Raw genomic sequence first — 451694 nt, 5'->3', positions numbered from 1 at the left:
ATGCTGGCCTTGCCGCAGACCCCGCAGGAGCTGGTCGTGTAGAAGCGCCGAGCGGCCTCGGGGTCGGGAAGCGCGACGCCGTGAGCGAGGCTGATGTCGAGCACGTTGTAGGTGTTCTCCTGTCCACCGGTGCCGGGGCCACCGCAGTGGATCGCCGAATGGAAGTCTTCGGCCTGGGCGATGATCCCCTCGGACACGAGGAACCCCGCCGCGAGCTCGACGTCATGCCCCGGAGTGCGCATCGTGACGGCGAGCGGTGAGCCTGCGACCCGGATCTCCAGGGGCTCCTCGACGGCGAGCGTGTCGGCACGCCGAGTGGCTCCCTCCCCGAGAGTGAGCTTCAGTATCGGTCTCCGCGTCGTGATCCGCCCCACACGAGCGAGCGTACTCCGCGGTCACAGGATCGCCTCATACCCATCTCACCCGGTCGCCGGGTCCGCCTACCGCGTGACGCGACCGTCCACGAGGTGCAGCACCCCGTGCATGCGCGGCAGGTGCACGAGGTCATGGGTGACGAGCAGCGTCGAGGTGTTGCGCTCATCGGTGAGTCGGAGGATGAGGTCGATGATCCTCGCTCCGCGCTCCTGGTCGAGAGCGCTGGTGGGCTCGTCGACCAGAAGCACGCTCGGATCGTTCATGAGCGCTCGCGCGACGTTGACTCGCTGACGCTGTCCGCCGGAGAGCTGGTGCGGCCTCTTGTGACCGTGCTCGGCGAGGCCGACCGCGGCGAGCAGCTCATCCGCACGGGATGCCGCGGCGGCGCGATCGCGGCGGCTGCGCGGCGCACCGAGCTCGTTCATGACGCTCAGCTGCTCTCGGGCCGTCAGAGAGGGGATGAGGTTGGGCTGCTGGAAGACGATCCCGATCCGGTCCCGCCGCAGACGCGTCGCCTCGGCCGGACTGAGGGCCGTGACGTCGTTCCCGTCGATGAGGATCTCGCCGGAATCCGGACGCAGGAGGGTGCCGGCGACGGCGAGCAGACTGGACTTTCCCGAGCCGCTGGGCCCCGTGATGCCGGTGACGGTTCCGGGGTGAGCCGTGAGTGAGACACCGTCCACGGCGGTCACCCGCGAGTCACCGTCGGGGAAGGTCAGAGTGATGTCGTTCAGGCGGATCATCGGTTGCTCCCGAGGGCGGTGAGAGGGTCGGCGGAGGTGACGGAGCGCAGGGCGAAGGCGGCGCCTGCGAGGCCGAGGGCGATCATGATGCCGCCCGGAAGGATGGTCGTGACAGGACTCAGCAGGAACGGGAGGGCGGTGCCCGCGAGCAGGCCGAGCGCGGTGACCAGGCTCAGCCCGATGCCGATGCCCGCCAGCAGGACGATCAGCGCCTGCCCCAACGCGTCTCGGATCAGGGAGCGCGTGCTCGCGCCGAGCGCTTTGAGGACGGCGACATCGCCCTTGCGCTGCATCGTCCAGACGGTGAAGAACGCCCCGATGACGAGTCCCGAGATGCCGAACAGCATGCCGACCATGAGCAGGAGCGATCCGATCTCGGAGCGGAAGGCGCTGAGTGCCGTCAGCGATCCGAGCGTCGTCTCGGAGATCGTGTCGTTCGCCGCATCCGCGGCATCCCAGTCGGGGGCTCCCGTGACAGCGAGGACCGTGGCGTAGGCGTCAGGGTTTCCGGTGGATGCCGAGTACGCCTGCCAATCCTGCAGGGTCATCTGCACGACCGGAGTGTGGCTGTACCAGGCATCTCCCTCGATCGACTCGACGTCGTAGGAGACGCCCGCGATCTCGATCTGCTCGCCGACCTTCGCGGCGAGCGCGTCCGCCGCGGGCACCGACAGGCGCAGCCGTCCGTTCTCGGAGGGGGCGGCAGCGTCGAAGCCGGGCTCGACACCGAACACCGCGATCGCGCCCCGGGTGTCGTCCGTCTCGGCGCGGGTCTGACTGATGCCGAGGGGGCGCGCGTCGGTCACCCCTGCCGTCTGCGCCCAGTCGTTCGCCTGCTGCTCGGTGATGGCGGAGTCCGCGAAACTGGCCGCACCGTCGCCGCCCGAGGGTGCGGAGAACACGATGCGGTCTGCGGGGAGCGCGAGCACGCCCGAGACGTTCTGGATGGCGAGGCCCCCCGTCAGTCCGCTGAGGAACCCGACGAGAAGGGTGATGAGGGCGACGACGGAGCCGATGAGGATGAATCGCCCCTTGGCGAAGCGGAGATCGCGTAACGCGACGAACATTGTGGTGCCTTTCCTGTCTCCGATGCGGTGACCATTCCACTTTCGCCGTCGGCCCATTCGACGTCATCGGCCGCTCGACGAGCCTTTCGCACCCGGAGTGAGGACGCCTCGATCGTCCTTTCGGACGATGCCGCGGTGCGCTCGTCGGCGTAGAGTTCGAGCCATGGCGCATACCGCTCTGACCCCGGTGTTCGTGGGTCTGCGGACCGGTCTCCACGTCCTCTTCTTCGCCCTGACGGGGGTCGTCATCGCGCGGGCCGTGCTCGACCCGTCGGAGTCGAGCGCGTCCGCGATCGTCCTGGCGCTGATCGTCGGCGCGACGTATGCGTCGGGTGTGCTGCTCGCTCGTCTCTCCCGCGGACGACGGCTCACGTCACTGATCTGGCTCGCCCTGCTCTCGGCGGAGTGGTTGGGCCTGCTGTGGGTGAGCGCCGACGCCGCCTACCTCGTGTTCCCCCTGTTCTTCCTGTTCCTGCACCTTCTGGGGCGCTGGGCGGGATCGGCGGCGATACTGACCGCGACGATCGTCGCCGTCTGCGCCCTCGGCATCCACAGCGGGTGGAGCGTCGGCGGCGTGGTCGGCCCGTTCGTCGGCGCCGGCGTCGCCCTCCTGATCGGCCTCGGCTACCAGGCCCTCGCGAGAGAGGCCCAGCAGCGCGAGGCTCTGGTCAGCGAACTGCTGGCGACCCGCGGACAGCTCGCCGCGCGCGAACACGAGTCGGGGGTCCTCGCGGAGCGCGCCCGGCTCGCCCGCGAGATCCACGACACACTCGCGCAGGGACTCTCCAGCATCCAGATGCTGCTGCACGCCGCGGAACGCGCCGATGACACCCGACCGGGCATCGAGCACATCCGGCTCGCGCGCGAGACGGCCGCCGCGAACCTCGTCGAGGCTCGGCGATTCATCCGTGAGCTGACCCCACCCCAGCTCGACGACCAGACCCTCGGCGGGGCGCTGCGCCGACTGGCGCGAACGCAGTGGGCTACGCAGGGACTCGACGTCCAGGTGCGGGTGTCCGACGCTGTCGTGCTGCCCATGCACCTGCAGACGGCACTGCTGCGCATCACGCAGGGAGCCATCGCCAACGTCATCCAGCACGCTCACGCGACGACGGCGACGGTCACCATCGGCATCGAGAACGACCACCTGCGCTTCACGGTCGAAGATGACGGAGACGGATTCGACGCGGAGCTCCCTGCGCCGGGGACCGCTGAGAAGTCCGACTCGTTCGGTCTGCGCGCCACCGCCGAGCGAGTGGAGCAGCTCGGGGGAAGCCTCGTGATCGACACGGCATCCGGGCGGGGAACGACGCTCACCGTCGACCTCCCCCTCACGGAGTTCGCATGATCCGCCTCGTGATCGCCGACGACCACCCCATCGTCCGAGCCGGTCTCCATGCCCTGTTCAGCCTGGAACCGGATCTCGAGGTGGTCGCGGAGGCGGCAACGCCCGATGAAGCGGTCGCCTGCGCGGGGCGCGAGAATCCCGACGTGGTGTTGATGGACCTCCAGTTCGGCTCTCAGACGGCGACCACGGGTGTGGATGCGACGCGACGCATCCGGGCGCTCGAAGCGCCGCCCTACGTGCTCGTCCTCACGAACTACGACTCGGATGCCGACATCCTCGGCGCCGTCGAGGCCGGTGCGAGCGGCTACCTGCTGAAGGACGCCCCGCCGCACGAGCTGACCGCCGCCGTACGCGCGGCGGCCGCCGGAGAGAGTGCTCTCGCGCCGGTGATCGCCTCCCGGCTGCTGGATCGCATGCGCGCGCCGCGCGTCAGCCTCAGCAGCCGCGAGATCGAGGTCCTCGAGCTCGTCGCCGCAGGGCGTTCGAACAGCGAGGTGGCAGAACAGCTCTTCGTCAGCGAGACGACCGTGAAGTCGCATCTCGCACACATCTTCTCGAAGCTCGATGTCACCTCACGCACCGCGGCCGTCTCGGCGGCCCGCCGAAAGGGCATTCTCCGCTGACACGGGCCGCACTCCGCGGTACTCACCTGTCGGACACGGTGCGACGGTGGGCGACTCAGCGGGAGTCGTCAAGCGGCGGAGCGGTCGACGCGCGCACGATCAGCTGCGACCCGAGGGTCACGACGTCGTCGATCGCGGTGCCGTTCATCGCCTGCAGAAGCAGGTCGACGGCGAGCGCGCCACTGCGTTCGATCGGCATCCGCACCGTCGTGAGCGCCGGGGTGACCGCACCCGCGAGGTCGATGTCATCGATGCCGACGATGCTGATGTCGGCGGGGCACCGCTTGCCCAGCTCGAGCAATCCGGCCTCGAGTCCCAGGGCGACGAGGTCGTTGTAGGCGATGACGGCCGTGGCGCCGCTCGCCGCCGCCGGTGCGGCTGCGGCCCGTCCGCCCTGAATGGACGCGGCATGGTGGCTGAGCCCGGTGAGACGGATGCCGTGGCGCTCGCACGCTCGCGCGACGGTGTCGGCGCGGCGCACATCGGCCCATGATCCGCGCGGACCGGCGGCGTAGGCGATGTGCGTGTGCCCGAGGGCGGCGAGGTGCTCGATCGCCTGCGCAGGTCCGTGTTCGGTGTCCATGAGCACGCACGGTGCGCCGTCGATCTGCCGGTTGACCACCACGTAGGGGGTGTCTCCGACGAGGTCGAGCACGTCGGCGTCGGGCAGACGTGGTGAGCACAGCAGCATGCCGTCGAGCTTTCGGGCCTGCTCGATCTGCTCGCGTTCGCGGCGCAGGTCCTCGTCGGCGTCGAAGAGCACGATGCGGTGGCGTCCGTGCCATGCCTGCCCCTGGATCGCCTTGAGCAGAGTGGCGTAGACGGGGTTCGCGACGTCGGGCACGACGACCCCGAAGGTGCGCGTGGCGGTGGCCGACTGCGACGCCGCGTACCCGAGCTCCCCCGCCGCTTCGAGCACGCGGCCGAGGGTGTTCGGGGCGAGTCGATCCGGTTCTCCGAACGCACGCGATGCGGTCGCGATGGACACGCCTGCGCGTCGTGCCACATCCGTCAGCGTCGCTGCCATGTCGTTCTCCCGCCCTCGCAGGCAATCCTACGATCCTCCACCTCGATGTAAAACTGCTTGACAAGTTTGTACAAACACTGCACACTGATTTGCATGACGATCAACGCCGATCACCCTCAGCGGTGCGCGGCCCCGAGCGAAGGAGCCACCGCGTGAGCATCCCAGCACCGGCCCTGCGCCGCACGACCTCTGCCACCGCATCCCCGCTGGTCGCCCCGACGGCCCCGGGCATCCTGCACCTCGGCCTCGGCAGTTTCCACCGGGCACACCAGGCCGTCTACACGGCAGCCGCGCTGCAGTCCGCGGGCGGCGACTGGGGCATCGTCGGTGTCGCCTCGCGTTCGCGCACCATCGTCGACGCGATGCACGCTCAGGACATGCTCTACACGGTCGCGACCATCGCCCCGGGCACCACGTCACTCACCATCCCCGGTGTGCACGCCGACGCCTTCGTCGGCGCCGAGCAGCCCGAGCGCGTCGTCGCACAGATCGCCGACCCCGGCATCCGCATCGTGACCCTCACCGTCACCGAGAACGGCTACAGCTACTCCCCCGCCACGCAGCATCTCGACCTCGACGACGACACCGTGCGGTCCGACCTCCGCGGCGGTGCCGCCCGCTCGACCATCGGCCAGCTCGCCCGTGGCCTGCAGGCCCGTGCCGCAGCCGGTGGAGCGCCGATCTCGATCCTCAGCTGCGACAACCTCTCGGCCAACGGCGCCCACACCGAGAAGCTCGTCCGAGAGTTCCTGCACGAGCTGCCCGGATCCGAAGGCGCCGACACCCTCGCCTTCCTCGACCGCGCCGTGTCGTTCCCCTCGAGCATGGTCGATCGCATCGTGCCCGCGACCACCTCCGAGCTGCGCACCCGCGTCGACACCCTGCTCGGCGCCCGCGACGACATCCCGGTGCCCGCCGAGCCGTTCACGATGTGGGCGATCGAAGACCGCTTCGCCGGCGGACGCCCCGCCTGGGAGGCCGGCGGTGCCGTATTCACCGACGAGGTCGGACGCTACGAGCAGATGAAGGTGCGACTGCTCAACGGCACGCACTCACTGATCGCCTACCTCGGCGCGCTCAGCGGAGTGGGGACGATCCCCGAGGCCATCGGGCTCGACGGCATCGAGAGCGCGGCGCGCGCCGTGCTGCGTGACGAGTACGAGCCCTCGATCGAGGTTCCGTCCGGCGTCGACATCCGCGCCTACGAGAGCGAGCTGTTCGAGCGCTGGGCCAACAGCGCCCTGGGTCACCGCACCAGCCAGGTCGGTACCGACGGTTCGGTCAAGCTGCGCCAGCGCATCCCCGAGCCCGCTCTTCTCGTTCTGCGCGACGGCGGGATGCCGCACCTGATCGCCCTGACGGTCGCCGGATACCTGTCGTGCATCGCGCCGCTGCCCGGATTCGACCCCGGCCTGCACGCCGCCGCGATGACCGACGGCGCCCGTGAACGCCTGGCGGGATTCGCGGCGACCGCGCGCAGCGGCCGCGAGCTCGCACAGCGCGTGATCGGCGAGCTGCACCTGTTCGGTGATGGACTCGGATCACAGGATGCGTTCATCGCGCGCGTCGGCGAGCTCGTCGACACGATCCAGCGGCGCGGCGTCGACGCCGCGATCGCCGACGCCGTCTCGGCATCCCAGACCACCACACCATCACTCACCCGCGCAGAGGAGTTGCAGCCATGAAGGCTCTCGCCATCCACGGCAAGGAAGACATCCGCTGGGAGGACCGCGAGGTCCCGACCCCCGGCGACGGCGAGGTCCGCCTCCGCGTGAACTTCGTCGGCATCTGCGGCTCCGACCTGCACTACTACTTCCACGGAGCGAACGGCGAGTACACGATCCGCGAGCCGCTCACCCCCGGCCATGAGCTGTCGGGTGTCGTCGACCTCGACCCGTCCGGCCGCCTGGAACCCGGCACCCCCGTCACCGTGCACCCCGCGCGCTACGGTGCCGAGGTCCCCGGGCTCGAAGGCCACCCGCATCTGCGTCCCGGCGGCGACTACTTCGGCAGCGCCGCCGCGAACCCCCACCGCCAGGGCGGGGCATCCGAGCTGCTGATCGTCGAAGACCACATGCTGCGCGTGCTCCCCGCATCCCTTCCGCTCGAGCGCGCAGCCCTCGCCGAGCCGCTGGCCGTGGCGATCCACGCCGTGAGCCTCGCCGGAGACATCACCGGCAAGCGGGTGCTCGTGATCGGCGCGGGGCCCATCGGACTCCTCGTCGTCGCTGCGGCACTCCACGCGGGCGCCGCGGTGGTCGGCGCGAGCGACGTGCGTGAAGAGCCTCTCGACCGCGCGACGTCCCTCGGTGCGACCGAGGTCTCGCTCGTCGGTCGCGACACCATCGAGAACGAGTCCTACGACATCGTGTTCGAATGCTCCGGCGTCGGAGTGGCCCTCACCCAGGCGGTGCGCGCCGCCCGCCGCGTCGGCACCATCGTGCAGGTCGGGATGCTGCCGAACGCCGACATCGGAGTGAACCTCGCGCCGATGCTCGCCAAGGAGCTCACCATCCGCGGCGCCTTCCGCTTCTCGACCGAGATCGACGACGCGGTCGCGCTGCTGGCCGAGTCCGACGCCCTCGACTCCGTCATCTCGCACGTCCTCCCGGCATCCGACGCCGTCCAGGCCTTCGAACTCGCTCGCGACTCGTCCGCCTCGGCGAAGGTCCTGCTGGCCCTCTAGCAACACCCTCCGCGCTCCCCGCGCACCCCACCCGATCCTGGTCCGAAGGAGTACCTCCCATGTCCGAACCGCAGACGACCGCCACGGTCGCCGATCCTGCCGCGAAGAGGTCGGTGCGCGACCTCGTGCGCGCCGCCATCTCCGGATGGCTCGGCACGGCCCTCGAGTTCATGGACTACCAGCTCTACTCGCTGGCAGCCGCCCTGGTCTTCGCCGATCTGTTCTTCTCGTCCGAGAACCCCGCCGTGGCCGTGGTCGCCGCGATGGCCACCTACGGCGTCGGCTACGTCGCCCGCCCGGTCGGCGCATTCTTCTTCGCCCGCCTCGGCGACAAGACCGGTCGCACGAAGGTCCTCTTCTACACGATCCTCCTGATGGGTCTCGCGACCACCCTCATCGGATTCCTTCCGACCTACTCGCAGGTGGGCGTCCTCGCCCCGATCCTCCTCGTGCTGCTCCGCATCGCGCAGGGCTTCGGAGCCGGAGCCGAGATCTCGGGTGCGGGCGTCATGCTCGCCGAGTACGCCCCCGCCAAGCGCCGAGGCATCATCGCCTCGCTCGTCGCACTGGGCACGAACTGCGGAACCCTGCTCGCCTCGGGCATCTGGGCGATCCTGCTCGTCGCGTACAGCGAAGACGAGGTCATCGCCTGGGCGTGGCGCATCCCGTTCATCGCCAGCGCCGTCATCATGCTCTTCGCGATCTGGGTGCGCTTCAACCTCAAGGAGACCCCGGTCTTCGAAGAGCGCGACGACGTCGTCGACGGCAAGGCGCTCTCGCGTGAAGAGGTCGTGAAGCTCGCCACCGAGACCAACGACATCCGCACGCTCGAGGCGATGAACCGCAAGCCCTGGAAGGCGTTCTCGATCGCGCTCCTGCTGCGCTTCGGCCAGGCCGGCAACTCGGGCATGATCCAGACCTACCTGATCAGCTACATCACCGTCGTGCTGCTGCTCGACCGCTCGATCGGCGTCAACGCCGTGATCGTCTCGTCGCTCGTCGCCTTCATCACGGTGCCCCTGTCGGGCTGGCTCGGCGACCGCTTCGGCCGCAAGCGCATGTACATGGTGTGGGCGATCATCGCGCTCATCATCATCGTCCCGACCATGCTCATGATCAGCAGCAAGGACACCGTGCAGGTGTTCGTCGGCTACGTGGTGCTGCACAACCTCGCGGTGATGAGCTTCGCATCGCTCGAGAACCTCACGCTCCCCGAGCTCTTCGGATCCCGCAACCGCTACACGTTCACGGCCATGGCACGCGAGATCGCCGCCATCGTCGCGACCGGTGCGGGCCCCGTCATCGCCGCCGCGTGGGTGTCGGCCGTCACCGGCTCGTTCATCCCGATCATCATCATGCTGTTCATCTTCACGCTGTGCGCGCTCATCGCCTCGATCTGGATGCCGGAGGTCGCCGGCCGCGACCTCACGGACCCGCGCGACGCGATCTGATCGGACCGCTCTTCACGACCAGGGGTGCGGGCGCCCGAACGCCCGCACCCCACACCTCATTCCGCACCTCCAGGAGAGAACGACATGACCATCGAGATCGTCGACGTCAACATCACCAGCCCCGGACGCAACTTCGTCACGCTCAAGATCACGACCTCCGACGGCATCGTCGGCCTGGGCGACGCCACTCTGAACGGCCGCGAGCTCGCCGTCGCCTCGTACCTGTCCGACCACGTCGCCTCGATGCTGATCGGTCGCGATGAGGACAGGATCGAAGACACCTGGCAGTACCTCTACCGCGGCCCGTACTGGCGTCGCGGACCCGTCACCATGGCGGCCATCGCCGCGGTCGACATGGCACTGTGGGACATCAAGGCGAAGAAGGCCGGGATGCCGTTGTACCAGCTTCTCGGCGGCGCCAGCCGCGAGGGCGTCCGCGTCTACGCGCACGCCTCAGGCACCGACTACGCCGCCCTGAAGAACGCGATCACCGGATACGAGGAGCTCGGCTTCACCGCCGTCCGCGTGCAGACCGGTGTTCCCGGCCTCGGGCAGATCTACGGCGTCTCTGCCGCAGGCCCCGGCGTGCGCTACGACTACGAGCCCGCCAAGCGCTCGGGCGACCGCCCCAGCGAAGAGACCTGGGACACCCGCAACTACCTCAACCACATGCCGGGGATCTTCTCGCAGATCCGGGAGGACTTCGGCACCGACCTCCGCATCCTGCACGACGGACACCACCGCATGTCGCCGATCGAGGCCGCGCGCTTCGCGAAGGACATCGAGCCCTACGACCTGTTCTGGCTCGAGGACTGCACCCCCGGCGAAGATCAGACCGCCCTGCGGCTCGTGCGTCAGCACTCGACCACGCCGCTCGCGATCGGCGAGGTCTTCAACTCGGTCTTCGACTATCAGACCCTCATCACCGAGCGCCTGATCGACTACGTGCGCTCGGCGGTGACCCACACCGGTGGCATCACGGCCATGAAGAAGCTGCTCGACTTCGCCGCGATCTACGGCATCAAGTCCGGCATCCACGGGCCGACCGACATCTCGCCGGTCGGCATGGCCGCGGCGCTGCATCTCGACCTGGCGATCCACAACTTCGGCATCCAGGAGTACATGCCGCACAACGAGCAGACGCTCGAGGTGTTCCAGACCTCGTTCACGTTCGACAAGGGCTTCCTGCACCCCGGCGACCAGCCCGGTCTCGGTGTGGACCTCGACGAGGATGCCGCGGCGGGCCACGAGTACACCAAGGCGTACCTGCCGGTGAACCGTCTGCTCGACGGGACCGTCCATGACTGGTGAGGTGCGACGGGTCGCCCTTCCCCCGCGCACGGTCGACTCGCGCCTGATCGTCGTCGCCCGCGCGAAGCGGGCGGAGGACTACGACGCCGTGCTCGACGTGCTCGTCGATGCCGGCATCCGCAGCGTCGAGCTGACGCTGACCACACCGGGCACGTTCGAGCACTTCCCGCACCTGCTCGCGCGGTTCGGCGACGCGATCGACCTCGGCATCGGCACCGTCACGAACGCCGTGGACCTGGCACGGGCGATCGAGGTGGGGGCGGCCTACATCGTGACCCCGATCACCTCGCGCGACTTCGTCACACAGGCGACGGATGCCGGTGTGCCGATCGTCCCGGGCGGACTCACGCCGACCGAGCTGTTCGCCTCGTGGTCTGCCGGAGCATCCGCGGTGAAGGTGTTCCCCGCGGGGCAGGTCGGACCCGCGTACCTGAAGGATCTGCGCGGCCCTTTCCCCGACCTCGTCGCCGTGCCCTCGGGGGGAGTCGACCTGGCCGGAGCCGAGGCGTGGCTGCGTGCCGGTGCGGTGGCGGTGAGCGTCGGCGGGCCGCTGCTCGGCGACGCGTTCGCCGGCGGTGACCTGCATGCCCTGCGGGAGCGCGCCGCGTCATTCGTCGACGTCTGCGCGCGGAGCGGCGAGTGACCACCTCGTCGCCGTCCGTCGTCACGCTCGGAGAGACGATGGCGCTCGTGCGCACGACCGAGATCGGCTCGCTGCGTCATGCGAACTCGCTGGCGTTCGGCATCGGCGGTGCTGAGAGCAACGTCGCGATCGGACTCGCGCGACTCGGAGTCACGACCTCGTGGCTGGGCCGCGTCGGCGACGACTCCCTCGGCGAGCGCATCGTCCGAGAGATCCGCGGTGATGGCGTCGACGTGCGCGCGATCGTCGACCCGGATGCCGCGACCGGCCTCATGGTGAAGGAGCGCCCGTCTGCGGCATCCACCGCGGTGCACTATTACCGTGCGGGGTCAGCCGGATCACGGCTGCGACCGGAGGACCTGCCCGACGGGTGGGTCGAGGACGCGTCGCTCCTGCACATCACCGGGATCACTCCGCTGCTGTCCGAGACGGCCCGGGCGGCCGTCCACTCAGCCATCGATCGTGCTCGGGCAGCCGAAACGATCGTGAGCTTCGACATCAACTACCGGTCGGCGCTGGCGTCGCCCGGTGTCGCCGGGTCCGTGCTGCGCGAACTCGCGGAACGTGCCGACATCGTCTTCGGCGGCGACGAGGAGTTCGCCATCCTGTATCCCCGCACCTCGACAGCGGATGCCGCGGAACGCCTGCGGGAGGCCGGATGCGCGACGACCGTGCTCAAGCAGGGACCTGACGGCGCCTCGGTCCTCACCGCCGGATCGGTGGTCGACTCGCCCGGGTTCACGATCGAGCCGGTCGACACGGTCGGTGCGGGCGATGCGTTCGTGGCCGGGTATCTGAGCGCCCTGCTCGACGGCCAGGCGGTCGATGCGGTCCTGCTCCGGGCGAATGCCTGCGGCGCCATGGCCTGCCTCGTTCCCGGCGACTGGGAGGCGGCACCGACTCTGCGTGACCTCGAGCGCTTCCTCGACGCCGGCTCCGACCCGGTGCGCCGCTGAATCGGCGTTGACGCCGCCTCAAGACGCGTAGCCTCGAAGGATGTCCAAAGCCGTCGCCTCCCTGTCCACGGCTTCCGCCCTCCCGGAGTCCGTGCCCCGTCGCACCCCGTTGTTCTCCCGCGCCGCGGTGAACTTCCGACCGGCCGCACTCGTCTACCGGGTCGTGTCGCTCGCCATCATCCTCACCGGTGTCATCCGGCACTCGGACATCCTGACCGGTCAGCCGGCGTGGACGACCCTGCTGTTCTACACGATGGTCAGCAACCTCCTGTGTCTCGCGTGGGTGCTGCTCCTCCTCGTTCGCACGGTCGGCGATCTGCGTCAGCGCGGACGGTTCGGCACATCGACGCCCAGCGCACGTGGCAGTGGAGCGGTGATGTTCGCGATCACCGTGACCATGCTGATCTACCTGATCGTGCTCGTTCCCTCGAGGTTCGCCGACGGCGACGCCGAGATCTTCTCACTCACCGACAACCTGATCCACATCATCACGCCCGTGCTGGTGATCGTCGACTGGCTGGTCTTCGTGCCGAAGGGATCGTTCCGGTGGATCGATCCTCTGCTGTGGACACTGCTCCCCTACGTGTATCTGACCTGGGCTTTCGTCTACGGTGCGCTCGGCGGCGAGTTCACACCAGGACAGGCGTATCCCTACCCGTTCATGGATGTCGGCGTGCTCGGGGTCGCGGGCGTCGCTCAGTGGATCATCGCCCTCACGGTCGCTCTCGTCGCGGTCGGCTTCGTCTTCGTGATCATCGACCGCATCCTCGGATCGCTCGCCCGGCGGTTCGTCCGACACTGAGACGCCCCGCGCCGGCGCTCAGTTGATGATCTCTGCGCGGTCGTCGGCGTGCAGCGCCGCGAGCCGTTCGCGCCATGCGGCGAGCGCCTCGGCCGAGAGGCGGGTCCAGTCGAGCACCTCGCGGACGACCCTCAGCGGCTCCGCGCTGCGATAGGAACGGGTCGGATTGCCGGGGAACTTCTTGTCGGTCACATTCGGGTCGTTCTCGAAGTCCCCGGTCGGCTCGACCTCGTAGACCCGCGGCTCGCGATCACCCGGCGCGAGCTCGGCGGCGAGTCCCGCACCGTCGGCCACGGCGGTGAAGTAGATGTGGTTCATCACGATCTCGGGCCGGTAGTTCGACGGATATCCGGCGGTCAGCAGGTCGCCCGGTCGCAGGTCTGCCTTGGTGCCGTGGAAGAAGGGGCCGTCATCCAGTGGGTCGCTCACCCGCAGCATCCTATGACTGCGCGCACACGCAGGGAAGGAGATCTCGCAGTACGAAGGACGGATGCCGACGGCTCACCCTTCGTCGAGAGAGATCTCCTTCACTGCGGTCGTCGCACAGATGGCGACGGTCAGTCGCCCGAGCGTCGCGTTCCGATACCCGGTTCGTCGTTGTGGATGGACTCGTCCTGCACGGATGACTCCGACGACGGGTCGACGCGCACCGCACCGGAACCGCCCGAGTCGGCGCCAGCGTTTCCGGCGGGAGTCTCTCCGACCTGGTCGGGGTCGTCCGCGTTGCGGTCTTCGATCAGCGCGGCGATCCCTTCCTCGGAGGGTTCTGCACCGCCGAGATCCTGACCGGACTCCTCGCCGCGGCCGCTCACTCGGTGCCGTCCCGCAGGTCGGTCGGCGCGTCGCCGCTGTGCTGCAGACCCTCGTCCTCCGGAGCCAGGTCACCCTGTCCGTCGTCGCCCAGCTCGGCGTCGACCGGGTCGTCGCCCTGGGTCTCGGGCTGGTCGGTATCGGTGGGGAAGGTGCCGTCCGAGAAGTCGTCGACTCGGGGGATGCCGGGCATGTCCGGCGGGAAGCTGTTCGCGAAAGCGTCGATGTTCGACATGATGCCCTCCAGGGTTGGTGTCCGAGCTCTCATGATGCGTCCGATCCGCGGCGAGCGCAGGGCGGTTGACAGCCCGGCGGAGGGCGAGGATCATTCCCGCCCCGATCCCGACGGGTGACGTCACAGGCCGAGCCGATTCGGCGGGCTGCTCGATTGTGTCGACACCCGGTCGCCCCTATTGTGTGGTCATGAACCGCTCGCGCCTCCGTCCACTGGTGAGCGCGGCTCTCGCGCTCGGGGCGGTCGCGCTTCTGGCCGGCTGCGTCAACGCTCCGACGGTCGACCTTCTCGCCAGCGGCGAATCCGCCCGCCTGCCTGAGTCGGTCACGTCCGACCAGATCGCGACGGTGGTCCCCGACACGGCGCGCCTGCTCGGCGAGGACTCCGAAGGGCACACTTTCTACGCCGTCGAGGCGAGTGACGAGAGCGGGCTCGGAAGGGTCTGCCTGGTGATCGACGGCGTCGAGAACGGGCCGGTCATGGGATGCGGGGCGATGCCGATCGAGGTCGAGACCGCCGGCGTGCGCGCCCGACTCAGCGTCGAGGTCGTCCCCGAAGACAGCGGCGAGAAGATCGGCGACTACCTCCGCGTCTTCCTGTGACCGACGACCCCGCACCGCGCGTGACCGTGAGAGCATCGATCGCAGACCACGACTCGAGGGAGATCTCGGATGCTCGACACAGCAGACAGCGTCAGGCTCGGCCGTTCCGGAGTGAAGATCTCGAAGGTGGTGCTCGGATGCATGAGCTTCGGCGCACCGGACCGCGGCGCACACGGATGGTCGCTCGATGAGGAAGCGAGCCGCCCGCTGATCGCGCAGGCTCTCGAGGCAGGAATCACGACGTTCGACACCGCCGACGTGTACTCCGACGGCACGAGCGAGGAATTCGTCGGCCGTGCACTCAAGGACTTCGCGCGCCGCGACGAGATCGTGCTCGCAACGAAGGTGCACGGGCGCATGGGCCCGGGCGCGAATCAGGCCGGACTCAGCCGCGGGCACATCCTGTCGGGCATCGACGCGAGCTTGACGCGCCTCGGCACCGAGTATGTCGATCTTTACCAGATCCACCGGTGGGACCCCGAGACGCCGATCGAAGAGACCATGGAGGCGCTGCACGACGTCGTCCGCTCGGGCAAGGCTCGTTACATCGGCGCATCATCGATGTGGGCGTGGCAGTTCGCCAAGGCCCAGGGTGTCGCTGCGCAGAACGGCTGGACGCGCTTCGTCTCGATGCAGGATCAGTACAACCTGCTGCAGCGCGAGGAGGAGCGGGAGATGCATCCGTTCTGCCTCGACTCGGGCGTCGGCGTGCTGCCCTGGTCTCCGCTGGCGCGTGGCAAGCTGACGCGGGAGTGGGATGAGACGACCACGCGCACGGCGACCGATGCCTTCGGCGCGACGCTCTACCACCGCGAAGAGGAGTCGAATCGGGCGATCGTGGATGCGGTGGCTCGCGTCGCCGAGGGACGCGGCGTCTCCCGGCCGCAGATCGCACTCGCGTGGGTCGCGCAGCAGTCGGCGGTGACCGCCCCGATCGTCGGCGCGACCAAAGCCGCTCACATCGACGATGCCGTCGCAGCCGTCAGCATCCGACTCGAGGCCGCCGAGCTCGCCGAGCTGGAGGGTGCCTACACGCCGCGGGATCCCGAGGGCTTCTGACCGCGCTCCGGCGCCTACTCGATCTGACCGATGGGCTCCCGCTTCTCGGCCTGGAACTGGTCTTCCGCGCGGCCTCTCGCCCAGTAGGCGGAGATCGACAACGACTCTCTCGGCACCTCGCGCTGCTTCAGCAGGGCCCGAACGGCCTTGATGGTTCCGCGCTCCCCGTGCGCGAACACACCGGGGTGCCCGTCCGACCAGGCCAGCTCCGCGAGGACGGCCAGCAGCTCGTCATCGGAGTCAGTCCATAGCACCGCCACTCCGGATGGAGCATCGGGAAGGATGCGGTCGCCGGGGTCGGCGACGGTGAGGATGACGTGCCCGACGGCATCCGAGTCCATCGCCTCGAGGGCCGACGAGATCGCCGGGAGCGCGGTGTGGTCGCCGATGAGCAGATGCCACGGCGCTCCCGGCTCGGGCAGGTAGCCGCCGCCCGCGCCGCTGACGACCAGCGTGTCCCCGACCTGTGCACGTCGAGCCCACGGACCGGCGACACCCTCATCGCCGTGCACGACGAAGTCGATGACGAGACGCTGGCGCTCAGCATCCGCTGCTCGCACCGTGTATGTGCGCGGAGTGGGCAGCTTCTCGGGGCTGTGCTCCCGCAGCTGAGCGAGATCGTAGGGAGGGGTGAGCCCGTGGCGAGGGTCGGCGAACAGGATCTTGACGTACTTGTCGGTGTAGACGTTGTCGGTGAAGGCCTCGTACCCGTCGCCTCCGGCCGTGATGCGCACGAGGTCGGGGCTGACCTGCTCGACCTGCTGCACGCTGAGCACGGCTTGGCTGGGGGTTCGGCGAGGCTGTTCCGGCATTGCGTCTCCTGACGAAGAGGAAGGAAGTCCTCTCCAGTCTGCCGGTCCTGTTCGGTGACCCGGCACACTTGCCAATATGGAAAGCGACCGCTAAGTTTCCACTATGGAAAACGAACCGACCGAGTCCCACGCCGATGCACTGGCTCGTCTCGACGCCGTCGCAACGTCATACGCCGACGCACCCCGGGGCGAGGGCTGGTATCACGTGGCGCTGGGTGCCGGCGCTGGAGTCTTCATCGCGTCGCAGGGATTCCCGCAGCCCTGGGCGATGGTGGTCGCACTCGCTTTCGTCCTCGCCATCCCCCTCTTCATCGCCTGGTGGCGCCGCACTCACGGCTGGTGGGTGTCGGGCTACACGGGTGGCGCGACGTTGTGGGTCACTTCCCTGATGCTGGTGGTGCTCGCCGCGACCGCGATGTGGTCGTACCTTGCGGCAGAACTGTGGATGAACGTCGCCGCGGGCGCGATCGCGTGCATCGCCGTCAGCGCCCTCGGCTTCCTCTGGATGCACGTCTGGCGCCGACAGATGCGGATGAAAGCGGCGTCATGAGTGGACTCGATCCTGCGATCCACGCCGTCGCGCGCCTGGAGCTGTGCGGCTTGCTCGCTCCCGTCGATGACGCGGAGTTCTCCTTCCTCCGCGACCGGCTAGCCGTGTCCGACTCCGTGCTGTCGAAGCACGCGAAGGCACTCGAGCAGGTCGGCTACCTCCACATCGTGAAGATCACGCGGAACGGGCGTCAGCGCACTCTCCTCTCACTCACTCCGGCAGGACGCCGGGCGTTCCGGTCACATGTCGACGAACTTCGACGACTGGCAGCGGTCGCGCACCGTCGTACACCGCGCCCGACTAGTCACGACTAGTCACGACTAGTCGCTGAGCAGGTCGTGCTCGTCGCTCTCCCGGCCTGCTGCCCGGCGACGCGACACCACCATGAGCGCGATGCCACCCGCGACCACGAGCAGCGCAGCACCGCCCACTGCCAATGCGAGCGTCCCGTCACCGCCCGTGCCCGGAAGTCCACCACCGGATCCTCCCTGGTCGGGTGGCGTCGGATCCACCGGCCCAGGAGGCTCGGTCGGGTCAGGGGACTCGGTCGGGTCAGGGGACGCGGTCGGCGACGGAGTCGGAGTCGGAGTAGGCGTAGGCGTAGGCGTCGGAGTCGGGGTCGGAGTAGGCGTAGGCGTCGGAGTCGGGGTCGGGGTCGGGGTCGGAGTAGGCGTAGGCGTAGGCGTAGGCGTAGGAGAAGGCGTAGGCGTAGGAGAAGGCGTAGGAGTAGGAGTCGGCGACTCGTCGAAGACGTTGACGATGGTGCACGTGACGTCGACCGCGAGAGGCAGGGTCAGCTCCGCCGTGCCGTCGCCGGTCTGCCGGACGCCGCTCACCCCGGGGAACCCTTCGCCCTCGCACACCCACTCACCCGCCGAGTAGTCGCTCGCCGCGCCGTCGTCCGATGCTTCGGAGAGAGCGTAGACGCCGGCGGACACCTCGGTGCGATCGACCGACCCGAGTCCCTCGAGGTCGGCGGGGCCGTCGGCGCGCACGGTCCAGAGCTCGGGATCGGCGTCACCACCTTCGACCCTCTTCACGAGACTCAGCGACGGGGCGATTGCGACGTTGAGGGCCGTGCAGACGGCCTCGTCGCCGTAGCCGAGGATCGCCTTCTCGGTCGACTCGTCGAAATCGGCTCCGACACAGGACCACGAGACGTCGTATCCCGCCGGACCGTCCTCGCTGAACACGTACTCACCCGGCGGGGTGAAGAGGCCGGTCACCGCATCCGTGCCGCTCTCGCCGGCGAAGGCCGCGTTGCCGGGTCCACGCGTCTTCAGCACGAAGTCCTTCACCGAGGCCGTTCCGCCGGCCGTGTCGTCGATCTCCTTCACGAGCGTTATCTGGGGAGTGATGGCGTTGTTCAGCACTTCGCAGACCACGTCACGACCCCCGGGGATGGTGACCTGGCCGTCGCGAGCGGTCGCACCGAAGCACGACCAGCCGAGCTGCTCGAAGCCGTCAGGACCCGACACCTCTGACAGCGACCAGGTCTGATCGGCGGTGATCGGGATGCGGGTGACGCTCGGCGACCCTGCCTGACCCGCGACCGTCGCCGCGTCGGAGGATGCTTGCAGCACCCATTCGCTCGGCAGAGGCGGCGTTCCGAACGCGGCGCTCACACGCTTCTGCAGGGTGATGGTCGACTGCGTCCAGGTGTTCGTGATCGTGCAGACGACCGAGTCTTCGCTTCCGTCGATCGTGACCGACGTCGCCGTGGGCATGACCGCTGGGCCACCGGTCTCCTCATCGACGCACGCCCACTCGCTCGGCACATAGAGCCCTGCGTCGACCGCGGTGCTGGACTCGCCGAGCTCGTAGGTGCCCGGGTCGACCGCCGCATAGCTGACAGCGGGCGTGCCGCTCGCACCCAACACCGAGTCCACCGCCCCCGCTGCGCTCAGCGTCCAGTCACCCGGACCGAGCGTTCCCCCGCCGGTGTTCACGACATCCTTCACCAGTGTGAGGTGCGAGGTCTGCGAGACGTTCTCGATCGTGCAGGTGACCTCGTCGCCCTCGGCGATCGTGACCTCGTCGACGAATCCCGTGGAGTTGGTGCACTGCCATCCCGCGGTCGTGTACCCCTCGGTGGGGCCCGCTTCGGAGAGATCGTAGGTTCCCGCACCGACCGGCTCGTTCGTGACGGATGCGGTGCCGACGACGCCCTCGATGCGCTCCGCCCCGTCGTCCGCCGAGAGTGTCCAGGCCTGAGGAGGTTGCGGTCCGTCGACGGTCTTGACCAGCGTCAGCCACCCGCCCTCGAACGCGTTCACGATCGTGCAGCGCACGTCCTCGTCACCCTCGATCGTGAGCTGCCCCGCCGAGACGGCCAACGGAGTGGCGGGCTCGGTCGCGAGGTCGACGCACTCCCACTCGCCCGCCGTGTATCCACCCGGACCGGATTCCGACAGCGTGTACGTTCCCGGTTCCACAGCGACGTGACTCACGTCCGCTGACCCGGTCACACCCGAATGTGGCGTGGGTCCGGCAGCTGACAGACTCCATTCGGTGGGCTCGTCGAGGGGCACTCCGGCGGGTCCCTCGACCTCCTTGACCAGCGTGAGCCGCGGCACCGATCCCGTGTTGCGGATGGTGCAGGTCACTGATTGGTCGAGGTCGATGTCGATCCGTCCCGATGCGTCGACGGGCAGAGGGGTGGACGCGCCGGCAAGCGTCGTCGCGGTGCACGTCCAGTCGCTCGCGGTGTATCCGGACGGTCCCCCGCTCTCACTCAGCTGGTACTGGCCGATGCGCACCCGCTGCGCTGTCACGGCATCCGAGTTCCCGGGGCCTCGAATGTTCATCGGCCCCTGCGCCTGCAGCGTCCACAGTGACGGATCCGCGCTGCCGCCGACGACCTCTTTGATCAGGGTCAGTGTCGGTTCGATCGCCTCGTTCTCGACGGTGCAGGTGAGCTGCTGGTCTGCGGTGAGGGTGATGGTGCGCACCGGCTCATTCGTCACGCTGCCGCCGCACTCCCACTCGACGAAGCGGTAGCCGCCGGGGGTATCCTCCCGCACGATCTCCGAGATCTCGTACGTGCCCGGCGGGATCTTCATGCTCTGGATACCGTTGAGCCCCTGCCCGCGGAACGTCTCGCCGGTGTCGACGTTGACGGCCTGCACATCCCACAGGGATCGATCACCGACGCTCGATCCACTGTCGAGGTTCTCGATCCGCTTGAACAGCGACAGTGTCGCCTCGCCCGCTGCAGTGGCCGTCATCGGGGCGACGAGCGCTCCCGCCACGACGAGGAGCACAGCCACGAAGGCGGCTCGGACGAACGTGCGCTGTCTCATGAAGCTCCACTTCGTCCTGGGGAAAAGGGGCGAGTGCAGCCCACCCTACCGAGATGAGTCAACCGAACGGTGGTTCGATATATCGGTCGACGCCTCTTTCCGCGTCGCATCGAGTGCGGCCCCGGGGCGCGCCTCAGACGGCGCAGAGGTCGGTGTCGGCGCTGCGGTTCACCGCATCCACCGGCCGCGGTGGCACCGGGGTGGCGCGGGGCTGTGAGGTGAGCGCTTCGTAGTCGGCGCCGAGCAGCAGCTGCACGCCGTCGACGTCTCCGACCTGAACGACGACCTGGATGCCGAGCTCTGCGGCGAGCGCCTGCGCCGTCTGCTGGGCGTCAGGGGTGTCTGCGGCCGTGATGGTCGTGAGGTCGACAGGGTCGGCATTGGCGATGCCGGCGACGGTGTATCCGTAGCCCGTCGCGTCATCGGAGACGCGGGACGCCAGACCGCTGACACCGGCACCGTTGAGGATCTGCACGGGCGCGGTGCGCACCGGCGCCTCGGGCTGCACCTCGTCGGTGGTGAGCACGATCGGCACGTCGTCGATCAGCGCCCGGAAGATGACGTCGGCGTCCGCGGTCGGCACGACGCGATTGGGGTCCTCCGGGGCCTCGGTCGTCGGCATGGTGAGGAATGTGACGCTGCTGAGCGGAACATTCGCGACCCGCGCGGCGAGGCCGGCGAGATCGGTCAGGGCTCCGAGACCGGGGTCGACGGTCATCGACGAGGTCACGGCATCGAGGAACGCGTAGAGCCGGTCGGGGCGCACGAGCACGGCGGACTTGGTGGCCTTCTGCACGATCGCCGAGAGCACCATCTGCTGGTGCCCGAGGCGGGCGATGTCGCTCTCCTGGGCGAGCGCATGGCGCGTGCGAGCGAGTGCGAGTGCCTGGTCGCCGTTGATCGACTGGGGGCCGGCGGGCAGGTCGAGGCGTGCGTGCCCGTCCTGCAGCGGCTCCGGCAGGCACACATCGATGCCGCCCATCGCGTCGACCATGCCGATGAATCCCTCGAAGTCCATCTGCACGAAGTGGTCTATCGCGAGACCGGTCAGCTGCTCGACCGCCGCGACGGAGCAGGCCGGGCCGTACTGCAGTGCCGAGTTCAGCATCCCCCAGCCGCCGCCATACGACCCGCGCCCGTTGTCGTCGCACGCCGGCAGGTCGCCGACGGTGTCGCGCGGAAGCTGCACGGCGTCGATGCGGGTGTTGTCACTCGAGATGTGAGCGATCACCATCGCGTCGCTGCGCTCGGTGCCGTCGTCTTCGCCGAAGCCCTCGGACTCGAGCGCCCGGGAATCGGACCCGAGCAGCAGGATGTTCAGATCGCCCGTCGCGAGCTCAGGCTCACTCTCACCGTCGTCCGAGCGGATGGGCGCCGTGGTGACGTTGCCCTGCAGCTGCCCGTAGGCGATGGCGCCCACGGCGACCAGGGCGGCCACGACGGCGACGCTGATCCAGCCGATCACTCGACCGCGCCGATGACGTGGTCGAGACGCGGGTTCGGAGCCTGACGAGACGTCGTTCTGGTCGTCGCTGTGGGGGGAAGCTGGCGATCTCACCTGCTCACACCATCACGAGTGGGGCCTGAGCGCCAACACGTGGAGGCGGCGAGTCCTGCGAGGGTGCTGTGAGCCCGGTCGCTCACACCGTGACATACCCCCGGGAGGAGTCGTCGTGGATGAGGCGGTAGTCGGGCGTGGTGCCCCGCCGGTCGGCCAGGCTCCACACCCGGGTCGCTCGCCCGTCGCCGGCGGACGCGGCGCCGTACTCGAGGACGAGCGCGCTCGGCATCGCCCCGTCGCGGTACTCCCCGACGAAGTAGCGCGGGCTGCCGAGACCACCCGAGTCCACCCGCCCGACGAAACGACCCGAGTCGGTCAGTCGAGGAGGAGTGGCGAGCAGGTCGGCGGGTGTGATGCGCTGGACGGCCTCGTGCTGTGCGAAAGCAGACAGGGAGAGAGGCATGATCGAGTCGATTCGCATCTCAGACCGCCTCCGCCTTCTGATCGCTGCGCGACGATCGCTCGCGAAGGCTCTGAGCCCAGTCCTTCGTGTCGGTGAACCGGTGCTCGTCTAGGTAGGCGCGGATGACATCGTGCACGAGGCGGATCTGTGACTCCGTCCCCATCGCCGCCTGCATCATGTCGACCGTCGGCGCGGGCGCCCCGTCGATGCGCTCGAGCGCCTGGCGGATGATGCGCTCGCGCCCCTCCCGTCCGAGGGACTTCTCCATGGAGGGCGTCTGGCGTGGGTACTCTGGGGCGTGTTCGTGACTCATGCGAGCCTCCTCAGTCAGGGATGGTGGTGTCTCACGGACAGTGGTGCCGGGGCTGCAACCCCGGCACCACGTCGTCTCCCCACCGTATCTTATTTTTAGTCATTCAAAATAAGCGAGGAGTTTCGGCGCGTCGGCCGCACACCGTGAGTAGCCTTCATCCATGAGCTTCCACATCGAGCACACCCTCGACAGCCGGCGTGCGAGCACCGGCGCCTTCGACTCCCTCGGCGAGGCGGTGATGGCGGCGTTGGGCGTGAAGCTCCCGCCCGTTCTCGTCGTCGACGACTCCGCCGACAGTGGCGCCGACGCCGTCGCCGCCGTCCTGAAGAAGGGCGAGGTGCTCACCGCGACACCTGAGCCTGAGTGGTGGGGTCGGGTGAAGAAGGCGTCGCAGGACAAGCTGCTCGCCGGAGGCCGGCTCGATGCCGCCGTGGTGACGGATCTCACCGATGCCGGTGGTGCAGTGGCAGCGACGGCATGGGAGAGCGGCCCCGTCGAGGAGTGGGAGCTGACGCCGGCATCCGACCACGACTGGGTGCGCTTCGAAGCCGCTCGGCGGTCGATCCGAGGCTGACGCCCCGCCGACACGTCTGCCGATGCATGAGAAAGGCCCGGCTTCCTCGAAAGGAACCGGGCCTGTCTCTCATTCACTGCTCGCTGTGCGCGAGGGGGGACTTGAACCCCCACGTCCATAAGGACACTGGCACCTGAAGCCAGCGCGTCTACCATTCCGCCACTCGCGCGAGTATGTCGGGCTCCGAAGAACTCAACTTCCCAAAGATATCACGCGTTTCGCCCATCGATGAAACCGGCGCCGCCGCGGTCTGCAGGAGTCGGGCACGGATGCCGGACGAGAGGATGTTCTTCGGTCCTGCAGACGTGCCGAGGTCCTGCATCCGGCGCATCCCACTCCCCCACTCCCCCGGAATCTCGGCGTTTTCCCGCCTCGCGAGGGCGTTCACCCAGCACACCTCGCTACGATGTGCCTACCGGTCGGCATGCCAGAGGAGCCCAGTGGGACTACTTGACAGCTTTGAGAAGGGTCTCGAGCGCGCTGTGAACAGCGCCTTCGCGAAGACCTTCCGCAGCGGCATCCAGCCCGTGGAGATCGCTTCCGCCCTTCGGCGCGAAGCGGACACCAAAGCGGCTGTGGTGAGCAGGGACCGCATCATCGCGCCCAATAACTTCGTCGTGCGCCTCAGCACCGACGACGCCGAGCGCATGCAGGGGCTCGGCGGAGCCCTCACCGACGAACTGCACGCGCTTCTCACCAAGCACGCGAAGTCGCAGGGTTACAGCTTCTCCGGCCCGCTCTCGATCTCGCTCGAGGGTGACGACAAGATCGCGACCGGCACGGTCAACGTCAGCTCAGGAACCGTCGAGGGCCGCGTCGAGTGGCAGGCCGTGATCGACGTCGACGGCCGTCGCCACTCGCTCACCCGCGCACGCACCGTCATCGGCCGCGGAACGGATGCCGACATCACGATCGCCGACGCCGGATCCAGCCGTAAGCACGTCGAGGTCCTCTGGGACGGAGAGCGCGCCATGATGCGCGATCTCGGCTCGACGAATGGCACCAAGGTCGACGGCCAGAAGGTGCGCGAAGCCGCCCTTCCCTCCGACACCACCCTGACCATCGGACGCACCGACCTGGTGTTCCGCATCGTTCCCGTCGCCACCCCGTCGCGCCCGCCCCGGCCGCGCGACGATGACGCGACCCGCGCGTTCGGGGCCATCTCGTGAGCACACCCAGTGAACTCGTCCTCCTGCTGCTGCGCGTGGGCTTCCTGCTGCTGCTGTGGTTCTTCGTGTTCGGCGTCGTCTACTCGCTGCGCGCCGATCTGTTCGGCATGAAGGTCCGCAAGCTCCCGGCCGAGGTCGCGGCGGCGTCGCCTGCTCCGACGCAGTCGCCCGCATCCGCCCCGGCCTCGCGCCCCGCGTCGTCGAAGCCCAGCACCGGTCCCGCGACGGTCGCGACGGCCAAGCGGCTCGTCATCACCTCCGGTCCGAAGGCGGGGCTCGAGCTCCCCCTCGGCAACGAGACGTTGACGATCGGACGCTCCAGCGAATCCGCCCTCGTGATCCGCGACGACTACACGTCCAGTCACCACGCACGTCTGATGCTCCGCGGCGACAGCTGGGCCATCCAGGACCTCGACTCGACCAACGGCACCTTCGTGGCCGGCCAGCGCGTGACCGGCGCTCCCGTCGCCCTCGCCCTCGGCACGCCCATCAAGGTGGGCGCCACGACCTTCGAGCTGCGAGCCTGACCCCGGCATGGTCTTCGAAGGCTCGAGCGCCGCGATCTCCCACACCGGGAAGGTCCGCTCCAACAACCAGGATTCCGGGTACTCCGGGGCGAATCTCTTCGTCGTCGCCGACGGCATGGGCGGTCACGCCGGCGGTGACGTCGCCTCGAGCATCGCGATCCACCGGATGGAGCCGCTCGACCAGCCGTACTCGTCGGTCGACGACGCACAGGCCTCTCTGCAGGCCGCCGCGACCACCGCGGCCGGCGATCTGATCCGCGCCGCCAAGGACCGTCCCGAGCTCGCCGGACTCGGCACCACGCTCAGCGCCGTCATCATGGTCGACGACTACGCGGTCATCGGCCATATCGGCGACTCGCGCATCTACCTCTACCGCGACGACGCGGTGACGCAGATCACGGCCGACCACACCTTCGTGCAGCGACTCGTCGACTCGGGCCGCATCACCCCCGAAGAGGCGCGATACCACCCGCGTCGCTCGGTGCTCATGCGCGTGCTGAGCGACATGGACGCCGATCCCGAGCTCGACATGTTCGTGATGCACACCCAGCCGGGCGACCGCTGGCTGCTGTGCTCCGACGGCCTCTCGGGCGTCGTCGACGAGGCGCACATCCTCAAGGCGATGCGCATGGGGATGGCGCCTGGCCGCACGGCCGACAACCTGCTCAAGCAGGCGCTCGACGGCGGAGCCCCCGACAACGTGACGATCGTCCTCGTCGAGGTCGGCGGTCAGCACGCGATGCATTCCGGCACGGCGACGATCGTCGGCTCGGCATCGAACCCCGCCAACGTGACCGTTCCTCCGGTGCGCGCGCCCCGCGGCAACTGGCTGCACCCGGTGCGCCAGGCCGCGAACGAGCCCAGCCACTTCGAGCCGGCCCCCGAATACCTCGAGGAGCTCATCGAAGAGGACCGTCGACGCGCCAAGCGCCGCCGTCTCGGATGGATCGCCGGGATGCTGGTGGTCGTCGCGATGCTCGTGTTCGCCGCCTTCGCCGCCTACAGCTGGACGCAGACGCGCTACTTCGTCGGCGCCGACGACGACAGTGTCGTGATCTACCAGGGCGTGCAGCAGAACATCGGCCCGATCACCCTGTCGACTCCGCTCCGCGACACCGACATCCTGCTCGCCAACCTCCCGCCGTACCAACGTGATTCCGTGGAGCGCACGATCACGGCGCGGTCGTTCTCGGATGCCGAGGCCATCGTCGCGCGACTCCAGGCCGGCGCCGACCGCGTGATCGGCGAGACCCCGCTGCCCACTCCCCTGCCCACCGCGACGCCGACGGAGGACGCAGGATGACCACCGACGTCACGGCCGACACCAGCGTCATCAAGGCCCTCAAGAGAATGCGGATGCCGCAGACGCAGCGCAACCGCGAGTTCTGGCTGCTGCTCTTCGCCGTCGCTCTCAGTGGCGGCGCTCTCACGCTCGTGCAGCTCGGTGCTCTGGGTCTGATCGACCCCATGATCCTGGCGATCGGCGGTGGCCTCGCCGTTCTGGCCTTCGCCGTGCACTTCGTGCTGCGTGCCGTCGCGTCGGCCGCCGACCCGTTCCTGCTGCCGATCGCCACGCTGCTGACCGGCCTCGGCATCGCGATGATCTATCGCATCGACATCGCGAAGTCCCTCACAGGGTGGGACGCCTACTCGACGAAGCAGCTCGCGTGGACGGGCATCTCTCTCGCCGGGGCGATCGCGTGCGTGATCCTGCTGCGCAACTACCGGGTGCTGTTCCGCTACACCTACATCTTCGGCCTCTCCGGCATCCTGCTCCTGCTTCTCCCCTTCGTCCCGGGCCTGCGCATCCCCGATGCGAACGCCCAGGTCTGGGTGTCGCTCGGCGGCATGTTCGCCTTCCAGCCCGGCGAGCTCGCCAAGATCTGCCTCGCGATCTTCTTCGCGGGCTATCTCGTGCGCACGCGGGAGAGCCTGACGTCTGTCGGCACGAAGTTCCTCGGCATCATGTGGCCGCGCATGCGCGAACTCGGACCGGTTCTGGTGGTGTGGGCGATCTCGCTCGGCATCATCGTCATCCAGCGCGACCTCGGAACCGGAACCCTGATCTTCGGCATGTTCGTCGCGATGCTCTACGTCGCGACCGGCAAGACGAGCTGGGTGCTCATCGGCCTCGCCCTCGTGGCTGCGGGTGTCGCGGTGGCGACACAGATCCTCAGCTACGTGCAGGGCCGCTTCGTCAACTGGCTGTTCCTCTTCGACCCCGAGAAGGTCGACCCCGACGGCGCCGGCTTCCAGCCCATGCAGGGCCTGTTCGGGCTGGCGCACGGCGGCCTTCTCGGCACGGGCTGGGGTCAGGGACGCCCCGACGTCACGCCCCTCGCCCACAGCGACTACATCATCACGAGCCTCGGCGAGGAGATCGGCCTGATCGGGCTGTTCGCGATCCTCTGCCTCTACATGGTCTTCGTGAGCCGTGGCGTGCGCATCGGACTGGCGGGTCAGGACGACTTCGGCAAGCTGCTCGCCATCGGCCTCTCGTTCACCATCGCGCTGCAGGTGTTCATCATGGTCGGCGGCGTGACGAGGGTCATCCCGCTGACCGGTCTGACCACGCCGTTCCTCGCCGCCGGTGGATCCTCGCTCATCGCCAACTGGCTGATCGTGGCCATCCTGCTGCGCATCTCCGACGGCGTCCGCAGCCAACCCCGGGCGGTGATCGGCTGACATGACCAAAGAACTCCGCCGTCTCAGCATCGTGATGCTGTTCATGTTCCTGTCGCTGTTCGCCGCGACCAGCTGGATCCAGGTCGTCGAGGCCGACGCCCTCGGGCAGAACCCGAACAACAGGCGCACGCTCCTCGACAGCTACGAGATCCAGCGCGGGTCGATCATCGTCGACGACGTCGCGATCGCCTCCTCGACCCCCTCGGACGACCGCTACCAGTTCCAGCGCGTCTACACGGATGCCGCGATGTGGGCCCCTGTCACCGGGTACTTCAACCCGGCGCTGCAGTCGGCGACCGGCATCGAGCGGGCGATGAACGCCGACCTGTCGGGAACGGGATCGAGCGCCTTCTTCGCCGAGATCGAGCGGATCCTCTCGGGTCAGCCGCAGAGCGGATTCAGCGTCGAGCTGACCCTCGACACGGCCGCGCAGCGCGCCGCATACGACGCTCTGCAGGGCCTCAACGGCGCGGTCGTCGCTATCGAGCCGAAGACCGGGCGCATCCTCGCACTGGTGTCGACCCCCGGGTTCGACACCAACCAGCTCGCGACGCACGACGCGGATGCCGCGAACGCGACCTACGACCAGCTCGACGAAGACCCCACGAAGCCCCTCTCGAACCGAGCGATCGCCGGCGACCTCAACCCTCCCGGCTCGACGTTCAAGCTCGTCGTGGCGGCCGCGGCCTACGCGTCGGGCAACTGGACGCCCGACTCGACGCTCCCGAACCCGGCCCGCTATCAGCTGCCCGGCTCGACGAACACGGTCGCGAACGCCTGGGGCGGCACGTGCGGCAGCGGAGACACCGTGTCGATCTCCGAAGCCATCCGCCTGAGCTGCAACATCCCGATGGCCGAGCTCGCCGTCGAGCTCGGCGATGACGCGATCCGCGAGATGGCGGAGAAGTTCGGGTTCAACCGGAGCTTCTCGACGCCGCTCGAATCGACTCCGTCGAGCTACCCGCGTGCCCTCGACGACGCGCAGACCGCCCTCACCGGATTCGGCCAGGGACAGGTCACCGCGACGCCGCTGCAGATCGCGATGGTGGCGGCCGGCATCGCGAACGACGGCGTCGTGATGAACCCCCGTCTGGTCGACACGGTGATCGGCAACGACCTCTCGGTCATCCGTTCGTACGACGACACCCAGTTCGGTCAGACGACCGATGCGACGATCGCCGATCAGATCACGGCGTCGATGGTCGCGAGCGTCTCAAACGGCGCTGCGCAGGGTGCAAGAATAGACGGGGTCGATGTGGCGGGGAAGACCGGCACGACCGAGAACGATAACAAGCCGTACACGTTGTGGTTCACCGGTTTCGCGCCGGCGGACGACCCCGAGGTGGCAGTAGCGGTCCTCGTCGAAGACGGCGGTGGACAAGGGCAGTCAGGATCCGGCGACACCATCGCCGCTCCGATTGCAAAGAAGGTCATAGAGGCGGTGCTGGGCAGATGAGACCGACGCAGGGTGTGTCGTTCGGTGGTCGCTACGAGCTGCAGTCGCGTATTGCGATCGGCGGCATGGGCGAGGTGTGGGAGGCGACGGATCACGTCATCGGTCGCACCGTGGCCATCAAGATCCTCAAGGACGAGTACATGGGGGACCCCGGGTTCCTCGAGCGGTTCCGCGCTGAGGCGCGCCATGCCGCACTCGTCAACCACGAGGGCATCGCGAGCGTCTTCGACTACGGCGAGGAGAACGGCAGCGCCTATCTCGTCATGGAGCTCGTTCCCGGCGAGGCCCTCTCGACCGTGCTCGAGCGCGACGGCGCCCTGAGCGCCGACAAGACCCTCGACATCGTCGCGCAGACGGCATCCGCTCTGCAGGCCGCGCATGCGGCAGGTCTCGTGCACCGTGACATCAAGCCGGGAAACCTGCTGATCACGCCTGACGGCCGCGTCAAGATCACCGACTTCGGCATCGCCCGCATCGCCGACCAGGTGCCGCTGACGGCCACCGGCCAGGTCATGGGCACCGTGCAGTACCTCTCGCCCGAGCAGGCGTCGGGGCACCCGGCGTCACCCGCGACCGACACGTACTCGCTCGGCATCGTCGCCTACGAGTGCCTCGCAGGCAAGCGGCCCTTCACGGGTGAATCGCAGGTCGCGATCGCGATGGCGCAGATCAACGAGCAGCCTCCGCCGCTGCCGCCGACCGTGCCGATCCCGGTGCAGAACCTCGTCATGGCGATGATCGCCAAGAAGCCCGCCGACCGCCCGTCGTCGTCGGCCACCGTGGCACGCGCCGCCCAGGCTCTGCGCCGAGGCGACCTGAACTCCGCTGCCATCGCGGTGCCGGCCATCGCGACCGGTGGTGTCGCCTCCGACGACGCCACCCGGCTGCTCACCGCATCGGGCGACGACGGCACGACGCGCATCCTCCCCACGACGGCCCAGCTGCCCACCGGCGAGCAGGCCGAGGAGGAAGCCGAGAAGAAGAAGAAGCGCAGCCCCTGGACGTGGCCGCTGATCGCTCTCATCGCACTGCTCGTGATCGTGCTCGGTGGAACCGTGTTCGCCCTGATGAATCAGGGCGACCCGGATCCCGAGCCGACCCAGTCGGAGACCGTGTCGCAGACCCCGAAGCCGACACCGACCGAGACCGAGACGCCCGAGCCCGAGCTCGTGGACGTCGATGCTCTCGGTCTCGTGGGGATGCAGTGCGATGCCGCGCAGACCGCTGCCGCCAACGCCGGACTCCAGGCCGAGTGCGTGGTGGGCAACACCATCGCTCCCAACGCGAACCAGGTCGGCACGGTCGAGTCCGTGCAGCCCGGCGGCAACGTTCCCGAGGGCACGGCCATCACGCTGACGACCTTCAAGGAGCAGGTGAAGGTGGGCAAGCCCTCGGGCACCCCGACCATCGCCGGCACCGCCACCGAGGGCGAGCCCGTGACCCTCAACTGGCCGAGCTTCGAGTGCCCCTCGGGCACCCCGGCGCGATCGGCCTTCGAGGTGACGCTCACCAACGCGACGTTCTCCGGCGGCAACGCCGGCGAGTCCATCCGCAGCTTCGGACCCAGCGTGCTCTCGACGCAGATCGTCCCCGGCACGGCCGGACAGTCGATCACCGCCACGTTCCGCGTCTTCTGCGGCAGCGACATGCCGTCCGAGCAGTCGGATGCCATGCCGGGCGTCGTCATCCTGCCCGCCGCGCCGGGCGCCGATGAAGGCGACGCAGACGGCGGAGACTCAGGCGAATAACCCGCTCCCGCCGTAGGCTGGAGCATCCACAAGGTCGTATCAGGGGGTCACTACGTGTCGACAGAGCCACGCGTTCTCGCGGGTCGCTATCGCGTCGACGAGCTCATCGGGCACGGCGGCATGGCGAAGGTGTACCGCGGGTACGATCTGACGCTCGGTCGTGCGGTGGCGATCAAGATCCTCGACCCCGAACTGGCTCGCGACAACGCGTTCCGCACGCGATTCCGTCTCGAGGCCCAGTCCGCGTCGCGCATGTCGCACCCGTCGATCGTCCGCGTCTACGACGCCGGCGACCCCTCGACGACCGACAGCAGCACGGATGAGCCTCCGTACATCATCATGGAGCTGATCAGCGGCACGCTGCTGAAGGACATCATCGCCAAGGGCCCGGTGCCCGTCGACGATGCCGTGCGCTATGTCGACGGCATCCTCGAGGCGCTGGACTACTCGCATCGTGCGGGTGTCGTGCACCGCGACATCAAGCCTGGCAACGTGATGGTGACCGACAAGGGCCAGGTCAAGGTCATGGACTTCGGGATCGCCCGAGCCGTGTCCGACTCATCATCGACGGTCGCCGAGACCACCCAGATCATCGGCACCGCGGCATACTTCTCACCCGAGCAGGCCAAGGGCGAACCGGTCGACGCACGCGCCGACCTCTACTCGACCGGCGTCGTGCTCTATGAACTGCTCACCGGCCGTCAGCCGTTCCGCGGCGAATCCCCTGTGGCCGTCGCCTACCAGCACGTCAGCGAGACTCCGGTCCCTCCGACCGAGGTGAACGAGGACTCCCCCGGCGCGCTCGACCCGATCGTCCTGCGCGCGCTGGCCAAGGATCCCTACCAGCGATACCCGGATGCCGCGCACTTCCGCGCTGCGCTCGACTCGGCGGTCTCCGGCCACGCGCCGAGCCGCAAGGAGCTCGGCGCGCTCACGAGCGAGCTGTACGGACCGAATCCGCGTGCCGCGCAGGAGACCGCCCGGTCGCTCCGCCAGCTGAGCACCGACACCACGATGGCCCGCACGCAGTCGGGTCCGCCCGTCGCGTGGATCTGGGCCGGTGTGGCACTGCTCGCCGTTCTTCTCGCCTCAGTGCTGTTCTGGGTCTGGACACTCAGCATGCGCCCGGACGACGTGCCGTCGAGCTCGCGCGTGGTGCCTGATCTCGTCAATGTCTCGTCCGAGCGCGCCCAGGATGATCTCGGCAAGCTCGATCTCACCTCGAAGCTGGTGCTCGAGTCCAGCAACGACATCGTCGAGGGCAACGTGACCCGCACAGACCCTGCGTCCGGCACCGCCGTGAGCGAGGGCGATTCCGTGACGGTCTACGTGTCCTCCGGCAAGGAGACGGTCGTCGTCCCGATGCTCGAGGGCCTGTCTCTGACTGCCGCCAAGGACGCACTCGCGGCGGCAGGGCTCGAACTGGGCACGGTCATCCAGCGCAACGACAAGGGGCTGGCGGCCGAGACGGTGATGGAAGCCAGCGAGGCGGCCGACACCGAGGTCGCACCGCAGACCATCGTGAATCTCGTCGTCGCGAGCGGCCGGGTCACCCTCACCGACGTCACCGGGTGGACGATGGAAGCGGCTCAGGCTGAGCTCGAACGCATCGGCCTCACGCCCAGTCCGGTCGAGCTGATCGACTGCACGCCGACCGAACCGCCCACCGTGTCGTCGATGTCGGCCGCGCCGGGAGACGTGGCGATCGGCTCGACGGTCGAACTGCGCTACTGCGTCGCCGCCGGCTGATCCACACGAGCGTCGGGGCCCGACAGCGGGTGCAGTGCCGCTGAGCGTGCCACGGCATGTGCGTCGCCGCACAGTTCGAGCCAGTTGGCGAGCAGACGGTATCCGCCTTCGGTCAGCACGCTCTCGGGGTGGAACTGCACCCCGAGTATGGGCAGACGGGTGTGCTCCAGTGCCATGACGGTGCCGCTCGCGGTGCGCGCTGTGACGGCCACGTCAGCCGGCAGGTCGGTCTCCGCGAGAGCGAGGGAGTGATATCTGCCCGCGTCGAACGGCGACGGGATGCCGGCGAAGAGCGCTGATCCGTCGTGCGTGACCGGCGACACCATGCCGTGCATCAGCTCAGGCGCCTCTGAAACGGTGGTGCCGAACGCGGCGCCGATCACCTGATGCCCCAGGCAGACGCCGAGAAGTGGCATCCGGATCCTCGCGGCGAGCCGCACGGCGTCGACGGAGACGCCGGCATCGTCAGGGGTGCCCGGGCCGGGAGAGAGCAGCAGCGCGTCGAAGTCCGGCAGCATCACCGCGAGTTCAGCGGCATCGATGGTATCCGCCTCGATCAGCGTGACGTCGGCACCGAGCTCGCGCAGGTAACCCACGAGCGTGTGCACGAAGCTGTCGCGGTTGTCCACGACGAGCACGCGGGTCATTCGAGGTCGACCTCGCCCGGGGTGATCAGCGGGCTCACCCAGGGGAAGACGTACCAGAAGAGCCCGTAGAGCACCGCTGCGACGAGCACGAGGAGGATGAAGAGCTTCAGCCACCACGGGCCGGGGAGGATGCGCCAGAGTGCGGCGTACATGGGTCGTCTCTTTCCGTTCGGCTAGATCGACGGCGCGGCCGGCGGAGGCGGTGGATCGGTGAGCGCGGCGGGCGGACCCTCGGCGCGGGGCTGGAAGCTCTCGTACACGCCGTAGGCGACGATGCGCTCGGCGAGGGAGTACAGCGGCGAACAGGCGGTCAGCGTGATGTACTTCTCCCCCGTCGCGACGCCGGGCATCTGCGGCACATCGAGCAGCACGTCCGTCTGCGTGGGCTTGACGTACTCCAGCGTCCGGAAGCGGTACGTGAACCATCCGTCAGGCGTCTCGACGACGATCGCGTCGCCGACCTGGAGCTTGTCGAGCTGGTTGAAGGGCTTGCCCCAGGTGGTGCGGTGGCCGGCCATCGCGAAGTTGCCGACCTCACCGGGCATCTTCGAGTCGGTGTAGACGCCGATCCCGAGCTTGTCGAGCGTGCGCGCGCGGGTCGTACCGCCGTAGATGCCGACGTTGTACTCGGCACCGAAGCGCGGCACGTGCATCTGGCCGAGGAGCTCGGTGTCGGCCGGAGCGGCGGGGATCACGGGCTCGAAGACTGTCGCTCCGTCGTCGGTCTCGACGACCGGTGGGAGCTCGGGAGCGGGTGCGTTCGCCCATTCCTGCGAGACCGCCGCACCCTCTTCGTTCTTCTGGGCCGCGATGATGATGTCGCCGATCCACATCTGCCACGCGACGAAGAGAAGCACGATCACTCCGCCCGTGAGCAGCAGCTCGCCGAGCACGCTGGTGAAGGTCGCGCGCGACCGGGGGCGGCGGCGGTGTGCACGTCGCTCCCCCGAGACGACGGATGCAGTCATGGCGACATGCTATCCGCCAGACCTGTACTCCCGCCCTGCGGCCCTGGTTTTCCGCGCGATATGACACTCTTGGGTACACTGTGGGAATGGCACGCGACCGCAAGACCGAAGAACCCGAAGCTCCGCGCAGCGAAGGCGAAGCCGCACCCAACGCCGTGTGGTTCAAGCCGGTGATGGTCGGCTTCATGCTCCTCGGTCTCGTGTGGATCCTCGTGTTCTACATCTCGGGCATGCAGTTCCCGATCCCGGGGCTCGACAACTGGAACCTTGCGATCGGCCTGGGCATCGCCCTGATCGGCTTCCTGATGACCACACGCTGGCGCTGACGCCCGCCCCACCGATTTCGAAGAAGGCCCCTCTCGCGTCGGCGAGAGGGGCCTTCTTCTGAGTTATCCACAGGTTATCCCCAACATGGGGAGAATTACACAGATGTTATTCACATCGGTCAACAACCCTGTTAACAACTTCTGATCAGGAGTAAACCGTCGTGATCAGGAACGGTACCAACAGGGCGACGATCAGGACGAGCGCGACGACGACGGCAACGAGCAGCACGATCTGTAGCGTCCGCTGCTCACGCCGTCGGGTCCTCGTGAGGATGAACGCCACGAGCGCACCGACGATCGCCCCGCCGAGATGCGCCTGCCAGGCGATGTTCTGAGAGAACACGAAGCCGACGACGAAGTTGATGCCGAGGATCACGAGGATGCCGGTCACGTTCGCCCCGATGTGCCGTCCGATGATCAGCAAGGCGGCCATCAGGCCGAAGATCGCGCCGGAGGCGCCCACCGTCGCGGTTCCGGGCGCGAGCAATGCGACGGCGACGGAACCGCCGAGTCCGCTGATCAGGTACAGCGACAGGAAGCGGATTCGGCCGAGCATCGGTTCGAGACTCTGACCCAGCATCCACAGCGCGAGCATGTTGAGCGCGAGATGCAGGAAACCGCCATGCACGAACACCGCGGTGAGAAGCCGCCACGGTTCGAACGGCATGAGCGATAGATCCGGATACAGATAGCCCGCGGCGAAGAGCAGCTGGCCCGTGATCGCCTGGCCCACTCCCGGGATGAGCTGAAGGAGCCCGATGAACGACGTGATCGCCAGCAGCGAGTACGTGACGACGGGCTTGCCGCTGCCACGCGAGGCGAGTGCGGCGCCGCGCCCGCCCCAGCGACGCTCGGCGCGCTTCTGGGCGGGACTGCGGTTCTTTCGCTCTGCGGCCATGCACTCGGGGCAGATGACCCCGACAGCCGCCTGCGTCTGGCATTCGGGGCAAATCGTGCGCAGGCACCGCTGACAGAGCACGAAGCTCTGCCGATCCGGATGCCGGTAGCAGAAGTTGTCGCGGTTGTCCGCGAACTCAGGCGTCGTCATCCGGATCGGCCAGCGTCGGCGTCAGGCCGCGACGATGTCGATCGACTGCAGCACGACCGGCTCGATGGGACGGTCGCCCGCAGCCGTCGGCACAGCGGCGATCGCGTCGACGACAGCCTTGGAGGCGTCATCGGCGACCTCGCCGAAGATCGTGTGCTTGCCCTGAAGCCAGGGGGTGGGGTCGGTCGTGATGAAGAACTGCGAGCCGTTGGTGCCCTCGGCCTTGCCTGTGATGGCGTTGCGACGCAGACCGGCGTTGGCCATGGCGAGGATGTAGGGCTCGTTGAAGTTGAGCTCCATGTTGATCTCGTCGTCGAAGTTGTATCCGGGGCCCCCGACGCCCTGTCCGAGCGGGTCGCCGCCCTGGATCATGAAGTTCGGGATGATGCGGTGGAAGATGACGTCCTTGTAGAGAGCACCCTCGCCCGGCTTGCCGGTGGCGGGGTGCGTCCACTCCTGGGTGCCGTCGGCGAGGCCGACGAAGTTCTTGACCGTCTTCGGGGCGTGGTCGCCGAAGAGGTTGATGACGATGTCACCGTGGTTGGTGTGCAGGGTTGCGACATGAGAAGCGTGAGCCATGGGTCCATTCTCGCAGAGCTTCCCATGAGTTGGCCCGCGTCTAGCGCTCATCGGCCTGCGACGCAAGGGTTCGGCGATTCCCTCGCCCCATACACGGTCGCGTGGCAAGATGGGGAATCCGTACTCCAATCGACAGGAGAGCATCGTGAGCATCAGCCGCAAGCGGAAGAAGGAGCTGCGTCGTCTTCAGAACGACGCCAACCAGCTCTGGGAGAACCAGCAGGTCCTCGTCGGCCACGCCGCCGACGTCGCGCGTGAAGCCGGACGTCAGCTCGGCCACTTCGGTCGCGAGCAGGTCGGTCCTGTCGTCCAGGACACCTACAACCGTCGCGTCGCACCGGTCGTCGACCGCGGCGTCCGCTTCGGTCACCACGTGGTGGACGACAAGGTCGTCCCCATCGTCGGCGGAGTCGTCGGCACCGCGCTCACCGCGTGGGATGTCGCGAACGCCAAGCGCGAAGGCGTCGTGAAGAAGGTCAGGAAGGCCACTCAGCCCGAGCCGAAGGGCCCGAGCGTCGGTTCGGTCATCGCCCTGATCCTCGGAGTCGCCGCAGCGGCCGGCGTTCTCTACGCCGCGTGGCAGGCACTGCGCGCAGACGACGAGCTCTGGGTCGCAGACGACCCGCTCTCCGCACCTGACGCGTGACCTCGACATCGGAGCCCCCGGCCACTGAGCCGGGGGATCTCCATGCCCGGGTGAGGGACGCCGCAGCGGCTCGCGGACTCGACATCGAGATCCGCGAGCGTCCTGCCGCCCGCAGTCTCTTCGAGGCGGCTGAGCTGCTCGGCATCCCTCCCTCCGGCATCGTCAAGACGCTCGTCGTCAAGCGTTCGGATGACACGTATCTCTTCGCGCTGGTTCCCGGCGGCAGATCGATCTCGTGGCCGAAGCTGCGTGCGGTCGTCGGAGTGAACAAGCTCCGCCTGCCCGAGCCGGATCTCGCCCTCGCGGCGACCGGCTACGAGCGCGGAACAATCGTGCCCATCGGCAGCACCACGGACTGGCCGGTCTTCGCCGACGAGTCGATCGTCGGGCAGCGGATCGCCATGGGTGCCGGCGCTCACGGCTACAGCCTCTTCGTCGACGCCGATGACCTCATCGCCGCGTACGGTGCCACAGTCGCCGACATCTCGGTGCCCGAAGAGGCCCGCGACTGAGTCAGAGGATGCCGGCCATCCGTAGCGAGATGTCGACCAGCTTGACCCTCTGCAGTTCCTTCACGGCTTTCAGTGGGAACCACTCGGCCATGTCGGTCGAGCCATCGGCCTCGAATGTCAGCTTGCCGCCCGTCACCGACGCCCGGTAGACGATGCGCAGGGTGTGCAGAGGCTGATCCGACTGGTTCACCCGCTGGCTCGCCGGGATCACCCTCGAATGGATGCCCAGCAGCTCGCCGACCTTGACCGTGTAGCCGGTCTCCTCGCGCAGCTCACGCCGCACGGCGTCCTCGGGAGCCTCACCCGGTTCCAGCCCTCCGCCGGGCATCGTCCATGCCACTCGACGACCCTCGGTCCAGCGCGCGAGAAGTATGCGACCGTCGTCATCGGTGACGACCGCGTATGCCGCGACCCGCATATCCATGCGTCCACCATAGTGGCCGGGGTTCAGCCAGGGTACGCGCGTGACGATCCTGGACGAAACCTCGCCTTGAGAGGCGTCCGGCTCGTCACGCTCGACCCCGAGACATCGATCACGAATCAAGAAGCACAGCAGTGCGCCGCATCCGTAGTGTGAGATTCATCGCAGATCACACAGTGAAAGGAGTCGGCCATGGTTGACAACGAGAAGAACTTCAGTGCCGAAGAGCGCGAGGCGATGAAGGAGGCCGCGGCCGACAAGCGCAAGTCTCGGTCTCGTGCCAAGAAGACCCCGGAAGAGGTGCGGGCCGAGGGTGTCGCAGACCTCGAGGCGGCGATCGCGAAGCTTCCCGATGACAACGATCGAGAGCTGTCGAAGGCTCTCCACGACCTCGTGACCGAGGTCGCTCCCGAGCTCATGCCGCGGACGTATTACGGCATGCCCGCTTGGGGCAAGGACGGCAAGGTGCTCTGCTTCTTCCAGCCGGCCAGCAAGTTCAAGGTCAGGTACGGCACGTTCGGTTTCGAGCCGATCTCGAACCTCGACGACGGCACGATGTGGCCGACCGCATACGCGCTGCTCGATCTCTCGGCCGCGAACCGCAAGGTTCTCACCGAGCGCATCCGCCTCGCCGTCAGCTGAGTCGCCGTTCCCGGGGAACGGCCGGCGCAGTAGCGTGGATGCCGTGAGCACACTGCCGTTCCCCGCCTCCGTGTACGCCGCTCGACTCGACCGCGCAGCAGCGCTTGCCGCTGACGCCGGTCTCGACGGGATAGTGGTGGGTCCTGGCCCTGATCTGGAGTATCTGGTCGGCGTCGAGGGAGACACGATCGAGCGCCTCACCGCACTCGTGCTCGGACCCGGCATCGCTCCCACCGTCATCGTGCCGCGCATGGAGTTGGCGAAGGTCAGGACCACCGCGGTGGGTGAGCTCGGCCTCGCCGTCTCCGACTGGGTCGACGGACAGAATCCCTACGACCTCGTGGCCGCCGCCCTGGGCGCAGTCACGCGAGTGGGAGTTTCAGACGCTCTGCCGGCGTTGCACGTGATCCCGCTCTCCGATCGGATCGACGTGCGCGTCGAGCTCGCCACCCCGGTGCTGCGTGAGGGCCGCATGATCAAGGATGCAGAAGAGGTCGCCGAGCTCCGGCGTGCCGGCTCCGCGATCGACGCCGTGCATCGTCGAGTGCCCGAGTGGCTGCGGCCGGGGCGCACCGAGCGCGAGGTGGCGGCCGACATCGCCGAGGCCATCGTGGCCGAGGGCCACCGCACCGTCGAGTTCGTCATCGTCGGCTCGGGACCCAACGGCGCGGATCCCCACCACGAGGTGTCCGACCGCGTGATCGAGGACGGAGACGTCGTCGTCGTCGACATCGGCGGTGCCGTGCCGAGCGGCTACAACTCCGACAGCACCCGCACCTACGTCGTCGGCACACCCGACAGTGAAGCCGCCGATCGCATCGCCGTGCTCGTCCGCGCTCAGCAGGCCGCCGTCGACGCCGTGCGCCCCGGCGCGACGGCCGAGGCTGTCGATGCCGCTGCGCGGTCCGTACTCGCCGAGGCGGGGCTCGGCGAGGCCTTCCTGCACCGCACGGGTCACGGCATCGGCGTCTCGGTACACGAAGAGCCCTACATCGCGCCCGGCAACGATCTCGTGCTGCGCGAGGGCATGGCGTTCAGCATCGAGCCCGGGATCTACTTCGCGGGCCGATGGGGTGCACGCATCGAGGACATCGTCGTCGTGACAGCCGACGGGTGCGAGCGTCTCAACGTCGCCCCGCACGACCTGCGCGCCGTCTGACCCCCGACCGCTGGCCGGAAGAGTACGACGAGACGAACGGACGGGTCAAGAGTCTCTTTCGTCGCTCGCGGGCCTGGATACGGTCTCTGCCATACCGCAGAGTGCACCGACCAGGAGGACACCATGAGTGACACAGCACGCACGGAACGCTATGCAGGAACCCCGATCCAGAAGACAGCCCTCATCGTGGGCATCGTCTTCCTCCTCGTCGGGATCGCGGGCTTCATCCCCGGACTCACCCACTCAGCCGAACACCTTCACGGCGCGGGCGCCGGATCAGAAGCCCACCTGCTGGGTGTCTTCCAGGTATCGGTGCTCCACAACTTCGTGCACCTCGCGTTCGCACTGGGCGGCATAGCCCTCGCGGCACGGGCACGGGCGTCTCGCCTCTATCTCATCGTCGGCGGCGCGCTCTACCTCGTGGTCTGGCTGTACGGCCTCATCGCGGTGGGCAATGACCAGCTCAACTTCATCCCGGTGAATGACGCCGATAACTGGCTGCACCTCGGACTCGGCGTCGGCATGATCCTCCTGGGCATCTTCGTGAATCGCGCGCCGCGCGTCTCTCGGACCCACGACAGCTCGCTGCGCGCCTGAATCTTCGGGAGGAGATCCGCACACGGGAGGGCGCTTGTCCGTCGACTCGTCCTCCGCATCGCAGATCTCCTCCCGATCGGGGGTACCCAGGTCCGGTCAAGCCCCTGGTCGACCTGATCATGGTCGGTTTGACTGGCGGCATGACCTCGGACGACAGCGCGAAGGGCGGCGGTGCGAGCGGCCCGGAGCGCACGCCCGACGGTCACCACGTCGTCATCGACGGCCGGCGGTGGCGCGCGACCGACCCCTCGATCCCCGAGACGTTCCGCCAGGAGCTGGTCAACGAGCTGATGGCTGCGCGGCGCGCGGTGAAGGCGCAGGAGCCGGACGCACGACGTCGGGTGCAGGACGCGAAGACCGCTCTCGGGGAACGAGGGGCGCCCTGGTGGGAGGACCGCACCGGCGACGACTTCGACGAGAGGATCGCGGCCGCGATGCGCGCGCTCATCCGCAAGCGGGGCGAGTCTTCGATCTGTCCGAGTGACGTCGCTCGGACTGTAGGCGGGGACTCGTGGCGCTCGACCATGTCGGACGTCCGCCGAATCGCGGCTGCACTCGCCGAGCGCGGCGAGATCGTAGTGACGCAGAAGGGCGAGAAGGTGTCCATCGACGACGCCAGAGGCCCGGTGCGCATGGTCCGCGGGCCGAACCTCTGATCACCCGCTCAGACGCGTGGAGTCAGAGCTCGTCGTAGAAACCGGTGTACGGGAAGTCGACGTCACCGGTGTCGCGGGGGTCATATGCCACAGTCGCCACACTGATCGTCACTTGCGTCGTCGGGGTGATGAGCACGCTGACTGCCCGGTTGCCGACGACGACCATGTCGACGAAGGTGCCGGCGGTCTTCGTGGCTGACTCGATACGTTCTCGCAGATCATCGATGTTCTGATCCTGGGCGAGCAAGTAGCTCGATCCATCGAACACGATCTCGGTCTGGATCATCGTCTCCCCGTCGGTCATTCCAGCACGCTACGCCCTCGACCTGAGAATACGGAGGGGGGTTGATATCTAGAAGGTCTAGTGAGAGGCGGATGCCGCATCGCCCTCGTTGTTAACAGGTCCATCCACAGCTGTGCACTCAGATGGCTCCGCGCGAGCAGTTGTTAACAGGGTTGTTAACACCTGTGGAGACATGCGAAAACGAGAAGGCCCCGCACATGGCGGGGCCTTCTCGAACTGTCTCAACACAGTGTGGAGCCTAGGAGATTCGAACTCCTGACATCCTGCTTGCAAAGCAGGCGCTCTACCAACTGAGCTAAGGCCCCGTGAGGGTATTCATTTAGTTGAGGAGTGGGCCCACCAGGACTTGAACCTGGGACCTCTTCATTATCAGTGAAGCGCTCTAACCGCCTGAGCTATGGGCCCGTCAACCTCCGAAACTTTACCGGAGATTTCCCGAAATACCCAATCGAGGGCGAGGGCACCGGCGCGCCCTCGCCCTCGATCGGAATCAGCGGCCCGGACGGATCGTCACACTGCCTGCCGCAAGTGTGACATCGATCGTGTTCCGGGTGCCGGATGACTGATCGACCTTCGCGTCGAGCGATCCGGCACTGACGTCCTGGATGATCGAGTACGACTCATCCGGAACCGTGAGATCCACCGATCCCGCGCTCACGTCGATCGTCGTCTCAGACGGTGCCCGGCCCGTCAGCTCGACGGTGAGGTCGCCCGCCGACACACTGAGATCGGCGGCGTCGACGCCGTCGAGCAACGCGTCGGCACGACCCGCGCTCATATCGATGCTGAGGCTGCTCGCCGCACCTTCGACATCGAGCGCACCGGCGTTGACGGTGACGTCGAGGGCGCCGAAGTCTCCGACCACATCGAGACTGCCCGCATCGAGAGTGAGGTCGGCATCGAGCTGCGCGTCGCTCAGCTCTTCGGGCAGGGTCAGCACCGCCGACTGGTCGTCGCCGAACCACTCGCCGAACCACCATCCGAAGCGGAACTCCGGGCTGCGGACGATCAGCTCGTCACCCTCGCGCTCGAGTTTCCAGGCGGGGCCGCGAGCGTTCGTCACTGCCAGCTCGGCCTCATCGACGTCACCGAACTCGATGCGCATGTTGCCGGCATCCACGTCGAGGTCGAGCGTGTCGATGCCGGACGCGTCCTCGGTCAGCACGGCGTCGCCGCCCTGAGTGGAGGCCATCATGCTGCCGGTGGCGGCGACAGCCGCCGACCCGCCCGCTCCGAGGAGCGCGATGCCGCCGACGATCGCCGTGACGATCATGATCGCCGTTGTCCCCGAAGAGCGGCCGGCATCGGCCGGTGCCGCCTGCGCCTGCGCGGGCGCCGGTGCCGGTGCCGGTGTGGGCTCCTGTCCCTGGGGCGCGGACGCCGGCGGGGGAGTGAGGGGCGTGTGCCCGCCCTGGTAGTCGTCGTTGTTCGTGGTCATCGTCCCAGTCCTGTCTGTCCGGTCGGCGTCGAGCCGCCCGTGTTCTCGATGTGTGCCAGGGCCGCCAGCACGCGTCGGTTGCCCGACTCGCCCTGTTCGAAGCCCAGCTTCTGGAAGATCGCGGTGATGTGCTTCTCGACGCTCGCCTCCGAGAGGAAGAGCAGACCGGCGATGGCCTGGTTCGACTTGCCCTCGGCGATCAGTGCGAGCACGGTCCGTTCGCGCTCGGTGAGACGCTGCATCCGGTCGTCGCGGTTGCGGCGGGTGAGCAGCTGAGCCACGACCTCGGGGTCGAGCACGGTGGCACCCTCGGAGATCCGCTGCACGGAGGCGAGGAACTCAGAGACGTCGGCGACCCTGTCCTTGAGCAGATAGCCCAGAGGCCCGCCCTGTGCGGCGATGAGGTCCGACGCATACCGCTCCTCGACGTACTGAGAGAGCACGAGCAGCGGAAGCGCGGGATTGGTGTCCCGAAGTCCGAGCGCCGCGCGGATGCCCTCGTCGGTGAAGGTCGGGGGGAGCCGTACGTCGAGGATGCACAGCTCGGGATCCGTCTCGATGACGGCCTCGCTGAGACCGCTGGTGTCGGGAAGAGCCGCGACCACACTGTGTCCGGCGTCCTCGAGCAGTCGCACGAGCCCCTCGCGCAGCAGGACGGAGTCCTCGCAGATCAGGATGCGCATGGCACGTTCACCTCCAGGCTGGTCGGTCCGCCGACGGGGCTCTCGAGGCGGAAGGTTCCGCCCGCTGCGAGGATGCGATTCGCGATGCCGTCGAGGCCTCCGCCGGGCTGCACCTGGGCGCCGCCCATGCCGTTGTCCTCGACGCGGGCCCAGAGCACCCCTCCGTCGCGGAGGCGGACAGTGACACGTGCCTCGCTGGCCCGCGAATGCTTCGCGGCGTTGGTGAGCGACTCGGCGATCGAGAAGTAGACCGCGGCTTCGGCCTCACGGCTGCAGCGGCCGTCCATTCGCACATCGAGATGGACGGGGATGTGCGAGCGGCCGGCGAGGGCGGACAGCGCCGCGTCCAGGCCCCGGTCGTCGAGGACCGATGCATGGATGCCACGGGCAAGCTGACGCAGCTCGGTGATCGCGGCCTTGGTCGAGGTGTGCGCCTCGGCGATCAGCTCCTTCGCGGCATCCGGGTCGTTGTCGATCTTCTGCTGGGCGAGCCCCAGGGTCATGCCGACCGATACGAGTCGCGGTTGGACGCCGTCGTGCAGGTCACGCTCGATACGTGTGCGTTCGACATCCGCGGCACGTACAGCGCCCTCACGCTGAGCAGTGCTGGTGCGCACTCGCTCGGTGAGCTCGGCCTCGCGGCTGCGAACGACGATGGCGAGTGAGAGCACGCGGTTGAGGAGCGCCAGTCCGATCATTCCGGCGAGGCACGCGGCGACTCCGAGGATCCCGATGAGCGGTGCCCACGCGGGGTCGATGCCGCCCCCGCCGAACGGACCCATCACGGCATCCGTTCCCGTGAGAGGAGCGAACGAGATGGCGATCGACCAGACGAGGCCGAAGGCGAGCCGCAGCACGATCCAGCCGAGAACGGCGGTGATCGCGAAGTTCGCGAGGGCCCTCCACATGCGGCCGTCGATGGCCTGGCGGCCGAGCGAGCGGAGCCAGCCCGCGAACCCGGGGCGATCCCGAGGGCGCCATCTGAGCGGCGTGATGGGCGACCTGTAGAGAGCGCTGACTCGCGCGACCTCGAACCAGCCGACGCCGAACAGGGCGTACACGAGCCCGACGAGCAGCACGATGCCGACGCCCGCCGCGAAGAGCAGGCCGAGGCCGGTGCCGAGGAGTCCGGAAAGAGTCGCGAAGATGAAGCCGCCGATGACTCCGATTCCCGCGAGATGCAGGATAGAGAGCACGATGCGCAACGGCGGCTTCGTGGCCGTCGCCGGTGGTGGCGTGGCAGTGTGTGTCGTCATGGTTCAAAGGTACGGCGGCCCCGATCCGGCCGACACCGAGGCAACCGGAGACCCGGGTTCGGGTTTTCCCTACTCCGTCGGAGAACAGAAGAGGGGCGGATGCTGTTCGCATCCGCCCCTCCTCGAATCCTGACGATCAGTTCGACATGAACCCGACCAGCAGTCCGCCGGTCACCTTCACGGCGACGTTGTAGATCCCGGCGATGACCGCACCCAGCACCGTGAACACGATGAGGTTGAGGATCGAGACCACCGCGGCGAATGCCATCACCTGCGGCAGGCCGGCGACCTCGGAGATCCGCACGGAGTTGTCGGTGATGGTTCCGATGAACTCATCCGCCTGCGTGAGGATGCCGGTCGCCTGCAGCACGAGGAAGATCAGGAAGAACGACACCATCGTCACGATCGCGAGCGCCACAGCGCCCAGGAACGACAGCTTCACGGCCGACCAGAAATCCACGTAGACGAGGCGCAGGCGCACCTGCTTGCCACCGGTCTTGCGCGTGGACTTCTTCGCCAGCTTGTCGGCTACTGTGCTCATGCGTCTGCTTCCTCAGGGTTCTCGTTCGTCTCGAGGGCCGTGGACTCGGAGTCCACCGCAGCCTCATCCGATTCGTCTTCTTCGGTGAGGCCCCGCTCACCGTTGCGGGCGATGGCGAGGATCCGGTCGGCTTCCGTCGTCCGTGCGAACACCACTCCCATGGTGTCTCGGCCCTTCGCGGGCACCTCGGCCACGGCAGAGCGTACCACCTTGCCGCTGGACAGAACCACAAGGACCTCATCGTCGGAGGAGACCATCAGACCACCCGCGAGAGTGCCCCGATCGTCGTTGAGCTTGGCGACCTTGATGCCGAATCCACCGCGTCCCTGGACGCGGTATTCCTCGATGGCGGTGCGCTTCGCATAGCCGCCGTCGGTCACCACGAACACGAACTGGCCGAGGGCGGCGACGGATGCCGACAGCAGGCTGTCGCCCTCACGGAACTTCATGCCCTTCACGCCGGCGGTCGCGCGTCCCATCGGTCGCAGCGCATCATCGGTCGCACTGAACCGGACGGACATGCCGCGGCGGCTGATGAGCAGGATGTCGTCCTCAGCGTTCACCATGAGAGCCGAGACCAGCTCGTCCTCGTCGTTCAGGCGGATCGCGATGACGCCGCCCTGGCGGTTGGTGTCGTACGCGTCGAGACGCGTCTTCTTGACCAGACCGTCGCGCGTCGCGAGAACGAGATAGTCGGCGACCCCGTAGTCGCGGATGTCGAGCACCTGCGCGATGTTCTCGTCGGGCTGCAGGGCGAGGAGGTTCGCGACGTGCGTTCCCTTCGCATCGCGGCCGGCCTCGGGAACCTCGTAGGTCTTCGAACGGTAGACGCGACCCTTGTCGGTGAAGAACAGCAGCCAGTGGTGCGTCGTCGTCACGAAGAAGTGCTCGACGATGTCGTCGGCCCGCAGCTGGGCGCCCTTGATGCCCTTGCCGCCGCGGTGCTGCGACCGGTAGTTGTCGCTGCGCGTGCGCTTGATGTAGCCGGCGCGAGTGATGGTGACGACCATCTCCTCTTCGGCGATGAGGTCCTCCATCGAGACGTCGCCGTCGAAGCCGTGCAGGATGTGCGTGCGACGGTCGTCTCCGAAGCGCTCGACGATGCCGGTGAGCTCTTCGCGGATGATGTCGCGCTGCAGCGACTCGTCGACGAGGATCGCCTGGTACTCGCCGATCAGCCGCTCGAGCTCCGAGGCCTCGTCGAGGATCTTCTGACGCTCGAGGGCGGCCAGTCGGCGCAGCTGCATGTCGAGGATGGCCTGGGCCTGGATGTCGTCGATGTCGAGGAGCTTCTGCAGTCCCTCGTTCGCATCCTGCGTGGTCTGCGATCGACGGATGAGAGCGATGACCTCGTCGAGAGCGTCGAGCGCCTTGAGGTAGGCGCGCAGGATGTGCATGCGAGCCTCTGCCTTGGCGAGACGGAAGCGCGTGCGTCGGACGATCACTTCGAGCTGGTGCGTGATCCAGTGGGTCACGAACCCGTCGATCGCGAGCGTGCGCGGCACGCCGTCGACGATCGCGAGCATGTTCGCGCCGAAGTTCTCCTGCAGCTGCGTGTGCTTGTACAGGTTGTTGAGCACGACCTTCGCGACCGCATCGCGCTTGAGCACGACCACGAGACGCTGACCCGTGCGGTCGGACGACTCGTCGCGGATGTCGGCGATGCCGGTGATCTTGCCGTCACGGGCGAGGTCGCCGATCTTCACCGCGACGTTGTCGGGGTTCACCTGGTACGGCAGCTCGGTGATCACGAGGCACGTGCGGCCCTGGATCTCCTCGACGTTGACGACCGCGCGCATGGTGATCGAGCCGCGACCCGTGCGGTACGCCTCGTGCACGCCCTTGGTGCCGAGGATCTGCGCGCCGGTGGGGAAGTCGGGGCCGGGGATCCGCTGGATCAGACCCTCGAGCAGCTCCTCGCGGGGGAGGCCGGGGTTGTCGAGCGCCCAGAGGGCGGCAGACGACACCTCGCGCAGGTTGTGCGGAGGGATGTTGGTGGCCATGCCGACCGCGATACCCACCGACCCGTTGACGAGGAGGTTCGGGAAGCGGGCCGGAAGAACCGTCGGCTCCTGAGTCTGGCCGTCGTAGTTGTCGGTGAAGTCGACCGTGTCCTCTTCGATGTCCCGCACCATCTCGAGTGCGAGGGGGGCCATCTTGGTCTCGGTGTACCGGGGCGCCGCGGCACCCATGTTGCCGGGAGACCCGAAGTTGCCCTGGCCGAGGGCCAGCGGGTAGCGCAGCGACCAGGGCTGCACGAGACGCACGAGGGCGTCGTAGATCGCCGAGTCACCGTGCGGGTGGTACTGACCCATGACCTCGCCGACCACGCGAGCGCACTTCGAGAAGGACTTGTCGGGGCGGAATCCGCCGTCGTACATGCCGTAGATCACGCGTCGGTGGACGGGCTTGAGTCCATCGCGCACGTCGGGCAGCGCACGGCCGACGATCACGGCCATCGCGTAGTCGAGATAGCTGCGCTGCATCTCGGACTGCAGGTCGACCTGGTCGATCTTGCCGTGGTCGTGTGCCGGCTCGGGGCGTACTTCGTCAGTCATGTGTGTTGTCGATTCCGGTCGTTATGGGAACGAATGCAGGCGCGGGACGCGTCAGATGTCGAGGAAGCGGACATCCTTGGCGTTGCGCTGGATGAAACTGCGTCGCGATTCGACGTCCTCACCCATCAGCACGCTGAAGATCTCGTCGGCCGCTGCGGCATCCTCGATGGTCACCTGGCGGAGCGTCCGGGTGCTGTGGTCCATCGTGGTCTCCCACAGCTCCTTGGCGTTCATCTCGCCGAGACCCTTGTAGCGCTGGATGCCGGCATCCTTCGGGATCCTCTTGCCGTTGTCGAGTCCGAACTTGAGCAGCGCGTCGCGCTCGGCGTCGCTGAACACGTACTCGTGGGGCTGGTTCGTCCACTTGAGACGGTAGAGCGGCGGCATCGCGAGGTACACGAAGCCGGCCTCGATCAGTCCGCGCATGTAGCGGAACAGCAGCGTGAGCAGCAGCGTCGTGATGTGCTGGCCGTCGACGTCGGCATCCGCCATCAGCACGATCTTGTGATAGCGCGCCTTCTCGATGTCGAACTCTTCGCCGATTCCGGTGCCGAAGGCCTGGATCATCGCCTGGACCTCTTTGTTGCCCAGGGCCTTGTCGAGACGCGCGCGCTCGACGTTGAGGATCTTGCCTCGCAGAGCGAGGATCGCCTGTGTGTGCGGATCGCGACCCTGCACAGCGGAGCCACCTGCCGAGTCACCCTCGACGAGGAAGATCTCGCTGATCGAAGGATCCTTGCTCGTGCAGTCCTTGAGCTTGTCGGGCATCGCGGCGGACTCGAAGACGCTCTTTCGACGAGCGGTCTCGCGGGCCTTGCGCGCGGCGAGACGAGCGGTGGCCGCATCGATCGCCTTGCGGATGACGTTCTTCGCCTGGATCGGGTTGCGGTCGAACCAATCGCCGAGCTGATCGCCGACGACCTTCTGCACGAACGCCTTGGCCTCGGTGTTGCCGAGCTTCGTCTTGGTCTGCCCTTCGAACTGCGGCTCGCCGAGCTTGATCGAGATGACCGCGGTCAGTCCTTCACGCACGTCGTCGCCCGACAGGTTGTCGTCCTTCTCCTTGAGAAGATTGTTCGCCCGGGCGTACTTGTTGACGAGCGTGGTGAGCGCTGCGCGGAAGCCCTCTTCGTGCGTGCCGCCCTCGTGGGTGTTGATCGTGTTCGCGTAGGTGAAGACGTTCTCGGTGTACGACGTGGTCCACTGCATCGCGACCTCGAGAGAGATCTTGCGCTCGGTGTCCTCGGACTCGAACGCGATGATCTCGTCGTTGACGACCTCGGCGTGACGCACCTTGTTGAGGTATTCGACGTAGTCGACGAGACCGCGCTCGTAGAAGAAGACGTCGTTCGGCTGGGTGAGGGTCGGCTGTCCGTCGACCTCGACCTGGTAAGCCGAATCGGGACGCTCGTCGGACAGCTCGATGCGGAGGCCCTTGTTGAGGAACGCCATCTGCTGGAAGCGCGTGCGCAGGGTGTCGTACTCGAAGTTCGTGGTCTCGGTGAAGATCTCGGCGTCCGGCCAGAACGTGATGCTGGTTCCGGTGTCGTCGGACGCCTCGCCCTTCTCGAGCTGCTGCTGCGGGACGCCGCCGTTCGCGAAGCTGTGCCGCCAGACGAAGCCCTTCTGCTTGACCTCGACGTCGAACCGCGTCGACAGGGCGTTGACCACCGACGAGCCGACGCCGTGGAGACCGCCGGAGACGGCGTACGCGCCGCCGCCGAACTTTCCGCCGGCGTGCAGGATGGTCAGAACGACCTCGACCGTGGACTTCGTCGGGTCGGAGGAGTGGGGATCGACCGGGATGCCGCGGCCGTTGTCGACCACGCGGACGCCGCCGTCTTCGAGCAGCGTCACGAAGATGGTGTCGGCGTAGCCGGCGAGGGCCTCATCGACCGAGTTGTCGACGATCTCGTAGACGAGGTGGTGCAGACCACGCGGTCCTGTGGAACCGATGTACATACCGGGGCGCTTGCGGACGGCTTCGAGACCTTCGAGGATTTGGATCGAGTCGGCACCGTACTCACCGGGCTGCTTCACCTTGGGTGAGATCTTGCCCTCGGTCGCGGGGGTTCCCCCGTTGGTCGATTCCGTCTCGTCAGCGGGGGATTCAGGCGTCATCAGAGGGCATTCTCCACATCGATATCACGAATCCCCAGTCTAGCGGCTTTTCGTGGCGAGATGCGGCTCAGCGGCCGCGTGTGGCCCTCTGAGCGTTTCAGACCCCATCCGTGGTGTCCTACCCGTAGGTATCGCGCGGGCCCCGTCCTGGAACGACTCTGGGACCCCATTTCCAGGAGGGTACGTCCGGTCCGATGAAGCGGAGGTTCTCGACACCGGCGTCCGGATACCGTCGGCCGATCTCCGTCAGGATCGTTCCCCGCATGTACTGCAGGTTCTTCGCCCAGGCGGTCGAGTCGCACTTCACCGTGAGCACACCGCGCTCGAGGGAGACGGGTTCGGAGTGCTTGGCGGTGTCCGTGCCGGCGAGATCGGACCACTGCCTGACCAGGTCCTCACGGGCGAGAGTCTTCTGCCAGCCGGAGTCCCGCGTCAGCTTGTCGAGAACAGCTCCGAGCGCTCCGGGGTCGCGGCCGGGCGTGAACGGCGCGTTGTCGTCGTCGGTGACGATGCGTCGCTTGCGCTTCCACGTCTTCGAACTCGGCGCGAGTCCGCGCAGGCGCAGATAGGTCGCGACGGTCTCGGGAGTCTCGGATGCCGGATCGGGTGCGATCTCACTCATCTGCCACCTCCCTCTCATCACTGATCGTTCCCGCGGAGATCCGCACCACATGGGCGTGGAGCACCTCGGGGATATCCTCCTCCACGGCTGCCGTCACGACCACCTGCTCATAGCCCGCGGTGAGAGCGGCCAGCCGCTGACGGCGATCGGCGTCGAGTTCGGCGAACACATCGTCGAGGATGAGGACGGGATCGCCGGCAGGAGACTCGCTGCGCAGCAGCTCTGCGGAAGCCAGACGCAGCGCGAGGGCCACCGACCAGGATTCCCCGTGGGACGCATACCCCTTCACCGGAAGGCCACGAACGCGCAGCACGAGGTCGTCGCGATGAGGACCGGTGAGCGTGAGACCGCGGTCGAGCTCGTTCGATCGTTTCGAGAGGAGTGCGGCGTGGAACATCTCGGCGATGTCTCCCGACGTCTCGGCCGGCGCGTCGACACCCTCTTCGGGATCCGCACCGCGCACTGACAGAGCCCACTCGAGCTGCGGGCGATGATCCTCGCCCGCGATCGCCGCGTACGCCTCGGCCACCGGCTGCTGGAGATCTGCGGCGAGACGCTGTCGCGCGGTGATGATCTCGGCACCGAGGGAGACCAGCTTGTCGTCCCACACATCGAGGGTGCTCAGGGCCTCGCCCTTGATGCCGCGCGCCCTGGCCGACTTCAGAAGCGCATTGCGCTGCTTGAGCACCCGGTCGTAGTCGGCGAGGACCGAAGACATGCGGGGCGTGCGCTGGATCAGCAGCTGGTCGACGAAACGACGCCGAGACGAGGGGTCGCCGCGGACGATCTGCAGATCCTCGGGAGCGAAGAGCACCACATGGGCGTAGCGAGGCAGCTCATTGGTCTTCGAGGGGGAGCCGTTGATCCGCGCCTTGTTCGAGCCCTGCTTGTTGAGCTGGACCTCGATGAGCACCTTGCGTTCGCCGTGGGAGAGGCGAGCGCGGATGATCGCGAAATCCTGACCCTCGCGCACCATCGGGGCATCCGACGAGACCCGGTGCGAACCGAGAGTGGCGAGGAAGACGACAGCCTCTGCAAGGTTGGTCTTGCCCTGGCCGTTGCGCCCGACGAGGACGTTGGGACCCTTGTGCAGAGCGAGATCCGCGGTCGCGTAATTGCGGAAGTCGACCAGGCTCAGGTGTTCCACAATCACGCTGTCAGCCTACCTTCGGGCTCTGACACTGCCGTCGCCGCGCGAAGCGCGCCCGTCGCAGGATCAGCGAAGCAGCAGGTTCGGCTGCAGCAGGTACTTGAACGAATCCAGACCGGCCTGGTCGACCGAGGTCTGGCTCGTGATCAGCACGGGGCTGAGCTTGTTCGCGTTGTCGCTCGACGTGAAGGTGACGCGGACGAACTCGCTCTTGACCGCGCCGAGCGCCTCGATGAGGTACTGCGGGTTGAGGCCGAGCGTGACGTCGTCGCCACCCGAGAGGATCGCGTCGACGGACTCGGATGCACGCGCATGCTCGCTGCCCGACGCATCCATCGTCACGCTGTCGGACGTGAACGTGAAGCGCAGCGGAGCTGCTCGGTCGAGCACGAGCGACACACGGCGCACGGCCTCGACGAGGTCTGCGGTGTTCACGACCGCATAGTGCTCGGTCTGCTCCGGGAAGAGACGGCGGACCGGAGGGAAGTTTCCCTTGATCAGCAGCGAGGTGACCGTCTTGTTGCCGGCCGTGAACGCGATGATCTCGCGGTCGCCCGCTCCCGAGAACGCGATCTGGATGGTGCCGGCGTGACCGAAGGTCTTTCCGACCTCGAGAAGAGTGCGTGCGGGAACCAGTGCGCTGGCCTCGACCGCTTCGCCGTCCCACGGCACGTCGCGGAGCGAGACTCGGTAGCGGTCGGTGGCCACGAGGCTGAGCGTCTGGCCGGAGACCTCGAGCTGTACTCCGGTCAGGACCGGGGTGACGTCGTCGCGCGAGGCGGCGAAACCCACCTGGCTGATCGCGGTGCCGAAATCGTCGGCGGGCACGACGCCGGAGGAACCGGACACCTCGGGGATCGACGGATATTCCTCGACCGGCATGGCTGCGAGGGTGAACCGTGCCGAGCCGCAGGTGACCGTGATGCTGCCGTCGTCCTCGACGGCGATCTCGATCGGCGCGTTGGGAAGGCGGCTGGCGATGTCGGAGAGCAGTCGACCGTGCACCAGGATCGTGCCCGGTGTGTCGACGGTGGCTTCGATTGTCGTGCGCGCGGATGCCTCGTAGTCGAACGCCGAGAGCGTGAGACCGGAGCCGTCTGCCTCGATCAGGACTCCGGCGAGGATCGGCTGCGGGTTGCGCTGCGGAAGCAGCTTGACCACGAACGACACGGCCTCGCTGAAGACATCGCGGTTGACCTGAAACCTCACGGGTGCTCCCTTGTCGTCGTTCTGAGACGTGTCGTCATCGGTCCTGCCAGTGCAGGGCTTCCCATGCTAGCCCCCAACTCGGGAGTATCCCTACGACCGGATCAAAGCTCGGGCCTGTCGGACTTTCCCCACCCTCTGGTGATCGGATCGCCCCTGAATTGAATTAACTCCTTAACGGTGTTAACACCTGTGGATACTGTGGATAACTCGGTGGAAAGCAGACGCGAGTAGGGAACTACACGGTTGTCAGTTGTGGAATCCCTGAGGAATCCGCGGGTGGACGGCATCCGTCGGGTCGAACCGTCTCCCACAGTTATCCACAGGTTCGACGGTTTCACACACATTCGTCCCGACCTGCAGGCGAGTCATCCACAAGTTATCCACATGTGCAAACTGGCATCGATCTGCTCCGTCGTATGCCGCTCACACGCACGCAAAGGGGGTCGCAGCCTCCTATCGGAAGCTACGACCCCCTTTTTCGAGGCGGCGTGGACTCAGCGTCGACCGAGCTGCGTGGTGATCTCGGTCACCTGGTTGTAGATCGAACGGCGCTCCTTCATGAGCTCGCTGATCTTCTTGTAGGCGTACATGACGGTGGTGTGATCGCGGTTGCCGAACAGCTGGCCGATCTTCGGCAGGGACAGACTCGTCCGCTCGCGGCACAGGTACATCGCGATCTGGCGCGATGTGGCGATCTGCTGAGACCTGCTGGAGCCGTACAGATCGTCGACCGTCAGCTTGAAGTACTGCGCGGTCGCAGTGATGATGTCGGTCGGCGAGATGATGTTGTCCTCTGCCGTGTCGATGATGTCGCGGAGCACCGTCTGGGCGAGCGAGATGTCGAGGGCCGAACGGTTCAGGCTGGCGAATGCGGAGACGCGGATCAGCGCACCCTCGAGTTCACGGATGTTCGACGACACCACGGTGGCGATGTACTCGAGTACCTCGTCGGGAATATGAAGCGCCTCGCTCTGCGCCTTCTTGCGGAGGATCGCGATGCGCGTCTCGAGGTCGGGCGCCTGCACGTCGGTGATCAGGCCCCATTCGAACCGACTGCGCATGCGATCCTCGAAGCCGGTGAGATGCTTCGGCGCGACGTCGCTGGTGATGACGACCTGCTTGTTGTGGTCGTGCAGCGTGTTGAAGGTGTGGAAGAACGCCTCCTGGGTCTCCGCGCGACCCTGTAGGAACTGGATGTCGTCGATCAGGAGGATGTCCACATCGCGGTAGCGGGCCTGGAAGGCTGCACCTCGGTTGTTCGCGATCGAGTTGATGAAATCGTTCGTGAACTCCTCGCTGGAGACGTACCGGACCTTGACCCCTGCATAGAGGGATTGGGCGTAGTCGCCGATCGCGTGCAGCAGGTGCGTCTTGCCGAGGCCCGAGTCGCCGTAGATGAAGAGCGGGTTGTACGCCTTGGCCGGCGCTTCGGCGACGGCGACGGCAGCGGCATGGGCGAACCGGTTGGACTGCCCGATGACGAAGTTGTCGAAGGTGTACTTCGGGTTCAGGCGGGACTCGTGGCGCAGCTGCGTCGGCTGCTCCATCGGGGATTCGACGCGGATCTGCTCCTGGCGGCCGTAATCGGCGACCGCGATGGGCGCCGTCGGCTGCTCGGCGAGCTCATGATTCACGACCACGCGGTACGACGTCACCTCATCGCCGATGTGGGAGAGGGCCTCCATGATCGGAAGCCGCAGCCTCTTGTTGATCTGCGCCGCGGTGAGATCGTTCGGGACCTCGAGATAGAGGGTGGCGGCCATCACGCCGGCCGGAACCGCGAGGCTGAGGAATCCCTGGAGCTGAGGAGTGACTCGGTCGTCCGCCTCGAGGAGCTCCTGCACCGTGGTCCAGATCGGAACGTCGGGCTGGGCAGGTGATGACATGACGCTCCGTGCTGAGGGGACGACGGGCCGTCTGGATGACGCGGCCCGCCTGTGGATAACTTCGGATGCCACGGTAGTCACCACGGCTGGGAACGGCAACCTGCCTACGGGAATCCGCGCGCGTGTTGCTCATACGTGCATGCCGCGGGGTTGTGGATAATAGCTGTGCGGATCGTGCCTGAGCTGGTGGTCGAAGCGCGCAGATTTGCTCTGCGCGCCGTCAAGACGTACCCTTAATCGGTTGACTTATGCCTGAACGGCAGATCCCTATGTCTCCGGTCAAAATGATCCCGGTGGCAGCATTCCCGGAGTGATTCCATGAGCAAGCGCACCTTCCAGCCCAACAACCGTCGTCGCGCCAAGAAGCACGGCTTCCGTCTTCGTATGCGTACCCGCGCCGGCCGCGCGATCCTTTCGGCTCGTCGCGCGAAGGGCCGCACCGAGCTCTCCGCGTAGATCGCTGTGCTCGCCCGCCCGTATCGTGTGACCCGCGGGAGCGACTATCGACTGGTCGTTCGACGCGGATCCCGTTGTGGCGGAGCCAAGGTCGTCACCTCGATGCTGACGACGGGCGAGAGCAGAGCCGCGAGGTTCGGATTCATCATCAGCAAGCAGGTGGGCACCGCTGTGGTGCGCAACACCGTGCGCCGGCGACTCAAAGCCGTGTGTGCGGACGCGCTGACGCGGGTCCCCGAGGGCACGGATGTCGTCATCCGTGCCCTTCCTGCATCCGCGACCGCGACCTACGCCGAGCTGAGTGCGGACGTGAACCGGTGTCTGGATCGTCTCGGGCAGCGGCCATGACCGCTCTTCCGGCATCCTCGATCGGCTCCGCTCAGCTTCATGCCGGTGACGCGATCCGCAGTATCCCGCTGATCCCCCGGAACCTCGTCCTGGGGTTCCTCGCCGGGTACCGCAAGGTGATCTCCCCGATGTATGGAGATGTCTGCGCCTATTACCCATCTTGTTCCGCTTACGCTGTAGGTGCGGTGCAACAGCACGGCGCAGTGCGGGGAGCGGCGCTCTCGGCGTGGCGCATCGTTCGTTGCAATCCCTGGAGCCACGGCGGCGTCGATGACGTCCGTCCGCACGAACACTTCCGTTATGACCTGACCGGCCACGGTTTCGTCGTCCCTGCCCGAAAGGATTGATCGGTGGGTCTTGACCTTCTGCTCGCCAGCGCAACACCCTCGCCGGAGCCTGCCTCCGGCGGCTTCGATCTGATCGGAACCATCCTCTGGCCCCTCAAGTGGGTCGTCGAGCTCGTGCTCGTCGCCTGGCACTGGCTGTTCACGGCCGTCGGTCTTCCTGCCGCATCCGGTCTGACCTGGGTGCTGTCGATCGTCGGCCTCGTGATCGTGGTCCGTGCTGCGTTGATCCCGCTCTTCGTGAAGCAGATCAAGAGCCAGCGAAAGATGATGGAAATTGCTCCTGAGCTGCGAAAAGTTCAGGAGAAGTACCGGGGAAAGAAGGATCAGCTCTCTCGCGAGGCCATGAGCCGCGAGACCATGGCGCTCTACAAGAAGCACGGCACGACGCCGATGTCGAGCTGTCTTCCGCTTCTTGTGCAGATGCCGATCTTCTTCTCGCTGTTCAGCGTTCTGAGCGACGTCTCGAAGCACCACAACCTGGGTGTCGGAGGCGTCGGTCTGCTGAACGCCGAGCTCACCGAGCAGTTCTACAACGCCGAGCTCTTCGGGGTCGCATCACTGCACGAGACGCTGGGGAACGCGGTCGACGCGGGGAACACCACAGCGATCATCATCCTGGTCACGCTCGTCGTGCTCATGATCGCGTCGCAGTTCTTCACGCAGCTGCAGATCATCTCGAAGAACCTGTCGCCCGAAGCCAAGACCGGCCAGGCGTACCAGATGCAGAAGATCATGCTCTACGTGCTGCCTCTCGGCTTCATCTTCTCGGGCATCTTCTTCCCGCTCGGCGTGGTCGTCTACTGGTTCATCTCGAACCTCTGGACCATGGGACAGCAGTTCCTCGTCATCCGTGAGATGCCGACTCCCGGATCTGAAGCGGCGAAGGCTCGTGAAGAGCGTCTTGCTCGCAAGGGTAAGGCGATCGACTCCTCGGGCAAGGTCGTCCCGATGGCGGCATACGAAGCAGAGCAGCAGCGTCTGCTCGAAGAGGCGGAGCGCGCGAAGGCGCAGGCCCCCAAGCGTCAGCAGCCGGTGGGCAAGAAGCGTTCGAAGAAGAAGGGGAGCGGTTCGTGACGACCGACAACGTGACCGAGACCGTGGAGCCCACGGTCGCAGAGCTCGAGAACGAGGGCGACGTCGCCGCTGACTACCTCGAAGAGCTGCTCGACATCGCCGACATCGATGGGGACCTCAACCTCGACGTGCGGCAGGGCCGCGCATATGTCTCGGTCGAGGCTGAGGGAGACGGACTGGCGCTCCTGTCTGCACCCGACACGGTGCAGGCGCTTCAGGAGCTCACGCGTCTTGCGGTCCAGAGCAAGACGGGTTCGTTCTCGCGATTGATCCTCGATGTGGGCGGATCGCGCGATGCGCGCCGCCGTCAGCTCGAGACGCTCGTGAACGCCGCCGCAGCTAAGCTCGACGATGGAGCGACCCAGGCGTCGCTGCCCGCCATGTCCAGCTATGAGCGCAAGCTGGTGCACGACATCGCGGCTGATCAGGGTCTCGTGTCCGAGTCCTACGGCGAGGGTGCCGACCGCCACACTGTTCTGCGTCGTCGTTGACGTTTCCCATGCGACGTCAGGCCAGCGGGATGCTGTCGTGAGTGACCTGGAGATCGAACCGTCGGTGGCGGTCGATCTTTTCGGCGATCGGATCGAGCTGGCCCGGCAGTTCACGGCGGCTCTCGCTCAGCATGGCGAGGAGCGAGGACTCATCGGTCCTCTCGAGCTCCCGCGTTTGTGGTCCAGGCACGTCTTGAACAGTGTCATCGCCGCGCCGTTGTTCCACGGTTCGGTCGCAGACATCGGTTCGGGTGCGGGGTTGCCCGGTATCGTGCTCGCTATCGCGCGACCCGATGTGCACTGGACGCTCGTCGAGCCGATGGAGCGCCGGGTGATCTGGCTGAACGAGCAGGTCGCCGAGCTGAAGCTCACCAATGTCGAAGTTCTGCGCGCGCGTGCCGAGGAGGTGACTCCTGCGAGCTTCGACGTCGTGACAGCTCGTGCGGTGAGTGCTCTGAAGACGCTGATCCCGCTCACCGCTCCGCTCGTGCGCGATGGAGGCGAACTCACCCTTCTCAAGGGAATGAATGCCGCCAACGAGATCGAAGCAGCGCAGAAGCAGATCAAGAAGTTCCGCCTGTCGGACGTCCGCGTCGAGACTCTCGGCGAGAACGTACTGCCCGAGACGACCCGCGTGGTGAGGGCAGTCGTCCGCTGACGGGTCGATGCCGCGGCTTAGGAAGCTGACCTTCGTCGGGGGATGGACCTACATTCCGCGTTCGAGATGTACCCGCGCGCTAGAGCGCAGGTGGTGGGTGACTTGGCCACGCACGGTGGTCATGGGCCAGGCACTGTTGTGATCAGCCTCTGCAGCATATGAGATCTATTGTCGGGGCTCGTCCGGTTGAGCCAGACCGGGTCACCGCGCGAGGCCGGTAGAGTCCCTCGACGATCGTGCCACGATTCGAGTTTATGGCTGATGAGAAGCGTTTTCTTCCGACCCTGGTCGTGCACCTGCGTGGGAGCTCCGTTGCGACGTGACGAGGCACTCAAGCGCTGCTGGATACGGTCAGCAGTGCCGGATAGCCGCCGGCACTCTGCCCTCGCCGTCAAAGACTGTCCCGGGATCACGGTCGGTGGTAACGGAACGTGGGCGTGGCACGACAGATCAGGCTTCACAGCAGACGTGTCCGGTGTCGGAATCCGGAATGGGTCTGTCCCCGTGTGCTCGTAAGCGAGGGGGTTCGCCCCTCTGGGAACGACCGGGGGTCCTGACGATGTTTCACGTGAAACATGGATGGTCGACGACTTGCCGTGCAGGTGCAATAAGTCGACGTGCGCCGAGTTGAGGTGGCGGGGGTCCGTCGACAGATTGCGGTGATTCGGGCCTGGAGGGCGTTGCGCTGAAGTGTGCCACTCAGCCTTGCTTCGGGGCACTGCGGACGGATGGTGCGCGCTGCGATGCTCGTCGCCGTGCTGGTGAGCGGTGCTGCGAGCCACCCTTCTTCGTAGCGCTGTGGTCCTGATCTCTGCTTTTCGACCCACGTCACTTCACAGCAGCGGACTTCACCTCGCTGAACTGCCCTAGACCGCACTACACCGTGCGGTCTGCAGTGATTTCTCCTGTTCTGATCTGCGTTCTCGTGATCTGACCTGCGCTACTCGGCCGTGTGCCGTGTGCCGTGTGCCGTGTGCCGTGTGCTGTCTGTTGGGCGTTCTGACTACTGAGTGGGGTCCGCGCGTGGTGGAACCCACGTGCGGCACTCAGAGCTTGCGGACAGGGGAGCCGGTCCACCCGGGAGTCGTATGTTTCACGTGAAACAGTCGTTTCGTCGCTGCCACGGAACGGGTCACGGTTTCCCTGGCGTGGCTACGGATGGCACCCCGGTACACCATCCGCCGGGGGAGCGTTGTGAGCTGAAGACAAAATCATGGCGCCGAGGAGCGGGACCGTCTGCTCCAGGCGTGGTGGGGCGGCCGAACATAACTGGAACTTTCACTCGGGGCATCGCGGCGGAACCGGTCAGGCAGCAGCCCTGCCCTGCTACCGCTGAAAACATCCGGACGACATGGTGACCTGGCACCACCCTGCTCAGTCTTGCCGGGGTTCTTCGCAGCATGTCTTGAGTGAGCGACAAGCCTTCCTGGCACGAATGGACATCTCTCCTCGGGCCGACCGCGTCGCGCTATGCGGCCGGCACAAGTGTTTCACGTGAAACATCGGGCGGCGGGTCGTGACGGCCTCGGGTGATCGCGACCGCGCGAAAGCAGGAACAGGGGGAGGGTCTCGGGGGCCAGCCGCGACGTGGGCGATTGAGGGCGCTCGTGGTGCGTCGTTGCTGGGTGCCCGTGCACCGTCGGGTGGACGGTCTCAAAGACTAGTGATCGCGTCACGATCCCAGTGAGTAGTTTGCGAAGCCGCGCTCGCGAGACAGTCGCTAGCTCATTGATGTGACAAGTCATCGGGCGTCTCGAAGGTGCGGGGATTCTTGGCCCGAGAAGCGGCGGTCCCCGGTCTGAACGATAGAAATCGTGATCTGGCGCGAGGCTCGGTATCGCACAGAGAGCCCGAGCAGCACCGCTCTGGAGGGCTACCCGCAATGGGACGCACCCGGTCGTTGCTGATGCCCCTGCTGCGGATGCCAGCGAGGTGCACCCCGACGTCGGGTGCGGCGGTCTCGCACAGGAATCCCGGATAAATCCCAGTTCAGCGGCGGATCCGTGCACCACCCGAGCTCGGCAACCGTGGCCAGCCGGTGGGCGTGGCTCGTGCTGACTTGTCGTCAGTATGACGCAAGGGAAGAGCAGACGGGATGCAGTAGACGAACGTTTCACGTGAAACACCGTGGGTGGTGTTTCGCGCCTGCGGTTCCTTCGTGGGTCGACGCCAGGCTCTAGTTCCTCATCGGGCCCAATGTGTGCCAGCTCACTCTAGAGCGATGCTTGCAGCGAAGAGCCGAGGCCGTCGACGCGCCTTGGCCCAATCCTTGATTGCTGTGCAGCACGCGCACGACGTAATTCTGTCGGGTCCGTCTGAGCAGATGTTTCACGTGAAACACCGCTGAACTCGCGATGAGATGGGTGGGGCTCCACCCGAAAGGTCGGTCCCACGTGACCACGGCGCTACCCTTCGTCATTCGACGTGGCTGGGCTGTCTGAAGCCGTGCGTGGCGTGCGCGATGCGTCTGTGACGACTAGGTGATTCGCGCGTGGGTGACCTCGGGGGTGAGGTTCACTGGTGAGACGACCCTGAGGCAATGAGCGCAGGCAATCACGCAGCGAAGTGAAGCCCCTCGCCGCTCACGGTGATGCACCGGCTGGAGCCAGCGTAGAACCCGAAGCAAGAGCGGGGGCCTGCTACCGCTCGGCTAGCCGGAGCAGCTCTGGACGCGGAGGCAATCGAGCCGGCCTGCACGCGGTCCGGGTAGAACGCTCCTGTCACTCACGTCGGCGATGTTCCACGTGAAACATCGATATGGTGAATGCATGGTGCGCATGCTCATCACTGGGATGTCCGGCGTCGGCAAGTCCAGCGCGCTGCAGGTACTGGGGGAGCGGGGATACTCCGTCGTCGACACCGATTATGGACCATGGACAACCGAGTCGGGACTGTGGGACGAGGTCTTGATGGGTGCGCTACTCGGGGAGAGCACCGAAGTCATCGTGTCTGGCACGGTGTCGAATCAGGGTGCCTTCTACGACCGCTTCGACCACGTGGTCCTCCTGTCAGCGCCGATTTCGGTGATGCTCGATCGTGTTCGTCGGCGATCTTCGAATCCCTACGGCTCGACGACGGTGCAGCAAGACGAGATTCGCACGAACCTCGAAACCGTGGAGCCGCTACTGCGGGCGACGTGCACGTCCGAGATCGACGCAACTCAACCGCTGACCGCCGTCGTCGACCGGATCGAGCAGCTCCTACGATCTTGATCGAGGCCGATATGCGTCAGATGTTTCACGTGAAACTATGCGGCTGTCGACCGTCACCACGGACCTCGGCGCACCGGGGGAGGATCCGGTTCCACGCGATAGTGGTGTGAAGGACGCTGACGAGTTCTGTGCGACCGGTCGGTCTCCCCGAAACGAGGGGCCTCAGCGACGGACGCTCGTCGAGTCCCGTAAGCCGCTCGTGGACAGCCTCTTTCACAGAGGGCACGACATCCGTGTGGGCCGAGCACAGAGACACCCTGCTCTTCTCACATCAGTGCAGCGACCGACGCGAACTGGTCGCCGGCGCGACAGTTGCTGCACTGCGTCAACGCCGTCCCTCCATGCGTGTACGCCTATCTCCGGTGCGTCAGGACGTCCAACGGCACAATGAACACCCAGGCCAGAAGGCGAAAGTGCCACTCTCTCCGCAACGGCACTCGCGGCCCGGGTACCACCGGCCTGCACAGACTCAGGAAGGATTCGAGAAGGCAACGTCTGCCACAGCGATTAGAGTGGAACACGGCCCCGAAAGGAGTGGATGTTTCACGTGAAACAGCCCGAAAAGGCATCACCGAAGGACTCTTTCGGGATGGATACGCCCCTCGCGCGGGAACTCGCCGACCTCTCCGCACGACGCAGAGCACTCGAGACCGTGTCCATCGATTTCGCCGGCGACACCCGCATCCTGACGGTCTCCAACCAGAAGGGCGGCGTAGGTAAGACCACGAGCGCCGTCAATGTCGCCTCTGCACTCGCGGGTCTCGGAGCACGGGTCCTTGTGATCGATCTCGACCCCCAGGGCAACGCCTCGACCGCGCTCGGAGTGCCGCACAACGCCGAGACTCCGAGCGTCTATGACGTCCTGATCGAAGACACCCCGCTCGCCGACATCGTGCAGCAGAGTCCCGAGGACGAGAACCTCTTCTGTGCACCGAGCACCATCCATCTCGCCGGCGCAGAGATCGAACTCGTCGCGCAGGTCGCACGGGAGCATCGACTGCGACGTGCGCTCGAGGAGTATCTCGTCGACAACCGTATGGACTTCGTCATCATCGACTGCCCTCCGTCGCTCGGGCTGCTCACGATCAACGCCTTCACCGCGGCGAACGAGGTCTTCATCCCCATCCAGTGCGAGTACTACGCGCTCGAGGGTCTGAGTCAACTGCTCGGCAGCATCCAGATGATCCAGAAGCACCTGAATCCCGGACTGCACCTCTCCACGATCCTGCTGACGATGTTCGACGGACGCACGCGACTCGCGCAGCAGGTGGCGGACGAGGTCCGCACGCACTTCCCCGAACAGGTGCTCGACACCGTCATCCCGCGTTCCGTGCGGGTGTCGGAGGCACCGAGTTTCGGTCAGACCGTGATCGCCTACGATGGGCAATCCGCCGGCGCCGTCGCGTATCGCGAGGCCGCTGTCGAGATCGCGTCGCGGACGGCGACGCAGAGCAAGGAGAAATGATGGCGAAGCGCACTGGACTGGGTCGGGGCATCGGAGCCCTCATCCCGACGGCTGATCAGTCCGAGCGTCCCGTGGATGTGTTCTTCCCCGGAGCCAATCTGCGTCCGGCGACGGAGCAGACCAGTGACCAGCCCGCAGCAGAAGCCGACCTCGAGGTCGTTCCCGGCATCCACCTCGTCGAGGTCGATCCGCAGAAGATCGTGCCGAACCCGCGTCAGCCGCGCACGCACTTCAACCCCGAAGACCTCGCAGAGCTCGTGCACAGCGTGCGTGAGTTCGGCGTTCTGCAGCCGGTGGTCGTTCGCAAGAACAGCGACGGCGAGTACGAGCTGATCATGGGGGAGCGGCGCACCCGCGCCGCGCGGGAGGCGGGCCTCGAGAAGATCCCGGCGATCGTCCGCGAGACTGCTGACGAAGATCTCCTGCGCGATGCTCTGCTCGAGAACCTGCACCGCTCCGAGCTGAATCCGCTCGAAGAGGCCTCGGCATACCAGCAGCTGCTCGAGGACTTCGGGATCACCCAGGAAGAGCTCGCCACGCGGATCGGTCGGTCGCGCCCTCAGATCAGCAATACGATCCGTCTGCTCAAGCTCCCCGTTCCCGTGCAGCAGCGTGTGGCGGCGGGGGTGCTGACGGCTGGACACGCTCGCGCGATCCTCAGCCTGGAGTCACCCGAGGCCATGCAGCGTCTCGCCGACAAGGTCGTGAACGAGGACCTGTCGGTGCGCGCGACCGAGGTCGCTGCGAAGACGGAGCCGGCAGCACCCGGCCGGACGGCGAAGCCGACTCCGGGCGCTCGACGGGCATACCTCGACGAGGTGGCCGGCAACCTCGGCGATCGGCTCAACACTCGCGTCAAGGTGTCGCTGGGCGCCCGAAAAGGCCAGGTCATCATTGATTTCGCATCGATTCAGGATCTGAACCGCATCCTCGGTGAATTGGGCGAATCGGGGTACGGCCCGGCGTGATTCCACCGCTCGACCCCTGAGCGGTCGTAGACTCTCGACATCTCGTCGATGAGGGGGAGTCATGTCCGGAGCAGCGAGTCCAGTGAAGTTCCAACGCCGCGTCATCGCGGTGAGTATCGCCGCAGCACTCGGTGGCTTCCTCTTCGGATTCGATACCGCCGTGATCAACGGCGCCGTCGATGCTCTCGCGGGGAACGTCTCGGGCTTCGACCTCGGGGTCGGGCTCAAGGGCTTCGCGGTGTCGTCGGCCCTGATCGGGTGTGCCGTCGGTGCGTGGTTCGCAGGACCGATTGCGAACAAACGCGGGCGAATCCCCGTGATGGTCTTCGCGGCGGCGATGTTCTTCGTCTCCGCCATCGGCTCGGGACTCGCGTTCAGTGTCGTCGACCTCATCATCTGGCGAGTGGTGGGTGGTCTCGGTGTCGGTGCGGCATCCGTCATCGCTCCCGCATACATCGCCGAGGTCTCGCCTGCCCGGGTGCGAGGTCGACTGGGCTCTCTGCAGCAGCTCGCCATCGTCACCGGAATCTTCGCCGCTCTGCTCTCCGACGCGTGGCTGGCGGGCCTCGCGGGTGCCGCAGACCAGCCTCTGTGGGGACTCACCGCCTGGAGATGGATGTTCATCATCGAGGCGGTGCCCGCACTCGTCTACGGGATCATGTCGTTCCGTCTGCCCGAATCGCCGCGATATCTCGTGCGCAAGGGCGATCTGAAAGGCGCGTCCCAGGTGCTCGAGACGGTCACGGGGGCCGTTGACGTCGACGCGAAGATCCAGGAGATCACCAGCACCATCGACACCGAGCGCAAGGAGTCGCTGAGCGACCTGCGGGGCAGTCGTCTGGGGCTCAAGCCGATCGTGTGGGTCGGCATCCTGCTGTCCGTGTTCCAGCAGTTCGTCGGCATCAACGTCATCTTCTACTACTCGACGACACTGTGGCAGTCCGTCGGCTTCGATGAGTCGAGCGCCCTGCTGACCTCCGTCATCACGTCGGTGACGAACATCGTGGTGACCATCATCGCGATCCTGCTGGTCGACAAGGTCGGCCGACGCATCATGCTTCTCGTCGGCTCTGTGGGTATGACGGTGACGCTGGGCCTCATGGCGCTCGCCTTCTCGTTCGGTGAGCTGAACGCCGAGGGCACAGCGACCCTGCCTGACCCGTGGGCGACCGTCGCCCTCATCTGCGCGAACGGCTTCGTGGTCTTCTTCGGTGCCACCTGGGGTCCGCTCGTCTGGGTCCTTCTGGGAGAGATCTTCCCGAACTCGATCCGCGCCGGCGCACTCGCGGTCGCGGCAGCAGCCCAGTGGGCAGCGAACTTCTTCATCTCGACCACCTTCCCTGTGTTCGCCGAGATCGGCCTCACCTTCGCCTACGGCTTCTACGCGTTCTTCGCGCTGCTGTCGTTCTTCTTCGTGTACTTCAAGGTGCCCGAGACCAAGGGTCGCGAGCTCGAGGAGATGACGGACGAGCTGAAGGTGGAGCGCCGGGGCACCCGCAGGGCGACGTAGGCTGGAAGCATGACCGAGTCAGTTCCGCGCCGCGCCAGCCTCGAAGTGCTGAGAGCAGAAGCGTCGGACGAACTCGCCGTGCTGATCCAGGAGAGGCTCCTCGGCGGGGAAGATCCGTGGGAGTTCATGGAGGAGCTGCCGAGCGTCGATGAGCTCGTCGTCTACCTGCTGCGAGCCGACAACATCACCGCGAACGACGGTGTGCGACCGAACGCGGCTCGGCACTACCGGGTGCTGCGTCAGATCGCGCTGGAGTACCCCGAGCTCACGCCGGCGGTCTGGGGCCTTCTCGACGAGAAGCAGCGGCACCGACGCTGGGACCCGTCCGTGGCCGACGCCTCCTAGGCTCCCACCGTGCCGCGGATGCTCGTCTCCTACGACCCGGAGTGGCCGAAGCAGTTCGAGGCGTTCGCCGCTGAGATTCAGACGGTCGCGGACGCGGATTGGCTGATCGAGCACATCGGATCGACGGCGATCCCCGGCATGCGCGCGAAGCCGATCATCGACCTGGCCGTCCGCATCGTCGATCGCAGCGACTTCGACGCGCGCAGGCCCGCTCTGGAAGCCGCAGGATGGCGCCTGGGCAGCGCTGTGCGCACGCACCCGGTCATGATCCGCGAATCTGACGGCGTACGGATCGCGATCGCGCACTTCTTCGTCGAGGAGGAGTGGGATGCGGTGCACCAGCGCATCCTGCGGGACTGGCTTCTGGAGCATCCGGAGGATGCCGATCGCTACGCGCATGCGAAGTGCGACGCCGTCGCCGCTCAGGCGAGGGGGAGGACGACCTACAACACCGCGAAGTCGCCCATCATCCAGGAGCTCGTCGACCGCGCTCGCGCGTCTCGAGGACTTCCTCCGGTGCGGATCTCCGACAAGTAGTCGGCTCTCGTCTCAGGAATGGGGACGGAAGCGGCTGGGTACGAGAAAGGGCCGCCACCCGGAGGGGTGACGGCCCTGAAGACTGCAGGATCAGCCGATGAAAGCCGCGAGGTCCTGCTCGAGGGCCGGCTTCGGCTTGGCGCCGATGATGGTCGTCTTGACCTCACCGCCCTGGAACACCTTCATCGCGGGGATCGAGGTGATCTGGTACTTCATCGCCAGCTGCGGGTTCTCGTCCACGTTCAGCTTGAGGATGGTGATCTTGTCGGGGTTGTCCGCCTGGATCTGGTCCAGAACGGGGGCGACCATACGACACGGTCCGCACCACTCGGCCCAGAAGTCCACGAGGACGGGACCTTCGGCCTGCAGAACGTCCTGCTCCCAGGTCGCCTGGCTCGTAGCCTTTGCACTCATCAGAGTTCTCCTTGATTCGAGGTTCGCCTGCTACAACAGCGGGCGAGGTGAAAGTGTTCCCGTCCGCTCAGGCGGTGATGATCTCAGCGGCTTCGGCGGCCGGGAACTCGACCGAGGCGTCTTCGAGGTCCGCCAGGAAGTGCTCGGCGTCGAGAGCGGCGACCGTGCCCGAGCCAGCGGCCGTGATGGCCTGACGGTAGGTGGGGTCGATCACGTCGCCGGCGGCGAACACACCGGGGACCGAGGTGACGGACGAACGGCCGTCGACCCAGATGGTGCCCTCGGCGGTCAGCTCGAGCTTGTCGTGCACGAGGTGCGTGCGCGGGTCGTTGCCGATCGCGATGAACAGGCCGTCGAGCGCGAGGTCGCTCAGCGTGCCGTCGACCGTGTTGCGCAGCTGCACGCCCGTGACGGAGTCGCCACCGAGGATCTCGGCGACCTCGCTGTTCCAGACGAACTCGATCTTCTCGTTCGCGAAGGCCCGCTCCTGCATGATCTTCGAGGCGCGCAGGGTGTCCTTGCGGTGGATGACGTAGACCTTCTCGGCGAAGCGGGTGAGGAACGTGGCCTCTTCCATCGCCGAGTCGCCGCCGCCGACGACGGCGATCGTCTTCTCGCGGAAGAAGAAGCCGTCGCAGGTGGCGCACCACGAGACGCCGTAGCCCGACAGGCGCTCTTCGCCCTCGATGCCGAGCTTGCGATAGGCGGAGCCGGTCGCGTAGATCAGCGACTGGGCCTCGTGCACCGTCCCGCTGCCGAGGGTGACCTTCTTGACGGGGCCGGCGAGGTCGAGCTCGGTGACGTCGTCGTAGACGACCTCGGTGCCGAACTTCTCAGCCTGCTCCTGGAACTTCGCCATGAGCTCGGGGCCCTGGATCCCCTCGGGGAAGCCGGGGTAGTTCTCGACCTCGGTGGTGTTCATCAGCTCTCCGCCGACCTCGACCGTGCTCGCGATGAGCAGCGGCTTGAGGTTCGCGCGCGCCGCATAGATGGCGGCGGTGAATCCGGCGGGACCGGAACCGATGATGATGACCTGACGCATGTGCTCTCCGTCGTAGATGCTGAGACGCCGAAAGACGTTCGACTGCTTCAACCAATGGTAACCGCGCGACATTCCCGCGCGAGGGGGCTCAGCGGCCCGGCAGGAAACGCCGCAGCATGCCGCTCGCGACCTTGAGCTCCGGAGCGCGCAGGACAGCCAGGATGCCGATGTAGACGACCATGACGGCGAGGCCGATGATGCAGGTGCCGATGGCTCCCTGGATCTTGTCGGACGTGGTCCACCCGGTCGGGCCGCCGAGCAGGAGGAAGACGCCCCACCCGGCGAACCCGGCAGGAACGGCAGCGACGGCGTAGCGGACGACAGCGGTCATCCAGGTGCGGATCTGGAGTCCGCCGATCTTGCGGTGCAGCAGCCAGCTGGCCACGATCATCTGCAGGGTGCTCGCGATCGACTGGCCCAGCGCGATGGCTGCGGCCAGCATGGTCACCTCGATGATCTCGGCGGCGAGCAGCCACTGCGCGACCAGAGCGGTGACGACCACGAGACCGCACTGGAACAGCGTGAACCAGAAGGGCGTGCGGGTGTCGCCGTAGGCGTAGAAGGTGCGTTGCACGATGAAGAGGATCGTCAGCGGAACCAGGCACACGAGGAAGGCGAGCAGCACCAGCGCCGCTTCTTCGGCGTGCGACGCCTGATTGGTGAAGACTCGCGACGCCGGAATCGCTGCCGCGGCGACCGCGGCGACGGCGACGGCGATGAAGAAGAGCAGGGTGCGGATGCTCTGGGCGATGTCTGCGCGGACCTCGGCATGTCTGCCGGCCGCCGCGTGCTCGCTGATCTGCGTGAAGTAGGGCGTGCCGATCGACAGCACGATGATCGAGTACGGGAGCATGAAGATCAGCCAGGCGTACTGGAAGGTGGCGACGGACGCGCCTCGTCCGGAGGCTTCGGTGAGGATCTGGGTCTGCACGAGTCCGGCGCCGAGGCTCGCCAGCGCCATGAGGAACGTCCATCCGGCGAGCCGTCCGACGTTGCCGAGTCCGACGCCGCGCCAACGGAAGTCGGGGCGGAGCGCGAGACCCGTGCGGCGCCAGAAGATCAGCAGGATCGCGGCCTGGATCACGATGCCGAGCGTGGCCGTTCCACCGAGGGCGGCGATCATCTCGGGAGTCCAGTCGGAGACGCGGGTGAGCGGGCCGCCGAACAGCGCGCCCACGACGAGGAAGCCTGCGATCGACACGATGTTGTTGACGACCGGCGCCCAGGTGAAGGGCCCGAAGATCCGCCGTGCGTTGAGCGCCTCGCCCAGCAGCGCGTAGAGCCCGTAGAAGAGGATCTGCGGCATGCACCAGTACGCGAACGCCGTCGCGAGCGCGAGGAACTCCGCGGAACCCTCCTTGCCGGCGTAGAGCCACACGAGCCAGGGCGCGGCGATCGTGGCGATACCCGTGATGACGACCAGCACGACGGTGCCGAGCGTGAAGAGCTTCGAGATGAAGGCGTTGCCGCCGTCGGCATCCGCTGTGGCCTTGACGATCTGCGGGATGATCACGGCCGTCAGCACGCCCACCGAGATGAGCGAGAAGACGTTGTTCGGCAGTTGATTCGCGATCGCGAAGGCGTCTGCGGCGCCCGCACCGACCGAGCCGATCACGCCGACGAGGACGATGGTTCGCAGGAGCCCGGTGACGCGCGAGATGAGCGTTCCGGCCCCGATCAGTGCGCTGGCGCGGCCGAGACTACTCATTCAGCTCCTCGACGGCATCCGGTGAGGAGGTCGCCTGTTCTTCGTCGCCGGCGAGGGCTTCACGCCGCCGGCGTCGGACGGTGCGGATGATGCCGAGACCGAGCAGCAGCACGATCAGACCGCCGAATGCGGCGAGCCCGATGGTCTCCCATTCGGCCCGCACCGAGACGCGCACGCGCTCGGGCTGGCTGATCGGCACACCGGTGGGGCTCGAGAGCGACAGCGTCAGGGTGACCTCGCCACTGCCCACTCGGGCCGACACGGGGACCTTCACCCTCGTCGTCGTGCCGGGCTGGATCGTCCACGGCGTGACGGACTGCACCTCGAGGCGCGGGTCGCTCGGCTTCACCGTGAGCTCGATGTTCACCGGCCATGGCAGGTCGTTGCGCACCGAGAACGGGAGGTCGGCGTTGGCGGAGAGCAGCTGGATGGTGCTCGCCGGAGGGATGTCGACCGCGTTCAGCGTCTCGGTCGTCTGCTCGTTCACGTCGGCGACGGCCTCTGAGAAGCCCTTGTCCGTCAGGCCGACCGCGGTCGCCCGCATGATCTGGATGCGCTTGGGGCTCAGCAGAAGCTGGCTGTCGTCGAGGATCGTGGAGAACTCGCCGAGCACGACCTCGCTGTCGAGCATCCCCTGCAGGGCCGTGGCTCGTGCCGGGTCGGGCTCGGTCGAAAGGGTCGAGGGTGTCGCCGGGATCGCGAGGACCTCGGAGAGACCGAACCCGAGGGAGTCGACCGATGAGACGGCCTCTCTGAGCGCATCAGCGGTGCGGGTCTCGTCGCGGTCGAGTCCGATCAGAAGCGGCGTCGTCGGACTCGCCTGAGCTGACAGGGCGAGATAAGCGCTCGCCTCGGCCAGCGACTGCTGACGGGCGGCGTCGTCGTCTTCGCTCGCCGCCTGCGACAGAGCATCCGATGCGGCATCCACGGCGACCAGCACGCTGTGCGAATCGATCGCGGCGTGCGCGCCGACCGCACCGCCGACCGCTGCAGAGGAGAGGACAGTGACCGCGCCGCCGCTCAGGTACGTCGAGAACGTGTCGAGATCGGCGGCGGAGAGATCGCTGCGGGGCCACAGAATGCCGGGGGTCGACCCCTCGACGGCCATGAGCTGTGCGTCGTCGGGCAGCACCGGACCGTCGGTGGGCTGAGGGCTCGGCTCATCACTCGGTGTCGGCACGGGAGTCGGTGCGCTGCCATCCGTCGGTAGCGAGGCGGGAGTCGGCGCGGGAGTCGCGGTGGGGGTCTCGTCCGGAGGCTCGGTGAAGCTGCTGAGGGTGAGGAACGGCGCGAGCGTCGTGGGCTGCAGCAGTCCCGGAAGACCCGCTTGCGCCTGTGTGGTGGCGTCGGCATCGCCGAACTGCAGAGAGAACCGCTCGTTGGGCAGAGCGTCGAGAAGTCGCAGCCACTCGCGCGCGCTCTGCGGCGCCGAAGAGCCGAGCACGCGGATGGCGGCGGGGATCGCCGGGTCGATCGCCAGGGTCGCGGACGTCCCTCGGACACCCTCGATCGTCGCGGTGAGTGCGCCGTCGGGCGCGGTGAGAGCGCTGAGCTCGTCCGCGGTGAGAAGGGCGCCGTCGGAGGGCGTCGCCGTGATCGGCACCATCACGGCGACGGGCGGATTCGCAGCAGCGGTCACCACGAGCACGGACGTCGACGTCACCGTTCGCGCGGCATCCTGACCCTCGTTCTGCGCCCCGCTGAGCGTCGCGCGCAGCGGGTACACACCCGGTGCGAGGTCGCCGAGAACTTCGGGAGGCAGGAAGAGGCTCGTGGTCGCGGAGGTCTCGGCGTCGACCGGTGCAACGGTGTCGGTTCCGAGCTGGTCGAAACCCCCTGTGGCGTCGGAGTCATTCAGCCACGTCGTGACCGAGGCTTCGTCCGCGAGCGGAGTGCGGTTGATCTCCAGAGTGACTCGTCCGGCGGAGAGTTCGGACTTCGCGTCGTTCTGCACGGTGATCGAGGCCGTCGTCGCTGTGCCAGGGGCGACCGTTCCGCGCACCCCCGCCGACAACAGGAGCTCGACGGAGGACGCCTCTGACTCGTCATCGGCGGCTGCGACCGCGCTGCCTGCGCCCGTGCTGACCAGGCCGAGTACGATCGCCGAGATGACGGACCCGCGCGCCAGGCGCTGCAGGCGCGTGCGGAGGCCGTTCTCGAAGATGGTCGCGGTCATGAAGGTCTTCCTCGAACGCCGGGATCCCAGGCTGCTCGTGAGTGGTGACCTTGTGATTCTAGGCCGCTGGCTGAATGAGAACCCTGAAGACGCGTAGAGTGACGGCCGTGTCCGACACCCTCGCCCCCACGCCCGATCCGCTCCGCAGCACCGCGCTCGCCGCAGATCTCGACGCCGCGGATCTCCGCTCGGAGCCGCTCCGTCGCCTGTGGGGCGAGGAGGAGGACGACGCGCTGGCCAGAGGCATGCGCGAGCCGATCCTGCGCGCGATCGCCGGTGACGACGGTGTGCTCGCGACTCTCGGCAGGCTGTTGGTGCTCGGGATGCCGCAGCCGATCGCCGCGGTGACGACGGCTCTCCCGAGACTCGGAGCGGACGGCCTCGTGGCCCTCGGCCTCGCGAGGATCGAGGGCGACGAGGTGATCCCCACTGCGCTGCTGCGTCCCCAGTCGTTCGTCGACGCCGACGGGATCGGCGAATGGTGGATCGCCAGCGATCTCGACGAGGTGGCGCTCGACGGCGCGCTGCCCGCGGATCACGTGCTCGGAGTCGGCGGCGCCTCCCGCACGCTGGCCGAGGTCATCATGCCGATCGAGGTCGACCGTGCCCTCGATCTCGGCACCGGATGCGGCATCCAGGCACTGCTCGTCGCTCGTCACGCAGGATCCGTCGTCGCCACGGACATCTCGGCGCGAGCGCTCGCCTATGCCGAGTTGAACGCCCAGCTGAACGGCGTCTCGAACATCGAGTTCCGATCGGGCAGCATGTTCGAGCCGGTCGGGGGAGAGGCGTTCGACCTGATCGTGTCGAACCCGCCCTTCGTGATCACCCCGCGCGCGGAAGGGGTCCCCGAGTACGAGTATCGCGACGGGGGACTCGTCGGTGACGCGCTCGTCGAGCAGTTCCTCCGTGCGGTTCCGTCTTTCCTGAGCCCGGGAGGCGTGGCACAGCTGCTCGGCAACTGGGAGTCGCGCGGTGGCCAGGCATCGCTGAGTGGACGCGCGGGTCTCGATCGCCTCTCGTCGTGGGTTCCTGGCGACCTCGATCTGTGGGTCATCCAGCGCGAAGAGCTGTCGCCGCTGGGCTACGCAGAGCTGTGGATCCGCGACGGAGGCACGACGCCCCGCGATGCCGCGTTCACCCCGCTGCTCACCGCATGGCTCGATGACTTCGCCGCGCGTGGCGTCACCGCCGTCGGATTCGGCTACATCCTGGTGCGGCGGCCGGCAGGCGGCGGAGCGCCCCTGCGTCGTCTCGAGCGCGTCGCACAGCCCGTCTCGAACGTGGGCGGGGCGCTGCGTTCGGGTCTCGCCGCGCACGACGTGCTCGCAGAGGGACTGCCTACGACGCTGATCGTCGCTCCGGATGTCACCGAGGCACGACATCTGCTTCCGGGCAACGACGATCCGAGCATCATCGAACTGCGTCAGGGCGGTGGCTTCGCACGGACCATCGCGGTCGACCCGGCGCTCGCCGCTCTGGTCGGGGCCTGCGACGGCGAGCTCACGGTGATGCAGATCGTCGCAGCTCTGGCCGACCTGTTCGAGGTGCCGCTCGTCGACCTGTGGGCCGACCTCGAGCCCCGCATCCGCCAGCTCGTGCTCGACGGTCTGCTGATCCCGGGGGAGTGATGCAGGAATACCCGCTCGCATATATGCGTTCGAATACACCATGAAGGCTTTCGGATTCCTCTCCTTCGGGCACTATGCAGACGTGCCCGGTTCGGCGACCCGCACCGCGGGGGACATGCTGAAGCAGACCATCGAGATCGCGGAGGGTGCCGACGAGATCGGCGTGAACGGCGCCTCTGTGCGCGTGCACCACTGGGCTCGCCAGGCGGCGTCGCCCATGCCGCTGCTGTCAGCCATGGCTGCGCGTACGAAGCGCATCGAGGTCGGCACCGGCGTGATCGACATGAGGTACGAGAACCCGTTCCAGTTCGCTGAGGAGGCGGCGGCACTCGACCTGATCGCTGACGGTCGCATCGCGCTCGGCGTGAGCCGCGGGTCACCCGAGACGGCTCTGCGCGGATACGAGACCTTCGGCTTCCACGACGAGGAGGACCCCGAGCGCGGCAGTGTCATCGCTCGCGAGAAGTTCGACCTCTTCCTCCGTGCGATCGACGGCGAGGGTCTCGCCCCCGGCGACCCCCGCATGGTGGGAGCCGGCCGATACCTCGCGATCGAGCCCCAGTCGCCCACCCTGCGCGACCACATCTGGTGGGGCTCGGGTTCCCGCGCCACCGCGGAGGAGACCGGCCGCAAGGGTCTCAACATGATGAGTTCGACCCTGCTCACCGAGGCGACCGGTGTGCCGTTCCATCAGCTGCAGCGCGAGCAGATCGACCTGTTCCGTTCCGCCTACAAGGAGGCAGGACACACGGGAGCACCTCGCGTCTCGGTGAGCCGCAGCGTGTTCCCGCTCGTCTCGGACATGGACAGGGCGTACTTCGGTCTGCGCAGCGAGGAGAACGCCGACCAGATCGGCATCATCGACGGCTTCCGCTCGACGTTCGGCAAGACGTATGCGGCCGAGCCCGACGTGCTGATCCAGCAGCTCTTGGCTGACGAGGCCGTCATGTCGGCAGACACTCTGTTGCTGACGATCCCTAACCAGCTGGGCCCGGCATACAACCTCCACGTGCTCGAGGCGTTCGCGACCCATGTCGCCCCGGCGCTCGGCTGGAAGCCGAACACCGAGGGTCCCGTGCAGGGAGATCCGGTCTGACGATCGACCGCAACGGCGGATGAAGGGGCGGATGCGAACTGCATCCGCCCTTCTTTTTCGTCGACCGGCGAGCCGATATATCGATAGCCTGGCCGCATGCGAGCGCCCAAGAGCGGATTCCTGGCCGGAGCCATCGTCCTCGTCGCAGTGCTCGTCGGCGCGATGCCGGCGGCCGCAGCCACCATCACCACATGGTCGAACTGGCAGCCGCTCACCGGTGTGGGCGGCGCGTACACCACCACCGTGCAGGTGGCAGCGCAACCCGCCCTCACCGCGACGATGACCAGCGATTCGCGCGCAGGGCAGGTCGGAATCATCTCGGGTGCATCGACCTGGCTGTCTCAGGGCACCCCCGTCGGCGAGAAGTACGGCAGCAGCATCGATCAGCAGTATCTGAACCTGCGGCCGAAGGTCGACAGCCCCACGAGCCCCTCAACGACGACCTACTCATTCGCACGGCCGACGCCGACATCCGGCTGGACGTTCGTGCTGGGCGACATCGATGCTGACTCCGTGCGCATCCAGGCGATCGGCGTCGACGGTCAGACACTCACCGCCGAGGATCTCGGCTTCAACGGAGGCTTCAACTACTGCGCCCCCGGCATCGCGGGCAAGCCCTCGTGCTCGGGAGACGCCGCGGATGTTCCCGCCTGGGACGCCGCGACCCAGACCCTCACGGGCAATGCGGCCGCGTCTGACACGAGCGGCTCGGCGGCCTGGTTCGAGCCGTCGGTGCCGATCACCTCTCTCACGTTCTTCTTCACGCAGCGCTCCGGATTCCCGATCTACCAGACGTGGTTCGCATCGATCGCACGGGACATCACAGGGACCGTCACCGATCAGGCCGACGGCCCGCTGCCGGGGGCTGCTCTCGCGCTCACGGATGCGAACGGCGATGTGGTCGCCACGACCACGACGGATGCCGACGGTGCGTACTCCTTCCCCGGCTTCGTCGCGACCGACGGATACACGGTGACGGTCACTGTCCCGGAGGGCAAGATCGCCGTGTCGCCGTCGGCGCAGGCCGTCGACCTCACGACCGACGACGGCAGTGCCGACTTCGAGGTGCGTGACATCGTGCCTGTCGCGGTCTCCGGTCGCGTCGTCGACGAGGAGGACGCCGGGGTTCCCGGTGCCGTCATCACGATCGACGGCCTCGAGCCGGTGGCGACCGATGCGGACGGCGGATTCCTGATCGAGGGCGTTCCGGCCGGTCCACACACCGTCGAGATCACTCCTCCGCCCGGATTCACCACGACCGAGACCGCTGAGATCATCGTCCCGGACGACAGCGAGGAGCCGATCGTCCTCGAGGAGCTGGTCGTGGTCGAGAACCCCGACCTCAGCGGCACGGTGCGGGTCGACGGAACGGGCATCGCCTATGTCACGATCGCCGCCTCAGACGGCGTCGACACGGTCACGACGGTCACCGACGACGAGGGCACCTTCACATTCCCGCGACTGCCGGCGGGAGAGTACGAGATCACGATCACGCCCCCCGACGGGTACATCGCAACCGGACCGACGACTCGCACCGAAGAGCTCACCACGGACGACCTCGCGGGCATCGACTTCGAGCTCGCCCGCCCGGGATCGATCTCGGGCGCGGTGCTCACGGACGAGGGCGACCCTCTGGCCGGCGTGGTCCTCACGGTGGAATCGGATGACATCTCGCAGGAGGTGACCACCGACGCCGGCGGCGCCTACGAGATCGTGGACCTGCCGCCGGACACGTATGACCTGACGATCACCGCTCCGGAGGGACGCACGATCATCGGCCCGGCCACGGCCACTTTCGTCGTGACCACTGCGGGAGAGGCGCTCGTCGGCCCGACCTTCACGGTCTCCGCCGCGGTCGTCACGCCGACGGACCCGCCCACGCAGCCACCGACGCAGCCGACGACGCCGCCCGACACCGGGGCGGGCCAGCTGCCTGCCACAGGGCTCGGCTCCGAGACCTTCGTCTGGGCCGCCGCAGGCGCCGTGGTGCTCGTGGTCGGAGCTGTGCTCTTCCTGATCTCTCGTCGCCGCTCGAACCGCGACTGAGACCCCGGGGGTGGATGCTGGCATCCACCCCCGGGGTCAGGAGCCCTTCGCGGGCCCGAACAGCTCGTCGCCGTGCTCGTGCAGCAGGCGATAGGCGTCGGCGAACGTCTCGGGCTCCGGCTCACCCGGCTTGCCGTACTTGGCGAGGAGCAGCCCGAGCAGGCCGCGGGCGGGTGGGGTGAGCGGCTTCATCTGGTCGGCCTCACCGGGCTTCGGCTCGCGCTGCTCGGGATTCGGCGGCGTGTAGGCGGGCGTGGTCACGGGCCAGTCGGCCGGATGCCGGGGTGCGTCGAGGTTCACAGCGGTGAACAGTGTGTTCGCCGACTGGTCGCGGTCGTTGAGCGGCTTCAATCCGTGCAGCCGCGAGAGGGTGGCCGTGACGGATCCGTGGTGCATCTCGTCGTGGACGATCGTGCCGCGCTTCGTATAGGCCGACACGGCGATCGCGGGCACTCGGCATCCGAGTCGATCGAACGTGAAGCCCATCTCACCCGCCCCGGTGTCTTTCGTGGGCTTCGTCGCCGCGGGCGGAGGCACGTGGTCGTAGCATCCGCCGTGCTCGTCGAACGTGATGAGCAGCAGGGTGTTGACGGCGTTCGACCCCTGCGGCGACGCACTCGTGCGCACCGCCTCGTAGATGTCGTGGATCAGCCGATCGCCGGCCCGGACGTCCGAGATGGCGCTGTCGTAGACCGCTTCGCCGTCGACCTCGCTCTCACGGGGCGACCCGAACGGCGGGTGGAAGTCGTTGTGGTCGTAGACCATGCGCGGCTCGATGAACGTATACGCCGGAAGGGTGCCGTTCTTCGCGTCGGCGTAGAAGTCCTCCATCGTGCCGAAGTGCTCGGTGCGCCAGTACTTCTCCAGCACGGCAGCGTGCAGCATCCCGGTGAACGACACCAGCTGGAGCTTGTCGATGTAGATCTTCCAGCTGACCTTCTCGTCTTCCAGACGGTTGAACACCGTCGGGGCCGCGGGCGCATCGAGCCACTTGCGGTACCCGCCGCCGGCCTGGTTCGTGACGAAGCCGTGCGACGTCGACGCGTGGAAGAACGACCGGTTGCAGAACGTCTGCGACGGCACCCCGGCGTACCAGTGGTCGAACACCGCGAACTCCGCTGCGAGGGTCGAGAGCACAGGGAGCATCTCGGGCGAGAAGGACCCCATGATGTGCGCGGCCTCGTCGGGGGCCGGCTCGACGCCCTTGCGCAGACGGCGGAAGTTGATGATGTAGTCCTCGAGGAACCCCGACATCGTCGCCTTCTCGCCGTGGGTGGGTGCGTTGAAGGGGGCCGTCATCTGGTCGACGAACAGGTCGGTGTTGTCCTTCGGGTCGACGGTGCCGAAGATCTGCGTGTTGACGTGGGGGTATTCCTCGCCCGGATCGGGATCGGGCAGGCTCATGATCCGGTCGGTGTCGCCGGTGTAGATGTGCGCCTCGACGACCGTGCCGTCGGATGCCGTGTTGCTGTGCGTCCCGAACGCGAGACCCTCGAACTTCTCGCCTGTCGGAAGCGACTCCTTCGAGTAGAGGTACCCGAGCAGGTTGTCGAACGAGCGGTTCTCACCCATCACCACGACGAGATGATCGAATCCGGGTTCGCTGCGGGGAGTCAGTGCGGCGAACGGATCAGGTTCAGTGGCGAAACCCTTCCGGTGGTTCGCGATGTTCGCGCCGATCGCAGCGCCAGCCGCGCCGCCGACCACGACGCCGGCCAGTGCGGCGCCGCCCATCTTGAGGAACCCGCGCCGGGACGGGTCAGGCGCTGAGGGGGACTCGTTCGCTTCTGCGGCCACGTGCCGATCCTAGGACTCGGGCGATGCCGAGCACGAGAGCGGGACTGTGAGGCGAAATGCGACGCCGGTAGCGTGGGGGCATGAGCTACGCAGGTGAGTCGTCGATCGAGGCGCGCGTCCGTGCCGTGAACGCCGATTTCGGCCGCCGTCAGACGCGGCTGTTCGTGACATTCGCGCTGATCGAGGGGCCGGTGCTGCTTCTGCTCGTTGTCGCGATCTACGGCTTCGAGCTGATCGATCCCGAGATCGGGATCTGGTTCATCGTCGCTGTCGCCGTCGTCGGCGGGTTCCTGCTGAGCACGCTCCTCGTGCGGCTCGTGCAGGCGCGAGTTCGCGCGGTCGCGCAGGCCAAGGGTGAGAACCCGCTGTTCTGACGTCCGCTCGGCGCGGACTGCGGCCCGCGGGTGACACCCGTACCCCGGTACGCTGGAACCCATGCTCAACATGGCTGACGGCCTCGCCCGTCTCGGCGCGCTCGCCGAGAATCCGGTCGTCCGCACCCTCGCGGAGGCTTTCGAGAAGGCGGGCTTCGACCTCGCCGTCGTCGGGGGGCCCGTGCGCGATGCGCTGCTCGGCAGGCCGACCCACGACCTCGACTTCACGACGAATGCGATGCCGGACGACATCCTGCGCATCGTCAAGCCGATCTCGACGGCCCAGTGGGACATCGGTCGGGCGTTCGGCACGATCGGCGCGCGTGTGCAGGGTGAGCAGGTCGAGGTCACGACCTATCGCGCAGACAGCTACGACGGTGTGACCCGCAAGCCCACCGTCGAGTTCGGCGACACGATCGACGCGGATCTGCACCGACGCGACTTCACCGTCAACGCCATGGCGCTGCTGGTGCCGGCCATCACGCTCGTCGACCCGACCGGGGGAGTCGAAGACCTCGTCGCCGGGGTACTGCGCACTCCGGCCGACCCTCAGGTCTCGTTCGGCGATGATCCGCTGCGCATGCTCCGCGCCGCGCGCTTCAGCGCCCAGCTCGGCTTCCGGATCGACGATGACACCGCCGACGCGATCACGCAGCTGCGCGCCACCCTCGAGATCGTGAGTCCCGAGCGCATCCAATCGGAGCTCGTGCGGCTCATGCAGACGGATGACCCGGTGCGCGGCATCCGCGTGCTGGTCGACACTGGTCTGATGGAGGAGTTCCTGCCAGAGGTGAGTGCGCTGCGACTCGAAGTCGACGAGCATCATCATCACAAGGACGTCTACGAGCACTCCCTCACGGTCCTCCGCCAGGCGATCTCGCTCGAGCATTCGCGTCACCCCGGTGCCGAGCCCGATGTGGCCCTGCGGATCGCGGCGCTGCTGCACGACATCGGCAAGCCCCGCACCCGCAAGCTGGAGGACGGCGGAGTCGTCACCTTCCACCATCACGACGTCGTCGGAGCGCGCATGGCACGCAAGCGCCTGCAGTCGTTGCGCTTCGACACCGACACGACCGAGTCGGTATCGACGCTGATCGAGCTGCATCTGCGGTTCTTCGGATACGCCGAGGGCGCGTGGACGGATGCCGCGGTGCGGCGCTACGTGCGCGACGCCGGCGACCTGCTCGAGCGGCTGCACATCCTCACCCGCGCCGACGTCACGACGCGCAACAAGCGCAAGGCCGGACGACTGGCATCCGCCTACGACGACATCGAATCGCGCATCGCGGCGTTGCGCGAGCAGGAGGAGCTCGACTCCATCCGGCCCGAGCTCGACGGCAACCAGATCCAGAAGATCCTCGGCATCTCGCCCGGTCGTGAGGTCGGCGAGGCCTACAAGTTCCTGCTCGAGCTGCGCCTCGACGAAGGCGTCATCGGAGCGGATGCCGCCGAGCAGCGGCTCCGTGAATGGTGGGCAGCCCGGGTCTGAGCCGATCGAGCCGCATCGACAGCGATGCGGCGGTCGGGCGCGGGCGTCCCCATGAGGGGTCCCCCAGACGACTCGTCACTCCTCCGGTTCGTCGACCTCGGCTGCCTGTGCGAAAGCCTGCACCCGGAACGCGTGACCGGAATATCGCGGGTACCGCCGACGGCATCCGGCTCCTACACTGAGGTAACGCTCCACCATCGACGATCGGAGACGCCCGTGGTCGCGTCGTGGCAGGTGTCACGTGAAGGGCCGCCTGAGGCCTCTCGTCTTCTGATCGAGCGTGCACACGAAGAGCTCATCGCCGGCAATCTCGATGACAAGCGCCTGCAGGAGGTGCGACCTCTCGTCCGCGAATCGTGGGTGCGATCCTGGCGAGGGCGCGTCGGCCCCGAAGGGGCCCCGCAGATCGAACTCGTGAGCGAAGAGCTCGAGGCCTATCGACTCGCGCATCCGCTCGCGTCCGCGATGGACATGATCCGAGCCCTGCTGCTGCCGGGAACCGAGGGGGACTCCGGTGTCGTCGTCGCCGTCGGAGATCAGGCCGGACGGCTGCTGTGGATCGAAGGCGATCGCAAGCTGCAATCGCTCACCGAGGGCATGGGCTTCGTGGCCGGCGCGAACTGGGCCGAGGACGCCGTCGGCACGACAGCTCCCGGCACAGCGCTGGCGCTCGGACAGTCGGTGCAGATCCGCGGTGCTGAGCACTACAACAGGCTGGTGCATCCGTGGTCGTGCACGGCGGCTCCGGTGCGAGACCCCGAGACGCGGCGTGTCCTCGGGGTCATCGACATCACCGGAGGAGACGAGGTCGTCTCGATGCAGGCCAGGCTGCTGGTCGATGCGACAGCGCGCGCGGTCGAGTCGGAATTGCTCGTGTCGAGACTGCGGGCCCGCAGCGAGTCGCATCGTCCGATCACCATCTCCTCGCGGGCGAAGCCCACGACCCGGGCGACGCTGCACGTCCTGGGACGCGATCGGGCACGTCTCGAGACCGAGACAGAACTCGAGGAATCCGTGATCGAGCTCAGCGCTCGTCATGCCGCGATCCTCCTGATGCTCGCCGTGCATCGCCAGGGGCTGTCGGCCGAGAGACTCAGCGAACTCGTCTACGGACCGGACGCGTCGGCCGACACGCTGCGGCCGGAGATGGTGCGTCTGCGCAAGGTGCTCGAGAAGCACGCCCCCAGCCTCGTCCCCGAGTCGCGGCCGTATCGACTGCCGGTGGTGCTCGAGACGGACGCGCACGACGTCCTCTCGCTGCTCGACCGAGGTGCCCATCGGGTCGCCCTCACCGCATACCGAGGTCCGGTCCTCCCCGAATCCACATCGCCGGGAGTCGAGGAGTTCCGCGAGTCCGTCAGAGCGGCGCTGCGCGAGACGATGCTGTCGGAGGCGAGCCTCGACGTCCTCCTGGAGTACGCCGAGATCCCGGAGGGACAGGGCGATGCTGCGGCCCTGCGACTCGCTCTGGAGATGCTTCCGGCGCGCTCGCCGAAGCGCGCCGGGCTCGTCGCCCGCATCGAACGGATAGAGGAGAGCTGAACCGTCCGGTCTGTCTCGGACATCTGCCGACGGCGTGCAACCATCCGCAACGTTGCGCATCGGGGCGCAACCTCTGCCGACCTACCTTCGAGACACAGCCCGCAGCACCGACGCCGCGGCCCGTCGAAGGAGTCCCGATGACCATCGTCGAAGAAGACGTGTCCACCGCCTACGCCGCTCCCGGTCAGCCGGGCGCCCTCGCTACCTACCGTCCGCGGTACGGCCATTACATCGGCGGAGAGTTCGTGGATCCCGTCAAGGGCCAGTTCTTCGACAACGTGAGCCCCGTCAACGGCAAGCCCTTCACCGAGGTGGGCCGCGGCACCGTCGAGGACATCGACCGCGCGGTCGACGTCGCCTGGAAGGCCTTCGCCAGCTGGGGCAAGACCAGCCCCGCGGAGCGCTCCGTGATCCTCAACAGGATCGCCGACCGCATCGAACAGCATCTCGAGGAGATCGCCGTCGCCGAGACCTGGGAGAACGGGAAGCCCGTGCGCGAGACGCTCGCCGCCGACATCCCACTCGCCGTCGATCACTTCCGCTATTTCGCCGGAGTGCTCCGGGCGCAGGAGGGCGGCATCAGCCAGCTCGACGAGAACACCGTCGCGTATCACTTCCACGAGCCGCTCGGCGTGGTCGGACAGATCATCCCGTGGAACTTCCCGATCCTCATGGCCGTGTGGAAGCTCGCGCCGGCGCTCGCCGCAGGCAACTGCGTCGTCATCAAGCCGGCCGAGCAGACGCCGGCATCCCTGCTGTTCCTCTTCGACATCATCGGCGATCTGCTGCCCGCCGGCGTCGTGAACATCGTGAACGGCTTCGGCATCGAGGCGGGTGCACCGCTCGCGCAGCACAAGCGCATCCGCAAGGTCGCGTTCACGGGTGAGACCACGACGGGGCGTCTGATCATGCAGTACGCGTCGCAGAACCTCATTCCGGTCACGCTGGAGCTGGGAGGCAAGAGCCCGAACGTGTTCTTCGAGGACGTCGCCCGCGACACTGCCGACCCGTTCTACGACAAGGCGCTCGAGGGCTTCACGATGTTCGCTCTCAACCAGGGAGAGGTCTGCACCTGCCCCTCGCGGGCGCTCATCCAGCGCTCGATCTACGACGGCTTCCTCGCCGACGGCCTCGAACGCGTCGGCAGGGTCGTGCAGGGAAACCCGCTGGATCCGGCCACGATGATCGGCGCGCAGGCATCGAACGATCAGCTGGAGAAGATCCTCAGCTACATCGACATCGGCAAGCAGGGAGGCGCGCGACTGCTCACGGGTGGCGACCGCGTCGATCTCGGCGGCGACCTCAGCGAAGGCTTCTACGTTGCGCCGACCGTGTTCGAGGGCACGAACGACATGCGCATCTTCCAGGAGGAGATCTTCGGCCCGGTGCTCTCGGTCACCTCGTTCGATGACTTCGACGATGCGATCTCGATCGCGAACGACACCCTCTACGGACTGGGTGCGGGAGTGTGGAGCCGCAGCGGCGACACCGCCTATCGCGCGGGACGGGCGATCGAGGCCGGTCGTGTCTGGACGAACACCTACCACCAGTACCCGGCGCATGCGGCGTTCGGCGGGTACAAGCAGTCGGGCGTCGGTCGCGAGAACCACAAGATGATGCTCGACCACTACCAGCAGACCAAGAACCTCCTGGTCTCGTACGCAGAAGGCCCGATGGGCTTCTTCTGAGCTCGACCTCCGGGCGGGCGCTGCACCGGCAGCGCCCGCCCGGAACCACCTGCAGGAAGGCTCGGACCATGGTCAGCATCGGCACCTATCAGCGAGTCGACGTGACGGATGCCGCGGCATCCCTCATCCGCGATCTCACCGTGCAGCACGGACCCCTGATGTTCCATCAGTCGGGAGGATGCTGCGACGGCTCGTCACCCATGTGCTACCCGGTCGGCATGTTCATAACCGGGCCGAGCGATGTGCTGCTCGGCGCCCTCGATGTGGGGCTCGACTCCCCGGTCGAGGTCTTCATGTCGGAATCGCAGTTCGAGTACTGGAAGTACACCCACCTCACGATCGACGTCGTGCCGGGCCGCGGTGCCGGCTTCTCGGTCGAGGGTCCCACAGGCATGCGGTTCCTGATCCGCTCGCGGATGCTGAACGACGCGGAGCTGCAGTACTTCGGCCTCGCGCCTTCGGGGAGCTGAGGGAAATGTGGCCAGAAGTATGCCTCTGTTGGCAGCGCATCGGACTAGAAAGGCGAGACGCAGCGCGTATACAGGAGTGAGTTGAAGGACTGCGTATCGCCTCTCGTCGACTTTTGGTTGTCGCAGCCAGGCATCGGTCAGGATATTGAAGACGCACGAAGGCAGTCAGCGGCCGGTGAGTTGCGCACGACTGAGGAGACAATGAAGCGATACGGATTTCAGCCCCGGTGAGTGGAGTCGATTTCGCGGATCCATCCGGGCGAAACCGCGACAGGCTGCCGGAGCAACCAGCCAAAGCATGGCCGGGATGCCGTGAGTTCTACCGTGGCCGCCCTCGCGCCTGGTTACCATGGGCCGATGTGGTGGACGGATGAGGAGTGGGCCGAACTCGTGGACCCGGAGGTCTGCGGTATGTGTGCCGACGCACATCTGCCGGAGAACGAGCACAGCATCCTGGTGGCCTCGACCGAGATGACTCACGTCCGATTGGTACGAAACCAGGCGCATCCCGGCTACACCGTCGTGATCCTCCGTGAGCATCTCACTGACCTCGGTCAGCTGGATGCCGGCCAGCTCAGCGCGTTCTGGCGCGACGTCCAACGAGCGGGCCGATCCATCGACAGGGCATTCGACCCGCGGAAGATCAACTACCTGGTGATGGGACATCGGGCCCCGCATCTCCACTGCCATGTGTTCCCGCAGCATCTGGCGGATGACCCGCTTCAGAACGTGGACATCTCCGATGGACCTGTGCATCTCCCTGACTCGGACATGACCCATTCTGTGGTCGCACTCCGAGAGGCCTGGCACGCGTCAGCCTGACACCACGGAGTCGTCTGCGGCCACCATGCTGGACGATGTCGGCTGGCCGCGACTCAGCGGGGGAGTCGCGGAACCGCGTCGACCAGCGCCCGGGTGTACGGGTCCTGCGGTGCGTGCAGCACGGATGCGGTGGCGCCCTGTTCGACGACGCGGCCGTTCTGCAGCACCACGGTGCGGTCGCAGGCTGACGCGATCGCGGTGAGATCGTGCGACACCATCACGAGCGACAGGCCGTTCTCTCGACGCAGGCGGTCGAGCAGCTCGAGCACCTGCACGCGCGTCGTCACGTCGAGGGCGCTCACCGGCTCATCGGCGAGCAGCACGCGCGGGCGCGAGACCACGGCTCGGGCGATCGCGATGCGCTGACGCTGGCCGCCCGAGAACTCGTGCGGGTATCGGCGGGCGGTGTCGGCGGGAAGCCCGACCGACTCGAGGGCCTCGGCGATGCGGCGCTGCGCGTCGGCGCCGGAGGCGAGGCCGAGTGCACGCAGGGGCTCGCCGATGATGCGGTCGATGCGCTGACGGGGGTCGAGCGACGAGTACGGATCCTGGAACACCGGCTGCACGCTCGCGCGGAAGCGGCGCATCTGCGCACGGTCGCGCAGCGACAGGGGAGCACCGTCGAAGAGCACCTGTCCATCGCGTGGTGCCGAGAGCCCGAGCATCAGCCGCAGGATCGTCGACTTGCCCGCACCCGACTCGCCCACGAGGCCGAGCGAGTCTCCCTCGTCGAGGCTCAGCGAGACGTCGTCGAGCACCCGGCGCGATCCGTAGGCGAAGCCGGCACCGCGCAGTTCGAGGAGGCTCATGCGTCAGCCTCCTTCGCATCGAGGAACGCATCGAGCGCGCGAGCGCTGTCGACCAGCATCCGCGTGTACGGCTCCGCGGGGCGCCGCAGCACCTCGGCGACCGCCCCCTCCTCGACCACCAGACCGTCGCGCAGCACGACGATGCGGTCGACCATGCGCGACACGACGGCGAGGTCGTGGCTGATGAACAGCAACGCCATGCCGCGTTCGGCGACGAGTCGCTCGAGCAGCGTGAGCACGGCATCCTGCACGGTCACGTCGAGCGCGGTGGTGGGTTCGTCTGCGATGAGCAGCTGTGGCCGGGCGGCCAAGGCGATGGCGATCGCCACACGCTGGCGCTGACCGCCGGACAGCTCGTGCGGGTAGGCGCGCGCGAATCGCGGCTCCGACAGCGACACCTCATCGAGCGCCGCCGTGACGGCCGACCGCAGTTCCGCGCCGCGCAGGCCGAGATGACGACGCAGCGGCTCGGCGATCTGGCGACCGACCCTCATCAGAGGGTCGAGCGCCGTGAGCGGCTCCTGGAACACGATCTGGGCGACCGGTCCGCGCAACGGCCTCAGGTCGGCATCCCGCGCACCGACGACCTGGTGCCCGTCGAGCAGCACCGACCCGGACGAGACGAGAGAATCCGGCAGCAGGCCGGTGACCGCGAGCGAGGTGAGCGACTTGCCCGACCCGGACTCGCCGATCAGCCCCAGGCGTTCGCCGGGCTGAAGCGAGAACGAGACATCGCGCACGAGAGCCCCGGATCCGAAGCGAACGGTGAGCCCTGCGACCTCGAGAATGCTCATCGGCTCCTCCTGCGGGTCGGGTCGGCGAGATCGCGCAGGCCGTCGGCGAGGAAGTTGACCCCGAGCACGAGGGCGATGATCGCGATGCCGGGGGCGATCGCGCCGACGGGAGCAGTGAGCACGGTGCCCTGCGCCTCCTGCAGCATCCGACCCCACGAGGCGTTGGGCGGCGGGGCACCGAGCCCGAGGTACGACAGGCTCGCCTCCGCGAGCACCGCGGCACCGAACTGCAGCGCCAGGCTGACCGCGAGGGTCGGTGCGATGTTGGGGAGCACGTGCTGGAACACGATGCCGAGCACACCCGTGCCGCTGGTGCGTGCGGCGGTGATGTACTGCTCCTGCAGCACGCGGCGCGAGAGGATGCGGGTGAGACGCGCGACGACCGCCGACATCGCCAGTCCGATCGCGAGCACCGCCGACCACAGCGACGCTCCCTGCACCGCGACGACGAGCATCGCGAGCAGCAGCACCGGGAAGGCGATCACGACGTCCAGTCCGGCGGAGAGCGTGTCGTCGACCCATGGCCGCGAGAAGGCGGCGATCAGCCCGACGATCACGCCGAGAACGGCGGCGATCGCGACCGAGCAGACGCCCACGATCAAGGCGATCCTCGCACCCCACATGAGCTGCGAGAGCAGGTCGCGGCCGAGCCGATCGGTGCCGAGCAGGTGCATGGCGCTCGGCCCCTCGAGACGACTTCCACTCGTGTCGGCGAGCGGATAGGGGAGCCAGACCAGCGACACCAGCGCGATGAGCACGATGATGCCGGTGAGCACGAGCCCGATCAGCAGGGTCGCCTTCGGCCGCCTCCGCACGGGGACGGATCCGGTGATCAGCTGCTCGGCGACGCGGCTCATCGGTTGCCCGAGACGCTCGTGCGCAGTCGCGGATCGATCAGGCGCTGCACGATGTCGGCGGCGAACCCGACGAGCAGCACGAAGAGGGTGCTGACGACGAGGACACCCTGGATGACCTGGAAATCATGCTGTTCGATGGCCGACAGCAGCAGACTGCCGAGACCGGGAAGAGTGAAGACGCTCTCGACGACGACCGCGCCGAGCAGCGTGGTGGACAGCTCGATGCCGAGGACCGCGACGACCGGCACTGAGCCGTTGCGCACTCCGTGACGCAGCAGCGCCTCGGACATGCCCGACCCGCCGGCGCGCGCGGTGCGGAGGTAATCGCTGCCGATCACGTCGAGGGTGGCGGAGCGCACGTAGCGGCTGAGGGATGCACTCATCACGATCACGATCGTCGTCACCGGCAGGGCGAGAGACCGTAGCGCGTCGGCCGGATCCTCCCAGCCGTCGCGCGGGAATCCGCCGGACGGCAGCAGGCCGAGGCCGAGTGCGAAGACCCAGACGAGCACGACGCCCACCCAGAACACCGGCACGGCAACACCCAGCTGCGCGAATCCCGAGAGCGCGATGCCGTACCAGCGGTCGGACTTCACGGCGGCGGTGATGCCGATCACCAGGGAGACGAGAAGGGCGGCGGTGAACGCGATGAGTGTGAGTGGGAGGGTCACGGCGAGGCGATCGGCGATGTCGGGGCCGACCGGACGCGAGCTCAGGAACGACTCACCGAGGTCGAAGCGCAGGAGCTGACCGGCCCAGGTCGTGAACTGCTGCAGGAGGGGCTGATCCGAGCCGACCTGTGCGCGGGCGGCGGCGATCTGCTCGGGTGTCGCATTCACCGAGAGCAGGGCGTTCGCCGGGTCGCCCGGGAGCAGCCGCAGCAGCACGAAGATCGCGATCATCGCGACGACGAGCGAGACCACGAGGAACGCGAGGCGGCGCAGCAGGTAGGCGAGCATGGCTTCTCAGGATGAAAGAGGGGGATGCCGACACGCGGCATCCCCCTCGCGCGTCAGGACTTGACGATGTCGTAGGCGAAGAACTGCGAGTTCAGGCCGTTGACCGGGTAACCGCTGAGGTCGCTCGAGGCGACCACGATCTGCGGGTACAGGTACAACCATACGCTCGCGGCATCCTCGGCGATCTTCTCGTTGACCTGCTTCAGCAGAGCTGTCTGCTCGTCGGTCGTGGCGGCCTGCTCGGCCTCGGCGACCCACTGCTGCACCTGGGCGTCGTCGTAGCCCCAGTAGAAGTCGGGGTTGCCGTACCAGACCACGTCGCGGTCGTTCACGTGCTCCTGCAGGGTGGCCTCGAAGTCCTGCTCCTTGAAGACCTTCGTGTACCACTCGTCGGCGCTGATCGTGTTGATCTCGACCGTGATGCCGACCTCGGCGAGCTGCGACTGCAGGAACTCCGCGACGGCGGGGTGCGGGTCGTAGCTCGGGGTGTCGAGCGTGAAGGTGAAGCCGTCGGCGTAGCCGGCCTGCGTGAGCAGATCCTTCGAGAGGTCGACGTCGTACGGGTTCACCTGGGTGAGGTCCTCGTACCAGGGGTCGGTGGGCGGCACCATCGATCCGATGAGCGTGCCGTAGTCGCCCCAGATCGACTCGAGCAGCTTCTGGGTGTCGATGGCCGAGTAGATCGCCTTGCGCACGAGGGCGTTGTCGAACGGGGCGACCCGGTCGTTGAAGGCGAGCAGCTCCTTGGTCGTCGAGGTGCCCTCGCTGATGACGTAGTCGTCGCTGTCGAACTGCGCGAGCGAGTCCGGGCTCTGCACGCTGGTGATCACGTCGATCTCGCCGGTGGCCAGAGCGTTGTTCTCAGCGGTCGCGTCGGTGAAGTACGTGTAGACGACCTCGCCGTTCTTGGCGGGCTCGCCCCAGTAGTCGTCCCAGCGCTCGAGGGTCAGGGTCGAGCCCTTCTTCCACTCGTCGAGCGTGTAGGGGCCGGTGCCGTCTTCCGTGCCGGTGATGTCACCGGCCTCGTCGTTGACGATCCAGACGTAGCTGAGGTTGTAGAGGAACGAGATCGACCGCTGCGACAGCGTGAAGACGACGGTCTGGTCATCGGGCGTCGCGATGTCGGCGATGGTCGTGAAGCTCGACTTGCGCGCCGACACGGAGTCCTCGGCGGTGACGGCCTCGATGCTCGACTTCACGTCGGCGGACGTGAGCGGGTCACCCGAGTGGAACGTCACATCGTCGCGCAGAGTGATCGTGTAGGTCAGGCCGTCATCCGACACCTGGGCGTCTTCGGCGAGAAGCGGCTCGACCTCTCCGTCGTCGGTCAGGCGGTAGAGGCCCTCGTAGACGTTGCCGGTCAGTGCCTCGGTCACACCCTGGCCGCCGCCCTGCGTGTTGCTCAGGTTGGTGGGCTCGTACAGCGACCCGATGAAGATGGTGGCGTCTTCGCTCGCGGCGTCGTCGGTGGCGCCCGACGCGCAGCCGGCCACGAGGGCGAGCGTGGCGACGGCGCCGAGCGCGCCGAGGATGCGGGTTCTTCTCATGAGTGCTCCAGGGTGAGGGTGCGCGGCGTCACGCCGCGTAGATGTCGAAGCCGTCGCGGAAGACGACGTTCTTCTCGCCTGCTCGGATAGGCAGGGGGAAGCGGTTGGATGCCGGCGGCAGCGGGCAGTTGTACTGGGCGCTGAATCCGCACGGCGGCACGAAGGCGCGGTTGAAGTCGAGCACCACGGTGCCCTCGTCGTCACGGAGCTCTACGAAGAGGAAGCGGCCGGATCCGTAGGTCTCAGAACCGTTCGTCTCGTCGCCGAAGACGAGCAGCAGCGTGCCGCCGTCGTCGAAGGCCGCAAGGTCGTACGCGCGGCCGTCGAGCACGAAGTGGATGTCGCCGGGGACGACGAGCTCACGCGTGCCGCCGTTGTCGCGGATGTGCTCGAACGACACCCGACGATCGCCGGAGACCGGCGTGAAGTGTCCCTCGAGAACCCATGCCGGGTCGTACTCGTATGTGTCGATGCGGTCGAAGGCGCGGATGGCGGGGGACTCGGCATCCCACACGCGCAGCCCGTGCTCGGCCTCGCCGGTCTCGATGTTCGTGCGCTGGATCGGCGTCACGGTCACCGTGTCGGATGCGGCCTGCCGCTCGGCATCCAGATCGGGAGCCTCGCCCGTCCAGCGGGTCTCGATCAGCGCGAGGTTGCCGGTCGCAGAGGTGACGGAGGCGCGGCGATCGGCCTGCCACTGGGTGTGATCTTCGAGTTCAGACATCACCTTCCATTCTCTTGCATGCAGACGGGGGTGGGGCCGGACGCGTCACTCTGGGTAACGGAGATCACGGTGCCAGGAGGGTATGCACGAATGCGGTGTCGGAAAGGCGCCCCAGACCCTCATTTCGCACGTTTCTGGACCGGATGCAACGTGTTCGGTCGAGTCTCTCGGACGCAATGGAATGCAACGTATACCGGTATACCATTACTCATATACGCGCAGAGTCGTCAGTCCCCAGCTGACCCGCGCGTGGACGGTTCGACCGTCCTGCGGAGGGAGAGTCAGATCTTCTTCTGATCCCGAGGGGGGATGGGGTGGGAGCGCTGATCCCCAGTCAGCACCCACCCCCACAACCCACCCTCGGGGGTTCCCTCAGAACGACCTGAACCAGAACCAGATCAGTGCGAAGCCGACGAGGAACACGATCGGCACCCACTGGAAGCTGCGCTTCAGCCGGCGTCCCTCACGCGCGACTCCTGGCGGGGGAGCGAGAAGACCGGCCGGCGGAGCGAAGGGCAGACTCGCGGACGCGCCCACCGGTGCGAGGGCGGGCGACAGAGACGCCGGAGCCGCACTCTCGAGCCGCAGACGCTCATCGCGCCAGCGCTCCCACTGATCGAGCTTCGTCATCAAGGCGCCGACGGCTCCGAACAGCCACGCCCAGGTCGCAGGGTCGAGGGTCGACGCCTTGCGCTGTGTATAGAGGAACATCCAGTCGTCGACGATCTCGACATCGAGCTCGGCGGCATTGTCGATGAACCTGGCCATGATGTCGGGCGTGAACAGATACAGCGCGTCACGCTCGTACCCCTCGGGGCAGTACAGCGTGAAGTACTGATCGAAGTCGCCCTCCAGCGAGAGGCGCTGCTCGCGTTGGAACGACGCGGGCAGATTCGACCCGAAGCCGTTGTTGCCCTTGGCGTCGAGCACGATGTTCGGCAGGGGCACATCGAGCTTGACGGCGACGTAGCCCCAGCGGTGGGTGGTCGAGTTCTTCCCCGACCCGGTCGTGTATCGGTAGTTGCCGAACTCGACGAAGCGAGGCTTCGCGCCTCGCACGAGATCGGTGGCTTCTCGGGAGCGTCCGAGGCCGAACAGCATGCCCGGAAGGGCAGGATCGGCGACCCTGGCCTCGTACGTCATGCCGTTCGCCCGGGCGAATGCGTCGAGGCGGTACCGCGCGACGCGGGATCGGCGCCAGCCGACGGTGGCGATCGTGATCCCGACGACTGCGGCGACGAGGATCCCGATGCCGGCGAACGACGACGACCCTGCGTCGGTGAGCAGCGAGACCATCGTCGCGCCGACGACCGTCATGGCCGCGAGGAACGCGACGCCGAAGATCACCAAGGCGACGATCGTCGTGGCCGAGCCGCCCGTCTTGCCCCGCGAGCGCAGCTCGGCGTTGAAGGTGCTGACGGCCCGGGCATCGACGGGATCGGTGAGCGGGCGGGCGTCGAACGATGCGGCCGGCTGCGGTGCCGTCATCGGTTCACCTCGTCGGAGTCCCACGTGAGTTCGGCGTTCTCGGGGATGGCGAAGACCTCGAGGAGGTCGTCGGCGATGAGCTCGGCGATCAGCTCGGCGGACCCCGCGATGATCGTCGAGTCGTAGTCGACCTCGGTGACGAGCACCCAGGCGTGATCGTCGGGCCACAGGATGCTGGGGCTCTGCGCGGCCGGCGCGAACCCGTGCTCCTCGGACTCGCGATCCCGCCACGGCACGTCGAGCACCCAGTCCCGACGCGCGAACGTGCTCGGCGCACCACGGAACAGCACGTGATCGCGGTCCCGCAGCTGCAGCCGCGGACCCTCCGAGACCTCGCGCGACAGGATGCCCTCCTGCCACGTCGGCTTGCGGAACGCGTTGTTGAGCGGATCGCGGATGCTGCGGTCGAGCATCGCCCGGTGGTTCGGGTCGTCGTCGAACGTGAGGAAGGTGCGCGAGGGGCCGTGTTCGAGGTGACCCAGCAGCCCGCCCGTGCCCTCCCAGAGCGCGGCGAATCCGGCATCCGGCGTCGCGGTATGCGCGACGAGATGACCCACGACGGTCGCGAGCATCTCGGGTGAGACGACGCCGTCCATCGGCGCGGTGAACTCGCGCCCGTCGGGGGAGATCCGCGCGTTCCAGTCGGTCTCCGGCGGAGTGCGCACGATCCGCTGCCATTGAGCGAGAGGATGCAGCGTCGTGCCGAAGGCGGCGGCCGTCTGCGCCCATGTCGCCGGTTCATCGATGAACCGATCGAGGAGCGACTGTCGCTCGGCCTCCGGCATCCGGTCGTAGTCGTCGTAGGTCGGCACCGGTCGGTCGGGGAGCGAACGCACGATCGCGGGGTGCAGGATGCGCGCATACGCGGGGAAGCCGTGCGGCACCACGGCGTGCATCGTCGAGTTCCAGGGGTCGTCGAGACGCTCGCGCAGCCAGTCTCCGGCAGAGGTGTCAGGCATCCAGTGCATGCGACCCACGGTACCCGGGCCCTTCCCGTCTCCCGAGGTCTCCGCGGCGATGCGGCACCTCGACCCCGATCGTGTGGTCAGACGAAAGGGCGCGCCGGGGAGCCTCTCTGCGGAATTCGTCTCGCTCCGCGCGCCCGTCCGGCGGCCGGCACAGACGGTTCACGAGGCGAGGTGAGAGTCGCCGCCACCCCCTCCATAATCGGAGGGTGAGCACGACTGCAACCATCCCCTCCCTCGACGGCCGCCGGTTCCTGATGGTCTCGTCGACCACCTCGGCCGTGGATCCCGAATCGCCCAGCGAGTTCGTGTACTGGGAGAAGGACGGGGCGATCTGGGGCGACTACTCCGGTGACACCGTCACCTTCGGGCGCTTCGTCGGCACCCGCACCGGCGACACCATCTGGGTCTCGTTCGTGCACGTGCTCGTCTCCGACGGCACCGTCGTGACCGGAGACGGGGAGAGCCGGCTCGAGCTCACGGATGACGGTCGCATCCGCCTCGTCGAGCACTACGAGATGCACGGACTGCCGCAGCTCAGCGTCTGCGAAGAGCCCGCAGCCGCCTGACGGCTCGTTCCGCCGCGGGTCAGCGTGGCGGGAGCATGTCGCGGCCCGGCGTCGCCGGCGTCCACCGCGTCATGCCCAGCGGCGTGGCCAGGTCGCGCTCGGGCAGGTCGCTCGGCAGCAGGAACGACCGGCGGATGACCTCGTCGAGCACGACCACGCTGACGACCGTACGCACCTCGCGCAGCTGCGCGATGACACCCGTCGTGAACTCGTGCACGCCGCTCACGTCGACCGCACGGATCAGCAGCATGGCGTCGTGCTCGCCGGTGGTGATGGCGCACCACTCGACATCGGGCATCTCGAGCACGCTCTCGCGGAACGACGCCCAGGCCTGCGGGTGCACGGTGACGAAGACCAGCGCACCGATCGACAGCCCCGCCTTCGACTGGTCGACGCGGGCGCTGAATCCGGTGATCACTCCGTCCTGCATCAGCGTCTCGACGCGGGTGTAGGCGTTGGCCCGCGAGATCCCGACGGTCTCGGCCAGTGCGGCGATCGAGATACGACCGTTATCACGCAGCGTCTCGAGGATTCTGTATCCGATGTCGTCCAGTGGGGCGGCACTTCGTCCAGATTGCCTCGTGGCTTCGTCGCTCTTGGTGGACACAATGCTCCTCACGGGCGGGGTCTTGGACAGACTGTGATGACGTCTGCATTCTTGCTGGACACATAGTCCCATACAATGCGAATCTGATCACCGGTCGTCCACCCGGCGTCGACCGAACCCGATGAAACTCCTCGCCCCTGGAGGCCCATATGTCGTCACGTCGCAGCACGTCCGTCATCGCGATCGGAGCCGTCGCTCTCTTCGCCCTCGCTGGTTGCTCCGGTGGCAACTCGGCGAACAACGGCGGAGAATCCTCCGGTTCCGACTCGCTCGTCATCGACACCGCGTTCTCGATCGAGACCGCCGACCCGGGTCACACCTACGACCCGACCGGCAACATGATCGCCAAGGCGCTCTACGAGACCCTCGTCGACTTCGAGGGCTCGGACGTCTCGACCCCCGTTCCCGGCCTCGCATCGTGGGAGCAGAACGACGAGGCGACCGAGTTCACGTTCACGCTCGAGGGGGACCGCGTCTTCTCCGACGGCTCGCCGATCGAGGCGAAGGACGTCGTCTTCACGCTGCAGCGCATCCAGGGCATGACCGATGCCAAGCCGAACTTCCTCCTGGGCGGTCTGACCATCACCGAGGTCGACGAGAAGACGATCTCGATCACCTCCGAGACGCCGCTGCTGCAGCTGCCCGCGATCCTCGCGAACCCGGCGCTCGGCATCGTCAACTCCGACGTCGTGATCGAGAACGGCGGAACCACCGACGGCACCGACAGCGCACAGGAGTTCCTCGACGGAACCTCCGCCGGCTCTGGACCGTTCGTGCTCGACACCCTCGACCTCTCGTCGCAGGTCGTGCTGACCAAGAGCGACGAGTACAACGGCGACGAAGAGTCTGAGTACGCCCGTGTCGTCGTGCGCAACGTCTCGGAGAGCGCGACGCAGCTCGCGAACCTCAAGGGCGGCGACTCGATGGTCGCGATGGACCTCAACGGCGACCAGGTCTCAGGCCTCGGCGACGGACTGAACGTCGAGTCGGTGCCGTCGGGCCAGACGATCTTCCTGCTGCTCAACCAGTCCGAGGCCGTCGCGGGCGAGCTCGCGAACGTCAAGATCGCCGAGGCGATCCGCTACGCGCTCGACTACGACGCGCTGCTCGAGCTCGCGGGTGCCGGCGCCGTGCAGGCGACCGGAGTGATCCCGCCCGGATTCGAGGGCGCCCTCGACAGCGGTGTGGAGCAGGACCTCGACAAGTCGAAGGCTGCTCTGGCCGAGGCCGGCTACACGGGTCAGACCCTGAAGCTGCAGTTCCCGAACGACTACCCGGTCGGCGGTGTGGAGTTCACCCCGCTCGCCGAGCGCGTCCAGGCTCAGCTCGAGGATGCCGGCATCGCCGTCGAACTCGCGCCTGCCCCGTTCGCCACCGAGCTCGACGCGTACGTCAACGGCACCGAGGGCTTCGGCCTGTGGTTCTGGGGCCCCGACTACGCCGACTCGGCGAACTTCCTTCCGTTCGCTCCCGGACTGAAGGTCGGCCTGCGTGCCGGCTGGGCGGCTGAGGCGAACCCCGAGATCGCAGGCATCGCAGCCGGTGCTGCCGCCGCTACCGATGAGGCCCAGCGCAGCGAGGCCTTCACCTCCTTCGCCGACGCGATGCAGACCGAGGGTCCCTTCGTTCCGCTGATCGTCCCCGGTCGCAACATCGCCACGGCGGATGCCGTCACCGGCGCCGTGTACAACTCGGTGTGGGAGATGGACATCGCCGAGATCACGCCTGCCGGCTGATCGGAGCTGACTCATGACGACGGTGGCCGTGCGACGGCAAGCACAGCGTCGCAGGTCGCCGCTCGTCGGATACCTGCTTCGCCGGATCGGCACTTCGCTGCTCCTTCTCGTGGGGGTCACGATCGTGACCTTCGCACTGACGAACCTCGTGCCCGGCGACCCCGTGTCGGCGGCACTGGGCGAGGGAGCATCGCAGAATCCCGAGACGCGCGAGGCGTTCATCAAGGCCCAGGGCCTCGATCAGCCGCTGTTCGTGCAGTACTTCATCTACATGGGGAATCTCCTTCGCGGAGACCTCGGCACATCGCTGGTGACCGGGCGACCGGTCACCAGCGACCTGGCCACCGCGGTGCCGGCGACCATCGAGATCGCGATCGGCGCCATCATCCTCAGCCTCGCGGTCAGCGTCGTGCTCGGCACCCTCGCCGCCTACCGGCGCGGACTCGTCACCGATCAGGTGATCCGCATCGTGACGCTGATCGGTCTGAGCGTGCCGACCTTCTGGCTCGCGCTGGTCAGCTTCTACGTGTTCTTCCTCGAGCTGCGCATCGCCCCCGGCTCGGGTCGTATCTCGCCGTCGATCACGCCGCCGCCCCGCATCACCGGGCTCTACACGGTCGACTACCTCCTCAACGGAGACGGTGTCGGATTCGCCGACGCGCTCGCCCACCTGGCGCTGCCGGTGATGGTGCTGTCGCTCGTGACGATCGGCCTGCTCACCCGCTTCATCCGCACCTCCGTGCTCGAGGTGCTGGGCAGCGACTACGTGCGTGCTGCCCGGGCCAAGGGCCTTCCGGCGATGCGCGTGATCCTCGACTACGTCCTGCGCGGGGCATCCCTCCCGATCCTCACGGTCGTCGGCGTCGCCTTCGGATCCCTGCTCTCGGGCACCGTGCTCGTCGAGTCGGTGTTCGCCTGGCCCGGCCTGGGCACCTACGCCTACAACTCGGCAGCCAACCTCGACCTGCCCGGCATCATGGGCGTCGGCCTGGTCGTCGGGTTCATCTACCTCCTCATCAACTTCGTCGTCGACCTGCTCTACGGCGTCCTCGACCCGAGAGTGAGGATCGCATGAGCCGCATCGACTCGGCATCCGGCCCCTGGCGGTTCCGCTTCCGCTGGCCGCGCGCCTGGCGCACGCCCCTCGGCGTGATCGGCACCGTGATCGCGGGCGCCTGGATCATCGTCGCCTTCACCGCGCAGTGGTGGGTGCCGTACGGCCCCAACGCTCAGGTGCTGCCACGACTGCAGGCGCCGGGCATCGACACTCTGCTCGGCACCGACGGCAACGGCCGCGACATTTTCTCGCGTCTGATGACGGGTGCGACGGTGAGCCTGCCGCTCGCGCTCATGCTCGTGATCGCCGCGATGATCATCGGCACCGTGGTCGGCGCCGTCGCCGGGTACTTCGGCGGCTGGGTCGACGAGACGCTGATGCGCATCACCGACCTGTTCATGGCGTTCCCGACCGTCATCCTCGCGATGGTGGTGGCGGCATCCCTCGGCCCGTCGCTGTTCAACGCGGTGATCGCGGCGATCGTCGTCTCGTGGCCGCAGTACTCGCGAGTCACCCGCAGCATCGTGCTGGGCCTCCGCGGCCAGAACTACGTGATCGCGGGCCGCCTGCTCGGCCACTCGCCGCTGCGGACGCTGTTCATCGACATCCTCCCGAACATCGCCGGCCCCGTGCTGGTGCTCGCGACGCTCGACATCGGCGCCGCGATCCTGCTGCTGTCCGGACTCTCGTTCCTCGGTCTCGGCGCGCAGCCGCCGACCGCCGAATGGGGCTCCATGATCTCGGCGGCCATGCAGAACTTCGACGCGTGGTGGCTCGGAGTCTTCCCGGGACTCGCGATCCTCACGGTGGTGCTGGCATTCAACTTCCTGGGTGATGCGATGCGCGACATCCTCGACCCGACGGCCGAGGTCACCCACGAGAAGCAGGCCGAGCATGTGGCCTCCGCGAAGGGAGCGGCAGCATGAGCGCTTCGGCCCCCACGAGTGCTCTGAGCATCCGCGACCTGACGATCGACATCGGTCGTCCTCTCGTGCACGGCATCTCTCTCGACCTCGAGGCCGGACGCATCCACGGTCTCGCCGGCGAGTCAGGATCCGGCAAGACGCTCACCTCGTTGGCCGTCCTCGGACTCCTGCCCCGGCAGGCACGCACGGGCGGATCGATCACGCTCGCGGGGAAGGAGCTGGTGGGCATGCGCCGGCGGGCGCTCAACCGCATCCGCGGCAGGCGCATCGCGATGATCTTCCAGGACCCCTCGGCGTCGCTGCACCCGCAGCTGCCGATCGGCCGCCAGCTCACGGATCACATGCGCGTGCACCTCGGACTGCGAGGCGAGGCGGCGAAGGCTCGGGCCATCGAACTGCTCGAGACCGTGCAGGTGCCGAACCCGGATGCTGCGCTGAAGCGCTATCCGCACCAGTTCTCCGGCGGACAGCGCCAGCGCATCGCGATCGCGTGCGCCCTCGCGTGCGACCCCGAGGTGCTGCTGGCCGATGAGCCGACCACGGCACTCGACGTCACGGTGCAGGCCGGCATCCTGCGGCTGCTGCGCGACCTCGCGACCGAGCGCAACCTCGCGGTGCTGCTCGTCACCCACGACCTGGGCGTCATGAGCGCGATCGCCGACGAGGTCGCCGTGATGAAGAACGGGCAGATCGTCGAGCGGGCCGACCGCGAGACGCTGTTCCGCGACCCGCGGCACGAATACACTCGCACGCTGCTCGCGGCGCTGCCGGGGTCGAAGATCGCGACCGCCGACGCGGATCCCGCGCTGCTCGATCCGGTGCTGCCGGAGTCGGCCGTGCAGGATGCCGAAGAGGAGGCCCGAGATGAGTGAAGTCGCCGTCCTCGACGCGCAGGGCGTCGTCGTGCGCTACCCCGGGAGTCCTCCGGTGGTCGCCGTCGACGGCGTCTCGCTGACCGTCGCCCCCGGAGAGACCGTCGCGCTCGTGGGCGAATCCGGCAGCGGCAAGTCGAGCCTCGCCCGCGCGGTCGTCGGCATCGAGAAGCTCGCCGGGGGAAAGGTGCGCTTCCGTGACGCTCCTGTGAAGCCGCTCGGCATCCGTCGACGCGACCTGGCGCTCACCGGCATCCAGATGGTGTTCCAGGATCCGTCGACCTCGCTGAACCCCCGTCGCCGCGTGGGCGATCAGATCGCCGACGGCATCGCTACGGCTCGGGCTCGGGGTGCCGAAGGGTCGACGGTCGCCGAGTGGCTCGACCGCGTCGGCCTGCCGACCGAAGTGGCGACGCGGTTCCCGCACCAGTTCTCGGGTGGGCAGAAGCAGCGATTCGCGATCGCACGAGCGCTCGCCGCGCGGCCGTCGCTGCTCGTCGCCGACGAGCCGATCTCGGCCCTGGACGCATCGACCCAGACCAGCGTCGCGGGGCTCATGCGAGACCTCGTCGCGGAATCCGGCGCGGGGATGCTGTTCATCTCGCACGACCTCGCCGTGGTCCGCCGCATCGCGGACCGCACCTTCGTGATGTTCGCCGGGCGGGTGCTCGAAGCCGGGGCCACCGACCGTGTGTGGTCTGCACCGCAGCATCCGTACACGCAGGCCCTGCTCGCTGCGATCCCCGAGCCCGACGGTGCGGGCCGCATCCCGGTCGCCCCCTCGACGAACGAGCGGACCGTCTGGTCGGAGATCGCCCCCGTCCTCGACTGAGCCGCGCTGTCGGCTCGGTCGTTCGGGAGGAGATCCGCTGGCGGGAGGGTGCTCCGAGCCGGATGCTCCTCCCGATCGCAGATCTCCTCCGAATCGCCGACCCCAGCGCCGACCCGGAGTCGACCCGGAACGCACTGCGGGCCGAGGCGTCAGCCCCGGCCCGCAGCATCCGCTCGTGGTTCAGAGCGGGGCGACGATGTCCTGCTCGACGTCCCACTCGGTGATCTCGAGAGAGGTCTCGATCATCTGGCCCGCGGCCTCGGTGCTGCCGCTCGTGGCCAGCACGACGTAGTCCTCGGTGACCTCGAAGACGACGTCGACGGCGACGCCCTGCGCCTCGGACGTGCCGCTCACGAGATACACGTCCTGACCCAGGCGCGTGCCGGTTCCGGTGACGGTGAACTCGCCGGTGAGGGCGCCGGCGGCGGTGGCCGGGTCGGTGCCCGCGGCCGTGGCGGCGCCGCTGCTGAGAGCCGCGACGATCGGGTCGCTCGAGTTCGGGTCGGCGACCTGCCACTCGGTCGTCGGCGTCTTCACCCATGCGTCGTCGCCGATCAGGATGAGCGAGCCCATGGGCGTGATCGTCTCGACGGCATCCGTCTCGGGGTTGAACCGGGCGGTGGTGTCCATGCCCAGGATCGACGTCTTGGCGGCATAGCCCGCGGTGTCGGTCATCGCCTCGGTGATGCAGGCGCCGAGCTCGGCGCCGTCGACCGTCGCGCCCTCCGACAGCTCGGGGCAGTCGGAATCGGATGCGGCGCCGTCGGTCGCAGGCGTCTCCTCGGCAGCCGACGTCGGCTCCGAATCGGCGGGCTCTTCGGCACCCGCGGTGCACCCGGTGAGCAGTACGGTGGCGGCCAGGACGATGCCGACCCCCCACTTGTTGACGCGCATGGCGTTCCCCCTTCGGTCGTGTGCGCACCGAGAGTCAGCACGCACGCATTCCAGCATGCCAAGTGCGAGGTGATGCGCGTGGGGGCACTCCGAAGGTTTCTCCGCTACACTGTCAAGGTTGTCTGCCATCAGGCACCCACTCGGGTGGCTCGGCGGATGACGTGCACACACCCTCCTGCTTCCGGGAAAGTCCCGGAAGCCGTTCTAGTCCGAAGGAGGTGGGTAAGTGACGCACCAGTACGAACTCATGGTCATTCTGACCCCCGAGATCGACGAGCGCCAGGTCGCCCCTACGCTCGACAAGTTCCTGAAGGTCATCACCAACGATGGTGGCTCGATTGACAAGGTCGACATCTGGGGCAAGCGCCGTCTGGCTTACGAGATCCAGAAGAAGAACGAGGGCATCTACGCCGTCGTCAACTTCACCGCCACCAGCGAGGCCACGCAGGAGCTCGACCGTCAGCTGAAGCTGAACGAGCAGATCATGCGCACGAAGGTCCTTCGCTCTGAGGAAGCTCAGGCGATGGTCGCTTCGGAGGCCAAGCGCTCTGAAGAGAAGGCTGCCCGCAAGGCCGCCAAGGCTGCGAAGGCCTGAGTCCGATGGCCGGCGAAACAGTCATCACCGTGGTGGGCAACCTCACGGCCGACCCCGAGCTGCGCTACACGCAGAACGGACTGCCGGTGGCGAACTTCACCATCGCTTCGACGCCTCGGAACTTCGACCGCGCCGCCAACGAGTGGAAGGACGGCGAAGCGCTGTTCCTCCGCGCGTCGGTCTGGCGCGAGTTCGCCGAGCACGTGGCGGGTTCGCTGACCAAGGGCATGCGCGTCATGGCGCAGGGCCGTCTGCGTCAGCGCTCCTACCAGGACCGCGAGGGCAACCAGCGCACCGCGATCGAGCTGGAGGTCGACGAGATCGGCCCCTCGCTTCGGTACGCGACCGCGCAGGTCACCCGTGCGGCGTCGACCGGTGGCGGCGGCGGTGGCGGACAGTCCCGTCCCGCACAGCAGCAGCAGGTGTCGGAAGAGCCGTGGTCTACGCCCGGCTCGTCGACCAGCGCAGATGCCTGGAGCACTCCGGGCAGCTTCGGTGACGACACCCCCTTCTGAAACAGGATCTCCGGATGCTTCGGCATCCGACTCATAATTAAGGAAAAACAATGGCTGGAAAGTCGAGCGGCGACCGCCGCAAGCCGCGGAAGGGTGGCAAGCCCACCGCTCCCGCGAAGTCGATCCGGGTCGGAGTCATCGATTACAAGGATGTCTCCACCCTCCGTAAGTTCGTCTCGGAGCGCGGCAAGATCCGTGCCCGTCGTATCACCGGTGTTTCGGTGCAGGAGCAGCGTCTGATCGCCACCGCGATCAAGAACGCGCGCGAAATGGCACTCCTGCCCTACGCTGGCGCCGGCCGGTAAGGGGTAACGAGATGGCAAAGCTGATTCTCACGAACGAGGTCGCCGGGCTTGGTAGCGCCGGTGACGTGGTCGAGGTCAAGAACGGGTTCGCCCGCAACTACCTCATCCCCCAGGGCTTCGCTACGGCGTGGACCCGCGGTGGCGAAAAGCAGGTCGCTTCGATCCAGGCTGCTCGTCAGGCTCGCGCGATCCACGACCGCGACGAGGCCGTGGCCCTGAAGAACTCCCTCGAGAACACCAAGGTGCGCCTGGCCGTCAAGGCCGGCAACGAGGGTCGTCTCTTCGGTTCGGTCAAGACCGATCACATCGCGGATGCTGTCGCAGCCGCGGGTCTCGGCTCGATCGACAAGCGCAAGGTGCACATCCCGTCGGCGATCAAGACGACCGGTGAGCACGAGGCCACGGTTCGTCTGCACGACGACGTGACCGCAGTCATCACGCTGCAGGTCGTCGCCGCCAAGTAAGGCGCGACGCTCTCGAACGCCCTCTGTCCTTCGGGACAGGGGGCGTTCTGCGTGTGCGGGGTTGTCGGGGGGCGCACTCGCCCGGGGGAGTGGCGGGGCACGACGGATGCCCCGCGCTGGGGACGCGGGGCATCCGTGAACTGTGCGGCATCGCCGACGCGGGCAGGTCTGGGGAACCTGCGCGGGGCGTCGCGGGACCCGCACACCGACGGTGTCGCATCTCCTCCCCCGAGGACGTCGACACCGCCGGGGTCTGCGGCTACGCCGTCACACGGCGGCGGCGCAGCATCCCCGTTCCGAGGAGGAGCAGGAGAGCGGCGAGCGACACGAAGCCGATCGAGGACGAACCACCTGTGGCGGCCAGTCCCTCGATGGGCTCGGATGCCGTCGCAGCTGTGCCGCTCGCGGCAGCGGCTGCTGTGGCGCCCGTGCCGACGGCTGTCACCGTTCCGGGATTCATGCCGATTCCGGGGGTGGTTCCGGGGTCGGTGCCGGGGTTCGTTCCGGGGTCGGTGCCCGGGTCGGTGCCGGGGTTCGTGCCGGGGTCGGTGCCGGGGTTCGTTCCGGGGTCGGTGCCCGGGTCGGTGCCCGGGTCCGTTCCGGGATCAGTGCCCGGGTCCGTCGTCGGCGGCGTCACCGTGCTCTCGCCGACCACGGAGATGGCGTTGCCGCCGATCGTGATCGGTGCGGTGATGGGTGCGGTGACCTGGGTGCCGCCGAGGATTCCGTCGTCTCCGGTGGTGGTGCTGCCGGTGGTTGGGCTTCCTGCGGTGCCGCCGGTGGATTCGCTGTCTCCGAGGATGGAGATGGCGTTGCCGGTGACGTCGATCGGTGCGGTGACGGGTGCGACGACCTGGGTGCCGCTTGCGATTCCGTCGTCTCCGGACGTCTCCGCTCCGGTGCTGCTGCCTCCGGACGGGGTGCCGGTGGTGGTGGTGCCGCCGGTGGATTCGCTGTCTCCGAGGATGGAGATGGCGTTGCCGGTGACGTCGATCGGGGCGGTGACGGGTGCGACGACCTGGGTGCCGCTTGCGACCCCGTCGTCGCCCGAAGTGGTCGGCTCAGTCGATCCCGCGCCGCCGCCGTCCGAGGATGCCGGTGCTGCAGCATCCTGGCCCGTTGCCTCGCTGTCGCCGAGCACGGTGATCGCGTTGCCTGAGACGGTGACCGGAACGTCGACGTCCAGCAGGGCCTGGGTACCCGAGAGGACGCCGTCGGCGCCGTTCGTCGTGATCGCGGGAGCGGGAGCGGGAGCCGGAGCTGGGGCCTGGGGAGCCTCAGCCGGAGCGGCCGCCGTGTCGCTCGACGAGTCTCCGAGCACGGTGATCGCGTTGTCGGTCACCGTGACAGGCACGACGACGTCCACGACGGCCTGAGTGCCCGATGCGGTGCCGGAATCTCCACTCGTGGTGGCGGCCGGTGCGGGAGCGGGAGCGGGAGACGAAGCGGGCGCCGAGGTCTGCTGGGCGGAGGTGTCTCCGAGCAGTGAGACCGCGTTGCCGACGACCGTCACGGGCACCGAGATCGGCGCATCCGCTTGGGTGCCGGAGAGCAGCCCGTCTTCTCCTGAGGTGTCTGCCGCGTTGGCGGCTGTTGCGCCGAGCAGGGTGATCCCGCCGGCGAGAAGCGTGCCCCACAGGGCCCGCTTGATGTATGTACGCATGATGACCTTCTCCTGACTGGAAGTGGGTGGTCTGGATGGGTGCACGCGAAGAGCATGTGCGCGCGCAGCACGGCATCTGTCGTTCACGAGGAACGACCGGACAACCCGTCAGTCAGGAGAGACGTCGGTGTCGGCGACCAGAGACGTCGGAAGGACGTCGTCGGATGCACCGGAAGTGCGCTCCACAGTGCGGAACGCAGAAACTCCCGCATCGCTGAGGCGCGCGGGGGTGAATGAGGATGCTCCGCTCGAACCGGCGGAGGAAGTAGGCGCGGAGGGGGCTCCGGCGGGCGGTGCAGAGGGGGACTCCTCGACGTCGGCTGCCGGCTCGTTCACCTCGGATGCCGCGACGGACACCGTAGGCGGGAGGTCGGACCCGGCCGACGGAATCACCGGCTGGCGCACCGCGGACGTGGAGAAGTGACCGCGTGTCGGCTCATCGGCCAGGGGGGAAACCGTTCCGAGCGGCGCTGTTCCGATCGGACCGGGGTCGGGGTCCGATCCGGAGGATCCGGGGCGTGCGGGGGTGATGGCCTCGAGCACCGGCGGGAGAGTGTTCTCGACCACCGTGCCGACAGTCGGGGTGGTCGCGTCGATGACGCCGACGACATCGTCGATCACCGGCGGCACTCCGAGATCGTCGACCAGATCTCCGACGATCGGCAACTCGGCGATCAGATCCTGCACCGGGGCCACGATCTCGGCGACCGGGGAACCGTCGAGCAGATCGGTCACGGGAGTGATGACGGCCCCGGCGGTGTCGGTGGCGGCGTCGACGATCGGCGACGTCGCAGGGCCCACGACGGGCACCTGAGCGATCGTCTCGGCGACGTGTTCGACGACCGGAGGTGCCACCTGCTGCACGGGCTCGACGACGTGAGTGACGACGGGCTCGACCACCTCGGTCACGACCGGCTGGACGACGGGCTTGACGACCTCGGTCACGACCGGCTGGACGACCTGGGTGACCACAGGCTGGACGACCTCGGTCACGACGGGCTCGACCGGCGCGACGATCGGCGAGGTCACCGACGTCACGGTGTCTTCGACCGATGAGACGGTCTCGCTCACGATCGAGGAGACGCCGTCGAGCAGCGAGTCGTTCGATCCGTCGTCCGCGCTCGCGGACGAACCGCCCGTGAGGATCGTGATCGCGGCCCACGCGATCGCGCCCACGCCACCCCAGAGAGCGACGGCAGGTAGGCCGCGGCGGGTTGCCTGAGCGTTCACGTCGACTTCCCTCCCCCGAGAGCGATCGTTCGTCCTCGACGCACAGTACGTCGATAGCGGGTGACGATACTCCCGGTATATCGCCGTGTCTAGAGGGTTCCGCTCGGAAACGATGACATATCGCGCACATTTCGGAGGGTTGCGCACTGTGACGCGCCCGGTGGAATCTCGGCTTGACTTTCCCCAGGTTCTACACATCCCATCCCGGATTCGATGAACCTTCAATGCCCGGTTGAACCACGATCTCATCCACAGGGTGGGGAAACTCTAAATACCAGATCAGGTGCAAAAAGAAACTCGTGTTTCGAGGTACTCCACCGACTTATCCACATGCGTTCTGCACAGACTCTCCGGACTTGTTCGCACGCTTTCCACATAGTTATCCACAGGCCGTGTTGCGACCGAAAACCCCCGCTCGTAGCGTGGTCCAGCGACCCGATGTCGGAAGTGCCTGGTTTGCTGTGCGGACGGCCCTTCTCGAGCTGATTCGCATCGCGTGACCGACGCAGTCGGCACCGAGCACACCGGAAGAACCGTCGCATCGAAGGGAGCAGCGTGTCGATCGCCGACATCTCAGAGGAGCGCCTCGGAGGCAAGCGTCCACAGGAGCGAACGCCTCCCCACGACACTCTCGCCGAACAGAGCGCCCTGGGTGGAATGCTCCTCTCGAAGGATGCTGTCGCCGACGTCATCGAGACGCTCAAGGGCGCCGACTTCTACATCCCCAAGCACGAGCTGATCTTCGAGGCGATCCTGTCGCTCTACTCGCACGGCGAGCCGACCGACGTCGTCGCCGTCACGGACGAGCTCATCAAGACGGGAGAGCTGAGCCGGGCCGGCGGTGCCGACTATCTGCACACGCTCACCTCGATCGTCCCCACCGCCGCCAACGCCGGCTACTACGCGGGCATCGTGTCGGAGCGGGCGATCCTGCGTCGTCTGGTCGATGCGGGCACGCGTATCGTGCAGCTCGGCTACGACGGACAGGGCGACGCGACCGACCTCGTCAACAACGCCCAGGCCGAGATCTACTCGATCACCGGCTCCGAGACCGCAGAGGACTACGTGCCGCTGCAGATCGCGGTCGACGCCGCGCTCGAGGAGATCGAGGCCGCCAGCGGTCGCGACGGGTCGATGACGGGTGTCCCGACCGGCTTCAAGGAGCTCGACGAGCTCACCAACGGCCTGCACGGCGGGCAGATGATCGTCGTCGCCGCTCGTCCCGCCATGGGTAAGTCGACGCTCGCGCTCGACTTCGCCCGCGCTGCCTCCATCGGCCACAACCTCCCCTCGGTCTTCTTCTCACTCGAGATGGGCAAGAGCGAGATCGCGATGCGTCTGCTCAGTGCCGAGGGGCAGATCCCTCTGCAGAACATGCGAAAGGGAAACCTCGACCCGCGGGACTGGACCACGGTCGCCGCGACCCGCGGACGCATCAACGACGCTCCGCTCTACATCGACGACAGCCCGAACATGACGCTGGTCGAGATCCGGGCGAAGTGCCGTCGACTCAAGCAGCGTGAGGGTCTGCGGATGGTCATCATCGACTACCTGCAGCTGATGACGTCAGGCAAGCGCGTCGAGTCGCGTCAGCAGGAGGTCTCGGAGTTCTCGCGAAGCCTCAAGCTCATCGCCAAGGAGCTGCAGGTTCCGGTCATCGCTCTGTCGCAACTGAACCGTGGTCCCGAGCAGCGCACCGACAAGAAGCCCGCGATCAGCGACCTGCGTGAGTCCGGCTCGATCGAGCAGGACGCCGACATGGTGATCCTGCTGCACCGCGACTCGGTCTACGACAAGGACGTTCGTCCGGGCGAGGCCGACCTGATCGTCGCCAAGCACCGTAACGGCCCGACCGCGACGATCACCGTGGCCTTCCAGGGCCACTACTCGCGCTTCCACGACATGGCACCGGGCGGCGACTTCAACTGAGTCGCGCTCGCTCGCCAGGTCGGGGGAGGACGGGACGCCCCCACCACGGGGGAGGTAGCAGAAAGGGCGCCCCATCCGATGCCGCCGATGAGCGGCACCCCAGCTGTCGCGTTACAGCGCGACAGAGCTGTGACGCAAGCGTGACACCGGCCGACGCGCCGCGCAAGACCTATTGTCGACCGGTATGCCGCCGCTACTCGCGAGGTGGGTTCAGCGGCAGCCACTCTTCGAGAGTCGTCTCGAAGATGTGCGCCCCGTCGACCGGGATGAGGGTGCGCTCCTCGATCTGCGCACCGTAGTACGGCGCAGCGTCATCACGCACGACCGTGCGAGGATCGCCACGGAAGGCCAGGGCGCGGCGCGCGAACTCGTCCATGCCGAAGGCCTCCGGGCCTGCGATCTCGATGTCGCCGGTCGGCTCACCGGCCGCAGCACGGGCCACTGCCGTGGCGACATCCTCAGCGGCGATCGGCTGGATCAGCGCCCCGGGCAGCGTCACTGTGTCGCCGTCGGTCGAGATGTCGGCGATGCTTCCCACGAACTCGAAGAACTGCGTGGCGTGCACGAGGGAGTATCGGATCCCGGAGTCACGGATCAGCGTCTCCTGCGCGACCTTCGCCGCGAAGTAGGGGATGTTCTGCGGGCGGTTCGTGCCGACGATCGTGAGAGCGACGTGGTGGGTGACACCGGCCGCGGCCTCAGCGGCGAGCAGGTTGCGAGTCGACGTGGTGAAGAACTCCAGCACATCGTCGGGGGCGAACGAGGGGGAGTTCGACACGTCGACCACGGTGTGGGCTCCGACGAGAACCTCCGCGAGGCCCTCGCCGGTGAGCGAGTTCACGCCGGTGTTCGGCGATGCGGCGACGGCGTCGTGGCCGTGCTCCGTCAGCTTCGCGACGACCTTCGAGCCGATGAGGCCGGTGCCTCCGATGACGACGATCTCTGCCATGTCCAAACCTTTCTTCGGTGACGACGCCCGGGTGGCGTCTGCCAGGTATGACCGCTGAGTGCCCGAAGATGTGACGCCTCGGGTTCTCAGATGCTGGCGGGCGTCTTCACCCTCCAGTCGTGATACCTCGTCGGAGCGATCGTCGCGGTCATCTCCGGCAGCAGGTCGCGGGCGGCGAGATGCGCGCCGAAGTACGTTCCGAGCGGATCCGGGACGACCTCCCGATCGTCCTGTCTCGCCCGCAGGTCGAGTGCCGCGAGTTCCGTCAGGCTGAACACCTCGGGGCCGCCGAACTCGATCATCCCGACACGGGGTTCTCCGAGCGCTGCCGTTGCGACCGCGTTCGCGACGTCGTCGGCCGCCATCGGCTGCACGAGCACATCGGCGATGTGCGCGGCTCCCTCGCGCAGGGCGTGGTCGGTGATGCTGCGGATGAACTCGAAGAACTGCGTCGCATGCACGAGGGTGTACGGGCGACCGGATGCCGCGATGAGGCGTTCCTGCTGATGCTTGGCGATGAAGTATCCGCCCTGCGCGCGTGCGAGGCGGTCGGTGCCCACGACCGACAGGGCGACGTGATGGGAGACGCCCGCGGCTTCGCCGTAGGCGAGCAGGTTCATCGTCGAGGTGGAGAAGAACTCCTGCGCACCGGTCTCGTCGGTGTACGACGAGTTCGACACATCGACCACCGCGGATGCGCCGGCGAGAGCGTCGTCGAGCCCCTCGCCGGTGAATGAGTTCACCCCCGTGGCGCGGGACGCGACGACGACGTCGTGTCCCGCGCCCTTCAGGATGCGCGTGACGCGGGTGCCGATCAACCCCGTGCCGCCGATGACTGTGATCCTCATGTCGCTCCTCCGATCGAGTGATGCGGACGAGCCCGCATGTACCTGGTTGACCGGCCGGGAGACCAGGCTGTGACGGAATCGCCAGGATTCGTCACAGATCGCGTCGCCCTCCGGTCAGAGCTGTGAGTGGGAGCGCCGACGGCGCGGAAAGGGGAGTGCGCATGCGGCGACCTCTGGTGCAGAGTGAAGACGTGACCGCGACACGTGACGAGCACAGCGGGTCGATCCGAGACCTCGGCACCGCGGTCTCGGTGTTCGCCGCCCAGCGTCGCCGACTGTTCGGCATCGCCTACCGGATGCTGGGCACCGTGGCCGACGCCGAGGACATCGTGCAGGAGACCTGGATCCGCTGGCAGAACACCGACCGGACCCAGGTGCAGGAACCCGCCGCTTTCCTCACGACCATCACGACGCGTCTGTCGATCAACGTTCTCCAGTCGGCTCGCGTGAAGCGGGAGACCTACATCGGGCCGTGGCTGCCTGAACCGGTCAACACCGACGACGATCCCTCGCTCGGCGCCGAGCGCGCCGAGGCGCTGCAGTTCGCGATCCTGCTGACGCTCGAGAAGCTCACCCCGACCGAGCGTGCGGCGTACATCCTCCGCGAGGCGTTCGACTATCCGTATCCCCGCATCGCCGAGATCATCTCGTCGAGTGCGGTGAGCGCTCGACAGCTGGTGAGCAGGGCTCGCGCGCACCTGGCCTCGGCGAAGCAGATCACCGTCGAGCCCTCGCATCAACGTCACCTGCTCGAGGCCTTCCTCGCCGCCGCGCGGAAGGGCGATGCCCGGGAGCTCGAGAAGCTCTTCGCCGCCGACGTGGTCAGCTACACCGACGGCAACGGGGTGAAGTTGGCGGCGCGGATCCCGGTGATCGGTCGTGGCCGCGTGGCCCAGTTCGTGGCTGCCTTCGCACACCACTTCTGGACGGGCAAGTCGATCGGGTGGGTGGAGGTCAACGGTCAGCCCGCCGCGACGCTCGTCGAGAACGGTGAAGTCACCACGATGGTCACCGTCACGGCGTCCGACGAAGGGATCGAGCAGTTGCTCTGGGTGATGAGTCCCCAGAAGCTCGGACACATCACCGCGGTCGCGACATGACTCGCGGGCGGCATCCGGCTCGTCTGGGCCGGCGACCTCGGGATGCCTCCGAACCGATCGCTGTGGAAGAACTCCGGCTGGCGCTCGCCGCGGGCGACCGCGCCGGCATCCGCTCGATGCTGCACCCTGACGTGGTGATGATCATCGACAGCGGAGGCCGCATGCCGCAGTCGTCTACCGCCGTCGACGGGCCCCACACGGCATCAGCGGAGCTGGCGGCACTGGTGGCGACCGGCCCCACGGTCTCGATCGCGTCGATCAACGGCTCCGCTGGACTCGTGTTGGAACGAGACGGCGCCGTCGTCGCGGCGGTGTCGGTCGAGAGCAGATCAGGGCTGCTCTCGCGCATCTGGGTCGTCTGCAACCCCGACAAGCTCACCCACTGGAATCGACGCCGCGACGGCTAGAGCGAGATGTCGGATGCCGAGGCGAGCGCCCGCCACTCGGTCGATCGGGCGCTGCGTCGGTCGAGCACATCGGCATCGAGCAGCGGGCCGACATCCAGCCCCGTCACCCGGACGATCTCGGTGATCGGAACCTGGAAGGTGCGGAAGGCTCCGAGCGGCGGAACCGCGAAGAGACCGTCCGGTGACTCGACGAGCTCTGACTGATCGAGCACGAACCCGGCCGCTGACAGACCGTCGGGGCCCTGCCACGCCGCGATCTTCCAGAACAGAAGAGGGATGCGGATGCCGCGGTACGGCGGATCGTCGTCTGCCAGTACAGGGGCCGTGAACACCGAGATCCGCTGATCCGTCGTCTCGGCATACTCGAGCACGTGGTCTTCCAGACCGAGCCAGAGCTCTGCGGACTGATTGAAACCGGCGGCCTGCGGGGCGGCGTTCGGATAGAAGAACGTCGCCTCGGTCGCCGCCCGAGCGTCGTCGACATCACCCCAGCCGGGGTCGCGTCGGCGCACGAGGTGGCCGCGATCGAGGTCGTTGCGCGCATACACCTCGGGTCCGGTCTGCAGTGCTGCATCGACTCGGGGGTCGAGCTGCCAGTCCCCGGTGCGGGGCAGCTCGCGCAGCAGCGCCCCGTCGATGTTCACGCCCGTCACGGCGGCCAGGCGGCGCTCGCGGTCGAGCAGCACGCTGAAGTGGGGGTAGGTCAGCTCCGTCGCATCGCGGGCCGGCCCGGGCAGGGGCACTCGCGTCGGAAGGAAGTCGAGGTCGTATCCGTCTGCCATACCGACATACTGCCTGGTTCCACCGACATCGCCGCGGTCTCGCCGCACACGCGAACGCCCCCTCCGAAGCGAGCTCGGGAGGGGGCGTCCGCGGTCAGCGACTCACGGCGTGGGCATGCCGCCGTTGACGTTGAGCGTCTCGCCGGCGACGTAGCTCGACTCCGCGGAGGCGAGGAAGACGTAGGCGGGGGCGAGTTCTGCGGGCTGGCCCATGCGGCCGAGCGGGGTGTCCTCCCCGAACTCCGGGAGCTTCTCCTGCGGCTGTCCGTCGCTCGGCTGCAGCGGCGTCCAGATCGGTCCCGGTGCCACGGCGTTCACACGGATGCCCTTCGGCGCGAGCTGCTCGGCGAGGCCCTTCGTGAACGCGTTGATCGTGGCCTTGGTCGACGCATAGTCGACGAGGATCCCCGACGGCGAGTAGGCCTGGATCGACGTGGTGTTGATGATGGTCGAGCCTGCCGGGAGGTGCGGCAGCGCGGCCTTCGTGATCCAGAACATCGCGTAGACGTTGGTCTTGAAGGTGTCGTCGAACTGTTCGTCGGTGATGTCGGTCAGCGACTCCTTGTAGATCTGCTTGCCGCCGTTGTTGACGAGGATGTCGAGGCCGCCGAGCGCACCGACCGCCTCCGAGACGAGCGTGCGGCAGTACTCGGGGTCACGGAGATCACCGGGGATCTGCGCCACGGTCGCGCCGGCGTCGCGGAGGATGCCGGCGATGCGTGCCGCATCCTCTTCCTCTTCGGGCAGGTACGAGAGCGCGACGTCCGCGCCCTCGCGTGCGAAGGCGATCGCAGTCGCCGCGCCGATCCCGGAGTCGCCGCCGGTGATGAGCGCCTTGCGCCCGGTCAGTCGGCCGGTGCCGCGGTAGCTCTCCTCACCGAGGTCGGCCTTCGGACCGAGGTCGGCATCGAGGCCGGGCTCCGGCATGTGCTGCTTCTCGGGTTCGATGTCGGAGTAGAGCTCGGCCGGGTTGGTGAAGGTGTACTGGTCGCGAGACATGGGGGTTCCTCTCGGTCGCTGGTCTGGGGGTATGGCTCCAGCGTGCGCCGACGTCGGAATGTCGGCCAGCACCTTGCGTCTCACGCCGAGGGTCGCTAGAGAGGCCGCCGAGAAGGGGTCGACCCGTGCGGACGCCGGGAGTAGCCTCGCCGCATGGCCCGACTCATCTACTCCATGATCACGTCGCTCGACGGATACGTCAGCGGGCCGGACGGCGGGTTCGACTGGGCGCTCGACGACGACCTGCACGACTTCATCAACAAGCAGTTCGCAGACGTCGGCACCTACCTCTACGGGCGGCGCATGTACGAGACCATGGTCTATTGGGAGACCGCTCATCTCGAGCCCGATCAGCCGCAGGTCGGCATCGACTACGCGCGGGTGTGGCAGGCCGCGCAGAAGGTCGTCTTCTCGAAGACCCTCGCCGAGGTGTCGAGCGAGCGCACGCGGCTCGAGCGCACGTTCGACCCGGAGGTGATCGCGCGGTGGAAGGCTGAGTCCGACAGCGACTTCTCCGTCGACGGCCCCACTCTCGCCGCCGAGGCGATCCGCGCGCGACTGGTCGACGAGTTCGGTCTCTTCATCGGACCGGCGATCGTCGGTGGTGGCAAGCCGTTCTTCCCCGACGGGGTGCACGTCGACCTGGAGCTCGCCGAGGATCGGCGCTTCGACAGCGGCGTGATGTTCCTCCGCTACACGACGCGGGTGTGACCGGAAGCGGCCCGCGTGATCAGGGGCGCACGCGAACGGTGCGGCCCTCGAAGGTGACCAGGTCGCCGTCATGCAGCTGGCGTCCGCGCCGTCGATCGACCTCGCCGTTGACCTTCACGAATCCGTCGATCACGACCTCCTTGGCGTCACCACCCGAGTCGAGCAGTCCCGAGTACTTCAGGAACTGGCCGAGGCGGATCATCTCGCCGCCGATGGAGACATCGTCGATCGGACCGGAATTCGTCATGACTCCGATGGTATCCGGCGGTGCTCAGCTGCGAGCGAGCGCCGCGTTCACCGCGGATGCCGAGTACTCGCGCTCCACCACCATCGCCGCGAGCCCCACGGCTGTCGCCTTCTCGCCCAGTGTCGACTGGCTGATACTCAGGTGCCGGGTCGCGCGGGGCAGGGATCGGGGATAGAGGGTCTCGCGGACTCCGGCCAGCAGCGGCGGCGATGCCAGCATCCCGCCGAGCACCACCTCCGAGGGGTTGAGGAGCGAGACGACCGTCGCGACGACCTCGCCGATCACCCGACCCGCCTCTTGAGTGAGTCGCGCGGCATCGGGGTCGCCGTCAGCGAGGTAGGTGCCGACATCCGAGGCTGACGAGGCGGGCTTGCCGAGCTGGGTGAGCGCCCTCGCCACTGCTCGGCCTGATGCCGCGGCCGCCAGACATCCGTGCGCTCCGCACTGGCACAGCAGGTCGTCGTGCCCGGCGATCTTCACATGGCCGATGTCACCCGCCCCTCCGTCGGTGCCGCGGTATGCCCGGCCACCCAGCACGATGCCGGTGCCGATGCCCGACGAGACCTTGATGAAGCACAGGGAGCGTGAATCGGGATGCGCTGCGCGCTGCTCACCCAGTGCGGCGGCGTCGGCGTCGTTCGAGACCAGCACGGGGACGCCGAGGGCGTCGTGCAGGTGATCGGGGATCGGGTAGGCGTCCCAGCCGGGCATGATCGGCGGCTGCGAGGGGCGCTCGGTGTCGGGGTCGACAGGACCGGGGATGCTGAGCGCGATCGCAGCCACATCCTCGCGGCGGATGCCGGCCTGCGACAGCAGGCGCTCGGCGTGCTCGGCGATCGCGTTGAGGGTCGCGTCGGGTCCGTCGGCGACGGCGACCTCGATGCGCTCCTCGGCGGTCACGCGTCCGGCGAGATCGGTCAGGGCGACGGTGGTGTGCGTGGTGTCGACGTTGGCGGCGATGACGTGCGCGTGAGCGGTGTTGAACTCGAGGCGCCGTGACGGTCGACCCGAGGTGACCTTCTCGGTTCCCGACTCGATGATGAGTCCCGCCTCGAGAAGCGCGTCGATGCGCGTGGCGACGGTCATCCGCGACATCCCGGTGACGTCGAGCACATCGCCGCGCGTGAAGGCGCGGCGCTCTCTGATGAGATCGAGGACTTCCCCGGGACCGGACATCGAACCTCCTGACGACGAGATCAGCTTAATGCTTGACAGCTAGGCGACTTATGTCTAGCTTTTAGTCTTAATGGGAGTCGACCCGACGGCTCAGTCCTGCATTTCCAGCGCAAGGAGGCGCATAGTGAATACCCGTGCGACAGCAGCAGCAATGGCCGCGGTGTGCGTGACGGCGCTCGCCCTCACCGGATGCACGAGCTCCGGCGACGACGACGGCGGCGATGCCGGCATCACCTTCTGGCTGCAGGAGGACCTTCCCGATCGGGTGGCCGCCACACAGGAGATCGTCGACGCGTTCACCGACGAGACCGGCATCGAGGTCGAGGTCGTCTCGGTCGCGGAAGACCAGTTCGCCCAGCTCATCACCTCGTCTGCCGCGGCCGGCGACCTGCCCGACGTGATCGGCGGGATCTCGCTGCCTCAGGTGCGCACGCTGTCGGCCAACGAGTTCGTCGACACGGATGCCGTCGCGGCGACGATCGACGCGCTCGACGCGTCGACGTTCTCCGAGAACGCGCTCGCCCTGACCTCCGACGGCGACACCAGTCTGGCGATCCCGAGTGAGTCGTGGACCCAGATGCTCTTCTACCGCACCGACCTCTTCGAGGCCGCGGGCCTGGACGTCCCCGACTCGTACGAATCGATCCTCGAGGCCGCGAAGACCCTCGACTCGCCCGAGGTCGCCGGTTTCGTCGGCGCCACCGCCCCGGGCGACGCCTTCACCGAGCAGACCTTCGAGCAGATCGCGCTCGGCAACGGATGCGAGCTCGTCAACGAAGACGGTGACGTCGAGCTCGACTCGGATGCCTGTGTCAGCGCGTTCGAGTTCTATGGCGAGCTGACCGGCGACTACTCGGTGCCGGGTGCGCAGGACGTCGACACGACCCGCGCCACGTACTTCGCGGGCGACGCGGCCATGTTCATCTGGTCGAGCTTCGTGCTCGACGAGCTGGCAGGCCTGCGTGAGGATGCGAAGCCCTCGTGCCCCGAGTGCCTCGCCGACCCGGCCTTCCTCGCGGCGAACACCGGCGTGGTCACGTCGATCGCCGGACCCGACTCCGATGCCGCGGCGCAGTTCGGCGAGATCACCTCGTGGACCATCACCGAGGGAGCGAACACCGACGCGTCGCAGTCGTTCGTCGAGTACATGATGAGCGATGGCTACGAGCCCTGGATCGCGATCGCGCCCGAGGGCAAGGTTCCCGTCCGCACCGGCACCCCCGAGGATCCGACGATGTTCTCCGACATGTGGGCGACGCTTCCCGCCGGAGTCGACACCAAGGCTCCTCTGTCCGACTTCTACGCACCCGAGGTCCTCGATGCTGTGGCCGCAGGGCCGGAGGATCTCGCCCGCTGGGGCATCACCCAGGGCCAGGGCTCGCTGCTCGGCGCGCTGCAGGGCGAGCTTCCGGTCGCGACGGCGGTGAGTGATGTCGCCCAGGGCGGTGACCCGGCTGACGCCGCGTCGACCGCCGCCGAGACCGTGCGCTCGATCGCAGAGTCGCTGAAGTGAGCAGAGTCGTCGAGGGGTCCGGGCTCGGGGCACAGCGCCCCGAGCCCGGCACCACGCCGCCGAGACCGACCGGCGCGGTGAAGCCGCGGCGCGGGTCGAGGCACAGTCGGGAGGAGAACCGGGCGGGGCTGCTGCTCATCTCGCCGACCTTCATCATCATCCTGGTCGCCGTCGTCCTGCCGATCATCTGGGCGATCTCCCTCGCGTTCCAGGACGTCCGCCTGATCAACATCCGCGGCACCGGGATCATCGGCGACTACACCCTCGACAACTTCATCGACGTGCTGACGTCGCCCGGCTTCTTCAGCGCGCTGTGGACCACGATCGTCTACGCCGTGTGCGGCACGGCGCTCGCGATCGGCATCGGCCTCGCCGCCGCCCTCGCTCTGCGCAAGCCGTTCCGCGGGCGTGGCCTCGTGCGCGCCTCGCTGCTGCTGCCGTACGTCGCCCCGGTCGTGGCCGCGACGTTCGTGTGGTCGACGATGCTCAACCCGCAGTTCGGCATCGTGAACTGGTTCGGCACCACCGTGCTCGGATGGGAGGAGCCGATCGCGTTCCTCTCGGACCGCGCCCTGCCCGTGAGCATCTTCGGGTGGGAGGTCGAGCTGCCGATGGCGCTGATCACCGTCATCCTGTTCGAAGCCTGGCGATCCTTCCCGTTCGCCTTCCTCTTCCTCACGGCCCGACTCGAGGCGGTCCCGGCCGTGCTCGACGAGGCGGCCAGGGTCGACGGCGCGACCCCCACGCAGCGCTTCCGGCACATCCTTCTTCCGCAGCTGCTGCCGACGATCGCAGTGCTCTGCGTGCTGCGCTTCATCTGGACGTTCAACAACTTCGACGACATCTACCTGCTGACGGGTGGCGGAGCCGGCACCGAGGTCGTCTCGGTGCGGGTGTTCGACCTGCTCACCGCTCGCGGTGACATCGGCGCCGCCGCCGCTCAGGCGCTGGTGCTCGCGGCCATTCTCGCCGTGCTCGTCGGCGTCTATCTGAAGATCTTCGGCCGACAGGAGGAGCAGGCATGAGTGCGACGACCGACGCCGTCACCGAGGCCCGTCCCGCCGGACGCGGATTCGACCGCGACGGCTTCGAGAACGCCCTCTTCCGCATCCTCCGCCCGATCGTCATCGTGCTGCTGGTGCTCGCCGCCGTCGTGCCGTTCTACTACATGGTGCTGCTCAGCTTCCGTTCGCTCGACTCGCTGCTGCAGAACCCGGGCGCGCTGTGGATCACGATCGAGGAGCTCGACTTCTCGACCTACCTCGACGTGCTGGCGCCCGTGGACGCCGGCGGGCAGGGCTTCATCGTCTTCATGCGCAACTCACTGCTGGTCGCTCTCGCGACGGTCGTGCTCACGCTCCTGGTGTCGATTCCCGGTTCGTATGCCGTCAGCCGACTGGCCTTCTTCGGTCGCCGTCAGGTGTCCGGCCTGTTCCTCGCGGTGTACTTCTTCCCGGCGATCCTGCTGGCGGTGCCGCTGTTCGTGTTCTTCACGCAGATCGGGCTGCGCGGCTCGCTCGTCGGACTGCTCATCGTCTACGTGTCACAGGTCGCGGCGGTGTCGATCTACACGCTGCGCAACTACTTCGCCACGATCCCGGTCTCGCTCGAGGAGGCTGCGGCACTCGACGGGTGCACCCGGTTCCAGATCATGCGCCGGGTCAGCATCCCGCTCGCCATGCCCGCGATCGTGTCGAACGGACTGTTCATCTTCATGATCGCCTGGAACGAGTTCCTCTTCGCTCTGCTGTTCCTCGTCGAGAAGCGCGATTCGTGGACCGTCTCGCTGGGCCTCTCCCAGCTCTCCGGCAGCATCGAGGTTCCCACCACGGTCCTCATGGCCGGTTCCGTGATCCTGACCCTGCCCATCATCATCCTCTTCTTCGCCTCCGAGCGGCTCCTCGTCGGAGGCCTCACCGCCGGTGCGGAGAAGGGCTGAGTCCCCGCTGGAAAGAAGGCCCCCCGTGCCCCACGTCGTGCAGTTCTCCGCCGTCCGAGAGGTCGAGCTTGTCGAGATCGCGCCGCAGCCGCTGACATCCGGAAGCGTGCGGATCTCCACCTGGTACTCGGGCATCTCAGCCGGCACCGAGCTCACCGCCTACCGCGGCACCAACCCGTATCTCACCTCCACGTGGGACGCCGACCGACGGCTCTTCGTGCCGGGTGAGCCCAGCTTCGGCTACCCGGTCTCGGGCTGGGGCTACTCCGAGGTCGGCGAGGTGACCGAGGTCGCGGACGACGTGAGCGGAGTGCGGGTCGGAGACGTGGTGCACGGCATCTGGGGGCACCGCAGTGACGCCGTCGTGCCGGCATCCGCGGTCGTGGGGCGGCTCGTGCCCGACGGCGCCGATCCCCTGCTGGGGACTTTCGCGCGGGTGGGAGCGATCGCTCTGAACGCCGTGCTCGCCGCCGACGTGCGGCTCGGCGAGCAGGTCGCGGTGTTCGGACAGGGCGTGATCGGCCTGCTCGCGACTCGCCTCGCCACCCTCGCCGGCGGTCGGGTCACGGCTGTCGACACCCTCGCGACCCGGCTGGCGATGGCCGAGGTCTTCGGCGCACGCCACACGGTCGACGCGTTGCGGGAGGGTGGCGCCGGAGAGTCGATCCGCGAGATCACGGGCGGCGGGGCCGACAGTGCGATCGAGCTGTCCGGCACGGATCGCGCCCTGCACGAGGCGATCCGAGCGGTGAGGCCCGAGGGGCTCGTCGCCGCTTCCGGCTTCTATCAGGGTGGAGCTGCCCACCTGCGCCTGGGGGAGGAGTTCCACCACAACCGCGTGCGGATCGTCGCCAGCCAGATCTCTGGAGTGCCTGTCGCGCTCGGCGGCCGATGGGACCAGGCTCGTCTCGTGCGCACCGTCATGGCGCTCATCTTCGACGGATCGGTGGATGCCGGGGCGCTCGTGTCCGACATCGTGCCGTCGGCCGATGTCGCCGCGGTCTTCGACAGGCTCGACGCAGGCGACCCCGACATCATGCAGGCCCTGCTCCGCTTCGACGCCGCCCCCGAGCGTCTCCGGTGAGCGGCATCCCCGACCATCGCCCGCTCGTCCCGGACCGGCGTCGCGCGATCGGCATCGTCGGCGCGGGGGCGATCGCCCGCAGCGCCCACCTTCCGGCATACGGCGCGTGGGGCCTCCCGGTCGTGGCCGTGACGTCGCGGACTCGCGGTGACGCCGAAGCGCTCGCCGCGGACTTCGGCATCGAGACCGTCCACGAGTCCGTCGAGGCGCTGCTCGCGGATCCCCGTGTCGACATCGTCGATCTGGCGACCGGGCCGACCGGTCGCGTCGAGCTGATCGCCGCGGCAGTGGCAGCGGGCAAGCACGTCCTCGCCCAGAAGCCGCTCATCAGCGACCCCGCTGATCTGCCGCGTCTGCGCGAGGTGCTCGCTGATGCGCGTGAACGGGGGATCCGCGTGGCGGTGAATCAGAATGCGCGGTGGGCTCCGGCCTGGCGCCTCGCGTCTCTGCTGATCCGTGACGCCCGGATCGGAGAAGTGGTGGGGGTCACGCATCTGCACGACAAGCCGCTGCCGCCACTCGTGGGCACGCCGTTCGACGACGTGCCGCACATGCTCCTGAACGACTACCTCGTGCACTGGGTCGACATCACCCGCTGCTGGCTCGAAGGATCCCGGGTGGTCGAGATCGCGGCCCGCGACCACCGCGTTCCCGGCCAGCCCGCCGCCGCCCGGAACCCGTGGGGGGCAGACCTGCGGATGCAGACGTCGACGGGGGCGAGCGCATCGATCCGCATCGTGGGCAACGCGCGGACAGACGCCGGCGGGTGCCCGTTCTGGATCCACGGGACCGAAGGGACCCTCCGCGGCAGCATCCTGCTCGGCTCCGACCGGCTGGTGCTCGAGCGCGACGGAGAGAGCACCGAGTTCGACCTCGACGGCCAGTGGTTCACCGACGGATTCGCCGGCGCGATGGGCGAGCTGCAGTGCGCGATCGACGAGGAGCGCGAACCCGAGAACTCGGCCGAGCACGTCCTCGCCACGGTGCGCGCGACGTTCGCCGCCGTCGAATCCGCTGAACTCGACGGCGCACCCGTGCGCCCCCACGACCTCGAACTGACGACAGCCCTCGCCGGGCGGAGTGGAGCAGCGTGACCGTCCTCGATGAGATCCCCGTCGGGCCCGACGCCCGGGTGTACGCGGAGGGCTGGCAGAGCTGGAGCCCGACCACGTGGCACGGCCAGGGCGACCCGATCCTCCGGCCGGCCGAGCCGTGGCAGCACGCCATGCGCTTCCGGCCGGGAACCGAGGTGGCGACGGATGCGGTTCAGGGCGAAGGGCTGCTCGTCGTCGATCCGGGCGACGGTGCTCCCGCTCGGGTCTTCGGCACGCTCGACGCCCGCCGCGAGGTGCCCACACTGCGCGCCCGCTGGCACGGCGACCGGGTGATCGTGGACGCGATCGGCGATGTCGCCGACGTCTCGTCGTGGACTCCGGATGCCGGTGGCGACGACACGGGCCCCTCTGCGCTCGCCGCGTTCGGTGACCGCTTCGGCGCAGCCGCCGGTGCCCGGACCGCCGCTCGGTCACCTCGCGTGTGGTGCACCTGGTACCAGTACTTCGAAGACGTGCGGGCTGCTGACGTGATCGAGAACCTTCGGGCGATCGACGATCGAGGGCTCGACGTCGACGTGGTGCAGATCGATGACGGCTGGAGCCTCGGCACCGGCGAGTGGACCGCGCCGCACCCCCGATTCGGGTCACTCGCCTCCGCGGTCGATGCGATCCGCGAGACCGGGCGCCGCGCGGGGATCTGGGCCGCGCCTTTCTCGGTCGGCGCCGGCTCGACCGTCGCCCGGGAGCACCCCGAGTGGCTCGTCGGCGACGCGGGGCGCAACTGGGGCGACGACCTCCGTGGGCTCGACCTGACGCATCCGGGAGTGCGCGAATACCTGGCCACCGTGTTCGGAGACATCCGCGATCTCGGGATCGACTACGTCAAGCTCGACTTCCTCTACTCCGGGGCGATCCCGGGGGCGCGGTGGGATGCCGACGCCACGCCGATCTCGGCTTACCGCTCGGGGCTCGAGCTCATCCGCGAGGTGCTCGGCGACGACGCCTTCATGCTCGGGTGCGGTGCCCCGATCCTCCCGAGCGTCGGACTCGTCGACGCGATGCGGGTCTCGGGAGACACCTTCCACGAGGGTGGCGAGGACGGCTCACAGGGACTCCGCGGGCGGATGTCGCTCGAGGCCAGGTCGTGGCAGCACGGCCGGTTCTGGGTCAACGACCCCGACTGCCTCGTCGCGCGACCGGAGTTCGCCCTCCGAGACGAGTGGGCTGAGGTGGTTCTCGCGGCGCCCGGGATCCGAGGGTTCTCCGATCGCATCGACGGTCTCGATGCACGCGGCATGCACCTCGTCCGCGAGCTTCTGAAGGAGTCGGTGGCATGAAGACCAAGATTCAGCTCGAGCAGCGCCTGGCCCCCCTGATCGCGCAGCTCTATCCGGATGCCGCGCCCGAGGTGCTCGCGGCGCTGCTCGAGCTCGCTGAGACCTGGCGTGACCGCCTGTCGCCGGCCGCGAAGGCGCGTCCGGATCAGAGCACCGCCTACCTGATCACCTACGGCGACTCGTTCCGGCGGGCCGGTGAGGCGCCGCTGCACACCCTCGCGGGAGTGCTGCGGGAGCACATCGGTGACGTCATCAGCGATGTCCACCTGCTGCCCATCTACCCCTGGACCTCGGACGACGGCTTCGGCGTGCTGGATCACCGTGAGGTGAACCCGGCGCTGGGCACGTGGGATGACGTCGCCGACCTGCGTGAGGAGTACGCCCTCGCCCTCGACTTCGTCGCCAACCACATCTCGAGCTCGTCGCACTGGTTCCGCCGCTGGCTCGAGCGGGACGAGCGGTTCGCCGGGTACTTCCTCGATCCCTCTCCCGACTTCGACGTCTCGCACGTCGTGCGTCCGCGCACCACCCCGCTCGTCCACGAGTACACGCGGCCCGACGGCTCGACGGCCCGTGCCTGGACGACCTTCGGGGACGACCAGATCGACGTCGACCCGAGCACGCCCGCGGTGCTGCTCGACCTCACCGACATCCTGCTCGGCTACCTCGCTCATGGGGCGACGACCGTGCGCCTCGACGCGATCGGCTACCTCTGGAAGGAGTCGGGCACCACCTGCATCCACCTGCCGCAGACTCACGCGATCATCCGCATCTGGCGCGCACTGGTCGACGAGCTCGCACCGGGCACGATGCTGCTCACCGAGACCAACGTCCCCCACGCCGACAACATCACCTACTTCGGCGACGGTGGTGACGAGGCGAACATGGTCTACCAGTTCGCTCTGCCGCCTCTGGTGCTGCACGCGTTCGTGACCGGACGGGCGACGGCGCTCGCCGCCTGGGCGAGCAGGGTGGGACCGGTGAGCGACACCGCGACCTGGTTCAACTTCCTGGCCAGTCACGACGGCATCGGACTGCGCCCCACAGAAGGACTGCTGACCGACGACGATCGCGCCCTGCTCGTGGAGCGCACCCTGGCCCGCGGTGGCCGGGTCTCGATGGCACGTCGCCCCGACGGGAGCGAGGGGGTCTACGAGCTGAACACGAACTACCTCGAGGCACTCGTCGATCCGCAGGACCCCGACCCCGACGCATCGGCTGTGACCCGCGGCCTCGCGGCGCACGCGATCCTGCTGTCGCTGGTCGGAGTGCCCGCGATCTACCATCACTCGCTCTTCGGGTCCGAGCAGGACCACGCGGGAGTGCAGGAGAGCGACATCGCGCGTCGCATCAACCGCGAGGTGCTCGACGCCGACCGTCTGCGCGAGGAGCTGCAGGTCTCGGACCGTCGAGCGGGCATGCTCGACGGCGTGCGGGCGATGCTGGCGGTACGACGCGAGATCGCCGCGTTCTCTCCGTTCGCGTCGCAGCACATCGAGTCGCTCGACGACCGCGTGCTCGTGATCCGTCGGGCGGCCGGCACCCCGGATGAGGTGACGGCGGTCGTGAACGTCAGCGACGCGATGGTCGATCTGCCGTCGGTGAGCGGCACGGATCTGCTCACCGGCACGCGTCACGAGGGGCTTCGCATCCCACCCTTCGGATACGTCTGGCTCGCGGTCAGCCCAGCGCCTTCTGAATCCGCACGCTGAGGCGGTCGGCGGCCCTGGTGGTCAGCGACCGGCGGCTCGCCGTCCGCCGGGTCGTCGTCTGCAGCGCGATCCTCACATCCGATCCGCCGGTCGTCAGGGGAGTCGTCACGATCGTCACGTCGGCCGGTGCCTCGAACAGCGACCCGCGAGTGCTGAACGCGACCGAACGGCTGTCGAAGTATCGCCGCTCGACGTGCTTCAGGTCGGTCACGAGGTGCTGCAGTGCCTGCACGACGGAGTCCGCTCGAGCGGGTGTGTAGAAGTAGGTGTGCGCCGTGACTGGCATGGATCCCCCCGGTGTCCGCAACGTCGGCGCGCGATGGCGACCGAACTCACTGAGAGAGACCCGACGAGTGACGGATCATGACGCTACGCGGGGAATCGCCTGCGGGAGCCGGGTTCCGCTGCCGGGACGTCTGGCTGAAACCGCGTCGAGCCGCCGACCCCAGAGGGCCGGCGGCTCGAGGAACGACGAGGGCGATCAGTCGTCGATGTCGGTGCCGACGACCGCGTAGTCGGCGCTGAAGTCGATGTCGATCGAGCGGCGGTCGCTGGTGAGCACCGACGCGTCGTAGGGGCTGACCTCGTCGTTGTCGGCGTCGAGGTCGGTGATCATCCCGTCGGCCTCGGTCAGTGCGGCATCCACGAGGGCACGGATCGCGGCCTCGTCGAGGGTGTGGGTCGGAGCCGTGTCGTCGTCCTCCTGCTCGGTCGAGATCACGGTGGCGGCGAGGTCGACATCCACTCGCACCTCGGTCTCGCTGCCGTTCGCGGCGGTCAGCTGGACCTCCCAGGTGCCGTCGCGCTTCGCGTCGATCGAGGTGACGTCGCCCTCGGCGGCTCCGCGGGCGGCATCCGCGATGTCCACGAGCTCGTCGGCCGAGTCCGTGCCGATCCCGGTCACGGGGCCGCCGCCCTGCGGAGAGCCCTGATCGTCGCTGTCGCTGTCGTCACGGTTATCGCCGGGCTGTCCACCGCGGTCTCCGTCGTCGTCGCGGGGTCCGTCCGAGACCGAGGGGCGGTCGTCGTCGTCGCCGATGTCGTCCCCGATGGCTGCTCCGACGGCCACGCCTCCACCGGCGAGGATCAGGGCAGCGGCGACTCCGCCGCCGATCAGCAGAGCGCGCTTGCGACCGCGCTTCGCGGGAGCTGCGGACGCGGATGCCGGGGCGGCGTTCTCAGCCGCGAGCGGCGCGACGGGAACGGTCTCACCATCGTGGGACGGCGTCGCGGTGGGCGCGGGGGGTGCGGGCGGCGCTGGGGGAGTCGCGTTCGTCGGGAGGTTCTCGGGCGTCTGGTCGGGGGTCGGGTTCTTGTCGTTCATGTCTCGATGCTCTCGCGGCAGTGCTGAAGCCACCCTGAAGCGTCCTGAAGGCGTCTTCAGGAAGCAGGGGCGTCTCGGCCGCAGTGACACGTACAACCTGCAGGATCCGGGCACGGATGCAGGACGAGACATGGATCCTGTTCCCGCATCCGTTCTTCGGTCCTGCAGACGGCCCGGATGCTGAGGTGGCAGGTCCTGCAGACGGCCCGGATACTGAGGTGCCAGGTCCTGCAGACGGCCCGGATGCTGAGGTGCCAGGTCGTGCAGACGGCCCGGATGGCGAGGTGCCAGGTCCTGCGGACGGCCCGGATGCTGAGGCGTCAGGTCCTGCGGACGGCCCGGATGCCGAGAGAGTGTCAGTCCGAGAGGGGCAGGGCCACGACGAAGCGCGCGCCGCCCCAACGGGAGGCGTCGACCGAGACGGTGCCGCCGCCGGCCACGGCGATGCCCTGCACGATCGCGAGGCCGAGACCGCTGCCTCCGGCATCCCGGCTGCGCGCCTCGTCGAGCCGCACGAACCGTTCGAAGATGCGCTCGCGCTCGTCGGGCGGCACGCCGGAGCCGTCGTCCTCGACGGTCACGAACACCCACGAATCCTGCGGGATCACGCTGATGGCCACGCGAGCCGAACTGTGCCGGACGGCGTTGTCGGCGAGGTTGCGCAGCAGCTGACCGAGCAGGCGGGGGTCTCCGGTGACACGGGCCGCACGGATGCCGGAGCCGTCGACCTCGACGCCCCGAGACCTCAGCCGCCTCACCTCAGCGAGCGCGAGGTCGTCGAGATCGATCGCCTCGTCGTGCGTGCCGCCGCCTTCGTCGAGTCGGGCGAGCAGCAGCAGCGATTCGACGATGCCCTGGAGCCGGAGTCCTTCATCGGACACGACCTCCGCGAGCTCGCCGATGCTCGTGGTGGCCGGGTGGGCCTGCGCGAGCTCGGCGTGCTGTCGGATCGTCGCGAGCGGGGAGCGCAGCTCGTGCGACGCATCGGAGACGAAACGGCGCTGCGCCGTCGCCGAGGCGTCGAGGCGATCCAGCATCCGGTTCATGGTGGTCGCGAGCGCCGCGATCTCGTCCGATGACGGCGGCACCTCGACGCGCCGATGCAGGTGCTCGGCGGTGATCCCGTCGACCTCTTCGCGGATGCGGGTGACCGGTCGGAGGGCCCGCCCGACGACCAGCCACGTGGTCACGGCGACGAGCAGCAGCAGTAGCGGCACGGCCACCGCGAGCAGCAGCGCGACCGTCGACAGTGTCTCGACCCCGTCTTCGATCGACACCGCCAGCACGAGGGTGTCGTCGTCCTCGATGCCGTCGGAGACCACGAGCATGGGCTCGCCGCCGATCGTCAGGGTCTGCGCTCCGTCGGAGACGGGCAGAGCGGTCGACCCCAGTTCGTCGCGCGCATCCTCACTGGCGGCGCGCACCGATCCGTCGCCGCCGACGATCTGCACGATCTCGTCGTCGAGGGTGTCGATGCCGCGTTCGCCGCCCGGTCCGCCGCCGGGGCCGTCGAAGCGATCGGCGAGTTCGTCGAGGCGCTGCTCGGCGGCACGCTCCGCGCTCGCGTGGATGCTGGAGCTCAGGATGCCGTAGAACGAGAACGCCCCGATGAGCAGGGCGACGGCCACGACGAGCGTCGCGCCGAGGGTCGTCCGGGCGCGCACCGATCGGAATGAGCGCCTAGCCACCGTCGGCCGCCAATCGGTAGCCGGCGCCGCGGATCGTCTCGATCGCCTCGCGTCCGAAAGGCTTGTCGAGCTTGCGGCGCAGGTGTCCGACGTAGACCTCGACGATGTTGGGGTCGCCGTCGAAGTCGTCGTCCCATACGCCGTCGATCAGCTCGCGCTTCGAGAGCACCTGACCTCGATGACGCATCAGGTGCTCGAGCACGGCGAATTCGCGGGCGGTCAGCGTGACCGGGGTCTCGCCCCGCCAGACATGGTGCGACGAGGGGTCGAGCTTCAGGTCTCCGGCTTCGAGGACGGCCGGTCGGGCCACGGCCCCCCGGCGCACGAGGGCGCGGATGCGGGCGACGAGGATCGCGAAGGAGAACGGCTTCGTCACATAGTCGTCGGCGCCGGTCTCGAGGGCCTCCACCTGATCCCACTCGCCGTCCTTGGCGGTGAGCATCAGCACGGGCGTCCAGTTCTCTTCGGCGCGCAGGGCCTCGCACACCTTCCAGCCGCTCATGCCGGGCATCATGAGGTCGAGCACGATCGCGTCGTATCGGGTCTCGCGCGCACGCCAGAGCCCGTCGACGCCGTTGTTCGCCACGTCGACCGCGAAGCCCTCGGCCTCGAGTCCCCGGCGGACGGCGTCGGCCAACCGCACCTCGTCGTCAACCACCAGGATCCGCATTCCTCCAGTGTGGCGGGCGCACGCTGAATCCGGGCTGAAGCGGGGTCGTCGCGCCTCATCGCCGCATCCGGCCAGCACCCGGGGCGTTGTCGCGGTGAGCGGAGGCGCACACGGAATGACCATTGGCCACTGAGCTCCCGTGTGGTTGCATGAGGGAATGACCGGACTCCGGGGGGACAGGTCGAGAGGTGCAGGGCTGCTTCTCGTCGTTGCGACGACCATGATGCTCGCAGGGTGCGCGACGGCCACCGCCGGCCCGCCTGGCGCATCGCCGTCTGCATCTCCGAGTCCCACTCCCACGGCAGCGTGCCCGCAGATCGAAGGCGTCGATCTGCCTCCGGACTGCGCGCCCTACGACCCCGACGACGCGATGGCGCAGAACGAGCGCTACCGCGATCGCGTCGACCTCTCGGAGGAGAGCCGAGCCGCCGCCGAGAAACCGGCGAATGACATCCGCGCCGGCCTCGAGTCGCTCCGCACTTCCGGCGGCCTGTCGGTCGCCGCTGTGGAGGAGGTCTTCGCCGACGCCGGCATCGCCTACGTCCAGACGCTGGGCGACGAGCGGGCCGTGGCCTTCGGTGCCGCTGCTCCCGAAGGCGGATGCATCTTCGGCGAGGTCTCGGCCGACGTGCTCACGGTCGAGATCGGCGGCGTCATCATGGACGGCGGATGCCTGCCGGCAGTCGGGCACTGACCGACGGGTTGAGATCAGGCGTCGGTGCGGAACCCTGCGGCCTTGTGGGTGCCGTCGCAGAACGGCTTGATCGTCGAGAGGCCGCAGCGGCACAGCGCCACCGTGCGGCGCGTGACCTCGATCGGCTCGCCGTCGGATGACTCCAGCACCGCCGCGCCCCGCACGAGCAGCGGTCCGTCGGGGTAGGCGGTGATGGTGACGGCATTCTCGCGCGCGCTCATCGTGCGTCCCTCGGCCGCAGCGAGGATTCTCCGCGCGTCCACGAGTCGAGCATGTGGCCCGCTGCCCAGCCGTCCACGGTCAGGCAGGCGGCTGCGCCGAACATGATGTCGGGCAGCAGCTCGGGGTGATCCTCGGCCAACCCGCCGGCGAGGTCACGCGCCGCGATCTGCTCATGCACGGCATCCGCTTCGACGTGCTCATCGAAGTAGTCGGTCACGTCCTCACCGAACCCGAGGCGCCGCAGGCCGTCGGCGTACAGGCGGTTGGGGATCGACGAGGTCATCTCGAACGCGGCGAGGTGTCCGACGATGGCGCCGAGGAGGCGCCGGTTGACGCCGAACATCGACATCGAGTTCAGCGAGGCGAGCGTGATGGCCGGCACGTCGTCGACGTATCCGCCGTAGGTGTCGTCGAGTCCGGCGCCGCGCATCGCGCGAGCGAAGATCGTCGCGTGCACGCGGTCGGGCCGCCCGCCGCCGTACTCGTCGGACTGGATCTCGACGAGCGCCGCCTTCGCACGCCCGTGCAGGCGCGGGATCGCCCACGAGTGCGGGTCGGCCTCGCGCAGCGTGTAGATCGAGCGCTGCATGAAGAACTCGTGCATCTGCTCTTCCGTCGCCTTCTTCGCGACGTAGCGCGACAGGCTGGGACCCGTGTCGGCCTCGGCGAGGGCGAAGAGGGCCCGCCCGACGGCATCGACGGTCGGCTCGGGGAGTTCGGGCATCGGGACAGTCGCCCGCAGTGCCCGCTCGAACGCGTGCTCGAGGATTCCCCGTGTCGCGATCAGCGCAGGATCCCACTCGAGGGCGGGGTCGAGCTCGGGAAGAGACCCGTACGACGAGGCGTAGAGCACGAAGAGCGCGAGCTGGATGTCGTCGTCGCGCACGACGTCATCGGTCGAAGCGAGCGCAGCCTCGGCCCTGGCACCGAGATCGTCGGCGTCTTCGCCGGTCAGTCGGCGGATGACGGCGTCGCTGAGGGGACCTCTCGCGGTGATGCCGTGAACGGCGGACGAAGTGAGTGCTGGCGCAGACATGGAGATGCTCCCAAGAGTCGGATGCTTGCAGTCTCACCCCGGTGATCAGCGCACGGGAAGGGGATTGACGGCGACGCATCGGATGCGGAAGGGCGGATGCCGCAGCGTTCGGATCTGTGACGTCGCCGCGCCGCCTAGGCTGGAACCATGAACAAGAACTCGCTCTGGACCATCGTCGGCGTCGTCCTCGCCGTGGTGATCGCCTGGTGGATCGTCAGCGCGCTGTTCTCGATCCTGTGGTTCATCGCCAAGCTGGCGATCGTGCTCGTCGTCGCGGTCGTGGTGTTCCTCGTGCTGCGCGGGCTCTTCACCTCGAAGGCCGACTGACCGCGCCCGACCGAAGGTCGCTGAGGGTCAGGCGACCGGGACGTTCGCCCCGATCCGATACCTCGCGGCGCGGTGCGTGTCCTGCACGCGGTCGCCCTTGCCCTGCAGCTTGTTGCGGAGGGTGCCCGGCGTGTACTCCTCGGGGTAGACGCCGCGTTCGCGCAGCACCGGGATGACGTGCTCGATGACGTCCTGCCAGGTGCCGGGAGTGACCGCGTAGGCGAGGTTGAAGCCATCGATGTCGGTCTCCTCCACCCACGACTGCAGCTCGTCGGCGATCTCGACGCCCGAGCCGACGATGGTCGGGCCGAGGCCGCCGATCGCGTTGTGGCGTCCGAAGTCGCCGACGGTCCACTCGCGTCCGAGGTCGGCCTCCTCCTTCAGGTGCTGCAGCACCGACTGGATGGCGTTCGACTCGACGTTGCCGACGGGCTCGTCCTCGGCGTACCGCGAGAGGTCGACGCCCATCCAGCCCGACATGAACGTCAGCGCGCCCTCGGGGCTCGCATACGAGAGGTACTCGGCGTGCTTCGCCGCGGCATCCTCGCTCGTCGCCCCGGTGATGACCGTGAGCAGCGTGTAGATCTTCGCGTCGTAGCGGTCGCGGCCCGCCTCTTCGAGTGCGTCGCGGATGCGCTTCACGGTGCCGGCGAGCACCTCCTTCGACGGGGCGGCGACGAAGATCGCCTCGGCGTTCTCCGACGCGAAGCGCACGCCGCGGGGGCTCGCTCCGGCCTGGTAGATGACCGGCGTGCGCTGCGGTGACGGCTCGGAGATGTGGATGCCGGGAACGCTGAAGTGCTTGCCCTCGTGGCCGATGGGGTGCACCTTCGACGGGTCGGTGAAGATGCCGCGCTCACGGTCCTCGACGACCGCGTCGTCTTCCCACGACCCCTCCCAGAGCTTGTAGAGCACCTCGACGTATTCATCGGCATGGTCGTAGCGGTCGTCGTGCGCGAGCTGGTCCTCCTGGCCCATGTTGCGCGCGGCGCTGGGCAGGTAGCCGGTGACGACGTTCCAGCCGACGCGTCCGTTGGTCAGGTGGTCGAGGGTGCTCAGACGTCGTGCGAACGGGTACGGGTGCTCGAAGGCGGTGCCGGCGGTGATGCCGAATCCGAGGTGCTCGGTGACGGCGGCCATCGCGCTGACGAGCAGGATCGGATCGTTGACCGGAACCTGGGCGCCGTTGCGGATCGCCGCCTCGTTCGTCCCGCCGTAGACGTCGTAGGTGCCGAGGACGTCGGCGATGAAGATGCCGTCGAAGGTCGCGCTCTCGAGCAGCTTCGCGAGGTCGGTCCAGTACGCGATGGTGTTGTACTGGCGCGATCGATCGTCAGGATGCCGCCACAGGCCGGACGACTGGTGGGCGACGCAGTTCATGTCGAAGGCGTTGAAACGGATCTGACGGGTCATGGGGACCAGCAAACCCGTCGATCGACCTCCCGGCCACCCCGGTGACATGCGCCGACACATTCGCCGAGTGGTCGGGGCGGGTCAGTCGCGGTCGCGGTCGCGGTCGCGGTCGACGGTCGACGGTCTTCATGGTGGAGGTGATGGGGCGGGGATCCGGCATGATCGTGTCGACCTGCGGTTTGGCATTCGCCTGCGCGCGGCACCACACGACGAATCCGACCGCGGTGAAGACGCCGTAGAACACGTACATCAGGCCCGTGGCGTAGAAGCCGGAGCTGAACAGCAGCGGCACGCCCACGATGTCGACGGCTATCCAGATGAGCCAGAACTCGGTCCAGCCCTTGGCCATGCCATAGGTGGCGAGCAGCGAGCCGACGAAGGTCCAGGCATCCGCCCACACGGGCTCCCACGAGCCGAGCGCGCGGAACAGGGGAGTGAGGGCGATCGTGCCGATCACCATCACGAGCACCAGGCCGATGCGGGCGCTGTTGGGCGCCCATCGCGGGGTCACGCGCCCACCGTTCGAGGCGGCCTGGCGCCAGCGCACCCAGCCGTAGATCGCGACGATGATGAACATGATCTGACGCCCGGCCTGGCCGAGCAGATGCGGCAGCTCGTGGTCGGGATTCAGGATCGACCCGAGGAAGACCGTGAGCAGCAGCAGATTGCCGACGATGCCGACCGGCCACGCCCAGATCTTGCGCTGCATGCCGCCGAGGGCGCTCGCCAGGCCGAACGCGTTGCCGACCACTTCGCGGATCAGCAGCACCTGACCGCCGGGGAGCACCCACTGCGAGTTGAAGGCGTCAGCGAGCCAGAGCAGCGGGTTCACGGGCGCTCGTCCGGGAACGGGCGCTCATCGAGCACCAGCTGCAGGAAGGTGAGATCGAGCCAGCGATCGAACTTGGCGCCGACCTGCGGCATCCGTCCGACCTGCATGAAGTCGAGGCGCTTGTGCATGATGATCGACCCCGTGTTGCTGCTCTCGATCGCCGCGACCATGACGTGCTTGCCGAGGCGTCGCGCGCGGTCGATGAGCTCGATCATGAGCGCCTTGCCGATGCCGCGCCCGCGCTGCCCCTCGCGCACATAGACGGAGTGCTCGACCGTATGGCGGTAGCCGCTGTGCGGGCGCCAGTCGCCGAATGTCGCGTAGCCGAGGACGCCGGTGTCGTCTACGGCGACGAGCACGGGGTAGCCGCGCTCGGTGCGCTCGGTGAGCCAGGCGGTGCGGTCATCGACCGTGACGGCCTCTTCGTTCCAGATGGCGGTCGTGGTCAGCACCGCGTCGTTGTAGATGGCGGTGATCGCCTCGACGTCGGCGGTCTCGGCATCCCGGATCTGGTGGTCGCTCATCGGGTCTCCTGCATCTGCGCTCGGGTGCGCACGGGACGACGGTAGCAGGATGCCGGGGCGGGGTCGGTCTCCGAGGGCTCGCCGCGGCTTCCCTCGTGTGCCGCGTGCAGGACCGGGGCACGTCTGCAGGGCGGGATCCCTCGGATCCTCCTGCATCCATGCGGCGGCCCTGCAGACGGTCCGGGTCCACGGAGTCTCGGAGGGCTCGCCACGTCGGTTCAGGTGTGAAGTCGCCAGTGCGTGAGCTTGGCGGGATTGAGGACGATCAACAGCTGATCGATCACGCCGTCTTCGACGTGCAGGTTCATGACCGAGTGCACCCTCCCTCCGTCGCGGAACACCAGGCCGAGACCCTCGCCGAACTGCCTCTCCTCGACGGTGAAGTGCGGGTTCTTGGCTGCGATTCCGAGCAGGAAGCGCGCGACATTGTCGGCGCCGCTCACGACGTTGCGGGCTGCGCTGACCACTCCGCCACCGTCGCTGCGCAGCTCGACGTCGGGGGCGAGGAACCGCGCGAGCGCGACGACGTCACCGGTTCGTGTGGCGTCCTGAAAGGCGCGGACGACCCTGTCGTGCTCGGCGCGAGGGACGGCGATCGCCCGACTCTCGCGCACGTGACGACGAGCGGATGCCGCGAGCTGCCGCACCGCGGCGGAGGACCGGCCGACGGCCTCGGCGATCTCGTCGAACGGCACGGCGAAGACGTCGTGCAGCACGAAGGCGACGCGCTCAGCCGGAGTCATCGCCTCCAGCACGACGAGCAGCGCAGTCGATACGTCGTCGTCGAGGGTGATGCGATCGAGGGGATCCTCGGACATCGATGCCGTGTGCGAGCCGAGTGCCCCCGCGAAGAGCTCGGCCGGGACGGGCTCCGGCAGCCACGGCCCGACGTACTGCTCTCGCCGGCGCCGCGCGGAGCCCAGAAGGTCGAGGGCGACACGGCCGGCGACGGTCGTGAGCCAGCCCGCAGGGTTCGCGATCGCCTCGCGCTCCGCCTCGGCGAGCCGGTACCACCGCAGGTATGTCTCCTGCACGACATCCTCGGCATCCGCCAGCGTCCCCGTCATCCGATAGCCGAGGGCCAGCAGGCGGCGACGCTCGCGGAAGACGTCGTCGAGGTCGTCGTCCATGGGGTGCCTTTCGATGGTGCGCTGGCGCGGGTGCTCTCGCAGAATATGACGACGCAGGGCTGCGGAGTGTGAGACCTCACACTTTCGGATGCCGTCTCGTCATCTCTTGCGGACGGTGCGCGGTGGGCGCACGCTGGGCGCGGACATGCCGCGGGAACGAAGAGGAGCGCGGATGAGGATCGCAGTCGCAGGAGGAACGGGAGTGGTCGGTGGCCACGTCGTCGAGGCGGGGCGGGCCGCGGGGCACGAGGTCGTCGTGCTCGCGCGTTCGGCCGGCGCTGACGTGATCACGGGCGTCGGACTCTCCGACGCGCTGCAGGGTGTGGATGCCGTCATCGACGTCACGAACACGACCACCCTCTCGGCGGCGAAGGCTGTCGCTTTCTTCGAGACGGCGACGCGCAATCTGCTCGCCGCAGAGGAGGCGGCAGGTGTGGGGCATCATGTCGCACTGTCGATCGTGGGGATCGACGGGATCGACTCGTCCTACTACGCGGGCAAGCTCGCCCAGGAGAGGGCGGTGGCCGCGGGCACTGTGCCGTTCACGATCGCGCGGGCGGCGCAGTTCCACGAGTTCCCGGGACAGCTGCTGTCGGGGATGTCGGGGCCGGTCGCAGTGATGCCCAAGCTGCTCATGCGGCCGGTGGCGGCGCGCGAGGTGGGGGCACACCTGGTTCGGGTCGCCTCCGGTGCGGCAGCGGGGCGTGCGCGCGATCTCGTCGGGCCACGGGACGAGATCCTGCTCGATCTGGCCCGACGACAGCTGGCGTACGACGGGGCGCGGCGGCTGGTGCTCGAGGTGCGGCTGCCCGGCGCGTACGGGAAAGGGCTGGCGTCGGGGTCGCTGCGCGGCGACGCCGATGCTCTGCAGGGAGCGATCACGTTCGACGAATGGCTGCGCACCGAGGATCACGTGCGCGGCGAGTGAGTCGCGCCCCGGATCGCATGTCGGCATACCGACTGAGATTCGAACAGCGGCGTCGGTGTCAGACGTGCACGTCGGCGGGCGATTCCTCGCCCTCGTGGAAGCTCGGCTTCTTGCCGATCAGGCGACCGATCCCGAGGATGATCCCCACGATGATCAGACCCGCGATCAGGCCCGCGATGGCCGAGAACAGCGTGTCGCCGATCCAGACGATGACACCGCCGGCCGGCTCGAGGAAGTGCTCGATGCCGTGCAGGATGTCGGCGCCGAAGTGCACGCCGACCTCGCCGAGGTTCACGAGCAGCAGGTGCCCGCCGACCCACAGCATCGCGACGGTGCCGAGGATGCTGATGAAGCGGAAGACCGCCGGCATCGAGCGCACGATGCGCGTGCCCGTGTGGCGAACTCGCTGGGACGGGTTCTTCGCCATCTTCAGACCGATGTCGTCGATCTTCACGAGCAGGGCGACTGCACCGTAGACGACGCCGGTCATGAGCAGCGCGATCACGGCGAGGATCGCGAGGGTCGTCCAGATGTCGAGGCCGGCCTCGAGGTTGGCGAGCGAGATCAGCATGATCTCCGTCGACAGGATCAGGTCGGTGCGCACCGCGCCCCACACGAGCTTGTTCTCGTTGCGGGCGCTCTCATCGGCATGGCCGTGCTGCACGCCGAACCATTCGAGCACCTTCTCGGCCCCCTCGAAGCAGAGGTAGGCGCCACCGAGGATCAGCAGATACGGCAGCACCCACGGCGCGAAGGCGGTGAGCAGCAGCGCGATGGGGATGATGATGACGAACTTGTTCGCGAGAGATCCGAGGGCGATCTTCGCCACGACCGGCAGCTCGCGCGCGGGCGTGATGCCCTGCACGTACTGCGGGGTCACGGCGGCGTCATCGATCACGACGCCGGCGGCCTTGGCCGAAGCCTTCATCGCCGCGCTGAGAATGTCATCGACGACGGCGAGCAGTCCAACCGACATGTGTGTCTCCCTGGTGTGTGTGTAGCGGAGCAACTCTATCGACTGCGCACAAACTCACAGCGCGCTCACAGTCCCGCGGGACCAAAACCGGCATCCTCCTGGTTCTCTTCTATGACGCTGCAGCCAGCCGCGTCGGACAAGGAGACAGACCATGTCGAACGAGTACAGCAAGACCCCCGAGGCCGTCAGCGACCTCACGCACCTGCAGTACGAGGTCACGCAGGAGGATGCGACCGAGCCGCCCTTCCGCAACGCGTACTGGAACACCCACGACGACGGCATCTACGTCGACGTCGTCTCGGGTCAGCCGCTCTTCGCGTCGACCGACAAGTTCGACAGCGGCACCGGATGGCCGAGCTTCACCAAGCCCATCGAGGCCGACGCCGTGACCACGCGCACCGACCGCACGCTGTGGATGAAGCGCACCGAGGCGCGTTCCAGCGGCGCGGACAGCCATCTCGGGCACGTCTTCGACGATGGACCCCGAGACGCAGGAGGACTCCGGTACTGCATGAACTCCGCCGCTCTGCGCTTCATCCCGGCTGACAGCCTGGAAGATGAGGGGTACGGTCGCTACCGTCACCTCTTCCCCACCCCGAACTCCGAGGAGAACTCATGACCGACACCGGAACAATCACCCGCACCCCCGGGACCGAGACCGCCGTGCTCGCCGGCGGCTGCTTCTGGGGCATGGAAGACCTCATCCGCCGCCAGCCCGGCGTGCTCGACACCCGTGTCGGCTACACCGGCGGCAGCAACGACCACGCGACCTACCGCAACCACCCGGGTCATGCCGAGGCTGTGGAGATCGTCTTCGATCCCACGAAGACGACGTACCGCGACATCCTCGCTTTCTTCTTCCAGATCCACGACCCGTCGACCAAGGATCGCCAGGGCAACGACATCGGCTCGAGCTACCGCTCGGCGATCTTCCCGCTCAGCCCCGAGCAGGAGGCCGTCGCGCGCGACACCATCGCCGACGTCGACGCCTCGGGTCTGTGGCCGGGCAAGGCCGTGACCACGATCGAGCCCGTCGGCCCGTTCTGGCAGGCCGAAGAGGAGCACCAGGACTATCTGATCAAGTACCCCAACGGCTACACCTGCCACTTCCCGCGTGCGGGATGGGTGCTGCCGAAGCGCGAAGAGAACGCGACGGTCTGACCGTCACCCCGAGAGCCCTTCGTCTCCCCGAGACGGAGGGCTCTTCTCGTGCCCGCGGTCAGTGCTCGGGCAGACGGCTGCCGCTCCGGCAGTGAAGGAGATCTCGCGGATCGAAGGAGCGGATGCTGAGAAGCATCCTTCGTTGCCTGAGATCTCCTCCGCTACGAGTGGGCAGGCGTGGCGCCCCGCGGTCAGCTCTCCGACAGGAAAGCGAGCGCGGCTTCCTTGAAAGCGCGCGATCCCGGTGCGTTGAAGTGGTTGCGATCGGGGATCTCGAAGAACTGTCCCTGCGGGGCAGCTGACGCCAGGGCGCGAGAGCCCTCGATGATGGCATCCTTCGACCCCGTCGCGAACAGGATCGGGCTCGCCGGCGCGTTCGACGGGTCGGGATCGATCGTCCGAGACGACCGCATCCCCTCGGCCAGCGCCACGAGTGCGCCGAGGTCGTTGCCGGGCACGCGCTCGGTCAGCGCGATGTAGTTCTGCGTCGTCGGATCCGCGACGGGCGTCCCGTCGGCGAGATACGCGCGCACCTGGTCGAGATCGAGCCGCGCGAGAGGGATGCCGTCCGGCACCCCTCCGAGCACGGCGCGGCCGATCCGGTGGGGCAGATCGCGCACGACCTCCCAGCCGACCCGGGCCCCGAGCGAGTATCCGACGTAGACGGCCTCGTCGACGAGATACATGTCCATGACCGTCTCGACGTCGGTCGCGAGAGTGCGGATGCCGTAGGCGTCGGCCTGGTGCGGCTTCTCGCTGAGCCCATGGCCCCGCTGATCGAGCGCGAGCACCCGATACCCCGCCTTCGTGAGCTCGCGCACCCACCCCGTGAGCACCCAGGTGTCGCGGGCGCTCGACGCGAACCCGTGCACGATCACCGCCACGGGAGCATCCACATCACCCCAGGTGTATGTCGCGAGGCGAGTGCCATCGGCGGCGTGCACCTGCTGGGGTTCGGGCATCTGGGTCAGGTCGGAGAGAGGAACAGCCACGGCATCCATTGTGCTCCCCCTGCGATGCCCGGAGACGCCGAGACCCACCGGCCCCGAAGGGACGGTGGGTCTCGGTCCTCAGTGGAGGCGGCTCAGAAGCGAGCGCGCAGAGCGTCGCCCAGCGAGGCGTCGACGTTCGTCCAGTACTGGAAGAACCGCTCGCGGATCGCGTCGATCGTGATGCCCTGTCCCTGGCCGGTCAGCGTGTCGAGGAAGCGCGCGCGCTGCTCGTCGTCGAAGACCGTGCGGTAGAGCGTGCCCGCCTGACCGAAGTCGTCGTCGTCGAGGTGCAGGGTCGCGGCGGCGCGGATCAGCTCGCCGTCCGACTCCCAGCTCGCCTCGACACCGGCAGCGGGGTCAGCCGTGGGTCCGCCGGCGGGGCCGTAGGAGTTCGGCGTGTAGACGCGGTGCTCGGCCGGGTTGAACTTGTACTGCATCTGGCCTTCGTGCATGTAGTTGCGCACCTCGGCCGCGTGCGGCTGGTTGACCGGCAGCTGGTTGTAGTTCGCACCGATGCGGTAGCGCTGAGCATCCGAGTATGCGAACACGCGAGCCATGAGCATCTTGTCGGGCGAGATGCCCGTGCCGGGAACCTGGTTGCCGGGCGAGAAGGCGGCCTGCTCGATCTCGGCGAAGAAGTTCTGCGGGTTGCGGTCGAGCGTGAACGTGCCGACCTTGATGCGCGGGTAGTCCTTCTTCGACCAGGTCTTCGTCAGGTCGAACGGGTTGAAGCGGTAGGTTTTGCCCTCTTCGTAGGGCATGACCTGCACGTAGACGTCCCACGAGGGGGCGTCGCCGCGAGCGATCGCGTCGAACAGGTCGCGACGGTAGTAGTCGGCATCCGATCCGGCGAGCTTCTCGGCCTCTTCGGCGCTCATCGCCTCGACGCCCTGCTTCGACAGGAAGTGGTACTGCACCCAGAAGCGCTCGCCGGCGGCGTTGACCCACTGGTAGGTGTGCGATCCGTAGCCGTTCATGTGGCGCCAGCTGCGCGGCAGGCCGCGGTCGCCCATGAGGTAGGTGACCTGGTGGGCGGACTCGGGGGAGAGGGTCCAGAAGTCCCACTGCATGTCGGCGTCGCGCAGACCCGAGTCGCCGAGACGCTTCTGCGAGTGGATGAAGTCGGGGAACTTCATGGCGTCGCGCAGGAAGAAGGTCGGGGTGTTGTTGCCCACGATGTCGAGGTTGCCCTCGGGCGTGTAGAAACGCAGCGCGAAACCGCGCACGTCGCGCCAGGTGTCGGGCGAACCCTGCTCGCCGGCGACCGACGAGAAACGCAGCAGCGTCTCGCTCTGAGCGCCCGGCTGGAAGGCCGCGGCACGGGTGTAGGCCGACACGTCCTCGGTGACGGTGAACGTTCCGAAGGCTCCGCCGCCCTTGGCATGGGGGTTGCGCTCCGGCACGCGCTCGCGGTTGAACGACGCGAGCTTCTCGACGAGGTAGCGATCGTGCAGAACGGTGGGGCCGTCAGCTCCGACGGTGAGCGAGTGCGCGTCGCTCGCGACGGGTGTGCCCGTCTGGGTGGTGGTCGATGGATCGGTCATGTTCTTCTCCTTCTGCACGCAGACACGACGATCATCCCGGGTGCCCGGGATCGGCGTCGGATGCTACTGCGCGGCGTTCTGGCAACTGGGGCACAGGCCCCAGAAGGTCACTTCGGCTGTCTGGACGGTGAATCCCCCCGCCGAAGACGGGGTGAGGCACGGCGCTTCGCCGACGACGCAGTCCACATCGCCGATCGCACCGCACTGGGTGCACACGATGTGGTGATGGTTGTCGTCGATGCGCCGCTCGTAGAGCGCCGCGGAGCCTGCCGGTTCGATCCGGCGGATGAGGCCCGCCGTCGTCAGGTCCGCGAGGATGTTGTGCACCGACTGGATCGACGTCGTCGGAAGCACGTCGGACACGGTGCGGAAGATCCGCTCCGCATCCGTGTGGGCCATGGATTCCAGTGCCTCGAGCACGGCGACGCGGCCCGCGGTCGCACGCAGCCCGGCACCGCGAAGTGCCGAGTCGAGTTCTGTCTCCATGGCCCCGACTCTACCGTTTATTTTGAGTAACTCAAAAGAATGGCGTGTCGGGCGCGGCGGTTGCATCATCCTGGCTCATCCGTAGCGTGGAGGCATGTTCAGGAAAAGAGCGGCGACGATCGGACTGGTCCTGATGGCGGGCATCGCGCTCGCCGGATGCACGGGAGAGCCGTCGGGGTCGGCGACCGGATCGACGTCTCCCTCGCCATCTCCGAGCGGCTCCGCGTCGACGGCGACTCAGGATGCCGACTCCGACGAGGCGCAGCTTCCGCTGCCCGTGGACGAGATCCCCGAGTGGGCGCAGACGGCGGTACCGGGGTCGGACTCGCCCGGATACGTCTTCGGCTTCTCCGGATGGATGAGCGAGAACAGCTCGGCCAACGACGTCACCAGCTTCACATCGCTCGAACCGGGGACCTATCAGGCGCAGTTCGCATGCCGAGGCGAGGGGACGATCGTGCTCACCGTCAGTGAACTCGATGAGGGATCGCCGTCGGAGCCGATCGCGTGCACGAACGAGACGATCGCGTTCGACGTCACGAATGCCCGGACCGGGGTGAGGTTCGAGCTCGCTCTCGACGGCGCTCCCACGATCAATGCGATCTCGCTCGTCACCGTGCCGTGAGTTTCCAGTGCTCTCGTTCCGCTGCGGGGGTCAGGACTCCGACGGTGCGAGGGGCAACTCGAGGCCGTAGTTCCACGTCAGGATCGCCGGCTGCTCGCGATAGAAGCTCAGCACCGACACCGATCCGGCATCCAGCGTGATCTGCGCGCCGAAGCGCGGAGCGAGGCGCAGGTAGACGGCGGTGAGGATGCGGAGGAAGTGGCCGTGCGCGACGAGTGCCACATCGCCCTCGGTCAGCGCCGGCAGCACCCGTGTGAGCACACGGGACGCGCGGGCGGCGACCTCCTCCACGGTCTCGCCCGGCGTCGCGCCCCGGATCACACCGTGGGTGAAGGCGCTCCAGTCGTAGCCGAGCTCCTCGCGGATGTCCTTCGTCGTGCGACCCTCGTATCCGCCGTAGTCCCACTCGACGAGCAGCGGATCGACCTCGGCGTGAAGCCCCGCGAGCTCGGCCGTGCGCCGAGAGCGCTCGAGGGGTGACGACAGGACGAGCGAGAAGTCGTAGTCGGCGACCAGCCTCCCGGCAGCGCGAGCGAGGTCTTCACCCCGCGCTGTGAGCGGGATGTCGGTGAGGCCGGTGTGGCGGCCGGCCCTCGACCACTCCGTCTCGCCGTGGCGCAGGAGGACGAGCTTTCCCGAGGGATTGTCGGGGGCGGGGCGATCGGGCAGCGAGTCGTACTCGGGAAGCGCAGGCACACCGCAACCGTAGTCCGCACGCGTGCCGACGGCACAGCCCCGCGCCCTCACCGCGTGATGGTGAAACCTCCGCCGCGCACGCGAACCCTGCCGCCCTGCACAGCCTGGCCACGCTGCGACCCGTCGGCGTCGTAGGCTCGGCCCGATCCCGCAGCGAGGGGCGAGACCCGCTGATCGCGCCGAGCGCCGTTCGCGTACAGCACCGCGGAACCGGATGCCATGGCATACACGGCCGTGGACACCGCCGGCTGGATGACGAGAGCGTCGAGACGCAGATCGCCGGTGCTCGTGCACCGGACGGTCACCGCATCGGCGGGAAGATCGCCACCGAGCAGCTGAGGAACGAGCATGCCGTCGGCCTCCGTGAGACCGCGATCGCCCGTTCCTCCCGCAGGGGTTCGCGTGCTCCAGAGCCGCCTGCCACCGCGGAACACCTCCCACACCGCCTCTCCGGCATCCGCCTTCTGTCTCCAGACGAGACCGTGCAGGATGCCGCAGGCCTCCGTCACATCGAACTCGACCGACTCGCCCGCGGGAACCCGCACATACGCGGCTCCCGAGAGGTTGCTCTCGCCGATCCACGCGCCGCCCTCTGGCCGCACGACCTCGCAGCCCGCCGAGAGCCGAGCGCCCTCGGCATCGATCACCCGAAGTCCCGAGAACGAGGACAGGCCGGTGATCGATGTCGCGATGCGTGCGATGTCGCGGTTCGCGTCGAGCAGCAGCATCGTGAGCAGCCCGTGGATCGTGGACTCAGCCCCCGAGTTGCGATTCACGCGCCCGTCGGTCTCCACGCCGTCGAACGTCACGCCGGTGGCCGGGTCGTACACCGGGACGCCTGCGGTGTTCGCCCCGAAGAACCAGCTGGCAGTCAGCCCGGCGAGCACGCGCAGACCTTCTCCGCCGACGGACGCCGCCTGCACGGCGCCCGCGACGCGGCCGTGTGCGCCGTACGCGATCTGCGCCTCCGCGGGCAGTGGCGCCCAGGCGTTGTGCGGTCCGCCCGAGGCGAGCACCTGCGGGGTGAACGTCCCCGCGTCCGCCACAGCCGTGGCGGTCCACTCTCGGCGGCGCAGCAGCGCACCCGCGCGAGCCAGTGCCTCCGGTGCGGCAGCGCCCCAGGCATGCCAGAAACCGAGAGACCCGGTCCACGGCAGAACGGCGCCGAACGGCCATCCCTTCGCCGGGTCGGTGGCCATCGCGGCCACCCCTTCTCCGTAGGTCTGCAGAGCCTGACGGCTGCGCGCATCTCCGGCCTCGGTCGCCGCAGCGAGCCCGAGCATGGCCTCGGCCGTCGCATCCGCGCCGCCGGCGATCAGCCAGGCGGGCAGATCCCGTCCGTCGCTGCGCACCCAGTGACCGGCACGCGACAGAGACTCGCGACCGAGCGCGTCGAGAGCGAGATGCAGCCGTGCGAGCAGGAATGCCGCGAACTCGGAATCCTCCCGCCGGAACGCCGCATAGCCCTCGCCGAATGCCCAGACCGAACGAGCGAGCCAGTAGGACTCGGCGGAGTCCGACGGGTCGGGCAGTTCGACGGGGATCGCACTGGGGTTCAGGGTGCCGTCCTCCTGCTGCCACAGCACCACCCGGCCGGCATTCGGCCCGCTCGTCGTCTGCAGGAACGCCAGCGACCTCAGCACATCGCGTGCCTCGTCGCGGGCCTGCGCGTCGCCGGTCGCCTTCCACGCGCGCAGGAACACGATCGCCGCTCGCGCGATGTCATCCGCGTTGTAGGCGCCCTGCGTCCAGTACCCGGTCACGGCGTCGCGAGTGCCGCCACCCACCGGACGGAATCCGCCCGCACCGTCGGTGTCGGCATAGGTCCACGGTGCGAGCACGCGGGGTGAGGCGTCGATGCCGAACGTGGTGTGCGTGGTACTCGCCACCACGGGAACCTCGGCGAGCAGGAAGCGCAGGTGTGCGAGGTTCGTGAGCCGCGCGCCTCCACCCGCGCCGATCGGTCGAGATCCGAGCGGCGGTGCGGCGGGCGTCGAGGCGTGCGCTCCGGCAGGGTCGAGCGGAAGCAGCGCGAGTGCAGAGGTCGCGGCTGCGGCGGTCAGGAACGTGCGTCGGGAGATGGACATGCTCTCATTCCTCGTTCGTGTCTCTCAGCGCCCGGCCCCACGGCTGCGCGGGATCGTGGATGGCGACGGCCAGCGTCGTGTCGGACTGCCCGTAGTAGGCGAACCACTTGCCTCGGAACTTCACGAGTCCTTCGACGAACGTGACGTTCGACACCAGGCCGTTCATGTCCTCGAATGTCTGCGGCCTCAGCCATGGCTCCTGCAGGCGGGCGATCACCTTCGTCGGCTCGTCGGGGTCGATCGCGATCTGCCCGCAGCGGTAGTCGACGTCGACCGATCCGTCGTCATGCACGACCCTCGTCGCGCCGTTCGTGAGGAACACCAGCAGTCCGTTGTCGGCGAGCACGGGCGAGGTGCCGATCTCGACGAGCGCTTCGTCCCAGGTGCCCGGGGTCGGCGAGTACATCGGATCGGTGTCGGCCGTGCCCGGCGTCCAGTGGATGAGGTCGTCGCTGGTCGCCCAGTAGATCGCCCCCTCGCCGAAGTACATCCACCATTTGCCGTGCATCTTCTGCGGCACGATCACGCCGGCCTTCGACCAGTTGAACCCACGCGGATCCATGGTCTTGAACGTGTCGAAGTCGTCGAACAGCGGGCCGTGCTTGGTCCAGGTGCGCAGGTCGGTCGAGGTGGCGAGGCAGAGCTGGGCGCTGCGTCGGTCCCATCCCGTGTAGGTCAGATAGTAGGTGCCGTCGATCAGCGCGATGCGCGGGTCCTCGCATCCGAAGCGCTCGTAGTCCTCTGAGGGGGAGAGGATCGGCGCGTCCTCGCGGGTGAAGTTCACGCCGTCGCTCGATCGCGCGATGCCGATGTGCGAGACGATGTCGTCGGCGTGCGCCCGATAGAGCAGCACGACCTCGTCGCCGTCGACGATCGCGGCCGGGTTGTAGAGATTGGCCGACTCCCAGCTGTCGCCTTTCGGTCGAAGGATGGGATTGGCCTCGTAGGGGACGAAGGGGCCCAGGGGGAAGGTTGCTCCGGTGAACATGGGGTGCCTTTCTGGCTAGCCTTTGACGGCGGCGCCGAGGTCGGTGGCTCGGAAGAACCGCTGGAAGACGATGAACAGGATGACGACGGGGAACGCGAGCGCCGTGGCGCCGGCGAGGATGGCCCCGTTGGGATTCGCCGTCGACTGCGCGACGTTGGAGATGTAGTTGGCGAGCGATACGGCGAGCGGCTGCAGCGACGCGTCCTTCGTGATGAGGAACGGCCAGAGGAACTCGTTCCAGGGGCCGATGAACGTGACGAGCACCACCGTGACGAGTACCGGCTTGATCAGCGGGATCGCGACGGACGTCAGCAGCCGGATCTCGCCGGCTCCGTCGATGCGCGCCGCCTCGAAGATCTCGACGGGCAGCGCTTTGAAGAACTGCACGAAGATGAACACCGCGGTCGTGTTGATGAGGAACGGCAGGATCATGCCCATGTATGAATCGCCGAGCCCGTAGTTGCGGGTGATCTGCACGTAGAGCGGGATCATCAGCAGCTGGAACGGCACCATCTGCACGAGCAGCATCAGCACCCAGATGACGCCACGGCCGCGGAAGTCGAGCCTCGCGATCGCATATCCGGCGAGCAGCCCGAACACCACGGTGCCCAGCAGCACACCCGCCGTGAAGATCAGCGAGTTGAGCAGGGAGCCCGCGAGGTCGATGCGGGAGTCGATCGCGAGGAAGTTGTCGACCGTCCACCCGCTCGTCGGGAAGAGCTCGCTGGGCGAGTTCGTCGGATTCTCCTGGAAGGCCCCGACCAGCATGAAGTAGAACGGGAAGGCGAAGCCGATGGCCGCGACCGTGAGCAGGATCAGGCTCAGGATGCGGGGCAGCGAACGCGTGCGTCTCATGGTCATCGCTCCCTGGTCGCGCGGTTGGCGGCGAGTGACAGCATCCCGACCAGGATCACGAGGATCATGCCGATCGCTGCCGCGGTGTCGGGGTTCTGCTGCTGGATGCCCAGCTGGTAGATCAGCAGCACGGGGGTCGACGAGGCGCCGTCGGGGCCACCGCCGTTGGTCAACAGGTAGGGCTCGGTGAAGAGGTTGGCTCCGGTGATGATCGACAGGATCAGCACGAGCGTGGTGGCGCTACGGACGCCGGGTACCGTGACGTTCCAGAATCGGGAGAATGCTCCCGCGCCGTCGGTCTCGGCCGATTCGTAGAGCTCCTTCGGCACGTTCTGCAGCGCCGCGAGATACAGCAGGATGTAAAAGCCCAGCTGCTTCCACGTGACGTAGAGCGCGATCATCGGCATCGCCAGCCCGCTGTTCACGAGCCACGACGGATCGGGGGCGAGCGGGCCGAGGATCGTGTTGATCAGACCGTTGCCCGAGAAGAGCAGCATCCACACGCCGACGAGCGAGACACTGGCCGTCAGATACGGCACGTAGAACGCCACGCGGTAGGCGGCGACCCAGCGGATGCCGGTGTTCAGCGCCGCAGCCAGCACGAGCGAGAGCACGGCGGTGAGCGGCACGTTGATGACGAGGAAGATCAGGGTGTTGCGGAACGAACCGAGCACTCTCGGGTCGGTGAGCACGGTCACGAAGTTGTCGAAGCCCACGAACGGTCGCTCGACCTCGACGTTGGGGGCGGTGAAGAAGTAGTCGTGGAAGGCGATGTAGACCGCGAATCCCAGCGGGAACGCGAAGATCGCCAGCACGAAGACCAGGTACGGCAGCGCGAACAGGCCGCCGATCGGCTGCGCACCCAGCAGTCGGGTGCGCAACCGCGCCCTCGGTGGCCGGCCCGCGGACGGGGCCGGGGGTGCAGTGCCCCCGGCCACGTCCGCGACGGCGTCGTCTCGGAGCGTCATCGCAGACTCATCACTCGGCGACGAGGTCGTCGATCTTCGTCGTGGCATTCTTCAGGAAGTCGTCGATCGACTCCTTGCCGAAGATCACGGCGGCGGAGTACTCGTCGCGGAACGCCTGCCAGGCCTCCACGGAGTTCGGGATGCTGGGCACGTCGGCCGTCGCCTCGGCCTGCTCGGCGAACGCGACGTAGTTCGGGTTCGCATCGAAGTAGTCGGCGTAGGTCTCCGTGAGGTCGGTGCGCATCGGCATCTGACCGGTGGCCTCGAGCAGCTGTCCGTCGCTGTCGACGCTCGTCGAGAACTTCAGGAACTCCCACGCGGTGCCCTGGTTCTCGCACGCGGTGAACATCGAGACGCTCTTCGAGTCGGCGAAGGTCGTCGGGTTCTCGCGGCCGTCGCTGGTCGGGACCGGCATGAACCCGACGTCGACGGTCTCGGCGTACGAGGGGATCGCCCACGGACCGGCGAGCTGCATGGCGGTGGTGCCGGCGGACATCGCATCGTCGGTCGACGCCTCGTTCGGCGAGAGCTTCTCGTCATAGAACGTCTTCCAGAACTCGGCGACCTCGCGGCCGGCATCCGAGTCGACCGTCGCCTTGCCGTCTTCGACGAGCATGGTGCCGTCGGTCTCGGCGAGGTAGAGCGGGTAGAAGTCGAACCAGGGCTGGTAGAACTCGCTCGTCGGAGCCGGCCAGATGGCGCTTTGCACACCGGAGGCGACGATCGCCTTGGACCCCTCGATGAACGCGTCGTACGTGTTCATCTGCGGGTCCTCGGGATCGATGCCCGCGGCTTGGAACAGCGCCTTGTTGTACATGACCATGACGGGGTTCGACTTCCAGGGCAGCTGGTAGAAGCTGCCGTCGGTCGCGTACGAGTCGACCTCTCCTCCGCGCTCGGTGATGTAGTCGCTGCCGCCCTCCATGGTGCTGAGGTCGACGAGTCCGCCCTGCTTGACCCAGCCCGAGACGGCGGCCGGGGCCACGTTGTAGACGAGGCAGGGTGCGGTGCCGGCGGTGATCGCGGCGGTGATGGCCTCTTCCGACGACGAGCCCGCGGGGATCTCCTGGGCGTTGACCTTCTCGTCGGGGTGCTCGGCGTTCCAGGCGTCGACGACGGCGGTGCCCCAGGCGACCTCCTGCTCGTTGTTCGACAGCCAGATGTCGATGGAGCCGGTGCCGTCGGCCGAGGCGTCGCCGCCCCCACCTCCTGACGAGCATCCGGTGGCGACCAGTGCGACGGCTCCCAAGAGCGCTGCTGCGCGGATCTTCTTCTTCATGTTGTCCTCCTTGACGCGATGGTTCGGGTGATCGTCTAGCGGGTGGTGCTCTCCCGGAAGTGCACGACGTTGCAGTCGACGACCTCGGTGCGCGGTTCGGCGCCGAGGATGTCGGCCTGCAGCAGGCGGGCTGCCGCGCGGCCACGTGCGGCAGGACCCGACGAGACGCTCGTGAGCGCAGGGGAGAGGTGGGCCGAGAGGTGGTCGTCATCGAAGCCGGCGATTGCGAGATCGCGGGGGATGCTGAGTCCGCTCGAGCGGGCGTACGACAACCCGGCGATCGCCATCGTGTCGTTGGAGTAGAGGATCGCGGTCGGTCGCTCGGGAAGCGCGAGCAGCTCGGCGGTGCGCTCACGACCGCTGGATGCCGTGAAGTCGCCCTCGCGCAGCAGTGCGTCTCCGCCCACGGCGTCGATGTAGGCATCCGCCCGCACCCGCGAGTGCACGTAGTCGAGAGGACCGGCCACGTGCGCGATGCGCTCATGCCCCTCGGCGCGCAGGTGGGCGATGATCTCGCGCACCGGGGCGTCGTCATCGGTGCGTACGCACGAGAAGCGGGTCGGCTGCTCGTAGGCGCCGACGAGCACGGCCGGCAGGCCGAGTTCTTCGAGCAGCGGCACGCGCCAGTCGTCGTTCCTAAGATCGAGGAGCAGGGCGCCGTCGGCCCGCCCGTGGCTGAGCGAGCGATAGGCGCGTTCCTCTGCCGCCCGATCGGGAACCACCTGCAGGATCAGGGCGGTCTCGGTCTCGGCCAGCACGGACTCGACGCCGGCGATGAACGCGGGGAAGAACGAGTCGTTCGCGATGACCTCGGGGTCGCGGGCCAGCACGACGGCAAGGGCGTTGGCCTTCTGGGTGGCCAGCGCGCGGGCGCTCTGGCTCGGCACCCAGTTCAGCTTCTCCGCGGCGGCGAGCACTTTCGCCCTGGTGTCGTCGGAGATGGGGCGCTTGCCGCTCATCGCGTGAGAGACGGTGGCCTTGGTGACTCCCGCCTCGCGGGCGACGTCGGCGATCGTCGTGCGGCTCATGCCACCTCCTCGTGGAACATCGGGCTGATCGTCCGCATCTTCGCCAGGCGTCGGTTTAACCGGTTTGACAGGTGCGGGTGCAGCGAGTGTAAACCGGTTTGACGACGCCCGTCAAGAGGGCCGGACGGATGCCGACAGGGCGCGACCAGGGTCAGACGAAGGTGACGGTCTGCTGCAGTCGGGTGCGGACGTCGAACAGTTCGTTGCCGCCGATCGCTCGTGCGCCGGGCACTCCCTGGCGCAGCACCATCGCCAGGGCGCTGCGCCGCACGACCACGACGGGCACCCCGCGACTGCTGCCCAGAGGCGTGACGGCCTGTGCCAGGTCGTCGTCCGGGAGCACCATGATCAGACCGCCGAACTTCACCTTGGCGGCCTTCGCGACGGTGCGCATGCGGCCGAGCGCCGCGGTGACGGGCGCGCGTGTGCCGAGGCTCGGGCCGGTGATCTCGCCGCGGCGGAATCCGACGACGCCGCCGAAGTCCTCCGACATCACGCCGTAGAGACCCGACGGACTGAGCACGACGTGGTCGAGCTTGTCGTCGGGGTCGGCGCCGGTCGCGACGTCGTGCCAGACCGTGAATCCCATTCCGAGGGCGCTCACCGTGCGGGCGGTCGCCTCTTCTGCCAGCGCATCGGCGAGCAGCCGTCGCAGGTCTCGCGGCGCTGATCGCACGAGCGCCGGGTCATAGGGATCGGGAACCTCGACGCCACGGCCGGCCCACTCGCGGATGAGTGAGAGGTAGCGCTCTCGACGCCATCCGCCGGGGTGGCCGTACGACCGCGCCCGGGGACGCGTGTCGGTGCGGGTCGCCGACTGCGGCCGCCAGCCGTTCCACTCCGGTTCGGCGGGGATGCCGGGGTGGGCGCCGGAGCGACGGTCATAGGCGGCGCGGCCCTCGGGCGTGCCGACGAGTTCCCACGCGCGCTGCACCTGGATGAACACGGCCGCGTCCCCTCCGGTATCGGGGTGGGTCTGGCGCAGTCGCAGACGATAGGCGCGCCTCAGCTCGCCGTCGTCGACGGTGGGGTCCACCCCGAGGATCTCGTAGGCGGAAGCCGAGAGCGGGCTGTCGAACATCGCTCTCCTTCCGAGATCGCGTCATCCAGAATATCCGGGCGCTGTTGTGGATCAGCCGGGGACGTCGACGATGCGCTCCACGCCGGTCACCGGCACGACGGAACCGGCGGACGCCGCCGCGATGTCCTCGACGAGACGGTCGACCTCGTCCGCTGGCGCCCACACCTCGAACGTCGCGAGCGCTGCATAGCGGGCGTCGCCGAGCGTCGCTCCGTGGTGCAGCACCCAGTCGCGCAGGAGGTGGTCGTAGCGCCCGGCATCCGCGTGCGAGACGTCGAACATCACCTGCGTGAGCGACTGCCGGTGCACCGGCGACGCGAGGTCGAGGGCCTCCGAGACCGCTGAGGAGTATGCCCGCACGAGGCCGCCGGCGCCGAGCTTGACCCCGCCGAAGTACCGCGTCACCACGGCCACCACATCGGTCAGCTCTCGCCTGCGAAGCACCTCGAGCATCGGCACTCCCGCGGTGCCCGACGGCTCGCCGTCGTCCGACGAACGTGCCTGGTCTCCGAGGAGTCCGGTGACCATCGCGCTGCAGTTGTGCCGGGCATCCCACCACCGCTTCCGCAGCCGTGCGATCACGGCATCCGCCTCGTCGACTGAGGCGACCGGCTCGACAGTCGCGATGAATCGCGACTTCTTGATGACGAGCTCATGCTCCACAGGCGCGGCGATCGTCGCCGGGTAGCTGCGGGGCGGAGTCATCCGCCTCAGACTACCCAGCGCCGGCGCCGGCTCACCGGTCGACGAACGACATCTGCTGCGGGTTGTAGCGGTCGCCCTGCACCCCGACGCGAGCGGCGAGCTGGTCGAGATCGGCGACTTCGTCGGCCGAGAGCGCCACGGCCGCCGCTCCCGCGTTCTCGGCGATGCGCGAGGTGCGGCGGGTGCCGGGGATCGGCACGATCCACGGTTCGCGGGCGAGCAGCCAGGCCAGCGCGATCTGGCCGGACGATGCGTCCTTCCCCTCGGCGAGTGCCGTGACGTGACTCACGAGGGCCTGGTTCGCCGCCCGGTTCTCCTCGCTGAAGCGGGGGATCGTGCCGCGGATGTCTCCGTCTGCGAATGAGGTGGTCTGGTCGACGGTGCCGGTGAGGAACCCCTTGCCCAGAGGGCTGAAGGGTACGAAGCCGATGCCGAGCTCACCGAGGGTCGGCAGAACCTCACGCTCGGGATCGCGCGTCCACAGCGAGTACTCGCTCTGCAGCGCGGTGACCGGCTGCACGGCATGCGCGCGTCGGATGGTGGATGCCGAGGCCTCGGAGAGCCCGAAATGGCGCACCTTGCCTTCGGCGATCAGCTCCGACACCGTGCCCGCGACGTCTTCGATCGGCACGTCCGGGTCGACGCGGTGCTGGTAGAAGAGGTCGATCACGTCGGTGCGCAGGCGCCGCAGCGATGCCTCCGCGACGCGGCGGATCTGCTCGGGGCGGCTGTCGAGCCCGACGCTCTTGCCGTCTTCGATGCGCCACCCGAACTTCGTCGCGATCACGACCTGGTCGCGGATCGGCTCGAGCGCCTCGCCGACGAGCTCTTCGTTGACATAGGGCCCGTACACCTCCGCGGTGTCGAAGAACGTGACGCCGAGGTCGAGAGCCGACCGCAGCACGCCGATCATCTCGTCGCGGCTGCCGGGGTTGGGTCCGTAGCTCTGCGACATCCCCATGCAGCCGAGTCCGACTGCCGAGACCTCGAGGCCCTGTCCGAGTGTGCGAGTGTGCATGTCGAGTCCTTTCGTCAGGGCCGACGCTACGCGCGCGGACGGCCCCGAGGGAGGGCCTGTCGGAACCTCCCATAGGCAGCCGCCGTTCACGATTCAGCACGAACAGTCCCGGACACCGCAGAACCGGCCGTTTCGTCAGGAATCGGCCGGCTCATGCTGAATTGTGAACGCCGAGCCGTCGCGACTACTCCGCCGAGTCGTCACGCAGGTAGGCGATGTGCGCGGCGTGCCGGGTCAGGTGGTTCTGCGACTTCCGCACGAACAGCCACGCGACGAGCAGCAGCACGAACCAGATCGGGGTCACGAGCAGCGCGGTCAGCGTGTCGGGCTGGGTCGTCAACGCCCACAGGATGAACACGAAGAACGCGAGCACGACGTAGACCATGAAGATGCCGCCCGGCATCCGGAACCTCGATGCGGCGACCTTCTCGGGCCGCCGGCGCCGGTAGACGAGGTAGCTGCACAGGAAGATCGTCCAGACGAACATGAAGCACACCGCCGAGACCGTGGTGACCATGTCGAACGCGGTGCCGATGTCCTTGCCGGCGTAGAGCAGCACGACACCCGACAGCAGCAGGATGCACGACAGGAACAGCGCGTTCTGCGGCACGCGGCGCTTCGACAGGCGTCCGAACAGCCGGGGCGCATCGCCGTCCTGTGCGAGCCCGAACACCATGCGCGAGGTCGAGTAGATGCCCGAGTTGGCGCTCGACATGGCCGAGGTCAGCACGACGAGGTTCACGACCGTCGCGGCGATGCCGAGGCCCGCGAGAGCGAACATCGCGATGAAGGGGCTCTCGCCCGCGACGTACTCGGTCCACGGCGTGACGGCCATCAGGATGACGAGGGCGCCGACGTAGAAGAGCAGGATGCGGATCGGGATCGCGTTGATCGCCTTCGGCAGATTCTTCTCGGGGTCCTTCGTCTCGGCCGCGGCGGTGCCGACGAGCTCGACGCCGACGAACGCGAAGACAGCGATCTGGAACCCGGCGACGAAGCCCATGAACCCGTGCGGGAACATGCCGCCGTGATCCCACAGGTTCGCGAAGCTCGCCGTGCCCGCATCGTGCTGGAAGCCGGTGAAGATCATCACGAGACCCGTGATGATGAGCGCCACGATCGCCACGATCTTGATGAGCGCGAACCAGAACTCCATCTCGCCGAAGGCGGCGACGGTGGGCAGGTTCAGCGCGAGCAGGATGACGATCACCAGCACGCCGGGGATCCACAACGGGATGCCGGGGAACAGCGCATCCGTGTAGCCGGCGATCGCGATCACGTCGGCGACTCCGGTGACGACCCAGCAGAACCAGTACGTCCATCCGGTGAAGAACCCCGCCCACGGGCCGAGCAGGTCGCTGGCGAAGTCGCTGAACGACTTGTACTTGAGGTTCGAGAGCAGCAGCTCGCCCATCGCCCGCATGACGAAGAACAGCATGAAGCCGATGATCATGTAGACGAAGATGACCGAGGGGCCCGCGACCGAGATGGTCTTGCCGCTGCCCATGAACAGGCCGGTGCCGATCGCGCCGCCGATCGCGAGCAGCTGGATGTGCCGGTTGCTCAGTGCCCGCTTCAGGTGCTGCTCGTCGCCGTCGGCCGATCCGTCCACCCCGACGGATCCGCCTGTCTTCTCTGTCGTCATCGCTCGAACCTCCGGTGTTCCGTGCCGCGTCCCGCTGCGGCATCCTTCCGACCGTACTTGGCGATCGGGGATGGCATCCAACCGAATCGATTCGATATCCTGGTACGACCCCCGATCATCCCCCAGTTCTGCGAGCCTCTTCTCTCATGGCCACCTCTCTGACCACGGGCCGTCCGTGGCGTGTCATCCTGTCGTTCTCCATTCCCCTGCTGCTCGGAAACGTCGTGCAGCAGATGTACCAGTTCGCCGACGCCGTCGTCGTCGGCCGGCACCTCGGCGTCGAATCCCTCGCCGCCGTCGGTGCCACCGGCAGCCTGCTGTTCCTGCTCATCGGCTTCGCCTGGGGTCTGACGAGCGGTTTCGCGATCCCCATCGCGCAGGCGTTCGGAGCGGGTGACGGCGCCGCCGTGCGCCGCTCGGTCGCGACCGGCGTGATCCTGACCGGAATCACGAGCGTGGTGCTCACGATCGTCGCGCCCCTGATCGCCCGACCCGTGCTCGAGCTGCTGCAGACGCCGGCCGAGCTCATGCCCGAGGCGACGGTCTTCACCCAGATCAGCTTCATCGGCGCGAGCGCGACGATGTTCTTCAACTACCTCTCGGCGATCATCCGGGCGATCGGCGACTCGCGCACGCCGCTCATCTTCCTGACCGTCTCGTGCGCGCTCAACGTCGGCCTCGTGATCCTGATGGTCGGTCCGCTCGAGTGGGGAGTCGGCGGCGCAGCCCTCGCGACCGTCGTGGCCCAGGCCGTCTCCGTCGCACTGTGCCTCGAGTTCGTGCGCCGTCGCCTGCCGATGCTGCACCTGCGTCGCGCCGACTGGCGAGTCACCCGCGACGACTTCAGGGAGCACCTGCGCCTCGGTCTGCCGATGGGATTCCAGGCATCGATCATCGCGATCGGCACGCTCACCGTGCAGGTGGCGCTGAACACGCTCGGCTCGGATGCCGTCGCGGCCTACACGACGGCATCCCGCGTCGACGGCCTCGCGGTCGCCTTCCTCTCGTCGCTGGGCCTCGCGTCGTCGATGTACACGGCGCAGAACCTGGGCGGGCGCCGCCCCGACCGCATCCGTCGAGGGGTCGTCGAGGGCACCTGGATGGCGATCGCCGCCGGCATCGCACTCGGCGTCATCATCATCGCGTTCGGCACGCCGATGGTGCGCCTGTTCGTCGGTGAGGGGTCCGACGAGGTCGTGCGACTCGCGCACCTCATGCTGATCATCAACGGATGCGGGTACTGGGCCCTCGGTGTGCTGTTCGTGCTCCGCGGGGCGCTGCAGGGCCTCGGCCACACCCTCATCCCCACCGTCACGGGCGTGATCGAGCTGGTGATGCGCGTGGGAGCGGCCGTCGTGCTCGGCGCGCTCATCGGATTCGAGGGTGTCGCGCTCAGCAACCCTCTCGCCTGGCTCGGCGCGATCGTGCTGCTGGTGCCCGCGTACGTGCGCGCTCACCGGTCGCTCGCCCGCATGCCGGTCGACCCGATCGAGTCCACCGAGACGTCGGCGATGGCGATCATCGGTCCGACCGACGGGTCGATGGTCGTCGACGCGGTCGTCACCCAGCCGGTGCGAGTGGTCAAGAGGTCACGGTTCGCACGGTTGAAGCGCCGCTGAACAACGCGTCACGGTTGAGGAACATCATCCTTCAGATGGATGCCCAGAATGCCGACACTTCGTAATGTTGGTGATGCGGAGGTTCCGCGGACCGGGGGGTCGTGATGACATCGTCAAGGGTGGCAAGCGAACTGGCATCGATACTGGTGCCGATCGGAGTGGTGGGGGCAGTGCTCGCGGCGCTGTGCGCGATCGTGGCGGGAGTCGCGATCATGCGCGGAGCGGCGGGTCTCGCCGGCGGAGCGGTAGGACTGTGGATCCCGAGCGCGATGCTCAGCACCACGGCATCGTTCGCGAATCAGTGGACGCCGCTGCTCGTGTCCGGCATCGTGCTCGTCGCGATGCTGGTGATCGGAGCCGTCGCACGCGGGATCGTCAACGCGGGCGAGCCTGCCCGTGAGGTCGCCCGCGCCGCGCGGATCCAGGCTGTCGTCGACGCGCCCGAGCCGACGGTCCCGGCGCGCTCCACGAAAGCGCCGAGCACCGGCAGTCAGCCTGCGCTCGCAGGCTGAGCCGCACTCAGCGGTAGTCGCGATCCCGGTGCTGCGCGGCCTCGTCTCCTGAGGCCACGCGCTCGGCCTCTCGGGCGCGCAGTTCGACCCGGCGGATCTTGCCGGAGATCGTCTTGGGCAGCTCGGGCACGAACTCGATGATCCGCACCCAGAGGTGCGAGGACAGCCGGTCGTGGGCGTACGCGAAGATCGATCGCGCGGCCTCGGCGTCGGATCCGACCGCGTCGGGGCGCAGGCACACGTACGCCTTCGGGACTGCGAGCCGCGTCGGATCGGGGCTCGGGATCACCGCCGCCTCGATCACGAGGTCGTGCTCCAGCAGCACCGACTCGAGCTCGAACGGCGAGATCTTGTAGTCGGACGCCTTGAACACGTCGTCCGCCCGGCCGATGTAGGTCAGATAGCCGTCGGCATCCCGCTGGGCGATGTCGCCCGTGTGGTGGTATCCGCCGACGCGCGACTCGGCCGTCTTCTCGGGGTCGTCGTAGTACCCGGCCATGAGCCCCACCGGAGGATGCGCCAGGTCGAGCGCGATCTCGCCCTCGTGCTCGGCGAGCTCACCGGTCGCGGGGTCGAGCAGCACGACGGGGTATCCGGGCAGGGGTCGTCCCATCGATCCGATCTTGACGACCTGACCGGGGGAGTTGCCCACGCAGGCCGTCATCTCGGTCTGGCCGAAGCCGTCGCGGATCGTGCCTCCCCACGCCTCCTGCACCCGGTCGATGACCTCGGGGTTCAGCGGTTCACCGGCTCCGACGAGCTCGCGCGGCGGGTGGGTCAAGCGCCCGAGGTCGGCCTGGATCAGCATCCGCCACACGGTGGGCGGCGCGCAGAACGTCGAGACATGATGCGCGTCCATGACCTGCATGAGGGTGTTCGCGTCGAAGCGGTCGTAGTTGTAGACGAACACGGTCGCCTCGGCGAGGAAGGGCGAGTAGAAGCTCGACCACGCATGCTTCGCCCAACCCGGCGACGAGATGTTCAGGTGCACGTCGTCGGGGCGCACACCGAGCCACCACATGGTCGACAGATGCCCGATCGGGTACGACACGTGGGTGTGCTGCACGAGCTTCGGACGGTTGGTCGTGCCGCTCGTGAAGTAGAGCAGAGCCGTGTCATCCGCGGGGGTCGCGGCGTCGGGCTCGAAGGTCGTCGGAGCTTCGGCGGAATCGTCGAAGCGCGTCCACCCGGCCGGAATGCCCTCGCCCACCCCGATGCGCAGGACATCGCCGTCGATGTCGGCGATGCGCTCGGCCAGGCCGCCGAGCGTCACGATGGCGCGGGCGCGTCCGTGGTCGACGCGGTAGGCCAGGTCGGATGCCGAGAGCAGCGTCGAGGTGGGGATCGACACCGCGCCGACCTTGGTGATGGCGAGCATCACCTCCCAGAGCTCGATGGTGTTGCCGAGCATCACGATGACGTGGTCGCCGCGCCCGATGCCGAGTCCTGTGAGCCAGGCGGCGACCTGGTCGGAGCGGCTCGACAGCTCGCCGTAGGTCCACGACTCGAGGCTGAGGTCGGCTGACACGATCTGCACCGCCGGGCGGTCGGGCGACTCGCCGGCGATCACATCGAACCATTCGAGCGCGAAGTTGAACTCAGCGGGCGCAGGCCAGGAGAACCCCTCGCGTGCCGCGGCGTAGTCCGTCGCGTTCGCGAACAGGAAGTCGCGCATCTCTCTGATCGCGGTCGTGGCTGCGGTGGCACTGCGGCTCATTCTGGGCTCCTTTGCTCGGCAGACGTGTTCCATCCTCGCACCGAGCGCAGACGCCGGCCTCTGACCCCCGCACCTGCGGAAGGAGATCCCTCGCTCAGAAGGACCGAATCCACTGCCTGGTCCTTCGGTGCGAGAGATCGCCTCCTGAACGGAGGCCCGCACACGGGCAGACGAGCAGGCGGGAGCCGCGGCTAGGGCAGGCGGATCGTCCCCGTGGCGATGCGCTCGGTCGGCATCCGATCGCGGTTGTACGTGATCTCGTCGTATCCGTGCGGCGTCGGCATCCCGTCGTCGTCCAGGCTCACGAACACGATCTTCTCGATCGTGAGGATGCGCTTGCGCGTGATCATGTTGCGGGCGACGGCGCGCATGGTCAGAGACGTGGTGCCGAAGTGCGTGGCCTGCAGGCCGATCTCGATCAGGTCGCCTTGCACGGCTGAGGCTTCGAAGTTGATCTCGGAGATGTGCTTCGTCACGGCCCGATAGTTGCCCAGCTGCACGATCGCGTAGATCGCGGCCTCTTCGTCGATCCACTTCAGCAGGCTGCCGCCGAACAGCGATCCGTTCGCGTTGAGGTCTTCCGGCTTCACCCATTTGCGGGTGCGGAAGTTGATGCCGTCTTCGGACCACTGCCACTCGGGTGTCTTCTGCTTCGCCATGCTTCGAGGGTAGGAGTCGCGTGAGTCGGGGGTGTTACGCGAGGATGCCGAACCGATCTGCACGGGTGGATCTGCTGGGGCCGATCTCCTCTGGGCCTATCTGCTCTGGGCCGATCTGCCGCGAGCGGATACTCGCCCGCACTCCGACACGGTGGCGGATGCTGGGGCCATGAGCGAAGACAACCCCATCCCGCAGTTCGGCCCCGAGGCCCGCCGGGCACTGTTCCACGAACGAGTGCTCGTGCTCGACGGCGCCCTCGACGACGACAACGGCACGCTGCTCATGACGCAGCTGCTCACCCTCTCGGCGGAGGATCCGACGACCGACATCGCCCTGTGGATCCATTCGCCCGGTGGTTCCGTGCCGGCGATGCTCGCGATCCGCGACCTCATGACCCTCGTGCCGAACGACGTGTCGACCCTCGCACTCGGGCTCGCGTGCAGCGCCGGGCAGTTCCTCCTCTCAGCCGGGGCGAGGGGCAAGCGCAGGGCGCTCCCGCACGCGCGCATCCTCATGCATCAGGGCTCGGCGGGGATCGGCGGCTCGGCGGGCGAGCTCGAGACGCAGGCCGACGACCTGAGGCACATGCGCGACACCGTGCTCGGGCTGATCGCGGCCGACACCGGACAGCCCGTGGAGCGCATCTTCGAGGACTCGCTGCACGACCGCTGGTACACGGCGGAGCAGGCGAAGGACTATGGCTTCATCGACGAGATCGTCGCCTCGCTCGCGGAGCTCATGCCGCGTCGTCGGGCCCGGGTCGGACTGGGGGCGGGCGCATGAGCGGCTACACGATCCCCTACGTCATCGCGCAGCATCCGCGCGGTGAACGCGTCATGGACGTCTACTCGCACCTGCTCGCCGAGCGGGTCATCTATCTCGGCACCGGCATCGACTCCGGAGTCGCCAACGCATTGATCGCGCAGCTGCTGCACCTCGATGCCGACAGCCAGGATTCCGGCATCCAGTTCTACATCGACAGCGAGGGTGGCGACCCGGGGGCGGCGCTCGCGATCTACGACACGATGCAGCACGTGCGTCCGGCGATCGCGACGACGTGTGTGGGTCAGGCGATCGGGCCGGCGGCGCTGCTGGTCGCGGCAGGGGCTCCGGGGCAGCGGGCAGCTCTCGCGCACGCCCGAATCGTGCTGCATCAGCCGGCAGGCCAGTCGCGGGGAGCGATCCCCGACCTCATCCTCGCGGCGGACGAGGTCGTGCGGGTGCGTTCCGACATGGAGTCGATCCTCGCCAGGCACAGCGGACGCTCGCTGAGCGAGCTGCGCGCCGACACCGACCGGGATCGCGTCTTCACGGCATCCGCCGCCCGGGACTACGGTCTGGTCGACACCGTGCTGGGGGAGCGGGCGGACTGAGGGGCCACGGCGTTCGTCTGCAGGATCGGGGCACGGATGCAGGATGATTCTGCCGTTCTGGTCCTGCATCCGTGCCGAAGTCCTGCAGACGGACGGACCCGCAGACGGACGGACCCGCAGACGGACGGACCTGCAGACGGACGGACCTGCAGACGGACGGACCTGCAGACGGACCTTCAGACGGGCGGGCAGACGAGACGAGCCGTCAGGCGGCGAGGGCGAAGGCCCCGCGGGTGGCGGACACCGCAGCGGATGCCGGAGCCATCGTCGCCTGGCGCAGCTCGTCGGCCACGGCGCTCGTCAGTTCGATCAGCGAGGTGTCGAGGGCCCCGGCGATCGCCGCGATCATCTCGCTCGACGGCTCCTTGAGTCCCCGTTCGACCTCGGAGAGGTATTGCGGCGAGACTCCGGCGTTCCCTGCCGTCTCGGTCAGGGTCTCGTCCCGGTCGTGTCGTCGACGGCGCAGCTGATCGCCGACCATCTGGCGCCATAGGGGCTCGGGCTCACTGGGACGAGGGCGGGCAGAGTGAGGTGCGCGAGGGAACGGGACGAGGTCGGCCATGCCTCACGATAATCCGCCGTCAGCGCACGATTCGAGCCGTTCTGCTCACAGCAGAAATCAGGCCTCGGTGCGCTCTGAAGGCGCATCGATGGTCCCATCGGCAGCGTCGGTCGCCGCCCAGCTCGCGAGCATCCGCAGTTTGTCGGCGGATGCCGTTCCCGGCTCGGCCGTGTACGTCGACATCTGCAGGCCCGGGTCAGCCGGCAGCTCGAACGCCTCGTAGGTGAGTTCCATCTCGCCGACGACCGGGTGGTTGATGCGCTTGACACCGCTGCGGTGGAAGCGCACGTTGTGCGCCGCCCACAGGGTGCGGAACCGCTCACTGCGCGTCGACAGCTCGCCGACGAGATCGGTGAGTTTGCGGTCGAACGGGTTGCGCCCCGCTTCGCCGCGCATCGCGGCCACGAGCTCCTGGGTGTTTCGCTCCCATTCGGGGTAGAACGTCTGTGCGGCCGGGTCGAGGAAGGCGAAGCGGGCGCTGTTCGGCACCGGGGTCGTGAAGAGCGGCGCATAGAGCGCGCGGCCGAGCGCGTTCGCCGCGAGGTAGTCGAAGTAGTTGTTGCGCACGATCGCCGGCGCCTCGGTCATCGCGTCGAGCAGGCGCAGGATGCTGGGGCGCAGCGTCTCGACCTTCTTGCGCGGCTTGCGGGCGACGGGTGAGGCGTTCGCGGTGCGGGCGAGATCGAACAGATGCGCGGTCTCGGCCTCGTCGAGCTGAAGAGCACGGGCGAGCGCATCGAGCACGCTGTCGGAGACGCCGGACAGATCGCCCCGTTCGAGCCGGGTGTAATAGTCGACGCTGACGCCGGCGAGCAGCGACACCTCTTCACGGCGCAGCCCCGGCACACGCCGGTTGCCGCCGAATGCGGGGAGGCCGGCCTGGTCGGGGGTGATGCGGTCGCGCCTCGACGAGAGGAATTCGCGCACCTCGCTGCGGGTGTCCATGTATGCGACGGTACGCCCCCTGTCGCGACGAAGGGAGGTACTGGTGGACTCTCCCTCGCGTGTGAGCGGACGCGCACACTGGAGGTATGACGATGAACATCACGCTCAACACCGGCATCGAGATGCCCGCCCTCGGCTTCGGAGTGTTCCAGGCTGCTCCGGACGAGACGGTCGATGCCGTCAGCACCGCTCTCGAGACCGGCTACCGCCTGATCGACACCGCCGCTGCGTACGGCAACGAGCGCGAGGTGGGCGAGGCGATCCGCCGCACCGGTATCGCGCGCGACGAGGTCTTCATCGAGACCAAGGTCTGGATCAGCGATTTCGGCTACGACGAGACCCTGCACGCGTTCGAGAAGTCGACGGGCAAGCTCGGGGTCGATCAGCTCGACCTGCTGATCCTGCACCAGGCCCTGCCGACCCGTTTCGACCTCACCCTGGGTGCCTATAAGGCGCTCGAGACCCTGCTCGCCGACGGTCGGGTGCGCGCCATCGGCGTCAGCAACTTCATGGTGGAGCACCTCGACAAGCTGGCGGCGGAGACGAGCATCGTCCCCGCGCTCAACCAGATCGAGGTGCACCCCTACTTCCAGCAGCGCGAGGTGCAGCAGGCGGATGCCGCGGCCGGCATCGTCACCCAGGCGTGGTCGCCCATCGGCGGCATCACGGCCTACCGCCCCAACGGCGCATCCGTCTTCGACGACGAGACGCTCACGGCCATCGCCGCCGAGCACGGCAAGTCGCCGGCACAGGTGATGCTGCGCTGGCACCTGCAGCAGGGCCGCTCCGCGCTGCCGAAGTCGGTGCGTCCCGCCCGCATCGCCGAGAACTTCGACGTCTTCGACTTCGAGCTCACCGCCGACCAGCTCGACGCGATCGATGCGCTCGACACCGGTGTGCGCCGTGGCCCCGAGCCCGAGGACGTCACGCTCGAGACCTTCGGCCGCGAGATCCCCGAGGCGTGACCTAGAGAGCGGCGGCGACGCCGGGGAGCAGCTTGGCCGAGATCGTGCCGAGCTGCTCCCTCTCCTCTGCGGTCAGAGGGTCGAGGATCAGTTCGCGGATCTGCGCCACATGAACGGGCGCCGCCGCCCGCAGCAGGTCACGACCGGCATCCGTCAGCGCAGCGGTCAGCGTGCGCTTGTCGCTGCTGCACGAGGTGCGCGTCACCCAGCCGCGGTCTTCGAGCGAGTCGATCGCGTGGCTGAGTCGTGAGCGGCTGAGCCCGGCGATCTGCGCGAGCTCGGTCATCGGGATCGCACGATCACCCTGACCTGCGAGGGTCACCAGGATCGCGTAGTGCGAGTGCTTGAGCCCGGTCTCGGCCTTGAGCGTGCGATCGAGCACCTGCGGCAGCAGCTGCACGAACCGGATGGTCGGCAGCCACGTCTGCATCTCCGCATCGTCGAGCCTCCGCTCGCTCGCCAGCTGCGCGTTCATCAGGCGGCTGACAGGTCGAGCGTGTGCGAGGTGTGGTCGCGCTTGGCCTCGAGGTAGCGGTGGTTCGCGTCCGACAGGTGCACGCCGGTGGCCACCTGCTCGGTGACGCGGATGCCGAGGGCGTCGAGCTGTGCCGCCTTGTCGGGATTGTTGCTCAGCAGACGGATGCTGTCGACGCCCACCGCCTGCAGCATCTGCGCGGCGATCGTGTAGTCGCGTTCGTCTTCTCCGCGGCCGAGTGCGACGTTCGCCTCGTACGTGTCGAGGCCGGCATCCTGCAGCGCGTACGCGTCGAGCTTGGCGTAGAGGCCGATGCCCCGACCCTCCTGGCGCAGGTAGAGCAGGAACCCGCCGTCTTCGGCGATGCGCTCGACGGCTTCACGCAGCTGCGGGCCGCAGTCGCAGCGCTCAGAACCGAACACGTCACCGGTCAGGCATTCGCTGTGCGGACGCACGAGGGGTGCGTCGCCCCCGTCGGCCGCGCGCTCCAGGGCGGCCCGCCAGTCGCCGAGCCCGAGCAGCAGGTGCTCGCGGCCGTCGATCAGTCCGTCGAACGTGACGACATCCGCCGTGGTCGAGAACCCGTCGGCGAAGCGCATCGGCACGCGCACCCGCGTCCGCTCTGTGGCGACCGGAACGACGGTTGAAGTTTCAATCATGTCGGGTGCAACGCGCCCACGTCCCCGATATTCCCGCGGGCGCACTACTCCGCGGAACGACGACGCACGGGCTTGAGCTCGCTGGCGAGGATGCCGAGCACCACGAGCGCTCCGCCGATCAGTGCGGCGACGGGCAGGCGTTCACCGGCGATGCGCCCGATCACGGCCGCCCAGACCGGTTCGCCCGCATAGATGATCGTCGCGCGGGTCGGGGACACGGACTTCTGGGCCCAGTTCATCGTGAGCTGGATGACGCAGCTCGCCGCTCCGAGTCCGACTGCGCAGCCGACCCAGATCCACGAGAACTCGGGCAGGCCCTCGCCGACGACCGGCATGGTGAGGATGCCGAGCACTCCGGCGGTGAGGAGCTGGATGATCGTGATCCTGCCGAGGTCGATCCGGCCGGCGAACACGCTGATCAGGATGATCTCGGCCGCGATGGGCAGGGTGCTGATGAGCGTCAGGATCTCGCCCGACCTGAGGGTCAGGGCGAACGCATCGGGTCCCGCGATGAGGAGCAGTCCGAGGAACGCGAGCGCTGCGCCCACGAACGCCATGGCCGGTGGGCGCTTGCGGAAGACGGCCCACTGCGCGAGCGGCACGAGAGGGATGTACATCGCGGTGATGAACGCCGAGGTGCTCGAATCGATGGTCTGCAGCCCGACGGTCTGCAATCCGTATCCGAGATAGATCATCACGCCGATCGCGACCCCGGCGCCGATGTCGCGCCAGCGGATGCCGCGCAGCGCCCGTCGGAAGATGACGATGCTGATCGCGCCGGCGACCAGGAACCGGATGCCGACGAAGAACCACGGCCCCGAGTGCTGCATCGCCCAGTGCACCAGGAGGAATGTGCTGCCCCAGACCGCCGTCACGGCGATGAGGGCGACCTCCTGTCGGCGCAGGCTCATGAAGCGGAATCGAGTGGACATGCTGTCCTTTCTCGACGCGGCCGGGACGAGCCTAGCGCCGCGCCGACCGCCGTCTCGAATCGCCGATCGGCCCGATATGTCGACGGAATACGGGCGGGTGCGCGATCCGGACGGCGTCTCGCTAGCCTCGGATCATGAGCAACTTCGTGAGCGCCACCGAACTGCGCGATCTGCTGACGTCCGAGACCCCCGTGCGTGTGATCGACGTGCGCTGGCGACTCGACCGGCCCGACGGCCGGGAGGACTACCTCGCGGGCCACATCCCGGGGGCGGTCTTCGTGCCGCTCGCGACCGAGCTCGCCACCCACGGCGAACCCTCGGACGGCCGGCACCCCCTGCCCTCCACGGCGACGCTCCAGGATGCCGCCCGGCGGTGGGGTGTGAACCGGGGTGACGTCGTCGTCGCCTATGACGACGCCAAGGGAGTCAGTGCGTCACGAGCATGGTGGCTGCTGCGTCAGGGCGGTGTCGACGTGCGCGTCCTCGACGGCGGCATCCGCGCGTGGACGGCCGCCGGCCTTCCGGTCGCCGACGATGACGTGCAGGCCGAGCCCGGCGACGTCGTCCTCGACGAGATCGGCGGCGATGCGATCTCGATCGACGAGGCCGCCTCGTTCGTCGACACCGGTGTGCTGCTCGACGCGCGCGCGCCGGATCGCTATCGGGGAGAGCACGAGCCTTTCGATCCGATCGCCGGGCACATTCCGGGCGCGCTCAACGTCCCGATGGCCGCCCATCTGGATGCCGAGGGCCGGATCCTCGACACGCACACCCTTCAGGCGACCTTCGCCGCCCTCGGGGTGACCGAGGGGACGCCCGTCGCGGCCTACTGCGGCTCGGGCATCACGGCGGCGCACACCGCGCTGGTGCTGGATGAGATCGGCATCGAGGCGAAGGTCTTCCCCGGCTCGTGGAGCCAGTGGTCGAACACTCCGGGGCGTCCGGTCGCGGTCGGGGATCAGCCCGGGTGAGTCGGTCGGCTCCGAGCCCGCGAACGGACGCGGTCAGCGCCCGTCGGCGTAGCTCCAGGCGACGCCGAGCAGTCCGGGTCCGAATGCGCGTCGCACCTGGTGCACCGAATTGCGGCCCTCGAGCGACAACTCGGTGAGCTTCGAGCCGTCCGGCGTCTCGACGCGCTCTTCGATCCGGTCGGGCAGCGCGTCGGGGTGGAATCGCGTCCACACCAGCAGCTCCCTGGTCTGCCGGGCGACGGCATGACCCGTCTCGCGCTGCGGCGGATAGTCCGGGGGGTAGGCGACCGACCACTCGACCATCGCGGTGCTCGGAGCGGTCAGAGGAACGTCGAGTTCGAACAGGACGCCGTGCACCTCGCCGTTCGGGTGCGAGTACCGGGCAGCGATGCGTCCTCCCGCCACCGCCTCGATGAACGGGGCGGGAGTGCTGATGCCCGGTGTCATCTCGAGGAACGGGATCGACGCGACGGTGCCGACGGTCGACTGCACGATGCTGCGCGTGATCGAGTACGAGACGTTGCCCGCGGCATCCACGTCCGTCACCGAGTGGGTCGTGAGTTCGCGCGACGTGTCGGGGTACTCCGCGCCGAGAGCGGCGAACGCCTCTTTGACGGCGTCCTCGAGCTCCTGCTCGTCGAGCGGGAAGAGGTTGGGTCCGAGCGGACCGGTGCGGTTCGTGGTGCCGAGCAGGGCGGTGAGAGAGCCGGGCTCGAGGTGCAGCAACTGCTCGATGTCGCCGAGCGCGGCCATCGACTGGGCACCCTCGGGGCGCCGAGCTCCGGACCGCCAGTAGCTGAGCGTCGCCATGGACACGCTGTTGCCGCGGGCGCGCAGCTGCTCGTGCAGCCGCGCCAGAGTCAATCCACGCGCATTGATCGCGTCGCGGAAGGACGCTGCGAATACATCGGCATATCGGCGCAGACCACTTTCCATGCTCATCACAGCACCCCCTCCGGTATGTGAAGAATCGAGCCCTAGAGTGAGCATACGACCACACCAGCATCGCGTAGGGGACGAGGTGCTATTTCTGGGGTCTATCGGCTGAGCAGTCGTGAGCAGGGTGCCCGACCTCGCGACCACTCGGCCTGACGCAGTGTCGCCCCCGTCGCTGCGTTCTGTCGCGGGGCCTGATGATCGATCTGGGGAGATCCATCGGGCCCCGCGAACACCTCTCCGGTGTCGGCGCCCACTCAGCGCCCCCGCGTAGACTGGGGGGAACACCCCCGGAGGACCCTCGATCTTCATGTCTGCCACCGCCCGCGCGTTCACCGTGCGTCACCTCCAGTTGCTGCGCGCGCTCTTCGCCGCCGCCGCTGCAGTGATGATCACCTTCTCGCCCGATCACTCGGCGGCCGTCGGTCTCTCCGTCTTCAGCGGCTTCGTCCTCACCACCGGCCTCGTGATGATCGTCGCCGCGTGGCTCGTCTACCCGGCCGGTCAGCGCTGGCCGTCCGTCGTGTTCGCCCTGCTGAGCTTCGTCGCCGGGATGACCGCCGGTGTGCCCGCATGGCGTACCGAAGACCTCTTCTTCGTCGTCGTGATCGCCTGGGCGGTCTCGACCGGCATCCTCGAGCTCGTCGTCGGACTCCGTGCTCGCAAAGCCGGCGAGGCAACCGCACGGGACTCGATCACCCTCGGCGCCTTCGGCCTGCTGCTGGCCGTGCTCCTGATCGCGGTCCCGGCGGGCTTCGTGCAGCCGTACGCCATCGAGGGAGCCGGTGCGTTCGAGCTCACCGGCATCATCCTCGGCGTCGGGATGTTCGGCGGATACGCGGCCATCGTCGCGGTCTTCCTCGGCATCGCCGGTCTGACCCCGAAGCGAGCGGATGCTGTCGCCGCCGGGACCACGATCGAGAACGACCCCGCCCCCGCCGGGCACGGAGGAGAGCGATGAGCGACGAGAAGCCCACCCGACGCGACATTCTGCGCCCGCTGCACCTGCTGGGCATCGCTCTCGGCTGCGGTGTCTTCGCCGCGGTGGTGACGCTCGTGTCGACCGGCGCCTTCACCGCCCGGGTGAACAACGCCATCGCGAACGGCACCTACGACGGCCTCACGCCGATCGCGCTCGGCCTGGTGGTCGGCGGCGGCGCATTCATCGTCACGCTGCTGTTCCTCGCGATGCTGATCCTCGTGGTCGACCCGGCCGAGGTCACCAAGAAGGTCGACCGCCCCGTGCTGTTCGACCCCGAGACTCCCGACGAGCCGGGCGCCGACAAGCCGGGCCGCACGTCCTCCTCCTGACTGGATCGCAAGCTCCTCCTGACCGGATCGCAAGGTTCTCCATCGCGACCGGAATAGTCCCGGGCTGCGACGGCTTGTCCCTGTAGTGACTGCCTCGATCGACCGCGCCTCCGTCGGACTCAGGTCGGAACGAGGCCCGGTGCTCGGGGCCCTCATGCTCGCCACGGGGCTGATCGCGATCGACGCGACGATCCTCGCTACCGCGGTGCCCAGCATCGTGCGCGATCTGGGCAGCTACCAGCAGTTCCCCTGGCTCTTCTCGGTCTATCTGCTCGCACAGGCGGTCAGCGTGCCGATCTACTCGCGCTTCGCCGATACCGTCGGCCGCAAGCCGATCATCCTGCTCGGCATCGCGCTGTTCCTGCTCGGGTCGGTCCTCTCCGGCTTCGCCTGGAGCATGACCGCCCTGATCGTGTTCCGCATCATCCAGGGCCTCGGCGCCGGTGCCGTCGCGCCGATGTCGATGACGATCGTCGGCGACATCTACACGGTCGCCGAGCGCGCCAAGGTGCAGGGGTACATCGCCTCGGTGTGGGCGATCTCCTCTGTCGTCGGGCCGGCGCTCGGCGGCATCTTCGCCCAGCTCGACGCCTGGCGGTGGATCTTCTGGGTCAACATCCCGCTGTGTCTGATCGCGGGATGGATGCTGCTGCGGCGGTATCACGAAGAGAAGCAGACGCAGCGTCATCGCATCGACTACGCCGGTGCCGTGCTGCTCACGGTCGGACTCACGGGTCTGATCCTCGGGATGCTGGAGGGCGGCAACGCCTGGGCGTGGCTGTCGATCCCCAGTGCCGTCTGCTTCGGACTCGGCGCCGCGGCGCTCGTGGCCTTCGGCCTCGTCGAGCGTCGAGCAGCCGAGCCGATCGTGGACCTGCGCCTGGCGGCGCGGCCGCTGATCCTCACGACCACGATCGTCTCCCTGGGCATCGGCGCCCTGATGACCGGCGTGACGAGCTTCGCACCCGCATATCTGGAAGGGTCCATCGGCATCGCACCGCTGCTGTCGGGATTGGCCGTCGCGGCGCTCACCCTCGGCTGGCCGCTCGCCGCAGCGAACGCGGGCCGGCTGTACATGCGGATCGGTTTCCGACGCACAGCGCTCACCGGCATGTCGATCACCGCGGTCGCGGCGATCGCTCTGGCGGTGGTCTCTCCCTGGCCCAATCCGTTCTCGATCGCCGCCGTGGCATTCGTCCTGGGCTTCGGCCTCGGCTGGAGCGCCGCCCCGACGCTGATCGCGGCTCAGGCCTCGGTCGGCTGGGGCGAGCGCGGTGCCGTGACCGGCATGAACGCCTTCGCCCGCTCGGCGGGCAGCGCGCTCGGGGTGGCCGTGTTCGGCGCGATCTCGAACTCGGTGATCGCGCAGGGCGCGGGGCCCGAGGACCCGGCGACCATCATCTCGGCATCGGTCTGGGTGTTCATCGCTGCCGCCGTCGTGGCCGTGCTCACCCTGATCGCCGCGGCGTTCATGCCGCGGGACCCGGCGGGCGCGCACTCCGGAGAGCCCCGCCCCTAGCCCGCACGGCGTTCGTGACCCGGCGCCGGGTCAGATTCGTGCGGGGTCGCTTCGCTGCGGGTCGCTTGGCTGCGGGGTCACTTGGCTGCGGGGTCACTTTCGCATCCGATTCGGCCGATTGCGGTGCGTTTCTGGCCCCGCATCGCGCGCACGGTGCGTTTCTGGCCCCGCACCGAACGAGCGGATGCCTCAGCGGCACCCGCTCGTTCGCGCTACTTCGCGAGCTGCTCGGCGATGCCGGTGTACGAGGCGGGGGTCAGGGCGAGCAGACGCTGCTTCGCGGCATCCCCGATCTCGAGTCCCTCGACGAACTCCGCCAGGTCCGCGGCGCCCACGCGGTGACCGCGGGTGAGCTCCTTCAGCAGCGCGTAGGGGTCGCTGATCGACGAGCGGCCGGCGACGACCTCCGCGCGGATGACGGTCTGGATTGCTTCGGCGAGGACTTCCCAGTTCACGTCGAGGTCGGCGAGCAGCACGTCGCGCGAGAGCGAGATGGCGTTCAGACCGCGACGCAGGTTGTCGATCGCGAGCAGCGAGTGGCCGAACGCGACGCCGATGTTGCGCTGCGTCGTCGAGTCGGTGAGGTCGCGCTGCAGTCGGCTGGTGACGAGGGTCTGTCCGAGGGATGCCAGCAGGGCGCCGGAGATCTCGAGGTTGGCCTCGGCGTTCTCGAATCGGATCGGGTTGATCTTGTGCGGCATCGTCGACGATCCGGTCGCGCCCGCGACGGGGATCTGCGCGAAGTATCCGAGCGAGATGTACGTCCAGATGTCGGTGGCGAGATTGTGCAGGATCCCGCCGGCGTGACGCACGCGATCGTAGAGCTCGACCTGCCAGTCGTGCGACTCGATCTGCGTGGTCAGCAGGTTGAAGCCCAGACCCAGGCCCTCGATGTACTCGCGCGAGATGGTGGGCCAGTCGGCGTCGGGGTCGGCGGCGATGTGCGCCGACCAGGTGCCGGTCGCGCCCGAGAACTTGGCGAGGTAGTCGGATGCTGCGATCTGCGCGCGCACGCGCTCGAGACGCCACGCGAAGACGGCGAGCTCCTTGCCCATGGTCGACGGAGTGGCCGGCTGACCGTGGGTGCGGGAGAGCATCGCGGCGTCGGCGTGCTCGGCGGCCAGCTCGCGGAGCTTCGCGATCACGACGTCGAGACCCGGCAGCCAGACCTCCTCGACCGCGCGCTTGACGGTCAGGGCGTAGGACGCGGAGTTGATGTCCTCGCTCGTGCAGGCGAAGTGGGTGAGCTCGGCGATCGCGTCGAGGCCGAGGGCCGACAGGCGGTCGCGCACGAGGTACTCGATCGCCTTCACGTCGTGCTGCGTGACGGCTTCCTTCTCGGCGAGCCAGTCGATCTCGGCCTGGCCGAAGTCGCGGTAGAGGGCGCGCAGGCGCTCCTTGTCGGCATCCGACAGGGGGCTCGTCTCGAAGAGCGAGCGGTCGGTGAGCGCGATCAGCCACTCCACCTCTACCTCGACACGGGCGCGGTTGAGGCCGGCCTCCGAGAGGAAGTCGGCGAGGCCGGTGACGGCGCCGCGGTAGCGACCGTCGAGGGGGCTCAGCGGCTGGGGCGGGAGCGAAGGCTGGAAAGTCAGGGGAGTCCTCCTGATCGGGCCCCGGGAGTGCGGGGCGTGCGGGGCTGGCGGAGAGCCGGCTCGAGCTGGCGGAACAGCCCGCGAGTCGCGGTCTCAATCATACCGAGCACCGAATCGAACATCTCGGCGCCGGCGTAGTAGGGGTCGGGGACATCCTGGCTGTGCGCGTCGGGGTCGAAGGCGAGCAGCAGGGTGACCTTGCCCTCCTCGTCCTCGTTGGCGGCCCACTCGCGCAGGATGCGCTCATGAGTGCGGTCGAGGGCGACGACGAGGTCGTTCTCCGAGAAGGAGGAGAAGGTGAACTGCTTCGCGCGGTGGAGTGAGCCGTCGTAGCCGCGGCGGCTGAGGGAATCGAGAGTGCGGTGGTCGGCCCGTTCGCCGAGGTGCCAATCTCCTGTTCCCGCGCTGCGGGAGACGATCCGCGAGCCGAGACCCTGACGTTCCGCGAGATCGCGGAACACCACCTCCGCCATCGGAGAACGGCAGATGTTCCCCGTGCACACGAAGATCACGCGGAAGGGATCCGGGGATGTCACCGTCCTATTCTGCCGGTCGCAGCCCGATCGCGCGATGCCGGAGATCCCGGGCCGGGCGGGCGCACCCGTTCTGCACCGGTGCCGCGACCGAGCCATCTGCTCACGAGGCCCGAGATCCGAGGGGCGTCCGCACATCGCAGCGGCAGTGGATCGCGGATGCTGGGCGCATGTACTCCTTCGCACTCGCACAGACCGGCGCCGCAGACACCGCCTGGGCCCAGTCCCGCGCCGTGGCAGCGCTTCGCAGCGCCGTCGAGGCGCTCGACGACGTGCGCGCATCGCTCGCCGTCCTCACCGCCGACACCGACTGGCACTCCGACGGGGTGCGCGCGATGCAGCACTCGCTCGACGATCTCCGACGGAGGACACGCGTCGAGGCATCCGAGATGCGCAGCCGTGAGTCAGAGGCCGAACGGATCGACGTCTCATGACAGGGCTGACGATCGACCACGGGGGAGCGATCGCCGTCGACCCCGACGTGCTGCGCGATGTCGCTCACCGCATCGATGCCGTCGCCTCCCGTTATGACGATGCGCGTTCGGCCATCATGCGAGCGCATCGGATCATCGTCGACACTCCTGGCTTCAGCGAGCACGTCGACACGGTGGGGCTGTGGGCGTCGGGCGAGCACGTAGCTCGACTCCGCTCCGAGTGCCAGGAGACCGCCGAGTCCACCCTTCTCATGGCCGATGCCTACGAATACGTCGAGCTGCGAGCGGAGGCCGAGATGCTCGCGCAGACCGATCCGAGCACGGCGCAGCGGCTGACACGACGAGCCGATCGTCTTGCTGCGTCGGACGAACGCCTCTCGAAGATGGCCGACGACCTCGTCGCTCAGTGGCGCGCCAGACGATTCGAAGGCCTCACGGGCAACCTCGTGACGCCCGCCCTGTACGACCACGTCTTCGGGACCGCCGCGCTCGTCGGGGCGTTCTCGGGGTTCGGCAAGGTGCTCCCCGGCGAGAGGCTGCAGGGCACGGCCGACCCCGTCACGGTCTCGCCGGTGAAGACGTCCTCGCCCCAGGGGGCGCCCTCGGGCCTGGCGGGAGCCTTGAGGCGCATGCCGGGCGCCGTCGGAGCGCAGGTCGCCGTCGAGAAGTACTCCTTCGCCGACGGCACCACGAAGTTCGTCGCCTACCTGGAAGGAACGCAGAGCGTCGCGTGGGGAGGTGCGCAGCCGTGGGACTCCAAGTCCAACGCCGAGCTCTACACCGGGAAGAGATCCGCGTCGTATCAGGCGACGATCGAGGCGCTCGAGGCGGCGGGGGCGCAGCCGGGCGATGAGGTCGATGTCGTCGCCCATTCGCAATCGGCCATGGTCGCCGCTCACCTCGCGATGGAGAGCCCGTTCGACGTGCAGATGCAGATCACGGCGGGAAGCCCGGTCGAGCCGACCCTGGATGACGACCAGACCATCATCCAGCTGCGTCATTCCGACGACGTGGTCTCCGGGCTGGCCGGCGGAGGATCGCCCGAGGGGACCGGGTCGGATGACAGCATCACCCTGCTCACTGAAGGAACCCCGCAGGACACCCTCGGGGACCTGACGGTCGACGCGCACCACCTCGACACGTACATCGACACCGCGGAGATGGCCGATGAGCTCAGCGACCTGCGAATCGATGCGATGCACGAGTTCTGGCGCGAGCTCGACACCGCCGAGGTGGTCGAGCGCACCGAGTATCAGGCCGAGCGTGTCGGATGACGGCCGCGCGAGGTGCGCAGGCAGGCGTCAGTCCCGACGCTGCTTCTTGCTCTGCGGACGCAGGATGAAGCCGAAGACACCGTTGATCAGCGAGATGATGAGCGCGGCGAGCACGCCCCACCAGAAGCTGCCGACCGTGAGACCCCAGCCGAACCCGCTCGTGATCCACGCCGTGAGCCACAGCAGGAAGCCGTTGATCACGAAGCCGATCAGTCCGAGGGTGATGATGTACAGCGGGAACGCGACGATCTTCACCACCGTGCCGATGACGGTGTTCACGAGCGCGAAGATCGCGGCCACCGCGAGCAGGGTCAGCACGAGCTGCAGGGTCTCGCCCGGCGCGAACGCCCTGATCTGCACCTGCAGGGCGGGGATCAGCGTCACGACCCAGAGGGCGAACGCGTTGACGACGACTCGGATGATGAAGCGCATAGTCCGTCCAGTCTTCCATGTGGGGCGCGGGAGCGCCGCGGAATCTAGACTCATGACTGTGACTGACCCGATCCTTCCGCGCATCCGTCCCGCCATCGCCGCCCTGGCGCCGTACCGACAGGGCAAGCAGGCGGGCCCCGACGCATTCAAGCTCTCGAGCAACGAGAACCCGTTCGAGCCGCTTCCGTCGGTCGCCGCGGCGCTGCAGCACACGACGCCCATCAACCGATACCCGGATGCCACCGCCGGCCGCCTCCGCGTACGACTCGGTGCACGGTACGCCGTCGAGCCCGACCAGGTGCACGTGGCTGCGGGCAGCGTCTCGATCCTCCACCAGCTGATCCTCGCGACCGCCTCCGTGGGTGACGAGGTCGTCTACGCCTGGCGCTCGTTCGAGGCCTATCCGAGTCTGCCGCTCGTCGCGGGCGCGACCGGGGTGCAGGTGCCGCTGACGCCCGACTCCCGTCACGATCTCGACGCGATGGCTGAGGCGGTCACCGAGCGCACGCGTGCCGTCATCCTCTGCACCCCGAACAACCCGACCGGTCCGATCATCACGAGCGACGAGTTCGCGACGTTCGTCGAGCGCGTCCCCGCCGATGTGTTGATCGTCCTCGACGAGGCCTACGCCGAGTTCGTGACGGTGCCCGGGGCGGTCGACGGTCTCGCCGAGCGGGTGTTCGAGCGGCATCCGAACGTCGTCGTGCTGCGCACCTTCTCGAAGGCCTACGGACTCGCGGGCCTGCGCATCGGATACGCGATCGGCAACGAGAAGGTCCTCGATGCCGCGCGCACCACCGGCATCCCGCTCTCCGTCACGTCGGCAGCCGAGAACGCCGCGATCGCGAGCCTCGACGCCGAGTCCGAGCTGCTCGAGCGCGTCGCGGTGATCGTCGAGCGCCGCACGCGCCTGCTCGAGGGGCTGCGTCGGCAGGGCTGGGACGTGCCCGACTCGCAGGCCAACTTCATCTGGCTGCCCACCGGCGAGCGCACCGACGAGGTCGCCGCCGCATTCGTCGCCGCCGACCTCATCGTGCGCCCGTTCCCGGGTGACGGCATCCGCATCTCCGTGGGCGAGGAGGCGTCCGTGGCGCGCGTGCTCGAGGTCGCATCGTCACTGCGCTGATCCGCGCCGTTCCGCCGTTTCTCCGGGTTCCCGGCAGATGCGAGGACGTCCTAGGTATGCGTGACCGGGCATGCGTGCGCGGGTAGCGTGGGGGTCGTGACCTCGTCAGAGACTGAACTCGTCCGCGTCCTGGATCAGGATGGCCGCTTCACGCCGAGTCCGGCTGCTGAGCAGTATCTGTCGTTGATCGAGGCGATCAGCGACGCCGAGCTCGAGCAGTTCTACCGGGACATGGTGGTCATCCGCGCGATCGACACCCAGGCGACCAACCTGCAGCGACAGGGACAGCTGGCGCTGTGGCCGCCGAGTCGTGGGCAGGAGGCCGCCCAGGTCGGTTCGGCCCGCGCCGCCCGCGCCCAGGACACACTCTTCCCGTCGTACCGCGAGCACGCCGTGACTCGCATCCGCGGCGTCGACCCCGTCGATATCATCAAGCTGATGCGCGGTGTCTCGCACGGCGGCTGGGATCCGACAGACCCCAAGAACGGCAACACCCGCCTCTACACCCTGGTTCTCGGCTCGCAGGTGCTGCATGCAGCCGGCTACGCGATGGCGTTGAACTTCGACGGTCGATCCGGCACCGGCGACGTCGACAAGGACGAAGCCGTCATCGTCTACTACGGCGACGGGGCGTCGAGCCAGGGCGACGTGCACGAGGCGATGGTCTTCGCCGCGAGCTACCAGGCTCCCACGGTCTTCTTCCTGCAGAACAACCACTGGGCGATCTCGGTGCCGGTCGCGACGCAGTCGCGGGTGCCGCTGGTCGAGCGCAGCGCCGGCTACGGCATCCCCAGCGTCCGCGTCGACGGCAACGACGTCCTCGCCAGCTACGCCGTGTCGCGCGTCGCTCTCGATGAAGCCCGCAGCGGCCAGGGTCCCCGGGCGATCGAGGCGGTCACGTACCGTCTCGGCGCGCACACCACCAGCGACGATCCCACGAAGTACCGCGGCTCCGACGAAGAGCAGTCGTGGGCGCTGCGCGACCCGATCGACCGCATGCGCGCCTTCCTCGAGAACAGGGGTGCGGCGGGGCAGTTCTTCGCCGACGTGGATGCCGAGGCGGCCGACGCCGCCGAGGACCTGCGTTCACGCAGCGTCGAGCTCGGATCGCCGACCGCAGACAAGATCTTCGATCACGTGTACAGCGACCCGCATCCGCTCGTGGCGGAGCAGAAGGCCTGGCACACGCGCTACGAGGCATCGTTCGAAGGAGACGGCAAGTGATGGACTGCCTTCAGGATTCTCGGCCAGGAGCGACTTTCGCGGCCCGCGCTGCGCGCAGTGGCCGCCGAACGTGCGTATGGCCGCAGAAGTTCACGACGTCGAGGACGGTGCACGCATGACCCTCGAGACGATGCCCCTCAGCAAGGCGCTGAACTCGGGCCTGCGCCGGGCGCTCGAAGACGACTCCAAGGTCCTGCTCATGGGCGAGGACATCGGCAAGCTCGGCGGTGTCTTCCGGGTCACCGAGCACCTGCAGCGCGACTTCGGCGACCGCCGCGTGCTCGACACCCCCCTCGCGGAGTCGGGCATCGTCGGCACCGCGATCGGGCTCGCGATGGCCGGGTTCCGCCCGGTGATCGAGATCCAGTTCGACGGTTTCGTGTTCCCCGCGTTCGACCAGATCACGACCCAGCTCGCCAAGCTCACGAACCGCCACGAGGGCAGGATCAGCCTGCCCATCGTGATCCGCATCCCCTACGGCGGGCACATCGGAGCGGTCGAGCACCACCAGGAGAGCCCCGAGGCCTACTTCGCGCACACCCCCGGCCTGCGGGTGGTGTCGCCGTCGACGCCGAACGATGCGTACTGGATGATCCAGGAGGCCATCGCGTCGAACGACCCGGTGATCTTCATGGAACCGAAGAGTCGCTACTGGCAGAAGGGCGAGGTCGAGCTCGACGCGTCCGCCGCCCCGCTGCACTCGTCTCGCGTCGTGCGCACCGGATCCGACGTCACGCTCGTCGGACACGGAGCCATGGTCACGACCCTGCTGCAGGCGGCCGCGCTCGCCGAGGCCGAGGGCACCAGCTGCGAGGTCGTCGACGTGCGGTCGCTGTCTCCGGTCGACTACGAGCCCATCCTGAGCTCGGTGCGCAAGACCGGACGCATGGTCTACGCCCAGGAGGCCCAGGGCTTCGTCAGCATCGGCAGCGAGATCGCCGCGACCGTCATGGAGCGCGCCTTCTATGCGCTCGAAGCTCCCGTGCTCCGCGTCTCGGGATACGACACTCCGTTCCCGCCCGCGAAGCTCGAGGGCACCTACCTTCCCGACGCCGACCGCATCCTCGAGGCCGTCGACCGTTCGCTCGCCTACTGATCTCACCCTGATCTCACCGTTCCGAAAGGACCGCACATGAGCACGCAGAACTTCAACCTCCCCGATGTGGGCGAGGGCCTGACCGAGGCCGAGATCGTGGCATGGAAGGTCGCGCCGGGTGACTCCGTCGCCATCAACGACGTCATCTGCGAGATCGAGACCGCCAAGTCGCTCGTCGAGCTGCCGTCGCCGCACGCCGGAGTCGTCGGCGAGCTGCTCGCCTCCGAGGGCGCGACCGTCGAGGTCGGCTCGCCGATCATCACCTTCGTGACCGATGCGCGCGACGACGCCGGACCCGGCAAGATCGCCACCGCGGAGGCCCCCGCGCCGGAAGAGGGCGGCGGGTCGGTTCTCGTCGGCTACGGCACGGGCGGCGGTGCGACGTCGCGGCGCAAGCGTCCGGCGGAGCGCCCGGTGCGCTCGTCGGTCGGCGTGATCGCGAAGCCGCCGATCCGCAAGCTCGCCCGCGATCTGGGCGTCGACCTCACCACGGTCACGCCCACCGGAGCCGACGGCGAGGTGACCCGCGACGACGTGATGACCCACGCCTCGCAGGCCAGCGTCTTCCGCAACATCGAGACGCCCGAGTGGGGCGCCGTGCGCGAAGAGACCGTGCCCGCACCGCAGAGCACGCCGGCGGGCCTCGCCCGTGGAGTGTCGGCAGCGCCGGCATCCGCCCCGGTGTCCGACGACCGCACCGAGTCGATCCCTGTGAAGGGCGTGCGCAAGGCGACCTCGTCGGCGATGGTGCAGAGCGCGTACTCCGCTCCGCACGTCACCGTGTGGAAGGAGATCGACGCGAGCCGCACGATGGAGCTCGTCAAGAGGCTCAAGGCATCGCCCGACTATGCCGACATCCGCGTCTCGCCGTTGCTGATCATGGCCCGCGCCGTCATCTGGGCCGCCCGTCGCACCCCGATGGTGAACGCTGCGTGGATCGAGACCGAGGGCGGCGCGGAGATCGCGGTGCGTCACTACGTGAACCTCGGCATCGCCGCGGCGACGCCTCGCGGTCTGCTCGTGCCGAACATCAAGGACGCGCAGGACCTCAGCATGAAGGACCTCGCCCGCGCTCTGAACAGGCTCACCCTGACGGCGCGCGAGGGCAAGACCAGCCCCGCCGACCAGCAGGGCGGCACGATCACGATCACCAACATCGGTGTGTTCGGGATGGATGCCGGTACCCCGATCATCAACCCCGGCGAGGCGGGCATCGTGGCCATGGGCACGATCAGCCAGAAGCCGTGGGTCGTCGACGGCGAGGTGCGCCCCCGCTGGGTGACCACGGTCGCAGGCTCGTTCGACCACCGCGTGATCGACGGCGACGGTATGAGCCGCTTCATCGCCGACGTGGCATCCGTGCTCGAGGAGCCCGCACTGCTCGTGGAGTGAGGCGGACAGCGGGGATACAGTGGCGGAGAACCGTGATGACCGCCCCGACAGAACGGACTCCCCGCGGATGAGGATCGAACCGACTGCCATCACTCTCGGAACCTCCGGCCTCGGCCGGCATTCGGAGCCGGGATCCGCCGAGGAGAGAGCGGCCGTCGATGTCGCCATCGACCTGCTCACGAGCCGGCACGGGTTCGTGGACACGTCGAACAACTACTCGGCCGGTCGATCCGAAGCCGTCATCGGCGTCGCGCTGCGCGAGCTGGGGATGGACGGTTCGCGAGTCATCTCGAAGGTGGATCAGGACCCTGAGACGGGCGTGTTCGACCGAGACCGCGTCCTCCGCTCGTTCGAGGAGACGACCGCGCGGCTCGGGGTCGACCGGCTTCCGCTGTTGCACCTGCACGACCCGTACTCGGTGTCGTTCGAGGACACGATCTCGATCGGGGGCGCGGTGCAGGGGCTCATCGAACTGCGGAGCGCCGGCGTGGTGGACGCGATCGGTGTGGCGGCGGCTCCGGTCCCGCTGATGGCGAAGTACGTCGAGACGGGGGTGTTCGACGCCGTGCTGATCCACAACCGATTCACGCTCGTGGATCACTCGGCTGAGAGTGTGTTCGCCGACGCGAAGGCGCGCGGTATGGCCGTGTTCAACGCCGCGCCGTTCGGTTCGGGACTGCTCGTCAAGGGCCCGCATTCCGGTGCGCAGTACGCCTATCGGCCGGCCGGCGAGGAGCTGCTGGAGTGGACCGAGCGGTTGCAGCACGTCTGCGCCGACCATGGAACGTCGATGGCTGCCGCAGCCCTGCACTACTCGCTGCGGTCCCCGCTGGTCGACTCCACAGTCGTCGGGGTGTTGAGACCGCATCGTCGTGAGCAGCTCGACGAGCTGGAGCAGGCGGAGGTCCCGGAGGGGCTGTGGGGCGCCATCGAGAGCCTGGGGCCAGCGCCTTCCCCGGTGGACGACAGCGACTACGCCTGACGCAGCTCCGTGAGAGCAGTGATCTGCGCGGTGCCGGGGTCCCAGTGCCGCACGCTGCGCGCGTGAGCGTGGATGTCGCCGCCGACGAGATCCAGCGCGTCCGCCAGATCGGTGACCCTCAACCGGCGGGCGAGGGCGACGTGCGGCATCCACTCGCCCGGCGCGGTATGCGGGGCATCGTCACCCGACCCCACGGCGGAGAGGATCGCCTCGCGGAGGTGGATCAACTCCGCACGGGGAACGATGCTCCGCGCCAGCACACGGCGATCTCCGGAGCCGAAGAGCAGGGGGGCGCCGAGCGTGATCGGGAACGACGTGATGCCGGCGAAGGCATCTGGGCCGGGCGATGACAGGTCGACGCGTGCGACCAGCGTGATGTGAGGGCGGTTGCTCGCCGACGTGTGCCCCGCGAGGCTCGACAGGCCGCGCGCCGCGAGAGCATCCCATTCGGCCCGGACCGCGGCCTCGGCCTCTGCGTCGAGGAGCAGTTCGATCGATGACGGGGAGCGCTGCGGCTCTGGTTCTCGCACGACGTCAGCTCACCGCGCTGAGCCGCCGCTCCGCGAGCAGCGGCACGGCCACCTCGCGCGCCGCCCTGCGCGCGGTCGTGACGGCGCCGATCGAGACGACCTCGGCGCCCAGCGTCGAGGCGAGGATCTCGGGTGCCGGCAGGTGCAGCTGGGCCGGCAGCACCTCGCGCGCAGCCGTGAGAACGGGGGCGATGCTCTCGGCCACCGCCCCGCACACGATCACGCGGGACGGGTCGTACATGCTGCCGAGCACGCCGACCACACGGGCGAGCGTCGCGCCGACGCGGGAGGTGGCCAGGAGCGCATCGGCATCGCCGGCTGCCGCCGCCGTCAGCACGGCGCGGGGGTCGATGCGGTCCTCGCGTGCGAGCCGCCCGATCGGGGATTCGAAGGAGATCTCGCCGCTCTCGACCGCCGCCCGCACCTGATCCTGCAGGGCGTAGCGCAGACCGAAAGCCGAGCCGACGCCGATGATGTGGTCGAACACGACACCCTCGCCGACTCCACCGTGAGCGCCGTGCAGCACGTGGCCGTCGACCACGACGCCGCCGCCGAAGCGTTCGCTCGCGAGCAGGGCGACGTAGTCACGGCATCCGATGGCTGCGCCGGCCGAGCCCTCGGCGATCGCGGCGAGCTGTGCGTCGTTCTTGATCTCCACGACGGGGGCCCAGTCGGCGAGCGCCTCGGCGAGACCGGGGTTCGTGCGCTCCCAGAAGCCCTCGGGATGCGGCGGAGAGATGCCCGCCCGGTTGACGGGCGCGGCGACGCCGACGCAGATCGCGAGCACCGCCTCGCGCGAGACCTCGGCCTCGGCGAGCGCGTGCTGCATCTGGTCGAGGATCGTGGCGCGGCGTGCCGCCGCGGTCTGCGTCGGGTCGAGGTCGGTGCGGTGGTGCACGAGAGTGTGGTCGGTGGGGTCGGCGACGGTCACCGCGAGGTGGGTGTCTCCGGCATCCACCCCGATGACGACGCCCAGGTCGGATGCCAGCACGAAACGTCGCGCCGGGCGTCCTGCGCGGTAGCTTCCGGCGGCGCGGGCGTTGGGCAGCTCGCGCAGCACCCCGGCGTCGACGAGGGTGTCGATCCCGTCGATCGCTGTCGAACGGGTCAGCGAGGTGCTCGCCATCGCCTCGGTCGCGGTGAACTCCCCGGCCGCCCAGGCGAAGTCGAGGATGGCGCCGACGCTGGCTCGTCCGGTGCCGAGACCTGCGGAGACTTCTGTCACGGGCCTTGACCTCACTCTCGTCCAGATGAGAGAGTACCGTTCATCGAAGTAAATTCGCTCACTAGATTTAGTCTGCGGATCTACAGGACGAAAGGACGACGGTGTCTGTGAAACCCCCACGCCCGGCGCAGCTGGTGGCCGGTGCGGCCGCGCTCGCCCTGGTCGGAGCGGCTCTGACCGGCTGCTCGACGGCCGGCGGAACCGAGACCATCCGCTTCACGTTCAGCAAACGCGAGGCGATCGAGTTCATGACAGAGCTCGTCGCCGAGTACAACTCCTCGCAGGACAAGGTGCGCGTCGAGATCGACACCTCGGGTGTCGACGTCGTGTCGGCGAGCTTCGTGCGCGGCAACCCGCCGGACATCATGCTGGCCAACTACAACTACGAGATCGCCCGGTTCGTGCAGCGCTGCGCGCTCACGGATCTCTCCGACACCGAGGCCGCCTCGACCATCCGCGACGACCTGCAGCCGCTCATGGAGCAGTACGGCTCGTGCGAGGGGCGCACGAGCGCGCTGCCGTACTCGGTGATGGGCGCGTCGGTCATCTACAACAAGCAGATCTTCGACGAGCAGGGCCTCGAGGTCCCGCAGACGTGGGACGAGCTGCTCGCGGTGTGCGACCAGCTGAAGCAGGCGGGAATCGACCCCTTCTATGCCACCTTCAAGGACGACTGGACCGTCGCGCAGGGCTGGTACGACTACACCGCCGGCGGCTCGGTCGACGTGATCGACTTCTTCGACACTCTCGCGGAGGAGGGCACCGAGGTCGGTCCCGACTCCGAGGTGTCGTTCGAGAAGGACTTCGCCGAGCCCATGGACCGCATGATGACCCTCGCGACCGAGTACACCAACGCGGATGCCGCGAGCCGCGGATACGGCGACGGCAATCTCGCATTCGGCAAGGGCGAGGCGGCGATGTACCTGCAGGGGCCGTGGGCGTTCAGCGAGATCGAGAAGACGGCTCCCGACCTCGACCTCGGCACCTTCCCGCTGCCGATGACCGACGATCCCGCCGACCTCGGCGTGCGCGTCAACATGGACCTCGCGGCGATGATCCCCGAGGGGTCGCAGCACCAGGAGGCAGCAGGTGACTTCCTCGAGTACCTGTTCCAGCCCGAGAACATCGAGGCCTACAACGCGTCGCAGCTCGGGTTCACCCCGACGAAGGACGCACCGGCCCCGGACGACCCTCGGATCGAGGGAATGATCGAGTACTACGACAACGGCCAGATCTATCAGGGACCCTCGGTGCTCGTGCCCCGAACCCTGCCGGTCTTCAACTACGCGCAGGCGATGGTGCTGGGCGCGTCCCCGACCTCCACGTTGCGCACCATGGATGCCGACTGGGCGAGGATCGCGTTCCGCGCTCCCATCCCGTCGACCCAGGACAACGCCTCCGGTGAGGACTCAGCATCCGGCGAGACAGAGGAGTCCACGCCATGACGAACACCGCTCTGCCCAACCCGGCAGCCCCCAACCCCTCGTCGTCGAGGCCGACGGCGGGCACGATCACGAAGCCCAACACCCCCACGACCGACACCACGGCGATCATCACGGGAGGCACCCGCAAGCTCGGTCGCCGCACCCGCAAGGTCGAGCCGATCTACTACCTGTTCCTGCTGCCGACGCTGGTCATCTTCACGCTCGCGATCACCGTGCCCGGCATCATGGGCATCTTCTTCAGCTTCACCGACTCGATCGGCATCGGCGAGTGGAGCTTCAACGGGCTGACCAACTACATCGCGATGTTCAGCGACCCGGCCATCCTGCAGAGCTACCTGTTCACGTTCGGTTTCTCGATCGCCACGGTGATCGTCGTCAACGTGATCGCGTTCCTGCTGGCGGTCGGGCTGACCTCCCGCATCCGGTTCAAGACGGGGCTGCGCACGATCTTCGTGATCCCCATGGTGATCTCGGGCATCATCATCGCCTACGTCTTCAACTTCCTGTTCTCGAACTCGATCCCTGCCGCGGGCGCCGCCACCGGCATCCCGTGGCTCTCGACCAGTCTGCTCGCGAATCCCGATCTCGCGTGGGTGGCTATCGTCATCGTCACCGCGTGGCAGGCGGTTCCGGGCACACTGCTCATCTACATCGCCGGCCTGCTCTCGGTGCCGGGCGAGGTCTACGAGGCAGCCAGCATCGACGGAGCGAACAAGAGGCAGCAGCTCTTCCGCATCACGCTTCCGCTCGTCGCGGGGTACGTGGTGATCAACGTCATCCTGGGCTTCAAGGGCTTCCTCAACGCCTACGACATCATCGTCGGCCTCACCAACGGCGGTCCCGGCACCGCCACCCGCAGCGTCGCGATGACGATCATCGCGGGCTTCAACGGCGGCGACTACGCCTACCAGATGGCCAACGCGACGATCTTCTTCATCGTCGCCGTGCTCATCTCCCTGCTGCAGCTCTCGCTGACCCGCGGAAGGAACGCACTCTGATGTCGACGCAGACACTCACCACCATCCCCACCTCGGGCAAGAAGCCGCGCGTCCGCATGGAGCGTGTCAACTGGTCGGGCACGATCATCCTGATCCTGTGTGCCGTCACCGTGCTGCTGCCGCTGTACGTCACGATCTCGATGGCGTTCAAGACCACGGGTCAGGCGGTCGACGGCAACGCGTTCTCGCTGCCGGCGCCCTTCAGCATCGACGGGTTCGTCGAGGCCTGGAATCTCACGAAGTTCCCGGTCGGCGCGGGGATCTCGCTGCTGGTCACGGCCGGCACCGTGATCGCGACGATCGTGCTCGCGGCCTTCGCGTCGTACGCGATCGTCCGCAACTGGGACCACCGCCTGTTCCGCTGGTCGTTCTTCTATCTGCTCGCCGCGATGTTCATCCCGTTCCCCGTGGTGGCGCTGCCGCAGATCCAGCTGACCGGCTGGGTGGGACTCGACAACCCGTTCGGCGTGATCATCCTCGCGACGATGTTCCAGCTGAGCTTCAGCGTGCTGCTGTTCACCGCGTTCCTGCGGTCGATCCCGATCGAGCTCGAAGAGAGCGCCCGCATCGACGGCGCCACCACCTGGCAGACGTTCTGGCAGCTGATCTTCCCGCTGCTGGCGCCGATGAGCGCGACGGTCGGCATCTTCGCCTTCCTCTACGCCTGGAACGACTTCATGATGCCGTCGCTGATCATCTCCGATCCCGCGCTGCAGACGCTGCCGGTGCGGCAGAACCTCTTCCAGACCCAGTTCAGCAACAACTACAACGTGTCGTTCGCCTCGTACCTCATGGCGATGGCCCCGGCGATCCTGGCCTACCTGTTCACGCAGCGCTTCGTCATGGAGGGCGTCACACAGGGCGCCGTCAAGGGCTGACACGTCGCACACCCCGGACCGCAACACGAAGGAGCAACACCCCTCATGACCGATGCGCTTCTCACCGAGACCCGCGACGACACGACGGCCGCATGGTGGCGCCAGGCCGCCGTCTACCAGATCTACCCCCGCAGCTTCGCCGATGCGAACGGCGACGGCCTCGGTGACATCCCTGGCATCGTCTCGCGGGCCGACTACCTGCGCGACCTCGGCATCGACGCCGTGTGGCTCAGCCCGTTCTATCCGTCGGCCCTGGCAGACGGGGGCTACGACGTGGCCGACTACCGCGACGTCGATCCGCGCCTGGGCACGCTCGACGACTTCGACGACATGGTCGCGGCGCTGCACGAGCGCGGCATCCGCGTCGTGGTCGACATCGTACCGAACCATTCGTCCGACCTGCACGAGTGGTTCCAGGAGGCGCTCGCCGCAGGCCGCGGCTCGGCGGCCCGCGAGCGGTACATCTTCCGCGAGGGATCCGGTCCCGACGGCGCGGAGCCGCCGACCGACTGGACCGCCGCGTTCGGCGGATCGGCGTGGGAGCGGGTCGATGACGGCCAGTGGTACCTGCACAGCTTCGCCCCCGAGCAGCCCGACTTCAACTGGGACCACCCGGAGGTGCGCGAGGACTTCCTGACGACGCTGCGCTTCTGGTCGGACCGCGGGGTCGACGGCTTCCGCATCGATGTCGCCCACATGCTGACGAAGGATCTGACCGAGCCGCTGCCCAGCACCGCCGATCTCGAGTTGCTCCCGCACGACGGCAACCATCCGCTGCACGACCGCGACGACGTGCACGAGATCTACGCCGAGTGGCGCCGGGTCTTCAACGAGTACGACCCGCCCCGCACCGCCGTGGCCGAAGCCTGGGTCAGCACTCCCGAGCGCCGCGCACGGTATGCCTCGGCCGAGGGGCTCGGGCAGGCGTTCAACTTCGACCTGCTGGTCGCCGACTTCGACGCGACGCAGTTCCGCACGATCATCACCGACAACCTCGCGCAGTCTGAGGCCACCGGGTCGTCGACGACGTGGGTGCTGTCGAACCATGACGTCACCCGCCACGCGACGCGCTACGGTCTCGCGCCGCTCGAGGGGCGCACCGGAGTGAAGCAAGGGGTCGAGTGGGTCGCGGCCGGCGGGCCGGAGGATCAGCTCGATCGCGAGGCGGGTCTTCGCCGAGCGCACGCTGCGACGCTGCTGCTGCTCGGCCTCCCCGGCAGCACCTACCTGTATCAGGGCGAGGAGCTCGGCCTCCACGAGGTCGCCGACGTCGCGCCCGAGCAGCGTCAGGACCCGGCGTTCTTCCGTGGTGCCGTCTTCGACGGACTGGGACGGGACGGATGCCGCGTGCCGCTGCCCTGGACCGCATCCGGACCGTCGTTCGGCTTCGGATCCGCCGAGGCGCACCTGCCGCAGCCCGCGTGGTTCGCCGAGTCCGCGGTCGATGTCGAGGCCGCCGATCCGTCGTCGACGCTCTCGCTCTACCGGGAGGCGCTGCGGCTGCGGCACGAGCTGCGGGCCGAGGAGAGCCTGGAATGGATCGAGACCGGCCGGCCCGATGTGCTGCGCTTCGCTCGCCCGAACGGCTGGCAGATCGTGACGAACTTCGGCACCGAGCCGTTCGACCTCGGAGCGGATGCCGCCGATGTCGTCCTCGGCACGGTGGTCGACGGGGCGGTCCCGGCGGACTCGACCGTGTGGATCGCGCCGGGTCTCATCGGCTGACCGGTTTGATCGCAGGACGAAAGCACGGATGCAGGGCGAGAACACGGTTTCTCGTCATGCATCCGTGCGACGACCCTGCAATCGATCGTGAAGCGTGCCACCCCAGCCCACCGATTTGATAATGGTTCTCATTAGCGTTTAGAGTGGGGGACATGAAGAAGCCGTTCGTCGCCCTCGCCCTCGCATCCGTCGCCGCACTCTCGCTGGCCGGATGCTCGACCACCCCCGCTGCGGGAGAGGGCGGCGACGGCGGAGCGGTGACGGTCGTCGCGAGCACCAATGTCTACGGTTCGCTCGCCGAGCAGATCGGCGGCGACCGCGTCGACGTGACCTCGATCATCACCTCGGCCACGCAGGACCCGCACTCGTACGAGGCCTCGGCCCGTGACCGCCTGACGGTGCAGAAGGCCGACCTCGTGATCGAGAACGGCGGCGGCTACGACGGCTTCATCGACACCCTGCTGCAGGATGCCCAGGACCCGCACATCGTCAGCGCCGTCGAGTTCTCGCACGATTTCCCGGGCAACGAGGGTCACTCCGATGAGGAGGGCGCGACCGAGGAAGAGCACGATCACGACCACGCCGAGGGTGAAGAGGGGCATGAGGGCCACAATCACATCGAGGGCTTCAACGAGCACGTCTGGTTCGACCCGCACACGATGATCCACGTGGTCGAGGCGATCGCCGATGAGCTTGCCGCGATCGACCCCGACGGCGAGGCGGAGTTCACCGCCAACGCCGAGGACATCGTCGCCGACCTCGAGGGCTTCGAAGTCGACCTCGAGACCCTCAAGACGGATGCCGCCGGCGCCGATGTGATCATCACCGAGCCGCTGCCCGGCTACATCGCCACCGCCGCCGGACTCACCGATGTGACCCCCGAGGGATTCGCGGAGTCGGTCGAGGAGGGCAGCGATGTCGCCCCCGCGACCCTGCTCGAGACCCTGAACGTCGTCGACAGCGGCGACGTGGCAGCCGTGCTCACCAATGCGCAGACCGGCGGGGCCGAGACGCAGCGCGTCGAGGATGCCGCGACCGCCGCCGGCATCCCTCTCGTCGCGTTCACGGAGCTGCTGCCCGAAGGATCGTCGTACTCTGAGTGGATGAGTGACGCGATCCAGAGCCTCGCCGACGCGCTCCAGTCGTGAGCGCCGCCGCCGACGCGCGGGCAGGAGCCGAGAAGTCGAACCCCGTGCTCGAGGTGCGGGGAGCCGCCCTCCAGCGCGGTGACCGGGAACTGTGGTCGGGCCTCGACCTGACCGTCGAGCCCGGGGAGTTCATCGCCGTGCTCGGACCGTCTGGTTCGGGCAAGACCACGCTGCTGCGCAGCATCCTGGGCCTGCAGCCGCTGTCGGCCGGCGAGATCTCGGTCGCCGGCGGGCCGGTGCGCAAGGGCAACCCGCGCATCGGATACATCCCGCAGCAGCGCTCGCTGGCTCCCGACACGAGCATGCGAGCCCGCGATCTCGTGGCGCTCGGCGTGCAGGGCAGCCGCTTCGGCTTCCCGATCCCGCACCGCGGCGACAAGGCCAAGGTCGATCAGTTGCTCGCCTCGGTCGGAGCCGCGCACTACGCCGACCGCCGGGTCGGCCTCCTGTCGGGCGGTGAGCAGCAGCGACTGCGCGTCGGTCAGGCGCTCGCCGACGAACCCGCCCTGCTTCTGTGCGACGAGCCGCTGTCGAACCTCGATCTCGCGAACCAGGTCGCCATCACCGACATCATCGACCGCCAGCGTCGTGATCGCCGCGCCGCCGTGCTGTTCGTCACCCACGACATCAACCCGATCCTCGGCCGCGTCGATCGCATCCTCTACATCGCCGGCGGTCGCTTCGTGCTCGGCACCCCCGAAGAGGTGCTGCAGACCCGAGTGCTCACCGAGCTCTACGGCACCCCGGTGTTCGTGCTGCGCGCCGGCGACCGACTCGTCGTCGTCGGGGTGCCGGATGCCGAGCCCCACCACCTGCACGACCACGACCACGACCACGGAGGTGCCGCATGACCGTCATCACCGGCATCGTGCCTGCGGTCGACTGGAGTGACGTGTTCTCGTTCCAGGACTACGGCGAGCTCGTCGCCCTGCTCGCGAACTCGATCATCGCGGGTGCGGTGCTCGGCATCGTCGGCGGACTGATCGGCGTCTTCGTGATGCAGCGCGACCTCGCGTTCGCGGTGCACGGCGTCAGCGAGCTCTCGTTCGCGGGTGCCGCCGCAGCGCTGCTCTTCGGGGGCAGCGTGGTCGTCGGATCCCTCGGCGGTGCGCTCGTGGCGGCGATCCTGATCGGCGTCCTGGGGGCCAAGGCCCGAGATCGCAATTCGATCGTCGGGGTGCTCATGCCGTTCGGCCTCGGCCTCGGCATCCTCTTCCTGTCGCTCTACGACGGGCGCAGCGCCAACCGCTTCAGTCTGCTGACCGGACAGATCGTCTCGGTCTCGAGCCCCGACCTCGGGTGGCTGCTCGGCATCAGCATCGTCGTGCTGCTCGGGCTGCTGCTCATGTGGAACCCGCTGCGCTTCGACTCGCTCGACCCCGAGTCGGCCGCGGCCCGCGGTGTGCCGACCCGCGCGGTGAGCCTGCTCTTCATGGTGCTGCTCGGTCTGATCGTCGCGGTCAGCGTGCACATCATCGGCGCCCTGCTCGTGATGGCGCTGCTCGTGACTCCCGCGGCGGCCGCCATGCGCGTCTCGGCCGGGCCGGTCGCGGTGCCTCTGCTCGCGGCGCTCTTCGGGTTCGTGTCGGCCGTCGGCGGCATCCTGCTCGCCCTCGCGGGCACGCTGCCGGTGAGTCCGTACATCACGACCCTGTCGTTCACGATCTACGTCGTGTGCTGGATCATCCAGCGCGCCCGAGGCGGCGTGCGCCGCGTGCGGGCCTGACGTTCCCAGGGCCCGGCAAGGGCGGCGCGCCTAGAATCGTGGGTATGGCTCAGCGGAACACCTGGCAGCGCGATCGCGTGCGCGAAGCCCTCGCCGACGCGCGAGGATTCGTCAGCGCGCAGAATCTGCATGCCTCGCTCCGCGACGACAACACCGGCATCGGCCTCGCCACGGTCTATCGGGCCCTGGCCGGACTCGCCGCAGCCGGCGACGCCGACTCGCTGCAGAGCCCCGAAGGCGAGGCGCTATACCGCGCCTGCACGACGCAGGGCCACCACCACCACCTGATCTGTCGCAACTGCGGACTCACGGTCGAGATCGAGGCGACCGACGTCGAGCAGTGGGCGCACCGCACCGCGGCCCTCCACGGCTTCACGGATGCCGCGCACGTGGTCGACATCTTCGGGCTGTGCGCCTCCTGCACCAACAAGCGGGACGCCGAAGAGGCAGCGAACGCGTGACCACCCAGGCCGCTCCACGGACGGTGCACTCGCACCGGCCCTCCCGACCGCCGCGCTCGCCGTGGATCGGGGTCGGCCTCGGCGCCGCGATCGTGCTCGCGCTCTTCCTGATCGACCGGTTCCTTCCGTCGCTCTTCACCGCGAGCCTGCCCAGCAGGGCTCAGGACGGACTGACCCTCGCCCTGAGCGTGCTCATCGAGGCGCTGCCGTTCGTGATCCTCGGCGTGCTGCTGTCGATCGTCGTCCAGGTGTGGCTGCCCGCCGACGTCATCCACCGCTGGCTGCCGAAGCGCGCATGGGCCCGGCGTGCGGTGCTGTCGCTGCTCGGCATGCTCATCCCGGTGTGCGAGTGCGGCAACGTGCCCTTCGCCCGCGGTCTCATGATGCGCGGGCTCGCACCGGCCGAGGCGCTGACGTTCCTGATCGCCGCCCCGATCGTGAACCCGATCGTGATCCTGACCACGCACGCGGCATTCGGCTTCGATGACGGCATCCTGGTGGCCCGTCTCATCGGCGGTTACCTGATCGCCAACCTCATCGGCTGGATCTACAGCCGCCACCCCTCGCCCGACTCGCTGCTCACCCAGCGGTTCATCGACACCTGCGACCGCGTCACGCACGAGCACGGCACACCGGTGCGCCGCAGCCTCACGCAGTTCCTCGTCGAGCTGCGCGCCGTGATGCCCGCGCTCGTGATCGGATCGGCGCTCGCCGGAGCGGTGCAGGTGCTGATCCCGCGCGAGGTGCTGCTGGCGATCGGCTCGAACCCGGTGCTGTCCATCCTGGCGATGATGGCCCTCGCGATGACCGTCGCGATCTGCTCGAACGTCGACGCCTTCTTCGCCCTGTCGTTCGCCTCCACCTTCTCGTCGGGCGCGCTCGTGGCGTTCCTGCTCGTCGGCCCGCTCGTCGACGTGAAGATGCTCGCTCTCATGCGCACGACCTTCACCACCCGCACCCTCGTCGGGATCGTCGGCGTGGTGCTGTTCGCCGCCTTCGCGATCGGGATCGGGGTGAACGTCCTTGTCTGATCACGCGCACCCCACGCAGGCGCGCTCGCGCGCCCGTGCCCTGGGCACCCGCTGGCTCGGCATCGGTCTCGCCACGGTGATCTCGGTCGTCACGCTCGGACTCGGCCTGACCGGTCGCCTGAATCTCTACATCAGCCCCGAGTCGGTGTGGTTCGCCTGCGCCGCGGCCGTCGTGACTCTTGCCGGAGCGATCTGGTCGTGCACCCTGCCGCTCGGCGAAGAAGGCGACCACGGACACGATCACGGACACGGCACGGATGCGGATGCCGAGCCGTCGCCTCGCCGCAGCCTCGCCCTCGTGGGCACGGTCACCGGAGGTGTCGTCGCCTCGGGTGTCGTCATCGCAGCGCTCGTGCTGCCGCCCGCATCGCTGTCGGTCGAGCTGGCGATGTCGCGGGTCGGAGAGCAGACCGCGCTGTTCGCCGGGGCCGACGATGTGACCCTCGGGGTCGCCGACACCGCGACCTTCGGGGTGGGCGACTGGGCGAGCGTGTTCGCGACGGCGACCAACACCGCCGCCTACGACGGCAAGACGGTCACGCTGACCGGCTTCGTCACCCCCACGGATGCCGACGGCGTCAACCTCACGCGCCTCGTCATCACGCACTGCGTGATCGACGCGCAGCCGGCGACGCTGCCGGTGACGATCGATGCGGGAGAGTTCGACACCGGCCAGTGGGTCGAGGTCGAAGGCACGGTCAAGGCGGATGCCGACGGCTCGCTGCACGTCGAGCCCACCACCGTCACCGCGATCGACGAGCCTCAGGACCCGTATGAGTACTGACGACGAGCGCCCCGACCTCCCGGCGGTGCCGCGCACGCGCGCCGAGCTGCGCGCCGCCCGCGAGGCGGAAGTGGCCGCTGCTGCCGCGGATTCCCCGTCGCCGTCGGTGAGCGACGCCGGCGCAGCCGAACCCACCGCCGAATCGCCGGACGAGGGCGGCGGGGCAGAGCGAGCCGGAACGTCTCCTGCGACCGACACGCCTGTCGTCTCGCCTGCGGCTCGCGGGGCTCGCGGGGCCGGCGGCGAACGGCCGACGCGTTCGACCTTCGTCCCGCCTGATGCGGAGTCCACGACGTCGTTCGCGGCTCACTCCACGACCGACTACGCGCCCCCGGCGCCGGTGCAGCCGAAGGCCGAGAAGAAGCCGAAGGCCGAGAAGAAGCCCAAGCCGGCGAAGGCCGCCAAGCCCGCAAAGGCCGCCAGGCCCGAGAAGCCCGCCAAGCCGGAGAAGCCCGCGAAGCCCGCGAAGCCCGAGAAGTCCGACACCCCGAGCGACCGCCGGTTCCTGCTGGCGCTCGGCGCTGTGCTCGGCATCCTCGTGCTGGTGGGGGCGGGACTCGGCGTCGTCAGCCTCACCCAGGGACCCCGCATCACCGAGGTGCAGGTCGACCCGACCGAGGCCATCGAGACCTCCGGCAGCCGGGTCATCCTCACCGCGAACCAGTCCCTCGCCGCGATCGACGAATCGCAGGTGACGGTCGATCCCGCCGTGCCCTTCACCCTCGACGCCGCGGGCCGCGGCATCGGCATCCGCTTCACCGTGCCGCTCGACGATGACACCGAGTACACGGTGAAGGTCGCCGATGCGGTCGGCGCCGGAGGCGGCCCGAGCGCCACGCTGTCGACGAGCTTCTCGACTCCGGCATCCCACATCTTCCTGCTGCGCCGAGACCCCGACGGGAACGACCAGATCTTCCGCACCGACCTGTCGGGTGAGAAGGCACAGCCCGTGTTCGCGGCCGACAAGATCAACGACTTCCGCGCGACGTCGTCGCAGCTCGTGGTCTCGGTCGAGGAGGACGAGGGCTCGAAGCTGCTCGTGATGGACCGCGACGGGACGGATCAGCGCGAGCTCGAGCTGCCCGGTGTCGGATACGTCGGGGCGATCCAGGTCTCCGACCGCGGGGGTCTGGTCGGCTACAGCTACTCCGACAAGGAGCTCAGCGATACGGAGGGGCGCGCCAGCGTGCTTGTCACCCAATCGCTGAGCGGCGACGACGAACCGGTGGTGACAGAGGTCGGGGGCAAGGAGGCGAACATCTTCGTCTGGCAGTTCGTGCCGGACAGCTCCGCCGTGCTCTTCATCGACTTCGACGGTGCGCTCTCGCTGGTCGACCGCTCGACCGATGCGGGAGTGCAGTCCCTCGGACTCGCGACGACCATTCAGGGCATCTCGCGGGGCACGTACACGGCGATCGTCGAGCGACTCGACGGCACGGTGGTCGAGCTGAACCTCGCTGACGGGTCGGAGGTGCCGCTCGAAGCATCGACTCCCGACTACGGCACCGCGATCACGATCACGCCGTACCCCGGCGGCACCCTCCGCCACGTGGTGTCGCGCGACGAGAACGGTCTGCCCGTCGGTCAGGCGGTCATCCGGGTCAACGACGAGGGCGCGGCGACACCGCTCGTCGAGGTCGATTCGACCGACTCGATCCTGCAGGCCTGCGCGTCGCCCAGCGGTCAGTACGCCGCGGTCGTCATAGCGCCGGAGCTCGCCGACAACCCCTACGACCAGATGCTGCTGCCGCTGCCCGAGAACCTCGAGACGCACCTGCTCGACCTGCGCACGGGTGACGAGATCGTGGCGCTCACCGGCTTCGACGCCTCGTGGTGCCAGACGGCCCCCCAGTTCTGAGCCCATGCCGACGGATGCCCTGCACCGAGCGACCCGCGCCGAGCTGAGCGGGCTGCCGGTCGAGGTCGCTCCGCTGCTGCTCGGCGGCGAGCTGCGCACCGTCGTGGCCGGCTCCGAGGTGCGACTCCGACTCACCGAGGTCGAGGCCTATCACGGGCAGGGCACGGGACCGGCGGCCGACCCCGGGTCGCACGCGCGCATGGGGCGCACCGCACGCAACGCGACGATGTGGGGCGAGCCGGGGCACCTGTACGTCTATCTGAGTCACGGCATCCACTCGTGCGTGAACGTCGTCTCGGGCCCCGAGGGTCAGGCGGGCGGGATCCTGCTGCGTGCGGGCGAGGTGGTGCACGGGGCGGATGCCGTCGCGGTGCGCCGCCGTGCGACGCCCCCTCTGACGGCGACTGCGCTGCGCGACCTCGCGCGGGGGCCCGGTCGATTCGGCCAGTCGGCGGGCCTGCGGCATCCGATCCACGACGGCATCGACGCGATCACCGGAGCGGAGTTCGCGGGCGCCCGCGCCGAGCTGTGGCTGCGTGACGAACCGGTGACCGATGTGGCGACCGGGCCGAGGGTCGGTGTGGCCGGCATCGCCGGGACCGCGGCATTCCCCTGGCGCTTCTGGATCTCCGGCGACCCGACGGTCTCGCCGTTCCGCTGGGGGAGGGGCGCTCAGGCCGAGTCTCTCCACACCACGGGCGTCGGCAGCATGATCCCTTCGCGCGGACGCTGATCGTCGCGCAGCTGCGCGAGGACGGATGCCGCGGCCGCGGCCCCGAGACCTTCGGCAGGCTGGTCGACGGTCGAGAGCAGCGGGGTGGTGCGCGTCGCCCACGTGCTGTTGTCGAAGCCGACCACGCCGACGTCATCCGGCACACGCCGTCCCGCTTCGCGCAGCGCCCACATCGCTCCGGCGGCCACCGCGTCGGACGCGGCGAAGACTCCGTCGATGTCGGGTGCTCGGTCGAGCAGTCGCCTCATGGCGGCGGCTCCGTCGGCGTAGGAGTACAGCGGCACCTCTTCGACGAGGTCCGGATCGAAGTCGTCGCCGAGAGCGTCGGTGAATCCGGCGAGTCGATCGGTGCCCGAGTCGCGGTCGAGGGCGGCGGCGATCATGCCGACCCTCGTGCGACCGGTCGCCAGCAGACGTGAGGTGACGGCCTGCGCGGCGCCGCGGTTGTCGACGCCGACCCAGGCGGCATGGACGTCGGGTGGGTGGCCGACGTAGGCGACAGGCAGGTCGAGTCGCATCACGGCCTTGGTGATCGGATCCTGCGCTCGGGCCGAGACGATCACAGCGCCGTCGACGAACCCGCCGTTGAGGTAGCGCGCGACGCGTTCGGTGTCTCGCACCGAGTCGACCACGAGGCAGACCATCTGGTAGTCCGCCTCGGAGAGAGTCTCGTTCGTGCCGAGCATGATCGCGCCGATGTTGGGGTCTTCGAGGAACAGCGCGTGCGGCTCGTGCACGATGAACGCGATGGCCTGGGTGCGCTGTCGCACGAGGTTCTGGGCGGCGGTGTTCGGCACGTAGCCGACCTCTCGGATCGCCTCTTCGATCGCGGTGCGCGCGGCGTCCGACACGTAGCCGCCGTTGATCACGCGGCTGACGGTTCCTCTGGAGACTCCGGCGACGCGCGCGACATCGTGCACGGTGCTGCGACGACGGGCCGAAGTGCTCATGATCGACAGCCTAGCGACCCGGACTTGACGGGATTCGCCACGACATGCGACGATGTGTGCACGTTCACAGAAATCCCGATCGCTGTTTCGACGCAGCGGACTGTGCACGTGCACACATGATCCGCAAAGGAGCGTCACCGATGGCCGCCGCTGTGTCCGACCGCATCGCCACCCTCTCCGCAGGGCGCGGCCTCGTCTTCGGATGCGACTACAACCCGGAGCAGTGGGACCGCAGCGTCTGGCCCGACGACGTGCGGCTCATGCAGCAGGCCGGCGTGGGTCTCGTGGCGATCAACATCTTCGGCTGGTCGTCGATCAACCCCGCCAGGGGAGTGTGGGACTTCGCGGCGCTCGACGAGATCATCGCGCTGCTGCACGCCGCGGACATCCGCATCAACCTCGGCACCGGCACGGCCTCGCCCGCACCGTGGCTCACCGCGCAGCATCCCGAGATCCTGCCGGTCGGCGAAGACGGGACCGTCTTCCAGCAGGGCGGTCGTCAGGGGTACTGCCCGAGCTCGCCGCTCTTCCGCGCGTACGCCGCTGAGGTCGTCACCCGTGTCGTCGAACGCTACGGCGACCACCCGGCCGTCGCGCTCTGGCACGTGTCGAACGAGCTGGGCTGCCACAACGCGCTCTGCTACTGCGACACGAGCGCCGAGGCCTTCCGTGGCTGGCTGCGCGAGCGGTACGCCGACATCGACGCGCTGAACCGCGCGTGGGGCACGACATTCTGGAGCCAGCGCTACAGCGACTTCGACGACGTGCGGGTGCCCGCTCAGGCCCTCTCGCTGCGCAACCCGGGGCAGATCCTCGACTTCCAGCGCTTCAGTTCCGACGAGCAGCTCGCGCTCTACCGCGCCGAAGCGGCGATCCTGCGCGAGCGGAGCGACGTGCCGGTGACGACCAACTTCATGGTCACCGCGCACATCCGCAATCTCGACTACTGGTCGTGGGCGGGCGAGATGGATCTGATCGCCAACGACCACTACCTCGACCGTCGCCTCGACGACGCGCGGGGCGAGCTCTCGTTCGCCGCCGACCTCACCCGCGGCCTCGCCCAGGGTGCGCCGTGGCTGCTCATGGAGACCTCGACCGGGGCGGTGAACTGGCAGCCCTACAACCTCGCCAAGGCTCCCGGTGAGCTGCAGCGCAACATCGCCGCCCACATCGCGCGCGGCGCCGACGGCATCTGCTTCTTCCAGTGGCGGGCGTCGACCCAGGGCGCCGAGAAGTACCACACGGCACTCGTGCCGCACGCGGGCGAGGACTCCGACCAGTGGCGCGAGGTCGTCGCGCTCGGCGGACTCCTCGATCGCCTGGGCGAGGTCGCCGGGACGCGCGTCGTCGCCGACGCCGCACTGTTCTTCTCCTGGGAGAGCTGGTGGGCCGCCGAGAACGAGGGCCGTCCGAGCGAGGCGCTGACCTACCTCGGCCAGGTGCATGCCGCGCATGCCGCGCTGGCGGATGCCGGCGTCACCACAGACGTCGTGCGCCCCGGCGCAGACCTCGACGGCCACCGCCTGCTGATCGTCCCCGCGCTGCACCTCATCGGCGATGCGGATGCCGCGGCGATCGCCCGCGCGGTCGAGAACGGCGCGACAGCACTGATCACCTTCTTCAGCGGCATCGTCGACGAAGAAGACAGAGTGCGCACCGGCGGCTATCCCGGCGCGTTCCGCGACCTGCTCGGCATCCGCTCGGAGGAGTTCACGCCCCTGCGTCCCGACGAGACCGTCACCCTGACCGACGGCACGACCGCGACAGTGTGGAGCGAGCGCCTGAAGGCCACGGATGCCGAGGTCATCGCGTCGTTCGTCGACGGCCCCGCCGCCGGACGCCCCGCGATCACGCGGCGCGCGACGGGAGCGGGCGAGGCCTGGTTCCTCGGCACCCAGCCCGCTCGCGAGGACTACCGCGCACTGATCGCACGGCTCGCCGCATCCGCGGGTGTCGCGCCCGTCCCCGGCGCCGGACCCGACGTCGAGATCGTGCGCCGCACCGGCGATGCCGGCTCGTTCCTGTTCGTCATCAACCACGGATCCACGGATGCCGAGGTCGCGGCCGCAGGTCACGACCTCGTCACCGACGCCCCCGCCACCGGCCTGGTGCCGGCCGGTGCGGTCCGCATCATCAAGGAGGATGTATGACCACCACGCTCGCCGCTCCGGCGGTCGCCTCAGCGCCGAAGGCGCCGGGCCGCCGCCGACGGATCCCGCACAAGGGCGCCATCGCGTTCCTCATCGTGCCCTTCGGCGTGCTGTTCGCGCTGTTCTACGTCGTGCCCATCGCCTACGCGTTCTGGCAGTCCCTGCTCGTGGTCGAGCGCGACGGCACCTTCGGCAAGGCCGAGCAGGTGTTCGGCGGCTTCACGCAGTACGTGCTCGTCTTCCAGAACGAGGCCTTCTGGGCATCGATGGGGCGGATGCTGACCTTCGGCGTCGTGCAGGTGCCGGTCATGCTCGGCCTGGCCCTGCTGTTCGCGCTGCTGCTGGACTCGCCGCTCGTCCGCGGCAAGCGCTTCTTCCGCCTCGCGTTCTTCGTGCCGTATGCGGTGCCCGGTGTCATCGCCGCGATCATGTGGGGCTCGCTGTTCTCGCCCAACCTCTCGCCGTTCACCGCGATCACCAAGAACATCGACTTCCTCGGGGCAGACCTCGTGCTGTGGTCGATCGCGAACGTCGTGACGTGGGTCTACGTCGGCTACAACATGCTGATCATCTACTCGGCGCTGCTCTCGATCCCGCAGGAGCTCTACGAGGCGGCCATCCTCGACGGCGCCGGACAGTGGCGCATCGCCTGGTCGATCAAGATCCCGCTGGTGCGCCCGGCGATCGTGATGACCGCGATCTTCTCGATCATCGGCACGCTGCAGCTGCTCGCCGAACCGCAGGTCTTCCGTTCGTTCAGCTCGGCGGTCACGAGCACGTTCACCCCGAACATGACCGTCTACGCCACGGCATCCATCCCGAACACCAACCTCGCGGCCGCCTTCTCGGTCGTGCTGGCCGTGACGACGTTCGTGCTGTCGTTCGGATTCATGAAGTACATGCAGCGCAAGGAGCAGAACGCATGAGCACCATGACGATCGTCGCCCCCGGTCGGGGCTCGCGCGCACAGGCCCCGCGCGGAAAGGGTGCGCGCGAATCGGGCATCTCCCGCACCGGCGCCATGCTGATCATGGCCGTGTTCACGGTCTACTTCCTGCTGCCGCTGTGGTGGCTGCTCGTCGCGTCGAGCAAGGAGACCGGCGACATCCTGACCACCGCCCCGCTGTGGTTCGCCGACTTCCACCTGCTCGACAACATCGCCGAGCTGTTCGCCTACCGCGACGGCGTCTACCTGCGCTGGCTGCTGAACTCGGTGCTCTACGCCGCGCTCGGCGGCGCCATCGCGACCCTGCTCGCCGCCATGGCCGGCTACGCCCTCGCGAAGTACCGGTTCCCGGGCCGCGACCTGATGTTCGACATCGTGCTCGGCGGAGTGCTGGTTCCGGCCACGGCCCTCGCGCTGCCGCTGTTCCTCATCTTCAGCCAGGCGCAGCTGACCAACACGTTCTGGTCGGTGTTCCTGCCGTCGATCGTGAGTCCGTTCGGCGTCTACCTGGCGCGGATCTTCGCGGCCTCCTCCGTTCCCGACGAACTGCTCGAGGCGAGTCGGCTCGACGGCGCGGGGGAGATCCGCACGTTCTTCACGGTCAGCATCCGACTGATGACGCCCGCGCTGGTGACGATGTTCCTCTTCCAGTTCGTCGCCATCTGGAACAACTTCTTCCTGCCGATGATCATGCTGCGATCCGAAGACCTCTTCCCGGTCGTCTTCGGTCTCTACAACTGGAACAACCAGCTGAACCAGCTGCCGGAACTCCGTGGTCTCGTGCTGATCGGCGCTCTGCTGTCGGTCATCCCGCTGATCGTCACCTTCCTCCTGCTCCAGCGCTTCTGGCGCAACGGACTGGGCGCCGGCGCCCTGAAGTGAGCAGGCGGCCGCCCGGACCGACCGGACGGCCCGCACCACCGCACCATCCCTACCGCACCACCCCCATCGCATCCACGAAAGGATCGAAATGCAGCATTCGAAGATGAAGGCAGCCGCTGTCATCGCCATCTCGGCACTCGCGCTCGCCGGTTGCTCGGCGTCCGGCGGAGACAGCTCCGGCACCGGCGGCGAAGCCGCCGCGTGCACCCCGGCGGACGGCGACGTCACGCTCGAGTTCACCTCCTGGATCCCCGGCATCGAAGACGTCGTCGAGATCTGGAACGAGGCCAACCCCGAGATCCAGGTCGACGTGCAGACCGGCCCGAACGGCAACGGCGGCACGTACCAGAACTTCTTCAACCAGATCAAGGCCGGCGATGCGCCCGACCTCGGTCAGATCGAGTACGACGCGCTGCCGAACTTCCTCGTGCAGGACGGCCTCGAAGACCTCAGCGGCTGTGAGGACGTCGTCGCCGCGGAGGACCAGTTCGTCGACTGGGCCTGGGGACAGGTCACCCTCGGCACCGAGGGCGTCTACGGCGTTCCGCAGGACACCGGCCCCATGGCGCTGTTCTACCGCGCCGACCTGTTCGAGCAGAACGGCATCGCGATCCCCACCACGTGGGACGAGTACCGCGAGGCGGCCGTGAAGATCCGTGACCTCGGCGGATACATCACCAACTTCTCGCAGTCGGACATCAACCAGTTCGCCGGCTTCGCCTGGCAGGACGGCGCTCAGTGGTTCTCGAGCGACGACGAGGGCTGGACGGTGTCGCTGGCCGACGACGCGACCACCACGGTCGCCGACTTCTGGCAGAGCATGCTCGACGACGACCTCGTCGCCACGGTTCCCGCCTGGACCGACGAGTGGAACAACGCCTACAACTCCGGTCAGGTCTGGACCTGGAACTCCGCCGTCTGGGGCGCCAACTCGATCTCCAGCGGAGCCCCCGACACCGCCGGCTCCTGGGCTGTCGCACCGCTGCCGCAGTGGGAGGCCGGCGGCACCGCGGCCGGCAACTGGGGCGGGTCGTCGACCGCTGTCCTCAAGGGCAGCGAGCACGTCTACGAGGCGACGAAGTTCGCGCTGTGGCTCAACACGTCGGATGAGGCGCTGACCGCGCTCGCCGAGGCCGCCAACCTCTACCCGGCCACGACAGCCGGTCTCGAGCTGCCGGTCTACGCCGAGGGCGTCGAGTTCTACGGCGGACAGAAGATCTACGACGTCTTCGCCGACGCCGCCACCCAGGTCTCGCCCGACTTCGCGTGGGGCCCGACCATGACCCAGACCTACTCGGACGTGTCCGACGGCTTCAAGGCCGCGGTCTCGGGCAACGGCACTCTGCTCGACGCGATCGAGAAGGGCCAGACGGCGACCATCGACGCGCTCAAGGCCGCATCGATCCCCGTCACGGAGTAACACCTCTCGGAGGCCCGCCCGTATGCTCACGGGCGGGCCTCCCCCTTTTCGTCTGGAGCGGCAATGAGCGAACTCGTCCACCTGACCTCGGCCGGCGTCAGCGTCGTCATCGACACGACGAGTGCGCGACTGCTGCACTGGGGCGCGGCGCTCGACACCGCCGACCTCGACGCACTCGCGGTGTCGTCGACCGGGGCTGTGACGTTCAGCTCGTTCGACGCCTCGCGTACCTTCCCGCTGCTGGCCGTCGAAGCCGACGGATGGTCCGGCGCCCCGGCGCTCGCCTGGCACCGCGGCGGGCTGCACAGCGCTCCGCTGCTGCGCTCGACCGGGTGGAAGGCGACGGAGTCATCGCTGCGCGGGGAGTTCGCGGATCCCGCGGCCGGCGCATCCGTCGTCCTCGATCTCGAGCTGGATGCCGTCGGCGTGCTCACCGCCCAGGTGTCGGTGACGAGCACGGCGGATGCTGCCGAGCCGCTCGACCTGCTCGCCGCGCGCATCCTGCTGCCGATCCCCGCGCATGCGACAGAGGTGCTCGATCACACCGGACGCTGGACGGGCGAGCGGCGACCACAGCGAGGCGCCCTGCGCCACGGAGCGCACCTGCGTCAGGTGCGCCGCGGTCGCGGTGGCCACGACGCCCCGTACCTGACCGCGATCGGCACCGACGGGTTCGGCTTCCGCCGAGGGGAACTGTGGACCGCGCACGTCGCGTGGAGCGGGGACCTCGAAGTCGGCGTCGAGAGGCTCCCCGAGGGCGCCGGCGTTCACGGGGCGGTGCTCGGCGGGGGAGAACTGCTGCTGCCCGGCGAGATCCGGCTCGGCGCGGGGGAGACGTACGTCTCGCCTCGGGTGTTCCTCGCCTACGGCGAGAGCGGGCTCGACTCCGTGTCGGCCCGCCTGCATCAGACCGTCCGCGCGTTCTCCGCACACCCCACGACGCCGCGCCCTCTCGTGCTCAACACCTGGGAGGCCGTGTACTTCGACCATGACCCCGCGAAGATCATCGAGCTGGCCGAGGCTGCGGCATCCGTCGGCGTCGAGCGGTTCGTGCTCGACGACGGATGGTTCCGCGGACGCCCCGACGACCGATCAGGACTCGGCGACTGGTTCATCGACGACGCCAAGTGGCCGAAGGGGCTGCGGCCGCTCGCCGATCAGGTGCACGGTCTCGGGATGCAGTTCGGTCTCTGGTTCGAGCCCGAGATGGTGAACCCGGTCTCCGACCTCGCCGCGCAGCATCCGGACTGGGTGCTGCAGGCCGCGCCCGACGCGCCCACCTGGCGGCATCAGAAGGTGCTCGACCTGGCGAACCCGGATGCTGCGGCCCACCTGCTGGAGCGCATCTACGCCCTGGTCTCCGAGATCGGCATCGACTTCATCAAGTGGGACCACAACCGCGACCTGCACGCCGCGGTGTCGCCGCACACCGGCCGCGCGTCCGTGCATGCTCAGACGGCCGCCTTCTACGCCCTGCTCGACGCGCTGCGCGAGCGGCATCCCTCTCTCGAGATCGAGTCGTGCGCGAGCGGCGGAGCCCGCGTCGACCTCGGGGTGCTCCAGCGCACCCAGCGCGTCTGGGGCTCGGACTCGAACGATCCGATCGAACGGCAGCAGATCCAGCGCTGGACAGGCACTCTCGTGCCCCCGGAGGTTGTGGGGTCTCACGTCGGTCCGCCGGTCGCCGAGACGACGCATCGCGCGGCATCCTTGCCGTTCCGCATGGCCACCGCGCTGTTCGGGCACGCCGGCATCGAGTGGGACATCACGCGGTGCACGGATGACGAGCGGGAGGCGCTGACCCGCTGGACGGCGCTCTATCGCGAGCTGCGGCCGCTGCTGCACTCCGGGGTCACCGTGCGCAGCGACGAGGTCGACGACGAGACGCTGCTGCACGGCGTCGTCGCAGTCGACGGCTCGCGCGGTGTGTTCGCGTGGGTGCGGCAGGGTGCGTCGGTCGACGCGTTCACGCCGCGCACCCGCATCCCCGGACTGCAGCCCGGCGGGCGCTACCGGCTGCGGGTGCGGGACGAGCTGGGCACCGCGACGCGGCACCAGGTCTCGGATCCCGCCTGGCTGGATGCCGGGATCGAGGCGACCGGCGCGTTCTTCGAGACGGTCGGGGTGCCCCTGCCCCTGCTCGCGCCGGGGGCGGCGCTGCTGCTCGAGGTCGTTCGGGTCTGACTCGGGGTCGTGCTAAACTGACTCTTTGTCTGCGCACACTCCTGTGCGTAGTTCGCGTGCTTCCCCTTCTTCGGCCGAGAGATCGGCGATGCAGGGTGGCGCGCAGACAAGGGATCTTGGGTGAGACCGTCCGGTCTCACGGTATAGAAGGAGTCACATCATGGCAGCAGTGTGCCAGGTGACAGGAGCTGTTCCCGGCTTCGGTCACAACGTCTCGCACTCGCACCGCCGGACGAAGCGTCGCTTCGACCCGAACGTGCAGAAGAAGACCTATTTCGTCGCTTCGCTCGGTCGTAAGATCACGCTCAACGTGTCCGCCAAGGGCATCAAGGTGATCGACGTCCGCGGCATCGAGAACGTGGTCAAGGACCTCCAGGCGAAGGGTGTGAAGCTCTAATGGCCAAGAAGGCTCAGGACGTACGTCCGATCATCAAGCTGCGCTCCACGGCAGGTACGGGCTACACGTACGTGACCAAGAAGAACCGCCGCAACACCCCCGACCGCCTCGTGCTCAAGAAGTACGACCCGGTCATCCGTCAGCACGTAGAATTCCGAGAGGAGCGTTGATCAATGGCTAAGAAGAGCAAGATCGCTCGCAACGAGCAGCGCAAGGTCATCGTCGAGCGTTACGCAGAGCGTCGCGCCGAGCTGAAGAAGACCCTGGTCGACCCGAACGCCACCGACGAGGCCCGCGAGGCCGCACGCGTCGGCCTGCAGAAGCTGCCGCGCAACGCGTCGCCGGCTCGCGTGCGTTCGCGCGACGTCATCGACGGCCGCCCCCGCGGTGTCCTCACGAAGTTCGGCGTCTCGCGCGTCCGCTTCCGTGACATGGCACACCGTGGCGAGCTGCCCGGTGTCACCAAGTCCAGCTGGTAAGTCTCAGCAGACAAGCCGAAAGGGGCGAGGATCTTCGGATCCTCGCCCCTTTCGCTATGCCCGGGCCTGTGTCCCGGCATCCGCATCCCGGCATTCGCGACTCGGGTTGCGGCCCTCGCTGCGAAGGGGATCTCTCGCTGAGAAGGGGATGCTGCGCCATTCGCTCCTTCACTGCATGAGATCTCCTTCGCGGCAGTCGCTCTGCACCGAGGGGCCGAGTTCACGGTTCTCTACAGGGGCCGGGTGCGCGGCCTCCTCGGAAGCCGACCACGGGGGAGTATCGCCTGATGGATGCGGTCACCGAGCTCGAACGTCAGGGTGGGGTCGCGCGCGTCGAGCGACTTCGGTCACTCGGGGTGAGCGCTCACACACTGCGCCGTGCGAAGGAGCTCGGTGCGGTGAGATCGATCCGTCGAGGATGGATTGCGCTGCCCGACGCCGACCCGATCGTCGTGGGCGCCGCGACTCGCGGGGTCGTCATCACCTGCGTCACCGCAGCCGAGCGCATGGGGTTGTGGGTGCCGAACGCATCGTCCGTCCACGTGGCTGCCCGCCCGAATGCCGCCCGCGTGCGGGTGCCGTCGCAGGTCGTCGTCCACTGGTCGCGCCCGGTGGTTCAGCGCGACCCCGACTCCACCGTCGACGGGCTCGTCAACACCCTCGCCGTGGTGGCGCGCTGCCAGCCGAGAGAGACCGCCCTGGTGATCTGGGAGTCGGCTCTGAACAAGGGGCTCGTCGACGAGCGTGTGCTGTCGCGATTCGAGCTGCCGCCCGCCGCCCGGGAGCTGCTCGAATCCGCCAGGCCGTTCTCGGACTCGGGTCTCGAGACGATCTTCGTGTCGAGGCTGCGGTGGTTGGGTCTTGCGATGGTGCAGCAGGCGTGGCTGCACGGACACCGTGTCGACCTCCTGATCGGCGAGCGCCTGGTGATTCAGATCGACGGAGCGACACACGTCGGAGCACAGCGGACGGCTGACATCGAGCATGACGCACAGCTCATGCTCCGTGGCTATCACGTGCTGCGGTTCGGCTACGAGCAGATCATGGCTCGCTGGCCAGAAGTGCAGGCGATCATCATGGATGCGGTCGCTCAGGGCAGGCATCTCGGCTGATGTCCTCGCTTGCAGAGAAGGAGATCTCACCCAGCGAAGGACCGAATGCCTCATCCAGTCCTTCGCTGCGCGAGATCTCCTTCGCACATCGAGGCGCTCTCCGTATCGCAGATGCCCTCCGAGGCACCGCAGCGCCCCGCATCAGGCGACGGATGCTGTCGCGTGCTCCACCGCCCAGGTGAGCGCGTAGTCGGCGATCTCCTCCCAGCCGTCCTGGCTGACGAGACGGTGGGTGCGGCCCGCGTACTCCTTGTACTCGACGATGGCGGTGCTGCCGGACGAGTGGTACTTCTTCACGATCGCGCGTCCGATGGCCGGGGGCACGACGTGGTCGATCTCGCCGGTGATGACGAGCAGCGGGGCGCGGTCGGCGCGTGCGTAGTCGACGTGGGTGACTCCGCCCTTCTCGTTGAGCACCGAGGTCACGCCCTCGAAGAAGACCTTGTTGTAGGAGTTCACGGCGTACTCCTCCCAGAGGGCGTCGGATGCTGCGCGGGGGAGGTCGTTGCCGAACGTGAAGTGGAAGTGGCGCTTCGACAGTGGCTTGGCTCCGTTGATGCCGAAGGGGTTGGAGAGGATCGGCGTTCCGGTCCACAGGGTCGAGAGGGGCAGTGCGGTGACGCCGGCGGTCTGTCCCGGGGCCACGCCCACGTAGGCGGCACCGAGGCCGCGGTCGGCGAGCATCTGGGTGAGCACGCCGCCGAACGAGTGGCCAATGATGATCGGCTTGGCCGGAAGCGCACGGATGATGCGCTCGTAGTTGTCGGCGATCTGCTTCAGGCCGATCCCCTTGAGGGCCGACGGGTCGCGGCGGATGTCCTCGACGGAGCGGTCATCGATCCCGGGCCATCCCGGGATGATCACCTCGTGGCCCTGCGCGCGGAACCGCTCGGCCCACGTGTCCCAGCTCTTCGGCGTCATCCAGAGTCCGTGGATCAGGACGATCGGGGTCTTGTCGGTGCTGTTCATCGTTTCTTCTCCTGTGTCTGCCCCGCCCGGGGCGAGTGCGTTACGCTGATAGTAGACCGAACGTTCTATCTAGCACAACCTATTCCCGAAAACCCGAATCGGATGACACGATGAGAGGGATCATCATGAAGACCACGACTTCCACCTCCGCTCCGACGACGGCTCCGAAGCGGCCCAGCGCAGCCCGCACCCGGCTGATCGACACCGCCACCAGGCTCTTCTACGAAGAGGGGATCCATGCGGTCGGCGTCGACCGCATCATCGATGAGGCCGCGGTCACCAGGGCGACGCTCTACAACCAGTTCGGCGGCAAGGAGAACCTCGTCCTCGCGTACCTGCGCAACGAAGACGAGATGCTCCGCGCCATGTTCGCCGACGCGGGCGAGGCGGTGACGGATCCTGCGCAGCTGGTCGACGCCGTGATCGACGGCATCGCCGCCGACATCCGCCTCCGGCACACGCGTGGCTGCCCGTTCATCAACGCGGCAGCGGAGTATCCGGATGCCGACGGTGCCGTCCGTCTGCTGATCGACGAGCACCGGGAGTGGTTCCGCTCGACGCTCCAGGCCGTCGCCGAGCAGGCCGGCCTCGAGAGCCCCGTCGATGTCGCGGCGTCCCTCGTGCTGCTGCGCGACGCCGCGCTCGTCGGCGGGTACCTCGACGGAGACGAGCGGGTCACGCCGGCGTTCGAGCGCACCGCGCGCTCGGTGGTCGCCGCCCACCGCCCGCTCTGACGCGGCGACGGGGCGGCGGATGGCGGCGGGTCGATGGCGGCCAGCTGGCGGCTGACTGGCGGCTCGGTGGCGTGGCGGCGGATCGGGGCCGCTGGAGAGCATGGAGGACATGAACACGACACGAATCACAGAACTGCGCCAGGCGCAGGGGTGGACTCAGGAACGACTGGCGACCGAGAGCGGCGTGGGACTCAGAACCGTGCAGCGCCTGGAAGCCGGACAGGATGCGAGCCTGGAGACGCTGTCTCTGGTCGCGGATGCGCTGCAGGTGCCGGTGCGGGACCTCTTCGCCACGATCGACGATGAGGCACTCAGCAGCCGGGTCGATTCGCTGCAGCAGCGCACGGATGACCAGCAGGCCGCGCGTGATCGCATCGCCCACGCCTGGACCTGGCTCTATGCCGGCATCGGCATCGTGTGCACGCTGCTGAGCTTCACGTTCTCGTATGGACTCGTGCTGTTCCTGTCCTACTGGGTGGGCGGGTATGTGATCCTCACTGCGCTGCGTCGGATCGTCTTCGAGCCACGGCTGGACGCCCGGTTTCCGTTGTCGAAGGAGACCCGCACCCGTCGTGCGAAGCGCCGCGCCGCGATGGCCTCCGCCGCGGCCGACGACGCATCCCCGACCGCCACGACGACGGCCGAACCGACCTGAGACGCGTCGTCGCCCGGGCTGATCTGCGCGCGCCGAGCGAAGGAGATCTCTCTCACGCAAGGATCGAACGGTGATTCCGCCCCTTCGCGGCAAGAGATCTCCTTCCCACGATGAGGCCGACGGGCGCGCTGAAAACGATGCCCCACGAGTCACATTCGTCACTTCTGCCCCACGACACGCCGCCGAAAAGCCCAAAACCCGCGAAATGACGCGGAAATGTGGGTGGTGGTTGGTACATTCAAGGCGGTCACTCGACCAACGGAGGGCAGCAGCCCTCTGAACCACAACGATGCGACGGGAACCTCGTCGCTGGAGGATGACATGGCTGACAAGTCCATCACCAAGACCGAGCTCGTCGCGAGCATCGCTTCTGCCACCGGCCAGAGCCAGGCCACCGTCTCGGGTGTCCTCGACGCGCTGTTCTCCTCGGTCTCCGACGCTGTTGCCAAGGGCAGCAAGGTCTCGATCCCGGGCTGGATCTCGTTCGAGCAGGTCGCGACCGCAGCTCGCACGGGCCGCAACCCGCAGACCGGCGCCGAGATCAAGATCCCGGCCGGCCACCGCGTCAAGGTGACCGCTGGTTCCAAGCTCAAGGCTGCCGTCAAGTAAGACCGCACCTCTTCGAAGGCCGCTCCCGATCCGTCGGGGGCGGCCTTCGTGCGTCCTCCCCGGATCCGCGGCTTAGGCTGGAGGGGTGAGTGCCCGCGCCGTGCAGACCCCGACCCGCTCCGCGTATCGCGCGGCCGGAATCGGCATCCTGCTCGCGACCGGACTGATCGGCGTGATCTTCGCCCTCGTGATCGGCGGAGGCGCGGCTCCGCTGCTGCTGCAGGATCCGGGTCCCTTCGTGCGCTGGGCCACCCCCATCGTCAAGCTCGTGATGAACATCGCGGCCGCGGCGATGCTGGGTTCGCTCGTGCTGGCGCTGTTCGCCCTGCGCAGCGAGGAGAAGTCGTTCGACACGGCGCTCAACACGGCCTCGGCCGGCGCTGCCGTCTTCACGGTCACCGCCGGCATCAGCGGATTCTTCACCTTCATGGCGGCCTTCAACCCGCAGCTGAGCGCCGAGCGCGAGTTCGGTGAGCAGCTCGGACGATTCCTGCTGCAGCTGCCGCTCGGTCAGTCCTGGCTGATCACCACGATCATGGGCTCGGTGATCACCGTGCTCGCGTTCGCGTGGCGCACGTGGACGCCGACGCTCATCACGGCGATCCTCGCCGCCGCATCCTTCCTTCCGCTGGCGACGCAGGGTCACTCCGGGGAGCTCGCCGGTCACAACATCGCGGTGAACTCGATCCTGCTGCACACGATCGGCGCGGCGGTGTGGCTCGGCGGCCTGCTGCTCGTCGTGATCCTGCACGACCGCTCGGGCGTGGGCACGGCGCAGCTGGTGAGCCGCTATTCGAGTCTCGCGATCGCCGCGTTCGCCGTCGTCGCGATCTCGGGTCTCGCCCGCTCCGTCGTCTCGTTCGGCGACATCTCGCAGCTCTGGACGCCGTACGGCACCATCCTGCTCGCGAAGGTCGTGCTCCTCGTCGGTATGGGAATGCTGGGCGCCTGGTATCGCACCCGCCTGATCCCTCGGCTCGAGGACGACGGAGCCGCGCGCTGGTTCTGGATGCTGGTGCTGTGCGAGGTCGCTCTGATGGGTCTGGCCTCGGGAGCTGCCGCCGCGCTCGCGCGCACGCCCCCGCCCACCGGCGAGGAGGCGGCGTTCGTGCAGACCCCCGCCGAGAACCTCACCCGCTCCCCGCTGCCGCCGGAGTTCACGATCGACCGCTGGTTCACGGCGTGGGACATCGACGTGCTCTGGCTGGTGGCCGCCGGGTTCGGCCTCTTCCTCTACCTCGCCGGCGTGCGCCGACTGCGGCTCCGTGGTGACCGCTGGCCGATCCACCGCACCGTGTTCTGGGTGCTGGGAATGCTGATGCTGCTCTGGGTCACGGGCGGCCCGATCAACGCGTATCAGGAGTATCTCTTCAGCGTGCACATGCTGGGGCACATGATGCTGTCGATGGCGATCCCGCTGCTGCTCGTCTCGGGGGCGCCGGTCACGCTGGCCCTTCGAGCGATCCACAAGCGCGACGACGGCACCCGCGGTGGTCGCGAATGGATCATGTGGGCCGTGCACTCGCCGTTCTCGAAGGTCGTCACCCACCCGTTCGTGGCGGCGGGCATCTTCATCCTGTCGCTGTGGGCGTTCTACTTCACCGATCTGGTGCGCTGGTCGATGTTCGAGCACCTCGGCCACGAGTGGATGGTCGCGCATTTCCTCATCTCCGGCTACCTGTTCGTGCTGAGCCTGGTCGGCGCCGACCCGGTGCCGTACCGTCTGCCCTACCCGGGGCGCCTCATCACCCTGATCGCCATCATGGCCATGCACGCCTTCTTCGGCGTCGCGATCATGATGCAGGAGGGGTTGATGGTCGCCGACTGGTTCGGGTCGATGGGGCGCACCTGGGGCCCGACGCCCATCGAGGATCAGTACATCGGCGGCGGCATAGCGTGGTCGATCGGAGAGATCCCGACCCTGATCCTCGCGATCACCGTGGCGATCCAGTGGAGCCGCAGCGACACCAAGCTGCAGAAGCGCCGCGACCGTCATGCAGACCGCACGGGCGAGGCGGAGCTCGAGGAGTACAACCAGAAGCTCGCGGCTCTCGCCGAGCGCGACCTGCGTCAGGCGGAGCGCGACGCGCGGTGACCGTGCTCCCGGCGGGCGTCAGCCCGTGGACTCCTCGTCGGGGGATCCGACCCGGATCGACACCTTGCCGTCGGGGAGGATCGTGATCGATCCGTTCACCTGGAACGGGACGTCTTCCGACCGCTCCTGAACCGAGCCGTCGAAGAGCGAGCGGATCTCGACGTCGACGTGCGCGACGGCATCCGTCGGGGGGATCTTCCAGTGTCCGCCGTCGGGCACGACGCTCACCTGCGGTTGTGCGGCGATCGACCACTTCGGCAGCGAGGCGAGGCGGTTGGAGACCTCGAGGCCGAATGGGCAGGCGGTCGGCTGCAGCACCTCCTGCGTCGTGCAGGCGGTGAGGAACTCCTCGACCCGCTGCTGCACCACGGCGACGAAGTCCGAGGTGGGCTCGGTCTGCACGTCGACGGGCGTGGTGGCGAGAGGGGTGTCGGCGAGGACGCCGATGCCCTCGGACTCCGCGATCGCAGTGTCGACGGTGACCGAGTACAGCCCCGGCGTGAAGACCAGCAGGGGAAGGGGATCGAGGGGTGCGGCCTCCGCCCCGGCGGGTGAGACCTGGCGGCGATCCATCTCGAAGCCGTTGACGGCGAACTGATCGGCACCGCGCACCGTGAGCTCGACCACGGCCAGCGGGCTCGTCGTGAAGCGCCAGTTGGGGGTGACCCCCGCCCAGCCGTCCTGCTCGACGGTGAAGGTGGTGGTGCCGGCGTGCCCGCTCGCCTCGTACGACACGGTCACCTCGGTCTTGCCGGACTCGTCGGCCTGTTCCGACTGCACCTCGACGTCGGTGAGCGGCGCGAGTGCCGAGTGACGCAGCAGCGCCTCCGACGCCGTGGCTCCGATGCCGGCGATCTCGAGGGTCTCCCGATCGATCGCGACGCCGGGCACGCGCAGAGCGTCAGCCGCTCGTCCTTCCGAGAGCAGGTCGAGGTAGCGCACGACGAACGCCGACGGCCCGTAGAACTGCTGGTACAGGGTGGCTCCACCTGCACCGAGAGCGGCGACGAGCACGAGGCCGATGACCGCGAGGAGCGCGAGATCGGCAGCGAGGCGCGAGCGCCGGGGCGCCTTCGTCTCGACCTGCTGCATGGCGTCAGTCTAGAAGCGTGGCCTGGGACGACGCCGTGCGTGAGTCGGTGTGCGTCGGCCGCGATCGCTGTGTTCCTCGGATGCCGGGCGGCGCCGCCACGTAGCATGGGGAGGCACGGTCTCGCCGTGCATTCCCGCCTCCGTCCGTGTGAGAGAACCGTGTCGCTTCCCGCCCTGTCCGAAGAGCAGCAAGAGCTGTTCCGGTTGATCGAGGACACCAGCGAGCACGTCTTCATCACCGGTCGAGCGGGCACCGGCAAGTCGACGCTGCTGCAGTACTTCTCGTGGAACACGAAGAAGCAGATCGCCATCTGCGCGCCGACCGGCGTCGCCGCGCTCAACGTCGAGGGTCAGACGATCCACTCCCTGTTCCGGCTGCCGATCGGACTGATCGGCGACTCGGACATCGATCAGAACGACAACACGCGACGGATCCTCAATGCGATCGAGACGCTCGTGATCGACGAGATCTCGATGGTCAACGCCGACCTGATGGATGCGATCGACCGTTCGCTCCGTCAGGCGCGGGGCAAGCGGGGCATCCCGTTCGGCGGAGTGCAGATCGTGATGTTCGGCGATCCGTATCAGCTGGCTCCCGTGCCGCCGCGCGGCGACGAGCTGCGCTACGTCAAGGACCACTACCGCTCGTTCTGGTTCTTCGACGCCAAGGTCTGGGCGGGTCCGGCCGGCGGTGAGGGTGACGATGACGACGGGGGACTGTTCGCCGTCGACACCCGGGCCGAGCTGCACGTGCGCGAGCTCGTGCAGATCCACCGGCAGTCGGATGACGGTTTCAAGGCGATGCTGAACGCGGTGCGGTACGGGCGGGTCACCGCGGAGATCGCGGGAGTGCTGAACACGCAGGGCGCGCGCACACCACCGGACCCGGAGCCGGGAGAGGTGCCGATGATCACCCTCGCCACCCGCAACGACATCGTGAACACCATCAACAGCCGCCACCTCGCAGCGCTGCCCGGCAAGGAGCAGACGGCGCGTGCCGAGGTCAGCGGCGAGTTCGGGAAGGGCGAGGCGTCGCTGCCGGCCGAGTCGGAGCTCAAGCTCAAGATCGGCGCGCAGGTGATGTTCCTCCGCAACGACACCTCGATGTCGGGCGAGCCGCCGCGGTGGGTGAACGGCACGATCGGCACGGTCGTGCGGATCCTCGGAGAGACCGTGCGCGTCGAGATCGACGGCGAAGAGGTCGACGTCGAGCCCGCGGTCTGGGAGCGGTTCCGATACTCCTACGAGCCGAGCACCAAGAAGCTGAGCCGTGACGTCGTGGCCGAGTTCACCCAGTTCCCGCTGCGCCTCGCGTGGGCGGTCACGATCCACAAGTCGCAGGGCAAGACCTACGACCGCGCGATCATCGACCTCGGCTCAGGCGCCTTCGCTCCAGGGCAGACCTATGTGGCGCTGTCTCGGCTCACGTCCCTCGACGGGCTCTACCTGTCGAGGGCGCTGCGCCCGAGCGACATCCGCGTCGACGAGGATGTGCGCCGCTTCATGCGCGACGCGTGGCTCGCGGCATCCACTCCCGAGGTCGGGAAGGGCTGAGCCCGTTCGTCGTCAGGCGGCGACGCGTGCGCGGTCGAGGTCTTCGAAGAGCTCGGTGTTGAACCGGTAGGCGAGCAGGACCTCGTCGATCACGCGCTCGCGCTCGGCGTCGTCCCAGGGGGCGGAGTCGAGCTGCTCGCGGTAGACGTCCTTGAACGCCGACGGGTCGGCGATGTCGTCGAACAGATAGAAGCCGATGCCGTTGGTCTCGAAGCCGAAGCGGCGTGCCATGACGCGTCCGATGAAGATGCCGCCCGACAGATCGCCGAGGTAGCGCGTGTAGTGATGCGCGACGAAGCCACCGGCCCAGGTCGCCCCGACCTGGCGGATGCGCTCGACGTAGCGCTGCGTGGTCGGCAGCGCGACGATCACATCGCGCCAGTGCGCCCCGAGGAGGAACTCGAGGTCGGCCTCGAGCGCGGGCAGGCGGGTCAGCTTGTCGCTGAGGAAGACGGATGCCACGGGGTCCTGGCGCATGCGCTCGCCCGCGCCCTCGAGGGCTTCGTAGATGAAGTAGTGCTGCGCGACGAGCGCGATGTAGTCCTCGCGCGATCCTTCGCCCTTGAGCAGGTCGGACATGAAGCCGGCACCCTCGCTGCGCGAGTGCGAACCGGAGGAGCGCTCACGGAGGGCTGCGGAGAAGGAGAGGATCTCGGACATGTGCCCAGTGTAAGGGTCGCCTAACCTGAAAGGAAACCCCTCGGTGAGTCGAGCGTCATGCGTGCGGACGCGGCTCGACCCCGAGCTTCTCGCAGGCGAGATCGTAGAGCGCGACGACCTCGCGGCGCACGGCGGGGCGCTCCGTGATCGGACCGGAGGGCCAGGGGATGCGCAGCTCTGAGGCCTCGCCGGAGCGGGTGACCTTCCAGACTCCGCCGTCGCCGTCGAGGTCCGTCATCACGGCGTCGGTGATCTCGTCCGACTGAGACCCTTCGGCCGGCGCGAAGGCGCGCGTGATGAGCAGATTGTCATCGGTGTGGTCGCCGTTCATGTGGCGGAGGATCGTGGAGACGACGTCGGCATCGAACGTGTGGGGCATGGTGATCACCCTAAACGGCGTTCGGTGATGCCTTTCTTTCAGGATGGGCGTTCTAGACTCGGGAGACACGTCTTCCGGGGGTCCCCTTTCATGCAGCTTCTCTCGTCGCGCACGTTCCGCGCAGCAGTGGCCGGCGCAGCCGCGCTCGGGCTCTTCCTCACCGGCTGCACGGCCGAACCGGAGTTCAGCTACCAGCCTCCGTCCCAGGTCGACGGCCCTCTGCCCGACGACACGGTCGCCGCCATGGAGGCGGCCATCACCAACGCGCTCGCCGCATCGGGTGCTTCGGGCGCCGTCGTGGGCGTGTGGGCTCCGTGGAGCGGCAGCTGGGTCGCCGGCCTCGGCACCCAGACCCCCGGCGGCGACGAAGAGATCAGCACCGACATGTCCTTCCGGATCGCGGATATGACGCGTCTCATGACGTGCGACGTGCTCTACGGTCTGGCCGATGACGGCGTGGTCGATCTCGACGACCCCGTGCCCGACCACGTCTCGGGCGTCGCTGACATGAAGGACATCACGCTGCTCGACCTGTGCAACAGCACGAGCGGCGTCGGCTCGTCCGAGGCGACCGCGCAGGCCGCATGGCTCACCACCCCCGAGCGCGTGTGGGCACCCCTCGAGCTCGCGGCGTACGGCCTCGGCGCCCCGCGCACCACTCCGAAGACGACCTACACGAACTCGGATGCCGGCTACCTGCTGCTCGGACTCGCACTCGAGCGGGCGTCCGGCCGCACGGCGTCCGAGCTGATCGCCGAGTACGTGACCCAGCCGCTCGGTCTCTCGGCGACGTCGCTGCCTTCGCCGGCCCCGGCCCCGCCCTCTGACGGACCGGTCATGAACGGGCACTACCTGACGCCCGTCGAAGGCGGGTACGACTGTGCGGCCCCGGTCGACATCACCACGCTCTCGTCGAGCACCGGCTACACCGACTCCGGCGTCGTGTCGACGATCGAGGATCTCGGTCGGTACGCCCAGGCCGAAGCCGCGCAGAAGCTGCGCACGAAGGACGAGCCGAACCGCTTCGGAGCTCCCCTGCCGCAGGGCCCCCAGGCTCCCTCCTGGCTCCAGGCCACGGGCGGGGCTCTGCTCGTCGGCTCGATGGTCGGACAGGCGGGCTGGACTCCCGGGTATCAGACGTCGGCGTTCTCCGACCCCGAGACGGGCTTCACGGTCGCAGTGTCGCTGAACAACTCGACGACCGGCGCGACGACCGCGATGTACCTGGCGTGGGAGCTCGCGGCGATCGCCTCAAAGGTGCCGGCAGCCGCGGGTGAGACCGCTCCCGAGTTCGGGCTTCCGTTCACGGCCGAGCAGTATCACCAGGCCATCACGGACTCGGCGGTCGCCTGCGTCGCACCGCCGGCCGCCTAGGGCCGGGCGCACGACCGCCGCGGCATACCGACGAAGGGAACGCCGATGGCGATCATCGACAACGCGATCTACGTCGACGGGGTCCGCACCGAGAATCCGCGGAGCCTCAGTGAGACGTTCGAGGTGCTGCGCGAACGCGGCGGCATGAGCTGGATAGGTCTGTATCGGCCGAGCGAAGCCGAGATCCGCGAGGTCGCCGACGAGTTCGGCATCCACGCTCTCGTCGTCGAGGATGCGCTCTCGGGTCACCAGCGGTCGAAGCTCGAGCGGTACGGAGACGTGCTGTTCATGGTGCTGCGATCCGCCCGGTACCTGGATGCCGCGGAGGAGGTCGAGTTCGGCGAGATCCATGTGCTCGTGGGGCCCGACTTCGTGGTGACGATCCGCCACGCGGAGTCTCCCGACCTGGCGAGGGTGCGACGCCGACTCGAAGACGACCCCGATCTGCTGAAGCTCGGACCGGAGGCGGTGCTCTATGCGATCCTCGACGAGGTCGTCGACGAGTACGCACCCGTGCTGTCGGGACTCGAGAACGACATCGACGAGATCGAGAGCCAGCTCTTCGAGGACGAGGTCGACGCGACGCAGCGCATCTACGAACTCGGTCGTGAGGTGATCGACTTCCAGCGCGCGGTGCAGCCTCTCGCGGGCATGCTGGACTCGCTGCTGCGAGGTTCGACGAAGTACGAGGTCGACGAGGAGCTGCAGCGGTACCTGCGCGACGTGCTCGACCACACCCTGCGCGTGTCGGAGCGCGCGAACACCTTCCGCACGGTGCTCGACAACGCGCTGACCGTCGAGTCCACGATCGTGGCGCGGCGGCAGAACGAGGAGATGCGGCGGATGACCGAGTTGAGCATCCGCCAGAACGACGAGGTCAAGAAGATCTCGGGCTGGGCGGCGATCCTGTTCGCCCCGACGCTCGTCGGCACGGTGTACGGCATGAACTTCGACCACATGCCCGAGCTGCATTGGACGCTCGGATACCCCATGGCGGTCGCTCTGATGCTGGCGATGGGCGTCGGGCTCTACTGGGCGTTCAAGCGCAAGGGCTGGCTGTAGGCCCCTGACCGCGGGCACGCCGAACGTCGACGTGGTCGATTGTTCCGCATTCGCCACCGAAGTGCAACTAGTTACAAAAAGTGCTTGGAAACCGCTATCCGGTCGGCTAGCGTCGAGATGGCCGACGAGAGTCCGGCACAGAATCAAGGGAGATCACATGCACAACGCAACGACGCGCGCCGCACGCAGCCGCCTCCTGCTGGTGACCGCCGGTGTCGCGGCCTCCGCTCTCGCGCTCACCGGGTGCGGCGGGGGCTCAGGCGACTCGACGGCATCTGCAGACAAGACCACGATCCGATTCCTCTACGCCACGGGAGACGAGACCTGGAACGCGGTCGTCGACCAGGTCGTCACGGCCTTCAACGAGCAGAGCGACACGACGGAGGTCAAGCTCGACCCGCTCCCCGCCGGCTCGGACTACGCCACGGCGCTCAAGACCGTCGATGCGACAGGCAACTGGCCGGCCGTCGTCGACATGCGCGACACGCTCACCTATGTCAATGCGGGCAAGCTCGCGGGCATCCCCGATGAGGTCACGGCCTTGCTCGAGCCCGATGCATACGCTCCCGCAGCGGACGGCGAGGTCTACACCGTGCCGTACAGCGCGCTCAACGGCGAACTCGGCATGAACATCGTCTACAACAAGGCCTACTTCGAAGAGCACGACCTCGAGGTCCCCGAGACCTATGACGACTTCATCGACCTGCTCGATGAGATCAAGTCGAACGGCGACGTCCCGCTGGCGACGGCCGCCGCTGAGGTGTGGCCGTCGGATCAGCTCTGGAAGCCCCTGGCCGCGCCGACGTTCGCAGAGTTCAGCGACGACGGCGGCTTCTGGAACGTGGCCGCCGAGGGCGGCGCCTCGGTGGCCGACCTGAAGGCTCCCCTCGAGGAGCTGAAGATGATCATGGACAACTACGTGCTCGAGGGATGGCAGTCCACCGCCGACGCCCAGACCACGACCCTCCTCGTCAACGAGCAGGCCGTCATGGCCACGTCCTCAGCCGGCCTCGGACGCCTGATGGACATCAACAAGGTCGATCCGGAGTTCGATGCGGGGCTGTTCATCATCCCCGACGAGGACGGCAAGATCAACGTGCTCAAGAACAGCGTCGTCGGCGACACCGCCGGCGGACTGGCGATCTCGTCCCAGGCGGCGGAGAACGAGGACGAGTACGCCTCGGCGGTCGAGTTCCTCACCTACTTCTACTCGGTGGATGCGGCGAACCTGATGGAGGCGAGCGGCTGGATCTCGCCGAACATCCTGAAGTCCGACGAGGTCGAGCGCAACGACACGATCCCCGGTGCGGAGGACTTCTTCGCACTCCTCGAGAACCCGGACCTCGTCTGGTACGAGAACGCACCGACGCTCAGCACCTTCAGCTCGGTCAACACGTTCTTCCGGCAGTCGCGCATCGAGATGCAGGACGGCCAGACCACGATCGACGAGACGATCGCGAAGGTCCAGGCCGAACTCGAGGCGCAGGTCGCCGCAGCCGGTTGATCCGGCCCCGAGGGCGCGGGCCCGACCGCGCCCTCGGCACCCGGCAGACGGCGATCGATCAAGGAGAGAACATGAGTGCACACACCGCGGTCCGCGTGCGGCCCCGATTCGGACGAGGGCGTCTGGCCATGCTGGGCTTCGTCGTCCCGGCCCTGGTGATCTACCTCCTGATGGTGATCGTCCCGTCACTGCAGACCCTGCAGCTGAGCCTGACCGACTGGGACGGCATCAGCGACGGCTACGACTACGTCGGCATCAAGAACTACGAGGACATCGTCGCGAGCACTCGCTTCTGGAACGCGGTGCGCAACACCCTGATCCTGGGACTCGGCTCGGCGCTGATCATCAACGTGATCTCGCTCGCCGTCGCACTGATGCTCGACAAGCTCGACCATGCACAGGGCTTCTTCCGCACGGCCGTGTACCTGCCGGCCCTGGTCAGCGCCTTCATCATGGCGACGATCTGGAAGTACCTGCTCAACTACAACTTCGGCTCCGTCAACACGGTGCTGCGTGACATGGGGCTTCCCGAGTGGGCCCGCGACTGGCTGGGTGACAGCAGCATCGTGATCTGGGTGATCCTCTTCATCACCTGCTTCACCCTGGGCGGCAACACCACCCTCATCTATCTCGCCAACCTGCAGTCCGTTCCGCAGGAGCTCATCGAGGCGGCCCGCATCGACGGGGCCAGCGGAGCGAAGGTCTTCTGGAACGTGACCTGGCCGATGATCGCGGGTGCGGTGACCGTCAACATGACGCTCGCGATGATCGCCGGCTGGGTGATCTTCGACCAGGTGCTCGTGCTCACGTCCGGTGGGCCCGGGTTCGTGAGCGAGACCATGGCGTTCTTCATCTACAAGGTCGGCTTCGGCGAATACCGTGCCGGCTTCGGGTCGGCGGCCGCCGTCGTGCTCTTCATCGTGGTGATCGTGAGCACCGTCGCCGCGAACGCCTACATGCGCAAGAGGGAGATCCAGGCATGACCGAGACGATGACCCAGGTCACCATGAAGATCGAGCCCGAGCAGCGTCCGTCGGGCCTGGCCCGCATCCCCCGTCCACCGCGTCAGCGGCGGGAGAGGAAGAAGTGGTCGCTCGGGGAGATCATCGTGATGGTCGTGCTCAGCATCCTGGTGCTGATCGTCGCCTCGCCGGTGATCTACGCCCTGCTGAACTCGTTCCGCTCATACGCCGAGATCACGAAGGATCCGATGGGGCTCCCGACCTCGTTCGCCTTCGACAACTACGTCGCCCTGTTCCAGCAGACCGACTTCCTCGAGGCGGTGCTGAACACACTCATCATCACGGTGGGCACCGTCGTGATGCTGATCATCATCGTGCCGATGGCCGCCTACGGCATCGAGCGGATCGGCGGACGCACCTCGCGCTTCCTCTACGTGCTGTTCATCGCCGGGCTCATGATCCCGTTCCAGGTGCGCATGATCCCGCTGGTGAAGGGCTTCGACGACGTCGGTCTCTACAGCACGCTGCTCTCGGTGATCCTCGTGCATCTGGGAGGAGCCGCGAGCTTCGGCATCCTGCTCTACTGCAGCTTCATCAAGGGCATCCCGATCGAGGTCGAGGAGGCGGCGCACGTCGACGGCGCGGGCCGCCTGCGCACCTTCTGGCTCATCGTCTTCCCGATGCTCCTTCCAGTGACATCCGCCTTCGTGATCATCCAGGCGCTCGGTCTCTGGAACGACTTCTTCATCCCGCTGGTCTTCCTCGATTCCTCGTCGGCGGGCACCATCAACGTGGCGATCAACCGCATGGTGGGACTCCTCACCTCGCAGTGGCAGCTGATCTACACCGGAGCGATCCTCGCGATCGTCCCGTCGGTGGCGATCTTCGCGGCCTTCCAGCGGTACTTCATCAAGGGCATGTCGGTCGGGGCGGTCAAGGGATGAGCGCCGTCGCCACCACCCGACTCGGACGCCTGCTCGGCTACGACGGCATCATCGCGACGCTGCTGCTGGGCTCCTTCCGATACTTCCTCGTGTCGCTCTCCTTCGTGTGCTGCCTCGTGCCGATGCTCGCGTTCCAGGCGCTGGTCGGCTGGCAGGCGACCCACACCGCGCTCTGGCTCGGCGCCGCGGCCGTGCTGACGGTCGCACCCGCTCTGCACGGTCTGACGCAGGCTGCTGCCGGCCTGCTCGACGGCGAGCCGCACGTCGCCCGGATCTTCTGGGCCGCCTTCGCCGGTGCCGTGCGCCACCGCTGGGGTTCCGCGCTCGTGCTGAGCGGCGCAGTGCTGGTGCTCGGATACGACGTGGCGCTTCTCGGAGCGGATGCGAACGTGCTGCTCGGTGCCGTCGCCGTCGCGGCCGTCATCGCCATGGTCGTTGTCGCGGCCGCGTTCCTCACGGACTCGCCGCTGCGCGGTGCCGGCTTCGCGATCGCCGCCGCGCGGATCGTCCTGCAGCGCCCGCACCTCGCCCTCGTGTGGCTGCTGGTGAGCGCCTTGGCTGCGCTCGCGACCACTCTGCCCGTGGTCGGCGCGGTCGGCTGGCTCTCCGCCCCGGCCCTCGCCGCCGTCGCGGCGACGATCTGCAATCGCGCACTCGGCTTCGGCCGCTCGCGTCAGCGGGTGGGAGCATGATCGCCCGGATCGCCGGCTTCACGATCGCGTGGAGTGCGGATGCGCCCGCGACCCTGGCCGTGGACGACGGGCATCCGGCGCCTCTCGTCGAGATCTTCACCGCGGCCGAACAGCGTGCGCGCACCAGTCAGGCGTACGTGCGCTCGGCGCTGGGCGCCCGCCTGAGTTCGACGCGAACGGAGACGGCGAGCGACGCCGTCACGCTCCTGCAGCGGGATCCGCGCACCGGGCTCGAGGTCACGAGCGTGCTGTCGCTGTCAGGTTCCGCTCTGCGTGTGCAGCACACTCTTCGCGCCACGGCGCCGGGCCAGGTCACGGTCACGGCCGTCAGCTCGGCGAGCGTCGGGCTCGGCGCCGGGCCGAACGCGGGCGAGGACTACGACATCCTCACCGCGCGCAGCGAGTGGCTGGCAGAGAACCGCTGGCACCGTCGTGCTCTTTCGGACGAGCTGCCCCCGCTCTCCCTCCCGATCCACGCGCAGGACGGCCGCGGTCACGCCACACTGACCAGCCATGGGGCATGGTCGACCGGTGAGCATCTTCCTGTCGGCGCGCTGCTGCGCCGCGACGGCGCCGCCGTCGTCTGGCAGATCGAGAGCGGAGCCGGATGGCATGTCGACCTCAGCCAGGGCCTCGACGGTCTGACGCTGTCTCTGCTCGGCCCCACGGATCTCGAGCATCAGTTCGCCCACACGCTCGGTGAGGGCGACGAGTTCACCAGTGTCCCGGTCGTGCTCGCGGCCTCCCCACGAGGTCTCGACGCGGCGATCGCCGGCCTCACCTCTCACCGCCGTGCGATCAGACGCGTCGACGGACCCGACCTCCCGATCGTCTACAACGACTTCATGAACACACTCATGGGCCAGCCGTCGTCCGAGGCGCTGCGCCCGCTGATCCGGGGTGCTGCAGACGCGGGCGTCGAGGTGTTCTGCATCGATGCCGGCTGGTTCGCCGACCCCGCCATCGGCGACTGGTGGGACACGGTGGGCGAATGGCAGGAGGCCGCCGACCGGTTCGACGAGTCGGGCCTGCGAGGCATCATCGGCGAGATCCACGCCGCAGGGATGCGCTCGGGGCTGTGGCTCGAACCCGAGGTCGTCGGTGTCAACAGCCCCGTCGCCGAGGCGCTGCCGGACGACGCCTTCTTCCGACGCTTCGGTGTGCGGGTCACCGAACACGATCGCCATCACCTCGACTTCCGGCACCCCGCGGCCCGCGCCCATCTCGACGAGACCGTCGACCGGATCGTGCGCGACTACGGCGTCAGCTTTCTGAAGCTCGACTACAACATCAACCCCGGTGCCGGCACCGACTGGCAGGCGGCGGCCGCCGGCGACGGTCTGCTCGGGCACATCCGCGCGTTCGGGGAATGGCTCGACGACGTGCAGCGCCGGCATCCCGCACTGCTGATCGAGAACTGCTCGTCCGGTGCGATGAGGGCGGACTATGCGCTGCTGGCGCGAACGCACATGCAGTCCACGAGCGACCAGCAGGACTTCCGGCTGTATCCGCCGATCGCCGCATCCGCCCCCGCGTCGATCCTTCCCGAGCAGGCGGGCAACTGGGCCTATCCCGCGGTCGGGATGTCGGATGCCGAGACAGCGTTCACGCTCGTCACCGGACTCAGCGGACGGCTGTACCTGTCGGGCTTCCTGGCCGAGCTGCGCGAATCGCAGCGCACGCTCGTGGCCGAGGCCGTCGCGCTGCACAAGACCCTCCGCACGCAGCTTGCGATGAGCGACCCGTTCTGGCCGCTCGGTCTGCCGGGATGGGAGGACGACCTCATCTGTCTGGGTCTTCGCGCCGAGGGGCGCACCCTGCTCTTCGTCTGGGACCGCTCCGACGAACCGCGAGCGGTGACCATCCCCGGTGTCCATACGGCCGAGACGATCTTTCCGGCGGCTCTGCCGGCGGTCGGCATGGCAGATGACTCATGGCGCCTCGAGGATGTCGACGGCGGCATCCGGATCGAGACGGGCGACGGCATCGGCGCTCGCGTTCTCCGCGTCGGCGAGGGCCACGCATGACCGGCCGGATCCGGCCCGGCGAGGTGCTCGTCGATGATCGCGGGAGCATCGCGCAGCTGCACGGCATCGGCGTTCAGCGGGTGGGCGGTCACTGGTACGCCTGGGGCGAGGACAAGACCGCGGGAGACCGCTTCACGGCCGTGGCCTGCTACCGCTCCACCGACCTCGCGAGTTGGGAGTACGTCGGCGATGCGCTCGCCGCGGGCGGGGGAGATCTCGCCCCCGATCGGATCGTCGAGAGGCCGAAGGCGCTGCAGCGCCCCGACGGACGATGGGTGCTGATCATGCACATCGACAGCGCCGACTACTCCGATGCGAAGGTCGGCTATGCCGTCGGCGACGCCCCTGAAGGTCCGTTCGACTACCGAGGGAGCGAGCGCCCTCTGGGCAACCTCAGCCGGGACATCGGGGTGTATCAGGAGGACGGCATCGGCTACCTCCTCTCGGAGGACCGCGACCACGGACTGCGCATCTATCGCCTGCGGCCGGACTACTGCGGCGTCGAGTCCGTCATCGCGACGCTGCGCCAGCAGGATCGCCCGGAGATCGGCTACGAGTCGCCGACGCTCATCCGCCATGAGGGCACCTACTACCTCTTCGGCTCCGACCTCACCGGGTGGGACCTCAACGACAACAAGTACTCGACCGCTCGGTCGCTCGAGGGTCCGTGGTCGCCGTGGCAGGATTTCGCTCCGGCGGGGACTCGCACCTTCGATTCTCAGGTGAGCGTCGTGCTGCCCGTCGAGGGAGCGCATGTGTACATCGGCGACCGCTGGAATCGAGACGACCTCGCATCCTCTGCGCCCGTCTGGCTGCCCCTGCACGTCGAGGAGGGTCGCGCCGAACTGATCTGGCGCGACGACTGGAGCATCGAGGAGCTGAAGAAGTGAACGCCCGACCCCGCGCGATCGTCGCGATGAATCCACCGGCGCTGGCCGAGAACCTGTTCGGCCCGCACCGGGCACGGCTGAACGATCTGGTCGACGTGAGCGCCGAGGTGATCACCGATTTCGACGGCGCCCTCGCGTCGCACCTTATGGCCGACGTCGAGATCCTGCTGGCCGGGTGGGGATGCCCGCACATCGACCACGATCTGCTCGATCGGATGCCGGGCCTGCGCGCCGTCGTGTTCGCAGGCGGCACCGCGAGCTCGATCCTCGACACGGTGGAGGCGACCCGCCGCGGCATCGTCTTCACGAACGCCGGTGAGGGCAACGCCCAGGCGGTCGCGGAGTACACCGCGGCCACGATCCTGCTCGCGGGTAAGCGGGCGAAGTACGCCGAGCAGATCTATCGGGAGGGGCGCGCCTTCGTCGACCGCGAGGCCGACCTGCTCGACAGCGGCAACTTCGGGCGAACCGTCGGACTCGTCGGGGCGTCGCGGATCGGGCGCCGGGTCGCACAGCTGCTGCAGCCGACCGACCTGCGGGTGCTGATCTACGACCCCTACGCGTCCGAGGAGGAGATCGTCTCGCTGGGCGGACTCAAGGTCGAGCTCGACGACCTGCTCGCGACCTCCGACATCGTGTCGCTGCACGCCCCGGCGACTCCCGAGACCGAGCACATGCTCGCGGCGCGCGAGCTGGCGATGATGCGCGACGGCGCTGTGCTGATCAACACGGCGCGTGGCTCGCTCATCGACCACGACGCTCTGCGTCGGCATCTCCGGACGGGGAGGCTGGACGCGATCCTCGATGTCACCGAACCCGAGCCGCTCGCTGCGGACGACGAGCTGTGGACGCTGCCGAACGTGACGCTCACACCGCACATCGCCGGGGCCACCGGCAATGAGCTGCACCGTCTGGGTCGTGATGTCGTCGACGAGGTCGCGCGGTACATCGCGGGTGACGCCTTCGTCGGCTTCGAGCGCGTGCCGGGGGTCGTGTGATGGGCGTGGTGCGCAATCCGATCCTGCGCGGATTCAACCCCGACCCGTCGATCCTCAGAGTCGGCGACGACTACTTCATCGCCACGAGCACGTTCGAGTTCCACCCGGCGGTGCGCATCCACCATTCCACGGATCTCGTCGACTGGACGGTCCGAGGCCATGCGCTCGACGAGGGGTTCGACCTCCGTGGCATCCCGGACTCCGGCGGGGTGTGGGCGCCGAGCCTGTCCTACGCCGATGGCCGGTTCTGGCTCGCGTACTCGGTCGTGCGATCGATGGACGGCGACGACAAGGACATCGACAACTACCTCGTCACTGCCGAGAGCATCGACGGCCCGTGGAGCGAGCCGGTGCATCTGGGCTCACGCGGCTTCGACTTCTCGTTCTTCCACGACAGCGACGGAACACATTGGATCGTGGGCGTGCAGTGGGATCAGCGGCCCGAGCATCCGTCGTTCGGGGGACTCGTTCTCGAGCAGTATCTGCCCCACGAGCAGCGCACCTCCGGTGAGGCGCGCGTGATCCATCAGGAGCCCACGCTCGTCGAGGGCCCCAACCTCTATCGGATCGGCGACTGGTACCACCTCCTGATCGCCGCCGGCGGCACGGGCTGGAACCATGCCATCACGGTCGCGCGGTCCCGCGACCGCTTCGGACCCTATGAGCGCGACCGGCAGCCGTTCGTGCTGACGAGCCGCGACGCACCCGGTATCCCCCTGCAGAAGGCGGGGCACGGTGAGCTCGTGCAGACGCCGGACGGCGAGTGGATGCTGGTGCACCTGGCCAGTCGGCCCACGCTGCATCTCGGTGAGCGGTTCAGCACTCTCGGGCGCGAGACGTGCCTGCAGCGCGTGGTCGTCGACGGCGACGGCTGGCTGCGACTCGCCCAGGGCGGCCATCACGCCGCTCTCGAGGTCGAGGTCGCCGGTGCGCAGGTCGGTCGCGCTGTCGCGAGCGGCTTCACCGACCGCTTCGATGCGGCGCACCTCGACAGCCGCCGCTGGTCGACTCTCCGTGCCGCACTCGACCGCGACACCGCCGACCTGACCGCCCGACCGGGGTGGCTGCGTCTGCGCGGTGGCCACTCGGCGGCATCCGTCTTCGATCAGGCGATGATCCTCACGCGGGTCGAAGAGCATCACGCGATCCTCGAGGCCACCGTCGATGCGGAGCCGACGAGCACGCGTGAGCTCGCGGGCCTGATCGCCTGGTACGACCGCAACGGCTGGATCGGGCTGCAGCTCACCTGGGATGCCGAGAACGGGCGGCATCTGCGCGTCGTGAGTCGCGACGGGTCGCGCACCACACGCTCTGCGCCGATCGCCGTGCCGCCCGGGCCGGTGCGGATGCGGATGGCCCTCGACGGCCCCGACCTCCGCTTCGCGGTCGCCTCGGTCGACGACGCTCGCTGGAGAGATGTGCCCGGCGTGCACCCCGCATGGACGCTGTCCGACGATCACGGTGATCGCCTGCGGTTCACCGGGATGTTCTTCGGCATCCGTGCCGACGATCTCGACGGGCGCGGCTGGTCGGCCGACGTCTCCGATGCCTCGCTGCGGTATGCGGCTCGCGGTGCCGACCTGGCGGGGGAGGGCTGACCCTCACCCGAGCCTGCAGATCACCGCGACGTTCCCCTCCTGCATGCCCTCCCGCCGTCACTCGACGGCGCAGTCACGGAAGAGAGATCGATGAAGATCGAACACCGCAGTATCCGACGCACGATCGGCGCTCTGACAGCGGGCGTGATCGCTCTCAGCGGCGCGCTTCTGGTCGCACCGCCCGCCGCCGCAGCATCCGCTGCACCCGCCTCCTCGCTTCTCGAAGCCGCGGTGCAGGCGCCGCTGCCCGAGATCGAGCAGACCGTCAGCGATGCCGGGTTCGCGCATCCCGGCATCGGCTTCTCGGCCGACCACCTCGAGAACATGCGCACCCAGGTGCGGGCCGGGGTCGATCCGTGGGCGAGCTACTACGACGCGATGGTGGCGACGCGCTACGCCTCGCGCGACTTCCGCGCCGAGAACGCCCAGCCGGGCACCGACGTCCCGAAGAACGACGCCTACGCGAGCGCCGGCATGAGGTCGATGGCGCTGAAGGACAGCATCGGCGCGATGACCCAGGCGCTCGAGTACGCGGTGACGGGTGACGAGCAGTATCGTGCGAACGCTCTGCACGTGCTGCGCACCTGGAGCAGCCTCGACCCAGCGAAGTACCAATATTTCGGTGACGCGCACATCCACACGGGCGTACCGCTGTACTACATGCTGATCGCGGCCGAAGTGATCCGCAGCACGGAACCCGTGAACGAGAGCCTCGACGGATACGACCTGCGGTGGACGGATGCTGACGAGCAGCGCATCGAGGACAACCTGGTCCGACCGGTGCTCGACACGTTCCTCTTCTCGAACAACCGGCTGTGGAACCAGCACCTCTACGGCGTGATCGGCATGGTCTCCGCGGCGATCTTCCTCGATGACGCCGAGCTCTACGCCGAGCGCGTGGAGTGGTTCACGGTCAACTCGGAATACGAGAGCGAGCACGATCTGTACGGCGGCAACGTCAACGGATCGCTCGCACAGCTGTTCCGCGAGATCCCGGCCGACGCTCCCGGCAACACCACGGGCGAGCCGTTCGTGCAGCACATGGAGATGCTGCGCGATCAGGCGCACGGTCAGGGAGACGTCGACATCTTCGTGGCGCTCGCCCGCATCGTCGACGCGCAGGGGACCAGACTCGATCCGGTCACCGGCACCGTGTCGATTGCGTCGGATGCGGTCTCGCCCTACCGGTTCCTCGACGATCGCATCCTCGACGGTGCCGACACGTTCTACGCCTTCATGATGGGCGAGGAGGTGCCGTACGTTCCGGCGAACGAGGGGGGCGCGATCTCGCAGGCCTACCGTGGCCGACTGCAGGATCCGCTGAGCGAGGCGTACCTGCAGTACCGCTACGTCGCTGACGTCGATGTGGCCGACGCAGCGCCCCATGTCGCCGACCTCTACGAGCAGAGGGACGGCCCGCTCTACTACTACGGCAGTGGCGTGCAGAACTTCTGGAACGATCGCGGCTCGGACTACACCGGCGCCGAGTACTGGGTCGCATTCCCGCAAGAACTCGCCGAGGTCGACGACCCGGTCGCTCCACTCGCTCCGAGCGCCGAGCTGTCGGTCACGACATTCGGCACCCCGCTCGGCGACGGCGCCGAGCGGGAGGCCGATGCCGACGGCACCTCCTTCATCCGTCTCGATGCCGGTGCGGATGACGCGAACCTCGCGATCCGGCGCGCGATATGGGGCGACCGTGCGTCGCAGTCCCTGGTCGGGGTGAAGGTACGCAGCGACGGCACCGCCCGGCTGCAGGCCTCCCGCACGGCGGACGAGGCCCCGTTCACCGATGTCGTGATCCCCGACACCGGCGGCGACTGGCGCTACGTGTGGTTCGACCTGGCGCTCGCGGCGACCCCCGGTGCGGTGGGAGAGAACATCGTCTTCCTTCGCGCGACCGGCTCGGATGCTCGGGTCGACGTGGCGGGGCTCCTGGCTCAGGCGAACGGCGTGCTCACGCCGCCGCGGTTCACGGATGCGCCCGCACTCGACGTGGTGCTGGTGGCGGGAGAGCCGTGGACGCGCGGAATCGGGACGACCGATGCCGACGGCGAGACCGTCACCCTCGCACTGCACGACGCGCCCGCCGGTGCGGTGCTGCAGGGCGACGAGCTCAGCTGGTCGCCCGACCAGGCAGGCGATGCCGCGATGACCCTCGCGGCGTCCGACGGGACCACCGTGACCGCGCTGCCCGTGACCGTCACGATCGCCGATGACCGCACGGGGGCGATCGCCGAACTCGTCGCCCGCGTCGGTGAGAGCGCGGAGTACACCTCGGCGAGCTGGGCGCGGATGACCGAAGCGCGAAGCGCCGCGGACGATGGAGTCGCATCGGCGGATGCTGCCGCATTCGGCATCCTTCTCGAAGCGCTCGGCGACGCCGTGTCGAACCTCGTGACGCTCACCCCGGTGCTGCCGGACGGCACGCTCGACTACCGCTCCCTCGTGTCGGCCCCGCCCCTCACGGCTGCCCAGTTGACGGCGCTCGCCGACGGCGACAACCAGTCGACCTGGGGTGACCAGCGGGTTCCGAGCATCGTGTTCGACTTCGGTTCGGGTTTCCGTCTCGACGCAGAGCGCTTCGGCCTGCAGGCCAGAGACACCTTCGCCAATCGCGCGGAGGGCACGAACGTCTACGGTTCGAACGACGGTGCCACCTGGACGCTGCTCACCGCGCATCCGAACGTGGGCACGGATGCCACGATCGAGTGGATCGATGTGCGCAGCGAGGTGCGCGATTCGACATTCCGGTTCGTGAAGCTCCAGGTCGATGAGCCCGGTGTGCCGTCGGATCCCGCGTATCCGGGAATCTGGAGCATCGCCGAGCTGCGCATCGACGGCGCCAGGAGCGAAGCCGTCGGGTCGATGGATGCGGTCTCGATCGCGTCGTCCGATGCGGTCGCGGGTCGAGTGGTCGCCGGCGACAGCGTCGATGTGACGCTGACCGGACCCCCCGACAACGCGGGCGTCGCGGTCACCGTGCTCGGAGCCCCGGCCGAGGTGACGTCGCCGTCGCCCGGGACCTGGATCGCCAGTGCGACCATCCCCGCGGGCGAGGCGCAGTCGGGTCGAGTCGGATTCACCGTCGACTTCACCACGGCCGACGGTCGTCGCGCCGACACGATCCACGCCACGACCGACGGCTCGGTGCTGTACCTGTCGAGCGACGGCGGACGCATCGACTCGGCGTTCCGCGATGCCGCGGTGCTGCGACCCGACGGGGTGGCGGACGCCGCGTGGACCCAGTACACGGCGCGAATGCTCGACGGCGACCCCGCGACGCACTCCGATACCCGACTCAACTCCGGTCTCTACGGCAACGTGTGGGACTTCGGCCCCGACGCGACCGTGTCGTTGTCCGGTGCCGAACTGCTCGTGCGGCAGGACGGCTACGGCACCTCGCGCATCTCGGACATGCGGCTGGAGGGGTCGAACGATCTGACCACGTGGGCGCGTCTCACCCCGTCAGTGCCGGCGAAGACCCTCGATTGGCAGACGTGGTCCGTGGCGGATGACACGGCCTTCCGGTACGTGCGTCTCGTGAACGGCCAGATTCTGAACGTCGCCGAGCTGATCCTGTTCGGAGTCGTGACGACCGCGCCCGCGATCGAGGCTTGGGACCCGATCGCCGTCTACGACGCCGGCGACGAGGTCTCGCACCAGGGCGCGACCTACACGGCGCAGTGGTGGACGAAGGGCGACGCCCCCGGCAGCTCGGCGACAGGTTCGTGGATGGAGCAGGGAGCGCTCGTTCCGGCGGCCGGCGACGGCGTGCGGGCCTGGACGTCGTCGTACGTTTACGTGGGCGGAGAGGTGATCGCCCACCGAGGGCACGCCTTCCGGGCCCGGTGGTGGACGCGTGACCAGGCGCCAGGCGATGCGAACGGGCCATGGGAGGATCTCGGCGCCTTCTGATCCGTTCTCCGGGGCGGTGCGGCCGGGCTCTCCGGTGGTGCCGCCCCTCCTGACGGGATCGACAGCCGTGAGCGGATGCGGATGTGGCCGCGGTGCGCTCAGTCCGAGCGCACGGGTCCCGTCGATTCGCGGACGATCAGCTCACCGGGCAGCACGACCGGGCCGTCGTAGGCTCCCCCGACGGCGATGCGTCCGGCCAGCTCTCCCACATCGTGGAACGGCGCCCGCACTGTGGTCAGGGAGGGCGTCAGGTCGGCGACCAGCTGCATGTCGTCGAAGCCGACGACCGAGATCCGCTCGGGAATCGCGATGCCTTCTGCGTGCAGCGCCCGGCACACCCCCACCGCCATGATGTCGGTCTGGCACACGATCGCGGTGACGTCAGGGTCGCGGCCGAGCAGATCGAGAGTGGCCGCGGCGGCGTCGTCCGAGGTGTTGCTGCTTCGCACCGCGAGCGCGGGGTCGAACGCGATGCCGGCGTCGTGGAGACCGTCCTGGTAGCCGAGGAAGCGCTGATGCGGAGTGGTCATGTCATCGAGTGAGCCGAGGAACGCGATGCGTCGGTGGCCGAGAGTGACCAGATGCTCGACTCCTGTGCGGACTCCGCCGCGGTGGTCGTAGTCGATCGAGGCGATGTGCGGGTGGTGGGGGAGCGCCGCTCGACCGCACAGGATCAGCTGCGCCCCGACCCGTGCGAGGGTGGCCGAGTATCGTTGCGCCCGCGCCTCGAACTCCTCGGTGGCCGGAGTGGAGCCCACGAGCAGGACGGCAGCCACTCGCTGCTCGCTCAGGGTCTCGATCAGGGCGGCTTCGCGCTCGACGTCCCCGCCGGTCGTGCACATCGTGAAGAGGTGGCCGTTGGCGGTCGCGACGTCTTCGGCGCCGCCGGCCATGGAGGCGAACGTGGGCCCGACCATGATGCTGGACACGAACGCGATGCTGCGCCGCCCGACGCCCATCATCGAGCGAGCGAGACCGTTCACGACATAGCCGAGCTCTTCTGCGGCAGCGAGCACTCTGGCGTGGCTCGCAGACTTGCCTGCGGCGCGGCCGGCCAGCACGCGCGAGGCGGTCGCGCGTGAGACGCCCGCGGCCTGGGCCACTTCGGCGAGAGTCGGGCCGCCACCGCGTTCGGGCCCGGGCGTCGCATTGCGACGTGCGGGCGAGCCGTCATCGATCGTGGTGGTCACACTGGGAATCTATCGCGGCGACCGCGTCGCGGCGCGCAGACCCGCAACTAGTTCCGGTCTCGCGTTCTCGGTCCCACGGGTGCGGAAGGGAATGCGGGTGGGACTGGGGAGCAGCCCCACCCGCGAGTGCCGCGTCCGTAGGGGAACGCGAGCTCTCGGACACGAAGTCGACTCAGGTCCCCAGGGCCGGCTTCTCGTCCCACTATCAAGACGCTGACGACGCCCGTTCCTGACGCCGCAACCAATATTCCGGTCGGATCCGTGCCCGGACGTCACTTGCCGCCCGGGGTGACGACGACCGCGTACTCGGCTCCAGGACCGGTGACGCCCGACTCCGCATCGACGTATCGCAGGGTGAGCAGGTGGAATCCGAGATGGATGTCGGCGATGTAGTCGTCGGAGGTCACCTCGTCGATGGCGATGAGGTGGGGCACCACGACGCCGTCGACGGCGACCTGCACCCAGCCGCCCGGGATGCCCTCGAGAGTGACGAGCGCGTCGTCCTGCTCGCCGTCGGCGTCAGCATCCCCCCGCTCGAGGTGGGGGCGGGGCTGATCGCCAGAGATGACCGGTACGGGGAATGCGAGGGGTCCGACCGGCTCGCTGAGGTCCACGTCGCCGGAGGGTGAGGTGTGCTGGGCCGTGAGCGTCATGCCCTGCCTCAGTTCGCCTCCCGCGACGGAGAGCGTGAACTCGCCGTCGCCGTCGACCGTCGCCTGGGCGAGGACGGAGCCGAGCTCGTCGATGACGGCGACCATGCTGCCGGGGATGCCGGTGCCGCTCACCGAGACAGCGAGGGGACTGCTGGTGTCCCACCCGTCCGGACCGATCGCGAACACGGGCGGGGTCTCGACCGGCGGGACCTCGACCGGCGGGGTCGCCACGGGGGGTCTGGTCGCCGGAGGGCCCGCCGCCGGCGGTGCGGCCACCGGGGCGCTCGGCGGCTCCGGAACGGCGCGCACAGGTGTGTCCTGCCGAGTCGTCTCGACGACCGGCTGCACTGGCGGCTCCACCGGAGCAGGAATGAGCGGTGCGACAGGTGGGGGCGTCGGTGACGTGTCGTCGTCCGTCGCGGGTGTGGCACCGGGAGTCGGGGCGATGGGTCGGGCGGCGGGCCCGGACGCCTCACCACGGTCGCCGTCTGCCGCCGGTTGCGACCAGGGGCCGACCATCGCCACGGCGACCGTCGCCGCAAGGGCGACCGCGCTTCCCGCGGCGATCCCGATGGTGAGCACGCGGCGGGTCCGCAGGGCGGCGGACGGTCCGATGACGGAGGCGCTCGCTGCCGCGCCGGGCTCGAGAGCGGCGTAGGCGGCTGCCCCGGCGCTGCTGAGTGCGAGGGGCAGCAGCACGGCTCGCAGCTTCGACGAGGCCGTGTCGATGTCTCGCGCGATGATCGTGCAGCCGGCGCACCCTTCGAGATGGGACTCGAGGCGGGGGCGCTCGTGCCGACTCACCGGGCGGCGAGAGCGGCGCACGAGGCGCCCGCACGCCCAGCGACACTCCTCGGGACGGGACGGGTCGGCGATGAGCGCATCCAGCCAGGCATGGCGGAATCCGTCGCGCGCGCGGAGAGCGAGCGCAGACACGGCATTCGGAGTCAGCCCCATCAGCGGAGCGATCTCGCGCGGCTTCATGCCCTCGACCTCGAGGTACCAGAGCAGGGTGCGGTGGTTCTCGGGCAGATTCTTGAACGCCGCCGCGAGCATCGTCTTGTCCGACAGCTGCTCGATCGCGTCGGGGGCCTCATCGGGGATCTCCTCGATGAACTCGATCGGGATGTCCTTCTGCTTGCCGCCCCACGTCGCGGCGGCGTTGCGGATGGCGGCGTAGAGATACGCCCGGAAGCCATCGGTCGGTCCGCCGCCGTTCTGCATCGCGCTGAACGTCTTCGTGAAGGCCTCGCTGACGAGGTCGTCAGGGTCGATGGAACGCGTCACTGCGCGGGCCGCGCGGAGCCCCGCCTCGGAGTGGCGCTGCCACAGCACGGCGAACGCTCGGGCGTCTCCGCTGCGCGTCGCGTCGGCGAGCTCGGCATCCGACCGCGTGTCGGTGCTCGGATCTGTGGTGATGCTCATGGCGTCCCCCCGATCGTGGTGACGGGGTCCGGGTCACCGACTCCGAGACCGCGGAGGCGGTCTCGGAGTCAGCATACGCTCAGAGCTTGCTTTCGAGGGGCGAGTTGTGATATATCGGAACGCTGAAGTATCGCGGGGGCGATCCCGCGCGCGTTCTCGCCGCCGCTCCGGCTACTGCTCGGGCTCGTCGTCGACCTCGACCCCGGGTCCGGGTCCCGGCCGCACGGCGGCATCGGGGAGGATGTCGATGCGGGTGTTCCCGTCGTGCTCCGAGACCTCGATGCGCGGGGCGGCATCGGCCTCGGTGGCATCAGGGGCCGCGGTCAGCTGGTCGTGGCGCTTCTCCTCGCTCGTCATGGCGTCGTCGTCGGGGGTGAGGTCAGGCGTGCTCATCGTTCTCCTTCGTGGTGGTGGATGACGGGGCTCCGTCGTGGTCGCGACGGTCGGAGCGGTTGCGGCCCCAGCGGGCGAGCAGGTACAGCACGGCGCCGACCGCCAGCAGGATCGCGCCGAACAGCCAGACGACCCCTCGCTGCTGGGTGAGCAGCAGGATGCACGAGGCGATGCCCAGCACCGGGATGACCGTCCAGATGCGGAAGTGATCGTGCTCGACGCGGTCACGTCGCAGCACCAGCACCGAGACGTTGACGCTGAGGAAGACGAAGAGCAGCAGCAGCACGACGGTCTCGGCGAGCGTCGCCAGATCGCCGACCAGCGTGAGTCCCATCGCGACGAGGGTCGTGGTGAGGATCGCCACCCACGGGGTCTTTCGATTCGGCAGCACCCGGCCGAGCACGGCGGGCAGCAGGTTCTGCTCGGCCATCCCGTAGGTCAGGCGGCTCACCATGATCATCGTGAGCAGTGCGCCGTTCGCCACCGCGATCAGGGCGATCAGGCTGAACAGCCAGGAGGGGATGCTGGCACCCGCGGCCTCGACGACCGACAGCAGCGGTCCGCTCGACTCCTGCAGCTCGGAAGCCGGCAGCGCGATGGAACTCGCGACACCCACGAGCACGTACACCGCACCGGCGGTGAAGAGCGCGCCGAAGAGGGCTCGCGGATAGGTGCGCCGCGGATTCTTGACCTCTTCGATCATGTTCGCCGAGGTCTCGAAGCCGACGAAGGAGTAGTAGGCGATCACCGCTCCCGACAGGACCGCCAGGGCGACGGGCGTCCCCTCGGGCGCCTGAGTCAGCCGCGAGGCGTCGCCGCCGCCGCCGACCACGAACATCCCGACCACGACGATCACGATCACGAGACCGCTCAGCTCGATCGCCGTCATCACGAGATTCGCGCCGAGCGACTCACGGATGCCGCGGGCGTTGAGTGCTCCGACGATCGCGAGGAAGACGATCGCGACGGGAATGGTCGGCAGGTCGAAGAACGTGCCGAGGTAGTCGCCGGCGAACGCGATCGCCAGGCCCGCGGCGCTCGTCACGCCGGCCGCGAGCATGCTGAACCCGACCAGGAACGAGACGACGGGGCTGTGGAAGGCGCGCTCCGCGAAGACGGATGCCCCGCCGGCGCGCGGATACTTGGTGACCAGCTCGGCGTACGACCCCGCGGTCAGCAGCGCGAGCAGGAGAGCGAGAAGCAGCGGTGCCCACAGCATCCCGCCGACCTTCTCGGACAGCACACCCATCAGGGCGTAGATGCCGGCGCCGAGCACGTCGCCCAGGATGAAGGCGAACAGCAGGGGACCGGTGATGGCGCGACGCAGGCGAGTGGGCTCCTCCGGCGTCGTGGCGGTGTCGGAAGTCATCCCGGAACAGTACGGACAAGCGTGCCGATGTGGCGACGGGGTTGACATGCCGTCGCATCGCATTCAGGTATTTCACAGGCGCCAGCGCGGCTCTTCTCGACCGGCCACATCTCGGGCGCTCACCTCAACCCGGCGGTCTCCGTCGGCGTCTTCATCCGTGGCGGCCTCAGCGTCGTCGACTTCATCGCCTACCTCGTGGCGCAGTTCGTCGGTGGCGCGCTCGCCGCGCTGGTCAGCTTCGCCGTGTGGCCCGCCGGTGGCGAGGCTCTGGTCGTCGAGGTAGGACCCGCCTTCTTCGTCGAGGCGCTGTTCACGCTGATCCTCGTCTGGGTCGTGCTCAACACCGCGACCTCGAAGGACACCGAGGGCAACTCGTTCTACGGCCTCGCGATCGGGGCGACGGTGTTCGTCGGCGCAGCGACCGTCGGTTCGATCTCGGGCGGCGGCTTCAACCCGGCGGTGGCCCTCGGCCTCTCGGTCGGCGGGTACTTCGACTGGGCCTCGCTGTGGCTCTACATCGTCGCCCCCGTGGTCGGCGCGGTCATCGCGGCTCTGCTCTTCCGCGTGCTCAACGCGGACGATGCCAAGAAGATCGGCGCGTAACCACTCTTCATCGAACGCCGCGTCCTCTCCGGAGGGCGCGGCGTTCGTGCGTGTGGGGGTGTTCCGGAATCATCCGTCCGGGGGATGCCGTCGTGAGGTGGCCCGTCATAGCGTGGATGCATGCTGATCGTCGAGGAACTCCACATGCTGCTTCTCCGGCCTGATGGCCGCGTCGAGAGCGCGGTGAGCGTGAACCGCCTGTACGGCGAGGTCGCGGCCGTGATCGTCGACCTCGCCCTGCACGGACGCATCGCCGTGTCGGACGAGAAGAACCCGGTCGTCGAGATCGTGTCGACGGACCCGACGGGCAACCCGATCCTCGATACGACACTGCAGCGCCTCGTGCCGTTGCGCGGCAAGCGGCTGCAGTCGCTCGTGGTGCGCCCCAAGCTCGATCCGCTCGAGATCGTGGTCGAGTCGCTCATCGTGCAGGGCGTGCTCGTCAGAGGGGAGCGCGGATTCTTCGGCTGGGGGTCGGCACGCACTCCCGAATCCGATTCGACGCCCGAGCAGGCGCTGAGGGCGCGGCTCGCCGCGGTGCTCGCCGGAACGGGGGCTCCGACGCAGGCCGACCTGGCGCTGCTTGCGATCCTGCAGAACCTCAACGCGGCGCACGCGATCCTGCGCGAGGAGTGCGGCGGGCTGTCCTCGCGCGACCTCAAGAAGCGGATCGAGCAGCTCACGGCAGGTTCGCAGGCAGGGGATGCCGTCGCCAAGGCGGTCAACGATGCGATCACGGCCGCGATGGTGGCGATAATGACGCCGACGATCGTGGCGGCGACCATCACCTGACACCGGTCAGCGCAGCACCGGCATGCCCGCTGCGAGATCGCCGATGACCGGGTTCGCGTCCTGAGGGTCGACCACGAGACCGGTGATGGCGTCGACGTTCAGAACCGGGAAGCGCGAGATGGCGCCGATCTTCTCCTCGCTGCCCAGGACGTAGGTCTGCGCACAGCGCGCGGCGATCGCGCGTTTGGTGGCGGCGTCGTCGAGGTTGCCGGTGGTCAGGCCGTGGACGGGATCGACGCCCGTCACGCCCAGGAAGAACAGGTCTGCGGCGAGATGCTGCACGGCCTCCATGGCGAGGGGGCCGCTCGCGACCATGGAGAAGCGGGCGAGTTCGCCGCCGATGATCACGACGCGGGCGTCGGAGTGCTCGGCGACGGCGAGGGCGATCGCCGGGCTGGGGGTGATGACGGTCAGCTCGGCGCCGTACGGCAGCATGCGGGCCATCGCGAGCGTCGTGGTTCCGGCATCCAGCACGATCGTCGAGCCCGGCAGGATCAGCTCGACGGCGCGGCGGGCGACCCGCTCCTTGCTCTCGGTGGCCAGCGACGAGCGCTCGTCGACGGGCCGATCGGCCGGTGGAACCGGCAGAGCGCCGCCATAGACGCGGACGAGTTCGCCGGTTTCGGCGAGCTCGCGCAGATCGCGACGGATCGAGTCCTCGGAGACGCCGAGATCGGTGGCGACGTCCTTCGCCACCACGCGACCGTCTCTGCGCAGGATCTCGCGCAGATGATCCTTTCGTTGCGCACTCAGCATCCGAAGCTCCATCCCGTTCATTCACGAAGTTGCACGTTCCTGCACGGTTAACGTTACAGTCTTCTCCATGAACACACCACTGCTGATTCTCATCGCCGGCCCCTACCGCTCCGGCACGGGCGGCGACCCCGCCCTGATCGCCCGCAACCTCGAGGTCCTCGAAGAGGTCGCGGCCCCCATCCACCGTCTCGGCCATGTGCCGATGATCGGCGAATGGGTCGCCCTGCCGATCCTCCGAGGCATGGACGAGACGGATGCCGCCGAGGGCGATGTGATGTACGAGACGGCCCACCGACTGCTGCAGCACTGCGACGCGGTGCTGCGCCTGCCGGGAGACTCCGCCGGCGCCGACAAGGACGTCGAGATCGCGCTCGAGCGCGGGCTGCCCGTGTATCGATCGATCGACGAGATCCCGTCGAGGGATGCCGAGGCCGCCTAGATCGCGGATTCTCGGGAGGGGGTCGTGGTCTGCCGGTGGCTAGGCTCGTAGGCATGACAGACGATGTGCGCAACGTCCACGACGCCCTCTCGGCGATCACCGAGCACTGGCAGCCGCACCGGCTCACCAGCGTCAACGACTACGACGTCAAGGTCGTCAAGCTCCAGGGCGAATTCGTCTGGCACACCCACCCCGACACCGATGAGCTGTTCATGGTGGTGAGCGGCCAGCTCACCATCCAGCTCCGCGACCGTGACGTGATTCTGCACCCGAACGACGTCTTCGTCGTGCCGCGCGGGGTCGAGCACTGCCCGAAGGCGACGGACGAGGTGCACGCGATCCTGTTCGAGCCGAAGGGAACGGTCAACACCGGGGATGCCGGAGGCGACATGACTGCGACACTCCAGGAGCTCGCCTGATCCGCCGTCAGATCGTCAGATCGTGAAGCGCACGCCCGAGAGGTGCTCGGCGACCGACCACAGTTCCGCGCCGACGTCGACCGACCGCACCTGGGCGCTCGCGGCGACCCGCTTCGGCGCCCCGCGGAACTCGAGCAGCCCGCCCGGACCCCAATAATCGCCGCCGGTGGCATCGGCCGCGACGGCAGCATGCACGATCGGCGCGGCCCCGGCATCCTTGCCCTGCACGAGCGGGCGGCTGACCGACGCGAGGGCGCGCGTCAGAGGTGAGACCGCGGCGAGTCCGTCGCGGTGCGGAGTCAGCGGATCGACGGCGTAACCGGGGTGAGCACACAGCGCAGACCGCGCCGTGCCCCGCCACCGGCGGTTCAGCTCGAAGGCGAGGGCCATCAGGGCGGCCTTCGAGCGGCCGTACTGACGCAGCGACGCACCCGTCCACGGCTGAGAGAGCGTGCCGGGGTCGATCTCGGCGAAGCGATGCGCCAGCGATCCGACGGCCACGACCCGAGCGTCGTCGGCGAGCAGACGGTCGAGCTGGGCGACCAGGGCGAAGTGTCCGATCGCGTTGGTGCCGACCATGAGGTCCAGTCCGTCCGCGGTGCGGGCGCTGCGATCCGCCGCCTTGACCCCGGCATTGCAGATCACCGCATCGAGCCGCTCGTCGAGCGATGCCGTCGCCGAGGCGACGCTCGCCAACGACCCGAGATCGACCGGCACGATGTCGAGGCCGGCACCCGGAACCTGCGCGCGGATCGACGACACGGCCACCTGTGCGCGCTCTGCCGACCGGCATCCGAGCAGCACCCTGGCACCCTGCGTGGCCAGGATCTCCGCGCACCAGTATCCGATGCCCGCGTTCGCCCCGGTGACGAGGATCGTGCGGCCGGTGAGGTCGGGGAGCGCGAGCGGCGAGGGCATGTCCTCCAACTTAGGCGGAGACACCCACCCGGTCGGCCGTGCGGACGATCGTCGCGAATCCGCGCGCCGCCAGGATGCTCTCGGTCCGCTGCATGATCTCGTCGCCCGAGACGGCCGCGAGCCCGTCCGTCGCCTCGATCGCCGAGGTCGTCGTCGCATCCGTCACGAACTCCACCGTGAAGCCGAGGTCGGCCGCCATCCGGGCCGTCGTCTCGCAGCACTGCTCGGTGCGGATGCCGCAGACGACCACCCGGCCGACGCCGCGGCGCCGGAGCTGATCTTCGAGATCGGTCGATGTGAACGCGTTGACGGTGGTCTTCGTCACGGCGATCTCGTCGCTCTGCGGGTCGAGGTCGGAGACCACCCGGACGAAGCCGTTGGCCGGATCGAAGACTCCTCCGCTGCCCGGCTCGGAGTGCGTGACCCACACGACGGCGTCTCCCGACCGACGCGCATACGCGACGAGCTGGGAGATGTTGTCGATGACGCCCGGGTTGGCGGTGGCCGCCCACTCGTCGGGTCGCTGGCGGAAGGATTCCTGCGCGTCGATCACGAGCAGGGCGGTGGCGGGGGAGTCGTGGCTCATCCGATCATCCTCGCGGTCCCGGCCCGCGACGGCCAGTGCCTGCACGGCCAGCGACCGCGTGTTCTCTGCCGTCGATCGCCGCTCGGGCGCCGTCTCGCAGATTCTCCCGACGAATCTGTGACGAATCCCGCTCGGCGCTCGTCCTATCTGTGAGCGACCCACACACGCTCCCGGCGAAGCCACCACGGCCCGGCCGGCACATCGTGAGACGAAGGAATGGTCATGGCAACTCAGGATCAGAACACCCCCACCAGCCCCGCCGACAAGGAGCTCGCTCAGACGTCGACCGCACCGAAGCCGGCTGCCTCGGGTTCGCGCGTCGACCGCACGTCGGCATTCTCGACGTCGCGCGTCCCCGCCGACTCGGATGCCGCGGGCAAGACGGTCATCGCCGACGGCGTCGTCGCCAAGGTCGCCGGCATCGCCGCCCGTGAGGTCGCCGGTGTCTACGCGCTCGGCGGTGGCGGAGCACGTGCCTTCGGCGCCATCCGCGACGCGGTCAACGCCACCGACCTGACGCAGGGCGTCAAGGTCGAGGTCGGCGAGACGCAGGCCGCCGCAGACCTGACCATCGTCGTTGAGTACCCCGCCCCGATCCAGGAGGTCGCGAGCAACGTGCGCGCCGCCGTCGCCGGTGCGATCAGCCGCCTGGTCGGTCTCGAGGTCGTCGAGGTCAACGTCGAGGTCAACGACGTGCACGTCCCCGGTGACGACAACCAGGAGAACGAGGAGTCGCGAGTCTCATGACCCCCACCACCACAGGCGCCCTCATCGGCGCACTCCTGGCCCTGGCCGCTCTGCTGTTCGGGTTCTGGGGATTCCTCCTCATGGCCCTGTTCGCAGGCGTCGGAGCCGTCATCGGCCGGATCGCCTCCGGCAAGCTCGACGTCCGCGGTCTCGCCGACGCCTTCACAGGGCGGCGCACCTCCTGATGCGCGTCGACCAGCACCTCGCCGCCGGTGGCGGCCCCGCGCGGGCCGCCACCGCAGAGGCCACCGTCCCTGGGCGCATCGACGTAAAGGAACGCGTCTACCGCACGGTCACCGAGAAGGCGTCCGCAACCCTGATCGGTGTGCCGCGCGGTGACGTGAAGGTCGACGTCGCCGAGCACCCGGGCGGGATCGCCGTGCGCATAGCGACCCCGCTTCCCGTCCCCGATCTCGACGACACCGTCGCGATCTCCCAGAGCGTCCCCGTCCTCGACCGAGCTCGTCAGCTGCAGGAGCAGCTGCAGGAGAGTCTCAGTGGTCTTCTCGGACGTGACGTGACCCGCATCACCCTCACCATCACCGGTGCCACCATCCCAGAGAGGAGACGAGTGCGATGAGCACCCCGGTTCTTCGTCGCGTCGTCCGACGCGAGACGCATTCGCCGCGCACCGTCGCGATGTTCGTCGCGGTCATCCTTCTCATCCTCGCCCTCGCCTACATCGGGCTCGAGATCGTGCTGAGCCTCGCGGCGCAGCCCGCTCTCCTGCTGGGTCCCGCCGCGGCGGGCGGATGGCTGGTCGGCCTGCCCACCGCACAGCCGGCCGGACTCGTGATCGCGGGCAGCGTCGTGCTCGCCCTGGTCGGCATCGTGCTCGTCGTGCTGGCCGTCACTCCGGGTCGCCTGTCACGGCACACCCTCGAGGCGGGCGACAGGGCGGTCGTCGTCGACAACGGCGTGATCGCCAGCGCGCTCGCCCAGCACCTCTCGGAGGAGACGGGCCTGGCTCGCGAGAGCATCACCGTCGGAGTCGGCCACCGCAGTGTCGACGTCACCGTGCGCCCCGGCGCGGGCATCCCCCTCGACAAGGGCGCCGTGCAGTCGGCCACGGAGGCAGAGCTGCAGACCTACCGGCTGACCCGCAGCGTCCGCACCCGCGTGCGCATCGAGCGCCCCCACGAGAAGGAAGACGAGCTGTGAACAACACCAACCGTGCGCTGAACCGCACCCTGCTGCTCCTCATCGGCCTGCTCTTCCTCGGACTGGGCGCTCTCGGCATCGCCATCATGAGCTGGCCGACCGCCACCGACATCTGGACGTCGGCCGGCACGGACGCCCGCTCATGGCTCGACCAGGCGATCGCCGCCACGGCCATCGCCGGCGGCGGCCTCTCGTGGATCGGCATCGGCGCAGTGGCCGCGATCGTCATCGTGATCGTGCTGCTGATCGTCGCCCTCACCAGCATCTCGGGCCGCCGGTCGAAGACCGCCTTCCGCTCGAGCGGAGCACAGAACCCGCTCGGACGTGTCACGGTCACCGAGTCGTTCGTGTCGGATGCCGTCAAGAACTCCCTCGCCGGGAGAGCGGAGATCCTGTCGTCGCAGGTCACCGCGAACGACATCCGTCGAGAGCCGGTGCTGCATGTGGCCGTCACGCCCCGGCAGAACACCGATCCGCGTGAGCTGGTCGACCACATCGACAAGCTGCTCACCAACCTCGCCACCCTGACCGGCCGCGAGAGCGCGACCTTCGTGTCGATCCACACCGGCCTCCGGGCGCGGCTCGCGCACGACCAGCGACGTCTGTCGTGAACCTCGGACCTCGCCCCCACCACCCCAGGAAGCAGGACAGCACCATGCGAAACAAGATCCTCCTCATCGGCGCCATCGCCTTCGTCGCCTACGTCGTGGGCAGTCGGGCAGCGACCGTGCAGGTGAACAAGGGCGAGTCCGTGCGGCACCAGCTGGTGCGCATGTGGAACGACCCGAAGGCGAAGAAGGAACGCGCCAAGGCGGCCAAGAAGGCGGCGAAGGCGGCCGAGAAGGCACTCGACAAGGTCCGCCGCTGACACCCCTCCACAGACTTATCGTCGGTCGCGACACGCAACGGCGATAAGACGTCGGGAATCCTCCCGCCGTCACGATCACCCTCACGAAAGGAGCTCCTCATGGGACTCGATGACAAGATCAAGAACGCCGCTCAGGACATCGCCGGCAAGGCGAAGGAAGCGATCGGCAACGCGACCGACAACGACAAGCTCGCCGCCGAAGGCAAGGCCGACCAGGTCAATGCCGACGCGAAGAAGGCCGGCGAGAACGTCAAGGACGCATTCAAGAAGTAAGACCCCCGGCGCGGGCGGATGGAGCGATGTCACGCTCCATCCGCCCGTTGCTGTGCGCGGCGAGGATGCCGTGAGACGATGCCGGGGATGGATGCTGCCGCTGATGACGAGCTTCGCGAGCTACGGGCTCGCGCCTACGGTCCGCGTGCTGACATCGCGAGCGACCCGTCCGCGGTCCGCCGACTCGAGGAGCTCGAATCCTCGCGCAGCGCGGCGTCGACCGGGGGCGCGGCGGCATCCCAGGCCGCTGGCTCAGCGCCCGTTCTGGACTCCGTTGCCGACTCGGAGCGCGCCGAGCTGCGGGTGGTGCATCCCTCGGCCGATGCATCGCGCGAGAGCGGTGACCTGCTCGACCGACTGGACGACGAGTCCACGTGGGACGAGCCGGTCGCGCCCGCGGCGTCGCACGAGGTGACCGGGTGGCCGGGGCGCCTGGCGAGGTGGCGAGCACCGCTGTGGGTGGCCTCCGTGGCGGCGTCGGCCGCGCTCGCGGCGTCGATCGCCTACGCCTTCGCCGTGGTACCGCCCGTGTCGTCGTCTGCGGGTGCGCCGCAGATCGAGACGCTCGAGCTCACGAGATCCGGAATGATCGCGCCGGGGTGGTTCGGCGCGGAGAAGGATGCGGCATCGGCCGAGTTCTCCGGCCTGACGGTCTTCCTGACGCCCGGGTGGTACGCCGACTCGGGAGAGCGTTCCTCGGAGAACGTCTGTCTCAATGTCGTCAGGGACGACCAGCTGCCCGATGTGCGTGACTTCACCGAGACGTCCTGGAGTTTCGAGGGCCAACGGTACGCGGCGTGCGGCGTGGGTGCATTCCCGCCGACCGTCGCGGTGCCGTTCGACTCCGAGACCCCCGACGAGCTCGCCGAGCGCTTCCCGTCAGGCGTGGCGCTGCAATTCGTGCTCGACGGCGGCCGTGTCGGAGTCTTCCTCGACAGCGGCGAGGAGTAGATCCCGACGCACCGTCAGTGTGCGGCGGTGTCAGCCTCTCGACGGGCATCCGGGGCGGTCGGGAAAGCGGGGATCACGCTCCGGAGATACGCCCGCAGCACCCGGTCGATGTCCGTGTTGTCGCGGTTATAGAGCCATTGGATCTGCAGCCCGTCCATCAATGCGAGATAGGTCGACGCAAGGGTGTCGGAGTCCTCGTCCGACCTGAGTTCCCCGTCGCCGCGCACCTCGTCGAACGCGCGGGCGAGATACTGCCGGAGGCGGTCGTACTGCAGGCGATGATGCTCGTGCGCCGGATGCTCGGTCGCCGTGGCATCCGCGCGCAGCAGGCTGTACAGCTGGATGAGGCCTGGGCGGTCGGCGTTCTGGGTCGAGACTTCGAGCACGGCGGCCAGTGAGTCGATCCCTCGGGTGTCGCGGATGCGCTCGGCGTCCTCGTCCTGGCGCTGGTCCAGCACTTCGGTGAGAAGCTCCTCCTTGCTTCGGAAGTGGTGTCCGAGACCGCGGCGGCTGATGCCGGCACGGTCCGCGATGTCATTGAGAGAGGTGGCGAAGTAGCCGACCTGTGCGAAGCCCTGCATCCCCGCCTCGAGGATCCGCTGACGCACGGCTGCGCTCTTCGCGTAGGGGCCGCGGCCCCCGTGTGTGGCGTCGTTCGTCATGTCTTCTCCTGACCGCTCCGGTCCTCTCGACGACGTCCCGGGCACCTTCGAGAGTACTTCGAATGAAATTACCCATCTGTGGCGTATTTCGTGCTATCTTCATGAAAACCGCCATGCCTGGGTATTTTGGCGGACGTCAAGGAGGATGCTGTGCTGTCAGAGTCGATCGCAAGAGACGATGTCGAGAGTCGTGAGGACCGGCGAGCGTCGACGGGTCGCTTCCTCTTCACCGACGGCTGGGCATATCGCAGCAAAGTGACCGCCTTCCAGGAGCTCGGCGGCAGCTCGGCATCCGAATGGACTTCGGTGCACCTCCCGCATGACGCGCTCATCGCGCAGGAGCGCCGCGCTGACGCGCCGCGAGGAGAGACCAGCGGGTACTTTCCCGGTGGAGCGTTCGAGTATCGGAGGACGCTCGAGGTTGCTGCCGAGCTCGCTGGCCGTCTGATGCAGCTCGAGTTCGACGGCGTGTACCGCGATGCAGCCGTCTACGTGAACGGTCACCTCGCCGGACAGCGGGCGTTCGGCTACTCCCGTTTCTCGGTGCGGATCGACCCGTTCCTGGTCTTCGGGGCCGAGAACGAGATCCGAGTGGAGTGTCGTACCCACCTCGACAGTCGCTGGTATGCAGGAGCGGGCATCTACCGTGATGTGCATCTCGTCGTGAAGGACGCAGTGCACATCGTGCGTGACGAGTTGAGAGTGAGCACGCCGAGTGTCGACACCGACAGCGCTGTGGTCGAGATCGCCGCCGTCGTGGAGAACAGCGGTGCGTTGACGCGGACGTACCGCCTCGAGGTCGACGTCGTCGGGACATCGGGCGAGATCGCCGCAGCGGGAAGCTCTCCCGTGACTCTGCTGCCCGGCAGTCGCGCGACCGTTCGGCGGCGGCTGTTCCTCGAGGATCCGGCGCTGTGGAGCGTCGACGCGCCGAACCTCCACGACGTGCTGATCACGTTGCGCGACCCCGTGGACGAGCGCGTGGTCGACGAGGAGAACGCGGTCGTCGGCATCCGATCACTGCAGCTGGATCCCCGCCATGGCCTCCGCATCAACGGCGAGGTCGTGAAGCTGCGCGGCGCCTGCATCCATCTCGACAACGGCCCGCTCGGCGCGGTGTCGATGCGCGCCGCGGAGGAACGGAAGATCGCCCGCCTGAAAGAGGCGGGGTTCAACGCGATCCGCAGCTCGCACTGCCCGATGAGCACCGCGCTGCTCGAAGCCTGCGACCGACTCGGGATGCTGGTGATGGATGAGACGTTCGACGTCTGGACATCGGCCAAGAGCGACTACGACTACTCGTTCGACTTCCCCGAGTGGTGGGAGCGCGACATCGAGGCGTTGGTTGCGAAGGACTTCAACCACCCGAGCGTGATCTTCTATTCGATCGGCAACGAGATCCCTGAGACCGGAACGCCGATCGGCTCGACCTGGGGTCGCCGACTCGCGGAGAAGGTGCGGTCGCTGGACTCGACGAGATTCGTGACCAACGGCATCAATCCGTTCGTGGCGATGCTCGACACGATCGTGCCGCAGATGAAGGCGCGTCGCGAGGCGAGTGCGCCTGACACGGCGGGCGGGGTCAACACGATGATGGCGGGGTTCGGCCAGATGATGGGTCATATCCAGTCTTCCGATGCGGCGACCGAGCGCACGGAGGAGTCGTTCGCGGTGCTCGACGCTGCGGGCATGAACTACTCCGACGCCAGATACGTCCAAGACCGCGAGCGCTTCCCTGACCGGATCATCGTGGGCACCGAGACGTGGCCCAGTTCGATCGCCGGCAATTGGGAGCTCGTACAGGCCGACCCGCGAGTCATCGGGGACTTCACCTGGACCGGCTGGGACTACCTGGGCGAGACGGGTCTCGGCACCGTCCGGTACCTGCCTTCCGCCGAGGCGGGCGACACCGCCCCGACATCGGGCTTCTCGGGGGGATTTCCCGAACTCACGGCCTGGTGTGGCGACATCGACATCATCGGCACGCGGCGTCCGGTTTCCTACTTCCGCGAGACGGTCTTCGGCCTGCGGTCTGAACCGTATATCGCCGTCGAACGACCCGCCGTCCACGGTGTCCCGGTCGCGGTGGCAACGCCCTGGTCGTGGACCGATTCGCTGAACAGCTGGTCCTGGGCCGGATTCGAGGGGCGCCCGGTGCAGGTCGAGGTGTACAGCGACGCAGACGAGATCGAGCTCCTGCTCGACGGGGCCGTGATCGGCCGCAGTCGGGTGGGAGACCCCGCGCCGTTTCGTGCCGCCTTCACGACGACGTACAACCCGGGAACGCTCGAAGCGGTCGCGTATACCGACGGAGTCGAGACGGGAAGAAGCATGCTTCGCAGCGCGTCGAGCGATCTGCGGCTCTCGGTCGAGGTCGAGCGTGCTGTGCTCCGCCACGACGGCACCGATCTCGGCTTCATCGAGGTGGCACTCACGGATGCGACCGGAACGGTGCACGCCGCCCGCGATCAGGCCGTGACGGTCACCGTCGAGGGCGCGGCCGTGCTGCAGGCTCTCGGCAGCGGCGCACCGGCAACCCGGGAGACCTTCTCGGCCGACACGCATGACACCTTCGACGGGCGCGCACTCGCCATCATCCGTCCGATCGGCACCGGAGACATCACAGTCACTGTCTCGTCCGAGTTCGCGAATCCAGTGAGCGTCGCCCTGACGGCATCCTGACCGACCCCGCACCTTCACCAGACACCCGCACACACGCCACGCACGCCAGACAAAGGAGTCACCATGAGCACCGACGACCACACCGCACCGGGGACCACCCCTGTGACCGCAGGAGTCAGCGACCCGCTGCTGAACGCAGCGACCGTCCCCGAGGAGCCGGTCTTCACCGAGACAGGCACCCTCATCGTGCGCGAGAGGGTGAGCAGAGCCTTCATCGCCCTCCTCGCACTCGGCCTGTTCGGCACCTACCTCGCATTCGTCACCCCGATCGCCATCTCGCTCGCTCTGCGGGTCAACGTCCTCGCGCCCGAAAACCCGGAGTACCTCGGTCTGCTGCTCGGCATCGGCTCGCTCGCCGCGCTGCTGGTCGGGCCGCTGGGTGGGCAGCTGAGCGACCGCACAAGATCACGCTTCGGGCGCCGCCGTCCCTGGCTCATCGGCGGTGTACTGCTCGGACTCGTCGGTCTCACCGTGATGGCTCTCGGCCCGAACGTCCTCGTGCTGGGTCTCGGGTGGATCATCGCCCAGATCGGTCTGGGCCAGGCCGCCAACCTCTTCACGACGATTCAAGCCGACAAGCTGCCCGAGTCGCAGCGAGGACGCGTCGCCGCGATCACCGGGTTCGTGACGATGGTCGCGCCTGTGGTCGGTGCGGTGGTCGGCGGTCGATTCGCCACTCAGCCGTTCCTCCTCTTCCTCGTCCCCGGTGCCGTCGCGCTCGTCTTCGTCTTCGTCTTCGTGCTGTTCTACAAGGACGCCGACAGTCGTTCGCTGACCTTCGACGGACCCCTCTCGGTGAAGGGCGTGCTCTCGGGGTACGTCTTCAACCCGAAGCGCTACCCCGACTTCGCCTGGAACTGGTTGGGCCGCTTCCTGTTCTTCTTCGGGCTCACGCTCAACACGACCTACACGGCTTACTTCTTCGCACAGCGCCTGGACATTCCCGTCATCGAGATCGGCGACACCGTCGCGACCGTCGGCCTGATCGGCATCCTGGGCACCATCGTGGGAGTCTTCGCCGGTGGGTTCCTGTCTGACAGGCTTCGTCGTCGTAAGCCGTTCGTCCTGGGCTCCGCGATCCTGTTCGGGATCGGAGCCATCGTCATGGTCCTCGCGCCCGACTTCACGCTGCTCATCATCGGCTCGCTGCTGACGAACCTGAGCATCGGGGTCTTCTCGGCGGTGGATCAGGCGCTGTTCCTCGACGTGCTTCCCGAAAGGGACACCGAAGCGGGTCGCTTCGTCAACATCACGCAGTTCGCCACCACCATCCCCCAGGCGCTGGCGCCACTCGTCGCGTCCGGTGTCCTGACGCTGATCGCCACGGAGGGAGGACCGAACTATTCGGTGCTCTATGTGGCTGCAGCCGTGCTCGTCGTGATCGGTGGATTCGTCATCCTCCGCGTCAAGTCCGTCCGCTGAATCGCTATACGCACGAAGGATCTCCGAGATGACCGACACCTCCTCCGCGTTCCTCTGGGGTGCGGCGACTGCGCCGCACCAGGTCGAGGGCAACAACGTCAACAGCGACTGGTGGCTCTATGAGCAGCTGATGCCGCACTTCGGCCTGAGCGGCGACGCGGTCGACAGCTATCACCGGTATGAAGAAGACATGCGGCTGTTGGCGGATGCCGGTCTCACCGCCTACCGCTTCGGCATCGAATGGTCGAGGGTCGAACCGATCGCGGGAGAGTACTCACGAGCGGCGCTGGCACATTACCGCCGCATGATCGACACCGCACAAGGGCTCGGTCTCACGCCCGTCGTCACCCTTCACCACTTCACGAGTCCGCGCTGGTTCGTCGAAGAGGGCGGGTGGCTGGGGGACACCGCCATCGACCGGTTCGCGGCCTATGTGACCCGGGTCGTGGAGATCCTCGACGGCGTCGACTGGGTGTGCACGATCAACGAGCCCAACATGCTCGCCCTGATGGTGCTGATGTCGCGATCGATCAACCCGGACGCCGTACCGTCGTTCATCACCCCCACGGTGCAGCCGGGCGAAGGGTTCGTGCTTCCCCGTCCGTCTCTCCACGTCGGTGAACGGCTCGTCGAGGCTCACCTCGCTGCGCGCGCCGTGCTGAAGGAGCGCACCAGCGCCCGGGTCGGATGGACGCTGGCGAATCTCAATCTGTGGGCGAAGCCCGAGAACGAGGTGTACCTCGAGGCCGAGCGTCACGCACGGGAGGATCTCTATCTCCGAGCGGCGCGCGACGATGACTTCATCGGTGTGCAGGCCTACTCGACGCAGGAGATCGATGCGCAGGGATTCGTGGCGGCGGAGCCGGGACCGGAGAACACGCTGGTCGGAACCTACTACCGTCCGGATGCTCTCGAATCGGCCGTGCGGCACGCCTGGGAAGTGACCGGCGGCGTGCCGATTCTCGTGACCGAGAACGGGCTGGCTACGGCCGACGACGATCGTCGAATCGCATACACGACGGAGGCGCTCCGCGGACTGGCCACCGCGATCGATGACGGTATCGATGTGCGCGGTTATCTGCACTGGTCTCTGCTCGACAACTTCGAATGGGGCCACTGGGAGCCGACGTTCGGTCTCATCTCCGTCGATCGAGAGACTTTCGCGCGCACACCGAAACCGAGTCTGGCGTGGTTGGGCGACGTCGCCGCGAGCGATGGGGGCGCGATCGGCATCGGTTTCCCTCGGGCGCGCCTGGCGGAGGGAGCGCGCTGATGGGCGTCGCGATCAACCGGCGCGAGGTCGTGAGCCGTCACGACGTCACCGTCAGCACACCCGACCCCGAGCTCGTTCTCACGGTCGGCAACGGCGACTTCGCCTACACCGCCGACATCACGGGCATGCAGACGTTCACGGCGTTCCACGATCAGTCCCTGGCGGTCAGGGAGGGCCGAGTCGCGGTCAACACGGCGACGATGAGCTCCTGGGGATGGCACGAGATGCCCAACCCCGAGGGTTTCGTCCTCGACGACGCGATGTCCGAGCACCTCAGCCGCCGAGGAGCTGTGCGTTACCCCGACCGCCACGACATGGAAGGTGCGATGCGCGGCCAGGTCGCTGACGAGAACCGGGCCGGCGCTTGGTTGAACGCGAACCCGCAGCGGCTGGATCTCGGTCGCATCGGCTTCGCGTTCGACGACCCGGCAACGGGCCCTGATGCACTGCGGGACACGCGGCAGACGCTCGACCTGTGGTCGGGGGTCATCCGCTCGGCATTCGTCTTCGACGGGCAACCCGTATCCGTTCAGACGGTGTCGGCCCCCGACGAGTCGCTCGTGGCCTTCCGCATCCACTCTCCGCTGATGGGCGACGGACGGCTGAGGGTCGCGCTGCGTTTCCCCTACGCACATCCGGGGTTCTTCCAGACCTCCGACTGGTCCTCGCCGGAACGCCACGAGTCCGCCCTCGAGTCGACTGATCTCGGTGCCCGGATCATCCGCACCCTCGATGACACGGCCTATGGGGTCGAACTCGGTTTCACCGGTGGCAGCATCAGTCGGATCGCAGCTCATGCGTTCGAGCTGCGATCCGACGGCGACGATCTCGACCTCATCGTCCGCTTCACCGAGGAGAGCGCCCGAGAACTGCCCACCTTCGACGAGGTGGCCTCGGCCTCGGCGCTCTCGTGGGAGCGCTTCTGGAACTCGGGCGCCGCGGTCGACTTCGCCGGAACGGACGATGCTCGCGCTGCAGAACTCGAACGCCGGATCGTGCTCTCGCAGTACCTCACAGCCGTGAACTCCGCTGGAGTGATGCCGCCGTCGGAGACCGGACTCATCACCAACTCCTGGTCGGGCAAGTCACATCTGGAGATGCACTTCTGGCACGCCGCGCACTTCGCGACCTGGGGTCGCCCCGTGCTGCTCGAACGCAGCCTCGGGTGGTATCGCGCTATCGCCGACCGGGCGCGGGCGACTGCCGACGGGCAGGGCTATCCGGGGATCCGTTGGCCCAAGCAGGTCGGCCCGGAGGGGAGGGAGAGCCCCGACCCGATCGGCTCTTTCCTCGTCTGGCAGCAGCCGCACGTGCTCTACCTGCTGGAGCTCGTGTGGAGAGCGTCGGACGCGGTGAAGCGCGCCGCGCTGATCGACGAGTTCGGCGATCTCGTCGTGGGCACTGCGGAGTTCATGGCCGCTTTCGCAGAAGAGCGTGGCGGCCGTTTCCACCTGCTCGCGCCGCTCATGCCGGCGCAGGAGTTCTATGACGTGACCACCACCGAAGATCCCACGTACGAGCTCGCGTACTGGTGGTGGGGGCTGGAGATCGCCCAGCGGTGGCGCGAGCGTGCGGGTGAACCTCGACGAGAGGACTGGTCCGCCGTGCAGAACGGACTGACAACGCCTCATGTCGAGAACGGGCGCTACACGGCCATCGCCACCGCGCCGTACCTTCGTCGCGACGATCATCCGTCGTTGCTGGCCGCGTTCGGAGTGCTGCCATCGACGCCTGTGATCGACCCGAGCATCATGCGCGCGACGCTCGACGACGTCCTGCGCACATGGGAGTGGCCGTCGGCGTGGGGGTGGGACTTCCCGGTGCTCGCCATGACCGCCTCCCGGCTCGGATCTGCCGACGTCGCCATCGACGCGCTGATGCGCGACGAGGTGAAGAACCGATTCACCGTGGTCGGGCACAACAGTCAGATGGGTTCGATCCTCCCGATCTACCTGCCAGGCAACGGCTCGCTTCTCGCCGCCGTCTCGATGCTCGCCACGCACGGGTTCCCACCGACGTGGACCGTCGCCACCGAAGGCTTCTCTCCATGGCCGTGAATGACAGCATCCGTCCCGGTGAGGTCTGGCTCGATACGACGGGTGCGCTGATCCAGGCCCACGGCGGTTCGGTGCTCGACGGGAACGGCACGTTCTACTGACACGGCGAGACCAACGCCCTTAGGCGCTCGCGCCCGCACCCACCGGCGTGCCCACCCGCGGCACCGCGGCATATCCCGGGCGCATGAACCACGACGGCAGCGCTCGCCGCAGGTCGCTCGGGCCGGTCGCGGTGGCGTCTTCGGCGAGCAGCAGCGTCGTCCATTCGATGTCCCCGCGCCAGAACCGGGTCAGCGCTCGGAGCGTGCAGCGCACTTCGACCGACACGTCGTACCCGGGGTCGGCGTCGCACACGTCGGCCTCGCCGTCGTGGATCACCAGCCACCACCGGCGCTGCGCCGGACTCGCGTCCGTGAAGTGCAGTGCGATCACCGTGCGCGCATCGGGGACGGTGTCGTGATCGACGTTGCGGTGCATATCCCACAGCAGCAGCTTGGGGTCGAGGTCGGCGTCTCCGAGCTCGCCGATCCAGCGCACCCCCCACGCCGAGAGCTGTTCGACGACCGGACGCAATTCGGCACCCGCGACGGTGAGCACGTAGCGGACGTCAGCACCCTGGGCGATCCGCTCGATGAGGCCGGCACGCTGCAGCTGGTCGAGTCGATGGGACAGCAGCGTCGGCGACATGCGGGGGAGGCCGCGGCGCAGCTCGTTGAAGTGCTCGGTGCCGAGCAGAAGCTCACGCAGCAGGAGCATCGTCCACCGCTCGTCCAGCAGCTCCATCGCCTTGGCGACGGGGCAGAACTGATAGTAGGGGGCGCCCACGGACCTCACGATAGACCCGGTACAGATCGGATACTAGAGCGGTCTGCGCGGGGTTCGTAGCGTGAGGATCACAAGGCAGAGGAGCCCACCATGAACACCACCACCACCGACCTCCAGGCCGACGCCGACCGCGCGCTGAAGGCGAAGCACAGAGTCGTCTGGGCGCTCGGCGACTATTCGGCCGTCGCGCGCGAAGTGATCCCCGAACTCGGTCGCGTGCTCGTCGCCGAGAGCCGCATCGGGCCGGGCGATCGCGTGCTCGACGTCGCCGCCGGCACCGGCAACGCGTCGATCGAAGCTGCGCGCACCGGCGCATCCGTGGTCGCGAGCGACCTCACGCCCGAGCTGCTCGAGATCGGCAGGCAGGATGCTGCACGGCAAGGCGTCGAGCTCGCCTTCGAGGAGGCGGATGCCGAGGCGCTGCCCTATGCGGACGACTCTTTCGATGCCGTGCTCTCGTGCGTCGGCGTCATGTTCGCGCCGCATCACGAGGTCGCGGCCGGCGAGCTGACGCGGGTGGTGCGCCCCGATGGACGGCTGGCGTTGATCAACTGGACGCCCGAGGGGTTCGTCGGACAGTTGTTCGCCACGCTCAAGAAGTTCGTCCCCGCGCCGCCTGCCGGTGTGCAGCCGCCGCCGCTCTGGGGTGACGAGGAGCACGTGCGCGCCCTCCTCGGAGACCGTGTGGCCGAGCTGTCGACGCAGCGTCGGCAGCTGTCGGTCGACAGGTTCGCGTCGGGTGCGGAGTTCCGGGACTTCTTCCGGGACTTCTACGGCCCGACCGCGGCGGCGTACCGAGGCATCGGCGACGACCAACAGCGGCGCGCAGAGCTGGATGATGCGCTCGCCGACCTCGGCGATCGTCACCTCGAGGACGGTCGGATGCCGTGGGAGTACCTGCTCGTGACGGCCCGCGTCGTCTAGAGCGGCGCCGTCGGGGCGTTCGACGCACGAAGGGGCCGACCGGGCATCGCCGGTCGGCCCCTCTCTGTGCGGTCGTCAGCTGATCGCGGCGCGCAGCTCGGCGGCGGCGTCTCCGACGTTCTCGGCGCTGTAGATCGCGCTGCCCGCGACGGCGACCTGCGCCCCGGATGCCTGGACGGCGGCGATGCTCGAGGCGTTGACGCCGCCCGCGACGGAGAAGGCGACGCCGGATGCGGTGCCGTCGGTGAGCAGGCTGTCGAGCGAGTAGCCGTCCTGCGCCTGCTCGTCGAGACCCGCGTGCATCTCGACGAACTCGGCACCGAGGCCGATGACCTGCTGCGCGCGGGCGGGCTTGTCGGCGACGCCGATCAGATCCACGACGATGCCCTTGCCGTGCTTCTTCGCGGCCTTCACCGCGCCGGTGATCGTGCTGTCGTCGGCCACGCCGAGCACCGTCACGAGATCCGCACCCGCGCCGAAGGCGATGTCGGCCTCGAGTTCACCGGCATCCATGGTCTTGAGGTCGGCGAAGATCACCTTGTCGGGGTGGGCGCTCTTCAGGGCGGTGATCGCCGAGAGGCCTTCGCTCTTGATCAGCGGGGTGCCGAGCTCGAGGATGTCGACATGCGCGGCCGCGGCGGCGGCGAGCTCGAGGGCCTTCTCGGTGCTGAGCGTGTCGATGGCGAACTGCAGTTTCATGGGTGTTCCGTTCGTTCTGCGGGGTGGATGGTGGGGCGGCAGCCGCTCATTCGAGGTTCGCGTGGCGCGGCCAGAGGTCGTCGGCGCTGGTGCCCTGGCGCTGCCAGAGAGCGTGGAAGAGCCCGTCGCCGATGACGACGACCGCCTGCTCGAACAGGCTCGCCGCGTACTGGTGCGAGGCGTCGGCCGTGCGGTCCAGCTTCTGGGCGGCAGGCACCCGCACGACGACGTCGGCGAGCTCTGACAGGGGCGACGTCGCTGCGGTCGTGAGCGCGCCGATGCGCGCCCCGACCGACGAGGCGCGCTGCGCGGCTCGCACGATCGATTCCGTCGTTCCCGACCCGCTCGCCGTCAGCAGCAGGTCGTCGGCCTCGATTGCCGGAGTGGTGGTGTCGCCCACCACATGCACGTCGAGTCCCAGGTGCATGAGGCGCATCGCGGTCATTCGCAGGGCGAGCCCTGAGCGGCCGGCTCCGAGCACGAAGACGCGCCGGGCATCGACGACGAGGTCTGCCAGATCGATGAGCTGATGCGCGTTCGCGACGCTCGTGCGCTCCGCGACGCGGAGCAGCTCGTTGGCGATGAGGGAGATGGCGGCGCCGGGCGACATCGTGGCGGTGAGAGGCATGTCTCCACTCTTGCGATCGCGCGACCTTCGGGCGCTCCCGCCTCGGGACCGTTCCACCTACCCGAAGGGAGAGGGGCGAATAGAGTAGGTGATCATGAGCATCGAAGAGCATGCTGGGCCGGCGGGATCACGCCGACTGGCCGCAGACCACGCGCTCGCCCTCGCCGAGCAGCGGGACCGCTACGCCCTCACCCTCGAATCCCTGCTCGCGACGCTGCGCTCGCAGCGGCTCGACGACCGGGCGGCACGCACGATCGCGGTCGATGTCGCGGCCGGTGCACTGGTCGGACTGCGGACGCACAACGATGAGCAGGGAGCAGGACTCGAGCCGGTGACGGGCGCCTTCGAGCGTCTGCGCGGCGATCTGCGCCCGCTCGTGCGATACAGCGAACTCGACGTGCAGTTCGTCGAGCCCCCGGCCAACGGTCGCGCGCTCCCCGGGGTGATCGCCCACTCTGCGCGCTCGATCGTGAGAAGCACCGTGCTGGCGATCGTCGACCGCGGAGAGACGCGACGCGTGCGCATCCAATGGGACTGCGACGGATTGAACCTGCTGATCGCGATCCGCGACGACGGCCGAGGAGACCTGACGACGCACGACGACGCACTTCGCCCGATCGCCGAGCAGGTCTCTGCACTGTCAGGCGACCTGTCGGTGGCCTCGACACCCGGATGGGGGTCGGAGGTCGGCATCCGCCTTCCTCTCGATCCACCGGCCGAGCCGGGCGATCTGCCGGATGCGATCGACGCCAGCCCGCGAGAGCGCGATGTGCTGCGACTGGTGTCGGCGGGGCGCCGCAACCGCGAGATAGCCGAGACGCTGAACGTGAGCGAGAACACGGTGAAGTTCCACGTGTCGAACCTGCTGCGCAAGTCCGGCGTCGCGTCGCGCGTCGAACTGGCCGCCATCGCCCGCGGCTGACCACCCCTTCGAGTGGGGCTGTGCCTGCTCGGAAGGATAGGTGGGGAAGTCGTCGGTCCGATGCCTCTTGACTCGGGCGCTCAGCGCTCTACCCTGGCAGGCATGTGCCGCAACATCGTTCCTCTGAACAACCTCGCCCCGCCGGCCACCGATGACGAATGCCATGAGGCCGCGGTGCAGTTCGTGCGCAAGATCTCGGGTGCGAACGCCCCCTCCCGCGCCAACAGGGAGGTGTTCGACCGTGCTGTCGCTGAGATCGAGAAGTCGGTGCGACATCTGCTCGATGACCTCGTCACGACCGCACCTCCGAAGGACCGCGACGAGCAGCGCGAGAAGCGACAGGCTCGCTCAGCCGAGCGGTACGAGGCGATCCGGGTCTTCCAAGAGGCCAAGCGCGCGGCGAAGGCGGCGGCGGACTGAGCCCTCGCTAGTCGTCGCGGAACACGGCATTGACCGCCATCGTGAGCGTGTTCGTCTCGGATCCGAGGATGGATTCGTCCGAGGGGAGCGCCCGTTCGAGGGCGAGGCCGGCGAGGACGGAGTTGAGGAAACGCGCGCGCGTGGCGTTGTCTCCGGCCGGGAGTGAGCCTTCGTCTTCGAGGACGGACAGCCAGTGCTCGACCCTGCGCTGCCCTTCGCGCTCGATGGCCAGGTAGGCATCACGGAGTTCGTCCGTGAGTTCGGGTTCGATGAAGGTCCGGTGCAGGATCGTGGCTGCCTCGCGTGCCTGCGCCCCCACTCCGGACGGAGCGAGCACCTGCCTCAGACATGCGAGGAGCCGCTCCTTCGCGGTCAGCGACTCATCGTGGATCGGGTCGTCCGGTGCGATCACCTCGTAGACCACGCGGAGGACCTCGTCGAGCAGCGCCCGCTGCGTCGGGAAATGGAAGCGCAACGACCCGGTGCTCACGCCAGCCCGCGCTGCGACCGCGCGGACGCTGAGCTTCGCGCCGCGTGATTCGCCGAACATCGTGAGTGCCGCGTGCAGGATGCGGTCCTTCGTCGGCAGCATGCTCGGGTCGGCGGTCATCATCCCATTCTCCACGACCCCCGGTGACACAGTGTGTTAGCGTGGCGTGCGTCCCTTACTAACACACCGTGTTAGTCCATCGACGGGAGCACCCATGACACTCCTCCGCAGGCCTTTCCAGATCATCCGCTCGAACCTCCGCGTCTACGCGCTTCTCAATGCGCTCGCCTACGGCACCTTCGCGATCGGATTCATCCTCGGGCTGCTCTTCCCCGACCTGGTCGCCGGCCGCGCCCAGGCGCTGGAGGACGACGGCACAGCGAGCCTCGTCACCTCTCTGCTCAGCAGCCCCTGGCTCTTCGCGCTGACGATCCTGGCGGTCAACACCCTGCGGCTCGGCGCCCTCACGATCCTGCTGCCCTCGCTCGTCGTGCCGTTCCTCGGACTCGCGACGTTCGCGGTCTGGTCGGTGACGACCGGAGTGACCCTCGTGCCGACGACGCCGGAGGGGTGGGTCGCGCTGATCCCGCATTCGCTGACTCTCGTGATCGAGCTGCAGGCCTACATCCTCCTGCTGCTGGGCGCGCTCCTGCTGGGCCGGTACTGGGTTCGCCCACAGGCGATCGGTGCGCGGAATCGACGCGCGGCCTACCTGCGCGGACTCCAGCACATCGGCTGGCTGAGCCTGCCCGCCCTCGCGCTGCTCATCATCGGGGCGCTCTACGAGGCCTTCTCGCTGCTCTACTTCGTGTACCCGTTGCAGCAGTGGCTGCTCGGATAGCCGGAACGGACATCGACACGGCGATCTGAGAAATCTTCATCCAGGTGCATCCAAACCCGGCGCTCCCGGAGAACAACTCCTATGAAGGGCCGCACAGGGCGGTCCGGGTACAGGAGGAACAGATGCGCAAGACAGTCGCCGCCGGCCTCGCCGTCGGAATGATCACCGCTCTCGGTCTGGCCATGCCGGCCGGCGCCGCCACCACCCAGGCTGCACAGCTCTCGGTGCTGCACGCGATCCCCGACACCCCCGTCGACGTGTACGTGAACGGCGAGCTCACCCTCGACGACTTCGCGCCCGGAGACCTCGCCGGACCGCTCGAGCTGCCCGCCGGTTCGTACGAGGTGGCGCTCACCGCTCCCGATGCCGCCGACGCCAGCGCGCCCATCCTCGGCCCGGCGACCCTCGCTCTCGAAGCAGGCGGGAACTACACCGCCGTGGCCCACCTGACCGAAGCGGGCGAACCCGGTCTCAACCTCTTCACCAACGACATCTCGCAGACGGCTCCCGGCCAGGGGCGACTCACCGTGCGTCACACCGCCGCGGCGCCCGCGGTCGACATCCTCGCGGGCGGATCGCCCGTGATCGAGAACCTCACGAACCCGAACGAGGCCAAGCTCGACCTCCCCGCGGGCACCGTGTCGGCCGCCGTCGCTCTGACCGGCACGACCGACCCGGTCATCGGTCCGGCAGACGTCGCGATCGAAGAGGGCGTCAACACGATCGTCTACGCGTGGGGCAGCGCCGAAGACGGCAACCTCGCGATCGCCGCTCAGACGATCTCGGGACTCCACTCGAACCCCGACGGAGTGCCCTCCGGCACCGCGGGCTACCTCGCTGAGCAGGATGCCTCGGCGAACGCCCTCCTCTCGGCGGGTCTCGTCGCCCTCGCGATCGCGACCGCCGTGGGTGCGGGCCTGATCGTCCGTCGCCGCCAGACGGTGCGCTGATGCTCCGAGGCACGCTGCGGACGGCCCGTCTGCGCCGCGTCATCATGACGCTCGGCGCCCTGGTCACCGCGGCGTGCCTCGTGGCATGCACACCGGGAGGGGCGGGCGCGGATCTCCCTCCTTCCACGGAGTCGCCCCCCACGACTCCCTCGCCCGTCCCTCCCACTCCCACGAGAGACGTCGCCGTGCGGCCGGGTGCTCTCCCCACCCCGACCGCATCCGTCGCTCCCGTGGGTCTGGCCATCCCGTCGCTCGCCATCGACATGCCGGTGACGGACGTCGGGGTGGCCGACACCGGACAGATGGAACTGCCCGTCGACCCGGCCATCGCCGGCTGGTATCGATACGGAGCGGATGCCACGAGCACGAGCGGCCGGATTCTGATCGCAGCGCACGTCGACGCGATCGACTATCCGATCGGACCGCTCGCTCGTCTGCGGGACGTGCCCGCCGGCGAGACCATCCGCATCACGGCGGCCGACGGCACCAGCCGCGAGTTCGTGGTGCAGTCGCTGACCTACTACGAGAAGGCGGCACTGCCGACCGACGAGCTCTTCCAGCGTGGTGGCCCCTCGGCCCTTGTGCTGGTCACGTGCGGCGGACCTTTCGACAGCCAGACCGGGCACTACCGCGATAACGTGGTCGCGGTGGCGGTCCCGCGATGAGGCGGGGTGATCACCATGGAGAGGAGACTCCGGGTGGATGAGACCACCGAAGCCGAAGCGGCGCTCGACAGGCGCTTCGTCGCGGGCGACGAGCAGGCGCTCGCGGAGCTCTACCGGCGGTGGTCGCCGGTCGTCTTCACCCTGGCGCTGCGCTCGCTCGGCGATCGGGGGGATGCCGAGGACGTCACCCAGCGCACCTTCGTGTCGGCGTGGAACTCGCGTGCCGGGTACGACTCGTCGAAGGCGCGACTGTCGACCTGGCTGATCACGATCGCGCGGCGCCGGATCGCCGACACGTTCGAGGCGCGCGCCAAGGTGCAGCAGCTGCAGGCCGAGATGGAACGGCTCACTCCGCCCGACGCCCTCGTCTCCGAATCGATCGATCTGTCCGAGACGCTGCTGCTCTCGAGCGAGCTCCAGCAGCTCGCGCCGGATGCACAGGCCGTCATGCGACTGGCCTTCTACGATGACCTGACCCACGAAGAGATCTCACGCAGAATGGGGATGCCGCTCGGCACCGTGAAGAGCCATATCCGCCGAAGCCTTGCCCGCATGCGCGACCGATTGGAGGTGAACCGTGTCACATCTCGATGACGAGAAGATCGCCCTGATCGCGATGGGCGAACCGGCCGGATCCGACGCCGACATGGAACACCTCGTCGAGTGCGAGAACTGTGCCGCCGAGGTCGCTGCGATGTCGCGGGTGGCGCTCGTGGCGCGCTCCAGCGTCGTCGAGGGCGACCTGGAATCCCCGCCCGCCGACGTCTGGTCGAGGATCCACGGCGAACTCGGGCTGACCTCGGCGGTTGCTGCCGACCCGGCATCCGACGTCCACCCGCCGGAGTCGGAGTCCGCATCGGCTGCATCGGCACCGGTCCCGGCGGCCGGTCCGGCGACAGCGATTGAGGCGGATGCTGCGGAAGCGGTTGCGCCGCGACACCGGTCTCGTGTCCGTCCACGCCGCCGCTCGTCGGCCACCATGTGGATCCTCGCCGCGTCGATGGCGCTCGTCGTCGCGATCGGCGCCGGAGTCTGGATCGCCCGCACCCTCACGCCCTCCTCTGCCGTGATCGCCTCGGCCGAGCTCGCCGCGTTCCCCGACCACCCCGATGCGGAGGGACAGGCCCGGATCGACGACGACGGCGACGGCCGGCGCACGTTGACGGTGACCCTCGACGGCGACGAGCTCGTCGCCGGCGACTACCGCGAGGTGTGGCTGATCCGCGAGGACGGACAGGCGCTGATCAGCCTCGGGGTGCTCGACGACTCGTCGGGCACGTTCCGCGTCCCCGACAGTGTGGACCTCGACGAGTACCGCCTGGTCGACATCTCCTTCGAGCCGGTCGACGGCGATCCTGCGCACTCGGGCGACTCGATCGTGCGCGGCGAGCTCGACTTCGCGTGAGAGGCGCTCCTCCGTCCCCGTAGCTTCGCGAGCGCGCCGTAGCTCTGGGTTCAGGCGCGCGCAGCGCCGGCCTGTGCGAGCACGCGCTGCAGCGGACGGTAGTGCTCGATCACCGCCTCGCGATACGCGTCGACGTCGCCTGCTCGGACGGCGGCGAGCATGTCGCCGTGCGCGACCGCAGTCTGGTGGATGTCATCGGGCTGATCGATGTCGAGCTGGGGCAGTACGGCCGTGTGCACATCCCAGAAGGCGCCGACGAGCTGGCCGACGAGTCGGTTGCCGATCGCGTCGAAGAGCTTGGTGTGGAACAGGCGGTCGGCCTCGAGGAAGTGCTCGCCTCGGCTCGCCTTGTCGACCATCTCGGCGACGAGCTCATCGAGCTCTCCACCCTCGTCGACCTGGGCGGCCGCGACGACGCGCTCGGCCATCGAGAGGTCGAGAGCCAGGCGCACCTCGACCACCTCGCGCAGAGACTGGAGGGATCCTTCGGGTGAGAGGACCCCTCGGAAGACCAGCGCCTCGACCATCGGATCCAGCGACATCGCGCCGACGTAGGTGCCGTGTCCGTGCCGGACATCGACGATGTCGAGCGTCGACAGGGTGCGGATCGCCTCCCTGACCGAAGAGCGCGACACATCGAGCTCTTCGCAGAGCTCGGTCTCGGTCGGGAGTGGATCGCCGGGGGTCAGCCCGCGGGCGATGATGAGCTGCTTGATCTGATCCGCCGTCGTCGAGCGCCGCATCCGCGATGCCCTACTCGTGGTGGACTTCATCTGGTCTCCCTCTCGTCCCGACGCAAACGCTCTGATCATCTCACTCTTGTGATTCGATCGAACGTGTGTTTAGAGTACATCAGACATCAGATGTCCTCAAGATGTCCCCCACCCACCCTGGAGCACACATGAACCGACACGTCACCCGCCGCCGTGCGGGTCGATTCACGACACTGATCGCCGGCACCGTCGCCGCGTCGGTTGTCCTCGCCGGCTGCGCGGCCGGCGCGACCCCGGCAGCCGACGAGAGCGCATCCGCCGGCGACATCGACGCGGACGCGATCATCGAAGCGGGCATCTCGTACACGCTGAACGGCAGCTTCGACCCGATGGTGGCCTCCGGCGCCGTCACGGTCTCGGCGAACTGGCATGTCTTCGAAGGCCTGGTCGACCTCGACCCCGTCACGCAGGAGGCGGCGCCCGCGCTGGCCGCGGACCTCCCGACCCAGGTCGACGACACCACGTACGAGATCGATCTGCGCGAAGGAGCGACGTTCCAGAACGGCGACCCCGTCACTGCCGAGGATGTCGTCTTCAGCTACGAGCGGGTGCTGAACCCCGACAACAACTCACTGTTCCGCACCTTCATCGACTTCGTCGACACCGTCACCGCCGTCGACGAGGACACGGTGCAGATCACCACCGACTACCCGTTCTCGCTCATCAATGAGCGACTCGGCGTCGTCAAGATCGTTCCGAAGGCGGTCGTCGAGGCAGATCCCGAGGGCTTCGGAGCGAACCCCGTCGGCTCGGGCCCGTACTCGCTCGTCTCCGCCGTGCCCGAGGACAAGCTCGTCTTCGAGCGCTACGACGACTACAACGGCCCGCACCCGGCACTCGCTGCGGGCATGAACTGGAACCTGCTGTCCGACGCCTCCGCCCGAGTCACGGCGATGTCGACGGGCACGATCCAAGCCATGGAGGACGTGCCGTACATCGACGTCGACTCCCTGGCATCCGCGGCTGACGTCGAGAGCGTGCAATCCTTCGGGCTGCTGTTCATGATGTTCAACACGAAGGCAGCGCCCTTCGACGACGTACGCGTGCGCCAGGCGATGCACTACGCCCTCGACATGGACAAGATCATCGAGACCGGGATGCTCGGCAACGCGACCCCCGCGACCTCGTTCCTGCCCGAGACGTACCCGAACTACAACGAGGCCTCGACGGTCTACAGCTATGACCCCGAGAAGGCCGAGGAGCTGCTGGACGAAGCGGGCGTCGACGACCTGTCGATCACGCTGCTCACCACCGACACCGGCTGGGTGAAGGAGGTCGCGCCGCTCATCAAGGAGTCGCTCGACGCCATCGGCATCGACACCACGCTCGACATCGGGCAGTCGGCCGCCATGTACGAGAAGGTCGACTCCGGCGACTACACGGTCGCGATCGCACCCGGAGACCCATCGGTCTTCGGCGTCGACCCGGACCTGCTGATGAACTGGTGGTACGGCGAGAACGTCTGGACCCAGACCCGCACCAACTGGGCCGACTCGCCCGAGTACGCGGAACTGCGGACGCTCCTCGACTCCGCTGTGCAGCAGCAGGGCGACGAGCAGCAGGCCACGTGGGACGAGGCGTACGACCTGCTCTCCGACCAGGCAGTGCTCTACCCGCTGTTCCACCGCAAGCTGCCCACCGCATGGAGCAGCCAGGAGCTGGTCGGATTCGCCCCCGTCCCCACCACGGGCCTGTCGTTCCTCGACGTCGGCGTGGCGGCGAAGTAGCCCCGGCCCCCACGGCGGGGGTGCGCGCCCGAGCGCACCCCCGCCACACCTCCCCGAACCTGGAAGGAGCGGCACGTGTCCAACACGCTCCGCCTCATCGGACGACGCCTGCTGCAGCTGCCGTTCATGATCCTCGGCATCACGTTCCTCGTGTTCTTCGTGATGTCGTTCTCCCCCGTCGACCCCGCGCGCACCGCGCTCGGAGAGACGGCATCCCCCGAGGCGCTCGAGGCGTACCGAGAGCAGTACGGCCTCGATCAGCCGCTGCTCGTGCGGTATTTCACATTCCTGCTCGGCCTGCTGCAGGGCAACCTCGGCACCTACTCGGCGCGCAGCCTTCCGGTGATCGACGAGGTCGTCCGCGCGTTCCCCGTCACCCTGGCGCTGACCTTCCTCGGCCTCCTCATCGCCGTCATCGTCGCCTTCGTGATCGGCGTCCTCGCCGCCGTCTATCGTGACCGCTGGCCCGATCAGCTCATCCGCATCATCGGAGTGGCGTCGCTGTCGACGCCCTCGTTCTGGCTCGCGATCCTGCTCATCCAGCTCTTCACCCTCGGACTGAACGTGCTGCCGGCATCCGGTCCGCTTCCGGATCTCTGGGAGGACCCCTCGGGGTGGCTCGCGCGCATGGCGCTGCCCGCCATCGCTCTCGCGGTGCCGGTGATCGGCCAGCTGTCCCGGGTCGTACGCACGTCGATGGTCGAAGAGCTCGACCGAGACTACGTGCGCACAGCACTCGGCGCCGGGATCCCGCGCACGATCGTCGTCGGCCGCAACGTGCTGCGCAATGCGCTCATCACGCCTGTGACCGTGCTCGGTCTGCGCATCGGCTACCTCATCGGCGGGGCGGTGGTGATCGAGATCATCTTCGCGATCCCCGGCATGGGCACGCTGATCCTCAACGGCGTGACCAACAACGAACCCAATCTCGTGCAGGGCGTGACTCTCGCAGTGTCACTGGCCTTCGTGGTGATCAACATCATCGTCGACCTCCTGTACGTGCTCATCAATCCCCGAATCCGGGCGGTGTGACATGCGACGCAAACTGACTGAACGACTCTCGCTTCCGGGGCTCCGCTTCGGCGGGCTGTCCCTCGGCTCCCTGATCTGCATCGTGGTGCTCGCGGTGATCGCCCTGGCGGCGATCGCTGCACCCCTGATCGCACCGTTCGATCCGCTGGCCTCCGGCGCCCCGGTGCAGCCGCCGAGCGCCGAGCACTGGTTCGGCACCGACCGCCAGGGTCGCGACATCTTCTCTCGCCTGGTCTACGGCGCCCGGTACTCGCTGGTGATCGGACTCGGTGCGACACTGGTCGCCCTCGCCGCGGCCTGTGTGTTCGGCACCATCGCGGCGACCGCGCCCCGCTGGATCTCCGAGACGCTCATGCGGGTGATGGACGTCGTCATGTCCTTCCCCGGCATCGCGCTCGCCGCGGTGTTCGTGGCGGTGTTCGGCAAGTCGCTGCCGGTTCTCGTGCTGACGATCGCCTTCCTCTATGTGCCGCAGCTCACTCGCATCATCCGTGCGAACATCCTCGACCAGTACGGCGAGGACTACGTCTCGGCCGTGCGCGTCATGGGGGCGGGCACTCCGCGGATCATCGCTAAGCACGTCGCTCGCAACGCGATGGCCCCGGTGCTCGTCTTCGCGACCGTGCTCGTCGCCGATGCGATCGTCTTCGAGGCGTCGCTGTCGTTCCTGCAGGCCGGCGTACCCGACCCCGAGCCGTCATGGGGCAACGTCATCGCCGCCGGGCGCAACCTGCTGATGAGCGGCGCGTGGTGGGCGACGTTCTTCCCCGGCATCCTCATCATGATCACGGTGCTGTGTCTCAACATCCTCTCCGAGGGGATGACCGACGCGATGGTGTCGCCGCGTGCACGCAAGATCAGCGCGGATGCCGCCAACACCGAGGAGTCGACTCACGAGCTCGAAGAGGCGGCCGCCGGCCCGGACGACACGAATGTGATCGTCACGGTCGACACCGCGGTCAACCTCTCCGTTCCGAGCGGCGTACCGGACGTGCTGGTGCCGGTCGCACCCGCGGTGCCACTCGCCGAGCGCCTCGCCGGTCTGCGTCAGCGCGAGCTCGCCCGCACCGATCGTCTCGTCTACTCGGGCGACGACACCCCGCTGCTCGATGTGCAGGACCTCTGCATCTCGTTCCCGCGGCACGGCGACGTCGACGTGGTCGACCGCGTCAGCTTCACGGTGCGTCCCGGCGAGACCATGGCGCTGGTCGGCGAGTCGGGCTGTGGCAAGTCGATCACGTCGCTCGCGATCATGGGGCTGCTCGACGCGAAGGCCGACGTCCGAGGGCGCATCCTCTTCGACGGCGAGGATCTGCTGCAGATGACGCCGAAGAGCCGCAATGCGCTCCGGGGGCACGACATCGCGATGATCTATCAGGATGCCCTGAGCTCACTGAACCCGGCGATGCTCATCCGCTCGCAGATGAAGCAGCTCACATCCCGAGGCGGCACGCGCACGGCGGAGGACCTGCTCGAGCTGGTGGGACTCGACCCCGCGCGCACGCTGGCCTCGTACCCGCACGAGCTGTCGGGCGGTCAGCGTCAGCGCGTGCTGATCGCGATGGCGCTCACCCGCGATCCGCGACTCGTGATCGCCGACGAGCCGACCACGGCTCTCGACGTCACGGTGCAGGCGCAGGTCGTCGAGCTGCTGATGCGGCTGCAGCGCGAGCTCGGCTTCGCCCTGGTCTTCGTGTCGCATGACCTCGCGCTCGTCGCCGAGCTCACCCACCGCATCACGGTGATGTACGCGGGGCAGGTCGTCGAGCAGGGCACGACCCGAGAGATCCTGACGCAGCCGGTGCACGAGTATACGCAGGGTCTCCTCGGCGCCGTGCTGTCGATCGAGGCGGGGTCCGACAGGCTCCACCAGGTCTCCGGCGTCGTCCCGTCTCCGCGCGACTTCCCCGCCGGCGACCGCTTCGCTCCTCGCTCGTCCGACCCGACCCGCTATGTGGGGGTCGAGCCGGTGAGTCGACGGATCGAGGGAACCGACCATTACTACGCCGCGCATCCCGACGATGCGCCCATCGACGCGATCGGAGCAGGACGATGAACGACGCCGTCATCGAGCTCGAGGACGTGCACGTCCGCTACAAGACACGTGCGTCGTCGCTGTTCCGGCCGAAGTACGTCGACGCCCTCGCCGGTGTCTCGCTCACCGTGAAGCGGGGGCAGACCCTGGGGATCGTGGGGGAGTCGGGCTCGGGCAAGTCCACCTCCGCCAAGGTGCTGGTCGGCCTCGAGAAGCCCACGAGCGGCCGGGTCGTCTTCGACGGCGAGACCGTGACGTCGTTCACCCCGGCGGTGCGCCGACGGCTCGGCCGCATCCTGTCGGTCGTGTTCCAAGACCCGGCGACGGCCCTGAACGCTCGGATGACCGTGCGCGATGCGCTGCTGGACCCGATGCAGGTGCACCGGATCGGCACGACCTCGAGCCGTGACCGCAAGGTACGCGATCTGATCGGACTCGTGGGGCTCCCGGCCTCGGCACTCGAGGCACTGCCCAGCCAGCTCTCGGGTGGTCAGCGTCAGCGTGTCGCCATCGCCCGGGCACTGGTGCTGGATCCGCAGGTCATCGTCGCCGACGAACCCACCTCGGCGCTCGATGTCTCGGTGCGCGCTCAGATCCTCAACCTCCTCACCGACCTGAAGGAGCAGCTCGGGCTCGGCATGGTCTTCATATCGCACGACATCCAGACCGTCCGCTACCTCTCAGACGAGATCGCCGTGATGAACCGGGGGAGGGTCGTCGAGTTCGGGGACGCCGCCCGCGTGTTCGGGGCGCCCTCGGACGACTACACCAGAACGCTGCTGGGCGCCGCGCCCTCGCTGCTCGAACCGACCAACTGAAACGACCGGAACACCATGACTGCATCCTCCTCCGTCACCTTCACCGGTGTCATCCCGCCCGTCGCCACGCCGTTGCTGCCCGACGGCACGATCGACCACACGTCGCTCGAGCGGCTCGTCGAGCGGCTCATCGCCGAGGGCGTCTCGGGCCTGTTCGCCCTCGGATCCACCGGCGAGACCGCCTACTTCACCGACGATCGGCGCGTCGAGCTGCTCACGACGATCGTGCGGGCGAACGCCGGTCGGGTTCCGATCATCGCCGGTGCGATCGAGCTGACCGCGCCCCGCATCATCGAGACCGCGCGACGTCTGGTGGCAGCCGGCGCAGAGGCGATCGTCACGACAGCGCCCCTCTACACGCTGAACTCCCCCGCCGAGGTCGCCGATCACTTCCGGGCGATCGCCGCCGCGATCGACGTGCCGCTGTGGGCGTACGACGTGCCGGTCCGTGTGCACTCCAAGCTCGGCATCGATCTGCTCGTGCAGCTCGGGAGCGAAGGCGTCATCCGTGGCGTCAAGGACTCCTCGGGCGACGACGTCTCGTTCCGCCGACTGATCGCCGCGAACGATGCTGCGGGCCGCCCGCTGCAGCTGCTCACGGGCCACGAGGTCGTCGTCGACGCCATGGCGCTGGCAGGTGCTGACGGCGTGGTGCCCGGTTTCGCGAACGTCGAGGCCGAGGGTTACGTCAGGCTGTGGGATGCCACGCAGCGCGGCGACTGGGCGGAGGCGCGCACAGAGCAGGAGCGCATCAACCGTGCGTTCGACATCGTCTTCGAGCCGAGGGGTCTCTCCGGCGACGCGACCGGCGTCGGCGCGTTCAAGGCGGCCATGCACGCCCGCGGCATCATCGACCACGCGACCATGGCCGACACCGTGCAGTCGCTCGACGTCGACACTGTCGCCCGCATCCGCCAGATCCTCTCCGAACAGGGGATGCTGCCGGTCGTCGTCTCCTGATGTCGGGGCGTCTCGGGCACGCGTCGTCGGGCGAGGTCGTCCTGGCCGTCGACATCGGCGGAACCAAGACGTCAGCTGCTCTCGTCGATCGTGACGATGTGCTGCTGCGCACCGAGACGGCGCCGACCAGAGCAGCCGAAGGGCCCGCGGCGGTCGTCTCGACCGTCGCGGGTCTGGCTCGGAGGCTTCTCGACGGATCGCGCGAGCGTCTCGCGGGCGTCGGGATCGGCACGGCCGGCGTCGTGAACGCATCGACCGGCACGATCGTCTCGGCCACCGACACGTTCTCCGACTGGCCGGGCACGCCTGTGGCCCGGCTCGTGCGTGAGGCACTGGGGGAACTGCTCGTACCAGACGCTCCAATCGTCGTGCAGAACGACGTCGACGCGCATGCTGAAGGAGAGCATCGGCGGGGTGCTGCGGCTGGTGCGGCGAGCGTGCTCGTCGTCGCCATCGGCACCGGAGTCGGCGCCGGACTCATCGTCGACGGCCGTGCCGTTCGAGGCGCCCATCACATCGCGGGCGAGATCGGCCACCTGCCGACTCCGGGTGCCGCGCATCTGCGATGCCCCTGTGGCCGCAGGGGGCACCTCGAAGCCATCGGCTCGGGCATCGGCATGCACGCGCACTTCCGTTCCCTCGGCGGAGACCCGCTCGTCGTCGATGCGCGCGGGGTCGCGGCCGCCGCAGCGGATGGCGATCCGATCGCCATCCGCGCCCTCAGCGGATCGGCCGCCGCCGTCGGGCGTGCGCTGGCGGGAGCCGCCACGATCCTCGACCCGGAGCGCATCGTGATCACCGGGGGTGTGCCGAAGATTGGCGACGCGTGGTGGACGCCGATGCTCCGTGCCTTCGCCGACGACGCCATCGATGCGCTGCAGTCCACTCCGATCCTGCCGGGCGTTCTCGGCGACGACGCGCCCCTGTGGGGCGCGGCAGCATCCGCCTGGAGGGCGATATGACATTCACCGACATCCTCGACGCGCTGGGCGGCGGCCTCATCGTCTCATGTCAGGCCTACCCCGGCGAGGCCATGCGCGACCCCCGCACCATGGCGCAGATCGCACAGGCGGCGGTCGTCGGCGGAGCCGCCGGCATCCGGGTGCAGGGGCTCGACGACATCAGAGCGGTCGCGGGCATGACCGTTCCGGTCATCGGGCTGTGGAAGGACGGCGATTCCGACGTCTTCATCACGCCGACGCTCGAGCACGCGAAAGCGGTCGCCGATGCGGGTGCCGACATCGTCGCGATCGACGGGACCCGCAGGCCGCGGCCGGACGGGAGAAGCCTCGCCGAGACGGTCGCGGCGCTCCGCGAGCACACGGACGCGCTGATCATGGCCGACTGCGGATCCCTCGACGACGCCCTCGCGGCCGAGCAGGCCGGAGTCGACATCCTGGGCACCACGCTCTCGGGATACACGTCCGAGCGGCCGAAGTCCGAGGGCCCCGACCTCGAGCTGATCGCGATGCTCGCGTCGCGCTGCACCACCCCGGTCATGGCGGAGGGGCGCATCCACTCGCCTGCCCAGGCAGCGGCCGCAGCTGCCGCCGGAGCCTTCGCCGTGTGCGTCGGCACCGCGATCACCCACCCGACGAGCATCACGTCGTGGTTCGTCGCCGCACTCACCGAGGAGAACTGATGGATGTCGTCATCGCGCCCGCAGACGAGATCGGCGAGATCGTCGCCGATGACATCGCCGCCCTGATCGCAGCTCGGCCGGATGCCGTGCTCGGCCTCGCGACGGGATCGAGTCCGCTGCGCATCTATGACGCGGTCGCCGAGCGCGTCGAGCGCGGGGAGCTCTCCCTCGCGCGCGCTCGGGGGTTCATGCTCGACGAGTATGTCGGACTGCCCCTGGGACATCCGTGCCGCTACAGCACGGTGATCGACGAGGACTTCGTCTCGCGCGTGGATCTCGCCCCCGGCGCGGTGCGCGGGCCGGACGGTGACGCCGCTGATCTCGACGCGGCGTGTGCCGGCTACGAGAAGTCGATCCGCGATGCCGGCGGTGTCGACCTGCAGATCCTGGGCATCGGCACGGACGGGCATATCGCGTTCAACGAGCCCGGCTCGTCGCTGGCGTCGAGGACCCGAGTGAAGACGCTCACCGCACAGACCCGTGAAGACAACGCCCGTTTCTTCGGCGGCGACGTCGACGCGGTGCCGTATCACTGCCTCACGCAGGGGCTCGGCACGATCATGGACGCGCGACGCATCGTGCTCGTCGCGACCGGTGAGGCGAAGGCAGAGGCCGTCGCGCAGCTCGTCGAAGGGGCGGTGTCGGCCCGATGGCCCGCGACGATCCTGCAACACCACCGACGCGTCACCGTGCTCGTCGATGACGCGGCCGCGTCGCGGCTCGCGCTCGCCGAGTACTACCGGCACACTCAGGCGCACCGCCACCTGGTGTCATGAACGAGCCGCTCGCACCGCTGCTGGTCAGCTCCTACGCGGTGTCTCCCGCGCACGCGACCTGGGATCCCGATCTCGAGGCCGAACTCCTGCCCGCGCTCTGCGCGCTGCCCGATGTCGTAGGGCTCGAGGTGCCGTGGATCGGAGGCCTGCACCCTCATGATCCGGCGTGGTTCCTGAGCCACGTGCCTGCCGGGGCAGAGCTCGCGGTGACCCCGCTGCCATGGGTGATGAAGCGGTGTGCGGCTGACGCCCGCTACGGCATCGCCTCCCCGGATGAGGACGGGCGTCGCGCCGCCATCGCCGACCTGCGCGCAGTCGCCCGAGACGTGCGGCGGATCGACCACGACACCGATGCGTCGGTCGCTCTGGTCGCGCTCCACACCGCTCCGCAGGGGGGAGGAGATCGAGCGCATCTGGCGGCATCGCTCGCCGAGATCACCGGATGGGACTGGGCGGGAGCGCGGCTCGTCATCGAGCACTGCGACGCCGCGGTGCCGGGTCACCCGTGGGAGAAGGGCTTCCTGACGCTGGACGACGAGCTCGGCGCGATGCTCTCGGTCGACGCTCCGCTGGCGCTCTGGCTGAACTGGGGTCGCTCGGTGATCGAGACGCGCGACGCCGACGCGGTGACCGGGCAGATCGCGGATGCGGCGGCGACCGGTCGGCTCGCCGGGCTGACGTTCTCGGGGTCGGCAGCGATCGACGGCCCCTATGGCCCAGCCTGGACGGACGGGCACCTGCCGCTCGCGGCAGCGGATCCCGCATCCGGTTCGCTGTTGGATGCGGCCCATGCCGCCGCCGCGCTCGCCTCCGCCGGTCAGGTCGAGCGACTCGGGCTGAAGGTCAGTCGACGGCCGGGAGACACGACGGCGGAAGATGTCATCCGGACGGTCGACGACAATCTGCGCGCGTTGAGGGCGGCTGCCCGCGCGTGAACCCGGTCTCCGCGCTTTCTACGCAGCACGCTCCCGCACGGCAGGCCGGGTGAGCCGCGGGATCAGCGAGGGCGTGCTCTCGCGGTACTCGATGTAGTCGGCGCGGTCGCCCCACTTCTTCTCGGCGCGGGCCTCGAGCAGCGGGATGCCGCTCACGCGCGTGAGCAGCAGGATGACGAAGAGCGGCGAGAGGATCGCGACCCACTGCCACCCGGCGAGCACGGGTGCGGCGGTGAGGAAGACGCCGACCCAGATCACGATCTCGCCGAAGTAGTTGGGGTGGCGCGAACGCGACCACAGTCCGGTGCGGATGAACTCGTCCTTGTGACGCGGGTCGGCGCGGAAAGCGGACTTCTGCGCGTCGGCGACGATCTCGATGGTCATCCCGGCCACCCACACGATGATGCCCACGACGGTCAGCCATCCGATGGGCGCTCGCGAGGCGGCATCCGTGCTGATCGCGATCCACGCCGCTGCCGCCGTGATCGACACCCACGCCCCCTGGATCACCCACACCTGCAGGAAGCGCACCGGCGATCCCTTGATCTCGTCGAAGCGGCCGTCGGATCCGGCCTTGTGCACGCGCATCGCGAGGAACGATCCGAGGCGTGCCGCCCACAGGATCACCATCGCCGCGAGAATCCAGCTGCGGGCATCGGGCATGGGCGTCATCAGCACGAGGGCCACGGAGATGGCGAGGAAGGTGAGGCTGCCGGTGAGGTCGAAGAACCGCTCGGTGCGCAGAAGCATCGCGGGGATGAAGGCGAGGATCTGGATCGCGAAGGCCGCGGCGACGGCGATGGCGAACAGCGGGATGCCGCCGACGGTCGCGCCGCCCTGGCTGCCGGCGAGTGCGACGAGGGCGCCGATGACGAGGGCGACGATGATCGCGATCAGCGAGGACCGGGATGACTTCGGTGCGGAGGAAGTGGGGGAGGACATGGTGTTCTTTCCGGTTGTCAGAGGTAGAGGTCTTCGACGGTGAGGGCTGCGCGATGCAGCACGACGCTCCGCTTGAGCTTCATGGTCGGGGTGACGAGTCCGCGGTCGTCGAGGTCGGCGAACACGACGCTGAAACGGCGCACCTGCTCGCTGCGAGCGACGAGCGCGTTGGCGGCGTCGACGGTGCGCTGCAGGCGGGCGCGCAGCGTCGGCTCGGTCACGGCGCGGATGTCGGTCTCGGCGAGGAGAGGGATGCTGAGGCCTTCGGCATCCGCCCATGCCCGGGTCTGCTCGGGGTCGAGCACGAGGAGCGCCGAGAGATACGGCTTCCCCTCGCCGACCATCACCGCGTGCGAGACCAGCGGATCCGCCTCGACGACGCTCTCCCAGCGGGTCGGCACGATCGTCTTGCCGTTCGACGTCACGATCACGTCCTTGAGGCGGCCGTCGAGGATCAACCTGCCCTGGTCGTCGAGGCGCCCGAGGTCGCCCGTCCGGAAGAATCCGTCGATGAAGGCGCCGTCGTCGTGCGCGGGGTTGCGGTAGCCGCTGAAGACGCCGAGCCCGCGGGCCAGCACCTCTCCTTCGTCGCTGATGCGCACCGTGAGTCCCGGAAGCGGCGAGCCGACGCTGCCCGACGCGATGCGACCGGGCAGGTTGCCGGTGAGGGGGGCGGTCGTCTCGGTCAGGCCGTAGCCCTCGATGACAGGGACGCCGATGCCGCGGAAGAAGAGCGACAGCTCCGAGTCGAGCGCTGCTCCGCCGGAGAGGATGTAGCCGACCCGCCCGCCCATCACAGCGCGGAGGCGGCGGTAGAAGACGGCATCGTAGAGGCGGTGACGCAGGCGCAGCCCGAGGCTCGTTCCGGGGGTGAGGCCCGCGTCGACCCGCTCGGCACGCCGGCCCCACGCGATCGCCGTCGTCCGAGCCTTCTCCCACACGGCGGTGAGACCCTTATCGGACGCCTTGGCGGCGGCTGCCGCCTCGATCTTCTGCAGCACGCGCGGCACGACGACGAGGAACGTCGGGCGCAGTGTGTCGAGGGTCGCGACGACGGTCGACGGGTCGGACAGATGCGCGATGCGCATCCCGCTGGCGAGGCAGATCAGCTGCAGGCCGCGCGCGAGCACGTGGGCCAGGGGCAGGAAGATGACGGTGTTGCCCTGCTCGTTCACGATCTCGCGGTAGGCGGCGGCGATGTTGAGCACCTGCCCGAGGAAGTTCCGGTGCGTGAGCACGACCCCCTTCGGCTCGCCCGTGGTGCCCGAGGTATAGACGATGGTGGCGGGGTCGTCCTGCGTGGCGGACGCCCTGCGGGCCTCGAGCTCCTCGTCGGTGACGGTGGTGCCCCGCGCCACCAGATCGGAGAGCGTGCCGGATACTGCGGCATCCATCGTCCAGGCGCCGAGCGTGATCCGCTCCGTGTGGGTGAGGGCGGACTGCAGCAGCACCGCGTGCATCGAGGTGCCGCCGATGGCCAGACGCACATCCGCGTCCGCGATGATCGCGTTCACCTGCGTGGGCGAGGACGTCTCGTAGATCGGCACGACGACAGCGCCGGCGTACCAGGCGGCGAGGTCGGCGACGGCCCACTCGTAACGAGTCGGAGCCATGATCGCGATGGCATCACCGGCCCGCACGCCCTGGGCGATGAAGCCCTTGGCCAGAGCGCGCACCTGGCCGAGGAACTCGAGGGTCGTGATCGGGCGCCACACGTCACCGACATTCGCTCCCTTGACCTCGAAGGCGACGTGGTCGGGAGCGGCGGTGACTCGCGCGACCAGCAGGTCCGTGACGTTGCGGTACCCGTCGAGGTCGGCGAGCGGCGGGGTCGACGATTCGAGCATCGGAACTCCTCTCGGGCGCACGAGAACGGGCCCATCTGCTCCTGTTCGGAGCGGAGGAGGAAACGGATGGCAAGAGAAAACCCCCGGGCGAGCCGGGGGTCCTGTGGAGGGGCTGACGGGAATCGAACCCGCGCTATCTGCTTGGGAAGCAGAAGTTCTGCCATTGAACTACAGCCCCGCACCTGCATCCGAGGAGCGGGTGAACGCAAGCCTACCCGCCTGATCCGTCATGGCCAAAGTGTCGGCGGCGTGTGCCAACTAGGCTGGGGCCGTGCTTCTCAGCGACCGCGACATCAGAGCAGAACTCGCCTCCGGCCACATCGGTCTGGATCCGCACGAGCCGGAGATGATCCAGCCGTCGAGCATCGACGTGCGGCTGGACCGGTACTTCCGTCTCTTCGACAATCACAAGTACCCGTTCATCGACCCGTCGGTCGATCAGCCGGAACTCACTCGGCTGATCGAGGTCGACCCCGACGAGCCGTTCATCCTGCACCCGGGCGAGTTCGCGCTCGGTGCCACGTTCGAGCAGGTCTCCCTGGCCGACGACATCGCGGCTCGCCTCGAGGGCAAGTCGTCGCTCGGCCGCCTGGGGCTGATCACGCACTCGACCGCCGGCTTCATCGACCCCGGGTTCACGGGGCACGTGACGCTCGAGCTCGCGAATGTCGCGACGCTGCCCATCAAGCTGTGGCCCGGAATGAAGATCGGTCAGCTGTGCTTCTTCCGGCTGACGTCGCCGGCCGAGAACCCGTACGGTTCGGGCCCGTACGGCAACCGCTACCAGGGGCAGCGCGGGCCGACCGCATCCCGCTCGTTCCAGAACTTCCACAAGACGGACGTCGGCACGACCGACGTCGGAGCCGTAGGGGGCTGAGATGAGCAGTGACAGCAGAGATCCGTACATCCGACCGGAGGATGCTGTCATTCCGCCGCCTCCGCCCGAGTCCGAGGTTCCGGATGCGGTGATCCCGCCGCCTCCCGCGGAGTCCGAGATTCCGGATGCCGTCATTCCGCCGCCTCCGCCCGAGGCGATGCTTCCCAGCACTCGCCGGTCGCGGCCCAAGCCGGCGATCCTCACGGGCGATCAGCCGGCGCCGGTGGCCGACGACTGGGCGCAGCCGTCGGTGGCACCTGAGGTGCCGACATCCGGGGGATACCGCGCGCTGTCGGCGGTGATCTTCGGATTCCTCATCGTGCTGCTCGCGGCGGCGATCGCCGGTGCGGTCTACCTCGGCACGACGGTGTCGTTCGCGCAGTCGGCGGGTGCCCCGGATGTCGCCGCCGCCGCCGCCGCCGCGACTCTGTGGCGTGGGTGAGCTGCGACGCGACCCTGAGGTCGACGCCGCGTACGTGACGGTGGGCGCAGCGATCGCGGATGGCGAGGTCGCGAGAACCGTCGCGGTGAACCTGCCCGACGACATCTCCGGTGAGCTGTTTCTCGACTTCGATCGCGACGGCCACCTGCTCGGCATCGAGATTCTCGGTGCCTCCCGGTTGCTCCACCCGGAAGAACCGGGCGCCTGACCTTCGCGCCGTGCGACGCGTCCGCCGAGAGTGGCGCCAGTGCTTCCCTCAGCGTCTCCTCGAGGCCCAGATGTATGCGGGCACTGCGACTCCGACGACGACGACATGCATGACCATGAGCCCGATGACGGCGCTCCCCGTCGTTCCCGGGATGAAGTGGAGAACGAGCAGCAGGACGTCGGGGATGAACGACGCCATGGTCACGATCGGCACGAGGATCGAGAGCGTGCGGCGGGGGTTGCGGGCGCGGCGGCGCACGAGCGACCAGCCGATCCAGCCGACGACGATGCCCAGAGTCGTGAACAGGGCATAGGCGGGCAGTGTCAGCGGCCCGTATGTCGCCGGAGCGCCGGCAGCCACTGCGAGGAGGGCCACGACGGAGTTCGTCGCGATGGCCACGGCGATGGCGGCGGTGAGGATGAGTGCGGTGCGCAACCGGGATCCGGTGGTGCGCCGGTCTGCGCGGACGGCGGTGGTGACCATGACGGCTCCTTGGAGTGTGGTTCGGATATCCGGTACCGAGTAGTACCGGATATAAACGGTACTGCTCGATACCGGAATGTACAATGGGTCCGATGAGCGCAGATGCGATGACCAGACCGGCGGGGCGTCCTCGTGACCCCGGCGTGGAGGCGTCGATTCTCGAGGCGGTGCAGGATCTGCTGATCGAGAGCGGCTACGCCGGCACGACGATCGGCGCCGTGGCAGAGCGCGCCCGGTGCGGGCGTTCCGCGATCTACCGCCGATGGGAGACGAAGGCCGAGCTCGTCGTGGCAGCGGTCGGTGCGCTGCAGGTCGCTGCCGAGGTGCCGGACACGGGCACCCTCCGCGAGGATCTCCTCGCTGCGGCGATGCACTTCGCGAGGGCGGATGACCGCACGGCCGGCGTGCTCGCCAGCATCCTGAGCGAGATCGGACGCGACGACGAGCTGCGCGACATCGCCTATCGAGTGGTCGGCGGACCGCCCGTCGCGGCGCTCACGGCAGTGATCGAGCGATGGATCGAGCGGGGCGAGGTGCGTGCGGACGCTCCGGTCGCGCTCATCGCCGGCCTCGTGCCGACCGCGGCGTTCGGCAGCGTCAGCCTGCGGCGGCGCGCACTCGAATCGGATGCGGTGGTGCAGCTCGTCGACGAGGTCGTTCTGCCCGCTCTGCGCTAGGCGCCTCTCCGCGGCTCGCGACGGGGTCGGCGCTGTTCTCCTGGCGTGAGCTGCCTCGGGGTGCGGTTCCGACGCGCGGGAACGCCCCGTGCGCCGAAGCGAACGGGGCGTTCTGGGTGCAGCGGATGCGGGTGTGACGCCTCAGGCGTCGCGGCCGCGGGAGAAGCCGGCGTCGAAGCCGCGCTCGTAGGCGTGCTGCGCCGCGCGGGCGACGCGGTGCTCGCCGTGGCGTACGTCTCCGAAGCCACCGTGACCGTGACCACCATGGCGGTGGTCACGGTCTTCCGCGATGTCACGCGGGTGGCCGTGGTGGCCGTGGTGTGAGCGGCGTGCGTCCGCGAAGCGGTCGTGGCCCGGGTGTCCGCGGTGACCGCACCCGCGGCGGCGGAACTCGGCATCCGATTCGTGGTCGTGCTCGTGCTCGGACGCGAAGTCGGGTGCGACACCGTGATCGCGTCCGAACGGGTGCCGGTGGTGGCGGCCGAAACCGCGCCCCGGGGCGAATCCGGGTCCGAAACCGTGGCGGCCGAAGCCGCGGCGACGGCCGCGTCCACGAGGAAGCGGCGTCTGCTCGTCCCAGCCGAACGCGCGAGCGATCTGCTGGAGCGTGGCCAGTGTGGTCTCGAGGTCTTCGGGCCCGACCGCGTCGGTGACCTTGGCGCGGATGCCGTCGACGACGTCACTGAGCCGGTCTTTCGCCGTGCGGCCGTCGTCGGTGAGCGTCCAGCCGAGGTCGCTGTCGGTGTCGGCGACGACCCAGCCGCGCTCGACCAGGCTGTGCAGCTTGTGTGCGTTGAGGGGGCGGCGGGCCGGCGCGGTGCCGTCGATGATGTTCAGCATCCGCCAGTCGCGGCGGCTTGCATGCTCGCCGTCGAAAGCGGAGTCGAACTCGGCCGCCATCAGGCGGTCGACGGCCTTCAGCCAATAGCCGAAGGGGCGGGAGGTGCTGTCTGTGTTCTGAGTGTCAGAGGTGTTCATGGGTGGAGTCCTTAGATGTCATGGAGCATGTGCTTGTCGCTATGCATGTATATGTAGTGTGACATGTAGTGCAGATCCATGTCAAGTCGCATGTAAAATCGATCTGTGAGCGCCGCAGAGAACGACCCCGCCGAGGCCATCGCCCGCGCCCTGTCGCGCCTTCGCGGAAGGCGCCCCGGCGACCGTGGTCGCGGATCGCGAGGGATGGGCGGGCCGCACGGCTGGCACGGCGGACCCCACCCCGACCACCTCGAGCAGGGGAGTCACGGACGCGGGCACCCTGTGCACCCCGGCATGCCGCCGTGGGCGAACGACCCGTCTGGACGCTTCGGCGGCCCGGCGCGGATGCGGATGCTCGAGGCGCTCGCCGCGGCATCCGCTCCTCTCAGCGTCAGTGATCTCGGCGCGGCGATCGGAGTCGATCAGCCCCGGGCCTCGCGGCTCGTGCAACAGGGGGTCGCTCACGGTTTCGTGCGCCGCGAGGCCGACCCCGACGACGCGCGGCGCACGCGCATCGCGTTGACGGACGAAGGGCGCAAGGTCGCTCGGGGCATGCGCGGCGAGCGGCGGGAGGCGCTCGGCAAGGCGCTCGCCGCATTCACGGATGAGGAGCGCGATCAGCTCGCGACGCTGCTGAACAAGCTCGCCGACAACTGGGAGAACTGACTGGCGCGTGGCGGTACTGGCGGTCGGTGTGGGTAGGCGCTCGCCGGTGTTCCGGAATGCATGTCCAGTGTTCCGGAATATGCTTCTGAACTGGCCGAAAAGAGGCTGACTTCAGGGCTCGAATGTCGGTGGCCCCGTGTGTGATGGAGTCATGTCATCCCGCACTCGTGCCCTTCTCGATCAGGTCGTCTCCGACCTCGATCAGGTGCTGTCCGACGACGCGCTCGCGGGGCTTACGGATGCAGAACGGGTCGAGGTGCTGCAGGCTGCGAGCGCGGCGTTCCGGCGGGTCGAAGCCGTGGTGGTCGAGACGATCGCCGCAGGGGATGCGGTGGACTTCCCGCATGCCACGGGGTGCCGCACTCAGAACGAACTGCTGCAGCGCACCCTGCTGACAGACGTGCGAGAGGCGACGCGCGTCGGCAAGGTGGTCGCTCTGGTCCGCCGGGACGTGAATCTGGTGTCCGGCGATCGGCTGCCTGCTCGCTGGCCGGCGCTGCGGGAGGCGCTGCTCGATGGGGTGATCGGAGTCGCGGGGATGCTCGCCGCGACAGAGCCGATCGAGAAGGTGTCGCATCGCATCGGTGCCGCTGATCGGCTCGACGCCGACACGTGTCTCGCTCGCGCGGCTCGCGGCATCAGACCTGACGCCGAGGCGGGCCCCGACGGGGAGGTCCGTGGCCCGGCGCCCACACTCGATGAGCTGAAGCTGCTTGCTGAGACGCTGGTCGCGCTGCTCGACCCTGATGGAGACGGGCCGCGCGATGAGCCTGCCCGGCGTCGGGGGATAACCCTCGGGCGGGTGCGAGACGGGCTGCGGTCGATCAAGGGATACCTGACGCCCGAGGTCGCCGCGCAGTTGGAGCTGATCCTCGATGCGCTGAACAACCCCAAGGGGGACGGGCCGCCGATGCCCGGCGTCGCGTTCACGCCCGCGGCCGATCGCGGTGACGCGGAAGACGGCGATGCGGCAGACGGCGACGAGGATCCGTACAACTCCGATCCGCGTGCCGTCATCGATGACCGCACGCCGGCGCAGAAGCGTCATGATGCTCTCGCCGCGGCATTGGCGATCGCCGCCCGTCATCGAGATATGCCCGCACTCGGAGGCGCCGCACCGGTGCTGGTCGTGACGGTGGATGCGAACGACCTCGCGAACGGCACCGGGCGTGCGAGCGTCAGCGGTGCGTGGGGGCAACTGCCTCTGAGTGTCGCTTCCCACGTCGGATGCTCCGGCACCATCCAGCGAGTTCTCCTCGACGAGGGTCGGATCATCGGGATCACGACGACCGATCGGGTGTTCACCGTGCATCAACGCCGCGCGATCATCGCCCGCGACAGAGAATGCCTCATCCCCGGGTGCCATGTCCCGGCATCCTGGTGCGAGATCCATCACGTCACCGAACACGCCAGGGGCGGGCCGACGCACACCGACAACGGAGTGCCGTTGTGCTGGTGGCACCACCGGAGTCTGGGAACGTCCGGGTGGGAGATCCGGATGAATGACGGCATTCCGCAGGTGCGAGGGCCGAGGTGGTGGGACCCCGCACAGCAATGGCGCACGCCTCGGCTCAGCGCCTCGGCGCAGGGCAGAACGCGGCGGCCGCCCGTCTTCGCGCGTGCCGGATGAACTCTTCGCGTGTGCCGGATGAACTCAGACAGCTGCCCCGAACTCGAGAGACTCCTCGTCGTCGACCGACAGCGACAGCACCACCGTCTCGACGACGTCGTGCGCCTCGATCTGCTGCTCGATCGCGCGCAGGCTTCGAGCCACATCGTGCTCGCGCGCGTCACCGGTCAGGTCCACCTCGGCGACGATGAACAGGCGGTTCGGGCCCACGTACTCGATGTGCAGATACGTGAGCCGCTGGATCTGCGGAGACGAGAGCAGCGCCCGCCCGACTCGATCGCGCAGCGCGGGCGACGCGTTGGAGCCCACCAGAAACGCGATGTTGCGCCCGATGAGGATGACCGCCACGACGCCCAGCAGGATGCCGACGAGGATCGACCCGATCGCATCCCATGCGGCGACGCCGGTGACCTGGTGCATCGCGATCGCGCCGGCCGCGATCACGAGGCCGATCAGAGCCGCCAGGTCCTCGAAGAACACCGCCCGCAGCGTCGTGTCGCTGGTGTCGAGCACGTAGTCCCACGTCGACGATCCGCGCTCGCGTGCCAACCGTCGAGACTTCACCATCGCCTGCGTGAACGACGCGCCCTCGAGCACGAATGCGATGCCGAGCACGGTGTACGCGACGGTTGGGCTCTCGACCGGGCCCGTCTCGGACAGCTCTTGGACACCATGCATGATCGACACGATCGAGCCGGCGGTGAAGATGCCGAACGCCGCGATCAACGACCAGACGAACGCCGCGCGCCCGTAGCCCAGCGGATGCCGGGCATCCTTCGCCCGTGCACCGCGACGGTCGGCGATCAGGAGGAAGACCTCGTTGCCGGCATCCGCCCACGAGTGCGCGGCTTCGGCGACCATCGACGCGGAAGAGGTGATCACGGCCGCGACCGTCTTGGCGATCGCGACGAGGATGTTGGCGAGGAAAGCGATGATGACCGTCACGCGGTCAGGCTACTCCCGGGGCTACGACGTCCGCGGGCCATCACGATCAGGCCCGCTGTGTCGCCTTCACCGGCAGCAGCAGGAGGAACCCGGCGATCAGCACCAGCACGATGCCCAGGATGCCGTACGACGTCGACCCCGAGAGCACGATCAGCAGCGTCCACGCACCGGATGCCATCCAGCTCGCCGCCCGCCCGGTCGTGGCGTAGAGGCCGAAGATCTCGCCCTCGCGCCCGGCCGGGGTGATGCGGGCGAGGAACGACCGGGATGCCGCCTGCGCGGGACCGACGAATGCGCAGAGCAACAGGCCGCCGATCCAGAACACGACCGTGCCCGCATCCACGAGGAAGAAGACGGCGAGCCCCGCGATCACCATCGAGGCGAGCGAGATGAGGATGATGCGCTTCGGCCCGAAGCGGTCGTCGTAGCGGCCGGCGATGATCGTCGAGACGCCCGCGATGAGGTTCGCGGCGATGCCGAAGATCACGAGATCGAGGAAGGCGAAGTCGAACACCTGGCTGGCGATGACGGCTCCGAAGGCGAAGACGCCGCCGAGTCCGTCGCGGAACACCGCGCTCGACAGCAGGAACCAGAACGTCTGACGGGTCTCGGGGTTGCGGTAGAGGCCGACGACGTCCTTCACGAGAAGTCCGTAGGAGGCGAAGAAGCCGACCTTGCGCTCGGGGCGCCCGAGCGACGGCTCCGGCACGTTGAGGAAGATCGGGATCGAGAAGACGATCGCCCAGATCGCGCAGCCGACGGCGATGATGCGGAAGGGCAGCCCCCCGTCTTCCGGCAGGCCGAACCAGTCGAGCATGTAGAAGATGACGACCAGGACGAGAGCGATGATCCCGCCGATGTAGCCGAACCCCCATCCGAGCCCCGAGATGCGGCCCACGGTCTTGGGGTTCGCGATGCCGACGAGCATCGCGTTCGAGTTCACGGCAGCGATCTCGCCGAACACGGAGCCGGCCGAGATCAATGCGACGCCCAGCCAGAACAGCGCGGGCGTCGGCTCGACGAACCACAGGCCGAACATGCAGGCGACGAGCGCGCCGGTGCCGATCCCGAGCCAGAGCTTCTGGCGCCCCGCGGCATCCGCTCGCTGACCGAGCACCGGTGCGATCAGGAGGATCGCGATGCCGGCGATCGTCGACCCGAGGCCGAGCCCCGAGGCGAGATCGGCCTCAGCGGCTTCGCGGATCGGATCCTTGGCGTCGAGGCCCGCGATCGACGCCGGCAGGAAAGCCTCGGTCGTGAGGTACAGGGCCGTGAAGATGAAGGTCAGGATGACGGTGTTGAAAGGCTGCGTCGCCCAATCCCACAGCGCCCACGAGTAGACCTGCTTCTTCGGGGCCGGTGTCTCGCCGCGCAGGTCGAGGCCGATCACGCCGACCGCGCCGCTGTTGGCCGTCGCAGCGGGCTCGGGCACCGCGCCGCTCTGCGGGGAATCGCTCATGCTCGAAGTCTGGCGGCGCGGGGTGAACGGACGGTGACGGCGCGCCGGGTGCCGGTGCGAGGCGCGCCGCCCTCACGCGTACGACGCGGCGAGCAGCTCGGCGAACAGCTCTTCGGGGTCGCGTTCGACACGGCGGCGGGTGAACCAGTCGCAGATGTTGACGCAGTCGCGGTGCAGGAGATCCAGGCCTCGCGGGTTCGCGATGATGTCCACGATCTGCGGCAGGTCGATCACCCGCACCCGGCCGTCGTGCACGAGCAGGTTGTACGCCGAGAGGTCGCCGTGGGCGAAGCCCGCCGCAGCGAAGATCCGCATCAGGTCGACGATCTGGTCGTACAGATCCGCCAGCTCGTCCCGGTCGCTGCGCACCGCCGCCAGGCGGGGTGCCGCGACCCCGCTCGCGTCGCCGATGAACTCCATCAGCAGCTCGGTGCCGTTGACCTGCACGGGGTAGGGGACCGGCGCGCCGAGCTCCCACATGCGGCACAGCGCATCGAACTCCGCGAACGACCACTGCAGGGCGGCGACCGCCCGGCCGTGCTCGCTCTTCTTCGCGAGCGCCCTGGTGTCGCGGGTGTTCCTGGTGCTGCGGCCCTCGGTGTAGACGCCCGAGCGGTGGAAGCTGCTGTGATCGGTGTCGCGGTAGCGCTTGGCGGCGAGCAATGTGTGCTGGGCGGGGTCATCCGGCACCGCCCGTTCGAGCAGGAACACGTCGGCCTCCTTGCCGGTCTTCAGGATGCCGAGTTCGGTGTCGAGCGCGCCGGCGCTCGTCACCACCCAGGCCGGCCACGGCAGCGGCCCACGTTCAGAGGGGGTGATCGCCGGCCAGGTGGTCCAGCGCTGGCCGTCGCCGGGCTCGACATCGGCGAACGTCGGGACGGATTCGAAGGGGGAGGCGTCGAAGGTCGACGCACCGGAGAGACGGGAAGAGGATGCTTCGGAAGAAGCGAACAGATCAGACACGGTGTGGCTCCTGAAGAGGGAGGCCACGCGCGGATCAGGAGCGGGAGGCCTCGAGAGGAAGGATGTCGGCGAAGGGCACGACAGAGACGGTGGTCATGTCATCCACTCCTCTCGCTCTGGCCTTCCGGGAGAACCCCGGTGCGTCGTCGAGCCTAGGGTGCGGAGCCGACCGGTGTCCAGACCCGATCCGGACGAATGGTCGGATGCCGTGGACGCCGCGTCGGGCGGAGGGGCCGCAGCGCTGCGAGTGTAGAACCATGACGACGACCGCGCCCGTGCCCGTGACGACCGCCCGCACCGAGAGCATCCGCTACGGCGGGCTCATCGTGCTCATGCTGATGGGCTTCCTGCTCGTCACGGCGGAGTTCCTGCCGAACGGCGTGCTCACCGAGATGGCCGATGCGCTCGGCGTGACCCCCGGTCAGGCGGGACAGACCGTCACGGTCACCGCTCTCGTCGGCCTGATCGTCGCACCGACGGTGGGACTCATCTTCCCCCGCCTCGACCGCCGATCGCTGCTCGTCTGGATGGCGCTCGCCGCAGCGGTGTCGAACCTCATCGTCGCCGTCGCGCCCAACCTGATCATCGTCCTCCTCGCCCGATTCCTGCTCGGGGCCGCGATCAGCGCGTTCTGGGCGATGTCGATCACGGTCGCCGTGCGCCTCGCCGGACCCGAGCATCTCGGCAGAGGGGTCATGTTCACGTCCGCGGGCGTCTCGCTCGCCACCGTCGCCGGAGTGCCGCTGGGCGTGATGCTCAGCGAGATCGTCGACTGGCAGACGGTGTTCGCGATCGCCGGTGTGCTCATGGTGCTGCTGGCCGTCGCGCTGAGACTCGTGCTGCCCTCGGTGCCGGCGGAGCAGGCGTCCAGCATCCGACTCCTGGTCGACACGGTTCGCCGCCCCGGCATCGCACTCGGCATGGTCGGACACGTGCTCGTGGTGCTCGGGCACTTCCTCGCCTACACGTACGTGCGACTGGCTCTCGAGCGCATTCCCGAGGTCGACGGCTCGACGATCATCCTGCTGCTCGCGCTCTTCGGCGTCGGCGGTCTCGCCGGCAACCTCGGTCTCGGGTTCTTCATCGACCGCACGTTCGCCTTCTTCGCCGTCTTCGCGCCGCTCGTGATCGCGGCCTCGGTGCTGTCGATGATCTTCCTGTCGGGATCGGTCCTCGGCATCGCGATCGTCGTGCTCGTCTGGGGCTTCTTCTTCTCCTCCTGGCTGCTCGTGATCAACACCTGGGTGGGCCACCGCACCCCCGATCGCCTCGAGGCCGGGGGCAGCCTCGTGGTCGTCGGGTTCCAGGGGGCCATCACGATCGCCGCCGGTGTCGGCGGCCTGCTCGTCGACACGCTGAGCGTCGAGGTCGTCTACGTCGTGGGCGCGGCGGCTCTGCTGCTCGGTGCCGTGCTGTTCGGTGCGTCGAACCGGATGAGCACCGCGGCGGCGCGGCTCTGAGCCGTCTCGCCGTGCCCGGCAGGGCGGTCGCCGGGCTCAGGCCGGAACGGCGGTGAGCTGCGATGCCCGCCAGGCGGAGGGGGGCATCCCCGTGCGGCGGCGGAACGCACGGCTGAAACCCTCATCCGAGGCGTAGCCCAACTCGCGAGAGATCTCGCTGATCGACCGGCCCTCGCTCAGCATCCGCTTCGCCGCGTCGACGCGCACCTCGGTGACGTAGTCGGCGGGTGAGCGTCCGATCGCGCTGCGGAACCGCTCGGCGAACACCGACCGAGACATCGCGCCGACGTTCGCGAGGCGCTCGACCGTCCAGTCGCGTCCGGGCTGCTCGTGGATCGCCTCGACCACCCGGTCGAGGAACGGATCGTTCGACACCGAGGGCCAGCCGGCGGGCGCGCAACCGTTCGCCGCCCAGGCACGGATGACCGAGAGCAGAACGGTCTGAGCCATCATCCGGCAGATCACGGGATCGCCCTGACGCGAGGGGCAGGTGGCGGGGTCGGAGGGGCCCATGCTGCCGGCGAGCGCGGCCGCCGCCGGCTCGAGCGCGGCGAACGACATGACGGTGATCGGATCGGGAAGAAGCGCGGCGATCATCGAGGCGCTGTCCGAGAACTCCAGGTCGACGACCACCAGGTCGGCCGTCCCGTCGGCTTCGAGGGCGATCGCGGCGCGGCCGAGCGTCAGGAACGCGTCTCCGGCGACCAGGTTCGCGCTCAGCGGGCGATCGTCCACCGCGACGAGCTGGGCCGCGTCGTCGACGTCGAGGCGGCATCCGGTGGTCAGCGGGGGGTGCCCGTGCACCGAACCCGATGCGATGTACACGAGGGTGGCGGCACCCGAGGCGATCGGCAGGATGCCGCCGGTGGCGAGTGCGACGCGACGGGCGACACCGAGGCGGAGGTCGACGGCGTCGAGCACCTGCCCGAGGGCTGCGGAGTCGACGGTCACCATGCCTTCGGCAACGCCCGGGCGTTCATAGCTATTCCGGATACGCTGAAGGAACCCCCACCCGAGGAGTCCCGTGTTCCGCACACCCGACCGCCTGTTCCGAGTTCTCGCGATCGCGGAGGCGATCACCTGGACCCTTCTGATCTCGGCGCTCATCGCCCGTGCCGCCGGTGCCCCGGGGGTCGTCGTGACGGTGGGCGGTGGCATCCACGGGTTCGTGTTCCTCGCCTATGCGGCGACGGCCGTGCTCGTCGCGCTCAACCAGCGCTGGCACCTCGGCGTCGCGATCCTCGCCGTGGCGAGTGCGATCGTGCCCTACGCGACCATCCCGATGGAGATCTGGCTGCACCGCACCGGTCGGCTGGCCGGCGACTGGCGCCTGGAGCAGACCGACGACCCGCGCGACGCGCGCTGGTACGACCGTCTCATGCGCTGGTTCCTGCGTCGCCCGTGGGTGCTCGCGATCCTGCTCGCCGTCGGCATCGTCGCGCTGTACGTGATCCTGCTGCTGGTCGGCCCGCCCGGCGGCAAGTGAGCCGAGGCCCGGCTCACGAGATGACGACGGCGTTCTTGTCGATCACCTCGGCCATCGTCGCGTCGATGTCGCCACCGGTGCAGTCGACGATCACGTAGAGTCCGACCCCGGTCGCGGTGAAGGCGCGCGCCGCCATCGCCCACTGGCGGTCGGCCTCCTGCCCGAGGACCTGCCGGTTCTCGACCTCGGCATTGCCGCCGACCTGGTAGCTGAAGCCTCCGGTGGTCGACAGCGGGGTGATCGCGGCGGCATCCGCCTCGCCCAGGATGACGGCGAGCATCGCATCGGAGCTCACGCTGTCATCGCCGGCCACGGTCGGCACGTCGGGGATGAGCCCCTGCCAGAACTGCGCGGTGCACGTGTCGTCGACCGTGCCGTAGGTCCAGCCTCCGTTGCCGTCGTCCGGCTTGACGATCTTCCAGCCGTCGTCGACGACGAAGCCATCTCCCCACTGGATGTAGGCGCTCGCCGGGATGTCTGCGCCGTCTGCGAAGGTCATCGACGACGGCAGATCGCCGGAGGGCTCGTCGGAGGGCTGCTCGGACGGAATCGCGGTCGGGGAGGGATCGGGTCCGTCGCCGTCGGGGACATTCACCGGGATCTGCGCATACAGGCACCCGCTGAGCGGCAGCACGGCCAGCGCGACCACCGAGGCGGCGGCGAGGCGGACGAGCGGCGAGACCTGCGAGATGCGCGTCATGCCGGTCAGCCTAGCCCTCGCTGCGGGCACCGAGTCAGTGCGCTGTCGCGATCCCGACCGCGTCATGCACGATCACGGACGCGACCCTCGCGCCGGCCCCCGCGGCGACGATCAGTTGCTGAGGGCCGGGGATCGCCGCATCGCCGGCGGCGTAGAGCCCCGGGACGTCGGTGCGCCCCGACCGGTCGGTGACGAGGTGCCCGTCGTGGTCGATGGCAGGCGCGAATCCGCGGAGGAACGACAGATCCGTCTCCCACTCGGGGCGCACGAACCCGCCCTCGACCGCGACGACGGTGCCGTCGGTCAGTCTGATCGCCTCGATGCGGCCGCGGTCGCCGACGAGCTCGGCGATGGGAAGCCGCTGCACGGCCACCCCGGAGGCGGCGAGCTCGGCCTCTTCGGCGGGGCTGACGGTGTCGGCTCCGAGGGTGAAGATCGTGAGATCCTCGGTCCAGCGCGCGATGAGGCGGGCTCGTTCGGCGATGTCGGGGGTCTCGCCGATGAGCGCGAGTCGTCGGCCGCGCAGCTCCCACGCGTCGCAGGCGGCGCAGCTGAACAGGCTGATGCCGTAGAAGCCGCGGAGGTTGGGGACGTCGGGGAGGGTCTCGCGCAGGCCCGTCGCGAGCAGCACGGTCCGGGCGGTCACCACGTCGGTGGGATCCTTGCGCCCCACGGACGCCGTGAACCCGCCGGCCGCATCGGCATCCGCACCTGCATCCGTCCTGCGGAGTTCGAGCACCCTGACGCGTGTGCGCACCTCGATGTTCGGGTAGGCGGCGAGCTCTTCGCGGGCCATGCGACGCAGCTCGTGCGGGGCGACTCCGTCACGGGTGAGGAAGCCGTGGGAGTTCAGCGTGGCGGCGTTGCGCGGGCGATCGGCGTCGACCACGAGCACCCGCATGAGCGAACGGCCGAGATTCAGGGCGGCGGAGAGGCCGGCGGGGCCACCGCCGATCACGAGCACGTCGTAGGTGTCCGCCTCAGCAATTCGCACGTCCTCAGTCTGCCATCTCGGAGCTGAGGGTCGCCTAACTCGCGGTGGCCTCGGCGTGCGGGCCGAGCATGACGACGTCGCCGACGACCACGACCGCGGGGGAGCGCACCTGCCGCTCGGCGGCGAGATGCGCGATCGTCGCGAGCGTGCCGACGGTGACGCGCTGCCGTGCGCCGAACCCGTCCTCGATGATCGCCACGGGGCAGTCCCCGCCGCGCTCGCCGGCCGCGAGGACGTGCGCCGAATGGCCGAGCGTGTTCACGCCCATCAGCAGCACGACGGTGTGGTCGCGTCCGCCACCGAGCGCGACGATCTGATCATGTGCGCTGGCGACGGTGAACGTCTCGGCGATTCCGCGCTGCGTCAGCGGGATGCCGGCGAGGCCGGGCACCGCGACCGCGCTCGTCACCCCGGCGACCACCTCGACGGGAATGCCGGCAGCCTCGCAGAAGAGCTGCTCTTCGCGACCGCGGCCGAAGACGAACGGATCGCCGCCCTTGAGCCGCACCACGCGGCGCCCGTCCCCGGCAAGCGAGACGAGCAGTGCGTTGATGCCGTCCTGCGGCACCGGGTGGTGACCGGGGAGCTTGCCGACGTCGACCACCTCGGCATCCAGCAGGACTCCGTCCTCGGCGAGCTGCGCGAGCACGGCCCGGGCTCCGAGACGGTCGGCCACGATAACGTCGGCCTGCTGCAGCGCGCGCAGACCGCGCAGAGTCAGCAGGCCCGCGTCGCCGGGTCCGGCACCGACCAGCGTGACCGTGCCGACTCGGGAGGGCGTGTTCGGGGTCATGACCGTGCGGCAGTGGCGGGCAGTCGAGCCGCCGCCTCGTCGTATCGGGCGATGACGAGGTCGATCAGCGGCTGCGGCACCGTCACGCCGTCGAGCAGGGGCGCGGTGACCGAGCGTCCTGCGGTCTGGCTGATCGTGAGGTCGAAGAAGAAGCCCTGCGCGAGCAGATAGGTCGAGACGACCGCGTCGGGGTGCGCGGCGATCGATGAGGGCAGGTCGGGCTGCCGGGCCGCGAGATAGGCGAGCTCGACCTTCGCGCCGAGTCGCAGCGAGAGCAGGGAGGCCATGGCCTCGGCATCCGTCACCGACGCGGGGTCGCGAGAGCCCGCCACCGCGAGGATCACCGGCTCGAGCCGTGCCGCGTCGGCGGACGTGGCGGAGGCCGCACCTGCTGCCGCGAGTCGATCCGCGAGCACCTCGGCGAGCCGGGGGTCGGGTCCCATCGCGTCGCTGACGACGGCGTCCGGCTTCTTCGCCGCCATCCCGTGCAGGTCGTGGTGCACGTGGAAGCCGCGCGACAGCAGCAGCGGCACGATCACGACCGGCCCCTCGATCGTCGGAAGGAGGTCGGCGGCATCGGGCTGCTGCACGTCGACGAAGGCGCTGCGCACCTCGACGTCGGGAAGCGCGGCGGCGACCGCATCGACCAGGTCGGCGATCGCCCGGGCACCCTCGGCATCCGAGGTGCCGTGCGAGACGGCGAGCAGGATGGGGCGGCTCATGGTGCGACTGTAGGCGAGCCGTGTGACGACGGTGTTTCGAGGATCTCGCGGCACCTCGGGTGCGAATGTGCGCGTCTGGTCGCAAAGTTGAGCCGGGTTGTATCAACTTCATTTGACAGCCTCGGGAGGTCGGAGTACAGTTGAGTCATCGCGACTCAGGTTTCCCTGATCGCCCCGGATTTCCAGACCCACATCAACCTCAGCAACAAAGGAGAATCACATGGCACGTGCTGTTGGAATCGACCTCGGTACGACGAACTCCGTCGTCAGTGTCCTCGAAGGTGGCGAGCCCAAGGTCATCGCCAACGCCGAGGGCTTCCGCACCACCCCCTCGGTCGTCGCATTCACGAAGGACGGCGAGGTGCTCGTCGGTGAGACCGCGAAGCGCCAGGCCGTCACGAACGTCGATCGCACCATCGCATCCGTCAAGCGTCACGTCGGCACCGACTGGACGTTCGACGTCGACGGCAAGAAGTGGACGCCGCAGGAGATCTCCGCGCGCATCCTCCAGAAGCTCAAGCGCGACGCCGAGTCCTACCTGGGCGACACGGTGACGGATGCCGTCATCACCGTCCCCGCGTACTTCAACGACGCCGAGCGTCAGGCCACCAAGGAGGCCGGTGAGATCGCGGGCCTCAACGTCCTGCGCATCATCAACGAGCCGACCGCCGCCGCCCTCGCCTACGGCCTCGACAAGGGCAAGGAAGACGAGCTCATCCTGGTCTTCGACCTGGGTGGCGGAACCTTCGACGTCTCGCTCCTCGAGGTGGGCAAGGACGACGACTTCTCGACGATCCAGGTGCGCTCCACCGCGGGTGACAACCGCCTCGGCGGTGACGACTGGGACCAGCGTCTCGTCGACCACCTGATCAAGCAGTTCAAGGAGACCACGGGCGTCGACGTCTCGGGCGACAAGATCGCTCTGCAGCGTCTCAAGGAGGCGGCTGAGCAGGCGAAGAAGGAACTCTCCTCCTCGACCAGCACCAGCATCAACCTGCCGTACCTGTCGCTGACCGAGTCGGGCCCCGTCTCGCTCTCCGAGACCATCACCCGCGCGAAGTTCGAGGACCTCACCAAGGACCTCCTCGACCGCACCAAGAAGCCGTTCGAGGATGTCATCCGCGAAGCCGGCATCAAGGTCGCCGACATCGATCACATCGTGCTCGTGGGTGGATCGACCCGTATGCCCGCCGTCGCCGAGCTCGTCAAGCGCGAGACCGGCAAGGAGGCCAACAAGGGCGTCAACCCCGATGAGGTCGTCGCCGTGGGCGCAGCCCTCCAGGCCGGTGTCCTCAAGGGTGAGCGCAAGGACGTGCTGCTCATCGACGTCACGCCCCTCAGCCTCGGAATCGAGACCAAGGGCGGCATGATGACCAAGCTCATCGAGCGCAACACGGCCATCCCGACCAAGCGCAGCGAGACCTTCACCACGGCAGACGACAACCAGCCGTCCGTCGCGATCCAGGTCTTCCAGGGCGAGCGCGACTTCACCCGCGACAACAAGCCGCTGGGAACGTTCGAGCTCACCGGGATCGCCCCGGCTCCCCGCGGCATCCCGCAGATCGAGGTCACGTTCGACATCGACGCCAACGGCATCGTGCACGTGTCCGCCAAGGACAAGGGCACGGGCACGGAGAAGTCGATCGTCATCTCCGGCGGCTCGTCGCTGTCGAAGGAGGACATCGAGCGCATGGTGCGCGAGGCCGAGGAGCACGCGGCTGAGGACAAGGCGCGCCGCGAGGCCGCCGAGGTCCGCAACCAGGCCGAGACGCTCGCGTACTCGATCGACAAGCTGATCACCGAGAACGACGAGAAGCTGCCCGAAGACGTCAAGACCGAGGTCAAGGCCGACGTCGACGCTCTGAAGACGGCTCTGGCCGGCGACGACGACGAGGCCGTGAAGACCGCGTTCGACAAGCTGAACCAGTCGCAGGGCAAGATCGGCGAGGCCATCTACGCACAGTCCCAGGCAGAGGGCGCTCCGAGCGCCGACGCCGCGGGCGAGGCTCCGGCCGATGACACCTCCTCCGACGAGGACGTCATCGATGCCGAGGTCGTCGACGACGAGGACGAGAAGAAGTAATCATGACGGACAAGAACTTCGAAGGTGACGACGAGGTTCGCAGCGAGGGGTCGGATGCTCAGGCATCCGGCCCCGCGCCGCAGAATCCCGACTCGCGCGAGGCCGCGGCCGCGGAAGGATCCGACGAGACGCCGGTCGACGGCGCCCCCGACGATCTGACGGTCGATGACATCCTCGGCGCCACCCAGACCGGCGAGGCCGCAGCAGAGGATGCTGTGCTCGCCGACCTGGAGTCGACGCTGCTGAACGACCTCAAGCGCCTCCAGGCCGAATACGCCAACTACCGCCGCCGCACCGAAGAGCAGCGCCAGGTCGAGATCGAGCGCGCGAAGGGCGAGGCCGCCAAGGGCCTCATCCCCGTGCTCGACGATCTCGACCGCGCCGCGCAGCACGGTGACCTGGTCGAGGGGACTCCCTTCGCCGTCATCGCCGGCAAGGTGCGCGCGGTCGTCGAGCGTCTCGGTGTCGTCTCGTACGGCGAGAAGGGCGAGGAATTCGACCCGCAGCGTCACGAGGCGATCTTCCAGCAGCCCACCCCGGGCGCCGACAAGACCACGGTGCTCGAGGTCGTCGAGGTGGGTTACCGCCTCGGTGACGTCGAGCTGCGTCCCGCGAAGGTCGTCGTCGCCGTACCCGCAGAGTAGGTGATCGATGGCTAGCCAGGACTGGTTCGACAAGGACTTCTACAAGACCCTCGGGGTCACGAAGGACGTCAGCGACGCTGATCTCAAGAAGACGTACCGCAAGCTCGCTCGCAAGTATCACCCCGATTCCAATCAGGGTGATGAGAAGGCGGAGGCGAAGTTCAAAGAGGTCAGCGAGGCGTACTCCGTGCTCTCTGACGCCGAACAGCGCAAGGAGTACGACGAGATCCGCGCGATGGGCTCGGGCGCACGCTTCACGGCGAGCGGCGCGGGCGCGGGCGGCTTCGAAGACGTCTTCAGCCGGTTCGGGCAGCAGGGGCGCGGGCAGCAGCAGTCCGCCGACTTCGAGGACATCTTCGCGATGTTCAACCAGGGGCAGGGCGGCTCGTTCGGCTCCGGTCGGTTCGGGCAGACCTCCGGCGGATACCGCGGTTTCGGCGGACCCCAGAAGGGGGCCGACGTCACGGCGCGCACCACGCTCGACTTCGTGACGGCCGTGCAGGGCGAGACGATCACCCTGCAGGGTGAAGACGGCAAGCCGTTCAAGGTCAAGATCCCCGCGGGCGTCGCCGACGGTCAGAAGATCAGGCTGCGCGGCCGCGGGCGTCCCTCGCCCGACGGCGGCGAGAGCGGCGACGTGGTGGTCCAGATCGCTGTGCGACCGCATCCCGTCTTCACCCGTGAGGGGCTGAACCTGCGCGTCATCGTGCCGGTGACCTTCACGGAGGCCGCCCTCGGCGCGACCATCGAGGTTCCCACTCTGAGCGGCGACACGGTCAAGCTCCGTGTCGCGCCCGGTACACCGTCCGGACGCGTTCTGCGCGTCAAGGGGCGTGGGGTCACCACCTCGAAGGGCACCGGCGACCTGCTCGCCGAGCTGCAGATCGCGGTGCCGTCGCACCTCGACGAAGCCGCTCGGGAGGCGCTGGAGAAGTTCCAGGCGCTCGAGCCCGCGGAGAATCCGCGGGCCGACCTGATGGCCAAGGCCCGCCGCTAGAGAACCGCAGCACCTGATGATGACGAACGCGAACACCGAGGAAGAGGTGAGGGAACATGGCTGACCAGCACATGGATGCCGACACCCCGGTGTTCGCGATCGCCGTCGCCGCCCAGCTCTCGGGGCTGCACCCGCAGACCCTGCGACAGTACGACCGCATCGGGCTCGTCGTGCCCGGTCGGACGTCCGGCGGCTCACGCCGATATTCGACCCGCAACATCGAGCAGCTCCGCGAAGTCGCTCAGCTGTCGTCGGAAGGCGTCAGCCTTCCTGCGATCGCACGCCTTCTCGACCTCGAAGACGAGAACCGGATGCTGCGCCGCCGCGTCGCCGAACTCGACGCCGCTCTGCGCGCCGAGCGTGAGAACCGCCCGGGCATGCGCGTCTTCGCAGCAGGATCCGCCGGTGTCATCCCGATGCCCAGTGGTCGCCGCATGCGTCGATCGGCCGAGGTCGTGCTCTGGCATCCGGGCAGCGGCCGGGGCTGACAGCTCGCGGCTCGCAGGGTGCAGCCGGCACGCGTCGTCCACCCGCGCGCGGTATCGTTGCGACACGATGAGGATGACGCGTCGCACACTGCTGATCGGCGCCGGAGCCGGTGTCCTGGGAGTCCTGCTGGCCTCCTGCACGCCCGAGCCGGCGCCGTCTCCCACGCCCGATCGCTCGCCGACTCCGAAGCCGACCGCCGGGTCGATCACGCCCGCGGCGTTCGCCCGCAGCTCCTGGACGACCGACCCGTTCGCGCTGGGCGCCGCGAGCTTCACTCCCGTCGGCACGCAGGCGAGTGCCCGCGAGGCGCTGGCCGAGCCGATCGACGACCGCCTGTTCATCTCCGGCGAGGCGACGGATGTCGACGCGCCGGGCACGATCGCGGCTGCGCTTCGATCTGGAGACCGGGCCGCCGATCAGCTCCTCCGCGCGGCCGACAGCGGTGAGCGTGTGGCGATCGTCGGTGCAGGACTCGCGGGTGCGGCCGCCGCAGCTCGCCTCGTCGCCGAGGGGCTGCAGGTCACGGTGTTCGAGGCACGCGACCGCGTCGGCGGACGCGTCCAGTCCGTGGTCGACGACAAGGCCTGGCCGTTCCCCGCTCAGCTGGGCGGCTGGCTGCTCGGGTCCTCCGACGACGTCCTGCTCGACGCTCTCAACGCCCTCGACATCCGCACGGTTCCGGTCACCGGCTCGCTGTGGCGGTCGACCGACGGCGACGTCGAGCCGGTGCCGATCGAGCCGGTGCAGGCCGCCATAGCGACTGCCCAGCAGGGCCTGACCGACGCGTCTCTCGACGACGCGCTCGCGGCGGCGGGTGCCGACCTCGAGGAGCCGGGGCTGGCAGCACTGCTCGCCTCGGTGGCCGCCAGTGCCGGCGCCGATGCGTCCGATGTCTCGACGTGGTTCCCCCCGCGACTGCCGGTCGACGAGATGCTGGCGCCACTCGGCGACCTCACCCCGGCGATCGAGGGGCTGCTCGAGGGTGCGAAGCTGAGCCTCTCGTCGCCGGTCAGTCGCGTCGCCTACGACGAAGCGGGAGTCAGCCTCGGCATCGCCTCGGGCGAATCGCTGTCGTTCGACCGCGTGCTGATCACGGTGCCGCTCGGTGTGCTGAAGAGCGAGGGCCTGCAGTTCTCTCCCGCATTGCCCTTCGGTCACCGCGGAGCGATCGCCGAACTCGGCATGGGGCGCATCGAGACGGTGTGGCTGCGCTTCGAGGATCCGTTGATCGTGGCCGAGCCCGAGCCCGAGCCCGAGCCCGAGCCCGAGCCCGAGGACGAGGACGGCGCCGATGCAGCGGGTGCCTCCGCCGCCACGCTCTGGCATGTGGTCGGCGGCGATGCGCTGATCCGCACGTGGATCAACCTCGCACCGGCCACCGGCGAGAACGTCGTGGTGGGCATCGTCGGCGGAGAAGCGGCCGGCACATTCGCCGAGCTGAACGACCAGAAGGCGGTCGAGGCCGCGATCGCCTCGCTCGCGCCCTTCCTCAGTGCCCCTGCCTGATCGCACGAGCCTGCTCGCCCCCTGCCTGATCACGCGAGCCTGATCCTGCCGGCACGAGCGTGCTCAGACCTCCGGCCGCTCGTGGCCGCGCCGTCGCATCCTGCTGACGAGCACGATCACCGTCGCGACGAGAGCGAAGATCGCCAGGGCCACTGCGCTGGTGATCAGGAACTCGGGCGGGCCGGACACCTGCCGCGGGTCGAGGAAGTAATACGGGTACCAGCCCACCGACGGTCCGCGCCACATGGTGACGCCGCCCCAGGCGAGCGGGAAGGTGAGCGCCGTCGGCACCACCCACCACGGCACCCCGCGGTGCCCGGGGGTGAGCACCCAGGCGAGGGCGGTGCAGGCCGGCAGGTAGAAGTGCAGCACCTGGTCCGACCAGGGCACGTCGACGCGGATGCCGCGCAGACCCGCCTGCCAGACGATGAGCGCGAAGGCGAGCCCTGCCGTGATGGTCCAGGTGAGCACGAGGGCCAGAGCCACGGTGAACCAGCGGGGGTCCGTCGCCCGGATGAAGGCGAGCACCGTGCCGATCAGCAGCACGACCACGAGGGCGCAGTTGGACTGCACGGTGAGATAGGCGAAGAAGTTCTCGCCGGCGATCGTCCGCGAGCTCAGACCCCAGAAGAGGCGGTGCACGAGGGCGACGGTGCAGACGGCTGCTGTCGTCAGGCGCAGCACGCCGAACACCGATCGTGCCCTCACCTTCGCCTCTGCCCCTTTCCGGCTGTGCCCGATGTTCCCGTATATCGCGCATCATGCCATCCGGCGAGTCTACGGAAGAGAACGGGGCGGGCGTCTGCCCCGCGACTCGTACAGGAGACGGAAAAGTCGTCTTCATAGCGTGGATGCAGGGATCGCCCCTGCTCCGCGCCTGGCGCGCGGTGTCCTGCCACGAAGGAACACCTCCTCATGACGAACACCACCCGCCCCTCTGCCGCCGCCTCGCTGGGACTGCTCGTCCTCCGCGTCGTGGTCGGCGCCGTCTTCGCCGCTCACGGAGCGCAGAAGATCTTCGAGTACACCCTCCCTGGAACCATCGGCAGCTTCGCAGGCATGGGCATCCCTCTGCCCGAGATCGCGGCTCCGGTCGTCGCCTTCATCGAGCTGATCGGCGGCATCCTGCTGGCGCTGGGACTCTTCACGCGCCCCGTCGGCATCCTGCTCGCGATCGACATGATCGTGGCCCTGTTCGCGGTGCACCTTCCGGCTGGCCTCTGGGTCGGCGAGGGCGGCTACGAGTTCGTAGCGGTTCTCGGCGTCGCGGCCCTCGCGCTCGCGTTCACCGGCGCGGGCCGCTTCTCGCTCGACGGCGCCTTCCTGCGCGGTCGGGTTCCCGCCTGGCTCAGCTGAGCATGCGGGGGAGCGCCCCACGGGGCGTTCCCCCGTCGGTGTGTATCCTGTCAACAGTTAACAGGAGGTCACCGTGACACAGACCGTCAAGCGCGGAGAGTCCCTCGGCGCGCAGGTGGCGCAGGTCCTGCGTCAGCGCATCGTGCGCGGCGAGCTCTCGCCCGGCGCGCGCATCACCGAGGAGGCCCTCGCCGAGGAGTTCTCGGTGAGCAGGGGGCCGATCCGCGACGCCCTCACCCAGCTCAGCTTCGAGAAGCTCGTCGAAGTGCAGCGCCCTCGGGGCGTGTACATCACCGGGCTCTCGCAGGACGACGTGGATCAGCTCTACAGTCTGCGCGGCGCCCTCGAGCAGCTCGCGCTGTCGCGCGCCATGAGGGTGGAGGACGACGAGCGCTGGGCATCGATGGCGGCTGCGGTCGATCGCATGAGTCAGGCCGCAGACAGGGGCGATCACGCCGCCTTCGTCGCCGCCGACCTCGAGTTCCACTCCGAGATCTACGTCCTCGCCGACCATCCGCGTCTGCAGGGCGCGTGGAGTCAGTACCTGCCGACCTTCGCGTCGCTCCTCGAGGTGACCATCAATCACGACGACGACCTCCACGAGTCGTCCGACGACCACATGAAGCTCATGGAGGTGATGCGCTCCGGCAGCCCCGACGAGGCTGCGGCGGTGCTCACGGCCCACCTCGACGGCGCACGCGACCGGATGCTCAGCGAGCTCGCCGACCGTCCCGCCTGACGGCGCCTGCGCGTCGGATCTCTGACGGTCTCCGACAGATCTCCGTCCGGATCAGGCGGGAGGCGTGAGGCGACGACGCAGCACCCAGGTGTTGCCGGTCGCATCGCCGCTGTGCTCGAAATCGTCGAGCACAGCGCTCGACAGGGCGAGGCCGCGTCCGCTCTCGCTGTCGACGCCGGGCATCGTGACCGCATCCCAGTCGATCCTGGCCGGATCGGCCGTGTCGACGAAGGTCGCGACGAGGTCGTCGGCGCCGACCTCGATGTCGACCTCGACGGTGATGCCGACATCCGGCTCGCCCTGCGCGTCAGCGTGCGTGGCGATGTTCGTCGACACCTCGCTGACCGCCAGTGCGAACAGCGTGCGGTCCTCGGGCGCCACATGCGGGGCGGACTCCCAGAGGGCGTCCAGGGCGTCGAGGACGTGCTCGACGAAGGCGGGGCCGGCGAGGCCCGCGACGTGCGCCCGGCGCTCCTCAACGCCCATCGAACGCCGTCTCGGGTGTCGGGTGGTCGAGCAGCACGCGGTCGAGATTCGTCAGGTGCAGCACCGTCCGCACCGCCTCGGGCACTGCCGCGATGCGCAGATCGCCGCCGGCGACCCTGGCGCTCTTCAGACCGCCGACGAGGGCTCCCAGCCCCGACGAATCGACGAACTGCAGGTCGGCCATGTCGATCACGATCCTCGACTCGCCTCCGGCCACGAGGTCGTTCACCGCCTTGCGGAGCAGCGGTGCTCCCGTCGCCGTGAGGCGTCCGGACAGGGAGATCACGGCGAAGCCGTCCCTGATGTCAGTGCTGAGATCCATGGTTCTCCTCCTCGAGGGTTCGGGCCGGTCCGCGGTAGCGGGCGGCTTGGATGATGACGCTGAGCACGACGAGGTCGTACAGCACCCACACCGTGTTGACCAGGGTGCCGGTGCCGTCGCCCGTTCCGATGACGACGCGGGTGATGCCGATCACGAGCGCCACGCTGAGCACGACCATCGCGGTCAGCTGCGGCCAGATCTCGCGCCACGGCACTCCTCGCGGATCCCGTCCGTCCTTGCGCGTCACGGCGAACGACAGGGGGCGGCCGAAGACCACGTTCGCGAACGCCGTCCAGCATGCGCGGATCCAGACCGGGAACAGCGCGAGCGAATACTGCTGCCCGCGCCAGGTTCTCAGCCCCTTGGCGACCACGAGGAACAGCAGCTGGTTGACGAGGAAGTAGGGCAGGAACCGCACGAAGAAGTCGACCGACCAGGCGGTCACGGGAAGCACGCCGAACACCAGGTAGACGACCGGCGCCGTGAGATAGATCACGGCGGCGAACCCCGAGAGATAGCTCCACATCGTGGCGAAGTACATCAGCCGCTGCCCGATCGACAGTCCGCGCTTCGCGAGCGGGTTGTCGCGCAGCATCACCTGCAGCGTGCCCTGTGCCCAGCGCAGGCGCTGCGTCAGCATCGTCCGCAGATCCTCGGGCGCGAGGCCCTTCGCCAGGATCTCGTGGTGGTAGACGCTGCGCCAGCCGAGCGAGTGCAGCTGCATCGCTGTGGCCATGTCCTCCGTGACCGAGATCGTGGCGAGCGGAAGGATCGGCTGCGCCTCGTCGCCGCGGTCGAGGCGGAGAGCGTCGAGCAGCGCTCGTACGGCGTCGAGAGCAGTGATCGGCGACAGATCCGACTGGGCGAGCGCCGTCAGGCCCGCCTCGTCGACGACGATCGCGTCGAGTTGCGCATCGTGGGCGATCGGCAGGGAGCCCAGCTCCGCGAGGTCGGATCTGATGCCGGCGAGATCCTTGGCGACCAGGATCACCGAGGCGTTGTGCACCGCAGCCAGCACCGCGTCGGCGACCTCGCGCACGGGCGCCCCGCCGGCGAGATCACGACGGCTCTGGCCGATCGTCACGTGCAGTGCGAAAAGCTCGCGACGGAGTTCGGGATCGGATGCCGAGCGCATCTCCTTCTCGACCAGGGTCTCGGAGGTGCGCAGCGCGCGAGCCGCGGTGTCCGTCACCTCGCGCACGTAGCCGATGATGCCGAGCTGCATCAGGGCGTCGCGACGGAGCACGGCGTTCGATCCGCAGAAGAACGCCGCGTTCCAGCCGTCCTTGCCCTGCTGGATCGGGCCGTAGAACAGCGGCGCCTGGCTGCCGAGCGGATCGGCCTCGTCGACGTTGACGAACCACTGCGGGGTCTGCACCACGGCGACCTCCGGGTCGTCGGCGAAGTACCCGAGCGTGCGGTGCAGGATCAGCGGATCGGGGATCTGATCCGCGTCGAGGATGAGGAGGAACTCCCCGTCGGTCTCGAAGAGCGCGCTGTTGAGGTTGCCCGCCTTCGCGTGACGGGGCTTGCCCATCCAGTCGTCGGAGCGGGTGAGGTAGCCGATGTCGGCGTCGCGGGCGGCCCGCTCGAGCTCGGGTCGGGCACCGTCGTCGAGGATCCAGGTGGTGTGCGGATAGGCGATCCCGCGCGCTGCTCGCGCGGTCGTCATCACGAGCTCGATCGGCTCGTTGTACGTCGCGATGAACACGTCGACCGTGCCCTGAGGCGGCGACACGGGAGCCGGCCGCTCTTTGGCCCGCCACATCGTGAGACAGAAGAGGAAGGTGTCGATCAGGCTGTAGGTCTCTGCGATCACCAGGGGCACGGTGATCCACCACGCCGACCAGTTCACCGATTCGAGCCAGCGCCACGCGACGTAGTTCACACCGAGCAGCACCGACAGCACCGCGATGATGCGGATCGCGGCGAAGCGGGCGGTCATGCGTCGCGCCGCACCACGACCACGGTGATGTCGTCGGTCGCTCGATCGTCCGAGATGAGCTGCAGCGCCTCGTTGATCGCCCCATCGGGACCGAGCGCGTCGAGCACGCGGGCCACGTGGGCGAACGGGTCATCGGCGTCGAGCACGTCGAGCAGGCCGTCGCTGCAGCACACGAAGGCGTCTCCGGGTTCGAGGCGCGTGCTCCGGGACTCCCGAGCATCCTGGTCCGGAAGGGCGGCGCCCATCCCCAGGGGGAGGCCGGTCGAGCGAAGGTGCTCCCACGAGCCGTCGGCTCGGAGGATGAACGCGAGGCTGTGCCCGGCGTCGATCACCTCGAGATCGCCGGTCTCGGGCTGCAGCTCGGCGTGGACCGCCGTCACGAACATCGTCGTCTCGGAGAGGTCCTCCTCGAGCAGCCGGTCGGCGTCGGCGACGGCCTCGGCGATGCTGCGCTCGGGAGCGGTGCGCAGTGAGGCGCGCACGCCCGCGGCGACGATGGCGGGACCCGTGCCCTTGCCCATCGCGTCGGCGAGGGTGATGCGCAGCGCGCCGCCGTGGAGGCGGAGGTCGTAGAAGTCGCCCGCCAGGCGGCCACGCGAGGCGCCCCCGCCCGCGATCGTGTAGCCGGCGATGGTGGGGAGCGAGTGCGGTCGCAGCGCGCTCTGGATCAGAGTGGCCTGATCGAGCTCGGCGTCGGCCGCGAGCTCGGTCTGCACCCAGAAGGCGAGGTCGCGCAGCAGGTCGCGCTGCGCCTCCGAGAAGGTGTGCGGCTCGGTGTCGAGGACGCACAGCGTTCCCACCGGTTCGCCGCCGGGTGCGTGCAGCGGGTGCCCGGCGTAGAACCGGAGGTGCGGATCACCGACCACGAACGGATTCGCCGCGAAGTTCTCGGTCGCGCTGGCATCCTCGATCACCACCGTGCGGTCCTGGCCGACCGTGTAGTCGCAGAACGAATCCTGTCGGGGCGCCTCTCGCCCGCCGAGTCCGATCTCCGACTTGCGCCACTGGCGGTCGCCGTCCAGGAGCGAGACGCTCACCATCGGCATACCGAACATCTGCTGAGCCAGCCTGGCGACCCGATCCACTCGTTCATCCCGTGGTGTGTCCAGGATCCCGAGTTCCTCCAGTGCCTGCTGGCGTCTGCGTTCATCGAACATTGCTCCGCTCCCCTCGTAGCTGCTCTCATACTCGCACCTGCCGGGGCGCGGATGACAGGCGGTGGCGGAGAGTTGTATACCCGTATCAGTGTTGACTGTTAACAGTCAACACTGATACGGTCAGGGGGTCGACAACAAGGTCGACCCACGTAGAGGAGCAAAGATGCCCCGCAAGCGCATCACCCGGGCCGCCGCCGCTCTCGCGGCCGTCGCCGCCACCGCTCTCGTCCTGTCGGCCTGCACGAAGGTCGAAGAGGGTGAAGACGCGGAATCCGCCTTTCCCGAGAATGACATCCGTCTGATCATCCAGGCGAACCCGGGCGGTGGATCCGACCTGTCGTCGCGTGCCCTCGCGACCGAGCTCGAGGGCATCCTCGGCGTCAGCGTGATCCCCGAGAACATGCCGGGTGCGGCAGGTGCTCTCGCGATGGAGTACGTCGGGTCGCAGGATCCGGACGGCTACGTCATCGGGTTCGCCCCGGTCGAGATCGCGATGCTCAACACCACGCAGAGCGCGAACGTGCTGCCCGAGGACTTCGACCTGCTGGGCCAGATCATGCTCGCCCCCGGTGTCGTCACGGTCGGCGCGAACAGCGGCATCGAGACTCTGGAAGACCTGGTCGCCCAGGCCGAGGCCGGCGCCGTGACCGTCGCCAACTCCGGCGCGGGTTCCATCTGGGAGGCCGCGACGATCGGCCTCGGCGACGCGACCGGCGCCGCGTTCACGCCGGTTCCCTACGACGGTGGAGCGACGGCGGTCGCCGCCGCCGCATCCGGTGAGACCGTCGCCGCCGTGTCCGGCCTGGGCGAGGCTCTCGCGCAGGGCGAGGCCGTGCGCATCCTCGCAGTCCTCAACGACGAGCGTCACCCCGACGCCGAGGACGTGCCGACAGCCGACGAGGCGATCGGCGAAGACGTGGTCTTCGGCGGCTGGGGCGGCATCTACGCCCCCAAGGGTCTGCCGGATGACGTGAAGAGCGAGCTCGAGGCCGCCGTCAAGGAGGCCGTCGAGTCCGACACCTACCAGCAGTTCCAGAAGGATGCCGGCAACCTCGTGGTCTACCGCGACTCGGCCGAGTGGACGACGTTCGTGAACGAGCAGTTCGACCTGTTCAAGGACCTCCTGGGCTGACCGGCTCCGACTGCGGGGTCGGCCGCACGCCGGCCCCGCAGTCCGTCGCCGCACGTCAGACCAGGGAAGGAGCACCATGTCCCACGCCGATGTCACTCCTGCGATCGAGCAGGACGCGCACCAGGGGGCACCGCCCTCGCGACCGCTCGAGATCGTCTTCGGCGCCGTCGCCCTGGCGTTCAGCGCCGGCTATCTCTTCCTGGCCACGCAGATCCCGCTGCGCCGAGAGGCACTGCCCGGACAGATCGACGCGCGCTTCTGGCCCATGGTCCTCGCGGTCACGGCGGTCGTCGTCTCGCTCGTGATCCTGGCTCTGGCGATCACCCGCCCCGCTCCCGGCCGCGAAGACCTCGACCGCATCCAGCCGGGCGGCGTGGTCCGCGTCATCGCCACCCTGCTGATCGCCGGGGCCTTCATCGCGGTGTGGTCGCTCGGATCCGTCATCCTCTTCGGCTACCGCATCGAGGTCTTCCCGATCGCCGCCGCCGTGCTGATGGCCGCTCTCATGCTCCTCTACGGGCACCGCCGGTGGCTGAGCCTGATCATCTACTCCGTCTCCGTCACCGCGTTCGTCTACGTGGTGTTCGGCATGCTCCTGAGGATCCCGCTGTGAACGCGCTCATGGAGGGGCTGAACTCGCTCCTCGACATCTCGATCCTGCTGTACATGCTCGTCGGGCTGCTGCTCGGCTTCATGGTCGGCGCCTTCCCCGGCATCACCGCGACCATGGCGGTCGCTCTCGCCGCAGGATTCACGCTCACGCTGGAGCCCGTGCAGGGCCTCGCGGTGCTGCTGACGATCTACGTCGCCGCGAACTTCGGCGACCGCGTGCCGTCGATCCTCATCAACACCCCCGGCACTCCCGCGTCGATCGCGACGACTCTCGACGGCTATCCGATGGCGAAGCAGGGGCGAGCCGGTCTCGCGCTGACGATCTCGGCGATCGTCTCGGCCGTCGGCATCCTCGCCTCCCTCGTGCTCTTCGCCGTCGCCGCCGTGCCGATCGCCAGCTTCGCCCGCGACTACTTCAAGTCGCCCGAGCTGTTCGCGCTCGTCGTCTTCGGCATCGCGATCATGATCGGGATCTCGTCGAAGTCGATGCTCAAGGGCATCCTCGCGGGTCTCTTCGGCCTCATGCTCGGCACCGTCGGAACGTATGCCGCCACGGCGGACCAGCGATTCACCTTCGGAGTGCTCGAGCTGGTCGAGGGCGTTAACTTCATCGCCGTGATCATCGGACTCTTCGGCATCGCCGAGCTCTTCGACCAGCTGCTCACGTATCGCAAGTCGCACGTGCGACCGATCTCGAGCCTCGGCCGCTGGTGGCCGAATCGCGCCGAGCTGAAGCAGAGCGGTCGAGCCACCGCGGTCGGCGGCGCCGTCGGTCTCGGGGTCGGGCTCATCCCGGCAGCCGGTGGCGACATCGCCGGTCTGATCGGATGGGAACGAGCCCGCAAGGCATCGAAGCACCCCGAGATGTTCGGCAAGGGCTCGATCGAGGGCGTCGCGGCGTCAAACACCGCGTCCAGCGCCACGCTCGGCGGCTCCCTCACGACCACGATGGCCCTCGGCATTCCCGGCGACTCGGTGATGGCGGTGATGATCGGGTCGATGATCATCTGGGGCATCACCCCCGGACCCACGCTGTTCACCAATCGCCCCGACCTCGTCGTCTCGATCGTGGGCATCATGCTCGTCGCGACCCTGCTCTCCCTCGGGCTGAGCCTCGTGCGCATGAAGGGCATGGTGAAGCTGCTCGATGTGCCGCAGCCCTACCTGTGGAGCGGCATCCTGATCTTCTGCATCATCGGCACATACGCCACCTCGAACAGCCTGTCGACCGTCGTCACGATGCTCGTGTTCGGTGTCATCGGAGTGCTGCTCAAGCGGATGCAGGTGCCGGCCGGGCCGATCGTGCTCGGCCTGCTGCTCGGCCCCCTGGCCGAGGAGAACCTGGCTCGCACGCTGGCGATCCTGCCCACGCGGCCGTTCTTCGAGGTCGTCAGTCCCATCGCGATCGTGCTGCTCGCGCTCGCCGTGCTCTCGATCGTCATGCCGGCGATCCGCGCGGCCCGCACACCCCGTGCCGAGCGCGGCTCACTCGAGGACTCGATCCTCGATGCCGAGAGCCGGGAGCAGATCGAGAAGGCGCACGGCGAGCTCGCCGCCGACCCCGACCTGCTCACATCGACCGTCCGCAGCGTCCCGGCCGCCACGAGGCGCCCGCGCAAGACCCGTAAGAACTCCAAGGAGAACGAGAAGTGACCCGCTACGACATCCTCACCGCCGTGCCCACAGCCTTCCACAGCGACGGCGCACTCGACCTCGAGGGATCGCGAGCGATCTTCCGCTTCGTCGCCGAATCGGGCAACGAGGGCGCCTTCGTCCTCGGCACCACGGGCGAGTTCCCTGCCGTCGACGCGACCGAGTTCGCGGCGATCGTCGAGGCCGCGCTGGCCGAGCTGAAGGACCGCATGCGCGTCGTCGTGCACGTCGGCCAGCCGAGCACCTTCGAGGCGCTGCGTCTCGTCGAGATCGCGAAGGGACTGGGTGCGACCGAATTCGCCGCCCTCACCCCTTACTACCTCAAGGCCACGGACGAGTCGATCTTCGAGTACTACGAGGCGCTGTCGAGCGCGATCGGCGACGGTCGTCTCTACGTCTACATCTATCCCGCGCGCAGCGGGAATCCGGTGTCGGTCGAGCTGCTGACGCGGCTTGCCGCGCTGCCGAACATCGTGGGCGCGAAGATCAGCGAGCTGTCGCTCGACGACATCGCCGCCTACAGGGCCGCGGTGCCCGCCGACTTCGACCTCTACACCGGCGCCGACCGCGACCTGATCGCGGCCGTGCAGGTGGGTGCCCAGGGTGTCGTCTCGGGCGTCTCCTCGGTCACCCCGAAGCCCTTCCGTGCCCTGGCCGACGCCGGCCGTTCCGGCGATGCCGACGCCATCGCGGTCGCTCAGGCCGCGGTCGACGATGTCGTGTCGCTCATCGGCGGCGACATGGCGCGGATGAAAGAGGCCTACCGCGTGCTCGATGTGGTCGACACGCACTGCCGCATGGCGATCGCCGAGCCGACGGACGAGGAGCGTCGCGCCGTCGCGCAGGTGGTGGCGGCGCACAGCTAGCCGCTCGCATCTCGCGCCGCGTGGGGCGGGCCGGCTCACAGCCGGTCGGGGCAGGATGGACCCATGTCCGACTCCCCGTATGAATCCCGGCCATGGCTCGACTCCTACGCGGACGGTGTGCCCGCCGAGATCGACGCTCCGACGCAGACGCTGCCGGAGATGATGTCGGCGAGCATCGCCGCTTTCGCTCGTCGACCGGCGCTCGAGTTCTTCGGTGCGGTCACGACCTACCGCGAGCTCGGCGACCAGATCGCGCGCGCTGCCGAGGGGCTGAGGCGCCTGGGCGTGCACAAGGGTGACCGGGTCGCCCTCGTGCTGCCGAACTGCCCGCAGCACGTCGTGGCGTTCTACGCGGCGCTGCGCCTGGGAGCGATCGTCGTCGAGCACAACCCGCTCTACACGGCGAGGGAGCTGCGGCACCAGTTCGAGGATCACGGAGCGAAGGTCGCGATCGTCTGGGACAAGACGGTCGACACGATCGCCGAGTTCCCCTCCGATCTGCGAGTCGAGCACATCGTGAGCGTCGACCTCACCGAGGCGATGCCCGCCGCTCAGCGGATGCTGCTGCGCCTGCCCATCCCGAAGGCGCGCGCGGCGCGCGCGAAGCTGACGGCCACCCCGCGGACACGGCGAGCAGTGGCCTGGAGGAAGCTGGTCGACCATCGGCCGCTCTCGCGCAAGGTCGCCGGCCCGACGCTCGACGACACCGCCCTGCTGCAGTACACGAGCGGAACCACGGGCACGCCCAAAGGCGCGATCCTCACTCACGCGAACCTGCGCGCCAACGCGATGCAGGGCCAGGCATGGGTGCCCGGTCTGGTCGACGGCGAGGAGACGTTCTACGGCGTGCTGCCGCTGTTCCACGCCTACGGCATGACGCTGTGCCTGACCTTCGCGATGAGCATCGGCGCGAAGCTGGTGCTCTTCCCGACGTTCGACCTCGGCCTGGTCACGAAGGCGGCCCGCACCAGTCCGCCCACGTTCCTGCCCGCGGTCCCGCCGATCTATGACCAGCTCGCCCGAGCCGCATCGCGGGGGACCATCGACCTCTCGACCGTCCGATTCGCCATCTCCGGGGCGATGAGCCTTCCCGTCGCGACAGTGCAGCGGTGGGAGGAGGCCACCGGCGGTCTGCTCGTCGAGGGCTATGGCATGACCGAGAGCTCGCCCGTCGCGCTCGGCAACCCGATGGGCAGGAGCAGGCGCCCTGGCACGGTCGGAGTGCCCTTCCCGAGCACCGAGATCCGCGTCGTCGACCCCGCCGACACCGACGTCGACCTGCCCGTCGGCGAACGAGGCGAGCTGCTCATCCGCGGTCCGCAGGTCTTCCAGGGGTACTGGCGCCGTCCCGGTGACACCGCCGACGTCCTGCTGTCTGACGGATGGCTGCGCACAGGCGACATCGCCGAGGTCTCGGTCGACGGCTTCGTCACGATCGTCGACCGCCTCAAGGAGCTCATCATCACGGGCGGCTTCAACGTGTCGCCCAGTGAGGTCGAGGACGCGCTCGAAGCGCACCCGGACGTGGTCGCGGCCGCGGTCGTCGGCCTTCCGCGGTCGAGCGGGGGAGAGGAGATCGCCGCTGCGGTCGTGCTCCGCGAGGGAGCTGTGCTCGACACCGGTGCGCTGCGCGACTTCTGCCGCACGCGGCTGACGCCCTACAAGGTGCCCAAGCGCATCACGGTCGTCGACGAGCTGCCCCGCTCGCTCATCGGAAAGGTCCTGCGCAGGCAGGTGCGGGATCGGATGCTGGCCGACTGACGCGCCGGCGCAGACGAACTCTCCGTGGCGACCTGAAACCGGTTACAGTGTGCCGATGGCCACGATCTACGATGTCGCTCGACTCGCGCAGGTCTCGCCCGCCACCGTCTCGCGGGTGTTCAACGGCACCAGCGTCTCCGCCGCGAAGGTCGAGGCGGTGCGCCGGGCCGCCGAGCAGCTGCGTTTCACGCCCAACCGCACGGCTCGCAATCTGCGGCGGCAGAGGTCCGAGGTCATCGGGTTGGTGATCCCCGACATCGAGAACCCCTACTTCACCGAGATGGCCAGAGGCGTCGAGGACGTCGCGTCCGAGGCCGGATACTCGGTCGTGCTCTGCAACTCCGACTCGCAGCCCGAGAAGGAGACGACCTACCTCCAGATCGCGGTCTCCGAGCACATGTCGGGTGTGATCATCGCCCCCGCGTCCGAACGCACGAGGCTCGACGGCATCCTCGACACGGGGCGCCCCGTCGTCGCCGTCGATCGGCATACGGTCTACGACGTCGACGGTGTGGTCATGGCCAATCGCGAGGCCGGGGCATCGGCCACCGAAGCGCTGCTCGCCGCCGGATTCCGGAGGGTCGCGTACATCGGCGGTCCGGAGGGGATCGACACGGCCGCAGAGCGCGCTGCCGGCTGGCGGTCTGCGCTCGCGGCGCGCGCCCCCGAGGTCGATGCCGATGAGCTGCTGCGCTTCGCGACCTTCCGCGTCGACGGAGGCAGGGGCGCCATGGAAGAGCTGCTCGCGCTCCCGGAGCCGCCGGACGCGGTGGTGGCGGGGAACAACCTGATCGGCGTCGGTGCGATCCAGGTGCTGACGGAGCACGGCCTGACCCCGCCGCGGGTCGGCGTGGCGGTGATCGGCTCGCTGCCGTTCACCACCCTCTCGCCCACAGCGGTGACCGTCGTGCGCCTCCCGGCACGCGAGATGGGAGTCCGGGCGGCACGGATGCTGCTCGAGCGCATCGGTGGGGCCGGTGGTCCGTCGCGCACCGTGGTGCTGCCGGCCGAGGTCCAGCCCGCCCGCGCGGGCGCGACCGCCACGCACTGACGCAGACGACGCCCGGTCCTACTGCTTGCGTGCTGAAACCGATTTCACGTACAGTTGCAGGACACGTGCGATCAAGGAGGACGCGAGTCATGACCTATACCCTGCCGACGACGGCATCCCGACCGGTGTCCGCGCCGAAGACCGCGTACCTGATCGCCTCCGGCGACCTGCGCGAAGCCGCGAACACGGGCGGCTGGCCCGTGCAGGTCGAACTCGAAGCGGGCGTCACCGGCGTCTTCGAACAGCTCGGCTGGAGCGTCGTCCGAGCCAACGACGTCGATCCTGAGACCGGCCACGGCTTCATCTCGAGCCAGCGCATGGGCCTCGAGGTCTTCAAGAACATCCCGACGGATGCTCCGCTGATCGTCGCCGAGGCCGTGTGGCAGTACTCGCACCACGTGCTCGCAGGACTGCGCACCCACGAGGGGCCGATCCTCACGGTCGCGAACTTCGCCGGGGACTGGCCCGGCCTGGTCGGACTCCTCGGCCTCAATGCCGGCCTCACCAAGATGGGCAAGCCCTATTCCACGATCTGGTCGGTCGACTTCACCGACGACTGGTTCACGGATGGCATCAGGGAGTGGACGGAGACCGGGTCGATCACCCATGACGCCTCGCATGTGCGCCCTCTGCCCGAGCTGCCGGACAGCCCCGAGAAGCAGCTGGGCGAGGCGCTCGCCGCCGAGCTGCGCGCCGAGAAGGCCATCATCGGCGTCTTCGACGAGGGCTGCATGGGCATGTACAACGCGATCTTCGACGACGAGCTGCTCAACCAGACGGGCATCTACAAGGAGCGCCTCTCGCAGTCCGCGCTGTACGCCGAGATGCTCGAGGTCGGCGAGGATGAGGCGGATGCCGCCTACGAGTGGCTGCTCGATGCCGGCATGACCTTCCGCTACGGCGAGGATGCCGCCACCGAGCTGACCCGTGAGCAGGTGCAGTGGCAGCTGAAGATGTATATCGCCGCACTCCGCATCGCCGACGATTTCGGGCTCGACGCTGTCGGCATCCAGTACCAGCAGGGTCTGAAGGACCTCGTCCCTGCCTCGGACCTCGCCGAGGGCATCCTGAATTCGACCGAGCGCCCTCCCGTCACCTCTCGCGACGGTTCGCGGGTGCTGCACGACGGCCGGGCCTTCCCGCACTTCAACGAGGCTGACGAAGGGGTGGCGGTCGACGCCCTCGTCACCGACCGCGTCTGGCGCGCCATGGGTCTGGTGCCCGACAACACCCTGCACGACGTGCGCTGGGGCGAGGACTTCGACGGAGAGTTCGTCTGGGTCTACGAGATCTCGGGCTCGGTGCCCGCCTCGCATCTCGGCGGATGGCAGAACGCCGAGGGCTGGCGACAGGGTCACGTCTTCTTCCCTGCGGGCGGCGCCACGATCAACGGCGTCTCGAAGCCGGGCGAGATCGTGCTGTCGCGCGTGTTCATCGCCGACGGCATCCTGCAGGCCGACATCTTCCGCGCCTCGGTGGTGGAGCTGCCTGCGGAGGAGACGCAGCGACGCAAGGATGCCACGAACCCGGAGTGGCCGATCGCGCACGTCGTGCTGCACGGCATCTCGCGCGACCAGTTCATGGCCCGCCACAAGGCCAACCACGCGCAGCTCGTCTACGCGCCCGACGCCGAGACGGCCGACAAGGCGCTGATCGCGAAGGCCGCGATGTTCGCGGGCATGGGCATCCAGGTCAATCTCGTCGGAGATGTGACCATCTGAGCGGAGGGATCCAGGCGGTCGAGAAGGGGCGGATGCTGCGGCATCCGCCCCTTCTTCTCTGCCTTCCCGTCACATCACTTAAGCGCTATAGTCGGCGACAGGTCGCGACGGCGCGACCGGATTCGACAACGACGCCGAAGGAGACGATCAGTCATGAACCAGAACGTCAGGAATCACCGGTTCCGAAAGGGCATCGCCGGTCTCGGAGTGCTCGCCACCGCTGCTGCCGGCATGCTCGCCGGAACCACGGGTGCCGCCGCCGACACGACCGAGCCGGTCGACCCGCAGCTCGCCGTGTACGTCGAGGTGAACTCGAACGATTTAGCCAACGTCGCCGACTACACCCTTGCCGAGTCCGGAGACGCCGCCATCGACATGGCCATGATCTTCGCCGCCAACATCAACTACGACGGCGAGAAGGCGTACCTGCACTTCAACGAGCGGGTCACCGAGACGCTCGACAACGCCGAGACGCAGATCCGTCCGGTGCAGGAGAACGGCACCAAGGTGCTGCTCTCGGTGCTCGGCAACCATCAGGGTGCGGGATTCGCGAACTTCACCTCCTATACGCAGGCGGATGCGTTCGCCGCGCAGCTCGCCGACGCCGTGACGAGCTATGGTCTCGACGGCATCGACTTCGACGACGAGTGGACCGAATACGGGGCGAACGGCACCCCGCAGCCCAACCCGCAGTCGTTCGGATGGCTGGCCACGGCACTGCGCGACCGTCTCGGACCCGACAAGATCATCAGTCTGTATGCGATCGGTCCGAGCTACACGACGACCGACTTCGCGCTGTTCGACGCGGCCGGCGTGCTCGACTACGCCTGGAACCCGTACTACCCGACCTATGACGCGCCCACCGTTCCGGGGCTGGAGGACCGCACCCGACTCGGGGCAGCGGCGATCGACCTCTCGAACACGAGCGCCGCGACGGCGGAGGACTTCGCGACCCGCACGGTCGCTGACGGCTACGGCGTCTATGTCGCCTACAACCTCACCGCGACCGATCAGTCGGCCTATCTCTCGGGCATCACCGAGGCGCTGAAGGGCGAGGCGACGGAGTACCGGGCGGCGCCTCGCGACACCACCTCGCCGACCGTCACGATCAAGGACGGCGCGCGATTCACCAAGGTCGAGACCGACGGCAGCTACCAGCGCGTGAGCTACAAGCTCTTCGACGAAGGCAAGATCGACCGGCTCTCCGTGAACGGGGTCGTCAAGGACCTCTCGGACGACGCGTGGAGCGACCTGAACTTCGTGAAGCCCGGTGTCTTCGGTGCGGTCGTGGGGGAGAACACGCTGCAGGTGGTCGACGTCGCCGGCAACGTCACCGAGCTCTCGTTCGTCCTGTCGAAGTGACGACCCGCGCTCGAGGCCATCACCCGAGGTCGAAGACCTCGATCTGACGGATCGTGACCTCGGCATCCGCTCGCAGGCGGATCGCCGGGGTCACGACGCGCGACACCAGCTCGAACGGGGTCGTGCGATCGGCCGGGAGCTCCGCGTCGTAGGTGGTCGGAGCCGCCGCCCAGCATCCGTCCGCGTCGAGGATCTCCCATCGCAGCCGAGACGACGGGGCGCCGGTGGCCATCGTCACTGTGAGATCGGAGACCGCGCGCGGCTCGGCGAAACGCCATCCTGCCCATTCGCCGGCCGCCAGGACGACGCCGCTCGAACCGCTCGGGTCGCCGTCGTCGAACAGGCGGTCCGCATCGATGACGGATGCGGACGCGATGACGCCTCCTGTGTCTGCCGTGAGATCGCGGCACCAGGGCGCGATCTCATCCGTCATCCGCTCACCCGTCTCGAGGGCATCCGCGGGCTCGGTTCCGAAGACCAGTTCGAGCTCGACGTCCCCGACGAGGGCGTCCCCGGCGAGCGCATCCCCGGCGAGGGCGTCGACGGGAAGTTCGGCCCTGGGTAGGTCGACCCCGTCGAGCCGGGCACGCTGCAGCACGTGCGCTCCCGGCTCTCGGCGATGAGAGCGGATGCGCAGCGAGCGGCCGTCCGCGCGATCGACGCGGATGTCGTCGAAGAGGGGCGAGCCGATCCTCAGCACGCCGGACGCGAGCTCGAGCGGGTAGAGACCGAGCGCGGCCCACAGCCACCAGGCGCTCATCTCGCCGTTGTCCTCGTCGCCGGGGAAGCCCTGTCCGATGTGGGCGCCTGCGAAGAGACGCCCGGCCAGCTCGTGCACGATCGCGCCGGCTCGCCACGGCCGGTCGCTGAACGCGTACATGAAGGGGATGTGATGGGCGGGCTGATTCGAGATCGCGCACATGCCCGAACGCAGGGCCCGCGCCTCCCGCTGCTCGTGGATGACGGTGCCGTACGCCCCGCCGAATCGCTCGTCGGCGGTCTCCGGCTCGGCGAAGAGCGCGTCGAGGTGCTGTGCGAAGGCCCCACGTCCGCCGTGCAGCGCGGCGAGGCCGGCGCCGTCGTGCACGGCGCCCACCGACATGCCCCAGGCGTTCGTCTCGACGTTGTCGCCTCCCCAGGTGCGCGGGTCGAACTCGGGGGCGAGGTCGCCGTCGGCATCCCTGCCGCGGAGGAACCCGGATTCCGAGTCGAAGAGTGTGCGATACGACCGTGCTCGGTTGGCGAAATAGCGGGCGAACGAACGGTAGCGAGCGGCATCGCGGTCGGAGCCGGGAGCGGCTGCGCGTTCGGCTTCGAGGGCCAGACGCTCGGCGAACCGGCCCAGCGCCGCGTCGCTCACCGCGTTCTCGACGGTCCAGCTCATGCCCTCCGGCACCTCGGACGAGATGTAGCCGGTGAAGCGTCCGCGTGCGATGCCCTTGCGGCCGCGTCGCGCATCGGGCCCGGATTCGCAGGCGTTGCGCCATCCGCTCTCGAACGCCTCCGCCCGGTCGAACGCCACGCCCCACCGGGCGGCATCGGCGAAGATCTGGTCGCTGGAGGTGCCGACCATGCTGTCGACATATCCGGGCGCGCTCCACCGCGCCATCCACCCTCCGCGACGGTACTGCTCGAGCTGGCCGTCGAGCAGTCTGCCGGTCAGCGAGGGATCGAGCAGCGCGAGCGCCGGCCACTCGGTGCGATAGGTGTCCCAATAGCCGTTGTTCACGATGAGCTCGCCGTCGACGATCGGCGCGCTCGTCTCACTCTCCCCGAACGGCGCGCGTGGGGCGAACACGTCGGCGAAGCGATGCCGCGGCGCCTCTGCAGTGCCGGCATTCTCGGCGGCGGAGTTCGGATACAGATGCATCCGATGCAATGCGGCGGCTATCCGGTTTCGATTCTCCTCGTCGGCCAATCGGCGATACGGGGTCTCGGATGCGTCGAGCGGCGGGATCGTCACGCGGCCCAGCACCCGGTTCCAGGAGGCTGCGGCTTCCGCTCGCAACTCGTCATATGCGATGCCCGGAGGACACTCGATCTCGAGACTGCGCCTGGCCTGCTCCACCGACAGGAACGACACGGCCACGCGCACCTCGAGCGACCCGTCGCCGGCGACGTAGCCCGCGACCCGCGCCCGTCCGTCGTCGTCGAGGGCGCCGTGCAGACTCGTCGCAGGGTCGCCCTCGCCATGCAGCACGGCGCCCGCGAAGTAGCAGCGGGGGGAGTTGCCCCAGTCCTCGGAGCCCTCGGGCGTCCACCCCTCGAAGCCACCGCCGTCGGTCCAGTGCAGTTCGCCGTCATCGGTGGGCTGATCGATCACGAAGCCGACGACCGCGTCAGTGTCTGCGCCATGCACGCGGAAGGCGGCGGTGTGCGATGTCGCGGTCATCTCCACGCGCAGACCATCACCGAGATCGGCGGCGTACTCGTGGGGGCGTGCTCGCTCGGTGCCCGGGGCGATCCACCGGCGGCGCGCGGCGCGCTCGGAGGCCGGATGCCCGTCGAACGGCATGAGCTGGAGCACCGAGCGGTCGCCGATCCACGGACTCGGCTGGTGCGAGAACTGCAGGGCCTCGAGGCGTCGCCCGGGTGGATCGTCGTGGATGGTCGGCCGATACGGCCAGCGCGTGTCCGAGGCATCGGTCGCCGCGGTGACGAAGGTGAAGCCGTGCGGCACGGCGACGGCGGGGATGGTGTTGCCACGCGAGAAGCGCGGGCCCGAGTGGCTGCCGCGACGAGTGTCCACTCGCTCGACCGGTGGCGGGTCGGCGACGGCATCCTGCTGCTCGACCTGCTCCTCGACCATGACCTGCACGAATCCCGTGACGAGCGGCGGCAGTCCGCTCATCCCCGCCAGGGATCCGCTGCCGAGCACCAGCTCGACGGTGGCGGAGGTGTGCGGGGCCGAGCCGGGGAGCATCGGCGCCAGCGACACGGTGTCGGCGTTCCACTGCTCGGGCATGCTCCAGCGCGCCGCGAACTGGGCATCGGCGGTCATGGCGAAGTCGTACCGGTCACGCACGGCGGCTGTCTCGCCGAGCCGCGCGCCGCCGTCCCCGCGGACATCGACGGTCACCGCGAGGGCGGCATGCGGAGCCAGGGTCGCCGCGTCGCCGTCTGCGTAGAACGCCCAGTGCAGCAGAGTGTCGGGGCTGATCGCGACGTCCGCGAGTCCGGGAACATCGATCCGCTGTTCGCCCGCTGACGGATCGAACGAGTAGGCGAACACCTCACCGCGGAGCACGCCGGAGTGAGGGCGGGACGACGGAGGATCGGCGGGTCCGTCGGCGGGCGTGAGCTGGGCGTCGCTCACCCCTTGACCGCGCCCTCCTGCACGCCCTTGAAGAAGAACCGCTGCGTGAACGAGAACATGATGACGATCGGCACGAGGGCGATCATGGTGCCCGCCGCGATCAGGCGCGGGTCGACCGAGAAGCTGCTGTTGAGGTAGGCCATGCCGACGGTGAGCGTGTACTTCGACGGATCGGAGAGCACGATGAGGGGCCAGAGGTAGTCGTCCCAGGCGCCGATGAAGGCGAAGATCGCGACCACCGAGACCATGCCGCGGATGTTGGGCCACACGATGTGACGGATGCGCTGCCAGGTCGTCGCTCCGTCGACCGTCGCGGCGTCCAGCACGTCCTTCGGGATCATGCGGCAGGCGGTGGCGACGAGCAGCACGTTCATCGCGCTGATGGCGCCGGGCAGGAACACGCCCCACAGGGTGTCGGCGAGGCCGAGCGAGCGGATGGTGAGGAAGTTGCTCGTCACCGTGACCTCGCCGGGGAAGAGCAGGGTCGAGAGCAGGATGGCCATGACGATCCACTTGCCGCGGAACCGCATGCATCCGAGGGCGTAGCCCGCGAAGGTCGCGAGCACCACGTTGCTGACGACGGTGCCCACCGAGACGAGCAGCGAGTGCCAGGCGTAGAGGTACACCGGCACGATCTCGGCGACCGTGGCGTAGTTCTGCAGTGTCGGCTCGCGGGGGATCAGGTTGGGCGGGAACGAGTAGATGTTCTCCTGCGGACCCTTGAACGACGTCGAGAGCTGCCAGAGGAACGGGCCGATGACGAGCGCCAGCACGAGCAGCAGCAGCGCATAGCGGCCGATGAGCCCGCCGAGCGTCGGCTTGCTGAAGTCGCCGGAACCGCGGCGGCGGAAGATGGGTTCGCGCGTGGTCGCAGCCGGCTGATCGTCAGGGCGACGGTCGTCGTCGATGCGGGGCGGAGTGAGGGTGCTCATGCGGAGACCTTCGCCTTCTTCTCGCGATTCATGAAGGCGATCGCGGCCAGCGGGATGAGGGTGAGGAGGAACAGCGCGACGCTGATCGCCGAGGCGTAGCCGATGTTGCCGTTCAGGCCGGAGCCGACCTGGCGGATCAGCATGACCAGCGACATGTCGTATCCACCGGGACCTCCCGTGCTCTTGGAGAGCACGTCGAGCTCGGCGAACACTCTCATCGCCGAGACGGCGATGAGCACCGCGATGAGGAGCATCGCTCCGCGCACCGACGGGATCGTCACCGACAGGAAGCGACGGAACGAGCCGGCGCCGTCGAGCATGGCCGCCTCGTGCAGCTCCTTGCCGACATTGCCGAGCGCGGCGAGGTACACGACCATGTAGTAGCCGAGACCCTTCCACACCGTGAGCAGGATCGCGCAGCCGAGCAGCAGCCACCGGTCGACGAGGAACGCCATGGGCTTGTCGACGAGGCCGAGGAACTCGAGCGTCTGGTTGATGATGCCGCGGCTGTCGAACAGCCAGGTCCAGATCAGGGCGACGACGACGACCGATGCGATGACGGGGAAGTAGAAGGTGGTGCGGAAGAACGCGATGCCCGGCAGCTTCTTCTGCACGAGCAGGGCGAGCAGCAGGGGAAGGATCGTGAGCAACGGCACGCAGACGACCACGTAGATGATGCACGTGGTGAGGGCGTTCCAGAACATCTCGTCGCCGAACATCCGCTCGTAGTTCGCGGCGCCGACGAACTCGGGGGTCCGCAGGGGACGTGCGTCCGTGAAGCTCAGGAAGACGGTGTTGAGGAACGGCCAGAGCGCGAACACCAGCACCCAGACGACGGCGGGGCCGAGGAGCAGCCAGGGTGTGAACCACCGGTGCGATCGCATGGTCGTCCTCCGGCTCCGGATGCTGGTGTGCGCGCTCATGGCTTACTGGTCCACGCGGTTCGCGTTGGCGTACTCGACGATCTTGTCGAGCTGCTCCTGCGCGTCGGCCTCGCCGTTGACGGCGAGCGCGATCTGCTGGGTCATGTACGTCGCCATGTCGGAGGTCCACTGGAACGGGATCGCCTTGGCGTCTTCCATGGCCGTGAACACGGTGTCGATCGCGGAGAGCTGCTTCTCGTCGGTGATCGACGAGGAGATGTTCTCGACGACGGCGTCGCCGCCCGCGGAGGTGCCGGGTGCGGTGCCGACGGCGAGCGATGAGAACGCGACCTGGTTCTCCTCGTTCGTCGCGAACTCGGCGAACGCGAGGGCGGCCTCCTTGTTGTCGGAGTCGGCCGAGACGTTCAGTCCCTGCACGTAGAGCGGCGGGATGCCCAGTCGCTGCGTGGCGACCGTGTTCTCGAGCAGCGCGGGCGCGTCCTTCGCGAGGTCGGTCGTGAAACCAGTGCCACCGGTCGTGAAGGCCACCTTCTCCTGGATGTACGCCTCGGCGTTTCCGCCGTAGTCGCCGGTCAGCGCCTCGGCCGGCATGGCTCCGGCCGCGTACGCGTCGGCGTACTTCTCGATGATGGCCGCGGCCTCGTCGGTGTTGAAGTCGAACTCGCCGTCGTCGTTGATGACCTCCATGCCCGCCGATGTGAACGTGTCGAGCGCCGGGATCGATGACAGCAGTTGGACCTTGCCGCCGGACTCGGTCGCGACGTCCTTCGCGAGGGTGAGCAGCTCGTCGACCGTCGTCGGGAGGTTCTCCTCGGTGACGTCGTAGGGGGCGAGCTGAGCGAGGTTCCACCATGATGCGTCGCTGGACACGTACCAGGGCAGACCGTACGTGCCCTCGACACCCGGGTACTGGCTGTAGGCGTCCCATGCGCCGGTGTTGTATGCCGACTTCAGGTCGGGGTCGGCCGTCTCGAGGTCGACGAGCTTGCCGGCGGCGACGAGCGGGTAGGCGATGTCCGGCGGCAGGTTCAGCACGTCGGGCAGCGTGTCGGCGTTCGCCTGGCTCAGGATCTTCTCCTGGTAGCCGTCGCCCGGCTGGTCGAGCCACTCGACCGTGACCTCCGGGTGCTCCTTCTCGAACGCGTCGATCAGGTCTTCGAAGTAGGGCGTGAACTTCTCGTTCTTCAGCGACCAGGTCTGGAACTGGATCGTCCCGCTCAGCTCGCCGGAGGTGTCGATCGGTCCGTCGGCACCGGATGTGGCACCGCCTCCGGTGCAGCCGGCGAGCGCCATGGCGCCGATCGTGAATGTTGCCAGAGCGACAATGCGTGCGGGAACTTTCATCGTGCTTCTTCCTCGAGGCGGGCGATTGGCGGTGTCCGTCGAACGGACTACAACGCTTTAGCAGATGAAACCATCCGATCCCGTCGCTGTCAAGGTCTCGGGACTGCGTGCATCGGCGGGCCGCGGTATTCCGGGTAGCGGTCCGTTGCTCAAGCGTTATAGTGGTGCGACCACGTCCTCGTCGGAGGGCTCTGTCGGAAAGGTCCGGACACATGACGCAGCGCCGCGCTCTCGATGCTCGCCTGAGATTCGGGGCGAACTACACGCCGTCGAAGGACTGGATGCACTCCTGGCTCGACTTCACCCCCGACGATGTGCGCAGGGACTTCGCGGCGCTCGCCGAGCTCGGTCTCGATCACGTCCGGGTCTTCCCGTTGTGGACGGTGCTGCAGCCGAACCGTACTCTGATCCGCCCGAAGGCGATCGACGACGTCCGCTCGATGGTCGACATCGGCGCCGAGTTCGGACTCGACGTCAGCGTCGACGTGATCCAGGGGCACCTGTCGAGCTTCGACTTCGTCCCGTCATGGTTGTACACCTGGCACGACCGCAACATGTTCACCGATCCGAAGGCGCTCAGCGGGCAGGTCGACCTCGTTCAGACGCTGGCCGGTGCGCTGCGCGATGCGCCGAACTTCCTCGGCCTGACGCTCGGCAACGAGACGAATCAGTTCTCGGCGCACACGCACCCGTCCCCGTGGCCCGTGACGATCGACGAGGCAGGGCACTGGATCGAGTCGCTGCTCTCCGCGGCCGAGGGCGCGGCCCCCGGCCTCTCGCACGTGCACAGCGAGTACGACGCGGTCTGGTACATGGACGGGCACGGCTTCACGCCCGCGCACGCGTCTCGGCTGGGCGAGATGACCACCATCCACTCCTGGATCTTCAACGGCACGGCTCAGCGCTACGGCGGCCGTTCGGTCGCCTCCGATCGCCACGCCGAGTACCTCATCGAGCTCTCGCGCGCCTTCGCGACGGATCGGGATCGACCGGTCTGGCTGCAGGAGGTCGGCGCTCCGTCGAACTGCCTCGACGAGAGCGAGATGCCCGGATTCCTCGAGGCGACCCTGCGATCCGCGGTGCGCACCGAGAACCTCTGGGGCGTGACCTGGTGGTGCTCGCACGATGTGAGCCGCGAGCTCGGCGACTTCCCCGAACTGGAGTACTCGCTGGGCCTGGTCGATCAGAGCGGTGCGGCCAAGCCGATCGGCCGCCGGTTCGCCGAGCTGATCCCCGAACTGCGCGAACGGGCGGCCACGCCGGAGCGGGAGACGGCCATCGTCGTCGAGGTCGACGAGCGCGAGGTGCCGGTGAGTCGGGCGGCGCTGAGCCCCGGCGGTGCCGTGTTCCAGGCGTGGGTGGATGCCTGCGAGCGCGGGGTCGACCCCGCCTTCGTGACGTCTCAGACGGTGCGCGACGACGCGGCGCTCGCCGCGCGCGGCATCCGTCACCTCATCCGTCCTGATCTGTCGACGAGCGGTGTCGACCCCTACGGCTCCGTCAACACCGTCGTCAGCGGCTGAGCGCGACGCCGTAGCGGCCGAAGGGCTCCGTCAGGACGCGGCCGTCGGCGGGGCGGTGCTCTCGCGGGCGGTGAGCGTCGGCGTCGGGCCCTGCGCGCTCGGGAGGTTGGTCCCGGCGACGATCTGCTGCAGCAGCAGTGTCGCGGCCTGCTCGCCGAGCTCGAACGTGTCGCGGGTCATCGCGGTGATCGACGGATTGATCAGGCCGGCGATGACGGAGTCGTCGAAGGAGGCGATCGACACGTCGCGGGGCACCGCGCGGCCCATCTCCTGAGCGACGCGGAGGCCGGCGACGGCCATCACGTCGTTGTCGTACACGATCGCCGTCGGGCGGGGCCTCGCGGAGAGCAGCGATCGCGTGACCGCGGATGCGCGTGCGGGGGAGAAGTCCGTCGTGATCACTTCGCTCGAGACGCCGTCCGCAGCCATGCGATCGAGCACCTCGGCACGCAGCCGGGTGTGCTCGAGCTCGGCGGGACCCGCGACGTAGGCGATGCGGGTGTGTCCGAGCGCGGCGAGGTACGAGAAGAGGGTCTCGGCCACCTCGTCGTCGGCGATCCAGACGCTCGGCACCGCTCCGTCGGGTGAGGGCTTGGAGCCGATCAACACGGCGCGGGCGTCGAGGGCTGCGATCCGGTCGCTGCGCGGGTCGTCGTCGCGGGGGTCGATGAGGATGATGCCGTCGACCTGGTTCGACGAGCGCCACTGCCGATGCACCTCCATCTCCTCGGCGATGTCGGTGACCAGCCGCAGCTGCAGGCTGACCTTGCTCTCCGACAGCCGGGATTCGATGCCCGCGATGAGGTCGGTGAAGAAAGCCTCGGAGCCCAGCGAACGGGCGGGGCGTGCGAGCGCGAAGCCGACCGTGTTGGCACGGGCTCCCACGAGGGCGCGTGCCGCCGAGCTCGGCTGCCAGTGGTTCTCCTCGACGATCGCGAGGATCCGCTGGCGCGTCTCGTCGCTCACCCCCGGGCGTCCGTTGAGCGCGAACGAGACTGCTCCGGGCGAGACTCCGGCCATGCGCGCGATGTCCGCGATGGTGACGCGTTTGGCCGAGGTCATGGGCCTCACACTACTTGATCGGTTTAGCCGCTCGGTAGCCGCACGACAGAGGTCTGACACGCTCGGTGCGAGATTCACTAGATCGCTTTAGTAAATCCGATAGCATTGTCGGCACCTGCCCGAATCGGGCTCCAGTCGCGCACAACGCCTATGCACCACTCACCGTCGAGCCCGGAGAACCAGATACATGCATGACGACACCTCGCTCACCGTCGGCCGCGTCAAGAGGGTGCTCGACGAGCGCATCCGCCCGGCCGTCCACTCGGCCGCCGTCCCCCTCACCGTCGAGGTCAACCAGATCCCCGGCGAGCCGATCAGTCCCGCTGAAGGGCTCGCACTGGACTTCGCCCCGGCATCCGTGCCGAGCATGTGGGGTCCTGCCTGGTCGACGACTTGGTTCAAGATCACCGGCGCAGTGCCCGCCGACTGGGCGGGCCGTCGGGTCGAGGCCGTCATCGACCTCGGGTTCGACATCAACATGCCCGGCTTCCAGTGCGAGGCGCTCGTCTACCGGCCGGACGGAACACCGGTGAAGAGCATCAACCCACGCAATCAGTGGCTGCCGATCACCGAGACCGCGCACGGCGACGAGCCGGTCGAGCTCTACCTCGAGGCGGCCGCCAACCCGGTTCTGCTCGACTACCACCCCTTCCTGCCGACGCAGGAGGGCGACATCCGCACGTCCTCCCGCGAACCGCTCTATCGCACCCGCCGCATCGACCTCGCCGTCTTCGAGCAGGAGGTGTTCGAGCTGTCCCTCGACCTCGAGGTCCTGTTCGAGCTCCAGGCCGAACTGCCGGCGACCTCGCCGCGACGGATGCAGATCCTGCAGGCGATGGACGACGCCCTCGACGTGCTCGACCTGCAGCACATCGTCGAGACCGCTGCCGATGCCCGAGCTCGACTGGCGCCCGCGCTCGCGGCGCCTGCCGAGGCCAGCGCCCACCGCATCTCGGCGATCGGACATGCGCACATCGACTCGGCCTGGCTGTGGCCGGTGCGCGAGACGATCCGCAAGGTCGCCCGCACCACGTCGTCGATGGCGACGCTGATCGACGAGCAGCCCGACTTCCTCTACGGGATGTCGAGCGCGCAGCAGTACGCGTGGCTCAAGGAGCACCGGCCCGAGGTCTACTCCCGGGTCAAGGCCGCGGTCGCGGACGGGCGATTCCTGCCGCTCGGCGGCATGTGGGTCGAATCCGACACCGTGATGCCGTCCGGCGAGTCGCTCGTGCGCCAGTTCTCGTTCGGTCAGCGGTTCTTCGAACGCGAGTTCGGCATCCGCTCGAAGGGCGTCTGGCTGCCGGACAGCTTCGGATACTCGCCCGCGCTGCCGCAGCTCATGCGCCGGGCCGGGTTCGAGTGGTTCTTCACGCAGAAGATCTCGTGGAATCAGCAGAACGTGTTCCCGCACCACAGCTTCCTCTGGGAGGGCATCGACGGCTCGCAGGTGTTCACGCACTTCCCGTCGATGGACACGTACAACTCGCAGCTCAGCGGCATGGAAGTCGCCAAGGCATCTCGTCAGTTCAAGGAGAACCGCGTGACGTCGCGGTCGATCGCACCGGTGGGCTGGGGCGACGGGGGCGGTGGCACCACGCGCGAGATGACCGGCAAGGCGAAGCGCCTCGAGAACCTCGAAGGCAGCGCGCGGGTCGTCTGGGAGCACCCGGACACCTTCTTCGAGGCGGCCAGGGCCGAGCTGCCGAACCCGGCCGTGTGGGTCGGCGAGCTCTATCTCGAACTCCACCGCGGAACGCTCACCAGCCAGCACGCCACCAAGGCGCTGCACCGGTGGTGCGAGCACGCACTCGTCGAGGCGGAGCTGTGGGCGGCGACGGATGCCGTGCGCACCGGCGCCGCATATCCCCAGGCCGAATTCGACCGCCTGTGGGAGACGGTGCTGCTGCACGAGTTCCACGACATCCTGCCCGGCACCTCGATCGCCTGGGTGCATCGTGAGGCCGTCGAGGTCCTCTCGCGCGTGCTCGCCGATGCGCAGGCGCTCGCCGACGCCGCGCGCCGCTCCCTCGCCGGAGAAGGCGAGCGCGAGCTGCAGTTCGTGCCGACCTCGGTCGGCGGCGGTCGTGCCCTCGGCGCCGGCTTCGTCGAGGCGCCGGCCCCGGCATCCGTCCTGCTCGCAGGAGAAGACGGCGGCTGGCGGCTCGAGAACGAGCTGGTCTCCGTGCTGATCTCCGCCGAGGGACTCATCGTCTCGGCGGTGGACAAGGCGTCGGGCCGAGAGGCGGTGGCCGAGGGGCGGGCGGCGAACCTGTTCCAGCTGCACCAGGACTTCCCGAACATGTGGGACGCCTGGGACATCGATCGCTACTACCGCAACAGCGTCGACGACCTCACCGCGGTCGCATCGATCTCGGCATCCGTCGTCGACGGGGTCGCGACCGTCATCGTGACCCGGGCGTTCTCGGAGTCGACGATCGAGCAGACCATCACGCTCGCGCCGGGCGAGCGCACCGTGCTGTTGCGCAACGACGTGGACTGGCACGAGACCGAGAAGCTGCTCAAGCTCGCCTTCCCTCTCGACATCCAGGCCACGCACACCGAGGCCGAGACGCAGTTCGGCTACCAGTCGCGGGTGACGCACACGAACACCAGCTGGGAGGCTGCGAAGTTCGAGACCTCGATGCACCGTTTCGTGCTGGTGCGCGAGCAGGACTTCGGTGTAGCGCTCGTCAACGACTCGATCTACGGGTACGACACCTCGCGCGAGGTCTCGGACGACGCGGTCGCGACCACCGTGCGGCTCTCGCTGTTGCGTGCACCGCGATTCCCCGATCCCGACACCGATCACGGGCACCACGAGATCACGATCGGCTTGGTGATCGGAGCGGATGCGGCTATCGCGACGACCGAGGGGATCCGACTCAACACCGCGCCGACGGTCGTGCACGGCGAGCGCGAGGTCGCGCCTCTCGTGTCGGTGGACGGCGACGGCATCGTGGTGTCGGGCGTGAAGCTCGCGGACGATGGCTCCGGTGACGTCATCGTCCGTCTCTACGAGGCGCTCGGTCGCCGCGCCGTCGGTTCGCTGGTCGCCGACTTCGAGCACAGGGAGATCCGTGAGGTCTCGCTGATCGAGGATGCGATCGACGACCCGCGCGTCGGCGGAGAGCTGCGCCTGCGGCCGTTCGAGGTGCGGACGCTGCGCATCGTGCGCTGAGGCAGTCGGGAGGATGTTCCTCCGACCGGCGTCCTCCGCGGAAGAACCCATGGCGGGCGGGGATCCCCGAGCGGATACTCGGTTACACGAGTGGCCGATGGGGAGCCCAGACCGAAGGAGTACGACATGGACCAGTACCTGTGGGTTCTGAAGGACAAGGAGCGCGACCTCATCCGCCAGCTCGAGCCTGAGCGACTGGCGGAACTCGACGAGGACGGCCTGCTCGCCCTGCACAAACGGGTCAGGCGGGCCCGCAACAAGCACACGACGAACTATCGGCGCGGTGCGGCGGAGCGCGTCGAGCAGGCGGGCGGTCGAGGTGCCGCAGCCGCCGGGTCGGACAAGGCCCGCGGCCGGGCCTATGTGTTCGAGGAGGCGCTCTCGATCATCAGCGCAGAACTCGCTCGCGTGGCTCATGAACAGGCGGAGGAGCTCAAGGACGAGAGGCTGGCCCGCGCCCGTGAGGGCCGATGGAGCGGACCGGGCTCCGAGGCGCCCTTCGATGAGGGCGCAGGAGCGGGGCGGACGCGGGAGCACCAGCAGACCACCGGTGGTGTGAAACGAGACGCCTCGAGTCGCGCCCAGGGTGCGCGTCGACAGGCGAAGCGCGACTCGCGCTGAACGCCACCCGAGGGGCGGCGAGCGGATGCGGCCATTGTGGCGGCCGCCTCACGGGAGGACGATGGGCGGATGGCGACCGTCGATGATGTCCGTGAGATCGCTCTCGCGCTGCCCGGTGTGAGCGAGCGTGTGGGCGGACACACCGGCGAGCCCTCCTGGCGCCTGGCGAGCGGTCAGATCGCCTGGGTGCGCGGGCCGAGCAAGGTCGATCTGCGGCAGCTCGCCGACCTCGGGCTCGACTGGCCGGAGGGACCGGTGCTGGGCGTGCGAGTCGGCAGCCTCGATGAGAAGGCGGCATTGCTCGCCGCAGAGCCCGAAGGGCTGTTCTCCATTCCGCACTTCGACGGGTACCCCGGTGTGCTGGTGCAGCTCGATGCGATCGAGCGCGACCGGCTGGCGGAGATCATCGCGGACGCCTGGCTGGTGCGGGCTCCGGTGCTCGTCGCGAAGCAGTGGCTCGCGGACCGCGGGTTGGACTGACCGCTCCGCGATCAGGCCTCGTTCAGGCCGCGACGAGGAACGGTCGGGCGGCGTCGAGGAACGCGCGCGGGTCGTCGGCCCATAGGCGGATGCGGTCGACCTGATGAGTTCCGCCCTTCGGCGCGAGGCCCGGGAGCCGGATCGCGACGGGGCGTTCGAGTTCGATCTCGATGTTGGTCTCGTCCTGCATCCGCTCGGCGTACTCCGAACCGATGACCCGCGGCTGCTTGGGCTCATCGACGCGACGACTGATCGCGATCGACGCGATGTCGGCCCAGCCGATCGGCACGTCCAGCTCGAGTCCGCTGCGCACCCGGACGCCGTCGGGCCCCACGGCGTGCGGGCGCATGAGCATCGCGCACAGTAGACCGACCATCCAGGTGACGCCCCAGATCCCGAGCACCAGCAGAGTGATCCGCACGGCGGGCCACTGATGCACGATCAGGTCGAGGATCGGGATCTCGACAGCGGAGAGGCTGATGAAGATGAACAGCACGGTGAGCACGGGACGGTGATAGCCGATCCCCGTGCCGCCCTTCGGGACTGCGGGACGGCGGGCGATCGCCCGCGCGATGCTCGAGTAGACGCGACGCTCGGCGACCCATGCGCGATGGAGGAAGGTGAGGATGCGCGCGATCGGGGTCGGGCTCGGAGCGGTCGTCTGCAGATGCTCGGTCATGGCGTGCCCTCCGGTGTGGCTGCGGGGGCCGGTGCCGGCACCGGTGTGGGTGCGGGTGCCGGGGCCGGTGAGTGCGCGCTCGCCGCGGAGGTGACGAGGTTCTCGAGATGCGCGGCGACAGCTGTCAGGCCACGCTCGACCGCGGCGCGGTCGTCGGGGGCGATCGCGTTCAGCAGCGTCTCGTTGAGCTGCGCGTGCTCCTCCTGCATCTGCGACATGGTCTCGAGGGCGGTCGAGGTGAGCTCGACCAGCACGGCGCGGCGATCGGAGGGATGGGGGGTGCGACGGACGTGACCTGAGCCCTCGAGTGCGTCCACGAGAGCGGTGATGTTGCGAGGTGTCACCCCGCAGAGGGTGGCAAGGGTCTGCTGCGTCGACGGACCGGTGTGCTGCAGGACCCACAGGAGGTGCACACGGGTCGGTGTGAGATCCGTGCCGGCGAACGCGCGGGCCATGTCCTTCTGGAACAGGTCGGCGATCTGAAGGAGGCGGTCGACGAAGAGGGGTTCCATGTGGTTACCCTATTACATTGTTACTTCTATTCACAATAGGCGTCGCCTGATGGCGTGCACCCTGCGCTGTGCCATTCTGGGAGATTGGAATACGGATCTGATCTGGGGTAATTCGAGGTCGTTTCGGGTCTCGAATGTCGGTGGCCCGGGGTTGACTGGGGGTATGAACAGCACTGCGGAGCTTCTGGATCGGGTCATCGCCGACCTCGACACGGTGCTGTCCGATGACGCGCTGGCGGGGTTGTCGGATGCGGATCGGATCATGGTGTTGCGGGGCGCGGGGGCGGCGTTCCGCCGGGTCGAGGCGGTGATCGTCGAGACGATCGCGACGGGCGACGCGGCCGACTTTCCGCATTCGGCGGGGTGCCGGGGCCTGAACGAGCTGTTGCAGCGGACGGCGTCGGTGGATGTGCGGGGCGCGTCCCGGGTCGACAGGGTCGTCGATCTGGTGCGGCGTCCGGTGAGTCTGGCGGGGGAGAGGATGCCGGCCCGGTGGTCGGAGTTGCGTCTCGCGTTGCTGGATGGGGTGGTCGGTGTGGCCGGGTTTCTCGCGGCGACGGGGCCGATCGAGAAGGTGTGGGATCGGCTGACGGTGGATCAGCGGTTGGCGGCGGATGTCGCGTTGGCGGGGTGTGCTCGCGGCCACGGCGTCGTGGTCGACGCTGATGATGAGGGCCTGGAGGCTGATGAGCCGGGTCCGGCGCCGACCCCGCAGGACTTGAAAGCTCTCGCCGAGGATCTCGCGTCGATGTTCGACCCCGATGGGGAGGAACCCAAGGATGAGGACTCCCGTCGACGGCGGGGCATCACGATCGGTCGTCTCACGGACGGCGTGCACGCGATCCGCGGGTATCTGACCCCGGACGTCGCGGCGCAGTTGCAGCTGATCCTGGACGCGATCCTCAACCCCAAAGGTGACGGCCCGCCCATGCCCGGAGTGCACTTCGCCCCGAGCGAGGGTGCCGGTGCGGGTGCGGGTGCGGGTGCGGGTGCGGGTGCGGGTGCGGGTGCAGACGGTGACGATACGGATCCGTTCAACTCGGATCCGCGGTGTGTGCTCGATGACCGCACCGCGGCGCAGAAGCGTCACGACGCCCTCGCGATGGTGTTCGCCATCGCTGCGCGACACAAGGACATGCCCACTCTCGGCGGTTCCGCGCCGGTCCTCGTCGTGAACGTCGACGCGAAGGATCTCGTGGGCGGAATGGGCGGAAAGGGCGGAATGGGCGGAGCGGGCGGCAACGGTGGGTGGGCGACGATCCCGGGATCCGGTGCCCACGTCCCGGTCTCCGTCGCCGCGCACGTCGGATGCGCGGGGACGATTCAACGGGTGCTGTTCGATGAGGGCAGGATCATCGGGATCACGACCACCGACCGGGTGTTCACGGTGCACCAACGCCGGGCGATCATCGCCCGAGACAAGGAGTGCCTGATTCCCGGATGTCACGTTCCCGCGTCGTGGTGCGAGATCCACCATGTCGTCGAGCATGCGCGGGGTGGTCCGACTCATACCGATGACGGTGTGCCGTTGTGCTGGTGGCACCACCGAAGCCTCGGGACCTCGGGGTGGGAGATCCGGATGCAGGCGGGGCTCCCGCAGGTACGAGGACCGGGATGGTGGGATCCCGACGAACGATGGCGCACACCGAGGCTCAGCGTCCTGCGGAACGTGCACGTTCGAGCTGCCCCTATGCGGGTCTGACCTGACGGCGTTGACCGGAGAAGAACAGCCGAATATGGCACCTTCGCCCGCATCCACGACCCGGGAAGGTCCCGCGATCGAACTCTGGCAACCGCCGCTCGGGCGGGAGAATCGAGCTCAGGCGGGTCCGAGGCGGAGCACCTCGGGAGATTCGCCGCCCGTGACCTCATCGGCGACCCGGATGCTGCGCGCGAGGTCATCGAGCGCACCGTCGAGCGTGCCGAAGCGTTCGCGGTCGCTGCACATCGCGGTCAACGTCACCAGGTGCGTGCCGGTGTCCCAGGTGTAGGTGACGAACGGCGGAGATGCAGGGGACGGCGGCATCGCCACGACGAGCTTCTCTCCCGTGCCCAGCCAGCGGCTCGAGAAGGACTGGGTGTCGTCGTAGTCCATCGGCATCGAGGCGCGGGCGATCCGGACTTCGGGAGTCAGCGCCTGCGCGGTCGCCATCGCCACGACCAGCTCAGGGTCCGCCTTCCAGGTCCAGACGAGCACGCGCCCGTCCGCCCGGCGCATCAGCATCGGCGCCGCCTGGCTCATCGCCCAGGCGCCGAGCCGCGAGCCCGGACGCTGCGTGGCGCCGATCGCCGAGTTCACCTGCCCCAACAGCATCCGGATCGCCGCCTTGCGGTGCCGGCGCCCCCTCCATCCGAGCGAATCCGTCACGGGGATCCACAGTTGCGGGTCGGCGTCGGCAGTCAGTCGCATGCCTCCACGGTAGGGGGTGAGGCTGAGGGATGCCGGTATGCCTCAGCAGCTCGAACAAGCCCCTCGGGTAGAGTGGCGAGCGCCCGATCGGGCTCCCCTGGCCGCCGTACCGTAAGGCAGAATGTCCTCCTCTACCTCCGATCCGACGAGTGCTTCCGACGTCGCTCCCCACACGGGACCCCGTCCACTGCGCATCCTGATCGGATGCGACACCTTCGCGCCCGACATCAACGGTGCCGCGCGCTTCGCCGAGCGCCTCGCCGCCGGTCTCGTGCAGCGCGACCACGACGTGCATGTCGTCGCCCCGAACCTGGTCTACCGCCGCACGCCCGCGCGGACGGAGGTCATCGAGGGCGAGCCGATGACTCTTCACCGACTGCCCTCGGTGCGCTGGGCTCCGCATGACTGGCTGCGCTTCGTCTGGCCGTGGCGCGTGAAGCACTACGCCCGCAAGATCATCGACGATGTGCAGCCCGACGTCGTGCACATCCAGTCGCACATCGTGATCGGTCGCGGCCTCTCGCGGATCGCCCACGAACGGGGCATCCCGGTGATCGCGACGAACCATGTGATGGCCGAGAACATCCTCGACCACACCACGATGCCGAAGTTCATCGACGATCTCGTGCTGCGGTGGGCGTGGGGAGACGCGAAGCGCACCTTCGCACTGACCCGCGCGATCACGACGCCGACGCGTCGAGCAGCCGACTTCCTCGAGCGCACCGTCGCCGTCGAGAACGTCATTCCCGTCAGCTGCGGCATCGACCGCACCCAGTACACGCCGGTCGTCGCACCCCGTGACGCGAATCGCATCATCTTCGTCGGCCGACTGACCGCTGAGAAGCAGGTCGAGGTCATCCTGCAGGCGATGACGAAGCTCGACCCCGCACTGCACGCCACGTTCGACATCGTCGGCGGCGGGGATCAGCGCAAGCAGCTCGAGAATCTCTCGCACCAACTCGGCCTCGCCGACCGCGTGACGTTCCACGGACGCACCAGCGATGAGGAACTGCGGGCGCTGCTCTCGCGTGCCTCGGTCTTCACGATCGCCTCGATCGCCGAGCTGCAGTCGATCGCGACGATGGAAGCCATGGCCTCCGCGCTCCCGATCGTCGCAGCGGATGCCGTCGCACTGCCGCACCTCGTGCACGACGGCGAGAACGGCTACCTGTTCGAACCGGGCAATGCCGATGCCCTGGCGGCGCGGCTCACCGATGTGCTGACCGCGTCACCCGGGGAGTACGCCCGTATGCAGCAGGCATCTCTCGACGGCGTCGCGATCCACGACATCAACCGCACGCTCGACACCTTCGAGGCGCTGTACCGCGACGAGCCCCTGCCCGAGTGACGGCACCCGCCATGCACATCGTCTTCTTCGGCGATCAGCACCTCGACTCGCTCGGCGGGGCGCAGGTGTCGATGCGGCTGCAGCGCGAGTTCCTCGAGCGCGCGGGCCACACCGTGACCGTCGTGGCACCGAAGATGCGCGGATCGCGGGCTGCACGCGGCACCGATCCCTCGAACCTCGACCTGCCGTCGGTGCCGATCACCGTCGACCGCGAGTATTCGATGAGCTGGCCCGGACGCCGCACGGATCGCTTCCTCGATCGGGCGCTGACGCATCGACCGCCCGTGGATCTCGTGCATGTCCAGGCGGACTTCTGGGGTGCGTTCATCGGGCACCGATATGCGGCTCGACACGGCATTCCCGTCGTGCACACCATGCACAACCGCGTGGACGTGGGGATCGCCGCGGTCACCCCGCTACATGGGCCGGTGCTCTCTGCGTTGAACATCTGGCGGCGCCGGGCGCTCGCGGGGGTGGTGCCGACGATCGGCGGCAGTGACGGCTGGGCGTTCCTGCGTGGAATCGCCGGCCGCGCGTCAGCGGTGACAGCACCGTCGACCCACTTCGCCCGACGCCTCGAAGAGCATGGGGTATTCAGTCCGGTCGATGTGGTGTGGAACGGCATCGACGACGACATCCGCGACGCGACCCTCGCCGCCGCGCCCGGCGAGCGTGAACCGGGGCGCCCCCGTTTCGTCTGGCTCGGGCGCATGAGCCCCGAGAAGCGACTGCTCCCCTTCCTCGAGGCCTTCGTCGAATCGGGAGTCGATGCCGATCTCGAGATCATCGGCGGAGGCGCCCAGCGAGCCGCGGCCGAGAAGATCGTCGAGGACCTGCCGACGGTCCGATTCGCCGGCAAGCTCAGCTATCCCGACACGCTGGCGCGAATCGCCGCCGCTGACGCGCTCGTGCAGACCTCGATCGGCTTCGAGACGCAGGGGATGACGCCGTTCGAGGCGGCGACGCTCGGCACGCCGTCTGTGATCAGCGATCCCGACATCGCCGCAGAACTGGGTGGCGGTCTCTGGGCTGTCCCGGGTGCGTCAGGCACCGAGGACCAGCGACGGGCGGGTCTCGTCGAGACGCTGCGCCGCGCGGCATCCGACATCGCTGCCGGCACCGCACCTCTGCCCATGCGCGAAGTCTCGGAGTCGTTCCGTCAGTCGTCGCGCACCGCCGCGATGATCGAGGTCTACGACCGCGTGCTCGCGGCCGAGTCTCGCACTCAGAACCCGAAGTAGTAGAACAGGTTCGACACCCACGAGACGAGGGTGCCGACGACGGCGCTGCCGCCCACGCCGATCGCGACCGCCGCGAGCAGGTGGGGTGCCGGGCGCCGAAGCGCGATGAGTCCCAGCACCAGACCGGCACCCGCGCCGGCCAGCACGATGAGATTCACGAGGTTCGACAGCAGATCGACGAACTGGTAGCCGACGCTCATGTACATGAACGGGGTGACGATCTGGAAGAAGAGCCCCACGGCCGCGGCACTCACCGCCACGATCAACGCGGTGCGACCGAGGCTCCCGGGCCGCGGTGCTGTCTGCCCTGATGCGTACGGCGGCGTCGCGACTGCGTAGGGCTGGGCGGGCTGTCCGTAGGGCTGGCCGGGTTGCGCGTACGGCTGGCCGGGTTGCGCATAGGGCTGGCCGGGTTGCGCGTGCGGCTGGCCTGGCTGCGTGTACGGCCTGCCCGAATCCTGGGGGGCGTCTGGGTTCTGCTGCTGGTCGCTCATCGATTCTCCGGACGGTCAGAAGGGAAGTGCGTAGAAGAGATTCGACACCCACGAGATGACGATTCCGACGAGCTGCGATGCGGTGACGCCGATCGCGATGCCGGCGAGGATCTTCGGCCCCGGTCGTCGCACCGACATCAGGCCGAGGATGAGTCCGACGACGGCGACGACCAGCACGAGTCCGTTGCCGATCGCCGAGAACGCGCCGATCGCGAAGGGGTCGCCCGTCATCCGGAACATCAGAGGGTACGACAGCGTGACGACAAGCCCGATCGCGAGCGAGACCAGAGCGAGGAGGAAGGCGGTGCGCCCGAGGCCGGCTCCGGGCTGGGCCGGACGCTGCTCGACCGGGTACGGCTGTCCGGCATATGTTTGTCCGGCATAGGGCTGTCCGGCATAGGGCTGTCCGGCATGCTGCTGTCCGGGGTAGGGCTGTCCGGCGTGCGGCTGGCCGTCGTGCGGCGCGTGCTGCGGTTGCGTCGGCTGCGGTGTCGGCTGTGGTGCCGGCTGCGCCGGATAGTGCGAGCCCGCGTAGTCCGGGGGAGTTCCGTGTGGCTGCGCGGGAGGCTGCTGGGGCTCGCTCATGCACACGAGCGTAGCCGCGCATGCCGGCGCGCAGGGAGATTCCGCTCCGGTTCAGCGATAGACGCGCCCGGTCTCCGCTCGGTCGAGCGCGTCTCGATCGGCGACGCGGGACCAGTCAGTGGGAACGCGTCGGTATCCGTCGCGGCGGAGTTCGATGACCGTGGACACGAGAGCCCACACGGCGAGGGCTATGAGTGCGATGATGAGGAACATGGCAGAAACGCTACGATCACTGTTGATCTGCCACGAGTGGCAGAATAGACTCTGCACGTAGGAAAACTGCCAAACCGGGAGAGCGCCATGATGAAGACCGTCGCCTGCGTCGTCCAAGACGGATTCGCGCCGTTCGAGTTCGGCCTCGCCTGCGAGGCGTTCGGACTGGACCGGTCGAACGACGGGGTCCCGAACTTCGACTTCCGGGTCGTCGCTCCGCACCCCGGTGTCGTGCAGTCGAAGCTCGGCTTCTCGATCAACGTCGAGCATGACCTGTCGTTCGCCTACGAAGCGGACCTCGTCATCCTGTGTCCGGTTCCCCGGGAGTACTGGACGCAGATCGACCCGCTGCTCCTCGAAGTCGCGCGCGACGCGGTGGCGCGCGGCGCCTGGGTGCTGACGATCTGCAGCGGATCCTTCATCCTCGGCGCCGCCGGAGTGCTCGACGGGCGTCGGGCGACCACGCACTGGATGTACTCCGACGTGATGGCCGAGATGTATCCCGAGATCGACATCGACCCCGACGTGCTCTTCGTGCAGGACGACCGCATCATCACGAGCGCAGGCACGGCGGCGGGCATCGACGCCTGCCTGCACCTGCTGCGGATCGAGCTCGGGGCAGAGCTCACCAACCGCATCGCCCGTCGCATGGTCGTGCCGCCGCAGCGCGACGGAGGCCAGGCGCAGTTCATCGACCGTCCGATCCCTGTCGCCGAGAACGATTCGCTCGCCGCCGTCGCGGACTGGGCCGTCGCGCACCTCCGCGACGATCTCGGCGTCGACCAGCTCGCGGCCCGCGCGCTCATGTCTCCCCGCACGTTCGCCCGACGGTTCAAGGCGGAGTACGGCGCGACTCCGGCGGCCTGGCTGGCGCGGCAGCGTGTGCTGCACGCCCAGCGGATGCTCGAGCGCAGCGATCTGTCGCTCGAGCAGATCGCCGACGAGTGCGGCTTCGGGTCGGCGGCCGTGCTTCGGCAGAACTTCTCGCGGGTGCTCGGCACCACCCCGACGGCCTACCGTGCGCGCTTCTCGTGCGCCGACGACGGCGAGTCGTCTGCGGCCTGAGCGCGGCACCGCGCGACGCACGCTGCGCTCAGCGACGCACGCTGCACGGCGCGACGCACGCGGCGCTCAGCGGAGCACGCTGCTCAGTGATCCCAGTGGCCGGGGCTGGGAAGCGCGCGATAGTCGACGTCGACGCTGTCGGGGGTGACCGCGGCGGTGCAGTACAGCAGCGACTGGGTCGGGTATCCGTGCGGACGGTTGTCGCGGATGATCGCCCGATCGTCCTCCGGGTCCAACCGTGCCGACGAGGCGAGCAGCGTCGTCCACTCGCCGGTCCAGTCGCCGCTGTCGGCGGCGGGCCCGAGCGCCCGGAACTCCGGCAGCCACGCCGCGATCCGGGGAGTGCCGAGGTCGTCGAGGTCGTCGTGCGCGATCATGTGGATGCCGTCGCCGAGCGGTGTCTCGCGCAGCTCCGCGCCGTCCCAGCTCAGCACGCGCGCTCCCTCCGGCCGAACCTCGAGCAGGTTGAAGCCGTGCATGGGAAGCGGAGCCACCGGGGACCGCCCCATGACCGATTCGAGGGCGAGCGAACCGCGAGAGACGGCGACGTCTGCCGCGAGATCCACGACGTCGGCGCGGTTCAGCAGCACTGCGAGTCGTCTCTCCGCCGCATTCACTGCGAGCCACGCGCCACCGGCACGCCGGTCGCGGATGCCCGAGACCCCGGGGTAGGCGTCCGGCCACCATTCGCCGAGGGCATCCCACTCCCGTTGCGGGTCTTCATCGCGCACCGCGAGCAGTCGCGCGGTCTCGGATCCGGCCACATCGATCACCACGGTGCACACGGGATCCAGTCTAGAAGCGCGTCGCAGTCCCGGGCCCGCGACGTCGGATGCTGGGGCAGAATCGAACCGTGAACATCGTCGTCGGGGTTACGGGTGGCATCGCCGCATACAAGACAGTGCACCTGGTGCGTCTGCTGACGAAGGCCGGACACGAGGTGACCGTCGTTCCGACCGAGGACGCCCTGCGATTCGTCGGCACCCCGACGTGGGAGGCTCTGAGCCGGCATCCGGTCACGACGAGCGTGCATGACGACGTCGCGCGGGTGCGTCATGTCGCACTGGGCCAGAACGCCGACCTGGTGATCGTCGCCCCTGCGACGGCGAACTCGATCGCGAAGATCACCGCGGGCATCGCGGACGATCTGCTCGGCACCACGCTGCTCGCGACCGAGGCTCCGGTGCTCATCGCGCCGGCCATGCACGCCGAGATGTGGCGCAACGCCGCCACGCAGGCGAACATCGCGACCCTGAGGTCGCGCGGAGTGCATCTGGTCGGCCCGTCCGACGGCGAGCTCGCCGGGGGCGACAGCGGGCCCGGCCGCATGTCGGAGCCGGAGCAGATCTTCGAGGCGGCCCTCGCGCTCCTCGCGCCGCGTGACCTCGACGGGCTGGCTGTGGTCGTGTCCGCGGGCGGCACCAGGGAGCCGATCGATCCCGTGCGCTTCCTCGGCAACCGGTCGAGCGGCCGGCAGGGCATCGCGCTCGCGGCGGACGCCGCAGCCCGCGGCGCGAACGTCACGCTGGTCGCCGCCAACATCTCAGCGGATGTGCTGGCCGATGCCCGGCATCCGTCCGTCAGGGTCGTCCCGGTCGGGACCGCGGCCGAGCTCGCCGACGCGATGAAGGATGCCGCCGGGGCTGCCGACATCGTCATCATGGCCGCCGCCGTCGCCGACTACCGCCCCGCGACGGTGTCGGAGCACAAGCTCACGAAGGAGCAGGGCGTTCTCATGCACCTCGACCTGGTCGAGAACGAGGACGTGGTCGCCGCGCTCGCGGCATCCCGCGCCGACGGCCGTGCGCCGCAGGGGCAGACCATCGTCGCCTTCGCGGCCGAGACGTCGGAGGACGCGGACGAACGTCGCGAGCGCGCTCGCCGCAAGCGCGAGCGCAAGGGCGTCGACCTGCTCGCGGTGAACCTCGCGAACGCCGATCACGGCTTCGAGAAGCGCGACAACGCGGTCGAGATCGTCGGGGCGGGAGGTGAGGTCGTGGCATCCGCCGCGGGATCGAAGCGCGAGGTCGCCCGCGTGATCCTGGATGCCGCGCGCAGAATGCGCTAAACTTGAGTCACATCCACTCAACTTTGTGGATGCCGACCCGAAGGAGTCTCCCCAGGAGGAACACATGCCAAGCCCGCAGAGCAGTCCCCAGAACGATGACCAGCAGTCCGCCCTCCAGCAGTTCGGTATCAATCTGACCGACCGTGCCCGACAGGGCAAGCTCGACCCCGTGATCGGGCGAGACAGCGAGATCCGTCGAGTCAGCCAGGTGCTCACCCGTCGCACGAAGAACAACCCCGTGCTGATCGGCGAGCCCGGCGTCGGCAAGACGGCCGTCGTCGAGGGGCTCGCCCAGCGCATCGTGGCGGGTGACGTCGCCGAGTCGCTCAAGGACAAGGAGCTCGTGTCGCTCGACATCTCGGCCCTCGTCGCCGGGGCGATGTACCGCGGCCAGTTCGAGGAGCGGCTGAAGAGCGTCCTCAAGGAGATCACCGAATCCGACGGGCAGATCATCACCTTCATCGACGAGCTGCACGTGCTCATGGGCGCGGGCGGCGGCGAAGGCTCGGTCGCGGCGTCGAACATGCTCAAGCCGATGCTGGCCAGGGGCGAGCTGCGGCTGATCGGCGCGACGACTCTCAACGAGTACCGCGAGTTCATCGAGAAGGACGCCGCTCTCGAGCGTCGCTTCCAGCAGGTCTACGTCGGTGAGCCCACGGTCGAGGACACCATCGCGATCCTCCGGGGGCTCAAGGGCCGCTACGAAGCGCATCACGGGGTGACGATCGCCGACAGCGCGCTGGTCGCCGCCGCGGCACTGTCGAACCGGTACCTGCCGGCCAGGCAGCTTCCCGACAAGGCGATCGACCTGATCGACGAGTCGATGTCGCGGCTCAAGATGGAGATCGATTCGTCTCCGGTCGAGATCGACCAGCTGAAGCGTCAGGTCGACCGCATGAAGCTCGAAGAGCTGGCGCTCAAGCGCGAGAAGGACGCCGCGTCGAAAGAGCGACTCGCGGCCCTCCGCGAGCAGCTCGTGGGCATGGAGGCGCAGCTCGCCGAGCTCGAAGCCCGCTGGGCGCGCGAGCGCCAGGGCCTGAACCGCGTCGGCGACCTGAAGAAGCAGCTCGACGATGCGATCACGCAGCGCGACCTCGCGATGCGGGAGGCCGACTACACGCGCGCCTCGAAGCTCGAGTACGAGACGATCAAGCGCCTCGAACGCGACATCGCCGAGGCCGAGCAGGCCGAGGCGACGGTGTCGACCGAGGGTCGCATGGTCAATGAGCAGGTCACCGACGAGGACATCGCCGCCGTGATCGCCGCATGGACCGGCATCCCCGTCGGACGACTGCTGCAGGGTGAGAGCGAGCGACTGCTGCACCTCGAATCCGAGCTCGGCAAGCGCCTGATCGGGCAGAAGGATGCCGTGAAGGCCGTCTCCGATGCCGTACGGCGCTCGCGTGCGGGCATCAGCGACCCCGGCCGCCCGACCGGATCGTTCCTGTTCCTCGGCCCGACCGGTGTCGGAAAGACCGAGCTGGCGAAGGCCCTGGCCGACTTCCTGTTCGACGACGAGCGCGCCATGGTGCGCATCGACATGTCGGAGTACGGCGAGAAGCACTCCGTCTCCCGGCTCGTCGGAGCCCCTCCCGGGTACGTGGGCTATGAGCAGGGCGGTCAGCTGACCGAGGCCGTGCGACGGCGTCCCTACAGCGTCGTGCTGCTCGACGAGGTCGAGAAGGCGCACCCCGAGGTCTTCGACGTGCTGCTGCAGGTTCTCGACGACGGCCGACTGACCGACGGACAGGGCCGCACGGTCGACTTCTCGAACGTCATCCTGATCCTCACCTCGAACCTCGGTTCGCCGATCCTCATCGATCCGACGCTGTCGCCCGATGAGAAGCGCGAGCAGGTGATGGCGCTCGTGCACCAGGCGTTCCGGCCCGAGTTCCTCAACCGTCTCGACGACATCGTGATGTTCTCCGCGCTCGGTCAGGACGACCTGGCGCAGATCGTCGAGCTGTCGATCGACCAGCTGCACGACCGCCTGCGCGATCGGCGACTCACTCTGGCGGTCACCCCCGACGCACGGTCGTGGCTCGCCGAGCGCGGCTACGACCCGATGTTCGGCGCCCGGCCGCTGCGGCGTCTCATCCAGACCGAGGTGCAGAACAAGCTGGCCACGGCGCTGCTCTCGGGCGGAGTGCACGACGGCGACCTGGTCAGGGTCGACGTCGCGGTCGACGGCAGCGGGCTCATGCTCACGTCGACGTCACCCGAACCCGAGCCCGATCTCGGATCCGACGACGACGATGTGATCGACGCCGAGCTGCTCGACGAGTAGGACCCGGCCATGTGGCTCGGTCACGCCCGGGCATGACAAGAGGGGCGGATGCCATGGCATCCGCCCCTCTTCTGTGTCGCCCGTGGGCGATGCGTCAGGCGCTGAGGATGACGGTCTCGTCGATCGGGCGACGCACGCGCGGAGCGGTCTCGCCCTGCTGGAGCCCTTCAGGAAGACCGGCGGCGTCACCGAGCTCACCGACAGCGATGACGGTGAGGGCGGAGAATCGCGGCGACAGGTCGGCGAACTCGCGGATGACCTCAGGGTCGAAGCCGCTCATCTGGTGCACCAGGAGACCCTCGTGGTGGGCCTGCACCGAGAAGTGCGCGACGGCCTGGCCGAGGTCGTAGACCGCGTGGCTGATGGCCTTGCCCTCTTCGGACTCGGTCTCGGCGATCGCGACGACGAGCGCCGAGGCCTTCGAGGCCCAGAGCTGGTTGAACTCGACCAGCGAGTCGACGACCTGGTCGAACAGTGCCGTGCCGCGGCGAGCGACGATGAACCGCCACGGCTGCAGGTTGTAGGCCGACGGCGACCAGCGTGCGGCCTCGAGGGCGGCGTTCAGCTTGGCGTCGTCGATCGTGGTCTCGGCGTCGTAGGCGCGGGGGCTCCAGCGCCCGGCGAGGACGTCGAGGACGGGGTGCTCGGTGGGGGCGGTGCGGTCGATCACGGGAGTGCTCACGGAAGTGCCTTTCGAAAAGGAGTCGATCGGACTCCTTCGTCCGGGTACGGGGGTCTCAACAGATGTATGTGAACGCATATTCCCGATGACGCGAGATGACGTCGGGGACGATCCGCGCTCAGTCCAGCAGGTTGCGGGATGCGGCGGAGGCGAGAGCTCGCCGCACCGCACGGATCGACGGCGCCGCGGCCGATACCCGACGAGCGGAGGAGAAGATCTCCCGACGTGGCTCGTCGGGCAGCGGCGTGAGCGCGACGGTCGGTGCCTCGCCGGCCCACACGAGCTCGGGAAGGAGTCCGACGGCGAGACCGGCGCGGATCAGACGCACGTGCGCCGTGAGATCGGCGACCTCGAAGCGCACGTCGGGCTCGAAGCCGGCGGTGCGGCACAGCTGCTCGGCCCAGGCTCGCGACGCCGTGCCTGCGGGTTCGAGCACCCACGGCGCATCCCTGGTCGACCAGAGCGCGGCGACGGCGTCCTCGGCATCCCGGGTCCCCGGCTTCCTGGCCAGCGTGATGGAGTCGTGCACGAGCACCACGCGATCGAGATCGGCGTGGATCGGGCGGGTGCGACCGGGGTACTGCTCGGCGAGGATCAGGTCGAAGTCGCGGCTCGAGACGCCGACGAGCCCGGTCTCGGGATCGCTCTCGGTGACCTCCACGCGCAGGGCCGGATGCTGCTCGCGCAGCGCGTTGAGCGCCTCGGGGAGCAGGGAGTGCGCCGTCGATTGGAAGACCGCGATGTGCACGGTGCCGGTCACCTCCGTGAGCGACTCGGCGACCGCCACTTCGGCGTGTTCGAGCTGGTCGAGGATGCCGATCGCCTCGGCCACGAGCACGGTGCCCTGCGGGGTGAACTGCACGCCGCGCCCCACCCGGCGGAGCAGCGGGACGCCGACGTCTCGTTCGAGAGCGCTGAGCTGCTGCGACACCGAAGCCTTGCTGTACGAGAGCGCATCGGCGACGGCCGAGAGCGTGCCGCGACGAGACAGTTCGACCAGCATCCGCAGTCGGTTGACGTCGAGCATCCTGAGCCTTTCGGAGTCGGCTCCATCGTTCACTCCGGCTGAACAGAATGGTCCCGAATCGGTTGATAGACGTAGCCTACCGGCGAGGCTGACAATGATCGAGCCGCACACGTTCCCGGGTGTGCGATCCCCCTGGAAGGCTCACCCCGATGACTGTCGTCGCCGACACCACCACCCCCGACACCACGCCGAGCACCGACGAGGTCGCCGCCCTCGTGCAGCGTTGGCTCACCGAGAGCGAGACGCACCCCGTCGAGCCCGCAGCGCAGCGTCTCTCCGAGGTTCTCAAGGACCCGAACGGACTCGCCTTCACGGTCGGCTTCGTCGACGGCGTGATGCGCCCGGAAGACCTCAGTGTCGCCGGCCGCGCTCTCGCCGACCTCTCGGACATCACGCCCTCGCTGCTGCCCGGCTACCTCCGCGCCGCGATCAAGACCGGCGGCTTCTGGGCGCCCAAGCTGCCCGGCGTCGTCGTGCCGATCTCGCGCCGCGTGCTGCGCGCGATGGTCGGGCACCTCGTGCTCGACGCGACGCCGTCGAAGCTCGGCCCGGCGATCGCGAAGCTGCGCAAGAGCGGCAACCGCCTGAACCTCAACCTCCTCGGCGAGGCGGTGCTCGGCGAGCGTGAGGCCGGCCGCCGCCTGCAGGGCACCTACGACTTCCTCGCCCGCAAGGACGTGGACTACGTGTCGATCAAGGTGTCGAGCGTCGTCAGCCAGCTGTCGATGTGGTCGTTCGACGAGGCTGTGGCCGACGTCGTCGAGAAGCTCACCCCGCTGTACGAGCTCGCCGCGACCTCGGAGGCCGCCGGCAAGACCAAGTTCATCAACCTCGACATGGAGGAGTTCCGCGACCTCGACCTGACGATCGCGGCGTTCACCAGCATCCTCGACCAGCCCGGGCTCGAGAAGCTCGAGGCCGGGATCGTGCTGCAGGCCTACCTGCCCGATGCGCTCGGCGCGATGCAGCATCTCCAGGAGTGGGCCTCGGCTCGCCGCGCGAAGGGCGGTGCGCCGATCAAGGTGCGCGTCGTCAAGGGCGCGAACCTCGCCATGGAGCACGTCGACTCGGCGGTGCACGGCTGGCCGCTCGCCACCTACGGCACCAAGCAGGATTCCGACACGAACTACAAGCGCGTGCTCGACTGGTCGATGACGCCCGAGCGACTGGATGCCGTGCGCATCGGCGTCGCGGGACACAACCTCTTCGACATCGCCTACACCTGGCTGCTGGCGCAGGCCCGCGGGGTGACGGATGCCGTCGAGTACGAGATGCTCCTCGGCATGGCGACGGGTCAGGCCGAGGCCGTCCGCAAGGACGTCGGTCAGCTGCTGCTCTACACGCCCGTGGTGAACCCGGCCGAGTTCGACGTGGCCATCGCGTACCTCGTGCGCCGCCTCGAGGAGAACGCGAGCCCGGAGAACTTCATGTCGGCCGTGTTCGAGCTGGCATCGGACCCCGCACTGCTCACTCGCGAGCGTGAGCGCTTCGAGCGCTCCCTGGCCGGTCTCGAGGCCGACCGCTCCGTGCCCTCGTCGAACCGCGTGCAGGACCGTGCGGCCGAGGCCGCCGCGGGTGCCGGTGGTGAGGTCACCACCGGTTTCGAGAACCAGCCCGACAGCGACCCGGCGATCGCCGCGAACCGCACCTGGGGTCGCGAGATCCTGGCGCGGTCGGTGGAGTCGACTCTGGGTCTCGACTCGATCGCTCTCGCCAAGGTCGAGACGACCGACGAGCTCGACGGCATCTTCGCCGCCGCATCCGCCGCCGCCGTGCGGTGGGCCGCCCTGCCGGCCGCCGAGCGTGCGGCCGTGCTGCACCGCGCGGGCGACGAGCTCGCCGCCCGTCGCGGCCAGCTGATCGAGATCATGGCCCACGAGGCGGGCAAGACCATCGCCGAGGCCGACCCGGAGGTCTCGGAGGCGATCGACTTCGCGCACTACTACGCCGAGCGTGCCCTCGACCTCGAGAACGTCTCGGGTGCGGAGTTCGTCCCGTCGAAGGTCACCGTGGTGACGCCGCCGTGGAATTTCCCGGTCGCGATCCCCGCCGGTGGAGTGCTCGCCGGCCTCGCCTCGGGCTCCGGTGTGATCATCAAGCCCGCCAAGCTCACGCAGCGCTGCGGCGCGGTCATGGTCGAGGCGCTGTGGGCGGCCGGTGTGCCGCGTGACCTGCTCGCCCTCGTCGATCTCGCGAACCGCGATCTCGGCACGCGCCTCGTCGCCAGCCCCGAGGTCGACCGGGTCATCCTCACCGGTGCCTACGAGACGGCGCAGCTGTTCCGCTCGTTCCGCTCCGACCTGCCGCTGCTCGCCGAGACCAGCGGCAAGAACGCGATCATCGTGACGCCGTCGGCCGACCTCGACCTCGCGGCCGCCGACGTCGCCCGCAGCGCGTTCGGCCACGCGGGGCAGAAGTGCTCGGCGGCATCGCTCGCGATCCTCGTGGGCTCGGTCGCCGACTCGCAGCGCTTCGAGCGTCAGCTGGTCGACGCCGTCACCTCGATGCGCGTCGGCCTGCCCGACGACCCGGCGACCCAGATGGGACCGATCATCGAGCCGGCGAACGGCAAGCTGCTCACCGCGCTGACGACTCTCGAAAAGGGCGAGCGCTGGCTCGTCGAGCCGAAGAAGCTCGACGACGAGGGGCGTCAGTGGACTCCCGGCGTCAAGATCGGCGTCGCTCCGGGCTCGACCACACACCTGACGGAGTTCTTCGGACCCGTGCTCGGCATCATGCGCGCGAAGGACCTCGACGAGGCGATCCGTCTGCAGAATGCCGTCGACTACGGCCTCACCGCCGGCATCCACTCGCTCGACTCCGATGAGGTCGCCACCTGGCTCGACCAGGTCGAGGCCGGCAACCTCTATGTCAACCGCGGCATCACCGGCGCGATCGTGCAGCGTCAGCCGTTCGGCGGCTGGAAGCGCTCCGCGGTCGGTGCCGGCGCGAAGGCCGGTGGCCCGAACTACCTGTTCGGCCTCGGAGAGTGGGCCCCGGCCGAACTTCCCGCCGCAGCGCCCGGCGCCGCCGTGAACTCGGCCGTCGAGGCCGTGCTCGCCGCTGCGGGTGCAGACCTCGGCGCCGTCGAGATCGAGTGGCTGCATCGCGCCGCCGCGTCCGACGAGCGTGCCTGGGTCGACGAGTTCGGCGCCGTGAGCGACAAGTCCGGTCTCGGTGTCGAGCGCAACGTGTTCCGGTACCGCCCGGTCGCCGTCGACGTGCGCATCGCCGAGGCGGCGTCGCTCGCCGACGGCATCCGCGTGATCGCCTCTGCGCTGCGCAGCGGCAGCCCGTTCACGGTGTCGGCATCCGCTCTGCCGTCTCGCGTCGAGAAGGCGCTGCGCGCGCAGGGCGTGACTCCGAAGATCGAGAACGACGCCGCCTGGGTCAAGCGCTACGCGAAGGCCGCGGCGAAGGCCGAGCACACCTGGCAGCGCGTGCGCCTGGTCGGCGGCGATGCGTCGGCCCTGTTCGAGGCCCTCGGCGGCACGCCTGATGTCGCCGTCTGGTCGCACGCCGTGACGGGTGCGGGTCGCGTCGAGATGCTGCCGTTCCTGCACGAGCAGGCCGTCTCGATCACGAACCACCGGTTCGGCAACCCCACGACCCTGTCGGAGGGCCTGATCTGATCCCGGACTGTGACCGTCTGAACGACGAGGCCCCACCCTGCAGACGTCTGCGGGGTGGGGCCTCGTCGATGGAGGGATGTCCGAGCGACCTCAGCCGCGCAGCGCCTCGCCGAGCTTGACCCGCGACCCCATGCGCAGCAGCGAGTTCTCGTAGATCTTCGCGCCGATCATGATCGCCGCGACGCAGCTGGCGAGCAGGATCACGAGGCTGAGCAGCGGCTCCCACCACTGCGCCTCGCCGACGAACAGCCGCATCGGCATGCCGACCGGAGCCGAGAACGGCACGTACGACATGATCGTCAGCACCAGCGGGTTGTCGTTGAAGAAGATGACCAGGATGTACGGCGCCATGATCAGCATCGTGATCGGGGTGGTGGTCGAGCCGATGTCCTCCTGACGCGAGACCATCGATGCGGCAGCGGCGAACAGAGCCGCCAGCAGGATGAAGCCGAAGAGGAAGAACACGGCGAACCAGATGATCGGGGCGCCGAGGGTCGACAGCACCTCGCGTTGACCCGTCGCTATGAGACCGATGGTGGCGACCGCGGCGAGGGCGAGGATCTGCCCCATCGCGAGGATCGTGTTGCCGATCACCTTGCCCGCCAGCAGCGTGCGGGCCGAGATGGTCGACAGCAGGATCTCGACCACGCGGGTCTGCTTCTCCTCCACGACGCTCTGCGCGATGGTGCCGCCGAAGGTCGCCGCCGCACCCATGAAGACGACTCCGAACGCGATCGCGATGAAGTACCGCAGCAGCGGGTTCGTCGTCGCCGGTTCGAGGATCTCGATGTCGGGTGCCTGCGACAGCGCCGACACGAGGCTGGTCGGTGCGTCCTTGAGAGCGATGATCGTCACCCCGGTCGGTCCGTCGCCGGGGAGCACCGCGGCGTCGACCTTCTCCGATCGCACGAGCTCTTCGGCCGCGGCCTGGTCGGCGACCTCGGTGATCTCGACCGCGGGGAGAGCCGACACCTCGGATGCCGTCTCGGAGGTCACTGCGACGGGCATCGCATCGGTGTTCTTGCTCGCGAAGCCCCCGATCACGATGCCGGCGAGGGCGAGCAGCAGCAGGATTCCGGTGGAGATCAGGAACGCCTTGCTGCGCAGCTTCGACCCGATCTCCCGCTCGGCGACGAGCCAGATCATCGATGCCTGCGAGGGCGAGCCTGCAGACCCGGTGGTGTTCGAGGTGCTCACTGGATGACCTCCTTGAAGATCTGGGCGAGGGACGGATGCTTGGGGGCGAAGCTCGCGACGTCTCCGCGTTCGACGGCGGTGCGCAGCACGCGCTGCGCGGTGTCGGCGTCTTCGGCGTCGAACAGGGCGTAGCCGCCCTCGAAATCGATCACGGTCACGCCGGGCTCGGCGCGCAGCCAGCCGGCATCCCCGGCGGAGACCAGCTCGTAGCGGTCGCCGGCGTGCTGAGCGCGCAGCCCGTCGCGCGAGCCCGCCGCGCGGATCGTGCCGCCGGCGAGGATCACCAGGTCGTCGCAGAGCCGCTCGACCACATCGAGCTGGTGCGAGGAGAACAGGATCGACGCTCCCTTGGCGGCGCTCGCCTGGAGCACCGATGCGACGACGTCGACCGCGAGCGGGTCGAGGCCTGAGAACGGCTCGTCGAGGATGAGCACCTCGGGGTCGTGCACGAGGGCGGCGGCGATCTGCGCGCGCTGCTGGTTGCCGAGCGACAGCGACTCGATCGTGTCTCCCAGGCGCTCGCCGAGTCCCAGCTCGGTGAGCAGCGCGGTCGCGCGCGACTCGGCATCCGCCTTGCTGAAGCCGTGCAGACGGGCGAGGTAGACGATCTGCTCGAGCACCTTCATCTTCGGGTAGAGGCCGCGCTCTTCGGGCATGTAGCCGAAGTGGCGCCGGTCGGTGCTCGATAGCGGCCGACCGTCGAGTGCGACGGTGCCCCCGTCGGAGCCGAGCAGCCCGAGGACGATGCGCATGGTCGTGGTCTTGCCGGCGCCGTTGCCGCCGACGAACCCGGTGAGGCGCCCCGGCGCCACCTCGAATGAGACGTCGTCGAGCACGCGCCGAGAGCCGTAGCTCTTGGTGATGCCGGTGAGTACGAGCTTTCCTGTGGTCATGCCTTCACGCTATGGCGCGGTGCGGAACCGCGGCATCCCCCACGTGGCGGATCTGCGGGTGGAGTTGCGCAGCGCGGGAGGCGACGGTGGTCCGCCGTGCGGGGGAGAGCCCGCGTCAACGCAGGAAGAGCACCGAGAGGATCCCGAGCGCGAACGGGGCCATGGTCACGACGAACATGACGCCGACGATGATCCCGACGATCAGCCAGGGGCTGCGTCGCCGGAGGCGCTGGCCGGGCAGGGCGACGCCCGGCGGCGGGGGAGTGAGCAGCCCTGCGGGCGCAGCGAACGGCAGGGCGGGAGCTCCCGGATAAGGGCCAGGATGCTGCCCGGGAATCTGCCCGGGACTCTGCAGTGCTGCCGGGGATCCCGGATGCTGCGTGAGCCGCAGCCGGTCATCGCGCCAGCGCGCCCACTGGTCGAGCTTCGTGAGAAGCGCCCCGACGGCTCCGAACAGCCACGCCCAGGTGGCCGGGTCGAGGGTCGAGACATCGCGTCGTGCATAGAGGAAGAGCCAGTCGTCGACGATCTCGACGTCGAGCTGCGCGGCGTGGTCGATGAAGCGGGCCATCACATCGGGGGTGAACAGGTACAGCGCATCGACCTCATAGCCCGTCGGGCAGTAGAGCGAGAAGTAGCGGTCGAAGTCGCCCTCGAGCGAGAGGCGCTGGTCGCTTCTGAAGGCGCCAGCGAGCGTGCTGCCGAGCGTGTTGTTGCCGAGCGCGTCGAGCACGATGTTCGGCAGCGGCACGTCGAGTTTGACCGCGACGTATCCCCAGCGATGGGTCGTCGACTGCTTGCCGTTGCTGGTCGTGTACTGGTAGTTGCCGAACTCGACGAAACGCGGCTCCACGCCGCGCAGCACGTCGGTCGACATCCGACTCGAGCCCGACGAGAAGATCATGCCGGGCAGGGGCGGCTCGTCGATGCGGTCGAGATAGCTCATGGCGTTGGCCCGGGCGAATCGCGCGAGGCGGAAGCGAGTGATGTTGCGCAGGCGGATGCTGCGGCGCACGAGCATCACGACGCCGACGACGATGCCGGCGAGAAGCATGAGCCCGATGAGCGCGGCGACGGCGACCCCCGCCTCCTGACCGACCGCATAGCCGAGGCCGAGGATCATGATCCCGAAGATGGGAACGACGCAGAGCAGCGCGAATCCGACGCCGACCCAGGCGATGATCCGTGCGGCCGACGTGGGGTGAGCGGTGCGCTGGGCGCGTGCGAACGCGTCGACCTCGGCGGAATTCACCGGATCGAGCAGGGCGCGGGCGTCGAAGGACCCGGCGGGAGCACCGGCCGACGGCACAGGAGCAGGCGTGGGAAGTGTCACGCGTCCACGGTAGCCGAGCGCCTTCTCCGCAGCGTCAGCGACGGCCGGCGTGCAGAGCGGTGCGCACGAGGAGTCCGGCCACGAGAGCCCAGAATGCGGCGCTGACGCCCAGCACCGCGATGCCGGATGCCGCCACCAGGAAGGTCACCACGGCGGGGATGCGCTCGCCGGGGTCGTCGATCGCCTGCTGCACCGACGACCCGAAGGCGGCGAACAGCGCGAGCCCCGCGACAGCCGGGATGACTGCGTCGGGAGCGAGCAGCACCAGTGCGGCGAACGCTGCCGAGAAGCCGCCGAGCACGAGGTACGAGACGCCGGTCGAGACACCGGCGACCCACCGGCGCCGTGGGTCGGGATCGGCGTCGGGTGAAGCGGCGAGGGCCGCGCTGATCGCCGCGAGGTTGATCGGATGGCCGCCTGCCGTCGCGCCGATCGCGGTGCCGACACCCGTGACGAGCATCGCCGGACGCCAGGGGACCTCGTAGCCGAAGCTGCGCATGATGGCGATGCCCGGCACGTTCTGCGAGGCCATCGTCACGATGAACAGCGGCAGCGCCACCCCGACCAGAGCGCCGACCGTGAACGTGGGGGCGGTCAGCTCGATCCGGGGGACGAGGAGTCCGGCATCCACTGCCGTGCTCTCCTGCACCAACGAGACGGCCACCACGACTGCTGCCGCGACGAAGGCGAGCGGCACGGCCCACCGCGGCGCGAGGCGCGCGAAGACCAGCCACGTGATCACCACGGGAACCACGCCCCACGGATTCGCCACGAGTCCGGTGATCGGTGCGAGACAGAGGGGCAGGAGCACTCCGGCGAGCATGGCCTGCGCGATGGACGGAGGGATGCGGGCGATCAGGGTGCCGAGAGCGGGCCACAGCGCCGTGAGCAGGATGAGCGCGGCCGTGACGAGGAACGCGCCGACGGCTGCCGACCATCCGCCGTCCACTGCTCCGGTGGCGGCGAGGAGGGCGGCGCCGGGAGTCGACCAGGCGACGGTGATCGGCATCCGATATCGCCAGGCGAGGACGACGCAGGCGAGCCCCATCGTGAGGCTGACCGCGAGCAGCCCGCTGGCGGCCTGCTCGGGGGTCGCTCCGACGGCGCTGAGGCCCGTGAGCACCACGGCGAACGAGCTCGTGAACCCGACCAGCGCGGTGACCACCCCGGCCAGGATCGGTCGGGAGAGGGGCGCGGCGGTCGGCATGCGTCAGAGGCTATCGCGTGTCGAGGTCACGCCAATCCCATCCGGTGCGCGAGGACGACGGCCTGCACGCGGTCGCGCGCGCCGAGCTTCTGCAGGATGCGCGACACGTGCGTCTTCACCGTCGCCTCTCCGATGAACAGGGCGCTCGCGATCTCGGCGTTGCTGCGCGCATCGGCCAGCAGCACGAGCACCTCGGCCTCGCGGTCGGTGAGCGGGTCGGCGAGCACGGTCGCTGCGACCTGCGATGGCGCGGAGGCGGATGCCGGTCCGGATGCCGGTCCGGGTGCCGTCGTGAACCGAGCCAGTACGCGTCGTGTGACCTCGGGTGCGAGCATCCCGTCGCCCGCGGCGAGGGCCCGCACCGCGGCGATGAGATCCTCGGCGCCGGCGTTCTTGAGCAGGAAGCCACTCGCACCCGCGTCCAGCGCCTGATAGAGGTAGTCGTCGCGATCGAACGTCGTGACGATCGCGATGGCCGCGCCGACCTCCGGGTCGGCGACGATCCGCCGAGTGGCCTCGATGCCGTCCATGTCGGGCATCTGCACGTCCATCGTGATGACGTCGGGGCGCAGAGCGGATGCCTGCGCCACGGCGTCGGCGCCGGTCGCCGCCTCGCCGACCACCGTGATGTCGGGTTGCGTGTCGAGGATCGTCCGGAATCCGGCTCGCAGCATCGCGTGATCGTCGACGAGCAGAACGCGGATGGGTGCGTCGGACCCGCTCATGTGGAGACACCCGTCTCGATCGGCGACGCGGCCTGCGCGCCGCCGGCGCCGGTCAGCGGAACTCGAGCCCGCACCCGCAGACCTCCCGCCGCGCGAGGAGCGACGTCGAGCGTGCCACCGGATGCCGCGGCGCGCTCGCGCATGCCCAGCTGACCGAGTCCGGGGCGAAGCACGGCCACGGCGCGACCGGTGTTGACGATCTCGACCTCGACCCCGTCATCGTCGTAGCGCACGCGCACATCGGCGGTCGCGCCGACGCCGGCATGGCGCCGAGCATTCGTGAGCGACTCCTGGGTGATGCGATACAGGTTCACGGACACGACCGAGGGCACGGGCCTCGGGGTGCCGATCACCGCATAGTCGGTGGGCAGTCCCGCCTCCGACGACGCGTCGACCAACGAGCGGATGTCGTCGAGCGTCACGGTCGACGCGGCATCCGCCGTCTCGCCGCCGGGTGTGCGAAGCGTCTCGAGCAACTGCCGCAGCTCGTGGATCGCATCGCGCGCGGAGTCCTCGATGCCGCTGAGGATGCTCGTGGTCTTCGCAGGGTCCTGATCGATCACGAGACGAGCGGCGCCCGCCTGCACGCCCATGACCGACACGTGATGGGCGACCACGTCATGCAGCTCTCGGGCGATGCGCACGCGGTCGAGGGCGACGGCCTGCGCCGCGGTCACCTCGCGCTCCTGCTCGAGTTCGGCCGTGCGCTGCTCGAGCACCGCGCGTTCGCGTGCGGCGTGCCAGGAGCGCTCGCCGAAGTAGTAGGCGCCGCCGAAGTACAGCACGTTCAGCAGCAGCTGGATGAGCATGAACGCGAGGTACGGAGACAGGAGTCCCGCCGCGACCTCGGCCTTCGCCGCCTCTTCGATGGCTTCGCGGTACATCGTGATGATCAGCCAGACGAACATGCCGAGGATGATGCCGACGCGCACGATCATCGCGGCCCGGCGGTTGTTCATCCAGGCGCCGACCGTATAGAGCGACACGAACATGGCGATGTTGCCGACATAGATCTCGGGCACCTGGAACGAGATGGCGAGGAAGTATGCCAGCGACACGGCGATCGCGACCGGGGCCGGCCAGCGCCGACGCACGGCCAGCGGTGCGGTGACCGCGACCGCGTAGACGAGAGCCGTCCACGGTTCTGCCCGGGTGTCGCCGTAGATGTCGGCCACGGTCGAGAGAGCGGCGCTGAGGACGGCGCCGACGAACATGACCGCCGCGAGCACGAGGTCGCTGCGCTGCTCGCGGACGCTGGGGATGCGGGTGAACGGCGCTGCAGACATCCTCTTACCGTAGAGCCGGGGCGGATGCGGCGGCATCCCCCGCACGGGGGATCGTGGCGGGGCCGTGGTGACGTGCAGACAAGCGATCCTGCGAGAATCGAGCGTGACCTCGACTCCGCACACCGCGAAGCCCCGCCTCGCCCCGCTCTACCTCGCCGGATTCACCACCGCTTTCGGGGCCCACGGCATCGCGGCGGCGCTGGGCGCGGAGACCGAGGACATCGGGTGGACGCTGCTCGCGTTCGGGCTCACCCTCGCGCTCTACGACCTCGCCGAGGTGCTGCTCAAGCCGCTGTTCGGCGCGCTGAGCGACCGGGTGGGCGTGCGCCCTGTCATCATCGGCGGCCTCCTCGCGTTCTCGGCGTTCTCGGTCGTCGGCGCCGTGGTTCCCGGCATGCTCGGACTCGTCATCGGTCGATTCGGGCAGGGTGCGGCGGCATCAGCCTTCTCGCCGTCGTCGTCGGCTGCCGTCGCCCGGCTCACCGACGATGCCACCCGCGGGAAGTACTTCGGTCGCTACGGCTCGTGGAAGAGTCTCGGCTACGCGCTCGGTCCGCTGATCGGCGCCGTGCTCGTGGTCTGGGGCGGCCTGCCCGCGCTGTTCTGGGCGCTCGCCGTGCTCGGTCTCGGCGCTGCACTGTGGGTCGCTGCAGCGGTGCCACGGGTCGCCGTGCTGCCCCGCAAGCGAGTCACGCTCGTCGATCTCGGTCGAGAGCTGATCGCGCCCGGATTCCTCGTCCCGACCCTGGTGCTGGCGGCGACGACCGGCGCCCTGGCGGTCGCCGTCGGATTCCTCCCGCTGCTCGGGCGGCAGGCCGGGCTCGACATCGTCTGGAGCATGGCCATCGTGACCGTGCTCGCGATCGCGTCGAGCGTGGCTCAGCCGTTCGTGGGCGCCGCGCATGACCGCGGGCGCATCTCGGTGCGCACAGGCGCCGTCGGCGGCCTGGCGCTGATCGCGGCCGGCATCGCGCTCGCCGCGGTCACGCAGACTCCGGCCGCACTCGTCGTCACCGCGCTGCTGGTCGGCATCGGCGTCGGGGTCGCGACGCCGATCGCGTTCTCGCACCTGGCCGCATCGACCCCGCCGGAGCGGATGGGCCGCACGATGGGCAGCGCCGAACTCGGACGCGAGCTGGGAGATGCGGGTGGTCCTCTCGTGGCGGGCGCCGTGGCGACGGCATCCGTCCCCGGCGTCGGTCTCGCGGCGGTGGCCGCGCTCACGGCCGGAGCCGGAGTGCTCGCACTGGTGGGATTGCGGCGGGACCACGGAGGCTCTTGACGCGTCACTTGTATTTTGCAAGTGTTGGCGCATGAGCCTCTTCATCACCTGCCCCGTCGAGAGCGTCGACCGGGCCACCGCGTTCTACACCGCTCTCGGCTGGACCCTCAACGCCGAGATGTCCGATCACAATGTGTCGTGCTTCATGATCGCGCCCGAGCAGTACGTGATGCTCGGCAGCCGCGAGATGTATGCGAGCGTCGGCGGCACGGAAGACGTGATCGGCGGCCCTGACACCCCCTCGAAGGTCACTGTCTCGTTCGACCTCGACAGTCGTGAGGCGGTCGACGAGCTCGTCGACCGCGCGGCTGCCGCCGGCGGTCGGATCGGCGACACCGACGACTACCCCTTCATGTATCAGCGCCAGTTCGACGATCCGGACGGCTATCACTACTCGCCGTTCTGGATGAAGCCGGACGCCGATCCGGGCGCGTGAGCGACCTCGCCGCAGCCCTCGACGTCGTCGGTGCCCGCTGGGCCCTGCTCATCGTCGAGAAGCTGCTCGACGGGCCGCAGAGATACGGCGATCTGCAGCGTGAGCTCGGAGCTCCGACGAACATCCTCGCGACACGTCTGCGCGAGCTCGAAGCGGCCGGAGTGCTGCGGCGACTGCCCCTGCGGCACAACACGCGCGCCTATGCCCTCACCGAGCGAGGCGTCGCATTGCGGGAGGCGATCGAGGCTCTCGGCCGCTGGGGAGAGGAAGAGTCGACCCCGCCCACCGAGCAGAACGAGCGCATACTGTGAACATCGCCGCCCTCTCGTGCGAAGGAGCACTCTGATGACCGGACGCATTCTGATCGACCTCTTCATGACGCTCGACGGCGTCGCGCAAGGGCCGGGCGGCATCGACGAGGATCCGTCCGGAGGCTTCGAGTTCAGCGGTTGGCAGGCGGGGTATCCGTCGTCGGGGATGGGGCCCCAGGTGCAGCGGGGGATGCAGGGACTCGATGCGCTGCTGCTCGGGCGCCGCACGTACGACATCTTCGCCGCGTATTGGCCGCATCACACCGACGGTCCGTCGGGGGAGATCGGCAGGCTCTTCGATCGGGTCCCGAAGTATGTGGCGACACGGGATGCCGACCTCGATCTGTCGTGGAAGGGCAGCGAGCGCGTCGGAGACGATCTCGCCGCGGAGATCGCCGCGATGCGCGAGCGGCACGACGAGGTGCACGTGATCGGCAGCATCGACCTCGCGCACTCGCTGCTGGCTGAGGGTCTGTTCGACGAGCTCAACCTGTGGGTCTATCCGATCCTCCTCGGCACGGGCAAGAAGGTCTTCGACGACGGCGCCGAGCCGGCGGTGCTGCGGCTGCTCGAGGCGCCGGTCGCCGACGACAGCGGAGTGCTGCTGCTGCGCTACGGACGGACGGATCGGGTGCCCGAGGTCGGCACCTTCGAGGACTGAAACGGTATATCGCCCGCTTCTTCTCTCCTGCGTGGCGATCCGATAGCTTCAACTCAACGCGGCCACTCGTGCGTCGTCGGCGCGTGCACAGCTGACCGCATTGGCGACGAGGACCCGGTGACTTCTGCGGAAGGGGCCGGGTTCTCACTGTCCTGCTCAGCGGGCGCCGAGCACCCGCTCGATCACCCTCGCCACCCCGTCGTCGTCGTTCGAGGTGGTCGTCTCATCCGCGGCGTCCTGCACGACGTCCGCCGCGCCGGCCATCGCCACACCGTGGCCGGCCCAGCGCAGCATCTCGACGTCGTTGAGGGCGTCGCCGAAAGCGATCACATCGCGGCGGTCGATCTCCAAGTGCTCGCAGAGGCGCGCGAGCCCGGTGGCTTTGGTCACGCCCTCGGCCATGACCTCGACGAACGGGGCGCCTGAGAGCGTCGCCTCGAAACCGGTCAGCCCGAGGTCGCGCAGCGCGTCGAACAACGCCGTCGGGGCGAGTTCTGGGTGCCGGATCACGAGCTTGAGGCTGGGTGCGGCCAGCACATGATCGAGTTCGACGCCGCCCATCGTGCGTGGATCGCGTTTGTGGTCGGCGAGATCGGCGATCTCGGCATAGCCGTGCTGCGCGACGAACGTCTCGCCGCCCTCACGCACGCTCGCGAACAGCAGTCCGGGGATGCTGGCGCGCAGCGCCTCGGCCAGGGTGCGGATCGTCTCTGCCGGAAGCTCTTCCGCGAACAGCATCCGTCCGTCGACGAGATGTGTCGCGTAGGCGCCGTTGCTGCACAGCGCCCAGCCGTCGAAGCCCGCGCCGTCCGCGAGCGCGCGTAGACCTATCGGCTGACGAGCGGTCACCGGGACGACGTGGATGCCACGGGCGCGCGCCGCGTCGAGGGCCGCGCGGGTGCGCCGCGTGACCGATGACGAGGAGTCGAGCAGTGTCCCGTCGAGATCGGTCGCGATCAGGCGGACGGTCACAGTCTCAGGAGAAGATCATCGGCAGGTCGTCGTCTTCCTCGGCCCCGCCGAGGTCGAACTCGACGACCACGGGGACGTGGTCACTGGGCTGCTCGCCCTTGCGCTCTTCGCGGTGGATCGACGCCCCGGTGACCGCCTCGGCGAGTGTCCTCGAGCCGAGGATGAAGTCGATGCGGATGCCCTCGTTGCGAGGGAACTTCAGACGCTGGTAGTCCCAGTAGGTGTAGCCCTCGGGAAGCAGCGGGCGGACGACGTCGGTCAGACCCGCGTCGGCGAGCGCGAAGAAGGCCTGACGCTCCTGCGGCGAGACGTGCGTCGAGACGCCCTCGACGATGTCGGGGTCGCCGTTGTCGGCGTCGAACGGGATGATGTTGAAGTCGCCCACCAGAGCGAGCGGCAGTTCGGGGTTCGCCGAGAGCTCTGCCGCCGTGGACCTCTTCAGCTCCTCGAGCCAGTGCAGCTTGTAGGCGTAGTGCGGGTCGTCGAGCGAGCGGCCGTTCGGCACGTACAGGCTCCACACGCGCACACCGTCGACGAGCACGCCGAGCGCACGTGCTTCGAGCGGTGCATCCGGTCCCTCGTGTCCCTTGGCGAAGCCCGGCATGCCGTCGAAAGACGTGCGGACGTCGGTGATCGGCAGGCGGCTGGCGATCGCGACGCCGTTCCATTGATTCAGGCCGTGGACCTCGACGTGGTAGCCGGCTTCTTCGAACGGCCCGTAAGGGAACTGCTCGGGTTTGCACTTGATCTCCTGCATCGCCAGCACGTCGATGTCCTCTCGGACGGCGAACTCGACGGTGCGGGTGACACGGGTGCGGATGGAGTTGACGTTCCAGGTGGCCAAGCGCATGCGTCAAGCCTAGGCCTTGCCTCCTACACTGGATGCCGTGACCGCACTCGACGCAGACCGCCAGACCCTTCTCGACCTGATCAAGGACGAGGCGGTGTTCCACGGAGACTTCACGCTCTCGAGCGGCAAGAAGGCGACGTACTACGTCGACATGCGCAAGCTCACCCTCGACCACCGCGCGGCACCGGCGATCGGTCGCATCATGCTCGACCTCATCGGCGACCTCGACGTCGTGGCGGTCGGCGGCCTGACCCTCGGCGCCGACCCCATCGCGAACGCGGTGCTGCACGCCTCGGTCGCCGCCGACAAGCCGCTCGACGCGTTCGTCGTGCGCAAGGAGCCGAAGGACCACGGCCGCGGTCGCCAGATCGAGGGTGCAGACGTCGCCGGCAAGCGCGTCGTCGTGCTCGAAGACACCTCGACCACCGGGCAGTCCGCGCTCAAGGCCGTCGAGGCGCTGCGCAAGGAAGGGGCCGAGATCGTCGCCGTCGCCGTGATCGTCGACCGCAAGACGGGCGCCCAGGCCGCGATCGAAGCCGAGGGTCTTGAATGGCGTGCCGCCTTCGACCTCGACGACCTCGGACTCGACCCCCAGTGACCCGCTACGCGCTGGCCGTCGACGTCGGCGGCACGAAGATGGAGGCCGCGCTCGTGGACGAGCACGGTGTGCTCGTCGGCGGCAGCCGCTCGCGACAGGCGACCGGGCGCCAGGCGACGCTCGAGTCGCTGAACGACGCGGTGATCTCGATCGTGACCCACGCTCTGGCCGCGTTGCCGGCGGATGCCGACCTCGTGGGCGCCGGTGCCGGAAGCGCCGGACCCATCGACCGTGCCGCCGGAGCGATCATGCCGGTGAACATGCCGCTCGCGCGGGGCTTCGGTCTTGCGGAGTCGGTGCGCTCGGTGGCATCCGCTGCGCTCGGCCGCGAGGTTCCGACCGTCCTCGGCCATGACGGTGGCGCGCTCGCCCTGGCGGAATCCTGGCTCGGCGCCACGCAGGATGCCGGTGCCTCGCTGTCGATCGTCGTCTCGACCGGCGTCGGCGGAGGGTTCGTCGTGAACGGCGCGTACATTCCCGGAGCCACCGGCAATGCCGGGCATCTCGGACAGGTGCGTCGCGAAGGCGGGCTCACCCTCGAGGAGATCGCCTCGGGGCCCGCGAGCGCCGCCTGGGCTCAGCAACAGGGCTGGACCGGAGCCACCGGCGAGGACCTGGCTCGGGATGCCGCCGCGGGCGACGCCGTCGCCCGCGCGGCCATCGAGCGGTCGGCGAAGGCGGTCGGAGAAGCGCTCGCGGATGCCGCGACCCTCGTCGACCTCGACATGGTCGCGATCGGCGGCGGGTTCTCTCGCGTGTCCGCCGACTACATCGACCTCGTGCAGCAGGCGCTCACGGCAAGTGCCGCGCACGAGTACTCGCGGCGTACCCGGGTCGTGCGCTCGGGACTCGGCGACGAGGGGCCGCTCATCGGTGCCGCGGCGCTCGTCCTACGCTGACCTGCCGGTCACCGGGGAATCAGCGGGCCGCGACTATCAGGTGACGCTGCGGCCCTTCGAGTCGGGCCACCGCGACCTTGAGTTCGGTGACGTCGGCGGCGACTCCGTCGATGCGTGCCGTGAGTTTCTTCTCGACTCCGTCGATGCGTGCCGTGAGCCTCTGTTCGACTCCGTCGATGCGTGCGGTGAGTTTCCCTTCGACGCCGTCGATGCGTGCGGTGAGTTTCTCTTCGACGCCGTTGATGCGTGCCGTGAGCCTCTGTTCCACTCCGTCGATACGCGTACCGAGCGACGTCTCGACGCCGACGAGATCGGTGCGGAGGGAGTCGGATCGGCGGATGCACCAGGCGAAGCCCGCGAACATGGTGCCGCCCAGAGCCAGCAGGAGGCCGACGGCGCTGATGACGATCGTGATGATCTCGGCGGACACGAACATGCTCCCATTCTGGGGGTGGAGGGTGGGGTCTCGCAGAATGCTACGCGGGCGACGACCGGGGCCGTCTGCGGTGCGGGTCATCCTTCGGGCACGGGGGAGAACGCGGTCCAGAAGATGATCGTGCAGAAAAGATCGATGCTTTCCGTTCGCCTCCCTAACAAAACCGGCCTACGCTCGTAGCAGGCGACGGAAGGAACACGCATGCGCGTACTCGGACTGCTCTCGGGCACCTCACACGACGGCATCGACGTCACGGTCGTGGACTTCGCAGAGAGCGACGGAGCGCTGCGCGGCACGGTGCTGCACGAAGACAGCGTGCCGTACGCCCCCGACCTGCGGGCCCGACTCGTCGCGGCGCTGCCTCCGACGCCCACGACGTTCGCCGAGGTCTGCGAGCTCGACACCCTGATCGGCCAGGCCTTCGCCGAGGTCGCCGCCACGGCATCCGACGTCGTCGGGGGAGTGGATGCCGTGTGCACGCACGGCCAGACCGTCTTCCACTGGGTCGCCGACGGCCACGCGCTCGGCACCCTGCAGATCGGGCAGCCGGCGTGGATCGCCGAGCGGGTCGGCGCACCCGTGGTGTCGGACGTGCGCATTCGTGACATCACTGCGGGCGGCCACGGTGCACCGCTCGTGTCGTTCCTCGATGAGCTGCTGCTGCGCGGTCGGGCGGGAGTCTCGGCGGCGGTGAACCTCGGCGGCATCGCGAACGTGACCGTGGTCGGTCCCGACGGTCTGTCGGCCTACGACATCGGCCCGGCGAATGCACTGGTCGACGCGGTGGTCGTCGCCGAGGGGCTGAACGACCGAGGCTACGACGCGGATGCCGCGATCGCTCGCACCGGCACCGTCGACGACGTGCTGCTCGCCGAGCTGCTCGCCGACCCGTACTACGCCCTGCCCGCGCCCAAGAGCACGGGCAAGGAGCATTTTCACCTCGACTATGTGCGTGCGCACGTCGACCGCATGCGACCCGGCATCGCGCCGGCCGACCTGATCCGGACGCTCACCGAGCTCACGGTCCGCACCGTCGCACACGACATCCGCACCGCCGGCATCCGCTTCCTGGCTGTCTCGGGTGGCGGGTGCCACAACCCGCTCATCATGCAGGGTCTGCGTGAGGCGCTCCCCGACATCGAGGTGGTGCTCGCCGACGAGCTCGGCGCCCCGGTCGACAGCAAGGAGGCGATCCTGTTCGCGCTGATCGGATGGTGCACGTTGCATGGCGTCGCGGCCGTGACGCCCGGCGGCACCGGAGCGCGGGAAGCCCGAATCCTCGGCACCATCACACCCGGTGCGGGTCCGCTGCGGATGCCGGAGCCCGTGGATAGAGTGCGCAGCCTGACGCTGCGCTGATCGAGGGATCGGGGCGCTCAGCGCTTGCGGTCGTCGTCGTCCCAGGGGCCTTCCCACCAGCCGGCGCGCCCATCGCCCCCGCCGCCTCCACGACGTCGTGAGCGGAAGAACTGCACCACCCACACGGTCAGCGTGCTGAGGAGGATCAGGAAGATCACCAGGAACAGCAGGTCGGACTGGTTCATGGGCGTTTCCCCTCCGCGGCATCCGCCACGATCTTGGCGATCCGAGCGGACCGCGTCTCGGCACGCTTCGCCATCGCGATGTGCGTCAGGCCGAACTTCTTGACCGACTTCGGAAAGGCGTCCCAGTGGGCCCGCGCGGCGGGCAGGGCATCCAGCGCCTCCGTCAGTTCGGGCGGCTCGATCCCGGCTTCCGGGCCGTCGAGCAAGGTCCACGACCCGTCCGCCTTCGCGGACTCGAGCACGCGGATGCCGGCCGGTGCGAGCTGTCCGGCGGCCTCGAGGTCGATCAGTCTCGCCTTGTTCGTCGCTGCCCATCCGCTGCCGCGTCGTCGGGGTGAGAACCACTGGCCCACCGTCTGGTCGTCGAAGGTGCGCACCGGACCGTCGATCCATCCGAAGCACAGAGCCTGACGCACGGCATCGTCGTATCCGACACCTCCGGCCCGGTTGCCGCGAACGCTCAGCAGCCAGACTCCCGCGATGCGCTCATGATGCTCCTCGAGCCAGGCGCGCCACGCGGACGCATCCGCTGCGACGACCCGCTCTCCTTCGTCGAGCGCGCCCACGTCAGTCCTCGTCGAGCGTCGGAATCGACTCGGTGACGGTGGGCAGCAGGTCGGCGACCGAGTCGACGATCTCGTCGGGCCGGAACGGATACTTCTCGACCTCGGCCTCGTCGCTGATGCCGGTCATCACGAGCACGGTGTGCAGCCCCGCCTCGATGCCGGCGATGATGTCGGTGTCCATCCGGTCGCCGATCATGCCGGTCTTCTTCGAGTGCGCGCCGATCTTGTTGAGCGCCGAGCGGAACATCATCGGATTCGGCTTGCCGACGACATACGGCTCCTTGCCCGTCGCCTTGGTGATGAGCGCCGCGATCGCGCCGGTCGCCGGCATGACTCCGTCGGCCGAGGGGCCCGTCGCATCGGGGTTCGTCACGATGAAGCGCGCGCCCTTGATGATGAGTCGGATCGCCTTGGTGATCGCCTCGAACGAGTAGTTGCGAGTCTCGCCGACGACCACGAAGTCGGGATTCGTCTCGGTCATGATGAACCCGGCCTCGTGCAGGGCCGTGAGGATGCCCGCCTCGCCGATCACGAAGGCTGAACCGCCCGGCAGCTGCTGCGCGAGGAAGTCCGCGGTGGCCAGCGCCGAGGTCCAGATCCGCTCCTCGGGCACGACGAGTCCGCTGGCGCGGAGGCGGGCCGACAGGTCTCGTGCCGTGAAGATCGAGTTGTTCGTCAGCACGAGGTACGGGATGTCGTTCTGCTCCCACCCGGCGAGCAGCTCGGACGCGCCGGGAATGGCGTCGTTCTCATGCACGAGCACGCCGTCCATGTCGGTCAGCCAGCATTCGATGTTGTCGCGGTGTGCCATGAGCACAGCTTATGGGGCGGCGATTACGGGCAGGTGTCAGGTTGTGGCGAGGCTGTCAGGCGCTGAGCCAGACCACCTCTGCGGCGCCGTCAGGAAGCGTGGTCTCGACGCCGTCTAGCTCGATGCCCTGGTCCGTGGTCGTGATGCTCGCCGCGACGGCGACGCCAGCCGCCTCGAGGGCGCGCAGCAGCTCGGGGTCGCGGTCGTCGACGCGCAGCACGCGGCCGACGTGACCCACCGGCGCGTCGGCGAGAAGGATGAAGGGCTCGCGTTCGACGACGCCCGCGGCATCCGGGATCGCGTCGCCGTGCGGGTCGAATCGTGGCCGGCCGAGGCGTGCGTCGATGCCCTCGAGAAGGCGGTCGCTGATCGTGTGCTCGAGCACTTCGGCCTCGTCGTGCACCTCGTCCCAGCCGTAGCCGAACTCCTGCACCAGCCAGGTCTCGATCAGGCGGTGGCGTCGCACCATGGCCAGGGCACGCTGCGTGCCGGCATCGGTCAGCCGAACCGCACCGTAGGGCACGTGCGAGACGAGGCCCGCGGCGGCGAGCTTCTTGACCATCTCGGTCACCGAAGACGGAGCGATGCCGAGCTTCGCCGCGAGCACCGACGGGGTGATCGGCGCGTCCTGCCACTCGGTGTGCGCGTAGACGGTCTTCAGGTAGTCGTCTGCTGCGGGGGATGCCACTCGTCCAGCCTAGATCAGGGGTTCGCGACGTCGACGAGGATGCCGAAGGCGACCTGGCCGGCGAAGAACACGATGAGGAAGCCCAGCAGAGCGGCGAAGAGCGAGAGGCGTCCGTCGAACCCTTCGATCTCGGCGATGCCGATCTTGCGGGCGCGGAAGGCCAGCACCAGCGTCGCGATGCCCAGCGCCAGCTGCACCCACGGGCCGCCGAACGGAAGCACGGTCGGGAAGGCGACGAGGAGGCCTCCGATCACGCCGGTCGCGATGCCGGTCCACGTGAGGATGCGGACGGTGCGGCGCGCGGGTTCGGCAGACATCCTTCGAGCCTAATCGCCTGGCGAGGGCGCCGTGGACGCTGTGAATCGTGTCAATCGGGCCCGATTCCTTGACGCGAGAGGAGCGCGGCGGGTAGCTTCGACCGGGCACGGGAAAACGCTATCCGAGCGGGCTGCAGGCCCAGAGATGGATTTCGATGATGAACATCCGACACCGATCATTCCGCGCCGTCGTGGCGCTGGCCGCTGCCGGCTGCCTCGTCGCGGGCGGTGCGCAGAGCGCGGCAGCGGCGTCACCCGCAGCCCCGGCCGCGGGTCGCCACGATCACGGCACCCCGGCACCGCAACTCGAGTCGCTCGACCGCGGACTCGTCGCCGTCTCGACCGCCGAGGGCATCTTCCTCAGCTGGCGACTCCTTGCGACCGAGACGACGGGCGCGACCGAGACCGGCCTCGCCGGCCCCGACTTCGCCGTCTATCGCGACGGCGCGAAGGTCGCCACGGTCACCGACAGCACGAACTACGCGGATGCCGGCGGCTGCGCCACCTCGGAGTACTCCGTCGTCCCGATCGTGAGCGGCATCGAGCTGACGGCATCCGCGTCGGCATCCGTCACCGCCTGGGCCGACGGTCACCACGACCTGCCCCTGCAGAAGCCGGCCGACGGGGTGACGCCGAAGGGCGAGGCCTACACCTACTCGGCGAACGATGTCTCGGTCGGCGACGTCGACGGGGATGGGCAGTACGAGTACGTCGTGAAGTGGGACCCCTCGAACTCGAAGGACGTCTCGCAGCGCGGCTACACCGGGCCGGTCTATCTCGACACCTACGAACTCGACGGAACGCTGCTGAATCGCCTGGACCTCGGCGTGAACATCCGCGCCGGAGCGCACTACACGCAGTTCCTCGTCTACGACTTCGACGGCGACGGCCGGTCCGAGACCATGCTGAAGACGGCGCCCGGCACGAAGTCGGTGCAGTATGCCGACGACGGCTCGGTCGCGAGCGAGTCGTACATCACTCTCCCCAAGGACGACCGCAAGGCCGGGTACTCGAACGACGACGACTACCGCCTGAGTGCCGCGGACTACGAGCAGCGTCTGGTCGAGATGTTCCTCGGGTGGAGTGACCGCGAGGAGGTCGTGTCGGGCCAGTGGCCGGCCACTCTCGAAGAGGCGTGGGGCATGCCCGTGACGCACGACTACCCGCTCTCGCCGGAGGCCGCGCAGGAACTGGCGACCACCTTCATCGACGTGTACGCGCCGAGCCGCAGCGCGCGCAACCTGCTGCGGGAGTTCGAGGGCTTCATCGTCGACGGACCCGAGTACCTCACGGTCTTCGACAGCGCGACCGGCAAGGAGCTGCAGACCATCCCGTATCCGACCGAGCGAGGAGACGACGGACTGCTGTGGGGTGACTACGCGATGTCGCGCATCGAGCCGGCGAACCGCGTCGACCGCTTCCTCGCCGGCGTCGGATACCTCGACGGGCAGCATCCGTCGGCCGTCTTCGCTCGCGGGTACTACACGCGCACGACCGTCACGGCCTTCGACTGGGACGGCAAGCGCCTCACGGAGCGGTGGGACGTCGACAGCGGCCACGTGCCGATGACGAACCCGTTCAACGACTCCCCGCATGGCCGTGACGGCACCGACCCCGAGTTCGGCACGATCACGACGCAGGGCGATCACTCGCTGAGCTTCGCCGACGTGGATGCCGACGGAAAGCAGGAGCTCGTCTACGGATCGGCGACGATCGACGACGACGGCAGCCTGCTGTACAGCTCGTTCGACGTGCTCCCCGAGGGCAGCGCCGATCCCGGGGCGACCGTGCGCCTGGGCCATGGCGACGCCATGCACGTGACCGATATCGACCCCAGCCGCCCCGGCCTCGAGATCTGGACGGCCCACGAGGGTGCGACGAGCGCACCGTACGGGTCGGTGATGCGTGATGCCGCGACCGGAGAGTCCCTGTTCGGGGCGTACTCGGGTCGCGACACCGGTCGCGCCATGATCGGCGACGTGCGTCCCGACGTGCCGGGTATCGAGGTGTGGTCGAGCATGCCAGGCGGCACCGAGGGCAGCGGACTCCTGAGCGCGACCGGCGAGGTGCTGCAGCCGGAGACGCCAGGCACCAACATGTCGATCCGCTGGGCGGGCGACCTGACGACGCAGCTCGTGAACGGCAGCGGCGCCCAGACGCCGACCATCGACGACTGGACCCGCGGGACGCTGGTCACCGCGACCGGAACGCTCACGAACAACGGCACGAAAGGCAACCCGTCGCTCGTCGCCGATGTGCTGGGGGACTGGCGTGAGGAGCTGCTCGTGCGCACCGCGGACTCGAGCGCGCTGCGGTTCTTCACGACGACCGAGCCGACGGCGCACAAGCTCACGACCCTGATGCACGACGTGCAGTACCGGGCCGAGACCGCGCGTCAGCAGACCACCTACAACCAGCCCGCGTACACCTCGTACTACCTGGCGCGCGACATCGACTGGTCTCAGGTGCCGGTGCTGACCGCGCCGACGACTCCGAAGGCTCCGACCTTCACCGACAAGCCGGGCACCTCCCGCGACGAGGTGAAGGTGCCGAAGAACGTGACAGGAATCAGCTACTACGTCAACGGCGAGAAGGTCGAGGCGCGGGGCGGCAAGGTGAAGGTGACGGGAGAGGTGACCGTCGTCGCCGTCCCCGAGCCCGGACGGCGCATCGCCGACGGCGCGACCTCGCAGTGGACCGAGACTCTCCGCTCTCGCTGACGGCGCGGTGACAGGACGCCGCCCCGAGTCGACTCTTCCCGTGCCGGCTCGGGGCGGTTCTGCGCGCAAGGGTCGTGCTGCGCGCGCGAGGCCGGTCGCTCAGGCGCCCGTCAGCACCAACCAGAGCAGGGCGCCATTGAGCGCGATGAGCAGAACGGATGCCACGATGCCCGCCGCCGTCGTCCAGGTGCGATTCGCCCAGACGCCGAGCGTGCGACGCTGCGCGGTGAGCGCGACGAGGGGGATCAGCGCGAACGGGATGCCGAATGAGAGGACGACCTGGCTGAGCACCAGCGCCAGCGTGGGATCGAAGCCGATGCCGAGGATCACCAGCGCGGGGATCAGGGTCACGAGTCGACGCGCGAGAAGCGGGATGCGCACGTGCAACAGGCCGTGCATGATCTCCGCTCCCGCGTATGCACCGACGGATGTCGAGGCGAGACCGGAGGCCAGCAGCCCGACCGCGAAGAAGGTCGCGACGACAGGCCCGAGTCCCGCGGCGAGCGCGGCATGGGCGCCTTCGAGCGAATCCGTCCCCTCGACACCGGCCAGGTTGGCGGCCGCGAGCAGCAGGATGCCGAGGTTGACGGTGCCCGCGATCACCATCGCGATCGAGACGTCCCAGCGGGTCGCCGTGAGCAGGCGACGGATGCGCGAGGTCTCGGTTCGCGCAGTCTCCGTCGGCCCGTGCGCCGCCGCGGCACCGAACCGATCGCGCGTGAGCGAGGAGTGCGCGTAGATCGCGTGCGGCATGATCGTCGCGCCGAGGATGGAGGCGGCGAGGAGCACCGATCCGGTGCCCTCGAAACGGGGCACCAGGCCACCGACGATGCTCGCGGCATCCGGCGGTGCGATGAAGAGCCCGGCGACGAAGCCGACCGCGATGATCACCATGAGCCCGATGATCACGAACTCGAAGGGCCGAGCGCCGCGGCGGCTCTGCACCGTCAGCAGGACCATCGACACGGCGCCGGTGATGATCCCTCCGAGCAGCAGCGGGATGTCGAACAGAAGGTAGAGGGCGACCGCGCCGCCGATGACCTCGGCCAGATCTGTCGCCATCGCGACGAGCTCGGCCTGCAGCCAGTAGGCCCTACGGGCCCACGGCTTCGTGAGGCGCGCACCCAGAACCTCGGGGAGGCTCTGCCCCGTGACGACGCCGAGCTTCGCCGACAGGTACTGGATCAGCCAGGCCATCACGTTGCCCGCCACCACGACCCAGACCAGCAGGTACCCGTACTGCGCGCCGGCGGTCATGTTGCTCGCGACGTTGCCCGGATCGAGATACGCGACACCGGCGACCAGCGCGGGTCCGAGGAGCCAGAGGCTGCGGGGCGCGGTGGCGCGGGTGGGCGTCGGCCCCTTCTCGACGACAGCATTTTTCGGCATGCCGAAATCGTAGCGGATATTTCGGTGTACCTAAATCGCTGTTGCGGATGCGCCGGATAGCCTGGCTGGATGGATGAGCAGGCGCCCGCGGATGCAGCGGAGACAGGCGGATCGTCGGCCCAGCCCGGATACGGGGTCGGACCCTGGCCCGGCGGCGAGGTCGAGTGGCCTGCGGGGGAGCAGTACGACCCCGAGCTGCTGGCCGTCGGAGACACGCGCAACGTGATCGATCGCTACCGCTACTGGCGGATGGACGCGATCGTCGCCGACCTCGACACAAAGCGGCATCCGTTCCACGTGGCCATCGAGAACTGGCAGCACGACATGAACATCGGCTCGATCGTGCGCAGCGCCAACGCGTTCCTCGCAGACACCGTGCACATCATCGGCCGGCGCCGGTGGAACAAGCGGGGCGCCATGGTCACCGACCGCTATCAGCACGTCGTGCACCATGAGGACGTCGAGGCCTTCACCGCCTGGGCGACCGCCGAAGGCCTGCCGATCGTCGCCGTCGACAACGTCGAGGGCGCAGTGCCCGTCGACCGCGCGGATCTGCCGCAGAGCTGCGTGCTGCTGTTCGGTCAGGAGGGACCGGGTCTCTCGGATGCCGCGCTCGCCGCGGCATCCGCCCACATCGAGATCACGCAGTACGGCTCGACCCGGTCGATCAACGCGAGCGCGGCCGCCGCGGTGATCATGTACGAGTGGTGCCGGAGGCATGCGGGCTGACGGCGGCGTCGGACCCTCTCGACACGATGCCTGCTCGGGCGTAGCGTGAGTGCCGATCTGAGGAGGTCGACATGGCAGCGATCAGTTCCATCCGCCCGTTTCTCTGGTTCGACGGGCGGGCGCAGGAGGCGATGGAGTACTACGTCTCGGTGTTCCCGAACTCGTCGATCGACCAGGTGGTCCTGTACCCCGACGAATCGCTCGATCGACATTTCGAGGGCATGAGCGGCAAGGTCCTCAACGGCGACTTCACCCTGAACGGCTCGCCGTTCGGCTGCCTCGACGGAGGCCCCGAGTTCGCGTTCAACGAGTCGATCTCCTTCGTGATCGGCTGCGAGGATCAGGCCGAGATCGACCACTACTGGCAAGCCCTCTCGGCCGTGCCGGACTCGGAGGCCTGCGGCTGGTGCAAGGACAGGTTCGGAGTGAGCTGGCAGGTCGTGCCGGCCGGTCTGGATCTGCTCCAGCAGAGGCCAGAGCAGATTCAGGCGCTCATGCACATGAAGAAGATCGTGATCGCCGAGCTCGAGAACGCCTGATCCCTCGCGGCATCCTCAGTTCCCGAGATTCCGGGATACGTGTAGACGTCCGGAGTCGCAGCGATCGTGCAGTGCTAGACGCCGGCGGTGACCCAGCGACCCGAGCGCACGCGCCAGCCGAGAGTGCCCAGCCGAGCGAGCAGGTAGATGCCGAAGAAGGCGATGGCGAGCCAGATGAGGCCCGCTGACGCATCGACTCCGCTCGCGGCGATGATCCAGAGTGCCGGCAGGAACGGCACGAGATTGATCCCGCCGGCGATCGCGAGGTAGCGCGCGTCGTTCGCCCCCATCAGCACTCCGTCGAGCACGAACACCACCCCGGCGATCGGCTGCGCGAGCGCGAGGATCAGCAGCGCCGGCTGCACGAGCGCCGCGATCTCGGCGTCGCCGGTGAACACGACCCCGAGGACTCCGGAGAGTGCAGCGATGACAGCCCCGACCACGACGCCGAACCACGCGCCCCAGGCCACGGTGCGTTTCAGCACCCGATGCACCTGTCGCTCGTCGCCGGCACCGAGCTCTTTGCCGATCAGCGCCTGTGCGGCGATCGCCAGCGCGTCGAGCGCGAATGCCGCCGCCGAGAAGATCGTGAAGACGATCTGCCATCCGGCGAGCTCCTCGGTGCCGATGCCGGTGGCGACGGCGACCGTCGCGAGCAGAGCGACGCGCAGGCTCACGGTGCGCAGGAACAGCCAGCCGCCCGAGCGCGCTGTGCTGCCCATGCCGTCCCGTCGGGCTTTCAACGATGCGTCATGCCTCGCCGCGAGCCGCCGGATCACGAGGACGTATGCGCCGACCATGCCCCACTGGGCGACGACCGTGCCGGCCGCCGAGCCGGCGATGCCCCAGCCCAGCCCGTAGATGAACACCACGTTGAGCAGCGCGTTGGCCCCGAACCCGAGGCCGGCGATCCACAGGGGAGTCATGGTGTCCTGCATCCCGCGCAGCAGCCCGGTCGCGGCGAACACGATGAGCATCGCCGGGAGCCCCCACATCGAGACGACGAGATAGGCGTTGGCATCGGCGGCCACGGCGTCGCTCGCGCCGAACAGCGAGACCAGCCAGGGGGAGGATGCCGCGCCTGCGGCGGCGAGCACGGCCCCGATCGCGAGGGCGAGCCACATGCCGTTGATGCCGACCGAGACGGCCTCGCCCGGTCTGCCGGCGCCGAACAGTCGGGCCACCGCCGGGGTCGTCGAGTAGGCGAGGAAGACCATGAGTCCGACGATCGTCTGCAGCACCGCACCCGCGATGCCCAGGCCCGCGAGCGGCGTCGTGCCGAGATGTCCGACCAGCGCCGCGTCGACGATGAGGAACGCCGGTTCTGCGATCAGGGCGCCGAGCGCGGGGACGGCGAGGCGCAGGATCTCGCGGTTGAGAGTGCGCTCGGTCATCCTCCGAGCCTATGGGCTGGCGCGGACAGCAGGCGGTGCAGCACGCCCGCTCCGCCCTCCGGATCCGGTGCGGTCGTACCCTGGAAGGACCAGGATGCGACGGAGGTGCATCATGACGGATCCACGGGAGGCCGCGGCGCGGTACCGTGCGCGGCAGCGAAGCCGGGGGGACGGCGAGGACGACAGCGAGTCCGGTGCAGAGCCGGGCATCGCCGCAGCGACGGATCGAGCCGCCTTCATCGAGACGGCGATCCAGGTCGCGATCCGCCGGGGCGATTTCGACGATCTCCCCGGTGCGGGCAAGCCCCTCGAGGGACTCGGAACGCACCACGACCCCGACTGGTGGATCCGACGCAAGATCGAGCAGGAGAACCTGACGGGTCTCGGTCCGCCGGCGATCCTGTTGCGCACCGAGGATCGCGAGCTCGACGACCAGCTCGACCTGCTCGGTCGCGAGGCCGACGTGCGGTCGGTGCTCGAGGACTTCAACGGTCGGGTGCTCGAGGCCCGTCGCCAGCTGCAGGGCGGTCCGCCTGTCGTGACGAGTCCACGCGACATCGACGCCGAGGTGGCGGCGTGGGCCGAGCGACGCGCGGCGCGCTTCGCGGCGCGTGCTGCGGAGACGCCGGAGCGGCCCCGGCGACGTCGGTTCGGCCTCCGGCGCAGGGCGTGACCCGTCCCGCCGAATGTCGGAGCGACGCATAGGCTGGTCGGCATGACCGACGTGCTTCCCTCTGGCCTTGAGACCTCCGAGTTCAGCTCCGACATCCGCCCGCAGGACGACCTCTACCGCCATGTCAACGGCGCCTGGCTCTCCCGCACCGAGATCCCCGGCGACAAGGCGCGGTGGGGGTCCTTCCATCTGCTGGCCGAGCAGGCGGAGAAGGACGTCAGGGCGATCATCGAGGAGTCGCAGGATGCCGAGCCCGGCACTCTCGCCCGCAAGATCGGCGACCTGTTCGCCAGCTTCATGGACACCGAGCGCATCGCCGCCGCCGGGGCGACGCCCCTCGCCGAGACGCTCGCCGAGATCGACGCGATCGACGGCATCCCCGCGTTCCTGCGCACGGTCGGCGCCTACGATCGCGACGGCCGGGCGCACCTGATCGGGTTCTACGTCGACGGCGACCCGGGCAACCCGGAGCGCTACCTCCCGGTGGTCGTGCAGTCGGGCCTGTCGCTGCCGGACGAGAGCTACTTCCGGCTCGACACCTTCGCCGAGACCCGGGCGGCGTACCGCGCGCACCTCGAGCGACTGCTCGCGATCGCCGGAGTCGCGGATGCCGCGGGCACCGCCGACCGCTCGATCGCCCTCGAGACCGAGCTCGCCGGGCACCACTGGGACAACGTGCGCAGCCGCGATGCCGTCGCCACGTACAACCTGAAGACCTGGGCCGAGATCCAGGAGCTCGCCGGTGTCGACCTCGAGCCGTGGCGCGATGCCGTCGCTCCCGGCCACCCCGAGGCGTTCGCCGAGGTCGTGGTCTCGCAGCCGAGCTTCCTCGAAGGCCTCGGGTCGCTGCTGACCGCCGAGCGTCTCGACGAGTGGAAGGCCTGGCTGCGCGCCCAGGTCGTGCATGCCGCGGCTCCGTATCTGACCGACGACTTCGTGCAGGAGAACTTCTCGTTCTACGGCACCGAGCTCACCGGCGTCCCCTCGATCCGCGAGCGCTGGAAGCGCGGTGTCTCGGTGACCGAGAGCGCGCTGAGCGAGGCGATCGGCAAGGTCTACGTCGAGCGGCACTACCCGCCGACGGCGAAGGCCGCGATGGATGAGCTCGTCGGCAACCTCATCGAGGCCTACCGGCAGAGCATCACCGACCTCGAATGGATGACGGCCGAGACCCGCGAACGCGCACTCGCCAAGCTCGACTCCTTCACGCCGAAGATCGGGCACCCTGCCGTGTGGCGCGACTACTCGAGCCTCGAGATCGACCGCGTCGACCTGTTCGGCAACGTGCGCCGTGCGGCGATCTTCGAGCACGACCGCAACGTCGCGAAGGTCGGCAAGCCGATCGACCGTGACGAATGGCACATGCCGCCGCAGATGGTCAACGCCTACTACAACCCCTCGATGAACGAGATCGTGTTCCCGGCGGCGATCCTGCAGTACCCGTTCTTCGACGCGTCGCGCGACGCGGCCGCCAACTACGGCGGCATCGGCGCGGTCATCGGTCACGAGATCGGTCACGGATTCGACGACCAGGGCAGCCGTTACGACGGTGACGGCAAGCTCGAGGACTGGTGGACGGATGCCGATCGCTCCGCGTTCGAGCAGCGCACCAAGGCCCTCATCGCGCAGTATGACGAACTCGTGCCTGAGGGGCTCGCCGCCGAGCACCACGTCAACGGCGCGCTGACGATCGGTGAGAACATCGGCGACCTGGGCGGTCTCGGCATCGCGCTCAAGGCGTATGAGATCGCACTCGACGGCGCCGAGGCGCCGGTCATCGACGGCTACACCGGCGTGCAGCGCCTCCTGCTGTCGTGGGCGCAGGTCTGGCAGCAGAAGAGCCGCGACGCCGAGACGCTGCGCCTGCTCACGATCGATCCGCACTCTCCGAACGAGTTCCGGTGCAACCAGATCGTCCGCAACATCGATGCGTTCTACGAGGCGTTCGACGTGACCGAGACCGATGCGCTGTGGCTGCCGCAGGACTCGCGCGTGACCATCTGGTGAGCGCTCCGGCCTCGGCGATCGCGCCGGGTCGGGGTGCCCTGCTGTCTGCCGGATGACGTTCTGATGACCGTATACCGGAGTATGTAGGGCATCCTCACCTGGCGGGGTTACGATATCCGTGCTGCGGCGGATGGACACCGCAGCATCCCGCCAATCCAACCCCCCTGTTAAGGATCACGCGTGGGTGCTTCCGAGCCTGCCGACGGCCCGCCGCTGGCCTCGCTGCGCCGCTCTCAGCGGACCAGCCGACGCTTGCCGCGCCGTGCTGCCGCAGGGCGCAGGTCGTTCACCTCGACCTTGCGGGCGCTCGAACAGCTGGCGGATGCCGGGGCCCAGGTATCGGTGCATGTCGTCGATCTCGACAACCACACGCACGTCCTCGCGGGCGACGACCATGTGACCATGCCGGTCGCCGGACTCGGTGTCGTGCCCCTGCTGATCGAGGTGGCGGCCGCGTTCGAGGAGGGCACGCTCGATCCGCTCGAGATCGTCGAGCGCACCGCCGTCGATCCGGTGTCGACGTCGGGGCTCTGGCGCCACCTGCACGCGCCCGCCCTGCCGCTCGAAGACCTCGCCGTGCTCGCGGCCACGGCCGGCGACCCCATCGCGGTCAACGCTCTGCTGCAGCGGGTCGGTCACGACCGGGTGCGCGAGCGCATCGAGGCTCTCGGACTGCGCCGCACCGCGGTTCTCGACCGATTCCGTGACGAGCGCGGCCCCGATGATGCTCCGCACGTCGCCGTGGGCTCTGCACGCGAGTTCGCGGGTCTCTTCTCGGCACTCGTGAATTCCCAGGCGGTGGGGGCGTCGGTGAGCGCTCAGGTGTCCGAGTGGCTGAGCCTCAATCAGGATCTGAGCCTGGTGGCATCCGCGACCGGCCTCGACCCGTTCGCACACGACCACGACGCGCACGGCCTGCTGTTCATCAACAAGACCGGCCGCGACCGCGGCGTGCGTGCCGAAGCGGGAGTGCTCGCCGGGCCGCGCGCGGGTGTGGCCTACTCCCTGATCGTCTGCTTCGACGATCTGTCGATCACGCACCGACTCCGCGCGCACGACGCCTTCCGCGTCCTCGGGGTCGAGCTCATGGAGTACACCCACTGATCGCATTCCACGCCCGACGCGACGTCGGCCGCGGTTAGCATCGAGCAATGCCCCGTACAGACTGGACCCCGCATCGTCGTGATGACGGAGAACTGCTCGGTTGGATCCATCCGGAAGGCGAGGCCTGGGTCGCGATCGATGTGCTCGGGCGCGCGGTGTCCGGGCCGACGGAGTGGCTCGACGCCGAGGCGGCCCTGGAGGACCACGGGATCGCGTGGCTCGCCGACCCGTGGATGCTCGAGGGCGAGGCCGAGCGCCCCCTGCGCGTGCGCATCGTCGAGGTCACGCCCGATGGCGAGGGGAGATCGGGGCGCATCGTGGTGAAGGTCGACGACTTCGGCGACATCACTCGTCCCGCCACGCAGCAGTACGTGCTCTCCTGGCCCGCCCCTGATCGGCTGCGGACGTCATCGCCGACGGATCCCGATCCGCGGGCGTTCTGACCCGACCGTTCGTGGACTGCGGGGGCCGGCGTGCGCGGTGTGCGTGCGCGGTCAGCCCGGCAGCGAGGGGTGCTGCTCGGACGAGCGCTGGCGGGGGATGAACAGCGACAGGACGAGAGCGACGATTCCGGCGGCGATCGCGAGCCAGAAGCACACGTCGAACGCCGCCCTCGTCGGCACGGATACCCCGCCGACGTCGATGCTCATCGCGGCCAGCACGCCGCCCATCACGGCAGACGCGCTCGACGTGCCGACCGAGCGGAAGAGGGCGTTGAGTCCGTTCGAGGCGCCGGTCTCGTTCGCGGGCACCGACCGCATGATGATCATCGGCATGGCGGCGAACGTGAAGCCGATGCCGACGCCGATCAGCAGGTTGCCCACCAGGATGTGCCACACCTCGCTCGACCACAGGAGCACGAAGACGTAGGCGAGCACGATGGCTCCCGCGCCGACGGTGAACAGCGGACGAGGTCCGACGGTGCGCTCGAGCCATCCCGACAAGGGTGAGATCACCATCATCACGAGGCCGGCGGGCATGATGATCAGCGACGCCGAGACCATGTCGAGCCCGAAGCCCGCACCCGACGCGGCAGGGCCCTCGAGCAGCTGCGGGAACGTCACGTTCGACGCGAACAGCGCGAAGCCCATCCCGATCGCGGCGATGTTGGTGAAGAGCACGGCGGGGCGCGCGGCGACCCGCAGATCGAGGAGCGGATCGTTCGTCCGCAGCTGGTACCAGCCCCAGACGAGCAGTACGCCCACGCCGCCGATGATGCAGGCGAGGGTCAGCGGTGCCGTCCAGCCCCACTCGGCACCGCGGGACACGAACAGCAGGATGCCGGTGAGTCCGATCGCGAGTCCGATGGCGCCGAGCACATCGAGGCGTCCGGGGAACCGCAGCACATCCTCGGGGATCACGAGCAGCACCAGTGCGAGACCCACGACGCCGAGAGCCGCGGCGAGCCAGAACAGCCAGTGCCAGTCCGCGTTCACGGCCAGCAGCGCGGCGACCGGCATCCCGATCGCGCCTCCGACGCCCATGGTCGCGCTCATCAGGGCGACGGCCGTGCCCAGGCGTTCGGGAGGCAGCACGTCGCGCATGATCGCGATGCCGAGCGGCACCACACCCGTCACCGCGCCTTGGAGCGCTCGACCGATGATGACTCCGATGATCGAGCCCGACAGTGCGGCGATCAGGGAGCCGAGAATGAGCAGCCCGAGCAGCACGATCACCACTCGGCGCTTGCCGTACATGTCGCCGAGCCGGCCCGAGATCGGAGTGGCGACGGCGGCGACGAGCAGCGTGATCGTGACGACCCAGGTGGTGTCCTCGCGAGACGCGTTCAGCAGGCGCGGCAGCTCGGCCTGCAGGGGCACGACGAGCGTGAACATGAACGACGAGCAGAGGCCCGCGAAGGCCAGGACGGCGACGATGGCCCACTTGGGTGGTGTTCGGGAGAGTCTTCTGCGCGCGCGATCTTCGTTCTCTCCCATCGCTTCAGGCTATCGGCGTCTGCGACACCGGAGGCGCGAGACCGATGCGATCGTCAGCTCACGCCCTTCATCAGTCGCAGTACCGGCTTGACGGCGAACAGCAGACCGAGGCCGACCACGATCGCTATCGCGCCGAGGATCGAGAAGTACGGCACCTCGTTCTTCGGGTCGTAGAACTGCACGAGCCAGCCCGAGATCGCGGTGCCGAGTGCGATCGACAGGAAGAACAGCGCCACCATCTGGGTGTGGAACACCTTCGGCGCGAGCTTCGTCGTGACCGACAGCCCCACGGGAGAGATGAGCAGCTCGGCCACGGTGAACACGAAGAGGATGCCGACGATCGCGAGCAGGGGCGTGGAGTTGGCGCCGCCGCCTGCGAACGGCAGGAACAGCAGGAACGCCGCACCCATGATGATCGCTCCCAGTGCGAACTTCACCGGGGTGGAGGGCTGGCGCGGGCCGAGGCGCGTCCAGATCGCCGCGAAGACGCCGGAGAGGATGATGATGAACACGGGGTTGATCGACTGGACCCACGAGACGGGCATCTCGAATCCGAAGATGTTGCGGTCGAGGCGCTCGTCGGAATAGACCGTGAGCACGGTGAACTGCTGCTGGTACAGCGACCAGAACGCGACGCTCGTGATGAAGAGCGGCAGGAATCCCCACACGCGGGAGCGCTCGGTGCCGTCGATCCGCCGACTGCTGAGGATGACGGCGAAGTACGCGACCGTCGCGATGATGGTTCCGATGATGACGATGTCCGCCAGGTTGTCGGCCTGGATCACGCCGATGAGCACCAGCACCGCGATGAGCGCGACGGCTGCGACCGCGACGATCGCGACCAGCGGATAGCGCGACCGGGGGAGCGGGTTCGGCACGCGGCGCGCCTCGTCCGGCAGCGCCTTGCGGCCGAAGGAGTACTGCACCAACCCCAGCGTCATCCCGATCGCGGCGAGGCCGAAGCCATAGTGGAATCCGAGCGACGACTGCAGGATGCCGGTGAGGATCGGGCCCAGGAAGGCCCCGAGGTTGATGCCGAGGTAGAACAGCGAGAATCCGGCATCCCGGCGGGTGTCATCGGCGCTGTAGAGGGTTCCGACGACCGACGTGGCGTTCGCCTTGAGGCCACCGGATCCGAGGGCGACGAGCACGAGCCCGACGCCGACTCCGATGAACCCGGGAAGCAGGGCCAGGGCGACGTGCCCGCCGACGATCACGATCGCACTGATGAACAGCACTCGCTCCGACCCCAGCATCCGGTCGGCGATCCACGCGCCGAGGATGGTCGAGAGGTAGACCGACCCGCCATAGGCGCCGACGATGCCGCCCGCGACGGCCTGCGAGAGTCCGAGGCCACCCTCGGTGACCGAGAAGTACAGGTAGATCAGCAGGATTCCCTGCATGCCGTAGAAGCTGAAGCGCTCCCACATCTCGACTCCGAAGATGTGGACGAGCGCCCAGGGCTGCCCGAAGAACCTGGTGTCGGACTTCTCGGCGGTCGTATCGCTGGTTGACATCCCTCCACGGTACGCCCGCTCGCGGCATGGTTCCCAGACCGTTCGCGTCGCTCGATTCCGAAAACGGCGACCGGAGGGGCAGACTGGGGGCGTGCGAACCATCCGTGATCTGGACACCGTTGAACTCATCATCGACGCGCAGGGCCTGCTCGACTCCATCCGGGGCCCCGAGCGCGTGATCGACGCCGGCACGCTGCGCGCCCTGCAGCAATCCGGCAACTACGTCGTCGGCCTCTTCGACGCCGAGAGCGGCGAAGAGCGGATGGTGGGCGCGTCGATCGCGTTCTTCGGCGCACCCGGACGCCGGGCGATGCACTCGCACATCACGGCACTGCTGCCCGACTACCGCGGACGCGGGTGGGGGCGCGAGCTCAAGGAGCACCAGCGCCAGTGGGCGTTCTCGCGCGATGTCGGCCGCATCACCTGGACGTTCGATCCGCTCGTCGCCCGCAACGCGCACTTCTTCCTCACCGTTCTCGGCGCACGTGTCACCGGATACTCGGTCAACCGCTACGGCATCTTCGGCGGCGGGGATGCCGGGGACGAGAGTGACCGACTCGACGTCGAGTGGGCTCTCGCCGACATCGCGAAGCCACCGGCATCCGACGCGATCGTCGAGACGCTGGAGATCCCCTCGGACATCGAGACCATGCGCATCGAGGATCCGGAGGCGGCGCACGAGTGGCGTACGCGGCTGCGCGCGCAGATGGAGGGGCTGCTGGGCAGCGGCCTCGCTCTCTCGGGGTTCGATGTCGAGAAGGGCTACCTCTTCACGGCCTGAGCGCCGCACACCTGGCCTCGCCGGGGTCCTGACGCGAAGCGGTCGCGGATAAGATTGAGGTGCCCGTGATCACGGGCTTTCCCACCGCCGACCATTGGAGCCACCGTGGCCGAACAGTCCCGTCTAGACAAGGTCATCGCCCTTGCCCGCCACCGCGGGTTCGTCTTCCAGGCGGGTGAGATCTACGGCGGTTCGCGGTCCGCGTGGGATTACGGGCCCCTCGGCACCGAGCTCAAGGAGAACATCCGCCGCCAGTGGTGGCAGACGTTCGTGCGCGGCCGCGGCGATATGGTCGGCCTCGACTCGAGCATCATCCTGCCCAAGCGCGTGTGGGAGGCGTCCGGTCACGTCGCGACCTTCACCGATCCGCTGGTCGAGTGCCTCAGCTGCCACAAGCGCTTCCGTGCCGACAACCTGATCGAGGACTTCGAGGCGCGCAAGGGCCGCAAGGCGGAGAACGGCCTCGCCGATGTGCCGTGCCCGAACTGCGGCACGAAGGGACAGTACACCGAGCCCAAGTCGTTCTCGGGTCTCGTCAAGACCTACCTGGGAGTCGTCGACGACGAGTCCGGGCTGCACTTCCTGCGCCCCGAGACGGCTCAGGGCATCTTCGTGAACTTCTCGAACGTGCTCACCGCCAGCCGCAAGAAGCCGCCGTTCGGCATCGGCCAGGTCGGCAAGGCGTTCCGCAACGAGATCACGCCCGGAAACTTCATCTTCCGCACCCGTGAGTTCGAGCAGATGGAGATCGAGTTCTTCACGCCGCCCGCAGAGGCTCAGGAGTGGTTCGACCACTGGGTCGAGGCGTGCTGGAACTGGTTCATCGATCTGGGCATCGACCCCGAGAACATGCGCCAGTTCGACGTTCCCGAAGATGACCGCGCGCACTATTCGGCCGGCACCATCGACGTCGAGTACCGCTTCGGTTTCACGGGCAAGGAGTGGGGTGAGCTCATGGGCGTCGCGAACCGCACCGACTACGACCTGTCGAGCCACAGCGAAGCCTCGGGCCAGAGCCTGACCTACTTCGACCAGGCCACCGGCGACCGTTACACGCCCTACGTGATCGAGCCCTCGTTCGGCCTCACTCGCGCCATGATGGCGTTCCTCGTGGACGCGTATCGCGAAGAAGAGGTGCCGAACGCCAAGGGCGGCACCGATGTGCGCACCGTGCTCAAGCTCGACCCGCGTCTCGCCCCTGTCAAAGCCGCCGTATTGCCGCTGAGCCGCAACGAGCGCCTGTCGCCGCTGGCGCGCGAGGTCGCTGACACGCTGCGCAGCTCGTGGGCCGTCGACTTCGACGACGCGGGCGCGATCGGCCGTCGCTACCGCCGTCAGGACGAGATCGGCACACCGTTCTGCGTCACGATCGACTTCGACTCGCTCGACGACCGTGCGGTCACCGTGCGCGACCGCGACACGATGGCGCAGGAGCGCGTCTCGATCGACGATCTGCACGAGTACCTGGCCGAGCGTCTCAAGGGCGCCTGACGCGCGGACCACCAGAACGAGAGGCCCGCTGTCCGAGAGGACGGCGGGCCTCTCGCGTCAGCCGGTGACGGTCAGCTGCACCTGATCGGTGCCGCCCGCCTCTACCCAGGCGAGCGAGCGCTCGAGGATGCCGCGGAGCACGTCGAGGTCGATCTGTTCCAGGTCCTTGATGTAGAGGCATCCGACGCCGGTGCTGTGCGGGCCGAGGTTCTCGAGCGCGCCCGAGTGCGCATCGACGCCGTCGAACAGATAGATGGTGGTCGCCGCTTTGCGCGGGGCGAAGCCGAGCAGGCCGCTGTCGCCCTCGGTGCCGGTCGGGTACCGGTAGTGGCAGCTTCCGAATCCGACGATCGTGCCCCAGGTCTGAGGGTCGCGGCCCGTGATCTCCTGCATGATCGCGGTCAGCGTCTCGGCATCCCGGCGGCGGACCGCCGGAGTGGAGCGGGCGATGAGACCTGCGACGTCATCGCCCGTGGGCTTCATGCGTTCGCCTTCGCCGCAGCTTTCATGGCCTTCTTGTGCTCTCGTACTCTGGTGAGCGATTCGGGCGAGACGATGTCGGCGACGCTGCGGTACGAACCCTCGGTGCCGTAGTCGCCGGCGGCCTCCCGCCATCCCGGGCCGGTGAAGCCGTACTGCTTGCCGAGCAGAGCAAGGAAGATCTTCGCCTTCTGTTCGCCGAAGCCGGGAAGGGCCTTGAGTCGCTTCAGGACCTCGGTGCCCGACGGATCACCGTCGGTCCAGATCGCCGAGGCGTCTCCGTCCCACTGATCGACGATCTCCTGGCACAGGGTCTGCACGCGTGCCGCCATCGAACCCGGGAACCGGTGCACGGCGGGCGTCGTCTTGAACGCCTCGAGGAACTCGTCCGGGTCCATGGCCGCGATCGTGGTGGCGTCGGACGCGCCTGTGCGCTGCTCGATCTTCAGAGGACCAGCGAAGGCCGTCTCCATCGGAACCTGCTGATCGAGCAGCATCCCGACCAGCAGGGCCAGCGGATTGTCGGTGAGCAGCGCGTCTGCGGCGGTGTCTCCGGTGATGTGAAGGGCCATGCATCCAGTCTGGCACCGACTCGCTCCGATGCCGGAGTCAGATGCGCTGGAGCTTGGGAAGGGGGCCCTCGAGACGCGCGACCGAGATTCGGACATCCGCGATATCGGCCTTGAGCTCTGTCTTGACGTCGTAGATGTCCTGCTTGAGTTCCGACCGGAGCTCGGCGATGTCGCCCTTGAGCTCGGTGCGGAGTTCGGCGATCTCGGTCTTGAGTTCGGTGCGGAGCTCCGCGATGTCGCCTTCGACCCTCGCGAACCGTTCATCGACCCTGTCGAATCGCTCGTCGATCCTGTCGAACCGGACTTCGAGCCCTTTGGCCTGCTTTGCAAGCATCCGAGAGACGCCGCCGAGCACGGTGGCGGTGACGCCGAAGAGGGCGACGATGATGCCGATCAGGTTCGGATCCACGAGCATTCCCCCAGTCTGCGCCGCGTGATCGACGCTGTCATGGGTTCGACGATATGAAGCATCGAAGTGGCCGCCGGGGCGAACGCCGTGCTTCTCCCGAGTGCTGTGGAAAGACCACCGCAGAGGGCTCCTGTGCAGAAGAAGCGCGGCTCAGGCGGTCGCGGCGCCGTCGGTATCGGACGACAGCGCGGACTCGACCGGCTCGATGCCGTACAGCGTCGAGAGCGCAGTTGCGAAATCGTCCGCGCGGCCGGCGGCGGCCAGCTCGTGGGCGCGGGTGGTCGGCACGTGCAGCAGCACGCCGGTCAGGTGGCGAAGCGCCTGCTCGACCCTGCCGTCGTCATCGCCGCGTGCGCGAGCGCGGCCGATCTCGGCCTCGAGCAGCGCGAACATATGCGACCGCAGGGCGACGACCGACGGCGTGACGCTCTGTCGGCTGCCGACGACGTGGAACGTGTCAGCTGCTTCGCGCACCACGGTGCGTGCGGCATCCGTCGCCTGCAGCTCTTCGAGCGGTGCGTGCAGGCTGATGGTCTCGAGGTCGAGCAGCGCGACGCCTTCGAGCGCTGCGACGGCGGGGTCGACGTTGCGCGGCATGCCCAGGTCGACGACCATCTGGCTGTGCGACGCGACGGGGCATCCCTCGGGTGCGATGCCGGTCGGCGCCTGCAGGTGCTCAGGTGTCAGCACAGGAGCGGTCGCCGTCGTGCAGGTGATCAGCAGGCTCGAGCGCGAGGCAACGCGCGCGTAGTCCTCTGCGGCGACCGGGCGGATGCCGTGCTTTGCGGCGAACTTCTCGGCTCGGCCCGAGGGTGAGTACACCGAGATGTTGACGGCTCCCCGTTCGCGCAGTGTCGCGAGGGTGACGGCTGCGTAGGCACCGGTGCCGACGAGCAGCACGCGCTCCGTCGACCAGTCGGCGATGCGGCTGTCAGCGAGTTCGAGGGCGAGGCGCACGAGCGAGCGGCCGGCCCGGCCGAGGGCTGTGACGTTCTTGACCTTGCGCTGCGCCTGGCTCGCGCGCTGGAAAAGCCGCTCGAGCTCGGGCGAGGTGGTGCCCTCCTTGCGCGCGGACTTGAGGGCGCGACGCACCTGACCGGCGATCTCGCCTTCGCCGGAGACGACGGATTCGAGTCCCGATGCGACGGAGAAGAGGTGCTCCGCCACTCGACGACCGGAGTGCACCTCGTAGGCGCCGTCGAGTTCGGACGCGCGGATGCCGGTCGATGCTTCGACAGCCTCGAGCACCGCCTCGACACCGATCGCACCCGCTGCCGTGACGGGCTCGTCCATCTCGACGTAGGCCTCGAAGCGGTTGCAGGTAGCAAGAACGACCGCACCCTGCACGCAGGACGCCATGTCCACGACCGTGGAGGCGACGTCATCGGGGGTGCGGCTCAGGCGTTCGAGCAATTCGAAGGAGGCGGTCTTGTGACTCGCCGTGACAACCAGCAGCACATGACGATTCTACCTGAGGCTTCATGCAGGTCGGCCCGGCGGCGGATGGGAGGATGGTCGCATGGTCCTCTCCGACGCTCCGCTGCTGCGCGCCCTCACCGGCCCCCGCCCCGAACATGCTCCCGTGTGGTTCATGCGCCAGGCCGGCAGGTCGCTGCCCGAGTACCGCGAGCTGCGCGTCGGCACGCGCATGCTGGACGCCTGCCTGACTCCCGATCTCGCGGCCGAGATCACGCTGCAGCCCGTGCGTCGTCACGGCGTGGACGCCGCCGTGTTCTTCAGTGACATCGTCATCCCGCTGCGTCTCGCCGGGGTGGACGTCGAGATCGAGCCCGGACGCGGCCCCGTGTTCGCCGACCCCGTGCGGTCTGCCGCCGATGTCGATCGCATCACAGCGATCGACCCGCTGTCGCTCGACGGCACCGCGATCGCCGAGGCCGTCGGCATCGTCACGGCCGAGCTCGGCGACACCCCCCTGATCGGATTCGCGGGTGCTCCCTTCACTCTCGCCGCGTACCTCGTCGAAGGCGGCCCGTCGAAGGAGCACCTGCGGGCGCGGGCCATGATGCACGCCGATCCGGAGTCGTGGAACCGCCTCGCGGGCTGGCTCGCGCAGGTCTCACGCCGGTTCCTCGAGATCCAGCGGGATGCCGGAGCATCCGTCGTGCAGTTGTTCGACTCCTGGGCCGGGTCGCTGAGCACCGCCGACTATCGCGCGTACGTGGCACCGCATTCGCGTGTCGCCCTCGATGCCATCGGCGTGCCGAGCATCCACTTCGGCGTGGGCACTGGGCCCTTCCTCGCCGACATGCGCCTGGACGGCATCGCCGACGGCGTCGGTGTCGACTGGCGGATGCCGCTCGACGAGGCCGCCGCGATCCTCGGCCCCGACGTCTCGGTGCAGGGCAACATCGATCCGGCACTGCTGTCCGCTCCGTGGCCGGTGCTCGAGGCGCATGTGCGCGACGTCGTCGAGCGCGGGCGTGCCGCCAGGGGACACATCGTCAACCTCGGGCACGGCGTGCCGCCCGAGGCGGACCCCGATCAGCTCACCCGTATCGTCGAGCTCGTCCACTCGATCTGAAAGTCTCAGAGCGCTTCGCGGCCGAGCTTCATGAGGATGCAATATAGCGTCAGTGCTAGATTGCACCCATGACAGATAGTGCGTCGGACGTCTTCGCGGCTCTGGCGCACCCGACGAGGCGCCAGATCCTGCAGGATCTGAAAGAGGGCGAGCTCGCAGCGGGTGAGATAGCCTCGCGGTTCTCGTCGAGCGGGCCGACGATCTCGCGGCACCTCGGCGTTCTCCGTCAGGCGGGTCTCGTGAGCGAGCGTCGTGATGCCAACCGCATCCTGTACTCCCTCGTCGGCGAGCGGCTGGCCCTCTCCGTTGGTGACTTCCTGTCGACCGTGTGCCCCGAGCAGATCGTGCTCCGTGAGGTGCGCAAGCGCGGCACCGGGCGGGAATCCGCGGTGCAGACCGAGGCGTGACGGGTTTGTCCGGCCGAATGCTGGACGCCGTTTCCCCGGCGGATGGAAGGATTGACGCATGACGTCGAAGCCAGCGAACAGTGAGACGCCCCGCGCCGAACCGGCCGACCTCGCCGCGAGGGCGGCGGAGAGGCACATCGTCGTCATCGGCGGGGGCATCGGCGGCCTGATCGCTGCCCGGGAGTGCGTCAAGGTCGGCATGCGCGTCACCCTGCTCGAGGCGACGGATGCCGTCGGCGGCGCCATCCGTCGCGCTGAGCTCGACGGCGTGGTGGTGGATGCCGGCGCGGAGAGCTACGCGACGAGGGGCGGCCGTGTGCGCGCTCTGATCGAGGAGCTCGGCCTCGCCGACCGCATCGTCGCGCCCGCGGCAGGGGGCGCCTGGCTCGCTGGCATCCCCGGCATCGGCGCGGCACCGCTGCCCGTCGGCGGGATCCTCGGAATCCCCGGCAATCCGTTCCAGGAGGACGTCCGCCGCATCATCGGGTGGTCGGGCGCTTGGCGTGCGTACCTGGATCGCGTTCGCCCGCCGCTGACGATCGGCCACAGTCAGAGCCTCGGCAGACTGGTGTCGTCGCGCATGGGGGCCAGGGTGCGCGATCGTCTCGTCGCCCCGGTCACGACCGGTGTGTACTCAGCCTCGCCTGACGACGTCGACGTCGACATCGCGGCCCCCGGACTCAACGCAGCCCTCACCCGCGTCGGATCGCTCTCGGGGGCGGTGCAGACGATGCGGCAGGAGAGCGCGGACAGAGCTGCGAAGGCGCGCGGAGCCGCGAGTCGCGGCCGTGCCGCGCTCGCGCCCGGCGCGGCCGTGGAAGGGCTCGACGGCGGTATGACGGTGCTGATCGAGGCGCTGGTCGTGGATATCGAGAAGCTCGGTGGCGTCGTGCACACCGGCGCGCGGGTGACGCAGCTGACGCGCACCGCCGAGGCGTGGATGGTGAAGGCTCACGCCGACGTCGCTCCCGTGGCAGACGCCGTTCTCGGCGACGCTCACGCGGAGGAGATCGAGTTCGCCGCAGATGGCGTGGTGGTCGCGACCTCCGAGGCCGCCGCGAGGCGACTTCTCGAGAAGAGCGTGCCCGCACTGGCGGAGACCGCGCCGGCGGATGCTCCGGAGATCGAGATCGTCACACTGCTGCTGGAGCCGTCGGCACTGGCGGGTGCTCCACGGGGCACCGGCGTGCTGACCGTCCCCGGCAGTCACACAGCGAAGGCGCTCACCCACTCCAGTGCGAAGTGGGACTGGGTGCGCGCCGCGGCCGGCCCCCGGCACGTCGTGCGGGTCTCGTTCGGAGCCCAGGGCGAACCCGCCGCCACCACCGCGCTCGACGACGACGCCGCGGCTCGACTGGCGCTGAGCGAAGCATCGGCTCTCCTCGGCGTGCCGCTCGCGGCGGGCGACCTCGTGGCGTCTCACCGCGCGAGGTACGTGCAGTCGCAGCCTGCATCGATCATCGGCTCCGGTGCGCGCCGAGAGGCCGCGAGGTCGGCTGTGCAGGGCGTGCACGGGCTCGCCGCCGTCGGCGCGTGGCTGGCCGGCACGGGTCTCGCCCAGGTGATCCCCGACGCGCGCGAAGAGGCGGACCGGCTTCGTCGGGCGCTGCTCTGGGACTGACGCCGTCGCACGAACCCGAAAGTCGCTCCGCTGTCAACCCTCTGCGTGACAGATGCCGAAATCGGCATACGGGGCTACGCTGGACACCTGCAGGCGGCTCCGAGTCGTCGGTTCGCCCCAGGCGTTCACACCGGAACAACGTGAGGAGACCCCATGAAGGGGAAGATCGGACTCGTCGTAGGAATCGGCGTGGGATACGTGCTCGGAACCCGCGCGGGCCGCGAGAGGTACGAGCAGATCAAGACGCAGTGGCTGAAGGTCTGGAACCTCGACCCGGTGCAGGAGCAGGTCGACAAGGTCAAGGGCTACGTCGGCGACAAGGCGGCGGCAGTGCCCGGTGCGATCTGGACCGGCGTGCAGAAGGTCGTCAAGTCGGCCGGCGGTGGCGACAAGACCGCTGGGCAGCGACTCGACTCCGCCGTGGCTGCGGGGCGCAAGGCCGCTGACGACATCGTCGACGCCACCGAGGACGCCGTCGAAGAGGTCAAGGACGCCGCGAAGAAGGACGACGCGAAGAAGCCCGCGGCCAAGAAGCCGGCAACGCCCGGCTCCACCGCCGCGAAGTCTGGCAGCTGACATGCCCCGCGGATACCGCGATCGCGCCGAGGACAGCCTGCTGTCCCTGATCGGCGATCTTCCCGAGCTCATCAGCAGCCTCGTCAAAGCCGAGATCAACGCGGCCAAGACCTGGATCTCGAAGACGGCGAAGGACGCAGGAATCGGCTCCGTCTGGTTCCTCGTCGCTCTCTTCTTCCTGTTCTGGGCCGTGCCGGTGATCCTGGTGTTCGCGATCGCCGGGCTGTCGTCGTGGTGGCCGGTCTGGCTGTCCGCCCTGGCGGTGCTCGGCATCCTGATCCTCGCCGTGCTGCTGTTCGCGCTGCTCGGCATCCTGAAGTTCCGCAAGGTGCTCGCTCGTAAGAACCCCGCGCAAGCGGTGGGCGAAGACATCAGACTCGTGAAGGAAGCCGGCAATGACGAACTCTGAGATCACGAGGCCTCTGCCCAAGACGGCGGTTCCGGCGGGCATCGTCGACCCGGTCCAGTCGGCTCGGGCGGAGCTGAAGGCCGCTCTCGCGGCGATCGAGGTCAAGGGCAACTTCCCCCGGCGCATCGACACGGCCTCCAAGCGCGCCGCGGCGAAGGCGCGGGTCTTCGCCGACCGCAACCCGGCTGCCGCGATCGCGGGAGCCGTGGGCGTCGCGGTGATCGTCGGCGGTGCCGTCTGGGCGATCGCCCGCGCGCTCTCACGCTGACCGCAGGCCGAATTCCTCGCATCCTGACTCGCGTTCGCGAGTGCTTCACAAAGGGGGCAGACTGGATCCATGTCCGATGCGCGCGAAGAGAACCCGTCCGGCTTCACCCTCTGGGCAGTCTGGCGACGAAACCCCGATGTGGCTGTCACCGAGTCCGACTCCACGGAGCTCGAGACGATCGTCTCGTACATCGAGGACTCCGGCGTCACGGTCCGCGGCTTCTACGACGTCTCGGGCCTGAAGGCGGACGCCGATCTGCTCGTGTGGCTGCACGGCGACACTGCCGAAGACCTGCAGAAGGCTCTCCGCCGCCTCCGCCGCACCGAGTTGCTGCGCACCCTGCTGCCGGTCTGGAACGTCATGGGCGTGCACCGCGATGCCGAGTTCAACCGGGCTCACGTCCCGGGATTCCTTCGCGGCGTGGAGCCGAAGGACTGGCTGTGCCTGTACCCGTTCGTCCGCACGCCGGAGTGGTATCTCGCGCCCGAAGAGGAGCGCCGGAAGATGCTCGCCGATCACGGACGCAAGGGAGCGGCGTTCACCGGGGTCATCGCGAACACGGTCGCCGCGTTCGCCCTGGGCGACTACGAATGGATCCTGCCGCTCGAAGCCGACGAGGTCACCGAGCTGGTCGATCTCATGCGCGACCTGCGCTACACCGACGCGCGCCTGTACGTGAAGGAGGAGGTCCCGTTCTACACGGGTCGACGTCTCCGGTTCGACGAGATCGCGGACGTGCTGCAGTAGGTCGACGATGAACACTCAGAGTCAGACCTCCTCCCCGATCCGATTGGGCACCCGCCGCAGCGCGCTCGCCCAGGCGCAGTCGGGGCACGTCGCCGCCGCGCTCGAGAAGATCTCGGGGCGGCCCGTCGAGCTCGTGCCGATCACCAGCGAGGGCGACACGAATCGTGCGTCTCTGTCGGAGATCGGCGGTCAGGGCATCTTCGCCACGCGTCTGCGAGAGGCCCTGCTCGCCGGCGAGTGCGACTTCCTCGTGCATTCGCTCAAGGACCTTCCCACCGCGATCCCCGACGGTCTCGTCATCGCAGCGACCCCGGTGCGTGAGGACGCGCGCGACGTCGCGATCACTCGCGGCGGCACACCGCTGCACCAGCTCCGTTCCGGCAGCAAGGTGGGCACGGGATCCCCCCGGCGCATCGCGCAGGTGCACCGGAGGGCTCCGCACGCGGAGGTCGTGGACATCCGCGGCAACGTCGATTCTCGTCTGCAGCGAGTAGCGTCCGGCGAACTGGATGCGGTGATCCTGGCTGCGGCCGGTCTGTCGCGCCTCGGCACGGACTCCCCGCTGCGCCGCGAAGAGCTGGGCCTCTCCGAATGGCCGACAGCGCCGGGGCAGGGATCGCTCGCCGTGGAGACGCGCACGGATGCCCCCGCAGAGCTGCTCGCCGCGCTCGCCGAGCTCGACGACTTCGACACGCGTCTGGCGGTGACCGTCGAGCGTGCCGTTCTCGAGGGGCTGGATGCCGGATGCCAGGCGCCGATGGCCGCACATGCGGTCGTCGAGGGCGACGAGATCCGCATCAGGACAGTCGTCTACGCCACCGACGGTGGGCGCCGTATCGGCCTCGACGTCACCGAAGCCGTGAACGGGGAGTATATTCGTCGGAACGGCAGCGGCAATGGAGCGGATGCTGCCGGTGGTGCAGACCCGATGCACGCAGCACGCGAGATCGGGTTGTCTGTCGCCCATCGGCTGCTCGAGCAAGGGGCGGCCGACCTCGTCTCCCGAGAGCATTCCTCATCATGACCAATTCGAAGCAGGACCGACCGCTGGACGGCTGGCGCATCCTCGTACCCCGCGGAGGGCCGTGGGGCGACGGTGTCGCCGCCAGTCTGCGCTCCCGTGGCGCGGTGCCCGTCGTGGCACCGCTGATCAATTTCGCCGCCACCACCGACCAGGCAGCCCTGGACGTCGCTCTCACCCGGCTCGCGGATGGAGAGTACGACTGGCTGACGGTGACGAGTGCGACGACCGTCGACGTGATGTTCGCGCACCGCGCGATCGTCCCGCGCCGCACGAAGATCGCGGCCGTCGGCGAGACGACCGCCGCCGCCCTGCAGGCGGTCGGCTACGAAGTCGCGATGGTGCCGGACGAAGACAATTCGGCAGCGGGCATGGCCGAGCAGCTCATCGCCCTCGAGACCGAGCCTCGTCGCATCCTGGCGCTGCGCAGCGAGATCGCGAAGCCCGTGCTCAGCGTCCTCCTGCAGGAGGCCGGTCACGATGTCGACAGCGTTGTGGCATATCGCACGGTCGGCGTCCCGGTCACGGAGCGCATCAAGCGTGATGTCGAGAACGGACGGATCAACGCGATCCTGATCACGAGCGGTTCGGTCGCCGAACAGGTGCGCGAGCAGTTCCCGCTGATCCCGGACGACACGCTGCTGGCGGCCATCGGTCCGCGCACCGCGAAGGATGCCGATCGGGCAGGTCTGCCGATCACCGTCGTCGCCGACCGTCAGACTGTGGACGCGCTGATCGACGCGGTGTCGAGCTACACCCTCCCGCACGCGGCGGACGAGTTGGCACCGTGAGCTTCCCCGACGTACGACTGCGCCGCCTCCGCCAGTCTGCTGCAGTCCGTGGACTGGTGCGCGAGACCTCGATCGAGCCCCGTCAGCTGGTGCTTCCACTGTTCGTTCGCGAGGGACTCACCGAGGCCGCGCCCATCGGATCGATGCCGGGAGTCGCGCAGCATTCGCTCGACTCTCTGCGGGCCGCCGCGACCGAGGCTGCCGAGGCGGGTGTCGGCGGTGTGATGCTGTTCGGCGTGCCCGCCGTGCGCGACGCTCAGGGCTCGGGCGCCGACGACCCCCAGGGGATCCTCAATGTCGCGACCGAGGCGCTGGCCGCCGAGGTGGGCGATGCACTCGTGGTGCAGACGGATCTCTGCCTCGACGAGTTCACCGATCACGGTCACTGCGGCGTTCTCGCAGCTGACGGGTCGGTCGACAACGATGCGACCCTCGAGCGGTACGCCTCCATGGCGCTCTCGCAGGCGCGCGCCGGCTCGCAGCTGCTCGGTCTGTCGGGGATGATGGACGGCCAGGTCGCGGTCATCCGCGAGGCGCTCGACTCGGACGGCTACACCGACGTGCTGCTGCTCGCGTATGCCGCCAAGTACGCGAGCGCGTTCTACGGCCCGTTCCGTGAAGCCGTCGACTCGCAGCTCACGGGCGACCGTCGTACCTATCAGCTCGACCCGGGCAATCGTCGCGAGGGTGTGCGCGAGGCCGTCGTCGACGAGGAGGAAGGCGCCGACATCGTCATGGTGAAGCCGGCGATGGCGTTCCTCGATGTGCTGCGGGAGGTGCGCGACACCGTCCACATTCCTGTGTGGGCATATCAGGTCTCCGGTGAGTACGCGATGATCGAGGCGGCCGCTGCGAACGGCTGGATCGATCGTCGTGCATCGGTCCTCGAGTCGCTGCTCTCGATCCGCCGTGCGGGTGCTGACGTCGTCCTGACCTACTGGGCGACCGAGGCCGCCCGCTGGCTGCGCGGCTGAGTCGCGCACGCCTTCGCTGAGAGCCCCGTCGATCTGAGTCCCGCCCTCAGGTCGGCGCATTAGCCTGGATGGGATGCCGGGAGAGGTCCGCGCATCGTTGAGGAGTGTGCTGTGACCGACCGCAATGACGACCTGTTCTCCGCTGCCCGCACGGTGATCCCCGGAGGGGTGAACTCGCCGGTGCGCGCGTACGGCTCGGTCGGCGGCACGCCGCGCTTCCTCGCCTCGGCGAGCGGCGCGACGGTGACGGATGCCGCAGGCAACCGCTACGTCGACCTCGTGGCATCCTGGGGGCCGGCGCTGCTCGGCCACGCGCAGCCGGATGTCGTCGCCGCCGTGCAGGAAGCGGCCACCCGAGGCCTCTCGTTCGGCGCTCCCACGGAGGGCGAAGTCGAGCTCGCTCAGCTGATCGCCGACCGCGTGCGGTTCGGGGAGGTTCGGCCGGTGGAGCGGGTGCGGCTCGTGTCGACCGGAACCGAAGCGACCATGACGGCGATCCGCCTCGCCCGCGGCGCCACCGGACGCGACCTGCTGGTGAAGTTCGCCGGGCACTATCACGGGCACTCCGACGGTCTGCTCGCCGCGGCGGGCTCCGGTGTCGCGACGCTCGCGCTTCCGGGTTCCGCGGGTGTGCCTGCGCCCATCGCGGCTCAGACGCTGGTGATCGACTACAACGATCCCGACGCTCTGGCAGCTGTGTTCGCCGAGCACGGCCCGCGCATCGCAGCGGTGATCGTCGAGGCCGCAGCGGCGAACATGGGTGTCGTTCCGCCGCTGCCGGGGTTCAACCGCCTGCTCGCCGAGACCGCTCACGCGCATGGCGCCCTGCTGATCCTCGACGAGGTGCTGACGGGCTTCCGCGTGCACCCGGCGGGCTTCTGGGGGCTCCAGGCGGCCGCCGGTGAGGACTATCTGCCCGACATCATCACCTTCGGCAAGGTCGTCGGCGGAGGGATGCCGCTGGCTGCGCTCGGAGGCCGTGCGGAGATCATGGACCTTCTCGCTCCTCTGGGACCCGTCTACCAGGCGGGCACGCTGTCGGGTAACCCGCTGTCTGTCGCCGCGGGTCTCGCGACGCTGCGCCTCGCCACGCCGGAGGTGTACGCGACCGTCGACGCGGCCGCAGCGCGAGTCTCCCGCGCCCTGGATGAGGCGCTCACGGAGGCCGGTGCGACCCACGCCGTCGCCCATGCCGGCAACCTCTTCAGCGCCTCCTTCCGCGGATCTGCACCTCGCGACTACAGCGAGGCTCAGGCGCAGGAGTCGTTCCGGTACGCCCCGTTCTTCCATGCGATGCGCGAGCAGGGCGTGGCGCTCCCTCCGAGCGTGTTCGAGGCGTGGTTCCTCACCGCCGCTCACGGTGAGGAAGAGCTGCAGCGCATCGAGGCAGCTCTGCCCGTGGCTGCGCGCGCCGCAGCTGATGCCGCCGCGACTGCCTGAGCGGAGCTGACCCCCAGCCGCCGTCCGCCGTGACGGCTCCCTCGCGGAAGGCCTCCAGGACGCGCGGGTGGCCCCGCTCGAGGAAAGCAGCATCCGTGAAGGCATACTCGATGCTGCCCTGAGCGATGCGACCGGCTGTTCGTCCTCCAGCCGCGATCTGCCGCCGCTTCTCGACCCAGGAGTCGAGAAGCTCTGCACGCTGCACGCTGCTCGAGGCCGGGGTCGGTGGCGAATGTCATGTTCCGAATCTAGTAGATTTGTTCGAAAGTCGAGCGGAACACCGGAATGGAAAAGGGGTGGAATCGTGGGAACCGACAACGGATCGTTGCCTTCCTGTGAACAAGACACAGACATCTGGAAGGGTGCCGCTGGCAGACTGGACGCATGGTGACGTTGCTGCTGGACCAGACGCAACTCGAGATCGTGCTCTCGCCGATCGAGCGTGCGGCGAGCTTCCACCGGGACAACGTGCGGCTCGTGCGCGACACCATCACCAAGGTCCAGCTCATCGATGATGCGTGGACCTGGTTGCGTGGCGTGCCGAACCCGGGGACGCACATCCCCGGAGTGCTCGCCGCAGGCACGTGGAAGGCCGCAGGCAGCGTCGACTTCGTCCTCATCCGCAAACGTCGTCCCAGCGTGGTCATCGATCTCTCCGGGGACGCGCAGTACCGGCGTCTGATCCTCACGACGAGGCACGGCCTCGCCCTGACCCAAGCGCTCCGACTCGATGTGTCGGATGAGCCGGCGGACGTCGAGGAGATCGTGGCGACGTCACCCACGCCGGTCTCGAAGGGCAGCCGCCGCCCAGTGATCCGCCCGCGTCCCGCCTGACCTTCACGGAACGGGAAACGCCCTCCGCAGCCTTATGGCGCGGAGGGCGTTCGCAATGGGGGAGCGACCTCAGGAGCGGTCGTGCTCACCTTCGTGGTGCTCGTGGTGCTCGCCCTCGTGGTGCTCACCTTCGTGGTGCTGACCTTCGTGGTGCTCGTGGTGATCGCCGTCGTGGTGCTCGCCCTCGTGGTGCTCGCCTTCAGCATCCGTCGTCGCCTGCGCGTCGGCTGATGCGTCTGCGTCTCCGAGCGGATAGTCCTTCGGCTCGTCCTCGTAGTACGCGCGCGCTGCTGCAGCGAGCATCGAGGTGACGGCCGCGGATCGGGGGTCATCGTCAGACGGCGCGGCGACGTCATCCGACGACTCCGACGCGTCTTCGGAGTCGTGCGCGTCGCCGAAGAACTCGACGCCGGAGTGCTCCTCCGCGCCGCTCTCGGCCGCCGAGGGCACATCGGGATCGGTGGGAGCATCGACAGGGGTCGTGCCGAAGAGGATGTCGTCGAAGGAGGGCTGAGGGCGCTCCTCGGCCGGGGTCTCGTGCTGGGTCGATTCCCCCGTCGAGTCGTCGTCGCCGGAGACCTCGTCACCGCCCGCATGCGCGGCGTCGGAGGCCACATCAGCCGCATCCTCGGCGTCGTTCGCATCCGAGGCGTCCGCTGCGTAGCCGAGCTCCGCCGCGGCGTACTCGATGTCGCGAGCCGCATCCGCTGCATCCGCGGCGGCGTCAGCCTCGACGTCGGCCGCATCGGCCTCCGCGCGTTCGGCGTCGGAACCGGACGAGTCGGCTTCGGACGAGTCGGCTTCGGACGCGTCGGCATCGGACGCAACGGCGTCGGACGCAGCAGAATCGGGGGCACTCGGACCGGACACGTCCTGAGCGTCGGGCGTCGCAGGGACCGCCGCGAGCGGCGTTGGCGCATCCGCGACCGGCGTCTCCGACTCGATGACCGGTGCAGCCGTGATGGCATGCGGGGCGAGTCTCCCGCCGCGCACGAGCTCGATGAAGACGTCTTCGAGCGTCGGGCCGCGCTGCACCAGGGTCGCCAGAGCGATGCCGGCCGATGCGGCGATGGCGCCGACGGCGCCGGCATTGCTGCCGCGGACCGTGAGACCCGAGCGGAGCACCTCGACCTCGAGGCCGGCGGCCGAGAGCGCCGCCTTCAGGGCGGCGCGGTCCTCGGCGTCGACCACCACGGATCCGGCGGACGGGTCGGCCAGCTTCTCGATGCCGCTCGAGAGGACCAGCTGGCCCTTCGAGAGCACGAGCACATGGTCTGCGACCTGCTCGATCTCGCTCAGCACATGTGAGGAGACGAGAACCGTGCGGCCCTCATCGGCGAGGCGGCGCAGGAGGAGTCGGATCCACCGGATGCCCTCGGGGTCGAGCCCGTTCGCCGGCTCGTCGAAGACGAGCGCGCCAGGGTCGCCCAGCAGCGCGTGCGCGACGCTCAGCCGCTGCCGCATCCCGAGCGAGAAGCTGCCGATGCGTCCTTCCGCTTCGTGCTCGAGCCCGACGAGAGAGAGGACCTCGTCGACACGCGAGAGCGGGATGCCGTTGGCCTTGGCCGCGATGGTCAGCTGGCGGGCCGCCGAACGCCGCGGGCGGTAGGCGGTCTCCTCGAGGACGGAGCCGATGGTGCGCAGCGGGTGACGCAGTTCAGGATGTGCGACTCCGCCGATCGTGGCGGTGCCGCTCGTGGCGCGCACCTGACCGAGGAGGATGCGCAGCGTGGTGGTCTTTCCGGCGCCGTTCGGGCCGAGGAAAGCGGTCACGACGCCGGGCTCGACCCGCGCGGAGAAGTCGGACACCGCCGTCACGTCGTTGAACCGCTTCGTGACGTGCGTGAACTCGAGCACCTGTCCGTCGGGCATCTGCGACCTCTCGTTGCAGTGGGCAGTTCTGTCTATCCTGCCGGAAAAGCCGCCGGATCGTGCATTTACCGTACAGACACGGCCGGATGCAAGGCTCAATCCACCGGGTAGCCTGGCAATCGTGACCGAATCCAGCGCCGCTTCCCGGGTCCTCGTCCGTACCGAGGGAGCCCTCGGCAGGCTGACCCTGAACCGACCGGAAGCGATCAACGCGCTCGACTTCGGCATGGTCCAGGAGATCACGCGCACGCTGGAGCGGTGGCGGCACGACACCGATGTGCAGATCGTGCTGATCGACGGCGAAGGCGACCGAGGCATGTGCGCCGGCGGCGATGTGCGGGGACTTCACGCGCAGATCGTGGAGGGCCGATCCGATGAGACGGCGGAGTTCTTCCGCGCGGAGTACGCGCTGAACGCGATGATCGCCGAGTACTCGAAGCCCGTGGTCACCGTCGCCGACGGCATCACGATGGGCGGAGGCGTCGGACTGTCGGGCCACGCGGCCATCCGCATCGTGACCGAGCGATCGAAGCTCGCGATGCCGGAGACGCGGATCGGCTTCACGCCCGACGTGGGCGGCACGTGGCTGCTGTCACGCGCTCCTGGGCGGTTCGGCGAGTACTTCGGGCTCACGGGGGCGTCGATGAACGGAGCGGATGCCGTACTGCTCGGCTTCGCCGACCATTTCGTGCCCTCCGATCGCCTCGACGCGCTGCGCGAGGCACTCGCGTATCGTGCCGATCCGACAGGACCGGCCGAGATCGTGCTGCTGTTCGACGAGACTCCCGATCCGTCGACGCTTCCGGCCTCTCGGGAATGGATCGACCACGCGTTCTCCGCCGACACGGTCGCGGAGATCGTGTCACGGCTGCGCGCGGACGAGGCCCCGGATGCCGCGGCGACCGCGGATCTGCTCGAGAGCCTGGCGCCCACCGGGCTGGCCGTCACGCTCGACGCCGTGCGGGAAGCACGTGCGCTGCCGAACCTGCGTGCCGCCCTGGAGAGTGAGTATCGCCGCGTGATGTGGTTCGTCCTGCGGCATCCCGACCTCGTGGAGGGGATCCGGGCGCAGCTGATCGACAAGGACCGCAATCCGAAGTGGAACCCGGCGACGATCTCCGAACTGCCTGCAGACCCCGGCGCCGACGCGCGACACTTCACGCCCGAAGACCCCCTCTTCTAGAGCATTTCGATATATCCGCGGTTGTTCGCCGCGGTGCATAAACCGCTGGCCGCGCCCGAAATGGTTCGCTGTGAGCGAAGGTCCGCCCACAGGGGGATACGAATGTCCGGAGTTCGTGCCACCCTTGCATGTGCGCGATCGTCGGCCTGCGTCCGCCCGTCGGGAGATCCGCCGATTCATCCTTCCTAGAAAGTCCGCCTGTGCTGGGAAAAATCCTCCTCCGTTATCTCGCCCGCTATAAGTGGCTGCTCGTCGCCGTGCTGGTGTTCCAATTCGCCAGCGCTCTGGCCACCCTCTACCTCCCGCGCCTGAACGAAGACATCATCAACAAGGGCGTGGCCCAGTCCGACACCGCCTACATCTGGCGCACCGGGCTCTTCATGCTCGCCGTCTCGCTCGGCCAGATCATCGCGTCGGTCATCGCGACCTACTTCGCGGCTCGCGCGTCGATGGGTGCGGGGCGCGACATCCGTGCCGACGTCTTCGCCAAGGTCAGCGGATTCTCCGAGCGAGAGGTGTCGCAGTTCGGCGCCGGCTCGCTCATCACCCGCAACACGAACGACGTGCAGCAGGTGCAGATGCTCGCGATGATGGGCGCGACGATGCTCGTCACCGCGCCGCTGCTCGCGATCGGCGGCATCATCTTCGCCGTGCAGACGAACATCGGCCTGAGCTGGCTCATCGCCGTGTCCGTCCCGCTGCTGCTGATCGTCGCCGGTCTCGTCGTCAGCCGCATGGTTCCGCTCTTCCGCAGTTATCAGGGCAAGCTCGACACCGTGAACCGCGTGCTGCGCGAGCAGCTCACCGGCGTGCGCGTGGTCCGTGCCTTCGTCCGAGAGGGCATCGAAGAAGAGCGCTTCCGCGGTGCCAACACCGACATCATGGTGGTCGGCCGCAAGGTCGGCTCGCTGTTCGTCCTGCTGTTCCCGCTGTTCATGCTCATCCTCAACGTCACGATCGTGGCGGTCGTGTGGTTCGGCGGCATCGAGGTCAACAGCGGCACGGTGCAGGTCGGCACGATCTTCGCCTTCATGCAGTACATCGGCCAGATCATGGGCGGCGTCATCATGGCCAGCTTCATGGCGATCATGATCCCGCGCGCGGCAGTGTCGGCCGAGCGCATCGGAGAGGTGCTCGAGACGCAGTCGAGCATGGTGCGGCCGGCCGACGGCGTGACCGACTTCCCGACACCCGGTTCGGTCGCCTTCGACGGCGTCGAGTTCACCTACCCGGGCGCCGACTCTCCCGTTCTCAAGGGCATCAGCTTCGCGGCCGAGCCCGGCGAGACGGTGGCGATCGTCGGATCGACCGGTGCCGGCAAGACGACCCTCGTGTCGTTGATCCCGCGACTCTTCGACGTCTCCGGCGGAGCCGTCTTCGTCGGCGGCGCCGATGTGCGCGACGCCGACGTCGAGTCGCTGTGGGCGACCATCGGCCTCGTTCCGCAGCGTCCGTTCCTCTTCACCGGAACGGTGGCCTCGAACCTCCGGTACGGCCGCGAGGACGCGACCGACGAAGAGCTCTGGCATGCGCTGGAGATCGCTCAGGGACGCGACTTCGTCGAGGAGATGCCCCAGGGGCTCGACTCGAGGATCACCCAGGGCGGCACCAACGTCTCGGGAGGTCAGCGTCAGCGCCTGGCGATCGCCCGCGCGATCGTCCGTCAGCCGCAGATCCTGGTCTTCGACGACTCGTTCTCCGCGCTCGACCTCACCACCGACGCCCGGCTGAGGCAGGCGCTGTGGCGTGAACTGCCGCACGTGACCAAGATCGTGGTCGCGCAGCGCGTCTCATCCATCACCGATGCGGACCGCATCGTCGTCCTCGAAGGGGGCACCATGGTCGGCGTCGGCACGCACGAGGAGCTTCTCGAGACCAGCACGACCTACCGAGAGATCGTCGAATCGCAGCTGGGGGTGGACGCATGAGCGAGCAGGACGCTCCCCGGACCCGCCGCGGTCGCGCGGCCAAGGCGGCGGACACGACCACTGCGGTCGAGCCGGCGCTGACAGACGAAGAGAAGTACGAGGCCGAGCTCGCCGAGAAGGCGCGCCAGGACGGCGGCGGCTGGGACAGCGTCGCTCCCGGAAAGGCCGACAACTTCGGCAAGAGCTTCAGCCGGATGATCGGGCTGCTCAAGCCGTCGGCCGTCTGGTTCATCCTGGTGTCGATCGCCGGCGCCGTCGGCGTCGTGCTCACGGTCGCGGCGCCGAAGGTGCTCGGTGAGGCCACGAACCTCATCTACAAGGGCTTCATCTCCGTGCAGCTCGCGCAGGCGAACGGGGACTTCCCCGGGTTCCCCGCCGGCACTCCGCAGGACGATGTCGTCGCGGCACTCCGCCAGGGAGGGCAGGACGACTTCGCCAACCAGGTCGAGGCCCTCGGCGCCTTCCGTGTCGGTGACGGTGTCGACTTCGACGCGCTGCGGTGGATCATCATCGCCGTGCTGGCGATCTATGTCACCGCCGCCTTCCTCAGCTGGATCCAGGGTTACGTCATCAACGTCATCATGGTCCGCACCATGTGGCGTCTGCGCGAGCAGGTCGAGGCGAAGATCAACCGTCTGCCCCTGTCGTACTTCGACAAGGTGCAGCGCGGTGATCTGATCTCGCGCGTGACCAACGACATCGACAACATCACCCAGACCATGCAGCAGTCGCTGTCCGGCGCGATCACGGCCGTACTCACGGTCGTGGGCGTGCTGGTCCTGATGTTCTCGATCTCCTGGCAGCTCGCTCTCGTCGCGCTCGTGGCGCTCCCGCTCATGGGTGTGATCTTCGGCGTCATCGGCCCTCGCTCGCAGAAGGCCTTCGGCACGCAGTGGCGCAAGGTCGGCCGTCTGAACGCTCGCGTCGAAGAGGCCTTCTCCGGTCACGCGCTGGTCAAGGTCTTCGGTCGCGAGCAGGACGCGCTGGAGAAGTTCCAGGGCGAGAACGAGGAGCTGTTCCAGGCCAGCTTCAAGGCGCAGTTCCTCTCCGGCATCATCATGCCGGCGATGACCTTCGTCGGCAGCCTCACCTACGTGGGCATCGCGGTGCTCGGCGGTCTCATGGTCGCCAACGGGCAGCTGCGTCTCGGAGACGTGCAGGCGTTCATCCAGTACTCGCAGCAATTCACGCAGCCGCTGTCCGAGCTCGGTGGAATGGCGGCCGTCGTGCAGTCCGGTACGGCATCGGCCGAGCGGGTGTTCGAGCTCCTCGACACCGAAGAGCAGGAAGCGGACGACGCGGATGCTCCGAAGCTCGCCGACGGCAAGGGCGTCGTGGAGTTCGAGAACGTCGCGTTCTCGTACACTCCCGACCGTCCGCTGATCACCGACCTCTCGTTCCGGGTCGAGCCCGGTCAGACGGTCGCGATCGTCGGTCCGACGGGGGCGGGCAAGACCACTCTCGTCAACCTCATCATGCGGTTCTACGAACTGAACGGCGGGCGCATCCTGCTCGACGGTCAGGACATCTCCGAGGTCACGCGTGACCAGCTGCGCTCTCGCACCGGCATGGTCCTGCAGGACCCGTGGCTGTTCGCCGGGAGCATCCGCGAGAACATCCGGTACGGACGCTCGACCGCGACCGACGACGAGGTTCTCGAAGCGGCGAAGGCGACCTATGTGGATCGCTTCGTGCATGCCCTCCCCGAGGGCTACGACACCGTGCTCGACGAAGACGCGTCGAACGTCTCGGCGGGCGAGCGTCAGCTGATCACGATCGCGCGAGCGTTCGTGGCCCAGCCGTCGATCCTGATCCTCGATGAGGCCACGTCGGCGGTCGACACCCGCACCGAGCTGCTGCTGCAGCACGCGATGGCGGCGCTTCGACAGGGACGCACCTCGTTCGTGATCGCGCACCGCCTGTCGACCATCCGCGACGCCGACCTCATCCTCGTGATGGAGCACGGAGACATCGTCGAGAAGGGCACGCACGACGAGCTCATCGCCGCGCAGGGCGCCTACTGGCGCCTCTACCAGTCGCAGTTCGAACAGGCGGCGACCGACATCGACGCAGAGGACGCGCTCACCGGCTCGACTCCGGTCGTCATGAGCGGCGACGCCGAAGACGCGGCTGCGTCGGCACAGGTCGGCGTCTCGGTGGGGGCGCAGACTCCCGCTGCCGAGGCAGCGGCCGCGCAGGCAGTGGTCGAACGGCCGGATGCCGGAGGCTCCTCACGCGCCTGAAGCGCCAGAGCGCCAGAAGCGCCAGAAGCGCCAGAGCGCCAGAGCGACAGAGCGCCTGAAACGACAGAACGCCTCGCCTCCCGAATCCCGGGCGGCGAGGCGTTCTGCGTCCGTCGGGCTTTCGCTGGAGGGACGACGCGTCAGCGCTGGTCGGCCGTGATGCCGAGGAGTTCGAGGGGGTGGGTCAGCCGCCACCACGGGCTCGGGGCATCGACATCGTCGGCGAGCGACAGCGACGTGGTCACCGTGTTCAACGGCCCGACGCTCGTCATCGTGCCGACCTCGTCGCCCGCTTCGCGGTTGTCGCCGAGTGAGAAGTCCGTCGAGGTCTCGGCGACGGCGCCGTTCCACAGGACCACATCGGCATCCGCATCCGTGACGACATCGGTGCTCGCGCCCCACGCCGTGGTGACGGTGCCGACGACCGTGCCCTCGGCGACGGCGGGAGTCTGCTGCTCCAGCGCCGTCTCGACCTGCGTGAACAGCGAACGGGTCTCCGTGAGGCGCTGCGCGTCGTCGGCCTGACCGAGAACCGACGCGTACAGATGCACAGTCGTGTCGTCGACAGTGACGACCTTCGCGGTCAACAGGTTCCAGCTGTCGCCGAGCGTGCCGGTCTTGACGCCGACGACGCCGGGGTCCGCCAGCATCCCGTTCGTGTTCACCACCGTGCCCGCACCCGGAAGATCGACCGACGGAGTTCCGACGATGCCGGCGAAGACGGGGTTCTGCATCGCGATCTCGGCCAACGCGACGAGCGACTCGGGTGTGGCCCGGTTGCGGTCGTCGAAGCCCGACGGAGTGATGATCGTGATGTCGTCGAGACCACGGTCGCGCAGCCACACAGCTGCTGCGGCGGTGAACGACGACGGGGAACCCCAGATCTCCGCGGAGAGCCGGTCGATGTAGTTGTTGGCCGATCCGAGCAGCGTTCCCTGGAGGAGCTGGAACTCGGTGAGAGTACCGCCCACGGGCACGTCGAGCGCGGACTGGTCGGAGCGGCGGTAGTCCCAGTAGGCCAGGTTGTCGGCTCGCGTGAACGAGAACTCGGGGCCCTGCTCGCCCACGGCGAGGGGCATCCGCTCGAGCACCATCAAGCTCGAGACGACCTTGGTGACGCTTGCGATCGCGGCAGCGTCGAGCGACGATGACGTCGTGCCGATGCCGCCGATCCCCACGGCAGCGCTTCCCTGGGCAGGGAAGGTGATCGCGGCAGCGGGCGCTGCGACGGGGGCGAGCTCGACGGCCTGAACCGTCGGCGCGACCTCGTGCAACGGCCACAGCATGGCCGATCCGGCGTAGGTGCCGAGCAAGCCGACGAGGACGCCGAGCGGCACCAGCACGCCGGGCCGGGCGATCGCCGGGCGCAGGTGCGCTCCGGTCAGCAGCGCACCGCCGCTCTCCACGGCCGGCGCGTCATCGAGCGCGTCGGTCGCCGGGTGCTGGGCCACGTCGACCGGGTCGACCCACGTCAGGGGAGTGCCGCCGCTGTCTTCCTCCGCCCACTGCGCGGGGGGAGTCGCCTCAGGAGTGAAGATCGCAGAGACGTCGTCATCCGCAGGAACGGCGGAGGCGGTGGCCTCGGCGGAATCGGGAGCGGTCACCTCCTCACGGTACCGAACTCGTGCGGGGATCCGTGTCGCTGCAGCGGGAGAGGACGCGGGGTGTCGCCTCTGGGTAAGATCGTGGGTACAACCACGGGAGTCCGGCGAGCCGGGCTGAGAGGGAGCGAATCGCGCTTCGACCGTCGAACCTGATCTGGGTCATGCCAGCGCAGGGAGGAGTCACAGATGAGTACATCCACGTCCGGATCCACCACGGGATCGGCATCGGCCACGCAGTCATCGACGGGCCTCGGTCGCCCGCAGCTCTGGCGCTGGCGGGTCGTCGACATCGTCGTGGCGAGTGTCATCGCCGTCGCATGCGCGATGATCTTCCTGCTCTGGAACGTCGGCTACGAGGTGCCGAGCAGCATCCTGACGCCGCTGCTCCCCGGTGTTCAGGGCCTGCTCGCCGGCCCCTGGCTGATCGCCGGAGTGCTCGGCGGTCTGATCATCCGCAAGCCCGGTGCCGCTCTGTACACCGAGCTGGTCGCCGCGATCATCTCAGCACTCGTCGGCAACGCGTGGGGCCCGCTCACGATCGTCTCGGGCCTCGTACAGGGTCTCGGCGCAGAGCTGGTGTTCCTGATCTTCCTGTACGGCGTCTGGCGGCTGCCTGTCGCGATGCTGGCTGGTGCCGGTGCGGGTCTCGCCTGCGGCATCAACGACCGCATCCTCTGGTACGCCGGCGCCGACACGCTCTTCACGAGCGTCTACATCGTCTCGACGACCATCTCGGGCGCGGTCATCGCCGGACTCGGGGCATGGTTGATCGCCCGAGGCCTCGCCGCCACGGGCGCCCTCAGCCGGTTCGCCGCCGGCCGCGAGGTCACCGCACGGGTGTGAGCTCGCTCACGACGCCCGCCACCCTCGAAGCCCGTGGCTGGGGGTGGCGGTACGCGACGCGACGGCGCTGGGCGGTGCGCGACGTCGACCTGCGCATCGAGCCGGGGGAGCGGGTGCTGCTGCTCGGCGCCTCCGGCTCGGGCAAGTCGACGCTGCTCCAGGGGTTCGGTGGGGTGCTCGGCGGTGCGGATGAGGGCGAGACGCACGGTGCGCTGCTCGTCGACGGCGTGCCGCCCACCGACGCCCGGGGACGGGTCGGGATGGTCCTGCAGGATCCCGATACGCAGACGATCCTCGCGAGGGTCGGCGACGACGTCGCCTTCGGCTGCGAGAACCTCGGCGTCCCCCGAGACGAGATCTGGCAGCGGGTGCGCGCGGCGCTGGACGCCGTAGAGCTCGACGTCGACCTCGATCGATCCACGGCCGCGCTGTCGGGCGGTCAGAAGCAGCGTCTCGCCCTCGCCGGCGTGCTCGCGATGCGACCGGGCGCCATCCTGCTCGACGAACCGACGGCGAACCTCGACCCCGAGGGGGTGCGGGACGTACGGGATGCCGTGGCCGCCGCCCTCGATGCGACGAGTGCGACCCTCGTGGTCATCGAGCATCGCATCGACATCTGGCTGCCGCTCGTGACCCGGGTGATCGTGCTCGGCGCCGAGCCGGATGGAACGGTCGTGCTCGCCGACGGCAGCCCGGACGCGGTCCTCGGCGCTCGGGGCGCGGAGCTCGCGGCATCCGGTGTCTGGGTTCCCGGGCACCCGCCCGCCGTCCCGCCCGCACCGGCGCAGCGGCCGGGAGCGACGCTGCTGGAGGCCCGTGGTCTCACCGTGTCTCGCAGGCGCGGGCTCGCCGTCGCCGGTCCGTTCGACGTCGATGTGCGTGCCGGAGAGGTGCTCGGGGTCACCGGCGCGAACGGCGCAGGCAAATCGACGCTCGGGCTCACGCTCGCGGGATTGATCCCGGCCGAAGAAGGTCGGGTCGCCGCTCTGCCGCCCCTCGCCGCCGGAGAGAAGCCCGATCCCATCCACTGGTCGTCGCGCGCGCTGCTCACGCGCATCGCATCGGTCATGCAGACGCCCGAGCACCAGCTGCTCGCCAAGACCGTGCGCGACGAGCTGTCGGTCGGGCCGCGGGCGCTGAAGCTGCCGGACGCCGAGATCGCCTCCCGAGTCGACGACCTGCTCGAAAGACTGCGGCTCACCTCGCTCGCCGCAGCCAATCCCTACACCCTGTCGGGCGGAGAGAAGCGGCGGCTCACGGTCGCCGCCGCCCTCGCCACGCGGCCCCGGATGCTGGTGCTCGACGAGCCCACCTTCGGGCAGGATGCGACGACCTGGGCCGAAATCGTCGGCCTGATCGCACGTCTGCGCGACGAGGGCACGGCGATCGTGGCGATCAGTCATGACGAGGCCGTGCTCGAGGCTCTGCACGCTCGGCGCATCGAGGTGGGACGATGATCGATCCGCTGACCGCCCGCGTCGAACGATCCGGTCCGATCGCCCCGCGCTCGGCCCTCGCGAAACTCATCGCGGCGCTTCTCATCGCCCTGCCCCTCGTGCTGACGATCGACGTGGTGTCGGCATCCGTCGCCCTGCTGCTCGAGATCCCTCTGCTCGTGCTCGCAGGCCTGCGCGCGAAGGAGTTCTGGACCCGCACCGCGGTGCTGTGGATCGCGGCGCCGCTCAGTGCGGTCACGATCGCTCTCTACGGCGCGACCAGCGGCACCGTGCATGTCGAGTGGCTCGTCGTGCGCATCAGCGACGGGTCGCTCGCGCTCGCTGCGGCGACCGCCGTGCGCGTGCTCGCGATCGGACTCCCCGCGGTGGTGCTCTTCATCACGGTCGACCCCACCGACCTCGCCGACGACCTGGCGCAGCGGGTGAGGCTGCCTGCGCGATTCGTCGTCGGCGCGCTCGCGGGGATGCGGATGCTGGGCCTGCTCGTCGACGACTGGCGGGCGCTCTCTCTCGCGCGGCGTGCGCGCGGGGTGGCCGACGAGGGGCGGGTCCGTCGTGCGCTCGGCATGGCGTTCGCGCTGTTCGTGCTGGCGATCCGTCGTGGATCGTCGCTGGCGACGGCCATGGAGGCTCGCGGCTTCGGCGGCTCGGCACCGCGTTCGTGGGCGCGGGAGTCGAGGTGGGACCGACGCGACACGGCGCTGGTCATCGTCGCGGCGGTGATCCCGGCGGTGGCGATCGCGGCGGCGGTGCTCACGGGTGCGTGGAACTTCATCCTCGGCCCGACCGCCTGACGAGCCCACGACCTGACATCGCCGCCCGAACCACCGGAACCGGAAGCATCCACTCAGCTTTCTCATAGCTGGAATGCCGATGTATTCGCTAGCATCGAGTGAACCCAAGGGGAGTACTCCACCACGGGCGGCTCGTCATTACGGATGTCCCTGCATCCCGGGTCCCCGGTCCTCGTTCTCGAGGATGGAGAAGACCTTGGCGTCGACCTCGTCACGCCTCGTCTTCTGGAGACCTCCTTGAACATCACCCCCCTCGTGTGGATCATCACGATCGCCGTCACGATCGCCTTCTTCGTGTACGAGTTCTTCGCGCACGTGCGAAAGCCCCATGAGCCCACCATCGGCGAGTCCGCCCGCTGGTCGGCGTTCTACATCGGTCTGGCACTGCTGTTCGGCGTCGGCATCGGCACCGTGTCGGGCTGGACGTACGGCGGTGAGTACTTCGCCGGGTACCTGACCGAGAAGGCGCTGTCGATCGACAACCTCTTCGTGTTCCTCATCGTGATGACCGGCTTCGCCGTGCCGCGCATCTATCAGCAGAAGGTGCTGATGATCGGCATCGTCATCGCGCTCATCATGCGCGGTGGATTCATCGCGCTCGGCGCCACGCTGATCGAGAACTTCTCCTGGATCTTCTACCTCTTCGGTGCGCTGCTGCTGTTCCTGGCCTACCGCCAGGCGTTCGCACAGGGCGACCACAACCCGGCCAACGGCCGATTCATGCGCTTCGTGCGCCGTATCCTGCCGGTGAGCGACGAGTACAACGGCGACCGCCTGACCGTGCAGCGCGACGGCAAGCGATTCTTCACGCCGATGTTCCTCGTGATCATCGCGATCGGCTTCGTCGACCTGATCTTCGCGGTCGACTCGATCCCCGCCATCTACGGTCTGACCGAAGAGGCCTACATCGTCTTCACGGCCAACGCCTTCGCCCTCATGGGCCTGCGCCAGCTGTACTTCCTCATCGGCGGCCTGCTGCAGCGCCTCGTGTACCTCGCGCAGGGTCTCGCGGTCATCCTCGCGTTCATCGGCGTCAAGCTCGTGCTGCACGCGATGCACGTCAACGAGCTCCCGTTCATCAACGGCGGCGAGCCGATGCTGTGGGCGCCTGAGATCCCGATCTGGTTCTCGCTCGTCTTCATCGGCGCGACGATCGCCGTCGCCACCGTCGCGAGCCTCATGAAGACGCGACGCGACGACAAGCGCGACGCGCTCGACACTCCTGATCCGTCCAGCTCTGCACCGCTCACCACCGACACCCAGAAGGAACACTCGTGAACCAGTCGCGCCGCTCCGACGCGTCCGCAGACCCCGACAGACCCGGCGCCCGAATGACCTCGGGCACCCCCGCACCTCGTGAGGTGGCCCGCTGATGGGCGACCTCGCGGTGAACATCGCTCTGGTGTTCGTGTTCGTCCTCGTCGGCGGCGTGTTCGCCGCGACGGAGATGGCCCTCGTCACGTTGCGTGAGAGTCAGATCAATGCGATCGCTGCTCGTGGCAGACGAGGCGAGAAGGTCGCGAGCCTGGCTCGCAACCCGAACACCTTCCTCTCGGCGGTGCAGATCGGCGTGACGGTCGCCGGCTTCGCCTCGGCCGCGTACGGTGCGACCTCGATCGCCCCGTCGGTCGCGCCTCTGCTCGAGAACCTCGGGGTCGCCGCTCCGCTGGCTCTCACCCTCTCGACCGTGCTGCTGACGCTCGTGATCGCCTACCTGTCGCTCGTGCTCGGCGAGCTCGTGCCCAAGCGGCTCGCCATCCAGCGCAACGCCCAGTTCGCGTATGCCGTCGCGCCGGTGCTCGACGGCTTCGCCGTGGTCATGAGGCCGGTCATCTGGCTGCTGTCGGTGTCGACGAATGCGGTCGTGCGTCTGCTGGGCGGCGACCCGCACAAGGCGGCGGACGAGCTCAGCGAGGAGGAGCTGCGCGACATCGTCGCGACGCATCAGAGCCTCCCCGACGACGAGCGACGCATCCTCGACGACGTGCTGTCGCTGCGCGGACGTCAGGTGAGCGAGGTCATGCGGCCCCGTCCCGAGGTCGTCGCGCTCGACGGCGCCGCGACGCTCGCCGAGGCCATCGCGGACGTGCGCGAGCTGCCGTTCTCGCGGTACCCGGTGATCGACGCCTCGCTCGACGACATCGTGGGCTTCGTGCATGTGCGCGACCTCTTCGAGGCCGCCGCCGACGACGCGACGCGCGCGGTGCTCGGACTCATGCGTCCCGTCGAGTACGTGCCCTCGACCGCGGGCGTGCTACCCACCCTGACCCGCATGCGGGCGGCCGGTCACCAGATCGCCGTCGTGGTCGACGAGTACGGCGGCACTGACGGCATCGTGACGCTCGAGGACCTCGTCGAAGAGGTCGTGGGCGAGATCTTCGACGAGTACGACACGGAAGACCGGATGCCGGACGCCGGCGGCGCACTCGACGGCCGCCTCAACCTGCAGGACTTCGCCGAGATCACCGGGATCGCGCTGCCCCGTGGCGCATCGGACACGGTCGCGGGCTTCGTCACCGAGATGCTCGGCCGCCTCGCGGTGGTGGGTGATTCGGTCGAGGTGCCCGGTGCGACGATCCGCGTGACGGCCGTCGATCGTCGCCGGATCTCGGAGATCCGAGTGGCCGTGCACGAGGACGCCTCGCCGACCGACTGAGTCGAGTCTCAGGTCTCGTTCCAGAGTCGGCGGTAGTACTCGAGCCGAGGCGGCTCGTGCAGGTCGGCCGGCACCGTGACTCCGCGCTCGACCGCGTTCGCGATCCTCCATGCGGGGCTCCAGGTCCAGGGGCACTGCTCGACGGGCAGCGAGTCGTGCATCGCGCGCAGCGCGGTTCCGACCGCGCGTACGGCGGTCTCGGGGTCGTCGATCCATCGGGGGTCCACAGCGCTGCGGCCCGGGAGTGCAGCCGTGACGAGCCACTCGTGCGTGGCGTCCTCACCCTGATCGATCACCTCGGGAACCGCGATCCAACGCCGTGCCCACCGCATCCGCTCCGCTTCGTCCCGCATGTTCGCCTCGGCGTCATGCGGGCCCCACTTGATGTAGCGCCCGTCGTCGGTGCGAAAGGTGAGCCCGCCGATGCCGTTCAGCCATACCGGCGTGAGCGTGGCGCCCGCGGCCAGTGACCGCACGATCGGCGGGATCTCCGTCGTCGTGGAGGGGATGCTCATGGGGCGCTCATCTCATGTTCGAACGTATATCGGTATGCGTGTATTTTTCCGGCTCCGGGCGGCGGGACGCGGTTAGTCTCAGTCGCGGTCGCCGTCGGCGGCCGCATCATCCATCCCACTCGACACATCAGAGGTCTTCGTGCGCGTTTCGTCCCGGTCACAGTGGTGGCGGCGGCAGGGCAGCGATGCCGATGCCTCCTCGTCCGCATCCGCGGCTTCCGAGGTCGCACCCGGTGCCGATTCCGATGCCGCTCACGCTACCGCGGTCGGGCTGCCGAAGGCTCCGGCGATCTCGTCGCAGGAATCCGGCGAACGGGATCTCGACCAGTTCGTCGAGTGGATCTGGAGCGGCGACGTTCCGGCATCCGCACAGGCACCTGACGCCGGCGTCGAGAGCACACGCATCACCATAGAGGAGCAGTACAACATGAGTTCACTTGACGACGCCCTGCAGCAGCTGCTGGCCATCGAGGGCGCCACCGGCGCCGCGATCGTCGACTACGGCAGCGGAATGGCACTCGCCCAGGGCGGCAACCCCTCATTCGACCTGGGGATCGCCGCCGCGGGCAACTCGAACGTCGTGCGCGCCAAGCTGGCGACGATGCGCGACCTCGGCATCACGGATGAGATCGACGACATCCTCATCACCCTGAGCTCGCAGTATCACCTGATCAACGTGCTCAACACGACCGGTGCGAGCGGGCTCTTCATCTACCTCGTGCTCAACAGCGCGTCGGCGAACCTCGCGCTCGCACGTCACAAGCTGAAGGGCATCGCCGCGCAGATCCAGGTCTGATCTCGCGAGTCATTCCGAAGGGGCGGGGCCGTCATGGCCCCGCCCCTTCGACGTGCGCGGCGTAGGCTCGGGGTCGACACCGTCGCGAGGCCTCTGGCGATGTGTCGCCTGAAACTCGGAATCAGCTAAACTGACACTGAGTCGCGCACGTTTCGAAGGAGAACCGCATGCAGATCCAGGGCTCGAGTGCTCTCATCACCGGCGGTGCGTCCGGTCTGGGCCTCGCCACCGCGCGAACGCTCGCCGCCGCCGGCGCCGTCGTCACCATCCTCGACCTGCCCTCGTCGGCCGGGGCCGAGATCGCCGCAGACCTCGGCGGGGTGTTCTCGGCCGGAGACGTCACGAGCGCTGAGGATGCCGCTGCCGCCGTGGCCGCAGCGCAGGCCGCCGCTCCGCTGCGGATCGTCGTCAACTGCGCCGGCATCGCCCCGCCGGCGAAGGTGCTCGACCGCGAGGGCAACCCGGCCGTGCTCGCCGACTTCGAGCGCGTCGTCCGCATCAACCTCGTCGGCACCTTCAATGTCCTGTCCCAGGCCTCCGCCGTGATCGCGAAGAACGACGTGACCGACACCGGCGACCGTGGCGTCATCGTGAACACCGCGAGCGTGGCCGCTTTCGACGGGCAGATCGGCCAGCCGGCGTACTCGGCCTCGAAGGGCGGCGTGCACGCCATGACGCTTCCCGTCGCTCGCGAGCTCGCTCGTTACGGCATCCGCGTCTGCACGATCGCTCCCGGCATCATGGAGACCCCGATGCTGATGGGCCTGCCGCAGGCGGCGCAGGACTCGCTGGGCCAGCAGGTGCCGTTCCCCTCGCGTCTCGGACGCCCCGACGAGTACGCCTCTCTCGTGCAGCAGATCGTCGAGAACGGCTACCTCAACGGCGAGACGATCCGCCTCGACGGCGCGATCCGCATGGCACCGAAGTAAGCCCGAACCCCGAAGTCCCGAAGCCCCGACGCTCCAAGGAGAATCCATGTCACTGGCAGGCAAGACCATCCTGATGTCCGGCGGCAGCCGCGGCATCGGACTCGCGATCGCACTGCGTGCCGCGGCTGACGGCGCGAACATCGCGATGCTGGCGAAGACCGACACCCCGCATCCGAAGCTCGAGGGAACGGTGCACACGGCCGCCGACCAGATCAGGGCGGCGGGCGGTCAGGCGCTGCCGATCGTCGGGGACGTGCGCGACGACGACGACATCACCGAGGCCGTGCTCAAAACGCAGGGCGAGTTCGGCGGCATCGACATCGTCATCAACAACGCCAGCGTCATCGACCTCTCGCGCTCGCTCGACCTCGGCGCGAAGAAGTATGACCTGATGCAGGACGTGAACGTCCGCGGCACGTTCATGCTCTCGCGCGCGGCGGTGCCGATCCTCAAGGACGCCGAGAACCCCCACATCCTGTCGCTGTCGCCGCCCCTGAACCCCACGCCGAAGTGGCTCGGTGCGCACACGGGATACACGCTCGCGAAGTTCGGCATGACGATGGTCACGCTCGGCCTTGCCGCGGAGTTCGCCCGCGACGGCATCGCCGCCAACACCCTGTGGCCGCGCACCACCATCGCCACCGCCGCGGTGCAGAACCTGCTCGGCGGCGACAAGGTCATGGCGGCGAGCCGCACGCCCGACATCTACGCCGACGCCGCCTATGCGGTGCTGCTCAAGCCCGCGGCCGAGTACACCGGTCAGACCCTGATCGTCGAGGACGTGCTCGAGGCCGACGGTGTGACCGACTTCTCGCATTACGCCGCCGTCCCCGGCACTCCCGACGACCGGCTGTTCCCCGACATCTTCCTCGACTGAGGCGGTTCTGCCGCGGGGAGCAGGCGCTCAGAACAGCAGGTAGACGGCGCCGGCGATCGTCAGCACGATCACGATGCGGTCGAACAGCACCTGGTTCATGCGCTTCGCGAGGCGGATGCCGCCCAGAGCGCCGAGCACCACGAGCGGCGCGAGCACGGCATCCATGAGCAGCACGTGGCCCTCGAAGAGGCCGAGGCCCGCGAGGAACGGGATCTTCACGAGGTTGATGATCGCGAAGAACCAGGCCGAGGTGCCGAGGAACACCTGCACGGGCGTGCGGGTGGCGAGGAAGTACATCGACATCACGGGTCCGCCCGCATTGGCGACCATGGTCGTGAAGCCCCCGAGAGTGCCGTAGACGCCCGAGAGCACGATGCCTCCCGGTGCGGGCGCCGCGGCATCCGCCCGGTCCTGCCGCCATCGCCGCCACAGGGTGACTGCGATCATCGCCAGCAGGATCACGCCGATCGCCCGACGCACGATGCCGTCGCCGGCGAGCGCGAGGAACGCGAAGCCGGCCAGCAGCCCTGCGAGTACGGCGGGCGCGAGGCGCAGCAGCGTCGGCCAGTGCGCGTGGCGGCGATAGGTGATCAACGCGAACACGTCGCCGACGATGAGCAGCAGGAGCATCGCGGCGGTCGACGTGCGCGCGGGGAGCACGGTCGCGAACAGTGCGATGGCCAGGATGCTGCCGCCGGGGAGCGCGGTCTTCGAGATGCCGATCGTGAAGGCGGCGAGGCCGAGCGCCGCCCAGGCGAGGGGTGCGAGTTCGATCACCGGGTCATCGGCCGACTCAGCTGCGGGTCGCAGCGAGCGCCGCGGCGAAGCGGGCCGAGCGCTGTTCGATGTCGGCCCAGTCGGATGCAGCGAGCGAGGCGCCGTTCGCGAGGTCGCCGCCCGCTCCGACCGCCACGGCTCCGGCGCGGAACCAGTCGGCGAGGTTGTCGGGGCTGACGCCTCCCGTCGGCATCAGCGGAGCATCCGGGAACGGTCCGCGCAGCGCGCCGAGGTACGAGGGCCCGCCGAGGGACGCGGGGAAGATCTTGACCACGTCGACGCCGAGCTCGAGCGCGCCCATGACCTCGGTCGGGGTCATGGCACCTGTCATGACGACGCGGCCGGTCTCGAGCATCGCTCGGGTCAGAGCGGGCAGGGTTCCGGGGCTGACGAGGAACTCCGCACCGGCATCGGCGGCGAGGGCGGCCTGCTCGGCAGTCGTCACTGTGCCCGCGCCGATGTAGGCCGCGTCGCCGTGGCGCGCGATGAGTTCGCGGATCACCGAGGGGGCGTCGGGGGTCGAGAAGGTGACCTCGATGCCGGTCACGCCACCGCGGATGATCGCCTCGGACGCCTCGAGTGCGAGCTCGGGCGAGGGTGCGCGCAAGACGGCGAGGACGCCGGCGGAACGGGCGCGGGAGAGGCGGTCGGGCATGGCGAAGACTCCTTCGATGGGGGATCGGCTCCATTCTCCCCGACCGCAGCCTGTAACTACAAGTGGCGCGGGTGTGGCCAGGCCTCGACGACGTCCTTCGCCTGCTTGAGGCCGAGCCCGGTGTGCTCCCTGACCAGCTTGATCGCCTGGATCTTCTGCTCGGCGGCGATGAGCCGGTCGACCTCGGAGGCGACGGATGCCGGCAGCGCGCCCCGCACCGACGACGGCGTCGCCGTGATCGACGAGTGGGCGGCCGAGGCGTTCGAGACGGCCGCGAGGTGCGGTGCCGTGGTGCTGACGGACCAGTGGTCGATCCGGTCCTTGGCCTCCTGCAGGCGCACGCCCGTGTGCTGCCGGTAGAGCTTGATCGCGTGGATCTTCTGCCCGGCCGCGACGAGACGATCGATCTCGGCGATCGCCGCAGGCGTCAGCTGCGATGCCGAGGCGGTCGACGTCGAAGCGGATGCCACGGATCGGGCCATCGTCGGCGACGGGGTGAACACGTGCGGCTCCGGTGCCTTCGGGCGCATCGATCGCAGGGCGGCGCCGATGATCACCACGCCCACGACGACAGCTGCGATGACCGCGCCGACAGCGATGATGATGTCCATGGGGTCAGTCTAGGGACGCCGGGGCCGGCGCCCCAGGCGCTTCCCACCCGGCACCGCGTACCCTGGAGGTATGACCGAGACTCCCCGCACGCGCGAGACGCGCCCCGCCACGGCACCCGCGTCGTCCCGTTCGGGGGCAGTCCGCTCGACCGGCACCCCGCAGGTGCGTCCTGCGACCGAGGGGTGGACGCAGCAGAAGGATGCCGAGGGGCGGCCGCTGCTGCAGTTCGCGAGCCCGAAGCGCGGCAAGCCGCCGGTGCATCTCGCCGACCTCACGCCCGCCGAGCGCGTCGAGAAGGTCAAGGAGCTCGGCCTGCCCGGCTTCCGCGCGAAGCAGCTCTCGACCCACTATTTCCGGCACTACACGTCGGATGCTGCGGAGATGACGGATCTTCCGGCCGACACCCGGGAGCAGCTCGTCGCCGGCATGCTGCCGCCGCTGCTCACCGAGGTGCGCCGCCTGGAGACCGACCGCGGCGACACGATCAAGTTCCTCTGGCGTCTGCACGACGGCGCGCTGGTCGAGTCGGTTCTCATGCGCTATCCGGGCCGCATCACCCTGTGCGTCTCGTCGCAGGCCGGGTGCGGCATGAACTGCCCGTTCTGCGCCACCGGCCAGGCGGGTCTCACCCGCAACATGTCGACCGCCGAGATCATCGAGCAGATCGTCCGCGCCAACCGCCTGATCGCCGAGGGCGGTCTCGGCGGCAAGAAGGCCGACGACCACTCGATGGAGCGCGTGTCGAACATCGTCTTCATGGGCATGGGTGAGCCGCTCGCCAACTACAAGCGCGTGATGGATGCGGTGCGCTCGATGGTCGCGCCCCAGCCCGACGGCCTGGGCATGAGCGCGCGCGGCATCACGGTGTCGACGGTCGGACTCGTGCCGGCCATCAAGAAGCTCGCCGACGAGGGCATCCCCGTCACCTTCGCGCTGTCGCTGCACGCACCGGATGACCACCTGCGCGACGAGCTCATCCCGGTGAACTCGCGCTGGAAGGTCGACGAGGCGCTCGACGCCGCCTACGACTACTACGCCAAGACCGGCCGCCGTGTCTCGATCGAGTACGCGCTGATCAAGGACATGAACGACCACGCCTGGCGCGCCGACCTGCTCGCCGACAAGCTCAACGAGCGCGGCCGCGGCTGGGTGCACGTCAACCCGATCCCGCTGAACCCGACGCCCGGCTCGATCTGGACGTCGTCCGAGCCCTCGGTGCAGAACGAGTTCGTGCGCCGCCTCAACGACGCAGGCATCCCGACGACCCTCCGCGACACTCGCGGCAAGGAGATCGACGGTGCCTGCGGTCAGCTCGTCGCGACGACCGAAGACGAGGCTGCCTCCGCCGCCATGGCCTGAGGGCCGGTGCCGCGATCGCGAAGGCCGTCGCGGCGACCGAGAGTCTCGGCGCGCGACAGCCACGACTCGATGCGCGCGGGGCTCGCGTCCTTGACGCCCAGCATCCGCGTGGTGCGCACCGAGCGGATGCCGCAGAACCTCATCGTCCCGCGGGCGACGTGCGTCTGCGCCGGGAGCCCGGTGAAGGGCGTGAGGAACCACGGGGTGTCCGCCAGCAGGAACAGGCGTCCGTTCGCAGCCGTCAACAGGCCTTCGGGCATCCCGAGCTTCGAGTACCGGTACTCCTGCTGCGGCAGCAGGGCCCGATCGAAGAAGCCCTTCAGCAGCGCCGGCACCGACCCCCACCAGAGCGGCGTGAACACCACGACCGTCCGCGCTTCGGCCAGTGCGCGCTTCGCGTCGATCAGGTCGGGCTCGAGCTGCATGCGCCGGCGGTAGCCGAAGCGCAGCGACGGATCGAAGTCAAGATCGCGCAGAGCGAGGACACGGGCGTCGCCATGCGCGGCGGCATAGCGTCGGGCCAGTTCTGCGGTGAGGGATCCGGCATCGGGGTGGCCGTCGATGATCAGTGCGGATGACATGTGCGCTCCTATGTTGACAGTGTCAAGCAATGGTGGACACTGTCAAGATAAGCAACAATGTTGCTTGTGTCAAGTTCCCGATCCGGCTATCACCACGGTGACCTCGCCCACGCCCTCGAGGCGGCGGCGATGCAGCTGCTCGCCGAGAAGCCCGCGGGGGAGATCAGCCTGCGCGAGGTCGCCCGCGCCGCCGACGTGAGCCATAACGCCCCGTATCACCACTTCTCCGACCGGCGCGGTCTGCTCAAGGTCCTCGCCGAGCGCAGCATGGCCGACCTGGTGGCCGCGGTGCGCGGCGGGATCGAGGAGGCGCCGGACTCCGCATCCGCCGTGATCGAAGGCGGTGCCGCGTACATCCGCTACGCGGTCGAGCATCCGCACGGCTTCGACGTGATCTACGACCCCACGGTGTGCATCCCCGGTGAGCCGAGCGAGACCATGGCCCCCCTGATCGATGAGCTCGAGCAGCTGCTGTCGGAGGCGTCCGTGGCCGCGGGCCTCGACGCACAGAGCGTCACCGGAGTGTGGGGCCTCGTGCACGGACTCGGAACGCTGTGCGCCGCCGGGCATTTCTCGCTCGACGACGCGCTCGCCGCGTGCGCCGATGCGCTCGTCCGCATGCTGCCGCGCTGACCCTGACGAGGCCCGCGGAGGCGGAGACACAGGGTTCGTGCACGTTTTCCACAGGCGACATTTCGTAGATTGTCGGAATGCCCTATTCCGCTCACCGCCCAGGACGGTTCGATTCGCAGGGTCGGATCATCCTCGACAGCGACCCGAACGCTGACACGGACGACCTCGACTTCCTGCGCGCGTACGAGCCCACGGGCGCCGATCTGCCGCAACCGCAGCAGGCACCCGAGGTGCCCGATGCGCCGGAGCAGGAGCAGGATGCCGCGGCATCCGCCCGTCCCGTGCGTGAGCCCAAGCCCCGGCGTCAGCCGCGCGAGCGCGCACCGCGCGTGCCGGGTTCGCGTCTGCGCAAGCTCGCCATCCTCGGCGGAGCCGAGGGCGAGATCCTCGACCGCGTCCCCGGCGAGACCCCGCGCTTCGTGCAGATGTTCTTCGTGCTGGCCGGAACCGCACTGGTCTCGGCGATCTCCATGCTGTTCGCACTGACCACGGGCGTGCAGGCCGCGATCTGGCTGGCCGTGCCGCTGGCGGTCGTCTGGGCGCTCATCATCTTCAACCTCGATCGCTTCCTCACCTCGACCATGACGTCGACCCGCAACGTCTGGAAGCTCATCGGCCTCGCGATCCCACGTGTGATCATGGCCGCGATCATCGGCTTCGTCGTCGCCGAGCCGCTCGTGCTGCAGATCTTCCACAACGACATCGCGCGCGAGGTCGCCTCGACGAACATCACCCAGGCGCAGGCCGACCAGGATGCACTCGAGACCGGCCCCGAGAAGAAGGCGCTCGACGCCGCATCCGACCGCGTCGCCGAGCTCGAGAACCAGGCGGCGACCGGAATCGTCGCCGGCACCGACTCGTCGTCGGCGACCGAATCGGCCGCGCAGGCCACGGTCGACGACCTCACGGCCAAGATGACCGAGCAGCAGGCCGTGATCGACCAGGCCCGCGTCCTCTACCAGTGCGAGCTCACCGGCGAAGGTGCAGGCACGGTTCCCGGCTGCACCGGCGTGAACGGCGAGGGTGCGAGCTCGGATGCCGCCCAGGCCCAGCTCGCCGAGGCGCAGCAGACCTACGACGCGCTCGCCGCGCAGCTGCGCACCGCCAACGAAGAGCTGGCAGCCGCGGGCACCGCCGCCAAGGAGAACACCAGCACGTCGGAGTCGCAGAACCGTGAAGAGGCGCAGTCTCAGCTGCCCGCCGCGCGCGACAGCTATGACACCGCGCTCGCCGCGTACAACGCGCGCGCCGAATCGGTGGCGTCCGGCAACGCGGGCGCGATCGGTCTGCTCAGCCAGATCAGCGGTCTGAACAGGCTCAGCGAGAAGGAGCCGACGATCCTGTGGGCGCACATCCTCATCGCCGCACTGTTCTTCATGATCGAGCTGCTGCCCGTGCTCGTGAAGGTGCTCACCTCCTACGGCGACCCGTCGCTCTACGAGAAGGCCGTCGCGATCCGCAAGCAGGTCGCGCTCGACAAGGTGACCGCCGAGGGGTTCCGCGACCGCGCGGCGATCGTCACCGTGCAGTCGCAGGGGATCCAGGCGGATGCCGGATCAGGCGAACCGCAGACCCGCGCCGAGCGCAAGGAGGCCGCCCAGGCCGCCGAAGAGCGTGACGCGGCGCAGGAGCGCGAGCTCGCCGAGAAGCGCGCCCAGGCGCAGACGCTCGCCGAGCAGGAGCAGCTGGTCGAACCGCGCGTCTGACCGCCTGCAGCGTTGGTTCCGATTGCAGTCGGTGCCGTCTGGTCATGCCGGGTGGATGCCCGCTGGGTGGCACCGGTGTCGCGTGGCGGGAGTATCGGGCTGCTCTCAGCGAGCGCCTTTAGCGTGACGGCATGAGAAGACGGCGTCAGACGATCATCGTGTCCACGGTCGGAGTGGCCGTCGTGGTCATCTACGCCGGCCTGGCCGCACTGCAGATCCTCGTGTTCACACCGCTTGCCGCGGCGCCAGGACTCTCTCTCGCAGAGGTCAAGGCCGAGATGCACAGTGCAGGAGAGTCGCTGAACGAGGCCAGTACGATCTCCATCCTCGCGATCGGCCCGCTGATCGCCGTGGTCGTCGCCGCGATCGCGGTGAGAGCTCGCGCACACCCCGCGATTCCGGCCATCACGCTTCTCAGCGTTCTGATGTTGGGCGGGCCAGGGCTCTTCGTCGCGTCCTTCGGACCCGGCATGGGGATGGCGGACACCTTCATGGTGGCGGGCGGGATCTTCCTCCCGGGGGTGATGCCGTTCTTCGTCGTCAGCGTGATCGCGGGGGTAGCCCTGACGGTGGGGGTGATCCTGGCGGCGACACTCGCGAGAGGGCGTGCGCGTCCGGAGCCGGCCTCACGTCCGTCGGTCTGAGACCGGTCACGGAGATCCGGGCCCGGCGTCTGCCACGGCCGGTAGCGTTATGGCATGGTCAACTATCGCTATCTCGGCAACAGCGGTCTCAAGGTCTCTGAGATCACCTACGGCAACTGGGTCACGCACGCTTCGCAGGTCGGCGACGACGCCGCCGTCAAGACGGTGCACGCGGCGCTCGACGCCGGCATCACCACATTCGACACCGCAGACACCTACGCGAACACCGCGGCAGAGGTCGTGCTCGGCAAGGCGCTCGAGGGTCAGCGCCGCGAGGGTCTCGAGATCTTCACGAAGGTCTACTTCCCGACCGGCCCCAAGGGTCCGAACGACACCGGGCTGAGCCGCAAGCACATCCTCGAATCGATCAACGGCTCGCTGACGCGACTCGGCACCGACTACGTCGACCTCTACCAGGCGCACCGTTTCGACTACGAGACCCCGCTCGAGGAGACGTTCCAGGCATTCGCCGACGTCGTGCGCCAGGGCAAGGCCCTCTACATCGGCGTGTCGGAGTGGACGGCCGAGCAGCTGCGCGAGGGGCATGCGCTCGCGAAGCAACTCGGCGTGCAGCTGATCTCGAACCAGCCGCAGTACTCGATGCTGCACCGTGTGATCGAGGGCAAGGTCGTGCCCGCATCAGAGGAGCTCGGCATCTCGCAGATCGTCTGGTCGCCGATGGCGCAGGGCGTGCTGTCGGGCAAGTACCTGCCGGGTCAGCCGGTTCCGGAGGGCTCCCGCGCGACGGATCCGCACAGCGGCTCCGACTTCATCAAGGGGTTCCTGCAGGACGACATCCTCACCGCCGTGCAGAAGCTCAAGCCGATCGCCGAGCAGGCCGGCCTGTCGATGCCGCAGCTCGCGATCGCCTGGGTGCTGCAGAACCCGAACGTCGCCGCAGCTCTCGTCGGAGCCTCGCGCCCCGAGCAGCTCGCCGAGACGGTCAAGGCCTCGGGCGTGACGCTCGACGCCGACACGCTCGCGGCGATCGACACCGCACTGGGCGACACGGTCAACCGCGATGCAGAGGCCACGTACTCGGTGTCGCCGAAGGCCCGCCTGGTCTGACGGATGCATGACGAAGGCCGCCGTCCCTGAGGGGCGGCGGCCTTCGTCATATCCGGATGCGCTTACTCCTTGACGGCGCCGGCGGTCAGGCCCTGCACGATCCAGCGGCTCGCGAGTGCGAACATCACCATGGTCGGCAGGATCGTCAGCACGGCTGCGGCGCTCATCGAGCCCCAGTCGATGTTGAAGGTCGAGATGAACCCGTTCAGCGCCGACGGCACGGTGCGGTTCTCGTCGGTGTTCATCAGCACGACCGACAGGAACAGCTCGTTCCAGCAGTTGACGAAGTTGAAGATGAAGGCCGCGATGATGCCCGGGGTCATCACCGGCACGAGCACCCGGAACAGCGCGCCGAAGCGCGAGCATCCGTCGATCATCGCCGCCTCTTCGAGCGCGTCCGGCACGTTCTCAAAGAAACCGCGCAGCATGACCGTGGAGAACGGGATGCAGACCGCGATGTACACGAGGATCAGGCCGGGCTTGGTGTCGACGAGGCCCAGGTCGGTCATCATCGAGTACAGCGGCCCCAGCGCGATGAACGCGGGGATCATCTGCGTGAGCAGGAACGCCACCAGCACCGTCCCCTTGCCGCGGAACTCGAAGCGCGCGATCACATAGGCGCTGAGCAGAGCGATGAGCGTCGCGACCGCACCCGCGATCGTCGCCACCAGAGCCGAGTTGCCGAGGAAGACCCCGAACGAGCTCTGCTCGAACAGGCTCACGTAGTTGTCGAGCGACGGCTCGCTGGGCCAGTACTCGATCGGGAAGGAGTTGATCGTTCCCGGCGACTTGAACGACGTCAGCGCGATCCAGTACAGCGGGAAGAGCGTGATGACGAGCCAGAGGGCGAGACCGACGACGCGCACGACGCCGCCGACCGAGACCTTGCGCTTCGGACGCGGTGCCTTCGCGATGTCGGGGACGGTGAGACGCCGGGTCTCGGTGACCGTGGTTCCGGTGATGGTCATCGCTGGACCCTCCGCATCGCCATGAGGTAGAACGCGCAGAACACGAACAGGAACGCGACGACGATGAGTCCGATGGCGCTCGCGATGCCGTAGTTGCCCTGCTGCGTGTAGTTGATCATCCACGTCGTGATGATGTGGGTCTGGTTCGCCGGCCCGCCGTTGGTCATCGCGTAGATGATGTCGGGGAAGTTGAAGATCCAGATGATGCGCAGCAGGATCGTCAGCAGCAGCGTCATCGAGATGTACGGGATGATGATCGAGAACAGCTGACGCACCTTGCCTGCGCCGTCGAGGCTCGCGGCCTCGAGCATCTCATCGGGCACGGACTGCAGAGCCGCGAGGATCATGATCGCAAAGAAGGTCACGCCGTACCAGATGTTGGCGACGATGACCGCGAACATCGCGAGCTTCGGATCCGCCAGCCAGGGCAGCGGGGCGTCGATCAGGCCGGCCTTCATGAGCAGGTCGTTCACGACGCCGAACTCGGCGTTGAACATCCAGCGGAACAGCATCCCGATCAGGAAGCCCGAGACGGCCCACGGGAAGAACACGAGCGCCTGGTAGAGGCCGCGGAAGCGGAAGCGCTTGCGCAGGGCGAGCGCGATCAGGAAGCCGATCACGAGCTGAGGCACGAGCGAGCCGACGACCCACAGGACGGAGTTCCAGGCGACGATCGGGAAGGCAGGGTCCTGGAAGACGGTGACGAAGTTGTCGAAACCCACCCACGGGGTGGAGGTGAGATCCCACAGGTTCCAGTCGTGGAAGGCCATGCGTGCGCCCTGCAGCATCGGCCAGTAGGTGAACCAGCACACGAACACGATCGCCGGGGCCATGAAGGCCAGCAGCGTCAGCGCGTGGCGGCCACGGAAGGGGCGGCGCCGGCGGGATGCCGGGGAGGCCCCGCCGGCGGTGCCGACGGAGCCCCCTTCGAGAGTGGTCCGGGTCACGGATCAGCCCTTTTCCGCAGCGTACTTCTCGGTCCAGAAGGTGTCCCACGACTCGAGCAGCTCGGTGGTCGACATGTTGCCGAGCAGCACGTTCTGCACGTCCTGGTCGGACTTCTGGATCCACTCGGTCCACCAGCTGACGCCGCGAGGCTGCTTGACGTTGACGTAGGTCTCGGGGTCCTCGGTCATCGTGACATAGCTCGTCCACGGGCCCGAGGAGTAGAACTCGTCATCGGCTGCCTCGGAGATGATCGGCACGAGGCTGTTGGCCTGCGCGAACTCGGTGGCCGGCTCGGCCGACGAGAGGAACTCGACGAGCTTGACCGCAGCATCCTGGTGCTCGCTGTTCTCCGCGACGCCCCAGCCGGCGACGGCCAGCGGCTGCGCGGCCTTGCCCGACGGCCCGACGAGCAGCGGGGCGGTGTCCCACTGATCCTCGGTCAGAGAGGAGTCCTGCACGGTCGCGATGACCTCGGGGTCCTGCAGCAGGAACGCCGTGGTGCCGTTGGTGAAACCGGCGACCATCTCGGGGTAGCCCCACGACACGGCGGACGGCGGCGACGCCTCCTTGAAGAGGTCGAAGTAGTCGTCGACGGCTTCCTGTGCCTCGGGAGCGGCGAAGATCGTCGACCCGTCCTCCATCAGGAAGGCGTCATCGACGTCGAGGCCGTCGATCGTGTAGGCCTCGATCGCCGCGACCACATTGCTGTTCGCGTTCTGGCCACCGCGGAACGCATAGCCGTAGATGTTGTTCGCGGGGTCCTGGATGGCGCTGGCCTGCTCGAGCAGATCCTTCCAGCTGTGCGGCGGGCCGTCGAAGCCCGCCTCCTCGACGAGGTCGGTGCGATAGAACAGCGAGAGGCCGTAGAAGCCGTACGGCACGAAGTAGCTCTTGCCGTCTGCGGCCACGGACGCGGACTGCGCGTTGTCGGTGAGGGCATCCCAGCCGTCCCACTTCTCGAGGTCGGCCGAGATGTCATGCAGCCAGCCGTTGTTCGCGAACGGTCCGACGGTGATGTCGCGGACCTCGAGGACGTCGACGCCCTTGCCCGACTGCAGCATCTGCTGGATCTTCGCGTCGGCCTGCTCGGTGGGCGGCGAGACGAGCTTGACCTTGATGTCGGGGTTCTCCTTCTCGAAGTCGTCGAGGAGTCCGCGCAGCAGGTCGGTGCGGGCAGGATTGGTCAGGCTCTCGACCATCTGCAGGGTGACGGTGCCGTCGGCGGACTCGCCGCCGCCTGCGGAACAGCCGGTGAGCGCGAGTGCGGCGACGGTGCCGATTCCCGCGGCGGTCGTCAAGATTCTGTTCTTCTTCACGAGGTGCCTCTCAGTTGGTGATGGTGGTGGGTCGGGTGGTGGGTGGAGGGGTGGGTCGGGTCAGGAGACGATGATGGAGTCGGCGGTGCGGATGCCGGCACGGCGGAGGATCTGCGGGATGCAGCGCTCGACGAAGGCCTCGAAGTCGGACGCCTCTGTGTAGAGGTGCGCCGACAGGCGGAAGTAGCCGACGCCGCGGAAGCTGGTGAACGCGGTCTCGACGCCGGTCTCGTCGAGCAGGTCCATGCGCAGGGCATCGGCCTCTTCGCGGGTCGAGCCGAGTCCGAGCGGCAGTCGTACGAGTCGCATCGACGGCACGGGCGAGGGCAACGGAGTGAGGGGGTCTTCGTCGCCGTAGGGGCGCAGGCCCTCGGCGATGATCTCGGCCCCGGCATCCGCCATCTGCGCCATCGCCTGGCGGGCGTTGTGCCACCCGAACTCGGACTCGATGAACTCGATCGACGCCGGGGTGGCGAGATAGGTCGTCGCGTCGATCGTGCCCTGGGTGTCGAAGCGCTCGGGGTAGGGCTCGTTCGCCGCCCACGAGTCGATGAGCGGCCACAGGTCGTCGCGGTCGGGGGCGTTGGTGACGAGCAGGGCGGAACCGCGCGGGGCGCAGGGCCACTTGTGCAGGTTGCCGAACCACCAGTCGCCGCCGGCGACCGCGGCGGCATCGGCGACGAGACCGGGAGCATGAGCGCCGTCGACGAGGGTGCGGATGCCCCGTTCCGCCGCGAGCTCGGCGATGCGCCGGGTCGGCAGCATCCGCGCGGTCGGCGAGGTGATCTGGTCGACCACGATCAGGCGGGTGGCCGGAGTGAGTGCGTCGGCGAAGCGCTGCACGACCTCGTCGTCGGAGGCGAGCAGCGGCAGCTCGACGGCGCGGACGGATGCTCCGAAGCGGCGGGCCAGGCGCTGCGCGCCCATGGTGATCGCTCCGTAGCCCTGGTCGGTGACGAGGATCTCGTCGCCGCGCTCGAGGCGCAGGGCGTTGTAGACGACGGTGGCGGCCCCGGAGGCGTTCGGGACGAAGACGCTGTCTTCGGCATGGGCGCCGAGGAACGGAGCCGTGCGCTCGCGAGCGTCGCGCACCCGTTCGGCGATGCGAGGGAACCACTCGACCGGGCTGAGGTCGGCACGACGTCGCAGGGCATCCTGCTGCTCGACGACGGCCGTGGGAACCGCGCCGAACGAGCCGTGGTTCAGGTGGATCACGTCGGGATCGAGCGGCCACGCATCACGGGCTCGGATGCCGGAGTTCAGCGTGAGCGGTGCGGGGAAGAGTGGTGCGGGCATCGGTCCTCGTCGGTGCAATGGGGGAGTTGTTGCACAACTTTGCCACACGGCTTTCGAAATGGCTACGAAAAGGCGAGGATGAAACATAGTTGTCATACGAATTTGACGAAGGGTCTGCGTCCGACAGACTCAGCAAGGGGATCGGGCGGTGTCAGGAGGATGACGATGAGCGCACTGGACACAGCGCTGCACGGGCTGCGCGCGCTGATCGCGGACGGCGAGCTGCGTCCCGGCGACCGTCTGCCGAGCGAGGGGGAGCTGTGCGAGACGCTCGGCGTCTCACGCGGATCGCTGCGCGAAGCCATCCGCATGCTGGCCGCCCTCGGTGTGCTCGAGACCCGGCACGGCTCGGGCAGCTACGTCAGCGAGCTGCGCGCCGCCGACCTGATCGGCAGCCTCTCTCTCACAGTCGGACTCCTGCCCATGGCCGGGGTGCTCGAACTGACGGAGCTTCGCCGGGTACTCGAGCCCCATGCGGCTGCGCTCGCCGCGGCCCGCATCGACGCCGCCACGATCGAGACGCTCAGCGGCGTGCTCGATGAGATCGAGGCGAGCGACGACTTCGAGGACCACTCCCGCCTCGACCACGCCTTCCACATGACGATCTCGGAGGTCGCCGGCAACGACGCGCTCACGAGCCTGATCGACGTGCTGCGCTCACGCTCGCGGGCCTATCGGATCCCGGATGCCGGCGACGCCGCCGAACTCAAGCTCCACTCGGATGCCGGGCACCGGGCGATCCTCCGCGGACTCGCGGCGGCGGACCCGGTCGCGGCGTCGGCTGCGGCATCCGCCCACGTGGCTCAGACCGAGTACTGGGTGCGCCGGTACACCGATACGGATCTGCGCGCCGAAGGATCGTCCGTCGAGTCGCCCTGAGTGACGACGATCGCCCTCTCATCTCGCCCGTTCTGCACAGTTCGCCTCGGTCTGCACAGGCGTGCGGTCGCCCCGTGGGCCGTGCGGGACGCTGTGTGCGTATCGGGCGGAGGGGACGCCGCGGTCAGGCGAGGGTGATGTCGACCTGGATCTCCGTGGCGATGCGCTCGAGGTCGCGACGCAGGGCATCGATGTCGACCGACGACGGAACCCGCGCGATCACAGAGGCCTCGAACAGACGGCCGCCGGCCATCGCGGCATCCCGGGTCTCGGTCGCGAGCTCCTCGATGCTGAGTTCGTGCGCGTTCAGCACGTTCGAGACCTCGCGGACGATGCCGGATCGGTCGTTGCCCAGCACCCGGATCTCGAGTCGCTGCTCGTCCTCCGCGTCGTCATCAGGCGTTCCGGTGAGGACGGCGAGCGTCAGGAGCCCCTGTCCCTGAAGTCCGCGGAGCGCCGTCTGCAGCTCGTCGGAACGGTCGGCGGCGACCGAGACCTCGATCACTCCGGCGAAGGTGCCCGCGAGCTCGGCCAGCGAGCTGTTCTCCCAGTTTCCACCGTGGGCATCGACGACATCGGCGACGGCTGCGACGAGTCCGGGGCGATCGGCACCCGCGACAGTGAGGATGAGAGTAGTCATGCGGCCAGCGTAGCCGGAGCGCCTCGGCCCGCGACGTGCCATGACTCCGGAGAATGTGGCGGCTCGAACCCGAGGAAGCGTGTTCTCCCGGGTGACCTGCCCGGATCTCCGGAGTCATGGAAGCGGAACGAGGGTCAGTCGACCCAGACCCCGGTCTCGAGGAAGTGATCGAGGCGGGTGCGATGCGGGTCGAGGTCCCAGCCCTGCTCGGCGACCCACTCATCGTTGAAGTACGTGCCGGCGTAGCGGATGCCGCTGTCGCAGATGAGCGTGACGATGCTGCCGGTCTCGCCCGCCGCGCGCATGCGCGCGATCAGCTGGAATGCGCCGTACAGGTTGGTGCCGGTCGAACCTCCGGCCCAGTGCAGGGTGCGCTCGCGCAGCATCCGGATCGCGGCGATCGACCCCGCGTCGGGAACGCGGATCATCTCGTCGATCACACTGGGCACGAACGAGGCCTCGACGCGCGGGCGGCCGATGCCCTCGATGCGACTGGGGCGTCCGGCCGGCGCGTCGACGGTGCCCGCCCATCCGTCGTAGAACGCCGAACCCTCGGGGTCGACGACCGCGATCTGCGTCTCGTGGCGGCGGTACTTCACGTACCGGCCGAAGGTGGCGCTCGTGCCGCCGGTGCCTGCGCCCACGACGATCCAGCGGGGGATCGGGTGGCGTTCCTGCGACAGCTGGCTGAACACGCTCTCGGCGATGTTGTTGTTGCCGCGCCAGTCGGTCGCCCGCTCGGCGAACGTGAACTGGTCGAGGTAGTGGCCGTGGCATTCGGAGGCCAGTCGCTGAGCCTCAGGAGACATGTCCTCGGCGCGGTCGACGAAGTGACAGCGTCCGCCGTAGAACTCGATGAGGTCGATCTTCTCCTGGCTGGTCGAGCGCGGTACGACGGTGACGAAGGGCAGCCCCAGCATCCGCGCGAAGTACGCCTCGGAGACGGCCGTCGATCCGCTGGACGACTCGACGAGAGTGGAGTCCTCGGTGATGCGTCCGTTGACGAGTCCGTACAGGATCAGCGAGCGCGCGAGACGGTGCTTGAGCGACCCGGTCGGATGCACCGACTCGTCTTTCAGGTACAGGTCGATGCCCCACTCGGGTGGCAGCGGGAAGAGGTGCAGATGGGTGTCGGCGCTGCGGTTGGCGTCGGCTTCCAGCAGGGCGATCGCGGTGCTGGTCCAGTCGCTCATGCTTCGAGCGTAACGCTCCTCTAACGGGGCGTGTAGCCGCCCTCGCCCGTCTCGCCGTCGTACGTGAAGATCTCGTCCTCGAGGGTGATCTGGATGTCGTCGCCGAGGGGCTGCTCGGCGAGCAGACGCTCCTCGAGCATCGTCATGCGCTCCTCGTACTCCTGCGCCTGCGCATCGTCGACACCCCAGATGGTGGCGACCTTCATGTCGGTGAGGAAGTAGAGGAAGGCGGAGACGGCCGTGCGGTTGAACTCGGTGTCGGGGATGCTCTGCCAGAGCGCGCCGCTGTCGCGCAGGCGCTTGTACTCGTCGATCTTCGCCTGGAGCGCGTCGGCGATGGCGGAGGCGTCGGCGTCGGCGTCGCCCGAGCCGTCGGAGTCCGGGTCGCCCTGCGGTGCCTCGGAAGGCGCTGCGGGCTCTTCCGTGACGCTCGTGGCCGGAGGCGCGGTCGCCGGTTCGGTGCGCGAGCTCAGCAGCAGGCTCACGGCCACCGCGATGCCCACGACGACGATCAGCACGAACGCCGCGACCGCTGCGATGACGATGCCGACGGTCCGTCCTGAACGCGGAGGAGGAGGCGCGGACGGGGAAGCATATGCGGCGCCGTAGGGAGGCGACGGCTGCCCCGGGTGCGGCGGCGGGTACGCGGCCATCTGCGGATGCTGCCCCGGCTGGGGGGCAGAGGCGTACGGCGGCAGCGGCGGGGCGGGCGGCCCGGGCATCCCGCCCAGCGGCGGGGCCAGCGGGACGGAGGATCCGAGCTGTCCCGGCGCCGCGGCAGGCGGCGGAGGGATGACCGGGTCGGAGTCGGATGCCGGTGGATGCGCGTCGTCGACCATCGTGTCTTCCCCCCGATCGCATCGCCCCGTGCGATGCGTGCTCTCGTTCCAGGCTAGTCCGCGACCCGTGCTCGGCCGACTCGCCTGTGAGTGGATGCCGCGCGCGGATGCGGCTAGCGGACGGTGCCGGCGCGCGAGGTGCTGCCGTCGCCGTCGACGTGCAGCAGCGACGCCTGCGACTGCTCCTGCTGCAGCTGGAACTCGAAGCGCGAGCGGTCGCCGCGGTGATGGGCCACGAAGTACTCGATCGGCGTGCCGTCGGAGGAACGGCTCACGCTGCGCAGTCGCAGCAGGGCGGAGCCGGCGCTCACCCCCAGATGCTGCGCCTGCTCGTGGGTCGCGACGGTGGCCTCGGCCGAGCGGACCCCGCTGGTCGCCACGATGTCGTGATCGGCGAGCAAGCGGTACAGGGACCGCTCCGAGAGGTCGACGCCGAGCGTGACTCCGCCGACGGCATCCGGCATCCAGGTGGTCGAGAGCGACCAGGGTTCGCCGTCGACGTGACGCAGACGGTCGAGCACCACGACCGGTGCGCCAGGGTCGACCTCGAGTGCCGCCGCGATCTCGTCGTCGGCGAGAGTCTGCTCGTGGCGCAGGACGTCGCTGTGCACGTGCCCGCCGCGGCGCTCGACATCGTCGTAGAGGCCGATCAGCGTGTGCACCAGGCTCTCGCTCGTGCGGGGACGCGACACGAACGTGCCCTTGCCCTTGACGCGTTCGACGAGCCCCTCGTGCTCGAGCTGGGCCAACGCCTGGCGCACCACGGTGCGCGAGATGCCGTACCGCTCGCAGAGGCGGTGCTCGCCGGGCAGCGGGTCGCCGGGCTGCAGGCCGTCTCGCGAGATGCCGTCGACGATCAGCTGACGCAGCTGGTCGTACATGGGCGCGGCGGAGTGGCGGTCGATCGTGTCGTTCATATCAGTACGCCACTCCCGCGTGCAGGATCACGTTCGCGTAGGGGGTGAACTCTCCCGAGCGCACGAACGCGCGCGCCGAGTGGGTCAGCTTCTTGAAGTCGACGTGCGGGATGAGCTCGATCTCGAAGTCCTGATCGGCGAAGCGCTCGCGCAGCGCGGCCAGCACCTCAGGGCTCTTCTCGGCGACCTCGGCCGACACCGTCGCTCCCTCCACGACGAGCTCGGCGAGCACGGTGTCGAGCACGTCGAAGAATCCCGGAGCGCCGGGACGATAGGCGAGGTCGATGCGCTCGGATCCGGGCGGGATGGGCAGGCCGGCGTCGGTGACCACCAGCAGATCGGTGTGGCCGGTCTCGCTGATCACGCGCGAGAGTGCGGGGTTGATGGTCGTCGCTGTCTTGCGCATGATGTCTCCTCGGGGATGTCAGTGGGCTTCTCGGGCGGCCAGGAAGGCGTCGACCTCGGCCCGCAGCGGCAGGCTGGGCGAGGCGCCCTGCTTCGTGACGGCGAGGGCTCCGGCGGCGGTCGCCAGGCGTACGGCATCCGTCAGCTCCCAGCCGTTGGCGAGGGCGGCGCCGAGATACCCGGCGTAGGCGTCGCCGGCCGCGGTGGTGTCGACGGCCTCGACAGGGAACGGCGGGATGACGGATGCTCCCGCTGCGGTCACGACGCACGAGCCCTGACCCGCGAGCGTGATCACGGCGGCGCCGACGCCCCGGTCGAGGAACCAGCGTCCGGCGATCTCCGCCGACGCGGCATCCGTCACCTCGACCCCGCTGAGCACCGAGGCCTCGGTCTCGTTCGGGGTGACGATGTCGATGCTCGCCCACACGGCGTCATCCAGCGGAGCGGCGGGGGCGGGGTCGAGGATGACGGTCATGCCGTGCTCGCGTCCTCGTGACGTGATGTGCGCGGTGAGCGCCGAGGGCGTCTCGAGCTGGGTGAGCAGCACCGACGTGGTCGGCGCGAGGGCTTCGAGCGCCGCGTCGATCTGCTCGGTGCTGAGCGCGGCGTTGGCCAGAGGCACCATGACGATGTCGTTCTGCGCCGAGGCGTCGACGCGGATGTGCGCGATGCCCGTCGGCCCCGGCACCGTGCGGAGGTGCGTGAGGTCGACTCCGGCCTCGCTCAGCCCGTCGACGACGAGGTCGTGGAAGAGGTCGTCTCCCACGCATCCGACGAAGCTCGTGCGGGCCCCCGATCGTCCGGCGGCGACCGCCTGATTCGCGCCCTTGCCGCCGAGCATCAGGGTGAACTCGTCGCCGAGGATGGTCTCTCCGCGGGCGGGGAGCCTGGTCGAGAAGGTCGTCACGTCTGCGGTCACGCTGCCGACGATGACGACGCCGGTGCGATCGGGCGAGGTGGCGGCTGTCATGGCACTCCTGATCGTCGTCGATGCGGGGTGCTTTGACATCCTCCGCGGCTGTCATTACATTAGCCGAATCCGAACCTGTAACGACAGGTTGTGCACAAGGAGACCCGATGATCGCGCTGGCCCCCCGTCTCTATGTCGACAGCGCGGACGTCGACCGCGTCGCCTCCCTCCTCACCGCGGGCGTCGTGCACGGCGTGACGACCAACCCCACGATCCTCGAGCGCGGTGGCCGCACCGCCGCGGAGATCCCCGACCTCTACGCCCGCTGGTCGGACGAGGGCGCCCGCGAGATCTTCTTCCAGACGTGGGGCGGCGACACCGCATCCTTCCTCCGCAACGCCGAGGGCATCCGTGCGCTGGGCGATCGCGTGGCCGTGAAGGTGCCGGCGACCCGCGACGGCTTCGCCGCGGCATCCGCTCTGGTGCGCGACGGCGCGACCGTGCTCGTCACCGCCGTCTACTCGGTCGCACAGGCGCTGGCATGCGCCTCGATCGGGGCGCAGTACATCGCCCCCTACCTCGGACGGATGCGGGATGCCGGCATCGACGGGGATGCGGTGATCGCCCGCATGCAGGAGGTGTGCGCGGGCAGCGACTCGAACGTGCTCGCGGCCAGCCTGCGATCACCTGACGACATCACCGGTCTGCGTCTCGCGGGGGTGCCGTACTTCACGGCGGCACCCGACGTGATCGAGCAGGTGCTGTTCCACGAGGTCAGCGACAGCTCCGCCGCCGAGTTCGACGCGGCGATGGGGCGGCTCGGGGCCTGAGTCGCACTTCGGCGGGTGGGCCAGCGTCGGCCAGACGCACCAGATTCGGCCCGACGTCACGGATACGGCCGAGCGAAGCGCATCTGGCCGAACGTGCCTGTCGGGGCCCGGGCGACGAAAGCGTGCAGGGAAGGCCCGAGGGACGCGTGGCCGAGAGAAGGGTCGCTGCGTCAGGCGGATGCCGCCTGGCGCAGCCACCGCTCGACGCCGGCGATGTGCGCCGTGGCCAGCGAGGTGGCGAGACCCGAATCGCGCCGGGCGATGGCGTCGGCGATCGCCCGGTGCTCCGAGAGGGTGCGCTCGACCGCTCCGCCCTCGGTGAGACCACGCCACACGCGGGCGCGCACGGTCTGACTGCTCAGGTGCTCGATGAGGCTGGCGAGATAGGCGTTGCCGGCCATGCCGACGATCTCACGGTGGAAGCGGATGTCGTGCTCGACGAGCTCTTCGATGCTGACCGTCGGATCGATGGAGGCGACCTCGCTCTCGAGGCCGGCGATCGCGTCGTCGCTGCCGAGGGTGGCCGCGAGGCCCGTCGCCTGCGACTCCAGCATCCGTCGCACCGCGAAGATCTCGAGCATCGAGTCGTCGTCGTGCATGTCGACCACGAACGAGATCGCCTCGAGCAGCAGGTGGGGCTCCAGGCTGGTGACATAGGTGCCGTCACCGCGGCGCACGTCGAGCACCCGGATCACCTCGAGCGCCTTCACGGCCTCGCGCATCGAGTTGCGTGACAGGCCGAGCCGCTCGGACAGCTCCTTCTCGGGAGGGAGGCGATCGCCGGGTGCGAGTTCGCCCGACACGATCATCGCCTTGATCTTCTCGATCGCGTCGTCAGTCACTGCCATGGCGTCATCCTAGCCATTCATCGGATGTCTGCGGCAGGATGGGGGCATGCGCGTACTCGATTCGCACCTGCACCTCTGGGACCCCGAGCTTCTGCACTACACGTGGCTCGAGGGTCCGCTCGCCTGGCTGTTCGGTGCGACCGAGATCGAGCACGCCCGCATCGCCCGCGCGACGACCGAGCGCGCGGTGTTCGTGCAGGCCGAGACCGTCGAAGACGACTTCCTCGAAGAGGTGCGGTGGGTGGCCGGGCTCGCGCCCCGCGTCGGGGTGGTCGGCATCGTCGCGGGCGCGCGTCTGGATCGCGGCACCGACACCACCGCGCACCTCGAAGGACTCGCCGCCGAGCCGCTCGTGGTCGGCGTGCGGCACAACCTGCAGGGCGAACCCGACGGACTGGCGGTCTCGGCAGACTTCGTCACCGGGGCGCGCGAGGTCGCGGCGCGCGGCTGGGCCTTCGACGCGTGCGTGCGCGCCGCGCAGCTGCCCGAGGTGGCCCGACTCGCGGGGGCGGTGCCCGAGCTGCGGATGGTGCTCGATCACCTCGGCAAGCCCGAGGTCGGCACGGCGAAGGCCCCGGTGGCGCCGACCATGGAATGGGTGCGCGATCTCGACGACCTGGCACGGCATCCGAATGTGTGGTGCAAGCTCTCGGGGCTGCCGGGAGAGGCCGGAGGCGACTGGTCGGCCGAGCAGCTGCATCCGTTCCTCAACGCCGCGGCCGACGCGTTCGGCGTCGATCGGCTGATGTGGGGCAGTGACTGGCCGGTCTCGGTCATCGGACCCCCGGAGGAGGGCGACCCGTACGCGAACGTCGACGGATCGCCCATGTACCAGCCGACGGCTCGGATCAGATGGGCGGATGCGGTGATCGCCTGGGCCGAGCGCCGCGGGCACGACGTCGACGCGATCATGTGGACGAACGCCGAGGAGTTCTACCGGATCGGAGAGCGGCCGACGCATGAGGACTCTCGGGAGGAGCGGCCGCGCCGCGGCATCCTGGGTTGGCTGCGCGGCGGTCGCTCATAGCGCCCGCTGTCCGGGGCCGGGACCAGGACAGTGGGCGACGCGGCGGTCAGCCCCCGACGGGACGGAGCCGCAGCTGAGCCATGCCGCCGTCGACCTCGATGAACGTGCCCGTGGTCGAGCCTGCGGCGGGGCTCACCAGGTAGGCGACCGCCGCGGCGACCTCGTCGGGTGAGACCAGGCGGCCATGCGGCTGGCGGGCCTCGAGGGCGGCGCGCTCGGCGGCCGGGTCGTCGGCCGAGTCGAGCAGACGGCCGACCCACGGGGTGTCGGCGGTGCCGGGGTTGACGGCGTTGACGCGGATTCCCTCGCGCAGGTGATCGGCGGCCATGGCACGGGTCAGGGCCGAGACGGCGCCCTTCGACGCGCTGTAGAGCGCGCGCTGGGGAAGGCCGGTGGTCGAGGCGATGGATGCCGTGTTGCAGACCGCCGCGCTCGGCGACTTCTTGAGCCACGGCAGCGCCGCCGACGTGACGCGGGCGATGCCCGTGACGTTGATCGAGAGCACACGCGCCCACTCGTCGTCGTCGTTGGCGCTGATGTCTCCCTGGGCGCCGACCCCGGCGTTGTTCACGACGATGTCGATGCGCCCGAACCTCTCGGCGACGGCGGCCACGGCGGCATCCACCGATGCACGGTCCGACACGTCGGCCTCAAAAGCGGCGAAGGCGGCATCCGCTCCTGAGGTGTCGCGGTCGAGCACGGCGATCTGCGCGCCGTCGGCGTGCAGGCGGGCGGCGATGGCCGCTCCGATCCCGGATGCTCCGCCGGTCACGATCGCGACGAGTCCGTCGAGTGCGCTGCTCACTTCTGTGCCTCCCATGCCACGAACTCCTGGCGCTGATGCCCGAGTCCTTCGATCTCGATCTCGACCACGTCGCCCGCCGTCAGATAGGGGAACTTGCCCCCGAAGGCCACGCCCTGGGGAGTGCCCGTGAGGATCAGATCGCCCGGCTCGAGCGTGACGTACTGCGACAGGTGGTGCACGATCACGCGCACGTCGAAGATCATGTCGTCGGTGTTCGAATCCTGACGCGCTTCGCCGTTCACCCAGCTGCGCAGCCGCAGGTCGTCGACGTCGACCTCGTCGGGTGTCACCAGCCAGGGGCCGGTCGGGTTGAAACCGGGGGCGATCTTGCCCTTCGACCACTGCCCGCCCGAGACCTCCATCTGGAAGGCGCGCTCCGAGACGTCGTTCGCCACCACGTAGCCGGCGATGTGGGCGTCGGCGTCGTCGGGCGAATCGAGGTAGGCGGCGCGGGCGCCGATCACGATGCCGAGCTCGACCTCCCAGTCGGTCTTCTCGCTGCCGCGGGGGATCGTGACCGCATCGTTCGGGCCGACCACCGTGTTCGGCGTCTTCAGGAACATGATCGGGACGGTCGGCGGCTCGGAGCCGGACTCGCGGGCGTGCGCCGCGTAGTTCTGGCCGATGCAGATGACGGCGCTCGGGCGCGCGATCGGCGCGCCAATGCGCATCGCCGCGGCATCCCCGAGAACCGGCAGTTCGTCGGCGGCGCGGGCCGCGGCGACGCGAGCCCGGAAATCACCGGCGAGGAAATCACCGTTCACATCGGATGTCACAGAGCGCAGATCGAGGTAGCGGTCGCCTTCGACGAGGACGGGGATCTCGGCGCCGGGGGTGCCTAGCCGTGCGAACTTCATGTCTCTCCTGCTCAGTGAGGTGTCCGTGGGTGACGAGGCGCGTCAGTGCGGCCCGTCTCGTTGACAGTATAGACATCCGATGTTTACACTCCAAGAGATCTGCACGGATATCCGTCCCGTGCACGAGAGGAACCCGTGAGCCGCATCGTCGCCCTCGACACGACCGACATCCGCTTCCCGACATCGCTGAGTCTGGACGGATCGGATGCCATGAATCCCGACCCCGACTACTCGGCGGCATACGTGATCGTGCGCACGGATGCCGAGGACGGCATCGACGGCCACGCGTTCGTCTTCACGATCGGGCGCGGCAACGATGTGCAGGTCGCCGCGATCGACGCGCTCGCCGGGCACCTCGTCGGTCGCGAGATCGAGCCGCTGCTCGACGACATGGGCACGACGTTCCGCGACATCATCGGCGACTCGCAGCTGCGCTGGCTCGGCCCCGAGAAGGGCGTCATGCACATGGCCATCGGCGCGGTCATCAACGCGCTGTGGGACATCAAGGCCAAGCGGGCCGGGCTGCCGCTGTGGCAGCTGCTCGCACGGATGACGCCCGAGGAGCTCGTGGGCCTCGTCGACTTCCGCTACCTCACCAATGCGCTGACGCCCGAGGACGCCCTCGAGATCCTGCGCGCCGCCGAACCGGGACGCCTCGAGCGCGAACGAGAACTGCTCGCCACCGGATACCCCGGCTACACGACCAGCCCCGGATGGCTCGGATACTCCGACGAGAAGCTCGAGCGGCTCGCCCGCGAGGCGATGGCCGACGGCTTCACCCAGATCAAGCTCAAGGTCGGCGCCGACCTCGACGACGACATCCGCCGTTTCCGCAAGGCCCGCGAGGTGTGCGGACCGGACTTCCCCATCGCGATCGACGCCAACCAGCGGTGGGAGGTGTCGGAGGCGATCGAATGGATAGGCGCGCTCGCCGAGTTCCACCCCGCCTGGATCGAAGAGCCCACGAGCCCCGACGACGTGCTCGGTCACGCCGAGATCGCCAGGGGGGTGGCACCCATCCGCGTCGCCACCGGCGAGCACGCGCAGAACCGCGTCATCTTCAAGCAGCTGCTGCAGGCCGAGGCGATCTCGGTCATGCAGATCGACGCCGTGCGCGTCGCGGGCGTCAACGAGAACATCGCCAACCTGCTGCTGGCCGCGAAGTTCGGTGTGCCGGTCTGCCCGCATGCCGGCGGCGTCGGGCTGTGCGAGGCCGTGCAGCACCTCTCGATGTTCGACTTCGTCGCCGTCACCGGCACCCGCGAAGGACGGATGATCGAATTCGTCGACCACCTGCACGAGCACTTCGTGATCCCCACCGACATCCAGGGCGGGTCGTACATGGCACCCACGGTGCCCGGATCCGGCATGGAGATGAAGGCCGAGAGCATCGCCGCGTACACGTGGACGGGGCAGCATGTCGGGGTCTGACGCTCTGGCGGTTCCGCCCCTCGGATACGGGGCCGCGAACGTCGGCAACCTCTTCCGCGCGCTGAGCGACGACGAGGCGTGGGCGGTGCTCGATGCGGCGTGGGACAGCGGCATCCGCTACTTCGACACCGCTCCGCATTACGGGCTCGGGCTCTCGGAGCGTCGTCTCGGGGCGTTCCTGCAGACCAAACCGCGCGACGAGTACGTGCTGTCGACCAAGGTCGGGCGCCTGCTGCGACCGAACCCCGACCACGACGGCGGCCTCGACACCGCGAACGACTTCCATGTTCCCGACGATCTGCAGCGCGTGTGGGACTTCTCGGCTGACGGGATACGCACCAGTCTCGATGAGTCCCGCGAACGTCTCGGGATCGAGCGCATCGACCTGCTCTACCTGCACGACCCCGAGCGGCATGACCTGGATCTCGCGCTCGCCGAGGCGCTGCCGGCGCTCGAGCAGCTGCGGCGCGACGGCGAGGTGACTGCGGTCGGCATCGGCTCGATGGTGTCGGATGCGCTCGCCGCCTCCGTGCGGTCGGCCGACCTCGACCTGGTCATGGTCGCGGGCAGATACACGCTGCTCGAACAGCCGGCGGCGGCCGAGGTGCTGCCGGCGTGCCGAGAGACCGGGACAGGCATCGTCGCGGCATCCGTCTTCAACTCCGGGCTGCTGGCATCGAACGAACCTCGCCGCGACGGGCGATACGAGTACGGGCAGCTTCCCGACGAGCTGTGGGAACGGCTGCTGCGCATCGCACGGGTGTGCGCCGAGCACGACGTGCCGCTGCCCGCCGCCGCGATCCAGTTCCCGCTGCAGTCAGACGTGGTGCGCTCGGTGGTGGTCGGAGGAAGCCGGCCAGGGCAGCTGACGCAGAATGCCGAGTATGCGGCGCTCGAGATTCCTGGCGCGCTGTGGAACGAGCTCGCCGCAGAGGGGCTGATCCCGGGCTGAGCCGGACGGCGCGCGTTCACACTTCAGCATAGGTCTGCGCTGGTGGGCGGTCTCGGGCTTCGGTGGCGGCATCAGTGCGGGTTCGTGCTGAATTGTGAACCGAGCCCGCACCGGCGACGCGACGGCGGAGACGAGGCTCAGCGGCCGACGGTCGACTCGCGCACCACGAGCTCGGCGGCGAACGGTGTGGGAGCGGGGAGGTCGGCCGTGGGGTCTGTGAGCTGACGGATGAGTGCCGCGCCCGCCGCCCGGCCGATGTCGTACCCGGGCTGCCGCACGCTCGTCAGCGGCACGACACTCTGGTGGGCCTGCGCGACGTCGTCGAAGCCGACCAGCGCGATCTCCTCGGGCACGCGGATGCCCCGGCGCAGCAGCTGGGTGAGCACGCCGATCGCCACCATGTCGTTGGCGGCGAAGATCGCGTCGGGGCGTTCGGTGGCAGGCATCTCGGCGATCCGCGCGCCGACGTCGAGGCCGTCCTCGGTCGTCAGGTGCGGCACGTCGATCACATCGGCCGTCGCCCCGGCCGCGGTGACGGCCTCGCGCAGCCCGAGGAGTCGGTCGTTCGACTGGCTGACGCTCGGCGCCCCCAGGAAGAGGATGCGGCGGCGGCCGAGCGACAGCAGGTGCTCGCCCGCCAGCCGTCCGCCGCCGCGGTCGTCGAACAGCACCGAACCGACGGTCGGCGAATCGGGGATGGGGCCGACGACGACCGAGCGGATGCCGCGATCGGCGAGCTGTTCGAGCCGGGGCACCACGTCTTCGAGCGGGTAGATGACGATGCCCTGCACCCGGTGCGCCTCGAACATGTCGATGTTGCCGCGTTCGGTGTCGGCGTCGCGGTTGCTGTTGCTGAAGAACAGCGACCAGCCGCCCTCGCGGGCCACGTCTTCGACCCCGCGCGAGAGCTCGTGGAAGTACGGCAGCCAGGCGTCGAGCAGGATCAGCGCCAGCGCCTTGCTGGAGCCGGCTCGCAGTTGACGGGCGGATTCGTTGGGCACGTAGCCGAGCTGCGCGATCGCCTCCCTCACCTTCGCCGCGCTCGATTCGCCGAGCACATGCGGGTGGTTGAGGTAGTTCGAGACGGTCGAGGAGGACACCCCGGCGAGAGCGGCGACGTCTTTGACGCTGGCGGGCATGGAGCTCCTGTCGACTGCGCGTCGACGCAGGACTGTCGGCGGCGAGTCCAGAGTAGCCCAGCGATTGCAACGTGCCAAGAAAGTTCTTGACACCGCATCCCCGACCCGCGTACGGTGACCTGAACGCAGAGTTGCAACGTGCCAATCCTGCCGAGGCGAAGGTGCCGCACACCCGTCTCCGAGAGGTCTCATGAACATCGGATGCCACGGGCTCGTCTGGACCGGAGACTTCGATGCCGACGGCATCCGTCTCTCCGTCGAGAAGACGAAGGCGGCCGGATTCGACCTGATCGAGTTCCCGCTGATGGACCCGTTCTCGTTCGACGTCACCGCGGCGAAGGACGCGCTCGAAGAGCACGATCTCGCCGTCAGCGCCTCGCTCGGACTCTCGGGAGCGACCGACGTGACGAGCTCCGACCCGGCCGTCGTGGCCGCGGGGGAGGCGCTGCTGCTCAGGGCGGTCGACGTGCTCGCCGACCTCGGCGGCCAGCACTTCTGCGGCGTGATCTACAGCGCGATGCAGAAGTACATGGACCCGGTGACGGCCGAGGGGCTGGAGAGCAGCCGGCGCACGATCGCCCGCGTCGCCGACCATGCCGCAGAGCGCGGCGTCTCGGTCTCGCTCGAGGTCGTGAACCGATACGAGACGAACGTGCTGAACACCGCACGCCAGGCGCTCGCCTACCTCGCCGAGGTCGATCGGCCGAACCTCGGCATCCACCTCGACACGTACCACATGAACATCGAGGAGTCGGATATGTTCGCGCCGGTCCTCGACGCGGCTCCGGCCCTGCGCTACGTGCACATCGGGGAGAGCCACCGCGGCTATCTCGGCACCGGCACCGTCGACTTCGACAACTTCTTCAAGGCGCTGGGCCGCATCGGCTACGACGGTCCGATCGTGTTCGAGTCGTTCTCGTCAGCCGTCGTCGCCCCCGATCTCAGCCGCATGCTCGGCATCTGGCGCAACCTGTGGACCGACAACGTCGAGCTCGGAGCGCACGCCAACGCCTACATCCGCGACAAGCTCGTCGCGGTCGACTCGATCCGGCTGCACTGAGCCGGGCCGTCGCCTCGATCCGCCGACCTGTTGCCAACTTGTTATTACAGGTCTTCCCATCCGAAGAAGTCTTAGTTACATTTAGATACAACTTGCGCAGGGTGGGGCGTAAGACGCAGAATTGATCCGATGTTTCCGGACCCGACCGGAATATCGCATCACGACCTTCAAGGAAGCAGGTGAGCACATGAGTGACCCCATTCTCAGAGTCGACGGGATCAGCAAGGGATTCCCCGGTGTGCAGGCTCTCAAGGATGTGCACCTCGAGGTGCGAGCCGGCGAGGTGCTGGTGCTCGTGGGCGAGAACGGCGCCGGCAAGTCGACCCTGATGAAGATCCTCTCGGGGATCTACACCAAGGACGAGGGCACCATCACGTTCGAGGGCCAGGAGGTCGAACTCACCAGCCCGCTGCAGGCGCAGCAGCTCGGCATCACGATCATCCACCAGGAACTCAACCTGATGCCCGATCTCACCGTGGCGCAGAACATCTTCGTGGGTCGCGAGCCCACCACCGGCCCCTTCCTGTCGGAGCGCAAGCTCAACGCGCAGACGGCCGAACTGCTGCAGCGCCTCGGCATCAGGGTCAACCCGCGACAGCTCGTCGGCGAGCTGACCGTGGCCGAGCAGCAGATGGTCGAGATCGCCAAGGCGCTCTCGTTCAACGCCAAGGTGCTCATCATGGACGAGCCCACCTCGGCGCTCACCGACTCCGAGACCGAGACCCTGTTCCTGCTGATCGAGCAGCTGCGCGCCTCGGGGACCGGCATCGTCTACATCTCGCACCGCATGGACGAGCTGCGGCGTCTCGCCGACCGGGTCACGGTGCTCCGTGACGGCACATACATCGGATCACTGGAGAAGTCGGAGGTCAGCGTCCCGAAGATCATCGAGATGATGGTCGGCCGCGTGATCGACGAGGGAACCCGTCCGCAGGCCCGCGATCACATCAACGACCCGATCGTGCTCGACGTGCAGGGACTCTCGACCAAGAACCTCCTCAAGGACGTCTCGTTCCAGCTGCACAAGGGCGAGATCCTGGGCTTCGCCGGGCTCATGGGCGCCGGGCGCACCGAGACCGCGCGGGCCATCATCGGTGCCGACCACCGCGACGGCGGCACGATCGCGATCGGCGGCGACCCGGTGCGAATCGGACAGCCGGCGGATGCGGTCAAGCACGGCCTCGGCTACCTCTCGGAGGACCGCAAGCTGCTGGGCCTGATGCTCGAGCAGGACGTGACCTTCAACACCGTGCTCGCCTCGCTCGGGTCGTACGCCAACGGCATCGGCTGGATGGGCGACGCGAAGGCGAAGAACCGCACCAAGGAGTACGTGCAGCAGCTGCGGGTCAAGACGCCCTCGGTGAACCAGGTCGTGAAGCTGCTCTCGGGAGGGAACCAGCAGAAGGTCGTCATCGCCCGGTGGCTGATGCGCGACTGCGACATCCTCATCTTCGACGAGCCGACCCGAGGGATCGACGTCGGCGCGAAGGAGGAGATCTACCGCCTCATGCAGCAGCTCGCTGACCAGGGCAAATCCATCATCGTCATCTCATCGGAGCTCCCCGAGGTCCTCCGCGTCGCGAACCGCATCGCGGTCTTCGCGAACGGTCGGATCACCGGGACGCTCCGCAACGAGGAAGCCAGCCAGGAGAAGATCATGCAACTCGCAGCCCACGGGGAGGAAGACTGATGAGCACCCCACAGCAGTCCGGATCGTCGACGACGACGATCATCCAGACGGCGGTCGATGAGAACACCGACAAGCGCGACTTCGGCGGGTTCCTCCGCCGCCAGCTGCAGCAGTCACTCGCCTTCGGCACGCTGATCGTCCTGGTGATCTTCTTCTCGATCGCCAGCCCGAACTTCTTCACCTTCAGCAACATCGCCACGGTGCTGCTGTCGACGGCGGTCATCGGCATCCTCGCCCTCGGCACGACCTTCGTCATCATCACCGGCGGCATCGATCTCTCGATCGGCACCGGCATGGCGCTGTGCGCCGTGATGACGGGTGTCTTCGTCACCAACATGGGGCTCCCCGTCTGGGTCGGCGTGATCGGCGGTGTGCTCACGGGTGTCCTCATGGGACTCGTGAACGGCATCAACATCACCTTCCTCCGGCTGCCGCCCTTCATCGCGACCCTCGCGATGATGATGATCGCCGGCGGACTCGCCCTCGTCATCTCGAACGTCTCGCCGATCTACTTCTCGACCTCGGCCCCCGACTTCAAGAAGATCGCGCTCGGCGTGATCATCCCCGGCATCCCGAACGCCGTGCTGATCACCGCCGTGGCCGCGATCATCGCGTGGCTCGTGCTGTCGAAGACGCTCCTCGGCCGCTACACGTTCGCGATCGGCTCGAACGAGGAGGCCACCCGGCTGTCGGGTGTGAACACCCGCCGCTGGACGATCCTCATCTACATGTTCGCGGGCGCCTTCACGGGCATCGCGGGCATCGTGATCGCGGCCCGTCTCGACTCGGCGCAGCCGCAGATCGGCACCGGCTACGAGCTGCAGGCGATCGCCGCCGTCATCATCGGCGGAACGTCGCTGCTCGGCGGACGAGGCTCGATCCTCGGCACCGTGATCGGTGCGCTCATCATGAGCGTGCTCGTCAACGGCCTGCGCATCATGTCGATCCAGTCGGAGTGGCAGAACATCGTCGTCGGCATCGTCGTGCTGCTGGCCGTCTTCCTCGACTCGCTGCGCAACCGCCAGCGCACCTGACCCACAGATCTACACCCCCCACCACCACACAGAGAACAATGGAGTTTCCATGAAATTCGGCAAGAAGACCGCATTCGCGGCACTCGTGGCCGCATCCGCCCTCGTCTTCGCGGGTTGCGCAGGCGGCGGTGACGTCATCGAAGAAGGCAGCGGCGACGGAGGCAGCGGCGACGGCGAGATGTACATCGCGCTCGTCTCGAAGGGCTTCCAGCACCAGTTCTGGCAGGCCGTCAAGACCGGTGCTCAGGAGAAGGCGGACGAGCTCGGCGTGAAGATCACGTTCGAGGGCCCGGCCGCCGAGACCGAGATCGCCCAGCAGCTCGAGATGCTCACCACCGCGATCGACAAGAACCCGGATGCCATCGCCTACGCCGCCCTCGACCCCGAGGCGTGCGTCGCCCCGCTCGAGCAGGCGAAGGCCAAGGACATCCCCGTCGTGTACTTCGACGCTCCCTGCGACGGCGACGTCGGACTCAGCCTGTCGGCGACCGACAGCAAGGTCGCCGGTGCGCTCGCCGCAGAGCACATGGCCGAGCTGATCGGCGGCGAGGGCGAAGTCGCCATCGTCGGCCACTCGAACATCAACTCGACCGGTGTCGAGCGTCGTGACGGATTCGTCGAGAAGATCGAGGCGGACTTCCCCGACATCAAGATCGTCGACATCCAGTACGGTGACGGCGACCACCTGAAGTCGGCTGACATCGCGAAGACGCTGATCGCCGCTCACCCCGATCTCAAGGGCATCTACGGCACCAACGAGGGCTCGGCCATCGGCGTCGTGAACGCCGTGAACGAGCTCGGCCTCGAGAAGGGCAAGATCACGATCGTCGGCTTCGACTCGGGAGCTGCCCAGATCAACGCGATCAAGGACGGAACGATGGCCGGCGCCATCACGCAGGACCCGATCGGCATCGGCGCGCAGGTCGTCCAGGCGGCGTACGACGCGGCCAACGGCGAGGACGTCGAGGAGTTCTACGACACGGGTTCGTACTGGTACGACAGCACGAACCTCGAGGACGAGGACATCGCAGCGGTCCTCTACGAGTGACCCGCTGAGAAAGAAGCCCCTCACCTTCGGGTGGGGGGCTTCTTTCGCGCCGGGGGTGCGGGGGCGCGTGGCGGGGTGCGTCAGATGCGTCGGAGGAAGGTCAGCACGGATGCCGGCTCGACGATCAGCTGCTGCAGCGCCTCATTGAACGGGACGCCGGCCGGGGCCGAGATGTGCGCCTGGAAGGCCGCCTCGTCGCGGTAGACCTCGTAGACGAAGAAGCGGTCGGGGTCGTCGACGAGCCGCGTCGCATCGAACACGACGTTGCCCTCTTCGGCGCGCACCACCTCGGCGAAGTCGCGCAGCAGCGCCGCGACCTCGTCGCCCTTGTCGGGGCGTGCGGTGAACACGGCATGCAGGATGGTCGGCTCGGTCATGCGGACTCCTCGGGTGTGGGCTGGCGGGGTGGGACGGTGCGGTCAGGCAGCGGTGTGGTCAGGCTGACAGGGTCAGGTCGACAGGGTGAGCAGGCGCGCGGGGTTGGCGACCAGCATCCGCTCGACCACGTCGTCGCCCACCGCGGAGCGCAGCCGCGGCAGGTAGCGCTCGCCGAGATAGGCGAGACCCGGCATGCCGCCGTACGCGAGGTAGCGGGTGCGGCGGGCGACATCGCCGCCGAGAAGGATGCGGTCTCCGCATCCGAGGGCGACGGCCTTCTCGGTCAGGGCGAGCAGCTCGGCATCCGACCTCGTGCGCGGACGCGCGAAGCCGTCGTAGCCCAGGTAGGCACCGCGCTCGGCGAGCGACGCGTGCAGCCCGGCATCCGGATCGCGGTCGGCATGCGCGAGCACGACGCGATCGGATGCCACGCCTTCGCCCTCGAGCAGATCGAGGACCTCGTGCGCGGCGGTGCAGAACTCCAGGTGCACCATGACCGGCGCGCCGGTCGCTCGGTGCGCCGCTGCGACCGCGAGCAGGGTCGTGTGCTCGAAGGCGGTGATGCTCCAGTAGCCGACGCCGGCTTTCAGCATCCCGGCGCGTACCGGCGGTCCCTCGGGCGCAGCCGCCCGGGGCACATCGGGGGTCTCGAACACCAGCGCATCCTCGACGAGCATCCCGCGCATCACCTCGGCGATGAACAGCTCGGCCAGGCGCTCGACATCCCACACCTGCATCGGATGGTCCTCGCCGTAGTGCGCCTCGCGGTGGCGCCCTGTCGTGGCGACGATGTGCAGTCCGGTGCCGGCGCTGATGCGTGCGACCCCCTCGGGATCGCGCCCGAGCCCGAACGGCGTCGCATCGACCATCGCCACGAAGCCGCTGGCCCGCAGCAGGGCGGCCTCCTGGCCGGAGAGCTCCTCATCGTCGAGCTCATCGCCGACCAGCAGCGGCGAGATCTGAAACAGGTGCTCGTGATAGTCCGTCGCCCCGAGACGCGTCGGGTCGATGTCGCCGAGCACCGTCCGCACGACGGGCATCAGCGCACCGATTCGGCGGCCTGGGCGAGCCGCTCGACGATCTCGGGCGTGAGGTCGATCTCGAACACGTCGGCGACGACCTGCGACCACCCGTGGATGAAGTAGCGCCAGCCGTCGACCACGTGCAGACCGCGCGCGCCCTCCTGCGCACGCGCCTGATGCAGGAACTCGAGCGAGCCGCGGTAGTTGAACTCCCACACCCACGCGTCCTCGGGGAACGCGACGTCGTCGGGCAGCGGCGAGCCCGGGCGGTCCTTGCCGAGGCCGGTGGCGTTCACGATCAGCGAGCCCGCGGGAGCGCCTGCGACGATGGCCGCGGCATCCTGCACCGTGTCGGTGCGCACGTACGTGATCAGCCCGTCGGGGGTGCCGTGCTGGCGGTGCACCTCGCGCAGGTGGTCGAGCTTGTCGTCGTCGCGAGCGGTTACGGTGATCTTCGCCGGAGCATCCGTCCTCTCCGCCAGCGCCCAGCTGAGCGCGGTGCCCGAGCCGCCGGCGCCGAGGATCACGACCTCCGCCCCGGTGCGGGCGAAGTGGTCGGTCGGCAGGAAGTCGTCGAGTGCGAGATCGACGGTGAGGGGGTCTTTGGCGCGGCCGATCAGGCGGTCGCCCCGCTTCGAGATGCTCGAGATCTCGGAGCACGAGACGGCGAACGGGTCGAGCTCCTCGAACAGGTCGGATGCCGCGGCGAACACGTTCATCTTGTGGGTCGTGACCAGTGCGCCCCGGTGCTGCGGGTCGTCGCGGATCTGCTCGACCATGGCGACGTACTGCTCGGGAGTCGCATCCATCGGAAGGTCGTGTCCGATGAGGTTCTCGGTGGGGAGGCCCAGCACCTCGGCCCACTTCGGGAACACCTTCATGATCGACGACGAGCCGGTGCTCACGCCGACGAAGCCCATGTAGCCGCCGGTCGTGGTCGCGGGGGTCGCGGTGTTCTCGGTGATGGTCATCGCTGGGTCCTTCAGGGTCGGGGAGAGACGGGGTGGGCGGGCGCGGTGCCCGCGAGAACCGCGAGCACATCGTCGAGGGACATCGAGCCCATGTTGTCGACGGCCTGGGTCGTCTGCGCGCCGAGATGCGGGGTCACGGTGACACGGTCGGCGAGGTCGTCGGCGAGCAGCGGACTCGCGCTCGCCGCGGTGTCGCCGGTCAGGGTGTCGGCGGCGTATCCGCCGAGGCGTCCGTCACGCAGGGCGGCGGCGAGTGCCGCCTCGTCGACGAGATCGGGGCGGGCGGTGTTCACCAGGATCGTGCCGGGGCGGAGGCCGTCGAGTCGCGCCGCATCGACGAGCGTCTGCCCGCCCGGGGCGTGCAGGGTGATGACGTCGGCGGTGCGGAACAGCTCGTCGAGGTCGACCGGTTCGGCGCCGCGCTCGGCGATCACGTCGGCCGGCAGGAACGGATCTGCCGCGAGCACGCGTGCGCCGAAACCGCTCAGACGTCGCGCGACGCCCTGGCCTATGCGACCGAACCCGACGATGCCGACCGTGGCGGCTCCGAGCTCGCGACCGCGCCGCACGGCCCAGTCGCCGGCCCGCACGCGGCGATCGCCGTCGGGGATGAACCGGAGCGCCGCGAGCATGAGGCCGACGGCGTGGTCGGCGACGGCATCCGCGTTCGCCCCCGGGGTGTTCGTCACCGGGATGCCGCGCCGCAGCGCCGCGTCGAGATCGACTGCCTCGGTGCCGACGCCGTAGCGGGCCACGACCCTGAGGTTCGGCGCGGCGGCCAGGTGGTCGTCGGTCACCGGACCCGTGCCCGCGATCCACCCCTCGGCGGCAGCGAGCAGGGGTGCGAGCTCGGTGAGCCCGTGGTGGGCGGGGCCCCGGACGATCTCGTGGCCGGCGGCCCTTGCTCGGCCGACGAGGTCGAGGTCTCCGTCCGAGAACGACCGGCTGGTCGCAAGGATGACTCCCATCAGGCGCCTCGAGTGGCGGGGGCCTGGGCGAACCACGGCTCGAGCGCGGCGTAGGCGCCGACGAAGCGCGAATGCCGCTGCGCGTGCACGGCGTGCCGGCCGGCATCCGGAGTGAACTCCGCCGTGACCTCGCTGAGCGCCCGCGCCGCCGAGAAGTCGGCGAGGCCGAGGCCGACGGCACCGGTGACAGCGGCGCCGAGGCTGTTGGCCTCTTCGACGATCGTGCGCCGTCGGATCGGCACACCCCAGACGTCGGCGAGGATGCCGAGCCAGGCGTCGCTCTGCGCTCCGCCGCCCACCGCGTCGATGCGGTCGATCGACGCACCGGATTCGCGGAACGCCTGGATGCAGGTGAGCAGGTTGTACGCGACACCCTCGAGCACGGCTCGGGTGAGGTGCGTGCGGGTGTGATGACGGGCGAGGCCGACGAAGGCTCCGCGGGCGTGCGGGTCCCACAGCGGGGATCGTTCGCCGAGCAGATAGGGGAGGAAGTAGAGGTCCTCGGTGTCGAGGTCGCCCCCGGCCTCCGCGGTGAGCCGGGCGGTGTCGGGGCGCGCGGGGTCGGGGGAGAGGGCTTCGGCGATCCACTGCACCGAGGCGCCGCCGGCCTGCATGGTCGCGGTCGGCACGAAGGATCCTGGCACGACGTTGTCGAACGTCATGGTGCGCATCTGCGGGTCGTGCAGCGGTGTGAGGCTCGCGAACGAGATCCACGACGAGGTGCCCAGGCACACGTACGCGCCGTCTTCGGGCGCGACGATGCCCGAACCGACGGCGGCCAAGGGGCCGTCTCCGCCGCCCATGACGACGCGGACGGATGCCGGAAGCCCGAGGTCGGTGGCCGATTCGGCGGTGAGGGACCCGGCGATCGTCGTCGATTCGAGGATCTCGGGGAAGAGGGCGGGGTCGAGTCCCGCGGCGGCGAGCACATCGGCCGACCACTCGCCGCGCACCTGGTCGTAGGCGTTGGTGCCCGAGGCGTCGGAGCGCTCGGTGGCGAGGCGTCCGGTGAGACGGTAGACGATGTAGTCCTTCGCGACGCAGAAGTGCCGCACCCGCGCCCAGACATCCGGCTCGTTGTCGCGCACCCACATGATCTTCTCGACCGAGTAGGTGGGGTTCAGTCGATGGCCGAGCACGCGGTAGGCGTCCTGTGCTCCGAGACGCTCTTCGAGCTCACGGGTCTGCGCGCCCGAGCGGGTGTCGGCCCAGATGATCGCGGGGCGCACCGGCTCGCCGTGTGCGTCGAGCAGCACCGTGCCCATCATCTGGCCGCTGACGACGAGTCCGCCGACGGTCGACGGGTCGACGCCCGCACGGTCGATCAGCTGTCGGGTCGCCGAGACGACGGCATCCCACCAGTCCGCCGGATCCTGCTCGGCGATGCCGCCCGCGGCGAAGTGCGCGGGGTACGGCACCGTGACCGAGGTGACGAGGCGTCCGTCGTCATGGTGCAGGGAGGCCTTGTCGCCGGTGGTCCCCAGATCGTGCGCGATCAGCATGGCCGGAGCCTATTCCGCGGAGGGGGACGCGGAATAGGGGCGCAGGTCCACGCCCTCGGTGGCGCGATAGGCCCGAGAGCCCATCCCGTGCTCGATGACCCAGCCGTAGTCGTGGCCGGCGCCGCCCGGGTACACCGCGAGGAACGAGTAGGGCTCGTCGCCCGTGTTGACCGAGCGGTGCGCCCAGCCCGGCGGGATGTAGCCGATCGTGCCGGGCAGCATGTCGAGCCATTCGGTGCGCTCGCCGTCGAACATGAGCAGCCCGCCGCGGCCCTTCAGCGCGAGGTAGATCTCGCCCTGGTGGTTCGGATGCTGGTGGCCCTTGGTCATCCAGAGCTCTCCCGAGGTGTCGCCGGGCATGATCGTGGTGATCGACTGCGGCAGCTCGCGGTCGACCTCGGGCACGGGAGAGCTGACCACGGTGTAGACGACGGGGTTGTCGCCGGCGGCCGCGGCAGCCCAGGCGTCGGCGTCGAGGAAGAGTCCCTCGAGGTCGGACATGCGCCGCGTCAGAGTGGGTCCCTCCGGGGAGAGCGTGAGCTTCTCGGCGTCGAAGGCGATCGCCATCGGCGAGATCGGGGGAGTGTGGAACTGGGGCATCGGTGCTCCTCGTGCGGATGCTGCGGCGCTGCGCAACCTGTAATGACAAGTTGAGTGTACCTGTGATGACAAGTGGCGTCCAGTGCTCGGATGCGCAGGCCGGGGAGCGCGGGTGTGCGCCTGCTCCTCGCTCGCCCGGACCCGTCGGGCTCGCCATGCGAGTTTCTCCGGAGTCATGGAGCGGAGGCGGCGCGCAGTGCGCGCGCGAGGTGGGCGCGGCCGCCTCTGACGGACTCGGCTGTCACCTCGTCGGCGCCTGGATAGTCGGCATGGCCGGCGGGAAGGACGGCGAGTTCGAGCATCCGCGCCGCGTTCGCGACGCCGAACTGTCCGGGCGGCGGCACATACGGGTCCCACAGTGCCGCCTCCACGCGCACCGGAACGCGGGCGAAGCCGAGGGTTGACGAGGCGTCGAACCAGCGCAGAGCCTCGCGCGCGTCGGGATGCGCGGCGACGTGATCGCGCACGGTCTCCCCGCTGCCGAGGCAGTGAACGGCGAGGCGCTCGTCGTACTGCCCGAAGCTCGGGACGATGAGGGTCGCCCCGATATACCGGTCGTCCCACGGCAGGGCGAGCGCTCCGATGCCGCCGCCGAAGCTCTCGCCGACGTAGTAGAGCGGCACGCGTCCGACGAGCGCGGTCAGGGCATCCGCCGCGAGCCAGAGGTCGCGGGCGCAGAGTCCCAGCACGTAGTCGTCGGGGTTCTCGATCCCGGCCAGCACATGCTCGGCCTGGATCTCGGGGGCGCCGATGCCCGTGTTCAGCGTGGGCAGCCCGCGGGCTACGGGAAAGATCGCCGCCGCATCCTCGGGAATACGAGCGAGGTCGATCGCATCCCGCCCGCCGTATCCGTGGCTGTGCACGACGCCCACCCGCGCGGGCGGCGAGACGGGCTCGACGAGCCAGGCACGCAGTCGGATGCCGTCGACTCCGGCGTGCTCGATGATCGACACCCGCCGGCCGTGGATGCTCTCGGTGGACAGCACGGCGGGTGCGGCATCCACCGTCTTCGCCTGTGCGCGCCACGCCTGCCATCGCGCGGTGAAGCCGTCCGGCGCTGGAACCGGTGCGATCTCGCGGAGCGTGGCGAGCGTGTGTCCGTAAGCGGCGTCGAACTCGGCGTCGGGGAACCAGGTGTCGTAGGGAGGGGGGAAGGTCATGACGAGACGACGCTACCGAACGTCCTCCGGATGCCGCGGCTCAGGCGCTCGCGCGCCGCGCACGATACGCCGCCACCGCGTTGCGATTCGTGCAGGTCGTCGAGCAGTAGCGCTTCGACCGGTTGCGGGAGAGGTCGAGCGCGAGCGCCTCGCACGTGTCGTCGGCGCAGGTCGAGATGCGGGATCCCTCGTCGGTGCGGATGACGTCGATCAGCGCCATCGCGGTCTCGATCAGCACGCGCTCGGCGAGGGGGCGCTCGTCGGCGACGGCGTGCAGGTGCCAGTCCACACCGTCATGGCGCACGAGTCGCGGCGCGAGAGACGCTTCGGCCAGCGCGGCGTTGACGTGCTCGGCCATCTCGTCTCGTCGCGCGATGAGCATGGAGCGCAGGCGCGGGCGGATCGCACGCAGCGAGGAGAGCTCGGCGTCGTCGCGGTCGAGGCGGCCGGAGTAGGGGAAGTCCGCGAGAAAGGCGTCGTAGTCGGCGAGCGTCTCGAGGGTCTCGGGCTCTTCCGCCGAGTTCACGAGCCGGATGGCTGCGCGGAGCGCCTCTTCCGTGTCATCGGTGAAGTTCATGTTGACACCTTACAACGTGCACGAGTAGCGTCACCTGTCATGAGCGAAGTTGCGAATGACATCTCGATGCGCGGCGTGCGTTTCGGTCTGCCTCTGGCGATCGGCGCGGCCTTCGCGTTCGGGATGTCCGGCGCCTGGGCTCGCGGGCTCATCGATGCAGGGTGGACGCCCGGTGCTGCCGTGACCGCGCGTGTCTGGGTCGCCGCACTCGTGCTGCTCGTGCCGACGGTCCTGTCGCTGCGCGGGCGGTGGGCAGTGCTCCGCAAGAACGCCGGGATGGTCGCCGCCTACGGACTGCTCGCCGTCACCGCCACGCAGCTCTGCTACTTCCAGGCCGTCGCCGTGATGGACGTCGGTCTCGCACTGCTCATCGAATACACCGCGCCGATCGCCGTCATCCTCTGGCTGTGGCTCCGCCGGGGCGAGCGGCCGAGTCGGCGCAGCGTGATCGGCGCGGCCATCGCCTTCGTCGGACTCGTGCTGATGCTCGACATCATCACCGGCGCCGAGGTCGATGTCGCCGGCATCCTCTGGGCACTCGCCGCGATGGTGGGTGCGGCGACGTACTTCCTGCTCTCGGCCAAGGCCGACACCGGACTGCCTCCGATCGCGCTCGCCGGGGGTGGGCTGCTGCTCGGCGCGATCGCGCTGACGGTCGCCGGACTCGCCGGCATCCTGCCCATCGCCTGGACGACCGACGACATCACCTATCGCTTCGGCACCGTGCCGTGGTTCGTGCCGGTGCTCGCGATCGGCCTGGTCGCGACGGCACTCGCCTATGTGCTCGGCATCGCGTCGACGCGGATGCTCGGCTCCCGCCTCGCATCCTTCGTCGCGCTCTCCGAGGTGGTCGCCGCGCTGCTCTTCGGCTGGCTGCTGCTCGGACAGCTGCCCGATCTGCTGCAGGCCCTCGGCGGGGCGCTGGTGCTGGTCGGCGTCGTCGTGGTGAAGCTCGGCGAGCCGCGTCCCGCCGAGTTCGTCGAGCCGGTGCCGGATGCCGTGGAGCGGCCGCAGCGGTAGCGCAATGTATACGCGAAGCACCCGATAACCGCTCCCCTGATCATCGAAACGTATTTGTGTATACACTGAGGGCATGAGCTCTGTCGCCGATCGCATCACCGCCGGCGATCGAGCCCACGCCGCGCTGCTCGAGGAGATCCAGTCCGGCGCCCTCCCCGCGGGGTTCGTGCTCGGCGAGGTCGAGCAGGCCGCCCGCCTCGGCATCAGCCGCACCCCGATGCGCGAAGCGCTGCGCCGCCTCGCCGCCGACGGCCTCGTCGTGCAGCAGTCGCCGCGAGTGACGGTGGTCGCCGACCTGGATGCGGACGACATCCGCGCGCTGTTCGAGATCCGCCGCGCGCTCGAAGAGACCTCCGCCCGACTCGCGGCCCAGCGGGGTGACGCCGCCCTCTTCGCCGCCCTCGCCGACGAGTTCGCGCACGTCGACCTCACCGCCGTCGAGGGCCGCGACGCGTACTACGCCCTGATCGCCCGCTTCGATGCCGCTCTCGACGGTGCGGTCGACAACGACTACATCGCCTCGGCCCTGCGCACCGTGCGCACCCACCTCGTGCGAGTCCGCCGCATGGCCCGCGACAAGCCGGCCCGCCTCGCAGCCTCAGCCGCCGAGCACCGAACGATCGCGCAGGCCCTCGCCGCCCGAGACGGTGACCTCGCCGCCCACGCCACGCACGTGCATCTGCACAATGCGCTGACCGGCATCCTCGACTCCCTGACCGCCAACCCAGAAGGTGTGAAATGACCGTCACCCACCACGTCCGCGTCCACCGCAGCGATGAGAACCTCGCCCGCGAAGACCAACTCGCCTGGAAGATCGCCGAGGTCGCCGCCGACCCGGTCGAGGTCGAGCAGGACGTCACCGACATGATCATCAACCGCATCATCGACAACGCGTCGGTGGCCGCGGCATCCCTCACCCGCGGGCCCATCAACGCGGCTCGCACCCAGGCGTTCAGCCACCCCGTCTCGACCGGCGGCATCGGCGCCACGGTCTTCGGCGCGGCGCTCGACCACCGCACCAGCCCCGAGTGGGCGGCGTGGGCCAACGGCGTGGCCGTGCGCGAGCTCGACTATCACGACACGTTCCTCGCGGCCGAGTACTCGCACCCGGGCGACAACATCCCGCCGATCCTCGCCGTCGCCCAGCACGTGCAGGCCGACGGCCGCGCGCTGCTGCGCGGCATCGCCACCGGCTACGAGATCCAGATGGACCTCGTGCGCGCGATCTGCCTGCACAAGCACAAGATCGACCACGTCGCGCACCTCGGCCCGTCGGCCGCCGCCGGCATCGGCACGCTGCTCGGGCTCGACGTCGAGACGATCTACCAGGCCGTCGGTCAGGGCCTGCACACCACCACCGCCACGCGTCAGAGCCGCAAGGGCGAGATCTCGACCTGGAAGGCGCACGCCCCGGCCTTCGCCGGCAAGCTCGCCGTCGAGGCGGTCGACCGGGCGATGCGCGGTCAGACGAGTCCCGCGCCGATCTACGAGGGCGAAGACGGCGTGATCGCCTGGATGCTCGACGGCAAGGACGCCGCCTACGAGGTGCCGCTTCCTGCCGCGGGCGAGGCGAAGCGCGCGATCCTCGACTCGTACACGAAGGAGCACTCGGCCGAGTACCAGGCGCAGGCGTGGATCGACCTCGCCCGCAAGCTCGGCACCGAGAATCCGGCGCTGCGCGACCCCGCCAACATCGAGGCCATCGTGCTGCACACCAGCCACCACACGCACTATGTGATCGGCTCGGGTGCGAACGACCCGCAGAAGTACGACCCCACTGCATCCCGTGAGACGCTCGACCACTCGATCCCGTACATCTTCGCGGTCGCGCTGCAGGACGGCGGCTGGCACCACGTCGATTCGTACACCCCCGAGCGGGCCGGTCGCGCAGACACGGTCGCCCTGTGGCACAAGATCACCACGGCCGAGGATGCCGAGTGGACCCGCCGCTACCACTCCGAAGACCCCGACGTGAAGGCGTTCGGCGGGCGCGTCGAGTTCCGCCTCACCGACGGCACGACCGTGGTCGATGAGATCGCCGTCGCGGACGCGCACCCGCTGGGTGCTCGTCCGTTCGCCCGCGAGAACTACATCGCGAAGTTCCGCCTGCTGGCCGAGCCCGTGCTCGAGTCCGCGGAGATCGAGCGGTTCCTCGAACTCGTGCAGCGCCTGCCCGAGCTCACGGCCGCGGAGGTCGGCGAGCTGTCGATCATCGCGAAGCCCGGCCTGCTCGAGGGCGCCGATGCCCCGAAGGGCCTGTTCTGATGCTGTATTCGCACGTCACCCCGGCCGAGAAGCGCCGTCTGTTCCGCGAACGGCTCGCGAGTGGCGAGCTGCTGCGCTTCCCCGGCGCGTTCAATCCGCTGAGCGCCCGACTGATCGAGCAGAAGGGCTTCGACGGGGTCTACATCTCGGGTGCGGTGCTCTCTGCCGACCTCGGGGTGCCCGACATCGGCCTCACCACGCTGACCGAGGTCGCCGGTCGGGCCAAGCAGATCGCGCGGATGACCGACATCCCCGCGATCGTCGACGCCGACACCGGTTTCGGCGAGCCGATGAACGTCGCCCGCACGATCCAGGAGCTCGAGGATGCCGGCCTCGCCGGCACGCACATCGAAGACCAGATCAACCCGAAGCGTTGCGGCCACCTCGACGGCAAGAGCGTCGTCGACGAGAGCACGGCGATCCGTCGCATCCGCGCCGCCGCCGACGCTCGACGCGACCCGAACTTCCTCATCATGGCGCGCACCGACATCCGCGCGGTCGAGGGACTCGAGTCCGCGATCGATCGTGCGGAGGCGCTGGTGGATGCCGGGGCGGATGCCGTCTTCCCCGAGGCGATGCGCACCCTCGGCGAGTTCGAGGCGATGGCGAATGCGCTCGACGTGCCGATCCTCGCCAACATGACCGAATTCGGCAAGAGCGATCTGTTCTCGGTCGACCAGTTGCGGGATGCCGGTGTGAACATGGTCATCTGGCCGGTGTCGCTGCTGCGCATCGCGATGGGCGCGGCGGGCGGTGCGCTCGATACGCTGAACGAGGAGGGGCACCTCACCTCGAAGCTCGGTGAGATGCAGCACCGTGCCGATCTCTACGACCTGATCGACTACGAGTCCTACAAGCAGTTCGACTCCGGCGTCGCAGGCTTCACCGTCACGAAGGAGTGAGCATGACCGAGCCGGACATCAAGAAGGGCCTCGCCGGGGTCGTCGTCGACACGACCGCGATCTCGAAGGTCAACCCCGAGACGAACAGCCTGCTCTACCGCGGTTATCCCGTGCAGGAGCTGGCGGCGACCCAGCCTTTCGAGGCGGTGGCCTACCTGCTGTGGCACGGCGAGCTGCCGACGGCCGACGAGCTGGCCGCTTTCCGCGCGGAGGAGCGCCTCCACCGCGCTCTGACCGACAGCGTGAAGACCGCGATCGACCTGGTTCCGCTCGACGCGCATCCGATGGACGAGGTGCGCACGGCGGTCAGCCTGATCGGTGCCTCCGACACGAACGCGGGCGGATCGGTGCTCGATGCCGGCGGCAGCCCGGAGGAGAACCTCGAGCGCAGCATCCGTCTGTTCGCCGCTCTCCCCGCGATCGTCGCGTACGGTCAGCGCCGCCGCCGGGGGCAGGAGACGATCGCACCGCGCGACGACCTCGACTACTCGGCGAACTTCCTCTGGATGACGTTCGGCGAGGAGCCCGATCCGGTGGTCGTCGACGCGTTCAACCGCTCGATGATCCTGTATGCCGAGCACTCGTTCAACGCCTCGACGTTCACGGCCCGCGTGATCACCTCGACGCTCAGCGACCTCTACTCGGCGGTGGTCGGGGCGATCGGCGCGCTCAAGGGTCCGCTGCACGGCGGCGCCAACGAGGCTGTGCTGCACATCTTCGACGAGATCGGCGAGGCCTCGAACGTCGTGCCGTGGCTCGACAAGGCGCTGGCCGAGAAGCGCAAGATCATGGGCTTCGGGCACCGCGTCTACAAGAGCGGCGACTCGCGGGTGCCGACGATGAAGGCGGCGCTCGACACCCTGGTCGAGCACTACGACAAGGCGGAGGTGGCAGAGCTGTACGACGCTCTCGAGTCGGAGTTCGTGGCGCGCAAGGGCATCTACCCGAACCTCGACTACCCGTCGGGCCCTGCCTACAACCTCATCGGCTTCGACACCCTCACCTTCACGCCGCTGTTCGTCGCGGCGCGGGTCACAGGGTGGACGGCGCACATCATCGAACAGGCCGGTGCGAACGCTCTGATCCGCCCGCTGTCGTTCTACGACGGCGTCGACGAACGCCACATCGAGAACTGATCGGCGCACCGGCCCGGGTCGACGACCCGGGCCGGTGCCGGATCGGATGCCGCACTCCGCGGCGCGACGTCAGCTCGCGCGCGGGAGGGTGCCCAGCTCCGTGCCGGACGCGTCCTTGATCACGAGGACGTCGCCGTCGATCTCGACCGCACGCACGCCCCGCATCCAGCCGTCCACTCCGGGGCACGCCTTCAGCGTCGAGGCGAATCGGGCGAGATCGACACGGTCGCCGTTCACCGAGTAGGTCGTCGTGATGCCGTTGCAGCCGTCACTGCCGTGCACCTCGCCGTCGGCGGTGAACTCGAGGTGCGGCTGACCGGAGGCATCCTCTCCCCACAGTCCGACGAGCTTCTCGACGACGGCGCTGTCTTCGCCGTTCGGGTCGGCGCTCGACGTCGGCGCACTGCTGGGGCCGCCGGTCGCGCAGGCTGCGCCCATCACGGCGAAGGCTCCCAGGATCGCGAGGCCGACGAGGGTGCGTGCTCTGCGGTGGGTGCTCATGGTGGCCATGGTAACCGTGTCGTCTGCGAACGCAATCCGTTGTGCGGCGGGCGGTCGTTCTGCCGTATCGCAAACGAGAGGGCCAGGTCAAGAGGCGAAATTCTGGTAAACAATTTCCCCATTCTGTGGATTTACTGGGTACGCTTCTGGAGATCCCTGCTCGTCTCGACGAACAGGATCCTGCTTGTCGGGGGGCCAGCGTCGCAGTTCACGCCTCCACCGGGAGGCGAACGGTTCTGTGTGCACAGCACACTGCCGACTATGAAACTGACTGACGATCCGTGACCAGCAAGGACATACATCACATGAAGCACAGAGTGACAGGCCGCCGCCCACTGGCGCTGACGGCCGCCACCACGCTCGCCCTCTCGGGGCTCTTCCTCGGAGCGCCTGTGGCGTTCGCGGACGACTCCGCAGAAGCACCCGGACAGGACGCTCCTCTCGAGGTTCTCAACACTCGGGCGGAACTCGACAAGGTCGGCACCGACATGGTCGCCGTCGGCCAGACCGCGGATGGCGGCAACGTGGTCGTCGTCACCGCGGACAGCGCGGCCTCCGACGCCGAGATTTCGCAGATCGCGGCAACCGAGGGCTTTCCTGATGCATCCGTCGTGAAGGTCGACCGCACCCTGTCTGCTTTCGCCGAAGGCGATGTCGTAGGCGGACAGGGCTACCTGTCAGTCGCGCCCGACCTCCCGGGCTTCCTCGCGGGCGAGCCCGACGCTGCAGCCTGGTCGTGCTCGCTCGGCTTCGCTGCGTTCTCGCCCGCCGGTGACCCGGCGCTGCTGAGTGCCGGACACTGCGCATTCGATGAAGATGGCGAGCCGCTCAGCGACACCACGCTGACCGTTCCCAGCAGCGAAGACGCAGCCGGTGGTACCCAGACCGCGCTGCCGGCCACGATCGACCTGCTCGGTACGTTCGGCTTCGCCCAGTTCGGCGGCGCGGACGGCGGCCTCGGTTCGAGCGGTGAGACCACTGCGACCGACATCTCGGTCATCGACATCGCCCCCGACTCCGGCTGGAACCTGGTTCCCGCGGTCACCGACTGGTCCACGGCCGGCGACTCGCTCAGTTCGCTCGCCGACAGCGTGATCGACATCAAGTCGGTCGCCGCTCCGGTGCTCGGAGAGGTCTCGAAGAGCGGCCGCACGACCGGTTTCACCACCGGCACGGTCGACGGCGACGACATCCTCGACGGCTGGGCGCCCATCGACGGCCACTGGGTGCGCGGCTTCTCGAGCAACACGCTCGCGGGCCCCGGTGACTCCGGCGGCGCGGTCATCCAGGGCAATGCGGCCGTCGGCCTCATCAGCGGTGGAACTGAGGCGACCGAGACCGAAGAGCAGTTCACCTGGGCGGCATCGCTTGTGACCGCTCTGCCCCAGACCGGTGGTTATGAGGTCGCACTCGACCTCGACGCACCGGTCGTCACCAGCCCGACCGATGGCGCCGAGGTGCAGCCCGGAACGGCCATCACCGGAACCGCTCCCGGCGCGGAGAAGGTCACGGTCAGCGGCTTCGGCGCAGACCAGACCGTCCGCGTCGTCGACGGCGCGTTCTCGGTGGTCGGCCCGGTCGAGCTCGGCGAGCAGACCATCTCGGTCCGTGCCCGCACCGGCTTCAGCTCCTCCGAGACCGTCACGCTCGACGTGAAGGTCGTGCCGGCTCCGCTCGTCGCGCCGGTCATCACCTCGCCCGCCGACGGATCGACCGTCAACGAGACGGTCACCGCGATCAGCGGCACCGGCCTGCCGACCACCGCCATCACGGTGACCGACGCCCAGACCGATGACGTGCTCGGCACCACCGAGGTCGCCGCAGACGGTTCCTGGACCGTCGACGGACTCACCCTCGAGTACGGCTCGCACAGCGTCGTCGTGACGCAGACCCGCACGATCGACGGCGAAGACGAGGTCTCGCCTGAGGCCACCTCGTCGTTCTCGGTCATCCCCGTCTCGCCGGCCGTGACCTCGGTCGCGAACGGCGCGGAGTTCGCCCACAACGACGGTCCTTCCGGACTCGCCGGCTCGGGCATCGACGGAGCGACCGTGACGGTGAAGCTCACCGGCGCCGAGCCGACCACGGCGAACACGGCGGCCCTCGCGGGCGCCTTCGCCGCGGCGAGCGGCACGTTCACGGCCACTGTCGAGGACGGCGCCTGGAGCGTCGACTTCGGTGCGGCTCTCGAGTCGGGCACCTACACGGTCTCGGCCACGCAGGCCATCGACGGCGTCTCGTCGGCTCCGACCGACCTGGCGTTCGCTGTTCTCGCCGCACCGGTCGCCGGCGGTGGCGGAGCCGCTCCCGCTCCCGGTGAGGGTGGCGCAGCCGCCCCGGGTGACGGCGGTCTCGCCGCGACCGGTTCCGACATGCTCGTCCCGCTGACGGCCGGAGCCATCGCGCTCGCCCTGCTCTCGGGCGGACTGCTGCTGGTCGTGCGTCGTCGCCAGCAGATCCAGAGCTGATCGCCTGATCACGATCTGACGGAGTGACCGGCCTCGGCCGTGAACCCCATCGCTGAGAAGCCCGGTATCGATCGATACCGGGCTTCTTCGCGTCTGCGGGGTGCTTCGTGGTGCAGGCGCGCGGGATGCCGGACACGCAGAAGGCCCGACATCGGAATCCGATGCCGGGCCCTCTCCTGTCGAGCCGAACCTCAGGCGAGTTCGATCACCGACCACGACAGCGGCGGCAGCGTCGCACGCACCGACCCGTCGACGACCTCGGCGGCGCCGAGCGGCACCATGTGCACGGCATCCTGCGTGGTCTCGAGGTTCGCGGTGCGACGGTCGCCACCCTCGGGGATCGTCAGCGTCTCGGCGTTCACGACGCGGAGGCCGGTGAGGCCGCGCAGCTCGACGGTCAGGTCGCTCTCTTCGGTCAGCGAGCGGTTCGCGACGAAGACGACGACTCGTCCGGTCTCCTCGTCCCACGTGGCCGCGGCATCAACCGAGTCGACTCCGCCGTAGCGCTTCGTCTCGATCTGCGGAGCCGCCACCGCGAGGCGCAGGATGCGGCCCTTGGCGAGACGGGCCATGCGCTCGAAGGGCCAGAAGCTCGTCTGACGCCAGGCCGGACCGTTCTCCTCCGAGCGGATCGGCGCGATCACGTTCACGAGCTGCGCCTGGTTCGCGATCTTCACGCGATCACCATGACGCAGCAGGCTGTTGAGCAGCGTGCCCACGACGACGGCATCCGTCACGTTGTAGGTGTCCTCGATCAGACGCGGGTGCTTCTTCCACCCGGCCTTCGCGATCTCGACCGACTCGACGTCGTTGAACTTCACCTGGTCCCACACGTTCCACTCGTCGAACGAGATGTCGACCTGCTTCGTGTGCTTGCCCGCCGCCTTCACCGCATCGATCGTCGCGATGACGCCGTCGATGAACGCATCCATGTCGACCGACTCCGCGAGGAACGACTCGGCGTCGCCGTCATGCTCCTGGTAATACGCGTGCATCGAGATGAAGTCGACCTCGTCGTACGCGTGAGTCAGTACCGTGTGCTCCCAGGTGCCGAACGTCGGCATCGACCGGCCGGACGAGCCGACGGCGACGAGCTCGATCGTCGGGTCGACGAGCTTCATGGCCTTGGCCGACTCCTGCGCCAGCCGCCCGTACTCCGTCGCGGTCTTGCCGCCGATCTGCCAGGGGCCGTCGAGCTCGTTGCCCAGGCACCACAGCTTGATGTCGAAGGGCTGCTCGGCGCCGTTCTTGCGGCGAAGGTCCGACCAGTACGTGCCGCCCGGATGGTTGGCGTACTCGACGAGCGACCTGGCCTCCTCGACACCCCGGGTTCCGAGGTTGATGGCCTCCATGACCTCGACATCGGCATCCTTCGCCCAGTCCATGAACTCGTGCAGGCCGAAGGCGTTGGTCTCGATCGTGTGCCAGGCGCCGTCGATGCGCACCGGGCGGTCTTCGACCGGGCCCACCCCGTCTTCCCAGCGGTAGCCCGAGACGAAGTTGCCTCCCGGGTATCGGACCACGGTCGGACCCATCTCCTTCACCAGGGCGAGGACGTCCTGACGGAAGCCGCGCTCGTCGGCCTGCGGGTGCCCCGGTTCGTAGATGCCGGTGTACACGCAGCGCCCCATGTGCTCGACGAACGACCCGAAGAGCCTCCGGGGGACGTCGGCGATGGTGAAGTCGCGATCGATGGTGATGCGGGCCTGAGACATTGCTCTCCTTGTTTCTGGCTCTCGAGCCGGGTGGGGGACTACTGACCGCCGAAGCCGCTGGTCGCGACGCCCTTGACGATCTGCTTCTGGAAGATGATGAACACGATGATTAA

General features: G+C 68.5%; 447 protein-coding genes, 4 tRNA genes, 1 pseudogene and 1 riboswitch (2 of these 453 running past the window's edge). Of the genes and pseudogenes, 255 read left to right on the top strand and 197 right to left on the bottom strand.

What is annotated here, in order from left to right:
• From fdhD to SOM10_RS08030, 3 genes are all read right to left on the bottom strand, one after another.
• A protein-coding gene (fdhD, locus tag SOM10_RS08040; RefSeq protein ID WP_295101246.1) for a formate dehydrogenase accessory sulfurtransferase FdhD crosses the window boundary here: on the bottom strand, positions 1–374 show its start. It extends 511 nt beyond the left edge of the window; the window shows 374 of its 885 coding nt (coding positions 1–374); it begins with the start codon at positions 372–374; its stop codon lies beyond the left edge, outside the window.
• Positions 375–440: 66 nt separating this feature from the next.
• Positions 441–1118, bottom strand: a complete 678-nt coding sequence (locus SOM10_RS08035; protein WP_320489389.1) for an ABC transporter ATP-binding protein — start codon at positions 1116–1118, stop codon at positions 441–443.
• The gene (locus SOM10_RS08030; protein ID WP_320489388.1) at positions 1115–2185 is read right to left on the bottom strand and encodes an ABC transporter permease; all 1071 of its coding nucleotides are present in this window, start codon (positions 2183–2185) and stop codon (positions 1115–1117) included. Before SOM10_RS08030 ends, SOM10_RS08035 begins: the two co-directional genes overlap by 4 nt.
• 163 nt (positions 2186–2348) lie before the next feature.
• Between SOM10_RS08030 and SOM10_RS08025 the strand changes: the two genes are divergently transcribed.
• Positions 2349–3533 (top strand): sensor histidine kinase, encoded by a 1185-nt coding sequence (locus SOM10_RS08025; RefSeq protein WP_320489386.1) that lies wholly within the window; start codon positions 2349–2351, stop codon positions 3531–3533.
• On the top strand, positions 3530–4156 hold the full coding sequence (locus SOM10_RS08020) for a response regulator transcription factor (RefSeq protein ID WP_320489384.1): 627 nt from the start codon (positions 3530–3532) through the stop codon (positions 4154–4156). Before SOM10_RS08025 ends, SOM10_RS08020 begins: the two co-directional genes overlap by 4 nt.
• 55 nt (positions 4157–4211) lie before the next feature.
• On the opposite strand, the gene SOM10_RS08015 is transcribed toward SOM10_RS08020, so the two are convergent.
• The gene (locus SOM10_RS08015; protein ID WP_053098288.1) at positions 4212–5183 is read right to left on the bottom strand and encodes a LacI family DNA-binding transcriptional regulator; all 972 of its coding nucleotides are present in this window, start codon (positions 5181–5183) and stop codon (positions 4212–4214) included.
• A 152-nt stretch (positions 5184–5335) separates the two neighbouring features.
• Between SOM10_RS08015 and SOM10_RS08010 the strand changes: the two genes are divergently transcribed.
• The 7 genes from SOM10_RS08010 (at position 5336) to SOM10_RS07980 (ending at position 13032) form a co-directional block, all read left to right on the top strand.
• Positions 5336–6868 (top strand): mannitol dehydrogenase family protein, encoded by a 1533-nt coding sequence (locus SOM10_RS08010; protein WP_320489383.1) that lies wholly within the window; start codon positions 5336–5338, stop codon positions 6866–6868.
• Positions 6865–7869, top strand: coding sequence for an L-idonate 5-dehydrogenase (locus SOM10_RS08005; RefSeq protein WP_053098286.1), 1005 nt, complete (start codon positions 6865–6867; stop codon positions 7867–7869). Before SOM10_RS08010 ends, SOM10_RS08005 begins: the two co-directional genes overlap by 4 nt.
• Before the next feature lie 59 nt (positions 7870–7928).
• A complete protein-coding gene (locus SOM10_RS08000) occupies positions 7929–9320 on the top strand; it encodes an MFS transporter (RefSeq protein WP_053098285.1) in 1392 nt (463 codons plus the stop codon).
• A gap of 84 nt (positions 9321–9404) precedes the next feature.
• Entirely contained in the window at positions 9405–10631 is a 1227-nt protein-coding gene (gene manD, locus SOM10_RS07995) for a D-mannonate dehydratase ManD (RefSeq protein ID WP_053098284.1), read from the top strand.
• The gene (locus SOM10_RS07990; RefSeq protein WP_320489379.1) at positions 10621–11274 is read left to right on the top strand and encodes a bifunctional 4-hydroxy-2-oxoglutarate aldolase/2-dehydro-3-deoxy-phosphogluconate aldolase; all 654 of its coding nucleotides are present in this window, start codon (positions 10621–10623) and stop codon (positions 11272–11274) included. The genes manD and SOM10_RS07990 overlap by 11 nt, the downstream gene beginning before the upstream one ends.
• Positions 11271–12230: a sugar kinase gene (locus tag SOM10_RS07985; protein ID WP_320489377.1), complete on the top strand. Its 960-nt coding sequence runs from the start codon at positions 11271–11273 to the stop codon at positions 12228–12230. Before SOM10_RS07990 ends, SOM10_RS07985 begins: the two co-directional genes overlap by 4 nt.
• Positions 12231–12270: 40 nt before the next feature.
• Positions 12271–13032: a Pr6Pr family membrane protein gene (locus SOM10_RS07980; protein ID WP_320489375.1), complete on the top strand. Its 762-nt coding sequence runs from the start codon at positions 12271–12273 to the stop codon at positions 13030–13032.
• A gap of 18 nt (positions 13033–13050) precedes the next feature.
• On the opposite strand, the gene arr is transcribed toward SOM10_RS07980, so the two are convergent.
• From arr to SOM10_RS07965, 3 genes are all read right to left on the bottom strand, one after another.
• Positions 13051–13470 carry an NAD(+)--rifampin ADP-ribosyltransferase gene (gene arr, locus SOM10_RS07975; RefSeq protein ID WP_414683572.1) on the bottom strand — a complete coding sequence of 140 codons (420 nt, stop codon included), beginning with the start codon at positions 13468–13470 and terminating at the stop codon, positions 13051–13053.
• 119 nt (positions 13471–13589) lie between these two features.
• Positions 13590–13844 (bottom strand): hypothetical protein, encoded by a 255-nt coding sequence (locus tag SOM10_RS07970; protein ID WP_053098281.1) that lies wholly within the window; start codon positions 13842–13844, stop codon positions 13590–13592.
• Positions 13841–14077, bottom strand: coding sequence for a hypothetical protein (locus tag SOM10_RS07965; protein WP_053098280.1), 237 nt, complete (start codon positions 14075–14077; stop codon positions 13841–13843). The genes SOM10_RS07970 and SOM10_RS07965 overlap by 4 nt, the downstream gene beginning before the upstream one ends.
• A gap of 188 nt (positions 14078–14265) precedes the next feature.
• On the opposite strand from SOM10_RS07965, the gene SOM10_RS07960 reads away from it, so the two are divergent.
• Together SOM10_RS07960 and SOM10_RS07955 are read left to right on the top strand one after the other, a co-directional pair.
• Complete coding sequence (locus SOM10_RS07960) at positions 14266–14679, top strand: hypothetical protein (protein WP_056275740.1); 414 nt, start codon at positions 14266–14268, stop codon at positions 14677–14679.
• Positions 14680–14748: 69 nt separating this feature from the next.
• The gene (locus tag SOM10_RS07955) at positions 14749–15738 is read left to right on the top strand and encodes an aldo/keto reductase (protein WP_320489373.1); all 990 of its coding nucleotides are present in this window, start codon (positions 14749–14751) and stop codon (positions 15736–15738) included.
• Positions 15739–15752: 14 nt separating this feature from the next.
• Here SOM10_RS07955 and SOM10_RS07950 read toward each other — a convergent pair whose 3' ends face one another.
• Complete coding sequence (locus tag SOM10_RS07950) at positions 15753–16550, bottom strand: siderophore-interacting protein (RefSeq protein ID WP_320489372.1); 798 nt, start codon at positions 16548–16550, stop codon at positions 15753–15755.
• A gap of 103 nt (positions 16551–16653) precedes the next feature.
• Here SOM10_RS07950 and SOM10_RS07945 point away from each other — a divergent pair, with 103 nt between their 5' ends.
• Positions 16654–17100: a hypothetical protein gene (locus SOM10_RS07945; RefSeq protein ID WP_320489371.1), complete on the top strand. Its 447-nt coding sequence runs from the start codon at positions 16654–16656 to the stop codon at positions 17098–17100.
• The gene (locus tag SOM10_RS07940) at positions 17097–17414 is read left to right on the top strand and encodes a transcriptional regulator (protein ID WP_320489369.1); all 318 of its coding nucleotides are present in this window, start codon (positions 17097–17099) and stop codon (positions 17412–17414) included. Before SOM10_RS07945 ends, SOM10_RS07940 begins: the two co-directional genes overlap by 4 nt.
• Positions 17415–17420: 6 nt before the next feature.
• Here the strand turns inward: SOM10_RS07940 and SOM10_RS07935 are convergent, their stop codons facing one another.
• From SOM10_RS07935 to SOM10_RS07920, 4 genes are all read right to left on the bottom strand, one after another.
• On the bottom strand, positions 17421–20402 hold the full coding sequence (locus SOM10_RS07935; RefSeq protein ID WP_320489368.1) for a hypothetical protein: 2982 nt from the start codon (positions 20400–20402) through the stop codon (positions 17421–17423).
• Between the two features lie 133 nt (positions 20403–20535).
• A complete protein-coding gene (locus tag SOM10_RS07930; RefSeq protein WP_320489367.1) occupies positions 20536–21867 on the bottom strand; it encodes an LCP family protein in 1332 nt (443 codons plus the stop codon).
• Between the two features lie 175 nt (positions 21868–22042).
• Positions 22043–22366, bottom strand: coding sequence for a hypothetical protein (locus SOM10_RS07925; RefSeq protein WP_320489366.1), 324 nt, complete (start codon positions 22364–22366; stop codon positions 22043–22045).
• A gap of 19 nt (positions 22367–22385) precedes the next feature.
• The gene (locus tag SOM10_RS07920) at positions 22386–22634 is read right to left on the bottom strand and encodes a hypothetical protein (protein WP_320489364.1); all 249 of its coding nucleotides are present in this window, start codon (positions 22632–22634) and stop codon (positions 22386–22388) included.
• A gap of 205 nt (positions 22635–22839) precedes the next feature.
• Here SOM10_RS07920 and SOM10_RS07915 point away from each other — a divergent pair, with 205 nt between their 5' ends.
• Positions 22840–23253: a hypothetical protein gene (locus tag SOM10_RS07915; protein ID WP_320489362.1), complete on the top strand. Its 414-nt coding sequence runs from the start codon at positions 22840–22842 to the stop codon at positions 23251–23253.
• 86 nt (positions 23254–23339) lie between these two features.
• Here the strand turns inward: SOM10_RS07915 and SOM10_RS07910 are convergent.
• A tRNA-Leu gene (locus tag SOM10_RS07910) sits at positions 23340–23422 on the bottom strand.
• Between the two features lie 271 nt (positions 23423–23693).
• Here SOM10_RS07910 and SOM10_RS07905 point away from each other — a divergent pair.
• Genes SOM10_RS07905 through pknB form a run of 7 tightly spaced genes read left to right on the top strand, consistent with a single transcriptional unit; the run spans position 23694 to position 32587 of the window.
• A complete protein-coding gene (locus SOM10_RS07905) occupies positions 23694–24422 on the top strand; it encodes an FhaA domain-containing protein (protein WP_053098273.1) in 729 nt (242 codons plus the stop codon).
• On the top strand, positions 24419–24949 hold the full coding sequence (locus SOM10_RS07900; RefSeq protein WP_320489361.1) for an FHA domain-containing protein FhaB/FipA: 531 nt from the start codon (positions 24419–24421) through the stop codon (positions 24947–24949). The genes SOM10_RS07905 and SOM10_RS07900 overlap by 4 nt, the downstream gene beginning before the upstream one ends.
• 7 nt (positions 24950–24956) lie before the next feature.
• The gene (locus SOM10_RS07895) at positions 24957–26252 is read left to right on the top strand and encodes a PP2C family protein-serine/threonine phosphatase (protein WP_053098271.1); all 1296 of its coding nucleotides are present in this window, start codon (positions 24957–24959) and stop codon (positions 26250–26252) included.
• Positions 26249–27634, top strand: coding sequence for an FtsW/RodA/SpoVE family cell cycle protein (locus SOM10_RS07890; RefSeq protein WP_072590403.1), 1386 nt, complete (start codon positions 26249–26251; stop codon positions 27632–27634). Before SOM10_RS07895 ends, SOM10_RS07890 begins: the two co-directional genes overlap by 4 nt.
• 1 nt (position 27635) lies before the next feature.
• On the top strand, positions 27636–29090 hold the full coding sequence (locus SOM10_RS07885) for a peptidoglycan D,D-transpeptidase FtsI family protein (protein ID WP_056275724.1): 1455 nt from the start codon (positions 27636–27638) through the stop codon (positions 29088–29090).
• Positions 29087–30838: a serine/threonine-protein kinase gene (locus SOM10_RS07880; RefSeq protein WP_053098268.1), complete on the top strand. Its 1752-nt coding sequence runs from the start codon at positions 29087–29089 to the stop codon at positions 30836–30838. The genes SOM10_RS07885 and SOM10_RS07880 overlap by 4 nt, the downstream gene beginning before the upstream one ends.
• A 54-nt stretch (positions 30839–30892) precedes the next feature.
• Positions 30893–32587: a Stk1 family PASTA domain-containing Ser/Thr kinase gene (pknB, locus tag SOM10_RS07875; protein ID WP_053098267.1), complete on the top strand. Its 1695-nt coding sequence runs from the start codon at positions 30893–30895 to the stop codon at positions 32585–32587.
• Here the strand turns inward: pknB and SOM10_RS07870 are convergent.
• Genes SOM10_RS07870 through SOM10_RS07860 form a run of 3 tightly spaced genes read right to left on the bottom strand, consistent with a single transcriptional unit; the run spans position 32566 to position 34202 of the window.
• Entirely contained in the window at positions 32566–33234 is a 669-nt protein-coding gene (locus SOM10_RS07870; RefSeq protein WP_320489358.1) for an anthranilate synthase component II, read from the bottom strand. The genes pknB and SOM10_RS07870 overlap by 22 nt on opposite strands.
• On the bottom strand, positions 33231–33386 hold the full coding sequence (locus SOM10_RS07865) for a hypothetical protein (protein WP_167947501.1): 156 nt from the start codon (positions 33384–33386) through the stop codon (positions 33231–33233). The genes SOM10_RS07870 and SOM10_RS07865 overlap by 4 nt, the downstream gene beginning before the upstream one ends.
• A gap of 21 nt (positions 33387–33407) precedes the next feature.
• On the bottom strand, positions 33408–34202 hold the full coding sequence (locus SOM10_RS07860; RefSeq protein ID WP_285363569.1) for a class E sortase: 795 nt from the start codon (positions 34200–34202) through the stop codon (positions 33408–33410).
• Positions 34203–34288: 86 nt separating this feature from the next.
• On the opposite strand from SOM10_RS07860, the gene SOM10_RS07855 reads away from it, so the two are divergent.
• Positions 34289–34528, top strand: a complete 240-nt coding sequence (locus tag SOM10_RS07855) for a cell division protein CrgA (protein WP_042541028.1) — start codon at positions 34289–34291, stop codon at positions 34526–34528.
• Positions 34529–34673: 145 nt separating this feature from the next.
• Here SOM10_RS07855 and SOM10_RS07850 read toward each other — a convergent pair whose 3' ends face one another.
• Together SOM10_RS07850 and SOM10_RS07845 are read right to left on the bottom strand one after the other, a co-directional pair.
• On the bottom strand, positions 34674–35576 hold the full coding sequence (locus tag SOM10_RS07850) for a rhomboid family intramembrane serine protease (protein WP_053098263.1): 903 nt from the start codon (positions 35574–35576) through the stop codon (positions 34674–34676).
• 21 nt (positions 35577–35597) lie between these two features.
• On the bottom strand, positions 35598–36155 hold the full coding sequence (locus SOM10_RS07845) for a peptidylprolyl isomerase (RefSeq protein ID WP_053098262.1): 558 nt from the start codon (positions 36153–36155) through the stop codon (positions 35598–35600).
• A 145-nt stretch (positions 36156–36300) separates the two neighbouring features.
• Between SOM10_RS07845 and SOM10_RS07840 the strand changes: the two genes are divergently transcribed.
• Positions 36301–36801 carry a hypothetical protein gene (locus tag SOM10_RS07840; RefSeq protein WP_053098260.1) on the top strand — a complete coding sequence of 167 codons (501 nt, stop codon included), beginning with the start codon at positions 36301–36303 and terminating at the stop codon, positions 36799–36801.
• Positions 36802–36851: 50 nt separating this feature from the next.
• Positions 36852–37313: an aminoacyl-tRNA deacylase gene (locus tag SOM10_RS07835; protein ID WP_053098258.1), complete on the top strand. Its 462-nt coding sequence runs from the start codon at positions 36852–36854 to the stop codon at positions 37311–37313.
• Position 37314: 1 nt separating this feature from the next.
• Here the strand turns inward: SOM10_RS07835 and SOM10_RS07830 are convergent, their stop codons facing one another.
• Entirely contained in the window at positions 37315–37737 is a 423-nt protein-coding gene (locus SOM10_RS07830) for an NUDIX hydrolase (RefSeq protein WP_230101137.1), read from the bottom strand.
• A gap of 189 nt (positions 37738–37926) precedes the next feature.
• On the opposite strand from SOM10_RS07830, the gene SOM10_RS07825 reads away from it, so the two are divergent.
• From SOM10_RS07825 to SOM10_RS07810, 4 genes are all read left to right on the top strand, one after another.
• Positions 37927–38376, top strand: coding sequence for a DUF1801 domain-containing protein (locus tag SOM10_RS07825; RefSeq protein WP_320489348.1), 450 nt, complete (start codon positions 37927–37929; stop codon positions 38374–38376).
• A 43-nt stretch (positions 38377–38419) separates the two neighbouring features.
• Positions 38420–39535, top strand: coding sequence for a M24 family metallopeptidase (locus tag SOM10_RS07820; RefSeq protein WP_082298062.1), 1116 nt, complete (start codon positions 38420–38422; stop codon positions 39533–39535).
• A gap of 123 nt (positions 39536–39658) precedes the next feature.
• Positions 39659–40132, top strand: coding sequence for a DUF4383 domain-containing protein (locus SOM10_RS07815; RefSeq protein ID WP_053098252.1), 474 nt, complete (start codon positions 39659–39661; stop codon positions 40130–40132).
• Positions 40133–40272: 140 nt separating this feature from the next.
• On the top strand, positions 40273–40788 hold the full coding sequence (locus SOM10_RS07810) for a DUF3253 domain-containing protein (RefSeq protein WP_320489342.1): 516 nt from the start codon (positions 40273–40275) through the stop codon (positions 40786–40788).
• Between the two features lie 22 nt (positions 40789–40810).
• Here the strand turns inward: SOM10_RS07810 and SOM10_RS07805 are convergent, their stop codons facing one another.
• From SOM10_RS07805 to dnaA, 13 genes are all read right to left on the bottom strand, one after another.
• A complete protein-coding gene (locus SOM10_RS07805; RefSeq protein ID WP_053098248.1) occupies positions 40811–41092 on the bottom strand; it encodes a hypothetical protein in 282 nt (93 codons plus the stop codon).
• A gap of 232 nt (positions 41093–41324) precedes the next feature.
• Positions 41325–41397, bottom strand: a tRNA-Ala gene (locus SOM10_RS07800).
• A gap of 26 nt (positions 41398–41423) precedes the next feature.
• Positions 41424–41497, bottom strand: a tRNA-Ile gene (locus SOM10_RS07795).
• 85 nt (positions 41498–41582) lie between these two features.
• Positions 41583–42530 (bottom strand): DUF4097 family beta strand repeat-containing protein, encoded by a 948-nt coding sequence (locus tag SOM10_RS07790; RefSeq protein ID WP_320489340.1) that lies wholly within the window; start codon positions 42528–42530, stop codon positions 41583–41585.
• The gene (locus SOM10_RS07785; protein ID WP_056275698.1) at positions 42527–43213 is read right to left on the bottom strand and encodes a LuxR C-terminal-related transcriptional regulator; all 687 of its coding nucleotides are present in this window, start codon (positions 43211–43213) and stop codon (positions 42527–42529) included. Before SOM10_RS07785 ends, SOM10_RS07790 begins: the two co-directional genes overlap by 4 nt.
• Complete coding sequence (locus tag SOM10_RS07780; protein WP_053098246.1) at positions 43201–44469, bottom strand: sensor histidine kinase; 1269 nt, start codon at positions 44467–44469, stop codon at positions 43201–43203. Before SOM10_RS07780 ends, SOM10_RS07785 begins: the two co-directional genes overlap by 13 nt.
• A gap of 136 nt (positions 44470–44605) precedes the next feature.
• Positions 44606–45010, bottom strand: a complete 405-nt coding sequence (locus tag SOM10_RS07775) for a DUF3566 domain-containing protein (RefSeq protein ID WP_053098244.1) — start codon at positions 45008–45010, stop codon at positions 44606–44608.
• Complete coding sequence (gene gyrA / locus SOM10_RS07770) at positions 45007–47568, bottom strand: DNA gyrase subunit A (RefSeq protein ID WP_320489338.1); 2562 nt, start codon at positions 47566–47568, stop codon at positions 45007–45009. The genes SOM10_RS07775 and gyrA overlap by 4 nt, the downstream gene beginning before the upstream one ends.
• Before the next feature lie 51 nt (positions 47569–47619).
• Positions 47620–49689, bottom strand: coding sequence for a DNA topoisomerase (ATP-hydrolyzing) subunit B (gene gyrB, locus SOM10_RS07765; protein WP_171821963.1), 2070 nt, complete (start codon positions 49687–49689; stop codon positions 47620–47622).
• Between the two features lie 118 nt (positions 49690–49807).
• Complete coding sequence (locus SOM10_RS07760; protein WP_053098242.1) at positions 49808–50311, bottom strand: DUF721 domain-containing protein; 504 nt, start codon at positions 50309–50311, stop codon at positions 49808–49810.
• A complete protein-coding gene (recF, locus tag SOM10_RS07755) occupies positions 50304–51464 on the bottom strand; it encodes a DNA replication/repair protein RecF (RefSeq protein WP_053098241.1) in 1161 nt (386 codons plus the stop codon). Before recF ends, SOM10_RS07760 begins: the two co-directional genes overlap by 8 nt.
• A gap of 63 nt (positions 51465–51527) precedes the next feature.
• Positions 51528–52670 carry a DNA polymerase III subunit beta gene (gene dnaN, locus SOM10_RS07750; protein ID WP_053098240.1) on the bottom strand — a complete coding sequence of 381 codons (1143 nt, stop codon included), beginning with the start codon at positions 52668–52670 and terminating at the stop codon, positions 51528–51530.
• 494 nt (positions 52671–53164) lie between these two features.
• The gene (dnaA, locus tag SOM10_RS07745) at positions 53165–54556 is read right to left on the bottom strand and encodes a chromosomal replication initiator protein DnaA (protein ID WP_053098239.1); all 1392 of its coding nucleotides are present in this window, start codon (positions 54554–54556) and stop codon (positions 53165–53167) included.
• A gap of 318 nt (positions 54557–54874) precedes the next feature.
• Between dnaA and rpmH the strand changes: the two genes are divergently transcribed.
• From rpmH to SOM10_RS07685, 12 genes are all read left to right on the top strand, one after another.
• Positions 54875–55012, top strand: a complete 138-nt coding sequence (rpmH, locus tag SOM10_RS07740; RefSeq protein WP_022889115.1) for a 50S ribosomal protein L34 — start codon at positions 54875–54877, stop codon at positions 55010–55012.
• A gap of 6 nt (positions 55013–55018) precedes the next feature.
• A complete protein-coding gene (gene rnpA, locus SOM10_RS07735; RefSeq protein WP_072592158.1) occupies positions 55019–55360 on the top strand; it encodes a ribonuclease P protein component in 342 nt (113 codons plus the stop codon).
• Positions 55357–55707, top strand: coding sequence for a membrane protein insertion efficiency factor YidD (gene yidD / locus SOM10_RS07730; protein WP_320489292.1), 351 nt, complete (start codon positions 55357–55359; stop codon positions 55705–55707). The genes rnpA and yidD overlap by 4 nt, the downstream gene beginning before the upstream one ends.
• Before the next feature lie 3 nt (positions 55708–55710).
• Complete coding sequence (yidC, locus tag SOM10_RS07725) at positions 55711–56781, top strand: membrane protein insertase YidC (RefSeq protein ID WP_053098236.1); 1071 nt, start codon at positions 55711–55713, stop codon at positions 56779–56781.
• Positions 56778–57272: a protein jag gene (locus SOM10_RS07720; RefSeq protein WP_056275682.1), complete on the top strand. Its 495-nt coding sequence runs from the start codon at positions 56778–56780 to the stop codon at positions 57270–57272. The genes yidC and SOM10_RS07720 overlap by 4 nt, the downstream gene beginning before the upstream one ends.
• 37 nt (positions 57273–57309) lie before the next feature.
• A complete protein-coding gene (rsmG, locus tag SOM10_RS07715; protein ID WP_320489289.1) occupies positions 57310–57930 on the top strand; it encodes a 16S rRNA (guanine(527)-N(7))-methyltransferase RsmG in 621 nt (206 codons plus the stop codon).
• A 2768-nt stretch (positions 57931–60698) separates the two neighbouring features.
• Positions 60699–61142 carry an AAA family ATPase gene (locus tag SOM10_RS07710; RefSeq protein WP_230101142.1) on the top strand — a complete coding sequence of 148 codons (444 nt, stop codon included), beginning with the start codon at positions 60699–60701 and terminating at the stop codon, positions 61140–61142.
• 589 nt (positions 61143–61731) lie between these two features.
• Positions 61732–62607, top strand: coding sequence for a ParA family protein (locus tag SOM10_RS07705; RefSeq protein WP_269464941.1), 876 nt, complete (start codon positions 61732–61734; stop codon positions 62605–62607).
• Complete coding sequence (locus SOM10_RS07700) at positions 62607–63575, top strand: ParB/RepB/Spo0J family partition protein (protein ID WP_083569415.1); 969 nt, start codon at positions 62607–62609, stop codon at positions 63573–63575. The genes SOM10_RS07705 and SOM10_RS07700 overlap by 1 nt, the downstream gene beginning before the upstream one ends.
• A gap of 61 nt (positions 63576–63636) precedes the next feature.
• Positions 63637–65085 carry a sugar porter family MFS transporter gene (locus SOM10_RS07695; protein WP_053098230.1) on the top strand — a complete coding sequence of 483 codons (1449 nt, stop codon included), beginning with the start codon at positions 63637–63639 and terminating at the stop codon, positions 65083–65085.
• A gap of 9 nt (positions 65086–65094) precedes the next feature.
• Positions 65095–65430: a hypothetical protein gene (locus SOM10_RS07690; RefSeq protein WP_053098229.1), complete on the top strand. Its 336-nt coding sequence runs from the start codon at positions 65095–65097 to the stop codon at positions 65428–65430.
• Between the two features lie 18 nt (positions 65431–65448).
• Positions 65449–65967: a GrpB family protein gene (locus tag SOM10_RS07685; protein ID WP_320489778.1), complete on the top strand. Its 519-nt coding sequence runs from the start codon at positions 65449–65451 to the stop codon at positions 65965–65967.
• 90 nt (positions 65968–66057) lie between these two features.
• Here the strand turns inward: SOM10_RS07685 and trxA are convergent, their stop codons facing one another.
• The 4 genes from trxA to SOM10_RS07665 all read right to left on the bottom strand — a co-directional run bounded on the left by trxA (position 66058) and on the right by SOM10_RS07665 (position 71307).
• Entirely contained in the window at positions 66058–66381 is a 324-nt protein-coding gene (gene trxA / locus SOM10_RS07680) for a thioredoxin (RefSeq protein ID WP_042541543.1), read from the bottom strand.
• A gap of 67 nt (positions 66382–66448) precedes the next feature.
• Complete coding sequence (gene trxB / locus SOM10_RS07675) at positions 66449–67423, bottom strand: thioredoxin-disulfide reductase (protein ID WP_056277582.1); 975 nt, start codon at positions 67421–67423, stop codon at positions 66449–66451.
• An 88-nt stretch (positions 67424–67511) separates the two neighbouring features.
• On the bottom strand, positions 67512–69131 hold the full coding sequence (gene murJ, locus SOM10_RS07670; protein WP_320489283.1) for a murein biosynthesis integral membrane protein MurJ: 1620 nt from the start codon (positions 69129–69131) through the stop codon (positions 67512–67514).
• A complete protein-coding gene (locus tag SOM10_RS07665) occupies positions 69124–71307 on the bottom strand; it encodes a DUF6049 family protein (RefSeq protein ID WP_053098226.1) in 2184 nt (727 codons plus the stop codon). The genes murJ and SOM10_RS07665 overlap by 8 nt, the downstream gene beginning before the upstream one ends.
• Positions 71308–71381: 74 nt before the next feature.
• Between SOM10_RS07665 and SOM10_RS07660 the strand changes: the two genes are divergently transcribed.
• From SOM10_RS07660 to SOM10_RS07650, 3 genes are all read left to right on the top strand, one after another.
• Positions 71382–72938 (top strand): DUF7059 domain-containing protein, encoded by a 1557-nt coding sequence (locus SOM10_RS07660; RefSeq protein ID WP_414683571.1) that lies wholly within the window; start codon positions 71382–71384, stop codon positions 72936–72938.
• Positions 72939–72978: 40 nt separating this feature from the next.
• Positions 72979–74034: an LLM class flavin-dependent oxidoreductase gene (locus tag SOM10_RS07655; protein ID WP_053098225.1), complete on the top strand. Its 1056-nt coding sequence runs from the start codon at positions 72979–72981 to the stop codon at positions 74032–74034.
• 96 nt (positions 74035–74130) lie between these two features.
• Complete coding sequence (locus SOM10_RS07650; RefSeq protein ID WP_320489280.1) at positions 74131–76080, top strand: carboxypeptidase-like regulatory domain-containing protein; 1950 nt, start codon at positions 74131–74133, stop codon at positions 76078–76080.
• Between the two features lie 36 nt (positions 76081–76116).
• Here the strand turns inward: SOM10_RS07650 and SOM10_RS07645 are convergent, their stop codons facing one another.
• Positions 76117–77877, bottom strand: coding sequence for an alkaline phosphatase family protein (locus SOM10_RS07645; protein ID WP_320489278.1), 1761 nt, complete (start codon positions 77875–77877; stop codon positions 76117–76119).
• Between the two features lie 80 nt (positions 77878–77957).
• Between SOM10_RS07645 and SOM10_RS07640 the strand changes: the two genes are divergently transcribed.
• The 6 genes from SOM10_RS07640 to SOM10_RS07615 all read left to right on the top strand — a co-directional run bounded on the left by SOM10_RS07640 (position 77958) and on the right by SOM10_RS07615 (position 84262).
• Complete coding sequence (locus SOM10_RS07640) at positions 77958–78251, top strand: hypothetical protein (RefSeq protein WP_053098222.1); 294 nt, start codon at positions 77958–77960, stop codon at positions 78249–78251.
• 61 nt (positions 78252–78312) lie between these two features.
• Positions 78313–79740, top strand: a complete 1428-nt coding sequence (locus tag SOM10_RS07635; protein WP_056275640.1) for a CCA tRNA nucleotidyltransferase — start codon at positions 78313–78315, stop codon at positions 79738–79740.
• A gap of 216 nt (positions 79741–79956) precedes the next feature.
• Entirely contained in the window at positions 79957–81282 is a 1326-nt protein-coding gene (locus SOM10_RS07630) for a transcriptional regulator (protein ID WP_053098220.1), read from the top strand.
• Between the two features lie 137 nt (positions 81283–81419).
• Positions 81420–82970: an aldehyde dehydrogenase family protein gene (locus tag SOM10_RS07625; protein WP_053098219.1), complete on the top strand. Its 1551-nt coding sequence runs from the start codon at positions 81420–81422 to the stop codon at positions 82968–82970.
• A 68-nt stretch (positions 82971–83038) separates the two neighbouring features.
• Entirely contained in the window at positions 83039–83440 is a 402-nt protein-coding gene (locus tag SOM10_RS07620; protein WP_187249170.1) for a DUF779 domain-containing protein, read from the top strand.
• A 357-nt stretch (positions 83441–83797) separates the two neighbouring features.
• On the top strand, positions 83798–84262 hold the full coding sequence (locus SOM10_RS07615) for an HIT family protein (protein ID WP_320489276.1): 465 nt from the start codon (positions 83798–83800) through the stop codon (positions 84260–84262).
• Between the two features lie 53 nt (positions 84263–84315).
• On the opposite strand, the gene SOM10_RS07610 is transcribed toward SOM10_RS07615, so the two are convergent.
• From SOM10_RS07610 to SOM10_RS07575, 8 genes are all read right to left on the bottom strand, one after another.
• Positions 84316–85071: an ABC transporter ATP-binding protein gene (locus tag SOM10_RS07610; protein WP_320489275.1), complete on the bottom strand. Its 756-nt coding sequence runs from the start codon at positions 85069–85071 to the stop codon at positions 84316–84318.
• Positions 85068–85865 carry an ABC transporter ATP-binding protein gene (locus tag SOM10_RS07605; protein WP_320489274.1) on the bottom strand — a complete coding sequence of 266 codons (798 nt, stop codon included), beginning with the start codon at positions 85863–85865 and terminating at the stop codon, positions 85068–85070. The genes SOM10_RS07610 and SOM10_RS07605 overlap by 4 nt, the downstream gene beginning before the upstream one ends.
• Positions 85862–86722 (bottom strand): ABC transporter permease, encoded by an 861-nt coding sequence (locus tag SOM10_RS07600; RefSeq protein ID WP_320489273.1) that lies wholly within the window; start codon positions 86720–86722, stop codon positions 85862–85864. The genes SOM10_RS07605 and SOM10_RS07600 overlap by 4 nt, the downstream gene beginning before the upstream one ends.
• Positions 86719–87681, bottom strand: a complete 963-nt coding sequence (locus SOM10_RS07595) for an ABC transporter permease (RefSeq protein ID WP_187249174.1) — start codon at positions 87679–87681, stop codon at positions 86719–86721. The genes SOM10_RS07600 and SOM10_RS07595 overlap by 4 nt, the downstream gene beginning before the upstream one ends.
• A 53-nt stretch (positions 87682–87734) precedes the next feature.
• Entirely contained in the window at positions 87735–89228 is a 1494-nt protein-coding gene (locus SOM10_RS07590) for an ABC transporter substrate-binding protein (RefSeq protein WP_320489270.1), read from the bottom strand.
• 28 nt (positions 89229–89256) lie between these two features.
• The gene (locus tag SOM10_RS07585; protein ID WP_053098211.1) at positions 89257–89952 is read right to left on the bottom strand and encodes a DUF1684 domain-containing protein; all 696 of its coding nucleotides are present in this window, start codon (positions 89950–89952) and stop codon (positions 89257–89259) included.
• 372 nt (positions 89953–90324) lie between these two features.
• A complete protein-coding gene (locus tag SOM10_RS07580) occupies positions 90325–91440 on the bottom strand; it encodes a hypothetical protein (protein WP_320489268.1) in 1116 nt (371 codons plus the stop codon).
• Positions 91437–92399 (bottom strand): hypothetical protein, encoded by a 963-nt coding sequence (locus SOM10_RS07575; protein ID WP_320489267.1) that lies wholly within the window; start codon positions 92397–92399, stop codon positions 91437–91439. Before SOM10_RS07575 ends, SOM10_RS07580 begins: the two co-directional genes overlap by 4 nt.
• Before the next feature lie 215 nt (positions 92400–92614).
• On the opposite strand from SOM10_RS07575, the gene SOM10_RS07570 reads away from it, so the two are divergent.
• Positions 92615–92974 carry a hypothetical protein gene (locus tag SOM10_RS07570; protein WP_230101268.1) on the top strand — a complete coding sequence of 120 codons (360 nt, stop codon included), beginning with the start codon at positions 92615–92617 and terminating at the stop codon, positions 92972–92974.
• Positions 92975–92993: 19 nt separating this feature from the next.
• Here SOM10_RS07570 and SOM10_RS07565 read toward each other — a convergent pair whose 3' ends face one another.
• Complete coding sequence (locus SOM10_RS07565) at positions 92994–93581, bottom strand: Lrp/AsnC family transcriptional regulator (protein WP_320489266.1); 588 nt, start codon at positions 93579–93581, stop codon at positions 92994–92996.
• 149 nt (positions 93582–93730) lie between these two features.
• On the opposite strand from SOM10_RS07565, the gene SOM10_RS07560 reads away from it, so the two are divergent.
• From SOM10_RS07560 to SOM10_RS07540, 5 genes are read left to right on the top strand one after another with little or no spacing between them, the layout of a single operon-like run.
• Entirely contained in the window at positions 93731–95317 is a 1587-nt protein-coding gene (locus SOM10_RS07560) for an ABC transporter substrate-binding protein (protein ID WP_320489265.1), read from the top strand.
• 13 nt (positions 95318–95330) lie between these two features.
• Entirely contained in the window at positions 95331–96392 is a 1062-nt protein-coding gene (locus tag SOM10_RS07555) for an ABC transporter permease (protein WP_053098208.1), read from the top strand.
• The gene (locus tag SOM10_RS07550) at positions 96389–97300 is read left to right on the top strand and encodes an ABC transporter permease (protein ID WP_053098207.1); all 912 of its coding nucleotides are present in this window, start codon (positions 96389–96391) and stop codon (positions 97298–97300) included. The genes SOM10_RS07555 and SOM10_RS07550 overlap by 4 nt, the downstream gene beginning before the upstream one ends.
• Positions 97297–98172, top strand: a complete 876-nt coding sequence (locus SOM10_RS07545) for an ABC transporter ATP-binding protein (protein WP_320489263.1) — start codon at positions 97297–97299, stop codon at positions 98170–98172. The genes SOM10_RS07550 and SOM10_RS07545 overlap by 4 nt, the downstream gene beginning before the upstream one ends.
• Positions 98165–99004: an ABC transporter ATP-binding protein gene (locus SOM10_RS07540; protein WP_320489261.1), complete on the top strand. Its 840-nt coding sequence runs from the start codon at positions 98165–98167 to the stop codon at positions 99002–99004. The genes SOM10_RS07545 and SOM10_RS07540 overlap by 8 nt, the downstream gene beginning before the upstream one ends.
• Positions 99005–99184: 180 nt before the next feature.
• On the opposite strand, the gene SOM10_RS07535 is transcribed toward SOM10_RS07540, so the two are convergent.
• Positions 99185–99898 (bottom strand): hypothetical protein, encoded by a 714-nt coding sequence (locus SOM10_RS07535; RefSeq protein ID WP_230101270.1) that lies wholly within the window; start codon positions 99896–99898, stop codon positions 99185–99187.
• 226 nt (positions 99899–100124) lie between these two features.
• Between SOM10_RS07535 and rpsF the strand changes: the two genes are divergently transcribed.
• Genes rpsF through rplI form a run of 4 tightly spaced genes read left to right on the top strand, consistent with a single transcriptional unit; the run spans position 100125 to position 101777 of the window.
• The gene (gene rpsF, locus SOM10_RS07530; protein WP_029264265.1) at positions 100125–100493 is read left to right on the top strand and encodes a 30S ribosomal protein S6; all 369 of its coding nucleotides are present in this window, start codon (positions 100125–100127) and stop codon (positions 100491–100493) included.
• A 5-nt stretch (positions 100494–100498) separates the two neighbouring features.
• Positions 100499–101008, top strand: a complete 510-nt coding sequence (locus SOM10_RS07525) for a single-stranded DNA-binding protein (protein WP_053098204.1) — start codon at positions 100499–100501, stop codon at positions 101006–101008.
• A 50-nt stretch (positions 101009–101058) separates the two neighbouring features.
• Positions 101059–101313: a 30S ribosomal protein S18 gene (gene rpsR, locus SOM10_RS07520; protein WP_042541518.1), complete on the top strand. Its 255-nt coding sequence runs from the start codon at positions 101059–101061 to the stop codon at positions 101311–101313.
• An 11-nt stretch (positions 101314–101324) separates the two neighbouring features.
• A complete protein-coding gene (gene rplI / locus SOM10_RS07515; RefSeq protein WP_053098203.1) occupies positions 101325–101777 on the top strand; it encodes a 50S ribosomal protein L9 in 453 nt (150 codons plus the stop codon).
• 259 nt (positions 101778–102036) lie between these two features.
• Here rplI and SOM10_RS07510 read toward each other — a convergent pair whose 3' ends face one another.
• Both SOM10_RS07510 and SOM10_RS07505 read right to left on the bottom strand, forming a co-directional pair.
• Positions 102037–103440, bottom strand: a complete 1404-nt coding sequence (locus SOM10_RS07510; RefSeq protein ID WP_320489254.1) for a chaplin family protein — start codon at positions 103438–103440, stop codon at positions 102037–102039.
• A 108-nt stretch (positions 103441–103548) separates the two neighbouring features.
• A complete protein-coding gene (locus tag SOM10_RS07505) occupies positions 103549–104670 on the bottom strand; it encodes a hypothetical protein (protein ID WP_320489252.1) in 1122 nt (373 codons plus the stop codon).
• A 555-nt stretch (positions 104671–105225) separates the two neighbouring features.
• On the opposite strand from SOM10_RS07505, the gene dnaB reads away from it, so the two are divergent.
• On the top strand, positions 105226–106599 hold the full coding sequence (dnaB, locus tag SOM10_RS07500; RefSeq protein ID WP_053098201.1) for a replicative DNA helicase: 1374 nt from the start codon (positions 105226–105228) through the stop codon (positions 106597–106599).
• Positions 106600–106792: 193 nt separating this feature from the next.
• On the opposite strand, the gene SOM10_RS07495 is transcribed toward dnaB, so the two are convergent.
• Positions 106793–107548, bottom strand: coding sequence for an SDR family oxidoreductase (locus SOM10_RS07495; RefSeq protein WP_053098200.1), 756 nt, complete (start codon positions 107546–107548; stop codon positions 106793–106795).
• Positions 107549–107634: 86 nt separating this feature from the next.
• Positions 107635–108396 carry an SDR family oxidoreductase gene (locus tag SOM10_RS07490; protein ID WP_320489249.1) on the bottom strand — a complete coding sequence of 254 codons (762 nt, stop codon included), beginning with the start codon at positions 108394–108396 and terminating at the stop codon, positions 107635–107637.
• 191 nt (positions 108397–108587) lie between these two features.
• Here SOM10_RS07490 and SOM10_RS07485 point away from each other — a divergent pair, with 191 nt between their 5' ends.
• Both SOM10_RS07485 and SOM10_RS07480 read left to right on the top strand, forming a co-directional pair.
• Positions 108588–109496 carry an RNA polymerase sigma-70 factor gene (locus SOM10_RS07485; protein ID WP_232224499.1) on the top strand — a complete coding sequence of 303 codons (909 nt, stop codon included), beginning with the start codon at positions 108588–108590 and terminating at the stop codon, positions 109494–109496.
• Between the two features lie 62 nt (positions 109497–109558).
• The gene (locus SOM10_RS07480; RefSeq protein ID WP_320489247.1) at positions 109559–109903 is read left to right on the top strand and encodes a hypothetical protein; all 345 of its coding nucleotides are present in this window, start codon (positions 109559–109561) and stop codon (positions 109901–109903) included.
• Here the strand turns inward: SOM10_RS07480 and SOM10_RS07475 are convergent.
• Positions 109900–110685 (bottom strand): DNA/RNA non-specific endonuclease, encoded by a 786-nt coding sequence (locus SOM10_RS07475; RefSeq protein ID WP_320489246.1) that lies wholly within the window; start codon positions 110683–110685, stop codon positions 109900–109902. The genes SOM10_RS07480 and SOM10_RS07475 overlap by 4 nt on opposite strands.
• A gap of 102 nt (positions 110686–110787) precedes the next feature.
• Positions 110788–111684, bottom strand: a complete 897-nt coding sequence (locus SOM10_RS07470) for an SDR family oxidoreductase (RefSeq protein WP_053098197.1) — start codon at positions 111682–111684, stop codon at positions 110788–110790.
• A 153-nt stretch (positions 111685–111837) separates the two neighbouring features.
• On the opposite strand from SOM10_RS07470, the gene SOM10_RS07465 reads away from it, so the two are divergent.
• A complete protein-coding gene (locus SOM10_RS07465; RefSeq protein ID WP_320489245.1) occupies positions 111838–112395 on the top strand; it encodes a dihydrofolate reductase family protein in 558 nt (185 codons plus the stop codon).
• 19 nt (positions 112396–112414) lie between these two features.
• Here the strand turns inward: SOM10_RS07465 and SOM10_RS07460 are convergent, their stop codons facing one another.
• Positions 112415–112642, bottom strand: coding sequence for an RNA-binding S4 domain-containing protein (locus tag SOM10_RS07460; RefSeq protein WP_053098195.1), 228 nt, complete (start codon positions 112640–112642; stop codon positions 112415–112417).
• 24 nt (positions 112643–112666) lie between these two features.
• A complete protein-coding gene (locus tag SOM10_RS07455; protein WP_053098194.1) occupies positions 112667–113818 on the bottom strand; it encodes an ROK family protein in 1152 nt (383 codons plus the stop codon).
• Between the two features lie 124 nt (positions 113819–113942).
• On the opposite strand from SOM10_RS07455, the gene SOM10_RS07450 reads away from it, so the two are divergent.
• Genes SOM10_RS07450 through SOM10_RS07420 form a run of 7 tightly spaced genes read left to right on the top strand, consistent with a single transcriptional unit; the run spans position 113943 to position 122458 of the window.
• Entirely contained in the window at positions 113943–115331 is a 1389-nt protein-coding gene (locus tag SOM10_RS07450) for an ABC transporter substrate-binding protein (RefSeq protein ID WP_285363531.1), read from the top strand.
• The gene (locus tag SOM10_RS07445; RefSeq protein ID WP_053098192.1) at positions 115328–116356 is read left to right on the top strand and encodes a carbohydrate ABC transporter permease; all 1029 of its coding nucleotides are present in this window, start codon (positions 115328–115330) and stop codon (positions 116354–116356) included. Before SOM10_RS07450 ends, SOM10_RS07445 begins: the two co-directional genes overlap by 4 nt.
• Positions 116353–117270 carry a carbohydrate ABC transporter permease gene (locus SOM10_RS07440; protein ID WP_320489241.1) on the top strand — a complete coding sequence of 306 codons (918 nt, stop codon included), beginning with the start codon at positions 116353–116355 and terminating at the stop codon, positions 117268–117270. The genes SOM10_RS07445 and SOM10_RS07440 overlap by 4 nt, the downstream gene beginning before the upstream one ends.
• Before the next feature lie 25 nt (positions 117271–117295).
• Positions 117296–118354, top strand: a complete 1059-nt coding sequence (locus tag SOM10_RS07435; RefSeq protein WP_320489240.1) for a zinc-binding alcohol dehydrogenase — start codon at positions 117296–117298, stop codon at positions 118352–118354.
• Positions 118351–119448 carry a Gfo/Idh/MocA family oxidoreductase gene (locus SOM10_RS07430; RefSeq protein ID WP_320489239.1) on the top strand — a complete coding sequence of 366 codons (1098 nt, stop codon included), beginning with the start codon at positions 118351–118353 and terminating at the stop codon, positions 119446–119448. Before SOM10_RS07435 ends, SOM10_RS07430 begins: the two co-directional genes overlap by 4 nt.
• The gene (locus SOM10_RS07425; protein WP_072592129.1) at positions 119445–120746 is read left to right on the top strand and encodes a glycoside hydrolase family 36 protein; all 1302 of its coding nucleotides are present in this window, start codon (positions 119445–119447) and stop codon (positions 120744–120746) included. The genes SOM10_RS07430 and SOM10_RS07425 overlap by 4 nt, the downstream gene beginning before the upstream one ends.
• On the top strand, positions 120743–122458 hold the full coding sequence (locus SOM10_RS07420) for a sugar phosphorylase (RefSeq protein ID WP_072592128.1): 1716 nt from the start codon (positions 120743–120745) through the stop codon (positions 122456–122458). Before SOM10_RS07425 ends, SOM10_RS07420 begins: the two co-directional genes overlap by 4 nt.
• On the opposite strand, the gene SOM10_RS07415 is transcribed toward SOM10_RS07420, so the two are convergent.
• The 4 genes from SOM10_RS07415 to SOM10_RS07400 all read right to left on the bottom strand — a co-directional run bounded on the left by SOM10_RS07415 (position 122427) and on the right by SOM10_RS07400 (position 126140).
• Complete coding sequence (locus tag SOM10_RS07415; RefSeq protein ID WP_053098188.1) at positions 122427–122744, bottom strand: hypothetical protein; 318 nt, start codon at positions 122742–122744, stop codon at positions 122427–122429. The two genes, SOM10_RS07420 and SOM10_RS07415, sit on opposite strands and share 32 nt — an antisense overlap.
• 195 nt (positions 122745–122939) lie before the next feature.
• Positions 122940–123782 (bottom strand): hypothetical protein, encoded by an 843-nt coding sequence (locus tag SOM10_RS07410; RefSeq protein ID WP_320489237.1) that lies wholly within the window; start codon positions 123780–123782, stop codon positions 122940–122942.
• 356 nt (positions 123783–124138) lie between these two features.
• Positions 124139–125470, bottom strand: coding sequence for a HAMP domain-containing sensor histidine kinase (locus SOM10_RS07405; protein ID WP_320489235.1), 1332 nt, complete (start codon positions 125468–125470; stop codon positions 124139–124141).
• Positions 125463–126140, bottom strand: coding sequence for a response regulator transcription factor (locus SOM10_RS07400; protein ID WP_072592125.1), 678 nt, complete (start codon positions 126138–126140; stop codon positions 125463–125465). The genes SOM10_RS07405 and SOM10_RS07400 overlap by 8 nt, the downstream gene beginning before the upstream one ends.
• Positions 126141–126297: 157 nt before the next feature.
• Here SOM10_RS07400 and SOM10_RS07395 point away from each other — a divergent pair, with 157 nt between their 5' ends.
• Entirely contained in the window at positions 126298–126834 is a 537-nt protein-coding gene (locus SOM10_RS07395) for a hypothetical protein (RefSeq protein WP_320489234.1), read from the top strand.
• A 14-nt stretch (positions 126835–126848) separates the two neighbouring features.
• Here SOM10_RS07395 and SOM10_RS07390 read toward each other — a convergent pair whose 3' ends face one another.
• Both SOM10_RS07390 and SOM10_RS07385 read right to left on the bottom strand, forming a co-directional pair.
• A complete protein-coding gene (locus SOM10_RS07390; protein ID WP_320489233.1) occupies positions 126849–127055 on the bottom strand; it encodes a CDGSH iron-sulfur domain-containing protein in 207 nt (68 codons plus the stop codon).
• Positions 127052–128092 carry an iron-containing redox enzyme family protein gene (locus SOM10_RS07385; protein WP_072592124.1) on the bottom strand — a complete coding sequence of 347 codons (1041 nt, stop codon included), beginning with the start codon at positions 128090–128092 and terminating at the stop codon, positions 127052–127054. The genes SOM10_RS07390 and SOM10_RS07385 overlap by 4 nt, the downstream gene beginning before the upstream one ends.
• A 147-nt stretch (positions 128093–128239) precedes the next feature.
• Between SOM10_RS07385 and SOM10_RS07380 the strand changes: the two genes are divergently transcribed.
• Entirely contained in the window at positions 128240–128419 is a 180-nt protein-coding gene (locus SOM10_RS07380; protein ID WP_053098182.1) for a hypothetical protein, read from the top strand.
• A 27-nt stretch (positions 128420–128446) separates the two neighbouring features.
• Here the strand turns inward: SOM10_RS07380 and SOM10_RS07375 are convergent, their stop codons facing one another.
• The 4 genes and pseudogenes from SOM10_RS07375 to sigJ all read right to left on the bottom strand — a co-directional run bounded on the left by SOM10_RS07375 (position 128447) and on the right by sigJ (position 132318).
• On the bottom strand, positions 128447–129832 hold the full coding sequence (locus SOM10_RS07375) for an LLM class flavin-dependent oxidoreductase (RefSeq protein WP_320489232.1): 1386 nt from the start codon (positions 129830–129832) through the stop codon (positions 128447–128449).
• A 148-nt stretch (positions 129833–129980) separates the two neighbouring features.
• Positions 129981–130664: pseudogene (gene pnuC / locus SOM10_RS07370) on the bottom strand (nicotinamide riboside transporter PnuC); the annotation flags it as partial.
• Complete coding sequence (locus SOM10_RS07365; protein ID WP_320489230.1) at positions 130661–131188, bottom strand: N-acetyltransferase family protein; 528 nt, start codon at positions 131186–131188, stop codon at positions 130661–130663. The pseudogene pnuC and the gene SOM10_RS07365, both read right to left, overlap by 4 nt.
• Positions 131189–131406: 218 nt before the next feature.
• Positions 131407–132318, bottom strand: a complete 912-nt coding sequence (gene sigJ / locus SOM10_RS07360; protein ID WP_320489229.1) for an RNA polymerase sigma factor SigJ — start codon at positions 132316–132318, stop codon at positions 131407–131409.
• A 172-nt stretch (positions 132319–132490) separates the two neighbouring features.
• Between sigJ and SOM10_RS07355 the strand changes: the two genes are divergently transcribed.
• Positions 132491–133246, top strand: coding sequence for a 3-beta hydroxysteroid dehydrogenase (locus tag SOM10_RS07355; protein WP_320489228.1), 756 nt, complete (start codon positions 132491–132493; stop codon positions 133244–133246).
• Positions 133247–133304: 58 nt separating this feature from the next.
• On the opposite strand, the gene SOM10_RS07350 is transcribed toward SOM10_RS07355, so the two are convergent.
• Positions 133305–134222 carry a DUF808 domain-containing protein gene (locus SOM10_RS07350; RefSeq protein WP_053098178.1) on the bottom strand — a complete coding sequence of 306 codons (918 nt, stop codon included), beginning with the start codon at positions 134220–134222 and terminating at the stop codon, positions 133305–133307.
• Positions 134223–134373: 151 nt separating this feature from the next.
• Between SOM10_RS07350 and msrB the strand changes: the two genes are divergently transcribed.
• Entirely contained in the window at positions 134374–134841 is a 468-nt protein-coding gene (gene msrB, locus SOM10_RS07345) for a peptide-methionine (R)-S-oxide reductase MsrB (RefSeq protein ID WP_053098177.1), read from the top strand.
• Positions 134838–135383: a peptide-methionine (S)-S-oxide reductase MsrA gene (gene msrA, locus SOM10_RS07340; RefSeq protein ID WP_053098176.1), complete on the top strand. Its 546-nt coding sequence runs from the start codon at positions 134838–134840 to the stop codon at positions 135381–135383. The genes msrB and msrA overlap by 4 nt, the downstream gene beginning before the upstream one ends.
• Positions 135384–135574: 191 nt before the next feature.
• On the opposite strand, the gene SOM10_RS07335 is transcribed toward msrA, so the two are convergent.
• The 3 genes from SOM10_RS07335 to SOM10_RS07325 all read right to left on the bottom strand — a co-directional run bounded on the left by SOM10_RS07335 (position 135575) and on the right by SOM10_RS07325 (position 138405).
• Positions 135575–136384, bottom strand: a complete 810-nt coding sequence (locus SOM10_RS07335; protein WP_072592122.1) for an alpha/beta fold hydrolase — start codon at positions 136382–136384, stop codon at positions 135575–135577.
• Between the two features lie 83 nt (positions 136385–136467).
• The gene (locus tag SOM10_RS07330; protein WP_053098174.1) at positions 136468–137919 is read right to left on the bottom strand and encodes a catalase; all 1452 of its coding nucleotides are present in this window, start codon (positions 137917–137919) and stop codon (positions 136468–136470) included.
• Between the two features lie 63 nt (positions 137920–137982).
• Positions 137983–138405 carry a Fur family transcriptional regulator gene (locus SOM10_RS07325; protein ID WP_053098173.1) on the bottom strand — a complete coding sequence of 141 codons (423 nt, stop codon included), beginning with the start codon at positions 138403–138405 and terminating at the stop codon, positions 137983–137985.
• A gap of 94 nt (positions 138406–138499) precedes the next feature.
• Here SOM10_RS07325 and SOM10_RS07320 point away from each other — a divergent pair, with 94 nt between their 5' ends.
• The gene (locus SOM10_RS07320) at positions 138500–139030 is read left to right on the top strand and encodes a hypothetical protein (RefSeq protein ID WP_320489226.1); all 531 of its coding nucleotides are present in this window, start codon (positions 138500–138502) and stop codon (positions 139028–139030) included.
• A 30-nt stretch (positions 139031–139060) separates the two neighbouring features.
• Here the strand turns inward: SOM10_RS07320 and SOM10_RS07315 are convergent, their stop codons facing one another.
• The 11 genes from SOM10_RS07315 to cycA form a co-directional block, all read right to left on the bottom strand.
• Positions 139061–139726, bottom strand: a complete 666-nt coding sequence (locus SOM10_RS07315) for a histidine phosphatase family protein (protein WP_320489224.1) — start codon at positions 139724–139726, stop codon at positions 139061–139063.
• A 47-nt stretch (positions 139727–139773) separates the two neighbouring features.
• Positions 139774–141813, bottom strand: a complete 2040-nt coding sequence (locus tag SOM10_RS07310) for a hypothetical protein (RefSeq protein ID WP_320489222.1) — start codon at positions 141811–141813, stop codon at positions 139774–139776.
• 4 nt (positions 141814–141817) lie between these two features.
• Positions 141818–142801 (bottom strand): glycoside hydrolase family 130 protein, encoded by a 984-nt coding sequence (locus SOM10_RS07305; RefSeq protein ID WP_053098170.1) that lies wholly within the window; start codon positions 142799–142801, stop codon positions 141818–141820.
• Between the two features lie 15 nt (positions 142802–142816).
• The gene (locus SOM10_RS07300) at positions 142817–143656 is read right to left on the bottom strand and encodes a carbohydrate ABC transporter permease (protein ID WP_053098169.1); all 840 of its coding nucleotides are present in this window, start codon (positions 143654–143656) and stop codon (positions 142817–142819) included.
• 2 nt (positions 143657–143658) lie between these two features.
• On the bottom strand, positions 143659–144624 hold the full coding sequence (locus SOM10_RS07295) for a sugar ABC transporter permease (RefSeq protein WP_320489219.1): 966 nt from the start codon (positions 144622–144624) through the stop codon (positions 143659–143661).
• 10 nt (positions 144625–144634) lie between these two features.
• Complete coding sequence (locus tag SOM10_RS07290; RefSeq protein WP_187249194.1) at positions 144635–145903, bottom strand: extracellular solute-binding protein; 1269 nt, start codon at positions 145901–145903, stop codon at positions 144635–144637.
• A gap of 35 nt (positions 145904–145938) precedes the next feature.
• Positions 145939–146931, bottom strand: a complete 993-nt coding sequence (locus tag SOM10_RS07285; RefSeq protein ID WP_056275491.1) for a LacI family DNA-binding transcriptional regulator — start codon at positions 146929–146931, stop codon at positions 145939–145941.
• A 151-nt stretch (positions 146932–147082) separates the two neighbouring features.
• The gene (locus SOM10_RS07280; protein WP_053098165.1) at positions 147083–148012 is read right to left on the bottom strand and encodes a J domain-containing protein; all 930 of its coding nucleotides are present in this window, start codon (positions 148010–148012) and stop codon (positions 147083–147085) included.
• A 51-nt stretch (positions 148013–148063) separates the two neighbouring features.
• The gene (locus SOM10_RS07275; RefSeq protein ID WP_320489216.1) at positions 148064–148717 is read right to left on the bottom strand and encodes a YigZ family protein; all 654 of its coding nucleotides are present in this window, start codon (positions 148715–148717) and stop codon (positions 148064–148066) included.
• A gap of 31 nt (positions 148718–148748) precedes the next feature.
• The gene (locus SOM10_RS07270) at positions 148749–149735 is read right to left on the bottom strand and encodes an aldo/keto reductase (RefSeq protein WP_320489215.1); all 987 of its coding nucleotides are present in this window, start codon (positions 149733–149735) and stop codon (positions 148749–148751) included.
• A gap of 184 nt (positions 149736–149919) precedes the next feature.
• Positions 149920–151380 carry a D-serine/D-alanine/glycine transporter gene (cycA, locus tag SOM10_RS07265; RefSeq protein ID WP_053098162.1) on the bottom strand — a complete coding sequence of 487 codons (1461 nt, stop codon included), beginning with the start codon at positions 151378–151380 and terminating at the stop codon, positions 149920–149922.
• Between the two features lie 146 nt (positions 151381–151526).
• On the opposite strand from cycA, the gene SOM10_RS07260 reads away from it, so the two are divergent.
• Entirely contained in the window at positions 151527–152999 is a 1473-nt protein-coding gene (locus tag SOM10_RS07260; protein ID WP_072592114.1) for an MATE family efflux transporter, read from the top strand.
• A gap of 119 nt (positions 153000–153118) precedes the next feature.
• Positions 153119–153511, top strand: coding sequence for a hypothetical protein (locus SOM10_RS07255; RefSeq protein ID WP_150115131.1), 393 nt, complete (start codon positions 153119–153121; stop codon positions 153509–153511).
• A gap of 7 nt (positions 153512–153518) precedes the next feature.
• On the opposite strand, the gene SOM10_RS07250 is transcribed toward SOM10_RS07255, so the two are convergent.
• Both SOM10_RS07250 and SOM10_RS07245 read right to left on the bottom strand, forming a co-directional pair.
• A complete protein-coding gene (locus SOM10_RS07250) occupies positions 153519–155228 on the bottom strand; it encodes an AMP-binding protein (RefSeq protein ID WP_320489212.1) in 1710 nt (569 codons plus the stop codon).
• 191 nt (positions 155229–155419) lie between these two features.
• Entirely contained in the window at positions 155420–155887 is a 468-nt protein-coding gene (locus SOM10_RS07245) for an acyl-CoA thioesterase (RefSeq protein ID WP_072592111.1), read from the bottom strand.
• A gap of 169 nt (positions 155888–156056) precedes the next feature.
• On the opposite strand from SOM10_RS07245, the gene SOM10_RS07240 reads away from it, so the two are divergent.
• Entirely contained in the window at positions 156057–156671 is a 615-nt protein-coding gene (locus SOM10_RS07240) for an ATP-dependent Clp protease proteolytic subunit (RefSeq protein WP_320489209.1), read from the top strand.
• Positions 156668–157261, top strand: a complete 594-nt coding sequence (locus tag SOM10_RS07235) for a ClpP family protease (protein ID WP_320489207.1) — start codon at positions 156668–156670, stop codon at positions 157259–157261. The genes SOM10_RS07240 and SOM10_RS07235 overlap by 4 nt, the downstream gene beginning before the upstream one ends.
• A gap of 205 nt (positions 157262–157466) precedes the next feature.
• Here the strand turns inward: SOM10_RS07235 and SOM10_RS07230 are convergent, their stop codons facing one another.
• Both SOM10_RS07230 and SOM10_RS07225 read right to left on the bottom strand, forming a co-directional pair.
• A complete protein-coding gene (locus SOM10_RS07230) occupies positions 157467–157823 on the bottom strand; it encodes a helix-turn-helix transcriptional regulator (protein ID WP_320489205.1) in 357 nt (118 codons plus the stop codon).
• Positions 157824–157880: 57 nt separating this feature from the next.
• On the bottom strand, positions 157881–158768 hold the full coding sequence (locus SOM10_RS07225) for a helix-turn-helix transcriptional regulator (protein WP_053098155.1): 888 nt from the start codon (positions 158766–158768) through the stop codon (positions 157881–157883).
• 92 nt (positions 158769–158860) lie between these two features.
• Between SOM10_RS07225 and SOM10_RS07220 the strand changes: the two genes are divergently transcribed.
• Positions 158861–159733, top strand: coding sequence for an aldo/keto reductase (locus SOM10_RS07220; protein ID WP_198032420.1), 873 nt, complete (start codon positions 158861–158863; stop codon positions 159731–159733).
• A 1-nt stretch (position 159734) separates the two neighbouring features.
• On the opposite strand, the gene SOM10_RS07215 is transcribed toward SOM10_RS07220, so the two are convergent.
• Genes SOM10_RS07215 through SOM10_RS07205 form a run of 3 tightly spaced genes read right to left on the bottom strand, consistent with a single transcriptional unit; the run spans position 159735 to position 161799 of the window.
• Positions 159735–160208, bottom strand: coding sequence for a MarR family winged helix-turn-helix transcriptional regulator (locus SOM10_RS07215; RefSeq protein WP_053098153.1), 474 nt, complete (start codon positions 160206–160208; stop codon positions 159735–159737).
• Positions 160208–160867, bottom strand: coding sequence for a GTP cyclohydrolase II (locus SOM10_RS07210; protein WP_053098152.1), 660 nt, complete (start codon positions 160865–160867; stop codon positions 160208–160210). The genes SOM10_RS07215 and SOM10_RS07210 overlap by 1 nt, the downstream gene beginning before the upstream one ends.
• Positions 160868–160911: 44 nt before the next feature.
• Complete coding sequence (locus SOM10_RS07205; protein WP_320489203.1) at positions 160912–161799, bottom strand: DMT family transporter; 888 nt, start codon at positions 161797–161799, stop codon at positions 160912–160914.
• A gap of 134 nt (positions 161800–161933) precedes the next feature.
• On the opposite strand from SOM10_RS07205, the gene SOM10_RS07200 reads away from it, so the two are divergent.
• Positions 161934–162770: a sulfurtransferase gene (locus SOM10_RS07200; RefSeq protein WP_320489201.1), complete on the top strand. Its 837-nt coding sequence runs from the start codon at positions 161934–161936 to the stop codon at positions 162768–162770.
• Between the two features lie 33 nt (positions 162771–162803).
• Here SOM10_RS07200 and SOM10_RS07195 read toward each other — a convergent pair whose 3' ends face one another.
• A complete protein-coding gene (locus tag SOM10_RS07195; RefSeq protein WP_053098149.1) occupies positions 162804–163712 on the bottom strand; it encodes a hypothetical protein in 909 nt (302 codons plus the stop codon).
• 304 nt (positions 163713–164016) lie between these two features.
• Between SOM10_RS07195 and SOM10_RS07190 the strand changes: the two genes are divergently transcribed.
• The 3 genes from SOM10_RS07190 to SOM10_RS07180 all read left to right on the top strand — a co-directional run bounded on the left by SOM10_RS07190 (position 164017) and on the right by SOM10_RS07180 (position 166536).
• A complete protein-coding gene (locus SOM10_RS07190) occupies positions 164017–164667 on the top strand; it encodes an acyl-CoA synthetase (protein WP_320489199.1) in 651 nt (216 codons plus the stop codon).
• Positions 164664–165017: a hypothetical protein gene (locus SOM10_RS07185; RefSeq protein ID WP_053098147.1), complete on the top strand. Its 354-nt coding sequence runs from the start codon at positions 164664–164666 to the stop codon at positions 165015–165017. The genes SOM10_RS07190 and SOM10_RS07185 overlap by 4 nt, the downstream gene beginning before the upstream one ends.
• Before the next feature lie 85 nt (positions 165018–165102).
• Positions 165103–166536, top strand: a complete 1434-nt coding sequence (locus SOM10_RS07180; protein WP_320489197.1) for an MFS transporter — start codon at positions 165103–165105, stop codon at positions 166534–166536.
• Between the two features lie 212 nt (positions 166537–166748).
• Here the strand turns inward: SOM10_RS07180 and purB are convergent, their stop codons facing one another.
• The gene (gene purB, locus SOM10_RS07175; protein WP_056275439.1) at positions 166749–168131 is read right to left on the bottom strand and encodes an adenylosuccinate lyase; all 1383 of its coding nucleotides are present in this window, start codon (positions 168129–168131) and stop codon (positions 166749–166751) included.
• Positions 168128–168604, bottom strand: a complete 477-nt coding sequence (locus SOM10_RS07170; RefSeq protein ID WP_230100954.1) for a low molecular weight protein-tyrosine-phosphatase — start codon at positions 168602–168604, stop codon at positions 168128–168130. Before SOM10_RS07170 ends, purB begins: the two co-directional genes overlap by 4 nt.
• Before the next feature lie 230 nt (positions 168605–168834).
• Between SOM10_RS07170 and SOM10_RS07165 the strand changes: the two genes are divergently transcribed.
• Positions 168835–169098: a hypothetical protein gene (locus tag SOM10_RS07165; RefSeq protein ID WP_072592106.1), complete on the top strand. Its 264-nt coding sequence runs from the start codon at positions 168835–168837 to the stop codon at positions 169096–169098.
• Positions 169095–170372, top strand: a complete 1278-nt coding sequence (locus SOM10_RS07160; RefSeq protein WP_320489195.1) for a hypothetical protein — start codon at positions 169095–169097, stop codon at positions 170370–170372. The genes SOM10_RS07165 and SOM10_RS07160 overlap by 4 nt, the downstream gene beginning before the upstream one ends.
• Positions 170373–170399: 27 nt before the next feature.
• On the opposite strand, the gene SOM10_RS07155 is transcribed toward SOM10_RS07160, so the two are convergent.
• Positions 170400–170804, bottom strand: coding sequence for a phage holin family protein (locus tag SOM10_RS07155; protein ID WP_053098140.1), 405 nt, complete (start codon positions 170802–170804; stop codon positions 170400–170402).
• A gap of 52 nt (positions 170805–170856) precedes the next feature.
• Here SOM10_RS07155 and SOM10_RS07150 point away from each other — a divergent pair, with 52 nt between their 5' ends.
• The 5 genes from SOM10_RS07150 (at position 170857) to SOM10_RS07130 (ending at position 176624) form a co-directional block, all read left to right on the top strand.
• Positions 170857–171930, top strand: a complete 1074-nt coding sequence (locus tag SOM10_RS07150; RefSeq protein ID WP_171821958.1) for a histidinol-phosphate transaminase — start codon at positions 170857–170859, stop codon at positions 171928–171930.
• A gap of 96 nt (positions 171931–172026) precedes the next feature.
• Positions 172027–173154 carry a pyruvate dehydrogenase (acetyl-transferring) E1 component subunit alpha gene (gene pdhA / locus SOM10_RS07145; RefSeq protein WP_053099303.1) on the top strand — a complete coding sequence of 376 codons (1128 nt, stop codon included), beginning with the start codon at positions 172027–172029 and terminating at the stop codon, positions 173152–173154.
• A 115-nt stretch (positions 173155–173269) separates the two neighbouring features.
• Positions 173270–174250, top strand: coding sequence for an alpha-ketoacid dehydrogenase subunit beta (locus tag SOM10_RS07140; protein ID WP_053099302.1), 981 nt, complete (start codon positions 173270–173272; stop codon positions 174248–174250).
• A 36-nt stretch (positions 174251–174286) separates the two neighbouring features.
• The gene (locus tag SOM10_RS07135) at positions 174287–175642 is read left to right on the top strand and encodes a dihydrolipoamide acetyltransferase family protein (protein WP_230100915.1); all 1356 of its coding nucleotides are present in this window, start codon (positions 174287–174289) and stop codon (positions 175640–175642) included.
• A 67-nt stretch (positions 175643–175709) separates the two neighbouring features.
• On the top strand, positions 175710–176624 hold the full coding sequence (locus SOM10_RS07130; protein ID WP_320489192.1) for an aldo/keto reductase: 915 nt from the start codon (positions 175710–175712) through the stop codon (positions 176622–176624).
• Here SOM10_RS07130 and SOM10_RS07125 read toward each other — a convergent pair.
• Both SOM10_RS07125 and SOM10_RS07120 read right to left on the bottom strand, forming a co-directional pair.
• Positions 176615–177154 (bottom strand): 2'-5' RNA ligase family protein, encoded by a 540-nt coding sequence (locus SOM10_RS07125; protein ID WP_320489191.1) that lies wholly within the window; start codon positions 177152–177154, stop codon positions 176615–176617. The two genes, SOM10_RS07130 and SOM10_RS07125, sit on opposite strands and share 10 nt — an antisense overlap.
• A gap of 4 nt (positions 177155–177158) precedes the next feature.
• The gene (locus tag SOM10_RS07120; protein ID WP_320489190.1) at positions 177159–178379 is read right to left on the bottom strand and encodes an ROK family protein; all 1221 of its coding nucleotides are present in this window, start codon (positions 178377–178379) and stop codon (positions 177159–177161) included.
• A gap of 101 nt (positions 178380–178480) precedes the next feature.
• On the opposite strand from SOM10_RS07120, the gene SOM10_RS07115 reads away from it, so the two are divergent.
• The 12 genes from SOM10_RS07115 (at position 178481) to SOM10_RS07060 (ending at position 191166) form a co-directional block, all read left to right on the top strand.
• Positions 178481–179824, top strand: coding sequence for an ABC transporter substrate-binding protein (locus SOM10_RS07115; protein ID WP_083569407.1), 1344 nt, complete (start codon positions 178481–178483; stop codon positions 179822–179824).
• Positions 179821–180822, top strand: a complete 1002-nt coding sequence (locus SOM10_RS07110) for a carbohydrate ABC transporter permease (protein ID WP_230100920.1) — start codon at positions 179821–179823, stop codon at positions 180820–180822. Before SOM10_RS07115 ends, SOM10_RS07110 begins: the two co-directional genes overlap by 4 nt.
• Positions 180822–181700 carry a carbohydrate ABC transporter permease gene (locus tag SOM10_RS07105; RefSeq protein WP_053098134.1) on the top strand — a complete coding sequence of 293 codons (879 nt, stop codon included), beginning with the start codon at positions 180822–180824 and terminating at the stop codon, positions 181698–181700. The genes SOM10_RS07110 and SOM10_RS07105 overlap by 1 nt, the downstream gene beginning before the upstream one ends.
• Positions 181701–181745: 45 nt before the next feature.
• Complete coding sequence (locus SOM10_RS07100) at positions 181746–183425, top strand: glycoside hydrolase family 13 protein (RefSeq protein WP_320489187.1); 1680 nt, start codon at positions 181746–181748, stop codon at positions 183423–183425.
• 152 nt (positions 183426–183577) lie between these two features.
• Positions 183578–184573 (top strand): metal ABC transporter solute-binding protein, Zn/Mn family, encoded by a 996-nt coding sequence (locus SOM10_RS07095; RefSeq protein WP_320489185.1) that lies wholly within the window; start codon positions 183578–183580, stop codon positions 184571–184573.
• On the top strand, positions 184570–185424 hold the full coding sequence (locus SOM10_RS07090; protein WP_056275410.1) for a metal ABC transporter ATP-binding protein: 855 nt from the start codon (positions 184570–184572) through the stop codon (positions 185422–185424). The genes SOM10_RS07095 and SOM10_RS07090 overlap by 4 nt, the downstream gene beginning before the upstream one ends.
• A complete protein-coding gene (locus SOM10_RS07085) occupies positions 185421–186299 on the top strand; it encodes a metal ABC transporter permease (RefSeq protein WP_187249213.1) in 879 nt (292 codons plus the stop codon). The genes SOM10_RS07090 and SOM10_RS07085 overlap by 4 nt, the downstream gene beginning before the upstream one ends.
• A 44-nt stretch (positions 186300–186343) precedes the next feature.
• Positions 186344–186760 (top strand): Fur family transcriptional regulator, encoded by a 417-nt coding sequence (locus SOM10_RS07080; protein ID WP_042540517.1) that lies wholly within the window; start codon positions 186344–186346, stop codon positions 186758–186760.
• A 23-nt stretch (positions 186761–186783) separates the two neighbouring features.
• A complete protein-coding gene (locus SOM10_RS07075) occupies positions 186784–187791 on the top strand; it encodes a permease (RefSeq protein ID WP_414683575.1) in 1008 nt (335 codons plus the stop codon).
• The gene (locus tag SOM10_RS07070) at positions 187784–188575 is read left to right on the top strand and encodes a TIGR03943 family putative permease subunit (protein ID WP_232224497.1); all 792 of its coding nucleotides are present in this window, start codon (positions 187784–187786) and stop codon (positions 188573–188575) included. Before SOM10_RS07075 ends, SOM10_RS07070 begins: the two co-directional genes overlap by 8 nt.
• Positions 188565–190433, top strand: coding sequence for an Ig-like domain-containing protein (locus SOM10_RS07065; RefSeq protein WP_320489180.1), 1869 nt, complete (start codon positions 188565–188567; stop codon positions 190431–190433). Before SOM10_RS07070 ends, SOM10_RS07065 begins: the two co-directional genes overlap by 11 nt.
• A gap of 4 nt (positions 190434–190437) precedes the next feature.
• Positions 190438–191166 (top strand): DNA-3-methyladenine glycosylase, encoded by a 729-nt coding sequence (locus tag SOM10_RS07060; protein ID WP_320489178.1) that lies wholly within the window; start codon positions 190438–190440, stop codon positions 191164–191166.
• Here SOM10_RS07060 and SOM10_RS07055 read toward each other — a convergent pair.
• Positions 191106–192116: a LacI family DNA-binding transcriptional regulator gene (locus SOM10_RS07055; protein ID WP_320489176.1), complete on the bottom strand. Its 1011-nt coding sequence runs from the start codon at positions 192114–192116 to the stop codon at positions 191106–191108. The genes SOM10_RS07060 and SOM10_RS07055 overlap by 61 nt on opposite strands.
• 140 nt (positions 192117–192256) lie before the next feature.
• Between SOM10_RS07055 and SOM10_RS07050 the strand changes: the two genes are divergently transcribed.
• The 9 genes from SOM10_RS07050 to SOM10_RS07010 all read left to right on the top strand — a co-directional run bounded on the left by SOM10_RS07050 (position 192257) and on the right by SOM10_RS07010 (position 201686).
• On the top strand, positions 192257–194266 hold the full coding sequence (locus SOM10_RS07050; protein WP_320489174.1) for a beta-galactosidase: 2010 nt from the start codon (positions 192257–192259) through the stop codon (positions 194264–194266).
• Positions 194263–195192 (top strand): carbohydrate ABC transporter permease, encoded by a 930-nt coding sequence (locus SOM10_RS07045; RefSeq protein WP_053098126.1) that lies wholly within the window; start codon positions 194263–194265, stop codon positions 195190–195192. Before SOM10_RS07050 ends, SOM10_RS07045 begins: the two co-directional genes overlap by 4 nt.
• A complete protein-coding gene (locus tag SOM10_RS07040; protein WP_372984668.1) occupies positions 195189–196094 on the top strand; it encodes a carbohydrate ABC transporter permease in 906 nt (301 codons plus the stop codon). The genes SOM10_RS07045 and SOM10_RS07040 overlap by 4 nt, the downstream gene beginning before the upstream one ends.
• Before the next feature lie 88 nt (positions 196095–196182).
• Positions 196183–197514: an ABC transporter substrate-binding protein gene (locus SOM10_RS07035; protein ID WP_056275394.1), complete on the top strand. Its 1332-nt coding sequence runs from the start codon at positions 196183–196185 to the stop codon at positions 197512–197514.
• Between the two features lie 63 nt (positions 197515–197577).
• Complete coding sequence (locus SOM10_RS07030) at positions 197578–199698, top strand: alpha-galactosidase (protein WP_320489171.1); 2121 nt, start codon at positions 197578–197580, stop codon at positions 199696–199698.
• Between the two features lie 160 nt (positions 199699–199858).
• On the top strand, positions 199859–200095 hold the full coding sequence (gene rpmB / locus SOM10_RS07025; protein WP_042540533.1) for a 50S ribosomal protein L28: 237 nt from the start codon (positions 199859–199861) through the stop codon (positions 200093–200095).
• On the top strand, positions 200095–200265 hold the full coding sequence (gene rpmG / locus SOM10_RS07020; protein WP_017203558.1) for a 50S ribosomal protein L33: 171 nt from the start codon (positions 200095–200097) through the stop codon (positions 200263–200265). Before rpmB ends, rpmG begins: the two co-directional genes overlap by 1 nt.
• 3 nt (positions 200266–200268) lie before the next feature.
• Entirely contained in the window at positions 200269–200574 is a 306-nt protein-coding gene (gene rpsN / locus SOM10_RS07015; RefSeq protein ID WP_042540535.1) for a 30S ribosomal protein S14, read from the top strand.
• Between the two features lie 287 nt (positions 200575–200861).
• Positions 200862–201686 carry an endonuclease domain-containing protein gene (locus tag SOM10_RS07010; RefSeq protein WP_320489149.1) on the top strand — a complete coding sequence of 275 codons (825 nt, stop codon included), beginning with the start codon at positions 200862–200864 and terminating at the stop codon, positions 201684–201686.
• A gap of 141 nt (positions 201687–201827) precedes the next feature.
• Here SOM10_RS07010 and SOM10_RS07005 read toward each other — a convergent pair whose 3' ends face one another.
• The gene (locus SOM10_RS07005; RefSeq protein WP_320489148.1) at positions 201828–202655 is read right to left on the bottom strand and encodes an alpha/beta hydrolase; all 828 of its coding nucleotides are present in this window, start codon (positions 202653–202655) and stop codon (positions 201828–201830) included.
• A 125-nt stretch (positions 202656–202780) separates the two neighbouring features.
• On the opposite strand from SOM10_RS07005, the gene SOM10_RS07000 reads away from it, so the two are divergent.
• The 4 genes from SOM10_RS07000 to SOM10_RS06985 all read left to right on the top strand — a co-directional run bounded on the left by SOM10_RS07000 (position 202781) and on the right by SOM10_RS06985 (position 206748).
• Positions 202781–203389, top strand: a complete 609-nt coding sequence (locus SOM10_RS07000; RefSeq protein ID WP_072592399.1) for a TetR/AcrR family transcriptional regulator — start codon at positions 202781–202783, stop codon at positions 203387–203389.
• Positions 203390–203498: 109 nt separating this feature from the next.
• Positions 203499–204044 (top strand): helix-turn-helix transcriptional regulator, encoded by a 546-nt coding sequence (locus SOM10_RS06995; protein WP_320489146.1) that lies wholly within the window; start codon positions 203499–203501, stop codon positions 204042–204044.
• A gap of 321 nt (positions 204045–204365) precedes the next feature.
• Positions 204366–204653, top strand: coding sequence for an HU family DNA-binding protein (locus SOM10_RS06990; RefSeq protein ID WP_042541574.1), 288 nt, complete (start codon positions 204366–204368; stop codon positions 204651–204653).
• Between the two features lie 85 nt (positions 204654–204738).
• Complete coding sequence (locus SOM10_RS06985) at positions 204739–206748, top strand: cytochrome c oxidase assembly protein (protein WP_320489140.1); 2010 nt, start codon at positions 204739–204741, stop codon at positions 206746–206748.
• 18 nt (positions 206749–206766) lie between these two features.
• On the opposite strand, the gene SOM10_RS06980 is transcribed toward SOM10_RS06985, so the two are convergent.
• Positions 206767–207840 carry a hypothetical protein gene (locus SOM10_RS06980; protein WP_056275381.1) on the bottom strand — a complete coding sequence of 358 codons (1074 nt, stop codon included), beginning with the start codon at positions 207838–207840 and terminating at the stop codon, positions 206767–206769.
• A gap of 159 nt (positions 207841–207999) precedes the next feature.
• Here SOM10_RS06980 and SOM10_RS06975 point away from each other — a divergent pair, with 159 nt between their 5' ends.
• Entirely contained in the window at positions 208000–209394 is a 1395-nt protein-coding gene (locus SOM10_RS06975) for an ATP-dependent DNA helicase (protein WP_053098120.1), read from the top strand.
• Between the two features lie 12 nt (positions 209395–209406).
• Here the strand turns inward: SOM10_RS06975 and SOM10_RS06970 are convergent, their stop codons facing one another.
• Together SOM10_RS06970 and SOM10_RS06965 are read right to left on the bottom strand one after the other, a co-directional pair.
• Complete coding sequence (locus SOM10_RS06970; protein ID WP_053098119.1) at positions 209407–210054, bottom strand: heme oxygenase (biliverdin-producing); 648 nt, start codon at positions 210052–210054, stop codon at positions 209407–209409.
• Between the two features lie 55 nt (positions 210055–210109).
• Positions 210110–210433: a DUF2470 domain-containing protein gene (locus SOM10_RS06965; RefSeq protein WP_320489137.1), complete on the bottom strand. Its 324-nt coding sequence runs from the start codon at positions 210431–210433 to the stop codon at positions 210110–210112.
• Between the two features lie 90 nt (positions 210434–210523).
• Here SOM10_RS06965 and SOM10_RS06960 point away from each other — a divergent pair, with 90 nt between their 5' ends.
• The 11 genes from SOM10_RS06960 (at position 210524) to SOM10_RS06910 (ending at position 226402) form a co-directional block, all read left to right on the top strand.
• Positions 210524–211807, top strand: coding sequence for a serine hydrolase domain-containing protein (locus SOM10_RS06960; protein WP_072592090.1), 1284 nt, complete (start codon positions 210524–210526; stop codon positions 211805–211807).
• 45 nt (positions 211808–211852) lie between these two features.
• Positions 211853–212869, top strand: a complete 1017-nt coding sequence (gene corA, locus SOM10_RS06955; protein ID WP_187249227.1) for a magnesium/cobalt transporter CorA — start codon at positions 211853–211855, stop codon at positions 212867–212869.
• Between the two features lie 157 nt (positions 212870–213026).
• Entirely contained in the window at positions 213027–214373 is a 1347-nt protein-coding gene (locus SOM10_RS06950) for an ABC transporter substrate-binding protein (RefSeq protein ID WP_053098116.1), read from the top strand.
• A 71-nt stretch (positions 214374–214444) separates the two neighbouring features.
• Positions 214445–215356, top strand: coding sequence for a carbohydrate ABC transporter permease (locus SOM10_RS06945; RefSeq protein WP_053098115.1), 912 nt, complete (start codon positions 214445–214447; stop codon positions 215354–215356).
• Entirely contained in the window at positions 215353–216279 is a 927-nt protein-coding gene (locus tag SOM10_RS06940; RefSeq protein ID WP_320489133.1) for a carbohydrate ABC transporter permease, read from the top strand. The genes SOM10_RS06945 and SOM10_RS06940 overlap by 4 nt, the downstream gene beginning before the upstream one ends.
• Positions 216276–216971 (top strand): hypothetical protein, encoded by a 696-nt coding sequence (locus SOM10_RS06935; protein ID WP_320489131.1) that lies wholly within the window; start codon positions 216276–216278, stop codon positions 216969–216971. The genes SOM10_RS06940 and SOM10_RS06935 overlap by 4 nt, the downstream gene beginning before the upstream one ends.
• A complete protein-coding gene (locus tag SOM10_RS06930) occupies positions 216968–218998 on the top strand; it encodes a glycoside hydrolase family 36 protein (RefSeq protein WP_320489130.1) in 2031 nt (676 codons plus the stop codon). Before SOM10_RS06935 ends, SOM10_RS06930 begins: the two co-directional genes overlap by 4 nt.
• Positions 218995–219888 carry a family 43 glycosylhydrolase gene (locus SOM10_RS06925; RefSeq protein ID WP_320489128.1) on the top strand — a complete coding sequence of 298 codons (894 nt, stop codon included), beginning with the start codon at positions 218995–218997 and terminating at the stop codon, positions 219886–219888. The genes SOM10_RS06930 and SOM10_RS06925 overlap by 4 nt, the downstream gene beginning before the upstream one ends.
• Positions 219885–220886 (top strand): hydroxyacid dehydrogenase, encoded by a 1002-nt coding sequence (locus SOM10_RS06920; RefSeq protein ID WP_320489126.1) that lies wholly within the window; start codon positions 219885–219887, stop codon positions 220884–220886. Before SOM10_RS06925 ends, SOM10_RS06920 begins: the two co-directional genes overlap by 4 nt.
• Positions 220886–222484 (top strand): glycoside hydrolase family 43 protein, encoded by a 1599-nt coding sequence (locus SOM10_RS06915; protein ID WP_320489124.1) that lies wholly within the window; start codon positions 220886–220888, stop codon positions 222482–222484. The genes SOM10_RS06920 and SOM10_RS06915 overlap by 1 nt, the downstream gene beginning before the upstream one ends.
• A 90-nt stretch (positions 222485–222574) precedes the next feature.
• Positions 222575–226402 carry a carbohydrate-binding protein gene (locus tag SOM10_RS06910; protein ID WP_320489122.1) on the top strand — a complete coding sequence of 1276 codons (3828 nt, stop codon included), beginning with the start codon at positions 222575–222577 and terminating at the stop codon, positions 226400–226402.
• A gap of 98 nt (positions 226403–226500) precedes the next feature.
• On the opposite strand, the gene SOM10_RS06905 is transcribed toward SOM10_RS06910, so the two are convergent.
• The 4 genes from SOM10_RS06905 to SOM10_RS06890 form a co-directional block, all read right to left on the bottom strand.
• Positions 226501–227592, bottom strand: coding sequence for a LacI family DNA-binding transcriptional regulator (locus SOM10_RS06905; protein ID WP_320489120.1), 1092 nt, complete (start codon positions 227590–227592; stop codon positions 226501–226503).
• Positions 227593–227864: 272 nt separating this feature from the next.
• Positions 227865–229670: a sigma-70 family RNA polymerase sigma factor gene (locus SOM10_RS06900; RefSeq protein ID WP_320489119.1), complete on the bottom strand. Its 1806-nt coding sequence runs from the start codon at positions 229668–229670 to the stop codon at positions 227865–227867.
• A gap of 171 nt (positions 229671–229841) precedes the next feature.
• Complete coding sequence (locus SOM10_RS06895) at positions 229842–230063, bottom strand: multidrug transporter (RefSeq protein WP_320489117.1); 222 nt, start codon at positions 230061–230063, stop codon at positions 229842–229844.
• Positions 230050–231432 carry an APC family permease gene (locus tag SOM10_RS06890; RefSeq protein WP_320489115.1) on the bottom strand — a complete coding sequence of 461 codons (1383 nt, stop codon included), beginning with the start codon at positions 231430–231432 and terminating at the stop codon, positions 230050–230052. The genes SOM10_RS06895 and SOM10_RS06890 overlap by 14 nt, the downstream gene beginning before the upstream one ends.
• 69 nt (positions 231433–231501) lie before the next feature.
• On the opposite strand from SOM10_RS06890, the gene SOM10_RS06885 reads away from it, so the two are divergent.
• On the top strand, positions 231502–232035 hold the full coding sequence (locus SOM10_RS06885) for an MIP/aquaporin family protein (protein ID WP_320489773.1): 534 nt from the start codon (positions 231502–231504) through the stop codon (positions 232033–232035).
• 120 nt (positions 232036–232155) lie between these two features.
• Positions 232156–232827 carry a GOLPH3/VPS74 family protein gene (locus SOM10_RS06880; RefSeq protein ID WP_320489113.1) on the top strand — a complete coding sequence of 224 codons (672 nt, stop codon included), beginning with the start codon at positions 232156–232158 and terminating at the stop codon, positions 232825–232827.
• A 6-nt stretch (positions 232828–232833) separates the two neighbouring features.
• Here the strand turns inward: SOM10_RS06880 and SOM10_RS06875 are convergent, their stop codons facing one another.
• Positions 232834–233583 carry a DeoR/GlpR family DNA-binding transcription regulator gene (locus SOM10_RS06875; protein ID WP_320489112.1) on the bottom strand — a complete coding sequence of 250 codons (750 nt, stop codon included), beginning with the start codon at positions 233581–233583 and terminating at the stop codon, positions 232834–232836.
• A 67-nt stretch (positions 233584–233650) separates the two neighbouring features.
• On the opposite strand from SOM10_RS06875, the gene SOM10_RS06870 reads away from it, so the two are divergent.
• Together SOM10_RS06870 and SOM10_RS06865 are read left to right on the top strand one after the other, a co-directional pair.
• The gene (locus SOM10_RS06870) at positions 233651–234022 is read left to right on the top strand and encodes a DUF4406 domain-containing protein (protein WP_171821956.1); all 372 of its coding nucleotides are present in this window, start codon (positions 233651–233653) and stop codon (positions 234020–234022) included.
• A gap of 53 nt (positions 234023–234075) precedes the next feature.
• Positions 234076–234441, top strand: coding sequence for a cupin domain-containing protein (locus tag SOM10_RS06865; RefSeq protein WP_053098103.1), 366 nt, complete (start codon positions 234076–234078; stop codon positions 234439–234441).
• 15 nt (positions 234442–234456) lie between these two features.
• Here the strand turns inward: SOM10_RS06865 and SOM10_RS06860 are convergent, their stop codons facing one another.
• The gene (locus tag SOM10_RS06860; RefSeq protein ID WP_320489110.1) at positions 234457–235359 is read right to left on the bottom strand and encodes an SDR family NAD(P)-dependent oxidoreductase; all 903 of its coding nucleotides are present in this window, start codon (positions 235357–235359) and stop codon (positions 234457–234459) included.
• 10 nt (positions 235360–235369) lie between these two features.
• Positions 235370–235945, bottom strand: coding sequence for an isochorismatase family protein (locus SOM10_RS06855; protein ID WP_053098101.1), 576 nt, complete (start codon positions 235943–235945; stop codon positions 235370–235372).
• Between the two features lie 222 nt (positions 235946–236167).
• On the opposite strand from SOM10_RS06855, the gene SOM10_RS06850 reads away from it, so the two are divergent.
• The 8 genes from SOM10_RS06850 (at position 236168) to SOM10_RS06815 (ending at position 239945) form a co-directional block, all read left to right on the top strand.
• The gene (locus tag SOM10_RS06850; protein WP_053099288.1) at positions 236168–236692 is read left to right on the top strand and encodes an Asp23/Gls24 family envelope stress response protein; all 525 of its coding nucleotides are present in this window, start codon (positions 236168–236170) and stop codon (positions 236690–236692) included.
• A complete protein-coding gene (locus SOM10_RS06845) occupies positions 236689–236877 on the top strand; it encodes a DUF2273 domain-containing protein (RefSeq protein WP_053098100.1) in 189 nt (62 codons plus the stop codon). Before SOM10_RS06850 ends, SOM10_RS06845 begins: the two co-directional genes overlap by 4 nt.
• The gene (locus SOM10_RS06840) at positions 236877–237272 is read left to right on the top strand and encodes a hypothetical protein (protein WP_072592084.1); all 396 of its coding nucleotides are present in this window, start codon (positions 236877–236879) and stop codon (positions 237270–237272) included. The genes SOM10_RS06845 and SOM10_RS06840 overlap by 1 nt, the downstream gene beginning before the upstream one ends.
• The gene (locus tag SOM10_RS06835) at positions 237269–237853 is read left to right on the top strand and encodes a DUF6286 domain-containing protein (RefSeq protein WP_187249240.1); all 585 of its coding nucleotides are present in this window, start codon (positions 237269–237271) and stop codon (positions 237851–237853) included. The genes SOM10_RS06840 and SOM10_RS06835 overlap by 4 nt, the downstream gene beginning before the upstream one ends.
• Entirely contained in the window at positions 237850–238464 is a 615-nt protein-coding gene (locus SOM10_RS06830; protein WP_320489106.1) for a hypothetical protein, read from the top strand. The genes SOM10_RS06835 and SOM10_RS06830 overlap by 4 nt, the downstream gene beginning before the upstream one ends.
• Positions 238465–238508: 44 nt before the next feature.
• The gene (locus SOM10_RS06825) at positions 238509–238721 is read left to right on the top strand and encodes a hypothetical protein (RefSeq protein ID WP_053098096.1); all 213 of its coding nucleotides are present in this window, start codon (positions 238509–238511) and stop codon (positions 238719–238721) included.
• A 99-nt stretch (positions 238722–238820) separates the two neighbouring features.
• Entirely contained in the window at positions 238821–238994 is a 174-nt protein-coding gene (locus tag SOM10_RS06820; RefSeq protein ID WP_320489105.1) for a CsbD family protein, read from the top strand.
• Positions 238995–239081: 87 nt separating this feature from the next.
• Positions 239082–239945: a hypothetical protein gene (locus SOM10_RS06815; protein ID WP_320489103.1), complete on the top strand. Its 864-nt coding sequence runs from the start codon at positions 239082–239084 to the stop codon at positions 239943–239945.
• Positions 239946–239959: 14 nt separating this feature from the next.
• On the opposite strand, the gene SOM10_RS06810 is transcribed toward SOM10_RS06815, so the two are convergent.
• Positions 239960–240607 (bottom strand): TetR/AcrR family transcriptional regulator, encoded by a 648-nt coding sequence (locus tag SOM10_RS06810; RefSeq protein ID WP_053098093.1) that lies wholly within the window; start codon positions 240605–240607, stop codon positions 239960–239962.
• 150 nt (positions 240608–240757) lie between these two features.
• On the opposite strand from SOM10_RS06810, the gene SOM10_RS06805 reads away from it, so the two are divergent.
• The 4 genes from SOM10_RS06805 to SOM10_RS06790 all read left to right on the top strand — a co-directional run bounded on the left by SOM10_RS06805 (position 240758) and on the right by SOM10_RS06790 (position 248041).
• Positions 240758–243289, top strand: a complete 2532-nt coding sequence (locus tag SOM10_RS06805) for a glycoside hydrolase family 2 TIM barrel-domain containing protein (RefSeq protein ID WP_320489101.1) — start codon at positions 240758–240760, stop codon at positions 243287–243289.
• A 63-nt stretch (positions 243290–243352) separates the two neighbouring features.
• On the top strand, positions 243353–244711 hold the full coding sequence (locus tag SOM10_RS06800) for an MFS transporter (RefSeq protein WP_320489099.1): 1359 nt from the start codon (positions 243353–243355) through the stop codon (positions 244709–244711).
• Positions 244712–244739: 28 nt separating this feature from the next.
• Complete coding sequence (locus SOM10_RS06795) at positions 244740–245984, top strand: glycoside hydrolase family 1 protein (protein WP_320489098.1); 1245 nt, start codon at positions 244740–244742, stop codon at positions 245982–245984.
• A complete protein-coding gene (locus SOM10_RS06790) occupies positions 245984–248041 on the top strand; it encodes a hypothetical protein (RefSeq protein WP_320489097.1) in 2058 nt (685 codons plus the stop codon). The genes SOM10_RS06795 and SOM10_RS06790 overlap by 1 nt, the downstream gene beginning before the upstream one ends.
• A 120-nt stretch (positions 248042–248161) precedes the next feature.
• Here the strand turns inward: SOM10_RS06790 and SOM10_RS06785 are convergent, their stop codons facing one another.
• Positions 248162–248866, bottom strand: coding sequence for a helix-turn-helix domain-containing protein (locus SOM10_RS06785; RefSeq protein WP_320489096.1), 705 nt, complete (start codon positions 248864–248866; stop codon positions 248162–248164).
• A gap of 90 nt (positions 248867–248956) precedes the next feature.
• Here SOM10_RS06785 and SOM10_RS06780 point away from each other — a divergent pair, with 90 nt between their 5' ends.
• Complete coding sequence (locus tag SOM10_RS06780; protein ID WP_320489095.1) at positions 248957–249790, top strand: class I SAM-dependent methyltransferase; 834 nt, start codon at positions 248957–248959, stop codon at positions 249788–249790.
• Positions 249791–249865: 75 nt separating this feature from the next.
• Here the strand turns inward: SOM10_RS06780 and hxlA are convergent, their stop codons facing one another.
• Together hxlA and hxlB are read right to left on the bottom strand one after the other, a co-directional pair.
• Positions 249866–250489, bottom strand: a complete 624-nt coding sequence (gene hxlA / locus SOM10_RS06775) for a 3-hexulose-6-phosphate synthase (protein ID WP_053098088.1) — start codon at positions 250487–250489, stop codon at positions 249866–249868.
• A gap of 46 nt (positions 250490–250535) precedes the next feature.
• The gene (gene hxlB / locus SOM10_RS06770) at positions 250536–251117 is read right to left on the bottom strand and encodes a 6-phospho-3-hexuloisomerase (RefSeq protein ID WP_053098087.1); all 582 of its coding nucleotides are present in this window, start codon (positions 251115–251117) and stop codon (positions 250536–250538) included.
• 94 nt (positions 251118–251211) lie between these two features.
• Between hxlB and SOM10_RS06765 the strand changes: the two genes are divergently transcribed.
• Together SOM10_RS06765 and SOM10_RS06760 are read left to right on the top strand one after the other, a co-directional pair.
• A complete protein-coding gene (locus SOM10_RS06765) occupies positions 251212–252039 on the top strand; it encodes a helix-turn-helix transcriptional regulator (protein ID WP_320489092.1) in 828 nt (275 codons plus the stop codon).
• Positions 252040–252141: 102 nt separating this feature from the next.
• On the top strand, positions 252142–252459 hold the full coding sequence (locus SOM10_RS06760; RefSeq protein WP_053098085.1) for a DUF2277 domain-containing protein: 318 nt from the start codon (positions 252142–252144) through the stop codon (positions 252457–252459).
• A gap of 7 nt (positions 252460–252466) precedes the next feature.
• On the opposite strand, the gene SOM10_RS06755 is transcribed toward SOM10_RS06760, so the two are convergent.
• The gene (locus SOM10_RS06755; protein WP_320489090.1) at positions 252467–253069 is read right to left on the bottom strand and encodes a TetR/AcrR family transcriptional regulator; all 603 of its coding nucleotides are present in this window, start codon (positions 253067–253069) and stop codon (positions 252467–252469) included.
• Positions 253070–253163: 94 nt separating this feature from the next.
• On the opposite strand from SOM10_RS06755, the gene SOM10_RS06750 reads away from it, so the two are divergent.
• The 5 genes from SOM10_RS06750 to SOM10_RS06730 all read left to right on the top strand — a co-directional run bounded on the left by SOM10_RS06750 (position 253164) and on the right by SOM10_RS06730 (position 256810).
• Positions 253164–253790, top strand: coding sequence for a stage II sporulation protein M (locus SOM10_RS06750; protein ID WP_320489089.1), 627 nt, complete (start codon positions 253164–253166; stop codon positions 253788–253790).
• Between the two features lie 122 nt (positions 253791–253912).
• Complete coding sequence (locus SOM10_RS06745) at positions 253913–254740, top strand: DUF4397 domain-containing protein (RefSeq protein ID WP_053098083.1); 828 nt, start codon at positions 253913–253915, stop codon at positions 254738–254740.
• A complete protein-coding gene (locus SOM10_RS06740) occupies positions 254740–255405 on the top strand; it encodes a class F sortase (protein ID WP_320489088.1) in 666 nt (221 codons plus the stop codon). Before SOM10_RS06745 ends, SOM10_RS06740 begins: the two co-directional genes overlap by 1 nt.
• Before the next feature lie 33 nt (positions 255406–255438).
• On the top strand, positions 255439–255999 hold the full coding sequence (locus SOM10_RS06735; RefSeq protein ID WP_150115128.1) for an RNA polymerase sigma factor: 561 nt from the start codon (positions 255439–255441) through the stop codon (positions 255997–255999).
• The gene (locus SOM10_RS06730) at positions 255983–256810 is read left to right on the top strand and encodes an anti-sigma factor (RefSeq protein ID WP_320489086.1); all 828 of its coding nucleotides are present in this window, start codon (positions 255983–255985) and stop codon (positions 256808–256810) included. Before SOM10_RS06735 ends, SOM10_RS06730 begins: the two co-directional genes overlap by 17 nt.
• Positions 256811–256860: 50 nt before the next feature.
• On the opposite strand, the gene SOM10_RS06725 is transcribed toward SOM10_RS06730, so the two are convergent.
• A complete protein-coding gene (locus SOM10_RS06725) occupies positions 256861–257583 on the bottom strand; it encodes a FadR/GntR family transcriptional regulator (RefSeq protein WP_315985267.1) in 723 nt (240 codons plus the stop codon).
• A 128-nt stretch (positions 257584–257711) separates the two neighbouring features.
• Between SOM10_RS06725 and SOM10_RS06720 the strand changes: the two genes are divergently transcribed.
• The 9 genes from SOM10_RS06720 (at position 257712) to SOM10_RS06680 (ending at position 267508) form a co-directional block, all read left to right on the top strand.
• Complete coding sequence (locus SOM10_RS06720) at positions 257712–259310, top strand: ABC transporter substrate-binding protein (RefSeq protein WP_320489084.1); 1599 nt, start codon at positions 257712–257714, stop codon at positions 259308–259310.
• A 75-nt stretch (positions 259311–259385) separates the two neighbouring features.
• A complete protein-coding gene (locus tag SOM10_RS06715) occupies positions 259386–260342 on the top strand; it encodes an ABC transporter permease (protein ID WP_072592072.1) in 957 nt (318 codons plus the stop codon).
• 1 nt (position 260343) lies between these two features.
• Entirely contained in the window at positions 260344–262398 is a 2055-nt protein-coding gene (locus tag SOM10_RS06710; RefSeq protein WP_320489083.1) for a dipeptide/oligopeptide/nickel ABC transporter permease/ATP-binding protein, read from the top strand.
• Positions 262395–263195, top strand: a complete 801-nt coding sequence (locus SOM10_RS06705; protein ID WP_320489082.1) for an ABC transporter ATP-binding protein — start codon at positions 262395–262397, stop codon at positions 263193–263195. The genes SOM10_RS06710 and SOM10_RS06705 overlap by 4 nt, the downstream gene beginning before the upstream one ends.
• A 15-nt stretch (positions 263196–263210) precedes the next feature.
• Positions 263211–264155, top strand: coding sequence for a dihydrodipicolinate synthase family protein (locus SOM10_RS06700; protein ID WP_187249254.1), 945 nt, complete (start codon positions 263211–263213; stop codon positions 264153–264155).
• Positions 264155–265117: an ROK family protein gene (locus SOM10_RS06695; protein ID WP_187249255.1), complete on the top strand. Its 963-nt coding sequence runs from the start codon at positions 264155–264157 to the stop codon at positions 265115–265117. The genes SOM10_RS06700 and SOM10_RS06695 overlap by 1 nt, the downstream gene beginning before the upstream one ends.
• On the top strand, positions 265114–265797 hold the full coding sequence (locus tag SOM10_RS06690; RefSeq protein WP_187249256.1) for an N-acetylmannosamine-6-phosphate 2-epimerase: 684 nt from the start codon (positions 265114–265116) through the stop codon (positions 265795–265797). The genes SOM10_RS06695 and SOM10_RS06690 overlap by 4 nt, the downstream gene beginning before the upstream one ends.
• Positions 265797–266573 carry a glucosamine-6-phosphate deaminase gene (gene nagB / locus SOM10_RS06685; RefSeq protein ID WP_320489081.1) on the top strand — a complete coding sequence of 259 codons (777 nt, stop codon included), beginning with the start codon at positions 265797–265799 and terminating at the stop codon, positions 266571–266573. The genes SOM10_RS06690 and nagB overlap by 1 nt, the downstream gene beginning before the upstream one ends.
• Positions 266570–267508: a DUF4862 family protein gene (locus SOM10_RS06680; protein WP_320489080.1), complete on the top strand. Its 939-nt coding sequence runs from the start codon at positions 266570–266572 to the stop codon at positions 267506–267508. Before nagB ends, SOM10_RS06680 begins: the two co-directional genes overlap by 4 nt.
• 18 nt (positions 267509–267526) lie before the next feature.
• Here the strand turns inward: SOM10_RS06680 and SOM10_RS06675 are convergent, their stop codons facing one another.
• The 3 genes from SOM10_RS06675 to SOM10_RS06665 form a co-directional block, all read right to left on the bottom strand.
• A complete protein-coding gene (locus SOM10_RS06675; protein WP_320489079.1) occupies positions 267527–268450 on the bottom strand; it encodes a DUF1295 domain-containing protein in 924 nt (307 codons plus the stop codon).
• 17 nt (positions 268451–268467) lie between these two features.
• Positions 268468–270297: an AMP-dependent synthetase/ligase gene (locus SOM10_RS06670; RefSeq protein WP_320489077.1), complete on the bottom strand. Its 1830-nt coding sequence runs from the start codon at positions 270295–270297 to the stop codon at positions 268468–268470.
• Positions 270298–270401: 104 nt separating this feature from the next.
• Positions 270402–270475, bottom strand: a tRNA-Gly gene (locus SOM10_RS06665).
• Between the two features lie 93 nt (positions 270476–270568).
• On the opposite strand from SOM10_RS06665, the gene dcd reads away from it, so the two are divergent.
• From dcd to SOM10_RS06650, 3 genes are read left to right on the top strand one after another with little or no spacing between them, the layout of a single operon-like run.
• The gene (gene dcd / locus SOM10_RS06660; RefSeq protein WP_042536862.1) at positions 270569–271174 is read left to right on the top strand and encodes a dCTP deaminase; all 606 of its coding nucleotides are present in this window, start codon (positions 270569–270571) and stop codon (positions 271172–271174) included.
• Position 271175: 1 nt separating this feature from the next.
• Entirely contained in the window at positions 271176–271616 is a 441-nt protein-coding gene (locus tag SOM10_RS06655) for a hypothetical protein (RefSeq protein ID WP_320489071.1), read from the top strand.
• Positions 271609–271824 (top strand): DUF2283 domain-containing protein, encoded by a 216-nt coding sequence (locus SOM10_RS06650; protein WP_230100931.1) that lies wholly within the window; start codon positions 271609–271611, stop codon positions 271822–271824. The genes SOM10_RS06655 and SOM10_RS06650 overlap by 8 nt, the downstream gene beginning before the upstream one ends.
• A gap of 48 nt (positions 271825–271872) precedes the next feature.
• Here the strand turns inward: SOM10_RS06650 and SOM10_RS06645 are convergent, their stop codons facing one another.
• The gene (locus SOM10_RS06645; protein WP_320489069.1) at positions 271873–272307 is read right to left on the bottom strand and encodes a DUF6069 family protein; all 435 of its coding nucleotides are present in this window, start codon (positions 272305–272307) and stop codon (positions 271873–271875) included.
• A gap of 92 nt (positions 272308–272399) precedes the next feature.
• Between SOM10_RS06645 and SOM10_RS06640 the strand changes: the two genes are divergently transcribed.
• The gene (locus tag SOM10_RS06640; RefSeq protein WP_295101196.1) at positions 272400–272984 is read left to right on the top strand and encodes a TetR/AcrR family transcriptional regulator; all 585 of its coding nucleotides are present in this window, start codon (positions 272400–272402) and stop codon (positions 272982–272984) included.
• A 141-nt stretch (positions 272985–273125) separates the two neighbouring features.
• Here SOM10_RS06640 and SOM10_RS06635 read toward each other — a convergent pair whose 3' ends face one another.
• Positions 273126–273962: a hypothetical protein gene (locus SOM10_RS06635; RefSeq protein WP_320489066.1), complete on the bottom strand. Its 837-nt coding sequence runs from the start codon at positions 273960–273962 to the stop codon at positions 273126–273128.
• A 105-nt stretch (positions 273963–274067) separates the two neighbouring features.
• Between SOM10_RS06635 and SOM10_RS06630 the strand changes: the two genes are divergently transcribed.
• Both SOM10_RS06630 and SOM10_RS06625 read left to right on the top strand, forming a co-directional pair.
• Entirely contained in the window at positions 274068–274628 is a 561-nt protein-coding gene (locus SOM10_RS06630; protein ID WP_320489064.1) for a MarR family winged helix-turn-helix transcriptional regulator, read from the top strand.
• A gap of 151 nt (positions 274629–274779) precedes the next feature.
• Positions 274780–276258, top strand: a complete 1479-nt coding sequence (locus SOM10_RS06625; protein ID WP_320489062.1) for an HNH endonuclease signature motif containing protein — start codon at positions 274780–274782, stop codon at positions 276256–276258.
• 24 nt (positions 276259–276282) lie between these two features.
• Here the strand turns inward: SOM10_RS06625 and SOM10_RS06620 are convergent, their stop codons facing one another.
• The 3 genes from SOM10_RS06620 to SOM10_RS06610 all read right to left on the bottom strand — a co-directional run bounded on the left by SOM10_RS06620 (position 276283) and on the right by SOM10_RS06610 (position 279625).
• Entirely contained in the window at positions 276283–277203 is a 921-nt protein-coding gene (locus tag SOM10_RS06620) for a cation diffusion facilitator family transporter (protein WP_053098074.1), read from the bottom strand.
• A 46-nt stretch (positions 277204–277249) separates the two neighbouring features.
• On the bottom strand, positions 277250–278662 hold the full coding sequence (locus SOM10_RS06615) for an MFS transporter (RefSeq protein ID WP_053098073.1): 1413 nt from the start codon (positions 278660–278662) through the stop codon (positions 277250–277252).
• Between the two features lie 72 nt (positions 278663–278734).
• Positions 278735–279625, bottom strand: coding sequence for a serine protein kinase RIO (locus tag SOM10_RS06610; protein WP_320489059.1), 891 nt, complete (start codon positions 279623–279625; stop codon positions 278735–278737).
• Positions 279626–279882: 257 nt separating this feature from the next.
• Here SOM10_RS06610 and SOM10_RS06605 point away from each other — a divergent pair, with 257 nt between their 5' ends.
• Entirely contained in the window at positions 279883–281085 is a 1203-nt protein-coding gene (locus tag SOM10_RS06605) for an MFS transporter (RefSeq protein ID WP_320489057.1), read from the top strand.
• Between the two features lie 36 nt (positions 281086–281121).
• Here the strand turns inward: SOM10_RS06605 and SOM10_RS06600 are convergent, their stop codons facing one another.
• The gene (locus tag SOM10_RS06600) at positions 281122–282039 is read right to left on the bottom strand and encodes an AraC family transcriptional regulator (RefSeq protein ID WP_320489056.1); all 918 of its coding nucleotides are present in this window, start codon (positions 282037–282039) and stop codon (positions 281122–281124) included.
• Between the two features lie 70 nt (positions 282040–282109).
• Here SOM10_RS06600 and SOM10_RS06595 point away from each other — a divergent pair, with 70 nt between their 5' ends.
• Positions 282110–282571, top strand: a complete 462-nt coding sequence (locus SOM10_RS06595; protein WP_320489054.1) for a DUF3817 domain-containing protein — start codon at positions 282110–282112, stop codon at positions 282569–282571.
• A 13-nt stretch (positions 282572–282584) separates the two neighbouring features.
• Here SOM10_RS06595 and SOM10_RS06590 read toward each other — a convergent pair whose 3' ends face one another.
• From SOM10_RS06590 to SOM10_RS06575, 4 genes are read right to left on the bottom strand one after another with little or no spacing between them, the layout of a single operon-like run.
• On the bottom strand, positions 282585–283271 hold the full coding sequence (locus tag SOM10_RS06590) for a hypothetical protein (RefSeq protein WP_056275289.1): 687 nt from the start codon (positions 283269–283271) through the stop codon (positions 282585–282587).
• A gap of 34 nt (positions 283272–283305) precedes the next feature.
• The gene (locus SOM10_RS06585) at positions 283306–284265 is read right to left on the bottom strand and encodes an NAD(P)/FAD-dependent oxidoreductase (protein WP_320489051.1); all 960 of its coding nucleotides are present in this window, start codon (positions 284263–284265) and stop codon (positions 283306–283308) included.
• A gap of 34 nt (positions 284266–284299) precedes the next feature.
• Positions 284300–285058, bottom strand: coding sequence for a uroporphyrinogen-III C-methyltransferase (cobA, locus tag SOM10_RS06580; protein ID WP_320489050.1), 759 nt, complete (start codon positions 285056–285058; stop codon positions 284300–284302).
• Positions 285055–285780 carry a sirohydrochlorin chelatase gene (locus SOM10_RS06575; RefSeq protein ID WP_320489049.1) on the bottom strand — a complete coding sequence of 242 codons (726 nt, stop codon included), beginning with the start codon at positions 285778–285780 and terminating at the stop codon, positions 285055–285057. The genes cobA and SOM10_RS06575 overlap by 4 nt, the downstream gene beginning before the upstream one ends.
• Positions 285781–286000: 220 nt before the next feature.
• On the opposite strand from SOM10_RS06575, the gene dnaK reads away from it, so the two are divergent.
• The 5 genes from dnaK to SOM10_RS06550 all read left to right on the top strand — a co-directional run bounded on the left by dnaK (position 286001) and on the right by SOM10_RS06550 (position 291499).
• Positions 286001–287863: a molecular chaperone DnaK gene (dnaK, locus tag SOM10_RS06570; RefSeq protein WP_053098066.1), complete on the top strand. Its 1863-nt coding sequence runs from the start codon at positions 286001–286003 to the stop codon at positions 287861–287863.
• A 2-nt stretch (positions 287864–287865) separates the two neighbouring features.
• Complete coding sequence (locus SOM10_RS06565) at positions 287866–288507, top strand: nucleotide exchange factor GrpE (protein WP_053098065.1); 642 nt, start codon at positions 287866–287868, stop codon at positions 288505–288507.
• Between the two features lie 7 nt (positions 288508–288514).
• Complete coding sequence (locus SOM10_RS06560; protein WP_320489048.1) at positions 288515–289504, top strand: DnaJ C-terminal domain-containing protein; 990 nt, start codon at positions 288515–288517, stop codon at positions 289502–289504.
• A gap of 56 nt (positions 289505–289560) precedes the next feature.
• Positions 289561–289992 (top strand): heat shock protein transcriptional repressor HspR, encoded by a 432-nt coding sequence (locus SOM10_RS06555; protein WP_053098063.1) that lies wholly within the window; start codon positions 289561–289563, stop codon positions 289990–289992.
• A gap of 73 nt (positions 289993–290065) precedes the next feature.
• Positions 290066–291499, top strand: a complete 1434-nt coding sequence (locus SOM10_RS06550; protein WP_320489047.1) for an FAD-dependent oxidoreductase — start codon at positions 290066–290068, stop codon at positions 291497–291499.
• Between the two features lie 63 nt (positions 291500–291562).
• Here SOM10_RS06550 and SOM10_RS06545 read toward each other — a convergent pair whose 3' ends face one another.
• Positions 291563–292207, bottom strand: a complete 645-nt coding sequence (locus tag SOM10_RS06545; protein WP_230100937.1) for a Pr6Pr family membrane protein — start codon at positions 292205–292207, stop codon at positions 291563–291565.
• 207 nt (positions 292208–292414) lie between these two features.
• Between SOM10_RS06545 and SOM10_RS06540 the strand changes: the two genes are divergently transcribed.
• Together SOM10_RS06540 and SOM10_RS06535 are read left to right on the top strand one after the other, a co-directional pair.
• Entirely contained in the window at positions 292415–292855 is a 441-nt protein-coding gene (locus tag SOM10_RS06540; protein ID WP_056275271.1) for a DoxX family protein, read from the top strand.
• A 73-nt stretch (positions 292856–292928) separates the two neighbouring features.
• A complete protein-coding gene (locus tag SOM10_RS06535) occupies positions 292929–293594 on the top strand; it encodes a GntR family transcriptional regulator (protein ID WP_053098059.1) in 666 nt (221 codons plus the stop codon).
• Positions 293595–293645: 51 nt separating this feature from the next.
• On the opposite strand, the gene SOM10_RS06530 is transcribed toward SOM10_RS06535, so the two are convergent.
• Genes SOM10_RS06530 through SOM10_RS06515 form a run of 4 tightly spaced genes read right to left on the bottom strand, consistent with a single transcriptional unit; the run spans position 293646 to position 297504 of the window.
• The gene (locus tag SOM10_RS06530) at positions 293646–294080 is read right to left on the bottom strand and encodes an ATP-binding protein (protein WP_053098058.1); all 435 of its coding nucleotides are present in this window, start codon (positions 294078–294080) and stop codon (positions 293646–293648) included.
• Positions 294070–294402, bottom strand: a complete 333-nt coding sequence (locus SOM10_RS06525; RefSeq protein ID WP_053098057.1) for an STAS domain-containing protein — start codon at positions 294400–294402, stop codon at positions 294070–294072. The genes SOM10_RS06530 and SOM10_RS06525 overlap by 11 nt, the downstream gene beginning before the upstream one ends.
• Positions 294386–296347 (bottom strand): glycosyltransferase family 2 protein, encoded by a 1962-nt coding sequence (locus SOM10_RS06520; RefSeq protein ID WP_320489043.1) that lies wholly within the window; start codon positions 296345–296347, stop codon positions 294386–294388. Before SOM10_RS06520 ends, SOM10_RS06525 begins: the two co-directional genes overlap by 17 nt.
• On the bottom strand, positions 296344–297504 hold the full coding sequence (locus SOM10_RS06515; RefSeq protein WP_072592050.1) for a PP2C family protein-serine/threonine phosphatase: 1161 nt from the start codon (positions 297502–297504) through the stop codon (positions 296344–296346). The genes SOM10_RS06520 and SOM10_RS06515 overlap by 4 nt, the downstream gene beginning before the upstream one ends.
• 163 nt (positions 297505–297667) lie before the next feature.
• Between SOM10_RS06515 and SOM10_RS06510 the strand changes: the two genes are divergently transcribed.
• The 8 genes from SOM10_RS06510 (at position 297668) to SOM10_RS06475 (ending at position 307662) form a co-directional block, all read left to right on the top strand.
• The gene (locus tag SOM10_RS06510) at positions 297668–298636 is read left to right on the top strand and encodes a tripartite tricarboxylate transporter substrate binding protein (RefSeq protein WP_053098055.1); all 969 of its coding nucleotides are present in this window, start codon (positions 297668–297670) and stop codon (positions 298634–298636) included.
• Positions 298637–298712: 76 nt separating this feature from the next.
• Entirely contained in the window at positions 298713–299249 is a 537-nt protein-coding gene (locus tag SOM10_RS06505) for a tripartite tricarboxylate transporter TctB family protein (protein ID WP_056275260.1), read from the top strand.
• The gene (locus tag SOM10_RS06500; RefSeq protein ID WP_320489039.1) at positions 299246–300901 is read left to right on the top strand and encodes a tripartite tricarboxylate transporter permease; all 1656 of its coding nucleotides are present in this window, start codon (positions 299246–299248) and stop codon (positions 300899–300901) included. The genes SOM10_RS06505 and SOM10_RS06500 overlap by 4 nt, the downstream gene beginning before the upstream one ends.
• The gene (locus SOM10_RS06495) at positions 300898–301767 is read left to right on the top strand and encodes a dihydrodipicolinate synthase family protein (RefSeq protein ID WP_320489038.1); all 870 of its coding nucleotides are present in this window, start codon (positions 300898–300900) and stop codon (positions 301765–301767) included. Before SOM10_RS06500 ends, SOM10_RS06495 begins: the two co-directional genes overlap by 4 nt.
• Before the next feature lie 63 nt (positions 301768–301830).
• Complete coding sequence (locus SOM10_RS06490; protein ID WP_230100941.1) at positions 301831–303528, top strand: long-chain-fatty-acid--CoA ligase; 1698 nt, start codon at positions 301831–301833, stop codon at positions 303526–303528.
• A gap of 55 nt (positions 303529–303583) precedes the next feature.
• Positions 303584–304579: a LacI family DNA-binding transcriptional regulator gene (locus SOM10_RS06485; RefSeq protein WP_056275254.1), complete on the top strand. Its 996-nt coding sequence runs from the start codon at positions 303584–303586 to the stop codon at positions 304577–304579.
• 89 nt (positions 304580–304668) lie between these two features.
• Positions 304669–306300 carry a fucose isomerase gene (locus SOM10_RS06480; protein ID WP_320489035.1) on the top strand — a complete coding sequence of 544 codons (1632 nt, stop codon included), beginning with the start codon at positions 304669–304671 and terminating at the stop codon, positions 306298–306300.
• A 153-nt stretch (positions 306301–306453) separates the two neighbouring features.
• On the top strand, positions 306454–307662 hold the full coding sequence (locus SOM10_RS06475) for an endo-beta-N-acetylglucosaminidase H (RefSeq protein ID WP_320489034.1): 1209 nt from the start codon (positions 306454–306456) through the stop codon (positions 307660–307662).
• Between the two features lie 19 nt (positions 307663–307681).
• Here SOM10_RS06475 and SOM10_RS06470 read toward each other — a convergent pair whose 3' ends face one another.
• From SOM10_RS06470 to SOM10_RS06455, 4 genes are read right to left on the bottom strand one after another with little or no spacing between them, the layout of a single operon-like run.
• Positions 307682–310978, bottom strand: coding sequence for a GH92 family glycosyl hydrolase (locus tag SOM10_RS06470; protein ID WP_320489033.1), 3297 nt, complete (start codon positions 310976–310978; stop codon positions 307682–307684).
• Entirely contained in the window at positions 310975–311910 is a 936-nt protein-coding gene (locus SOM10_RS06465; RefSeq protein ID WP_320489032.1) for a carbohydrate ABC transporter permease, read from the bottom strand. Before SOM10_RS06465 ends, SOM10_RS06470 begins: the two co-directional genes overlap by 4 nt.
• On the bottom strand, positions 311907–312833 hold the full coding sequence (locus SOM10_RS06460; RefSeq protein WP_320489031.1) for a sugar ABC transporter permease: 927 nt from the start codon (positions 312831–312833) through the stop codon (positions 311907–311909). The genes SOM10_RS06465 and SOM10_RS06460 overlap by 4 nt, the downstream gene beginning before the upstream one ends.
• Positions 312834–312836: 3 nt before the next feature.
• A complete protein-coding gene (locus SOM10_RS06455) occupies positions 312837–314138 on the bottom strand; it encodes an ABC transporter substrate-binding protein (RefSeq protein WP_320489029.1) in 1302 nt (433 codons plus the stop codon).
• Between the two features lie 212 nt (positions 314139–314350).
• On the opposite strand from SOM10_RS06455, the gene SOM10_RS06450 reads away from it, so the two are divergent.
• Complete coding sequence (locus tag SOM10_RS06450; RefSeq protein WP_320489027.1) at positions 314351–315661, top strand: glycosyl hydrolase; 1311 nt, start codon at positions 314351–314353, stop codon at positions 315659–315661.
• A 30-nt stretch (positions 315662–315691) separates the two neighbouring features.
• On the opposite strand, the gene SOM10_RS06445 is transcribed toward SOM10_RS06450, so the two are convergent.
• Positions 315692–316723 carry a LacI family DNA-binding transcriptional regulator gene (locus tag SOM10_RS06445; RefSeq protein ID WP_053098044.1) on the bottom strand — a complete coding sequence of 344 codons (1032 nt, stop codon included), beginning with the start codon at positions 316721–316723 and terminating at the stop codon, positions 315692–315694.
• A gap of 187 nt (positions 316724–316910) precedes the next feature.
• Here SOM10_RS06445 and SOM10_RS06440 point away from each other — a divergent pair, with 187 nt between their 5' ends.
• The 3 genes from SOM10_RS06440 to SOM10_RS06430 all read left to right on the top strand — a co-directional run bounded on the left by SOM10_RS06440 (position 316911) and on the right by SOM10_RS06430 (position 321005).
• Positions 316911–319904: an alpha-mannosidase gene (locus SOM10_RS06440; RefSeq protein ID WP_320489024.1), complete on the top strand. Its 2994-nt coding sequence runs from the start codon at positions 316911–316913 to the stop codon at positions 319902–319904.
• A 126-nt stretch (positions 319905–320030) separates the two neighbouring features.
• A complete protein-coding gene (locus SOM10_RS06435; RefSeq protein WP_320489023.1) occupies positions 320031–320525 on the top strand; it encodes a hypothetical protein in 495 nt (164 codons plus the stop codon).
• Positions 320526–320594: 69 nt separating this feature from the next.
• Entirely contained in the window at positions 320595–321005 is a 411-nt protein-coding gene (locus SOM10_RS06430) for an MmcQ/YjbR family DNA-binding protein (RefSeq protein WP_056275229.1), read from the top strand.
• A 22-nt stretch (positions 321006–321027) separates the two neighbouring features.
• Here SOM10_RS06430 and SOM10_RS06425 read toward each other — a convergent pair whose 3' ends face one another.
• Positions 321028–321684 (bottom strand): hypothetical protein, encoded by a 657-nt coding sequence (locus tag SOM10_RS06425; protein WP_320489022.1) that lies wholly within the window; start codon positions 321682–321684, stop codon positions 321028–321030.
• Entirely contained in the window at positions 321681–322196 is a 516-nt protein-coding gene (locus tag SOM10_RS06420; RefSeq protein WP_320489021.1) for a MarR family transcriptional regulator, read from the bottom strand. Before SOM10_RS06420 ends, SOM10_RS06425 begins: the two co-directional genes overlap by 4 nt.
• A gap of 163 nt (positions 322197–322359) precedes the next feature.
• On the opposite strand from SOM10_RS06420, the gene SOM10_RS06415 reads away from it, so the two are divergent.
• Entirely contained in the window at positions 322360–323898 is a 1539-nt protein-coding gene (locus SOM10_RS06415; protein ID WP_320489020.1) for an HNH endonuclease signature motif containing protein, read from the top strand.
• Between the two features lie 117 nt (positions 323899–324015).
• On the opposite strand, the gene SOM10_RS06410 is transcribed toward SOM10_RS06415, so the two are convergent.
• Positions 324016–324606, bottom strand: a complete 591-nt coding sequence (locus tag SOM10_RS06410) for a hypothetical protein (RefSeq protein ID WP_053098040.1) — start codon at positions 324604–324606, stop codon at positions 324016–324018.
• A 121-nt stretch (positions 324607–324727) separates the two neighbouring features.
• On the opposite strand from SOM10_RS06410, the gene SOM10_RS06405 reads away from it, so the two are divergent.
• Together SOM10_RS06405 and SOM10_RS06400 are read left to right on the top strand one after the other, a co-directional pair.
• Entirely contained in the window at positions 324728–325954 is a 1227-nt protein-coding gene (locus SOM10_RS06405) for a glycosyltransferase (RefSeq protein WP_320489019.1), read from the top strand.
• On the top strand, positions 325951–327195 hold the full coding sequence (locus SOM10_RS06400; RefSeq protein ID WP_320489018.1) for a glycosyltransferase family 4 protein: 1245 nt from the start codon (positions 325951–325953) through the stop codon (positions 327193–327195). The genes SOM10_RS06405 and SOM10_RS06400 overlap by 4 nt, the downstream gene beginning before the upstream one ends.
• On the opposite strand, the gene SOM10_RS06395 is transcribed toward SOM10_RS06400, so the two are convergent.
• Genes SOM10_RS06395 through SOM10_RS06385 form a run of 3 tightly spaced genes read right to left on the bottom strand, consistent with a single transcriptional unit; the run spans position 327180 to position 328487 of the window.
• Positions 327180–327689, bottom strand: a complete 510-nt coding sequence (locus tag SOM10_RS06395; protein ID WP_320489017.1) for a hypothetical protein — start codon at positions 327687–327689, stop codon at positions 327180–327182. The genes SOM10_RS06400 and SOM10_RS06395 overlap by 16 nt on opposite strands.
• Before the next feature lie 15 nt (positions 327690–327704).
• The gene (locus SOM10_RS06390) at positions 327705–328274 is read right to left on the bottom strand and encodes a hypothetical protein (protein WP_320489016.1); all 570 of its coding nucleotides are present in this window, start codon (positions 328272–328274) and stop codon (positions 327705–327707) included.
• Positions 328275–328325: 51 nt separating this feature from the next.
• Positions 328326–328487 (bottom strand): hypothetical protein, encoded by a 162-nt coding sequence (locus SOM10_RS06385; RefSeq protein ID WP_171821952.1) that lies wholly within the window; start codon positions 328485–328487, stop codon positions 328326–328328.
• 90 nt (positions 328488–328577) lie between these two features.
• Here SOM10_RS06385 and SOM10_RS06380 point away from each other — a divergent pair, with 90 nt between their 5' ends.
• Complete coding sequence (locus SOM10_RS06380; protein WP_320489772.1) at positions 328578–329552, top strand: GlxA family transcriptional regulator; 975 nt, start codon at positions 328578–328580, stop codon at positions 329550–329552.
• An 83-nt stretch (positions 329553–329635) separates the two neighbouring features.
• Here the strand turns inward: SOM10_RS06380 and SOM10_RS06375 are convergent, their stop codons facing one another.
• Entirely contained in the window at positions 329636–330337 is a 702-nt protein-coding gene (locus tag SOM10_RS06375) for an NRDE family protein (RefSeq protein WP_072592033.1), read from the bottom strand.
• A gap of 68 nt (positions 330338–330405) precedes the next feature.
• Between SOM10_RS06375 and coaBC the strand changes: the two genes are divergently transcribed.
• Both coaBC and SOM10_RS06365 read left to right on the top strand, forming a co-directional pair.
• Positions 330406–331620: a bifunctional phosphopantothenoylcysteine decarboxylase/phosphopantothenate--cysteine ligase CoaBC gene (coaBC, locus tag SOM10_RS06370; protein ID WP_320489015.1), complete on the top strand. Its 1215-nt coding sequence runs from the start codon at positions 330406–330408 to the stop codon at positions 331618–331620.
• Positions 331621–331684: 64 nt separating this feature from the next.
• On the top strand, positions 331685–333907 hold the full coding sequence (locus tag SOM10_RS06365; protein ID WP_320489014.1) for an ATP-dependent Clp protease ATP-binding subunit: 2223 nt from the start codon (positions 331685–331687) through the stop codon (positions 333905–333907).
• 94 nt (positions 333908–334001) lie between these two features.
• Here the strand turns inward: SOM10_RS06365 and SOM10_RS06360 are convergent, their stop codons facing one another.
• Positions 334002–334589, bottom strand: coding sequence for a nitroreductase family protein (locus SOM10_RS06360; protein WP_320489013.1), 588 nt, complete (start codon positions 334587–334589; stop codon positions 334002–334004).
• A 118-nt stretch (positions 334590–334707) separates the two neighbouring features.
• Positions 334708–335616, bottom strand: a complete 909-nt coding sequence (locus SOM10_RS06355) for a LysR substrate-binding domain-containing protein (protein WP_320489012.1) — start codon at positions 335614–335616, stop codon at positions 334708–334710.
• A gap of 149 nt (positions 335617–335765) precedes the next feature.
• Between SOM10_RS06355 and SOM10_RS06350 the strand changes: the two genes are divergently transcribed.
• Positions 335766–339248 carry a bifunctional proline dehydrogenase/L-glutamate gamma-semialdehyde dehydrogenase gene (locus SOM10_RS06350; RefSeq protein ID WP_230101033.1) on the top strand — a complete coding sequence of 1161 codons (3483 nt, stop codon included), beginning with the start codon at positions 335766–335768 and terminating at the stop codon, positions 339246–339248.
• A 90-nt stretch (positions 339249–339338) separates the two neighbouring features.
• Here the strand turns inward: SOM10_RS06350 and SOM10_RS06345 are convergent, their stop codons facing one another.
• The 6 genes from SOM10_RS06345 to SOM10_RS06320 form a co-directional block, all read right to left on the bottom strand.
• Positions 339339–340394 carry an ABC transporter permease gene (locus tag SOM10_RS06345; protein WP_295104212.1) on the bottom strand — a complete coding sequence of 352 codons (1056 nt, stop codon included), beginning with the start codon at positions 340392–340394 and terminating at the stop codon, positions 339339–339341.
• Positions 340395–340441: 47 nt separating this feature from the next.
• A complete protein-coding gene (locus SOM10_RS06340; protein WP_053098032.1) occupies positions 340442–341338 on the bottom strand; it encodes an ABC transporter ATP-binding protein in 897 nt (298 codons plus the stop codon).
• A 115-nt stretch (positions 341339–341453) separates the two neighbouring features.
• Positions 341454–342671, bottom strand: coding sequence for a hypothetical protein (locus SOM10_RS06335; RefSeq protein ID WP_320489010.1), 1218 nt, complete (start codon positions 342669–342671; stop codon positions 341454–341456).
• A 34-nt stretch (positions 342672–342705) separates the two neighbouring features.
• Entirely contained in the window at positions 342706–343878 is a 1173-nt protein-coding gene (locus SOM10_RS06330; RefSeq protein ID WP_320489009.1) for a benzoate/H(+) symporter BenE family transporter, read from the bottom strand.
• Between the two features lie 26 nt (positions 343879–343904).
• On the bottom strand, positions 343905–344603 hold the full coding sequence (locus SOM10_RS06325) for a response regulator transcription factor (RefSeq protein ID WP_320489008.1): 699 nt from the start codon (positions 344601–344603) through the stop codon (positions 343905–343907).
• The gene (locus SOM10_RS06320) at positions 344600–345889 is read right to left on the bottom strand and encodes a sensor histidine kinase (RefSeq protein WP_295104206.1); all 1290 of its coding nucleotides are present in this window, start codon (positions 345887–345889) and stop codon (positions 344600–344602) included. The genes SOM10_RS06325 and SOM10_RS06320 overlap by 4 nt, the downstream gene beginning before the upstream one ends.
• Before the next feature lie 103 nt (positions 345890–345992).
• Here SOM10_RS06320 and SOM10_RS06315 point away from each other — a divergent pair, with 103 nt between their 5' ends.
• From SOM10_RS06315 to SOM10_RS06300, 4 genes are read left to right on the top strand one after another with little or no spacing between them, the layout of a single operon-like run.
• On the top strand, positions 345993–347171 hold the full coding sequence (locus SOM10_RS06315) for an MFS transporter (RefSeq protein WP_320489007.1): 1179 nt from the start codon (positions 345993–345995) through the stop codon (positions 347169–347171).
• Positions 347172–347202: 31 nt separating this feature from the next.
• Positions 347203–347607 (top strand): VOC family protein, encoded by a 405-nt coding sequence (locus tag SOM10_RS06310; RefSeq protein WP_053098028.1) that lies wholly within the window; start codon positions 347203–347205, stop codon positions 347605–347607.
• Entirely contained in the window at positions 347604–347918 is a 315-nt protein-coding gene (locus tag SOM10_RS06305; RefSeq protein ID WP_320489004.1) for a winged helix-turn-helix transcriptional regulator, read from the top strand. The genes SOM10_RS06310 and SOM10_RS06305 overlap by 4 nt, the downstream gene beginning before the upstream one ends.
• A gap of 34 nt (positions 347919–347952) precedes the next feature.
• A complete protein-coding gene (locus tag SOM10_RS06300) occupies positions 347953–348579 on the top strand; it encodes a dihydrofolate reductase family protein (RefSeq protein ID WP_187250616.1) in 627 nt (208 codons plus the stop codon).
• Between the two features lie 156 nt (positions 348580–348735).
• Here the strand turns inward: SOM10_RS06300 and SOM10_RS06295 are convergent, their stop codons facing one another.
• Together SOM10_RS06295 and SOM10_RS06290 are read right to left on the bottom strand one after the other, a co-directional pair.
• The gene (locus tag SOM10_RS06295) at positions 348736–349551 is read right to left on the bottom strand and encodes an HAD family hydrolase (protein WP_320489002.1); all 816 of its coding nucleotides are present in this window, start codon (positions 349549–349551) and stop codon (positions 348736–348738) included.
• Positions 349552–349555: 4 nt separating this feature from the next.
• Positions 349556–350401, bottom strand: a complete 846-nt coding sequence (locus SOM10_RS06290) for an exodeoxyribonuclease III (protein ID WP_320489000.1) — start codon at positions 350399–350401, stop codon at positions 349556–349558.
• 37 nt (positions 350402–350438) lie between these two features.
• Between SOM10_RS06290 and pyrE the strand changes: the two genes are divergently transcribed.
• Positions 350439–350999, top strand: a complete 561-nt coding sequence (gene pyrE, locus SOM10_RS06285; RefSeq protein WP_072592022.1) for an orotate phosphoribosyltransferase — start codon at positions 350439–350441, stop codon at positions 350997–350999.
• Positions 350996–351898: an ROK family protein gene (locus SOM10_RS06280; protein ID WP_320488998.1), complete on the top strand. Its 903-nt coding sequence runs from the start codon at positions 350996–350998 to the stop codon at positions 351896–351898. Before pyrE ends, SOM10_RS06280 begins: the two co-directional genes overlap by 4 nt.
• Positions 351899–351917: 19 nt before the next feature.
• Here the strand turns inward: SOM10_RS06280 and SOM10_RS06275 are convergent, their stop codons facing one another.
• Complete coding sequence (locus SOM10_RS06275; protein WP_320488996.1) at positions 351918–352334, bottom strand: hypothetical protein; 417 nt, start codon at positions 352332–352334, stop codon at positions 351918–351920.
• Positions 352335–352535: 201 nt separating this feature from the next.
• Between SOM10_RS06275 and SOM10_RS06270 the strand changes: the two genes are divergently transcribed.
• Positions 352536–353693 (top strand): anhydro-N-acetylmuramic acid kinase, encoded by a 1158-nt coding sequence (locus SOM10_RS06270; RefSeq protein ID WP_320488995.1) that lies wholly within the window; start codon positions 352536–352538, stop codon positions 353691–353693.
• 17 nt (positions 353694–353710) lie between these two features.
• Here SOM10_RS06270 and SOM10_RS06265 read toward each other — a convergent pair whose 3' ends face one another.
• Genes SOM10_RS06265 through SOM10_RS06245 form a run of 5 tightly spaced genes read right to left on the bottom strand, consistent with a single transcriptional unit; the run spans position 353711 to position 356260 of the window.
• Positions 353711–353878: a hypothetical protein gene (locus SOM10_RS06265; RefSeq protein ID WP_171821950.1), complete on the bottom strand. Its 168-nt coding sequence runs from the start codon at positions 353876–353878 to the stop codon at positions 353711–353713.
• Positions 353875–354444, bottom strand: coding sequence for a YdeI/OmpD-associated family protein (locus tag SOM10_RS06260; protein ID WP_053098020.1), 570 nt, complete (start codon positions 354442–354444; stop codon positions 353875–353877). The genes SOM10_RS06265 and SOM10_RS06260 overlap by 4 nt, the downstream gene beginning before the upstream one ends.
• Before the next feature lies 1 nt (position 354445).
• Positions 354446–355255 (bottom strand): HAD-IIA family hydrolase, encoded by an 810-nt coding sequence (locus SOM10_RS06255; RefSeq protein ID WP_053098019.1) that lies wholly within the window; start codon positions 355253–355255, stop codon positions 354446–354448.
• Between the two features lie 55 nt (positions 355256–355310).
• A complete protein-coding gene (locus SOM10_RS06250) occupies positions 355311–355943 on the bottom strand; it encodes a metal-dependent transcriptional regulator (RefSeq protein ID WP_056280404.1) in 633 nt (210 codons plus the stop codon).
• 14 nt (positions 355944–355957) lie between these two features.
• Entirely contained in the window at positions 355958–356260 is a 303-nt protein-coding gene (locus SOM10_RS06245; RefSeq protein WP_053098017.1) for a hypothetical protein, read from the bottom strand.
• Between the two features lie 158 nt (positions 356261–356418).
• Between SOM10_RS06245 and SOM10_RS06240 the strand changes: the two genes are divergently transcribed.
• The gene (locus SOM10_RS06240) at positions 356419–358980 is read left to right on the top strand and encodes a rhamnogalacturonan lyase (RefSeq protein WP_414683570.1); all 2562 of its coding nucleotides are present in this window, start codon (positions 356419–356421) and stop codon (positions 358978–358980) included.
• Between the two features lie 99 nt (positions 358981–359079).
• Here SOM10_RS06240 and SOM10_RS06235 read toward each other — a convergent pair whose 3' ends face one another.
• On the bottom strand, positions 359080–360369 hold the full coding sequence (locus SOM10_RS06235; protein WP_056280409.1) for an Nramp family divalent metal transporter: 1290 nt from the start codon (positions 360367–360369) through the stop codon (positions 359080–359082).
• 69 nt (positions 360370–360438) lie between these two features.
• Here SOM10_RS06235 and SOM10_RS06230 point away from each other — a divergent pair, with 69 nt between their 5' ends.
• Both SOM10_RS06230 and SOM10_RS06225 read left to right on the top strand, forming a co-directional pair.
• Entirely contained in the window at positions 360439–361098 is a 660-nt protein-coding gene (locus SOM10_RS06230; RefSeq protein WP_053098015.1) for a TrmH family RNA methyltransferase, read from the top strand.
• A 71-nt stretch (positions 361099–361169) separates the two neighbouring features.
• Complete coding sequence (locus tag SOM10_RS06225; protein WP_053098014.1) at positions 361170–361637, top strand: VOC family protein; 468 nt, start codon at positions 361170–361172, stop codon at positions 361635–361637.
• Positions 361638–361711: 74 nt separating this feature from the next.
• On the opposite strand, the gene SOM10_RS06220 is transcribed toward SOM10_RS06225, so the two are convergent.
• The gene (locus SOM10_RS06220) at positions 361712–363031 is read right to left on the bottom strand and encodes an MATE family efflux transporter (protein ID WP_072592017.1); all 1320 of its coding nucleotides are present in this window, start codon (positions 363029–363031) and stop codon (positions 361712–361714) included.
• 112 nt (positions 363032–363143) lie between these two features.
• Between SOM10_RS06220 and SOM10_RS06215 the strand changes: the two genes are divergently transcribed.
• The 4 genes from SOM10_RS06215 to SOM10_RS06200 all read left to right on the top strand — a co-directional run bounded on the left by SOM10_RS06215 (position 363144) and on the right by SOM10_RS06200 (position 367258).
• A complete protein-coding gene (locus tag SOM10_RS06215; protein WP_072592016.1) occupies positions 363144–363704 on the top strand; it encodes a DUF1992 domain-containing protein in 561 nt (186 codons plus the stop codon).
• 42 nt (positions 363705–363746) lie between these two features.
• Entirely contained in the window at positions 363747–365711 is a 1965-nt protein-coding gene (locus SOM10_RS06210; RefSeq protein ID WP_320488989.1) for a M13 family metallopeptidase, read from the top strand.
• 180 nt (positions 365712–365891) lie between these two features.
• Positions 365892–366815, top strand: coding sequence for a serine hydrolase (locus SOM10_RS06205; RefSeq protein WP_320488987.1), 924 nt, complete (start codon positions 365892–365894; stop codon positions 366813–366815).
• Positions 366816–366862: 47 nt separating this feature from the next.
• A complete protein-coding gene (locus SOM10_RS06200) occupies positions 366863–367258 on the top strand; it encodes a hypothetical protein (protein ID WP_320488986.1) in 396 nt (131 codons plus the stop codon).
• A gap of 51 nt (positions 367259–367309) precedes the next feature.
• On the opposite strand, the gene SOM10_RS06195 is transcribed toward SOM10_RS06200, so the two are convergent.
• Together SOM10_RS06195 and SOM10_RS06190 are read right to left on the bottom strand one after the other, a co-directional pair.
• Positions 367310–368752 (bottom strand): MFS transporter, encoded by a 1443-nt coding sequence (locus tag SOM10_RS06195; RefSeq protein ID WP_320488985.1) that lies wholly within the window; start codon positions 368750–368752, stop codon positions 367310–367312.
• A 53-nt stretch (positions 368753–368805) separates the two neighbouring features.
• A complete protein-coding gene (locus tag SOM10_RS06190) occupies positions 368806–370269 on the bottom strand; it encodes a peptide MFS transporter (protein ID WP_187250630.1) in 1464 nt (487 codons plus the stop codon).
• Between the two features lie 91 nt (positions 370270–370360).
• Here SOM10_RS06190 and SOM10_RS06185 point away from each other — a divergent pair, with 91 nt between their 5' ends.
• Together SOM10_RS06185 and SOM10_RS06180 are read left to right on the top strand one after the other, a co-directional pair.
• Positions 370361–371050, top strand: a complete 690-nt coding sequence (locus tag SOM10_RS06185) for a GNAT family N-acetyltransferase (protein ID WP_053098006.1) — start codon at positions 370361–370363, stop codon at positions 371048–371050.
• A 105-nt stretch (positions 371051–371155) separates the two neighbouring features.
• A complete protein-coding gene (locus SOM10_RS06180) occupies positions 371156–372541 on the top strand; it encodes a glycine--tRNA ligase (protein ID WP_053098005.1) in 1386 nt (461 codons plus the stop codon).
• Positions 372542–372598: 57 nt separating this feature from the next.
• On the opposite strand, the gene SOM10_RS06175 is transcribed toward SOM10_RS06180, so the two are convergent.
• The 4 genes from SOM10_RS06175 to SOM10_RS06160 form a co-directional block, all read right to left on the bottom strand.
• Complete coding sequence (locus SOM10_RS06175; RefSeq protein WP_320488984.1) at positions 372599–373024, bottom strand: DUF1801 domain-containing protein; 426 nt, start codon at positions 373022–373024, stop codon at positions 372599–372601.
• A complete protein-coding gene (locus tag SOM10_RS06170; protein ID WP_320488983.1) occupies positions 373021–373593 on the bottom strand; it encodes an HhH-GPD-type base excision DNA repair protein in 573 nt (190 codons plus the stop codon). Before SOM10_RS06170 ends, SOM10_RS06175 begins: the two co-directional genes overlap by 4 nt.
• 37 nt (positions 373594–373630) lie before the next feature.
• Positions 373631–374008 carry a hypothetical protein gene (locus SOM10_RS06165; RefSeq protein WP_320488981.1) on the bottom strand — a complete coding sequence of 126 codons (378 nt, stop codon included), beginning with the start codon at positions 374006–374008 and terminating at the stop codon, positions 373631–373633.
• Positions 374009–374152: 144 nt separating this feature from the next.
• Positions 374153–375460 (bottom strand): glutamyl-tRNA reductase, encoded by a 1308-nt coding sequence (locus SOM10_RS06160; protein ID WP_230101054.1) that lies wholly within the window; start codon positions 375458–375460, stop codon positions 374153–374155.
• Positions 375461–375521: 61 nt separating this feature from the next.
• On the opposite strand from SOM10_RS06160, the gene hemE reads away from it, so the two are divergent.
• From hemE to SOM10_RS06100, 12 genes are all read left to right on the top strand, one after another.
• Positions 375522–376544, top strand: a complete 1023-nt coding sequence (gene hemE, locus SOM10_RS06155) for a uroporphyrinogen decarboxylase (protein WP_053098000.1) — start codon at positions 375522–375524, stop codon at positions 376542–376544.
• A gap of 68 nt (positions 376545–376612) precedes the next feature.
• Complete coding sequence (locus SOM10_RS06150; protein WP_053097999.1) at positions 376613–376951, top strand: metalloregulator ArsR/SmtB family transcription factor; 339 nt, start codon at positions 376613–376615, stop codon at positions 376949–376951.
• A 58-nt stretch (positions 376952–377009) separates the two neighbouring features.
• Entirely contained in the window at positions 377010–378572 is a 1563-nt protein-coding gene (locus SOM10_RS06145) for a protoporphyrinogen/coproporphyrinogen oxidase (protein ID WP_320488977.1), read from the top strand.
• A 153-nt stretch (positions 378573–378725) separates the two neighbouring features.
• Positions 378726–379148, top strand: coding sequence for a hypothetical protein (locus SOM10_RS06140; protein ID WP_072592007.1), 423 nt, complete (start codon positions 378726–378728; stop codon positions 379146–379148).
• 1 nt (position 379149) lies between these two features.
• Positions 379150–379557, top strand: coding sequence for a phage holin family protein (locus tag SOM10_RS06135; RefSeq protein WP_053097996.1), 408 nt, complete (start codon positions 379150–379152; stop codon positions 379555–379557).
• Positions 379544–379825, top strand: coding sequence for a hypothetical protein (locus tag SOM10_RS06130; protein WP_072592006.1), 282 nt, complete (start codon positions 379544–379546; stop codon positions 379823–379825). The genes SOM10_RS06135 and SOM10_RS06130 overlap by 14 nt, the downstream gene beginning before the upstream one ends.
• A 69-nt stretch (positions 379826–379894) precedes the next feature.
• Entirely contained in the window at positions 379895–380572 is a 678-nt protein-coding gene (gene hemQ, locus SOM10_RS06125) for a hydrogen peroxide-dependent heme synthase (protein ID WP_053097994.1), read from the top strand.
• Positions 380573–380579: 7 nt separating this feature from the next.
• The gene (gene hemC / locus SOM10_RS06120; protein ID WP_056280459.1) at positions 380580–381596 is read left to right on the top strand and encodes a hydroxymethylbilane synthase; all 1017 of its coding nucleotides are present in this window, start codon (positions 380580–380582) and stop codon (positions 381594–381596) included.
• Positions 381593–382384, top strand: a complete 792-nt coding sequence (locus SOM10_RS06115; protein WP_053097992.1) for a uroporphyrinogen-III synthase — start codon at positions 381593–381595, stop codon at positions 382382–382384. The genes hemC and SOM10_RS06115 overlap by 4 nt, the downstream gene beginning before the upstream one ends.
• A complete protein-coding gene (gene hemB / locus SOM10_RS06110) occupies positions 382381–383358 on the top strand; it encodes a porphobilinogen synthase (RefSeq protein WP_053097991.1) in 978 nt (325 codons plus the stop codon). The genes SOM10_RS06115 and hemB overlap by 4 nt, the downstream gene beginning before the upstream one ends.
• A 111-nt stretch (positions 383359–383469) precedes the next feature.
• Positions 383470–384798: a glutamate-1-semialdehyde 2,1-aminomutase gene (gene hemL / locus SOM10_RS06105; protein ID WP_320488971.1), complete on the top strand. Its 1329-nt coding sequence runs from the start codon at positions 383470–383472 to the stop codon at positions 384796–384798.
• Positions 384799–385182: 384 nt separating this feature from the next.
• Entirely contained in the window at positions 385183–385632 is a 450-nt protein-coding gene (locus SOM10_RS06100; protein WP_053097989.1) for a hypothetical protein, read from the top strand.
• Positions 385633–385701: 69 nt separating this feature from the next.
• On the opposite strand, the gene SOM10_RS06095 is transcribed toward SOM10_RS06100, so the two are convergent.
• Positions 385702–387504, bottom strand: coding sequence for an ATP-binding cassette domain-containing protein (locus SOM10_RS06095; protein ID WP_320488969.1), 1803 nt, complete (start codon positions 387502–387504; stop codon positions 385702–385704).
• 121 nt (positions 387505–387625) lie between these two features.
• Between SOM10_RS06095 and SOM10_RS06090 the strand changes: the two genes are divergently transcribed.
• The 3 genes from SOM10_RS06090 (at position 387626) to SOM10_RS06080 (ending at position 392858) form a co-directional block, all read left to right on the top strand.
• On the top strand, positions 387626–388687 hold the full coding sequence (locus SOM10_RS06090) for an enoyl-CoA hydratase/isomerase family protein (RefSeq protein WP_320488967.1): 1062 nt from the start codon (positions 387626–387628) through the stop codon (positions 388685–388687).
• A 200-nt stretch (positions 388688–388887) separates the two neighbouring features.
• The gene (locus SOM10_RS06085; RefSeq protein WP_056280467.1) at positions 388888–390615 is read left to right on the top strand and encodes an ABC transporter ATP-binding protein; all 1728 of its coding nucleotides are present in this window, start codon (positions 388888–388890) and stop codon (positions 390613–390615) included.
• Positions 390612–392858: an ABC transporter ATP-binding protein gene (locus SOM10_RS06080; RefSeq protein ID WP_320488966.1), complete on the top strand. Its 2247-nt coding sequence runs from the start codon at positions 390612–390614 to the stop codon at positions 392856–392858. The genes SOM10_RS06085 and SOM10_RS06080 overlap by 4 nt, the downstream gene beginning before the upstream one ends.
• Positions 392859–392998: 140 nt before the next feature.
• On the opposite strand, the gene SOM10_RS06075 is transcribed toward SOM10_RS06080, so the two are convergent.
• The gene (locus tag SOM10_RS06075; protein WP_320488965.1) at positions 392999–394462 is read right to left on the bottom strand and encodes a D-alanyl-D-alanine carboxypeptidase; all 1464 of its coding nucleotides are present in this window, start codon (positions 394460–394462) and stop codon (positions 392999–393001) included.
• Between the two features lie 83 nt (positions 394463–394545).
• Positions 394546–394655, top strand: a riboswitch (TPP riboswitch).
• Between SOM10_RS06075 and SOM10_RS06070 the strand changes: the two genes are divergently transcribed.
• The 5 genes from SOM10_RS06070 (at position 394649) to SOM10_RS06050 (ending at position 400212) form a co-directional block, all read left to right on the top strand.
• Complete coding sequence (locus SOM10_RS06070) at positions 394649–395305, top strand: ECF transporter S component (protein ID WP_053097984.1); 657 nt, start codon at positions 394649–394651, stop codon at positions 395303–395305. Its footprint overlaps the riboswitch before it by 7 nt.
• A complete protein-coding gene (locus tag SOM10_RS06065) occupies positions 395224–396762 on the top strand; it encodes an ABC transporter ATP-binding protein (RefSeq protein WP_414683569.1) in 1539 nt (512 codons plus the stop codon). Before SOM10_RS06070 ends, SOM10_RS06065 begins: the two co-directional genes overlap by 82 nt.
• The gene (locus SOM10_RS06060) at positions 396759–397556 is read left to right on the top strand and encodes an energy-coupling factor transporter transmembrane component T (protein ID WP_320488963.1); all 798 of its coding nucleotides are present in this window, start codon (positions 396759–396761) and stop codon (positions 397554–397556) included. The genes SOM10_RS06065 and SOM10_RS06060 overlap by 4 nt, the downstream gene beginning before the upstream one ends.
• A 237-nt stretch (positions 397557–397793) precedes the next feature.
• Entirely contained in the window at positions 397794–398834 is a 1041-nt protein-coding gene (locus SOM10_RS06055; protein WP_053099269.1) for a TerC family protein, read from the top strand.
• Between the two features lie 94 nt (positions 398835–398928).
• Positions 398929–400212 (top strand): hemolysin family protein, encoded by a 1284-nt coding sequence (locus tag SOM10_RS06050; protein WP_056280479.1) that lies wholly within the window; start codon positions 398929–398931, stop codon positions 400210–400212.
• An 8-nt stretch (positions 400213–400220) separates the two neighbouring features.
• Here the strand turns inward: SOM10_RS06050 and SOM10_RS06045 are convergent, their stop codons facing one another.
• A complete protein-coding gene (locus SOM10_RS06045) occupies positions 400221–400727 on the bottom strand; it encodes a phosphotransferase (protein WP_320488959.1) in 507 nt (168 codons plus the stop codon).
• Between the two features lie 139 nt (positions 400728–400866).
• Here SOM10_RS06045 and SOM10_RS06040 point away from each other — a divergent pair, with 139 nt between their 5' ends.
• The 3 genes from SOM10_RS06040 (at position 400867) to SOM10_RS06030 (ending at position 403329) form a co-directional block, all read left to right on the top strand.
• Positions 400867–401523, top strand: a complete 657-nt coding sequence (locus SOM10_RS06040) for a hypothetical protein (protein WP_320488957.1) — start codon at positions 400867–400869, stop codon at positions 401521–401523.
• A gap of 167 nt (positions 401524–401690) precedes the next feature.
• Positions 401691–402452 (top strand): SDR family NAD(P)-dependent oxidoreductase, encoded by a 762-nt coding sequence (locus SOM10_RS06035; protein WP_320488955.1) that lies wholly within the window; start codon positions 401691–401693, stop codon positions 402450–402452.
• A 46-nt stretch (positions 402453–402498) separates the two neighbouring features.
• A complete protein-coding gene (locus tag SOM10_RS06030) occupies positions 402499–403329 on the top strand; it encodes an SDR family oxidoreductase (RefSeq protein ID WP_053097980.1) in 831 nt (276 codons plus the stop codon).
• A gap of 27 nt (positions 403330–403356) precedes the next feature.
• Here SOM10_RS06030 and SOM10_RS06025 read toward each other — a convergent pair whose 3' ends face one another.
• From SOM10_RS06025 to SOM10_RS06015, 3 genes are read right to left on the bottom strand one after another with little or no spacing between them, the layout of a single operon-like run.
• Positions 403357–404106: a sulfite exporter TauE/SafE family protein gene (locus tag SOM10_RS06025; RefSeq protein ID WP_320488952.1), complete on the bottom strand. Its 750-nt coding sequence runs from the start codon at positions 404104–404106 to the stop codon at positions 403357–403359.
• Between the two features lie 16 nt (positions 404107–404122).
• The gene (locus SOM10_RS06020) at positions 404123–404761 is read right to left on the bottom strand and encodes a bifunctional 4-hydroxy-2-oxoglutarate aldolase/2-dehydro-3-deoxy-phosphogluconate aldolase (protein ID WP_056280489.1); all 639 of its coding nucleotides are present in this window, start codon (positions 404759–404761) and stop codon (positions 404123–404125) included.
• 56 nt (positions 404762–404817) lie between these two features.
• Positions 404818–405372 carry a ribosomal protein L7/L12 gene (locus tag SOM10_RS06015; protein ID WP_053097977.1) on the bottom strand — a complete coding sequence of 185 codons (555 nt, stop codon included), beginning with the start codon at positions 405370–405372 and terminating at the stop codon, positions 404818–404820.
• Between the two features lie 70 nt (positions 405373–405442).
• Here SOM10_RS06015 and rlmN point away from each other — a divergent pair, with 70 nt between their 5' ends.
• Complete coding sequence (rlmN, locus tag SOM10_RS06010; RefSeq protein WP_171821948.1) at positions 405443–406732, top strand: 23S rRNA (adenine(2503)-C(2))-methyltransferase RlmN; 1290 nt, start codon at positions 405443–405445, stop codon at positions 406730–406732.
• On the opposite strand, the gene SOM10_RS06005 is transcribed toward rlmN, so the two are convergent.
• Positions 406681–407313: an NAD(P)H-dependent oxidoreductase gene (locus SOM10_RS06005; protein WP_320488947.1), complete on the bottom strand. Its 633-nt coding sequence runs from the start codon at positions 407311–407313 to the stop codon at positions 406681–406683. The genes rlmN and SOM10_RS06005 overlap by 52 nt on opposite strands.
• A 66-nt stretch (positions 407314–407379) precedes the next feature.
• Here SOM10_RS06005 and SOM10_RS06000 point away from each other — a divergent pair, with 66 nt between their 5' ends.
• The 4 genes from SOM10_RS06000 to SOM10_RS05985 all read left to right on the top strand — a co-directional run bounded on the left by SOM10_RS06000 (position 407380) and on the right by SOM10_RS05985 (position 411364).
• Positions 407380–407946, top strand: a complete 567-nt coding sequence (locus tag SOM10_RS06000; RefSeq protein WP_320488945.1) for a TetR/AcrR family transcriptional regulator — start codon at positions 407380–407382, stop codon at positions 407944–407946.
• A 77-nt stretch (positions 407947–408023) separates the two neighbouring features.
• Complete coding sequence (locus SOM10_RS05995; protein ID WP_320488944.1) at positions 408024–409652, top strand: DUF4407 domain-containing protein; 1629 nt, start codon at positions 408024–408026, stop codon at positions 409650–409652.
• Between the two features lie 131 nt (positions 409653–409783).
• Positions 409784–410296: a hypothetical protein gene (locus SOM10_RS05990; protein WP_295105388.1), complete on the top strand. Its 513-nt coding sequence runs from the start codon at positions 409784–409786 to the stop codon at positions 410294–410296.
• Positions 410297–410350: 54 nt separating this feature from the next.
• On the top strand, positions 410351–411364 hold the full coding sequence (locus tag SOM10_RS05985) for an aldo/keto reductase family protein (protein ID WP_053097972.1): 1014 nt from the start codon (positions 410351–410353) through the stop codon (positions 411362–411364).
• A gap of 62 nt (positions 411365–411426) precedes the next feature.
• Here the strand turns inward: SOM10_RS05985 and SOM10_RS05980 are convergent, their stop codons facing one another.
• Genes SOM10_RS05980 through SOM10_RS05965 form a run of 4 tightly spaced genes read right to left on the bottom strand, consistent with a single transcriptional unit; the run spans position 411427 to position 415892 of the window.
• Positions 411427–412332 (bottom strand): carbohydrate ABC transporter permease, encoded by a 906-nt coding sequence (locus SOM10_RS05980; RefSeq protein ID WP_201778457.1) that lies wholly within the window; start codon positions 412330–412332, stop codon positions 411427–411429.
• Positions 412329–413279: a carbohydrate ABC transporter permease gene (locus tag SOM10_RS05975; protein ID WP_053097971.1), complete on the bottom strand. Its 951-nt coding sequence runs from the start codon at positions 413277–413279 to the stop codon at positions 412329–412331. The genes SOM10_RS05980 and SOM10_RS05975 overlap by 4 nt, the downstream gene beginning before the upstream one ends.
• Before the next feature lie 3 nt (positions 413280–413282).
• On the bottom strand, positions 413283–414596 hold the full coding sequence (locus SOM10_RS05970; RefSeq protein WP_053097970.1) for an ABC transporter substrate-binding protein: 1314 nt from the start codon (positions 414594–414596) through the stop codon (positions 413283–413285).
• 60 nt (positions 414597–414656) lie between these two features.
• Complete coding sequence (locus SOM10_RS05965) at positions 414657–415892, bottom strand: aminotransferase class V-fold PLP-dependent enzyme (RefSeq protein WP_320488933.1); 1236 nt, start codon at positions 415890–415892, stop codon at positions 414657–414659.
• A gap of 165 nt (positions 415893–416057) precedes the next feature.
• Between SOM10_RS05965 and SOM10_RS05960 the strand changes: the two genes are divergently transcribed.
• On the top strand, positions 416058–416771 hold the full coding sequence (locus SOM10_RS05960; protein ID WP_053099265.1) for a FadR/GntR family transcriptional regulator: 714 nt from the start codon (positions 416058–416060) through the stop codon (positions 416769–416771).
• Positions 416772–416895: 124 nt separating this feature from the next.
• On the opposite strand, the gene SOM10_RS05955 is transcribed toward SOM10_RS05960, so the two are convergent.
• From SOM10_RS05955 to SOM10_RS05930, 6 genes are all read right to left on the bottom strand, one after another.
• Positions 416896–417411: a glycine cleavage system protein R gene (locus SOM10_RS05955; protein WP_053097968.1), complete on the bottom strand. Its 516-nt coding sequence runs from the start codon at positions 417409–417411 to the stop codon at positions 416896–416898.
• Positions 417412–417545: 134 nt separating this feature from the next.
• The gene (locus SOM10_RS05950) at positions 417546–418604 is read right to left on the bottom strand and encodes a PLP-dependent cysteine synthase family protein (protein ID WP_072591991.1); all 1059 of its coding nucleotides are present in this window, start codon (positions 418602–418604) and stop codon (positions 417546–417548) included.
• A gap of 20 nt (positions 418605–418624) precedes the next feature.
• On the bottom strand, positions 418625–419443 hold the full coding sequence (locus tag SOM10_RS05945; protein WP_320488931.1) for a hypothetical protein: 819 nt from the start codon (positions 419441–419443) through the stop codon (positions 418625–418627).
• Positions 419444–419556: 113 nt separating this feature from the next.
• Positions 419557–420360 (bottom strand): GntR family transcriptional regulator, encoded by an 804-nt coding sequence (locus SOM10_RS05940; RefSeq protein ID WP_053097965.1) that lies wholly within the window; start codon positions 420358–420360, stop codon positions 419557–419559.
• Position 420361: 1 nt separating this feature from the next.
• On the bottom strand, positions 420362–420766 hold the full coding sequence (gene rbsD / locus SOM10_RS05935) for a D-ribose pyranase (RefSeq protein ID WP_320488929.1): 405 nt from the start codon (positions 420764–420766) through the stop codon (positions 420362–420364).
• A gap of 18 nt (positions 420767–420784) precedes the next feature.
• A complete protein-coding gene (locus SOM10_RS05930) occupies positions 420785–421735 on the bottom strand; it encodes a ribokinase (protein WP_053097963.1) in 951 nt (316 codons plus the stop codon).
• Between the two features lie 107 nt (positions 421736–421842).
• On the opposite strand from SOM10_RS05930, the gene SOM10_RS05925 reads away from it, so the two are divergent.
• The gene (locus SOM10_RS05925) at positions 421843–422505 is read left to right on the top strand and encodes a transaldolase family protein (protein WP_320488927.1); all 663 of its coding nucleotides are present in this window, start codon (positions 421843–421845) and stop codon (positions 422503–422505) included.
• A gap of 170 nt (positions 422506–422675) precedes the next feature.
• On the opposite strand, the gene SOM10_RS05920 is transcribed toward SOM10_RS05925, so the two are convergent.
• Positions 422676–423353 (bottom strand): FadR/GntR family transcriptional regulator, encoded by a 678-nt coding sequence (locus SOM10_RS05920; RefSeq protein ID WP_053097960.1) that lies wholly within the window; start codon positions 423351–423353, stop codon positions 422676–422678.
• 46 nt (positions 423354–423399) lie between these two features.
• Between SOM10_RS05920 and SOM10_RS05915 the strand changes: the two genes are divergently transcribed.
• Positions 423400–424380: an amidohydrolase family protein gene (locus SOM10_RS05915; protein WP_320488926.1), complete on the top strand. Its 981-nt coding sequence runs from the start codon at positions 423400–423402 to the stop codon at positions 424378–424380.
• 46 nt (positions 424381–424426) lie between these two features.
• On the opposite strand, the gene SOM10_RS05910 is transcribed toward SOM10_RS05915, so the two are convergent.
• Together SOM10_RS05910 and SOM10_RS05905 are read right to left on the bottom strand one after the other, a co-directional pair.
• Positions 424427–425200 carry an SDR family NAD(P)-dependent oxidoreductase gene (locus tag SOM10_RS05910; RefSeq protein ID WP_320488924.1) on the bottom strand — a complete coding sequence of 258 codons (774 nt, stop codon included), beginning with the start codon at positions 425198–425200 and terminating at the stop codon, positions 424427–424429.
• Positions 425182–426042 (bottom strand): fumarylacetoacetate hydrolase family protein, encoded by an 861-nt coding sequence (locus SOM10_RS05905; RefSeq protein WP_056280521.1) that lies wholly within the window; start codon positions 426040–426042, stop codon positions 425182–425184. The genes SOM10_RS05910 and SOM10_RS05905 overlap by 19 nt, the downstream gene beginning before the upstream one ends.
• Positions 426043–426177: 135 nt before the next feature.
• Between SOM10_RS05905 and SOM10_RS05900 the strand changes: the two genes are divergently transcribed.
• Together SOM10_RS05900 and SOM10_RS05895 are read left to right on the top strand one after the other, a co-directional pair.
• Positions 426178–427473 (top strand): L-fuconate dehydratase, encoded by a 1296-nt coding sequence (locus SOM10_RS05900; RefSeq protein WP_072591986.1) that lies wholly within the window; start codon positions 426178–426180, stop codon positions 427471–427473.
• Positions 427460–428425: an aldo/keto reductase gene (locus SOM10_RS05895; protein ID WP_320488919.1), complete on the top strand. Its 966-nt coding sequence runs from the start codon at positions 427460–427462 to the stop codon at positions 428423–428425. Before SOM10_RS05900 ends, SOM10_RS05895 begins: the two co-directional genes overlap by 14 nt.
• Positions 428426–428562: 137 nt before the next feature.
• Here the strand turns inward: SOM10_RS05895 and SOM10_RS05890 are convergent, their stop codons facing one another.
• Entirely contained in the window at positions 428563–429564 is a 1002-nt protein-coding gene (locus SOM10_RS05890; RefSeq protein WP_320488917.1) for a LacI family DNA-binding transcriptional regulator, read from the bottom strand.
• Positions 429565–429754: 190 nt separating this feature from the next.
• On the opposite strand from SOM10_RS05890, the gene SOM10_RS05885 reads away from it, so the two are divergent.
• The 4 genes from SOM10_RS05885 to SOM10_RS05870 all read left to right on the top strand — a co-directional run bounded on the left by SOM10_RS05885 (position 429755) and on the right by SOM10_RS05870 (position 434396).
• On the top strand, positions 429755–430624 hold the full coding sequence (locus tag SOM10_RS05885; RefSeq protein ID WP_320488916.1) for a sugar phosphate isomerase/epimerase family protein: 870 nt from the start codon (positions 429755–429757) through the stop codon (positions 430622–430624).
• Between the two features lie 187 nt (positions 430625–430811).
• Complete coding sequence (locus tag SOM10_RS05880) at positions 430812–432314, top strand: sugar ABC transporter ATP-binding protein (protein ID WP_320488915.1); 1503 nt, start codon at positions 430812–430814, stop codon at positions 432312–432314.
• Positions 432314–433348 carry an ABC transporter permease gene (locus SOM10_RS05875; protein ID WP_171821947.1) on the top strand — a complete coding sequence of 345 codons (1035 nt, stop codon included), beginning with the start codon at positions 432314–432316 and terminating at the stop codon, positions 433346–433348. The genes SOM10_RS05880 and SOM10_RS05875 overlap by 1 nt, the downstream gene beginning before the upstream one ends.
• A 49-nt stretch (positions 433349–433397) precedes the next feature.
• A complete protein-coding gene (locus SOM10_RS05870; RefSeq protein ID WP_056280540.1) occupies positions 433398–434396 on the top strand; it encodes an ABC transporter substrate-binding protein in 999 nt (332 codons plus the stop codon).
• A gap of 80 nt (positions 434397–434476) precedes the next feature.
• Here the strand turns inward: SOM10_RS05870 and SOM10_RS05865 are convergent, their stop codons facing one another.
• From SOM10_RS05865 to SOM10_RS05830, 8 genes are all read right to left on the bottom strand, one after another.
• A complete protein-coding gene (locus SOM10_RS05865; protein ID WP_320488912.1) occupies positions 434477–434773 on the bottom strand; it encodes a putative quinol monooxygenase in 297 nt (98 codons plus the stop codon).
• 72 nt (positions 434774–434845) lie between these two features.
• On the bottom strand, positions 434846–435814 hold the full coding sequence (locus tag SOM10_RS05860) for an aryldialkylphosphatase (protein WP_320488910.1): 969 nt from the start codon (positions 435812–435814) through the stop codon (positions 434846–434848).
• Positions 435814–436767 carry a shikimate dehydrogenase gene (locus tag SOM10_RS05855; protein WP_320488908.1) on the bottom strand — a complete coding sequence of 318 codons (954 nt, stop codon included), beginning with the start codon at positions 436765–436767 and terminating at the stop codon, positions 435814–435816. Before SOM10_RS05855 ends, SOM10_RS05860 begins: the two co-directional genes overlap by 1 nt.
• A gap of 11 nt (positions 436768–436778) precedes the next feature.
• Complete coding sequence (locus tag SOM10_RS05850) at positions 436779–437735, bottom strand: phosphoglycerate dehydrogenase (RefSeq protein WP_320488906.1); 957 nt, start codon at positions 437733–437735, stop codon at positions 436779–436781.
• The gene (xylB, locus tag SOM10_RS05845; RefSeq protein WP_320488904.1) at positions 437735–439237 is read right to left on the bottom strand and encodes a xylulokinase; all 1503 of its coding nucleotides are present in this window, start codon (positions 439235–439237) and stop codon (positions 437735–437737) included. The genes SOM10_RS05850 and xylB overlap by 1 nt, the downstream gene beginning before the upstream one ends.
• 9 nt (positions 439238–439246) lie before the next feature.
• Complete coding sequence (locus tag SOM10_RS05840) at positions 439247–439837, bottom strand: glucose-6-phosphate isomerase family protein (protein ID WP_320488902.1); 591 nt, start codon at positions 439835–439837, stop codon at positions 439247–439249.
• 173 nt (positions 439838–440010) lie between these two features.
• Positions 440011–440997 (bottom strand): acetylxylan esterase, encoded by a 987-nt coding sequence (locus SOM10_RS05835; RefSeq protein WP_320488901.1) that lies wholly within the window; start codon positions 440995–440997, stop codon positions 440011–440013.
• A 40-nt stretch (positions 440998–441037) separates the two neighbouring features.
• Entirely contained in the window at positions 441038–441574 is a 537-nt protein-coding gene (locus SOM10_RS05830; RefSeq protein ID WP_320488900.1) for a CGNR zinc finger domain-containing protein, read from the bottom strand.
• A 39-nt stretch (positions 441575–441613) separates the two neighbouring features.
• Between SOM10_RS05830 and SOM10_RS05825 the strand changes: the two genes are divergently transcribed.
• The 5 genes from SOM10_RS05825 (at position 441614) to SOM10_RS05805 (ending at position 446897) form a co-directional block, all read left to right on the top strand.
• A complete protein-coding gene (locus SOM10_RS05825; RefSeq protein WP_320488899.1) occupies positions 441614–442594 on the top strand; it encodes an EamA family transporter in 981 nt (326 codons plus the stop codon).
• Between the two features lie 73 nt (positions 442595–442667).
• Complete coding sequence (locus SOM10_RS05820) at positions 442668–443336, top strand: GntR family transcriptional regulator (RefSeq protein ID WP_056280558.1); 669 nt, start codon at positions 442668–442670, stop codon at positions 443334–443336.
• On the top strand, positions 443333–444859 hold the full coding sequence (locus SOM10_RS05815) for an MmgE/PrpD family protein (protein ID WP_320488895.1): 1527 nt from the start codon (positions 443333–443335) through the stop codon (positions 444857–444859). Before SOM10_RS05820 ends, SOM10_RS05815 begins: the two co-directional genes overlap by 4 nt.
• Positions 444859–445761 (top strand): methylisocitrate lyase, encoded by a 903-nt coding sequence (gene prpB / locus SOM10_RS05810; protein ID WP_320488893.1) that lies wholly within the window; start codon positions 444859–444861, stop codon positions 445759–445761. Before SOM10_RS05815 ends, prpB begins: the two co-directional genes overlap by 1 nt.
• Positions 445762–445763: 2 nt before the next feature.
• A complete protein-coding gene (locus SOM10_RS05805; protein ID WP_053097920.1) occupies positions 445764–446897 on the top strand; it encodes a bifunctional 2-methylcitrate synthase/citrate synthase in 1134 nt (377 codons plus the stop codon).
• A gap of 69 nt (positions 446898–446966) precedes the next feature.
• On the opposite strand, the gene SOM10_RS05800 is transcribed toward SOM10_RS05805, so the two are convergent.
• Entirely contained in the window at positions 446967–447398 is a 432-nt protein-coding gene (locus tag SOM10_RS05800; RefSeq protein WP_162253870.1) for an META domain-containing protein, read from the bottom strand.
• A 305-nt stretch (positions 447399–447703) separates the two neighbouring features.
• On the opposite strand from SOM10_RS05800, the gene SOM10_RS05795 reads away from it, so the two are divergent.
• Positions 447704–449866, top strand: coding sequence for an LPXTG cell wall anchor domain-containing protein (locus SOM10_RS05795; RefSeq protein ID WP_320488890.1), 2163 nt, complete (start codon positions 447704–447706; stop codon positions 449864–449866).
• A 191-nt stretch (positions 449867–450057) separates the two neighbouring features.
• On the opposite strand, the gene SOM10_RS05790 is transcribed toward SOM10_RS05795, so the two are convergent.
• Together SOM10_RS05790 and SOM10_RS05785 are read right to left on the bottom strand one after the other, a co-directional pair.
• The gene (locus SOM10_RS05790) at positions 450058–451581 is read right to left on the bottom strand and encodes an alpha-N-arabinofuranosidase (protein WP_072591973.1); all 1524 of its coding nucleotides are present in this window, start codon (positions 451579–451581) and stop codon (positions 450058–450060) included.
• Positions 451582–451619: 38 nt separating this feature from the next.
• Positions 451620–451694 carry the end of a carbohydrate ABC transporter permease gene (locus tag SOM10_RS05785; RefSeq protein WP_053097912.1) on the bottom strand. 831 nt of this gene lie beyond the right edge of the window, so the window shows 75 of its 906 coding nt (coding positions 832–906); its start codon lies beyond the right edge, outside the window; its stop codon occupies positions 451620–451622.

Source organism: Microbacterium sp. CFBP9023, assembly GCF_034045055.1.
Classification (GTDB): domain Bacteria; phylum Actinomycetota; class Actinomycetes; order Actinomycetales; family Microbacteriaceae; genus Microbacterium.
Note: the sequence above shows the minus strand (reverse complement) of the source record. Positions and strands in the feature narration are given on the sequence as shown.

Bases quoted from the DNA above. Each gene is read 5' to 3' on its own strand.
- SOM10_RS06850 (WP_053099288.1), top strand. From the start codon at position 236,168: ATGGCAACTCAGGATCAGAACACCCCCACCAGCCCCGCCGACAAGGAG.
- SOM10_RS07385 (WP_072592124.1), bottom strand. From the start codon at position 128,092: ATGTCTGCGCCAGCACTCACTTCGTCCGCCGTTCACGGCATCACCGCG.
- SOM10_RS06200 (WP_320488986.1), top strand. From the start codon at position 366,863: ATGCCCCGTACAGACTGGACCCCGCATCGTCGTGATGACGGAGAACTG.
- hemQ (WP_053097994.1), top strand. From the start codon at position 379,895: ATGTCCGATGCGCGCGAAGAGAACCCGTCCGGCTTCACCCTCTGGGCA.
- yidD (WP_320489292.1), top strand. From the start codon at position 55,357: ATGACCGCTCTTCCGGCATCCTCGATCGGCTCCGCTCAGCTTCATGCC.
- SOM10_RS06640 (WP_295101196.1), top strand. From the start codon at position 272,400: ATGAGCGCAGATGCGATGACCAGACCGGCGGGGCGTCCTCGTGACCCC.
- SOM10_RS07410 (WP_320489237.1), bottom strand. From the start codon at position 123,782: ATGAACGACAAGAACCCGACCCCCGACCAGACGCCCGAGAACCTCCCG.
- SOM10_RS06265 (WP_171821950.1), bottom strand. From the start codon at position 353,878: ATGAACCAGTCCGACCTGCTGTTCCTGGTGATCTTCCTGATCCTCCTC.
- rpmH (WP_022889115.1), top strand. From the start codon at position 54,875: ATGAGCAAGCGCACCTTCCAGCCCAACAACCGTCGTCGCGCCAAGAAG.
- SOM10_RS05915 (WP_320488926.1), top strand. From the start codon at position 423,400: ATGCGCGTACTCGATTCGCACCTGCACCTCTGGGACCCCGAGCTTCTG.
- SOM10_RS06215 (WP_072592016.1), top strand. From the start codon at position 363,144: ATGACGGATCCACGGGAGGCCGCGGCGCGGTACCGTGCGCGGCAGCGA.
- SOM10_RS07690 (WP_053098229.1), top strand. From the start codon at position 65,095: ATGACCGAGTCAGTTCCGCGCCGCGCCAGCCTCGAAGTGCTGAGAGCA.
- SOM10_RS05945 (WP_320488931.1), bottom strand. From the start codon at position 419,443: ATGGTCGACGACGCGCATCCACCGGCATCCGACTCCGACCCGGTCATC.
- SOM10_RS07270 (WP_320489215.1), bottom strand. From the start codon at position 149,735: ATGCACACTCGCACACTCGGACAGGGCCTCGAGGTCTCGGCAGTCGGA.
- dnaK (WP_053098066.1), top strand. From the start codon at position 286,001: ATGGCACGTGCTGTTGGAATCGACCTCGGTACGACGAACTCCGTCGTC.
- SOM10_RS06900 (WP_320489119.1), bottom strand. From the start codon at position 229,670: ATGAGCATCACCACAGATCCGAGCACCGACACGCGGTCGGATGCCGAG.
- SOM10_RS07860 (WP_285363569.1), bottom strand. From the start codon at position 34,202: ATGACTGCATCCGTCGTCTCGGGGGAGCGACGTGCACACCGCCGCCGC.
- SOM10_RS07160 (WP_320489195.1), top strand. From the start codon at position 169,095: ATGACAGGGCTGACGATCGACCACGGGGGAGCGATCGCCGTCGACCCC.
- SOM10_RS06345 (WP_295104212.1), bottom strand. From the start codon at position 340,394: ATGATCTGGCTCGTCGCCGAGCGGGAGATCGGGTCGAAGCTGCGCAGC.
- SOM10_RS07355 (WP_320489228.1), top strand. From the start codon at position 132,491: ATGAGGATCGCAGTCGCAGGAGGAACGGGAGTGGTCGGTGGCCACGTC.
- cycA (WP_053098162.1), bottom strand. From the start codon at position 151,380: ATGACGACAGAGAAGACAGGCGGATCCGTCGGGGTGGACGGATCGGCC.
- SOM10_RS06140 (WP_072592007.1), top strand. From the start codon at position 378,726: ATGAAGGGGAAGATCGGACTCGTCGTAGGAATCGGCGTGGGATACGTG.
- SOM10_RS07395 (WP_320489234.1), top strand. From the start codon at position 126,298: ATGACCGGACTCCGGGGGGACAGGTCGAGAGGTGCAGGGCTGCTTCTC.
- SOM10_RS06350 (WP_230101033.1), top strand. From the start codon at position 335,766: ATGACTGTCGTCGCCGACACCACCACCCCCGACACCACGCCGAGCACC.
- SOM10_RS06275 (WP_320488996.1), bottom strand. From the start codon at position 352,334: ATGTTCGTGTCCGCCGAGATCATCACGATCGTCATCAGCGCCGTCGGC.
- SOM10_RS07415 (WP_053098188.1), bottom strand. From the start codon at position 122,744: ATGCCAGTCACGGCGCACACCTACTTCTACACACCCGCTCGAGCGGAC.
- SOM10_RS06880 (WP_320489113.1), top strand. From the start codon at position 232,156: ATGCTGATCGTCGAGGAACTCCACATGCTGCTTCTCCGGCCTGATGGC.
- corA (WP_187249227.1), top strand. From the start codon at position 211,853: ATGGCGATCATCGACAACGCGATCTACGTCGACGGGGTCCGCACCGAG.
- SOM10_RS07105 (WP_053098134.1), top strand. From the start codon at position 180,822: ATGTCGACGCAGACACTCACCACCATCCCCACCTCGGGCAAGAAGCCG.
- SOM10_RS06565 (WP_053098065.1), top strand. From the start codon at position 287,866: ATGACGGACAAGAACTTCGAAGGTGACGACGAGGTTCGCAGCGAGGGG.
- SOM10_RS06780 (WP_320489095.1), top strand. From the start codon at position 248,957: ATGAACACCACCACCACCGACCTCCAGGCCGACGCCGACCGCGCGCTG.
- SOM10_RS05800 (WP_162253870.1), bottom strand. From the start codon at position 447,398: ATGAGCACCCACCGCAGAGCACGCACCCTCGTCGGCCTCGCGATCCTG.
- SOM10_RS07920 (WP_320489364.1), bottom strand. From the start codon at position 22,634: ATGGAGAAGTCCCTCGGACGGGAGGGGCGCGAGCGCATCATCCGCCAG.
- SOM10_RS07050 (WP_320489174.1), top strand. From the start codon at position 192,257: ATGGCCGCCGCTGTGTCCGACCGCATCGCCACCCTCTCCGCAGGGCGC.
- SOM10_RS06465 (WP_320489032.1), bottom strand. From the start codon at position 311,910: ATGAGCACCCTCACTCCGCCCCGCATCGACGACGACCGTCGCCCTGAC.
- SOM10_RS06230 (WP_053098015.1), top strand. From the start codon at position 360,439: ATGGATGAGCAGGCGCCCGCGGATGCAGCGGAGACAGGCGGATCGTCG.
- murJ (WP_320489283.1), bottom strand. From the start codon at position 69,131: ATGAGTAGTCTCGGCCGCGCCAGCGCACTGATCGGGGCCGGAACGCTC.
- SOM10_RS07275 (WP_320489216.1), bottom strand. From the start codon at position 148,717: ATGACTCCGCCCCGCAGCTACCCGGCGACGATCGCCGCGCCTGTGGAG.
- SOM10_RS06575 (WP_320489049.1), bottom strand. From the start codon at position 285,780: ATGAGCCGCCCCATCCTGCTCGCCGTCTCGCACGGCACCTCGGATGCC.
- SOM10_RS07790 (WP_320489340.1), bottom strand. From the start codon at position 42,530: ATGACCACGAACAACGACGACTACCAGGGCGGGCACACGCCCCTCACT.
- SOM10_RS06130 (WP_072592006.1), top strand. From the start codon at position 379,544: ATGACGAACTCTGAGATCACGAGGCCTCTGCCCAAGACGGCGGTTCCG.
- SOM10_RS06520 (WP_320489043.1), bottom strand. From the start codon at position 296,347: ATGACCGCCCGCTTCGCCGCGATCCGCATCATCGCGGTGCTGTCGGTG.
- SOM10_RS07990 (WP_320489379.1), top strand. From the start codon at position 10,621: ATGACTGGTGAGGTGCGACGGGTCGCCCTTCCCCCGCGCACGGTCGAC.
- SOM10_RS06515 (WP_072592050.1), bottom strand. From the start codon at position 297,504: ATGTTCGATGAACGCAGACGCCAGCAGGCACTGGAGGAACTCGGGATC.
- SOM10_RS07495 (WP_053098200.1), bottom strand. From the start codon at position 107,548: ATGGCAGAGATCGTCGTCATCGGAGGCACCGGCCTCATCGGCTCGAAG.
- rpsR (WP_042541518.1), top strand. From the start codon at position 101,059: ATGGCTGGAAAGTCGAGCGGCGACCGCCGCAAGCCGCGGAAGGGTGGC.
- prpB (WP_320488893.1), top strand. From the start codon at position 444,859: ATGCTGTATTCGCACGTCACCCCGGCCGAGAAGCGCCGTCTGTTCCGC.
- SOM10_RS07940 (WP_320489369.1), top strand. From the start codon at position 17,097: ATGAGTGGACTCGATCCTGCGATCCACGCCGTCGCGCGCCTGGAGCTG.
- SOM10_RS05820 (WP_056280558.1), top strand. From the start codon at position 442,668: ATGAGCTCTGTCGCCGATCGCATCACCGCCGGCGATCGAGCCCACGCC.
- SOM10_RS05880 (WP_320488915.1), top strand. From the start codon at position 430,812: ATGAGTGACCCCATTCTCAGAGTCGACGGGATCAGCAAGGGATTCCCC.
- SOM10_RS07095 (WP_320489185.1), top strand. From the start codon at position 183,578: ATGAAGAAGCCGTTCGTCGCCCTCGCCCTCGCATCCGTCGCCGCACTC.
- SOM10_RS07620 (WP_187249170.1), top strand. From the start codon at position 83,039: ATGGTCAGCATCGGCACCTATCAGCGAGTCGACGTGACGGATGCCGCG.
- SOM10_RS07100 (WP_320489187.1), top strand. From the start codon at position 181,746: ATGACCGATGCGCTTCTCACCGAGACCCGCGACGACACGACGGCCGCA.
- SOM10_RS06970 (WP_053098119.1), bottom strand. From the start codon at position 210,054: ATGTCCGAGATCCTCTCCTTCTCCGCAGCCCTCCGTGAGCGCTCCTCC.
- SOM10_RS07000 (WP_072592399.1), top strand. From the start codon at position 202,781: ATGAAGACCACGACTTCCACCTCCGCTCCGACGACGGCTCCGAAGCGG.
- hxlB (WP_053098087.1), bottom strand. From the start codon at position 251,117: ATGCCTCTCACCGCCACGATGTCGCCCGGCGCCGCCATCTCCCTCATC.
- SOM10_RS07650 (WP_320489280.1), top strand. From the start codon at position 74,131: ATGCGAGCGCCCAAGAGCGGATTCCTGGCCGGAGCCATCGTCCTCGTC.
- SOM10_RS06940 (WP_320489133.1), top strand. From the start codon at position 215,353: ATGACCGAGACGATGACCCAGGTCACCATGAAGATCGAGCCCGAGCAG.
- SOM10_RS07965 (WP_053098280.1), bottom strand. From the start codon at position 14,077: ATGTCGAACATCGACGCTTTCGCGAACAGCTTCCCGCCGGACATGCCC.
- SOM10_RS07855 (WP_042541028.1), top strand. From the start codon at position 34,289: ATGGCACGCGACCGCAAGACCGAAGAACCCGAAGCTCCGCGCAGCGAA.
- rpmG (WP_017203558.1), top strand. From the start codon at position 200,095: ATGGCCAAGAAGGCTCAGGACGTACGTCCGATCATCAAGCTGCGCTCC.
- SOM10_RS05995 (WP_320488944.1), top strand. From the start codon at position 408,024: ATGCCCTATTCCGCTCACCGCCCAGGACGGTTCGATTCGCAGGGTCGG.
- SOM10_RS07140 (WP_053099302.1), top strand. From the start codon at position 173,270: ATGACCCTCGAGACGATGCCCCTCAGCAAGGCGCTGAACTCGGGCCTG.
- SOM10_RS05805 (WP_053097920.1), top strand. From the start codon at position 445,764: ATGACCGAGCCGGACATCAAGAAGGGCCTCGCCGGGGTCGTCGTCGAC.
- SOM10_RS06910 (WP_320489122.1), top strand. From the start codon at position 222,575: ATGAAGATCGAACACCGCAGTATCCGACGCACGATCGGCGCTCTGACA.
- SOM10_RS05925 (WP_320488927.1), top strand. From the start codon at position 421,843: ATGATCGCGCTGGCCCCCCGTCTCTATGTCGACAGCGCGGACGTCGAC.
- trxB (WP_056277582.1), bottom strand. From the start codon at position 67,423: ATGCGTCAGGTCATCATCATCGGTTCCGGTCCCGCCGGATTCACCGCC.
- rplI (WP_053098203.1), top strand. From the start codon at position 101,325: ATGGCAAAGCTGATTCTCACGAACGAGGTCGCCGGGCTTGGTAGCGCC.
- SOM10_RS05980 (WP_201778457.1), bottom strand. From the start codon at position 412,332: ATGACCATCACCGGAACCACGGTCACCGAGACCCGGCGTCTCACCGTC.
- SOM10_RS08020 (WP_320489384.1), top strand. From the start codon at position 3,530: ATGATCCGCCTCGTGATCGCCGACGACCACCCCATCGTCCGAGCCGGT.
- SOM10_RS07935 (WP_320489368.1), bottom strand. From the start codon at position 20,402: ATGAGACAGCGCACGTTCGTCCGAGCCGCCTTCGTGGCTGTGCTCCTC.
- SOM10_RS07540 (WP_320489261.1), top strand. From the start codon at position 98,165: ATGAGTGAAGTCGCCGTCCTCGACGCGCAGGGCGTCGTCGTGCGCTAC.
- SOM10_RS07585 (WP_053098211.1), bottom strand. From the start codon at position 89,952: ATGTCTGAACTCGAAGATCACACCCAGTGGCAGGCCGATCGCCGCGCC.
- SOM10_RS06555 (WP_053098063.1), top strand. From the start codon at position 289,561: ATGGCTGACCAGCACATGGATGCCGACACCCCGGTGTTCGCGATCGCC.
- SOM10_RS06435 (WP_320489023.1), top strand. From the start codon at position 320,031: ATGGACCAGTACCTGTGGGTTCTGAAGGACAAGGAGCGCGACCTCATC.
- SOM10_RS06915 (WP_320489124.1), top strand. From the start codon at position 220,886: ATGGGCGTGGTGCGCAATCCGATCCTGCGCGGATTCAACCCCGACCCG.
- SOM10_RS05910 (WP_320488924.1), bottom strand. From the start codon at position 425,200: ATGGGAGGCACAGAAGTGAGCAGCGCACTCGACGGACTCGTCGCGATC.
- SOM10_RS06385 (WP_171821952.1), bottom strand. From the start codon at position 328,487: ATGTTCCTCATCATCGCACTCATAGCCCTCGCCGTGTGGGCTCTCGTG.
- SOM10_RS06310 (WP_053098028.1), top strand. From the start codon at position 347,203: ATGAGCCTCTTCATCACCTGCCCCGTCGAGAGCGTCGACCGGGCCACC.
- SOM10_RS07555 (WP_053098208.1), top strand. From the start codon at position 95,331: ATGACGACGGTGGCCGTGCGACGGCAAGCACAGCGTCGCAGGTCGCCG.
- SOM10_RS07465 (WP_320489245.1), top strand. From the start codon at position 111,838: ATGGCCCGACTCATCTACTCCATGATCACGTCGCTCGACGGATACGTC.
- SOM10_RS06290 (WP_320489000.1), bottom strand. From the start codon at position 350,401: ATGCGCTTGGCCACCTGGAACGTCAACTCCATCCGCACCCGTGTCACC.
- nagB (WP_320489081.1), top strand. From the start codon at position 265,797: ATGGATGTCGTCATCGCGCCCGCAGACGAGATCGGCGAGATCGTCGCC.
- SOM10_RS07525 (WP_053098204.1), top strand. From the start codon at position 100,499: ATGGCCGGCGAAACAGTCATCACCGTGGTGGGCAACCTCACGGCCGAC.
- SOM10_RS06095 (WP_320488969.1), bottom strand. From the start codon at position 387,504: ATGCCCGACGGACAGGTGCTCGAGTTCACGCACGTCACGAAGCGGTTC.
- trxA (WP_042541543.1), bottom strand. From the start codon at position 66,381: ATGAGTGCAAAGGCTACGAGCCAGGCGACCTGGGAGCAGGACGTTCTG.
- SOM10_RS07550 (WP_053098207.1), top strand. From the start codon at position 96,389: ATGAGCCGCATCGACTCGGCATCCGGCCCCTGGCGGTTCCGCTTCCGC.
- SOM10_RS07640 (WP_053098222.1), top strand. From the start codon at position 77,958: ATGAGCTACGCAGGTGAGTCGTCGATCGAGGCGCGCGTCCGTGCCGTG.
- SOM10_RS06525 (WP_053098057.1), bottom strand. From the start codon at position 294,402: ATGGATCTCAGCACTGACATCAGGGACGGCTTCGCCGTGATCTCCCTG.
- SOM10_RS05885 (WP_320488916.1), top strand. From the start codon at position 429,755: ATGAACATCGGATGCCACGGGCTCGTCTGGACCGGAGACTTCGATGCC.
- SOM10_RS06420 (WP_320489021.1), bottom strand. From the start codon at position 322,196: ATGGAACCCCTCTTCGTCGACCGCCTCCTTCAGATCGCCGACCTGTTC.
- SOM10_RS06930 (WP_320489130.1), top strand. From the start codon at position 216,968: ATGATCGCCCGGATCGCCGGCTTCACGATCGCGTGGAGTGCGGATGCG.
- SOM10_RS06680 (WP_320489080.1), top strand. From the start codon at position 266,570: ATGAACGAGCCGCTCGCACCGCTGCTGGTCAGCTCCTACGCGGTGTCT.
- SOM10_RS07535 (WP_230101270.1), bottom strand. From the start codon at position 99,898: ATGCGCGTCAACAAGTGGGGGGTCGGCATCGTCCTGGCCGCCACCGTA.
- SOM10_RS07870 (WP_320489358.1), bottom strand. From the start codon at position 33,234: ATGACCCGCGTGCTCGTCGTGGACAACCGCGACAGCTTCGTGCACACG.
- SOM10_RS05955 (WP_053097968.1), bottom strand. From the start codon at position 417,411: ATGACTACTCTCATCCTCACTGTCGCGGGTGCCGATCGCCCCGGACTC.
- SOM10_RS05795 (WP_320488890.1), top strand. From the start codon at position 447,704: ATGAAGCACAGAGTGACAGGCCGCCGCCCACTGGCGCTGACGGCCGCC.
- SOM10_RS06505 (WP_056275260.1), top strand. From the start codon at position 298,713: ATGTCCCACGCCGATGTCACTCCTGCGATCGAGCAGGACGCGCACCAG.
- SOM10_RS07110 (WP_230100920.1), top strand. From the start codon at position 179,821: ATGACGAACACCGCTCTGCCCAACCCGGCAGCCCCCAACCCCTCGTCG.
- SOM10_RS06220 (WP_072592017.1), bottom strand. From the start codon at position 363,031: ATGACCGAGCGCACTCTCAACCGCGAGATCCTGCGCCTCGCCGTCCCC.
- SOM10_RS07830 (WP_230101137.1), bottom strand. From the start codon at position 37,737: ATGGATATGCGGGTCGCGGCATACGCGGTCGTCACCGATGACGACGGT.
- SOM10_RS05960 (WP_053099265.1), top strand. From the start codon at position 416,058: ATGAGCGCACTGGACACAGCGCTGCACGGGCTGCGCGCGCTGATCGCG.
- SOM10_RS07660 (WP_414683571.1), top strand. From the start codon at position 71,382: ATGAGAACCCTGAAGACGCGTAGAGTGACGGCCGTGTCCGACACCCTC.
- SOM10_RS07560 (WP_320489265.1), top strand. From the start codon at position 93,731: ATGTCGTCACGTCGCAGCACGTCCGTCATCGCGATCGGAGCCGTCGCT.
- SOM10_RS07785 (WP_056275698.1), bottom strand. From the start codon at position 43,213: ATGCGCATCCTGATCTGCGAGGACTCCGTCCTGCTGCGCGAGGGGCTC.
- SOM10_RS06980 (WP_056275381.1), bottom strand. From the start codon at position 207,840: ATGCAGCAGGTCGAGACGAAGGCGCCCCGGCGCTCGCGCCTCGCTGCC.
- SOM10_RS07575 (WP_320489267.1), bottom strand. From the start codon at position 92,399: ATGCCTGACACCTCTGCCGGAGACTGGCTGCGCGAGCGTCTCGACGAC.
- SOM10_RS07190 (WP_320489199.1), top strand. From the start codon at position 164,017: ATGTCTGCCACCGCCCGCGCGTTCACCGTGCGTCACCTCCAGTTGCTG.
- SOM10_RS07245 (WP_072592111.1), bottom strand. From the start codon at position 155,887: ATGGCGAAGCAGAAGACACCCGAGTGGCAGTGGTCCGAAGACGGCATC.
- SOM10_RS07865 (WP_167947501.1), bottom strand. From the start codon at position 33,386: ATGTACGCCGCACTCTGGCGCATCCTCCCCGGCCCGTGGTGGCTGAAG.
- SOM10_RS07040 (WP_372984668.1), top strand. From the start codon at position 195,189: ATGAGCACCATGACGATCGTCGCCCCCGGTCGGGGCTCGCGCGCACAG.
- SOM10_RS06035 (WP_320488955.1), top strand. From the start codon at position 401,691: ATGCAGATCCAGGGCTCGAGTGCTCTCATCACCGGCGGTGCGTCCGGT.
- SOM10_RS07625 (WP_053098219.1), top strand. From the start codon at position 81,420: ATGACCATCGTCGAAGAAGACGTGTCCACCGCCTACGCCGCTCCCGGT.
- SOM10_RS06060 (WP_320488963.1), top strand. From the start codon at position 396,759: ATGATCGATCCGCTGACCGCCCGCGTCGAACGATCCGGTCCGATCGCC.
- SOM10_RS05990 (WP_295105388.1), top strand. From the start codon at position 409,784: ATGAGAAGACGGCGTCAGACGATCATCGTGTCCACGGTCGGAGTGGCC.
- SOM10_RS07590 (WP_320489270.1), bottom strand. From the start codon at position 89,228: ATGAGAAGAACCCGCATCCTCGGCGCGCTCGGCGCCGTCGCCACGCTC.
- SOM10_RS06840 (WP_072592084.1), top strand. From the start codon at position 236,877: ATGCGCGTCGACCAGCACCTCGCCGCCGGTGGCGGCCCCGCGCGGGCC.
- arr (WP_414683572.1), bottom strand. From the start codon at position 13,470: ATGCTGCGGGTGAGCGACCCACTGGATGACGGCCCCTTCTTCCACGGC.
- SOM10_RS07250 (WP_320489212.1), bottom strand. From the start codon at position 155,228: ATGAGCCGCAGTGCCACCGCAGCCACGACCGCGATCAGAGAGATGCGC.
- SOM10_RS06960 (WP_072592090.1), top strand. From the start codon at position 210,524: ATGCAGCTTCTCTCGTCGCGCACGTTCCGCGCAGCAGTGGCCGGCGCA.
- SOM10_RS06695 (WP_187249255.1), top strand. From the start codon at position 264,155: ATGTCGGGGCGTCTCGGGCACGCGTCGTCGGGCGAGGTCGTCCTGGCC.
- SOM10_RS06330 (WP_320489009.1), bottom strand. From the start codon at position 343,878: ATGCCGACCGCCGCGCCCCTCTCCCGACCGATCCTGGCCGGGGTGGTC.
- SOM10_RS06190 (WP_187250630.1), bottom strand. From the start codon at position 370,269: ATGTCAACCAGCGATACGACCGCCGAGAAGTCCGACACCAGGTTCTTC.
- SOM10_RS06725 (WP_315985267.1), bottom strand. From the start codon at position 257,583: ATGAAGTCCACCACGAGTAGGGCATCGCGGATGCGGCGCTCGACGACG.
- SOM10_RS06890 (WP_320489115.1), bottom strand. From the start codon at position 231,432: ATGACTTCCGACACCGCCACGACGCCGGAGGAGCCCACTCGCCTGCGT.
- SOM10_RS06325 (WP_320489008.1), bottom strand. From the start codon at position 344,603: ATGAGCGGGTCCGACGCACCCATCCGCGTTCTGCTCGTCGACGATCAC.
- SOM10_RS07610 (WP_320489275.1), bottom strand. From the start codon at position 85,071: ATGAGCCTCCTCGAACTGCGCGGTGCCGGCTTCGCCTACGGATCGCGC.
- SOM10_RS06990 (WP_042541574.1), top strand. From the start codon at position 204,366: ATGGCTGACAAGTCCATCACCAAGACCGAGCTCGTCGCGAGCATCGCT.
- SOM10_RS06765 (WP_320489092.1), top strand. From the start codon at position 251,212: ATGAGCATCGAAGAGCATGCTGGGCCGGCGGGATCACGCCGACTGGCC.
- SOM10_RS07030 (WP_320489171.1), top strand. From the start codon at position 197,578: ATGAGCGAACTCGTCCACCTGACCTCGGCCGGCGTCAGCGTCGTCATC.
- SOM10_RS06740 (WP_320489088.1), top strand. From the start codon at position 254,740: ATGCTCCGAGGCACGCTGCGGACGGCCCGTCTGCGCCGCGTCATCATG.
- SOM10_RS06415 (WP_320489020.1), top strand. From the start codon at position 322,360: ATGAACAGCACTGCGGAGCTTCTGGATCGGGTCATCGCCGACCTCGAC.
- SOM10_RS06895 (WP_320489117.1), bottom strand. From the start codon at position 230,063: ATGAGCACGCCTGACCTCACCCCCGACGACGACGCCATGACGAGCGAG.
- SOM10_RS06395 (WP_320489017.1), bottom strand. From the start codon at position 327,689: ATGAGCGACCAGCAGCAGAACCCAGACGCCCCCCAGGATTCGGGCAGG.
- SOM10_RS05835 (WP_320488901.1), bottom strand. From the start codon at position 440,997: ATGACCTTCCCCCCTCCCTACGACACCTGGTTCCCCGACGCCGAGTTC.
- msrB (WP_053098177.1), top strand. From the start codon at position 134,374: ATGTCGAACGAGTACAGCAAGACCCCCGAGGCCGTCAGCGACCTCACG.
- SOM10_RS07165 (WP_072592106.1), top strand. From the start codon at position 168,835: ATGTACTCCTTCGCACTCGCACAGACCGGCGCCGCAGACACCGCCTGG.
- SOM10_RS06460 (WP_320489031.1), bottom strand. From the start codon at position 312,833: ATGAGCGCGCACACCAGCATCCGGAGCCGGAGGACGACCATGCGATCG.
- SOM10_RS07945 (WP_320489371.1), top strand. From the start codon at position 16,654: ATGGAAAACGAACCGACCGAGTCCCACGCCGATGCACTGGCTCGTCTC.
- SOM10_RS06165 (WP_320488981.1), bottom strand. From the start codon at position 374,008: ATGCTCGTGGATCCGAACCTGATCGGCATCATCGTCGCCCTCTTCGGC.
- SOM10_RS06670 (WP_320489077.1), bottom strand. From the start codon at position 270,297: ATGCTCGAATCGTCGACCCCGCCGCTCGCCGACCTCGACGGGTACCGC.
- SOM10_RS06855 (WP_053098101.1), bottom strand. From the start codon at position 235,945: ATGAGCCACGACTCCCCCGCCACCGCCCTGCTCGTGATCGACGCGCAG.
- SOM10_RS07705 (WP_269464941.1), top strand. From the start codon at position 61,732: ATGGATACGCCCCTCGCGCGGGAACTCGCCGACCTCTCCGCACGACGC.
- SOM10_RS06720 (WP_320489084.1), top strand. From the start codon at position 257,712: ATGAACCGACACGTCACCCGCCGCCGTGCGGGTCGATTCACGACACTG.
- SOM10_RS06480 (WP_320489035.1), top strand. From the start codon at position 304,669: ATGACCTATACCCTGCCGACGACGGCATCCCGACCGGTGTCCGCGCCG.
- SOM10_RS08030 (WP_320489388.1), bottom strand. From the start codon at position 2,185: ATGTTCGTCGCGTTACGCGATCTCCGCTTCGCCAAGGGGCGATTCATC.
- SOM10_RS07805 (WP_053098248.1), bottom strand. From the start codon at position 41,092: ATGACCGACGGGGAGACGATGATCCAGACCGAGATCGTGTTCGATGGA.
- xylB (WP_320488904.1), bottom strand. From the start codon at position 439,237: ATGCTGATCGCGCACGATCTGGGGACCACCGGCGACAAGGCCTCCCTG.
- SOM10_RS06820 (WP_320489105.1), top strand. From the start codon at position 238,821: ATGGGACTCGATGACAAGATCAAGAACGCCGCTCAGGACATCGCCGGC.
- SOM10_RS06425 (WP_320489022.1), bottom strand. From the start codon at position 321,684: ATGACCGAGCATCTGCAGACGACCGCTCCGAGCCCGACCCCGATCGCG.
- SOM10_RS06380 (WP_320489772.1), top strand. From the start codon at position 328,578: ATGAAGACCGTCGCCTGCGTCGTCCAAGACGGATTCGCGCCGTTCGAG.
- SOM10_RS08005 (WP_053098286.1), top strand. From the start codon at position 6,865: ATGAAGGCTCTCGCCATCCACGGCAAGGAAGACATCCGCTGGGAGGAC.
- SOM10_RS07380 (WP_053098182.1), top strand. From the start codon at position 128,240: ATGAACAAGAACTCGCTCTGGACCATCGTCGGCGTCGTCCTCGCCGTG.
- SOM10_RS05875 (WP_171821947.1), top strand. From the start codon at position 432,314: ATGAGCACCCCACAGCAGTCCGGATCGTCGACGACGACGATCATCCAG.
- SOM10_RS06625 (WP_320489062.1), top strand. From the start codon at position 274,780: ATGTCATCCCGCACTCGTGCCCTTCTCGATCAGGTCGTCTCCGACCTC.
- SOM10_RS05870 (WP_056280540.1), top strand. From the start codon at position 433,398: ATGAAATTCGGCAAGAAGACCGCATTCGCGGCACTCGTGGCCGCATCC.
- SOM10_RS06760 (WP_053098085.1), top strand. From the start codon at position 252,142: ATGTGCCGCAACATCGTTCCTCTGAACAACCTCGCCCCGCCGGCCACC.
- SOM10_RS07210 (WP_053098152.1), bottom strand. From the start codon at position 160,867: ATGATTGAAACTTCAACCGTCGTTCCGGTCGCCACAGAGCGGACGCGG.
- SOM10_RS07760 (WP_053098242.1), bottom strand. From the start codon at position 50,311: ATGAGTGAGATCGCACCCGATCCGGCATCCGAGACTCCCGAGACCGTC.
- SOM10_RS06655 (WP_320489071.1), top strand. From the start codon at position 271,176: ATGAGCAGTGACAGCAGAGATCCGTACATCCGACCGGAGGATGCTGTC.
- SOM10_RS07280 (WP_053098165.1), bottom strand. From the start codon at position 148,012: ATGTTCGACAGCCCGCTCTCGGCTTCCGCCTACGAGATCCTCGGGGTG.
- SOM10_RS07215 (WP_053098153.1), bottom strand. From the start codon at position 160,208: ATGAACGCGCAGCTGGCGAGCGAGCGGAGGCTCGACGATGCGGAGATG.
- SOM10_RS06635 (WP_320489066.1), bottom strand. From the start codon at position 273,962: ATGAACACCTCTGACACTCAGAACACAGACAGCACCTCCCGCCCCTTC.
- rpsN (WP_042540535.1), top strand. From the start codon at position 200,269: ATGGCTAAGAAGAGCAAGATCGCTCGCAACGAGCAGCGCAAGGTCATC.
- SOM10_RS07440 (WP_320489241.1), top strand. From the start codon at position 116,353: ATGAGTGCGACGACCGACGCCGTCACCGAGGCCCGTCCCGCCGGACGC.
- SOM10_RS06070 (WP_053097984.1), top strand. From the start codon at position 394,649: ATGAGTACATCCACGTCCGGATCCACCACGGGATCGGCATCGGCCACG.
- SOM10_RS06870 (WP_171821956.1), top strand. From the start codon at position 233,651: ATGAACACACCACTGCTGATTCTCATCGCCGGCCCCTACCGCTCCGGC.
- SOM10_RS07375 (WP_320489232.1), bottom strand. From the start codon at position 129,832: ATGACCCGTCAGATCCGTTTCAACGCCTTCGACATGAACTGCGTCGCC.
- SOM10_RS07665 (WP_053098226.1), bottom strand. From the start codon at position 71,307: ATGACCGCGACCATCTTCGAGAACGGCCTCCGCACGCGCCTGCAGCGC.
- hemE (WP_053098000.1), top strand. From the start codon at position 375,522: ATGGTCCTCTCCGACGCTCCGCTGCTGCGCGCCCTCACCGGCCCCCGC.
- SOM10_RS06365 (WP_320489014.1), top strand. From the start codon at position 331,685: ATGCCAAGCCCGCAGAGCAGTCCCCAGAACGATGACCAGCAGTCCGCC.
- sigJ (WP_320489229.1), bottom strand. From the start codon at position 132,318: ATGGACGACGACCTCGACGACGTCTTCCGCGAGCGTCGCCGCCTGCTG.
- SOM10_RS07845 (WP_053098262.1), bottom strand. From the start codon at position 36,155: ATGGCTCACGCTTCTCATGTCGCAACCCTGCACACCAACCACGGTGAC.
- rbsD (WP_320488929.1), bottom strand. From the start codon at position 420,766: ATGCGCAAGACAGCGACGACCATCAACCCCGCACTCTCGCGCGTGATC.
- SOM10_RS07960 (WP_056275740.1), top strand. From the start codon at position 14,266: ATGAACCGCTCGCGCCTCCGTCCACTGGTGAGCGCGGCTCTCGCGCTC.
- SOM10_RS07700 (WP_083569415.1), top strand. From the start codon at position 62,607: ATGGCGAAGCGCACTGGACTGGGTCGGGGCATCGGAGCCCTCATCCCG.
- SOM10_RS06270 (WP_320488995.1), top strand. From the start codon at position 352,536: ATGCGCGTACTCGGACTGCTCTCGGGCACCTCACACGACGGCATCGAC.
- gyrA (WP_320489338.1), bottom strand. From the start codon at position 47,568: ATGACTGACGAAGTACGCCCCGAGCCGGCACACGACCACGGCAAGATC.
- SOM10_RS06540 (WP_056275271.1), top strand. From the start codon at position 292,415: ATGACGAACACCACCCGCCCCTCTGCCGCCGCCTCGCTGGGACTGCTC.
- SOM10_RS07850 (WP_053098263.1), bottom strand. From the start codon at position 35,576: ATGACGACGCCTGAGTTCGCGGACAACCGCGACAACTTCTGCTACCGG.
- SOM10_RS07815 (WP_053098252.1), top strand. From the start codon at position 39,659: ATGAGTGACACAGCACGCACGGAACGCTATGCAGGAACCCCGATCCAG.
- SOM10_RS06145 (WP_320488977.1), top strand. From the start codon at position 377,010: ATGACGTCGAAGCCAGCGAACAGTGAGACGCCCCGCGCCGAACCGGCC.
- SOM10_RS07330 (WP_053098174.1), bottom strand. From the start codon at position 137,919: ATGACCGATCCATCGACCACCACCCAGACGGGCACACCCGTCGCGAGC.
- SOM10_RS06925 (WP_320489128.1), top strand. From the start codon at position 218,995: ATGACCGGCCGGATCCGGCCCGGCGAGGTGCTCGTCGATGATCGCGGG.
- SOM10_RS05865 (WP_320488912.1), bottom strand. From the start codon at position 434,773: ATGACCGAGCCGACCATCCTGCATGCCGTGTTCACCGCACGCCCCGAC.
- SOM10_RS07205 (WP_320489203.1), bottom strand. From the start codon at position 161,799: ATGTCCACTCGATTCCGCTTCATGAGCCTGCGCCGACAGGAGGTCGCC.
- SOM10_RS07655 (WP_053098225.1), top strand. From the start codon at position 72,979: ATGAAGGCTTTCGGATTCCTCTCCTTCGGGCACTATGCAGACGTGCCC.
- SOM10_RS07780 (WP_053098246.1), bottom strand. From the start codon at position 44,469: ATGACGACACACACTGCCACGCCACCACCGGCGACGGCCACGAAGCCG.
- SOM10_RS06115 (WP_053097992.1), top strand. From the start codon at position 381,593: ATGACCAATTCGAAGCAGGACCGACCGCTGGACGGCTGGCGCATCCTC.
- SOM10_RS06170 (WP_320488983.1), bottom strand. From the start codon at position 373,593: ATGGCCCTTCACATCACCGGAGACACCGCCGCAGACGCGCTGCTCACC.
- SOM10_RS06255 (WP_053098019.1), bottom strand. From the start codon at position 355,255: ATGGCACACCGCGACAACATCGAATGCTGGCTGACCGACATGGACGGC.
- SOM10_RS07950 (WP_320489372.1), bottom strand. From the start codon at position 16,550: ATGCCGGAACAGCCTCGCCGAACCCCCAGCCAAGCCGTGCTCAGCGTG.
- SOM10_RS07470 (WP_053098197.1), bottom strand. From the start codon at position 111,684: ATGTCTCGCGACCAGTACACCTTCACCAACCCGGCCGAGCTCTACTCC.
- SOM10_RS06020 (WP_056280489.1), bottom strand. From the start codon at position 404,761: ATGCCCGACCGCCTCTCCCGCGCCCGTTCCGCCGGCGTCCTCGCCGTC.
- SOM10_RS07080 (WP_042540517.1), top strand. From the start codon at position 186,344: ATGGCTCAGCGGAACACCTGGCAGCGCGATCGCGTGCGCGAAGCCCTC.
- SOM10_RS06600 (WP_320489056.1), bottom strand. From the start codon at position 282,039: ATGGTGACCGTCGACTCCGCAGCCCTCGGGCAGGTGCTCGACGCCGTC.
- SOM10_RS07825 (WP_320489348.1), top strand. From the start codon at position 37,927: ATGGTTGACAACGAGAAGAACTTCAGTGCCGAAGAGCGCGAGGCGATG.
- SOM10_RS05985 (WP_053097972.1), top strand. From the start codon at position 410,351: ATGGTCAACTATCGCTATCTCGGCAACAGCGGTCTCAAGGTCTCTGAG.
- SOM10_RS06935 (WP_320489131.1), top strand. From the start codon at position 216,276: ATGAGCGCCGTCGCCACCACCCGACTCGGACGCCTGCTCGGCTACGAC.
- SOM10_RS07365 (WP_320489230.1), bottom strand. From the start codon at position 131,188: ATGAGCGACCACCAGATCCGGGATGCCGAGACCGCCGACGTCGAGGCG.
- SOM10_RS07085 (WP_187249213.1), top strand. From the start codon at position 185,421: ATGACCGTCATCACCGGCATCGTGCCTGCGGTCGACTGGAGTGACGTG.
- SOM10_RS07300 (WP_053098169.1), bottom strand. From the start codon at position 143,656: ATGAGACGCACGCGTTCGCTGCCCCGCATCCTGAGCCTGATCCTGCTC.
- msrA (WP_053098176.1), top strand. From the start codon at position 134,838: ATGACCGACACCGGAACAATCACCCGCACCCCCGGGACCGAGACCGCC.
- SOM10_RS06210 (WP_320488989.1), top strand. From the start codon at position 363,747: ATGACCGACGTGCTTCCCTCTGGCCTTGAGACCTCCGAGTTCAGCTCC.
- SOM10_RS07135 (WP_230100915.1), top strand. From the start codon at position 174,287: ATGAGCACGCAGAACTTCAACCTCCCCGATGTGGGCGAGGGCCTGACC.
- SOM10_RS05855 (WP_320488908.1), bottom strand. From the start codon at position 436,767: ATGACCATCACCGAGAACACCGCGACCCCCGCGACCACGACCGGCGGC.
- SOM10_RS07290 (WP_187249194.1), bottom strand. From the start codon at position 145,903: ATGAAGAAGAAGATCCGCGCAGCAGCGCTCTTGGGAGCCGTCGCACTG.
- SOM10_RS06845 (WP_053098100.1), top strand. From the start codon at position 236,689: ATGACCCCCACCACCACAGGCGCCCTCATCGGCGCACTCCTGGCCCTG.
- SOM10_RS06080 (WP_320488966.1), top strand. From the start codon at position 390,612: ATGAGCGAGCAGGACGCTCCCCGGACCCGCCGCGGTCGCGCGGCCAAG.
- SOM10_RS07010 (WP_320489149.1), top strand. From the start codon at position 200,862: ATGGATGCGGTCACCGAGCTCGAACGTCAGGGTGGGGTCGCGCGCGTC.
- SOM10_RS07285 (WP_056275491.1), bottom strand. From the start codon at position 146,931: ATGAGCCGCACGACGATCGCCGACGTCGCCCGCGAGGCGGGAGTCACC.
- SOM10_RS06300 (WP_187250616.1), top strand. From the start codon at position 347,953: ATGACCGGACGCATTCTGATCGACCTCTTCATGACGCTCGACGGCGTC.
- SOM10_RS06795 (WP_320489098.1), top strand. From the start codon at position 244,740: ATGACCGACACCTCCTCCGCGTTCCTCTGGGGTGCGGCGACTGCGCCG.
- dnaA (WP_053098239.1), bottom strand. From the start codon at position 54,556: ATGTCATCACCTGCCCAGCCCGACGTTCCGATCTGGACCACGGTGCAG.
- SOM10_RS06355 (WP_320489012.1), bottom strand. From the start codon at position 335,616: ATGCTCGACGTCAACCGACTGCGGATGCTGGTCGAACTGTCTCGTCGC.
- SOM10_RS06605 (WP_320489057.1), top strand. From the start codon at position 279,883: ATGACGACGACCGCGCCCGTGCCCGTGACGACCGCCCGCACCGAGAGC.
- SOM10_RS06050 (WP_056280479.1), top strand. From the start codon at position 398,929: ATGGGCGACCTCGCGGTGAACATCGCTCTGGTGTTCGTGTTCGTCCTC.
- manD (WP_053098284.1), top strand. From the start codon at position 9,405: ATGACCATCGAGATCGTCGACGTCAACATCACCAGCCCCGGACGCAAC.
- SOM10_RS07130 (WP_320489192.1), top strand. From the start codon at position 175,710: ATGAGGATCGAACCGACTGCCATCACTCTCGGAACCTCCGGCCTCGGC.
- SOM10_RS05830 (WP_320488900.1), bottom strand. From the start codon at position 441,574: ATGAACTTCACCGATGACACGGAAGAGGCGCTCCGCGCAGCCATCCGG.
- SOM10_RS07225 (WP_053098155.1), bottom strand. From the start codon at position 158,768: ATGGACACCCGCAGCGAGGTGCGCGAATTCCTCTCGTCGAGGCGCGAC.
- SOM10_RS07310 (WP_320489222.1), bottom strand. From the start codon at position 141,813: ATGTCCATCTCCCGACGCACGTTCCTGACCGCCGCAGCCGCGACCTCT.
- SOM10_RS06810 (WP_053098093.1), bottom strand. From the start codon at position 240,607: ATGACGAACGACGCCACACACGGGGGCCGCGGCCCCTACGCGAAGAGC.
- SOM10_RS07510 (WP_320489254.1), bottom strand. From the start codon at position 103,440: ATGCGTACATACATCAAGCGGGCCCTGTGGGGCACGCTTCTCGCCGGC.
- SOM10_RS06710 (WP_320489083.1), top strand. From the start codon at position 260,344: ATGCGACGCAAACTGACTGAACGACTCTCGCTTCCGGGGCTCCGCTTC.
- SOM10_RS08000 (WP_053098285.1), top strand. From the start codon at position 7,929: ATGTCCGAACCGCAGACGACCGCCACGGTCGCCGATCCTGCCGCGAAG.
- SOM10_RS05850 (WP_320488906.1), bottom strand. From the start codon at position 437,735: ATGGGAGTCATCCTTGCGACCAGCCGGTCGTTCTCGGACGGAGACCTC.
- SOM10_RS07490 (WP_320489249.1), bottom strand. From the start codon at position 108,396: ATGAGGATCACAGTCATCGGCGGCACGGGGTTGATCGGCACCCGCGTC.
- SOM10_RS06510 (WP_053098055.1), top strand. From the start codon at position 297,668: ATGCCCCGCAAGCGCATCACCCGGGCCGCCGCCGCTCTCGCGGCCGTC.
- SOM10_RS07390 (WP_320489233.1), bottom strand. From the start codon at position 127,055: ATGAGCGCGCGCGAGAATGCCGTCACCATCACCGCCTACCCCGACGGA.
- hemC (WP_056280459.1), top strand. From the start codon at position 380,580: ATGAACACTCAGAGTCAGACCTCCTCCCCGATCCGATTGGGCACCCGC.
- SOM10_RS06015 (WP_053097977.1), bottom strand. From the start codon at position 405,372: ATGGACATCATCATCGCTGTCGGCGCGGTCATCGCAGCTGTCGTCGTG.
- SOM10_RS06485 (WP_056275254.1), top strand. From the start codon at position 303,584: ATGGCCACGATCTACGATGTCGCTCGACTCGCGCAGGTCTCGCCCGCC.
- SOM10_RS06445 (WP_053098044.1), bottom strand. From the start codon at position 316,723: ATGACCTCGGCCAAACGCGTCACCATCGCGGACATCGCGCGCATGGCC.
- SOM10_RS05860 (WP_320488910.1), bottom strand. From the start codon at position 435,814: ATGCCCGTCGTGCGGACGGTGCTCGGCGACATCGACCCGACGCGTCTC.
- SOM10_RS07045 (WP_053098126.1), top strand. From the start codon at position 194,263: ATGACCACCACGCTCGCCGCTCCGGCGGTCGCCTCAGCGCCGAAGGCG.
- SOM10_RS07810 (WP_320489342.1), top strand. From the start codon at position 40,273: ATGACCTCGGACGACAGCGCGAAGGGCGGCGGTGCGAGCGGCCCGGAG.
- SOM10_RS05895 (WP_320488919.1), top strand. From the start codon at position 427,460: ATGTCGGGGTCTGACGCTCTGGCGGTTCCGCCCCTCGGATACGGGGCC.
- SOM10_RS06065 (WP_414683569.1), top strand. From the start codon at position 395,224: ATGGTTGATCGCCCGAGGCCTCGCCGCCACGGGCGCCCTCAGCCGGTT.
- SOM10_RS06800 (WP_320489099.1), top strand. From the start codon at position 243,353: ATGAGCACCGACGACCACACCGCACCGGGGACCACCCCTGTGACCGCA.
- SOM10_RS07545 (WP_320489263.1), top strand. From the start codon at position 97,297: ATGAGCGCTTCGGCCCCCACGAGTGCTCTGAGCATCCGCGACCTGACG.
- SOM10_RS06225 (WP_053098014.1), top strand. From the start codon at position 361,170: ATGGCAGCGATCAGTTCCATCCGCCCGTTTCTCTGGTTCGACGGGCGG.
- SOM10_RS07915 (WP_320489362.1), top strand. From the start codon at position 22,840: ATGAGCTTCCACATCGAGCACACCCTCGACAGCCGGCGTGCGAGCACC.
- SOM10_RS06410 (WP_053098040.1), bottom strand. From the start codon at position 324,606: ATGCGACTGACTGCCGACGCCGACCCGCAACTGTGGATCCCCGTGACG.
- SOM10_RS05940 (WP_053097965.1), bottom strand. From the start codon at position 420,360: ATGAACGACACGATCGACCGCCACTCCGCCGCGCCCATGTACGACCAG.
- SOM10_RS07400 (WP_072592125.1), bottom strand. From the start codon at position 126,140: ATGCGGATCCTGGTGGTTGACGACGAGGTGCGGTTGGCCGACGCCGTC.
- SOM10_RS07320 (WP_320489226.1), top strand. From the start codon at position 138,500: ATGTTCAGGAAAAGAGCGGCGACGATCGGACTGGTCCTGATGGCGGGC.
- SOM10_RS07980 (WP_320489375.1), top strand. From the start codon at position 12,271: ATGTCCAAAGCCGTCGCCTCCCTGTCCACGGCTTCCGCCCTCCCGGAG.
- SOM10_RS06865 (WP_053098103.1), top strand. From the start codon at position 234,076: ATGACAGACGATGTGCGCAACGTCCACGACGCCCTCTCGGCGATCACC.
- SOM10_RS06705 (WP_320489082.1), top strand. From the start codon at position 262,395: ATGAACGACGCCGTCATCGAGCTCGAGGACGTGCACGTCCGCTACAAG.
- SOM10_RS06860 (WP_320489110.1), bottom strand. From the start codon at position 235,359: ATGCCCTCGCCGCTCGCGCTCCCCGACCTCACCGGCCGCACGATCCTC.
- SOM10_RS06100 (WP_053097989.1), top strand. From the start codon at position 385,183: ATGGTGACGTTGCTGCTGGACCAGACGCAACTCGAGATCGTGCTCTCG.
- SOM10_RS06135 (WP_053097996.1), top strand. From the start codon at position 379,150: ATGCCCCGCGGATACCGCGATCGCGCCGAGGACAGCCTGCTGTCCCTG.
- SOM10_RS06030 (WP_053097980.1), top strand. From the start codon at position 402,499: ATGTCACTGGCAGGCAAGACCATCCTGATGTCCGGCGGCAGCCGCGGC.
- SOM10_RS06550 (WP_320489047.1), top strand. From the start codon at position 290,066: ATGACGCGTCGCACACTGCTGATCGGCGCCGGAGCCGGTGTCCTGGGA.
- SOM10_RS06245 (WP_053098017.1), bottom strand. From the start codon at position 356,260: ATGTCTGCCGAACCCGCGCGCCGCACCGTCCGCATCCTCACGTGGACC.
- SOM10_RS07475 (WP_320489246.1), bottom strand. From the start codon at position 110,685: ATGGCAGACGGATACGACCTCGACTTCCTTCCGACGCGAGTGCCCCTG.
- hxlA (WP_053098088.1), bottom strand. From the start codon at position 250,489: ATGAAACTGCAGTTCGCCATCGACACGCTCAGCACCGAGAAGGCCCTC.
- SOM10_RS07635 (WP_056275640.1), top strand. From the start codon at position 78,313: ATGCTCAACATGGCTGACGGCCTCGCCCGTCTCGGCGCGCTCGCCGAG.
- gyrB (WP_171821963.1), bottom strand. From the start codon at position 49,689: ATGACGCCTGAATCCCCCGCTGACGAGACGGAATCGACCAACGGGGGA.
- SOM10_RS07005 (WP_320489148.1), bottom strand. From the start codon at position 202,655: ATGAACAGCACCGACAAGACCCCGATCGTCCTGATCCACGGACTCTGG.
- SOM10_RS06675 (WP_320489079.1), bottom strand. From the start codon at position 268,450: ATGTCCTCCCCCACTTCCTCCGCACCGAAGTCATCCCGGTCCTCGCTG.
- SOM10_RS06175 (WP_320488984.1), bottom strand. From the start codon at position 373,024: ATGAAGCCCACGGGCGATGACGTCGCAGGTCTCATCGCCCGCTCCACT.
- SOM10_RS06455 (WP_320489029.1), bottom strand. From the start codon at position 314,138: ATGAAAGTTCCCGCACGCATTGTCGCTCTGGCAACATTCACGATCGGC.
- SOM10_RS06645 (WP_320489069.1), bottom strand. From the start codon at position 272,307: ATGGTCACCACCGCCGTCCGCGCAGACCGGCGCACCACCGGATCCCGG.
- SOM10_RS07240 (WP_320489209.1), top strand. From the start codon at position 156,057: ATGAGCGAAGACAACCCCATCCCGCAGTTCGGCCCCGAGGCCCGCCGG.
- SOM10_RS07185 (WP_053098147.1), top strand. From the start codon at position 164,664: ATGAGCGACGAGAAGCCCACCCGACGCGACATTCTGCGCCCGCTGCAC.
- SOM10_RS06530 (WP_053098058.1), bottom strand. From the start codon at position 294,080: ATGGGCGTTGAGGAGCGCCGGGCGCACGTCGCGGGCCTCGCCGGCCCC.
- SOM10_RS05920 (WP_053097960.1), bottom strand. From the start codon at position 423,353: ATGGCAGTGACTGACGACGCGATCGAGAAGATCAAGGCGATGATCGTG.
- SOM10_RS05815 (WP_320488895.1), top strand. From the start codon at position 443,333: ATGACCGTCACCCACCACGTCCGCGTCCACCGCAGCGATGAGAACCTC.
- SOM10_RS06750 (WP_320489089.1), top strand. From the start codon at position 253,164: ATGACACTCCTCCGCAGGCCTTTCCAGATCATCCGCTCGAACCTCCGC.
- SOM10_RS07060 (WP_320489178.1), top strand. From the start codon at position 190,438: ATGCCGACGGATGCCCTGCACCGAGCGACCCGCGCCGAGCTGAGCGGG.
- SOM10_RS05840 (WP_320488902.1), bottom strand. From the start codon at position 439,837: ATGCCCCAGTTCCACACTCCCCCGATCTCGCCGATGGCGATCGCCTTC.
- SOM10_RS06590 (WP_056275289.1), bottom strand. From the start codon at position 283,271: ATGACGCGCATCTCGCAGGTCTCGCCGCTCGTCCGCCTCGCCGCCGCC.
- SOM10_RS05930 (WP_053097963.1), bottom strand. From the start codon at position 421,735: ATGACAGCCGCCACCTCGCCCGATCGCACCGGCGTCGTCATCGTCGGC.
- SOM10_RS06965 (WP_320489137.1), bottom strand. From the start codon at position 210,433: ATGCCCCACACGTTCGATGCCGACGTCGTCTCCACGATCCTCCGCCAC.
- SOM10_RS07335 (WP_072592122.1), bottom strand. From the start codon at position 136,384: ATGGATGCCGTGGCTGTTCCTCTCTCCGACCTGACCCAGATGCCCGAA.
- SOM10_RS06875 (WP_320489112.1), bottom strand. From the start codon at position 233,583: ATGCTGAGTGCGCAACGAAAGGATCATCTGCGCGAGATCCTGCGCAGA.
- SOM10_RS07295 (WP_320489219.1), bottom strand. From the start codon at position 144,624: ATGACGCTCCGAGACGACGCCGTCGCGGACGTGGCCGGGGGCACTGCA.
- SOM10_RS06320 (WP_295104206.1), bottom strand. From the start codon at position 345,889: ATGTCTGCAGCGCCGTTCACCCGCATCCCCAGCGTCCGCGAGCAGCGC.
- SOM10_RS06560 (WP_320489048.1), top strand. From the start codon at position 288,515: ATGGCTAGCCAGGACTGGTTCGACAAGGACTTCTACAAGACCCTCGGG.
- SOM10_RS07925 (WP_320489366.1), bottom strand. From the start codon at position 22,366: ATGCCTCTCTCCCTGTCTGCTTTCGCACAGCACGAGGCCGTCCAGCGC.
- SOM10_RS05965 (WP_320488933.1), bottom strand. From the start codon at position 415,892: ATGCCCGCACCACTCTTCCCCGCACCGCTCACGCTGAACTCCGGCATC.
- SOM10_RS07170 (WP_230100954.1), bottom strand. From the start codon at position 168,604: ATGGCGGAGGTGGTGTTCCGCGATCTCGCGGAACGTCAGGGTCTCGGC.
- SOM10_RS07200 (WP_320489201.1), top strand. From the start codon at position 161,934: ATGAGCAACTTCGTGAGCGCCACCGAACTGCGCGATCTGCTGACGTCC.
- SOM10_RS06475 (WP_320489034.1), top strand. From the start codon at position 306,454: ATGAACCAGAACGTCAGGAATCACCGGTTCCGAAAGGGCATCGCCGGT.
- SOM10_RS05950 (WP_072591991.1), bottom strand. From the start codon at position 418,604: ATGAGCGACTGGACCAGCACCGCGATCGCCCTGCTGGAAGCCGACGCC.
- SOM10_RS05790 (WP_072591973.1), bottom strand. From the start codon at position 451,581: ATGTCTCAGGCCCGCATCACCATCGATCGCGACTTCACCATCGCCGAC.
- SOM10_RS08015 (WP_053098288.1), bottom strand. From the start codon at position 5,183: ATGGCAGCGACGCTGACGGATGTGGCACGACGCGCAGGCGTGTCCATC.
- SOM10_RS06045 (WP_320488959.1), bottom strand. From the start codon at position 400,727: ATGAGCATCCCCTCCACGACGACGGAGATCCCGCCGATCGTGCGGTCA.
- SOM10_RS06430 (WP_056275229.1), top strand. From the start codon at position 320,595: ATGGCGACCGTCGATGATGTCCGTGAGATCGCTCTCGCGCTGCCCGGT.
- SOM10_RS06950 (WP_053098116.1), top strand. From the start codon at position 213,027: ATGCACAACGCAACGACGCGCGCCGCACGCAGCCGCCTCCTGCTGGTG.
- SOM10_RS07710 (WP_230101142.1), top strand. From the start codon at position 60,699: ATGGTGCGCATGCTCATCACTGGGATGTCCGGCGTCGGCAAGTCCAGC.
- SOM10_RS06995 (WP_320489146.1), top strand. From the start codon at position 203,499: ATGAACACGACACGAATCACAGAACTGCGCCAGGCGCAGGGGTGGACT.
- SOM10_RS07350 (WP_053098178.1), bottom strand. From the start codon at position 134,222: ATGTCGGTTGGACTGCTCGCCGTCGTCGATGACATTCTCAGCGCGGCG.
- SOM10_RS06390 (WP_320489016.1), bottom strand. From the start codon at position 328,274: ATGAGCGAGCCCCAGCAGCCTCCCGCGCAGCCACACGGAACTCCCCCG.
- SOM10_RS07150 (WP_171821958.1), top strand. From the start codon at position 170,857: ATGACTGTGACTGACCCGATCCTTCCGCGCATCCGTCCCGCCATCGCC.
- SOM10_RS08025 (WP_320489386.1), top strand. From the start codon at position 2,349: ATGGCGCATACCGCTCTGACCCCGGTGTTCGTGGGTCTGCGGACCGGT.
- SOM10_RS07880 (WP_053098268.1), top strand. From the start codon at position 29,087: ATGAGACCGACGCAGGGTGTGTCGTTCGGTGGTCGCTACGAGCTGCAG.
- SOM10_RS06490 (WP_230100941.1), top strand. From the start codon at position 301,831: ATGTCCGACTCCCCGTATGAATCCCGGCCATGGCTCGACTCCTACGCG.
- SOM10_RS05825 (WP_320488899.1), top strand. From the start codon at position 441,614: ATGAGCGAAGTTGCGAATGACATCTCGATGCGCGGCGTGCGTTTCGGT.
- SOM10_RS06755 (WP_320489090.1), bottom strand. From the start codon at position 253,069: ATGACCGCCGACCCGAGCATGCTGCCGACGAAGGACCGCATCCTGCAC.
- SOM10_RS07580 (WP_320489268.1), bottom strand. From the start codon at position 91,440: ATGACGGCACCGCAGCCGGCCGCATCGTTCGACGCCCGCCCGCTCACC.
- SOM10_RS07305 (WP_053098170.1), bottom strand. From the start codon at position 142,801: ATGTTCACCGGAGCAACCTTCCCCCTGGGCCCCTTCGTCCCCTACGAG.
- SOM10_RS05905 (WP_056280521.1), bottom strand. From the start codon at position 426,042: ATGAAGTTCGCACGGCTAGGCACCCCCGGCGCCGAGATCCCCGTCCTC.
- SOM10_RS06235 (WP_056280409.1), bottom strand. From the start codon at position 360,369: ATGCCGAAAAATGCTGTCGTCGAGAAGGGGCCGACGCCCACCCGCGCC.
- SOM10_RS07195 (WP_053098149.1), bottom strand. From the start codon at position 163,712: ATGAGCATGGAAAGTGGTCTGCGCCGATATGCCGATGTATTCGCAGCG.
- SOM10_RS06945 (WP_053098115.1), top strand. From the start codon at position 214,445: ATGAGTGCACACACCGCGGTCCGCGTGCGGCCCCGATTCGGACGAGGG.
- SOM10_RS07235 (WP_320489207.1), top strand. From the start codon at position 156,668: ATGAGCGGCTACACGATCCCCTACGTCATCGCGCAGCATCCGCGCGGT.
- SOM10_RS06240 (WP_414683570.1), top strand. From the start codon at position 356,419: ATGAACATCCGACACCGATCATTCCGCGCCGTCGTGGCGCTGGCCGCT.
- SOM10_RS07455 (WP_053098194.1), bottom strand. From the start codon at position 113,818: ATGTCCGGTCCCGGGGAAGTCCTCGATCTCATCAGAGAGCGCCGCGCC.
- SOM10_RS06745 (WP_053098083.1), top strand. From the start codon at position 253,913: ATGCGCAAGACAGTCGCCGCCGGCCTCGCCGTCGGAATGATCACCGCT.
- SOM10_RS06835 (WP_187249240.1), top strand. From the start codon at position 237,269: ATGAGCACCCCGGTTCTTCGTCGCGTCGTCCGACGCGAGACGCATTCG.
- SOM10_RS07685 (WP_320489778.1), top strand. From the start codon at position 65,449: ATGCTCGTCTCCTACGACCCGGAGTGGCCGAAGCAGTTCGAGGCGTTC.
- rpmB (WP_042540533.1), top strand. From the start codon at position 199,859: ATGGCAGCAGTGTGCCAGGTGACAGGAGCTGTTCCCGGCTTCGGTCAC.
- SOM10_RS06700 (WP_187249254.1), top strand. From the start codon at position 263,211: ATGACTGCATCCTCCTCCGTCACCTTCACCGGTGTCATCCCGCCCGTC.
- SOM10_RS06405 (WP_320489019.1), top strand. From the start codon at position 324,728: ATGTCCTCCTCTACCTCCGATCCGACGAGTGCTTCCGACGTCGCTCCC.
- SOM10_RS06340 (WP_053098032.1), bottom strand. From the start codon at position 341,338: ATGACCACAGGAAAGCTCGTACTCACCGGCATCACCAAGAGCTACGGC.
- SOM10_RS07035 (WP_056275394.1), top strand. From the start codon at position 196,183: ATGCAGCATTCGAAGATGAAGGCAGCCGCTGTCATCGCCATCTCGGCA.
- SOM10_RS07955 (WP_320489373.1), top strand. From the start codon at position 14,749: ATGCTCGACACAGCAGACAGCGTCAGGCTCGGCCGTTCCGGAGTGAAG.
- SOM10_RS07420 (WP_072592128.1), top strand. From the start codon at position 120,743: ATGAAGACCAAGATTCAGCTCGAGCAGCGCCTGGCCCCCCTGATCGCG.
- SOM10_RS07595 (WP_187249174.1), bottom strand. From the start codon at position 87,681: ATGCTCGCCTACCTGCTGCGCCGCCTCGCGTTCCTCGTGGTCTCGCTC.
- SOM10_RS07600 (WP_320489273.1), bottom strand. From the start codon at position 86,722: ATGAGCCGCGTCGCCGAGCAGCTGATCACCGGATCCGTCCCCGTGCGG.
- SOM10_RS07605 (WP_320489274.1), bottom strand. From the start codon at position 85,865: ATGAGCATTCTCGAGGTCGCAGGGCTCACCGTTCGCTTCGGATCCGGG.
- rlmN (WP_171821948.1), top strand. From the start codon at position 405,443: ATGACCGAGACTCCCCGCACGCGCGAGACGCGCCCCGCCACGGCACCC.
- SOM10_RS07065 (WP_320489180.1), top strand. From the start codon at position 188,565: ATGAGTACTGACGACGAGCGCCCCGACCTCCCGGCGGTGCCGCGCACG.
- SOM10_RS07895 (WP_053098271.1), top strand. From the start codon at position 24,957: ATGGTCTTCGAAGGCTCGAGCGCCGCGATCTCCCACACCGGGAAGGTC.
- SOM10_RS06690 (WP_187249256.1), top strand. From the start codon at position 265,114: ATGACATTCACCGACATCCTCGACGCGCTGGGCGGCGGCCTCATCGTC.
- SOM10_RS06825 (WP_053098096.1), top strand. From the start codon at position 238,509: ATGCGAAACAAGATCCTCCTCATCGGCGCCATCGCCTTCGTCGCCTAC.
- SOM10_RS05890 (WP_320488917.1), bottom strand. From the start codon at position 429,564: ATGCCCGCCAGCGTCAAAGACGTCGCCGCTCTCGCCGGGGTGTCCTCC.
- SOM10_RS07885 (WP_056275724.1), top strand. From the start codon at position 27,636: ATGACCAAAGAACTCCGCCGTCTCAGCATCGTGATGCTGTTCATGTTC.
- SOM10_RS06790 (WP_320489097.1), top strand. From the start codon at position 245,984: ATGGGCGTCGCGATCAACCGGCGCGAGGTCGTGAGCCGTCACGACGTC.
- SOM10_RS07775 (WP_053098244.1), bottom strand. From the start codon at position 45,010: ATGAGCACAGTAGCCGACAAGCTGGCGAAGAAGTCCACGCGCAAGACC.
- SOM10_RS06195 (WP_320488985.1), bottom strand. From the start codon at position 368,752: ATGGGAGAGAACGAAGATCGCGCGCGCAGAAGACTCTCCCGAACACCA.
- SOM10_RS07230 (WP_320489205.1), bottom strand. From the start codon at position 157,823: ATGGCCGACCTCGTCCCGTTCCCTCGCGCACCTCACTCTGCCCGCCCT.
- SOM10_RS07155 (WP_053098140.1), bottom strand. From the start codon at position 170,804: ATGCGCTTCATCATCCGAGTCGTCGTCAACGCGTTCGCCCTCTGGGTC.
- SOM10_RS07695 (WP_053098230.1), top strand. From the start codon at position 63,637: ATGTCCGGAGCAGCGAGTCCAGTGAAGTTCCAACGCCGCGTCATCGCG.
- SOM10_RS08035 (WP_320489389.1), bottom strand. From the start codon at position 1,118: ATGATCCGCCTGAACGACATCACTCTGACCTTCCCCGACGGTGACTCG.
- SOM10_RS07260 (WP_072592114.1), top strand. From the start codon at position 151,527: ATGGCCACCTCTCTGACCACGGGCCGTCCGTGGCGTGTCATCCTGTCG.
- SOM10_RS06150 (WP_053097999.1), top strand. From the start codon at position 376,613: ATGACAGATAGTGCGTCGGACGTCTTCGCGGCTCTGGCGCACCCGACG.
- SOM10_RS07890 (WP_072590403.1), top strand. From the start codon at position 26,249: ATGACCACCGACGTCACGGCCGACACCAGCGTCATCAAGGCCCTCAAG.
- SOM10_RS06440 (WP_320489024.1), top strand. From the start codon at position 316,911: ATGCATGACGACACCTCGCTCACCGTCGGCCGCGTCAAGAGGGTGCTC.
- SOM10_RS06615 (WP_053098073.1), bottom strand. From the start codon at position 278,662: ATGAGCGATTCCCCGCAGAGCGGCGCGGTGCCCGAGCCCGCTGCGACG.
- SOM10_RS06815 (WP_320489103.1), top strand. From the start codon at position 239,082: ATGGATGCTGCCGCTGATGACGAGCTTCGCGAGCTACGGGCTCGCGCC.
- SOM10_RS07325 (WP_053098173.1), bottom strand. From the start codon at position 138,405: ATGGAGACAGAACTCGACTCGGCACTTCGCGGTGCCGGGCTGCGTGCG.
- cobA (WP_320489050.1), bottom strand. From the start codon at position 285,058: ATGACCCCGAACACGCCCTCCCGAGTCGGCACGGTCACGCTGGTCGGT.
- SOM10_RS07220 (WP_198032420.1), top strand. From the start codon at position 158,861: ATGAACATCACGCTCAACACCGGCATCGAGATGCCCGCCCTCGGCTTC.
- SOM10_RS07055 (WP_320489176.1), bottom strand. From the start codon at position 192,116: ATGAGCACTTCGGCCCGTCGTCGCAGCACCGTGCACGATGTCGCGCGC.
- SOM10_RS07460 (WP_053098195.1), bottom strand. From the start codon at position 112,642: ATGACGAATTCCGGTCCGATCGACGATGTCTCCATCGGCGGCGAGATG.
- SOM10_RS06005 (WP_320488947.1), bottom strand. From the start codon at position 407,313: ATGTCATCCGCACTGATCATCGACGGCCACCCCGATGCCGGATCCCTC.
- SOM10_RS06450 (WP_320489027.1), top strand. From the start codon at position 314,351: ATGACGCAGCGCCGCGCTCTCGATGCTCGCCTGAGATTCGGGGCGAAC.
- SOM10_RS07615 (WP_320489276.1), top strand. From the start codon at position 83,798: ATGTGGTGGACGGATGAGGAGTGGGCCGAACTCGTGGACCCGGAGGTC.